Source organism: Pseudomonas sp. LB3P58 (genome assembly GCF_054897895.1).
Window position 1 is genome coordinate 960252 of record NZ_JBUBVE010000001.1, and the last position, 461373, is coordinate 1421624.

414 protein-coding genes, 1 tRNA gene, 1 other RNA gene, 7 pseudogenes and 1 riboswitch (2 of these 424 running past the window's edge) are annotated in these 461373 nt (G+C 59.0%); of the genes and pseudogenes, 282 read left to right on the forward strand and 141 right to left on the reverse strand.

Annotated elements, in window-relative coordinates; genetic code table 11:
- Positions 1-2843: the 3' portion of an ATP-dependent RNA helicase HrpA gene (hrpA, locus tag ACYZTZ_RS04480; RefSeq protein WP_461997352.1), read on the forward strand. 1069 nt of this gene lie to the left of the window's left edge; only the last 2843 of its 3912 coding nucleotides appear in the window; the start codon falls outside the window, past its left edge; the stop codon is at positions 2841-2843.
- 238 nt (positions 2844-3081) lie between these two features.
- On the forward strand, positions 3082-4203 hold the full coding sequence (locus tag ACYZTZ_RS04485) for a beta-ketoacyl-ACP synthase III (protein ID WP_461997353.1): 1122 nt from the start codon (positions 3082-3084) through the stop codon (positions 4201-4203).
- A 168-nt stretch (positions 4204-4371) separates the two neighbouring features.
- Here the strand turns inward: ACYZTZ_RS04485 and ACYZTZ_RS04490 are convergent, their stop codons facing one another.
- On the reverse strand, positions 4372-5703 hold the full coding sequence (locus tag ACYZTZ_RS04490) for a putative porin (protein ID WP_056742651.1): 1332 nt from the start codon (positions 5701-5703) through the stop codon (positions 4372-4374).
- Between the two features lie 283 nt (positions 5704-5986).
- On the opposite strand from ACYZTZ_RS04490, the gene ACYZTZ_RS04495 reads away from it, so the two are divergent.
- Complete coding sequence (locus ACYZTZ_RS04495) at positions 5987-7111, forward strand: GNAT family N-acetyltransferase (protein ID WP_461997354.1); 1125 nt, start codon at positions 5987-5989, stop codon at positions 7109-7111.
- A 158-nt stretch (positions 7112-7269) separates the two neighbouring features.
- On the opposite strand, the gene ACYZTZ_RS04500 is transcribed toward ACYZTZ_RS04495, so the two are convergent.
- The 4 genes and pseudogenes from ACYZTZ_RS04500 to ACYZTZ_RS04515 all read right to left on the reverse strand — a co-directional run bounded on the left by ACYZTZ_RS04500 (position 7270) and on the right by ACYZTZ_RS04515 (position 11489).
- Positions 7270-9102, reverse strand: a complete 1833-nt coding sequence (locus tag ACYZTZ_RS04500) for an ABC transporter ATP-binding protein (protein ID WP_461997355.1) — start codon at positions 9100-9102, stop codon at positions 7270-7272.
- An 82-nt stretch (positions 9103-9184) separates the two neighbouring features.
- Positions 9185-9742: a peptidylprolyl isomerase gene (locus ACYZTZ_RS04505; protein WP_461997356.1), complete on the reverse strand. Its 558-nt coding sequence runs from the start codon at positions 9740-9742 to the stop codon at positions 9185-9187.
- 3 nt (positions 9743-9745) lie between these two features.
- A pseudogene (locus ACYZTZ_RS04510) lies at positions 9746-10551 on the reverse strand (alpha/beta fold hydrolase).
- 14 nt (positions 10552-10565) lie between these two features.
- Positions 10566-11489, reverse strand: a complete 924-nt coding sequence (locus ACYZTZ_RS04515; RefSeq protein WP_046048083.1) for a LysR family transcriptional regulator — start codon at positions 11487-11489, stop codon at positions 10566-10568.
- Between the two features lie 49 nt (positions 11490-11538).
- On the opposite strand from ACYZTZ_RS04515, the gene ACYZTZ_RS04520 reads away from it, so the two are divergent.
- The 4 genes from ACYZTZ_RS04520 to ACYZTZ_RS04535 all read left to right on the forward strand — a co-directional run bounded on the left by ACYZTZ_RS04520 (position 11539) and on the right by ACYZTZ_RS04535 (position 15311).
- Positions 11539-11853 (forward strand): 3-phosphoglycerate kinase, encoded by a 315-nt coding sequence (locus ACYZTZ_RS04520; RefSeq protein WP_150655025.1) that lies wholly within the window; start codon positions 11539-11541, stop codon positions 11851-11853.
- A 178-nt stretch (positions 11854-12031) separates the two neighbouring features.
- Positions 12032-12631, forward strand: a complete 600-nt coding sequence (locus ACYZTZ_RS04525; RefSeq protein WP_461997357.1) for an FMN-dependent NADH-azoreductase — start codon at positions 12032-12034, stop codon at positions 12629-12631.
- A gap of 211 nt (positions 12632-12842) precedes the next feature.
- Positions 12843-13709, forward strand: coding sequence for a carboxylate/amino acid/amine transporter (locus ACYZTZ_RS04530; RefSeq protein ID WP_461997358.1), 867 nt, complete (start codon positions 12843-12845; stop codon positions 13707-13709).
- Positions 13710-13832: 123 nt separating this feature from the next.
- Positions 13833-15311, forward strand: coding sequence for a S41 family peptidase (locus ACYZTZ_RS04535; protein ID WP_461997359.1), 1479 nt, complete (start codon positions 13833-13835; stop codon positions 15309-15311).
- Between the two features lie 35 nt (positions 15312-15346).
- Here ACYZTZ_RS04535 and ACYZTZ_RS04540 read toward each other — a convergent pair.
- A pseudogene (locus ACYZTZ_RS04540) lies at positions 15347-15598 on the reverse strand (mechanosensitive ion channel family protein); the annotation flags it as partial.
- Between the two features lie 82 nt (positions 15599-15680).
- Between ACYZTZ_RS04540 and ACYZTZ_RS04545 the strand changes: the two are divergent.
- Entirely contained in the window at positions 15681-16529 is an 849-nt protein-coding gene (locus ACYZTZ_RS04545; RefSeq protein WP_056742665.1) for a mechanosensitive ion channel family protein, read from the forward strand.
- A 10-nt stretch (positions 16530-16539) separates the two neighbouring features.
- Here ACYZTZ_RS04545 and ACYZTZ_RS04550 read toward each other — a convergent pair whose 3' ends face one another.
- Positions 16540-17838 carry a mechanosensitive ion channel family protein gene (locus ACYZTZ_RS04550; RefSeq protein WP_461997360.1) on the reverse strand — a complete coding sequence of 433 codons (1299 nt, stop codon included), beginning with the start codon at positions 17836-17838 and terminating at the stop codon, positions 16540-16542.
- Between the two features lie 193 nt (positions 17839-18031).
- Here ACYZTZ_RS04550 and ACYZTZ_RS04555 point away from each other — a divergent pair, with 193 nt between their 5' ends.
- The gene (locus ACYZTZ_RS04555) at positions 18032-19378 is read left to right on the forward strand and encodes a DEAD/DEAH box helicase (protein WP_008153197.1); all 1347 of its coding nucleotides are present in this window, start codon (positions 18032-18034) and stop codon (positions 19376-19378) included.
- 70 nt (positions 19379-19448) lie between these two features.
- Here the strand turns inward: ACYZTZ_RS04555 and ACYZTZ_RS04560 are convergent, their stop codons facing one another.
- Both ACYZTZ_RS04560 and ACYZTZ_RS04565 read right to left on the reverse strand, forming a co-directional pair.
- Complete coding sequence (locus ACYZTZ_RS04560) at positions 19449-19724, reverse strand: hypothetical protein (RefSeq protein WP_461997361.1); 276 nt, start codon at positions 19722-19724, stop codon at positions 19449-19451.
- 288 nt (positions 19725-20012) lie between these two features.
- Positions 20013-20747 carry a DUF899 domain-containing protein gene (locus tag ACYZTZ_RS04565; protein ID WP_461997362.1) on the reverse strand — a complete coding sequence of 245 codons (735 nt, stop codon included), beginning with the start codon at positions 20745-20747 and terminating at the stop codon, positions 20013-20015.
- A 177-nt stretch (positions 20748-20924) separates the two neighbouring features.
- Here ACYZTZ_RS04565 and ACYZTZ_RS04570 point away from each other — a divergent pair, with 177 nt between their 5' ends.
- On the forward strand, positions 20925-21317 hold the full coding sequence (locus tag ACYZTZ_RS04570; protein WP_046048098.1) for a hypothetical protein: 393 nt from the start codon (positions 20925-20927) through the stop codon (positions 21315-21317).
- A 64-nt stretch (positions 21318-21381) separates the two neighbouring features.
- Here ACYZTZ_RS04570 and ACYZTZ_RS04575 read toward each other — a convergent pair whose 3' ends face one another.
- The 3 genes from ACYZTZ_RS04575 to ACYZTZ_RS04585 all read right to left on the reverse strand — a co-directional run bounded on the left by ACYZTZ_RS04575 (position 21382) and on the right by ACYZTZ_RS04585 (position 23458).
- The gene (locus ACYZTZ_RS04575; RefSeq protein ID WP_461997363.1) at positions 21382-22251 is read right to left on the reverse strand and encodes a DUF6279 family lipoprotein; all 870 of its coding nucleotides are present in this window, start codon (positions 22249-22251) and stop codon (positions 21382-21384) included.
- A gap of 80 nt (positions 22252-22331) precedes the next feature.
- Complete coding sequence (locus tag ACYZTZ_RS04580; protein WP_461997364.1) at positions 22332-23048, reverse strand: TorF family putative porin; 717 nt, start codon at positions 23046-23048, stop codon at positions 22332-22334.
- A gap of 221 nt (positions 23049-23269) precedes the next feature.
- Entirely contained in the window at positions 23270-23458 is a 189-nt protein-coding gene (locus tag ACYZTZ_RS04585; RefSeq protein ID WP_017337097.1) for a hypothetical protein, read from the reverse strand.
- A gap of 351 nt (positions 23459-23809) precedes the next feature.
- Between ACYZTZ_RS04585 and ACYZTZ_RS04590 the strand changes: the two genes are divergently transcribed.
- A complete protein-coding gene (locus tag ACYZTZ_RS04590; RefSeq protein WP_033056115.1) occupies positions 23810-24646 on the forward strand; it encodes a CvfB family protein in 837 nt (278 codons plus the stop codon).
- Between the two features lie 129 nt (positions 24647-24775).
- Entirely contained in the window at positions 24776-25708 is a 933-nt protein-coding gene (locus ACYZTZ_RS04595) for a DMT family transporter (protein ID WP_461997365.1), read from the forward strand.
- Here ACYZTZ_RS04595 and ACYZTZ_RS04600 read toward each other — a convergent pair.
- Positions 25653-26834 (reverse strand): MFS transporter, encoded by a 1182-nt coding sequence (locus tag ACYZTZ_RS04600; protein ID WP_461997366.1) that lies wholly within the window; start codon positions 26832-26834, stop codon positions 25653-25655. The two genes, ACYZTZ_RS04595 and ACYZTZ_RS04600, sit on opposite strands and share 56 nt — an antisense overlap.
- A 103-nt stretch (positions 26835-26937) precedes the next feature.
- On the opposite strand from ACYZTZ_RS04600, the gene ptrR reads away from it, so the two are divergent.
- On the forward strand, positions 26938-27831 hold the full coding sequence (gene ptrR, locus ACYZTZ_RS04605; protein WP_461997367.1) for a putrescine utilization regulator PtrR: 894 nt from the start codon (positions 26938-26940) through the stop codon (positions 27829-27831).
- A 139-nt stretch (positions 27832-27970) separates the two neighbouring features.
- On the forward strand, positions 27971-28099 hold the full coding sequence (locus ACYZTZ_RS04610) for a PA1414 family protein (RefSeq protein WP_007914492.1): 129 nt from the start codon (positions 27971-27973) through the stop codon (positions 28097-28099).
- A 120-nt stretch (positions 28100-28219) separates the two neighbouring features.
- On the opposite strand, the gene ACYZTZ_RS04615 is transcribed toward ACYZTZ_RS04610, so the two are convergent.
- The 6 genes from ACYZTZ_RS04615 to speB form a co-directional block, all read right to left on the reverse strand.
- Positions 28220-28423, reverse strand: coding sequence for an acyl carrier protein (locus ACYZTZ_RS04615; protein WP_462000639.1), 204 nt, complete (start codon positions 28421-28423; stop codon positions 28220-28222).
- A gap of 3 nt (positions 28424-28426) precedes the next feature.
- Positions 28427-29152 (reverse strand): MBL fold metallo-hydrolase, encoded by a 726-nt coding sequence (locus ACYZTZ_RS04620; RefSeq protein WP_150655036.1) that lies wholly within the window; start codon positions 29150-29152, stop codon positions 28427-28429.
- Between the two features lie 85 nt (positions 29153-29237).
- Positions 29238-30617: a sodium:solute symporter family protein gene (locus tag ACYZTZ_RS04625; protein WP_461997368.1), complete on the reverse strand. Its 1380-nt coding sequence runs from the start codon at positions 30615-30617 to the stop codon at positions 29238-29240.
- A 168-nt stretch (positions 30618-30785) separates the two neighbouring features.
- On the reverse strand, positions 30786-32297 hold the full coding sequence (locus tag ACYZTZ_RS04630; RefSeq protein ID WP_461997369.1) for a purine-cytosine permease family protein: 1512 nt from the start codon (positions 32295-32297) through the stop codon (positions 30786-30788).
- 54 nt (positions 32298-32351) lie between these two features.
- A complete protein-coding gene (locus tag ACYZTZ_RS04635) occupies positions 32352-32759 on the reverse strand; it encodes a YybH family protein (RefSeq protein WP_008153222.1) in 408 nt (135 codons plus the stop codon).
- Between the two features lie 9 nt (positions 32760-32768).
- A complete protein-coding gene (gene speB, locus ACYZTZ_RS04640; RefSeq protein WP_008153224.1) occupies positions 32769-33719 on the reverse strand; it encodes an agmatinase in 951 nt (316 codons plus the stop codon).
- A 407-nt stretch (positions 33720-34126) separates the two neighbouring features.
- Here speB and ACYZTZ_RS04645 point away from each other — a divergent pair, with 407 nt between their 5' ends.
- Positions 34127-35020, forward strand: coding sequence for a LysR family transcriptional regulator (locus ACYZTZ_RS04645; RefSeq protein ID WP_007945995.1), 894 nt, complete (start codon positions 34127-34129; stop codon positions 35018-35020).
- Positions 35021-35024: 4 nt separating this feature from the next.
- Positions 35025-35621 (forward strand): tRNA-uridine aminocarboxypropyltransferase, encoded by a 597-nt coding sequence (locus tag ACYZTZ_RS04650; RefSeq protein ID WP_461997370.1) that lies wholly within the window; start codon positions 35025-35027, stop codon positions 35619-35621.
- 139 nt (positions 35622-35760) lie between these two features.
- Here the strand turns inward: ACYZTZ_RS04650 and ACYZTZ_RS04655 are convergent, their stop codons facing one another.
- From ACYZTZ_RS04655 to ACYZTZ_RS04665, 3 genes are read right to left on the reverse strand one after another with little or no spacing between them, the layout of a single operon-like run.
- On the reverse strand, positions 35761-37140 hold the full coding sequence (locus tag ACYZTZ_RS04655; protein ID WP_056742699.1) for an HlyD family type I secretion periplasmic adaptor subunit: 1380 nt from the start codon (positions 37138-37140) through the stop codon (positions 35761-35763).
- A gap of 9 nt (positions 37141-37149) precedes the next feature.
- Positions 37150-39309 carry a type I secretion system permease/ATPase gene (locus tag ACYZTZ_RS04660; RefSeq protein ID WP_461997371.1) on the reverse strand — a complete coding sequence of 720 codons (2160 nt, stop codon included), beginning with the start codon at positions 39307-39309 and terminating at the stop codon, positions 37150-37152.
- 18 nt (positions 39310-39327) lie between these two features.
- A complete protein-coding gene (locus ACYZTZ_RS04665; RefSeq protein WP_461997372.1) occupies positions 39328-40686 on the reverse strand; it encodes a TolC family outer membrane protein in 1359 nt (452 codons plus the stop codon).
- Between the two features lie 591 nt (positions 40687-41277).
- On the opposite strand from ACYZTZ_RS04665, the gene ACYZTZ_RS04670 reads away from it, so the two are divergent.
- Positions 41278-47898 (forward strand): retention module-containing protein, encoded by a 6621-nt coding sequence (locus ACYZTZ_RS04670; RefSeq protein ID WP_461997373.1) that lies wholly within the window; start codon positions 41278-41280, stop codon positions 47896-47898.
- 468 nt (positions 47899-48366) lie between these two features.
- Here ACYZTZ_RS04670 and ACYZTZ_RS04675 read toward each other — a convergent pair whose 3' ends face one another.
- The 5 genes from ACYZTZ_RS04675 to ACYZTZ_RS04695 form a co-directional block, all read right to left on the reverse strand.
- Positions 48367-50790, reverse strand: coding sequence for an Ig-like domain-containing protein (locus ACYZTZ_RS04675; protein ID WP_461997374.1), 2424 nt, complete (start codon positions 50788-50790; stop codon positions 48367-48369).
- Positions 50791-50908: 118 nt separating this feature from the next.
- Complete coding sequence (lapD, locus tag ACYZTZ_RS04680) at positions 50909-52849, reverse strand: cyclic di-GMP receptor LapD (protein WP_461997375.1); 1941 nt, start codon at positions 52847-52849, stop codon at positions 50909-50911.
- 22 nt (positions 52850-52871) lie between these two features.
- Positions 52872-53579 carry a cysteine protease LapG gene (gene lapG / locus ACYZTZ_RS04685; RefSeq protein WP_461997376.1) on the reverse strand — a complete coding sequence of 236 codons (708 nt, stop codon included), beginning with the start codon at positions 53577-53579 and terminating at the stop codon, positions 52872-52874.
- A gap of 89 nt (positions 53580-53668) precedes the next feature.
- On the reverse strand, positions 53669-54064 hold the full coding sequence (locus ACYZTZ_RS04690) for a YbaN family protein (RefSeq protein WP_056742197.1): 396 nt from the start codon (positions 54062-54064) through the stop codon (positions 53669-53671).
- A gap of 10 nt (positions 54065-54074) precedes the next feature.
- The gene (locus ACYZTZ_RS04695) at positions 54075-54662 is read right to left on the reverse strand and encodes a UPF0149 family protein (RefSeq protein WP_008156162.1); all 588 of its coding nucleotides are present in this window, start codon (positions 54660-54662) and stop codon (positions 54075-54077) included.
- Between the two features lie 411 nt (positions 54663-55073).
- Here ACYZTZ_RS04695 and recQ point away from each other — a divergent pair, with 411 nt between their 5' ends.
- From recQ to ACYZTZ_RS04715, 4 genes are all read left to right on the forward strand, one after another.
- A complete protein-coding gene (gene recQ / locus ACYZTZ_RS04700; RefSeq protein ID WP_461997377.1) occupies positions 55074-57200 on the forward strand; it encodes a DNA helicase RecQ in 2127 nt (708 codons plus the stop codon).
- A 119-nt stretch (positions 57201-57319) separates the two neighbouring features.
- Positions 57320-57754 (forward strand): MarR family transcriptional regulator, encoded by a 435-nt coding sequence (locus tag ACYZTZ_RS04705; RefSeq protein ID WP_186550830.1) that lies wholly within the window; start codon positions 57320-57322, stop codon positions 57752-57754.
- Positions 57755-57882: 128 nt separating this feature from the next.
- Positions 57883-59670 (forward strand): FimV/HubP family polar landmark protein, encoded by a 1788-nt coding sequence (locus tag ACYZTZ_RS04710; RefSeq protein ID WP_461997378.1) that lies wholly within the window; start codon positions 57883-57885, stop codon positions 59668-59670.
- Between the two features lie 32 nt (positions 59671-59702).
- Positions 59703-59990 carry an Rdx family protein gene (locus tag ACYZTZ_RS04715; RefSeq protein ID WP_461997379.1) on the forward strand — a complete coding sequence of 96 codons (288 nt, stop codon included), beginning with the start codon at positions 59703-59705 and terminating at the stop codon, positions 59988-59990.
- Here ACYZTZ_RS04715 and ACYZTZ_RS04720 read toward each other — a convergent pair.
- Positions 59984-60877: a DMT family transporter gene (locus ACYZTZ_RS04720; protein WP_461997380.1), complete on the reverse strand. Its 894-nt coding sequence runs from the start codon at positions 60875-60877 to the stop codon at positions 59984-59986. The genes ACYZTZ_RS04715 and ACYZTZ_RS04720 overlap by 7 nt on opposite strands.
- A 95-nt stretch (positions 60878-60972) precedes the next feature.
- Entirely contained in the window at positions 60973-61737 is a 765-nt protein-coding gene (locus ACYZTZ_RS04725) for a helix-turn-helix transcriptional regulator (protein ID WP_461997381.1), read from the reverse strand.
- A 136-nt stretch (positions 61738-61873) separates the two neighbouring features.
- Here ACYZTZ_RS04725 and ACYZTZ_RS04730 point away from each other — a divergent pair, with 136 nt between their 5' ends.
- Entirely contained in the window at positions 61874-62680 is an 807-nt protein-coding gene (locus ACYZTZ_RS04730) for a UDP-2,3-diacylglucosamine diphosphatase (RefSeq protein ID WP_461997382.1), read from the forward strand.
- 114 nt (positions 62681-62794) lie between these two features.
- Here ACYZTZ_RS04730 and ACYZTZ_RS04735 read toward each other — a convergent pair whose 3' ends face one another.
- Together ACYZTZ_RS04735 and ACYZTZ_RS04740 are read right to left on the reverse strand one after the other, a co-directional pair.
- Positions 62795-63385 carry an HD domain-containing protein gene (locus tag ACYZTZ_RS04735; protein ID WP_461997383.1) on the reverse strand — a complete coding sequence of 197 codons (591 nt, stop codon included), beginning with the start codon at positions 63383-63385 and terminating at the stop codon, positions 62795-62797.
- A 27-nt stretch (positions 63386-63412) separates the two neighbouring features.
- Positions 63413-63724 carry an Mpo1-like protein gene (locus ACYZTZ_RS04740; RefSeq protein ID WP_461997384.1) on the reverse strand — a complete coding sequence of 104 codons (312 nt, stop codon included), beginning with the start codon at positions 63722-63724 and terminating at the stop codon, positions 63413-63415.
- Between the two features lie 160 nt (positions 63725-63884).
- Between ACYZTZ_RS04740 and ACYZTZ_RS04745 the strand changes: the two genes are divergently transcribed.
- Complete coding sequence (locus ACYZTZ_RS04745; RefSeq protein WP_461997385.1) at positions 63885-64946, forward strand: AraC family transcriptional regulator; 1062 nt, start codon at positions 63885-63887, stop codon at positions 64944-64946.
- Here ACYZTZ_RS04745 and ACYZTZ_RS04750 read toward each other — a convergent pair.
- Positions 64903-66357, reverse strand: a complete 1455-nt coding sequence (locus tag ACYZTZ_RS04750) for a TrkH family potassium uptake protein (RefSeq protein ID WP_461997386.1) — start codon at positions 66355-66357, stop codon at positions 64903-64905. The two genes, ACYZTZ_RS04745 and ACYZTZ_RS04750, sit on opposite strands and share 44 nt — an antisense overlap.
- A gap of 122 nt (positions 66358-66479) precedes the next feature.
- Between ACYZTZ_RS04750 and ACYZTZ_RS04755 the strand changes: the two genes are divergently transcribed.
- Complete coding sequence (locus ACYZTZ_RS04755; RefSeq protein WP_461997387.1) at positions 66480-67046, forward strand: NAD(P)H nitroreductase; 567 nt, start codon at positions 66480-66482, stop codon at positions 67044-67046.
- A 236-nt stretch (positions 67047-67282) separates the two neighbouring features.
- Here the strand turns inward: ACYZTZ_RS04755 and ACYZTZ_RS04760 are convergent, their stop codons facing one another.
- The 6 genes from ACYZTZ_RS04760 to ACYZTZ_RS04785 all read right to left on the reverse strand — a co-directional run bounded on the left by ACYZTZ_RS04760 (position 67283) and on the right by ACYZTZ_RS04785 (position 71480).
- Positions 67283-68623: a sensor histidine kinase gene (locus ACYZTZ_RS04760; protein ID WP_461997388.1), complete on the reverse strand. Its 1341-nt coding sequence runs from the start codon at positions 68621-68623 to the stop codon at positions 67283-67285.
- Between the two features lie 175 nt (positions 68624-68798).
- Complete coding sequence (locus tag ACYZTZ_RS04765; RefSeq protein ID WP_056742175.1) at positions 68799-69248, reverse strand: LTXXQ domain protein; 450 nt, start codon at positions 69246-69248, stop codon at positions 68799-68801.
- A gap of 125 nt (positions 69249-69373) precedes the next feature.
- Complete coding sequence (locus ACYZTZ_RS04770; RefSeq protein WP_027922300.1) at positions 69374-70051, reverse strand: response regulator transcription factor; 678 nt, start codon at positions 70049-70051, stop codon at positions 69374-69376.
- Positions 70052-70058: 7 nt separating this feature from the next.
- Positions 70059-70472: a translation initiation factor 2 gene (locus ACYZTZ_RS04775; protein WP_223433546.1), complete on the reverse strand. Its 414-nt coding sequence runs from the start codon at positions 70470-70472 to the stop codon at positions 70059-70061.
- Positions 70473-70582: 110 nt separating this feature from the next.
- Positions 70583-70882 carry a YciI family protein gene (locus ACYZTZ_RS04780; protein ID WP_461997389.1) on the reverse strand — a complete coding sequence of 100 codons (300 nt, stop codon included), beginning with the start codon at positions 70880-70882 and terminating at the stop codon, positions 70583-70585.
- Position 70883: 1 nt separating this feature from the next.
- Complete coding sequence (locus ACYZTZ_RS04785; RefSeq protein WP_150655060.1) at positions 70884-71480, reverse strand: septation protein A; 597 nt, start codon at positions 71478-71480, stop codon at positions 70884-70886.
- An 87-nt stretch (positions 71481-71567) separates the two neighbouring features.
- Here ACYZTZ_RS04785 and ACYZTZ_RS04790 point away from each other — a divergent pair, with 87 nt between their 5' ends.
- From ACYZTZ_RS04790 to scpB, 4 genes are all read left to right on the forward strand, one after another.
- Positions 71568-72431: a PHP domain-containing protein gene (locus ACYZTZ_RS04790; RefSeq protein WP_046046431.1), complete on the forward strand. Its 864-nt coding sequence runs from the start codon at positions 71568-71570 to the stop codon at positions 72429-72431.
- A 13-nt stretch (positions 72432-72444) separates the two neighbouring features.
- The gene (locus ACYZTZ_RS04795) at positions 72445-73074 is read left to right on the forward strand and encodes an L-threonylcarbamoyladenylate synthase (RefSeq protein ID WP_461997390.1); all 630 of its coding nucleotides are present in this window, start codon (positions 72445-72447) and stop codon (positions 73072-73074) included.
- Positions 73075-73197: 123 nt separating this feature from the next.
- A complete protein-coding gene (locus ACYZTZ_RS04800) occupies positions 73198-73896 on the forward strand; it encodes a segregation and condensation protein A (RefSeq protein WP_176471533.1) in 699 nt (232 codons plus the stop codon).
- Between the two features lie 11 nt (positions 73897-73907).
- Positions 73908-74888 carry an SMC-Scp complex subunit ScpB gene (scpB, locus tag ACYZTZ_RS04805; RefSeq protein WP_461997391.1) on the forward strand — a complete coding sequence of 327 codons (981 nt, stop codon included), beginning with the start codon at positions 73908-73910 and terminating at the stop codon, positions 74886-74888.
- 46 nt (positions 74889-74934) lie between these two features.
- On the opposite strand, the gene ACYZTZ_RS04810 is transcribed toward scpB, so the two are convergent.
- A complete protein-coding gene (locus ACYZTZ_RS04810) occupies positions 74935-75678 on the reverse strand; it encodes an anti-sigma factor family protein (protein WP_461997392.1) in 744 nt (247 codons plus the stop codon).
- Positions 75671-76183 (reverse strand): sigma-70 family RNA polymerase sigma factor, encoded by a 513-nt coding sequence (locus tag ACYZTZ_RS04815; RefSeq protein ID WP_046046427.1) that lies wholly within the window; start codon positions 76181-76183, stop codon positions 75671-75673. Before ACYZTZ_RS04815 ends, ACYZTZ_RS04810 begins: the two co-directional genes overlap by 8 nt.
- Positions 76184-76337: 154 nt before the next feature.
- Here ACYZTZ_RS04815 and ACYZTZ_RS04820 point away from each other — a divergent pair, with 154 nt between their 5' ends.
- From ACYZTZ_RS04820 to rluB, 3 genes are all read left to right on the forward strand, one after another.
- Positions 76338-77306 (forward strand): metallophosphoesterase family protein, encoded by a 969-nt coding sequence (locus ACYZTZ_RS04820; RefSeq protein WP_461997393.1) that lies wholly within the window; start codon positions 76338-76340, stop codon positions 77304-77306.
- Positions 77307-77319: 13 nt separating this feature from the next.
- Complete coding sequence (locus ACYZTZ_RS04825) at positions 77320-77628, forward strand: cupredoxin domain-containing protein (protein WP_046046425.1); 309 nt, start codon at positions 77320-77322, stop codon at positions 77626-77628.
- Positions 77629-77919: 291 nt separating this feature from the next.
- A complete protein-coding gene (gene rluB, locus ACYZTZ_RS04830) occupies positions 77920-79218 on the forward strand; it encodes a 23S rRNA pseudouridine(2605) synthase RluB (RefSeq protein ID WP_461997394.1) in 1299 nt (432 codons plus the stop codon).
- A 201-nt stretch (positions 79219-79419) separates the two neighbouring features.
- Here rluB and ACYZTZ_RS04835 read toward each other — a convergent pair whose 3' ends face one another.
- Together ACYZTZ_RS04835 and ACYZTZ_RS04840 are read right to left on the reverse strand one after the other, a co-directional pair.
- Positions 79420-80385 carry a M29 family metallopeptidase gene (locus ACYZTZ_RS04835; RefSeq protein ID WP_461997395.1) on the reverse strand — a complete coding sequence of 322 codons (966 nt, stop codon included), beginning with the start codon at positions 80383-80385 and terminating at the stop codon, positions 79420-79422.
- Between the two features lie 69 nt (positions 80386-80454).
- The gene (locus ACYZTZ_RS04840) at positions 80455-80592 is read right to left on the reverse strand and encodes a hypothetical protein (RefSeq protein ID WP_046046423.1); all 138 of its coding nucleotides are present in this window, start codon (positions 80590-80592) and stop codon (positions 80455-80457) included.
- Between the two features lie 930 nt (positions 80593-81522).
- Here ACYZTZ_RS04840 and ACYZTZ_RS04845 point away from each other — a divergent pair.
- Both ACYZTZ_RS04845 and arfB read left to right on the forward strand, forming a co-directional pair.
- The gene (locus tag ACYZTZ_RS04845) at positions 81523-82944 is read left to right on the forward strand and encodes an amino acid permease (RefSeq protein WP_461997396.1); all 1422 of its coding nucleotides are present in this window, start codon (positions 81523-81525) and stop codon (positions 82942-82944) included.
- A gap of 226 nt (positions 82945-83170) precedes the next feature.
- Complete coding sequence (gene arfB / locus ACYZTZ_RS04850) at positions 83171-83584, forward strand: alternative ribosome rescue aminoacyl-tRNA hydrolase ArfB (protein ID WP_008010994.1); 414 nt, start codon at positions 83171-83173, stop codon at positions 83582-83584.
- Here the strand turns inward: arfB and ACYZTZ_RS04855 are convergent.
- The 6 genes from ACYZTZ_RS04855 to phhA all read right to left on the reverse strand — a co-directional run bounded on the left by ACYZTZ_RS04855 (position 83581) and on the right by phhA (position 88031).
- On the reverse strand, positions 83581-84795 hold the full coding sequence (locus tag ACYZTZ_RS04855; RefSeq protein WP_461997397.1) for an MFS transporter: 1215 nt from the start codon (positions 84793-84795) through the stop codon (positions 83581-83583). The genes arfB and ACYZTZ_RS04855 overlap by 4 nt on opposite strands.
- 105 nt (positions 84796-84900) lie before the next feature.
- Positions 84901-85098, reverse strand: coding sequence for a hypothetical protein (locus ACYZTZ_RS04860; protein ID WP_046046420.1), 198 nt, complete (start codon positions 85096-85098; stop codon positions 84901-84903).
- Between the two features lie 74 nt (positions 85099-85172).
- The gene (locus ACYZTZ_RS04865) at positions 85173-85304 is read right to left on the reverse strand and encodes a hypothetical protein (RefSeq protein WP_008156098.1); all 132 of its coding nucleotides are present in this window, start codon (positions 85302-85304) and stop codon (positions 85173-85175) included.
- A 288-nt stretch (positions 85305-85592) separates the two neighbouring features.
- Positions 85593-86786, reverse strand: coding sequence for an amino acid aminotransferase (locus ACYZTZ_RS04870; RefSeq protein ID WP_461997398.1), 1194 nt, complete (start codon positions 86784-86786; stop codon positions 85593-85595).
- Positions 86786-87142 carry a 4a-hydroxytetrahydrobiopterin dehydratase gene (locus tag ACYZTZ_RS04875; protein WP_008030478.1) on the reverse strand — a complete coding sequence of 119 codons (357 nt, stop codon included), beginning with the start codon at positions 87140-87142 and terminating at the stop codon, positions 86786-86788. The genes ACYZTZ_RS04870 and ACYZTZ_RS04875 overlap by 1 nt, the downstream gene beginning before the upstream one ends.
- Positions 87143-87245: 103 nt before the next feature.
- On the reverse strand, positions 87246-88031 hold the full coding sequence (gene phhA, locus ACYZTZ_RS04880) for a phenylalanine 4-monooxygenase (protein ID WP_461997399.1): 786 nt from the start codon (positions 88029-88031) through the stop codon (positions 87246-87248).
- 280 nt (positions 88032-88311) lie between these two features.
- Between phhA and ACYZTZ_RS04885 the strand changes: the two genes are divergently transcribed.
- The 66 genes and pseudogenes from ACYZTZ_RS04885 (at position 88312) to ACYZTZ_RS05210 (ending at position 159816) form a co-directional block, all read left to right on the forward strand.
- The gene (locus ACYZTZ_RS04885; protein ID WP_461997400.1) at positions 88312-89877 is read left to right on the forward strand and encodes a sigma-54-dependent transcriptional regulator; all 1566 of its coding nucleotides are present in this window, start codon (positions 88312-88314) and stop codon (positions 89875-89877) included.
- Positions 89878-90100: 223 nt separating this feature from the next.
- Positions 90101-90841, forward strand: a complete 741-nt coding sequence (locus ACYZTZ_RS04890; RefSeq protein ID WP_056742140.1) for a flagellar basal body rod protein FlgF — start codon at positions 90101-90103, stop codon at positions 90839-90841.
- Between the two features lie 45 nt (positions 90842-90886).
- Entirely contained in the window at positions 90887-91672 is a 786-nt protein-coding gene (gene flgG / locus ACYZTZ_RS04895) for a flagellar basal-body rod protein FlgG (RefSeq protein ID WP_033055957.1), read from the forward strand.
- 52 nt (positions 91673-91724) lie between these two features.
- Positions 91725-92420 (forward strand): flagellar basal body L-ring protein FlgH, encoded by a 696-nt coding sequence (gene flgH / locus ACYZTZ_RS04900; RefSeq protein WP_461997401.1) that lies wholly within the window; start codon positions 91725-91727, stop codon positions 92418-92420.
- Between the two features lie 27 nt (positions 92421-92447).
- Positions 92448-93536 (forward strand): flagellar basal body P-ring protein FlgI, encoded by a 1089-nt coding sequence (locus ACYZTZ_RS04905; RefSeq protein WP_095127795.1) that lies wholly within the window; start codon positions 92448-92450, stop codon positions 93534-93536.
- A gap of 11 nt (positions 93537-93547) precedes the next feature.
- Entirely contained in the window at positions 93548-94849 is a 1302-nt protein-coding gene (gene flgJ, locus ACYZTZ_RS04910) for a flagellar assembly peptidoglycan hydrolase FlgJ (RefSeq protein ID WP_461997402.1), read from the forward strand.
- A gap of 23 nt (positions 94850-94872) precedes the next feature.
- Positions 94873-96924, forward strand: coding sequence for a flagellar hook-associated protein FlgK (gene flgK, locus ACYZTZ_RS04915; RefSeq protein ID WP_461997403.1), 2052 nt, complete (start codon positions 94873-94875; stop codon positions 96922-96924).
- 13 nt (positions 96925-96937) lie between these two features.
- On the forward strand, positions 96938-98506 hold the full coding sequence (locus ACYZTZ_RS04920; RefSeq protein ID WP_461997404.1) for a flagellar hook-associated protein 3: 1569 nt from the start codon (positions 96938-96940) through the stop codon (positions 98504-98506).
- 124 nt (positions 98507-98630) lie between these two features.
- On the forward strand, positions 98631-102221 hold the full coding sequence (locus tag ACYZTZ_RS04925; RefSeq protein WP_461997405.1) for a glycosyltransferase: 3591 nt from the start codon (positions 98631-98633) through the stop codon (positions 102219-102221).
- Positions 102222-103375: 1154 nt separating this feature from the next.
- Complete coding sequence (gene rfbF / locus ACYZTZ_RS04930; protein WP_056742122.1) at positions 103376-104149, forward strand: glucose-1-phosphate cytidylyltransferase; 774 nt, start codon at positions 103376-103378, stop codon at positions 104147-104149.
- Positions 104131-105213 (forward strand): CDP-glucose 4,6-dehydratase, encoded by a 1083-nt coding sequence (rfbG, locus tag ACYZTZ_RS04935; RefSeq protein ID WP_461997406.1) that lies wholly within the window; start codon positions 104131-104133, stop codon positions 105211-105213. The genes rfbF and rfbG overlap by 19 nt, the downstream gene beginning before the upstream one ends.
- On the forward strand, positions 105210-105770 hold the full coding sequence (locus tag ACYZTZ_RS04940; RefSeq protein WP_461997407.1) for a dTDP-4-dehydrorhamnose 3,5-epimerase family protein: 561 nt from the start codon (positions 105210-105212) through the stop codon (positions 105768-105770). The genes rfbG and ACYZTZ_RS04940 overlap by 4 nt, the downstream gene beginning before the upstream one ends.
- On the forward strand, positions 105767-106993 hold the full coding sequence (locus tag ACYZTZ_RS04945) for a methyltransferase domain-containing protein (protein ID WP_461997408.1): 1227 nt from the start codon (positions 105767-105769) through the stop codon (positions 106991-106993). The genes ACYZTZ_RS04940 and ACYZTZ_RS04945 overlap by 4 nt, the downstream gene beginning before the upstream one ends.
- On the forward strand, positions 106990-107847 hold the full coding sequence (locus tag ACYZTZ_RS04950; RefSeq protein ID WP_461997409.1) for an NAD-dependent epimerase/dehydratase family protein: 858 nt from the start codon (positions 106990-106992) through the stop codon (positions 107845-107847). The genes ACYZTZ_RS04945 and ACYZTZ_RS04950 overlap by 4 nt, the downstream gene beginning before the upstream one ends.
- Positions 107837-108907 (forward strand): class I SAM-dependent methyltransferase, encoded by a 1071-nt coding sequence (locus ACYZTZ_RS04955; RefSeq protein WP_461997410.1) that lies wholly within the window; start codon positions 107837-107839, stop codon positions 108905-108907. Before ACYZTZ_RS04950 ends, ACYZTZ_RS04955 begins: the two co-directional genes overlap by 11 nt.
- Positions 108908-108924: 17 nt before the next feature.
- The gene (locus ACYZTZ_RS04960; protein WP_056742111.1) at positions 108925-109662 is read left to right on the forward strand and encodes a cephalosporin hydroxylase family protein; all 738 of its coding nucleotides are present in this window, start codon (positions 108925-108927) and stop codon (positions 109660-109662) included.
- Between the two features lie 53 nt (positions 109663-109715).
- Entirely contained in the window at positions 109716-112649 is a 2934-nt protein-coding gene (locus ACYZTZ_RS04965) for a TIGR00180 family glycosyltransferase (RefSeq protein WP_461997411.1), read from the forward strand.
- Positions 112650-112679: 30 nt separating this feature from the next.
- On the forward strand, positions 112680-113681 hold the full coding sequence (gene pseB / locus ACYZTZ_RS04970) for a UDP-N-acetylglucosamine 4,6-dehydratase (inverting) (RefSeq protein WP_461997412.1): 1002 nt from the start codon (positions 112680-112682) through the stop codon (positions 113679-113681).
- Positions 113678-114841: a UDP-4-amino-4,6-dideoxy-N-acetyl-beta-L-altrosamine transaminase gene (gene pseC / locus ACYZTZ_RS04975; RefSeq protein WP_461997413.1), complete on the forward strand. Its 1164-nt coding sequence runs from the start codon at positions 113678-113680 to the stop codon at positions 114839-114841. The genes pseB and pseC overlap by 4 nt, the downstream gene beginning before the upstream one ends.
- A 4-nt stretch (positions 114842-114845) precedes the next feature.
- Positions 114846-115541, forward strand: a complete 696-nt coding sequence (gene pseF, locus ACYZTZ_RS04980; protein ID WP_462000640.1) for a pseudaminic acid cytidylyltransferase — start codon at positions 114846-114848, stop codon at positions 115539-115541.
- A pseudogene (pseG, locus tag ACYZTZ_RS04985) lies at positions 115538-116626 on the forward strand (UDP-2,4-diacetamido-2,4,6-trideoxy-beta-L-altropyranose hydrolase); the annotation flags it as partial. The gene pseF and the pseudogene pseG, both read left to right, overlap by 4 nt.
- A 70-nt stretch (positions 116627-116696) precedes the next feature.
- Positions 116697-117749: a pseudaminic acid synthase gene (pseI, locus tag ACYZTZ_RS04990; RefSeq protein ID WP_461997414.1), complete on the forward strand. Its 1053-nt coding sequence runs from the start codon at positions 116697-116699 to the stop codon at positions 117747-117749.
- Between the two features lie 229 nt (positions 117750-117978).
- A complete protein-coding gene (locus ACYZTZ_RS04995) occupies positions 117979-118905 on the forward strand; it encodes a ketoacyl-ACP synthase III (RefSeq protein WP_461997415.1) in 927 nt (308 codons plus the stop codon).
- A gap of 97 nt (positions 118906-119002) precedes the next feature.
- Complete coding sequence (locus ACYZTZ_RS05000; protein WP_461997416.1) at positions 119003-120295, forward strand: motility associated factor glycosyltransferase family protein; 1293 nt, start codon at positions 119003-119005, stop codon at positions 120293-120295.
- Entirely contained in the window at positions 120292-120561 is a 270-nt protein-coding gene (locus ACYZTZ_RS05005; RefSeq protein ID WP_461997417.1) for a hypothetical protein, read from the forward strand. The genes ACYZTZ_RS05000 and ACYZTZ_RS05005 overlap by 4 nt, the downstream gene beginning before the upstream one ends.
- A gap of 272 nt (positions 120562-120833) precedes the next feature.
- Positions 120834-121688, forward strand: a complete 855-nt coding sequence (locus ACYZTZ_RS05010; RefSeq protein ID WP_461997418.1) for a flagellin domain-containing protein — start codon at positions 120834-120836, stop codon at positions 121686-121688.
- A gap of 73 nt (positions 121689-121761) precedes the next feature.
- Positions 121762-122127, forward strand: a complete 366-nt coding sequence (locus ACYZTZ_RS05015) for a flagellar protein FlaG (RefSeq protein ID WP_461997419.1) — start codon at positions 121762-121764, stop codon at positions 122125-122127.
- 83 nt (positions 122128-122210) lie between these two features.
- Positions 122211-123608, forward strand: coding sequence for a flagellar filament capping protein FliD (gene fliD, locus ACYZTZ_RS05020; RefSeq protein ID WP_461997420.1), 1398 nt, complete (start codon positions 122211-122213; stop codon positions 123606-123608).
- A gap of 130 nt (positions 123609-123738) precedes the next feature.
- The gene (gene fliS, locus ACYZTZ_RS05025; protein ID WP_461997421.1) at positions 123739-124134 is read left to right on the forward strand and encodes a flagellar export chaperone FliS; all 396 of its coding nucleotides are present in this window, start codon (positions 123739-123741) and stop codon (positions 124132-124134) included.
- 10 nt (positions 124135-124144) lie between these two features.
- Positions 124145-124441 carry a hypothetical protein gene (locus tag ACYZTZ_RS05030; protein WP_056742091.1) on the forward strand — a complete coding sequence of 99 codons (297 nt, stop codon included), beginning with the start codon at positions 124145-124147 and terminating at the stop codon, positions 124439-124441.
- A gap of 173 nt (positions 124442-124614) precedes the next feature.
- The gene (locus ACYZTZ_RS05035) at positions 124615-126090 is read left to right on the forward strand and encodes a sigma-54 dependent transcriptional regulator (RefSeq protein ID WP_461997422.1); all 1476 of its coding nucleotides are present in this window, start codon (positions 124615-124617) and stop codon (positions 126088-126090) included.
- A gap of 128 nt (positions 126091-126218) precedes the next feature.
- Positions 126219-127424 (forward strand): sensor histidine kinase, encoded by a 1206-nt coding sequence (locus ACYZTZ_RS05040; protein WP_462000641.1) that lies wholly within the window; start codon positions 126219-126221, stop codon positions 127422-127424.
- 5 nt (positions 127425-127429) lie between these two features.
- Complete coding sequence (gene fleR, locus ACYZTZ_RS05045) at positions 127430-128815, forward strand: sigma-54-dependent response regulator transcription factor FleR (protein WP_461997423.1); 1386 nt, start codon at positions 127430-127432, stop codon at positions 128813-128815.
- A gap of 265 nt (positions 128816-129080) precedes the next feature.
- The gene (fliE, locus tag ACYZTZ_RS05050; RefSeq protein WP_461997424.1) at positions 129081-129410 is read left to right on the forward strand and encodes a flagellar hook-basal body complex protein FliE; all 330 of its coding nucleotides are present in this window, start codon (positions 129081-129083) and stop codon (positions 129408-129410) included.
- Between the two features lie 14 nt (positions 129411-129424).
- Positions 129425-131212 carry a flagellar basal-body MS-ring/collar protein FliF gene (gene fliF, locus ACYZTZ_RS05055; RefSeq protein ID WP_461997425.1) on the forward strand — a complete coding sequence of 596 codons (1788 nt, stop codon included), beginning with the start codon at positions 129425-129427 and terminating at the stop codon, positions 131210-131212.
- A complete protein-coding gene (gene fliG, locus ACYZTZ_RS05060) occupies positions 131205-132224 on the forward strand; it encodes a flagellar motor switch protein FliG (protein ID WP_007948903.1) in 1020 nt (339 codons plus the stop codon). The genes fliF and fliG overlap by 8 nt, the downstream gene beginning before the upstream one ends.
- Before the next feature lie 7 nt (positions 132225-132231).
- Positions 132232-133041 carry a flagellar assembly protein FliH gene (gene fliH / locus ACYZTZ_RS05065; RefSeq protein ID WP_461997426.1) on the forward strand — a complete coding sequence of 270 codons (810 nt, stop codon included), beginning with the start codon at positions 132232-132234 and terminating at the stop codon, positions 133039-133041.
- Positions 133031-134389: a flagellar protein export ATPase FliI gene (gene fliI / locus ACYZTZ_RS05070; RefSeq protein ID WP_046046383.1), complete on the forward strand. Its 1359-nt coding sequence runs from the start codon at positions 133031-133033 to the stop codon at positions 134387-134389. Before fliH ends, fliI begins: the two co-directional genes overlap by 11 nt.
- A gap of 6 nt (positions 134390-134395) precedes the next feature.
- Positions 134396-134845: a flagellar export protein FliJ gene (gene fliJ, locus ACYZTZ_RS05075; RefSeq protein ID WP_033055981.1), complete on the forward strand. Its 450-nt coding sequence runs from the start codon at positions 134396-134398 to the stop codon at positions 134843-134845.
- 96 nt (positions 134846-134941) lie between these two features.
- Positions 134942-135241 (forward strand): STAS domain-containing protein, encoded by a 300-nt coding sequence (locus ACYZTZ_RS05080; RefSeq protein ID WP_046046382.1) that lies wholly within the window; start codon positions 134942-134944, stop codon positions 135239-135241.
- A gap of 5 nt (positions 135242-135246) precedes the next feature.
- A complete protein-coding gene (locus ACYZTZ_RS05085) occupies positions 135247-136953 on the forward strand; it encodes an ATP-binding SpoIIE family protein phosphatase (protein ID WP_461997427.1) in 1707 nt (568 codons plus the stop codon).
- A gap of 30 nt (positions 136954-136983) precedes the next feature.
- The gene (locus ACYZTZ_RS05090) at positions 136984-137352 is read left to right on the forward strand and encodes an Hpt domain-containing protein (protein ID WP_461997428.1); all 369 of its coding nucleotides are present in this window, start codon (positions 136984-136986) and stop codon (positions 137350-137352) included.
- Positions 137353-137435: 83 nt separating this feature from the next.
- Positions 137436-138797: a flagellar hook-length control protein FliK gene (locus tag ACYZTZ_RS05095; protein WP_461997429.1), complete on the forward strand. Its 1362-nt coding sequence runs from the start codon at positions 137436-137438 to the stop codon at positions 138795-138797.
- A gap of 233 nt (positions 138798-139030) precedes the next feature.
- The gene (gene fliL / locus ACYZTZ_RS05100; RefSeq protein WP_033055987.1) at positions 139031-139531 is read left to right on the forward strand and encodes a flagellar basal body-associated protein FliL; all 501 of its coding nucleotides are present in this window, start codon (positions 139031-139033) and stop codon (positions 139529-139531) included.
- Between the two features lie 9 nt (positions 139532-139540).
- Positions 139541-140509 (forward strand): flagellar motor switch protein FliM, encoded by a 969-nt coding sequence (gene fliM / locus ACYZTZ_RS05105; protein ID WP_008024584.1) that lies wholly within the window; start codon positions 139541-139543, stop codon positions 140507-140509.
- A 71-nt stretch (positions 140510-140580) separates the two neighbouring features.
- A complete protein-coding gene (fliN, locus tag ACYZTZ_RS05110) occupies positions 140581-141039 on the forward strand; it encodes a flagellar motor switch protein FliN (RefSeq protein ID WP_008151080.1) in 459 nt (152 codons plus the stop codon).
- Positions 141040-141486: a flagellar biosynthetic protein FliO gene (gene fliO, locus ACYZTZ_RS05115; RefSeq protein WP_149629157.1), complete on the forward strand. Its 447-nt coding sequence runs from the start codon at positions 141040-141042 to the stop codon at positions 141484-141486.
- On the forward strand, positions 141486-142244 hold the full coding sequence (fliP, locus tag ACYZTZ_RS05120) for a flagellar type III secretion system pore protein FliP (protein WP_056742078.1): 759 nt from the start codon (positions 141486-141488) through the stop codon (positions 142242-142244). Before fliO ends, fliP begins: the two co-directional genes overlap by 1 nt.
- Positions 142241-142510, forward strand: a complete 270-nt coding sequence (fliQ, locus tag ACYZTZ_RS05125) for a flagellar biosynthesis protein FliQ (protein ID WP_007948918.1) — start codon at positions 142241-142243, stop codon at positions 142508-142510. The genes fliP and fliQ overlap by 4 nt, the downstream gene beginning before the upstream one ends.
- A 3-nt stretch (positions 142511-142513) precedes the next feature.
- Positions 142514-143296, forward strand: a complete 783-nt coding sequence (gene fliR, locus ACYZTZ_RS05130; protein ID WP_461997430.1) for a flagellar biosynthetic protein FliR — start codon at positions 142514-142516, stop codon at positions 143294-143296.
- 3 nt (positions 143297-143299) lie between these two features.
- Positions 143300-144439 (forward strand): flagellar biosynthesis protein FlhB, encoded by a 1140-nt coding sequence (gene flhB / locus ACYZTZ_RS05135; protein ID WP_461997431.1) that lies wholly within the window; start codon positions 143300-143302, stop codon positions 144437-144439.
- A 177-nt stretch (positions 144440-144616) separates the two neighbouring features.
- Positions 144617-145276 (forward strand): hypothetical protein, encoded by a 660-nt coding sequence (locus tag ACYZTZ_RS05140; RefSeq protein ID WP_461997432.1) that lies wholly within the window; start codon positions 144617-144619, stop codon positions 145274-145276.
- A gap of 236 nt (positions 145277-145512) precedes the next feature.
- Complete coding sequence (gene flhA / locus ACYZTZ_RS05145) at positions 145513-147642, forward strand: flagellar biosynthesis protein FlhA (RefSeq protein ID WP_461997433.1); 2130 nt, start codon at positions 145513-145515, stop codon at positions 147640-147642.
- A gap of 11 nt (positions 147643-147653) precedes the next feature.
- Positions 147654-148982: a flagellar biosynthesis protein FlhF gene (gene flhF / locus ACYZTZ_RS05150; RefSeq protein ID WP_008155822.1), complete on the forward strand. Its 1329-nt coding sequence runs from the start codon at positions 147654-147656 to the stop codon at positions 148980-148982.
- A 116-nt stretch (positions 148983-149098) separates the two neighbouring features.
- Complete coding sequence (gene fleN, locus ACYZTZ_RS05155; protein WP_007975361.1) at positions 149099-149929, forward strand: flagellar synthesis regulator FleN; 831 nt, start codon at positions 149099-149101, stop codon at positions 149927-149929.
- Positions 149926-150666 carry an RNA polymerase sigma factor FliA gene (gene fliA, locus ACYZTZ_RS05160; protein WP_007894214.1) on the forward strand — a complete coding sequence of 247 codons (741 nt, stop codon included), beginning with the start codon at positions 149926-149928 and terminating at the stop codon, positions 150664-150666. The genes fleN and fliA overlap by 4 nt, the downstream gene beginning before the upstream one ends.
- Positions 150667-150833: 167 nt before the next feature.
- Positions 150834-151205 (forward strand): chemotaxis response regulator CheY, encoded by a 372-nt coding sequence (locus tag ACYZTZ_RS05165; RefSeq protein ID WP_003183998.1) that lies wholly within the window; start codon positions 150834-150836, stop codon positions 151203-151205.
- 30 nt (positions 151206-151235) lie between these two features.
- Positions 151236-152024, forward strand: coding sequence for a protein phosphatase CheZ (locus ACYZTZ_RS05170; RefSeq protein ID WP_046046370.1), 789 nt, complete (start codon positions 151236-151238; stop codon positions 152022-152024).
- Between the two features lie 37 nt (positions 152025-152061).
- A complete protein-coding gene (locus tag ACYZTZ_RS05175) occupies positions 152062-154305 on the forward strand; it encodes a chemotaxis protein CheA (RefSeq protein WP_461997434.1) in 2244 nt (747 codons plus the stop codon).
- Between the two features lie 49 nt (positions 154306-154354).
- Positions 154355-155485, forward strand: coding sequence for a protein-glutamate methylesterase/protein-glutamine glutaminase (locus tag ACYZTZ_RS05180; RefSeq protein ID WP_461997435.1), 1131 nt, complete (start codon positions 154355-154357; stop codon positions 155483-155485).
- Entirely contained in the window at positions 155485-156225 is a 741-nt protein-coding gene (locus ACYZTZ_RS05185; RefSeq protein WP_056742071.1) for a flagellar motor protein, read from the forward strand. The genes ACYZTZ_RS05180 and ACYZTZ_RS05185 overlap by 1 nt, the downstream gene beginning before the upstream one ends.
- 15 nt (positions 156226-156240) lie before the next feature.
- Positions 156241-157131, forward strand: coding sequence for a flagellar motor protein MotD (gene motD, locus ACYZTZ_RS05190; RefSeq protein ID WP_056742070.1), 891 nt, complete (start codon positions 156241-156243; stop codon positions 157129-157131).
- Between the two features lie 43 nt (positions 157132-157174).
- Positions 157175-157963, forward strand: coding sequence for a ParA family protein (locus ACYZTZ_RS05195; RefSeq protein WP_046046365.1), 789 nt, complete (start codon positions 157175-157177; stop codon positions 157961-157963).
- A gap of 1 nt (position 157964) precedes the next feature.
- Positions 157965-158849, forward strand: coding sequence for a CheW domain-containing protein (locus ACYZTZ_RS05200; RefSeq protein WP_056742069.1), 885 nt, complete (start codon positions 157965-157967; stop codon positions 158847-158849).
- Positions 158850-158937: 88 nt separating this feature from the next.
- The gene (locus tag ACYZTZ_RS05205; RefSeq protein WP_008155806.1) at positions 158938-159423 is read left to right on the forward strand and encodes a chemotaxis protein CheW; all 486 of its coding nucleotides are present in this window, start codon (positions 158938-158940) and stop codon (positions 159421-159423) included.
- The gene (locus ACYZTZ_RS05210; protein ID WP_056742068.1) at positions 159424-159816 is read left to right on the forward strand and encodes a DUF2802 domain-containing protein; all 393 of its coding nucleotides are present in this window, start codon (positions 159424-159426) and stop codon (positions 159814-159816) included.
- 43 nt (positions 159817-159859) lie between these two features.
- Here ACYZTZ_RS05210 and ACYZTZ_RS05215 read toward each other — a convergent pair whose 3' ends face one another.
- Both ACYZTZ_RS05215 and fliK read right to left on the reverse strand, forming a co-directional pair.
- A complete protein-coding gene (locus tag ACYZTZ_RS05215) occupies positions 159860-160189 on the reverse strand; it encodes an EscU/YscU/HrcU family type III secretion system export apparatus switch protein (protein WP_461997436.1) in 330 nt (109 codons plus the stop codon).
- On the reverse strand, positions 160186-161760 hold the full coding sequence (gene fliK / locus ACYZTZ_RS05220; protein ID WP_461997437.1) for a flagellar hook-length control protein FliK: 1575 nt from the start codon (positions 161758-161760) through the stop codon (positions 160186-160188). The genes ACYZTZ_RS05215 and fliK overlap by 4 nt, the downstream gene beginning before the upstream one ends.
- A gap of 197 nt (positions 161761-161957) precedes the next feature.
- On the opposite strand from fliK, the gene ccmA reads away from it, so the two are divergent.
- The 23 genes from ccmA (at position 161958) to phnP (ending at position 180243) form a co-directional block, all read left to right on the forward strand.
- A complete protein-coding gene (ccmA, locus tag ACYZTZ_RS05225; protein ID WP_046046360.1) occupies positions 161958-162593 on the forward strand; it encodes a cytochrome c biogenesis heme-transporting ATPase CcmA in 636 nt (211 codons plus the stop codon).
- Entirely contained in the window at positions 162590-163258 is a 669-nt protein-coding gene (gene ccmB / locus ACYZTZ_RS05230) for a heme exporter protein CcmB (RefSeq protein WP_008155797.1), read from the forward strand. Before ccmA ends, ccmB begins: the two co-directional genes overlap by 4 nt.
- Positions 163259-163332: 74 nt before the next feature.
- Entirely contained in the window at positions 163333-164088 is a 756-nt protein-coding gene (locus ACYZTZ_RS05235; RefSeq protein WP_111451896.1) for a heme ABC transporter permease, read from the forward strand.
- On the forward strand, positions 164085-164261 hold the full coding sequence (gene ccmD / locus ACYZTZ_RS05240) for a heme exporter protein CcmD (RefSeq protein ID WP_008145547.1): 177 nt from the start codon (positions 164085-164087) through the stop codon (positions 164259-164261). Before ACYZTZ_RS05235 ends, ccmD begins: the two co-directional genes overlap by 4 nt.
- Positions 164258-164713, forward strand: coding sequence for a cytochrome c maturation protein CcmE (gene ccmE / locus ACYZTZ_RS05245; protein ID WP_056742064.1), 456 nt, complete (start codon positions 164258-164260; stop codon positions 164711-164713). The genes ccmD and ccmE overlap by 4 nt, the downstream gene beginning before the upstream one ends.
- A 3-nt stretch (positions 164714-164716) precedes the next feature.
- A complete protein-coding gene (locus ACYZTZ_RS05250; protein ID WP_461997438.1) occupies positions 164717-166705 on the forward strand; it encodes a heme lyase CcmF/NrfE family subunit in 1989 nt (662 codons plus the stop codon).
- Positions 166702-167238, forward strand: coding sequence for a DsbE family thiol:disulfide interchange protein (locus ACYZTZ_RS05255; protein ID WP_033056022.1), 537 nt, complete (start codon positions 166702-166704; stop codon positions 167236-167238). Before ACYZTZ_RS05250 ends, ACYZTZ_RS05255 begins: the two co-directional genes overlap by 4 nt.
- On the forward strand, positions 167235-167708 hold the full coding sequence (locus ACYZTZ_RS05260) for a cytochrome c-type biogenesis protein (RefSeq protein ID WP_008145552.1): 474 nt from the start codon (positions 167235-167237) through the stop codon (positions 167706-167708). Before ACYZTZ_RS05255 ends, ACYZTZ_RS05260 begins: the two co-directional genes overlap by 4 nt.
- Positions 167701-168903, forward strand: a complete 1203-nt coding sequence (gene ccmI, locus ACYZTZ_RS05265; protein ID WP_461997439.1) for a c-type cytochrome biogenesis protein CcmI — start codon at positions 167701-167703, stop codon at positions 168901-168903. The genes ACYZTZ_RS05260 and ccmI overlap by 8 nt, the downstream gene beginning before the upstream one ends.
- Before the next feature lie 14 nt (positions 168904-168917).
- The gene (locus tag ACYZTZ_RS05270; protein WP_056742060.1) at positions 168918-169322 is read left to right on the forward strand and encodes a hypothetical protein; all 405 of its coding nucleotides are present in this window, start codon (positions 168918-168920) and stop codon (positions 169320-169322) included.
- 312 nt (positions 169323-169634) lie between these two features.
- Complete coding sequence (phnC, locus tag ACYZTZ_RS05275) at positions 169635-170468, forward strand: phosphonate ABC transporter ATP-binding protein (protein ID WP_452627645.1); 834 nt, start codon at positions 169635-169637, stop codon at positions 170466-170468.
- Between the two features lie 43 nt (positions 170469-170511).
- Positions 170512-171528, forward strand: a complete 1017-nt coding sequence (gene phnD / locus ACYZTZ_RS05280) for a phosphonate ABC transporter substrate-binding protein (protein ID WP_461997440.1) — start codon at positions 170512-170514, stop codon at positions 171526-171528.
- Between the two features lie 170 nt (positions 171529-171698).
- Positions 171699-172481 carry a phosphonate ABC transporter, permease protein PhnE gene (phnE, locus tag ACYZTZ_RS05285; protein ID WP_461997441.1) on the forward strand — a complete coding sequence of 261 codons (783 nt, stop codon included), beginning with the start codon at positions 171699-171701 and terminating at the stop codon, positions 172479-172481.
- Between the two features lie 37 nt (positions 172482-172518).
- The gene (gene phnF, locus ACYZTZ_RS05290) at positions 172519-173223 is read left to right on the forward strand and encodes a phosphonate metabolism transcriptional regulator PhnF (RefSeq protein WP_461997442.1); all 705 of its coding nucleotides are present in this window, start codon (positions 172519-172521) and stop codon (positions 173221-173223) included.
- Positions 173224-173234: 11 nt separating this feature from the next.
- The gene (phnG, locus tag ACYZTZ_RS05295) at positions 173235-173699 is read left to right on the forward strand and encodes a phosphonate C-P lyase system protein PhnG (RefSeq protein WP_461997443.1); all 465 of its coding nucleotides are present in this window, start codon (positions 173235-173237) and stop codon (positions 173697-173699) included.
- Positions 173699-174304: a phosphonate C-P lyase system protein PhnH gene (phnH, locus tag ACYZTZ_RS05300; RefSeq protein WP_461997444.1), complete on the forward strand. Its 606-nt coding sequence runs from the start codon at positions 173699-173701 to the stop codon at positions 174302-174304. Before phnG ends, phnH begins: the two co-directional genes overlap by 1 nt.
- Positions 174304-175380, forward strand: coding sequence for a carbon-phosphorus lyase complex subunit (locus ACYZTZ_RS05305; RefSeq protein ID WP_461997445.1), 1077 nt, complete (start codon positions 174304-174306; stop codon positions 175378-175380). The genes phnH and ACYZTZ_RS05305 overlap by 1 nt, the downstream gene beginning before the upstream one ends.
- A complete protein-coding gene (locus tag ACYZTZ_RS05310; protein WP_461997446.1) occupies positions 175373-176245 on the forward strand; it encodes an alpha-D-ribose 1-methylphosphonate 5-phosphate C-P-lyase PhnJ in 873 nt (290 codons plus the stop codon). The genes ACYZTZ_RS05305 and ACYZTZ_RS05310 overlap by 8 nt, the downstream gene beginning before the upstream one ends.
- Positions 176242-177051 (forward strand): phosphonate C-P lyase system protein PhnK, encoded by an 810-nt coding sequence (phnK, locus tag ACYZTZ_RS05315; protein ID WP_452627637.1) that lies wholly within the window; start codon positions 176242-176244, stop codon positions 177049-177051. The genes ACYZTZ_RS05310 and phnK overlap by 4 nt, the downstream gene beginning before the upstream one ends.
- Before the next feature lie 28 nt (positions 177052-177079).
- Entirely contained in the window at positions 177080-177799 is a 720-nt protein-coding gene (gene phnL, locus ACYZTZ_RS05320) for a phosphonate C-P lyase system protein PhnL (RefSeq protein WP_461997447.1), read from the forward strand.
- Positions 177789-178934 (forward strand): alpha-D-ribose 1-methylphosphonate 5-triphosphate diphosphatase, encoded by a 1146-nt coding sequence (locus tag ACYZTZ_RS05325; protein ID WP_461997448.1) that lies wholly within the window; start codon positions 177789-177791, stop codon positions 178932-178934. Before phnL ends, ACYZTZ_RS05325 begins: the two co-directional genes overlap by 11 nt.
- Complete coding sequence (gene phnN, locus ACYZTZ_RS05330; RefSeq protein WP_461997449.1) at positions 178934-179503, forward strand: phosphonate metabolism protein/1,5-bisphosphokinase (PRPP-forming) PhnN; 570 nt, start codon at positions 178934-178936, stop codon at positions 179501-179503. The genes ACYZTZ_RS05325 and phnN overlap by 1 nt, the downstream gene beginning before the upstream one ends.
- Entirely contained in the window at positions 179494-180243 is a 750-nt protein-coding gene (gene phnP / locus ACYZTZ_RS05335; RefSeq protein ID WP_461997450.1) for a phosphonate metabolism protein PhnP, read from the forward strand. Before phnN ends, phnP begins: the two co-directional genes overlap by 10 nt.
- Before the next feature lie 24 nt (positions 180244-180267).
- Here phnP and ACYZTZ_RS05340 read toward each other — a convergent pair whose 3' ends face one another.
- From ACYZTZ_RS05340 to ACYZTZ_RS05350, 3 genes are all read right to left on the reverse strand, one after another.
- The gene (locus ACYZTZ_RS05340; protein ID WP_461997451.1) at positions 180268-181155 is read right to left on the reverse strand and encodes a LysR family transcriptional regulator; all 888 of its coding nucleotides are present in this window, start codon (positions 181153-181155) and stop codon (positions 180268-180270) included.
- A 146-nt stretch (positions 181156-181301) separates the two neighbouring features.
- A complete protein-coding gene (locus ACYZTZ_RS05345) occupies positions 181302-182021 on the reverse strand; it encodes an SDR family oxidoreductase (protein WP_461997452.1) in 720 nt (239 codons plus the stop codon).
- A gap of 50 nt (positions 182022-182071) precedes the next feature.
- Positions 182072-182197, reverse strand: coding sequence for a hypothetical protein (locus ACYZTZ_RS05350; protein WP_461997453.1), 126 nt, complete (start codon positions 182195-182197; stop codon positions 182072-182074).
- Between the two features lie 88 nt (positions 182198-182285).
- Here ACYZTZ_RS05350 and ACYZTZ_RS05355 point away from each other — a divergent pair.
- Positions 182286-182534, forward strand: a pseudogene (locus ACYZTZ_RS05355) (type II toxin-antitoxin system HicB family antitoxin); the annotation flags it as partial.
- Between the two features lie 99 nt (positions 182535-182633).
- Here the strand turns inward: ACYZTZ_RS05355 and ACYZTZ_RS05360 are convergent.
- Positions 182634-183839 carry an MFS transporter gene (locus tag ACYZTZ_RS05360; protein ID WP_461997454.1) on the reverse strand — a complete coding sequence of 402 codons (1206 nt, stop codon included), beginning with the start codon at positions 183837-183839 and terminating at the stop codon, positions 182634-182636.
- Between the two features lie 236 nt (positions 183840-184075).
- Here ACYZTZ_RS05360 and ACYZTZ_RS05365 point away from each other — a divergent pair, with 236 nt between their 5' ends.
- Positions 184076-184705, forward strand: coding sequence for a hypothetical protein (locus ACYZTZ_RS05365; protein ID WP_461997455.1), 630 nt, complete (start codon positions 184076-184078; stop codon positions 184703-184705).
- A gap of 193 nt (positions 184706-184898) precedes the next feature.
- On the opposite strand, the gene ACYZTZ_RS05370 is transcribed toward ACYZTZ_RS05365, so the two are convergent.
- Both ACYZTZ_RS05370 and ACYZTZ_RS05375 read right to left on the reverse strand, forming a co-directional pair.
- Positions 184899-185897, reverse strand: a complete 999-nt coding sequence (locus ACYZTZ_RS05370; RefSeq protein WP_033056035.1) for a sulfate ABC transporter substrate-binding protein — start codon at positions 185895-185897, stop codon at positions 184899-184901.
- A 100-nt stretch (positions 185898-185997) separates the two neighbouring features.
- Complete coding sequence (locus tag ACYZTZ_RS05375) at positions 185998-186822, reverse strand: ion transporter (RefSeq protein WP_056742057.1); 825 nt, start codon at positions 186820-186822, stop codon at positions 185998-186000.
- Positions 186823-187040: 218 nt separating this feature from the next.
- On the opposite strand from ACYZTZ_RS05375, the gene ACYZTZ_RS05380 reads away from it, so the two are divergent.
- Positions 187041-189614: an autotransporter family protein gene (locus tag ACYZTZ_RS05380; RefSeq protein WP_462000642.1), complete on the forward strand. Its 2574-nt coding sequence runs from the start codon at positions 187041-187043 to the stop codon at positions 189612-189614.
- 61 nt (positions 189615-189675) lie between these two features.
- Positions 189676-190491 carry an alpha/beta hydrolase gene (locus ACYZTZ_RS05385; protein ID WP_461997456.1) on the forward strand — a complete coding sequence of 272 codons (816 nt, stop codon included), beginning with the start codon at positions 189676-189678 and terminating at the stop codon, positions 190489-190491.
- 17 nt (positions 190492-190508) lie between these two features.
- Here ACYZTZ_RS05385 and ACYZTZ_RS05390 read toward each other — a convergent pair whose 3' ends face one another.
- The 6 genes from ACYZTZ_RS05390 to gcl all read right to left on the reverse strand — a co-directional run bounded on the left by ACYZTZ_RS05390 (position 190509) and on the right by gcl (position 198126).
- Positions 190509-191423, reverse strand: coding sequence for an urea transporter (locus ACYZTZ_RS05390; protein WP_461997457.1), 915 nt, complete (start codon positions 191421-191423; stop codon positions 190509-190511).
- 149 nt (positions 191424-191572) lie between these two features.
- The gene (pyk, locus tag ACYZTZ_RS05395; protein ID WP_095127745.1) at positions 191573-192988 is read right to left on the reverse strand and encodes a pyruvate kinase; all 1416 of its coding nucleotides are present in this window, start codon (positions 192986-192988) and stop codon (positions 191573-191575) included.
- Positions 192978-194258, reverse strand: coding sequence for a glycerate kinase type-2 family protein (locus ACYZTZ_RS05400; RefSeq protein ID WP_461997458.1), 1281 nt, complete (start codon positions 194256-194258; stop codon positions 192978-192980). The genes pyk and ACYZTZ_RS05400 overlap by 11 nt, the downstream gene beginning before the upstream one ends.
- A gap of 151 nt (positions 194259-194409) precedes the next feature.
- Positions 194410-195300, reverse strand: coding sequence for a 2-hydroxy-3-oxopropionate reductase (locus ACYZTZ_RS05405; RefSeq protein ID WP_461997459.1), 891 nt, complete (start codon positions 195298-195300; stop codon positions 194410-194412).
- 130 nt (positions 195301-195430) lie between these two features.
- Positions 195431-196213 (reverse strand): hydroxypyruvate isomerase, encoded by a 783-nt coding sequence (hyi, locus tag ACYZTZ_RS05410; RefSeq protein WP_461997460.1) that lies wholly within the window; start codon positions 196211-196213, stop codon positions 195431-195433.
- A gap of 137 nt (positions 196214-196350) precedes the next feature.
- On the reverse strand, positions 196351-198126 hold the full coding sequence (gcl, locus tag ACYZTZ_RS05415) for a glyoxylate carboligase (RefSeq protein WP_046046338.1): 1776 nt from the start codon (positions 198124-198126) through the stop codon (positions 196351-196353).
- A 266-nt stretch (positions 198127-198392) separates the two neighbouring features.
- Here gcl and ACYZTZ_RS05420 point away from each other — a divergent pair, with 266 nt between their 5' ends.
- Positions 198393-198833 (forward strand): GlcG/HbpS family heme-binding protein, encoded by a 441-nt coding sequence (locus ACYZTZ_RS05420; RefSeq protein ID WP_461997461.1) that lies wholly within the window; start codon positions 198393-198395, stop codon positions 198831-198833.
- Positions 198834-199048: 215 nt separating this feature from the next.
- Positions 199049-199507, forward strand: coding sequence for an REP-associated tyrosine transposase (locus ACYZTZ_RS05425; protein ID WP_461997462.1), 459 nt, complete (start codon positions 199049-199051; stop codon positions 199505-199507).
- Positions 199508-199620: 113 nt separating this feature from the next.
- Here ACYZTZ_RS05425 and ACYZTZ_RS05430 read toward each other — a convergent pair whose 3' ends face one another.
- Entirely contained in the window at positions 199621-200226 is a 606-nt protein-coding gene (locus tag ACYZTZ_RS05430) for a TetR/AcrR family transcriptional regulator (RefSeq protein WP_046046335.1), read from the reverse strand.
- Between the two features lie 134 nt (positions 200227-200360).
- Between ACYZTZ_RS05430 and ACYZTZ_RS05435 the strand changes: the two genes are divergently transcribed.
- Complete coding sequence (locus ACYZTZ_RS05435) at positions 200361-201275, forward strand: DUF808 domain-containing protein (RefSeq protein ID WP_461997463.1); 915 nt, start codon at positions 200361-200363, stop codon at positions 201273-201275.
- 179 nt (positions 201276-201454) lie between these two features.
- Here ACYZTZ_RS05435 and ACYZTZ_RS05440 read toward each other — a convergent pair whose 3' ends face one another.
- The gene (locus tag ACYZTZ_RS05440; RefSeq protein ID WP_461997464.1) at positions 201455-202243 is read right to left on the reverse strand and encodes an MlaA family lipoprotein; all 789 of its coding nucleotides are present in this window, start codon (positions 202241-202243) and stop codon (positions 201455-201457) included.
- Positions 202236-203534 carry a serine/threonine protein kinase gene (locus ACYZTZ_RS05445; RefSeq protein ID WP_461997465.1) on the reverse strand — a complete coding sequence of 433 codons (1299 nt, stop codon included), beginning with the start codon at positions 203532-203534 and terminating at the stop codon, positions 202236-202238. The genes ACYZTZ_RS05440 and ACYZTZ_RS05445 overlap by 8 nt, the downstream gene beginning before the upstream one ends.
- Before the next feature lie 224 nt (positions 203535-203758).
- Between ACYZTZ_RS05445 and ACYZTZ_RS05450 the strand changes: the two genes are divergently transcribed.
- Positions 203759-204127: a hypothetical protein gene (locus tag ACYZTZ_RS05450; protein WP_095127736.1), complete on the forward strand. Its 369-nt coding sequence runs from the start codon at positions 203759-203761 to the stop codon at positions 204125-204127.
- 124 nt (positions 204128-204251) lie between these two features.
- Here ACYZTZ_RS05450 and ACYZTZ_RS05455 read toward each other — a convergent pair whose 3' ends face one another.
- A complete protein-coding gene (locus ACYZTZ_RS05455) occupies positions 204252-205847 on the reverse strand; it encodes a glycoside hydrolase family 17 protein (RefSeq protein ID WP_461997466.1) in 1596 nt (531 codons plus the stop codon).
- Positions 205848-206133: 286 nt separating this feature from the next.
- On the opposite strand from ACYZTZ_RS05455, the gene ACYZTZ_RS05460 reads away from it, so the two are divergent.
- From ACYZTZ_RS05460 to ACYZTZ_RS05470, 3 genes are all read left to right on the forward strand, one after another.
- Positions 206134-206985, forward strand: a complete 852-nt coding sequence (locus ACYZTZ_RS05460; RefSeq protein ID WP_056745045.1) for a glycine betaine ABC transporter substrate-binding protein — start codon at positions 206134-206136, stop codon at positions 206983-206985.
- 207 nt (positions 206986-207192) lie between these two features.
- Complete coding sequence (locus ACYZTZ_RS05465) at positions 207193-207504, forward strand: DUF485 domain-containing protein (RefSeq protein ID WP_008148580.1); 312 nt, start codon at positions 207193-207195, stop codon at positions 207502-207504.
- Positions 207501-209159, forward strand: coding sequence for a cation acetate symporter (locus tag ACYZTZ_RS05470; protein WP_046046329.1), 1659 nt, complete (start codon positions 207501-207503; stop codon positions 209157-209159). The genes ACYZTZ_RS05465 and ACYZTZ_RS05470 overlap by 4 nt, the downstream gene beginning before the upstream one ends.
- Before the next feature lie 540 nt (positions 209160-209699).
- On the opposite strand, the gene gltA is transcribed toward ACYZTZ_RS05470, so the two are convergent.
- Complete coding sequence (gene gltA, locus ACYZTZ_RS05475) at positions 209700-210989, reverse strand: citrate synthase (RefSeq protein WP_008148584.1); 1290 nt, start codon at positions 210987-210989, stop codon at positions 209700-209702.
- A 363-nt stretch (positions 210990-211352) separates the two neighbouring features.
- On the opposite strand from gltA, the gene sdhC reads away from it, so the two are divergent.
- The 12 genes from sdhC to ACYZTZ_RS05535 all read left to right on the forward strand — a co-directional run bounded on the left by sdhC (position 211353) and on the right by ACYZTZ_RS05535 (position 225844).
- Entirely contained in the window at positions 211353-211727 is a 375-nt protein-coding gene (gene sdhC, locus ACYZTZ_RS05480) for a succinate dehydrogenase, cytochrome b556 subunit (protein WP_046048044.1), read from the forward strand.
- Positions 211721-212089, forward strand: a complete 369-nt coding sequence (sdhD, locus tag ACYZTZ_RS05485; protein WP_123510546.1) for a succinate dehydrogenase, hydrophobic membrane anchor protein — start codon at positions 211721-211723, stop codon at positions 212087-212089. Before sdhC ends, sdhD begins: the two co-directional genes overlap by 7 nt.
- Positions 212090-212092: 3 nt before the next feature.
- Positions 212093-213868: a succinate dehydrogenase flavoprotein subunit gene (sdhA, locus tag ACYZTZ_RS05490; RefSeq protein ID WP_046048042.1), complete on the forward strand. Its 1776-nt coding sequence runs from the start codon at positions 212093-212095 to the stop codon at positions 213866-213868.
- 11 nt (positions 213869-213879) lie between these two features.
- Positions 213880-214584, forward strand: a complete 705-nt coding sequence (locus ACYZTZ_RS05495) for a succinate dehydrogenase iron-sulfur subunit (RefSeq protein WP_008148594.1) — start codon at positions 213880-213882, stop codon at positions 214582-214584.
- Between the two features lie 262 nt (positions 214585-214846).
- Positions 214847-217678 (forward strand): 2-oxoglutarate dehydrogenase E1 component, encoded by a 2832-nt coding sequence (locus tag ACYZTZ_RS05500; RefSeq protein WP_461997468.1) that lies wholly within the window; start codon positions 214847-214849, stop codon positions 217676-217678.
- Positions 217679-217720: 42 nt separating this feature from the next.
- Complete coding sequence (gene odhB / locus ACYZTZ_RS05505) at positions 217721-218941, forward strand: 2-oxoglutarate dehydrogenase complex dihydrolipoyllysine-residue succinyltransferase (protein ID WP_129442288.1); 1221 nt, start codon at positions 217721-217723, stop codon at positions 218939-218941.
- Between the two features lie 110 nt (positions 218942-219051).
- Entirely contained in the window at positions 219052-220488 is a 1437-nt protein-coding gene (gene lpdA / locus ACYZTZ_RS05510; protein WP_461997469.1) for a dihydrolipoyl dehydrogenase, read from the forward strand.
- 200 nt (positions 220489-220688) lie between these two features.
- A complete protein-coding gene (sucC, locus tag ACYZTZ_RS05515) occupies positions 220689-221855 on the forward strand; it encodes an ADP-forming succinate--CoA ligase subunit beta (RefSeq protein ID WP_008148602.1) in 1167 nt (388 codons plus the stop codon).
- Complete coding sequence (sucD, locus tag ACYZTZ_RS05520) at positions 221855-222736, forward strand: succinate--CoA ligase subunit alpha (RefSeq protein WP_008148605.1); 882 nt, start codon at positions 221855-221857, stop codon at positions 222734-222736. Before sucC ends, sucD begins: the two co-directional genes overlap by 1 nt.
- Before the next feature lie 390 nt (positions 222737-223126).
- Entirely contained in the window at positions 223127-224440 is a 1314-nt protein-coding gene (brnQ, locus tag ACYZTZ_RS05525; RefSeq protein WP_415770541.1) for a branched-chain amino acid transport system II carrier protein, read from the forward strand.
- A gap of 265 nt (positions 224441-224705) precedes the next feature.
- Positions 224706-225443 carry a DUF599 domain-containing protein gene (locus ACYZTZ_RS05530; protein WP_074874668.1) on the forward strand — a complete coding sequence of 246 codons (738 nt, stop codon included), beginning with the start codon at positions 224706-224708 and terminating at the stop codon, positions 225441-225443.
- Positions 225443-225844: an MAPEG family protein gene (locus tag ACYZTZ_RS05535; RefSeq protein WP_056743998.1), complete on the forward strand. Its 402-nt coding sequence runs from the start codon at positions 225443-225445 to the stop codon at positions 225842-225844. Before ACYZTZ_RS05530 ends, ACYZTZ_RS05535 begins: the two co-directional genes overlap by 1 nt.
- A 79-nt stretch (positions 225845-225923) precedes the next feature.
- Here ACYZTZ_RS05535 and ACYZTZ_RS05540 read toward each other — a convergent pair whose 3' ends face one another.
- Positions 225924-226157, reverse strand: a complete 234-nt coding sequence (locus tag ACYZTZ_RS05540) for a hypothetical protein (RefSeq protein WP_056744000.1) — start codon at positions 226155-226157, stop codon at positions 225924-225926.
- A gap of 159 nt (positions 226158-226316) precedes the next feature.
- Between ACYZTZ_RS05540 and ACYZTZ_RS05545 the strand changes: the two genes are divergently transcribed.
- From ACYZTZ_RS05545 to ACYZTZ_RS05560, 4 genes are all read left to right on the forward strand, one after another.
- The gene (locus ACYZTZ_RS05545) at positions 226317-226793 is read left to right on the forward strand and encodes a PaaI family thioesterase (protein WP_461997470.1); all 477 of its coding nucleotides are present in this window, start codon (positions 226317-226319) and stop codon (positions 226791-226793) included.
- Positions 226790-227242 carry a PaaI family thioesterase gene (locus ACYZTZ_RS05550; RefSeq protein ID WP_046048032.1) on the forward strand — a complete coding sequence of 151 codons (453 nt, stop codon included), beginning with the start codon at positions 226790-226792 and terminating at the stop codon, positions 227240-227242. The genes ACYZTZ_RS05545 and ACYZTZ_RS05550 overlap by 4 nt, the downstream gene beginning before the upstream one ends.
- Positions 227243-227323: 81 nt before the next feature.
- Complete coding sequence (gene htpG / locus ACYZTZ_RS05555) at positions 227324-229228, forward strand: molecular chaperone HtpG (RefSeq protein WP_056744671.1); 1905 nt, start codon at positions 227324-227326, stop codon at positions 229226-229228.
- A 66-nt stretch (positions 229229-229294) separates the two neighbouring features.
- Positions 229295-230023, forward strand: a complete 729-nt coding sequence (locus ACYZTZ_RS05560) for a dienelactone hydrolase family protein (protein ID WP_461997471.1) — start codon at positions 229295-229297, stop codon at positions 230021-230023.
- A 134-nt stretch (positions 230024-230157) separates the two neighbouring features.
- Here ACYZTZ_RS05560 and ACYZTZ_RS05565 read toward each other — a convergent pair whose 3' ends face one another.
- Together ACYZTZ_RS05565 and ACYZTZ_RS05570 are read right to left on the reverse strand one after the other, a co-directional pair.
- Complete coding sequence (locus ACYZTZ_RS05565; RefSeq protein WP_046048030.1) at positions 230158-231018, reverse strand: pirin family protein; 861 nt, start codon at positions 231016-231018, stop codon at positions 230158-230160.
- 61 nt (positions 231019-231079) lie between these two features.
- Positions 231080-231496, reverse strand: a complete 417-nt coding sequence (locus tag ACYZTZ_RS05570) for an OsmC family protein (protein ID WP_046048029.1) — start codon at positions 231494-231496, stop codon at positions 231080-231082.
- A gap of 315 nt (positions 231497-231811) precedes the next feature.
- Here ACYZTZ_RS05570 and ACYZTZ_RS05575 point away from each other — a divergent pair.
- From ACYZTZ_RS05575 to ACYZTZ_RS05590, 4 genes and pseudogenes are all read left to right on the forward strand, one after another.
- Positions 231812-232234, forward strand: a pseudogene (locus ACYZTZ_RS05575) (MCP four helix bundle domain-containing protein); the annotation flags it as partial.
- 96 nt (positions 232235-232330) lie between these two features.
- A complete protein-coding gene (locus ACYZTZ_RS05580; protein ID WP_462000643.1) occupies positions 232331-233374 on the forward strand; it encodes a methyl-accepting chemotaxis protein in 1044 nt (347 codons plus the stop codon).
- Positions 233375-233542: 168 nt separating this feature from the next.
- Positions 233543-234919 carry a pyridoxal-phosphate dependent enzyme gene (locus ACYZTZ_RS05585; protein WP_046048028.1) on the forward strand — a complete coding sequence of 459 codons (1377 nt, stop codon included), beginning with the start codon at positions 233543-233545 and terminating at the stop codon, positions 234917-234919.
- Entirely contained in the window at positions 234916-236094 is a 1179-nt protein-coding gene (locus ACYZTZ_RS05590) for a trans-sulfuration enzyme family protein (RefSeq protein ID WP_461997472.1), read from the forward strand. The genes ACYZTZ_RS05585 and ACYZTZ_RS05590 overlap by 4 nt, the downstream gene beginning before the upstream one ends.
- A gap of 64 nt (positions 236095-236158) precedes the next feature.
- On the opposite strand, the gene ACYZTZ_RS05595 is transcribed toward ACYZTZ_RS05590, so the two are convergent.
- The 3 genes from ACYZTZ_RS05595 to purM are packed head-to-tail and all read right to left on the reverse strand — an operon-like array spanning position 236159 to position 238589.
- Positions 236159-236872 (reverse strand): DUF3108 domain-containing protein, encoded by a 714-nt coding sequence (locus ACYZTZ_RS05595; protein ID WP_461997473.1) that lies wholly within the window; start codon positions 236870-236872, stop codon positions 236159-236161.
- Between the two features lie 8 nt (positions 236873-236880).
- Positions 236881-237531: a phosphoribosylglycinamide formyltransferase gene (gene purN, locus ACYZTZ_RS05600; protein WP_056744018.1), complete on the reverse strand. Its 651-nt coding sequence runs from the start codon at positions 237529-237531 to the stop codon at positions 236881-236883.
- Complete coding sequence (gene purM / locus ACYZTZ_RS05605) at positions 237531-238589, reverse strand: phosphoribosylformylglycinamidine cyclo-ligase (protein ID WP_008148639.1); 1059 nt, start codon at positions 238587-238589, stop codon at positions 237531-237533. The genes purN and purM overlap by 1 nt, the downstream gene beginning before the upstream one ends.
- 382 nt (positions 238590-238971) lie before the next feature.
- Between purM and ACYZTZ_RS05610 the strand changes: the two genes are divergently transcribed.
- The 6 genes from ACYZTZ_RS05610 (at position 238972) to ACYZTZ_RS05635 (ending at position 244309) form a co-directional block, all read left to right on the forward strand.
- Entirely contained in the window at positions 238972-240030 is a 1059-nt protein-coding gene (locus ACYZTZ_RS05610) for a DUF2066 domain-containing protein (RefSeq protein WP_461997474.1), read from the forward strand.
- Between the two features lie 39 nt (positions 240031-240069).
- Positions 240070-241143, forward strand: coding sequence for an AI-2E family transporter (locus tag ACYZTZ_RS05615; protein ID WP_461997475.1), 1074 nt, complete (start codon positions 240070-240072; stop codon positions 241141-241143).
- Between the two features lie 230 nt (positions 241144-241373).
- A complete protein-coding gene (hda, locus tag ACYZTZ_RS05620; RefSeq protein WP_008148645.1) occupies positions 241374-242078 on the forward strand; it encodes a DnaA regulatory inactivator Hda in 705 nt (234 codons plus the stop codon).
- 213 nt (positions 242079-242291) lie between these two features.
- Complete coding sequence (locus ACYZTZ_RS05625) at positions 242292-242939, forward strand: C40 family peptidase (protein ID WP_056744023.1); 648 nt, start codon at positions 242292-242294, stop codon at positions 242937-242939.
- Positions 242940-243104: 165 nt separating this feature from the next.
- The gene (locus ACYZTZ_RS05630) at positions 243105-243641 is read left to right on the forward strand and encodes a C40 family peptidase (RefSeq protein ID WP_461997476.1); all 537 of its coding nucleotides are present in this window, start codon (positions 243105-243107) and stop codon (positions 243639-243641) included.
- Between the two features lie 14 nt (positions 243642-243655).
- Positions 243656-244309, forward strand: a complete 654-nt coding sequence (locus tag ACYZTZ_RS05635) for an O-methyltransferase (RefSeq protein WP_461997477.1) — start codon at positions 243656-243658, stop codon at positions 244307-244309.
- A gap of 138 nt (positions 244310-244447) precedes the next feature.
- Here ACYZTZ_RS05635 and ACYZTZ_RS05640 read toward each other — a convergent pair whose 3' ends face one another.
- Both ACYZTZ_RS05640 and ACYZTZ_RS05645 read right to left on the reverse strand, forming a co-directional pair.
- Entirely contained in the window at positions 244448-245761 is a 1314-nt protein-coding gene (locus ACYZTZ_RS05640; protein ID WP_461997478.1) for a PQQ-dependent sugar dehydrogenase, read from the reverse strand.
- Positions 245762-245829: 68 nt separating this feature from the next.
- The gene (locus ACYZTZ_RS05645; RefSeq protein ID WP_461997479.1) at positions 245830-246414 is read right to left on the reverse strand and encodes a hypothetical protein; all 585 of its coding nucleotides are present in this window, start codon (positions 246412-246414) and stop codon (positions 245830-245832) included.
- A gap of 154 nt (positions 246415-246568) precedes the next feature.
- A riboswitch (cobalamin riboswitch) is annotated at positions 246569-246803 on the forward strand.
- Positions 246804-246884: 81 nt separating this feature from the next.
- Between ACYZTZ_RS05645 and cobO the strand changes: the two genes are divergently transcribed.
- From cobO to ACYZTZ_RS05715, 14 genes are all read left to right on the forward strand, one after another.
- The gene (gene cobO, locus ACYZTZ_RS05650; protein WP_046048017.1) at positions 246885-247496 is read left to right on the forward strand and encodes a cob(I)yrinic acid a,c-diamide adenosyltransferase; all 612 of its coding nucleotides are present in this window, start codon (positions 246885-246887) and stop codon (positions 247494-247496) included.
- Positions 247493-248893, forward strand: coding sequence for a cobyrinate a,c-diamide synthase (locus ACYZTZ_RS05655; RefSeq protein ID WP_461997480.1), 1401 nt, complete (start codon positions 247493-247495; stop codon positions 248891-248893). The genes cobO and ACYZTZ_RS05655 overlap by 4 nt, the downstream gene beginning before the upstream one ends.
- Positions 248890-249540 (forward strand): 5,6-dimethylbenzimidazole synthase, encoded by a 651-nt coding sequence (bluB, locus tag ACYZTZ_RS05660; RefSeq protein WP_461997481.1) that lies wholly within the window; start codon positions 248890-248892, stop codon positions 249538-249540. The genes ACYZTZ_RS05655 and bluB overlap by 4 nt, the downstream gene beginning before the upstream one ends.
- On the forward strand, positions 249537-250445 hold the full coding sequence (gene cbiB, locus ACYZTZ_RS05665; protein WP_461997482.1) for an adenosylcobinamide-phosphate synthase CbiB: 909 nt from the start codon (positions 249537-249539) through the stop codon (positions 250443-250445). Before bluB ends, cbiB begins: the two co-directional genes overlap by 4 nt.
- On the forward strand, positions 250438-251430 hold the full coding sequence (gene cobD / locus ACYZTZ_RS05670; protein ID WP_461997483.1) for a threonine-phosphate decarboxylase CobD: 993 nt from the start codon (positions 250438-250440) through the stop codon (positions 251428-251430). The genes cbiB and cobD overlap by 8 nt, the downstream gene beginning before the upstream one ends.
- Entirely contained in the window at positions 251427-252878 is a 1452-nt protein-coding gene (locus ACYZTZ_RS05675; RefSeq protein ID WP_461997484.1) for a cobyric acid synthase, read from the forward strand. The genes cobD and ACYZTZ_RS05675 overlap by 4 nt, the downstream gene beginning before the upstream one ends.
- Before the next feature lie 122 nt (positions 252879-253000).
- On the forward strand, positions 253001-253522 hold the full coding sequence (gene cobU, locus ACYZTZ_RS05680) for a bifunctional adenosylcobinamide kinase/adenosylcobinamide-phosphate guanylyltransferase (RefSeq protein WP_461997485.1): 522 nt from the start codon (positions 253001-253003) through the stop codon (positions 253520-253522).
- Positions 253519-254574 (forward strand): nicotinate-nucleotide--dimethylbenzimidazole phosphoribosyltransferase, encoded by a 1056-nt coding sequence (cobT, locus tag ACYZTZ_RS05685; protein ID WP_056744039.1) that lies wholly within the window; start codon positions 253519-253521, stop codon positions 254572-254574. The genes cobU and cobT overlap by 4 nt, the downstream gene beginning before the upstream one ends.
- On the forward strand, positions 254571-255146 hold the full coding sequence (gene cobC, locus ACYZTZ_RS05690) for an alpha-ribazole phosphatase family protein (protein WP_461997486.1): 576 nt from the start codon (positions 254571-254573) through the stop codon (positions 255144-255146). The genes cobT and cobC overlap by 4 nt, the downstream gene beginning before the upstream one ends.
- Positions 255147-255148: 2 nt before the next feature.
- On the forward strand, positions 255149-255880 hold the full coding sequence (locus ACYZTZ_RS05695; protein WP_461997487.1) for an adenosylcobinamide-GDP ribazoletransferase: 732 nt from the start codon (positions 255149-255151) through the stop codon (positions 255878-255880).
- A gap of 54 nt (positions 255881-255934) precedes the next feature.
- Positions 255935-256339 (forward strand): MarR family winged helix-turn-helix transcriptional regulator, encoded by a 405-nt coding sequence (locus ACYZTZ_RS05700; RefSeq protein ID WP_033055842.1) that lies wholly within the window; start codon positions 255935-255937, stop codon positions 256337-256339.
- Between the two features lie 52 nt (positions 256340-256391).
- Positions 256392-257600 carry an MFS transporter gene (locus ACYZTZ_RS05705; RefSeq protein ID WP_056744045.1) on the forward strand — a complete coding sequence of 403 codons (1209 nt, stop codon included), beginning with the start codon at positions 256392-256394 and terminating at the stop codon, positions 257598-257600.
- Entirely contained in the window at positions 257597-257719 is a 123-nt protein-coding gene (locus ACYZTZ_RS05710; protein WP_008148682.1) for a hypothetical protein, read from the forward strand. Before ACYZTZ_RS05705 ends, ACYZTZ_RS05710 begins: the two co-directional genes overlap by 4 nt.
- A gap of 55 nt (positions 257720-257774) precedes the next feature.
- Positions 257775-258326 carry a glutathione peroxidase gene (locus tag ACYZTZ_RS05715; RefSeq protein ID WP_461997488.1) on the forward strand — a complete coding sequence of 184 codons (552 nt, stop codon included), beginning with the start codon at positions 257775-257777 and terminating at the stop codon, positions 258324-258326.
- An 89-nt stretch (positions 258327-258415) separates the two neighbouring features.
- Here the strand turns inward: ACYZTZ_RS05715 and ACYZTZ_RS05720 are convergent, their stop codons facing one another.
- The 3 genes from ACYZTZ_RS05720 to ACYZTZ_RS05730 form a co-directional block, all read right to left on the reverse strand.
- Positions 258416-259702: an OmpP1/FadL family transporter gene (locus ACYZTZ_RS05720; protein ID WP_461997489.1), complete on the reverse strand. Its 1287-nt coding sequence runs from the start codon at positions 259700-259702 to the stop codon at positions 258416-258418.
- 145 nt (positions 259703-259847) lie between these two features.
- The gene (locus tag ACYZTZ_RS05725) at positions 259848-260330 is read right to left on the reverse strand and encodes a hypothetical protein (protein ID WP_046048004.1); all 483 of its coding nucleotides are present in this window, start codon (positions 260328-260330) and stop codon (positions 259848-259850) included.
- A 276-nt stretch (positions 260331-260606) separates the two neighbouring features.
- Positions 260607-260831: a hypothetical protein gene (locus ACYZTZ_RS05730; RefSeq protein ID WP_007898912.1), complete on the reverse strand. Its 225-nt coding sequence runs from the start codon at positions 260829-260831 to the stop codon at positions 260607-260609.
- Between the two features lie 999 nt (positions 260832-261830).
- Here ACYZTZ_RS05730 and ACYZTZ_RS05735 point away from each other — a divergent pair.
- Positions 261831-262154, forward strand: a complete 324-nt coding sequence (locus tag ACYZTZ_RS05735; RefSeq protein WP_082555869.1) for an SEL1-like repeat protein — start codon at positions 261831-261833, stop codon at positions 262152-262154.
- 175 nt (positions 262155-262329) lie between these two features.
- Positions 262330-263694, forward strand: a complete 1365-nt coding sequence (locus tag ACYZTZ_RS05740; protein ID WP_165353327.1) for a DNA recombination protein RmuC — start codon at positions 262330-262332, stop codon at positions 263692-263694.
- 47 nt (positions 263695-263741) lie between these two features.
- Here the strand turns inward: ACYZTZ_RS05740 and ACYZTZ_RS05745 are convergent, their stop codons facing one another.
- Positions 263742-267212: a hybrid sensor histidine kinase/response regulator gene (locus tag ACYZTZ_RS05745; RefSeq protein ID WP_461997490.1), complete on the reverse strand. Its 3471-nt coding sequence runs from the start codon at positions 267210-267212 to the stop codon at positions 263742-263744.
- A 250-nt stretch (positions 267213-267462) separates the two neighbouring features.
- Positions 267463-268002 (reverse strand): TetR/AcrR family transcriptional regulator, encoded by a 540-nt coding sequence (locus ACYZTZ_RS05750; RefSeq protein WP_461997491.1) that lies wholly within the window; start codon positions 268000-268002, stop codon positions 267463-267465.
- A gap of 91 nt (positions 268003-268093) precedes the next feature.
- Between ACYZTZ_RS05750 and ACYZTZ_RS05755 the strand changes: the two genes are divergently transcribed.
- From ACYZTZ_RS05755 to ACYZTZ_RS05770, 4 genes are all read left to right on the forward strand, one after another.
- Positions 268094-269287: an MFS transporter gene (locus ACYZTZ_RS05755; RefSeq protein WP_461997492.1), complete on the forward strand. Its 1194-nt coding sequence runs from the start codon at positions 268094-268096 to the stop codon at positions 269285-269287.
- Positions 269288-269329: 42 nt separating this feature from the next.
- Positions 269330-269641 carry a cupin domain-containing protein gene (locus tag ACYZTZ_RS05760; protein ID WP_046047998.1) on the forward strand — a complete coding sequence of 104 codons (312 nt, stop codon included), beginning with the start codon at positions 269330-269332 and terminating at the stop codon, positions 269639-269641.
- A 105-nt stretch (positions 269642-269746) separates the two neighbouring features.
- The gene (locus tag ACYZTZ_RS05765) at positions 269747-270898 is read left to right on the forward strand and encodes a TDT family transporter (RefSeq protein ID WP_461997493.1); all 1152 of its coding nucleotides are present in this window, start codon (positions 269747-269749) and stop codon (positions 270896-270898) included.
- Positions 270899-270996: 98 nt separating this feature from the next.
- Complete coding sequence (locus ACYZTZ_RS05770; protein WP_461997494.1) at positions 270997-272871, forward strand: MFS transporter; 1875 nt, start codon at positions 270997-270999, stop codon at positions 272869-272871.
- A gap of 46 nt (positions 272872-272917) precedes the next feature.
- Here ACYZTZ_RS05770 and ACYZTZ_RS05775 read toward each other — a convergent pair whose 3' ends face one another.
- From ACYZTZ_RS05775 to ACYZTZ_RS05795, 5 genes are all read right to left on the reverse strand, one after another.
- Entirely contained in the window at positions 272918-273844 is a 927-nt protein-coding gene (locus ACYZTZ_RS05775) for a GGDEF domain-containing protein (protein WP_461997495.1), read from the reverse strand.
- A gap of 374 nt (positions 273845-274218) precedes the next feature.
- Entirely contained in the window at positions 274219-274959 is a 741-nt protein-coding gene (locus ACYZTZ_RS05780; RefSeq protein ID WP_046047994.1) for a YciK family oxidoreductase, read from the reverse strand.
- A gap of 85 nt (positions 274960-275044) precedes the next feature.
- A complete protein-coding gene (gene mupP, locus ACYZTZ_RS05785; protein ID WP_056744070.1) occupies positions 275045-275716 on the reverse strand; it encodes an N-acetylmuramic acid 6-phosphate phosphatase MupP in 672 nt (223 codons plus the stop codon).
- A 4-nt stretch (positions 275717-275720) separates the two neighbouring features.
- On the reverse strand, positions 275721-276419 hold the full coding sequence (ubiG, locus tag ACYZTZ_RS05790) for a bifunctional 2-polyprenyl-6-hydroxyphenol methylase/3-demethylubiquinol 3-O-methyltransferase UbiG (protein ID WP_033055822.1): 699 nt from the start codon (positions 276417-276419) through the stop codon (positions 275721-275723).
- Between the two features lie 57 nt (positions 276420-276476).
- Positions 276477-277811: a TRZ/ATZ family hydrolase gene (locus tag ACYZTZ_RS05795; protein ID WP_461997496.1), complete on the reverse strand. Its 1335-nt coding sequence runs from the start codon at positions 277809-277811 to the stop codon at positions 276477-276479.
- A 108-nt stretch (positions 277812-277919) separates the two neighbouring features.
- Between ACYZTZ_RS05795 and mtnA the strand changes: the two genes are divergently transcribed.
- From mtnA to ACYZTZ_RS05935, 28 genes and pseudogenes are all read left to right on the forward strand, one after another.
- The gene (gene mtnA / locus ACYZTZ_RS05800) at positions 277920-278996 is read left to right on the forward strand and encodes an S-methyl-5-thioribose-1-phosphate isomerase (protein ID WP_461997497.1); all 1077 of its coding nucleotides are present in this window, start codon (positions 277920-277922) and stop codon (positions 278994-278996) included.
- 425 nt (positions 278997-279421) lie between these two features.
- Positions 279422-282079 carry a DNA gyrase subunit A gene (gene gyrA / locus ACYZTZ_RS05805; protein WP_008148713.1) on the forward strand — a complete coding sequence of 886 codons (2658 nt, stop codon included), beginning with the start codon at positions 279422-279424 and terminating at the stop codon, positions 282077-282079.
- Positions 282080-282307: 228 nt separating this feature from the next.
- The gene (gene serC / locus ACYZTZ_RS05810) at positions 282308-283393 is read left to right on the forward strand and encodes a 3-phosphoserine/phosphohydroxythreonine transaminase (protein ID WP_461997498.1); all 1086 of its coding nucleotides are present in this window, start codon (positions 282308-282310) and stop codon (positions 283391-283393) included.
- Complete coding sequence (pheA, locus tag ACYZTZ_RS05815) at positions 283393-284487, forward strand: prephenate dehydratase (protein WP_007899727.1); 1095 nt, start codon at positions 283393-283395, stop codon at positions 284485-284487. The genes serC and pheA overlap by 1 nt, the downstream gene beginning before the upstream one ends.
- Before the next feature lie 12 nt (positions 284488-284499).
- Positions 284500-285612, forward strand: a complete 1113-nt coding sequence (hisC, locus tag ACYZTZ_RS05820) for a histidinol-phosphate transaminase (RefSeq protein ID WP_461997499.1) — start codon at positions 284500-284502, stop codon at positions 285610-285612.
- Between the two features lie 28 nt (positions 285613-285640).
- Entirely contained in the window at positions 285641-287848 is a 2208-nt protein-coding gene (locus ACYZTZ_RS05825; RefSeq protein WP_462000644.1) for a bifunctional prephenate dehydrogenase/3-phosphoshikimate 1-carboxyvinyltransferase, read from the forward strand.
- The gene (gene cmk, locus ACYZTZ_RS05830) at positions 287845-288534 is read left to right on the forward strand and encodes a (d)CMP kinase (protein ID WP_008148720.1); all 690 of its coding nucleotides are present in this window, start codon (positions 287845-287847) and stop codon (positions 288532-288534) included. Before ACYZTZ_RS05825 ends, cmk begins: the two co-directional genes overlap by 4 nt.
- A gap of 120 nt (positions 288535-288654) precedes the next feature.
- On the forward strand, positions 288655-290346 hold the full coding sequence (rpsA, locus tag ACYZTZ_RS05835; RefSeq protein ID WP_033055812.1) for a 30S ribosomal protein S1: 1692 nt from the start codon (positions 288655-288657) through the stop codon (positions 290344-290346).
- Between the two features lie 218 nt (positions 290347-290564).
- Positions 290565-290843 carry a hypothetical protein gene (locus ACYZTZ_RS05840; RefSeq protein ID WP_461997500.1) on the forward strand — a complete coding sequence of 93 codons (279 nt, stop codon included), beginning with the start codon at positions 290565-290567 and terminating at the stop codon, positions 290841-290843.
- 151 nt (positions 290844-290994) lie between these two features.
- Positions 290995-291291, forward strand: a complete 297-nt coding sequence (gene ihfB / locus ACYZTZ_RS05845) for an integration host factor subunit beta (RefSeq protein ID WP_033055808.1) — start codon at positions 290995-290997, stop codon at positions 291289-291291.
- Between the two features lie 27 nt (positions 291292-291318).
- On the forward strand, positions 291319-291558 hold the full coding sequence (locus tag ACYZTZ_RS05850; RefSeq protein WP_461997501.1) for a LapA family protein: 240 nt from the start codon (positions 291319-291321) through the stop codon (positions 291556-291558).
- A 229-nt stretch (positions 291559-291787) separates the two neighbouring features.
- Positions 291788-292864, forward strand: a complete 1077-nt coding sequence (gene rfbB / locus ACYZTZ_RS05855) for a dTDP-glucose 4,6-dehydratase (RefSeq protein ID WP_461997502.1) — start codon at positions 291788-291790, stop codon at positions 292862-292864.
- Complete coding sequence (rfbD, locus tag ACYZTZ_RS05860) at positions 292861-293754, forward strand: dTDP-4-dehydrorhamnose reductase (RefSeq protein ID WP_461997503.1); 894 nt, start codon at positions 292861-292863, stop codon at positions 293752-293754. Before rfbB ends, rfbD begins: the two co-directional genes overlap by 4 nt.
- On the forward strand, positions 293751-294641 hold the full coding sequence (gene rfbA / locus ACYZTZ_RS05865) for a glucose-1-phosphate thymidylyltransferase RfbA (RefSeq protein ID WP_461997504.1): 891 nt from the start codon (positions 293751-293753) through the stop codon (positions 294639-294641). Before rfbD ends, rfbA begins: the two co-directional genes overlap by 4 nt.
- Positions 294642-295360: 719 nt before the next feature.
- Positions 295361-296416 carry an LPS O-antigen chain length determinant protein WzzB gene (locus ACYZTZ_RS05870; protein ID WP_461997505.1) on the forward strand — a complete coding sequence of 352 codons (1056 nt, stop codon included), beginning with the start codon at positions 295361-295363 and terminating at the stop codon, positions 296414-296416.
- A gap of 317 nt (positions 296417-296733) precedes the next feature.
- Positions 296734-298011, forward strand: a complete 1278-nt coding sequence (gene tviB, locus ACYZTZ_RS05875) for a Vi polysaccharide biosynthesis UDP-N-acetylglucosamine C-6 dehydrogenase TviB (protein ID WP_461997506.1) — start codon at positions 296734-296736, stop codon at positions 298009-298011.
- 79 nt (positions 298012-298090) lie between these two features.
- Positions 298091-298216, forward strand: a complete 126-nt coding sequence (locus ACYZTZ_RS05880) for a hypothetical protein (RefSeq protein ID WP_461997507.1) — start codon at positions 298091-298093, stop codon at positions 298214-298216.
- Positions 298191-298508: pseudogene (locus tag ACYZTZ_RS05885) on the forward strand (transposase); the annotation flags it as partial. The gene ACYZTZ_RS05880 and the pseudogene ACYZTZ_RS05885, both read left to right, overlap by 26 nt.
- A 219-nt stretch (positions 298509-298727) precedes the next feature.
- A complete protein-coding gene (locus tag ACYZTZ_RS05890; RefSeq protein ID WP_192406946.1) occupies positions 298728-299753 on the forward strand; it encodes an NAD-dependent epimerase/dehydratase family protein in 1026 nt (341 codons plus the stop codon).
- Between the two features lie 147 nt (positions 299754-299900).
- Positions 299901-301163, forward strand: a complete 1263-nt coding sequence (locus ACYZTZ_RS05895; RefSeq protein WP_461997508.1) for a flippase — start codon at positions 299901-299903, stop codon at positions 301161-301163.
- A gap of 4 nt (positions 301164-301167) precedes the next feature.
- Positions 301168-302340, forward strand: coding sequence for a hypothetical protein (locus ACYZTZ_RS05900; RefSeq protein ID WP_461997509.1), 1173 nt, complete (start codon positions 301168-301170; stop codon positions 302338-302340).
- Complete coding sequence (locus ACYZTZ_RS05905) at positions 302330-303265, forward strand: glycosyltransferase family 2 protein (protein ID WP_461997510.1); 936 nt, start codon at positions 302330-302332, stop codon at positions 303263-303265. The genes ACYZTZ_RS05900 and ACYZTZ_RS05905 overlap by 11 nt, the downstream gene beginning before the upstream one ends.
- A gap of 85 nt (positions 303266-303350) precedes the next feature.
- On the forward strand, positions 303351-304439 hold the full coding sequence (locus tag ACYZTZ_RS05910; protein WP_461997511.1) for a glycosyltransferase family 4 protein: 1089 nt from the start codon (positions 303351-303353) through the stop codon (positions 304437-304439).
- A 173-nt stretch (positions 304440-304612) separates the two neighbouring features.
- Complete coding sequence (gene asnB / locus ACYZTZ_RS05915) at positions 304613-306571, forward strand: asparagine synthase (glutamine-hydrolyzing) (protein ID WP_461997512.1); 1959 nt, start codon at positions 304613-304615, stop codon at positions 306569-306571.
- The gene (locus ACYZTZ_RS05920; protein WP_461997513.1) at positions 306568-307698 is read left to right on the forward strand and encodes a glycosyltransferase family 4 protein; all 1131 of its coding nucleotides are present in this window, start codon (positions 306568-306570) and stop codon (positions 307696-307698) included. The genes asnB and ACYZTZ_RS05920 overlap by 4 nt, the downstream gene beginning before the upstream one ends.
- Positions 307699-307700: 2 nt before the next feature.
- Positions 307701-308663, forward strand: a complete 963-nt coding sequence (locus ACYZTZ_RS05925) for a UDP-glucose 4-epimerase family protein (protein ID WP_462000645.1) — start codon at positions 307701-307703, stop codon at positions 308661-308663.
- Positions 308664-308705: 42 nt separating this feature from the next.
- Positions 308706-309725 carry an MraY family glycosyltransferase gene (locus ACYZTZ_RS05930; protein ID WP_461997514.1) on the forward strand — a complete coding sequence of 340 codons (1020 nt, stop codon included), beginning with the start codon at positions 308706-308708 and terminating at the stop codon, positions 309723-309725.
- A gap of 110 nt (positions 309726-309835) precedes the next feature.
- A complete protein-coding gene (locus tag ACYZTZ_RS05935; protein ID WP_461997515.1) occupies positions 309836-311830 on the forward strand; it encodes a polysaccharide biosynthesis protein in 1995 nt (664 codons plus the stop codon).
- 54 nt (positions 311831-311884) lie between these two features.
- On the opposite strand, the pseudogene ACYZTZ_RS05940 reads toward ACYZTZ_RS05935, so the two are convergent.
- Positions 311885-311977: pseudogene (locus ACYZTZ_RS05940) on the reverse strand (dTDP-4-dehydrorhamnose 3,5-epimerase family protein); the annotation flags it as partial.
- A 184-nt stretch (positions 311978-312161) separates the two neighbouring features.
- Between ACYZTZ_RS05940 and ACYZTZ_RS05945 the strand changes: the two are divergent.
- From ACYZTZ_RS05945 to fabF, 10 genes are all read left to right on the forward strand, one after another.
- The gene (locus ACYZTZ_RS05945) at positions 312162-313187 is read left to right on the forward strand and encodes a glycosyltransferase (RefSeq protein ID WP_461997516.1); all 1026 of its coding nucleotides are present in this window, start codon (positions 312162-312164) and stop codon (positions 313185-313187) included.
- Complete coding sequence (locus ACYZTZ_RS05950) at positions 313187-314368, forward strand: NAD(P)/FAD-dependent oxidoreductase (RefSeq protein ID WP_461997517.1); 1182 nt, start codon at positions 313187-313189, stop codon at positions 314366-314368. The genes ACYZTZ_RS05945 and ACYZTZ_RS05950 overlap by 1 nt, the downstream gene beginning before the upstream one ends.
- Positions 314361-315155 carry an NAD-dependent epimerase/dehydratase family protein gene (locus ACYZTZ_RS05955; protein WP_461997518.1) on the forward strand — a complete coding sequence of 265 codons (795 nt, stop codon included), beginning with the start codon at positions 314361-314363 and terminating at the stop codon, positions 315153-315155. The genes ACYZTZ_RS05950 and ACYZTZ_RS05955 overlap by 8 nt, the downstream gene beginning before the upstream one ends.
- A complete protein-coding gene (locus ACYZTZ_RS05960) occupies positions 315152-315988 on the forward strand; it encodes a sugar phosphate isomerase/epimerase family protein (protein ID WP_461997519.1) in 837 nt (278 codons plus the stop codon). Before ACYZTZ_RS05955 ends, ACYZTZ_RS05960 begins: the two co-directional genes overlap by 4 nt.
- Positions 315989-315990: 2 nt before the next feature.
- The gene (locus tag ACYZTZ_RS05965; protein ID WP_462000646.1) at positions 315991-316347 is read left to right on the forward strand and encodes an EamA family transporter; all 357 of its coding nucleotides are present in this window, start codon (positions 315991-315993) and stop codon (positions 316345-316347) included.
- A complete protein-coding gene (locus ACYZTZ_RS05970; RefSeq protein ID WP_461997520.1) occupies positions 316347-317186 on the forward strand; it encodes a glycosyltransferase family 2 protein in 840 nt (279 codons plus the stop codon). The genes ACYZTZ_RS05965 and ACYZTZ_RS05970 overlap by 1 nt, the downstream gene beginning before the upstream one ends.
- Complete coding sequence (locus ACYZTZ_RS05975; protein WP_461997521.1) at positions 317183-319513, forward strand: hypothetical protein; 2331 nt, start codon at positions 317183-317185, stop codon at positions 319511-319513. The genes ACYZTZ_RS05970 and ACYZTZ_RS05975 overlap by 4 nt, the downstream gene beginning before the upstream one ends.
- Positions 319514-319993: 480 nt before the next feature.
- The gene (locus ACYZTZ_RS05980; RefSeq protein ID WP_123364664.1) at positions 319994-320329 is read left to right on the forward strand and encodes a ComEA family DNA-binding protein; all 336 of its coding nucleotides are present in this window, start codon (positions 319994-319996) and stop codon (positions 320327-320329) included.
- A 205-nt stretch (positions 320330-320534) separates the two neighbouring features.
- Positions 320535-321329 carry an SDR family NAD(P)-dependent oxidoreductase gene (locus tag ACYZTZ_RS05985; protein ID WP_461997522.1) on the forward strand — a complete coding sequence of 265 codons (795 nt, stop codon included), beginning with the start codon at positions 320535-320537 and terminating at the stop codon, positions 321327-321329.
- Positions 321330-321361: 32 nt separating this feature from the next.
- Positions 321362-322636: a beta-ketoacyl-ACP synthase II gene (gene fabF / locus ACYZTZ_RS05990; protein ID WP_461997523.1), complete on the forward strand. Its 1275-nt coding sequence runs from the start codon at positions 321362-321364 to the stop codon at positions 322634-322636.
- On the opposite strand, the gene ACYZTZ_RS05995 is transcribed toward fabF, so the two are convergent.
- Positions 322633-323190 carry a TetR/AcrR family transcriptional regulator gene (locus ACYZTZ_RS05995; protein WP_461997524.1) on the reverse strand — a complete coding sequence of 186 codons (558 nt, stop codon included), beginning with the start codon at positions 323188-323190 and terminating at the stop codon, positions 322633-322635. The genes fabF and ACYZTZ_RS05995 overlap by 4 nt on opposite strands.
- Positions 323191-323366: 176 nt before the next feature.
- Here ACYZTZ_RS05995 and ACYZTZ_RS06000 point away from each other — a divergent pair, with 176 nt between their 5' ends.
- Positions 323367-324020, forward strand: a complete 654-nt coding sequence (locus ACYZTZ_RS06000) for a GntR family transcriptional regulator (protein ID WP_461997525.1) — start codon at positions 323367-323369, stop codon at positions 324018-324020.
- A gap of 15 nt (positions 324021-324035) precedes the next feature.
- Entirely contained in the window at positions 324036-324887 is an 852-nt protein-coding gene (locus tag ACYZTZ_RS06005; protein ID WP_461997526.1) for an urea carboxylase-associated family protein, read from the forward strand.
- A gap of 67 nt (positions 324888-324954) precedes the next feature.
- On the opposite strand, the gene ACYZTZ_RS06010 is transcribed toward ACYZTZ_RS06005, so the two are convergent.
- Positions 324955-325122 (reverse strand): DUF2897 family protein, encoded by a 168-nt coding sequence (locus ACYZTZ_RS06010; protein WP_082555873.1) that lies wholly within the window; start codon positions 325120-325122, stop codon positions 324955-324957.
- A gap of 124 nt (positions 325123-325246) precedes the next feature.
- The gene (gene eat / locus ACYZTZ_RS06015; RefSeq protein ID WP_056744132.1) at positions 325247-326611 is read right to left on the reverse strand and encodes an ethanolamine permease; all 1365 of its coding nucleotides are present in this window, start codon (positions 326609-326611) and stop codon (positions 325247-325249) included.
- Positions 326612-327149: 538 nt separating this feature from the next.
- On the opposite strand from eat, the gene kdpF reads away from it, so the two are divergent.
- From kdpF to ACYZTZ_RS06045, 6 genes are all read left to right on the forward strand, one after another.
- Entirely contained in the window at positions 327150-327239 is a 90-nt protein-coding gene (gene kdpF, locus ACYZTZ_RS06020; protein WP_007899818.1) for a K(+)-transporting ATPase subunit F, read from the forward strand.
- An 8-nt stretch (positions 327240-327247) separates the two neighbouring features.
- Entirely contained in the window at positions 327248-328942 is a 1695-nt protein-coding gene (gene kdpA, locus ACYZTZ_RS06025; RefSeq protein ID WP_461997527.1) for a potassium-transporting ATPase subunit KdpA, read from the forward strand.
- 10 nt (positions 328943-328952) lie between these two features.
- Positions 328953-331010 (forward strand): potassium-transporting ATPase subunit KdpB, encoded by a 2058-nt coding sequence (gene kdpB / locus ACYZTZ_RS06030; RefSeq protein ID WP_461997528.1) that lies wholly within the window; start codon positions 328953-328955, stop codon positions 331008-331010.
- A 334-nt stretch (positions 331011-331344) separates the two neighbouring features.
- A complete protein-coding gene (kdpC, locus tag ACYZTZ_RS06035) occupies positions 331345-331890 on the forward strand; it encodes a potassium-transporting ATPase subunit KdpC (RefSeq protein ID WP_461997529.1) in 546 nt (181 codons plus the stop codon).
- Between the two features lie 132 nt (positions 331891-332022).
- Positions 332023-334668 (forward strand): DUF4118 domain-containing protein, encoded by a 2646-nt coding sequence (locus ACYZTZ_RS06040; RefSeq protein ID WP_461997530.1) that lies wholly within the window; start codon positions 332023-332025, stop codon positions 334666-334668.
- 68 nt (positions 334669-334736) lie between these two features.
- The gene (locus ACYZTZ_RS06045) at positions 334737-335435 is read left to right on the forward strand and encodes a response regulator (protein WP_008148780.1); all 699 of its coding nucleotides are present in this window, start codon (positions 334737-334739) and stop codon (positions 335433-335435) included.
- Positions 335436-335550: 115 nt separating this feature from the next.
- Here ACYZTZ_RS06045 and ACYZTZ_RS06050 read toward each other — a convergent pair whose 3' ends face one another.
- Positions 335551-336591, reverse strand: a complete 1041-nt coding sequence (locus ACYZTZ_RS06050; RefSeq protein WP_046047943.1) for a patatin-like phospholipase family protein — start codon at positions 336589-336591, stop codon at positions 335551-335553.
- 222 nt (positions 336592-336813) lie between these two features.
- Between ACYZTZ_RS06050 and ACYZTZ_RS06055 the strand changes: the two genes are divergently transcribed.
- From ACYZTZ_RS06055 to ACYZTZ_RS06065, 3 genes are all read left to right on the forward strand, one after another.
- Positions 336814-337092, forward strand: coding sequence for a hypothetical protein (locus tag ACYZTZ_RS06055; protein WP_056744143.1), 279 nt, complete (start codon positions 336814-336816; stop codon positions 337090-337092).
- A gap of 87 nt (positions 337093-337179) precedes the next feature.
- A complete protein-coding gene (locus ACYZTZ_RS06060; RefSeq protein WP_461997531.1) occupies positions 337180-337938 on the forward strand; it encodes a CHAD domain-containing protein in 759 nt (252 codons plus the stop codon).
- Positions 337939-338095: 157 nt separating this feature from the next.
- On the forward strand, positions 338096-338893 hold the full coding sequence (locus tag ACYZTZ_RS06065) for an acyl-CoA thioesterase (RefSeq protein WP_461997532.1): 798 nt from the start codon (positions 338096-338098) through the stop codon (positions 338891-338893).
- Here the strand turns inward: ACYZTZ_RS06065 and ACYZTZ_RS06070 are convergent, their stop codons facing one another.
- Together ACYZTZ_RS06070 and ACYZTZ_RS06075 are read right to left on the reverse strand one after the other, a co-directional pair.
- Positions 338894-339259 (reverse strand): terminase, encoded by a 366-nt coding sequence (locus tag ACYZTZ_RS06070; RefSeq protein ID WP_461997533.1) that lies wholly within the window; start codon positions 339257-339259, stop codon positions 338894-338896. It lies immediately after the preceding gene.
- 215 nt (positions 339260-339474) lie between these two features.
- Entirely contained in the window at positions 339475-340956 is a 1482-nt protein-coding gene (locus ACYZTZ_RS06075) for a methyl-accepting chemotaxis protein (protein WP_461997534.1), read from the reverse strand.
- Positions 340957-341134: 178 nt separating this feature from the next.
- On the opposite strand from ACYZTZ_RS06075, the gene ACYZTZ_RS06080 reads away from it, so the two are divergent.
- The 8 genes from ACYZTZ_RS06080 to ACYZTZ_RS06115 all read left to right on the forward strand — a co-directional run bounded on the left by ACYZTZ_RS06080 (position 341135) and on the right by ACYZTZ_RS06115 (position 347459).
- Complete coding sequence (locus ACYZTZ_RS06080; RefSeq protein ID WP_461997535.1) at positions 341135-341665, forward strand: hypothetical protein; 531 nt, start codon at positions 341135-341137, stop codon at positions 341663-341665.
- Between the two features lie 64 nt (positions 341666-341729).
- Positions 341730-341921, forward strand: a complete 192-nt coding sequence (locus tag ACYZTZ_RS06085) for a PLDc N-terminal domain-containing protein (RefSeq protein ID WP_008148797.1) — start codon at positions 341730-341732, stop codon at positions 341919-341921.
- Between the two features lie 138 nt (positions 341922-342059).
- Positions 342060-342935 carry a polyamine aminopropyltransferase gene (speE, locus tag ACYZTZ_RS06090; RefSeq protein ID WP_056744151.1) on the forward strand — a complete coding sequence of 292 codons (876 nt, stop codon included), beginning with the start codon at positions 342060-342062 and terminating at the stop codon, positions 342933-342935.
- 169 nt (positions 342936-343104) lie between these two features.
- On the forward strand, positions 343105-343338 hold the full coding sequence (locus ACYZTZ_RS06095) for a hypothetical protein (protein WP_461997536.1): 234 nt from the start codon (positions 343105-343107) through the stop codon (positions 343336-343338).
- A 213-nt stretch (positions 343339-343551) separates the two neighbouring features.
- Positions 343552-343893 carry a ribonuclease E inhibitor RraB gene (locus ACYZTZ_RS06100; protein ID WP_008148805.1) on the forward strand — a complete coding sequence of 114 codons (342 nt, stop codon included), beginning with the start codon at positions 343552-343554 and terminating at the stop codon, positions 343891-343893.
- Between the two features lie 393 nt (positions 343894-344286).
- Complete coding sequence (locus ACYZTZ_RS06105) at positions 344287-345696, forward strand: circularly permuted type 2 ATP-grasp protein (RefSeq protein ID WP_046047935.1); 1410 nt, start codon at positions 344287-344289, stop codon at positions 345694-345696.
- A 12-nt stretch (positions 345697-345708) separates the two neighbouring features.
- A complete protein-coding gene (locus ACYZTZ_RS06110) occupies positions 345709-346659 on the forward strand; it encodes an alpha-E domain-containing protein (protein ID WP_033055742.1) in 951 nt (316 codons plus the stop codon).
- A complete protein-coding gene (locus ACYZTZ_RS06115; RefSeq protein ID WP_056744153.1) occupies positions 346656-347459 on the forward strand; it encodes a transglutaminase family protein in 804 nt (267 codons plus the stop codon). The genes ACYZTZ_RS06110 and ACYZTZ_RS06115 overlap by 4 nt, the downstream gene beginning before the upstream one ends.
- A gap of 121 nt (positions 347460-347580) precedes the next feature.
- Here ACYZTZ_RS06115 and ACYZTZ_RS06120 read toward each other — a convergent pair whose 3' ends face one another.
- Positions 347581-348402, reverse strand: a complete 822-nt coding sequence (locus ACYZTZ_RS06120; RefSeq protein ID WP_056744155.1) for a c-type cytochrome — start codon at positions 348400-348402, stop codon at positions 347581-347583.
- A 596-nt stretch (positions 348403-348998) separates the two neighbouring features.
- Between ACYZTZ_RS06120 and ACYZTZ_RS06125 the strand changes: the two genes are divergently transcribed.
- The 3 genes from ACYZTZ_RS06125 to ACYZTZ_RS06135 all read left to right on the forward strand — a co-directional run bounded on the left by ACYZTZ_RS06125 (position 348999) and on the right by ACYZTZ_RS06135 (position 353202).
- Positions 348999-350204 (forward strand): acetyl-CoA C-acetyltransferase, encoded by a 1206-nt coding sequence (locus ACYZTZ_RS06125; RefSeq protein WP_461997537.1) that lies wholly within the window; start codon positions 348999-349001, stop codon positions 350202-350204.
- A gap of 29 nt (positions 350205-350233) precedes the next feature.
- Positions 350234-352378 carry a 3-hydroxyacyl-CoA dehydrogenase NAD-binding domain-containing protein gene (locus ACYZTZ_RS06130; RefSeq protein WP_461997538.1) on the forward strand — a complete coding sequence of 715 codons (2145 nt, stop codon included), beginning with the start codon at positions 350234-350236 and terminating at the stop codon, positions 352376-352378.
- Between the two features lie 95 nt (positions 352379-352473).
- Positions 352474-353202 carry an amidotransferase gene (locus ACYZTZ_RS06135; protein WP_461997539.1) on the forward strand — a complete coding sequence of 243 codons (729 nt, stop codon included), beginning with the start codon at positions 352474-352476 and terminating at the stop codon, positions 353200-353202.
- A gap of 77 nt (positions 353203-353279) precedes the next feature.
- Here the strand turns inward: ACYZTZ_RS06135 and ACYZTZ_RS06140 are convergent, their stop codons facing one another.
- From ACYZTZ_RS06140 to ACYZTZ_RS06160, 5 genes are all read right to left on the reverse strand, one after another.
- Positions 353280-354116: an IS3 family transposase gene (locus ACYZTZ_RS06140; RefSeq protein WP_056742309.1), complete on the reverse strand. Its 837-nt coding sequence runs from the start codon at positions 354114-354116 to the stop codon at positions 353280-353282.
- Complete coding sequence (locus ACYZTZ_RS06145) at positions 354113-354418, reverse strand: transposase (RefSeq protein WP_056742306.1); 306 nt, start codon at positions 354416-354418, stop codon at positions 354113-354115. Before ACYZTZ_RS06145 ends, ACYZTZ_RS06140 begins: the two co-directional genes overlap by 4 nt.
- A gap of 156 nt (positions 354419-354574) precedes the next feature.
- Entirely contained in the window at positions 354575-355546 is a 972-nt protein-coding gene (locus ACYZTZ_RS06150) for a magnesium and cobalt transport protein CorA (RefSeq protein ID WP_056744163.1), read from the reverse strand.
- Positions 355547-355708: 162 nt separating this feature from the next.
- Positions 355709-356431: a 1-acylglycerol-3-phosphate O-acyltransferase gene (locus ACYZTZ_RS06155; protein WP_056744165.1), complete on the reverse strand. Its 723-nt coding sequence runs from the start codon at positions 356429-356431 to the stop codon at positions 355709-355711.
- 214 nt (positions 356432-356645) lie between these two features.
- Positions 356646-357335, reverse strand: a complete 690-nt coding sequence (locus ACYZTZ_RS06160; RefSeq protein ID WP_056744167.1) for a crotonase/enoyl-CoA hydratase family protein — start codon at positions 357333-357335, stop codon at positions 356646-356648.
- Between the two features lie 307 nt (positions 357336-357642).
- Here ACYZTZ_RS06160 and ACYZTZ_RS06165 point away from each other — a divergent pair.
- From ACYZTZ_RS06165 to ACYZTZ_RS06200, 8 genes are all read left to right on the forward strand, one after another.
- Positions 357643-357732: transfer RNA gene (locus tag ACYZTZ_RS06165), tRNA-Ser, on the forward strand.
- 328 nt (positions 357733-358060) lie between these two features.
- Positions 358061-358243, forward strand: a complete 183-nt coding sequence (locus ACYZTZ_RS06170; protein ID WP_274073285.1) for a hypothetical protein — start codon at positions 358061-358063, stop codon at positions 358241-358243.
- Positions 358244-358284: 41 nt separating this feature from the next.
- A complete protein-coding gene (locus ACYZTZ_RS06175; protein ID WP_461997540.1) occupies positions 358285-359622 on the forward strand; it encodes a serine hydrolase domain-containing protein in 1338 nt (445 codons plus the stop codon).
- Positions 359623-359656: 34 nt separating this feature from the next.
- Positions 359657-359977 (forward strand): YbjQ family protein, encoded by a 321-nt coding sequence (locus tag ACYZTZ_RS06180; protein ID WP_461997541.1) that lies wholly within the window; start codon positions 359657-359659, stop codon positions 359975-359977.
- A 668-nt stretch (positions 359978-360645) separates the two neighbouring features.
- Entirely contained in the window at positions 360646-361017 is a 372-nt protein-coding gene (locus ACYZTZ_RS06185) for a hypothetical protein (RefSeq protein ID WP_033055724.1), read from the forward strand.
- A gap of 183 nt (positions 361018-361200) precedes the next feature.
- A complete protein-coding gene (locus ACYZTZ_RS06190) occupies positions 361201-361629 on the forward strand; it encodes a glycine zipper domain-containing protein (RefSeq protein WP_461997542.1) in 429 nt (142 codons plus the stop codon).
- Between the two features lie 128 nt (positions 361630-361757).
- Positions 361758-361934 (forward strand): hypothetical protein, encoded by a 177-nt coding sequence (locus ACYZTZ_RS06195; protein WP_461997543.1) that lies wholly within the window; start codon positions 361758-361760, stop codon positions 361932-361934.
- A gap of 101 nt (positions 361935-362035) precedes the next feature.
- Positions 362036-362248, forward strand: a complete 213-nt coding sequence (locus ACYZTZ_RS06200) for a hypothetical protein (RefSeq protein ID WP_461997544.1) — start codon at positions 362036-362038, stop codon at positions 362246-362248.
- A gap of 203 nt (positions 362249-362451) precedes the next feature.
- Here ACYZTZ_RS06200 and ACYZTZ_RS06205 read toward each other — a convergent pair whose 3' ends face one another.
- Together ACYZTZ_RS06205 and ACYZTZ_RS06210 are read right to left on the reverse strand one after the other, a co-directional pair.
- Entirely contained in the window at positions 362452-362850 is a 399-nt protein-coding gene (locus tag ACYZTZ_RS06205; RefSeq protein ID WP_461997545.1) for a hypothetical protein, read from the reverse strand.
- A gap of 3 nt (positions 362851-362853) precedes the next feature.
- The gene (locus ACYZTZ_RS06210) at positions 362854-367719 is read right to left on the reverse strand and encodes an RHS repeat-associated core domain-containing protein (RefSeq protein ID WP_461997546.1); all 4866 of its coding nucleotides are present in this window, start codon (positions 367717-367719) and stop codon (positions 362854-362856) included.
- Between the two features lie 262 nt (positions 367720-367981).
- Between ACYZTZ_RS06210 and ACYZTZ_RS06215 the strand changes: the two genes are divergently transcribed.
- A complete protein-coding gene (locus tag ACYZTZ_RS06215; protein WP_056744180.1) occupies positions 367982-368677 on the forward strand; it encodes an HAD-IA family hydrolase in 696 nt (231 codons plus the stop codon).
- A 70-nt stretch (positions 368678-368747) separates the two neighbouring features.
- On the opposite strand, the gene ACYZTZ_RS06220 is transcribed toward ACYZTZ_RS06215, so the two are convergent.
- Complete coding sequence (locus ACYZTZ_RS06220) at positions 368748-369494, reverse strand: 3-oxoacyl-ACP reductase family protein (RefSeq protein WP_008146002.1); 747 nt, start codon at positions 369492-369494, stop codon at positions 368748-368750.
- Positions 369495-369619: 125 nt separating this feature from the next.
- Here ACYZTZ_RS06220 and ACYZTZ_RS06225 point away from each other — a divergent pair, with 125 nt between their 5' ends.
- A complete protein-coding gene (locus tag ACYZTZ_RS06225) occupies positions 369620-370543 on the forward strand; it encodes a LysR family transcriptional regulator (protein WP_461997547.1) in 924 nt (307 codons plus the stop codon).
- Between the two features lie 116 nt (positions 370544-370659).
- Here the strand turns inward: ACYZTZ_RS06225 and ACYZTZ_RS06230 are convergent, their stop codons facing one another.
- From ACYZTZ_RS06230 to ACYZTZ_RS06240, 3 genes are all read right to left on the reverse strand, one after another.
- Complete coding sequence (locus ACYZTZ_RS06230) at positions 370660-371388, reverse strand: aspartate/glutamate racemase family protein (protein WP_461997548.1); 729 nt, start codon at positions 371386-371388, stop codon at positions 370660-370662.
- A gap of 56 nt (positions 371389-371444) precedes the next feature.
- Positions 371445-372986 (reverse strand): NCS1 family nucleobase:cation symporter-1, encoded by a 1542-nt coding sequence (locus ACYZTZ_RS06235; RefSeq protein WP_415759822.1) that lies wholly within the window; start codon positions 372984-372986, stop codon positions 371445-371447.
- 452 nt (positions 372987-373438) lie between these two features.
- On the reverse strand, positions 373439-374179 hold the full coding sequence (locus ACYZTZ_RS06240; RefSeq protein WP_223516759.1) for a phosphoadenylyl-sulfate reductase: 741 nt from the start codon (positions 374177-374179) through the stop codon (positions 373439-373441).
- A 173-nt stretch (positions 374180-374352) separates the two neighbouring features.
- Between ACYZTZ_RS06240 and thrH the strand changes: the two genes are divergently transcribed.
- Positions 374353-374970, forward strand: coding sequence for a bifunctional phosphoserine phosphatase/homoserine phosphotransferase ThrH (thrH, locus tag ACYZTZ_RS06245; RefSeq protein WP_109628821.1), 618 nt, complete (start codon positions 374353-374355; stop codon positions 374968-374970).
- A 107-nt stretch (positions 374971-375077) separates the two neighbouring features.
- Here the strand turns inward: thrH and pabB are convergent, their stop codons facing one another.
- The 4 genes from pabB to rloA all read right to left on the reverse strand — a co-directional run bounded on the left by pabB (position 375078) and on the right by rloA (position 379789).
- Positions 375078-376415, reverse strand: coding sequence for an aminodeoxychorismate synthase component I (gene pabB, locus ACYZTZ_RS06250; protein WP_461997549.1), 1338 nt, complete (start codon positions 376413-376415; stop codon positions 375078-375080).
- 310 nt (positions 376416-376725) lie between these two features.
- On the reverse strand, positions 376726-377712 hold the full coding sequence (locus tag ACYZTZ_RS06255; protein WP_461997550.1) for an alpha-L-glutamate ligase-like protein: 987 nt from the start codon (positions 377710-377712) through the stop codon (positions 376726-376728).
- Positions 377712-379247, reverse strand: coding sequence for an osmotic stress tolerance membrane protein RloB (gene rloB / locus ACYZTZ_RS06260; RefSeq protein ID WP_461997551.1), 1536 nt, complete (start codon positions 379245-379247; stop codon positions 377712-377714). The genes ACYZTZ_RS06255 and rloB overlap by 1 nt, the downstream gene beginning before the upstream one ends.
- A gap of 5 nt (positions 379248-379252) precedes the next feature.
- Positions 379253-379789 (reverse strand): retropepsin-like aspartic peptidase RloA, encoded by a 537-nt coding sequence (rloA, locus tag ACYZTZ_RS06265; protein WP_046047911.1) that lies wholly within the window; start codon positions 379787-379789, stop codon positions 379253-379255.
- Between the two features lie 302 nt (positions 379790-380091).
- Here rloA and ACYZTZ_RS06270 point away from each other — a divergent pair, with 302 nt between their 5' ends.
- The 6 genes from ACYZTZ_RS06270 (at position 380092) to prpD (ending at position 388592) form a co-directional block, all read left to right on the forward strand.
- Entirely contained in the window at positions 380092-380811 is a 720-nt protein-coding gene (locus ACYZTZ_RS06270; protein WP_176471555.1) for a GntR family transcriptional regulator, read from the forward strand.
- Complete coding sequence (gene prpB / locus ACYZTZ_RS06275; RefSeq protein ID WP_010456549.1) at positions 380808-381698, forward strand: methylisocitrate lyase; 891 nt, start codon at positions 380808-380810, stop codon at positions 381696-381698. The genes ACYZTZ_RS06270 and prpB overlap by 4 nt, the downstream gene beginning before the upstream one ends.
- A gap of 40 nt (positions 381699-381738) precedes the next feature.
- Positions 381739-382866 carry a bifunctional 2-methylcitrate synthase/citrate synthase gene (prpC, locus tag ACYZTZ_RS06280; RefSeq protein WP_095128807.1) on the forward strand — a complete coding sequence of 376 codons (1128 nt, stop codon included), beginning with the start codon at positions 381739-381741 and terminating at the stop codon, positions 382864-382866.
- Between the two features lie 206 nt (positions 382867-383072).
- Positions 383073-385667 (forward strand): Fe/S-dependent 2-methylisocitrate dehydratase AcnD, encoded by a 2595-nt coding sequence (gene acnD / locus ACYZTZ_RS06285; protein ID WP_461997552.1) that lies wholly within the window; start codon positions 383073-383075, stop codon positions 385665-385667.
- Positions 385668-385721: 54 nt separating this feature from the next.
- Complete coding sequence (gene prpF, locus ACYZTZ_RS06290; RefSeq protein ID WP_461997553.1) at positions 385722-386912, forward strand: 2-methylaconitate cis-trans isomerase PrpF; 1191 nt, start codon at positions 385722-385724, stop codon at positions 386910-386912.
- Between the two features lie 195 nt (positions 386913-387107).
- Positions 387108-388592, forward strand: coding sequence for a 2-methylcitrate dehydratase (prpD, locus tag ACYZTZ_RS06295; protein WP_461997554.1), 1485 nt, complete (start codon positions 387108-387110; stop codon positions 388590-388592).
- A 7-nt stretch (positions 388593-388599) separates the two neighbouring features.
- Here the strand turns inward: prpD and ACYZTZ_RS06300 are convergent, their stop codons facing one another.
- Positions 388600-389547 carry a DMT family transporter gene (locus ACYZTZ_RS06300; protein WP_461997555.1) on the reverse strand — a complete coding sequence of 316 codons (948 nt, stop codon included), beginning with the start codon at positions 389545-389547 and terminating at the stop codon, positions 388600-388602.
- Positions 389548-389639: 92 nt separating this feature from the next.
- Between ACYZTZ_RS06300 and ACYZTZ_RS06305 the strand changes: the two genes are divergently transcribed.
- A complete protein-coding gene (locus ACYZTZ_RS06305) occupies positions 389640-391049 on the forward strand; it encodes an aminotransferase-like domain-containing protein (protein WP_461997556.1) in 1410 nt (469 codons plus the stop codon).
- 123 nt (positions 391050-391172) lie between these two features.
- Here the strand turns inward: ACYZTZ_RS06305 and ppsR are convergent, their stop codons facing one another.
- Positions 391173-391991, reverse strand: a complete 819-nt coding sequence (gene ppsR, locus ACYZTZ_RS06310; RefSeq protein WP_033055694.1) for a posphoenolpyruvate synthetase regulatory kinase/phosphorylase PpsR — start codon at positions 391989-391991, stop codon at positions 391173-391175.
- Between the two features lie 174 nt (positions 391992-392165).
- On the opposite strand from ppsR, the gene ppsA reads away from it, so the two are divergent.
- The 8 genes from ppsA to ACYZTZ_RS06350 all read left to right on the forward strand — a co-directional run bounded on the left by ppsA (position 392166) and on the right by ACYZTZ_RS06350 (position 400226).
- Positions 392166-394541, forward strand: a complete 2376-nt coding sequence (gene ppsA, locus ACYZTZ_RS06315; protein ID WP_461997557.1) for a phosphoenolpyruvate synthase — start codon at positions 392166-392168, stop codon at positions 394539-394541.
- A gap of 100 nt (positions 394542-394641) precedes the next feature.
- The gene (locus tag ACYZTZ_RS06320; protein WP_461997558.1) at positions 394642-395631 is read left to right on the forward strand and encodes an alpha/beta fold hydrolase; all 990 of its coding nucleotides are present in this window, start codon (positions 394642-394644) and stop codon (positions 395629-395631) included.
- A 121-nt stretch (positions 395632-395752) separates the two neighbouring features.
- On the forward strand, positions 395753-396244 hold the full coding sequence (rraA, locus tag ACYZTZ_RS06325) for a ribonuclease E activity regulator RraA (RefSeq protein ID WP_056744215.1): 492 nt from the start codon (positions 395753-395755) through the stop codon (positions 396242-396244).
- Positions 396245-396270: 26 nt separating this feature from the next.
- Entirely contained in the window at positions 396271-397266 is a 996-nt protein-coding gene (locus ACYZTZ_RS06330) for a zinc transporter ZntB (RefSeq protein WP_461997559.1), read from the forward strand.
- A 63-nt stretch (positions 397267-397329) separates the two neighbouring features.
- Positions 397330-397578: a hypothetical protein gene (locus ACYZTZ_RS06335; RefSeq protein WP_008146303.1), complete on the forward strand. Its 249-nt coding sequence runs from the start codon at positions 397330-397332 to the stop codon at positions 397576-397578.
- Positions 397579-397580: 2 nt separating this feature from the next.
- Complete coding sequence (locus tag ACYZTZ_RS06340; RefSeq protein WP_008027407.1) at positions 397581-398405, forward strand: mechanosensitive ion channel family protein; 825 nt, start codon at positions 397581-397583, stop codon at positions 398403-398405.
- A gap of 88 nt (positions 398406-398493) precedes the next feature.
- On the forward strand, positions 398494-399084 hold the full coding sequence (sigX, locus tag ACYZTZ_RS06345) for an RNA polymerase sigma factor SigX (RefSeq protein WP_461997560.1): 591 nt from the start codon (positions 398494-398496) through the stop codon (positions 399082-399084).
- Positions 399085-399191: 107 nt separating this feature from the next.
- Positions 399192-400226 carry an OmpA family protein gene (locus ACYZTZ_RS06350; protein WP_056744219.1) on the forward strand — a complete coding sequence of 345 codons (1035 nt, stop codon included), beginning with the start codon at positions 399192-399194 and terminating at the stop codon, positions 400224-400226.
- Between the two features lie 62 nt (positions 400227-400288).
- Here the strand turns inward: ACYZTZ_RS06350 and cobA are convergent, their stop codons facing one another.
- The 8 genes from cobA to ACYZTZ_RS06390 all read right to left on the reverse strand — a co-directional run bounded on the left by cobA (position 400289) and on the right by ACYZTZ_RS06390 (position 411954).
- Positions 400289-401125 carry a uroporphyrinogen-III C-methyltransferase gene (cobA, locus tag ACYZTZ_RS06355; RefSeq protein WP_461997561.1) on the reverse strand — a complete coding sequence of 279 codons (837 nt, stop codon included), beginning with the start codon at positions 401123-401125 and terminating at the stop codon, positions 400289-400291.
- Between the two features lie 10 nt (positions 401126-401135).
- A complete protein-coding gene (locus ACYZTZ_RS06360) occupies positions 401136-403850 on the reverse strand; it encodes a nitrate reductase (RefSeq protein WP_461997562.1) in 2715 nt (904 codons plus the stop codon).
- Entirely contained in the window at positions 403850-404167 is a 318-nt protein-coding gene (gene nirD / locus ACYZTZ_RS06365; RefSeq protein WP_008146292.1) for a nitrite reductase small subunit NirD, read from the reverse strand. The genes ACYZTZ_RS06360 and nirD overlap by 1 nt, the downstream gene beginning before the upstream one ends.
- Complete coding sequence (gene nirB / locus ACYZTZ_RS06370) at positions 404164-406617, reverse strand: nitrite reductase large subunit NirB (protein WP_046047896.1); 2454 nt, start codon at positions 406615-406617, stop codon at positions 404164-404166. Before nirB ends, nirD begins: the two co-directional genes overlap by 4 nt.
- A 402-nt stretch (positions 406618-407019) precedes the next feature.
- The gene (locus ACYZTZ_RS06375) at positions 407020-408690 is read right to left on the reverse strand and encodes a protein kinase domain-containing protein (protein WP_461997563.1); all 1671 of its coding nucleotides are present in this window, start codon (positions 408688-408690) and stop codon (positions 407020-407022) included.
- Between the two features lie 7 nt (positions 408691-408697).
- Complete coding sequence (locus tag ACYZTZ_RS06380; RefSeq protein ID WP_046047894.1) at positions 408698-409909, reverse strand: nitrate/nitrite transporter; 1212 nt, start codon at positions 409907-409909, stop codon at positions 408698-408700.
- A gap of 242 nt (positions 409910-410151) precedes the next feature.
- Positions 410152-410727, reverse strand: coding sequence for an ANTAR domain-containing response regulator (locus tag ACYZTZ_RS06385; protein WP_008146285.1), 576 nt, complete (start codon positions 410725-410727; stop codon positions 410152-410154).
- 15 nt (positions 410728-410742) lie between these two features.
- On the reverse strand, positions 410743-411954 hold the full coding sequence (locus ACYZTZ_RS06390; protein WP_056744226.1) for a CmpA/NrtA family ABC transporter substrate-binding protein: 1212 nt from the start codon (positions 411952-411954) through the stop codon (positions 410743-410745).
- 229 nt (positions 411955-412183) lie between these two features.
- Between ACYZTZ_RS06390 and ACYZTZ_RS06395 the strand changes: the two genes are divergently transcribed.
- The gene (locus ACYZTZ_RS06395) at positions 412184-413203 is read left to right on the forward strand and encodes a quinone-dependent dihydroorotate dehydrogenase (RefSeq protein WP_461997564.1); all 1020 of its coding nucleotides are present in this window, start codon (positions 412184-412186) and stop codon (positions 413201-413203) included.
- 147 nt (positions 413204-413350) lie between these two features.
- Here the strand turns inward: ACYZTZ_RS06395 and rmf are convergent, their stop codons facing one another.
- A complete protein-coding gene (gene rmf / locus ACYZTZ_RS06400; RefSeq protein WP_003223300.1) occupies positions 413351-413566 on the reverse strand; it encodes a ribosome modulation factor in 216 nt (71 codons plus the stop codon).
- 531 nt (positions 413567-414097) lie between these two features.
- Between rmf and rlmKL the strand changes: the two genes are divergently transcribed.
- Positions 414098-416368, forward strand: a complete 2271-nt coding sequence (rlmKL, locus tag ACYZTZ_RS06405; protein ID WP_461997565.1) for a bifunctional 23S rRNA (guanine(2069)-N(7))-methyltransferase RlmK/23S rRNA (guanine(2445)-N(2))-methyltransferase RlmL — start codon at positions 414098-414100, stop codon at positions 416366-416368.
- A gap of 142 nt (positions 416369-416510) precedes the next feature.
- Positions 416511-418910 carry a sensor domain-containing diguanylate cyclase gene (locus ACYZTZ_RS06410; RefSeq protein WP_461997566.1) on the forward strand — a complete coding sequence of 800 codons (2400 nt, stop codon included), beginning with the start codon at positions 416511-416513 and terminating at the stop codon, positions 418908-418910.
- A 109-nt stretch (positions 418911-419019) separates the two neighbouring features.
- On the opposite strand, the gene dacB is transcribed toward ACYZTZ_RS06410, so the two are convergent.
- A complete protein-coding gene (gene dacB / locus ACYZTZ_RS06415) occupies positions 419020-420480 on the reverse strand; it encodes a D-alanyl-D-alanine carboxypeptidase/D-alanyl-D-alanine endopeptidase (protein WP_056744233.1) in 1461 nt (486 codons plus the stop codon).
- A gap of 234 nt (positions 420481-420714) precedes the next feature.
- Here dacB and ACYZTZ_RS06420 point away from each other — a divergent pair, with 234 nt between their 5' ends.
- Positions 420715-421059, forward strand: a complete 345-nt coding sequence (locus ACYZTZ_RS06420) for a YggL family protein (protein WP_007896965.1) — start codon at positions 420715-420717, stop codon at positions 421057-421059.
- A 143-nt stretch (positions 421060-421202) separates the two neighbouring features.
- Here ACYZTZ_RS06420 and ACYZTZ_RS06425 read toward each other — a convergent pair whose 3' ends face one another.
- On the reverse strand, positions 421203-422393 hold the full coding sequence (locus ACYZTZ_RS06425) for a benzoate/H(+) symporter BenE family transporter (protein ID WP_461997567.1): 1191 nt from the start codon (positions 422391-422393) through the stop codon (positions 421203-421205).
- 227 nt (positions 422394-422620) lie between these two features.
- On the opposite strand from ACYZTZ_RS06425, the gene ACYZTZ_RS06430 reads away from it, so the two are divergent.
- On the forward strand, positions 422621-423385 hold the full coding sequence (locus ACYZTZ_RS06430) for a GntR family transcriptional regulator (protein ID WP_046047886.1): 765 nt from the start codon (positions 422621-422623) through the stop codon (positions 423383-423385).
- Between the two features lie 180 nt (positions 423386-423565).
- Here ACYZTZ_RS06430 and guaD read toward each other — a convergent pair whose 3' ends face one another.
- The 4 genes from guaD to xdhA all read right to left on the reverse strand — a co-directional run bounded on the left by guaD (position 423566) and on the right by xdhA (position 429689).
- Positions 423566-424870, reverse strand: a complete 1305-nt coding sequence (gene guaD / locus ACYZTZ_RS06435) for a guanine deaminase (RefSeq protein WP_461997568.1) — start codon at positions 424868-424870, stop codon at positions 423566-423568.
- Between the two features lie 8 nt (positions 424871-424878).
- Complete coding sequence (gene xdhC, locus ACYZTZ_RS06440) at positions 424879-425724, reverse strand: xanthine dehydrogenase accessory protein XdhC (RefSeq protein ID WP_056744239.1); 846 nt, start codon at positions 425722-425724, stop codon at positions 424879-424881.
- Between the two features lie 118 nt (positions 425725-425842).
- Positions 425843-428242: a xanthine dehydrogenase molybdopterin binding subunit gene (xdhB, locus tag ACYZTZ_RS06445; protein WP_461997569.1), complete on the reverse strand. Its 2400-nt coding sequence runs from the start codon at positions 428240-428242 to the stop codon at positions 425843-425845.
- Positions 428235-429689 (reverse strand): xanthine dehydrogenase small subunit, encoded by a 1455-nt coding sequence (gene xdhA / locus ACYZTZ_RS06450; RefSeq protein ID WP_461997570.1) that lies wholly within the window; start codon positions 429687-429689, stop codon positions 428235-428237. The genes xdhB and xdhA overlap by 8 nt, the downstream gene beginning before the upstream one ends.
- A gap of 266 nt (positions 429690-429955) precedes the next feature.
- Between xdhA and ACYZTZ_RS06455 the strand changes: the two genes are divergently transcribed.
- The 6 genes from ACYZTZ_RS06455 (at position 429956) to ffs (ending at position 439309) form a co-directional block, all read left to right on the forward strand.
- Complete coding sequence (locus ACYZTZ_RS06455; RefSeq protein ID WP_046053172.1) at positions 429956-430615, forward strand: GntR family transcriptional regulator; 660 nt, start codon at positions 429956-429958, stop codon at positions 430613-430615.
- Positions 430616-430617: 2 nt separating this feature from the next.
- Positions 430618-434106: a chromosome segregation protein SMC gene (smc, locus tag ACYZTZ_RS06460; RefSeq protein WP_461997571.1), complete on the forward strand. Its 3489-nt coding sequence runs from the start codon at positions 430618-430620 to the stop codon at positions 434104-434106.
- 258 nt (positions 434107-434364) lie between these two features.
- Positions 434365-435219 (forward strand): cell division protein ZipA, encoded by an 855-nt coding sequence (gene zipA, locus ACYZTZ_RS06465; RefSeq protein ID WP_056744244.1) that lies wholly within the window; start codon positions 434365-434367, stop codon positions 435217-435219.
- 91 nt (positions 435220-435310) lie between these two features.
- Entirely contained in the window at positions 435311-437668 is a 2358-nt protein-coding gene (gene ligA / locus ACYZTZ_RS06470) for an NAD-dependent DNA ligase LigA (protein ID WP_461997572.1), read from the forward strand.
- A 177-nt stretch (positions 437669-437845) separates the two neighbouring features.
- Positions 437846-439009, forward strand: coding sequence for a zinc-binding metallopeptidase family protein (locus ACYZTZ_RS06475; RefSeq protein WP_461997573.1), 1164 nt, complete (start codon positions 437846-437848; stop codon positions 439007-439009).
- 203 nt (positions 439010-439212) lie between these two features.
- Positions 439213-439309, forward strand: an RNA gene (gene ffs / locus ACYZTZ_RS06480) — signal recognition particle sRNA small type.
- Positions 439310-439494: 185 nt separating this feature from the next.
- Here the strand turns inward: ffs and ACYZTZ_RS06485 are convergent.
- Positions 439495-440400 carry a DUF2167 domain-containing protein gene (locus ACYZTZ_RS06485; RefSeq protein ID WP_461997574.1) on the reverse strand — a complete coding sequence of 302 codons (906 nt, stop codon included), beginning with the start codon at positions 440398-440400 and terminating at the stop codon, positions 439495-439497.
- Positions 440401-440558: 158 nt separating this feature from the next.
- Positions 440559-440873, reverse strand: a complete 315-nt coding sequence (locus ACYZTZ_RS06490) for a helix-turn-helix domain-containing protein (RefSeq protein ID WP_008146799.1) — start codon at positions 440871-440873, stop codon at positions 440559-440561.
- A gap of 283 nt (positions 440874-441156) precedes the next feature.
- Here ACYZTZ_RS06490 and ACYZTZ_RS06495 point away from each other — a divergent pair, with 283 nt between their 5' ends.
- The gene (locus tag ACYZTZ_RS06495; RefSeq protein ID WP_461997575.1) at positions 441157-442857 is read left to right on the forward strand and encodes a putative bifunctional diguanylate cyclase/phosphodiesterase; all 1701 of its coding nucleotides are present in this window, start codon (positions 441157-441159) and stop codon (positions 442855-442857) included.
- A gap of 142 nt (positions 442858-442999) precedes the next feature.
- On the opposite strand, the gene ACYZTZ_RS06500 is transcribed toward ACYZTZ_RS06495, so the two are convergent.
- Positions 443000-443749, reverse strand: coding sequence for a substrate-binding periplasmic protein (locus ACYZTZ_RS06500; protein WP_461997576.1), 750 nt, complete (start codon positions 443747-443749; stop codon positions 443000-443002).
- A gap of 144 nt (positions 443750-443893) precedes the next feature.
- Here ACYZTZ_RS06500 and dnaX point away from each other — a divergent pair, with 144 nt between their 5' ends.
- The 5 genes from dnaX to ACYZTZ_RS06525 all read left to right on the forward strand — a co-directional run bounded on the left by dnaX (position 443894) and on the right by ACYZTZ_RS06525 (position 449670).
- Positions 443894-445966, forward strand: coding sequence for a DNA polymerase III subunit gamma/tau (dnaX, locus tag ACYZTZ_RS06505; RefSeq protein ID WP_461997577.1), 2073 nt, complete (start codon positions 443894-443896; stop codon positions 445964-445966).
- Positions 445967-446033: 67 nt separating this feature from the next.
- Positions 446034-446372 carry a YbaB/EbfC family nucleoid-associated protein gene (locus ACYZTZ_RS06510; RefSeq protein ID WP_008028561.1) on the forward strand — a complete coding sequence of 113 codons (339 nt, stop codon included), beginning with the start codon at positions 446034-446036 and terminating at the stop codon, positions 446370-446372.
- A gap of 262 nt (positions 446373-446634) precedes the next feature.
- Positions 446635-447669 carry an NADP-dependent oxidoreductase gene (locus tag ACYZTZ_RS06515; RefSeq protein ID WP_461997578.1) on the forward strand — a complete coding sequence of 345 codons (1035 nt, stop codon included), beginning with the start codon at positions 446635-446637 and terminating at the stop codon, positions 447667-447669.
- A 65-nt stretch (positions 447670-447734) separates the two neighbouring features.
- On the forward strand, positions 447735-448337 hold the full coding sequence (gene recR / locus ACYZTZ_RS06520; RefSeq protein WP_046047871.1) for a recombination mediator RecR: 603 nt from the start codon (positions 447735-447737) through the stop codon (positions 448335-448337).
- Between the two features lie 184 nt (positions 448338-448521).
- A complete protein-coding gene (locus tag ACYZTZ_RS06525; protein WP_461997579.1) occupies positions 448522-449670 on the forward strand; it encodes an acyl-CoA dehydrogenase family protein in 1149 nt (382 codons plus the stop codon).
- Between the two features lie 136 nt (positions 449671-449806).
- Here the strand turns inward: ACYZTZ_RS06525 and ACYZTZ_RS06530 are convergent, their stop codons facing one another.
- From ACYZTZ_RS06530 to ccoN, 13 genes are all read right to left on the reverse strand, one after another.
- Positions 449807-450355, reverse strand: coding sequence for an adenine phosphoribosyltransferase (locus ACYZTZ_RS06530; protein WP_008146813.1), 549 nt, complete (start codon positions 450353-450355; stop codon positions 449807-449809).
- 78 nt (positions 450356-450433) lie between these two features.
- Entirely contained in the window at positions 450434-451168 is a 735-nt protein-coding gene (gene fnr, locus ACYZTZ_RS06535) for a fumarate/nitrate reduction transcriptional regulator Fnr (protein ID WP_008146816.1), read from the reverse strand.
- Between the two features lie 131 nt (positions 451169-451299).
- Positions 451300-452682, reverse strand: a complete 1383-nt coding sequence (gene hemN, locus ACYZTZ_RS06540; protein ID WP_462000647.1) for an oxygen-independent coproporphyrinogen III oxidase — start codon at positions 452680-452682, stop codon at positions 451300-451302.
- Between the two features lie 121 nt (positions 452683-452803).
- Complete coding sequence (locus tag ACYZTZ_RS06545; protein WP_008146819.1) at positions 452804-453487, reverse strand: sulfite exporter TauE/SafE family protein; 684 nt, start codon at positions 453485-453487, stop codon at positions 452804-452806.
- Entirely contained in the window at positions 453480-453698 is a 219-nt protein-coding gene (ccoS, locus tag ACYZTZ_RS06550; RefSeq protein ID WP_007905420.1) for a cbb3-type cytochrome oxidase assembly protein CcoS, read from the reverse strand. The genes ACYZTZ_RS06545 and ccoS overlap by 8 nt, the downstream gene beginning before the upstream one ends.
- A gap of 22 nt (positions 453699-453720) precedes the next feature.
- Positions 453721-456171 (reverse strand): heavy metal translocating P-type ATPase, encoded by a 2451-nt coding sequence (locus ACYZTZ_RS06555; RefSeq protein WP_461997580.1) that lies wholly within the window; start codon positions 456169-456171, stop codon positions 453721-453723.
- A 136-nt stretch (positions 456172-456307) separates the two neighbouring features.
- Complete coding sequence (locus ACYZTZ_RS06560) at positions 456308-456847, reverse strand: FixH family protein (RefSeq protein ID WP_461997581.1); 540 nt, start codon at positions 456845-456847, stop codon at positions 456308-456310.
- Positions 456848-456858: 11 nt separating this feature from the next.
- Positions 456859-458271 (reverse strand): cytochrome c oxidase accessory protein CcoG, encoded by a 1413-nt coding sequence (gene ccoG, locus ACYZTZ_RS06565; RefSeq protein WP_461997582.1) that lies wholly within the window; start codon positions 458269-458271, stop codon positions 456859-456861.
- 297 nt (positions 458272-458568) lie between these two features.
- Positions 458569-458766: a hypothetical protein gene (locus ACYZTZ_RS06570; RefSeq protein ID WP_461997583.1), complete on the reverse strand. Its 198-nt coding sequence runs from the start codon at positions 458764-458766 to the stop codon at positions 458569-458571.
- Positions 458767-459018: 252 nt separating this feature from the next.
- Positions 459019-460002 carry a cytochrome-c oxidase, cbb3-type subunit III gene (gene ccoP, locus ACYZTZ_RS06575; RefSeq protein WP_046057052.1) on the reverse strand — a complete coding sequence of 328 codons (984 nt, stop codon included), beginning with the start codon at positions 460000-460002 and terminating at the stop codon, positions 459019-459021.
- On the reverse strand, positions 459999-460184 hold the full coding sequence (locus tag ACYZTZ_RS06580) for a CcoQ/FixQ family Cbb3-type cytochrome c oxidase assembly chaperone (RefSeq protein ID WP_003175465.1): 186 nt from the start codon (positions 460182-460184) through the stop codon (positions 459999-460001). The genes ccoP and ACYZTZ_RS06580 overlap by 4 nt, the downstream gene beginning before the upstream one ends.
- A 5-nt stretch (positions 460185-460189) precedes the next feature.
- The gene (gene ccoO, locus ACYZTZ_RS06585; protein WP_018925301.1) at positions 460190-460798 is read right to left on the reverse strand and encodes a cytochrome-c oxidase, cbb3-type subunit II; all 609 of its coding nucleotides are present in this window, start codon (positions 460796-460798) and stop codon (positions 460190-460192) included.
- Positions 460798-461373 carry the 3' portion of a cytochrome-c oxidase, cbb3-type subunit I gene (gene ccoN / locus ACYZTZ_RS06590; protein ID WP_008157290.1) on the reverse strand. 867 nt of this gene lie beyond the right edge of the window, so 576 of the gene's 1443 nt are visible here — the last part of the coding sequence; its start codon lies beyond the right edge, outside the window — the gene reads right to left on this strand; the stop codon is at positions 460798-460800. The genes ccoO and ccoN overlap by 1 nt, the downstream gene beginning before the upstream one ends.

A 461373-nucleotide genomic window follows, 5' to 3' on the forward strand; every position in this document is an offset into this window, starting at 1 on the left:
TCGCGGAAACCTCGCTGACGGTGCCGGGCATTCGTTACGTGATCGACAGCGGCACCGCGCGCATCAGCCGCTACAGCTACCGCGCCAAGGTCCAGCGCCTGCCCATCGAAGCGATTTCCCAGGCCAGCGCCAACCAGCGTAAAGGTCGCTGCGGGCGAGTCGAGCCGGGCATTTGCATCCGCCTCTATGGTGAAGAGGATTTCATCGGTCGCCCGGAATTTACCGACCCGGAAATCCTGCGCACCAACCTCGCGGCGGTGATTTTGCAGATGCTGCATCTGCGCCTCGGCGAGATCACCGATTTCCCGTTTATCGAGCCGCCGGATGGCAAGGCCATCAGCGACGGTTTCAACCTGCTGCAAGAACTCTCGGCGGTCGACCGCAACAGCCAGCTGACCCCGCTCGGTCGCCAATTGGCGCGGCTGCCGGTGGACCCACGGATGGGCCGCATGCTGCTGGAAGCGGCGAAACTCGGCAGCTTGCAGGAAGTGCTGATCGTCGCCAGCGCCATGTCGATTCAGGACCCGCGCGAGCGTCCGCCAGAACGTCAGCAAGCGGCCGATCAGGCGCACGCGCAATGGAAAGACGTGGACTCGGACTTCGCCGGGCTGGTCAATCTGTGGCGCGGTTTCGAAGAACAGCGTCAGGCCCTGACCGCCAGTCCGCTACGTAATTGGTGCCGCAAGAATTTCCTGAATTACCTGCGTCTGCGCGAATGGCGCGACTCCCATCGGCAGCTGAGCCTGATCTGCCGCGACATGCAGTTGAGCCTCAATAAAGAGCCGGCGGATTACCCGAAACTGCACAAAGCCGTGCTCTCGGGGCTGCTCAGCCAGATCGGCCAGAAAACCGATGAAGGCGATTACCTCGGTGCGCGTCAGCGGCGTTTCTGGATTCACCCATCATCGGGCCTCGGTAAAAAACGTCCGCAATGGCTGATGGCCGCCGAACTGGTGGAAACCACCAAGCTCTACGCGCGCATGGTCGCCAAGATCGACGCCGACTGGATCGAACCCTTGGCCGGGCACCTGATCAAGAAAAACCACTTCGAACCCCATTGGGAGAAGAAGCGCGGTCAGGTCGTAGCCTTCGAGCAAATCACCTTGTTCGGGCTGATCGTGGTCGGTCGCCGGCCGGTGCATTACGGGCCGATCGACCCTGTGGTGTCTCGTGAGTTCTTCATTCGTGAAGGTCTGGTGCGCGGCGAGATTCAATCCAAAGCCAAGTGCCTGACGGCCAATGCGCAACTGCTGGAACAGCTCGACGAACTGGAAGCCAAGGCTCGCCGTCGCGACATTCTCGCCGACGAAGAAACCCTGTTCGCCTTCTACGATGCGCGACTGCCGGCGGAGATCCACCAGACCGCGACCTTCGACAGCTGGTATCGGGTCAACAGCCAGAAAGACCCGCAACTGCTGATCATGCGCGAAGAAGACGTGCTGGCCCGGGAGGCTAGCGAAGTCACTGCCCTGCATTACCCGGACACCTTGCACATCGGCGATCTGGAGTTGGCGCTGAGTTACCACTTCGAACCGAACCACCCGCGTGACGGCGTGACCCTGCGCGTGCCGGCGCCGCTGTTGCCGATGCTGCCGCCGGAACGTCTGGAATGGCTGGTGCCGGGCGTGATCGAGGCCAAGTGCATCGCGCTGGTGCGCAACCTGCCCAAAGCCCTGCGCAAGAATTTCGTACCGGTGCCGGACTTCGTCAAAGCGGCGTTGCAGCGCATGACCTTCGCCGAGGGCTCGTTGCCGCAGGCCTTGGGCCGTGAGCTGTTGCGCATGACCGGTGCGCGGGTCAGCGATGAAGCCTGGGCCGAAGCGTCGCAGCAGGTCGACAGCCATTTGCGGATGAACCTGGAAATCGTTGACGGCCAGGGCAAGTTCCTGGGCGAGGGGCGTGATCTGGCGGAACTGACCGCACGCTTTGCCGAAGCCAGTCAGGCTGCGTTGGCCGTGCCGCAAACCGCGAAAAACCAGCAACCGGTGGAGCCCAAAGTGTTTGCCGCCGTCGCCGAGAAAACCCAGCAGAAGATCGCCGGGCTATCGATGACGGTGTATCCGGCGCTGGTGGAAGAGAGCGGCACGGTCAAGGAAGGACGTTTCTCGACGCCGGCCGAAGCCGAGTTTCAGCATCGTCGGGCCTTGCAGCGTTTGCTGATGCAGCAACTGGCCGAACCGGCGAAGTTCCTGCGCAGCAAGTTGCCGGGACTGACCGAATTGGGCCTGATGTACCGCGACATGGGGCGCATCGACAGTCTGGTCGAAGACATCCTGCTGGCCAGCCTCGACAGCTGCATTCTCGATGGCGAAGATCCGTTGCCACGAGATGGTGCCGGGTTGGCATCGCTGGCCGAACGCAAGCGCGGCGGCTGGACCGAGCACGCCGAGCGCCTGGCCAAGCTGACGCTGGAAATCCTCAAGCTCTGGCACGGCCTGCAAAAACGCTTCAAGGGCAAGATTGATCTGGCGCAAGCCGTGGCCCTGAACGACATCAAGCAGCAGCTCAGTCATCTGGTGTATCCGGGGTTTGTCCGGGAAACCCCGATGCAGTGGCTCAAGGAGCTGCCGCGTTATCTGAAAGCGGTCGAGCAGCGCTTCGAGAAAATCGGCGCTCAAGTGCAGAGGGATCGGGTCTGGAGCGGTGAATTGTCTGGCCTGTGGACGCAATATCAAACCCGCGCCAACAAACATGCCCAGGAAGGCAAACGCGATCCGCAACTGGAGCTCTATCGCTGGTGGCTGGAGGAATACCGGGTTTCCCTGTTCGCCCAACAATTGGGGACCAAGGTGCCGATCTCCGACAAGCGCCTGAACAAGCAATGGACCCAAGTCGAACCGTAGGCCCGAGGCTTGTGCAATACCTGTGGGTGGGAGTCATCCAGCCAATAGGCGCCAAAACCCAATGTTTATGGCAAACTTCGCGCCTATAAACGCCGGCCCCGCGGTTTTGAGCCTTCAAAGGTCTGGGCGGATCGGAATAAAGCGATGCCAGGTTTGCTCCCCCTGACGGGAGCAGATCCTTTGTGTGTTGGTACGTCGGTGCCAACACTTTCTGCCTGAACAGATTAGAGAAACGACCATGCATAACGTCGTCATCAGCGGCACCGGCCTGTACACCCCGGCCAACAGCATCTCCAACGAAGAGCTGGTGCAGTCTTTCAACGCTTACGTCGCGCAATTCAATGCCGACAATACCGACGCCATCGCGCGCGGTGAAATCGAAGCGTTGACCGAGTCCAGCGCGGCGTTTATCGAAAAGGCCTCTGGCATCAAAAGCCGTTTTGTCATGGACAAAGAAGGCATCCTCGACCCGCAACGCATGGCGCCACGCTTGCCGGAACGCTCGAATGACGAGTGGTCGGTGCTTTGCCAAATGGCCATCGGCGCCGCCGAGCAAGCCTTGCAGCGTGCCGGCAAAACTGCCGCGGACATCGACGGCGTGATCGTCGCCTGCTCCAACCTGCAACGGGCCTACCCGGCCATCGCCATCGAAGTCCAGGAAGCCTTGGGCATCCAGGGTTTCGGTTACGACATGAACGTCGCCTGCTCCTCGGCGACCTTCGGCATTCAGGCGGCGACCAACAGCGTGCAATTGGGCCAGGCCCGGGCGATTTTGATGGTCAACCCGGAAGTCTGCACCGGTCACCTGAACTTCCGTGACCGTGACAGCCACTTCATCTTTGGCGACGCCGCTACCGCGGTGATCATCGAACGTGCTGATCTGGCGACGTCCAAGTACCAGTTCGACATTGTCAGCACCAAGCTGCTGACCAAGTTCTCCAACAACATCCGCAACAACTTCGGCTTCCTCAACCGCGCGGCGGAAGAGGGTGTCGGTGCCAAGGACAAACTGTTCGTGCAGGAAGGCCGCAAGGTGTTCCGCGATGTCTGCCCGATGGTCGCCGAGCTGATCGCTACGCACCTGGAAGAGAACACGCTCAACATCAGCGACGTGAAACGCTTCTGGCTGCACCAGGCCAACCTCAGCATGAACCACCTGATCGTCAAGAAGCTGCTGGGCCGCGAAGCCACCGAAGAAGAAGCCCCGGTGATTCTCGACACCTACGCCAACACCAGCTCCGCCGGTTCCGTGATCGCGTTTCACAAGAACCAGGACGATCTGGCCGCCGGTTCGCTGGCAGTGCTCAGCTCGTTCGGCGCCGGTTACTCGATTGGTAGCGTGATTCTGCGCAAGCGCTGAGTTCGCTTTAAAGAATCGTCCGATCGCAGGCTCTCGCCTGCGGTCGGACGATTTTTTTTGCACAAAAAAACTCGCGCTGCAGAATCGGACGGATGATGGGGACCGATACCACAACGCGAGTTTGTAAAAGCGCCTCGAGCTTCCTTGCCCGAGTCGTGTAGCGGGGAATCAGAACTTCGCTTCGGCATCCAGTTGCAGGGTGTTGATGTCGGAGTCTTTCTTGTTGAGGCTGGCGTTGGTTTGGTCAGATGTAGCCATGAAGTACGTCGCGCCGAGGTTGAAGTTCTTGTCCAACTCGTAGCTCACTTTCAACTTGCTGCCGCGCGAACCGGTGTACCCGTTGGCAAAGTCGGAGTCGGTGAAGGCGCCGACCACCGCGTTACGCTGTACATCGCGGTAGTTGTAGTCCACTGCGAAGCCGTAGATCTTGGACTTCACACCGGCCAACCAACCAGTGTCCTGATCGTTGCTCGCGTCTTTGTTGTTGACGTACTGACCGTACAACGAGAGCGGTACTGGCAGGTTGCTGAAGTCGAGCTGACCAAAGCCTTCGTACAGTTTGAAGGTTTCGTTCGGGCTGTTGCCATTGACGGCCAGGGCGCATGGCGCGGTGACGGTGCCGGTGGTAGGGCAGGCGCTGTTCTTGTCGTTGTCGTACGAGTAGATACTGCCGCCCAAGGTCATTTTCATGCTGTCGGTGATGGCGAAGCGCGCACCCAACTGGCCAGCGTACAGGCGCAGGTCGTGTTTGAACTGCACGCCCTCGCCGTCGACGTTGTCCTTGAGGGTGTAGTGGCCGGCGCTACCGAACAGCTCGGTGCTGCCGCCCAGCGGGTATTTGTAAGTCGCAGCCAGACCTTCCGGGTTGATGTCGCTATCCCAGATGATGTCGCCCATGCTTACCCATGGCTGAGACATCTTGCCGCCAATGAGGTGCAGGTTCTTGATCGCGTCAGGGTGGTAGTCGACGTAGCCCTGGTCCAGCCAGATCGACTTCTTGTCGAAGTAGTTGTTCAGGTCCTGGTTGGTGGAGCGGGCGTCGTCGTTGCTGCCGGTGGCGATACGGATACCGGTGTCGACTTGCGGGTTGATTTCGCTGTAGGCACCCAGACGGGCACGAATGCGCTGACGATCCTGGTCTTTGTTGTTCGGTACGCCATCGTTGTGGACCGTTTCCTCACGGAAACGCACGTCACCCTTGAATTGGGTCTTGGCAGCCCACGCCAGTTTCTGGTCGAAGGTACTCAGTTCATTGGTTTTCTTCGCGGTCGCTGCGATCTGCTCGTTGGTCTCTTGTTGAGCCTGGCGGGCGATTTGCTGGTCTTTTTGATCCCTGGCCAGCTCGGATTGCAGTTCGGTGTACTGCGCAGGCGAAATCGAGCCGTTAGCCTTGAGCATGTCGAGCAGTTTGGCGTCGACTGCGGCACTGGCCGGAACACTCATGGCCAGCAACAGCCCGCCACACAGGGCCGCCGCAGTTTTCGTGGAAGCAAGACGCATATCAATCTCCGAAGATGTAATGGGATGACTGAGCCATCCAGGACACAACCGACCGTTGACGGACGGAAAACAGTGGCCGGGTATAGAATCCGGCGCTCTAAAAACAGGCGCCAGTATCGCGATGGTTTATGACAGAGCAGTGGCAATGTGATGGCGTCTCGATGACGATACAAAGTCGTCGAGAACTATTGAGCTAGAGCGCTGTCGTCGAATTGCTCGTGTGCAATTCAGAGCGATAAGCGATACTCGCGAGGCTTTCATGCCATGAAGAGTGAGGATGGTGATGCCGTTGCAACGTCTGCAAAGTCTGTCCGAAATCGCGTCGCAGACGTGGGATGCCCTGGTGCCCGAGAATCAGCCTTTTCTGCGCCACGCCTTTCTCGGCGCGCTGGAAGACAGCGGCAGCGTCGGTCCTCATTCCGGCTGGCAACCCGAGCATTTGTTGCACATCGAAGGCGACCGCCTGATTGCCGCGCTGCCCAGTTACCGCAAGTGGCATTCCTACGGCGAGTACGTGTTCGATCACGCCTGGGCCGATGCCTGTGAGCGTGCCGGTATCGATTACTACCCCAAATTGCTGACCGCCGTGCCGTTCAGTCCGGTCAGTGGCCCGCGTTTACTGGCGGCCACGCTCGAGGACGGTTTCGAACTGTTGAAAAGCCTGCCGGGCTACCTTGAAATCGAACAACTCTCCAGTGCCCACATCAACTTCACCGACCCGTTCACCGACGCGGCCCTGGCCGAGCAGCCGGGCTGGTTGCAGCGTATCGGCTGTCAGTACCACTGGCAGAATCGCGGCTATCGGGACTTTCAGGACTTCCTCGATGTCCTCAGTTCGCGCAAGCGCAAGCAGATGCGCAAGGAACGCGAACAAGTGGCGGGGCAGGGCATTGATTTCGAATGGCTTGAAGGCAGGCAACTCGATCAGGCGCAGTGGGATTTTGTCTATGCCTGCTACGCCAACACCTACGCAGTGCGTCGGCAAGCGCCGTACCTGACGCGGGAGTTTTTCAGTCTGTTGGCCGAGCGCATGCCAGAGTCGATTCGTGTGGTGTTGGCCAAGCAAGGCTCACGGCCGGTGGCCATGGCCTTCAGTCTGGTGGGGGGCGACAGTTTTTACGGTCGTTACTGGGGCTGTCTGGCGGAGTTTGATCGTCTGCACTTCGAGACCTGTTTCTACCAGGGCATGGACTACGCGATTGCCAACGGCTTCCAGCGATTCGATGCCGGTGCCCAGGGCGAGCACAAGTTGATTCGCGGGTTCGAACCGGTGATCACTCATTCATGGCACTACTTGCGCCATCCCGGTCTGAAAGCCGCCGTCAAAGACTTCCTGCAGCAAGAGCGCGTTGGCGTGCTGGCGTATGCCGAGGAAGCGAGGACGGCCTTGCCTTACCGGCAAGACTAATCCTCGCCCTGGGCTTTAGCGCGTTTATCAGGGTGTCGCAGATCCATGTGGGAGCGAGCTTGCTCGCGATAGCGGTGTGTCAGTCGACACAAATGTTGAATGCTAAACCGTCATCGCGAGCAAGCTCGCTCCCACAGGTTCAGTGTTGTTCATTCAATTCAATCAATGCCGACAAATCCACCCGTCTGGTGCTGCCACAACCGCGCATACAACCCGCCATGGGCCAGCAGTTCGGCGTGGCTGCCAGTTTCGGCGATCTTGCCTTTTTCCAGCACCACCAGCCGGTCCATGCGGGCGATGGTCGAGAGCCGGTGAGCGATGGCGATTACGGTTTTGCCCTGCATCAGGGTTTCCAGGCTCTCCTGGATCGCCGCTTCGACTTCCGAGTCCAGCGCTGAGGTGGCCTCGTCCATGATCAGGATCGGCGCGTCCTTGAGCAGCACGCGAGCAATCGCAATCCGCTGACGCTGACCGCCGGAGAGTTTCACCCCGCGTTCACCGACGTGGGCATCGAAACCGGTGCGGCCTTCGGAGTCCGACAACAACGGGATGAACTCGTCGGCGCGGGCCTTGTGCACCGCCTCCCAGAGTTCGGCGTCGGTGGCGTCGGGTTTGCCGTACAGCAAATTGTCGCGGATCGAGCGATGCAGCAAGGACGTGTCCTGGGTGATCATGCCGATGCGCTCGCGCAGGCTTTCCTGGCCGACTTCGGCGATGTTCTGGCCGTCGATGAGGATGCGTCCGCCCTCCACGTCATAGAGGCGCAGCAGCAGGTTGACCAGGGTTGACTTGCCTGCGCCGGACGGACCGATCAGGCCGATTTTCTCGCCAGGCTTGATGGTCAGGTTGAGGTCGCCGATGATCCCGCTCTTCTTGCCGTAGTGGAAATCCACGTGCTCGAAACGCACTTCGCCACGGGTGACCAGCAACGGTTTGGCCTGCTCGCGATCGGTGACGCTGACCGGTTGAGAAATGGTCTGCAAACCGTCCTGAACCATGCCAATGTTTTCGAAAATGCCGGTGACCACCCACATGATCCAGCCGGACATGTTGACGATACGGATCACCAGGCCGGTGGCCAGGGCAATCGCGCCTACGGTGATCAACGACTGCGTCCACAGCCACAGGGCCAGGCCGGTGGTGCCGACGATTAGCAAGCCGTTCATGCTGGTGATGACCACGTCCATGCTGGTGACCACCCGGCCGGCCAGTTGGGCTTTTTCGGTTTGTTCCTTGATCGCTTCGCGAGCGTATTGCTGCTCGAAGTTGGTGTGGGCGAACAGCTTCAGGGTGGTGATGTTGGTATAGCCATCGACAATCCGCCCCATGAGTTTGGAGCGCGCATCGGAGGACACCACCGAGCGTTCCTTGACCCGTGGCACGAAGTAGTAAAGGGCACTGATGAAGGCGACGATCCAGGTCAGCAGCGGGATCATCAGGCGCCAGTCGGCTTCGGCGAACAGCACCAGCGAACTGATCGCGTAGATCAGCACGTGCCACAGCGCGTCCACGGCTTGCACGGCCGAATCGCGCAGCGAGTTGCCAGTCTGCATGATGCGTTGGGCGATGCGCCCGGCGAAGTCGTTCTGGAAAAAATTCAGGCTCTGTTTGAGCACATAACTGTGGTTCTGCCAGCGGATCAGGCTGGTCATGCTGGGGCTCAGGGTCTGGTGCACCAGCAGGTCATGCAGGCCAACAAAGATCGGCCGAAAAACCAGGGCTACCACCGCCATCCAGGCCAGCTCGATGCCGTGTTCCTTGAAGAAATCGACGTTAGGCGTGCCTTGGGTCAGGTCGATGATGCGGCTCAGGTAACTGAACAGCGCCACTTCGATCAGCGCACCGATCAGACCGACGAACAGCAGGACGGCGAAACTCGGCCAGACCTGCTTCAAGTAATAGGTATAAAAAGGCAGAACCCGATCCGGCGGAGCGGTCGTCGGGGCATCGCGGAAAATGTCGATCAGTTTCTCGAAACGGCGATAAAGCATCAGTTCTCCGCCCGCGCACGGGCTCTCCTTTGAACAGTGTGAGCGGCGCACTCCGGCAGCCGCTCAAGACTTCCTGTGTAGCTTAGTCGATGACTTTGGCCGACTTGATGAACACAGGGTCGGCTGGCACATCTTTCATGCCGCCACGGGTGGTGGTTTGCGAGTTGACGATGACGTCCACCACGTCCATGCCTTTCACGACTTTACCGAAGACCGCATAGCCGTCACCGCTGTCGAGGAAGTCGTTGTCCTTGACGTTGACGAAGAACTGGCTAGTGGCCGAATCAGGATTAGAGGTGCGGGCCATGGACAGCGTGCCACGGACGTTATGCAGACCGTTTTTGGACTCGTTCTTGATCGGTGCCTTGGTTTCTTTCTGCTGCATTTGTTGAGTGAAACCGCCGCCCTGGATCATGAACCCTGGAATTACACGGTGAAAAATCGTGTTGTTGTAGAAGCCGCTGTTGACGTAATCAAGGAAGTTCTTGGTACTGATCGGCGCCTTGATCGGGTCCAGTTCGATTTCGATCTGGCCATTGGTGGTCTCCAGCAGCACGTGCGGCGCTTTGGCGGGCGTTGCGGCCATCAGGTTGGCGGCAAACAGAACGGAGCCAGCGACGAGGGCGATTTTTTTCAGCATGGGTCAGTGATCCTGAGTGAGGTGGTGTCGACTGCGGTGAGAAACTCGAGCAGCGTTTGGTTGAACATTTCGGGTTGATCCAGCGGGGTGGCGTGGCGCGAATCGGCGATCACCACCAGCCGCGCATCGGGCAGCAGTTTTACATAGGTTTCTTTCAGCGAGACCGGTGTGTAGTCACGGTCGGCGCTGACGATGAGGGTTGGACAGGAGACCCTTGAAAGTCGTTCCTGAACCCCCCAGCCAACGATCGCATCGAAGCTGGCGAGATAAGCATGTTTGTCGTTTTTTGCCCAGCGCTCGGCCATTTTTTGTCGCAGGTCACCCTGTTCGGGTTTGGGAAATAGCTTGCCGCCCAAGGCCGTGCCGATGGCGCCCAGACTGAGGACGCGCATCAGGCTCCAGCGCTTGAACCACTGCCAGTAATCGTCGCGGCTGCGCAGTTTGACCTCGGGCGCGCTGTTGACGATGCACAGGCTTTTGAGCAATTGCGGCTGATCCACGGCCAGTTGAAAACCGATCATGCCGCCCATGGACAGGCCCACGTAATGAGTGGGGCCGAGTTTCAGGTGTTCAATCAGGGCGATCAGGTCAGCGCTGAACCCGGCGATGCTGTAGCGCTCGCGGGGTTTGTCGGAGCGACCGTGGCCGCGTACATCCGGGACGATCACCCGGTAGCGGGTCGACAGCGCCGGGATCTGCTTTTCCCAGTCCAGGGTGCTGGAGCCCAGCCCGTGGACCAGCAGCAACGGCGTGCCGTGGCCATATTCCTCATAGTGCAGGTTGCAACCTTCGTGTTCGAAATAGGCCATGCGTACACTCCGTGTCAGGCTTGTTCAGGGGCGGCGAAAGGTGCATCCAGCGGCGCAGTGTCAAAAGTGCGCAGCAGTTCGATGAGAATCTGCGTGGCCGGACCCAAGGGTTTGTCCTTGTTCGAGTACAGGTAGAAGCTCGGGTTGCGGCTGCCACCCTGGTCCAACGGTAGCAGCTTGAGCAGACCTTCCTTGAGTTCCCGTTCGATCATGTGCCGAGGCAACCAGGCGAAACCCAGGCCGCTGCTGACAAAAGTTGCCGCGGTGGCCAGGCTGCCGACGGTCCAGCGCTGTTCCGCGCCGAGCCAGCCGACGTCCCGTGGCTGCTGGCGACCGGAGTCGCGGATGACCACTTGCATCTGGGATTCCAGATCCTGGAAGTTCAGTTCGCGGTTCAGACGATGCAGCGGGTGTTCGGGGTGAGCGACTGCCACAAACTCTACGTCGCTCAATTCCGCACCCAGGTAACCGGGAATGCTCAGGCCGGTGATGGCCAGGTCGGCCACGCCTTCGAGCAAGACTTCCTCCACGCCGGATAGAACCTCCTCACGCAGACGCACCCGGCAGCCACGGCTCTGCGGCATGAACGCGGTCAAGGCGCGGACGAGACGGGCGCTCGGATACGCAGCGTCGACCACCAGCCGCACTTCCGCCTCCCAGCCTTGTTCCATGTGATGGGCCAGGTCCTCCAGCTGACTGGCCTGTTTTACCAGTTGCCGCGAGCGGCGCAGCAGCACGCCGCCGGCTTCGGTCAGCACCGCTTTGCGGCCGTCGATGCGCAACAGCGGCACGCCGAGTTGGTCCTGCATGCGCGCCACGGTGTAGCTCACCGATGATTGCGAGCGGTGCAGCGCTTCGGCGGCCTGGGCGAAACCGCCGTGGTCGACCACGGCCTGTAACGTTCGCCATTGATCAAGGGTCACGCGGGGCGCTTTCATGAATAGCTCCTCTTGTCCTAAGCTGGCAGTCCTTTATGGAGACTGCTGAATGAAGAAATTCTGTTGTGTACTGCTGGCGATGCTGCCGCTGACGGCATTTGCTTATCCGATCGATGTGCAGAAAAACCTCAACGGCTTGAAGATTGACTACGAGACCTTCGACACGGATAACGACATCGGCTCCATCCGGGTGGCCAACTACGGCGACATCGATGCGAGCTGCAAGGCAGTTTTCAACAATGGCCCGGAAGCGCCGCGTACGCGCAAGATCGATGTGCCGGCTGGCAAACACAAAAACGCCACTGCGAAGTTCACCCGCAGCATTATCAAGCTGCGTATCGAGCTGACCTGCACCCCCAAATGACATCAATCCCTTGTAGGTGTGAGACCGGCTAGCCGGTCTCACACCTACTAAGGCATGCTCAGCTTATAAACGAATTTATTGATGGTTTATAGCAGTTATTTGCGCTTTTTCATCGATTTGACTCTGTTTAACCTTCACTCCATCGACTTACAACATTCTCAGATGGAGGCTACATCCCATGTCCCGCGTACTGATCATCGAAAGCAGCGCTCGTCAGCAAGACTCGGTTTCGCGTCAACTGACCCAGACCTTCATCAGCCAGTGGCAAACCGCGCACCCGAACGACCAGATCACCGTTCGTGACCTGGCCGTCAACCCGGTGCCGCATCTGGACATCAACCTGCTGGGCGGCTGGATGAAACCTGCCGAGCAGCGCAACGACATCGAACAGGTTTCTCTGGAACGCTCCAACCAGTTGACCGACGAACTGCTGGCCGCCGACGTACTGGTCATGGCCGCGCCGATGTACAACTTCGCCATCCCGAGCACCCTTAAAGCCTGGCTCGACCATGTGCTGCGTGCCGGCGTGACTTTCAAGTACACCGACACCGGCCCGCAAGGCTTGCTCAGCGGCAAACGTGCCTACGTGCTGACTGCGCGCGGCGGGATCTACGCCGGCAGCACCGCGGATCACCAGGAACCCTACCTGCGTCAGGTCATGGGCTTCATCGGGATCCACGACGTGACGTTCATTCACGCCGAAGGCATGAACCTGGGCGGTGACTTCCAGGAGAAAGGCCTGAGCCTGGCCAACGCCAAGCTTGCCCAGGTCGCCTGAGGCTTTAATCGCCAGATAATCCCTTGATGTTCAAGTGACCTGGCGCAACCTCTTCAAGGCTTTACGCGCATCGAACCTCCCTTTGCACTTGTTGCTCCTGAGTGCTGTAGCCCGATTGAACGCTTTAGCGAGATCGGGCTTTTTTTTGCCCGGGATTTAGCGATGGCCGGCAAAAAACGCTATCGTCGCCGCCATTCGAAACGAGGCGAGCATGGGCTATCTACTTTTTGTCACGCTGATTCAGGCGTTTTCCTTCAGCTTGATCGGTGAATACCTGGCCGGTCATGTCGACAGTTACTTTGCGGTGCTGGTGCGAGTGGTACTGGCGGGGCTGGTGTTCATTCCGTTGACCCGCTGGCGTTCGGTTGAACCGGCGTTCATGCGCGGCATGCTGTTGATCGGCGCGTTGCAGTTCGGCGTGACCTACGTCTGCCTGTACCTGAGCTTTCGAGTTTTGACGGTGCCAGAGGTGTTGCTGTTCACCATCCTCACACCACTTCACGTGACCTTGATCGAAGACGCGCTGAACCGGCGCTTCAACCCGTGGGCATTGGTCGCGGCACTGGTGGCGGTGATGGGCGCGGCGGTGATTCGCTACGACCGGATCAACCCCGATTTCTTCATGGGCTTCCTGCTGCTGCAACTGGCCAACTTCACCTACGCTGCCGGGCAAGTGCTCTATAAGCATCTGGTGGCCCGCCATCCGAGCGATTTGCCGCATTACCGGCGCTTTGGCTACTTCTATTTGGGGGCATTGGCGGTGGCGTTACCGGCGTTTCTGCTGTTTGGCAAACAGAACTTCCTGCCCGAAGCGCCTCTGCAATGGGGCGTGCTGGTGTTCCTCGGCTTGGTCTCCACTGCGCTCGGGTTGTACTGGTGGAACAAGGGTGCGTGCCTGGTGAACGGCGGGACGTTGGCGGTGATGAACAACCTGCATGTGCCGGTGGGGTTGCTGATCAACTTGCTGATCTGGAATCAGCATGAAGCGCTGGGGCGGTTGTTCCTGGGTGGGTCGGTGATTTTGATGGCGGTGTGGATCAGTCGTTTGGGCATCAGGCGCGCAACCAAATTCGTGTAAGACCGGCCGCAAGCTGCGATTTTTTGATTTTTAAGATCAAAAGATCGCAGCTGCGGCGGATGGGCCAGCAGGCAGAGGTTCGGCTGGTAAGCCATCATTTATCTGGTTTTTTTGGTGTTTTAAATGATTCGTAATGCCTATGTGTTTAGCGTCAAGAACGTGTTCTTAATGCTTCTTTTTGTAGTTGTTTTACCGCCTTTCGTGCTAGCTGGCGAAGCGCATAAGAAAGATTGGAAAAGTATAACTATCAGTGATCTTTCTGCCATGCGACAACTGATAGTTACTTCTCATCCAGGCGCTATAGATAGTAGTAATGAGGCTTTTACAGGTTGGGTTGAACGGGGTTATTTGGAAGCAAGTCAGCTGTCCAAACGCGTCAACTCAAGGAAAGACTCTCAAGCCGTGCTTAATTTTTACATTGCGGGCTTCAAGGATGGGCACGTCGGGCTGAATCAACCTAATCAAGGGAGTTCTTCCTGGGCGGGTTTCATTTTGGATAGGCAGGGACGGAGTTTCGTTGTGAAGCACATCGCTAAAAATTGGCCTGTACCGGTACCGCCGATTGATTCCAAGGTCGTATCGTGTGATAACAAATCGGTCCGCGAGATACTAGAGAATGAATTATCTCCTTATATTGATCGTAGACTTAATCTACATTCGGCCTGGTTGCACTTAGCTAAGCAGTTAACTGTCGATGATGCCAGCTATCCCGTGCTGTCGAGAGACTTATCAAAAAGCTGTTTGGTTGTTCTCCCAAACGGAGAAAGACAAAGCTTTACTTTATTGTGGCAAGAAGATCGCGGGCAATTGGAGGCTTTCCTGCGCCAGGCTCAACCGCCCCAAGCTCTCCAAAATTTGGGGGGCGGGCGATATTGGATACATGTATCGAACTTCATGCCATCAGCAACCGAGAATGCTTCCCTCGATAAAATGCTCGACGTCATCAAGAGCATCAATGATGCCAAGCTGGTTGTGCTTGATACACGAGGTAATCGCGGCGGTAACAGCTTAGTTGGCGCTGAAATACTTTCTGCTCTGTTAGGCTCGCAATTGGTAAAAAGCTTGGATGAGCCATCTCGTGCGTATGCGATGTGGCGAGTTTCTCCTTTTGCACTCTCAACGCTCAATAAAGCGCTAACTGCCATGGAAAGCGACTATGGAAAAAATAGTGAAGCTTATCAATTTGTTTTTAGTTTAACCAAGTCAATGGAGCTCGCACTTCGCGAGAAGAAAGACTGGTTGCGCCAGCCAAGCACTACCTCGGTCAATCAAGAGGGTTCGAGAGGAGTCAATGCCCAAGGTTTTAAAGGTAAGCTTGCACTGGTTACTGACTCATTTTGCGCCAGTGCCTGTCTAGACTTTGCGGACGTCGTTCTTGCTGTTCCGGGGGTTGTCCATTTGGGTTTATCAACGAGCGCTGACACACTTTATATTGATATAGGCTCTCAAACACTGCCGAGTGGTGCCCAGTTCTGGCTACCGTTAAAGGTATGGAGAGGCCGAGCGCGAGGAAATAATAAAAGTTATGATCCTCAGTTTGTTTTTGATGGGGATATAAACGATACAGCGGTAGTTCAAAAGTGGGTTCTTGATAACTTATGATCGGATCGGCGCCATTCCTCAAGCGCGCAGCAAACCGACATCGCTGCAACTTTGCCCTGCGCTTTGTTCCAGGCCTTAAATTCAGCCTGCTTGCGGCTGATGTAATCGGTTAGCAGATGCACCTGGGACAGCTTCTGCTCTTCGTCGTCGCGGATGAACCGCACGCCACTGGCGTCAATGAACAGACTACGCTTGATCCGTCGTCCACCTGACTGTTGCATGCCACGCCAGTTCTTGAGCGACTCGGACATCAGGCGCCAGGTCGGAATCGAAACGATGGTCTTGTCGACCCCATCAGCCCATTGACTGGCGGGGCATACAGGCTGTGCTAGGGTTTCGGAACCAATTCTTCACCTTTGGGCCCCAGCCATGGACGAGACTATCGTTAACGTTACCACTGCGAAGTTCAACGCGTTAATCGCGCTGGTGCAACAGTATGGTGCCGCTTTCGCGGTGAAGATCCTCTCCGCCATCGCCTTCTGGATCGTCGGACGCTGGCTGATAGGTTTTGCTGTCGGCATGGTGCAGCGGGCTCTGGGCAAACAGAAGGTCGACCCGACCGTACTGCGCTATGTTGGCTCAGCCATTACCGTGACGCTGAACATCATTCTGGTGATCGGTATCCTCGGCTACCTGGGCATGCAGACGACCACCTTCGCTGCGCTGCTCGCTGCGGTCGGTCTTGCGATCGGTCTGGCCTGGTCGGGGTTGCTGGCCAATCTGGCGGCGGGCGCGTTTATTATTGTCCTGCGCCCATTCAAGGTCGGCGACTTCATCTGCGCGGGTGGGGTGACGGGTACGGTCACCGAGATCGGTCTGTTCGCTACCGCTATCAACACCCCGGATAACGTGCTGACGCTGGTCGGTAATAACAAGATTTTCAGCGACAACATCCAGAACTTCACCCACAACCCGTTCCGCCGTGTCGAACTGAAAGCACAGCTATCGGGCGCGGCCGACTGGAAAGCGGCGGCGGCCTTGCTGAAACAACACATTGCCACGATCCCCAATGTGCTTGCCGAGCCAGCAGTGGAGGTGGAGATTTTAGAGTTCAATCTGGTCGGTCCGGTGTTGGCGGTGCGTCCTTACTGCCACAACGAGCACTATTGGCAGGTTTATTTCGACACCAACCGCACCATCAAAGATTCCCTCGGTGAAGCCGGTTTCCCGGCTCCGATGCCGGCGCAAACGGTGATCATCCAACAGCATGCCGGGTGAGCCGAGGTGGTCACATGATGTGTTTTTCTGGCTCGGGGATGTGGCTTGCGCCCAGTATCGCCGGGAGCAGCCCGGCTCTTAAGTCACCTCCACTCGGCTGCTGATACAGGCTCAAGCCAAACTCCGGCAGCACCGCCAGCAGGTAATCGAAAATATCCCCCTGAATCCGCTCGTAATCCGCCCACACGGTGGTGCGGGTGAAGCAGTAGATCTCCAGCGGAATGCCCTGAGCGGTGGTCTGCATCTGGCGGACCATGCAGGTCATGTTTGGCTGGATTTCCGGGTGACTCTTCAAATACGCCAGTGCATAGGCGCGGAAAGTCCCGATATTGGTCATCCGCCGACGGTTGGCCGACATCGCCGCCACATTACCCTGGGCTTCGTTCCAGGCCTTGAGTTCAGCCTGCTTGCGACTGATGTAGTCGGTCAGCAGATGCACCTGGGACAGTTTCTGCTCTTCGTCATCGTGGATGAACCGCACGCCACTGGCGTCGATGAACAGGCTGCGCTTGATCCGTCGCCCACCGGATTGCTGCATGCCGCGCCAGTTCTTGAACGACTCGGACATCAGGCGCCAGGTCGGAATCGACACGATGGTCTTGTCGAAATTCTGAACCTTGACCGTGTGCAGCGTGATGTCGACCACGTCACCGTCGGCGCCGACTTGCGGCATCTCGATCCAGTCGCCGACCCGCAGCATGTCATTGCTGGTCAGCTGCACGCTGGCGACGAACGACAGCAGGGTGTCCTTGTAGACCAACAGAATTACCGCCGACATGGCGCCCAGCCCTGACAGCAGCAATAGCGGCGAACGGTCGATCAGCGTGGCGACGATGATGATCGCGCCAAAGACGTACAAGACCATTTTCGCCAGTTGTACGTAGCCTTTGATCGAGCGGGTACGGGCATGTTCGGTGCGCGCGTAGATGTCGAGCAGGGCGCTGAGCAGGGCACTGACCGCCAACAGCAAAAACAGAATGGTAAATGCCAGCGCGACGTTACCAAGGAAGATCAGACTGGTTTTGCCCAACTCCGGCACCAGATACAGGCCGAACTGGATCACCAGCGAGGGTGTGATCTGCGCCAGACGATGAAAGACCTTGTTATGCCGAAAGTCATTGATCCAGTGCAATGCCGGCTGGCGACCGAGCATTTTGGTCGCATGCAGAATGAGGTAGCGCGCCACTCGTCCGAGGACCAGCGCAACCACCAGCAATAGCACCAATGCCAGGCTGGAATGCAGGAGAGGGTGCTGATCAAGGGCACCCCAAAGGTCTTGGACGTTGAGCCAGAGCTGTTTGATATCCATGGGCAAAAACGGTTCTTCTGTAGGACGCGACAGGGCGATTAGAGCATTTAAGACGCTTTGGATGACGTTTGAGGACAAAAGACGCAACAAAAAAACCACTGTTTAGCGCCGTTTGTATAAAGAAACTCGGCCTGAGCGCTCGAAACCGTTACCCTATGCAGCTGTTTTTTTGTATTTCTTCGAGGTAGCACCCGTGTTTTCCCAATTCGCCCTGCACGAACGCCTGCTCAAAGCCGTGGCCGAGCTTAAATTTGTCGAGCCAACGCCAGTGCAAGCAGCGGCTATTCCGCTGGCGCTCCAAGGGCGTGACCTGCGGGTGACAGCGCAAACCGGTAGCGGCAAAACCGCTGCCTTCGTTTTGCCGATCCTCAACCGTCTGATCGGCCCGGCTAAAGTCCGCGTCAGCATCAAGACCCTGATCCTGCTGCCGACCCGCGAGCTGGCCCAGCAGACCATCAAGGAAGTTGAGCGTTTCGCTCAGTTCACCTTCATCAAGTCCGGCCTGATCACCGGCGGTGAAGACTTCAAGGTCCAGGCTGCCATGCTGCGCAAGGTGCCGGACATCCTGATCGGTACGCCGGGCCGGATGATCGAGCAACTGAACGCCGGCAACCTCGACCTCAAGGAAGTCGAAGTACTGGTGCTCGACGAAGCCGACCGCATGCTCGACATGGGCTTTGCCGAAGACGTCCAGCGTCTGGTGGAAGAGTGCACCAACCGCCAGCAGACCATGCTGTTCTCTGCCACCACCGGTGGTTCGGGCCTGCGCGAGATGGTCGCCAAGGTGCTGAACAACCCTGAGCACCTGCAACTCAACAACGTCAGCGACCTGAATGCGACCACCCGTCAGCAGATCATCACCGCTGACCACAACCAGCACAAAGAACAGATCGTGAACTGGCTGCTGGCCAACGAGACCTACCAGAAGGCCATCGTGTTCACCAACACCCGGGCCATGGCCGACCGTATCTACGGCCGCCTGGTGGCGCAGGAATACAAAGCGTTCGTCCTGCACGGTGACAAAGACCAGAAGGATCGCAAGCTGGCCATCGACCGTCTGAAGCAGGGCGGCGTGAAAATCCTCGTCGCCACCGACGTTGCCGCTCGTGGCCTCGACGTGGAAGGCCTGGACCTGGTGATCAACTTCGACATGCCGCGCAGCGGCGACGAATACGTTCACCGCATCGGTCGTACCGGTCGCGCCGGCAACGATGGCCTGGCCATCTCGCTGATCTGCCACGGCGACTGGAACCTGATGTCGAGCGTCGAGCGCTACCTCAAGCAGAGCTTCGAGCGCCGTACCATCAAGGAAGTCAAAGGCACCTACGGCGGACCGAAAAAGGTCAAGGCCTCGGGCAAAGCCGTTGGCGTGAAGAAGAAAAAAGTCGACGCCAAAGGCGACAAGAAGAAAACCGGCGCCAAGGCACCGACCAAACGCAAAATCGCCAACCGCCCGAAGACCGACGCCCTGTCGCTGGTCAGCAAGGACGGCATGGCGCCGCTCAAGCGCCGCAAGCCGGAAGCGCCGGCTGCTGAATAAGCAGTTCTAGCGACCCATAAAAAACCGGACCAGTGTCCGGTTTTTTTATGCCTGAAATTCCTGAGTTGGATCAACCCTCGGCTTTCTTCTCGGCCGATCCCAACTCCTTGAGTCGCTGATCGATCAGTTGGCACTTGTCCGGCAAATCCTTGCTGGCCGTCCCCAAATCCATCTTCTGCAACTCAGCGTTGATCTCCTTGGCTTTGGCTGGGTTTTGCTCGGTGAGCTTGGCGACTTCCTTGGCCAGTTGTTCGCGTTTTTCAGTGGCTTCCTCGGGCGTGCAGGCCCAGACGGGGAGGGCGCACGCGAGGGTGGCGGCGAGGGTGAGTTTCAGCAGGGTTTTCATTGGGGTGGGCCTCATTTCCGGTTAAGGCGGGTTATCCGGTTGAGGGTTGAAGGGCGTAAAAAGTTCAGAGACGCCAAACCCGGTCGCCTTTTGGGCGACGGTTTGACTATCAGCCACCCAGCGGTACAGAGCGCCGGTTCTGAACTTGATGTAGGGGGAATATCCTGGTGCGGTCGGACAGTCGCCCGGCAAATTGCGGATGACTAAACACTGCCAACACCTGTGGGAGCAAGCTCGCTCCCACAGTGGATTTGCGGTGTTTGGGGATTGGTGTTCTACACAAGTGGTCTATCCCCCATGGCAGCAGCTGGCCGAGACCTTGTCTTCATACCGATCGTGAAGCCTTACCCATTCCATGATTTCCTCTTCATTACGCCCCTTGGGCGTGAGGTCGAGGTAGTTGTAAGCACCGACCAGCAGGTCCAGGCCCCTCGCATAAGTGGAATAGGTGTGGAAAATCTCTCCAGCATCGTTGCGATAAAACACGCTAAGGCCGGGGAGTTCTTCTTCCGCGCCGTCGGATTTTTCGTAGTTGTAGGTGGCTTTACCGGCGGTGACGTCTTCTGCTCGGGCCGAGACGCCGAAGTCGTAATTGAAGTCGCACCCTTCTGACGACACCCAATCGAATTTCCAGCCCATGCGTCGTTTGAAGGCTTGGAATTCGGCGAACGGTGCGTGGGAAACCGCCACTACGGCCACGTCATGATGGGCCAGGTGTTGGTTGGCGCCGTCAATGTGATCGGACAGGAACGAGCAGCCGGAACAGCCTTCGTCCCAACCTTTGCCAAACATGAAGTGGTAGATGACCAACTGGCTACGGCCGCCGAACAGGTCGGCCAGTTTCAGTTCGCCGTTCGGGCCCTGAAAGTGGTAGTCCTTGTCGATTTTTACCCAGGGCAGGGCGCGGCGTTCGGCGCTGAGTTTGTCTCGCTCTTTGGTGAAGGCTTTTTCATGGGCCAGGTGTTGCTTGCGGGCGGCGAGCCATTCTTGTCGGGAGACGACGGGATGATTCTGAATGTTCATTGGGATTCTCCTGCGGGGTGCTGGGAGGTGACTTACACAGCCTAGTCGTTTGACCTACGCCCAATTCGACATACCGCCGGTCGGTGCTGTTCAAAACCTCAGCTGAACGGCTACGAACCGCGCCGGTCACAACTTATGAAGGCCATCTCACTCGCGGGCACTGGAGGTTGAATCAGGATGACGACTTATAACTGGGATTTGATTGAACGCTTGCTGCATGAGGTGCAGAACGGCGCTGGCCACATTTTCACCCCACGGCCCTACGCCGAGCAGTATGCGGCGGAGAAAGCGTCGAAAGGTGAGCCGTTTGAGAACCTGGATCACCTGAAAACGGTAGCTGGCGAGTACGAAAAGTTACTGTTGATACGGGGCTATATCGAGCCTCGGCCAGAAGATCAGGGTGGCAATGGCGAGAACTACATTTTGACGCCTCGGGGCTCGAGTTTATTGAGTTTGATCGACAGCAGTATTCCGGGGAATGACCATCCGCGGCAGGTGTTGGATGAGCAGGAAGATGCGCTGGATGAGGTGAGGTTTGATGAGATCGCGTCGAGGGCACAGATTGCCTGACGATCACCCCCTAACCCATTGTGGGAGCGAGCCTGCTCGCTCCCACAATGGATTTGTGTTGCGCTTAGCTCTGTTTTGCCGCCTTCAGGCACTTCAAATCACTGAAATCCTTCCTCACCCCTTCGATCTTCCTCAGCAACCGCTGGCGCTGTTCCGGCGTGCTTTCGGCCATCAAGTCCACAAATAACGCCCGTGCCTGGGCTTCGGTGCTGGCGTAGGCCTGGCGATAAGCGGGCGTCCACAAGCTCTCTCGATTCACCAGAAGCGTCTCGATCCGCTGTGGGAATTCTGGACTCTGGCGCTGCGCAACTGCCGCACTGAACTGCTTCTGCCAATGGACGCGGTTGGCGATCCATTGCGTATTCTGGTCACCCAAGGCGTTGGACCACGCGACAACGCGCAGCTGCTGGGTTGTGCTGAGCGGGCCGAGCCAGTCATTCAGGCGTTTTTCCATACGCTGGCTGCGCGCCTTGATCTGTTGATCGAGGGACGGTTTGAGGTATTGCGCCTGGCGTTTACGCTGGTCCTTGGCGAAGGCCTCGTTCATTTCCGCGACTTGCTTGTCATCCAGCCCCTGTAACAGCTCAATGGCTGACGGGGTAATTTCCCTCGCGGTCTGGGCGATGGCCTGTTTGGCTTCCTGGACGCGGGTTTGCAGCGCAGCGTCGGTGACCTGGTTGGTCTCGACCATGACCTGCAAGCGATCCAGCCAGTCGAGGTAGCCCGGCAGTTGCGTGGTGCAGTGCCAGCTCAGGTGTTCCTTGAGGCGCTCGTTGAGCCAGCCTTTCTGCTCGCCGTTCATGTCCAGGTAGTCGCTGAGCGTCCACGGAATGATCACGTCGAGGTTGCGATACGCCAGGCCCACGCGACTGCACGCACCGAGGGCGAGACAGAGGGTGATAACGACGGCGAGACACTTCAACCAGCGCGACATGGGCGAATCCTTTGCGAAGGCCTGGCTTTTTTAATGGGCTTCTCTATGTGAACGCAGGATGAGCCTCGCAGTTCAGCCGATCAATAAAAGGCGCGTTCGGCCTTGAGGGTGACAAGCCCATCGCATTGGCTGTTGTGCCCGGAATAGGCGGAGCAGCTGCTGCCACTCAAGCTGGAGTCACTGTAGATCAGGTCCAGGTCGACGCCCATGAACGGGCGGGAAAGTTGCACTGACCAGTCGGTGAAATTGCCTACGTATCCACCGTCGACGGACACCGGTGTGTTGAGCTGGTGGGTGGTGTATTTCATGCTGATCCCGATGCCAAACGGCTGATTGCCGCCAAGATCTGCGAACACGGTGCTGTTCTGCTTGTCCGGGTCGTTGCTGAACGCTGCGCCGAAACGGCTGCCCAGAAAGGTCAGGCCACCGAAAAGCTCCTGGCTGTCGAGGGTGTCCACTTTCGGGTAGCTGTAACGGATCATGCCGACTTCGTACCCGAGGGTATTATCGAAAGGCTGTTTAAAGCCCATGTAGGAGTCGACTTCAAGGTTGGCCCCAGGCGTTAAACCCATGCTCGGTGCCCATTGGCCCACGTAAAAACCGCTGTCGTGACTCAGGTCGAGACCACCGTGGAACGAGCCGGTACTGGAAGGTTTGACCAGCCCCTGGGCCATGCTGCGGCTGGGGGTAGTGCCGAGTTTGAGATCGAAGTCGCCCAGTTCACGCTGAAAGATTTGCGCATTGGCGACCGAACACGACAGCAAGGTGCCGAGCAATAAATAGGAGGGTTTGAGCATGCGTCACTCCATGACAGCGAGGTGCAGGCACTGAAAACCTACTGAAACGCTTGATCTAGACGTGTGCAAGCATACCGGCGAATGCTCGGCATCGAGGGCCGTTCGTCGATTTTTGAAAAATTGGTTTGGTTGCGGGGGTGTTGCGAGGAGGGTTCCAGTCCAAGCGCTTCGAAGCTCAAAGCGCTTAGGGACCAGGTGACGCGGCGGATCTTGGGGAAGAGTTACTTCTTGCCCAGGGTGATCTGCTTGGACGGGCCGAACGTCTGGCCGCTGACGCCTTTGGCAATTTGCTGGATCTCTCCGCCGGACTTGAGGAACGCAGCAATCTGGTTGTTGATCGATTCGCTGGTTTCAACGGCTGGAGCTGGCTTTGCTTTGCTGTTGGATGCTTTTACACGCATGGCGGCCATTAACCTATAGAAAATTAACTTGGCCAGGCATCGTACAGGAAATACTTGACAATTGCTTGGTAAATATCCCCCCGAAATACACAGGGCAGATGAAGAATTAATCACAAGTTATTATTCTGAATAGGCCTCTAAGCTGCTGTTTTAACTAAGAACGATCGTGAAAAATTACAGTTTTCCGCCTGGCGGACAGGTGAGAGAATCGCCAGAACGGCCTGACGAGCGGCCAGGCGCGTGCGGTAAAGCCCAGGAAAATTAAGCCCTTCAGAGGATTTTCTCGCGCCACCGGGCTGGCCAGCGAACGCGGCCCGCAAAACCGGGTAGAATGCCGCCCACGCAATGAGGGTATTGGAAATGGCTTTAGTCGGGCGCTACAACAGTCTGCAAGTGGTTAAACACACTAACTTCGGTTTATATCTGGACGGTGGCGCGGATGGCGAAATCCTCCTGCCTAATCGTTATATTCCCAAAGATATTCCCAGCGAAGATGAAGACTGGCTCAACGTTTTTATTTATCTGGACAGCGATGACAAACTCATCGCAACTACCGAAAAGCCGAAAGTTCAAGTCGGTGAATTCGCCAGTTTGAAAGTCGTTGAAGTCAACAGCATCGGTGTTTTCCTGGATTGGGGCTTGCCGAAGGATCTGTTGCTGCCGTACTCCGAAGAAAAGCGTCAGATGACCGCCGGCGAGTATGTCGTGGTACACGTCTACCTCGACAAGCACACCCGCCGCATCACCGCGACGGCGCGTCTGGACCGCTACCTCGACAAGACCCCGGCCAACTACACCCCTGGCCAGGAAGTTGATTTGCTGGTTGCCGAAGCCACCGATATGGGCTTCAAGGCGATCATCAACAACAAGCATTGGGGTCTGATTCACAAGAACGAAATCTTCAAGTTCATGCGCGCCGGTAAAGAAGAGAAGGGCTTTATCAAAGAAGTCCGTGCCGACGGCAAGATCAGCCTGAGCCTGCAACCGGTCGGCGAAGAAGCCGCCACCAGCCTGAACTCGAAGATTCTCGCCAAGTTGCGCGACAATAATGGCAGCCTGCCGGTCAGCGACAAGAGCGACCCGACGGTGATCAGCAGTATGTTTGGCGTGAGCAAGGGCAACTTCAAAAAGGCCATCGGTGCGTTGTACAAGAACGGCCAGATCGTTATTCACGCCGATCGCATTGAACTGAGCTGACCTCGCGCCCGCCCTCATGTGACGCGATTGCATAGGGTTGGACTGTGATGAAAAAGTCCCGGCCCTGTGTCGGGGCTTTGCTTTTTACTGTCGAGTGACTGCCATGTTTTGTGTTGTCGAGGTGTTCCGGTGAGCGCCACCCGGCGCAGTGCCGATGGGTTTGCCCTGCAAGTGATGATTGGGTTGTGCCTGATCTGGGGCGTTCAGCAGGTGATGATCAAGTGGGCGGCGCCAGACATCGCGCCGGTCATGCAGGCCGCCGGGCGCTCGGGTATTTCCGCGTTACTCGTAGGACTGTTGATCTGCTGGAAGGGCGGCTGGGATCAAGCGGGCAACACCTGGCGCGGTGGACTACTGGCTGGCGCGCTTTTTGGCCTGGAGTTCTTCTTCATTTCCGAAGGCTTGCAACTGACCACGGCCGCGCACATGTCGGTGTTCCTTTACACCGCGCCGATCTTCACCGCATTGGGCGTTCATTGGCTGTTGCCGAGTGAGCGTTTAAGACCGGTCCAGTGGCTGGGGATTTTCCTCGCCTTCGTCGGGATCGCCATCGCCTTTGCCGGCGGGGTGTCGTGGGACAACCTCGATCACCGCATGTTGATGGGCGATGCGCTGGGCGTGCTGGCTGGCGCGTCATGGGGTGCAACCACGGTGGTGGTGCGCGCTTCGCGCCTGTCGGAAGCGCCGGTGACGCTGACGCTGTTCTATCAATTGATTGTCGGTTTCGTTGGCCTGTTGCTGATCGCGATCCTCAGCGGCCAGGTCACCCACGTCAGCCTGACCACCGTGGCGGTGGCCAGTGTGTTGTTCCAGGGATTGGTGGTGTCGTTCTTCAGTTACCTGACCTGGTTCTGGCTGTTGCGCCGTTATCTGGCGGCGAACCTGGCGGTGTTTTCGTTCATGACGCCGCTGTTCGGCGTCACGTTCGGCGTGGTGCTGCTGGGCGAAGAGCTGAGCTTCAACTTCGTTGTCGGCGCGGTGCTGGTGTTGTTGGGCATCACGTTTGTCAGCGCTGAGCAGTGGGTGCGCCGTCGCTTGCGCAAAGCCCTTGGGCAGAGCTGACCGGACGCAGTAACAGACCGCCAGCGACAATCAAACCGCTGCCGGCGAACACCAGCGCGGGCTGCAAACCACCGCTGAAGTGGCTGCTCAACGCCGCCAGCAACGGTCCGCTGAGCTGACCCACCGCAAAGCACGCCGTCAGCAGCCCTGCGTTGCGCTGGGTGGCGTGGGGCGCCAGTTCCCGGGAACGTTGCATCACCAATTGCATGCAGGCCAGGAACGGCGTGCCGCAGAGGATCACGCCCAAGGCCAGGCCTGGGCCGCTGCCCAACAAGCAAGCAAAGACCCCAGCGGCTTGCAGCCACAACGTCGCCATTAGCCAATAACGAGTGCCCTGCGGGTGTTGTCGACGCAGACTCACCAGCACCACCCCGATGGCAGAAGCAAGACCGAAGCAAGGCCAGAACAGATCGGCCTGCCATTGGCCATGGAACTGCGCGTTGGCCATTTGCGAGAGGAAAGTGGCCGGAATGATGTAGCCCAAACCGTACAGACCATAGACCACGCCTAAACGGCCGATGCCACGATTACCCGAGCCAGCGACGCTGGGAGCGGCAGCCACGGTCGTGGCCGGTTGCGGCAGGAACGGCAGAATCCCCAGCAGCATCGCCAGCCCGACACCGGCATACACCAGCCACAAGGCTGCAGAAGTCTGCCCCAGCAGGTTCGATCCCAAGGCCAACAAGCCCGTCAGAAAAATCCCCAGACCCGGTCCGGCAAATACCAGAGCGCCAAGCCGTGGGCGACCGGCCGCCGCGGCCAACGGCTGGCTCAACGCGGTGATCATCACCAGCACCCAGGCGCTGGCCACGCCGGTGCCGAACCGCAGCACCAGATGGGACCAAAACCCGTTGGCCCAGAACGAGGCCAGCGTCAGTAATACACAGAGCCACAAACCGCCCAGCAAACGCCGGCGGACTTGCTCGGGGCGGCGAGAGAACATCGCGTCCACTGCGCCAACGAAGTAACCGAGGTAGTTAGCTGCGGCAATCAGACCGGCGGCGGTCAGGTCGATCTGACCTTCGCTGAGCAGGTGCGGCAACTGAGGCGTGAGGGCGAAACGCCCGATGCCCATGGCCATCATCAGGGCGATGAAACTGGCGAGTAAGCGAATCAGAGGGGACATGGTCTGAATTCCAGCAGAGGATCAATGACCGTCAGGCTAGGACTGATTGACTTTCTTTTAAAATGAATAATAGTGAGTAACTTGTTCTGATTTGGAGAAAGGTGTGGAATTCAGCCAATTGCGGATTTTCCAGGCGGTAGCGGAGGAGGGTTCCATCACCCGTGCTGCCGAACGCCTGCACCGTGTGCCATCGAACCTGTCGACCCGGCTTAAACAGCTGGAGGAGCAACTCGGCGTAGAACTGTTCGTGCGTGAACGTCAGCGTTTGCAGTTGTCGCCTGCGGGAAAAGTCCTGCTGGACTACACCGCCAAGTTGTTCAATCTGCGCGACGAAGCTCAAGCGGCGGTGCAGGGCGGGCAACCGGCCGGGGACTTCGTACTCGGCACCATGTACAGCACGGCGGCGATTCATCTGCCGGGGTTGTTGGCGCGTTATCACCGCACTTATCCGGCGGTGAACCTGCAAGTGCAGTCCGGGCCAAGCGGCGAATTGCTTGAAGGTTTGCTCACCGGTCGCCTCGATGCGGCGCTGGTGGACGGTCCGCTGGAGCTGGCCGGGCTCGACGGCGTGCCGTTGTGCGACGAACGGCTGGTGCTGATCAGCGAGGCCGATCACCCGCCGATCCTCAGCGCGCTGGATGTGGAAGGGCGCTCGGTGTTCACGTTTCGGCAGGGTTGTTCCTACCGGATGCGCCTGGAAGCCTGGTTCTCCCATTACCACGCGGCCATGGGCCGGGCGATGGAAATCGAGTCTTATCCGGGGATGCTCGCTTGCGTGATCGCCGGCTCAGGCGTGGCGCTGATGTCGGAGTCGATGCTCGCCAGCCTGCCGGGCCGCGAAAGCGTGGCGGTGCATCCGTTGGCCGAGCCATTTGCCAGTGCCACCACGTGGCTGATGTGGCGTAAAGGCATGGTCGGGGCAAACTTGAACGCCTGGCTTGAGCAGCAACAATTGATCTATCCGTCGGCGCCGAGTCAGGCTCGGGCGATGGCTTGAACTATCGGTCAGGTATTTTGATCAATTCAGTAACAGATCATTGCGACTTTGGGCGAGCATTGCGTAGGACTTCGGACTATTATCAGTGCGAAGTGGCTACAGAATTTTGGCCACTCGGCACTACCCTGAAGGGGGCACCATGAAAGAGAAAATCCAAAACTGGCTGCACGACCTGGGTGTTGCACTCGGTTTGATCGAACCGCCTCTGCAACCTGTGCCTATTCGCACTGACGACGAACAACGCCGACGCCAGCAGCGCCGCCGGTAACGCGTCAAGGCCTAAAAGATCGCAGCCTTCGGCAGCTCCTACAGGGAGTAGCGCCAATGCTGCGATTGTCCGTGTACCTGTGGCTCGGGCCGTGTTCGGACGATCTTGGCGGTCTACAGGTTAATGCCGCCCAATCTCCATCAAAAACCGGCTCAAGTCATTCGCCATCCTGGCGGTCTTGAGCATCAGGTCTTCCTCCGCCGTAAACGCCGTCAAACCCAGTTCATCTTCCAGATGGAAGATCAGCTCTTCGATATCTTCTTTATCCAATCCCAATTGCGCCAGGCTCGCGTTGTCGTCGAAGTCATCCTGACTCTCCAGCAGGCTTCAGGCGTGCAAGCGCTGCCACTCGTCAATCATCGTGCGCAAATGCTCTCCGGAAAAACTCCCGAAATGCCCGCCATGCACCGTGCGGATCGGCAACTCGCGCAAACGCTGCAGGCTGCGGGCGTAGTCGTCGAGGTTGGAGTGGTAGGCGTCTTCGATCAGCGGCCCGTCGTAGATGATGTCGCCGCTGAACAGGGTTTCGGTCGCGGCTTCGTACAGGCTGATGCCACCCGGTGAATGCCCCGGCGTATGCAGCACTTGCAGCGTGCGGTTACCCAGGTCCAGCACGTCGCCTTCTTCGATCAGGCCGGTGGCTGGTGCAGCTTTGACCCGGTATTCGGCGTAGCACAACGGGCAATCGGGGTGTGCCTCGAACATGTCGTCGCCGACAAAGGCTTTGCTCAAATCGTTGTCGCCATCGGGTGCGGCGAGGATGTCCGCTTCAGCCGGATGCACCAGCCGTTCAGGGAATTCGTGATGCCCGGCGATGTGGTCGAAATGGCAATGACTGGCCACGGCGACCAGCGGCCGTTCGGTGATCCACGGCAGTTGCTCGCGCAGGCTGACCAGCCCGGAACCGCTGTCGAGCAGCAAGTCCTTGTCGCGACCCTGAATGTGCCAGAGGTTGCAGCGATAGAAGGGGCGGATGTAAGGCTCGTGAATCAGGCGAATACCGTCACTGAGCTGTTTCACTTCGAACCACTGATCGCGGCTGACGATCTTCATAAACGATTTTCTCCAGACGAAAAAAAACGGGTGTGGCAACCGACGCCACACCCGTCGAAGAAAGCATCAAGTCGTTATGTTCAGCTTAGGCGGCGCTGGCCACCACTGCAGGGCGAGGGGACAGCAAGCTGACCACCACGAAACTCACCAGACCCACGCCGAGGCTGTAGTAGATCGGGGTGTTGGCATCCAGACCGTCTTTGAACATGAACACCAACGCTGTGGCGAAGCCCATGCCCATGCTGGCGATAGCGCCGGCGGTGTTTGCGCGTTTCCAGAAAATCGCACCGATCAGCGGGATCAGCATGCCGCCCACCAGCAAGTTGTACGCCAGGGTCAGGGCGCTGATCACGTCATTCACGACCAGAGCGATGCCGAGTACCACGATGCCGGTCAACAGGGTGAACAGGCGGTTGATGCCCAGCGTCGACTGTTTACCGCCGCGCAGTTTCGGCAGCAGGTCTTCGGTCAGGGTGGTGGCGGCGGCGAGCAGGCCGGCGCTGGCGGTGGACATCATGGCCGCCAGGGCAGCCGCAATCACCAGGCCACGGATACCGTCCGGCAGGGACAGTTTGACGATGGCGGCGAAGGCGTTGTTGACGTTGTCCAGGTCCGGGATCAGCACATGAGCGGCCATGCCGATCAGGGCGCAGGCCAGTCCGTAAAGGATGCAGTAGAAGCCTGCGAATGTACCGGCGACCTGAGCCACATTGGCGCTCTTGACGGTGAACACACGCTGCCAGATGTCTTGGCCGATCAGGATCCCGAAGAAGTAGATCATGAAGTAGGTGATGATGGTGTCCCAGCCAATCGTGGTGAAGCTGAAGGCGGTTGCCGGCAGTTTCAACACCAACTCATCCCAACCACCGACGCGGTACAGGCAGATTGGCAACAGGATGAACATCAGGCCCACGGTCTTGATGACGAACTGGACGATGTCGGTCAGGGTCAGGGACCACATGCCGCCGATCGCCGAATAAATCACCACCACGCCACCGCCGACCAATACCGACAGCCAGAACGGCAGGTCGAACAGCACTTGCAGCACGGTGCCAATGGCCAGGATCGAGACCACGCCGATCATCAGCGCATACGCCAGCATGATCACCGCGCTCGCGGAGCGGGCCATCGGGTTGTAGCGTTTTTCCAGCACCTGGGTAACGGTGTAGATTTTCAGTTTCAGCAGCGGTTTGGCGAGGAACAGGTTCAGCGCCACGATCCCGCAACCGAGGGCCGCGCAGAGCCAGAAACCGGAGATGCCATGGACGTAGCCCAGGCGCACGGTGCCGACGGTAGAGGCGCCGCCCAGAACGGTTGCGGCCATGGTGCCCATGTACAGGCTCGGGCCGAGGTTACGACCGGCGACCAAAAAGTCTTCGTTGGTCTTGGCCTTGCGCATGCCGTAGTAGCCGAGTATCAGCATCGCGGCGGCGTAGATGAGTACGACGAATAAATCCAATGCCATGATGGCGTGTCTCCGATTGTCTTTTTTATGTGAAACAAAGGCGTTTCTGTGGGGTTGCTCTCTGTGGGAGTGAGCCTGCTCGCGATAGCGGTCTTGCAGTCACATCATCGTTGGATGTGCTTCCGTCATCGCCGGCAAGCCGGTCTCGCTCCCACAGGTGGATCAGTGTCAGGCGGGCTGACGGAGTTCAGGCTTTGCCATGGTGTGGGCACCCTTGCTGCGTGAATCGTTCGGACCGAACACCGCGGCCGCTTCCGGGAACAGGCTCAGCAGCGCCAAGTACACCAGCGACGCCAGGCCGAGGGTGACCGGCAAGCTGATGTCGATGCCGCCGGCCAGTTCACCGAGCGGACCCACGAACTGCCCCGGCAGGTTCACAAAGCACAAGCCCACCGCAGCACTCGGGATCCAGGCACCCAGCCCACGCCAGTTCCAGCCATGCGTGAACCAGTAGCGGCCACCTTTCTCGCCGCGGGTGAACACTTGCAGGTCATCCGGGCAGTAGAAGCCGCGACGCACCAGCAGACCGATGATCATGATCACCATCCACGGGGTGGTGCAGGTGATGATCAGCACGGCGAAGGTCGACACGCTCTGCACCAGGTTCGCCGCAAAGCGTCCGATGAAGATGAAGGCAATCGACATCACGCCAATCAGCAGCGTGGCCTTGACCCGCGACAGCACACGAGGGAACACGCTGGACATGTCCAGCCCGGTGCCATAGAGCGAGGTGGTGCCGGTGGACATGCCGCCGATCACCGCAATCAGGCACACCGGCAGGAAGAACCAGCTCGGCGAGACGGCCAGTAACCCGCCGACGTAATTGTTGGCGGCGATGTAGTCCGGTGCCTTGATCGCTACGATGGTGGCAGTGGCGAGGCCGAACAGGAACGGGATAAAGGTTGCGATTTGCGAGATCACCACCGCCGCCATGATCCGGCGCTTGGAGGTGTCACGCGGGATGTAACGCGACCAGTCACCGAGGAACGCGCCGAAGGAAATCGGGTTGCTCATCGCGACCAGTGCAGCGCCGATGAAGGCCGCCCAGAAACCCGGTTGACCCATGCTGACGGTGCCGGCGTAGTTCACATCGAACGGTCCGATGAAGGCGAAGATGCCCAGCAGGAACAGCAGGCTGGCGCTCCATACCGCGATCTTGTTGACCCACAGCAGGAAGCGGAAACCGTAGATGCACACGGTCAGTACCAGGATCGCGAACAGACCGTAGGCCAGGCCCAGGGTCAGGTCGGTTTCCGGAAGACCGATCAGACGTTTGGCGCCACCGATCAGCGCATCACCCGAACTCCACACCGAGAGCGAGAAGAAGGCGATGGCGGTCAACAGCGACAGAAACGAACCGACGATCCGCCCGTGCACGCCGAAGTGTGCACCGGAAGACACGGCGTTGTTGGTGCCATTGATAGGACCGAACAGGCCCATTGGCGCGAGGATCAGCGAGCCCAGCAGCACACCCAGCACAATCGCCCAGACGCCCGCCTGAAAAGACAGGCCGAACAGTACCGGGAAACTGCCGAGCACGGCGGTAGCAAAAGTGTTGGAACCACCAAAGATCATCCGGAACAAATCCGTCGGGCCTGCGGTGCGTTCACTGTCCGGGATCTGTTCGACCCCGTAGGTTTCAATGTGCGTAAGGCTTTGGTCTTTGTTGTTGTTATTCATGATCAGCTCCGATCATAAAGGCGCGCTCATCGTGTGTGAGCGTCACCTGTTTGGCTAAGGGGTTGGCAGCCCTTCCGGCATCGCGGACAAATGTTCGTGGCAGGCCAGCCATAGGCCTTGTTGTTGTCGGCGAAACACAATCGTCTCGCGCTCCTGGCTGAAGTGTTGCTCCCCTTGCATGCGCAGTTCGGTGGCCACGTCATGGATGAAAATCGCCACGTCACCCTGCAGGCTGACGAAGGCGTTGCTCGAGGTGCACGAAAGCACCTCGAAGCCATCCTCCGAGCGCCAGGTGTCCCACAACGCCTGATAGGCATCGCGCGACAGCAGGGGCTGTTCGAGGGTGTAGAACACGAAGCTGGCGTCGGTGCTGAACGCACCGAAGTAGGCTTCGCGATCGTTACGGGCAAAGGCGGCTACCAGATCGGCAGCGGCCTGGAGTACCTGATCACGTTCGTTCACGACCAATCCTCAGCGGTGGACTACGCCAGGCAGTACGCAAAGCATTTCGTACAGCAGGTTGGCGGCCAGCAGCGAGGTGTTGCCGGTGGTGTCGTAAGCGGGCGAGACTTCTACCAGATCGCAGCCGACCAGGTCGAGGCCTTGGCAGCCGCGAACGATTTCAATCGCCTGAATGGTCGTCAGACCACCGATTTCCGGGGTGCCGGTACCTGGCGCCCAGGCAGGGTCGATGCCGTCGATGTCGAAACTCAAGTACACCGGCCCGCCGCCGACTTTCTCGCGAACTTCGGCCATCAGCGGCGCCAGGGATTTGTGCCAGCACTCTTCGGCCTGAACCACGCGGAAGCCCTGGTTGCGGCTCCAGTTGAAGTCGTCAGCGGTGTAGCCCTGAGCGCGCAGACCGATTTGCACTACGCGGTCCGGATCCAGAAGGCCTTCTTCAACAGCGCGACGGAAGGTGGTGCCGTGGGCGATTTTCTCGCCGAACATGTGATCGTTCACATCAGCGTGAGCGTCGATGTGCACCAGGCCGACCTTGCCGTGCTTCTTATGGATCGCACGCAGGATTGGCAGGGTGATGGTGTGGTCGCCGCCGAGGGTCAGGGGGATCACATTGTGTTCGAGGATCTTGTGGTAGGACTCTTCGATGATCCGTACCGCGTCCAGCAGGTTGAACGTGTTGATCGCCACGTCACCGATGTCGGCAACCGACAGCGAGTCGAACGGTGCAGCGCCGGTGGCCATGTTGTACGGGCGGATCATTACCGATTCAGCGCGGATTTCGCGAGGCCCGAAACGGGTGCCGGGGCGCAGGGACGTGCCGATGTCCAGGGGGACGCCAACGAAGGCAGCATCCAGACCGGCAGCGGTTGGCACATGGGGAAGTCGCATCATGGTGGCGATGCCGCCGAAGCGCGGCATTTCATTGCCGCCCAGTGGTTGGTGAAGAATCTTGTCCACGGGTAAGGCCTCATCGTCGTTGTTTTATTTATGTCGGTTGCGCAGGTCGGGGAGACGCAGGCACCGCTGTGGGGCGATTCTGCGAAATGTAGTGGCCGGGAAGAATCGCTACGGACAAATACTTAGTTCAGATTTTTCTAAACTAATGGCGGAGGGGGAGATAGACTTCTCGGCATTGAGATTTGCGATCGGCTCAGGATCGCCCCCTCACCCTAACCCTCTCCCCAGGTGGGGAGAGGGGACTGAGCGAGGTGTTCTCGGGAATTACATCGACCTGAAATATCGAGTCAAACTCAGGATTTGAAAGCCATGGAGATCGGCTCCCTTTCCCCCTCTCCCCCCTGGGGAGAGGGTTGGGGTGAGGGGTGGATTCAACAGGCAACACATTTCTAAAGCCCGGAGCCCCCATGGCCAACGCGTTACCCGACCTGAAACTTTTACGCATCTTCGTCAGCGTGGTTCGCCATCAGGGGTTTGCCAACGCCCAGCAAGAGCTCAACCTCTCGACCTCGGCCATCAGCACTTACATGAGCCAGCTCGAAGCCGCCCTCGGCCTGGTCCTCTGCCATCGCGGCCGTGGCGGTTTCAGCCTGACCAGTAAAGGCGAGCTGTTCCATCAGGAAACCCTGCGTCTGCTCGGCGAACTCGAAGGCTTCGAGCAATACGCTGCGGCGCTCAAGGGCGAACTGCGCGGCACCTTGAACCTCGGCGTCATCGACTCCACCGTCAGCGACAAGGCCTTGCCCTTCGCCGAAGCCATTGGCGCTTACAGTCAGGAACACCCGGCCGTGCATTTGCACCTCTCGGTGATGAGCCCCTACGAACTGCAACTCGGCGTGCAGGACAACCGCCTCGACCTGGCCATCGGCGCGTTCTCTACGCGCATGAGCGGTCTGGTCTACATGCCGCTGTACCGCGAACAACACTGGTTGTATTGCAGCAGTCGTCATCCGCTGTTCACCGAGCGGCGTATTCCCGAGCAAGTCATCACCCAGCAACGCATGGTTGGCCGCGGCTACTGGAGCCAGGCGGAACTGGCGCGCCACGGTTTCAAGCACAGTGCGGCGACGGTGGAAAGTATGGAGGCGCAGTTGATTCTGGTGCTGTCCGGCGCCTACATCGGTTACCTGCCGGAGCACTATGCTCAGGCTTGGGCGGATAAGGGCGATTTGCGGGTGCTGCTGCCGGCGACTTTCGGCTATCAGGCGCCGTTTTCGATGATCGTGCGTCGTGGCCGCAGCCGCGAGCCGTTGATCCAGACCTTCCGCGACCTGCTCAAAGCGCAACTGAATCAGGCTTGAAAAAATGTCCAGAATCCAATGTCCGCGCTGCCTGCGTCCGCAAACCCATTGCCTGTGTTCGCTGATTCCGAGCCTCGACAGCCGCACCCGAGTGCTGTTGTTGCAGCATCCCAGCGAAGTGAACCACGCGCTGAACACCGCGCGGTTGGCGGCGTTGGGGTTGAAGAATGCCGAGTTGATAGTGGGCGAGGTGTTCGAGGATTTGCCGGCATTGTTGAATCAGCCGGGTTATCAGGCGCGGCTGCTGTTTCCTGCCGATGATGCGCAGCCGTTGCAGGCTTACACGGCTACTGATCAACCATTGTTGCTGGTGGTCCCGGACGGCACCTGGCGCAAGGCACGCAAGATGCTGCACCTCAACCCGCTGCTGGCGGCGCTGCCGAGGGTTACGTTGGCAGAGGGCGGGGTGTCGAGGTATCGATTGCGCAAAGCACCGGGGCCGGGCGCGTTGTCGACGGTGGAGGCGATTGTTCAGGCGTTGCAGGCCCTCGAAGTGCCGACCACTTTCGAACCGTTGTTAAAACCGTTCGAAGCGTTGATCGAGGGGCAGATTGCGGCGATGGGGGAGGAGACCTACCAGCGCAATCATGAGCCGAAATAGTCGTTGTTTTTGAGGGCCTCTTCGCGAGCAGGCTCGCTCCCACAGTTGATCGGGTTCCTCCAGAAGAAATGCGATCAAATGTGGGAGCGGGCTTGCTCGCGAAGGCGGTAGAACAATCACAGAAAATCCCGGCCAGAGACTAGCGTTCGCGCATCGCCTCGGTCCGGGCTTTAAGCACCGGTTTAAGCAAGTAATCCAGCACACTTTTTTCCCCGGTGATGATATCCACCGTCGCCACCATCCCCGGAATGATCAGCAACGGTTTCACATCCCCGCCCAAATGGTTTTTATCTGTCCTCACCTGAATCAGATAGAAGCTGTTGCCCTTGTCATCCGTAATCGTGTCCGCGCCAATCAACTCCAGCTTCGCACTCAACCCGCCATAAATCGTGTAGTCGTAAGCACTGAACTTGACCATCGCTTTCTGCCCCGGGTGCAGAAACGCCACGTCCTGCGGCCGGACCTTGGCTTCGATCAGCAAGTTGTCTTCAATGGGCACGATTTCCACCATGTCGCTGCCCGGCTGGACCACGCCGCCGATGGTGTTGACCTTCAGCACTTTGATAATTCCGTGAACCGGCGATACCACCGTGGTGCGGGTTACGCGGTCATCGATCGCAATGCTCGATGCTGTGATTTTCGACAGGTCGGTGCGTTTTTCATTTAGCTCTTTCGCCGCGTCGGAGCGGAAGGATTGTTCGGACTCATCAATCTTGCTTCTGATCTCATTGATCGCCGATTCCGCCCGGGGAATCGCCAGCGTCGTGGCGTTCAATGAGCCGCGAATCTCCACCGCGCTGCGTTTGAGTCGCAGGATTTCCACTGGCGAAACCGCTCCCGTGCCCACCAGTGGCGCGGACATGTTCATTTCTTGTTGCAGCAGCGCCAGGCTTGAACTGAATTGGCCCTGTTTGGAGCGGAACTCCGCCAGCTCCTGGGTTTTCTGCCGAAGTTGCTCACTCAGGGTGCGTTGTTCGCTGGCCAGTCGACGTTGCCGTTGCTCGTACAGCGAGCGCTCGTCTTCGGCCACTTGCGGCGCCTTGGCGATCACTTCGGGGGACAGCTTGAATGGCCGGCCTTCCGCTTCGGCCGACAGTCGTTCGACCTGCGCGATCAGCGCATAACGATCCGCCTCGCTTTCGCCCTTGTTCGACAGGAATCGAGTGTCATCGAGGCGCAGCAAGGTGTCGCCCTTGTTCACCATTTGCCCTTCGCGAACGAAGATCTCAGTGACGATGCCGCCCTCCAGGTTCTGGATCACTTGAACCTTGCTCGACGGAATCGCCTTGCCTTCGCCCATGGTCACTTCCTGCAGCACCGCAAACTTGGCCCAGACCACCGCGGTGATAATCAGCGCAGCCGCCAGCCACACGGTAATCCGCGACCAGCGTGGGGAATCCTGCAACGAGGCGCCGGCGGTTTCGGGCATGAATTCGCTTTCGGCGCTTTTGCTGAAACTGCCGAAGTAGCCGCGTGGCTTCGAATTAGAGCGCGACGCGTCGGATGATGAACGGGCCATGGCTAGCTCCTAGACAGCCGCAGAGCCGACACGGCCCTTGCGCAGTGCATCGATGACCACTTCTTTCGGACCGTCGGCGACGATCCGCCCGTTGTCCAGCACCACCAGCCGATCCACCAGGCTGAGCATCGAGGTGCGGTGGGTCACCAGCAGCAGGGTTTTGCCCTGGACCCAGCGGTGGAGTTTTTGCCGCAGAACGTCTTCGCTGCTGTTGTCCATGGCGCTGGTGGGTTCGTCGAGCAACATGATCGGCGGATCCAGCAACAAGGCGCGGGCCAGCAACACGGCCTGACGTTGCCCGCCGGACAGCAGTTGTCCGCGTTCACCCACCGGCCGGTCGAAGCCTTGCGGATGCTGACGGGCCAGCTCGGTGACGCCGGTCAGTTCGGCGACTTCGAGCATCCGTGAATCGCTGATGTAGCGGGCGCCGAGGGTCAGGTTGTCGCGCAGGCTGCCGGCCAACAGCGGCAGGTCATGGGCGACGTAACCGATTTGCTGACGCAGGTCGGCGACGTCCAGTTGCCGCAAGTCCAGGCCATCGAGCAGCAACTGGCCTTCTTCCGGTGCGTAGAAACCCATCACCAGCCGCGCCAACGTACTTTTGCCCGAGCCGCTGCGACCGATGATGCCGATCCGCTCACCGGGTTTCACGCTGAAGCTGATGTTGGCGAGGGCCGGAGCGTTCTGGCCGTTGTAATGGAACGTCACACTGCTGACGTCTATCGCGCCTTGCAGTTGCGTGCGTTCCAGCGGCCGTTGTTTGACGTCGCGTTCCTGCGGCAAGGACATCAGCGCATCGGTGCTTTTCATGGTCAGTTGCGCTTGCTGATAGCGCGTGATCAAACCGGCAATCTGCCCCAGCGGCGCGAGCACCCGGCTGCCGAGCATGTAGGTCGCCACCAGCGCGCCGACGCTGAGGTTGCCGGCGATGATGCTGTAGACCCCGGCGACGATGGTCGCCATGCCGGAGAATTGCTGGATGAACAGCGTGCCGTTGGTGGCCAGCGCCGAGAGGTTGCGCGCATGGCTGTCGAGGCGGGTGAGGGCACCGTGGGTGCTTTCCCATTTGTGCTGGCGTTCGCTTTCGGCACTGCAGGCCTTGAGGGTTTCCAGACCGCCGAGGGTTTCGATCAGCAGCGCCTGGCGTTCGGCGCCCAGGGTCAGGCTTTTCTGTACGGTGTCGCGCAGGCGCACCTGGATCACCATCGCAAAGATGATCGTGATCGGAAACGCCAACAACGGAATCACCACCAGCCAGCCGCCGAGCAGGCCGATCACCACCAGCATCAGCACGGCAAACGGCAGGTCGATCAGGCTTGTCAGCGTCACCGCGGTGAGGAATTCCCGCAGGCCCTGGAAGTCATGGATGCTTTGGGCAAAACCACCGATGGTTGCCGGCCGCGCTTTCATCGCCATGCCGGTGATGCGTTCGAACAACGTGGCCGAAAGGATCACGTCGGTTTTCTTCCCGGCGGTGTCCAGCAGGTGCGCACGGACCACCCGCAACACCAGTTCGAAACCGGTGCCGATCAGCAAGCCGATGGACAGCACCCACAACGTCGACGTGGCCTGGTTCGGCACCACCCGGTCGTAGGTCTGCATCACGAACAGCGGCACCATCATCCCCAGCAGGTTGATCAGAAAACTTGCCAGAATCGCATCGCTGTACAGCCACTTCGACAGCTTCAAAGTGTCGCGAAACCACGCTTCAACCCGCGGCACCAGCGGCGAGCGCAAGTCTTCGAGTTCATGCCGTGGCCGCGCGAACAAGGCCTGGCCGCTGTAATTCTCGGCCAGTTCGTCCGTGCTGACCCATTGCTCACCGCCGTCGGATTCGCTCGGCAAAATCAGCAACTGCCCGTCATCGCCGAAGCGTCGTAGAACCGCCGTACGGCCGTTGTTGAGGATCAGCATCACAGGCAGGTTGAGGGCGGAAATATCCGCCAGTTCACGGCGCAGCAATCGCGCCTGCAAACTGGCTCGGGCCGCTGCGCGAGGCAGCAGGTCCAGGCTCAGACGTTGCTTGTTCAGGGGCAGCCCGGCACTCAGGCTGGCGCGACTGACCGTCGCGCCGTGGAGTTTGCAGAGGATCAACAGACCGTCCAGAAGCGGGTCATCGAAGCTCAGGCGCGGATCGACACCGATGTTGCCGGGTTCCATGCTGGTCACATTGATCTCTCCACAGGCCTACTTCAGTTCAGGCAAACGGGCTTCGTTTTTTACTTCCGTGGAGGCGATCGCATCGGCGGGCAACACCACCCGTTGTTTGCTCAGCAACTGACCCATGTTCGCCAGCACGCGGTACATCGAGAACTCCTCGGTGTAGCGCACTTCGGTGTAGCGGCGGTTGGCGTTGTAGAGCTCGTTTTCACTGTCCAGCAGGTCGAGCAGGGTGCGTTGACCGAGGCCGAACTGGTCCTGATACGCCACGCGCACACGTCGGCTGGTATCCGCGTATTCGCGGGCGGTCGGGGTTTGTTTCTTGGCATTGACCATGGCGTTCCAGGCCAGGTGAATGTTCTCGTTGAGTTGGCGCAGGGCATTGTTGCGGATGTCCATCGCCTGGTTGATCTGGTGCGCATCGGAGGCCAGGCGAGCCTTGTCGCTGCCACCGCGGAACAGGTTGTAGTTCATCACCACGCCGACTCGCCATTCGTTGTCGTGGCCTTCATCGCCCTGCACGTTGTTGTTCGCACCCACGGCGGCTTCGGCGTCGAAGCGAGGGTAGAACGGCGACTTGGCAACTTCGTACTGGCTCTCGGCCGATTGCACATCGGCCTGCGCGGATTTCAGGTACGGGTTGTTTTCCACCATGCTTTGCTGGGCTTCCGGCAGGGTGGCGGGCAGTTCGCCGCGGGTCGACGGCGGGGCTTCGAGTTCATCGGGCAGGCGCCCCACGACGGCGTAGAAGTTCGACTCGGCATCCGCCAGATCGACTTCAGCGGTATCGAGGTTGTTTTGCGCCAGTGCCCGGCGAGCGACGGACTGGTCGGAGTCGGCGGTGCTGCCGATACCCCGCTGGGTGCGCAGACCGATCTGATCGTTGACCCGCATGTGAGCTTGCAGGTTGTTCGTGGCCAGGGTCACCAGTTCGCGGCGCTTGAGCACTTCGAGGTAGACCTCGATGGTGCGCAGGGCCAGATCCTGAGCGGTACCTTGAGCGTAATAGGCCCGGGAATTGACCACGCCTTTGGTGCGCTGGACTTCGTTGGCGGTATTGAAACCATCGAAGAGCATCTGCCGCAGACGCAATTCCGATTGGGTGTAGGTCAGGATTTCGGTGTGGTGATTGCCTAATGCCCGGGTGTTGGTGTTATCGCTGTACCCGCGCCCGTAGGCGGCATTCAGATCAACCGATGGATAAAAGCCCCCCTTGGCGACTTTCACTTGCTCATCGGCCGAGAGGCGGCTGTCTACACGCGACGCCAGTTCCGGGTGGGTCGCGATGGTGCTCTGGATTGCCTCCGTCAATGACATGGCTTGAGCCTGAGAAGTGCAGGCCATGGCCAACAGAATTGCGCTGCAGAGCGGGGTTAATACGCGCATGGGTGCCTCTCCCTGATTCCTAATGGTGCTTATTGGTCGCCAAATATTTGACGGCATTTATAGTGAAAACCGTTTCATGCTTGTAACAACAGAGCTAAGAACATTCTGGGGGAAACCATAGAAGAATTTTTCATAAGTCTTATGCCAAAAAAAACTTATGCGCTCCGCAAAATCCAGCACATTGTTCACTCCGAAAGCCCTTGATTTATGAGCGTTAGGGCGCTTTGCAGGGCTTGAGGAAAGTTCCAAACCACATATCGACATAGGGCGGGGAAGTGCTGGAGGGGAGGGAAGCGGACGGTTTTGAGGTGACGGTTTTTTGTCACCTTGGTGGATCAAAACCGTTACGCATCGCTCAAAGGGCGACTGTTGCGCAATTGGATCCCGATGCCATTGATTGCAGAGGGTTTTTATCCCGCAGCAGACACGTCGCCCGCGAGCGGCACGCTTGGCGAGAACGGCGCCAGGGCAGCGGCTTACTTCAGGTAACCGCTGCCAGCAGGCGATTCCGCCAGGCAACCCGTTGGAGCCAGGAGCACGTTCTTCGCAAAAACAGGATGCCGACAGCGGTTGGCAGCGGAGGAAGTGCACATGGCTACGCTCATCGGTATTGTCAGTAAGGTCATTGGTCAGGTGTTCGCGGTTGCGAGCGATGGCACCCGACGCGCGCTGGTCGAGGGGGACCGGTTATTCGCCGGCGATCAACTGGCCACCGGGGCCGAAGGCGCGGTGGCAGTGCATCTGCAGAATGGCCAGGAACTGACCCTCGGGCGTGGCAGCAGTATGGAGATGACGCCTCAGTTACTCGCGCATCAGGCACCCCATGTAGACACCGCTGAAGCGGTGACGCCGACTCAGGCGCAACTGACCGATGTCGAGCAACTGCAAAAAGCGATCGTTGCCGGCGACGACCCGACCCAGACTGCTGACGCTACGGCGGCCGGACCGGATTCGACCGGCGCGCCCGGTGTACTGGGTGGCGGCCACACGTTTGTCATGCTTGAAGAGGTGGGCGGGCGGGTCGACCCGACGATTGGTTTTCCTACCGCAGGCTTCAACGGCATTCCCGAATTTCCCCTGGAGCGGCTGGCCGGAAACCCGGACAACGGCGATAACGGTGCAGGTGGTGCAGGTGGTGCAGGCGGTTCGGGTGGTTCAGGAGGGGCAGGCGTTGTTCCTGTAACACCGGATGTTCCTGTTGTTCCTGTGACACCGATTGTTCCTGAGGTGCCGAACAATCCGGTGACCCTCACCGGCCTGTCGGTAGCAGGGGGCGAACTGACCCTCAATGAGGCCAACCTGGCCGACGGTTCGGCCCCCAACCCTGGGGCACTGACCAAGACCGGCACGTTCAGCGTGTCTGCTCCTGATGGGCTGACCAGCCTGAGCATCGGAGGGATCAACGTGATCAGCGGTGGCGTTGCCGCAGGCTTCCCGCAATCGATCACCACCCCGTTGGGCAACAGCCTGACCGTCACCGGCTACAACCCGGCCACGGGGGTTGTGAGTTACAGCTACACCCTCAACGACAATGAAACCCATCCGGCCGGTGACGGCACCAACACCCTCACCGAGCACATCACCGTGGTGGCCGGCGACAGCAATGGCGATACCACCACGGGTTCCCTGGACGTCAACATCACCGACGACGTGCCCAAGGCGTTCGATGACAGCAACGCCAGCACTGCATCGGAAACCCTGGTGACCCTGACCGGCAGTGTGCTGCCCAACGACGTTCAGGGCGCTGATCGCATTCCTGCCGGACCCGAGAGCGGGCCAGTGGTTGGCGGCACTTTCAGCGGTAAATACGGCACGTTGGTGCTCAATCCAGACGGGACTTACACCTACACCCTGAACACCAGCGATGCCGACTTCAAAGCCTTGCAGGGCGGCGGCAGCGGCACCGAAACCTTCAGCTACACGCTCAAGGATGCCGACGGCGATACCAGCACCGCCAAGCTGGTGCTGAACATCCATAACAACGATGACCCGGTCACGATTAGCGGCCTGAACGTCGAAGGCGGCGAACTCACCGTCTATGAAAAAAACCTCAGTGACGGCAGCGCACCGGATTCCACCGCGCTAACCCAAAGCGGCACCTTCACCATCACCGCCCTCGATGGCGTGCAAACCCTGAGCGTTGGTGGCATCAACGTCGTGGTCGGCGGTGTGAGCGCGGGTTTCCCGCAATCGGTCGTCACGCCGTTGGGCAGTACGCTGACCATCACCGGGTTCGACAGCGCCACTGGCGTGGTCAGTTACAGCTACACCCTCGCCGATAATCAAGCGCATCCAACCGCCAATGGTGCCAACAGCATTTCCGAGCAATTGGCAGTCACCGTGGTCGACGACAACGGCACCACAGCCAACGGCAATCTGAACGTCAACATCGTCGATGACCTGCCGACCGCCCACCCCGACTCGACCGCGGTCGCAGAGGGCGGCACCGTCAGTGGCAACGTGCTGTGGAACGACGTCGGCGGCGCCGATGGCCTCGCCGCAGGAGGGGCGGTGGTCGGTGTTCGTGCCGGTTCAGACACCTCGACCCCGGCCGTTGGCGGCCTCAACAGCCAGATCAATGGCACCTACGGTTACCTGACGCTGGACGCCAACGGCAACGCCGTCTACCACAGCAACCCGAACGCCGTGAGCGACCCCGGTGCGACCGACGTGTTCACCTACACCGTGCGCGATGCCGACGGTGACCAAAGCACCACCACCATCACCATTGACGTGCACAACAGCGGCATCACAGCGGTCAGCGACAACGACGTGACCGTGTACGAAAAAGCCCTCGACCTGAACCAGGACGGTCAGGATCTGGCGCCCGGCACCGTTACCGGCAGTCAGCCGGTGAATACCGGCGAAACCGCCAGTGGCACCCTGGTCGGTTCGGTCAGCGGCGCGGCCGGTGCGATCACCTACACCTTGGTCAGCAGCGCCACCGGCACCTACGGGCAAATTCTGCTCAATCCCGATGGCGCCTACACCTACACGCTGACGTCGGCACCAAGCACCACGCCGCATGCAAACGATGGCGCCAACACCCTGAGCGAAAGCTTCACCTACCAAGCCACCGACTCTCTGGGTAACAGCACCACCAGCACCATCGTGGTCAAAATCGTCGATGATCAGCCGACTGCTCATGCCGACGAGACTTCGGTCGCAGAGGGCGGCACCGTCAGTGGCAACGTGCTGTGGAACGACGTCGGCGGTGCCGATGGCCTCGCCGCAGGAGGGGCGGTGGTCGGTGTGCGTGCCGGTTCAGACACCTCGACCTCAGCCGTTGGCGGCCTCAACAGCCAGATCAATGGCACCTACGGTTACCTGACGCTGGATGCAGCGGGCAACGCGGTCTACCACAGCAACCCGAACGCCGTGAGCGATCCCGGTGCGACCGACGTGTTCACCTACACCGTGCGCGATGCCGACGGTGACCAAAGCACCACGACCATCACCATCGACGTGCACAACAGCGGCATCACAGCGGTCAGCGACAGCGACGTGACCGTCTACGAAAAAGCCCTCGACCTGAACCAGGACGGTCAGGACCTGGCGCCCGGCACCGTTACCGGCAGTCAGCCGGTGAATACCGGCGAAACCGCCAGTGGCACGCTGGTCGGTTCGGTCAGTGGCGCGGTCGGTGCGATCACCTACACCCTGGTCGGCAGCGCCACCGGCACCTACGGGCAAATCCTCCTCAATCCCGATGGCACCTACACCTACACGCTGACCTCGGCGCCAAGCACCACGCCGCATGCGAACGACGGCGCCAACACCCTCAGCGAAAGCTTCACCTACCAAGCCACCGACTCTCTGGGCAACAGCACCACCAGCACCATCGTGGTCAAAATCGTCGATGACCTGCCGACTGCTCATGCCGACGAGACTTCGGTCGCCGAGGGCGGCACCGTCAGTGGCAACGTGCTATGGAACGACGTCGGCGGTGCCGACGGCCTCGCCGCAGGAGGAGCGGTGATCGGCGTGCGTGCCGGTTCAGACACCTCGACCTCGGCCGTTGGCGGCCTCAACACTCAGATCAATGGCACCTACGGTTACCTGACGCTGGATGCCAACGGCAACGCCGTCTACCACAGCAACCCGAACGCCGTGAGCGATCCCGGTGCGACCGACGTGTTCACCTACACCGTGCGCGATGCCGACGGTGACCAAAGCACCACCACCATCACCATCGACGTGATCAACAGCTGCATCAGAGCGGTCAGCGACAGCGACGTGACCGTGTACGAAAAAGCCCTCGATCTGAACCAGGATGGCCAGGATCTGGCGGCGGGCACCGTCACCGGCAGTCAGCCGGTGAATACCGGCGAAACCGCCAGTGGCACGCTGGTCGGTTCGGTCAGCGGCGCGGTCGGCGCGATCACCTACACTCTGGTCGGCAGCGCCACCGGGACCTACGGGCAGATCCTGCTCAATCCCGATGGCTCCTATACCTACACCCTGACGTCGGCGCCAAGCACCACGCCGCATGCAAACGATGGCGCCAACACCCTCAGCGAAAGCTTCACCTACCAAGCCACCGACTCTCTGGGCAACAGCACCACCAGCACCATCGTGGTCAAAATCGTCGATGATCTGCCGACTGCTCATGCCGACGAGACTTCGGTCGCCGAAGGCGGCACCGTCAGTGGCAACGTGCTGTGGAACGACGTCGGCGGCGCCGATGGCCTCGCCGCAGGGGGCGCGGTGGTTGGCGTGCGTGCCGGCTCAGACACCTCGACCCCGGCCGTTGGCGGCCTCAACTGCCAGATCAATGGCACCTACGGTTACCTGACGCTGGATGCCAACGGCAACGCCGTCTACCACAGCAACCCGAACGCCGTGAGCGATCCCGGTGCGACCGACGTGTTCACCTACACCGTGCGCGATGCCGACGGTGACCAAAGCACCACCACCATCACCATCGACGTGATCAACAGCTGCATCAGGGCGGTCAGCGACAGCGACGTGACCGTCTACGAAAAAGCCCTCGACCTGAACCAGGATGGCCAGGATCTGGCGGCGGGCACCGTCACCGGCAGTCAGCCGGTGAATACTGGCGAAACCGCCAGTGGCACCCTGGTCGGTTCGGTCAGTGGCGCGGCCGGCGCAATCACCTACACCCTGGTCGGCAGCGCCACCGGGACGTACGGGCAAATCCTGCTCAATCCCGATGGCACCTACACCTACACGCTGACCTCGCCGGCCAGCACCACGCCGCATGCGAACGACGGCGCCAACACCCTCAGCGAAAGCTTCACCTACCAAGCCACCGACGCCCTGGGCCATTCCACCACCAGCACCATCGTGGTGAACATTGTCGATGACCTGCCGACCGCCAACCCCGACGCAGCCTCGGTAGCGGAGGGCGGCATTGTCAGTGGCAACGTGCTGGCGAACGACTTCGGCGATGCCGATGGGGGTGGGGTGGTCGGCGTGCGTGCCGGTTCAGACACCTCGACCTCAGCCGTTGGCGGCCTCAACAGCCAGATCAATGGCACCTACGGTTACCTGACGCTGGATGCAGCGGGCAACGCGGTCTATCACAGTAACCCGGACGCCGTGAACGGCTTCGGGGCGACCGACGTGTTCACCTACACCTTGCGCGATGGCGATGGTGACGAGAGGACCACCACCATCACCATCGACGTGAACAATAGCTGCATCAGCGACAACGACGGCGACCAGGCCAGTTCGACGTTGACGGACCCAGTCATTGCGAACGCGCCACCGGTGGCGGTCGATGACCACATCATCACCAACGTGCTGTCGGGCAACATCGTGGTGCCGGGCGAGTTGTTGCTGGCCAACGACACCGATCCGAATGGCGATCCGCTGACCGCTTCGCCGATCACCGTCAGCACCGGTTGGATTGCCAAAGGCGCGGACTTCACCGGCACCCAGCAAAACTTCAGCTTCACCGGCGGTAACGAGCAGGCGGTAACCCTCGCTCGCAGTGCATTCGTCGCGAACACGACAGCCATGACGGCGGTGTTGGTCGTCAGCGGGGCGCTGGGACCGGTTAGCAGCAACACCCACGATGACGACCGCATCACCGTCGACCTCAAACAGGGTGAAACCCTTAACCTGGATCACAATCTGGCGGCCGGTCATGTCGCCATGGAGTACTCCATCAACGGCGGCACATGGATCACCCTCGCGGACGGGCAAACCCTCACTGCAACGTCGGACAGCACCTACCAGATCCACATCACCAACATCGACAACGGTGGTCCGGGCAACAGTGGGAAGGGAGCGGAAAACTACCAGCTGACCATGACCGTCAACTACGCCGGTGCCCATGACATAGCGCCCGATGTCCACGGCACCTACGCCGCCAACGACAGCCATGGCGGCAGCGACAACGCCGCCGTGACCATCACCTATCAGGACGGCCACACCCTCACCGGCACGGCGGGCGATGATGTACTGGTGGCGGGCGCCGGTAACAACGTGATCAATGCCGGCGACGGCAACGACGTGCTCACCGCCGGTTCCGGCAACAACGAAATGCACGGCGGCGCCGGCAATGACTTGCTGTACAGCGGTGCGGGCAACGACCTGCTCGACGGCGGCACCGGCGTTGACACCGCGAGCTATGCCCACGCTACGGCCGGGGTCACGGTCAATCTGGGCGTGCTCGGTGCGCAGAACACTGCGGGCGCCGGGACCGACACTCTGACGGCGATCGAAAACCTGACCGGCTCCAACTTCAACGATTCCCTGACGGGCGATAACCACAGCAACATCATCAACGGCGGCTTGGGTAACGACATGCTCAACGGCGGGGGCGGCGATGACTTCCTGATCGGCGGCCTGGGCAACAACACCCTCACCGGCGGCAGCGGCGCCGACACCTTCCAGTGGCTCAAAGGCAACAGCGGCCATGACGTGGTCACCGACTTCACGCCGGGCATCGACAAACTCGACCTGTCGCAACTGCTGCAAGGGGAAAACAGTACCGCGGCGTCGCTGGATGATTACCTGCACTTCAAAGTCACCGGCAGCGGCGACTCACTGGTCACCAGCATCGACGTCAGCGCCATGGCTGGCGCCGCGCCGAATCAGACCATCGACCTGGCGGGCGTGAACCTGGCCAGCCATTACGGCGTAACGCCGGGGGCGGGTGGGGTGATTGCGGGGGGGCACGATACGGCGACGATTATCAACGGGATGCTTAATGACCATTCGTTGAAGGTGGATACGGTGTGATCTGAAATGACAAAACCCGCCATTCCTGTGAAAAGGGATGACGGGTTTTTTGGTGTTTGTGGGTTCGTCGTTCAGTTCGGAATCCATCCCTCACCCTAACCCTCTCCCAGAGGGAGAGGGGACTGACCGTGAGTGGCTCAAGTTATGAAACACACCCAAAAACCTGAGTTTCACGCGATTTTTCAGGTCGATGTAACTCGACCAAACAACTTGGGCCGGTAAATAAATGCGTCCCCTTTTCAGCAAACATCAAACATCAAACATCAAACGTCGAATGCCGGATTGAAAATCTTCTCGCCGGGCACAAACGTAGCTGACCGTTATCGAACTGGATGTTACGCAAAGGGCGGTTTCCAAATCGAACCGGGGACAGTTTGTCCCCGGCAGATCGATGTATCGGTTGACCGCCTGAAGCAGGGCTTGCTCAGTTTCGCTCACTCACCTCGTTCAGTTAATGTGACAGAGTTTCTATGAATCATAAGCCACTATTGGGTGCTTCTCGTCGAAAGTATAATAACCGCCAAGCGCCAATCCCAATTGTGGGGAATACGAAAGCCTCCAGTAAAATCGACCAGCAGAATAATCAGATCCGGTGTGCCACTGAAGTTGACCCCTATACAGATACTTATAATTAATAATTTCCCGTCTAGGAGGTTCGTTCTGGATCATGAATACGCCACCCTGGCTAATGATCCATTGTTTCGCCTGAGCGAAATTGGAAGGGATTGGGTTATGAAGCATGCGGATGACGTTCGTTGTATCAACAGTGAAGCTTTTCTCCTGGCCCGCTGCGTCAGACACGGTAATAGTTGCCGAACCATTCCCTTCGCTTCGCACGACCCCATTGTTGTCGACTGAGGCTATGCTTTCGTCAGATGATTCGTACTTGTATGGGAGAGTACCGCTGGAGGCTGAACGGTCTGCAGCAGTTCCGACAGGGTCGACTCCTTTGGATATCCAAGGAAGCCCTGTGCCTTGGATTGAGATATTTTGTCCGTTAAGGTTTAGTGGAGTAGTGTCCACTATAAGTTCGGGGGTGACCTTCACCGTATAAGTACGCAGCGGGAAAGTCACCGCCGTCGTTATATTGACGATACCGTCAAAGTTCACCCTGAAGCTGATGTTCAGCACACTCCGGTCCTTGAGCGTCTTCAACCACTCAATCGGTGCCGGCCTGACCAGACCAGGCAGTGTGTTGTGAGGCTCACCCTTGCGGTCCTCATATGAAATAGCGTCACCATTGGCAGCAACTCCCTCATACAGTACCCAGACATTCTGCCCCGGCACCTGATGCGGCCATTCGCCTACTCGTAGCTGATCGGTGGCCTGCAGTTGAGTGACGTCCAGTTCGCTACCTGGCGCGCGGTCGATGGCCGGAGTCGGAAGGCTCGGATGGCTATCCGGGATCGTGCCAACGGAAGCCGTCAAGATCGGCGACGACGGCAGCGGTTTGCCGTCGCGGTTCAGCAGAAAACTGAGCCTGACCTTTTCTTTACCCATGTTCGCCGCGATAAAGGCCTTGGTCAGCGGGAAGTTGGCCCGGCTGTTGGCGTTCAGCGGTAGTGGTGTGAAGGTCGGGGAGCCCGCACCGGGAGCGCCTTCGACGATGAGTTGTACGGTGTCGCCCTTGCGATAACCCAGCACCTCCACTTGACCATTCGCGCCTTGCAGATTGGCGGCGTCCAGCGGATCGAGTAAGCCATTGACGGACTTCTGCAACCTTGGAGGTTTCAGATCCGGCAACCCCTCGCCGATGACCCGCGCCGAGGCCACTCTTGAACTGCCCAACACAGGGCCATTTCTGAGCAACTGATACGTCGCTGTCACCACGCTGCTGGCAATCACCTGGTCGTTGGCCACTTGCAGAACGCAAGGTTTCTTCTGCCCGAAATCGTCCGCCTCCACGATACCGGACACCGTCACCACCACGTCGGGCAGGCCGGTGACTTTCGCGGTGTAGGTCGCATTGAGGGTGTCGCCTGGCAGGAAGCGATGGTCGCTGGTCAAGACAATCAGCAACAGCGGATTCTTGCCCAGTTTTTCCAGGTCAATGATGCCCGGTTCGTCCGTCGGGTCGTTCTGGATTTCCCGCAGGATGGGTGCCGGTAGACGGCTACCGCTCAGGTCCACGTCGGCGATTTGTGTCGCCGACCATGGCGAGTCGGTGTCCGGGCCATTGCCGAGCTGGTCGGTGACGGTGTAGGAAAACTTGAACTGAGGATGGTCCTTGGCATTTTCCAGATCGGCGCGCGTCAGGGTGAAACACACTGTGACCGGTTCATCCGAACCCGGTTTGGGAGCTTGCAGCGAGGTCACTGTGTGAAATACATCATGGCCATTGCAGTTCAAACGAATGCGGTCGTAAGCCCGGCAATACGGGTAAGACACGCACACTTGAGCACCCGCAACGGGGAAGTCCGGGCCGACGCCATGCTTGATTGCATCGGGCAGCAACAAGTCCAGTCGCGAGTGACCGTCTTCTCCCGGATTGGTGTCTTGATTGCCAGGCCGGATGGCGTTGTACAGCAACTCCAGTGGTGGCTGGGAAGTGCCTATGTTCTGGCTGTTGCGAGTCACTGAATAGGTGAGGCGGTTGGTGATGTCGGGAAGCAGCAGCTTTTTCGGAATGTACAGGGTGGTGGTGCTGCTATCGGACGCCGTCTGCTGGCTGTCGATGCCGGGTTGACCGTTGAGATTGAGGGTGACGGTATCGCCCGGTTGCTGACCCAGGTAAGGATCAACCTCAACAGTGGCACCCATGGGGGTCAGGTCATAAATGCGCAACGGCACGCCAGCATCTGCACCCTCGACCGGGACAGTGGCCTCGGGAAGCCTGGGTGCGTACAGCACCAAAACAGTGTTATTGAGCGCTTCGGTTTGATCGCCGGTCATGGGAGGGTTCCTTGCCTGAAGATGGGGGACTGATGCGGTATCAGACACCCGGCAAGGCGAGCTGCCTACTGTCATATCTGACAGGTAACGACAGTTTTAAGACGAACGGTCGTACCCCTTACATCGGCTCCGGCGGCCCAATCAACCGCCCCATCACACCAAACAACCCCAACTCCCGGATCACCTCCAGCTCCCCCTTGGTCTCCACCATCTCCGCAATCAACGGCAAATCAATGCTGTTGGTCGCCCGAAAAATAGCCTCGATGAACAGCCGTTTATCACTCTGCTCATCAATGTGACGGATGTACGCACCGTCGACTTTCAAGTAAGCCAGCCCCAATTGAGTCAGGTTTCCGATCTGGCCGAAGCTGCCGCCGAAATGCTGCAGACCGATGCGGTAACCGGTGTTGAGCAGGCTGTGGCTCAGGCGTTGCAGTTCTTCCTGTGGTGGCAGTTGGCGTTCGTCGATTTCCAGAATCAGCAGGGGCGCGAGTTCGGGCAGCGATTCGAGCATGTCGAGGATGTGTTGCAACTGCGCTGGATCGCGCAGGGTGCTGCCGGACAGGCTTAGCGCCAGGGGCCAACGATTGACGATGAGGTAGTCGAGGGTGGCTTCGAGCATGGCCAGGTCAAACCGGGCCGACCAGCCGAGTCGCTCGATCCACGGCAGGAAATGCCCGGCGGCAATGGCCTCGCCCTGCGGGTCGATCAGGCGCGCGAGGACTTTGTGATGCAGCACCTGGCTGGTGTCGGCGCATTGCACCACCGGCTGGAAATACAGTTGCATCTTGCCTTGGTTCAGGGCGTCGTCGATCCAGGTTTGCCAGTCGTTTTGGGATGGGGTCGGCGCGGTGATGGAATCGGCCAAGTGAACCCACGGGCGCTCGGGATGTTGCCGGGCTTCGGTCAACGCCTGATCCAGTCGCGTCAGTACGTCACTGGCCGGCTCACCGGGGTGGTAAGGGGCGATCCCCAAATGCGCCACCGGCATGGCGTCGCTGGCGCCGGTCAGGCGCAGGTTTTCCAGGGTGGCGCTGATTTCGCTGGCCAGGCGTGCGGCGTCGGTGCTGTCCAGGCCAGGCGTCAGCAGGCTGAATTCACCGCCACGATTGCGCGCGGCTAGCCAGGTGCGACGTTCCGCTGGCTGGGTCAGGCGTTTGAGCAATTCACCGACGGCGCTGATCAGTGCATCGGTACGTTGGCCGCCCAAACGTTGGTTGAGACCGACCAGGTCGTTGATCCGCAACATCAGCAAATGGCCGTCGCTGCTCTGCTCGGAGACCAGCAACTCGTCGGCCAATTCTTCATCCAGCAAGCGTCGATTGGCCAGGCCTGTAAGGCTGTCCTGATAGGACTCGACCCGCAGTTTTTCACTGCGTGCGACCTCTTCGGCGAACAGCGCCTTGAGCTTCTCGACCATCTGGTTCATGGCCAATACCACGCGTTTCAACTCCGGTGTGCGCGGCAGTTTCGGCAGGCTGAGGAACTCGCGTTTGCTGATGGCTTCGGCCTGTTTGACCATGGTGTCGAGCGGACGAAATTGCCGGCGCAGCAACCAGCCACCAAACACGGCACTGAGCAGGCCGCACACCAGCAACCAGATCAGGCTGCCGAGCGTGCTGTCCCAGAGTTTGGCCAGGGCGAACTGCGGATTGCTCAACACTTCGACCCGTGCCGCCTGCACCCAGCCGCGCATGATCAGCGCTTCGCCACCGGGTGGGTGCAGGTTGACCAGGTTCACAAACCAGGCGGGAACGCCGTCGATTTGCCCCGGCGCACTGCGCTCCACCAGCACCTGCGCATCGTCGATGTTGATGATTCGAATACTGCTGAAGTAACCGCTGTCGAAAATCGAGCTGACCATTAATTCGATCATGGCCGGGTCATCGATTTGCGCCGTCAACGACAACCCCAACGCGGTGGCGGCGTCCTGGGCGTGGGAGCGCAATTGGCCGAGCATCTGGTCGCGAGAGCTTTCCAGGCTGACAAAAAAACTGCCGCTGAACGCCACCAGCAAGAACAGGCAGATGGCGAGAAACAACTGTTTACGCAGTGACATAAATCGCTCCTTGCTCAGGTGGCTAGCCGTCGCCCACGGCGAACCCTTCGGCCTGCATCTTTTTTAGTACGTCCTGCCAGCGCGACAGTTTTTTCGAGTCGCTGCTGCGTTTGCCACCATTGGCTCCCGGCAAGTACAGGCCTTCTGCGTTGAAGGCGTACACCGGCAGCAAGTCTTTGCGTTGGGAGGCGGGGCGGACCTCGCCGATCAAGTTGTCCAGCACCAGCGGATCGGCCGTGGGGCTGTTGTAGAAAGTCAGCACCATGTGCGCCTGGTTCTGGGTCAGGGCTTTCACGTAGGTGATGCGTAGTTTTTCGCTGGGAATTCCCAGGTAGCGCAGGCTGAAATATTTCGCCAGTGCGTAGTCCTCGCAATCAGCGGCACCTTTGATCAGGGATTCGACGGGTGTGGCCCAGTAATCGGTCTGATGCCAGATGCGGGTGTCGTCCAGAAAGCTCAGTTGCTGATTGAAGAAACGATTGACCGCGTTCAGTTGCTCGCGCTCGGGGGCGTTGACTTCGCTTTGCAGCATCTGACTCCAGGCCTCGATCCTTCCCCGTCCCGCGCCGAGGGTGCCGTAGCGATCTTCGGCGGTTTGCAGAATCTGCGTAAAACTCCAGTTGGCCCCGACACTGCTCAGCCCGGCCAACAGAAAAGTGATCAGCAACAGCCATCCGCCGAGCCGAAGTCGGAGCGTTGACCATCCTGGACTACGCAGACTGCGGGACATGTCTGGCCGCTCGGGTGCAGATGCCTGAAGTCTAGGCGGTGTTTATTGAAAGGGAGGGTTGATCGTCGGAGGAAGGGAGCGATCAGGGATCAGGGCTTTTGCAGGGTTTTCTGTTTGAGGATGTAGACGCTCACCAGCACGGCGCTGGTCAGCATGAACCCCCGCGCCCACGGCAGGGGCACCAGGTAGCAGGAAAGGAGGATGCTCGCCCACATCAGGCCGATGGCGTAGACCTTGCCTTTGAGTGGGATACCGTTGCCGCTCAGGTAATCGCGAACCCACGGCCCAAGCCGCGGATGTTCAACCAGCCAATGATAGAAGCGCGGCGAACTGCGGGCGAAGCAGGCGGCCGCCAGCAGCAGGAAGGGCGTGGTGGGCAACACCGGCAGGAAAATCCCGATCACCCCCAGCGCTACGCTCAGCCAGCCGATGGCCAGCAGCACGTAACGCAACATCAGGGAGCGGTTGCCTATGGGGTTGTCCATAGGCAAAACCTTAGTGGTGACGAGGCTTGAGGATCGCCGGTTTTTCGTCTGGCGCCTGGCACAGCAGGTACAGCGCGGTCAGGGCTTCCGGGATCTGCACGATCATGTCGTCCATCAGGTTGGCGTCTTTGGCGATGTCTTCGAACTCAGGCTGTTCGTCGAACAGACCCGAACCGACCATGATCGGCAGCAGCATTTCGCTGACTTCGTCTTCGGCGGTTTCGAACCAGGCTGCTTCGCGCAGGAACACGCCTTCCATGAAACCGATGCACCAGCCGCGCAGGTCGGAGTCATCCGGCTCTTCGCCCAGGTCCAGGTCACAAGGCAGCTCGAACTCTTCATCGGACGCCAGTTGGCGAGCGATGTGAGCCTTGAGGGCCAGCAGGGTGGATTCGATCGCTTCACGCTCGGTGTCGTCGGCGTAATGCGGCTCTTCGGCGAAGAGGGCGTCGATCCATTCACGGTCGGGAACGGTTTCGGAACAGATCGACAGCGCAGTGAGGTAGCCGTGGGCGGCCACGTAGTCCAGCGCCTCGTCATGCAGTTCGTCGGCGTCGAGGAAGACTTGCAGGCGGGTTAGTTGCTCAGCGAAGGACATTAAAGGGCTACCTTGGGAATTAAACAGATGCGGGAATTCTAGGCCTTCTTGAGCGCTTGGGCCAGCCGCGCGGGATATTTGGACCCATGCAGGAGTATGGAACACCGCAATCCCTGTGGGAGTGAGCCTGCTCGCGATAGCGGTGGGCCAGTCAACTCTGTTTTGAATGTAGCGCCGCTATCGCGAGCAGGCTCACTCCTACAGGGTTCTTCATGGCATTGGGTTATGTGTCTTATCAGTGGTGCCCTGCGCAAGGGAGGGCTCGGGTATACTCGCGCGTTTTGTGATGCCCTGCCGGCGTCGCGGCTGAAATGTGAAGCGTCATGCAATGCGCACTTACGATTTGTCGGTGCAGCCTTCGTGGTTCTGAACCAGCCTTGCAGGGATGTTTTTGTGATTTTTGGAGTTTCTATGCTCGAACAGGCTCAACGCGTCCTCAAGGACATCTTCGGCTACGACAGTTTCCGTGGCCGTCAGGGTGCAATCATTGAGCGCGTGGCCAGTGGCGGCGACGCCCTGGTGCTGATGCCTACCGGTGGCGGCAAGTCCTTGTGCTTCCAGGTGCCGGCGCTGTTGCGCGAAGGCCTGGCGGTGGTGGTGTCGCCGCTGATCGCCCTGATGGACGACCAGGTCGCCACCCTCGAAGAGCTGGGCGTCGCGGCGGCGGCATTGAACTCCACGCTCAGCGCCGAGCAGCAGCGCGATCTGGCGGCACGGATCAAGCGCGGTGAAGTGAAAATGCTTTATCTCGCGCCCGAGCGTCTGGTTCAGCCACGGATGCTGGCGTTCCTGCAAAGTCTTGAAATTTCCCTGTTCGCCATCGACGAAGCCCACTGCGTGTCCCAATGGGGCCACGACTTCCGCCGCGAATACCTGCAACTGGGCCAGTTGGCGGAATTGTTCCCCAACGTCCCGCGTATCGCCCTGACTGCGACCGCCGACAAGCGTACCCGGGAAGAAATCGTCGACCGCCTTCATCTTCAGGATGCCGAGCGTTTCCTCTCGAGTTTCGACCGCCCCAACATCTTCTATCGCATCGTGCCCAAAGAGCAGCCGCGCAAGCAGTTGCTGGCGTTCCTCGCCGAACGGCGCAGCGATGCCGGCATCGTCTATTGCCTGTCGCGCAAGAAAGTCGACGAAGTGGCGGTGTTTCTCAGCGAACAAGGCTTCCCGGCGCTGCCGTACCATGCCGGTTTGCCCAACGATACCCGGGCTCACCACCAGAAGCGCTTTCTCAATGAGGAAGGCCTGATCATGGTCGCCACCGTGGCGTTCGGCATGGGCATCGACAAGCCCAACGTGCGCTTTGTCGCTCACCTCGATTTGCCAAAATCCCTTGAGGCTTACTACCAGGAAACCGGTCGCGGCGGCCGAGACGGTCTGCCGGCAGACGCCTGGATGGCCTACGGCCTGCAAGACGTGGTGATGCTCAAGCAGATGTTGCAGAACTCCGAGGGCGACGAGCGTCACAAGCGTCTGGAGCAGCATAAGCTCGACGCCATGCTCTCGCTCTGCGAAGAAACCCGCTGCCGTCGCCAGACGCTGCTGGCCTACTTCGACGAAGACATGCCCGAGCCGTGCGGCCATTGCGACAACTGCGTCGATGGCGTGCAGACCTGGGACGCCACCGAGCCGGCCCGTCAGGCGCTTTCGGCGATCTACCGCACCGGCCAGCGTTACGGCGTCGGGCATTTGGTCGATGTGTTACTGGGCAAGGACAACGAAAAAGTTCGCAGCTTCGGCCATCAACATCTGTCGGTGTATGGCGTTGGCAAAGCAATGGGCGAGAGTGAATGGCGCTCCTTGTTCCGTCAGCTGGTAGCCCGCGGTCTGGCGGACATCGACCTGGAAGGCTACGGCGGCCTGCGCTTGAGTGACACCTGTCGACCGCTGCTCAAGGGCGAAGTGACCCTGGAACTGCGTCGCGACCTCAAGCCGCAAACCACGGCCAAAAGCAGCAAGAGCCAGGCGAGCCAACTGGTTCGCGGCGAAGAACGCGAACAGTGGGAAGCCTTGCGCGCCCTGCGTCGAAAACTCGCCGAAGAGCATGGTGTGCCGCCGTACGTCATCTTCCCCGACTCGACACTGCTGGAAATGCTCCGCAGCCAACCGACCTCGCTGTCGGAAATGGCCACGGTCAGCGGCGTTGGCGCACGCAAGCTGGAGCGTTACGGCGAGGCCTTCCTCGAAGTCCTCGGCGGGCAAGTCGAGGCGCCGAAAGTGGTGGCCGACCTGCGCCACGAACTGATCACCCTGGCCCGCGCCGGCATGACACCGATGCAGATCGCCGGTCAGCTGCAATGCTCGGAAAAGAACGTCTACACCCTGCTCGCCGAAGCGATTGGCAAGCAGCAGTTGTCGCTGGAGCAAGCGCTGGATCTGCCCGAAGAGTTGATGGGCGAAATCCAGGACGCGTTCCTCGACGGCGAAGGCGAGTTGCCGCCCGTGTCGGAGATTGCCGCACTGTTTGCCGGGAGAGTGCCGGAAGGGGTTTTGTACTGTGTTCGGGCGGCACTGCAATCCGAATTCGAGATTTAGGTGATCTGCCACATAGATGTAACGATTCAGTACAGAGCAAGCCTTGCCTCTGGCCAAGGGTCATGCTTAGCTGACTAATAATTAGTTTTTCTTTATTTCAGTCTAATCATGAGTGTTTTATGCCGTTAACCGACCAACACCGCTTTGGCATGCAACTGGCCCAGATGTCGCGCGGCTGGCGTGCCGAACTGGACCGCCGTCTGGCTGGCCTGGGTCTGTCCCAGGCACGCTGGCTGGTGCTGCTGCACCTGGCGCGTTTTGAGGATGCCCCGACCCAACGTGAACTGGCGCAGAGCGTCGGCGTTGAAGGGCCGACCCTGGCTCGTCTGCTCGACAGCCTCGAAAGCCAGGGGCTGGTGCAACGTCAATCGGTGCTGGAAGACCGCCGGGCGAAGAAAATCGTCCTCTGTGCCCCGGCCCTTCCCTTGATCGAACAAATTGAAACCATTGCCACCCAACTGCGCCACGAGTTGTTCGATGGCGTCGATGAGGCGGACTTGAAGGTCTGCATGCGTGTCCATGGGCACATTTTGGCCAACCTGGAAAAATCTTGAGGCATAAACGCACCCAGGACTTTTGAGATACCCCGTTGGGCAGACTATAAAGAACTACTTGGCAATATCGTGTTCGTACCGGATGTGCGAACGCGTACAAGATGGTTCTGGTTATCTAAGGGATGCTCATGCTCGAGAGTTGGCACATGGTTTTGCGGTGTTGCGCCAGGCTGCTTCTGGTCGGTGGTGCTGTCACTTACTCGGCATTGGCGCCCGCGTTGGGCCTGGGTGATATCACCCTGCATTCAGCGCTGAATCAGCCGTTGCGCGCTGACATCGCCCTGGAAGATGCCGCCGGTCTGGAGGAGGGCGAGCTCTCGGTCAGCCTCGCGACAGCGGAGGAGTTCAGTCGCGCCGGCATCGATCGGGTGTTCTTCCTCAATAATCTGAAATTCACCCCGATCCTGCGCGGCAACCGCAGCCTGATCCGGGTGAGCTCCAGCAAACCGGTCAATGAACCTTTCCTGAATTTCCTGGTGCAGCTCAATCAGCCCAACGGGCGCGTGCTGCGCGAGTACACGGTGCTGATCGATCCGCCGGGTTCACCGGGGATTGTTCCCGTCACTGACGAGCCGATGACCGACGTTCAGTCCTCCGGATTCCCGACGGTTGAGCCGGCCGTTGCGAAGCCACCTGCGGCGAAGGGCAAAAAGCCCCCTGTTCCTCGCGTCGATCAACCTGCTGCCGCGCCTGTGAGTGATCCCGTTGCCGAACAACTGGCCGCCAGCGTGCTGCAAAACCAGCAGCTGCAAGCAACCATCGATGAATTGACTGCGAAGCTTCAGGCCCAGGAGGAGCAGGTCGCCGGTCAGAAAAAGCAGGTGACGGAACTGCAAACCCAATTGGCGGAAATCAAGACCGCAGCGGCGGAGCCGGTTGCACCCGCCGTTGTGACTCCCGCGCCAGTTATTGTTGAAGAACCTGAGGCCACCCACTGGGGGCTGATTATCGGGTTGCTGGCGGTGGTGGCTCTGGTGTTGCTGGGGTTGTTCGTTCGGCGTCAACGACAACAGGTTCAGGCATTGCCCGACGCGTTACCTGTTTTGCCGTCACGGCATGAACCGGCGCTCAATCGCACTGCAGAACCGGTTGCCCAATCGTCAGGGTTGCAACCGGCAACTGAATCGGGTGAAGAGTCGCCCGCAGGCGATGTGTTTGAAGGGGTTGATATCTATCTGGCCTATGGCCGTTTTTCCGAGGCGGCCGGTTTGTTGCGAGAGGCGCTGATCAAGGAGCCGCAACGCACGGATCTTGCCGTTCAGCTGTTGGAAGTCTTGGGTAAACAGGGTGACATACCCGCCTATGAGACACAGGAAAACAACCTGCGTGACGCCGGATACGACCTGCAAGAACTTCAGAATATTCGCGCTCGACACCCGAAATTGAGCAGTGCGGCACCGTTGGCCGTTGCAGCGTCAATCACTCCCCCCAAGGCTGCGATTGCTGAGGCACCCAATGATGAGTTCCAGTTGAACCTCGATGATCTGTCGATGGATTCGAGTTGGGACCTGATCAGCCCTTTTGAGCACTCGCCGTCCGCCGCGAAGCCATCGAGCGAATCCGCGCCGGTCGAGCCGCCGTTTGTCTCGAACCTGCACGTCTTGCCCGAGGTGTTTGAAATGCCGGACGACTCGACGCTGGACGAACCCGAACTTGAATGGGTTGCCGAGCCTGATTCCCAGTCTCTGGATGACACTTTTCTCAACGAGTTCAGCGATCCCGGCCAGTCGCTGGAACTGGAACCGCTGAACCTGGAACCGGCCGAGCCGAGCAGCGCCGACAAGCTCGAACAAGCCCAGACCTGCATTGATGACGGCGATGTGGACAGCGCCATCGAACTGCTCAACGAGTTGCTCAAGGAAGGTAACGAGCCGTTGAAGCAGACCGCCCGGAACCTGCTCGCCGGGCTATCATAGCGGCGCCCTCTGGCTCAGGAGTTTCGCCGATCATGACTGCACGCAAACCGGAAATCATCATCACGTATTGCACGCAATGCCAGTGGCTGTTGCGTGCGGCCTGGCTGGCCCAGGAACTGCTCAGCACCTTCGGTGACGACCTGAGTAAAGTGTCGCTGGTGCCCGGCACCGGCGGGGTGTTTCACATTTTCTGTGACGATGTGCAGATCTGGGAGCGCAAGGCTGATGGTGGTTTCCCTGAGGCCAAAGTGCTGAAGCAGCGGGTCCGCGATCAAATTGATCCGGACCGCGATCTGGGGCACAACGACCGCACTCAGTGAGAGGCGGCTTCTGCCGCAACGGTCTTCTTGCTTGAGCCGCCCGAGAGTCGGCTGGAGACCACGATCGCCACGATGATCAACGCGCCACCGAGCAGCATGCGCAGTGTCGGGTTTTCATCAAACAGCAGCCAGGCCATGGCGATGCCGTAAACCGGCTCCAGGGCGAACACCACGGCCGCGGTCCGCGCCTTGATCACTGCCAGGCTGGCGACAAACAGACTGTGAGCGACGCCAGTGCAGAACACCCCGAGCAGACCGATCCACAGCCAGTCGATGGCGCGCACTTCGCTCAACTGCGGTGCCGCCACCGGCAACAGGCACAACGCGACCACCACGTTCTGACACAGCGCAGCCTGCACCGCCGGGATTCGCCCAGAGCTGGCGCGGTTGGTCAGCGATAGCAGAGAGAACAGCAAACCTGAGCCCACCGCCCACAGCAGACCAATGGTGGCTCCGCTGGCCAGATCGAAATCAGGGGTGACCAGCACCAGCCCGACACTGACCAGCACCACCAGCAGGATTTCGTTGGCGCGAATTCGCTCGCGGAAGATCAACCCTTCGAGGATCACGGTAAACGCCGGGAAGCTGGCGAAACCCAGGGTCGCGATTGCCACGCCTGCAACCTTCACTGCAATGAAAAAACTCACCCAGTGTCCGGCCAGCAGTAAGCCGCTGAGCAACAGTCGGCGCCAGTCCACAGCCTCGAGTTTCTGCCAGCGAGTAGTGCTGGCGAACCGCGCAAAAACGGCTAACGCCAGCACGGCGAACGCGGCACGCCCGAAGACGATGACGGCGGGGGAAGCGGCAGCCAGTTTGCCGAACACACCGGTCAAGCCGAACATCAGTGCGCCGATATGCAGGGCGCCAAGGGCGGTACGGGGAGTCATTGCAATCCTTAACAACAAGCGAACAAAGATGTAGGAGCAGCCTTCGGCAGCTCCTGCATTGAACCGTGAAACCCCCAGTTGTGTCTGTCGGCAAACTATTGCTTTTTGTCGCCAACCTCGCGCCGCAATTTGCCGGGTGAGGCACCGAACTCCCGCAACACCGCCGCCGCGAAGGCGCTCTGCGAACTGTAACCGACCCGACTGGCAATCTCGCCGATCGGCAGCGCCGAATCCCGCAACAAGCCCACGGCCATGTGCAAACGTCGACTGCGGATGTAATCCATCGGCGTCTGCCCGCATTCAGCAACGAACCGCGCATGCAGCCGAGCGCTGGACAGACCGGCGATACGCGCCAGATCGGCGACTTGAAGTGGGTAGGCTGCGTATTGATCGATGTGCGCATTCAGCGCCGCATAAGGCAGGCGCCGACCGCCGACGATCTCGGGTTTGGCGTTGTTGAGGCTGGCCAGCAACAACACCGCGCCTTGTTGCGCGATCAATGGATCGCTGACCTGACTGCCCGCCAACCAACTGACCAATTGGCTTTGCCCTGCATCCAGCGACAGGCGACCGGCGTTGTCGAGCAAACGACGGCTGGCCTCGGCGTGATCACCAAGAGACTGAGAAACCCATTGGTCGCTGGGCACATCCAGTACCAGGCAACGGCTGCCATTGGCGCTACCGCAGGCGTGATGGAAACCGGACGGCACCACCACGAAACTCTGCTGGACCACCTGACTGCCATGCCCGTCGACCTCGAAATCCAGCGCACCCGACAGCCCGAACACCAGTTGCGCGTGGTCGTGATTGTGGACGATCAGGTCATGCGTGTATTGGCGTAGCGTGAGGATCGGTCTCATCGCAGGTCTCCCGGGCAAGGCTGCCAGTCTACACCGAGGGCAATCGTGGAGCGCTGTCACAGGACTGACTCGCCACTGTCATGGGCAATTAACCCGACCGGCGCAAAGTTGCAAAAACTTTTGCAGAGGGTTGCCCATGACCAGCGCCGAGCTCGCCAAACCCAGTCGTAAGCAACGTGTGCGGACCTTGTGGATTTCCGACGTGCATCTGGGCACCCGGGATTGCCAGGCCGAGCACCTGTCGCAGTTTCTCAAGGGCTACCACGCGGACAAGATCTACCTGGTCGGCGACATCATCGATGGCTGGAAGCTGCGCGGCGGCATGTACTGGCCTCAGGCGCACACGAATGTGATCCGCCGCTTGCTGACCATGAGCAAGCGCGGCACCGAGGTGATCTACGTCACCGGCAACCACGACGAATTCCTGCGCCGTTATTCGAAGCTGATTCTGGGCAATATCCAGTTAGTGGACGAAGCGGTGCATGTGACCGCTGATGGTCGGCATCTGTTGGTGATCCACGGCGATCAGTTTGACGTGATCACCCGGTATCACCGCTGGCTGGCCTTTCTCGGCGACTCGGCCTACGAATTCACCCTGACCCTCAACCGCTGGCTCAACCATTGGCGCGCACGCTATGGCTACGGTTACTGGTCGCTGTCGGCCTACCTCAAGCACAAGGTCAAAACCGCGGTCAGTTTCATCAGCGATTTCGAAGAAGCCATCGCTCACGAGTGCGTCAAACGCGAGTTGCACGGCGTGGTGTGCGGGCACATTCACCATGCCGAGATTCGCAAGGTCGGCGGAGTGGATTACCTCAATTGCGGGGATTGGGTGGAGTCGTGCACCGCGCTGATCGAGCATTGGGACGGATCGATCGAGTTGTATCGATTGGCGGATGCCCAGGCGCGGGAGGCGGAGTTGAAGTTGGCGAAAGTCGCATAGCCGGCGTAGGCCGCAAAAAGCAAAGATCGCAGGCTTCGCCAGCTCCTACAGGGGATCGCGTTTCCATGTAGGAGCTGCCGAAGGCTCGGGCCGCGTTCGGACGATCTTTTGATCTTAAGTCGGTGCGTGCTCTTCCATCGCGGCTTTGTAAATCGAGTACTTGGGCTGCGCAAACAACCGTTCCATCATCGGTTCAAAGAAGCTCAGCGGCAGCGTGTCATACGCCGGATCAAACGCCGCCGCATCGTATTTGGCGCAAAACTCAATGGTCGCCTGATACTGCGGATGCCCGCTGTATTGCTCGCGCAAATGCCGGTCCATTCCTAGATGATGGAAGAAGTAATACCCCTGGAAAATTCCGTGTTTCTCGACCATCCACAGGTTCTCGGTGCTGACGAACGGCTTGAGGATTGCCGCAGCGATGTCCGGGTGGTTGTAGGAACCCAAGGTGTCGCCAATGTCGTGAAGCAGCGCGCAGACCACGTATTCTTCATCTCGGCCATCACGCCAGGCACGACTGGCGGTTTGCAGGGAATGGGTCAGACGATCCACCGGGAAGCCGCCAAAATCACCCTCCAGTAATTTCAGGTGCGCCACAATCCGGGTCGGCAATTGCCTCGCATAGGCACTGAAGTCTGCGGCGATGATTGCCCAGTCTTCCTGCGTGCCGTCCTGCATGTGGGTGAAACGGGCGTTGGCATTCATCGGCTGTCCTCCTGTGGTTCATTGCGCCTAGAACGGCACGCGACCCAGAATCATGTCTCGGTACATGACGAAATCGCCGAGCAGGCTGTAAAACGGATGTTGAAAGGTCGCAGGACGGTTCTTCTCGAAGAAGAAATGCCCGGCCCAGGCGAAGCTGTAACCCGCCAGCGGAAGGGCCCATAACAGCAGCCAGGCGCCTTTTCCGATGGTCAGGGCCAAAATGAAAACAACCAGCGTCGTGCCGATAAAGTGCAATCGTCGGCAGGTACTGTTGCTGTGTTCGCTGAGGTAATACGGGTAGAACTCAGCGAAGCTGTTGAAACGTTTGATGTTTTCCACGACTGCGATCTCTGTGGTTATTGTTCTGACTGCAAGATGTTCTGCGGGTAGCTTATTTGAGTCTAGAGTGATCATTGGCATCAGCCAGTGACAATGGGCGCCACTTTAGTATCCTTCGGAAATTGGCCGTAGCATGCGGCTCATCATGTAAGTGGACGACATGAGCGAACGAACGACTTCTGCAAGCTGGGCGATGGGGATTGTCAAAGCACTGGAGATGGACGGCCTGGATTGCCGGGTTCTGTTCAAACAGCTGGGGCTCGACTACGCGGCACTGGATGATCCAGACGCGCGCTTCCCGCAAGATTCCATGACTCGACTGTGGCAACGCGCGGTTGAGCTGTCCGGCAACCCGGCGATTGGCCTGAACATGGGCAAGGTGGTGCGACCGGCCTCCTTTCATGTGGCGGGCTACGCCTTGATGTCCAGCCAGACCCTGGCCGAAGGCTTTCAACGGCTGGTGCGCTATCAGCGGATCATTGCGGAAAGTGCCGACCTGAGTTTCCGGTTGTTGGAAGAAGGTTACGCGCTGATTCTGACGGTCCATGGCGACCACCTGCCACCGACCCGGCAGAGTGCCGAAGCGTCACTGGCCTGTGCCCTGGCGCTGTGCGGCTGGTTGACCGGGCGCACCCTGCAACCGCGCAAGGTGCTGGTGCAGGGCGATCAGCCCGTCGATCTCGAACCCTATAAAAAAGCCTTCCATGCGCCTTTGGTGTTCAACGCGCCGTATGACGCCTTGATTTTCGAACGCGCAGACATGGAGGCACCGCTGCCTACCGCCAACGAGGCGATGGCGCTGTTGCATGACCGGTTTGCCGGTGAGTACCTGGCGCGGTTTTCCGAGAGTCGCGTGACCCACAAGGCGCGACAGGTGCTGTGCCGTTTGCTGCCCCAGGGCGAACCCAAGCGCGATACCGTGGCGCAGACGTTGCACCTGTCGCAACGCACCTTGCAGCGACGCTTGCAGGAAGAGGGCACGAGTTTTCAGACGTTGCTCGACGACACCCGGCGTGAACTGGCCGAGCAATACCTGGCGCGGCCGACCATGACCCTGCTGGAAATTGCCTACCTGCTGGGGTTCGCCGATCCGAGCAACTTCTTCCGCGCTTTCCGCCGCTGGTTCGACGCCACCCCCGGCGAGTACCGGACGCGGCTGATGGGCGCGCCTGCGCCTGTCAGTGACGCCAGAACGCCGGAATACACAGAACAAACACCGTAATGATCTCGAGTCGGCCCAGTAGCATGCCGAACGAAAGAATCCACTTGGCAGCGTCCGGCAGGGTGGCGAAGTTGCCCGCCGGGCCAATGGTCTCGCCCAGTCCCGGGCCAACGCCGGACACCGTGCTGGCTGCGCCGGTGAGGGCGGTCATCCAGTCCACACCGAGCAGCGACAACAGCAGCGCGATCACGCAGATGGTGATGGCGAAGAAGAACGAAAAGGTCAGAATCGAACGCACGATTTCTTCGTCGAGGCGGTGACCGTTGTACTTTTGCTTGATCACCGCGCGCGGGTGAATCAACTGGTTAAGGTTGGCCTTGAGCAGGATGTACGCGACCTGGAAGCGGAAAATCTTGATCCCGCCAGCGGTCGAGCCCGAGCAGCCGCCGATAAAGCCCAGATAGAAGAACAGCATCAGCGAGAAGTTGCCCCAGAGGCTGTAGTCCCCCAGCGCAAATCCTGTGGTCGTTACCACCGAGGTCACGTTCAGCGCCACATGCCGCAACGCCTCCAGCCAATGCAGCTGGGTGGTCCACCAATACCAGGTGCCGAGCACCAGCCAGGTCACCAGCAACATGCCGAGCAAGCCTTGAACCTGCTGATCCTTGATCAGTGCTTTGCGGTTACCGCGCAAGGTCGCTACATACAAGGTGAACGGCAGGCTGCCGAGGATCATGATGACGATCGCCACCCAGTGCACCGCCGGTTGCGTCCACTTGGCCAGAGACTGGTCGGACGTTGAAAAACCGCCGGTGGAAATCGCCGACATCGCGTGGTTGATCGCATCGAACGGGCTCATCCCGGCCCACCAGAACGCCAGGCTGCCGATAATGGTGATGCCGACGTAGGCCGCAACGATCAAACGCGCCACCATGTGCGAACGGGGCATGACTTTTTCGGAACGGTCCGACGACTCGGTCTGAAACAGCCGCATGCCACCGATGCGCAGCAGTGGCAGAATCGCTACCGCCATGCCGATAAAGCCGATACCGCCGAGCCAGTGCAGCAACGAGCGCCACATCAGGATGCCGGGGGACATGGTGTCCAGGCCGCTGAGTACTGTCGACCCGGTGGCGGTAATGCCGGACATGCTTTCGAAGAACGAGTCGGTGTAGCTGATGTGCTGGGTCAGCAGGAACGGCAGCGCGGCGAAGATGCACACCACCAGCCAGCTGCTGACCGTCAGCAAATACATGTCTCGCGGGCGCAGGTGAATGTGTTCGGGACGACCGGGGATGACCAGGGCCAAACCCGCGACGAAGGTAATCATGCTCGCCCAGAGGAACGACGGCAGGTCGCTGGTGCGGTCGAAAATCACCAGGGTGGCCATGGGCACGACCATGGCGATGGCCAGCGTGATCAGGAAGATGCCGATGATGAAACCAATAATCCGTAAGGTCGGCAACGCCATGAAGTCCGCTCGGGCTGAGATTGGGAAGGGCGCCATTCTACCTGCGGGGCAGGGCATGTAAACCGGCGCCGCCTGCGCAGTTGCAGCTAGAATAGCCAAACATTTTTTTCAGGAGGTGGCCGATGCAGGCTCTCGACGCTTTGCTCAACCGTGTTTCCGTTCCACGACTGCTCGAACCGGCACCGACCGCAGAACAACGCGAAGTGCTGTTTGGCGCTGCGATGCGAGCGCCAGACCATGGTCACTTGCAGCCTTGGCGCTTCCTGACAGTCGAAGGCGCGGCGCGCGAGCAAATGGGCGAGTTGCTGGCCGAAGCGGCGAAGCTGCAGGACAGTGAGGTGTCCGAGGCGGCACTGGACAAGGCGCGTAACGGTCCACTGCGCGCGCCGCTGGTGGTTGTGGTGATCGCGCGGTTGCAGGATCACGTCAAGTATCCGAAATCCGAACAACTGCTGGCGGCGGGTTGTGCGGCTCACGGGATTTTGCTGGCGGCTTATGCGCAAGGGATTGGCGCGGTGTGGCGCACGGGTGAACTGGCGTATTCGGCGCATGTGGCCAAGGGCTTGGGGCTGGCTGAAGGGGAAGAGGTGATTGCGTTTCTTTACCTCGGCACGCCGCAGAAAGAGCCGCGCGTTGCCGAAAAGGTTGATCTGGCCGAGTTCGTCAGCGTGTGGCCTTCCAAGGGCTGAGAGCGGTCGTTTGTGAGTGAGGGGTGAATCATTGCGATCCAGCCCTCACCCTAACCCTCCCGAAACGTCGGACCGCCCGTAGGGAGAGGGGACTGACCGGGTTGTTCTTGGAGCTACATCGACCTGAAAATCCGAGTTGAACTCAGGTTTTGTAAAGCTTGAAGATCGGCTCCCTTTCCCCCTCTCCCCTATGGGGCGGTCCGACGTTTCGGGAGGGCTGGGGTGAGGGGTGGATTTCAGAGCTGCACCACAGCCCCAGGTACCAACGGTAATTCGAGGCTGGCAATGAACCCGCCCTCCGGGTGATTGGCCAGCACCAGACTCCCGCCGTGCCGTTCCGCCGCACGCCGCGCAATGGCCAATCCCAAGCCATGTCCAGCCGCCGTCTGCCCCGGCGCCCGGTAGAACGGCTCACCCAACTGGCTCAAATGCGTAGCCTCTACGCCCGGCCCATGGTCACGCACACTGACCACAATCCGCTCACCCTGACGCACCGCCTGCATTTCAATCGACTGTCCCACCGGGTTGAACCGCTGAGCATTGCGCAGCAGGTTGTCGACGGCGCGCTCGATCATCGTCGGCCAGCCTTTGAGGTTCAGCTGCGGCTCGGCCTCAAGGTGCACGTTCTGCTCTGGCGAACCCAATTGAGCATCCTTTTGCAGAGTGTTGAGCAACGCATTGAGATCAACCTCTTCAGCGCTGGCGTTGTCGGCATCGACCCGCGCCAGAACCAGAATTTCGCTGATCAGTGCTTCCAGTCGATCGCACTCCCGAGTGAGGCGCGGCCAGAGCTTTTCCCGTTCTTCAGGGTTGGCCCGCTCGGCGAGTGCCAGTGCAATGCGCAGCCGCGCAAGCGGAGAACGTAGTTCATGGGACACATCCCGCAGCAACTGCCGCTGACTGCCGATCAAACTTTGCAGGCGCGCGCCCATGCGGTTGAAGTCGTTGGCCAGCACGCCGAACTCATCGCGGCGGTTGGCCAGTTTTACCAGGCTGTTTTGTTGGTAGGTGGTTTGCCCCAGATCATGCACCGCGCCGCGCAAGCGGCTGAGTGGGCGGGTGATCGACAGCGTGACAAACAGACTGAACAAGGTCAGTACCACCAGCGCGATACCCAGCGCACTCAATGGCCAGAGCAGGCTTTCGCGATGCCATGAGTCCAGTTCCGGGTGCGGAATTCGATAGATCAGCAGGTAGGTGTCGCCGGTTTTTTCGCTGGTGTATTCCGCGGTCAGACGACGCCATGGCAGGCGGCGATCATCGTTGTTCTGCCGCGCTTCGAAGGCAGCCGCCCGACGTGGGAACGTACCGCGCACCACCGGATCGCCGCTCTCGTTGAGCACTTGAACGTCGATGTGATACTGGCGCTTGCGCTGTTCCAGAATGTCCTGGGCCGCGTCTTCACCCTGTGACTCGTAGGTTTGCGTCCACTGCTCGGCCAAGGTATTGAGGCCGGGATGGCGACTGAGAATCCACGCGTCCTGATTGAGCATGTGCCCCAGCAGAATGGAGAGCCCTGCAACCAGAGCGATGGCCAGCCAGAAGCTGGCCAGAATACGCCAGAACAATGAGCGCACAGAAAATCCTCAAGCAAACGCAAATCCCATGTGGGAGCGGGCTTGCTCGCGAAAGCGGTGAGTCAGTCAACAATTCGTTACCTGATACACCGCTTTCGCGAGCAAGCCCGCTCCCACAATGAACTGAGTGGCATCAGACCCAACGGTGTTAGCCGTCGGGTCCGGGGTTAACGCATTATTGCGCCTTTTGCGGCTGTTGCGCTTTCCAGGCCTTGAACTCGGCCCATTCGGCGCGACGCTCAGCCTGTTTTTTCTGGATCTCGTCGAATTGCTTCTGTTGATCCGGTTTCAGCAAGGCACGCACGTCGGCTTCAGCTTTCTTGTGGTTGGCCGCCATTTCATCTTTCATGGCTTTCTGGTCGGCAGGCGAGAGTTTTTCCAGGTACTTGTCGACCACTTGCTGACGCTCATGCATCTGTTCGCCCATGATTTTGCGGATCTGCTCGCGCTGTTCGCGGCTCAGGTCCAGCTGGCTGTACGGGCCTTTGCCGTGCATGCCGTGCATCTGACCGCCATGGCGTGAGCCGTCCATCGGGCCACCCATCGGGCCGGCACCTTCAGGCATGGCCATGGCAACGGTCGGCAGGGCGGCAGCGAACATCAGAGCGATAAGAGTCTTGCGCATGGTGAATCTCCTTGTCTCGTTCCCGGTACGTTCCGGATGAGTACAGATTACGGAGATCAAGGTCAGCGGCGGTCAGCGGAGCGTAAAGCTTGGGTAAAGACGAGTTCTCGCCGACCTGACAAAACTTACAGGCTGTAGTAGTAGCCGCGGCTGCGCAGGGCCACGATGCGTGGGCGGCCGTCGGGGTGCGGGCCGATCTTTTTGCGCAAGTTGCTGACGTGCATGTCGAGGCTGCGGTCGTACAGCGTCAGCTTGCGGCCGAGGGCGATTTGCGCCAGTTCCTGTTTGTCCAGCGGCTCGCCGGGCTGCTTGAGCAGGGCTTCGAGCAAACGGCTTTCGGAAACGGTGAGGGTGAATTCCTGTTCATCGATGCTGACCACGCCGCGCACCGGACTGAAACACAGGTCGCCCAGTTCCAGCTGACTGGAGACTGCTGCCGGATGACTGCGGCGCAACACGGCGCGCAGGCGGGCTGTCAGTTCCCGTGGGTCGCACGGTTTGGCCAGGTAATCGTCGGCGCCGAGTTCCAAACCGAGGATGCGGTCCAGCGGCTCGCCGCGGGCCGAGAGCATCAGCACCGGCAAGTCCGGGTGATCGCTGCGCAATTGCTTGAGCAGTTCCAGGCCGCTGCCGTCCGGCAGCATCACGTCCAGTACCACGGCTGCCGGCGATGTTTCGGCCAGTGCGCGACGGGCGCTCTGACCATCGTGGCAGGCGCGGACCTGGAAGCCTTCCTGGCTCAGCCAACTGCTCAGGAGCTCACACAGCTCCTGGTCATCATCAATTAATAACAGCTCGCTCATGACTCACTCAATTTAGCCATTGCCTACGTTTTCTGGTGGCACCACTGGCGAAGATACCGCAGAGCAGCGCCAATAGCGCTACTGCGGCGCCAATGACGAACCACTGTTGCTGATCGGTCAATAGACGCGGCAGCGGGCTGCTGGCCTGGGCTTCCTTGAGCTGCAGCTTGAGGCGCTGATTCTCTTGGCGCAACCGGCTCAACTGAGCGCTTTCGCGTTCGGCATCGGTATTCTGCAGTTGTTTGCTCAGTACTTCTCGTTGCTGTTCGCTTACCTTCAAGCGCTGTTGCAACTCGGTGATCTGGCTGCCGGCGCTCAGGGACAGCGGTGTGGAATTACCGCCCTCGGCGCTTTCTTCACCATGAGCAGGGGCCACAATCGACAACGTCACCAACATCAGACACAACGGACCTTTGCGCATCGCCACTCCTGATTCCAATACGAGTATTGGGCAGGTTGTCGGCCGGTAAACGAGAATAATGAGCGTTGAGAGCGCGATGAACCGATAAGGTTCATCGCGCTGGAGGGATATTACGGCAGGACTTGCTTGAACGGCTTGACCGAAACGTTGGCGTAGACGCCTGCGGCGACATACGGATCGGCGTCGGCCCAAGCCTGGGCGGCGCTCAGGGAATCGAATTCGGCGACGATCAGGCTGCCGGTGAAACCCGCCGCGCCCGGATCATTGCTGTCGACCGCCGGGTGTGGACCGGCCAAAACGATGCGCCCTTCACCTTTGAGCACTTGCAGGCGCTCAAGGTGTGCAGGCCGTGCGGCCAGGCGGGCTTCCAGGGAGTTGGTGACGTCTGTGGCAATGATTGCGTAAAGCATGTCAGTCCTCGGTTTTTGGCGTTGTGGTATCGGCGTCGTGCAGGTGGCGGGACAAGTAAATGCCCTGGGCGACCAGGAACAGCAGCGTCATGCCCAGGCTGCCGAAGACTTTGAAGTCGACCCAGTAGTCCTGAAAGGTGAACGCGACGAACAGGTTGGCGGCACCGCAAAACAGGAAAAACCCGATCCAGGCGATGTTCAGACGGGTCCAGACCGGCTCCGGCAGGGTCAGCGCGTGGCCCATGATGCGTTTGATCAGCAGTTGCTCACCGACAAAGTGGCTGCCAATGAACGCCAGGGCGAACAGCCAGTTCACCACCGGGGCTTTCCATTTCAGGAAGGTTTCGCTGTGGAACGCCAGGGTCAGGCTGCCGAAGACCAGGCAGGCGATGAGGGTCAGCCACTGGCTCTTCTCGAGCTTGCGCTGCTTGATGAACAGCGTGCCGTAAACCACCAGGGAGCTGATGATCAGCATGGCGGTGGCGCTGTAAATACCGCCTACAGTCAACTCATGACCGGCAATGTCGACGACCCGTGGATCGAGTTTGAAGACGATGAAGAACAGCAGAAGCGGGATGAAATCGATGAATTGTTTCACAGTGGCAGCCAGAAGCAGGATGTGGCGGCATAATAACAAACATATGGGCGCGCGATAGCGCCAGCTGATTTGAGGTAAAAAAGTCCTGTGAATGTTGATTTGCACTGCCATAGCACGGCCTCCGATGGCGCTCTCGCGCCTGCAGTACTGGTTGCGCGTGCGTTCGAGAAAGGCGTGCGAGTCCTGGCCTTGACCGATCACGACACCCTCGAGGGCCTCGACGAGGCTCGCAGTACGGCGACCGCGCTGGGGATGCAATTGGTCAATGGCGTCGAATTGTCCTGCACCTGGGGCGGCGCAACCATTCACGTTTTGGGCTACGGATTTGATGTCAATGCCGCGCCGTTGGTCGAGGCCATCGCAAAATTGCACGATGGCCGCTGGCTACGGTCCGAAGAAATAAGCCGAAAACTGGCATTGAAAGGCATGCCGGGTGCGCTCGAAGGGGCTCGGGCCATCCAGCAGGAACTGGGCGACAGCGGCAACGCGCCGGCTCGCCCGCATTTCGCCGACTGGATGGTGCGTGAAGGTTTCGTCAAGGATCGCGCCGAAGCGTTCCGCAAATGGCTGGGTGCCGGCAAGCTGGGGGACGTCAAGCAACACTGGCCGACCCTGGAAGACACCGTCGAAACCCTGCGCGCCGCCAAGGCCTGGGTCAGCCTGGCGCATCCATGGCACTACGATTTCACTCGCAGCAAACGTCGCCGGCTGATTGCCGACTATATTCAAGCAGGGGGCCACGCTATCGAAGTGGTCAATGGCCATCAGCCCGCCGAGCAAGTGGGCAGCCTGGCGATTCTCGCCCGTGAATTCGGTCTGCTGGTCAGCGCCGGCAGTGATTTTCATGGCCCTGGAGGCTGGTCCGAGATCGGTGAGTACCGCCCGCTCCCGGAGGATCTGCCACCACTGTGGTGTCGATTCAAACATGACCCAATTATTGCCGCCGTCTGAACAGGTAGAGAATGTGAGTCAATTTTTCCAGATTCATCCGGAAAACCCGCAAGCGCGCCTGATCAAACAGGCTGTCGAGATCATCCGCAGCGGCGGGGTGGTGATTTATCCCACAGACTCGTCCTACGCCATTGGTTGCCAGATCGGCGACAAGAATGCCGTGGAGCGCGTGCGCCGGTTGCGAGGCCTGGATGACAAACACAACTTCGCGCTGATTTGCAGCGACCTGTCGCAGTTGGGGGTGTTCGCCAAGATCGATACCGGCACCTTCCGCCTGCTTAAAGCTCACCTGCCGGGGCCTTACACCTTCATTCTCAACGCCACCCGCGAAGTCCCGCGGCTGTTGTTGCACCCGAAAAAACGCACCATCGGCCTGCGCGTGCCGAGCCATCCGATTGCTCTGGCGCTGCTGGAGGAACTCGGCGAACCGCTGATGAGCGTGACCCTGATCATGCCCGGTGACACCGACCCGATGACCGATCCTTACGAAATGCGTCAGTTGCTCGAGCATCAGGTCGACCTGATCATCGACGGCGGTTTCGGCGGGATCAAGGCGTCCACCGTGATCAACCTCGCCGACGGCGAGCCGGAAGTGATCCGCATCGGTTGCGGCGACCCGACGCCGTTCATGGCCGAGGCGTAGATGTCTGCAGTAGAACCCGTTGTCGACAGTCAGGCCGGAGCCCAGCAAGAGCTGCCCTTCGCGATGGTCTATGGCCAGGCGGTCATGGAAATGCCGCTGGACCTGTACATTCCGCCGGACGCGTTGGAAGTCTTCCTTGAAGCGTTCGAAGGTCCCCTGGACCTGCTGCTGTACCTGATCCGCAAACAGAACATCAATATCCTCGACATCCCGGTGGCGGAAATTACCCGTCAGTACATGGGCTATGTCGAGTTGATGCAGTCGGTGCGTCTGGAACTGGCCGCCGAGTACCTGGTCATGGCCGCGATGCTGGCCGAGATCAAATCGCGGATGCTGCTGCCGCGTGCCGAAACGATCGAGGCCGAAGAAGACGACCCTCGCGCTGAACTGATCCGCCGCTTGCAAGAGTACGAACGCTTCAAGGCCGCAGCCGAAGGCATCGATGGCCTGAGCCGTGTGGGTCGTGACGTGGTAGTCCCCAAGCTCGACGCCCCGGAAGCCCGAGCACGCAAGCTGTTGCCAGACGTGCGTCTGTCAGAGCTGCTGTTGTCCATGGCAGAAGTGTTGCGCCGTGGCGACATGTTCGAAAGTCACCAGGTCAGCCGCGAGGCGCTGTCCACGCGCGAACGCATGAGCGATGTGCTGGAGCGCCTCAAGGGCGGCGGTTTCGTGCCCTTTGCCGAGCTGTTCACCGCTGAAGAAGGACGTCTGGGGGTGGTGGTAACCTTTATGGCGATTCTCGAACTGGTCAAGGAATCCTTGGTCGAGCTGGTGCAGAATGAGCCGTTCGCAGCGATCCACGTGCGGGCCCGAGCCGAATAACGAGTTGAATCATGAACCTGACTGAACCCCGCGAGCTGGCGCCATTGCTTGAAGCCTTTCTGTTGGCCTCGGGAAAACCGCAATCGCTTGAACGCCTGTTCGAACTCTTCGAAGAGGGCGAGCGGCCGGAGCCGCCGGTCTTCAAGAAAGCCCTGACGATTCTCGCCAAGTCCTGCGACGGCCGCGCCTTCGAGCTGAAGGAAGTGGCCTCTGGGTATCGCTTGCAGATCCGCGAAAAGTTCTCGCCGTGGGTAGGACGTTTGTGGGAAGAGCGGCCGCAGCGCTATTCCCGCGCCATGCTCGAAACCATTGCGCTGATCGCCTATCGCCAGCCGATCACCCGAGGCGAGATCGAAGACGTGCGGGGCGTGGCGGTCAACAGTCACATCGTCAAAACCTTGCTGGAGCGCGAGTGGATCCGCATCGTCGGTTACCGCGACGTGCCGGGTAAGCCGGCGATGTTTGCGACCACCAAGGCGTTTCTCGACCATTTCAATCTGAAAAACCTCGACGATTTGCCACCGCTGGCCGAATTGCGCGAGCTGGAGCCTGATCCGGTGCTCGACTTTGACGATGCGCCGGTGCCTGCCGGACTGCAGGAGTTGGCGGACGCCAGCGCCGAGCCGGAAGAGCCGAAGGAAGAAACCAGTTTCCACACCCTGTTGCTGGAACTGGACACCATGGAGGAGGGGCTCAAGACCGACTTCGACGATCTGCTGCGCGATGGCGAGGTGACCGAGACCGAAGAGATCCTGGATCAGCCCGAGCCCGAGCCTGAAATCGAAGTTGAACTTCAGGTCGAGCCCGAAGCCACAGTCGAAGAAGAGCAGGAAGATGATGTGCTTGGCGTTGCCGAAGCTCGTGAGAAACTCCTGGCTGCTGTCGCTGCGCTTGAACAACACAAGCCCAAGCCCGAGTTGACCGACGAAGAAGCCGAAGCCCAAGCCCTTGCCGAAGCGATCGAAAACGAACGCCGCCAGTTCGAAGACTGACACGAACCCAAAGTGGGAGACTCTATGTTGCAGCGCAACCTTGCCTTCAGGCGCCGTTCTTGAGCAACTGGCTGAACGCCTCCAGCTCACTTTTCTCCAGATCGGAAACCAGCACAAATCGCATGTGGTTTTCTTGCCAGAACACTACGTTAAAGCCGCGGACCATCTGACTCTGCCGCGGCTTATCCGCCTCCTGCGTGGGCAGGATAAACACATTGATAATGTGCTTGGCGCGCCCATAACTCAGGGCCGCCGTGGTCTGATGTTGCAGGTAATCCAACCGTCCACCCAATAATGGAAAGCCCTGCGCCGAGTAATCGAATACCGGCGGCGAGAAGTCGAGCTTGCCGGTGAACCAAGGCTTCACTGTATGGCGGTCGGACGAAACCACATCGTTCAAATGTTCACCCATTAACGAGCGGACATGGCTGGAGACCGCCTCATCCATCAACGGCTGTTCGCTGGCCGGTGTGACGACATACAGCATCACTGCCAAGGCCAGCGCTGTCGCTGAAAAAACAGGCGCGAACCATTTTCGCCAGCGTTCCACTGCACGGACTTGTGGCGCAACAGGGGCGAAAAGGTTGGCAGTCAACGACGCCGGTGCCGAGTAATACGGCGCATGTCGCTTCACGCTTACCTTCAGTAGCCGCGCCTGATCATGCAACCGCGCGCATTTGGCACATACGGCCAAATGCCCGGCGACCCGGGCAGCCATCACCGTATCGAGTTCCTTGTCCAGATAGCCATGAACCAGCGTCTGGCAAGCAGTGCAGTCGAGTTCATTCATGATCATGCAACTTCAATAGTTCGAGCTTGAGCATGGCGCGAGCCCGGGCCAGTCTCGACATGACGGTGCCGATGGGGATGTCGGCCACCAAGGCGATGTCCTTGTAGGGCATGTCTTCGAGCTCCTTCAGAATAATCACCTCGCGAAATATTGGCGGCAGGGCGCACAGGGCTTGCTGGACAATCGTCGCGTTTTCCGTGTGAATGGCCAGCAACTCCGGGGTTTGGCCGTGACTCAACGCGGCATCGTCTTCGGGCAGTTCATCGCCGATAGCCACCCAGTGGTGGCCGGCCGAGGCCTTGAGCCAGGTGTAGCTTTCGTTACGCACGATGGTCAGAAACCAGGCCTTGGCATTGCCGTCGGTGAAACGGTGCAAGAATCTGAACGCCCGCAGGGCGCTTTCCTGCACGACGTCGCGCGCGGCGCTGTCGTTACCGGTGAGCCAGCGCGCGAGGTTGTAGGCGGCGTCCATGTGGGGCGCAAACAAGTCCTCAAATCGCTTCATAGTGATTCCCGTAACGTCCCACCCCTATAACCGTCACTCGCTGTGTTTTATTCCCGGGGAAAAAATAATTTTCCGACGTGGAATAAACACTCGTCCCGCAAGGTTGTATCTCGTGTCAGCTACATCACTGTAGTCCGCTAGCGAGGGCACACCGATGGACATTTATTCAAAACACGAACGACGCACCGACGGTCCGCTGAACCCCGACCGCCGGACACTGCTCAAGTGCTCCGCGTGGGCCGGAGCCGGTGTGATCTGGGCCTTGAGCGGCGGCGTTCCGCGGGCTTTTGCGCTGGACGAATCCGGCAACGTCTCCGACCCTAAAGCGCTGGCCAGCACCTTTCACTTTGTGCAGATCAGCGATTCGCACATCGGTTTCAATAAGGAGGCCAACCCGGAACCGTCGAAGACCTTGCAGGTGGCCATCGACAAGGTCATCGCATTGCCGAAACGGCCGTCGTTGATCCTGCATACCGGCGATATCACCCACCTGTCGAAACCGGAAGAATTCGATACTGCCGCGCAACTGCTCAAGGGCCTTCCGTCCACCGTGCACTACGTGCCGGGCGAGCACGACACCCTCGACGAGGGCGGCGGCAAACTCTATCTGGAGCGTTATGGCAAAGGCACCAAAGGCAATGGCTGGTACAGCTTCGATGACCACGGTGTGCATTTCATCGGGCTGGTGAATGTCTTCAACTTCCAGGCCGGCCATGAAGCGACTCTTGGCGCCGATCAACTGGCCTGGCTGGCCGATGACTTGCGCGCCGTGACGAGCAGCACGCCAATCGTTGTGTTTACCCATATTCCGTTGTGGACGATTTATCAGCCGTGGGGTTGGGGCACCGAGGATGGCGATCAGGCGATTGCCATGCTGCGCAAGTACGGTTCGGTGACGGTGTTGAATGGGCATATCCATCAGGTCATCCAGAAGGTTGAAGGCAATATCACCTTCCACACCGCCCGCGGCACGGCTTATCCACAACCTGCACCGGGTACGGCGCCGGCACCGGGGCCGATGACGGTGGCGGCTGATCAATTGCGCAATTATCTAGGGGTCACTGACGTGCGAGCGACGCAGGGCGAGCATCCGCTGGCGCTGATCGATTCGACACTGGTTTAGCGGAGGAACGGAGATGAAAACGCGACTGTTGGCCGTTGTCTGCCTGATGTTGTCGATGCCGGCGTGGGCTCAGGAGGTGAAAATCGATATCAAGGAGTTCATGTTCGGGCCCAAGGATTTGAACGTGGCCGTGGGCACCAAAGTGACGTGGGTGAACGACGACCAGGTTCCGCACACGGTGGCGGAAACCCACAAGGTGTTTCGTTCGGGGGCGCTGGATACCAATGACAGCTTTTCCTGGGTGTTCAACACGCCGGGGGAGTTTGAGTATTTTTGTGCGCTGCATCCGCAGATGATCGGGAAGATTGTGGTCAGCCAGTGATGTCGCAAGAAACTTGCGATAGATCGAGCTGAAGAAACCCTAAACCCCCTGTGGGAGCGAGCTGGCTTGCTCCCACATGGGTTCAGTGTCGCGGTTGAGCAAACTCGGCGACACCGGTCGGCGGAAATACAGGTAAGTCTGCATTGATCAGCTAGTCTCTGATGCGCGAACGCTCCCATGAGCGTATGATTCGCGACCCTTCGGCGATCCCTTCGCCCTAGACCCTGCTTTCAACTCTTCAGGTCCCTCACTTCAGAGCTGCCTGAACAGACCACACCGGGAGGTGCCCAGATGAGTATCAACGACCAGAAAGACGACCAGGAAATCGGCCCAGCAGGCGAAAAACTGCAGAAAGTCCTCGCCCGTATCGGCGTCGGCTCGCGCCGTGACGTAGAAGCCTGGATCAGCCACGGCCGCATCAAGGTCAATGGCAAAGACGCCACCCTCGGGCAGCGCGTCGACATGCACGACGCCATCACCATTGATGGCAAGGTGATCAAGCGCGAAGAAGCCGCCGAGTCGGTACGCCGCGTGATCATGTACAACAAGCCGGACGGCGAAATCTGCACCCGCCTTGATCCGGAAGGCCGTCCGACCGTTTTCGACAAGATGCCGCGCCCGAAAGAAGGTCGCTGGATCAACATCGGTCGTCTGGACATCAACACCACCGGCCTGCTGATGTTCACCACCGACGGTGAGCTGGCCAACCGCCTGATGCACCCTTCCTACGAAATGGACCGTGAATACGCGGTACGTGTGCGTGGCGAAGTCGATGACGAGATGATCGAGCGTCTGAAAGCAGGCGTCGTCCTCGAAGACGGCCCGGCCAAGTTCACCGACATCAAGCAAGCGCCGGGTGGCGAAGGTTTCAACCACTGGTACCACTGCGTGGTGATGGAAGGTCGCAACCGCGAAGTTCGTCGTCTGTGGGAATCCCAGGGCCTGGTGGTCAGCCGTCTGAAGCGCGTGCGCTTCGGTCCGGTGTTCCTCAACTCCGACCTGCCGATGGGCCGCTGGCGCGAAATGAGCCAGTACGAAGTCGACATTCTGAGTGCTGAAGTTGGCCTGACGCCTGTGGCCATGCCGCAGATGAATGCCAAGAGCAAAGACAAGCTCGACCGCATGCAGCGTAAATCGTCGCGTCCAATGGGCAAGACCGAGCGCGTGCGTTCGTTGCGTCCAGCGATCGGCAACCAGACCGCTGCTACGCCGCGTGATACCCGTGAGCCGCATATCGAAGGCGAGCGTCCAGCCCGCAAACCAGCAGCCCCTCGTGCTGACGGCGAGCGCGGTCCACGCACGCCACGTCCGGCCAACGGTCGCACTGAGCGCGGCGAAGGCCGTGGTGCACCAAGCGGTGGTCGTAGCGATCGCGGTGCTCCAGCCGGTCGTGGCGAGTCTCGTGGTGAGTCGGGTCGCGGTACGCCGGTGGCAGACCGTCCTTCCGACACCAAGCGCCCGACCAAGGCACCGGCGAAGAAGCGTCCAGGCATTGTCCTGGTCGACAAGGACGCGCCATCGGGCAAGCGCCGCGGTGCGCCAGCCGGTTCGGGCCAACGCCCGGGCTTCGGTCGTCGCAAGCCTGAGTAATCGGTAAGCGCCAAATGAAAAACGCCAACCTTCGGGTTGGCGTTTTTTTTGGTCTGGCTTTAAGTAAGGTGGTGACTGTTCGGGCCTCATCGCGAGCAAGCTCGCTCCCACAGGTGACCGCGTTGTCTTATGGAAATGCGATCTACTGTGGGAGCGAGCTTGCTCGCGATGAGGCCAGTAGCAGCACCACCTGCTTTGTGGTTAAAAGACAAACCGCCCATCAAACACCGGCTCATCATCCAGCGCCAACACGCCGCTGGAGAAGATCAGGTCCAGATGATGGCTACCCTTCGCGCCACCCCCCAATCCCAGATGCAGCCCGCAATGGCGCTCCTCAAATCCGGCATTGCGCGCATACAGCGTCTTCACGCCTTCATTGGTGCCAATCCCCAACTCCTCGATGCGCCGATTGGATGGATTGGCCTCCAGGTACTTGTTGAAGTCATGTTCCAGCCCCGGCACCTCGGTGGCGATTTTGCTGATGGTCGAGTTCTCGATCCACAACTCTAGCGGCGACTCCAGCACCCCGTATTTGCGGGCAAATGGAATGGTGCTGAGAAAAGTCCCCATGAACTTGACCCGGCCGTTAATGGCCTCGCTGTGCGTGGCAATTTCACCGGGCGCCAGATCGAAGTTGCCGACGCCGTTGATGTCGGTCCACTTCTTGATACTGCTCAACGGTGTTTCGAACCACGAACCGTGATCATCTTTGAAACTTAACGTGGTGGCATGGGACATGCGCTGGATCAAGTGGCTGTTCAGCCCGGCAATGCGCTGCGGTGTGACACTGAACGTGTCGTAGAAGTAATCGCCGTAATCCTTGAACAGCAGCGACTTCTTCCAGTTCTCGGCCATGACGCCTTGCAGCGCGCGGACAAATTCCGGGCCGTCGGGGCGTGGGTTGGGCAGGGTGGAAGAGTCGTAGAAGAAAATGTACAGATCACTGTCGGCAATCGCTTGGGCCAGCAATTCCGTAGGTTCCAGGTCCAGTCGCAGTGCGCTGAAGCTGAACCGTGGGCTGTCACTGGCCTGTTCGGCGATGGCGTTTGTCAGTGCCTGGTAATCAGCCGTGTGGCCGAGCAAGACCTTCGCCGGGTTGATGCCGGCAAGGGCAGGATGATGTTCGAGGTAGTAAAAGAAATGCGAAATGGCGCGTTGCTTATCCATGTAGTCCTCCCTGACAAACCGAGAAAAAGTGGCAGGCACCACCGGCCGGATCGTGCCTGCCGGGATGTCTTACAGAGGCCACATCGCTGTGCCGAACGGAACAACCGCATCGGCTTGCATCATTTCAACGGCGGCTTCATGGGTCGGTGCTGCAAACCAATCGTCCAGTTGCAGTTCAGTTTCCAAGTCTTTTTCAAGTGCTTGCATTGTGAATCTCCTAGATGACTTTTTCGGTAAGTGCTGCGGCGCGTTTTCAGTCATTGAACAACTCGCCAACTTGCTGATTGATGCGTCTCGGCAAGTCGCTGAAAACCTAGTTCACAGGTTTTTAAATTGCAAAAAAATAATCAAATAAGATTTATTTGAACTTTTTATTCTGTTTTTGATTAGGCAATTTGTTAATAAAAAACAAAAAACTAACTCGACCTTTTCCTAAGGAAACGTCCTACCGTCAATTTGCAGTCAGCCTACAGTCAGATCTGATTCGGCAAATTTACGTTACGGCATGTAAAGAAATACTGACGAAATCAAGCCTCAAAGCCCTTGGTTTGACGCTTGCGGAAGGGATGTAAGGAAAACCTTCCGCCCAACAGCCAATTAACCCTTGCGCAGGGCTCTGGCCCGCTTGTTTCAGGCGCGGTTGAAGGGTGAGATGCGCCCCATGCCTGTCGTGCAGGTGCATAACAAGAAGGAGGCGCAATGTACGCCGTGACTCATCTCCATCTCTCCCCGTGGGGCGGTTTTTCCGTCGCTCCCGTCGATGACCCGCAAAGGTCTGACTCCATTTTTGCAGCCGCCCGAGACCCTCGAGGCGGACACAGGCAATCCCGGCAAATGACACGCTGATCCAGTGGTGTCTGGCAGCAGGGGGTTACAGGTGTACAATGCGCCGCGTTTTAACTGTGACCTCCTGCGCATCTGCGCAAACCTCAAGGCTATCCGCCTTGTTCACTCCGCCGCGCCACAAGCGTGTCGGGTTCGATTTCGTCACAGATAAAAACAAACAGGTGACGCATGACCGTTGTAAAAACGCTGAACTCCTTTTGCCTTCGCTGGGGTTTGATCGGCGCTGCTTGAAATCGCAACCGAGCAGCAACGTCTAACGAACATCATCAAACCTTGCGTGAGACCCTTTTCATGAGTGGACAAAACTCGCATTCAGGCGAGCTGAAACGCGGCCTGAAAAATCGCCATATTCAACTGATCGCCCTCGGTGGCGCGATCGGTACCGGGCTGTTCCTCGGCTCGGCCGGCGTCCTGAAATCCGCCGGCCCGTCGATGATCCTCGGCTACGCCATCTGCGGCTTCATTGCTTTCATGATCATGCGCCAGCTCGGCGAAATGATCGTCGAAGAGCCTGTGGCCGGTTCCTTCAGCCACTTCGCCCATAAATACTGGGGCGGTTTCGCCGGCTTCCTGTCGGGCTGGAACTGCTGGATTCTGTACATTCTGGTGGGCATGTCGGAGCTGACCGCGGTCGGTAAATACATCCACTACTGGGCGCCACACATCCCGACCTGGGTCTCGGCAGCCGGCTTCTTCGTCTTGATCAACTTGATCAACCTGGCGAACGTCAAAGTCTTTGGTGAGGCCGAGTTCTGGTTCGCGATCATCAAGGTCGTGGCCATCGTCGGCATGATTGCGCTGGGTAGCTACCTGCTGGTGAGCGGCGACGGCGGCCCGCAAGCGTCGGTGACCAACCTGTGGGTCCACGGCGGCTTCTTCCCTAATGGTGTCAGCGGCCTGGTGATGGCTATGGCGATCATCATGTTCTCCTTCGGCGGCCTGGAAATGCTCGGTTTCACCGCAGCGGAAGCCGACAAGCCGAAAACCGTGATCCCGAAAGCCATCAACCAGGTGATCTACCGGATCCTGATTTTCTACATCGGGGCGTTGGTTATCCTGCTTTCGCTGACGCCATGGGACAGCCTGCTGGCGACCCTGAACGCGTCGGGTGATTCCTACAGCGGCAGCCCGTTCGTTCAAGTGTTCTCGATGCTTGGCAGTGACACCGCTGCGCACATCCTCAACTTCGTGGTCCTGACCGCGGCATTGTCCGTGTACAACAGCGGCACCTACTGCAACAGCCGCATGCTGCTGGGCATGGCCGAGCAGGGCGATGCGCCGAAAGCCTTGTCGAAGATCGACAAGCGTGGCGTGCCAGTGCGTTCGATCCTTGCTTCGGCGGCGGTGACATTGATTGCCGTATTGCTGAACTACCTGATCCCGCAGAACGCGCTGGAACTGTTGATGTCGCTGGTGGTTGCCACCCTGGTGATCAACTGGGCGATGATCAGCTTTTCGCACTTCAAGTTCCGCCAGCACATGAACAAGACCAAACAGACGCCACTGTTCAAGGCCCTGTGGTACCCGTACGGGAACTACATCTGCCTGGCGTTCGTGGTGTTCATTTTGGGCGTCATGCTGCTGATTCCGGGCATCCAGATCTCGGTGTATGCGATTCCGGTGTGGGTCGCGTTCATGTGGATTTGCTACGGCATCAAGAACAAGCGTCGTGACCGGCATGCGTTGCAGGCTGCGGGTTCCGTAGCGAAATAACGTAAACACAGACACAACAAACCCGGCCATGTGCCGGGTTTGTCATTTATGGGGTTCACACAAAACCCCTGTGGGAGCGAGCTTGCTCGCGATGGCGGTGGGTCACGCAACGATGATGTCGACTGACACGGCCCCATCGCGAGCAAGCTCGCTCCCACAGTTGATCTGCGGCGTGCCGGAGAGCTTATTCGCGGTATCCTGCGCACTCTGAATACGGACGCTTTCCATGCTGGTGATTTCCAACAACGTGCATCTGCCGGATGCCGAGATCGAGTTGACCGCCATTCGTGCCCAGGGCGCCGGTGGGCAGAACGTCAACAAGGTCTCCAGTGCCGTGCACCTGCGTTTTGACATTCCGGCCTCGTCCTTGCCCGAGTTCTACAAGGAGCGGCTGCTGGCGCTGCGTGACAGTCGCATCACCAGCGAAGGGGTGTTGATCATCAAGGCCCAGCAATACCGCACGCAGGAAGCCAATCGCGCGGATGCGCTGGAGCGGCTGACTGAGTTGATCCTCAGTGCCACCAAGGTCGAAAAGAAACGTCGTCCGACCAAACCGACCCTCGGTTCGAAGAAGCGTCGGCTCGAATCCAAGACCAAACGCGGCAGCATCAAGGCCGGGCGTGGCAAGGTCGATTTTTAGCGCGCTTGGCGTTCTTCCCGGTACTTTTCATTGAGGTGCTTCGGCGCCTGCCGGTACAGGTAACCGCTCAGTGCCAAACCGCTCAACGCGGCAATCGCGGCGAACAGGAAAATCGAGGCAAAGCCGAAACCGGCGGCAATCGCACCCGCGAGTGGCCCGGTAATCCCCAGCGACAAATCGATGAACAACGAATAAGCCCCGACTGCCGCGCCACGACTTGAGGCCGGCACCAGGTTGACCGCTTCCACGCCCAGTGCGGGGAACACCAGTGAGAAACCGAACCCGCTCAGCGCCGCGCCGGCCAGTGCCCAATGAGCATCCGGCGCCAGCCATAGCAGCAGCAAGCCGAGGGTTTCCACCGACAGGCAGGCAATCGCCACGCGAAAGCCGCCGAGGCGGTTGATCAGGTTGCCAAACAGCAGCCGCGCACCGATGAAGCTGGCGCCGAACAAACTCAAGCACAGCACCGCGTTGTCCCAATGCTGCGTGGCGTAATACAACGTGATGAAAGTCGCGATAGTGCCGAAACCGATGGAACCCAGCGCCAGACCGCAACCATGTGGCAGCACGCGCCCCAGCACATGCATGAACGGCAACCGTTCACCGACCACAATCGGCGCGGCGGTTTTCGGCCAGGCCAGCACCAGACCGAGGACGCCCAGCAACACGATGCTCACGCCCATGCTCCACAAGCCCAGCTGATTCACCAGCAGCACGCCCAGCGGTGCGCCGACCGCCAGTGCGCCATAACTGGCGATGCCGTTCCAGGAAATGACCTTGGCGGTATTCGCCGCGCCGACCCGGCCGATGCCCCAGCCGATCGAACCGGAACCCACCAGGCTTTCCGCGCTGCCGAGCACCAGACGGCCGATCAGCAGGCTGATCAAACTCAACATTGGCAGGCTCTGGGTCCAGGCCGAAATCAGCATGAACACACCGCTCAAACCGCAGCCGGCGAGGCCGTACATCACGGCGAGTTTGCTGCCCTTGTTGTCGATGATTTTCCCGGCATAAGGACGGCTGAGCAGGGTGGCCAGGTATTGCACGCTGATCACCAGGCCGGCGATGACCGCGCCGAAGCCCAGATCGCTGTGGACGTAGCCAGGCAACACGGCCAAGGGAATGCCGATATTCAGGTAGCCGATAAAGGTGAACAGGACGATGGAAACGACTTGCAGCGTGACCGCCAGGGGGCGCTGGTTTTCAGACATGGGTAAAGATCCACGGGAAAGCAGGATAGATAGGCTGCTTATGATAGCGGCGCAAGCGGCTGCGGGTCGTGGAAAAAGTAAAACTATTTGCCGGGCGGGGATGAATCAGGGTTTGGCGGGAGCGACCAGGTGCGTGGTGACCAGGGCGGCCAAGGCGTTTTCTTCGCTGCCGAAACGGGCGAGCAGCGCGGCGCGCTTCTCGGGGGACAGGCGATTCCAGATATCGATCATCTTCTCGGTGGTACCGATCAAGACGCTGGCCTGCAGCTCTTCATCAAAAGGAGGCGTGAAGTCGTCGGTCATGGTGGGCTCAAGGGTTCAGGCGGTGTGGAAAGCGCATGTTAGCGCTTTCCACACGGTCTGGCATTGCAGGTGAATCAGTCTTCGCTGTCGGCCTTGCGGCGTTCAGTGGCTTCTTTTGGCTCGGGCTGTTGGGCACCGGCTTGTTGCGTGGGCGTCTGCTCAGTTTCGTGCAGGCTTGGGAAGGGGAGATTAGGGATCTCGTGCATATCGCGCTCCTCGCAAAGTCTGTTGATAGATCTGGTAGATCCGCGCTTTTAAAAAGCTTGGGGAGGATACAGCAGAAGAAATGACAAATAGACTTTTATATCTAATTGTTGCGACGGATGGGATTGTCTAGACAGGTCTGTGTAGGAGCTGCCGAAGGCTGCGATCTTTTGACTTTGCTTTTTAAAAACAAGATCAAAAGATCGCAGCCTTCGGCAGCTCCTACGGGGGATTGCATTTCAAATGTGGGAGCGAGCCTGCTCCCACAGGGGACTTGCGGTGCTTGATGGTTATTTGCAGACTTCGGCGATTGCTTCGGCCAGCAGGTCCAGACGCGTTGCATCGATCCCCGCTACGTTCGCCCGACCAGTACCGACCATGTAAACGCTGTGATGATCGCGCAGTTGTTTGACCTGGTCCGGCGTCAAACCGGTGTAGGAAAACATCCCGCGCTGCACGCCGATGTGCGCAAAGCGATCACGCAAGCCATGAGGCTCAAGCGCTTCAACCAAACCGCTACGCAGTTGGGCGATACGCAAACGCATGGCTTCCACTTCGTCGGCCCAGAGGCTTTTCAGTTCTGGATCACCGAGGATGGTCGCTACCACAGCAGCGCCATGATCCGGGGGTGTCGACCACAGGTTGCGGGCGATGTTAGCCAGTTGGCTGCGGATATCCACCAGCTTGTCAGCGGTTTTCGCGCAGACAATCAGCGCACCGGTGCGGTCGCGGTACAGGCCGAAGTTCTTCGAGCAGGAACTGGTGATCAGCACTTCCGGCAACGCGGCAGCGAACAACCGAGTCGACCATGCATCCTGTTCCAGGCCATCGCCGAAGCCCTGGTAGGCGAAGTCGATCAGCGGCACCAAATCGCGACTGCGCACCACGTCCAGCACCCGGCGCCAATCGTCATGGGACAGATCGAAACCGGTCGGGTTATGGCAGCAGGCGTGCAGCAGCACCACATCGCCCTTCGGCGCTTCGTTGAGTACCGCGAGCATCGCTTCGACGTCGAGGCGGTTATCGCTGCCGACGTACGGGTAATGACTGACCTTGACTCCGGCCGCCGCGAAAATGGTTTCGTGGATTGGCCAGGTAGGATTGCTCAGCCACACGCCACGGCCCGGAAGGCATTGGGCGATGAAATCGGCACTCAAGCGCAGCGCGCCGGTGCCGCCCGGCGTTTGCGTCGCGCCGGCCCGTTGTTCGGCGATCAGCGGGGAATCGGCACCCAGCACCAATTCAACGATGGCCTTGCCGAACGCCGGTTCGCCATGGCCACCGATGTAGGTTTTGGTGGTCTGACGATCCACCAGACGTTGCTCGGCGAGCTTCACGGACTGGGGAATCGGTGTCAGGCCCTGGGCATCCTTATAGACGCCCACGCCGAGGTCGAATTTGCGCGGGTTGGGGTCCTGCGCATAGGCCTCCATCAGGCCGAGAATCGGGTCGCCGGGTACTCGTCCGATGGCGTCGAAATGCATTATTTGCGGCCCTCAGCGTCCTTGGCCACTTCGTCAGTGCGCGCGGCCATGATGAAATCGTTGCGGTGCAGACCTTTGATGGAGTGGCTCCACCAGGTCACGGTGACTTTGCCCCACTCGGTCAGCAGGCCCGGGTGGTGACCTTCAGCCTCGGAGATTTCACCGACGGCGTTGGTGAACGCCAGTGCGTGCTTGAAGTTCTTGAACAGGAAAACTTTTTCCAGCTGCATCACGCTGTCGCGCACTTCAATGTTCCAGTCAGGGATCTGCTTGATCAGTACCGGCAGTTCTTCGTCGCTGACCTGAGGGGCATCGGCGCGGCAGGCTTCGCAATGGGCTTGGTTCAATGTGGACATGATGGGTTCCTGAAATCGAATTATTGGAATTCGGCCGTCAATTCACCACGCTAAACCAAAGCGTCGGTTCCTGACAGGCTCACTTGATTCTAAAAGCTGCGGATCACGCAGCCTTTGGCGGAAATTTTGGGGTGCGCAAGCCTAGCTGCATGCCTTGCTTGACCATGCCCATGATGTCTTCGTGGGCGAGATCGAACAGGCGCTTGAGGTTCGGCAGGACAAAGTACAGCGGTTGCAGGATGTCGATGCGGTACGGCGTGCGCATGCATTCCAGCGGATCGAAGGTCTGATGTTCAGGTTCGTCCGACAGGCAGTAAACGGTTTCTTTCGGCGAGGAGAGAATGCCGCCGCCGTAGATGCGCAGGCCTTGTGGCGTATCGACCATGCCGAACTCGATGGTCATCCAGTACAGACGCGCCAGGTAAACGCGTTCTTCCTTGGAAGCCTGTAGGCCGAGTTTGCCGTAGGTGTGGGTGAATTCGGCAAACCAGGGGTTGGTCAGCAGCGGGCAGTGGCCAAAGATCTCGTGGAAAATATCCGGCTCTTGCAGGTAATCCAGCTCTTCGCGGGTACGAATAAACGTCGCCACCGGGAACTGCTTGTTGGCGAGCAATTCGAAAAAGGTCTGGAAGGGGATCAGTGCGGGTACCCGGGCAACCTGCCAGCCGGTGGTTTCACCGAGGACTTTGTTGATTTCACCGAGTTGCGGAATGCGGTCGTGGGGCAGACCGAGTTTTTCGATACCGTCCAGGTATTCCTGGCACGCACGGCCCTCGATCACTTTCAGTTGGCGAGTAATCAGCGTGTTCCACACCGCATGTTCTTCGGCGGGGTAGTCGATAAAACCTTGCGCATCGGGCTCGCGAGCCACGTATTGCGTCTGCTTCATGCTGCTCTCCTGCTAGGGGATTTCGTTCTTGTTATGTCCTGCTATGGACCTAGAAATACCTCAAGAAATGCAGTGTTGCAGCACGCGAGTCGCGTCGTGCGTAGGAAAATTCATCGATTTTCGTAAAGTTTTCGTTACGGATTAGTCGTTGTGGCGCAGGGATTGGTATTTCCGGGTTTGAAATGGTGTGCAGGTGTCACATAATCTTGACGACAAAGTTGGCGCCTGCGCAGAAAAATCCTTGCCCAGGCCCTCGATCTCTCCTGTTTCGGGCCTTTATATGCGTATCAAAGTCCACTGCCAGAACCGCATCGGTATCCTGCGCGACATTCTCAACCTGCTGGTGGAGTACGGGATCAACGTCGCTCGCGGCGAGGTCGGCGGTGAGCAAGGCAATGCCATCTACCTGCATTGCCCGAACCTGATCAACATTCAGTTTCAGGCATTGCGTCCGAAATTCGAATCGATTGCCGGGGTGTTCGGCGTCAAGCGCGTAGGGCTGATGCCCAGCGAGCGTCGGCACATGGAACTCAATGCGTTGCTCGGCGCCCTGGAATTTCCGGTGCTGTCGATCGACATGGGCGGTTCGATCGTCGCGGCCAACCGTGCGGCGGCGCAGTTGTTAGGCGTGCGGGTAGATGAGGTGCCGGGGATTCCGCTGTCGCGTTACGCCGAGGATTTCGACTTGCCGGAATTGGTGCGCGCCAACAAGTCGCGGATCAACGGGTTGCGGGTGAAGGTGAAGGGCGACGTGTTTCTCGCCGACATCGCGCCACTGCAATCGGAGCATGACGACAGCGAAGCCATGGCCGGCGCGGTACTCACGCTGCACCGCGCCGACCGGGTCGGTGAGCGCATCTATAACGTGCGCAAACAGGAATTACGCGGGTTCGACAGCATTTTCCAAAGCTCGAAGGTGATGGCTGCGGTGGTACGCGAAGCCCGACGCATGGCGCCGCTGGATGCTCCGCTATTAATAGAAGGTGAAACCGGTACGGGTAAAGAGTTGTTGGCGCGCGCCTGCCACCTGGCGAGTCCGCGGGGGCAATCGCCGTTGATGGCGCTCAACTGCGCCGGTCTGCCGGAATCCATGGCTGAGACGGAGTTGTTTGGCTACGGCCCCGGCGCTTTCGAAGGGGCGCGGGCAGAAGGCAAACTCGGACTGCTGGAGCTGACGGCGGGCGGTACGCTGTTTCTCGATGGCGTCGGGGAAATGAGCCCGCGCTTACAGGTGAAATTGCTGCGTTTCCTGCAGGACGGTTGCTTCCGTCGTGTGGGCAGTGATGAAGAGGTTTATCTGGATGTGCGGGTGATCTGCGCGACTCAGGTCGACCTGTCAGAGTTGTGTGCACGCGGCGAGTTTCGCCAGGATTTGTATCACCGCTTGAACGTGCTTTCGCTGCACATTCCGCCACTGCGTGAATGCCTGGATGGCTTGACGCCGCTGGTGGAACACTTCCTCGATCAGGCCAGTCGGCAGATCGGTTGCCCGCTGCCGAAACTGGCGCCAGCGGCGATGGAACGGCTCAGTCACTACCATTGGCCGGGCAATGTTCGGCAGTTGGAAAACGTGTTGTTCCAGGCGGTTTCCTTGTGCGAGGGCGGGACCGTCAAGGCCGAACATATTCGCTTGCCGGACTACGGCGTGCGTCAGCCACTTGGCGACTTCTCACTCGAGGGCGGGCTGGACGAGATTGTCGGGCGCTTCGAGAAAGCGGTGCTTGAGCGTTTGTATTCCGAACACCCGAGCAGTCGGCAGCTGGGCAAGCGATTGGGGGTTTCGCACACCACCATTGCCAATAAGTTGCGTGAGTACGAAGTCGGCAAAGAACCCGGCAGCGCATAGGTCCCTACGAGGTCGGAGTTGAGCCGAAGAGGTCGGCACTTGCCGCAAACGGCATAACACCGCCGGTTTTTCGTCTTCGATACAATCCTCCAATCCCTCCTGAACCCCTCAAGTCCTTTGTTTGCCGGGCCCTGCGCCGCCAGAAAAAAGTTGGTCTGCAAATTGCTTATGGCTCAGCAGTACAGCGGTGGGCGGCAAACGTCCGGCATGCAGAGGAAAGAGTGTGGACAAGTACCTTTATGTGGCAATGACCGGCGCCAGCCAGAATGCACTGGCGCAGAAGGCTCATGCGAACAACCTGGCGAACATCTCCACCAACGGTTTCCAGAAAGACCTGGAGCAGGCTCGTTCGATGCCGGTGTTCGGTGACAGCTTTCCGGCGCGTGCGTTTGCCCTGTCCGAACGTCCGGCCACCGACTTCTCCCCTGGCGCATTGGTGGAAACCGGTCGTGACCTCGATGTCGCGGTGCAAGGCAATGGCTGGATCGCCGTGCAGAACCCGGACGGCGGTGAAAGCTACGTGCGCACCGGCAGCCTGAACGTCGACGCCCTGGGCGTGCTGCGGGCCGGCAACGGTATGCCGGTGATGGGCAATGGCGGGCCGATTGCCGTGCCGCCCGAGCAGCAAATCGAAGTGGGCGAGGACGGCACCATCAGCATTCGAGCGATGGGCGAAGGTCCGCGCGTGATGGCGGAAGTCGACCGCATCAAGCTGGTTAATCCTGACTTCAAGAACATGACCAAAGGCCTGGACGGATCGATCCACACCAAGGATGGCAAGCCGGCGCAAGCCGATGCCGACGTCAAACTGGTGTCCGGTTTCCTTGAGTCGAGCAACGTCAACGCCGTGGAAGAGATGACCTCGGTACTGGCCCTGGCCAAGCAGTTCGAACTGCACATCAAGATGATGAACACCGCCAAAGAAGACGACCAGGCCATGGCTCGGGTCTTGCAGATCAGCTAATTATCAGAACGTCGCGCCGTAAAACAGGCGCACGAGGAGAATCGAATGCTTCCGGCTCTATGGGTTGCCAAAACAGGTCTGTCCGCCCAGGACACCAACCTGACGACCATTTCCAACAACCTGGCCAACGTGTCGACCACGGGTTTCAAACGTGACCGCGCCGAGTTCCAGGACTTGCTCTACCAGATCAAACGCCAGCCAGGCGCCCAGTCGACCCAGGACAGTGAACTGCCGTCGGGTCTGCAATTGGGTACCGGTGTGCGCATTGTCGGCACCCAGAAAAACTTCACCGCCGGCAGCCTGCAAACCACCGAGCAGCCGTTGGACATGGCCATCGACGGTCGCGGTTTCTTCCAGATTCTGCAGCCGGACGGCACGACTTCCTACACCCGTGACGGTACGTTTCACCTGGACTCCAACGGTCAGATCGTGAACTCCAGCGGCTTCGCCCTGGAACCGGCCATTGTCATCCCGAACGATGCCCAGACCTTTACGGTCGGTCGCGACGGCACTGTGTCCATCACCGTTGCCGGCAACCCGGCCTCCCAGGTGATCGGTAACCTGCAAACCGCCGACTTCATCAACCCGGCCGGTCTGCAGGCTGTGGGCAACAACCTGTTCCTGGAAACCGCGGCCAGCGGCGCGCCGCAAGTCGGCACCCCGGGCCTGGCCGGTTTCGGCACCACGCTGCAGAACACCCTGGAAACCTCGAACGTCAGCACCGTTGAAGAGATGGTCAACATGATCACCACTCAGCGCGCTTACGAGATGAACTCCAAGGTGATCTCCACCGCCGACCAGATGCTCTCGTTCGTAACGCAGAATCTGTAATCAAGTCTATGAGGCGGCCATGAGGTCGCCTGCAACACCGTGAGGTAGGGTCATGAATCGCTATGTATCTGTTCTGGCACTGAGTGGGATCGCCGCGCTTTCGGGCTGCGTCGGTCCGACGCCCAAGCCCAATGACCCTTACTACGCCCCGGTGTTACCGCGCACGCCGCTGCCGGCGGCGGCCAATAACGGCTCGATCTACCAGGCCGGTTTCGAACAGAACCTGTACAGCGACCGCAAGGCGTTCCGGGTCGGTGACATCATCACCATCACCTTGAACGAGAAGACCCAGGCCAGCAAAAACGCCAATTCCCAGGTCGGCAAGACCAGCAAGACCAGCATTGGCCTGTCCTCATTGTTCGGCAGTACGCCCAATACGAATAACCCGCTCGGCAGCGGCGACCTGAGCCTGGATGCCAGCTACAGCGGCGACCGCGCGACCAAGGGTGACAGCAAGGCCGGGCAGGGCAACAGCCTGACCGGCTCGATCACCGTGACCGTCGCCGACGTGTTGCCCAACGGCATCATCGCCGTACGCGGCGAGAAGTGGATGACCCTCAATACCGGTGATGAGCTGGTGCGGATTGCAGGGCTTGTTCGCGCCGATGACATCTCGACTGACAACACCGTTTCGTCGACCCGTATCGCCGATGCACGCATCACCTATTCGGGCACCGGTTCGTTTGCCGATGCGAGTCAGCCAGGCTGGTTCGATCGTTTCTTCCTCAGCCCGCTGTTCCCTTTCTAGGTGGCTACGTTGAATCTTAAACACCTCATGGTGGCCGCCCTGATGCTGTCCGCAGCGTTCAACGCGCAAGCCGAGCGGCTGAAGGACATCGCCAGTATTTCCGGCGTGCGTTCCAACCAATTGATTGGCTACGGCCTGGTGGTCGGGCTTAACGGTACCGGCGACCAGACGACGCAAACCCCGTTCACCCTGCAGACCTTCAACAACATGCTTTCGCAGTTCGGCATCAAGGTGCCGGCGGGTTCGGGTAACGTGCAGTTGAAGAACGTTGCGGCGGTGTCGATCAGTGCTGATTTGCCGGCGTTCGCCAAGCCGGGTCAGCAGGTCGACATCACCGTATCGTCCATCGGTAACTCCAAGAGCCTGCGCGGCGGCACCTTGCTGCTGACGCCGCTCAAGGGTATCGACGGCAACGTCTATGCGGTCGCTCAGGGCAACCTGGTGGTCGGCGGTTTTGATGCCGAAGGTCGTGATGGTTCGAAGATTACAGTCAACGTTCCGTCGGCCGGTCGTATCCCGGGCGGTGCGTCGGTTGAGCGTTCGGTGCCGAGCGGCTTCAACCAAGGCAACAGCTTGACGCTGAACCTCAATCGTTCGGACTTCACCACGGCCAAGCGCATCGTCGACAAGATCAACAATATGCTCGGCCCTGGCGTTGCCCAGGCCATCGACGGCGGTTCGATTCGTGTCAGCGCGCCACTCGATCCGAGCCAGCGCGTCGACTATTTGTCGATCATCGAGAACCTTGAAGTCGACCCGGGTCAGGCGGTGGCGAAAGTCATCATCAACTCGCGGACCGGCACCATCGTGATCGGCCAGAACGTCAAGGTTTCCCCGGCCGCCGTGACCCACGGCAGCCTGACCGTGACCATCACCGAAGACCCGATCGTCAGCCAGCCCGGCCCTCTGTCCAATGGGCAGACGGCGGTCGTGCCGCGCTCGCGGGTCAACGCCCAGCAGGAAGCCAAGCCGATGTTCAAGTTCGGTCCGGGCACCACCCTCGACGAAATCGTGCGTGCGGTGAACCAGGTCGGCGCGGCGCCGGGTGACTTGATGGCGATCCTCGAAGCACTGAAACAGGCCGGCGCGTTGCAAGCCGACCTGATCGTGATCTGAGGACGGCGACCATGGATATGCGCAAGGGCGGATTGGGGGTCAGCAGCAACGATTCGGGTTCCTATTCGGACCTCAATCGACTGAACCAGCTCAAGGTCGGCGACAAGGACAGTGACGCGAACATGCGCAAGGTGGCGCAGGAGTTCGAGTCGCTGTTCCTCGGTGAAATGCTCAAGTCCATGCGCTCGGCCACTGAAACGCTGGGCCAGGACAATCCGCTCAACACGCCGGCAGCCAAGCAATACCAGGAAATGTACGACCAGCAGTTGGCCGTTTCCATGTCCCGTGAGGGTGGCGGTATTGGTCTGGCTGACGTGCTGATGCGTCAGATGTCGAAGAACAAACCGCTGGCCCCGGGCGAGGCCGCTGCCGCGTCAGCCGCCAAGCAAGCTGCCGCGAAAGCCGCCGTGGAAACCCCGATTGCCGCCGGCACGGTCGCCACCAACGGGCCGCTGTCGCGCCTCAATGGCGAGCGTCCGTTGTGGGCTTCGCGCTCGGTGAAGTCGCCAGCCAACGCGGGCGAGGGCGCTCATCGCAATGACATGGCGCTGATCAATCAGCGACGTCTGGCGCTGCCGCCGAAACTGGCCGACCGCTTGCTCGCAGGGCTGGTGCCGTCGGCATCGAACGCTGCCGCGACCGCTGCGACGGCGCAGAACAACATCCAAATGCCGCAGAGCACCAAGACCGGTGCCGGTCCCCTGTACAACGGCGATTGGCTGGCTTCGCAAACGGATGCGACATCCAGCGGGCGCCTGCAGGTTTATGGCCGTGCCATGGCGCAAATACCGCTGGCACCGGCGAAGAAAGCGTTCAGTTCCGCCGACGAATTCGTCAACACCATGCTGCCGATGGCCAAAGAGGCCGCCGAACGCATTGGTGTCGATCCGCGTTACCTGGTGGCGCAGGCCGCCCTGGAAACCGGTTGGGGCAAATCGGTCATGCGCGCCCAGGATGGCAGCAGCAGTCACAACCTGTTCGGCATCAAGGCCGGCAGCAGTTGGAAAGGCGATTCGGCGCGCGCGATCACCAGCGAATTCAGGAATGGCGAGATGGTCAAGGAGACGGCTCAGTTCCGTTCCTATGACTCTTACAAGGACAGCTTCCATGACCTTGTGACGCTGCTGCAAACCAACAATCGCTATCAAGATGTTGTGAAGTCGGCCGATAACCCAGAACAGTTTGTGCGCGAGTTGCAAAAGGCCGGTTACGCAACCGACCCGGACTACGCAAGCAAGATTTCGCAGATAGCCAAGCAGATGACGAGTTACCAGAACTACGCTGCGGCGGGCGCTACCACCACGCCTCTATAGGCATAAGCTATAAGGTCTGAACCATGAGTTTGCTCAACATCGGGATGTCGGGGCTGTCAGCCAGCCAATCGTCGTTGATGACGACGGGTAACAACATCGCCAACGTCGATACCGCGGGTTACTCGCGTCAGCAGACCGTGCAGGGCACCAAAGCCTCGCAGCAGTTCGGCAATGTCTACATCGGCACTGGTACGACGCTGGCCGATGTACGTCGGGTGTACAACAGCTACCTTGACGCCCAACTGCAGACCGCCACGTCGCTCAACAGTGATTCGGCCGCCTACCTGGCGCAGGTTTCGCCGGTAGATAAACTCCTGTCCGACAGCAGCACCGGCATCAGTAGCGCGCTGACCAAGTTTTTCAGTTCCATGCAGAACGTCTCTTCGGCTCCGACCGATGACGCGGCACGACAGCTGCTGCTCAGCGATGCCAAGGCCCTGAGCAATCGCTTCAATTCGATTTCAAGTCAGCTGAACCAGCAGAATGCCAACATCAATGGCAACCTCACGGACATGGCTTCGCAAGTCAACAAACTGGCGGCCACCGTTGCACAGCTGAACCAGAAAATTTCCGAATCCTCCGGCAGCACGGGTCAGCCCAATGACCTGCTGGATCAGCGCAACGAGACGGTCCGTCAGCTGTCCGAGCTGGTCGGCGCACAAGTCACGCAGAGCGGCTCCAACTACGATATTTACCTGGGCAGCGGTCAGCCGCTGGTCATAGGCAATACCTCCACCACCCTGGAAGTGGTGCCTGGCAAGAATGATCCGAGCCGTTCCACTATTCAGATGAACCGTGGTTCAAGCACCATCGATATCTCCTCGGTGATCTCGGGTGGTGAAATGGGTGGCCTGCTGCGCTATCGCAGCGAAGTGCTCGACCCTGCGATGAATGAACTGGGGCGAGTAGCCCTGGTGGTCGCCGACCAGATTAACAGCCAGCTTGCCCAGGGCATCGACAAGAACGGTGAGTTCGGTGCGGCCCTGTTCGGCAATATCAACAGTGCCACCCTGATCAGTCAGCGCAGTATTGCCGCCGCGGGCAACAACCCTGCGTCGGGTAATCTGAACGTGACCATCAAGGACACGGGCAAGCTGACCACCAACGATTATCAGGTCACGTTCACCAGTGCCACGGACTACAGCGTCCGTCGCTCGGACGGCACCGATATGGGCTCGTTCAACATCAGCACCACCCCGGCACCGGTGATCGATGGCTTCGAGCTGTCTCTGGGCGGGGCGGGCATGAGCACGGGTGACACCTTCAAGGTTACGCCCACCCGTGGCGGCGCCAGCGAGATCCAGACGGTGCTCACCGACCCTAAACGTCTTGCGGTCGCGGCCCCTCTGACCGGCGTCAGCGGCTCGGGCAACACCGGGACCGGCAGCATTCTGAAGCAGCCTGACCTCAAGTCGTCGCTCAATATCTACAACCCTGCCGACAGCGCAATCATCCAGTCGGGGATCAAAAACTCGACACCGGTCAAGATCATCTTCGGCCCTGCCGGTGGTGCTTCGCAGACCTATTCGGTCAAGGATGCCAAGGGCACCCAAATCGCTACTGGCAGTATTGTTCCGGGGCAAAGCAACACCCTGAGCGTGGCGGTGAAAATGGTCGATGCCAGCGGCAACCCGATCATGGACAGCAGCGTCCCGCCGGTGCAGCGCACCTTTACGTTTGAAATGACCATGGACGGTTCGCCGAAGGACCTGGACAGTTTCACCGTGTCGCTGACCGGTGCCAGTTCCAAGGACAACCGTAATGGTCTGGCCGTCATCGACCTGCAGACTCGCAAGACCGTGGAAACCGGTGGTACCAGCAACGGTATCAGCCTTTCGGACGCGTACGGCAAGCTGGTGGAAAACGTCGGTGCCAAGGCCGCCCAGGGCAAAAACGATTCCGATGCGACAACCGCCATCCTGACGCAGGCCAAGGGCGCCCGTGACTCGTTATCCGGTGTCGACCTGGATGAGGAAACCGGCAATCTGGTCAAGTACCAGCAGTACTACACAGCTTCTTCGCAGATCATCAAGGCTGCGCAGGAAATCTTCAGCACTCTGATCAACAGCCTTTAAGGAGTCGTAGATCATGCGTATTTCTACCCCCCAGTTCTACGAGCGCAGCGCTGCGAACTACCAGAAGAACTTCAACAACGTCGTCAATACCAGTCAGGAAGCCAGCGACAACCTTCGCGTACGTACGGCCGCTGATGATCCGGTTGGCGCTTCGCGGTTGCTGCAACTGGGTCAGCAGAGTGCAATGCTCGACCAGTTTTCGACCAACATCACGACGATCAAGAATACGCTGGGTCAGTCCGAGACCGTTCTCAACAGCATCAACAACGTGCTGCAGCGTGCCAACGAACTGGCCCTGGGTGCGGGCAACGCCGGCTATACCGATTCCGAGCGCAACGCCAACGCCTCCGAATTGGGGCAGCTCGAATCGCAGTTACTGAGCCTGATGAACAGCCGCGATGAAAACGGCCAGTATCTGTTTGGCGGGTCCAACAGCGGTACTGCGCCGTACTCGCGCAATGCCGATGGCACTTACAGCTATCACGGCGACCAGACCACCTTGAACCTTCAGGTGGGTGATGCGTTGACCATGCCCAGCAATGACACCGGCTTCAGCATTTTCGAGCAGGCCCTCAACACCAGTCGCACCCAGACCACGCTGACGGCACCGGCGGTGAATGACGGACGGGTCGACCTGTCCAACGGTCAGGTGTCGGGTAGCGTGACTTACAACGACAAGTTCCGCAGTGGCGAGCCCTATGCGATCGAGTTCCTGAGCAGCACTCAGTTCAAGGTCACGGATTCCGGCGGCAACGATGTAACGGCTGAAGCCTCCAACAACGGTGTCTTCGATCCCAAGACGGCCGGTGGCACACAGGTATCTTTCCGCGGTGTCGATCTGCGTCTGAACATCAATCTGAAACCAGGCGATACCACCCCGGACACTGTGATTGCCGGGCATATCTTCAATCTGGGCGCCAAGCCAGACACCTTCAGTGCCACCCGCAGCGCCGGCAATCCATCGACCGCCGTCGTGACGGGAGCCACTGTCAGCAACGCAGCCAACTACAACGCGGCATTCCCCAATGGCGGGGCGATTCTCAAGTTCACCAGCGCCACGAACTATGAGTTGTATGCCTCACCGTTGACCGCTAACAGCAAGCCGGTGTCTACCGGGACCATGGCGGGTTCGACAGCGACGGCCGCGGGTGTGGATTTCACCTTCGGTGGTACGCCGGCGACGGGTGACCAGTATGTGGTTCAACCCAACACCCACCAGACCCAGAACATCCTCGACACCATCAGCAAGCTGCGCACCGCACTTGAGGCGCCGATCGATGGTTCTGCCGCCGCCGAACAGAGCTTTCGCGCCTCGCTGGATTCGGCGATTGCCAACATCGGCAGCGGTAGCAACCAGGTACTCGGTTCGCTGACGTCGATTGGTGCTCGTGGTCAGGCACTGGATATCCAGAGCTCGACCAACGAAAGCCTGACGATGGCCAACAAGACCACCACGTCGTCGATCCAGGACTCCGATCCGGCCGAAGTGCTCAGCCGCCTGACCCTGCAACAAACCATGTTGCAGGCTTCACAGTTGGCCTTCAGCAAAATCAGTCAATTGGGGCTGTTCAACAAAATCTGAGTTTGATCGCTAACCACTCGACGGACGAGATGACCCCTCGGCCGTCGGGTGCAAGCATTTTCTTCCAACCGGGTCAGCATGCCCGGCCCCAGGGCTGGAGCACTCTGCGGTCGAGAGTTTTCCTGTGAGTTCAGCTCCCCTTGTCAGTGTCGCCATCCCTGCCTTCAATCCGCGTTTTTTCCATGCGGCATTGCAAAGTGTCCTGAGTCAGAGCTACGAATCCCTCGAAATCATCATCTGCGACGACAGTCCTGGCGACGAGATTGCGAGCATCGTCGAAGGGGTTTCGGCCCAGACCCGTTTCTCGCTGCGCTATCTGAAAAACCCTCAGCCCCTGGGCTTTGCGGGCAACCTGCTGCGGTGCCTGGAGGAAAGTCGCGGGGAGTACATCAAATTCCTTTGTGATGATGATCGATTGTTCTCTGGCTGCATCGCGACTCAGGCCGCACTGCTGAGCGAGTACGAAGATGTCAGCCTGGTCGGTGCCCAGCGTTATCTGTGTGATGCCGGCGATCACATCCTGCCGCACCGCCTGGAAAACACCGCGATGGCCGGTGGCAATGCGTTGTTCAAGGGGGCAGATCTGCTGGACTTCTTTGAGGTCCGTCCGCTGAACTTCATCGGTGGCTTGAGCAACGTGCTGATGCGCACTGCCGATGTCCGCGAATTGCTGCCGGCGTTGCTGCAACCGGAGGTGGGTTTTGCCGGTTTGCTGGATCTGGTCCTGTTCGTTTGCCTGTTGCGGCGCGGCAACCTGGCAGTGGCCAGTCAGGTGCAGAGTGTCGAGCGCCTGCACCCCGACAGCTTCAAATGTCAGACGGCCGTGCAGCAGCAAATGCTGGTCGAAGGTCAATGGCTGACGCAAATGCTCAACGAGCGCGGCGATAAAGGGACCGCGTTTTCCGGCTGGATCCGTTACTGCGCCGCGCTGCCGGGTGTCGATGCGAAAAAACGCGTGTGGGAGGAGTTTTCCCTCGGCCATTTGCTCGTCGCTCGCCAGGCCCTCCAAGAGTCCAGAGTCGGCAGCGACAGCCGCAGCTTCGGGCAGCTGTATGCGCAGTGGCTGGAGTGTCGGCGCGAGCCTGCGATCCTTGGGCAACTGTTGGCGCAGACGCACGCGTGGCCACACCGACCGACAATCGTTCCGATCGTGATCGACGGCGCCGGCGACCGGCAGGCCCTGGAGCTGACGCTGGAAAGCATCAACGCTCAATGCTACGGCGCTCAGGCCGTGGTGGTGCTGTCCAGTGCGGGCGCTCAAGCGGGGCTGGACGGGCGGGTGCTGAACCTGGCGCTGGAGGCGGATTGGGCGCAGCAGCTTAATGGTGTCTTGCCGCAACTGGAGGGGGCCGATTGGTTCTACCTGTTGCGTTCCGGCGATCGCTTGAGCGAGGCCGCGCTGCTCTTGATGGCCGAGCGCATCGTCGAGCGTCAACATATGTTGTGCTGCTACGCGGATGAAGGCGCGCTGGTGGACGGCATCTCCCGTGAGCCGGTGTTCAAACCGGATTTCAATCTCGACCTGATGCGCAGCTACCCTTACACCGGGCGCGCGTTGGCGTTTGAGCGCAACGGTTTTCTGGCTCGGGGCGGTTTCAGTGCCGACTTCCAGGAGCTGGCGCCTCAAGACTTGCTCTGGCGGATGGTCGAAAGCGCCGGCCCCCACACCATCGAACACATTGGCGAAGTGTTGGTGGAGTCGTCCTTCAGCTACGCCTCGTGGTTGTCTTCGACCGCCGTGGCCGCTGAAAACCCGCGACTGCTGGAGGCGCACCTGCAACGGTTGGGTGTGGCATTCGACTGGCGGGCCGACAATGAAGCGCTGATCAATCAGGTGGATTATCGCCACGCCCGGCAACCGCTGGTGTCCATCATCATTTCCACCAAGGACCAGCTGACGGCGCTTGAGCGCTGCCTGGCGAGCCTGCTGGAAAAAACCGCTTACCCGAACTACGAAGTGTTGATCGTCGACAACGCCAGTCTCACCAGCGAGGCTCGCGCCTGGCTGGACGGCATGGCGCAGCTGGGTAGCGACAAGCTGAGAGTGCTGCGTTACCCCCATGCGGCCAACTTTGCGGCGATTCACAACTTCGCCGCCGCCCAGGCTCGTGGCGACTACTTGTTGATGCTCACGCCGAACAGTGTGATCACTGATGCCGACTGGCTGGACGCACTGATGAGTCAGGCCCAGCGCCCCGAAGTCGGGATCGTCGGAGCGAAAATGGTCTGCGCCCAAGGCACCGTCCAGCATGCCGGACTGGTGCTCGGGTTGCGCGGACCGGTGGGTGCGCCGTTTATCGGCGAATCAATGCAGTCCGGTGGTTACATGCAGCGTCTGCAGGTGGTGCAGAACTACAGTGCGGTCAGCGATGACTGCCTGCTGGTGCGCAAGCAGGTGTTCGAGGAGTTGGGCGGGCTGGACGAGCGTTCGTTCAGCCTGGCATTCAACGATGTGGACCTGGGCTTGCGAGTGGCCAAGGCCGGTTATCTGGTGGTCTGGACGCCTCATGCCCGCTTGATGCTGGTGGAGCCGGCGGTTTCGTTGCAACAGGGGGGCGAACAGGCGCGCCAGGAGCAGCTCGGTCGCGAGCAGCAGACGATCTACCGCAAGTGGTTGCCCGACATGGCCCGGGATCCAGCCTACAACCCCAACTTGAGTCTCACCGGTTCGAGTTTCTGCCTGGAACCTGGCATGCGCCTGGGCTGGAGTCCGTTCGGCAGCCGCAGCTTGCCGCGGGTTCTGGCCTTGCCGGTGAACCAATCGGCTGTCGGGCATTACCGCGTGGTGCAGCCGTTTCTGGAGCTGGAGGCGGCGGGCCTGGTCACGGGTGTTCAAGCTTTCGAAATGCCGTCGATCATCGAGTTGGAGCGTCAATCGCCGGATACGGTGGTGATGCAGGGGCGCTACAACGATGCGCTGGTGAACGAAATCGAGCGGGTCAAAACGTATTCCCGAGCCTTGCGCATTTTTGAGCTCGACGACTACATCATCGACGTGCCGGAAAAAAACGGCCACCTGAAACATCGGCCCAAGGATTTCGAAAAAGCCATGCGTCGTGGCATCAGCCTGTGTGATCGAGTGGTGGTGTCGACCCAGGCGCTGGCTGATGCGTTGAACGGCATGCATCACGATATTCGCGTGGTGCCGAATACCTTGGCCACGCACTTGTGGAGCAACCGCGTTTCCCTGCGCCGCACCGGTGCCAAGCCGCGCGTCGGCTGGGGTGGCGGCACCAGCCATGCCGGTGACCTGGAGATCATTGCCGACGTGGTCCGTGAATTGGCCGATGTCGTCGACTGGGTGTTCTTCGGCATGTGCCCGCAAGCGCTGCTCCCTTACGTGCGTGAGTTCCACCCCTCGGTGGGCCTGCAGGAGTATCCGGCCAAGCTGGCCAGCCTTAACCTCGACCTGGCGCTGGCGCCGTTGGAATACCACATCTTCAACGACTGCAAGAGCAACTTGCGACTGCTGGAATACGGCGCCTGCGGCTATCCGGTGATCTGCACCGACACCGAAGCCTATCGCGGCTATTTGCCGTGCACACGGGTCGTCAGCAACAGCACCGAGGAGTGGCTGCAAGCAATTCGCATGCACCTGGCCGATCCCGAGGCCAGCTATCGTATGGGCGACGAGTTGCGCGAAGCGGTGATGCGTGACTACATGCTGCGCGGCGATAACTTGCAGCTGTGGTACGACGGATGGATCGCGAGCTGATCAATCGTTTAAATCGAAAGGCCGGGCAGTGATGTCCTAATGTTGTTCACTTAAGCTTGGTGTTTCCAGGCACACACACACACACACACATGGGTCGCGAGCGGGCGGTGGATCAAGAGCGAGGCGGCCGACCTGTCTTTTCTTTTTTGTGTACATATCCGTTTCTGCGGTCACGGCGGCTATTGGTTTCGCTTTTACAGCGAGTCACTTTGAAAAGCGCAAAGTAACCAAACGCTCTTGCCCCTTTCGTTCGGTGCCTCGCCCAGGCTCGGCATGCTCTCGCTCCGGTCCTGCTCCGTGGGCCCGCCGCCATCGGCCATCCATGGCCGGGGGCGGCTAACCCGGCATCCATGCCGGGTTGCCCACTGCGCAGAACCTCCACTCGGCCTCTCGAGGGTGCGGGCACCGCAAAAGCCAAAGCGAGGCGGCCTACCGGCCGGCCTGTCTCTTCAAAGCGTACGCATTTCCCCTGTGGGAGCGAGCCTGCTCGCGATGAGGCCCTGTCAGTCGACATCAATGTTGAATGTAAGTCCGCCTTCGCGAGCAGGCTCGCTCCCACAGTTGGATTTTTGGCGGGCATGACATAGGTGTCCACCGCCGATGACCTTGACAGACATCAGGTCGGCTATCAGGCCGCCTCGCTTGGCTTTTGATTTTGATCTGTCTGCCCCTTTCCCAGAGGCCGAACGCAGGTATTGCGCAGGGGGCACCGCGGCAAGGATGCCGCGGTAGCCGCCCCCGGCCATGGATGGCCGATGGCGGCGGGCCCCCGGAGCAATGCCGGAGTGAGGGTATGCCGAGCCTAGGCGAGGCACCGAATGGTGGGGCAGGAGCCCTTGGTTACTTGGGGCTTTTCCAAGTGACTCGCTGTAAAAGCGAAACCGTAACCAGCCATCACCGCAGAAACGGATATGTACTCCAATCTTAAGTGAACAGCATTAGGCAGTGATGTCCGGCCTTTTTTTATGCGAAAAGTGCTGCCCGATGGACGCGTGGAGCTGGCGCGTTTCCTGCAAGTCCCCCTTGCATCGCCATAAAACGAGCACTCCCGGCCTGTCCGGAGGCGCTATGAACGGCAAAAAGGTTTTAGCCAGAAGGCCCGCAAAAGCTTGATACAGCTTGGCTGAGCCCTGTGAAGAACAAGAGGGGAGACGATGAAGGCAGTTATTTTGGCGGGTGGCCTGGGCACGCGCATCAGCGAGGAGTCGCACCTCAAGCCAAAGCCGATGATCGAAATCGGCGGCAAGCCAATTCTCTGGCACATCATGAAGCAGTACTCCGCCCACGGTATCCACGACTTCGTGATTTGCCTGGGCTACAAGGGGTATGCGATCAAGGACTTCTTCGCCAACTACTTCCTGCACACCTCTGATGTCACCTTCGACATGTGCAACAACCGCATGGACGTTCACCAGAACTACAGCGAGCCGTGGCGCGTCACGCTGATCGACACCGGCGACGACACCATGACCGGTGGCCGCCTGCGCCGCGCCGCGCGTTATGTGGAAGGTGAACAGGCCTTCTGCTTTACCTACGGCGACGGTGTCTCGGACCTCAACATCGGAGCCCTGGTGGATTTCCATTTGGCCCACGGCAAGCTCGCCACCGTGACCGCCGTGCAACCCCCGGGACGTTACGGCGCACTGGAGCGTGACGGCGACAAAGTGTTGGGTTTCACCGAGAAACCGCGCGGAGACGGTGGCTGGATCAACGGCGGTTTCTTCGTGCTGTCGCCCAAAGTGCTGCCGTATATCGCTGACGATCAAACCTCCTGGGAAGCCGAACCTCTGGCCGCATTGGCCACCGAGGAGCAGTTGCAGGCCTTTCAGCACGACGGCTTCTGGCACCCGATGGACACCCTGCGCGACAAGAATCACCTTGAGGCGTTGTGGCAGAGCGGGGAGGCCCCATGGAAACTATGGGACTGAGCCCGGAATTCTGGCGCGGCAAACGGGTTCTGCTGACCGGCCATACCGGTTTCAAAGGCAGCTGGCTGACATTGTGGCTGCAAAGCCTCGGTGCCGACGTCAGCGGATTTTCGCTTGATCCGTCGACCGAGCCGAGTTTGTTCGAGCTGGCGCGGGTGGCTGAAGGCATCAACGATCAACGCGGTGATCTGCGTGATCTGGGCGCCTTGCTGGAACTGATTGCCGAGGTGCAACCGGAAATCGTCCTGCACCTGGCAGCTCAGCCTCTGGTGCGTGAAGGGTATCGCGACCCGCTGGGGACTTACTCCAGCAACGTCATGGGCACGCTCAATCTGCTTGAAGCGATCCGCCAGGTCGGTGGCGTGCGCGCGTGTGTGCTGGTGACCACCGACAAGGTTTACGCGAACAAAGAATGGCTGTGGCCATACCGCGAAAACGAAGCCCTCGGCGGACATGATCCCTATAGCAGCAGCAAGGCTTGCTGCGAGTTGCTGGCCCAGTCTTACGCGGCGTCGTTCTTCCCGGCCGAGCGCTATGCCGAACACGGTCTTGCGCTGGCCACGGCCCGGGCCGGCAACGTGCTGGGCGGTGGTGACTTCGCGCCGGAACGCTTGATCCCCGACGTGCTCAAGGCCTGGTCGGCGGATGAGCCGGTGACCCTGCGCTACCCGCAAGCCGTGCGCCCTTGGCAGCACGCGCTGGAGCCGTTGGCCGGTTACCTGCAACTGGCTGCCGGCCTTTACGAGCAAGGTCCCGAGTTCGCTGGCGCCTGGAACTTCGGCCCGAGCGAAGCGGACATGTGCAGCGTCGGCGAAGTGGTCGAAATGCTCGCCAACCGCTGGCCGCAAGCACGCGGACTGCGCATCGAGCCGAGTGATTTGCATGAGGCCGGTCTGCTGCGTCTGGACAGCAGCCGCGCCCGTCAACGGCTGGCCTGGGCACCGCGCTGGTCGTTGCAGCAGTGCCTGACCCAGACCCTCGATTGGCACCTGGCGTGGCAAAACGGCGACGACATGCGCGCCATCACGTTGGGTCAGCTGAACCTGTACCGAGGCGCAATGTGAGCGAGTTTCTGTTGAAGCCTTTGCCGCTGGCCGGACTGTTCTGCGTGCAACACAAACGCTTCGAAGATGAGCGCGGGCACTTCGCGCGGCTGTTCTGCGAAGGCAGCCTGAGCGCCTTCGGCCAGCCGTTTCATATCCGCCAGATCAACCATTCCTGCACCCGCGAACGCGGCAGTGTGCGCGGTCTGCATTATCAGAACGCCAGCGCACCGGAAGCCAAGCTGATCACCTGCCTGCGTGGTGAAGTCTGGGACGTGGCGGTGGATTTGCGCCCGGACTCCGAGACCTTCCTGCACTGGCACGCCGAACACCTGCGGGCCGGCGACGGTCGTAGCCTGTTGATCCCGGCCGGTTTTGCCCATGGTTTCCAAACCCTCACCGATGACGCCGAATTGCTTTACTTACACAGCGCTGATTACGCGCCTGCGCACGAGGGTGGTTTATCGGTGAACGATTCACGGCTGGCGATTGCCTGGCCGTTGCCTGTCAATAATCTGTCGGCCAGGGATTCCAGCCATCCCTTGCTCGATGAACACTTCGCTGGAGTGCGTGTATGAATTGCCGTGGTTGCGCTACTCCGCTGGCTTTGCCGCTGATTGACCTCGGCACTTCGCCGCCGTCCAACGCCTACGTGCGCGCCGATCAGCTGGAACAATCCGAGCAATGGGTGCCGCTGAAGGTTGCGGTGTGTCAGCAGTGCTGGCTGGTGCAGACCGAGGATTACACCCGCGCCGACAGCCTGTTCGACGCCGAGTACGCCTATTTCAGTTCGTTCTCCAGCACCTGGCTGGCCCATGCCGAGCGCTATGTGGGCGAGATGGTCGAGCGCTTTGGCCTGACCGCCGACAGTCGCGTGGTGGAAATCGCCGCCAACGACGGTTACTTGTTGCAGTACGTGGCCGGGCGCGGCATCCCTTGTCTGGGCGTCGAGCCGACCCGCAGCACCGCGCAAGCGGCACGGGAAAAAGGCCTGGAGATTCGTGAGCTGTTCTTCGGCCGCGACACCGCTTCGCAGCTGAGCGCCGAAGGCTGGGCCGCTGACCTGATGGCCGCCAACAACGTGCTGGCCCACGTGCCGGACATCAATGATTTCCTCGGTGGTTTCGCGATCTTGCTCAAGCCGACCGGCGTGGCGACGTTCGAGTTTCCGCAGTTGCTGACGCTGATGGCCGGGCAGCAATTCGACACGCTGTATCACGAGCACTATTCCTACCTGTCACTGACCGCCGTGCAGACGTTGTGCGCGCGCAACGGTCTGGAAGTGTTCGATGTCAGTCAGCTGTCGACCCACGGCGGTTCGCTGCGTGTCTTCGTCCAGCGTGCTGATGGCGTTCGCCGCGACGTACAACCAGCGGTTCAGCAACAGTTGCAGGCCGAACTCGCCGCCGGTGTGAAAACCCCCGAGTACTACACGACCCTCGCGCCGGCCGCCGAACGCATCAAACACGAACTGCTGCGTTTCCTGTTGCAGGCGAAAGCCGACGGCAAGCGTGTGGTGGGATACGGCGCCGCCGCCAAGGGCAACACCTTGCTCAACTACGCCGGGGTCAAGCCGGACCTGCTGGCCTGGGTCGCCGATGCCAACCCGCACAAGCAGGGCAAGTACTTGCCGGGCAGTCGTATCCCGATCGTTTCGCCGGCGCAGATCGACATCGAGAAGCCGGACTACGTCCTGGTCCTGCCGTGGAACCTGCTGCACGAAGTCAGTCAGCAACTGGCTCAGGTGCGCGAGTGGGATGGCCGATTCGTCATCGCCGTGCCTGAGTTGACCGTGCTGTGAAGGTCCTGGTCACCGGTGCCACCGGGTTCGTCGGCCGTCATCTGGTCGCTGCCTTGCTCGCCCGTGGCTGTCAGGTCCGGGCCGTGGCGCGCAACGTCGAAATCGCCGCGAGCATGTCGTGGATCAATGCCGTGGAGTTCATCGCAGCGGATATTCACGCCGCCGACCTGGACATCGCTGCGCTGACCGATGGCGTCGATGCCTTGGCGCACCTGGCCTGGCCAGGGTTGCCGAACTATCAGGCGCTGTTTCACTTCGAGCACAACCTGATGGCCGATTACCGGTTCATCAAGGGCGCGGTCGAGGCGGGCGTGTCGCAGGTGCTGGTCACCGGGACCTGTTTCGAATACGGCATGCAGAGTGGGCCGCTCAGTGAACAGAGTGCGCCGCAGCCGAGCAATCCTTACGGGCTGGCAAAAAACTCCCTGCGCGTGTTCCTCGAAAATTTGCAGCGGGTTCAACCGTTCACCTTGCAATGGGCGCGGCTGTTTTACCTGCACGGCACCGGACAGAACCCCAACAGTTTGCTGGCGGCGCTGGACCGGGCGATCGATGCCGGGGAAGAACGTTTCAACATGTCGGCCGGTGAGCAATTGCGCGATTACCTGGTGATCGATACGGCCGCCGGTTACCTCGCGGCGATCCTGCAACAGCGGGACTTCAATGGCGTGATCAATTGTTCCAGCGGTCAGCCGGTTTCGGTCCGGGCGCTGGTCGAGCAGCGGCTGCGTGAGCGTGGCGCATTGATCAGTTTGAATCTCGGCCACTACCCATACCCGGCCCACGAGCCGATGGCGTTCTGGGGCGTGGCGGACCGCTTGCAACAGTTACTGGGAGCAGAGCATGACGCATGAGTTGTATCGGGTCGCCGACCTGCCCGTGTTGCAGAATCGCACCTTTGCCGACCCGCAATCGGCCAGGGCTTCGGCCTCTGCCGACATGGTCTTGGTCCAGGATGAGCAGAGCGGGTTGATCTTCAACCAGGCCTTCGATGCCGACAAGCTCAGCTACGACGCCGATTACCAGAACGAGCAGGCGCATTCCGGTCAGTTCCAGAAGCACCTGAGCGATGTCGAAGGGATCATTGCCCGGCACTTCAAGGGCCAGGAACTGATCGAAGTCGGCTGCGGCAAAGGTTATTTTCTAGAACTCCTCAAAGGTCTGGGCTATGCCATCACCGGCATCGACCCGGCCTACGAAGGCGACAATGTCGACGTGATCAAGGCCCCGTTCACGCGCGGGCTGGGTCTGGCGGCGGACGCCATCGTGCTGCGTCATGTGCTGGAACACATTCAGGATCCGGTGAGCTTCCTCGCCGAGATGGCCGACGCCAATCAGGGCGGACAGATCTACATCGAAGTGCCGTGCTTCGACTGGATCATCGATCACCGCGCCTGGTTCGACCTGTTCTACGAGCACGTCAATTATTTCCGCCTCGATGACCTGCGCCGGATGTTCGGCACCGTGCATGAGGCTGGTCACCTGTTCGGTGGCCAATACCTGTACATCGTGGCCGACCTTTCGACCTTGCGCCTGACCCCGGAGCAAACGGTGCCGCGCCTGGACCTGCCCGAAGGTTTCACCGGCAGTCTTGAGCGCGCGGTGCAGATTATTCAGGCCGCACCCGAACAAGGTTCGGCGATCTGGGGCGCGTCGTCCAAAGGCGTGATCTATTCGCTGTTCCTGCAACGGGCCGGTGTGGCGGTGGATCGTGTGGTGGATATCAATCCGGCCAAGCAGGGCCGTTATCTGCCTCTGAGCGGCGTGCGGGTGTCCTCGCCGCAAGAGGCCATGGATGCCCTGCCCGAAGGCGCCCATCTGTTTGTGATGAACTCCAACTACCTCGAAGAAATCAAGCGGATGACCGGTGGACGCTACGTCTATCACGCCGTCGACAGCGCTTCGTTCCAGTGACTATTGAGAATTTTCAGATGACCGACAACACCATCAATAAAGCCTTCGAAGCCGAATGCCAGGCAGAAATCGCCCGTCAGGGCGATGACCAGACACTCACCGGTCTGGCCCAGGATTTCTTCAACCAGTCGGCCAAGCACAAGTACAGCTACCACTTCTCGTGGATGGGCCGTCCGATCATTCAGCTGCCGCAAGACATGATGGCGATGCAGGAAATCATCTGGCAGGTCAAACCCGACCTGGTGATCGAGTGTGGTATCGCCCACGGCGGTTCGATCATCTACTACGCATCGCTGCTGGAGCTGCAAGGTCACGGTGAAGTGTTGGGCATCGACCTCGACATTCGTCCGCACAACCGCGAAGCCATCGAAAGCCATCCGATGAGCAAGCGCATCAAGATGATCGAAGGTTCGAGCATTGATCCGGCCATCGCCGAACAAGTGCGTGCCGCTGCCGAAGGCAAGAAAGTCATTCTGGTACTCGACTCCAACCACACCCACGATCACGTGCTGGAAGAACTGCGCCTGTACGCGCCACTGGTGTCGGTGGACAGCTACTGCGTGGTCATGGACACCGTGGTTGAAGACATGCCGGCCGACTTTTTCCCGGATCGTCCGTGGGGCCCGGGCGACAACCCGAAGACTGCCGTGTGGAAATACCTGGAAGAAAACCGCGACTTCGAGATCGACCGTCAGCTGCAGAACAAGCTGCTGATCACCGTCGCTCCGGACGGCTATCTGCGTCGGGTTCGTTAAGCAACGTCATGTCATTGAGTTCATCGGGCGCTTCGCCGGCTGCGGGGAAAGGTATGCAAGGTCATTTCGGTTCTGAACAAGTTGCACCACTGGGCGAGCGTTTCACGCTGCTGCTGGCCACCCACAACCGGCCAGCGTTTTTGCGCCGTACGCTGCAGTACTACAGCAATTATCCGTGCACGATCATTGTGCTGGACTCCTCCAGTGCGCCGGACACAGGGGTCGCCGAGGCCTATCCGCACGTTCAGTACCAGCACTTGCCGCAATTTTCGTACCTGGGTTTCCAGGCCAAGCTCAAGCACGGCATTGGCCTGGTCACCACACCGTACATGGCCTTTGCCGCCGACGACGATTTCCTGCTGCACGGTGCGTTGACCGAGTCGGTGGAGTTTCTGGAGGCGAACCCGGACTACGGCATGTGTCATGGCTACTGCATGATGTACCTGACCGACGCGACCCGAGTGACCTACTACCGTCGCGACAAGAAAGTTCAGGAAGACTACGCCAGCGAGCGCGCCGAAGACCGGGTGCTCGATTACATGGGCCAGTTCATTCCGCCGTTCTTCGCCGTCACGCGCACGGCGCTGCTGCGTCAGTGGTACGACCTGATGCCTGAAGAGCTGAGCTTCGAATGGCAGGAAATCGGCCATGTGTATTACTTGCTGGCGTCGGCCAAGGCCCGGATTCTGCCGATCCCTTACGTGGTGCGCGAAGCCAACTATGGCGCTTCGGAACACAACACCGAGGTGGTGTTTGTGCTCAGTTTCACCGATGCCAAATCCGTGGCCGAGCGGGAGAAGTTTGCCGATTTTCTGTCCAGCGTGCCGACCGCGATTGCCGGTCGCGATCAGGCGCAGACCCGCGCATTCGCGCTGGACAGTTTTGCAGCCATGTCGCAGTGCTTGTTGCAGCGACGCTCACTGACCTCCGAGCCGATTTTCCATTCGACCTGGAATGACCCGTTCAAGGGCCCGGTCCGCGAATTCGGCCCGACTCAGTTCGTCGAAATGCCGTTCTACAACCAGCCCTTTTTCGATCGCCTGACCGAGTTCGAATTCCTCTTGCACGCCATGCCCGCGGGCAAGCTGCAGCTCGAACGCCTCGAAGCGGTGCTGCTGGAGCAAGAACAACTGCTGCGCACCCATGGCAACGACACCGAGCGAACAATCAAGGCTCGCCTGTGGAAGGCGCTGTCGTGCAATGCGTTCAACCGCAAGGTCGTCAAGCGCCTGGCGCTGGCCCTGAGCAACGATGGCGAGGGCGATGAGGCCGACGTGCTCTCGGCCTGGGCTGGACGTCTGGATGCGGTATCGACCCAGGACAGCCGAGTGTTGCTGGACAAAATGCCTACCGGGCAATTGCTGAACTGGCTGGAGGCGCGAGGACCTGATAAAGAGCAGGCCGCGTCTATTGCCCGTCATCTGAGCGCGAAGGGGGGGAGTCCGCGGTTCTGCATTTTGTTGCTGGACCTGAATAACGATGCCGACAAATTACAGACGACTTTCGACAGTCTGTTGGACAGCCATTTCCGCGCGTTCCAGATCGTGGTGTTCACCACAGGCGAAATTACCTCGGCCACCCGCGTTGAAAATACCCTGCATTTCGTCAAGGTCAGTGCCGACAACTACATCGAAAAGATCAATCAGGTGGTGCCGAACACCCGTTGCGACTGGCTGTTACTGGCTGAGGCGGGCGATGAGTTCACCTCCAGCGGTCTGATTCAGGCCAGTGTCGAATTGCTGGCCGCGCCTGAGTGTCGGGCCGTCTGCGCCGATGAAGTCCATCGTCGGGCGAGCGGAACCCTGACACCGGTTTTCCGCCCGGACTTCAACCTGGACCTGCTGCAAAGCGTACCTTCGTTGATGGCGCGACACTGGTTGATTCGGCGCGACGTGTGGGTCGAAGCCGGTGGCTACAGCCGCGAATTCAGTCAGGCTGCGGAGTTCGATCTGCTGTTGCGCCTGATCGAGAGCGGTGGCCTGGCAGGCCTCGCCCACCTCTCTGAACCCTTGCTGATCTGTCAGGCACCTGCGCTGGCAGCCAACGAGCATGAGCGTCAGACCCTGGTTCGCCATCTTGCTACCCGCGGCTATCAGGCTCAGGTCAGCAGCGAGTCATCTGGCGTGTACCGCGTGGATTACCGTCACAGTGACCGCCCTCGCGTGTCGATCATCATTGTCGCCCAAGACAATGAGGCTGATTTGCAGCGGTGCGTCGTCAGCGTGTTGCAACGTACGCGTTACCAGAATCATGAGTTGCTGATCGCCGACAACCACAGTCAGTCCCCTGAGTTGCTCGCGTGGCTCGACAATCTGGAACAAAACGGTCGCGGCCGGATTCGGGTCATCCGGGCCGAGCAACGATTGAGCGTGTCTGCCTTGCACAATCTCGCCAGTCGCCAAGCGCAGGGAGCGTTCCTGGTGCTGCTGGCTGCCGACGCGCAGGTGGTCAATGCCAACTGGATCGAATCGCTGCTCAATCAGGCACAGCGTCCGGAAGTCGGCGTGGTGGGTGGCAAACTGGTGGACGATGAAGGCAAGGTGACGGGCGCCGGGATGATCCTGGGTTTGAATGGCGACGTGGGCTCTGCGTTCATGGGTGAAAAGAAAGAGGCCACCGGTTATATGCAGCGCCTTGTGGTCGAGCAGAATTACTCGGCAGTTTCCGGGGTCTGCCTGATGGTTCGCAAAGACCTCTATGAAGCCGTGGACGGTCTGGATGAAGAGCATTTCGACGAGACACTGGGCGATATCGATCTGTGCCTGAAAGTCGCCGATGCCGGGTTCCTGACGGTCTGGACACCGCAAGTGCAGATTCTCCATCCGGGTACCCTGGCGCAGGCGCCACAGGTCAGTGCGGCGCTGCGCGACAAGTGGCAGTCACGCTTCGCGCAAGACCCGGCCTATAACATCAACCTGGCCTTGACCGGCAAGGGCTTTACCCTCGGCGACGCCTGCAGTGTGAACTGGGCGCAGTTGCTCGCATAAGCCTGGCTGACAGGTAAAAGGACTCAAGGCATGTTCAACGGTAAATCGATTTTCATCTCTGGCGGCACCGGCTCGTTCGGGCGCAAATTCATTCGTCGGTTGCTGGAGCAATATCAGCCGAAGCGGGTGGTGGTGTTCTCGCGCGATGAACTCAAGCAGTACGAGATGCAACAGACGTTCAACGCACCGTGCATGCGCTACTTTCTGGGTGACGTGCGCGATGCCGAGCGTTTGCGTCAGGCCATGCGCGGCATTGATTACGTGGTACACGCCGCGGCGCTGAAACACGTGCCGGCGGCGGAATACAACCCCACCGAATGCATTCGCACCAACGTCAACGGCGCGGAAAACATCATCGCGGCGGCCATCGATAATGGCGTGAAGAAAGTCGTAGCGCTCTCCACCGACAAAGCCGCCAGCCCGATCAACCTGTACGGTGCGACCAAGCTGCTGTCGGACAAATTGTTCGTGGCCGCCAACAATATTGCCGGCGAACAGCAAACCCGTTTTTCCGTGGTTCGCTACGGTAATGTGGCCGGCTCGCGCGGTTCGGTAGTGCCGTTTTTCAGAAAGCTGATTGCCGAGGGCGCGACAGAGTTGCCGATCACCGATGAACGCATGACGCGCTTCTGGATCACCCTCGATCACGGCGTGCAGTTCGTACTCGACAGCTTCGCCCGCATGCACGGCGGCGAAGTTTTTGTGCCCAAGATCCCGTCGATTCGCATCGTCGATCTGGCGCTGGGCATGGCCGAGCATTTGCCGCACAAGAACGTCGGGATTCGTCCGGGCGAAAAACTCCATGAGCTGATGGTGCCGCTGGACGACGCACGCATGACCCTGGAGTTCGCCGATCACTACACGATTCAACCGTCGATCCGTTTCACCAGCGTCGACGTGGATTTCGCCGTGGACAAACTGGGCGAGCAGGGCAAGCCGGTGAGCGAAGATTTCGAATACCGCTCCGACACTAATCCGCACTTCTTGTCGATCGGCCAGATCGCTGACCTGCACGCGGAGCTGTCGGTATGATTCCTTATGGTCGGCAAAGCCTCGATCAGACAGACATCGATGCGGTAGTTGCCGTGTTGCAGTCCGACTGGCTGACACAAGGGCCGACCATTGAACGCTTCGAACAGGCCATGGCCGAGCGTTGTCAGGCCGATTTCGCGGTGGCGGTGTGCAACGCCACCGCCGCGCTGCACATTGCTTGCCTGGCAGCCGGACTTGGGCCGGGTGACCGCTTGTGGACCACGCCGAACACCTTTCTGGCCTCGGCCAACTGCGGTCGCTATTGCGGCGCCGACGTGGACTTCGTCGACATCGATCCGCTGACCTGGAACCTTGATGCCTACGCGCTGGCGGCGAAGCTGGAAGCCGCCGAGCGCAACGGTACACTGCCCAAAGTGCTGGTGGCCGTGGCGTTTTCCGGTCAGAGCTGCGATCTGCGCATGATCGCCGAACTGGCCGAACGCTACGGTTTCACGGTGATTGAGGATGCCTCTCACGCGGTTGGCGCGTCCTATGCCGGGCGTCCGGTGGGTTGCGGTGAATTCGCGGCGATGACCGTGTTCAGTTTCCACCCGGTGAAAATCATCACCAGCGCCGAGGGCGGCATGGTCCTGACCAATCGCCCGGAGCTGGCCGAGCGTTTACAGCGCCTGCGTAGCCACGGCATGACCCGCGATCCGGCGCAGATGACCGAACCCAGCCACGGTCCCTGGTACTACCAGCAAGTGGAATTGGGCTTTAACTACCGGATCACCGATTTGCAGGCAGCCCTCGGTCTGTCACAGCTGAACAAGCTTGATGGCTTCATCGAGCGTCGGCGTGAACTGGCGGCCCGTTATGACCGATTGCTGGCGTACTTGCCGCTGACTTTGCCCAGCCCTCAACCAGAGGCGGAATCGGCGTGGCATCTGTACGTGGTGCGGTTGCAGACGGATCGGATCAACCTCAGCCATCGACAAATATTCGAAGGCTTGCGAGCGGCCGGTGTCGGTGTAAACCTGCACTATATTCCGCTGCATTTGCAGCCCTACTATCATGAGCTGGGTTTTGCCGAGGGTGATTTTCCTCAGGCCGAACGCTATTACGCCGAGGCGATCAGCCTGCCGCTGTTTCCTCTGCTGAGCGATGAACAACAGGACTATATCGTCGAGCAACTGCGGCGGCTGGTCCTTGAGGAGTAGTGTCCTGAGCAGTGTTGCGATCATTCCTGCCCGTGGTGGCAGCAAGCGAATTCCGCGCAAGAACCTCAAGCCGTTCGATGGCGTGCCGATGATCGTCCGCTCGATCCGCACGGCGCTGGATTCGAACCTGTTCGACGAGGTAATCGTCAGTACCGACGATGAAGAAATCGCTGACGTCGCGCGGGCCAACGGCGCTCAGGTACCGTTCATGCGTCCTGCTTCATTGGCGGATGATTTCACCGGGACCTCAGCGGTCGTCGTTCATGCCTTGAATGAATTGCAAGCGTTCGACTTTGCCTGCTGCATCTACGCCACCGCCCCCTTGTTGCAGGCGCGTTATTTGCGTCACGGCTATGAGCTGCTGGAGCAGCATCCGGACAAGTCTTTCGCGTTTTCTGTCTGCAGTTTCGGCTTTGCGGTGCAGCGTGCCTTGGTCCTCGATGCGCAGGGCGCATTGACCTCGCTCTACCCGGAATTTCGCAACACCCGCTCCCAGGATTTGGCCGAAGCCTTTCAGGACGCCGGCCAGTTCTACTGGGGCCGCAGCGAAGCCTGGTTGCGCGGCGATGTCATGTTCTCCCCGGCGAGCCTGCCGGTGATTCTGCCACGGCATCTGGTGCAGGACATCGATACCCCGCAAGACTGGAAACGTGCCGAATACCTCTACGCCGCGTTGAGGGCCGGGGGGGAGCTGCAATGAGAGTGTTGATCCGCGCCGACGCGTCGCCGACCATTGGCAGCGGCCATATCGCCCGGTGCCTGACCCTGGCCAGAGTGCTGCGCAAGCAGGGCGCGCACGTTGCTTTCGCGTGTCGCCTGCTGCCGGGGCATCGGCTGGACAGTCTCGCCGCCGAGGGCTTCGAGACCTTCGCGCTGCCGGATCGCTATCCCGATGAAGACCCGCAACAGGCGATCGAATCCATGCTGCCATGGCAGGCGGACATTGCTGCGTTAGGGCAAGCATTGGAAAGCCATCCAGCCTTCGACTGGATTGTCGTCGATCACTACGGCCTCGATCATCACTGGCAAACCGCAGCCCGCCGCTGGGCGCCGCGGATTGCCGCGGTGGACGACCTCACCACTCGCATGTACAGCGTTGACTTGCTGCTCAATCAGAATCTTTCGGGTACGCCGCAGGCCTATGCTTCGCGGGTGGCGCCCAATTGCCAGACGTTGCTGGGGCCACGTTTCGCGATGTTGCGCGATGAGTTTTGTTGCCCGGCGATCCCGATCAAACCTCAGGCCAAACGGGTGCTGGTGAACTTTGGCGGCTTCGATGCGGCGATGCAGACCCACCACGCGATGCTGGCGCTGGCGGATTTGCATGATCTGGAAGTCGATTTCGTCGCCGGTGCCGACAACCCGGCCTGGACGCAGATGCAGGCACTTGCAGCCAGTCGTCCGAACTGGCGATTACACCGTTTTGTCAGCGACTTTTATCGTTTGATGACCGAGGCTGACCTGTTTGTCGGTGCCGGCGGCGGCACCAGTTGGGAGCGGGCGGCCATGGGGTTGCCGACGATCTGCATTGCGGTCTCGAACAATCAGCAAGCCAACGGTGAAATCATGGCGACCTCGGGATCCCATGTGTATCTGGGCACCCGCGAGCACGTCAGTGTCGAGCAGTTGCGTCAGGCCATCGCTTTTCTCGCGGGCAATCAGGGGTTACGCCAGAGTCTGGCCGAACACTCGCGGCAGCTGGTCGATGGGCGTGGTGCGCAGCGGGTTGCGGCAGCGCTCGCCGATGCGGTACTGCAGGTTCGCAAGGCGTCCCTGGACGATGCCTGACTGCTGTTCGGGGCCGGTTTCACTCAGAGTAATTGCGCGTTCACGCGCGTTCTAAAGGATCACCGCAATGACTAGCTTCAAGATTGGCCATCGCACCATCGGTGCCGATGCGCCACCGTTCATCATTGCCGAGATGAGTGGCAACCATAATCAGTCCCTTGACGTGGCGCTGCAGATCGTCGAAGCCGCAGCCAGGGCCGGGGCGCATGCCTTGAAGCTGCAAACCTACACCGCCGAGACCATGACCCTGGACCTGTCCGAAGGTGAGTTCTTCATCAAGGACCCGAACAGCCTCTGGGCCGGTTCTTCGCTGTACGCGTTGTACGAGAAGGCTCATACACCCTGGGAATGGCACGCGCCAATATTTGCCCGCGCAAAGGAGCTGGGCATGCTCGCCTTCTCGACTCCCTTTGATGACACTGCGGTGGACTTCCTCGAAAGCCTCGACGTACCGGCCTACAAGATCGCCAGTTTCGAAAACACCGACCTGCCACTGATTCGGCGGGTCGCCGCCACCGGCAAGCCGTTGATCATTTCGACCGGCATGGCCAGCATCGCTGAACTCGACGAAACCGTGCGTGCCGCTCGTGAGGCCGGCTGCCGGGATCTGGTGTTGCTCAAGTGCACCAGCACTTACCCAGCGACACCCGCCAACAGCAACGTGCGGACGATTCCTCACCTGCGCGAATTGTTTGGCTGTGAAGTTGGCCTGTCCGATCACTCCATGGGCGTCGGAGTGTCTGTCGCCGCGGTGGCACTGGGGGCGACGGTGGTGGAAAAACATTTCACCCTTGATCGTGCGGCGGGTGGTGTGGATGCCAGTTTCTCTCTGGAGCCTGCGGAGCTGGCCAGTCTGGTGATCGAAACCGAACGCGCCTGGCAGGCCATGGGCCATGTGCATTACGGCGTGACGGAAGCCGAGCGCAAGTCCGTGGTGTATCGCCGTTCGCTGTATGTGACTCAGGACATGGCGGCCGGCGAGCCCTTCACCACCGCCAATCTGCGGGCCATTCGTCCTGGTCTGGGGTTAGCCCCCAAACACACTGAAAGCCTTCTGGGACGCCGCGCCCGCCAGGCCATCAAGCGCGGAACGCCGCTGGATTGGTCGTTGGTCGAATAACGCCTTATCGGCCAGATTCGGCAAAATAGCGTGACCTGCGAGTCATAACGCGCATCTTCACTGTATTGTATTAATTGGGGAGGTGGCGCCTGGTGTCTGTTTGGCCCAGTGATAGCCTTTTATTCTTCCCGTCTGTCGCTCCCTCGGGGCGACATTTTTCTCTGTTTGTCGGCGCCCCTCGATTCCTTGCGAGCGGTGGTATTGGGCTGTTTATTATTGGGAAGCCGTAATGATTGGCATAAAAAGCATTGCGAGCTACGTTCCTGTAGCCGGCGTGGACAATTACGCACAGGGTGCAAAATTCGAAAAGGATGAAGAATTCATCCTGGGCAAAATCGGTTCGGCCTTCCTGCCGCGCAAAGACGCCGGGCAAGAAACTTCGGACCTGTGTGTGGAAGCAGTCAACGCGCTGTTCGCCAACAATCCCGATTTGAAACGTGAATCCATCGACGTGCTGATCGTCGTTACTCAGAACGGCGACGAAGAAGGCCTGCCGCACACGGCGGCCATCGTTCAGGACAAACTCGGGCTGCCGACCACCGTCGCCGCGTTCGATATTTCCCTGGGCTGCTCCGGCTATGTCTACGGCATCTATGCGATCAAGGGGTTCATGGAAGCCGCCGGCCTAAAGAATGGCTTGTTGGTGACTGCCGATCCGTACTCGAAAATCGTCGATCCGGAAGACCGCAACACCACCATGCTCTTCGGTGATGCGGCTACCGCCACCTGGATGGGCGAAGACGCGCCATGGCAGCTGGGCAAGGCCAAGTTCGGCACCGACGGTTCCGGCGCACCGCACCTGAAGGTGACCGATGGCGTGTTCTTCATGAACGGCCGTCAGGTGTTCAATTTTGCGCTGCTTAAAGTCCCGGCGCATTTGCATGAGCTGCTGGGCGACTCGGGCCTGACGGCCGACGATATCGACGCATTCTGCATTCACCAGGGCAGTGCCGCGATTGTCGACGCGGTGGCACGACGCTTTGAAGGTGAACCGGAGAAGTTCATCAAGGACATGGTCGAGACCGGCAACACGGTGTCATCGAGCATTCCGTTGCTGTTGGAAAAACATGTTCTGGACTCTGGCTGGAAGCGCGTCGCGTTGAGCGGTTTCGGCGTTGGATTGTCCTGGGGATCGGCGATCATCTATCGCCCTTGATTCCAGGCTCTTTAATCAAAGAAAGCCAGGCACAAAAAAAGCGTTCAAGGTGTAACCTTGAGCGCTATTTTTTTGCCTGAACGAAAAGTGAGGCTCCATGAGCGAGTTCTTTGAGCGCAACGTCGAAGTCATACAGCATCGCTGGCCAATGCTGTCTGCGCGCTTGCTGGTTGAGAACACAAGCCTGTTGCAGGCTGAGCTGGTGGAAGGCCTGGGCTCGACGCTGAGTATCAATGGCATTCAGCTGACCAGTCGCCATGACCGCACCCGTGAGGCCAGGCTTCAGGCCGACAGCCTGCCCGCCGACAGTCCGGTGGTGCATGTCTACGGCACCGGGCTTGGCGATCTGCAAATGGAGCTGCTGGCGCGCGCCGGGCTTGAGCGTTTGTACGTGCACATCCTCAACGGCGCGGTGTTTGCGCTGGTGCTGCAATTGCTTGATCAACAGCCGTGGCTTGGCGATCCGAGAGTTGAGTTGCTGTATGCCGGCGATCTGGCGGAAATCCAGTTACCGTTTTTCGCCTTGCCGTCGGAGTTGGTGCTGGCCGATGATTTCAACGCAAAAATTCGCGATCGCCTGATCAGCGAAATACACCTGAGCTTTAACAATCGTGACTTCAAGGCCGACGACCCGCAGATCGTCGAACGCTTGCAAGTCAGTCTCCCGTTGCTACGCACGGATAGCGATGTCGCCGAGCTGTTTGATACACGGGTGGGCGAGGAAATCTACGTCATCGCGACCGGGCCGAGCCTGGAGCAACATTTCCAGCGCCTGCGGGAAATCCGCGGGCAAACCGATCGCCCGTTGTTCATCTGCGTCGACACGGCCTATCGGCCTTTGCTGGAGCGGGGCATCAAGCCCGATGTGGTGGTCACCATCGATGTGAAAATCAGCGCCTACCATTTACCTGCCCAGGACTCGGCCGGCACCCGGCTGGTGTACTTGCCGATGACCGATACTTCAGTGCTGGAAGCCTGGCAGGGCAAGCGTTATGTGGGTTACTCCGCCAGTCCGATCTATAACCAGATACGCCAGCAGATCCTGCGAGCCGAGTTGTTTGTCGGTGGCAGCGTGATTCATCCGGCCATCGATCTGGCGGTCAAGATGGGCGGCTCGCGCATTACCCTGTTCGGTGCCGACTTCGCCTTTCCGATGAACAAAACCCACGCTGGCTGGAGCGATGGCCAACTGGGGCCGCAGCTGGGTGTTGCCAAGAATTGGGTACTGGACGGCAATGGGCAGCGAATAAAGACACAGCTCAACTTCCGGAGTTACCTGTGTGAGGTGGAGCGTTACATCGGCGGGCATCCTCAGGTGCGTTTCTTCAATAGCAGTCGGGCGGGCGCAATGATCGCCGGTACGACGTTCAATCCAGAGTTCGTGCAATGAGTCAGGTCGTCGAGTTCAGTACAAACGCCGGTCAGTGCGCTTCATTGTTTCGGCTGGGGCGCGATGTCGAGGCCGCTGTGGCGATGGTCGATCTGTTTGCCCAATGCATGTCGACCTTCGATGGGGCGACGGCCTCAGTGCAACAACAGTGGGCGCAGGCGCTCATGAGCATGCTCGGCTGTCAGGAGCGTCAGGATTGGTTGAGCCTGGCCGACTTTCTGGAATATGAAGTGGTCGAGCTGTTGAGAATGGTTGAAGGGCGCTAAACCCGAACTGTCGATTCTGCTTTTCCCCCGCTCTCTACACCGCGACTGTGAGCCAGTTCACAGTCTGCGGTGCTTTTCTGGCGTCACTTTTCCATTCCTTGCGCCCGCTAACCCTTTGTTTACTGAGGGGTGGCAGTGTGATGGCAAATATTTTCAAAAATCCCCTCAAGCAACACCCAAACCCGACGATAACTATTACGAAGGTTCTCTAGGCCACACCCGGCGGTTGCCAGGGCCGGAAGCCGCAGTACCCAACCAACGAGGATTTCGTCATGGCTTTAACCGTAAACACCAACACTACTTCGCTGGCCGTTCAGAAGAACCTGAACCGCTCTTCCGATGCACTCAGCACTTCGATGACTCGCCTGTCTTCCGGCCTGCGTATCAACAGCGCTAAAGACGACGCTGCTGGCCTGCAAATCGCTACCAAACTGCAAACCATGATCACCGGTTCTGCCGTAGCGATCAAAAACGCCAACGACGGTGTTTCGATCACCCAGACCGCTGAAGGCGCACTGGCTGAATCGACCAACATCCTGCAGCGTATGCGTGAACTGGCTCTGCAAGCCACGAACGACTCGAACAGCACCTCTGAACGTGCTGCGCTGAACAAGGAATTCTCTGCGAAGTCCGACGAACTGACTCGTATCGCTACTTCCACCACTTTCGGCACCAACAAGCACCTGCTGGACGGCACTGCCGGTACCATGCAGTTCCAGGTTGGCGCAATGACCGGTGCAGACCAGCAGATCAGCGTTGTAATGAGCAGCAGCTTCGCCGCCAGTGCTCTGGGTGTGGGTACCGGTCAAATCGCTATTTCGGGCACCACCGACGCAATGACTCACACCTCTGCTCTGGCTGCCATCGACAAGATCGATACCGCCCTGCAGACAATCAACAACACTCGTGCTGACCTGGGTGCTGTACAAAACCGTTTCCAGAGCACCACCAACAACCTGCAGAACATGTCTGAGAACTCCGTTGCCGCTCAAGGTCGTATCCAGGATACCGACTTCGCAGCAGAAACCGCTCAGCTGACCAAGCAGCAAACTCTGCAACAAGCTTCCACCGCAGTTCTGGCCCAGGCCAACCAACTGCCATCCGCTGTACTGAAACTGCTTCAGTAATAGCTGGGTGAGTTTTGGCGGGGGAGTGCGCTTGTCGTGCTCTCTCGCTTTTTTACTTTAAGAGGTGATGGACATGGATATGAGCGTGAAGCTGAACTTGTCTTATCCGGCTGCGAAGCCAGCGACGACTGTTGCTGATACTCCAGCGCAGAAGCCTCGAGCCGATGCTGCTATCGTGGCACCGGTCAAGGATGAAAAGAAGGACGCGGTAACCGAACGGGACCAATTGAAAATGGCCGTCCAGGAAATTGAAAAATTTGTTCAGTCGGTCAAGCGCAATCTGGAATTCTCGATTGACGAGCCTTCCGGAAAAGTAGTGGTCAAAGTGATTGCCAGTGACTCCGGTGAAGTGGTTCGTCAGATCCCCAACGAAGAAGTCCTTAGGCTGGCCAACAGTTTGAATGATGCGAGCAGTCTGTTGTTCAGCACTAAAGCCTGACAACTGGCATGAAACTTGTTGCTACGTTCTTTTGGGCTTTGTAGTGGTCAAAAGACCGGCGACAAACTGAAAGGGAGAAGCACATGGCAAGTCCAATTCTACCGGGTCTGGGTCTGGGCTCCGGTATTGATACGGCAGCGATCGTCAAGGCGCTGGTGGCTGCAGATAAAGAGCCAAAGCAGAACCAGATCACCAAACAGGTGACCGCCAACACGGCTTCGATTTCCGCAGTGGGTCAGTTGAAGTCTGCGCTGCAGGCCTATCAGACCGCAATGAATAACCTCAACAGCAAAACTACCCCGGCGTTTCTGGGTTTTGCTGCGACCTCGTCCGAAACCAAGTTTGTCACGGCTGTTTCGGACAACAGTGCCGTCACCGGCAACTATGCTATTGACGTCACCAAGCTGGCCACCAGTTCCAAAGTCGCCACGGCTACCTTCGCCGGTGGCGCTAGCAGTGCTATTGCGGTGGGTACGTTGACCATCAATCAGAATGGCACTGACTACACCGTTGACGTACCTGCGAACTCCACGCTGCAGACCGTCCGGGATGCCATCAACAGCAAGCTGCAAGCCAATGGTATCAGTGCCAACATCGTCAACGATGGCAGTGGTTCGCGCATGGTTATCGGCTCGACCACCACCGGTAAGGGCTCGGACATTGTCGTCAGCGGGATTGCCTCGCTGGCTGCCGATGGCACCCAGCCGATGACTGCCGGCAGCGGCGGATATGTTTCCGCGCTGGCGGATGATGCGGCCTTCACGGTCGATGGCATGAGCATGACCAGCAAGTCCAACACCGTTGGCCAGGCTGTCAGTGGTTTGAGTTTCTCGCTGGTGGGTGTCGGCAAGTCCACAGTGTCAGTGGCAACCAATACGGATGGCCTCAAGGCCTCGTTGCAGACGTTTGTCGATTCTTACAACAATCTGGTCAAAACCGTTAACTCGCTGACCAAGACCACCAAGGATGCCGATGGCAACCTGACCGTGACGGCGCCGTTGACCGGCGATGCCACGGCGCGTGCTTTGCTGTCGGTGGTGCGCAACGAACTGGTGACGGTGCCGGCGGGCTCCAGCAGCAAATTGTCGGTACTTTCGCAGTTGGGCATCAACACCGTGCAGGCCGACGGAACCCTGGAGTTCAGCGCCACCAAGTTCTCCACTGCCATGAATGACAAGAAACTGGGCGGAGAAATCCAGTCACTGTTTACCGGGGACACCGGTCTGCTGGCGCGCATGAACGCCGCGATTGATCCTTATGTCACCACGGACGGTTTGCTGGACAAGCGCACGAAAAGCCTCAACAGCGTGACGAGTAACCTGTCCAACCAGCAAATTGCCCTGGACTCGCGCATCGCCTCGCTGACTGAGTCATTGAGCAAAAAGTACAACGCGATGGATACCCTGGTCGGCAAGCTCAAGGCGACTGCGGACAACATCAAGTCGATGTTTGAAGCCATGAACGCGCAAAAAAACGCTTAATAAACGTCGAAGCGACAAAAGCCCGGCAGCTTTTTCAAGCGTGCCGGGCTTTTTTGCTTTGGCCTAAAGTTTTTTGACGCGACGTCGATACACTGGTTATACAAACTTTTGAGTTGTGACGAGGTACAGCATGAACCCGATGTTAGCCCTTCGGCAGTATCAGAAGATCGGTGCCCAGGCTCAGACTTCCGAAGCCAGCCCTCATCGTCTGGTGCAGATGTTGATGGAAGGTGGCCTGGATCGTATCGCTCAGGCCAAAGGCGCGATGGAGCGCAAGGAAATCGCCAACAAAGGTCTGGCCATCGGCAAGGCTATTGGGATTGTTGGTGGTCTGCGCGAAGGTCTGGATCGTGAGAACTCTGCCGATTCGATCGGCAGCCTGGACAATTTGTATGTCTACATGATCAAGCGCCTGACAGACGCCAATATCCGGAATGACTCAACGATTCTGGATGAGGTCGCCGATTTGCTTCGCACGGTCAAAGAAGGCTGGGATGCTATCGCCGAGCCGGGTCCGCAGTTTTAAGGAGATCACCATGAGTCTTGTATTGCAGCGAATCGAACAAACCCGTGAAGGCCTGGTCGGTGCTTTGGCCGAGCGTAACTGGGAAGCCATTGGTGAATTGGACCTGGCTTGCCGTTCCTGCATGGAAGACGTCTTGAGTGAAGCTTCGGTGGACGAGGCCGCGTTGCGCGATAATCTTGAGGAGTTGTTGGGGGTGTATAAACAGCTTCTTGAGGCGGCGACAGGGGAGCGGCAAGCGATAGTTGACGAGATGTCGCAGATCCACCAAGCACAGAACGCGGCAAAGGTTTACCATCTGTTTGGTTAATTAATCCTCGGTTAATCCAAACATAGTGCGCCATAAATTTGACTGTGCACGGTTTTTTGACTTAACTAGTGGCTGGTTCCAGATTTCAGGCGTCTACAGGCATAACGTGTCTGCAAGCGTCTAGCTTGCCCCATCATTTTGGGCATTGAGTTGACTAGGGAAGTTGCTATTGCATGTGGCGTGAAACCAAAATTCTGCTGATTGATGACGATAGCGTCCGCCGCCGCGACTTGGCGGTGATTTTAAATTTTCTTGGCGAAGAAAATTTACCCTGCGGTAGCCATGACTGGCAGCAGGCTGTCGGCTCATTGTCATCAAGTCGAGAAGTAATCTGTGTCCTCATCGGGACGGTCAATGCTCCTGGTGCACTCGTGGGCTTGTTAAAGACACTCTCAACCTGGGATGAGTTCCTTCCGGTTTTGTTAATGGGCGATAATTCTTCCGTTGACTTGCCTGAAGACCAGCGTCGCCGAGTGCTTTCGACCCTCGAAATGCCACCCAGCTACAGCAAACTGCTCGACTCCCTGCACCGTGCCCAGGTCTATCGCGAGATGTATGACCAGGCGCGCGAGCGCGGCCGACACCGTGAACCCAATCTTTTCCGCAGTCTTGTCGGCACCAGCCGGGCGATTCAACACGTCCGTCAGATGATGCAGCAAGTCGCCGACACCGACGCCAGTGTGCTGATCCTCGGTGAGTCCGGGACCGGCAAGGAAGTGGTCGCGCGCAACCTGCACTATCACTCCAAGCGTCGTGACGCGCCGTTCGTACCGGTCAACTGCGGGGCGATCCCGGCCGAGTTGCTGGAAAGCGAACTGTTTGGCCACGAGAAGGGCGCCTTCACCGGGGCAATCACCAGCCGCGCCGGGCGTTTCGAACTGGCCAATGGCGGCACGCTGTTCCTCGATGAAATCGGCGACATGCCGTTGCCGATGCAGGTCAAGTTGCTGCGCGTATTGCAGGAACGCACCTTCGAGCGCGTGGGCAGCAACAAGACCCAAAGCGTCGATGTGCGGATCATCGCGGCAACCCACAAGAATCTCGAAAGCATGATCGAGATCGGTACCTTCCGCGAAGACTTGTACTACCGCCTGAACGTGTTCCCGATCGAGATGGCGCCACTGCGCGAACGTGTCGAAGACATTCCGTTGCTGATGAACGAGTTGATCTCGCGCATGGAGCACGAGAAGCGTGGGTCGATCCGTTTCAACTCCGCGGCGATCATGTCGCTGTGCCGCCACGGCTGGCCGGGCAACGTCCGCGAGCTCGCCAACCTGGTGGAACGCATGGCGATCATGCATCCGTACGGGGTGATCGGCGTGGTCGAGTTGCCGAAGAAGTTCCGCTACGTCGATGACGAAGATGAGCAACTGGTCGACAGCTTGCGCAGCGATCTTGAAGAGCGCGTGGCCATCAACGGTCATACTCCGGACTTCTCTGCCGGCGCCATGCTGCCGCCGGAAGGTCTGGACCTGAAGGACTACCTCGGTGGTCTGGAACAAGGGCTGATTCAGCAGGCGCTGGATGATGCCAATGGCATCGTTGCGCGCGCCGCCGAACGCCTGCGCATTCGTCGCACCACGCTGGTGGAAAAGATGCGCAAGTACGGGATGAGCCGTCGTGACGGTGATGAACAGGCGGATGATTGACGCCTGTTTTTCAAGTCCTTCATTTGTAGGCGGTTTTTTTTAGGCACGGGTATTGCTACATCCCTCGCAACGTTCCGTTTAACTGACGGTCAGCCAAGCGAGAGAGCACGATGCCCCAAGCCGCCCAGATGTCTCCTGTCCCTGACGCTTCGGGACAACCGTCGTCCGTAGAGCAGGCGAGCCGGCTTGGCCTTGAGCAGGCGTTTGCACTGTTCAACCAGATGTCGAGCCAATTGACCGATTCCTACAGCATGCTCGAAGCCCGGGTCACCGAGCTCAAGGGTGAGTTGGCGGTGGTCAGCGCTCAGCGCATGCAGGAACTGGCGGAAAAAGAACGCCTGGCCAACCGGCTGCAAAACCTCCTCGATCTGTTGCCCGGCGGTGTCATCGTCATCGACGCCCAAGGCATCGTGCGCGAAGCCAACCCCGCTGCCTGCGAACTGCTCGGTCTGCCCCTCGAAGGCGAGCTGTGGCGTCATGTCATTGCCCGCTGCTTTGCGCCCCGTGAAGACGACGGTCACGAAATCTCGCTCAAGGACGGTCGGCGTTTGTCGATCTCCACTCGCTCGCTGGATGCCGAGCCCGGTCAGTTGGTGTTGCTCAACGACCTGACTGAAACCCGTCATCTACAAGATCAGCTGGCTCGCCACGAACGTCTCTCGTCCCTCGGTCGAATGGTCGCTTCGCTGGCCCATCAAATTCGTACACCGTTATCCGCCGCCTTGCTCTACGCCAGTCATTTGACTGAACAAGCGTTGCCGGTCGAGACCCAGCAGCGTTTTGCCGGGCGCCTGAAAGAGCGTCTGCATGAGTTGGAGCATCAGGTTCGCGACATGCTGGTGTTTGCGCGCGGCGAGCTGCCGCTGACCGATCGCGTCACGCCCAAAGTGCTGATGCAGTCGCTGCAGGCGGCAGCACTGACCCATGTGCAGGACCTGCCGATTCGCTGGCAGTGCGACAGTCACGCAGGTGAATTGCTGTGCAATCGTGACACGCTGGTCGGGGCGATCCTGAACCTGATCGAGAACGCCATCCAGGCCAGCGCCGGTGACGTCCGCTTGAAGGTCCACCTCTATACCCGTGACGACAATTTGCGCGTCTCTGTCAGTGACAGCGGCAGTGGCATCGACACGAAAGTGCTGGCACGACTCGGCGAGCCGTTTTTTACCACTAAAACCACTGGGACCGGCCTCGGCCTGACCGTGGTCAAGGCTGTGGCCCGTGCCCATCAGGGAGAATTGCAGCTGCGCTCGCGGCTGGGTCGCGGCACTTGCGCGCAGGTCATCCTGCCGCTTTTTTCCGGTGAAAAGCCCCACGCTCAAGGAGCGGAGTGAAGGACATGGCAATCAAGGTTTTACTGGTCGAGGATGACCGCGCGCTACGCGAAGCACTGGCGGATACGCTGCTGCTCGCGGGGCACGACTACACGGCGGTAGGCTCGGCAGAAGAGGCGCTGGCGGCGGTTGGTAATGAGGCGTTCAACCTGGTGCTGAGTGACGTCAACATGCCAGGCATGGACGGCCATCAACTGCTCGGATTGCTGCGCACTCGTCAGCCGCAGTTGCCGGTGTTGCTGATGACAGCTCACGGCGCCGTGGAGCGGGCGGTCGATGCGATGCGCCAGGGCGCGGCGGATTACCTGGTCAAACCGTTCGAGCCCAAGGCATTGCTCGATCTGGTGGCGCGTCATGCGCTGGGCTGTCTCGGTGCGGCCGAGGGCGAGGGGCCTGTAGCGTTCGAGCCGGCCAGTGCGCAATTGCTGGAACTGGCCGCGCGGGTAGCGCGCAGTGATTCCACGGTATTGATCTCCGGTGAGTCCGGGACCGGTAAAGAAGTGCTGGCGCGTTACATCCATCAGCACTCTCACCGCGCCAGTCAGCCGTTCATTGCGATCAACTGCGCAGCCATCCCCGACAACATGCTCGAAGCCACGTTGTTCGGTCATGAAAAGGGCTCGTTCACCGGCGCCATCGCGGCGCAGGCCGGCAAGTTTGAACAAGCTGATGGCGGGACCATCCTGCTCGACGAAATTTCCGAAATGCCTCTCGGGCTCCAGGCCAAGTTACTGCGAGTATTGCAGGAGCGCGAAGTTGAGCGGGTCGGCGCCCGCAAGCCGATCACGCTGGATATTCGGGTCGTGGCAACCACCAACCGTGACCTGGCGGGTGAGGTGGCGGCGGGGCGTTTTCGCGAAGACCTTTACTATCGCCTGTCAGTGTTTCCGCTGGCCTGGCGTCCGTTGCGCGAACGTACCGCCGATATCCTGCCATTGGCCGAGCGCCTTCTGGCCAAGTACGTCAATAAAATGAAGCATGCCGCGGCAAGGCTGTCGCCTGAGGCTCAGGCGTGCCTGATCGGTTATCCGTGGCCGGGTAATGTGCGTGAACTGGATAACGCGATTCAGCGGGCGCTGATCCTGCAGCAGGGCGGATTGATACAGCCTGAGGATTTCTGTCTGGCCGGGCCGGTCGCCTGTGCGCCGTTGCCAGCCTTGGTGCCAGTGTCCGTGCGAACCGTGGAGGTCGAATCCGAGTCGGGCGGGGCGCTGGGTGATGACCTGCGTCGCCGTGAGTTCCAGATGATCATCGACACTTTGCGCTCCGAGCGCGGCCGTCGCAAAGAGGCCGCCGAGCGACTGGGCATCAGCCCGCGCACCCTGCGTTACAAGCTGGCACAGATGCGTGATGCCGGAATGGACGTGGAAGCGTACCTGTTCGCCACCTGAAAGTTGACGCAAGTAACGCCGATCTAAATGTGGGAGCGAGCCTGCTCGCGAAGGCGGCGTATCAGGCACATAAATGTCGACTGACACACCCTCATCGCGAGCAGGCTCGCTCCCACAATGGTTTTGTGGTGAATCATGGATCGATAGGCTTTTGTTTGGAGCGGCCACGGAGCTGGCACCCTTGTTGCTAACACCTCACTACCCGCCGAGTGAGTGTCAAAAAATTGCGGGTCGCCAAAGACGTAGCTCGTCAAAGAGAGAGACCATGAGCCAAGGTATTGAATTCAATCGATTGATGCTGGACATGCGCTCCATGCAAATGGATGCCATGTCTGCGTCGAAATCGACTGCCGCAGTCCCTCAACTGGGTGGCAGCAGCTTTTCCGACATGCTCGGTCAGGCCGTCAATAAAGTGAACGACACCCAGCTGGCGTCCAATCAGTTGGCCAGTGCCTTCGAGATCGGCAAAAGCGGTGTCGACCTGACGGACGTGATGATTTCCTCGCAAAAGGCCAGCGTGTCTTTTCAGGCGTTGACCCAAGTACGTAACAAGCTGGTTCAGGCATACCAAGACATCATGCAGATGCCGGTTTAAGGACGATTTGAGTCATGGCAGAAGCAGTCGCCGATAATGTTCCGGCCAAGGCCACTCCAATAGACGGCAAGCCGCCGCTGTTCGGGTTGTCCTTCCTGGAAAACCTCTCCGAGATGACCATGTTGCGTCAGGTAGGCCTGTTGGTCGGCCTGGCTGCGAGCGTGGCGATTGGCTTTGCCGTGGTGTTGTGGTCCCAGCAGCCGGACTACCGGCCTCTGTACGGCAGCCTTGCCGGTATGGACGCCAAACAGGTCATGGATACCCTGGCCGCAGCCGACATTCCCTATACCGTTGAACCGAACTCCGGTGCCTTGCTGGTCAAGGCCGATGACCTGTCCCGTGCGCGAATCAAACTCGCGGGCGCTGGTGTCACTCCCAGCGATGGCAACATCGGTTTTGAAATTCTCGACAAGGACCAGGGCCTGGGCACCAGCCAGTTCATGGAAGCGACCCGTTATCGTCGCGGTCTCGAAGGCGAACTGGCCCGCACCATTTCCAGCCTGAACAACGTCAAGGGTGCTCGCGTGCACCTGGCGATTCCGAAAAGTTCGGTGTTCGTGCGCGACGAGCGCAAGCCGAGCGCTTCGATTCTGGTGGAACTGTACTCCGGTCGCTCGCTGGAGCCTGGCCAGGTACTGGCGATCATCAACCTGGTGGCCACCAGCGTTCCCGAACTCAGCAAATCCCAGATCACTGTCGTCGACCAGAAGGGCAACCTGCTGTCGGATCAGGCGGAAAATTCCGAACTGACCATGGCCGGCAAGCAATTCGATTACAGCCGTCGCATGGAAAGCATGCTGACTCAGCGCGTGCACAACATTCTGCAACCGGTGCTGGGCAATGATCGCTATAAAGCCGAAGTCTCGGCCGATGTGGATTTCAGTGCCGTCGAGTCGACCTCCGAGCAGTTCAACCCGGACCAACCGGCGTTGCGCAGCGAGCAGTCGGTCAATGAACAACGTACCGCCAGCAATGGCCCGCAAGGTGTGCCGGGCGCTTTGAGCAACCAGCCACCCGCGCCGGCTTCCGCACCGCAAACCACCGGTGGCGCTACCGCGTCAGCCGGCATGGTGCAGCCAGGCCAGCCACTGCTGGATGCCAACGGTCAGCAAATCATGGACCCGGCCACCGGCCAGCCTATGCTTGCACCGTACCCGGCGGACAAGCGTCAACAGTCCACCAAGAACTTCGAGCTTGACCGTTCCATCAGCCACACCAAACAACAGCAGGGCCGTTTGAATCGCCTCTCGGTGTCGGTGGTGGTGGACGACCAGGTCAAGATCAACGCGGCCAACGGTGAAACCACCCGTGCGCCGTGGACCGCCGATGAATTGGCGCGCTTCACTCGCCTGGTACAGGATGCCGTCGGCTTCGACGCCAGCCGTGGCGACAGCGTCAGCGTAATCAACATGCCGTTCTCCGCCGAGCGCGGTGAAGTGATTGCCGAAATTCCGTTCTACTCCCAGCCGTGGTTCTGGGACATCGTCAAGCAAGTGCTGGGAGTCTTGTTCATCCTGGTGCTGGTGTTCGGTGTGCTGCGTCCGGTGCTCAACAACATCACCGGTGGTGGCAAAGGCAAGCAGTTTGCAGGCTTGGGCAGTGACGTCGAGCTGGGTGGGATGGGCGGCCTGGACGGCGAACTGGCCAACGACCGCGTCAGTCTCGGTGGCCCGACCAGCATTCTGCTGCCGAGCCCGAGCGAAGGCTATGACGCACAGTTGAACGCAATCAAGAGTCTGGTGGCAGAAGATCCGGGTCGCGTGGCCCAGGTCGTGAAAGAGTGGATTAACGCAGATGAGTGATAACCGAGCCGTTGCCGCCAAACTGTCCAAGGTCGACAAAGCCGCGATTCTGCTGCTGTCCCTGGGTTCTACCGACGCCGCTCAAGTGCTGCGCCACATGGGGCCTAAAGAGGTCCAGCGTGTGGGTGTGGCCATGGCCCAAATGGGTAACGTGCACCGCGAGCAGGTCGAGCAGGTGATGAGCGAGTTCGTCGACATCGTCGGCGACCAGACCAGCCTCGGCGTCGGCTCCGACGACTACGTGCGCAAAATGCTCACCCAGGCCCTGGGCGAAGACAAGGCCAACGGCCTGATCGACCGCATCCTGCTGGGTGGCAACACCAGTGGCCTCGACAGCCTGAAGTGGATGGAACCGCGCGCCGTCGCCGACGTGATCCGTTACGAACACCCGCAGATCCAGGCGATCGTGGTGGCGTATCTCGATCCGGACCAGGCGGGCGAAGTGCTGGGTAACTTCGACCACAAAGTGCGTCTGGACATCATTCTGCGGGTCTCCTCGCTGAATACCGTGCAGCCTGCGGCCCTGAAAGAACTCAACCAGATTCTCGAGAAGCAGTTCTCCGGCAACTCGAATGCCTCGCGCACCACCTTGGGTGGCATCAAGCGCGCGGCGGACATCATGAACTTCCTCGACAGCTCGATCGAAGGTCAGCTGATGGACTCGATCCGCGAAGTCGACGAAGACCTGTCCGGTCAGATCGAAGACCTCATGTTCGTCTTCAACAACCTGTCCGATGTCGACGATCGCGGCATTCAGGCGCTGCTGCGCGAAGTGTCTTCCGACGTGTTGGTGCTGGCCCTCAAGGGCTCGGACGAAGGCGTCAAAGAGAAGATCTTCAAGAATATGTCCAAACGGGCGGCCGAACTGTTGCGCGACGACCTCGAGGCCAAAGGCCCAGTGCGCGTCAGCGACGTGGAAACCGCGCAGAAAGAAATCCTCACCATTGCCCGCCGTATGGCCGAAGCCGGAGAAATCGTTCTCGGCGGGAAGGGCGGCGAAGAGATGATCTAAGGTCACTATGTCGTCCAAACATGATGAGTCCAACACCGACCTGATCCGTGGCAAGGACGTCGCTGGTTTCGACGTCTGGTCGCTGCCCAGTTTCGATCCGTTCGTGCCGGAACCCGAGCCGGAACCTGAGCCCGAGCCGCCGGAAATGGAAGAAGTGCCACTGGATGAAGTCCAGCCACTGACCCTCGAAGAACTCGAAAGCATTCGCCAGGAGGCCTACAACGAAGGCTTCGCCACGGGCGAAAAAGAAGGTTTCCACAGCGCCACGCTCAAGGTCCGTCAGGAAGCCGAGGTGGCCCTGGCCGCCAAGATTGCCGCTCTGGAGCAACTGATGGGGCATTTGTTCGAGCCTATCGCCGAGCAGGACACCTTGATCGAAAAGTCCCTGGTCGACCTGGTGCAGCACATCACCAAACAGGTGATTCAGCGCGAACTCGCCATCGACTCGACGCAGATCGAACACGTCATGCGTGAAGCCCTCAAGCTCTTGCCGCTGGGCGTGGGCAATGTGCGGCTGTACATCAATCCGCAAGATTTCGAACAGGTCAAAGCCCTGCGCGAACGCCATGAAGAAACCTGGCGCATCGTCGAGGACGAGGCGTTGTTGCCCGGCGGTTGCCGGGTCGAGACTGAACACAGCCGTATCGACGCCATGGTCGAAACCCGCGTTGCGCGGGTCATGGACAAGCTGTTCGATCAATTGCACGAACAGGCTTTGCACCCGGCCGAACCGGATATGAGCCTGGAACTGCCGATCAGCGACAAGCCAGCGGTCGCGCCGGTCGAACCTGAACTGGACGTTCCCGATGCGCCTTGATCGCACCAGCTTCGCCAAGCGCCTCGGCAGCTACGCCGAGGCCACGGAGCTGGAAGGCGCGCCGATCCTTGAAGGCCGCTTGCTGCGCATGGTCGGCCTGACCCTCGAGGCCGAGGGCTTGCGCGCCGCCATGGGCAGCCGCTGCATGGTCATCAATGACGACAGTTATCACCCGGTGCAGGTCGAAGCCGAGGTCATGGGCTTCTCCGGCAGCAAGGTGTTTCTGATGCCGGTCGGCAGCGTTGCCGGCATCGCTCCCGGTGCCCGTGTGGTTCCTCTGGCTGATACCGGCCGTCTGCCGATGGGCATGAGCATGCTCGGGCGGGTGCTCGATGGCGCCGGTCGTGCGCTGGACGGCAAGGGCGGAATGAAGGCCGAAGATTGGGTGCCGATGGACGGTCCGACCATCAACCCGCTCAAGCGCGAACCGATCAGCGAGCCGCTGGACGTGGGCATTCGCAGCATCAACGGTTTGTTGACGGTCGGTCGCGGTCAGCGTCTTGGCCTGTTCGCCGGTACGGGCGTGGGCAAGAGTGTCCTGCTGGGCATGATGACCCGCTTCACCGAGGCCGACATCATCGTCGTCGGGCTGATCGGTGAGCGGGGTCGTGAAGTTAAAGAATTCATCGAGCACATCCTCGGTGAAGAAGGGCTCAAGCGTTCGGTGGTGGTGGCGTCCCCGGCGGACGATGCGCCGCTGATGCGTCTGCGCGCTGCGATGTACTGCACACGAATCGCCGAGTATTTCCGCGACAAGGGCAAGAACGTCCTGTTGCTCATGGACTCCCTGACCCGTTTCGCCCAGGCCCAGCGGGAAATCGCCCTGGCCATCGGCGAGCCGCCGGCGACCAAGGGTTATCCGCCCTCGGTGTTCGCCAAACTGCCGAAACTGGTGGAGCGGGCCGGTAATGCCGAGAAGGGCGGGGGGTCGATCACCGCGTTCTACACCGTTTTGTCCGAAGGCGATGACCAGCAGGATCCGATTGCCGACGCCGCGCGAGGCGTGCTCGACGGGCACATCGTGCTGTCCCGGCGCCTGGCCGAGGAAGGTCATTACCCGGCCATCGATATCGAAGCGTCCATCAGCCGGGTCATGCCGTCGGTGGTTACGCCGGAACACATGATGCGCGCCCAGTATTTCAAGCAACTGTGGTCGCGTTATCAGCAGAGTCGTGACTTGATCAGCGTCGGCGCCTATGTGGCCGGTGGTGATCGGGAAACCGACCTGGCGATCTCCCTGCAACCGCAGTTGGTGAAATACCTGCGCCAGGGCCTGAACGACAGCATCAGCCTGGGCGAAAGCGAAGCCTATCTCGGCACGATTTTCGCCCCCGCGGCCGGCGGTTAACCGGCCATGGCCCAGAGCCGAGCCTCGCGCCTGGCCCCCGTGGTCGAAATGGCCGAAAAGGCCGAGAAAACCGCGGTCCTGCGTCTGGGGCACTTCCAGGGGCAAGTCCGTCTGGCCGAAAGCAAACTCGCCGACCTCGAAGCCTTTCGTCTCGACTATCAAGAGCAATGGATCGTGCGCGGCAGCAGTGGCGTGTCTGGCCAATGGCTGCTGGGTTATCAAGGCTTTCTGGCGCAACTGGGTACCGCCATCGACCAGCAGCGACAAAGCCTGGTATGGCATCAAAACAACCTGAACAAGGCGCGGGAATCCTGGCAGCAGGCGTTTGCCCGGGTCGAAGGCTTGCGCAAACTGGTGTTGCGCTACATGGATGAGGCGCGGCGGCTGGAAGACCGACGCGAGCAAAAGCTGCTGGATGAGTTGTCCCAGCGGTTGCCGCGTCAGGATCCTTATTGATCAGGCAGGGTTCAACCGTTTTCCCGCCTTGCTCCTGCCCTCGCCAAGTGCTAAACCTTGTACACGTACGTTCACCAATGACAAGGAAGCCGTTAAATGCCAGTTGTTACAGAAGTCTCCCAAGATGGTCAAAAGCTGACGATATCGGTCAAGGGACGATTCGATTTCGCCAAGCATCAGGAATTTCGTGAGTCCTATGAGGACAAGAAGCTCTCCGCAGTTGTCGTCGACTTGAAAGAAGCGACCTACCTCGACAGTTCGGCGCTGGGCATGTTGCTCTTGCTGCGTGATCACGCTGGTGGCGACAATTCCGATATTCGCGTCGTCAACAGCAGTACCGACGTGAAGAAGATCCTCGCCATTTCCAATTTCGACAAACTGTTCGACATCAGTTGAACGGCATGCAGTCGCCGTTCGAACCGCTGACGATCCTGATCGCCGAAGACAGCGCGGCTGATCGCATGCTGCTGTCGACCATCGTCCGTCGCCAGGGGCATGAGGTGCTGACGGCCGCCAACGGTGCCGAAGCCGTTGAAGCGTTTCGCCAGCAACGGCCGCAACTGGTGCTCATGGACGCGATGATGCCCGTGATGGACGGTTTCGAGGCGGCGCGGCAGATAAAGGTATTGGCAGGGGAAACCCTGGTGCCGATCATCTTCCTCACCTCGCTGACCGAAAGCGAAGCGCTGGCCCGCTGTCTGGAGGCCGGGGGCGACGACTTTCTGGCAAAACCCTACAACCAGGTGATCCTCGCCGCCAAGATCAAGGCGATGGACCGCTTGCGCCGGTTGCAGGCCACGGTGTTGCAGCAGCGCGACCAGATCGCCAGGCACCACGAGTACCTGCTCAACGAGCAACGCGTGGCCAAGGCCGTGTTCGACAAGGTGGCCCACTCCGGCTGCCTGAATGCACCGAATATCCGCTACCTGCAATCGCCCTATGCATTGTTCAACGGCGATCTGCTGCTGGCCGCATTCACCCCGGCCGGCGATATGCATGTGCTGCTCGGCGATTTTACCGGTCATGGTTTGCCGGCCGCGGTCGGTGCCATGCCCCTGGCCGAAGTTTTCTATGGCATGACCGCCAAGGGTTACGGCCTGTCCGAAACCCTGCGCGAGATGAATGCCAAGCTCAAGCGCATCCTGCCGGTGGACATGTTCTGTTGTGCAACGCTGCTGTGCCTGAGTTTTCAGCGACGTTCGGTGGAGGTCTGGAACGGCGGGATGCCGGACGGTTATCTGCACAGCATCGCCAGCGGTGAGCGAACGCCGCTGGCGGCTCGGCATTTGCCGCTCGGCGTGCTGAGCCCGCAGTCCTTTGATGATCGCACCGAGGTGTTTCCGATGGCGGTCGGGGATCGGGTCTTCCTGTTGTCCGACGGGGTGATCGATACCTGCGATGCCAACGAACAGTTGTTTGGTGTGGAGCGATTGCAGCAGGTGTTTGCGGCCAATCGTCAGCCTGATGAGTTGTTCGAAGAGATCGAACAGGCGTTGCGGGACTTTCGCGGCGAGGCCCGTGATGACGTGAGCATGGTCGAGGTCAGTCTGCTGGAGGCCGCACAACTGAGCCCGCCGGCGCTGGTGTATTCCGACAGTGGTCAGTCCTGCCCGCTGGACTGGTCAGTGAGTTTCGAGTTTCGCGCCGCCACGCTCAAACGCTTCAATCCGCTGCCGTATCTTCTGCAATTACTGCTTGAGGTCCACGGTCTGCGGGCTCAGAGTGGGGCGCTCTACAGTGTGTTGGCCGAACTGTATTCCAATGCCCTGGAACATGGGGTGCTGGGGCTGGATTCGAGTCTCAAGCGCGATGCCTCGGGTTTCACTCGCTATTATCAACAACGCAATACACGCCTGGACGAGTTGCAGGACGGCTTCGTGCGGGTGCATTTGCAGGTGACACCCAAGGGCGAGGGCGGGTGCCTGACTGTTCGGGTTGAAGACAGTGGCAAGGGTTTCGATGTCGCGCGGGTGATGGAGCGGCCCGTGGATGGTGTCCGTCTGTCGGGACGTGGCGTCAGTCTGATCCGTCAGCTGGGCCACAATGCGAGTTGGTCCGACGATGGTCGAAGTGCCCGCGTGGAGTTTTTCTGGGAGGCTCTGGCATAATCCACGCATTCTTGATCAAGGAGTGAGCAAGTGGCTGACACACACCTGGACCGCGACGTGCTGAACGCGTTGCAAGAGGTCATGGAGGATGAGTATCCGACGTTGCTGGATACCTTTCTCGCCGATTCCGAAGAGCGTTTGCGCATCTTGCGAAAGGCTGAAGATGCTGCGCAGCTCATGAATGCTGCCCATAGCTTCAAGGGCAGTAGCAGCAACATGGGCGCCATTCGCCTGGCTGAGTTGTGCCATGAGCTGGAGCAACGCGCCAAGCAAAAAAGTCTCGCCGGCATTGAAAAACTGGTGGGCGAAATTGATGACGAATTTGCGATTGTCCGGCCGCTCTATGAGGCCGAGCGTCAGCGTTCTCTCTCTGCCAATGAGACCGTCCGGCGCTTTTAGCGCCTGTCACTCAAATCTGGCGTGACCTTTGCAGTAATCTCCGTCAACTGTACCTACGATCCCAGTGCAGCGGAGACCGTTCCATGCCCGTTACCCCCAATATGCTTCTTCAGGCCGCCGCGCAGGCCAAGACTCAAGCCGCTTCCGCCAATACACCGGCGCTGGCCGCTGAGCCTGGGGACAAGGCATCCAGCTTCGCTCAGGTCTACGCCAATCAAGCCCGGAACAAACCCTCAGTGGTGGGTGATGGATCGGCCAAGCCGCTACGCGATAAAGCGCCGGACATTCCCGATAAAAAGGACGTCAGCAACGACAAGTCTGCCGCCCCGGAACCTGCGGTTGCCGATAGCGGCAAATCCTTGCCTGCCGATAAACCGGCGCAGGCTGACGACGAGGCCGCCAGCGATGACGGGTCGGATACTGCGCAGACGCCGGTTGCCGATGCCGCACCCGTTGACCCGACGCTGGATCCTGCGTTGATGCAGGTAGTACAACCTGCGGTGCCAGCACCGGTGCCGGCAGCTCCGCCCGTTGCAGTCACCCCACAACCGCAGGTCGAGGTGGCTGTGACGGCGGCAACGACTCCGGTTGTTGCAAGCGCTGACCCCGATTTCGATCCCGAAGCTGATCCCCTCGACGCACTGCCCGCCGTGCGCATGGCCATGGAGCAGGGCGGCCATATTTCGGCTGCGAGTCAGGCCCAGCCCAAAGCGGCACCGACCTCGGCCCAGGCCCAGGCCGACGGCGAGTCAACCTCGGCGCAGACCTTCGCCGCAGGCATGGCGAGCATGCTCGATGTGCAAGCCGACAAGGACAGCACCGGCCAGGGCGGCGACAAGGCCTTCGGTGGTCTTATCGATGACGGTCTCAAGGACCTGAAGTCCGCGAGTAGCGATACCCGAGTCGACGATTTCGCCAACCGTCTGGCGGCACTGACCCAGGCGGCCACGCCGAAAACCGCCAACGCATTGCCGGTGAATCAACCGATCGCCATGCATCAGAGCGGCTGGACCGAAGAAGTAGTGAACCGGGTCATGTACCTGTCCAGTGCCAATCTCAAGGCGGCCGACATCCAGTTGCAACCGGCTGAACTGGGGCGCCTGGACATTCGGGTGAACATGGTTCCGGATCAGCAGACCCAGGTGACGTTCATGAGCGCCCATCCAAGTGTTCGCGAAGCGCTGGACGGGCAGATGCATCGCTTGCGTGACATGTTTGCGCAGCAGGGTATGGGCCAGGTTGACGTCAATGTGTCCGACCAGTCCCGTGGCTGGCAGGGCCAAGGGCAGGAACAGGCTCAACAAGGTCAAGGCCAGGGCGGACGCACTAACGCCAGCGGTGGTCGTCTCGATTCCATGGGCGAAGAGCTTGCGCCAACAGCTGCCGAAGTAGCGGCCAGCACCACCAGCGTCATCGGCTCCAGCGCCGTCGACTACTACGCCTGATCAAATCAGGCACCAAACCCTGTGGGAGCGAGCCTGCTCGCGAAAGCGGTGTGTCAGCCTCATTGATGTTGACTGACACTACGCCTTCGCGAGCAGGCTCGCTCCCACAGTGGATTTGCCGTGTTCTTCAATGACAGCCATTCCACCCATCTTCCTTCAGACACTTCTGGCATAACACTTGCTCTTGCCTTGCCGTGCGACTGTGAAAACCCGAATAGTGACGGATTATTGGCATGGCGAAGAGCGAAGCAGCAGTAAAAGACCCCGCAACCAAAGGCAAACTCAAGCTGATCATTGTGATCGTGGTGGCCCTGCTGCTGGCGATCGGCTTGTCCGTGGGAGCGACCTGGTTCTTCATGCACAGCGCCCAGAGCAAGCCTGCCGCCGCGGCTGAAACCGCCCCGGTCGGCAAGCAGCCAGCGATTTTCGAGCCCATGGCGCCGGCCTTCGTGGCCAACTACAACCAGAACGGTCGTCAGCGCTACATGCAGGTGAGCATCACCATGCAGGGTCGCAATCAAGCCGATCTGGAAGCGCTCAAAGTTCACATGCCTGTCATCCGCAATAACCTGGTCATGCTGTTCTCCGGGCAAGACTTCGCCACCCTGGCGTCGCCGGTCGGCCAGGAAATGTTGCGTCAGAAAGCCACGGCCAGCGTCCAGGAAGTGGCGCAGAAAGAACTCGGCAAAGTGGTCATCGAGCAGTTGCTTTTCACTAATTTCGTACTGCAGTAGGAACACGACATGGCCGTGCAGGACCTGCTGTCCCAGGATGAGATCGATGCGCTGTTGCATGGCGTCGACGATGGTCTGGTACAGACCGATACCGCTGCTGAACCCGGCAGTGTCAAAAGCTACGACCTGACCAGTCAGGATCGCATCGTCCGTGGACGCATGCCGACCCTGGAAATGATCAACGAGCGTTTCGCCCGTTACACCCGCATCAGCATGTTCAACATGCTGCGCCGCTCGGCGGACGTTGCCGTCGGTGGCGTGCAGGTGATGAAGTTCGGCGAATACGTGCACTCGCTGTACGTGCCGACCAGCCTCAACCTGGTCAAGATCAAACCGTTGCGCGGCACCGCACTGTTCATCCTCGACGCCAAACTGGTGTTCAAACTGGTGGATAACTTCTTCGGCGGCGACGGCCGTCACGCGAAGATCGAAGGGCGTGAGTTCACCCCCACTGAACTGCGTGTGGTGCGCATGGTGCTGGAGCAGGCGTTCGTCGATTTGAAGGAAGCCTGGCAGGCGATCATGGAAGTGAACTTCGAGTACATCAACTCGGAAGTGAACCCGGCCATGGCCAATATCGTCGGCCCGAGCGAAGCCATTGTGGTGTCGACCTTCCACATCGAACTCGATGGCGGTGGCGGCGACCTGCACGTGACCATGCCGTACTCGATGATTGAACCTGTACGCGAAATGCTCGACGCCGGCTTCCAGTCGGACCTCGACGATCAGGACGAACGCTGGGTTAACGCCTTGCGCCAGGACGTGCTGGACGTTGACGTACCGATCGGTGCCACGGTTGCCCGTCGCCAGTTGCGCCTGCGGGACATTCTGCACATGCAGCCGGGGGACATTATCCCGGTCGAGATGCCGGAAGAGATGATCATGCGCGCCAACGGCGTGCCTGCGTTCAAGGTCAAGATGGGGTCGCACAAAGGCAACCTCGCGTTGCAAGTGATCGAGCCGATCGAGCGCCGCTGACCGGCGCTCCAACCCCCTGTGCTTTTAACTGACGGCTCCTGATTGAATGGATGCCCGCCGAGGACAAATTGATGGCTAACGATATGAACACCCAGGACGACCAGGCGCTGGCCGATGAATGGGCTGCGGCCCTGGAAGAAACCGGCGACGCCGGGCAGGACGACATCGACGCCTTGCTGGCTGCCGACGCCGCCAGTTCGCCGTCCAACCGTCTGCCGATGGAAGAGTTCGGCAGCGTGCCGAAGAACAACGATCCGGTCACCCTCGACGGTCCGAACCTGGACGTGATTCTCGATATCCCGGTGTCGATTTCCATGGAAGTCGGCAGCACTGATATCAACATCCGTAACCTGCTGCAGCTTAACCAGGGGTCGGTGATCGAGCTCGATCGTCTGGCCGGTGAACCGCTGGACGTGCTGGTCAACGGCACGCTCATCGCTCACGGTGAAGTGGTAGTGGTCAACGAGAAGTTCGGCATCCGCCTGACCGACGTGATCAGCCCAAGCGAACGCATCAAGAAGTTGCGCTGAGTGAAAAAGGTTCTGGGTTTTGTGCTGGCGTTGCCGTTCAGCGTTCTGGCTGCCGAGCCGGTGGCGACCGCTACTGCGGCCGCCGCGCCGGCGGTCAGCAGCGGTGTGGCCGGACAATTGACGCAGTTGGTGTTCGGTTTGCTGCTGGTGCTGGGGTTGATCTTCTTTCTCGCCTGGTTGCTGCGTCGGGTGCAACAGGCCGGACCAGCCGGCAAGGGGCAGGTGATCGAGCTGATCGGTTCCCGCGCGCTTGGCCCGCGTGACCGTCTGATGCTGGTGCAGGTCGGCAACGAGCAGATTCTGCTTGGCTTGAGCCCCGGCACCATCACCGCGTTGCACGTGCTCAAGGAGCCGGTGCAAGTGCCCAGCGGTACTGAAAAAGCGACCCCCGAGTTTGCCCAGCGCCTGATGGAGCTGATGGGCAAGGATCATAAGGATAAGAAGTAATGGGTGCGCTACGCATCATCTTGACGCTGGCCCTGATGCTGGTCGCGCCACTGGCGTTCGCCGCCGATCCGTTATCGATCCCGGCGATTACCTTGGGCACCAATGCCAACGGCGCTCAGGAGTATTCGGTCAGCCTGCAAATCCTGCTGATCATGACTGCGCTGAGTTTTATCCCGGCGTTCGTCATGCTGATGACCAGTTTCACCCGGATCATCATCGTCTTCTCGATCCTGCGTCAGGCCCTCGGCTTGCAACAAACGCCGTCGAACCAGATCCTCACGGGCATGGCGCTGTTCCTGACCCTGTTCATCATGGCGCCGGTATTCGACCGGGTTAATCAGGATGCCTTGCAGCCGTACCTGGCGGAGAAACTCACCGCTCAAGACGCCGTGGCCAAGGCTCAGGTGCCGATCAAGGATTTCATGCTTGCCCAGACTCGCACTAGCGATCTGGAGTTGTTCATGCGCTTGTCCAAACGCACTGATATCGCGTCGCCGGATCAGGCGCCGCTGACGATTCTGGTTCCCGCGTTCGTCACCTCCGAGCTGAAAACCGCGTTCCAGATTGGCTTCATGATCTTCATTCCGTTCCTGATCATCGACCTGGTCGTGGCCAGTGTGCTGATGGCCATGGGTATGATGATGCTCTCGCCGCTGATCATTTCCCTGCCATTCAAGATCATGCTGTTCGTGCTGGTGGATGGCTGGGCGTTGATCATCGGCACGCTGGCGAGCAGCTTCGGCGGTGTATCGCCATGACGCCAGAAGTTGCGGTAGACATCTTCCGGGAAGCGCTGTGGCTGACCACCATGATGGTTGCCGTGCTGGTGATTCCGAGTTTGCTCGTGGGCCTGTTGGTGGCGATGTTCCAGGCCGCTACGCAGATCAACGAACAGACCCTGAGCTTCCTGCCGCGCCTGCTGGTGATGCTGGTGACGCTGATCGTCGCCGGTCCGTGGTTGGTGCAGACATTCATGGAATACATCCTGCAGTTGTACGGCAGTATTCCTCAGGTCATCGGCTAAACCATGTCGCTACTCCAGCTGACCGATACCCAGATCAGTACCTGGGTGGCGGCGTTCATGTTGCCGCTGTTTCGCGTCGGTTCGTTGTTGATGGTCATGCCGGTTTTCGGTACGACCCTGGTGCCCAGGCGGGTCCGTCTATTTTTCGCAGTGGCCATTACCGTGGTCATCGCTCCTGGCCTGCCGCCGATGCCGCCGGTCAATGCGCTGGACTTGAGCGGGCTGCTGCTGATTGCCGAGCAGATCCTCGTCGGTGCGGTGCTGGGTTTCTCCTTGCAGCTGTTCTTCCAGGCCTTCGTGGTCGCCGGGCAAATTGTCGCCGTTCAGATGGGTATGGGCTTCGCGTCGATGGTCGATCCTACCAACGGCGTGTCGGTAGCGGTGATCGGGCAGTTCTTCACCATGCTGGTGACGTTGTTGTTCCTGTCGATGAATGGCCATCTGGTGGTGTTCGAAGTCCTCACCGAAAGCTTCACCACGCTTCCGGTCGGTAGCGGGTTTATGGTCAATCATTACTGGGAGCTGGCCGGCAAACTCGGTTGGGTCTTCGGGGCTGCTTTAATGCTGGTGCTGCCAGCGATCACCGCGCTGCTGGTGGTCAACATTGCGTTTGGCATCATGACCCGGGCGGCGCCGCAGCTGAACATCTTCTCCATCGGCTTCCCGCTGACCCTGGTGCTCGGGATGTACATCCTCTGGGTGGGGCTTGCAGACATTCTCAATCAGTATCAACCGCTGGCCTCCGAGGCCTTGCAGTTTTTACGCGAACTGGCACAGGCGCGCTGAGTCATGGCTGAGAGCGAAAGCGGTCAGGACAAAACAGAAGACCCCACGGAGAAGCGTAAAACTGATTCCCGTGAGAAGGGCGAGATTGCGCGCTCCAAGGAACTCAATACGCTGGCGATCATGTTGGCCGGTTCCGGTGCGCTGCTGATTTTCGGCGGGGCGTTGGCGCAGGATCTGATGGATCTGATGCGGATGAATTTTTCCCTGCCGCGTGAAGTCATCCTCGATCAGCGCTCCATGAGTACCTACCTCATGAACTCAGGGCTGATTGCTTTGCTGGGGATCCAGCCGATCATGATTACCCTGGTGTTGGCTGCATTGATTGGGCCTATCTCCCTGGGTGGATGGCTTTTTTCGGCTGGCACCATGGCGCCGAAGTTCAGTCGGATGAATCCTGCCGCCGGCCTCAAGCGGATGTTTTCGACGAAGGCGCTGGTGGACCTGCTCCAGGCGTTTGCGAAGTTTTTAATCATCCTGACGGTGGCTCTGAAGGTGTTGTTGTCGGACATCGACGACCTGATGCGCATTGGGCACGAGCCGTTGGAGCTTGCGGTCATCCACTGTCTGCAAGTAGTGGGCTGGAGCGCTTTGTGGATGGCCTGCGGGCTGATCATCATTGCAGCGGTGGACGTGCCGGTGCAGCTTTGGGAAAGCCACAAGAAACTGCTGATGACCAAGCAGGAAGTGCGTGACGAGCATAAGGATCAGGAAGGGAAGCCAGAGGTTAAACAACGGATTCGCCAGCTGCAGCGCGACATGTCCCAGCGCCGGATGATGGCGGCGATTCCCGACGCCGATGTGGTGATCACCAACCCGACCCACTACGCCGTAGCGCTCAAGTACGATCCAGACAAGGGTGGGGCGCCGATGCTGATCGCCAAGGGCAGCGACTTCCTGGCCTTGAAGATCCGTGAAATCGCTGTGGCCAACGAAGTGCTGCTGCTTGAGTCGCCGGCACTGGCGCGTTCGATCTACTACTCCACCGAACTTGATCAGGAAATCCCTGGCGGGCTCTACCTTGCCGTCGCCCAGGTACTGGCTTACGTCTACCAGATCCGCCAGCACCGTGCCGGCAAGGGCAAACGCCCGGATCCGCTCAAGGACGATTTGCCGATTCCGCCGGATTTGCGGCGCGATTCCTGAGCGCCACCGTCCGTCTGAAAACGCTGTGTACCTGGTAGTTCTGACAGTAGACACACTTCCTCTTAAGCGTTGTCATGGCCTTGGGAATTCTCCCGTTCGATGTCCTTGCTATGGTCGTTCAATGAGTCGATTGATCACTATGGATGGGCGTTCATTCAGGCATTTGAGGTTACGGTCATGGCAGAGCGTGAATACAGAAAGCTTCAAGGGATGGCGTTGGAATTTGTTTCGGGAGTCCTGGAGGAGGATCGGCTCGAGCGCACGATCAGTTACTCGGCTACGTTCGACATGACGCTGGACTTTACGCATTTTGTGCAGATGGCCAATGCCTATATTCCGGGTTATCTGAGCAACCCTATCAATGCGATTCGCCCCGAACTGGACGGGTTCGGCTACCACTATGCATACAATTACTTCTTCGGTGCTGCTGGCAATATTGGTGATAACCGCGCGTTGTTCGATGTCTTCACGTCCCCCCGTTATTACATGGATCAGTGGTCAAGTGGAGGGCTGGAGGAGCGTTATCACAAACCCCAATTCAGTGTGGTCGATGGCCGTTTGCACGTTGTCGCGCGCAAGGACTTTCGTTGGGAGAGCAAGCGTGAGATCAACGTCGAAGATCTGCCGGTCATTCCCTTTCAATGGGCGCTTAACCTCATGCAGGGGCACGACTTTTCTGGTCAGAAGGCACCTTTAACCATCGTGGTGCTCGGTTACGCTGAGGAGGATTTTGTCGCGGTAGAAGGTCTTCAAATGCATAGAGGTACACGGTACATGGTCGGCAAGGCGCTTCATTTCGGTCCGATCCACAAAGAGCAGATTCTGACGGCGCGTTAATCCCTTTTGTAGCAGCTGTCGAGCCTGCGAGGCTGCGTCCGGCTGCGAAGCAGTCGTAAAACCTTGCGAGGAGTTCGTAGAGCGCGATCCCGCCTCGAACGCTCGACAGCTGTTACAAAAGCTCAATAGATCCCTCTATTTCCTGCCTTGGCAAAAGTTGGAAGGCTTCTTGCAGTAGCGGCTCTGCGCCTGCTTCAGGCGTCAAAAAGTTTGCTTTAAAGGAACGGGGAATACCGGTGGATCGCTCTCAGTTACTCAACAGTGCTCGCACAAACGTTGCCGACTTAAGTCGGGGCAATCTGGGTGTGCCGTTGTTGCTGCTGGTCATGCTGGCGATGATGATGTTGCCGGTGCCGCCGTTCCTGCTGGACGTGTTCTTCACGTTCAACATCGCGTTGTCGATTGTCGTCTTGCTGGTCTGTGTTTACGCCTTGCGGCCGCTGGATTTCGCGGTGTTCCCGACCATTCTGCTGGTGGCGACGTTGCTGCGACTGGCGCTGAACGTGGCCTCCACGCGGGTGGTGATGCTCCACGGTCAGGACGGCCATGCTGCTGCGGGTAAGGTGATCCAGGCCTTCGGCGAGGTGGTGATCGGCGGTAACTACGTGGTCGGTATCGTGGTCTTCGCGATTTTGATGATCATCAACTTCGTCGTGGTGACCAAGGGTGCCGGGCGGATTTCCGAGGTGAGTGCGCGTTTCACCCTCGATGCGATGCCCGGTAAACAAATGGCCATCGACGCCGACTTGAATGCCGGCCTGATCGATCAGAACCAGGCCAAACTGCGCCGGATGGAAGTGGCCCAGGAAGCCGAGTTCTACGGTTCCATGGACGGTGCCAGCAAGTTCGTTCGCGGTGATGCCATTGCCGGCCTGCTGATTCTGTTCATCAACCTGATCGGCGGCATGGCGGTCGGTATCTTCCAGCACGGCATGACCTTCGGCGATGCCGGTCGGGTGTACGCCTTGTTGACCATCGGTGACGGTTTGGTGGCGCAATTGCCATCACTGCTTTTATCTACAGCTGCAGCGATCATGGTGACCCGTGCTTCCGGTTCGGAAGACATGGGCAAGCAGATCAATCGCCAGATGTTCGCCTCGCCCAAAGCGTTGGCGGTAGCTGCTGGCCTGATGGCGGTCATGGGGCTGGTGCCCGGCATGCCGCACTTTTCCTTTCTCAGCATGGCAGCCCTGGCGGCTGGCGGCGCGTACCTGTTCTGGAAGAAGCAGAACGTGGTCAAGGTTCAGGCCCTGCAAGAGGTCAAGCGTCAGCAGGAACTGCTGCCATCACCGGCTCGCGCTCAGGAAACCAAGGAGCTTGGCTGGGACGACGTCACTCCGATCGACATGATCGGCCTGGAAGTCGGCTACCGGCTGATTCCGCTGGTGGACCGCAATCAGGGTGGTCAGTTGCTGGCGCGGATCAAGGGTGTGCGCAAGAAGCTGTCCCAGGACCTGGGCTTCCTGATGCCGACCGTGCATATCCGTGACAATCTTGACCTGGCGCCGAGTGCCTATCGCCTGACCCTGATGGGGGTGATCCTGGCCGAAGCGGAGATTTACCCGGACCGCGAACTGGCGATCAACCCGGGGCAGGTCTACGGTACGCTCAACGGCATTACCGCCAAAGATCCGGCTTTCGGTCTGGAGGCGGTCTGGATCGAAGTCAGCCAGCGTGCCCAGGCACAATCCCTCGGTTACACCGTGGTCGATGCCAGTACGGTAGTGGCAACCCACTTGAACCAGATTCTGTACAAGCACTCGAGCGAGTTGATCGGTCACGAAGAAGTACAGCAACTCATGCAATTGTTGGCCAAAAGCTCGCCAAAACTGGCCGAAGAGCTGGTGCCGGGTGTGGTGTCTCTGTCGCAGTTGCTCAAAGTATTGCAAGCCTTGCTGGCCGAACAGGTGCCAGTACGGGACATTCGCAGCATTGCCGAAGCTATCGCAAACAACGCCAGCAAGAGTCAAGATACTGCCGCGCTGGTGGCCGCGGTGCGTGTCGGCGTATCCCGCGCAATCGTCCAAAGCATTGTAGGGACTGAGTCGGAGCTGCCAGTTATCACGCTGGAGCCAAGGTTGGAACAAATATTGCTCAATAGTCTTCAGAAGGCAGGACAAGGCTCGGAAGAGGGCGTTCTGCTGGAGCCAAGCATGGCTGAGAAGCTGCAACGCTCGTTGATCGATGCGGCGCAGCGTCAGGAAATGCAAGGTCAGCCGGTGATTCTGCTGGTAGCCGGTCCGGTTCGCGCGATGCTGTCGCGATTCGGCCGATTGGCAGTCCCGGGTTTGCATGTGTTGGCTTACCAGGAAATTCCTGACAACAAGCAAGTGACCATCGTTGCGACAGTAGGGCCCAACGGCTGAGGTAGTGGTTTATGCAAGTTAAGCGTTTTTTCGCCGCCGATATGCGTCAGGCCATGAAACTGGTTCGTGATGAGCTGGGCGCTGATGCCGCCATCATTGGCAACCGCCGGATCGCCGGTGGTGTCGAGCTGACGGCTGCCCTGGATTACAAGTTGTCGGCGCTGGCTCCGCGCGTTCCGAACATGGAGCTCGAAGATGAACTGCGCAAGACCCAATCGCGGATCGTCACCGCCCAGGCTGAACTGAGCCTGCGCAGCGATGGCGAGAGCGATAAGTCCACCAATCGCCAATTGTTCGCCGGCTTGCCGCTGACCGCCGCCGAGCCACTGATCGAGCCGACCTACACCGAACCCCGCCGTCCTGCACCGGCTGCGGCACCTGCCTCCGGTGGCGTCGACCCACGGGCGTTCGACTCGATGCGTTTCGAACTCAACAGCCTGCGCGAACTGATGGAAGTGCAACTCGGCTCCCTGGCCTGGAATCAGCTGCAAGGCAGCCGTCCGGCCCAGGCCAATCTTTGGCGTCGCCTGCAACGCATCGGCCTGTCCGGCCCGTTGTCGCGCGATTTGCTGGCGCTGATTACCGATATTGAAGAACCTCGTCAGGCCTGGCGCATGTTGCTGGCACACCTGGCGCGGATGATCGCCACACCGGAAGTCGAGCCTCTGGAAGAGGGCGGCGTGATTGCCATGGTCGGCCCTGCCGGCATGGGCAAGACCACCACCCTGGCCAAGCTAGCGGCCCGTTACGTGCTCAAGTACGGCGCGCAGAATATCGCGCTGGTCAGCATGGACAGCTATCGAATTGGTGCTCAGGAACAACTCAAGACGTTGGGCCGGATCCTCAATGTGTCGGTGACGCATGTCGATCCGGGCCAATCGCTGGTGCAGGCGCTGGAGCCTTTGCTGCGCAAACGCGTGGTGCTGATCGATACCGCGGGCCTTCAGGCCAGCGATCCGGCACTGCGCATGCAGCTCGAAAGCCTGGCCGGTCGTGGCATCAAATCAAAAAATTACCTGGTCCTGGCAACCACCAGCCAGAAACAGGTTCTAACGGCCGCTTATCACAGTTACAAGCGTTGTGGGCTCGCTGGCTGCATCCTGACTAAACTGGATGAAACGGCAAGTCTGGGCGAGGTGTTGAGCCTGGCCATCAGTCATGAATTGCCGGTGGCCTACCTGACCGATGGCCCGCGGATTCCGGATGATTTGCATCTACCGCGTCGTCATCAGTTGGTCAGTCGCGCCGTCAGCGTGCAAATGCAAGAAGAACCCAGCGAAGAAGCCATGGCTGACATGTTCGCTGATATTTACCACAGCCCGACCAAGCAGGTTGGCTGAGGTATTAATGAACAGTTTTTGTACCTACATCGATGGTCTGCCATGCATTGTTCAGTTAGTGAACGCGCAGCCAGTAATGTGGCCTCCGTCTAAGTAAGACAAGGTAAAGAAAATTCATGGGCAGCATGCATCCCGTACAGGTGATCGCGGTGACCGGCGGCAAAGGTGGCGTCGGGAAGACTAACGTGTCAGTGAACTTGTCCCTGGCTCTAGCTGAGCTCGGCCGGCGCGTCATGCTGCTGGACGCTGATCTGGGGCTGGCGAACGTCGACGTCCTTCTGGGACTGACACCCAAACGTACTTTGGCCGACGTGATCGAAGGCCGCTGCGAGCTGCGCGACGTACTGTTGCAGGGCCCTGGCGGCATTCGCATCGTCCCGGCCGCGTCCGGCACACAGAGCATGGTTCATTTGAGCCCGGCGCAACACGCCGGCCTGATCCAGGCGTTCAGCGATATCGGCGACAACCTCGACGTGCTGGTGATCGACACCGCTGCGGGTATTGGTGAGTCGGTCGTCAGTTTCGTTCGCGCAGCGCAAGAAGTCTTGCTGGTGGTCTGCGACGAACCGACCTCGATCACAGATGCCTACGCACTGATCAAACTGCTGAACCGCGATTACGGCATGAACCGCTTCCGCGTCCTGGCCAACATGGCCCAGAGCCCGCAGGAAGGTCGCAACCTGTTCGCCAAGTTGACCAAGGTCACGGATCGCTTCCTTGACGTCGCCTTACAATACGTCGGCGCGGTGCCTTACGACGAAAGTGTGCGCAAGGCAGTGCAAAAGCAGCGCGCCGTCTACGAAGCCTTCCCTCGGTCCAAGTGCTCACTGGCGTTCAAGGCCATTGCACAGAAGGTCGATACCTGGCCGCTGCCTGCCAACCCGCGTGGGCACCTGGAGTTTTTCGTCGAGCGCCTCGTGCAACAAACCGCAGGACCTGTGCTATGACAGCCAGTGGCTACAACCTCTACAAGAAGTCGGCACGTGACGCGCAGTACGAGCTGATCGAGCGTTACGCGCCACTGGTTAAACGCATTGCCTACCACTTGCTGGCGCGTCTGCCAGCCAGTGTCCAGGTCGAAGACCTGATCCAGGCCGGGATGATCGGCCTGCTTGAAGTGTCGACCAAATACGACGCCAGCAAAGGCGCGAGTTTCGAGACGTACGCGGGCATACGAATCCGTGGCGCGATGCTCGATGAAGTACGCAAGGGGGACTGGGCGCCACGTTCGGTCCACCGCAATACCCGGATGGTCAGCGACGCAATTCGCTCTATTGAAGCTAAAACCGGCCGTGACGCTAAAGATCACGAGGTTGCGGCCGAACTCCAATTGAGTCTCGACGATTATTACGGGATTTTGAACGACACCCTGGGCAGCCGGCTATTCAGTTTCGACGATCTGTTGCAGGACGGCGAACACGAAGGGCTGCACGAGGATGGCGCCAGTGCTCATCTCGAGCCGTCACGCGATCTGGAAGATGAACGCTTCCAGGCGGCGCTGGCGGACGCGATTGCCAATTTGCCGGAGCGTGAGCGACTGGTGTTGGCGCTGTACTACGACGAAGAGTTGAATCTCAAGGAAATCGGTGAGGTCCTGGGGGTCAGCGAATCTCGGGTCAGCCAGTTACACAGCCAGTGCGCGGCCCGTTTGCGGGGGCGTTTGGGGGAGTGGCGAGCGCGCTGAAGGCAGTGTGGGGACACTGCGAACGCGGCGGGTGGGGTGTTGAACCGTACCGGTCCCGATCTGTTGTGCTCCAGACAGTCATTGAGTGCTTTGCCGGATTGATTGAAATGGCGCGTCCAGGTGCTGGGCGCGTTTAAGACTGCTTGGAGGTCGAATTGGACAAGAACATGAAAATCCTCATCGTTGATGACTTCTCAACGATGCGGCGGATCATTAAAAACCTGTTGCGTGACCTTGGGTTCACCAACACGGTCGAGGCCGACGATGGCACTACTGCCATTCCGGTTCTCAACAGCGGCAGCATCGACTTTCTGGTAACAGACTGGAACATGCCTGGCATGACCGGTATCGACCTGCTGCGCCACGTGCGTGCCGATGAAAAGCTCAAGCACCTGCCGGTGCTGATGGTGACCGCTGAAGCCAAGCGCGAGCAGATCATCGAGGCAGCCCAGGCCGGTGTTAACGGCTATGTGGTCAAGCCCTTCACGGCCCAGGCGTTAAAAGAAAAAATCGAGAAGATTTTCGAACGCATCGGTTGATGTGCGAAGCCACTGCGCCACGGGGGAGCTATGGAGCATAACGAGTCTTCACAGGGCGATTTCGAATCGACTCTGAAAAAACACGCGGTCGAACTGGTCGAAAGCCTTGAAAAAGGCAGGTTCGGCGACGCTGTGCAACTGATCCATGAGCTCAATCAGACCCGTGACCGTGGCCTGTATCAGGAAGTGGGCAAGCTCACTCGCGAGCTGCATAGCGCGATCGTCAATTTCCAGATTGACCCGCACATGCCGCAAGCCGAGGAAGTCTCGCAGATCACGGATGCCACCGAGCGTCTGGGTTATGTGGTCAAGCTGACCGAGGCGGCTGCCAACCGCACCATGGACCTGGTGGAAAACGCCACGCCGCTGGTCAACGGCCTGAGCAACGAAGCCCAGGCCTTGAGCACCGACTGGGGACGGTTCATGCGTCGCGAAGTCGGGGCTGAAGAGTTCCGCGAGCTGGCCCGGCGAGTCGACGGTTTCCTGACACGCAGCAGCGAAGACAATCGCGTTGTGTCGAGCAACCTCAACGACATTCTGCTCGCTCAGGATTACCAGGACCTCACCGGTCAGGTGATCAAGCGCGTGACCCAATTGGTCACCGAAGTTGAAAGCAACCTGCTCAAGCTCGTGCTTATGGCCAGTCAGGTGGACCGCTTTGCGGGCATCGAACATGACCGTGAAGCGATGCTGGCAGAAAAAGATCCGCAAAAACATCTCTCTCAGGGTGAAGGTCCGCAGATTCATGCCGATAAAAGAGAAGACGTTGTGTCCGGTCAGGACGATGTGGACGATTTGCTATCCAGTCTTGGATTTTAGGTTTTTAGGTTTTTAGACCTTTAGGAGCACCCCCTTAATGAGCTTCGGCGCCGATGAAGAGATCCTTCAGGATTTCCTGGTTGAGGCCGGCGAGATTCTAGAGCAACTGTCCGAACAGCTGGTCGAGCTTGAAAGCCGACCAGACGATGCGGACTTGCTCAATGCAATTTTTCGCGGTTTTCACACTGTAAAAGGAGGCGCCGGCTTCCTCCAGCTCAACGAGCTGGTGGAGTGCTGTCACATCGCCGAGAACGTGTTCGACATCCTGCGCAAGGGTGAACGTCGCGTCGACTCGGAACTGATGGACGTGGTTCTCGAAGCGCTGGATGCGGTGAACGGCATGTTTACCGAAGTCCGCGAACGCAGCCCGATCACGGCTGCCACGCCAGAATTGCTTGCGGCACTGGCCCGTCTGGCCGAGCCGCAAACCGCCGATGAAACGGCACCGGTCGCCGAGGTGGTGGAAGAACCTGCCGCCGAGAGCGAATCGGGTGACATCACCGATAACGAATTCGAACAACTGCTGGACTCGCTGAACGCCGTCAAGGCTCAGGCAGAAGCCCCGGCAGCTGTGCCAGCGCCGAGCAGCAATGCGGCGGCCAGCGACGAAATCACCGATGCCGAGTTCGAGTCGTTGCTCGATCAACTGCACGGTAAAGGCCAGTTCGCCGTCGATGCGGTAGCCCCGGCACCAGCCGCACCGGCTGCCCCGAAAGCGGCAGGCGACAGCTCCGATATCACTGACGACGAGTTCGAAGCACTGCTCGATCAGCTGCACGGCAAGGGCAACTTTGCCGTTGATGCGCTGGAATCGGCCATTGCTGCGGTCCCGGCCCCGGCTGCACCCACCGCTAAAGCGGCTGGCGGCGATCTGATCTCCGATCACGAGTTCGAATCGCTGCTCGACGAATTGCACGGCAAAGGCAAGTTCACCGAGGTTGGCACTGGTGCAGTGGTTTCTGCTCCTGTCGCCAAGGCGCCAGCACCGGCTGCGAAACCCGTTGCCAAAGCGCCCGAGCCTAAAGCCGAAGCGCCGAAGCCTGCCGCTGCTGCTGCACCGGCTCCGGCCCGTGCCCCGGCTGCGCCGCCACCGGAAAAACCGGCCAGCGAAGCCGAAACCACCGTGCGGGTCGATACCGCGCGTCTCGACGAAATCATGAACATGGTCGGCGAGTTGGTACTGGTGCGTAACCGCTTGGTCCGTCTGGGCCTCAACAGCGGCGACGAAGCCATGTCCAAAGCCGTGTCGAACCTCGACGTGGTCACGGCCGACCTGCAAACCGCGGTCATGAAGACCCGGATGCAACCGATCAAGAAGGTCTTCGGGCGCTTCCCGCGTCTGGTTCGCGACCTGGCTCGCCAGCTCAAGAAAGAGATCAACCTGGAACTGGTCGGCGAAGAAACCGACCTCGACAAGAACCTCGTCGAGGCCCTGGCCGACCCGCTGGTCCACTTGGTGCGCAACTCGGTCGACCACGGTATTGAAGAGCCGGCCGAGCGTGAAGCGATGGGCAAGCCTCGCAGCGGCAAGGTGATCCTGTCCGCTGAACAGGAAGGCGACCACATCCTGCTGTCCATCTCCGATGACGGCAAGGGCATGGACGCCGATGTTCTGCGCGGCATTGCCGTGAAGAAAGGCTTGATGGACAAGGATGCAGCGGATCGCCTCAGCGAATCCGATTGCTTCAACCTGATCTTCGCGCCGGGTTTCTCGACCAAGACCGAAATTTCCGATGTCTCCGGACGCGGCGTGGGCATGGACGTGGTGAAAACCAAAATCGCCCAGCTCAACGGCACCATCAATATCTATTCGACCAAGGGCAAGGGCTCGAAGATCGTCATCAAGGTCCCGTTGACCCTGGCGATCATGCCGACGCTGATGGTCATGCTGGGCAACCAGGCGTTTGCGTTCCCGCTGGTGAACGTCAACGAAATCTTCCACCTCGACCTGTCGACCACCAACGTCGTGGACGGCCAGGAAGTGGTGATCGTGCGGGACAAGGCGCTGCCATTGTTCTACCTCAAACGCTGGCTGGTCAGCTCCGCCGCTCATGAAGAGCAGCGCGAAGGCCACGTGGTGATCCTTTCGGTGGGCACTCAGCGGATCGGCTTCGTCGTCGATCAACTGGTGGGCCAGGAAGAAGTGGTCATCAAGCCATTGGGCAAAATGCTCCAGGGAACCCCGGGCATGTCCGGCGCCACCATCACCGGTGACGGCCGCATTGCGCTGATTCTCGATGTTCCGAGCATGCTCAAGCGTTACGCCGCACGGCGTATTTGATTCTGGTGGAGCGGGGCGACTGAGCCTCGCTCCGTCTAACGGAGTGTTTATGGCAGTTAAAGTCCTGGTGGTGGACGATTCGGGGTTTTTCCGCCGCCGCGTCTCGGAAATTCTTTCAGCGGATCCGAATATCCAGGTCGTCGGCACGGCGACCAACGGAAAAGAGGCGATTGATCAGGCGCTGGCCCTCAAGCCAGACGTGATCACCATGGACTACGAGATGCCGATGATGGATGGCATCACGGCGGTGCGGCACATCATGCAGCGCTGCCCGACCCCGGTGTTGATGTTCTCCTCGCTGACCCACGAAGGCGCTCGGGTAACCCTCGACGCGCTGGACGCTGGCGCGGTGGATTTCCTGCCGAAGAATTTCGAAGACATCTCCCGCAACCCGGAGAAGGTCAAGCAACTGCTGTGCGAGAAGATTCTCAGCATTTCGCGCAGTAACCGTCGCGCCAACACCTACAGCGCTCCGGCACCTGTCGCCGCACCCGCCCCGACGCCCGCACCTTCGAGCGTCAGCAGCTACGGCAGCAGCGCGCCTGCGCGTCCGGCACCGGCTCCGATTCCGGCGCGTACGCACGCCCCGGCCTCGTCGTCGCCCGCGCCGAAACGCAAAGCTTACAAACTGGTCGCCATCGGTACGTCCACTGGTGGTCCGGTTGCCCTGCAGCGGGTTCTGACCCAATTGCCGGCCAACTTCCCCGCACCGATCGTATTGATCCAGCACATGCCGGCCGCCTTCACCAAGGCCTTCGCCGAACGTCTGGACAAGCTTTGTCGCATCAGCGTCAAGGAAGCCGAGGATGGCGACATCCTGCGTCCGGGCCTGGCGTTGCTGGCGCCGGGTGGCAAGCAAATGATGATCGACGGCCGTGGCGCGGTGAAAATCCTCCCGGGCGACGAACGTCTGAACTACAAGCCGTGCGTGGACATCACCTTTGGTTCCGCGGCCAAGACTTACGGTGACAAAGTTCTGGCGGTTGTGTTGACCGGCATGGGCGCCGACGGTCGTGAGGGCGCGCGTCTGCTCAAGCAGGGCGGCAGCTCGATCTGGGCTCAGGATGAAGCCAGCTGCGTGATCTACGGCATGCCGATGGCCATCGTCAAAGCCGAACTCGCCGATGCGGTGTACGGCCTGGACGATATTGGCAAGCATCTGGTCGAGGCCTGTATCTGATGGATGTTTTAAGCCTCATCGGGATCATCATGGCGTTCGTCGCCATCATTGGCGGCAACTACCTTGAAGGCGGCCACCTCGGCGCCCTGGCCAACGGCCCGGCGGCGTTGATCGTACTCGGTGGGACCATCGGTGCGGCGCTGTTGCAGGCGCCGATGAGCGCCTTCAAGCGCGCCATGCAGATTCTGGCCTGGATCCTGTTTCCTCCGCGCATCGACCTCGCCGGTGGCGTTGATCGCGTCGTCAGCTGGAGCCTGACCGCGCGCAAGGAAGGCCTGCTCGGCCTGGAAGGAGTAGCCGACGCCGAATCGGACAACTACTCGCGCAAAGGCCTGCAACTGCTGGTGGATGGCGCCGAGCCGGAAGCGATCCGCAGCATCCTGGAAGTGGATTTCTACACCCAGGAAAGCCGCGACATCGAAGCCGCCAAAGTCTTCGAAAGCATGGGTGGCTACGCGCCGACCATCGGCATCATCGGTGCGGTGATGGGGCTGATCCATGTGATGGGCAACCTGGCCGATCCATCGCAACTGGGTAGCGGCATTGCCGTGGCCTTCGTCGCGACCATCTACGGCGTGGCCAGTGCCAACCTGGTGCTGCTGCCGATTGCCGCCAAACTCAAGTCCGTCGCTTTGCGGCAGTCGCGTTATCGCGAAATGTTGTTGGAAGGCATTCTGTCGATCGCCGAAGGTGAAAACCCTCGCTCTATTGAGTTGAAGCTTCAGGGCTTCATGGATTGATGGGAGACATGGACCATGGCACGTCGTCGCCAACCTGAAGAACATGTAAACCATGAACGTTGGCTGGTTTCGTACGCCGACTTCATTACGTTGCTGTTCGCTTTCTTCGTCGTGATGTACTCGATCTCTTCGATCAACGAAGGCAAGTACAAGGTCATTTCCGAGGCGTTGATCGGGGTCTTCACCGACTCCGACCGTGCCCTCAAGCCGATCCCGATCGGTGACGAGCGGCCGAAGACCGTGACCCCGGCCAAGCCGCTGGTTAAAGACGCCGAGCAGGTCGACGCCGGTATCGCGGGTGTCAGCGATCCGCTCAAAAGCATCGCCGACGACATCAGCGCCGCGTTCGGCGACCTGATCAGCTCCAACCAGATGACCATTCGCGGCAATGAGCTGTGGGTCGAGATCGAACTCAATTCCAGTTTGTTGTTCGGCAGCGGCGACGCCATGCCCAGCGACATCGCGTTCAACATCATCGACAAGGTTGCCGCGATTCTGAAGCCGTTCGACAACCCGATTCACGTCGAAGGCTTCACTGACGATCAACCGATCCGCACCGCGCAGTACCCGACCAACTGGGAGCTGTCCTCGGCCCGTTCGGCGAGCATCGTGCGCATGCTGGCGATGCAGGGTGTGAACCCCGGTCGTCTGGCGTCGGTGGGTTACGGCGAGTTCCAGCCAGTGGCCAACAACGCCACTGCCGAGGGCCGGGCGCGTAACCGTCGCGTCGTTTTGGTGGTGTCACGAAATCTCGATGTACGCCGCAGCCTCACGGGCACCGGAACCGCCAATGCGAAACCGGATGCCGCGTTGAAGCGTGCTGGCACACAAACTGCACCGACCCCGGTCAAGTCGCCGGGACGAGAGAGTGCCGTCAATTCTCCGTCACCCGCATTAATACGTTGAGCTTTTCCTCGGTCGACCATTTCGACCGGGAGGAATAATCCGAATGAGAGTCTGGGCAGTCGCCAATCAAAAGGGTGGTGTTGGTAAAACCACTTCCTCTATCGCTTTAGCCGGTTTGCTGGCCGAGGCGGGCAAGCGCGTGGTTGTGGTCGATCTCGACCCCCACGGCTCCATGACCAGCTACTTCGGTTACGACCCCGACAGCCTGGAACACAGCAGCTACGACCTGTTCCTGCACAAGGGCAGTGTGCCGCAAGGCTTGCCCGGTCAGTTGCTGTTGCCCACCAGCCACGAGAGTATTTCGCTGTTGCCGTCGAGCACCGCACTCGCGACCCTCGAGCGCCAGTCGCCGGGGCAGAGTGGCCTGGGCCTGGTGATTGCCAAGAGCCTGGCGCAACTTTGGCAGGACTTCGATTACGCCGTGATCGACAGCCCGCCGTTGCTCGGCGTGCTGATGGTCAATGCCTTGGCGGCGAGCCAGCAATTGGTGATTCCGGTGCAGACCGAACACCTGGCGGTCAAAGGCCTGGAGCGCATGGTCAATACCCTGGCGATGATCAACCGTTCGCGTAAACAGGCGCTGCCGTTCAGCATCGTGCCGACCTTGTTCGACCGCCGCACGCAGGCGTCCCTCGGCACGCTGCGGGTGTTGCGCGACAAGTATCCGGAAGAAATCTGGCAGGGCTACATCCCGGTCGATACCCGCTTGCGCGATGCCAGCCGGGCCGGCGTGACGCCTTCGCAGTTCGACGGCAAGAGCCGTGGTGTTCTCGCGTACCGCGCACTGCTCAAGCACCTGCTGGCCGCACAACTTGTCCCGCAGGTGGCGTGAGATGAACCGCCCGGTAAAAATCACCTCGCGCCCGCAACTCGCGCTGCAGTCCTATCTGGACAGCTTGCTGATGGAGGCGACTGAAGAGTTGCCGCCGGAAATCGAAGCGCTGGTTGAAATCGTTGAGGTTGTTGAAGCGGTCGAAGTTGAAGCTGCGCTGGACGAGTTCCAGGCAGCGGTGCTCGAAGAGCAGGCTCGCGATGCGCAGAAACCCGCCGTGGTTGCCGCGCCGGTAGCAGCGCCCGTGGCGAAAGCACCGGTAGCCGTGATCGAAGCACCAGCGCCGGTTCTCGCGCCGGTATCGACCATCGCACCGTTGCTGCAAGCCTTGGTGCCACCGGTGGTCGAAGTCCACCTGCCACCGAGCAACACGCCACCACCGGTGGAAACCGATGGTCGTCCGTCCTGGGCCGCCGAGCCATTCGAATGCCTGTTGTTCGATGTCGCCGGGTTGACCCTGGCCGTGCCGCTGGTGTGCCTGGGCTCGATTTATTCTTTGGCCGGTCACGAGCTGACACCGCTGTTCGGTCAGCCGGAGTGGTTCCTCGGGATCTTGCCAAGCCAGGCCGGCAACCTGAAAGTATTGGACACCGCGCGTTGGGTCATGCCTGACCGCTACCGCGACGATTTCCGTCAGGGCCTGCAATACGTTATTTCGGTTCAGGGCTACGAGTGGGGGCTGGCGGTGCATCAGGTCAGCCGCTCATTGCGCCTGGACCCGAACGAAATCAAATGGAGAAGTCATCGAGGTCAGCGGCCATGGCTCGCCGGCACGGTGATTGAGCACATGTGTGCGCTGCTGGACGTTTCCGCCCTGGCCGAGTTGATCGCCAGCGGCGGGGCAAAGCACATGGGTGGCATCAAGCCGCTACACAAACCGACATAGCTGCCGACATAACAAGTATGCGACGGCATTGTTGAATGCCGCCAACAGAACACACACCGCCAGAAGCGGTTTTTCGAGGGGTCAGGGTATGAGTAATCAAGCGACGAATGCAAAAGGTTCTGAAGATCCGATCCTGCAATGGGTAACCTTCAAACTGGACAATGAAACCTACGGCATCAACGTGATGCGCGTTCAGGAAGTCCTGCGTTACACCGAGATCGCCCCGGTCCCGGGTGCCCCGAGCTACGTGCTGGGCATCATCAACCTGCGCGGTAACGTGGTCACCGTGATCGACACCCGTCAGCGCTTCGGCCTGATGAATGCCGAGATCAGCGATAACACCCGTATCGTCATCATCGAAGCCGACAAGCAAGTCGTCGGGATCATGGTCGACAGCGTGGCCGAAGTGGTTTACCTGCGTCAGTCGGAAATCGAGACCGCGCCGAACGTCGGTAACGAAGAGTCCGCCAAGTTCATTCAAGGCGTGTGCAACAAGAACAACGAACTGCTGATCCTGGTCGAGCTGGACAAGATGATGAGCGAAGAAGAATGGTCGGACCTGGAGAACATCTGATTGATTCTTGAGGTAGCGGTCATTGTCCTGTTCCTCTTTTGGGCAGGCACGCTGGCGATGTTTCTGGCGTACATACGAGGCCAACGACTGATCGCCGCGCAGCAGGCTCAGGGCGATGCGCTGCGCGATCAGCGCATCAAGGACCTGGCCAAGCGCGTCGAGGACTACCAGAGCGGCAACGTGCGCATGGGTGAAGACCTGCACGAACTGCGCGCAGTGGTTGGCCCGCTGCCGGACAAACTGGCTCAGCTGGAACAGCGCGATCCGTCGAGCCTGTCGTTTGCCCAAGCGGCAAAACTGGTCGGTATGGGCGCGAGCGTCGATGAACTGACTCAGTCTTGTGGCTTGACCCAGGCTGAGGCGGAGTTGATGAGTAAGTTGCACAAGAACTGACGCCTACCCAAGATCGTTCCCACGCGGAGCGTGGGAACGATCATCAATAGTCGTCGCCGCGTTCGGTGATGTCCTTCTCCACCATCGGCGCATCCGGATCTTGCCCCTCGGGAAACTTGCCCTTCAGATTCCACGCAAACGCAATAATCTCCGCAATCGTGCGATACAACTCCTCCGGAATACTTTCCCCCAATTCCATCCGCGCCAGCAGCTTCACCAACTCGGCGTTTTCGTAGATGGGCACTTCATAATCGCGGGCAATCTTCAGAATGGCTTCGGCCAGTGCTTCGTCACCTTTGGCCGTGAGGGTAGGGGCGTGGTTACCGTCGTACTTGAGGGCGATGGCCTGGCGCGGGGTGTTGGGGTTTTTCATGCGGTTTCGTCGACCCAGCGTTGTTCGAGGCGAGTTTGGGGGCCTTGTGGCGGTGTGCCGAGGTGACAATCGAGATCGCCGACATTCAGGCCGGACGCCAGCAGACGCTGGCGCAGTTCGGCCAGGTTACTTTCGATCAGGCTGGCGGTGTACGGGCGTTCGGCCCACAGCTGGCTGGACAGGCTGCCTTTGATCAGTTGTGCCTGAATCTGCAACGGGCCCAAGGGCTCCATGTCGAACGCCAGGTCCACTCTCCACAATTGTTGTTTGGGTTCGCGCTCGTCGCGGCGTTCGTTTTGCTGTTCTTTCTCGGGCGCTTCTTCTCGCTGGAACTTGACCTGCAACGGCACGATGTCCTGCAGATTGCGCATCGGGATTTCCAGTTGCCAGGTGCTCATCAACCGTCCGTCGTCAGTGACGCCGGTCTGTTCCAGGCTCGACAGTTGATGGCTTTGCAGGCGCGAAACGGCCGCTGCTGCCAAACGCAGCAAGTGCTCGAGATCGCCTTCGCCGTCCATGCTTTGGAGTAGACGCTCGGGCAGCGGGAAGCTGGTTGGCTGCGGTTTGGCGCTGACCTGACCGAGCATGCCGAGGGCGCTGCGTACAAAGTTCGGCATGGCCTGGGCCAGTGTGTTGGCGGCAATGATCGCGTTCAAATTGGTGTTGGCCGGCAGGCCGGGCGTCAGTTGTGCGATCAGCTTGAGCAGATCGCCTTTCATGTCCGGGGCCAGTGTCGGGTTCTGACCGCTGAGCAGTTTGGCTTCAAGGAACAGCCCGCTATTGGCCAGTGCCTGGGCCAGCCCCTTTGGCGTGCTGAGTTGTTGAACATCGGGCAGGCCGGCGAGCAACTTGTCGACGGCAGCACGCAGATCGCTGGACGTCTGATTCGAGGGCGGCAGGTTTTGCAGGAGTTTGAGCAGGCCATCCAGCGAGCCTTGGCGGCTCTGTTGGCTGACCAGTTGTTGGGTCACTGCCAATTGCTCCTGGCGGCTGCTCAATGGCACGAACTTCAGCGTCTGGGTGTCCTGCACCAGCGCGCTCAGCAAGGTGCCGATGCGCAGCGGCGTCGGGCTGTCGATGCTCAGGGTGCTGCCGCTCAACGCGGTGTTGAGCAAGCTCACCATCGAGCGGAACACCGTCGGCTGGCCCGGCACCTGCGGCAACACCTGGGAGGTCAGCACTTTGCCTTGCAGCAGCGTGCCGACCGGCAGTTGCGCGGTGTCGATACGGGTGAGGGTGGCAACGCTGGAGGCGATGGCCTGTTGCACGGTGACGGCCAGATTACCCGCCGACGGCTGGGTGATCGCCAGGCTGGTGCCCTGAGGCAGCGGCTGGGTGCTGGTGGCCTGGACCGTGGTCTGACGACCACTGTCGAGGGTGACCTTGAGCAACAGTTGAAAGGTCTGATCCGCCTGCTTGAGCGACAGCACTTCGGCCTTGGCGGTCTGGCCCGCAGTGATCAGGCCCTCCATCGGCGTCAGTAACTTCAGCAGGTCGCCACTCACCACCAGCGGCCGCGAAGTCGCGGGGGTGGTCTGCGGTAGCGGGAGGATGTTCATTTCGCCTGTCATACGCGGTCACAACCTGAAGAAATTGCCCTCTTTAGAGTAGGGCATGGCATGTATAATGCCGCCCCGTTGTATCCGGGGCGCTGAAAACATTTCAAATACTTGATCCAGCTCCTTAGAACGGGCCGCCAATGCATTTATCCTGCATATCTTTAACGGCCGCTCCACTGCCGACTTGAACCCAAAAGGCCCGTGATCTCTTGACCAGTCCTGTCCTGCAAACCGTTGCCCTCGCCTGTGAGCGAGACCTTCGGCTGCTCTTCGAAAATCTCGAATTGAGACTGGCCAGTGGCGAAATGTTGCAAATCAGCGGCCCCAACGGCAGTGGCAAAACCAGCCTTTTACGTCTGCTTTGCGGTCTGATGCAGCCGACTGCCGGTCAGGTGCTGCTCAACGGCCAGCCGTTGAACGAGCAACGCTTTGAGCTGGCGCGCAACCTGCTGTGGATCGGCCATGCCGCCGGGATCAAGGATCTGCTGACGCCGGAAGAAAACCTGAGCTGGCTGTGCGCCTTGCATCAACCGGCCTCCCATGAGGCGATCTGGCAGGCGCTGACGGCGGTCGGACTGCGCGGTTTCGAGGATGTTCCTTGCCACACGCTGTCTGCCGGGCAGCAACGCCGGGTCGCGTTGGCGCGGTTGTACCTGGAATGCCCGCCGCTATGGATCCTCGATGAACCGTTCACCGCGCTCGACAAACAAGGCGTGGCGCAACTCGAAGAACACCTGGCCGCACACTGCGAGCGCGGTGGCATGGTGGTCTTGACCACTCACCACACGCTGACCCGGATGCCGGCCGGCTATCGCGATATTGATCTGGGGAATTGGGCCGTATGAGTGTTTTCGGCCTGTTGGTCGCCCGTGAGGCCCGATTGCTGTTCCGCCGTCCTGCGGAACTGGCCAATCCGCTGGTATTCTTCGCGATCGTGGTTTCCCTGTTCCCGTTGGCGGTCGGACCCGAGTCTCAATTGTTGCAAACCTTGTCTCCGGGACTGGTCTGGGTAGCGGCCCTTTTATCGGTTTTGCTCTCGCTGGACGGGCTTTTCCGCAGTGATTTCGAAGACGGATCGCTTGAACAGTGGGTCCTTTCGTCGCACCCCCTGCCTCTTCTGGTTTTGGCCAAGGTACTGGCACACTGGTCCTTCTCTGGCCTGGCACTGGTTTTGCTCGCTCCATTGCTGGCATTGATGCTCGGTTTGCCAACCGCCTGTCTGCCGGTGTTGCTGCTTTCGTTGTTGCTGGGTACACCGGTGCTGAGCCTGCTCGGTGCGGTGGGCGCAGCCCTGACGGTGGGATTGAAGCGCGGTGGCCTGTTGCTGGCGCTGCTGATCCTGCCGTTGTACATCCCGGTGTTGATTCTCGGCAGTGGCGCCTTGCAGGCGGCATTGCAGGGCATGCCGGCGACCGGTTATCTCCTGTGGCTTGGTAGCCTGACCGCTCTGGCGATAACACTGACACCTTTTGCAATAGCTGCTGGCCTGAAGATCAGCGTCGGCGAATAATGAGGTCTGGTCAAAATTTGATCAGTAAAGACCCTGGCTCTTCATAGCGAAGAGCAACCGTGATGGAAACAGTAATGAACTGGACTTGGTTTCATAAGCTCGGCTCGCCCAAATGGTTTTACGGCATCAGCGGCAAACTGCTGCCATGGCTGAGCGTCGCGGCGTTGCTGCTGATCAGCGTTGGTGTAGTGTGGGGCCTGGCCTTCGCGCCGCCGGACTACCAGCAAGGCAACAGCTTTCGCATCATTTATATCCACGTTCCGGCCGCCATGCTGGCCCAGTCCATCTACGTGATGCTGGCTGTGTGCGGCATCGTCGGGCTGGTGTGGAAGATGAAGCTGGCCGACGTCGCCCTGCAATGCGCGGCGCCCATCGGCGCCTGGATGACCGCCGTGGCGCTGGTCACCGGCGCGATCTGGGGCAAACCGACCTGGGGTTCGTGGTGGGTCTGGGATGCACGACTTACGTCCATGCTTATTCTGCTGTTTCTGTACTTCGGTCTTATTGCGCTGGGCAACGCGATCAGCAATCGTGACAGTGCCGCCAAGGCCTGCGCGGTATTGGCGATTGTCGGCGTGATCAACATCCCGATCATCAAATACTCGGTGGAGTGGTGGAACACCCTGCACCAGGGCGCGACGTTCACCCTCACCGAAAAACCGGCGATGCCCGCCGAGATGTGGCTGCCACTGCTGCTGACGGTGCTGGGTTTCTACTGTTTCTTCGGCGCGGTATTGCTGCTGCGCATGCGTCTTGAAGTGCTCAAGCGCGAAGCCCGCGCCAGTTGGGTCAAGGCCGAAGTGCAGAACAGTCTGGAGGCCGCTCGATGAGTTTTGCTTCATTCGGCGACTTCCTCGCCATGGGCCATCATGCCCTGTATGTCTGGTCAGCCTATGGCATCTGCCTGGCGGTGCTGGCCCTCAACGTGGCGGCGCCAATCCTGGCCCGCAAGCGGTATCTGCAACAAGAGGCGCGTCGTCTGCGCCGGGAGAACGGCAAGTGAATCCGCTGCGCAAAAAGCGTCTTATCATCATTCTCGCGATCCTGGTCGGTGTCGGTGCTGCCGTCGGCCTGGCCCTGAGCGCCCTGCAGCAGAACATCAATCTGTTTTACACCCCGACCCAGATCGCCAACGGCGAAGCCCCGCAAGACACGCGTATCCGCGCTGGCGGCATGGTTGAGAAAGGTTCGCTGCAACGTTCCGGCGATTCGCTGGACGTGAAATTCGTCGTCACCGACTTCAGTAAATCCGTGACCATCAGCTACCGCGGCATCCTTCCGGATCTGTTCCGCGAAGGGCAGGGCATCGTTGCCCTGGGCAAGCTCAACGCCGACGGCGTGGTGGTGGCTGACGAAGTGCTGGCCAAGCACGACGAGAAGTACATGCCGCCAGAAGTGACCAAGGCTTTGAAAGACAGCGGTCAATCTGCTCCAACGCCCGCGAAGGAGGGTTGATCGATGACGTCTGGACTCTATATTCCTGAACTCGGCCATCTGGCCATGATTCTGGCGCTGTGTTTCGCGCTGGTTCAGGCCGTGGTGCCGTTGCTTGGTGCCTGGCGCGGTGACCGCTTGTGGATGAGCCTCGCTCAACCAGCGGCTTGGGGCCAGTTCGCGTTTCTGCTGTTCTCCTTCGGTTGCCTGACTTACGCCTTCATGTCCGACGATTTCTCCGTCGCCTACGTCGCCAGCAACTCCAACAGCGCCTTGCCGTGGTACTACAAGTTCAGCGCGGTGTGGGGCGCTCACGAAGGGTCGTTGCTGCTCTGGGCGTTGATCCTCGGCGGCTGGACCTTCGCGGTGTCGGTGTTCTCCCGGCAGTTGCCGCAAGTGATGCTGGCTCGCGTGCTGGCGGTGATGGGCATGATCAGCACGGGTTTCCTGCTGTTCCTGATCCTTACCTCGAACCCTTTCGCCCGCATCCTGCCGCAGATTCCTGCGGACGGTCGTGACCTCAATCCCTTGCTGCAAGACATCGGCCTGATCGTTCACCCGCCGATGTTGTACATGGGCTATGTCGGTTTCTCCGTGGCGTTCGCTTTCGCCATCGCTGCACTGCTGGGCGGTCGTCTTGATGCGGCGTGGGCCCGCTGGTCCCGCCCGTGGACCATCGTCGCCTGGGCTTTCCTCGGTATCGGCATCACCCTCGGTTCATGGTGGGCGTACTACGAACTCGGCTGGGGCGGCTGGTGGTTCTGGGATCCGGTGGAAAACGCCTCGTTCATGCCATGGCTGGTGGGTACGGCGCTGATTCACTCGTTGGCGGTCACGGAAAAACGTGGCGTGTTCAAGAGCTGGACCGTGTTGCTGGCCATCGCTGCCTTCTCGTTGAGCTTGCTGGGGACCTTCCTCGTGCGTTCCGGCGTGCTGACGTCGGTTCACGCCTTTGCGTCCGACCCTGAGCGCGGTGTGTTCATCCTGATCTTCCTACTGTTCGTGGTCGGTGGCTCGCTGACGCTGTTTGCCCTGCGCGCTCCCGTGGTGAAGAGCCACGTTGGCTTCAACCTCTGGTCCCGGGAAACTCTGCTGCTGGGTAACAACTTGGTGCTGGTGGTGGCGGCCTCGATGATTTTGCTGGGCACGTTGTATCCGCTGATTCTCGATGCGATGACCGGCGCCAAGCTGTCGGTCGGCCCGCCGTACTTCAACGCACTGTTCATCCCGTTGATGGCCTTGCTGATGATGGTGATGGCAGTCGGCATGCTGGTGCGCTGGAAAGACACTCCGGTCAAATGGCTGTTGAGCATGCTGACGCCGGTGTTGCTCGGCAGCGCCGCTTTAGCCGTGGTAGCGGGTGTCGCTTATGGCGATTTCAACTGGGCGGTGATCGCGACCTTCATGCTCGCGGCCTGGGTGTTGCTGGCCGGTGTGCGTGACATCTTCGACAAGACTCGCCACAAAGGCCTGATCAAAGGCCTGCCGACCCTGACCCGCAGTTATTGGGGCATGCAGGTCGCTCACCTCGGCATCGCCGTGTGTGCCCTCGGCGTCGTGCTGTCGAGCCAGAACAGTGCCGAGCGCGACCTGCGTCTGGCGCCGGGTGAGTCCATGGACCTGGCCGGTTACCACTTCGTGTTCGAAGGCGCCAAGCACTTCGAAGGCCCGAACTTCACCTCCGACAAAGGCACCGTACGGGTGATCCGCGACGGCAAGGAAGTCAGCGTGCTGCACCCGGAAAAACGCCTCTACACCGTGCAGAACTCGGTGATGACCGAAGCCGGGATCGACGCCGGTTTCACCCGTGACCTCTACGTCGCACTCGGCGAACCGTTGGGTGATGGCGCCTGGGCCGTTCGCGTCCACGTCAAACCGTTCGTACGCTGGATCTGGTTCGGTGGTCTGCTCACCGGTTTGGGCGGGTTGCTGGCGGCGCTGGATCGCCGTTACCGGGTCAAGGTGAACAGCCGTGTGCGTGAAGCACTGGGCATGACGGGAGCCACGGCATGAGACGTTGGTTGATGCTGTTGCCACTGGTGATTTTTCTGGTGGTGGCTGTTTTCCTTTATCGCGGGCTCTATCTGGACCCGGCCGAGCTGCCTTCGGCGATGATCAACAAGCCGTTCCCGGAGTTTTCCCTGCCGGCCGTGCAGGGCGACAAAACCCTGACCAAGGCCGATATTCTGGGTAAACCAGCGCTGGTTAACGTCTGGGGCACCTGGTGCATTTCCTGCCGGGTCGAGCATCCGGTGCTGAACAAACTGGCCGAGAAAGGCGTGGTGATCTACGGCATCAACTACAAGGACGTCAACGCTGACGCCTTGAAGTGGCTGGTGGAGTTTCACAATCCGTATCAGCTGGATATTCGTGACGATGAAGGCACCCTGGGCCTGAACCTCGGCGTTTACGGCGCTCCGGAAACCTTCTTCATCGACGCCAAGGGCATCATCCGCGACAAGTTCGTTGGCGTGATCGACGAACAGGTCTGGCGCGAAAAACTGGCGGCCAAGTATCAGGCGCTGGTTGATGAGGCCAAGCCATGAAGCGCTGGATAGCCGCCGCGGTATTGGGTTTGAGCATGGCCGGCGTGGCGCACGCGGCCATCGACACCTACGAGTTCGCCAAAGAAGGTGATCGCGAGCGTTTTCGCGAGCTGACCAAAGAGCTGCGTTGCCCCAAGTGCCAGAATCAGGACATTGCCGACTCCAACGCACCGATCGCCGCTGACCTGCGCAAAGAGATTTTTCGCATGCTCGGCGAGGGCAAGGACAATCAGCAGATCATCGACTTCATGGTCGACCGCTACGGTGATTTCGTCCGCTACAAACCCGCTCTGAACGCCAAGACTGCTGTGCTCTGGTTCGGCCCTGCCGGCCTGTTGCTGGGCGGTTTTGTGATCATCGCCGTGATCGTCCGCCGTCGTCGCGTGCAACGCGCTGACACCAAGGATGAGCTTTCCGCCGAGGAGCGTGAGCGCCTCGACCACCTGTTGGATAAAACCAAGAATGATTGATTTCTGGCTCGCTGCAGGTCTGCTACTTCTGGTTGCCCTGAGTTTTCTGCTGATCCCTGTTCTGCGTGGCCGCCGCGCCCAGCTTGAGGAAGATCGTACGGCCCTGAACGTCGCGCTGTATCAGGAGCGCGTGGCTGAGTTGCAGACTCAGCAGGAAGAGGGCGTTCTCGACGCCGTGCAAATGGACACCGGTCGCGCCGAAGCCGCCCGTGAGTTGCTCGCCGACACCGAAGGCGTCGAGGCGCCGCGCGTATCCCGCCTGGGCAAGCCGTGGCCGTTGCTGGCGGCGATTCTGGTGCCGGTGTTGGGCCTTGGCCTGTACCTGCATTTCGGGGCGAGCGACAAGGTCGAACTGACCCGCGAATTCTCCCAGGCGCCGCTGTCGATGGAAGAGATGACCCGCCGCCTGGAGCGTGCAGTCGCGGCCCAGCCGGATTCGGCTGAAGGCCTGTATTTCCTCGGTCGCACGTACATGGCTCAGGATCGCCCTGGCGATGCGGCGAAGATCTTCGAGCGCACGGTGAACCTGGCCGGTCGTCAGCCGGAGCTGTTGGGCCAATGGGCGCAGGCCCAGTACTTCGCCGATGGCAAGAAGTGGTCGGACAAGGTTCAGGCCCTGACCGACGAAGCACTGAAAGCCGATCCGAAAGAAGTCACCAGTCTTGGCTTGCTCGGTATTGCGGCCTTTGAAAGCCAGCGTTATCAGGACGCCATCGACTACTGGAATCGCCTGCTGGTGCAACTGCCGCCGGAGGACAGTTCCCGCGCCGCGCTGCAAGGCGGCATCACTCGGGCCACCGAGAAACTCGAAGCCAGTGGCGGCAAGGTGGCCCAGGCGCCCGCCGCCAAGGTGGCGGCACTGCTCAAGGTGCGAGTGGATCTGGCGCCAGAGCTGAAAGCCAAGGTCCAGCCCGGCGACAGCGTATTCATTTTCGCCCGCGCCACCGCAGGGCCTCCTGCGCCATTGGCCGCCAAACGGCTGACCGTGGCCGACTTGCCGGCGACCGTTGAACTGGGCGACGCCGACGCAATGATGCCGCAGTTGAAACTGTCGAACTTCCCTGAAGTCCAACTGGTTGCACGCATCTCCCGCGCCGGCAAACCCACTGCCGGCGAATGGATCGGTCGCAGCCAGCCTCTGGCCAGCAGCACCACTGCGCAGCAAACACTGACCATCGACAGCCCGGACAAATGACAGGAATCGCCACTATGACCGCCATCGCTCGTATCACCCTGCTCAGTATGGTTTTGGGGTTAAGCGCTTGCGTGGTCCAGCCGCAGCAGCCTGAACGGCTGCCACCGATCCCGCCGTCGCAGCCGCGTCCGACGCCGTCCACGACACCGACACCGGGCAAGCCGGGCATTCCGGCCAAGCCCGCCAAACCGCTGCCACGCACCTCCGCCAGCTTCGCGCCGCCGCCGGGTGGCAACAGCCATTGGGACGCCAAGCTCGGCGTGTACGTTCTCGATGATCAGACCAACACCTTCTACCGCCAGCGCACGTACTACCGCTGGGATAACGGCTGGAGCCGGTCGATCAGCCCGAACGGACCATGGGAAGAGACAGACATCCATGGCGTGCCGGGCGGGTTGGGACGACAATTCGGGCAGTAAACAAAGGCGACCTAAGGGTCGCCTTTTTTGTGCCCGCTGAAATTCACGATTCACCCCAACCCCTGTGGGAGCGAGCTTGCTCGCGATGAGGCCGTGTCAGTCGACATCAACTGTGCCTGACACTCCGCTATCGCGAGCAAGCTCGCTCCCACAGGGGGGGCGGTGTTTTTCAGAACTCAACCTTTCACAAAACCTTCATCAAATGGCCCATCCAGCGACATGTGCAAGTCATAGGGCTGACACAGCCCGTGCCTAAAGTCGGTTGAACTTCAAAACGGCCATGGACGGCTGTTCAACCAGACAGAGAAGCCCATGAACGCAGCTATCCATGTCGATCATCTGAACAAGACCTTTGCGCGCAAGACCGCACTGGTCGACCTCGAACTCACCATCGCCACCGGTGAGATGGTCGCGCTGATTGGCGCTTCCGGCTCCGGCAAGTCCACTTTGTTGCGGCACCTCGCGGGCCTGGCCTGTTGCGATCGCAGCAATGGCGGCAGCGTTAAAGTGCTGGGGCGGGAAGTGCAGGCGTCCGGACGGCTGAATGGCAAGGTGCGTCGCTTGCGTGCCGACATCGGCTACATCTTCCAGCAGTTCAACCTGGTCAACCGCCTCAGCGTGCTCGATAACGTGCTGCTCGGTTGCCTGGGCCGGATGCCACGCTGGCGCGGCAATCTGAGCCTGTTCAATGCCCAGGAAAAGCAATTCGCCCTCGAATCCCTGGACCGCGTCGGCCTGGCCGATCTGGCGGCTCAGCGCGCCTCCACCTTGTCCGGCGGCCAACAGCAGCGCGTGGCGATTGCCCGAGCCCTGACCCAGCGTGCCGAAGTGATTCTGGCCGATGAACCGATTGCCTCCCTCGACCCGGAGTCGGCGCGCAAGGTCATGGAAATCCTCGCCGACATCAACCGTCGCGACGGCAAAACCGTGGTCGTGACCCTGCATCAGGTGGATTACGCCACTCGTTATTGCCCGCGTGCCGTGGCCCTCAAGGGTGGACGGATTCATTTCGATGGTCTCGCCGCCGACCTGAACAGTCAGTTCCTCAACGATTTGTACGGTGCCGACATCGACACCAGCCTGATGTTTTCCGACCAGGCCCGCCGTCCCGAACCTGCGCCCCGGCTGGTACTGGCGCGCGGTTGAACACACTCATTTTTCCAACGACGCACTCCAAGGAATCAATTCCATGTTGAACCGTATCGGTCGCGTTTTTGCTGGCGCCGCGCTACTCGCCAGCTGTGTGCTGGGTACTGCCCAGGCTGAAGAAAAAGCCATCAACTTCGGCATCATGTCCACCGAGTCTTCGCAGAACCTCAAGAGCATCTGGCAGCCGTTTCTGGATGACATGCAGAAGAAGACGGGCCTGAAAATCAATGCCACGTTTGCTTCTGACTATGCCGGCCTGATCCAGGGCATGCGCTTCAACAAGGTCGACGTGGCCTGGCTGGGCAACAAGGCCGCCATCGAGGCGGTGGACCGTTCCAACGGCGAGATCTTCGCCCAGACCGCAGCCGTCAGCGGCGCCGCCGGCTACTGGAGCGTGCTGATCGTGCGCAAGGACAGCCCGATCAACTCCGTCGACGACATGCTCAAAAACGCCAAGAACCTGACCTTTGGCAACGGCGATCCTAACTCCACTTCTGGCTATCTGGTGCCGGGCTACTACGTGTTCGCCAAGAACAACGTCGATGCCGCCACCGCGTTCAAACGCACCCTCAACTCCAGCCATGAGGTCAACGCCTTGAGCGTGGCCAAAGGGCAACTGGATGTCGCGACCTTCAACACTGAAAGCTGGGATCGCCTGGCCGTCACCCAGCCGGACAAGGCTGCACTGCTCAAAGTGATCTGGAAGTCTCCGCTGATCCCCGCCGACCCGCTGGTGTGGAGCAAGGCCCTGAGCGACAGCGAGAAGACCAAGATCCGCGATTTCATCTTCAGTTACGGCGACACCGAATCCGAGAAAGCCGTACTCGCGGGGATGCAGTTGGGCAAGTTCCTGAAATCCAGCGACGACCAGTTGCTGCCGATCCGTCAGCTCGAACTGTTCAAGCAGCGCACCACTGTCAACGCCGACACCAAGCTGGAAGCGGCGGACAAGGCCAAGAAACTGGCTGATATCGATGCCGAGCTGGCCAAGCTGCAAGAGCGCCTGACCTTGCTGGAAAAAACCAACACTGAGAAGAGCGCAGCAAACGCTGGCTAATTTCACGGCGCGGTAAATGTGGGAGCGGGCTTGCTCGCGAAGGCGGTGTGTCAGTCGACATCAACGGTGAATGTCACTGCGCATTCGCGAGCAAGCCCGCTCCCACAGGTTTTGCACTCGGCGCTACTTAGGTGCCAAGCATTTTCAAAGCTGCTTTCAAGAGAACCCTCATGACCACTCTTCACGCTGAAGCTGTCGGCAAGCGCACCTGGCCGCAGTACCTCGGTTGGGGCCTGTTCCTGGTCTTGCTGACCTGGGCCTGGCACGGCGCCGAGATGAACCCGATGGCGCTGTACCGCGACTCGGGGAACATGGCGACCTTCGCCGCGGATTTCTTCCCGCCGGACTTTCATGAATGGCGCGCGTACCTCAAGGAAATGATCGTCACCGTACAAATCGCCCTCTGGGGCACGGTGCTGGCGATTGTCTGCTCGGTGCCGCTGGGCATTCTCTGTTCCGAAAACATCACGCCATGGTGGATTCACCAACCACTGCGCCGGGTCATGGACGCCTTCCGTTCGATCAACGAAATGGTCTTCGCGATGTTGTTCGTCGTGGCGGTCGGGCTGGGTCCGTTTGCCGGTGTTCTGGCGCTGTGGATCAGCACCACCGGGGTACTCGCCAAGCTGTTCGCCGAAGCCGTGGAGGCGATTGATCCGGGCCCGGTCGAAGGGGTTCGCGCCACCGGAGCCAGTGCCTTGCAAGAGGTGATCTACGGAGTGATTCCGCAAGTGATGCCGCTGTGGGTGTCCTACGCGCTGTATCGCTTCGAAGCCAACGTGCGCTCCGCGACAGTAGTGGGAATGGTCGGTGCCGGCGGCATCGGGGTGATTCTCTGGGAGAACATCCGCGCCTTCCAGTTTGTACAGACCTGTGCGGTGCTGCTGGTGATCATCGTCGTGGTGAGCCTGATCGACATCCTGTCGCAACGCCTGCGCAAGCAGTTCATCTGAATTTCGGAGGGGTGCCCCTGGGCGCTTTTTTTTAAGCATGCAGTTGTCTAGACAAGATGAGCCGGTGTACCGCGAATTGGCCGACATCCTGCGCCGTGAGCTGGCGGATTATCAGGCCGGGGACTTTCTACCGGCCGAGGTCCAGTTGGCGGAACGTTTCGGCGTCAACCGCCATACCTTGCGCCGCGCCATCGATGAACTGGTGTTCGAAGGCAGCCTGTTGCGCCGCCAGGGCAAAGGCACGCAAGTGCTGGAGCGGCCGCTGATTTATCCGATGGCCGCCGACAGCGCTTACAGCCAGTCGTTATCCGCACAGGGGCTCGGCGTTGAGGCGGTATTGCTCAAGCGCCGCTACTGCTTCGCCAGCCGTGAAGAAGCGCAACACCTGGGCATCGCTGAGATGGCGCCGATGATCGAATTGCAAACCCTGCGCAAGCTCGATCACCAGCCGGTCAGCCTGATCCGTCATCGCTACTGCGCCAGTCACGCGCCGTTGCTGGCGGACTACACCGGCGGTTCATTGCGCCAATACCTCAGCGAACGCGACATGCCGCTGACCCGCACCTTGAGCCTGATCGGCGCCCGTTTGCCCAGCCGCGACGAAGCCGCGTTGCTGATGATGCCCCGGCACTTGCCGGCGCTGAGTGTGTTCACCCTTTCCCGCGACCGCGACGGCCACCCGGTGGAGCTGGCCCAGTCCACCAGCCGTTCGGATCGCTTCCAGTACCAGGTCGTCACCTGATGGAGAACTCAATGCACGACTCAATTCACGGCCTTCTTGCTCCTCACGCCGAACGGCAACACTGGATCGGCGTGCTGGCCCGCGCCCGACGCAGTGAATTGCAGCCCCATGAAGCGGCGCTACGTGACGTCGAATACCAACTGATCCGCGCGCCGGAAATAGGCATGACCCTGGTGCGTGGGCGCATGGGCGGCAACGGTGCGCCGTTCAACGTCGGCGAAATGAGCGTGACCCGCTGCGTGGTGCGTCTGGCCGACGGTCGTACCGGTTTCAGCTACCTGGCGGGGCGCGACAAGGTGCACGCCGAACTGGCGGCGCTGGCCGACGCGCATTTGCAGGGCGCGCAAAAGCGCCATTGGCTGGCGGAAATGATCACGCCGTTGGCGACTGCCCAGGCCGAACGCCGGGCGCAGAAAGCGGCCGAAACCGCCGCCACCAAAGTCGAATTCTTCACCCTCGTGCGAGGAGAAAACTGATGAGCGCACAGCTGTTGCAACCGGCCTTCACCGACCCGGTGCTGGATGCCCAACGCGGTTTTCGCGCGGCACTGAAGGCGCTGGCCGGCCCCGGATTGATCCAGACATTGCACGACATTCCGGGCATCGAAGGTCTGGCGCCGGCCACCTACGCGTTGTGCCTGGCGCTGTTGGATGTCGATACGCCGCTGTGGCTGGCGCCGTCCTTCGACACACCGGTGATCCGCGCCAACCTGGCGTTCCATTGCGGTTGCCCGCTGACCGCAGATCGGCAGAACGCACGGTTTGCCTTGCTCGCTGACGCCGACTTGCTCGACCTCAGCGGCTTCGACAGTGGCAATGATCGCTACCCGGATCAGTCCTGCACCTTGCTGGTTCAACTGCCATTGCTCGACGGCGGAGAAGGGCTGGCCTGGCGCGGACCGGGGATCGAGACTGAACACGTGGTCTGCCTGCCGCTGCCGCTGCCGGACCGCGTCTGGCGCGAGCGCGAGCAGCGCAACGAATTCCCCCGTGGGCTGGATCTGTTTTTCACCGCCGGCCATGACCTTATCGGCCTGCCGCGCAGCACGCGGGTCGCCCACGCAGCACAGGAGCGTGCCTGATGTACGTAGCCGTCAAGGGTGGCGAACAGGCCATCGACAATGCCCACTGTCTACTGGCGAAAAAACGCCGGGGCGATACCTCGGTCACAGAACTGAGCGTCGAGCAAATCCGCCAGCAACTGCCGCTGGCCGTGGCGCGGGTGATGAGCGAGGGCTCGCTGTACGACGAAGAGCTCGCCGCACTGGCGATCAAGCAAGCGGCGGGCGACCTGGTGGAAGCGATCTTCCTGCTGCGCGCCTATCGCACCACGTTGCCGCGTTTCAGCCCGAGCCTGCCGATCGATACGGCCGACATGCAGCTCAGCCGGCGCCTGTCCGCGACCTTCAAGGATGTGCCGGGCGGGCAACTGCTGGGGCCGACCTTCGATTACACCCATCGCTTGCTGGACTTTGCCTTGCTCGCCGAGGGCGAATACCCGGGGCCGCAGATCACGCCAAACGCCAGCCTCGAACCGTGCCCGCGAGTCTTGGGTTTGCTGGCCAAGGAAGGCTTGATCAAGAACGAGTCCGACAACAGCGACAGCGTCGCCGACATCACCCGCGACCCGCTGGAGCTGCCGGCCAGCCGCGCCGAACGTTTGCAGGCACTGGCCCGTGGCGATGAAGGTTTTCTGTTGGCGCTGGGTTATTCCACGCAACGCGGTTATGGCCGCAACCACCCGTTCGCCGGGGAAATTCGCATCGGTGACGTCGAGGTCTGGATCGACCCCGAAGAACTGGGTTTCCCGATCAATCTGGGCAGCATCGAAGTCACCGAGTGCGAGATGGTCAACCAGTTTGTCGGCTCGGCCACCGAGCTGGCGCAGTTCACTCGCGGCTACGGTTTGGCCTTCGGGCATGCCGAGCGCAAGGCCATGGGCATGGCGCTGGTCGACCGCGCGCTGCGCGCTGGCGAGTTCAACGAAGAGATCGTATCGCCGGCGCAGCAGGAGGAGTTCGTGCTGATGCACTGCGACAACGTCGAGGCTGCCGGTTTTGTGTCGCACCTCAAGTTACCTCACTACGTGGACTTCCAGGCCGAACTGGAACTGATCCGCAAACTGCGCAAGCCTGCCGAGGGCCACAGCCATGAATGACCTGACTCAGGTGGCCGTACGTGACGCGGCGTACAACTTTGCCTACCTCGACGAACAGACCAAACGCATGATCCGTCGCGCCTTGCTCAAGGCTGTGGCGATCCCCGGTTATCAGGTGCCGTTCGGTGGCCGCGAGATGCCGCTGCCTTACGGCTGGGGCACCGGCGGCATGCAATTGACCGCCGCGATTCTCGGTGCCGATGACGTGCTCAAAGTCATCGACCAGGGCGCGGACGACACCACCAATGCGGTGTCGATCCGCCGCTTCTTCGCTCGCACCGCTGGCGTTGCGACAACTGAAAGCACACCGGACGCGACAGTGATCCAGACCCGTCACCGCATCCCGGAAACCCCGTTGCACGCCGATCAGATCATGGTCTACCAAGTGCCGATTCCGGAGCCGCTGCGCTTTATCGAACCCTCGGAAACCGAGACCCGGACCATGCACGCCCTCAATGATTACGGGGTCATGCACGTCAAGCTTTACGAAGACATCGCCACCTTCGGCCACATCGCCACCGCTTATGCCTACCCGGTGATGGTCGATGAACGCTACGTGATGGACCCGTCGCCAATCCCCAAATTCGACAACCCGAAACTCGACATGAGCCCGGCGCTGATGCTGTTCGGTGCCGGCCGGGAAAAGCGCCTGTACGCGGTGCCGCCGTACACCAAGGTCACCAGCCTCGACTTCGAGGATCACCCCTTCGAAGCGCAGAAGTGGGAGGAGTGCTGCGCCATTTGCGGCAGCGCTGATTCATTCCTCGATGAGTTGATTCTCGACAACGCCGGCACCCAGAGCTTCGTCTGTTCCGACACCTATTACTGCGCCCAGCGCGTCAGCCAGCAGGAGCAGGGCCAATGAACCAGGCGCTGAAAAATGATCTGTCCGTGACCACGGCCGAGCCGCTGTTGCAGGTGCGTAATTTGTCGCTGCTGTATGGGCCGGAAAAGGGTTGTCAGGACGTCAGCTTCGACCTGTATCCCGGTGAAGTGCTGGGGATTGTCGGTGAGTCCGGCTCGGGCAAATCGACCTTGTTGTCGCTGCTCAGCGGACGCCTGCCACCGCAGCGCGGCAGCATCGGTTACCGCGACAAGCAGGGCCAATGGCTGGACCTGTACAGCGCCAGCGAAGCCGAACGCCGGACGTTGTTGCGCACCGAATGGGGCTTTGTCGAACAGAACCCGCGCGACGGCTTGCGCATGGGCGTGTCGGCCGGCGCCAACATCGGCGAGCGTCTGATGGCCCAAGGCGTGCGCAATTACCAGCAATTGCGCGGGGCAGGCATCGACTGGCTGAGCCAGGTGGAAATCGACCCGCAGCGCATCGACGACTTACCCCGGACGTTCTCGGGCGGCATGCAACAGCGGCTGCAAATTGCTCGCAATCTGGTGTCGAGCCCGCGCCTGGTGTTCATGGACGAGCCCACCGGTGGCCTCGATGTGTCGGTGCAAGCGCGCTTGCTCGATTTGCTCCGTGGCCTGGTGCGTGAACTGGACCTGGCGGTGGTGATCGTCACTCACGACCTGGCGGTCGCCCGTTTGCTGGCCGACCGACTGATGGTGATGCGCCGCTCACGGGTGGTGGAAACCGGCCTGACCGATCAGGTCCTCGACGATCCGCAGCACCCTTATTCGCAACTGCTGGTGTCTTCGGTGTTGCAGCCGTGAAGCCCCGTTCAACTGTGGAAACCGAGCGATGAATACCTTGATCGAGGTCCGTGACCTCTCGAAAACCTTCACCTTGCACCAGCAACACGGCGTGGTCCTGAACGTGCTCCGCGGGGTCGATTTCACCGTGGCAGCCGGTGAGTGCCTGGTGCTGCACGGTCAGTCCGGCGCCGGTAAAAGTACCTTGCTGCGCACCTTGTACGGCAACTACCTGCCGGCGGGCGGCAGCATTCGCGTGCAGCACGACGGCCAGTGGCTGGAGTTGGTGGGCGCCGAACCGCGCGACGTTCTGCAGGTGCGTCAGCGCACCTTGGGCTACGTCAGTCAGTTCCTGCGGGTGATTCCGCGCGTGGCCTGCCTGGACGTAGTGATGGAGCCGGCCCTGGCCCGTGGCTGGTCGAAAGAACTGGCGCAGACGCGGGCCGAATTGCTGCTCAGCCGCCTGAACATTCCGCAGCGTCTGTGGCAATTGGCGCCCGGCACCTTCTCGGGTGGTGAGCAGCAACGGGTCAACATCGCCCGCGGCTTCATGGTGGGGTGGCCGGTGATGTTGCTCGACGAACCGACAGCGTCCCTCGACGACATCAATCGCCAGGTGGTGCTGGAACTGATGAACGAAGCGAAAACTGCCGGTGCCGCCTTGATTGGCATCTTCCACGACCGCACCGCCCGCGAGGCGGTTGCCGACCGCCATCTCGATATGACACCCGCCGCTGTGAACCAAGAGGAATACGCCGATGCCCGTTGAACAGATCCTCAGCAATGCCCAACTGGTCACCGCTGACCGCGTGTTCCTTGGCAGCGTGCTGTTGCGCGACGGCTTGATCGCCGACGTCACCGAAGGCCTGAGCCGATTGCCTCAAGCCCAGGACCTCAACGGAGATTTCCTGTTGCCGGGGCTGGTGGAACTGCACACCGACAACCTCGAACGCCACATGACCCCGCGTCCCGGCGTGGACTGGCCGTCGACTTCGGCGGTGCTCAGCCATGATGCGCAGATCATCGCGGCCGGCATCACCACGGTGTTCGACGCGGTGTCCATCGGTGACGTGAACCCCAAAGGCAATCGCATGCAGAAATTGCCGGCGATGCTGGAAGCGATCTCCAGTGCCTCCGACGCCGGGCTGACCCGCGCCGAACACCGTCTGCACCTGCGTTGCGAGTTGTGCCATCCGGACACCCTGAGTGTGTTCCGCGACCTGGTGGAGCATCCGTTGGTGCAACTGGTGTCGGTGATGGACCACTCGCCGGGCCAGCGTCAATTCGTGCTGGAGTCCAAGTACCGTGAGTACTACATGGGCAAGTACCACCTGACCATGACGCAGATGGATGAATTCATCACCTTGCAGATGGCCAACTCCCGGCAGTACAGCGAGCGCTATCGTGCGGCGATTGTCGAGCATTGCCTGGCGCGGGGCCTGTCGGTGGCCAGCCATGACGACGCGACGCTCGCGCATGTCGAAGAGTCCGCGCGATACGGCATGACCATCGCCGAATTCCCGACCACCGTTGAGGCGGCGCGCGGAAGCCAGCAGCAAGGCATGAAAGTGCTGATGGGTGCACCGAACATCGTGCGCGGCGGTTCGCACTCGGGTAACGTCGCCGCCGCCGACCTGGCTGCTGAAGGGTTGCTGGATATCCTTTCCAGTGATTACTACCCGGCCAGCCTGCTGCAAGCGGCGTTTGCGCTGGCAGCCCAGGACAACTCGTGTGATCTGGCCCACGCAGTGCGCATGGTCAGCCTGGCCCCGGCCCGGGCGGCGGGTTTGAATGATCGCGGCGAAATCGCCGTCGGACTGCTCGCGGACCTGGTGCAAGCCAGAAGCCGGGACGGGTTGCCGGTGGTGCAACAAGTGTGGCGCCAAGCGAAGAGGGTATTTTGATGGCCGGCAGGTTGATCTATCTCATCGGACCTTCAGGTTCGGGCAAGGACAGCCTGCTGGATGCCGCACGCACACCGTTGGCCGAACGCGGCTGTCGCATCGTGCGGCGGGTCATTACTCGCTCGGCAGAAGCGGTGGGCGAGGCGGCGCACGGCGTCAGCCCCGAACAGTTCGCCGAGCTGGAGGCTCAGGGTGCGTTTGCCCTGAGCTGGCACGCCAATGGTTTGTTCTATGGCATTCCACGGGAAATCGACGACTGGCTGGAAGCGGGACGGGACGTGCTGGTCAACGGTTCGCGCGCTCATCTGCCGCAAACCCGCCAGCGATATCCAGACGCGTTGGTGCTGTTGCTGAGCGTCGATCAAGCCGTTTTACGCCAGCGACTGCTGGCGCGCGGACGAGAGTCTGTGACCGAGATTGATCAGCGACTGGCGCGCAATGCCCGTTTCAGTGAGCGTCTGCTGACCGATCACGGTCCGGCAGTGCACCTGCTGGATAACTCTGCAGCGCTGGAGCGCACGGTCGAACGCCTGCTGGCCTGCATCGACGAGCATTGCGTATGCGCCTGACATTACTGGGGACCGGTGACGCCCGGCAGGTGCCGGTCTACGGCTGCGAGTGCGTGGCCTGCACTCATGCCCGCAACGATGAACGACTCAGGCGTCGACCGTGCAGCGCGCTGATCGAATGCGGCGACCAGCGCTGGCTGATCGACAGCGGGCTGCCCGACCTGACCGAACGCTTCCCGCCTCGCAGCTTCAACGGCATTTTCCAGACCCACTACCACGCCGATCACGCCCAAGGCCTGCTGCACTTACGCTGGGGCCAGGGACTGGTGATTCCGGTTCACGGTCCGGTGGACCCGGAAGGCCTGGCCGACCTCTACAAACACCCCGGCATTCTCGATTTCAGCCAACCGTTCAGCCCTTTTGAAACCCGCCAGTTTGGCGGGCTCAGCGTCACGGCATTACCGCTGCAACACTCCAGACCGACCCTCGGTTATGTGCTGGAAGGAGAGGGACGAAGGATCGCCTACCTGACCGACACCGTGGGCTTGCCACCGTCCACTGCTGAATGGCTGCAACAAGTACCGCTGGACCTGCTGGTCCTCGACTGCTCAATGCCGCCACAACCTCAGGTGCCACGTAACCACAATGATCTGACGCTGGCGTTGCGGTGTATCGAAGACTTGCAACCGGCGTCGGCGGTGTTGACGCACGTCGGGCATACGCTGGATGCGTGGTTGCTGGAGCATGGGGGGGAGTTGCCGCCCAGGGTTACGGTGGCTTTTGATGGTTGCGTGTTGTAGGGCAGAAGGCATTTGTGGTTTGTGTCAGTTCTCTTTTGTCAGTAACCCCTGCACATACTCCACAAACGCCCGTGCCTTCGCGCTGGCCATTCTTCCGGTAGGAAACACCGCCCACAAATCCTGGTTCGGCAGGGTCCAATCCGTCATCACTTCCCTGACTGCACCACTGGCCAGTTCCGGTGCAAACATCCATTCGGAGGCCATGGTCAGCCCCAGGTGGGCGAGGACCGCTTCACGCAATCCTTCGGCGGCGCTGACGCGAATTCGGCCGCTGATGATCACAGACTGTTCTTCGTTCGCGTTGTGAAATTGCCAGTTAGCGCCGCCGCCCAGGGCGTAGACCACTGCCTGATGTTTGCACAGGTCAGCCGGGCAGGTGGGTTCGCCATGTTTTTCGAAATAGGCTGGCGTGCCGAGTACTACACGCCGGCATTCGGCGATCTTGCGGGCGGTGAGGCCGGAATCGCTCAGGGCGCCCATGCGCAAGGCGATGTCGACGCCTTCTTCGACCAGATTGATATTGCGGTCGTCGAGCATCAGGTCGATGTTCAAGTCTGGATTCTGATCGAGGAAAGGCCCGAGGTGCGGCACGATATGTATTCGGCCGAAAGTCACGGCGGCGCAAATGCGCAGGTTGCCGGTCAGCCCGCTGGCGGCACCGCGGGCGGCGTTGTCGGCCTCATCGGACTCCTCGATGGCACGCTTGGCGCGTTCGAAAAAGGCCAGGCCGGCCTCGGTGGGCGTCAGGCCTCGGGTCGAGCGCAACAGCAGTCGCACGGCAAGACGTGATTCGAGTTGTGCAATGGCTTTCGATACGGCGGGCTGGCCGATATTCAGGCGCCGGGCGGCGGCGGAAAACGAGCCGGTTTCCACGACGTAGACGAAGGTTTCCATTGCGGCGAGGCGGTCCATTCGAAGCCCTTGTGCAGTCTGATGGCTTTAGGAAATCCCCTGTGGGAGTGAGCCTGCTCGCGATGATGGCGGCACATCCAAAAGAGATGTGAGGTTTAGTCCGCCATCGCGAGCAAGCTCGCTCCCACAGGGATTGGTGTGTTCAGTTAGAACGCGGCTTTGCCGATGGACGCGCCGCCGTCGACAAACAAGGTTTGCCCGGTGATAAACCCGCTCTGCTCGGACAACAAAAACGCAATCGCCGCCGCGATCTCCTGCGGTTGCCCCAGCCGCCCCATCGGCACGCCGGCCAGATACCGCGCTTCACCTTCGCTGCCCGGTGGGTTGTTGGCGCGAAACAGTTCGGTTTCGGTCGGCCCCGGGGCCACGGCGTTCACTGTTACGCCGGTTTGCGCCAGTTCCAACGCCCAGGATCGCGTGAAGCTGATCAACGCCGCTTTGGCCGCCGCGTATGCAGTGCGCTGCGTAATACCCAGCACAGTCAGGCTGGAAATGTTCACCACCCGACCCCAGGCCCTGGCGCGCATGCTCGGCAGCAGTGCCTGAGTGGCCTGCAAGGCCGAATGCAGGTTGACCCGCATCACGTCGTCGAACGTGTCGAGGTCGATTTCGCCCAGCACCTGCGGGCGTACCAGGCCAACGTTATTCACCAGCCCGTCGAACTCATAAGTCCTGGCCAGATCCGCCAGCACTTCCTGAGTCAGTGCCCTGTCGCTCAGATCCAGCGGAAACAGAATGCCGGGAAAGCTCAGGTCGGGCGATCGGGCGATTCCGACCACCCGATGACCCGCGCGGTCCAGGTGCTCGGCGACCGCGCGGCCAATGCCTTTGCTGGCGCCGGTGATGAGGAAGGTACGTCGGGTCATTACACACTCCTTGAAAGAACATACCGCGGCTCAGGCGGCATTTGATCGGTTCAGCCGCGAATCGCATCCAGCATCGCGTCAGGCTCAGGACGCTGAGTGTAATCCGGGTTGACCTCGGCGTAACGGATCAGGCCATCCTGACCGATCAAACAACGCGCTGGAATGGGGGCATTCACATCCTGAAAAACAACGTGAACTGACCCTGTCCGGTATCTATGGTCGAGTGGCGCTTCATTAAGGTGATGCTTCGCTGGAGGGACCGCTGTGCACTATCCAATCATTATCGAGTGGGGAGATGAGAGAACTGCAACCGGTATTGAAATACCTGACATCCCGGGTGCGGTGACCGCTGTGGATACGTTTGAGGAGGCGTATGACGCAGCCATCGAAATCGTGCAGATCTTGCTACAAAAGATACGTGCGGAAGGTTTGCAGATCCCATTGCCGACGTCAGTAAACACACATCGGGACAATCCGGAATTCGCAGGCAGAGGTTGGGGAATGTTGAAGATTTGAGGCACGGAAAATCTGCTACACATCAATCCGGGCAAGCCGCCCCCTTGGCAGGAGAGAGGCTTGTCCGGGCGACGATCCGGCAAAGCTTTTGGAGCCTTAAGCCGTCGCCAACGAACGCTTCTCTGAGACACTCAAGAACCGCAACAACGCCAACAGCGGAAACGCGCTACCCACAATCACGATCCACAACCAGCCGCCATGTTCATATACCGCACTGGCCACCGAGGAACCAAACGCGCCGCCGATAAAAATGCTGGTCATGTACAGCGCATTCAGGCGGCTGCGGCTTTTGGCGTCGAGGGCGTAGACCGCACGTTGGCCGAGGACCATGTTCATCTGCACGCAGAAGTCGAGCACCACGCCGGTGACGGCAAGGCCGATAACGCTGTAAACCGGATGGATGAACGCCGGCAGGAAGCTCAGGCTGGCGAACAGCAGGGCCAGCAGCGAAGCAATGCGAGTGTGGCCGGCATCGGCCTGTCGACCGGCAATGGGGGCGGCGATGGCGCCGATGGCCCCGACCAGGGCGAAGATCGCGATCTGGGTTTGCGACAAGCCATGATTGCGCGCCAGTTCCAGCGGCACGGCGGTCCAGAACAGGCTGAAGGTGGCGAACATGCACCCCTGGTAAAACGCGCGCTGACGCAACACCGGTTGTTGACGCAACAGAGTCCACAGAGAGCCCAGCAACTGACCATAAGAAGCGCTGTGATCAGGCTGGCGCTTGGGAATCGTCAGCGCCAGCACGATGCTGATCGCCGCCATCAGCACCGCCGCAATCACAAACATCGCACGCCAGCCGAAATGGTCAGCCACCACGCTGGACACCGGTCGCGCCAACAGAATTCCCAACAGCAAACCGCCCATGATGCCGCCGACCACACGGCCACGCGATTCCTCTGGTGCCAGATGCGCGGCCAGTGGAATCAGGATCTGCACCGACACCGAACTGAACCCCACCAGCAGCGAGATCAGCAAAAACACATTTGGCTGATCGGTAAACGCAGCGCCCAGCAGACTGGCAATCGCCACCACTGTGGTGATGATCATCAAACGACGGTTTTCCAGCAGATCACCCAGCGGCACCAGGAAGAACAAACCCAGCGCGTAACCGATCTGGGTCAGCGAAACGATCAGGCTGGCCATGGTGCTGGTCAGGCCGATGTCCGGCGCGATCAGGCCGATGATCGGTTGGGCGTAGTAAATGTTGGCAACGATGGCGCCGCAGCAGAAGGCGAATAGCAGCACCATGCCTCGGGTCATTGTAGCGGTGCCGTGGGGCACCTGGGTCGCTGGGTTCATATCGGGTCTCGCTGAACAAAAGAGAATGCGCGCAGGCTAAAGGGCTATCGGAATGGGCAGAAGAGGGTTTGGAGTGATAGCAATCATTCCGTTGCGGAATGAGTGACGGACGTGTGTGATGTCCATCGAGGAGCCTTGCGTCAAAATATCGAGGTCCGATGATACATTCACTTACATCCTGTTCGATAGCGTGCTTATGTTCTCTCTTCACGTTTCATAAAACGGAAGGCACTTTCATGAATGCGATGTTTCGTCATCTGATTCGCGGCACTTCAGTGGTTACCTTGATCGGCTTGTTCACGGCAGGTATTGCCCAGGCTGCTGACGCGCCAGGCATGCGCATCGGCGTTCGCGGCGAGATCACTGGGGTCAGCCCCGACGTGCTGAAAGTCCACGTCAACAGTGGTGAAAACGTGGTGATCAACCTGACCAAGGACACCAAAGTCCGCGCCGTCACCCTGGCCAATATCGAAGACATCAAACCTGGTAGCTACATCGGTTCGGCTGCCATACCGCAGGAGGACGGAACCCTCAAGGCACTGGAAGTCCACGTCTTCCCGCCGGAACTGGCCGGTAGCGGCGACGGTCATCGGCCGTTTGATTTGGCGAAGGGCAGCAGCATGACCAATGGCAGCGTCGGTGATTTGGTCGTCAGCAATGGCCGGGTTTTGACCGTCAACTACAAGGGCGGGCAGCAGAAGATTCTGGTGCCGGAGGATGTGCCGATCGTGAACCTGGTGCCGGGGGATCGCAGCTTGCTGAAGGTGGGTGTGAAGATCGTGACGTTTGTGACGCAAAGCGCTGACGGCACGCTGACTGCGCAATCGATCTCGGCGGGCAAGGATGGCGTGACACCGCCAATGTAGCTGCTTGGCGCAAACCCCTGTAGGAGTGAGCCTGCTCGCGATAGCGGAGTGTCAGTCGATATCAATGTTGAATGACACTCCGCTATCGCGAGCAGGCTCACTCCTACAAGGGATCTTCAGTGAACACGAGTTTTGTGTTCGGCCACAAAAAAAGGCGACCTTCTCAGGTCGCCTATTTCGTGGGGCTCAGGAATTACTGACCGCTGTAGATCTGATCAAAGATCCCGCCATCATTGAAGTGGGTCTTCTGCACAGTCCGCCAGTCACCAAAGGTCTTCTCTACCGAAAGGAAATCCACTTTCGGGAAGCGATCGGTGTACTTGGCCAACACCGCCGGATCACGCGGACGCAGGTAGTTCGCCGCCGCAATTTCCTGACCTTCCGGCGACCACAGGTACTTCAGGTATTCCTCGGCCGCAGCGCGGGTGCCTTTCTTGTCGACGGTTTTGTCGACCACCGACACTGGCGGCTCGGCTTCGGCGGAAACACTTGGGTAGATCACTTCGAACTGATCACGACCAAACTCACGGGCAATCATTTCCGCTTCGTTTTCGAAGGTCACCAGCACATCACCAATCTGGTTGGTCATGAAGGTCGTAGTGGCGGCGCGGCCACCGGTATCCAGCACCGGCGCTTGTTTGAACAGCTTGCCGACGAAGTCTTTGGCTTTGCTTTCATCACCGCCGTTTTTCAGTACGTAACCCCAGGCCGAGAGGTAGGTGTAGCGGCCGTTACCCGACGTTTTCGGGTTTGGCACGATCACCTGCACGCCGTCCTTGAGCAGGTCGGGCCAGTCTTTCAGGGCTTTCGGGTTGCCTTTGCGGACGATGAACACGGTGGCCGAGGTGAACGGCGCGCTGTTGTTCGGCAGGCGGGTGACCCAGTTGTCCGGGACCAGTTTGCCGTTGTCCGCCAGGGCGTTGATGTCGGTGGCCATGTTCATGGTGATGACGTCAGCCGGCAGGCCATCGATCACCGAACGCGCCTGTTTGCTGGAGCCGCCAAAGGACATCTGCAGGGTGATGTTTTCGTTGTGCTCGGCTTGCCAGTGTTTCTGGAAGGCAGTGTTGTAGTCCTTGTAGAAATCGCGCATCACGTCGTAGGAAACGTTAAGCAGGGTCGGTGCGGCCTGAGCCATGCTGGTCAGTGCCAGGCCAGCGGCCAGAAGTGAGGCGCCAAAGAGTTTTTTCACTGCGCAGTCCTTGTTCTTAAGTTTTATTTAAAAGTGAGGCAATTTGCCAGCGACTATAACGGGGCTCGCATAGTCCTTTAAAGATTAAAAAGCACTTTGCTTATTCCATTTTCTTGAATAGCTGATTACCGCACCGTGAGCAGAATGCTGCGCCATGTTCGTGGCTGTTTTTCTTGCACACCGGGCAGTCGTGTTGCAGTTGTTCGCCGCGCATCGCGTTGGCCAGTTCGGCAGTAAAAATCCCCGTCGGCACGGCGATGATCGAGTAACCAGTGATCATCACCAACGACGAAATCACCTGACCCAGCGGCGTCTTCGGCACGATGTCGCCAAAGCCTACGGTGGTCAGCGTGACGATAGCCCAATAGATGCCTTTGGGAATGCTGGTGAAGCCGTGCTCCGGGCCTTCGATCACGTACATCAAGGTGCCAAATACCGTCACCAGGGTGCAGACGCTGACCAGAAACACCACGATCTTCTGTTTGCTGCCGCGCAATGCGGACATCAGATAGTTGGCTTGCTTGAGGTACGGACTGAGCTTGAGCACGCGGAAAATCCGCAGCATCCGAATGATCCGGATAATCAGCAGGTACTGCGCATCGGCGTAGTACAACGCAAGAACGCCGGGCACGATCGCCAGCAAATCCACCAACCCATAAAAGCTGAACGCATAGCGCAACGGCTTGGGCGAGCAGTACAGGCGCAGGCCGTATTCGATGGCGAAGATGACCGTGAAGCCCCACTCGATGTACGCCAGCACGTTGGCGTAGTTCTGGTGAACCGCATCGATGCTGTCGAGCATCACGATCACAATACTGGCGAGGATGATCAACAGCAGGATGCCGTCGAAGCGCCGCCCAGCCACTGTATCGCTCTGGAAAATCATGACGTAGAGGCGATGGCGCCAGTCGTTGTTGCTTTCCATAAGGTCTTGCCCAAGCCGAAAATCAGAGAAGCCTGGGTGATTGGCGAGGATTGCGCAAGCGGGACGCCAGGTACGCCGTGTTCAGCCGGTTTTAATCGTTCATGGCTTAAGAAATTGATTATCTCGTCGATATAGCGACTTCCCACAGAACAAGAACCTTTGTCTCGATGTGCTGCCCAGATTTCAGGCGATGGGTTTCAAAACCACACGGAAGCGATATGGATAGTCAGTTTTTCAAGAAAAGCCTGCTGGCAATGGTTGTCAGCGCTTCGACCGCTCAGGTATTTGCCAGCGAGTACGACCTGAGCCAGGGTTTCAAGGACTGGAGTGGTCAAACCCTCGGTGAAACCTTGACTCTGACCGGACAACGGACCCGCCAGAGCAACACGGACAAAACGGGTGTCACGTTCTTTCAGAACACTGTCGCGGGCTCACTCATTAACCGGGGCGACTTCACTTTCGACGCTCAAGGCGCGACGGTGACCGGGATCGGACTGGATGTCAGTTTCCGCAACACCAGCGGCAGCAACATTCAGGGTGACTTCATCAATGCCGGCAAGCTTTCTCTTTCCAACGTGAATAGCGCTGAGGGAATCGAGATCGCCAATACCACTATCACCGGCAATGTCATCAACGCCGGGACTGTCTCCATCACCCAGGCATCGGGAGCCAATATCTATGGCTCGCCTGAGGGTATCTACCTCCATGGGACCACTATTGGCGGCGATCTGATCAACAGCGGTGTTGTCGATGTGCAGGGTAACTATGCCGTGGGGCTGATTCTTGATTCCCATTCCGCGCTTCCCGTGAGCATCGCCGGCAGGCTTCTCAACTCAGGGACGATTCGTGCCACGGGTCAGAACGCCTCCGCTTTTCACGTCGAGACCCAAACCAGCGCGTTGAGGATCGAGAACAGCGGCTCGATCATGAGCGTTGGCAAGAACTCCGCGGCTATCGGGTTTTTGGATGGTTCAGTCGATTATTTGCTCAACACCGGGACTATTGAGGCATCGGGTGAAGACGCCGTTGGCATCAAGCTCGGGGGTGCCACTTTCACGCAGAATGCTGTGTCTGGCGCTCGGGGCATTATCAACTCCGGCAATATCACTGCGGACGGTGTTGCGATCCGGGTCGATGCGGACCAGACATCAGCGTTCGAGATCAACCAGCAAGGTGGCGAAATTCGCAGCAATCATGCAGCGGCCATCGATGGCGCAGGGTTAGCGCAACTGAACTGGACCGGCGGTGCAATCAAGGGCGATCTGCTCAACCTCAATGGGGTGAATGTCGCGGGTCAGGCGAATTACACCGGTAGCAAAATCGACAGCACGGTTTCCATCGTTTCGGGATCCCTGAACCTTCAGAACCAGGGGGGCGTGATTACCGGTGACCTTAACGTCGGTGCCAACAGTGGCATCGATATGTTGCTTTCGGATCGCGTCACACCCGGTACGCCTTATTTGACGGTGGACGGCAAGGCCACCTTCGCCCAGTCCTCCAAAGTGACATTGAATGCCAAACCAGGTGATTTCACACCGACCGCTGCCGGCACTCAATACACATTGGTCAAGGCCGGCAGCCTGCAGAACAACGGGTTGAGCGTTACCAGTTCGTCTTCGTTGTTGAACGTCGCCAGCTATACAACCGATGCTCAGACCGTCAACGCACTGGTCACACTAAAAAGTGACAGTCAGGTGAATGAAGAACAGGGGAGCATCGGTACTTCCAGCAGTACCCGCGAGATTCTCAATCGCTTCAAGAATAGCCCGCTGGGACAATTGAACAGTGATGATGCGGTCTTCAAAGCCTTTGCCAACGCTTCCTCCCAAGAGGAACTGGCAAAGCTCGGTGAGCAACTGGCTCCGGACGTCAGCGGTGGGGCGGTCAATGCGGCAGTGTCGGGTCAGGCGATGATGAATGGTGCGATCAGCAACCGCGTGTCCGGTCTGCGCTCGGGGCTCTCATCAGGAGATTCGTTGGCAGAAACCGGCGTATGGGTTCAGGGGTTGAGCAGCAATCAGGATCAGGACAGCCGTGATGCAGTCGTCGGTTACTCGGCCAACAGCAGCGGTATTGCAGTGGGGGCAGATGGCAAGCTGAATGCCAATTCCACCGTGGGTCTGGCCTATTCGTATCTGAACACTAACGTCACTTCCGACACCGGAAATAAAACCGATGTGCAGGGCAGCGCATTGACGCTGTACGGTAGCTGGGATCTGCGCAACTGGTTTGTCGATGGCAGCCTCAGTTACGGGCGCAATGACAATGACAGCAAACGTTATATCGCCGACAGCGTGGCCAAAGGCAGCTACAACAGTGACGCGTGGGCCCTGAGCGCCTTGAGCGGTTATACCTTCAAACTCACTGATCAACTGATTGTCGAACCGCGTGTCGCCGCACGTTACACCAATATTCAGCTGGACAGCTTTAATGAGCATGGCTCTTCGGCCGCCCTGCACTCCAATGCCCAGCGCTTCGAAATTGGCGAGCTGGGTGCCGGGTTGCGAATGGCCGCTGACGTGCCATTGCTCAATGGCACCCTGACACCTGAAGCGAGCGTGATGGCTTACCATGACTTCATCGGTGACCAGATCAATCAGACCTCCAGTTTCACCTTGGGAGGCTCGCCTTTCATTGTCTCGGGAGCCAGTCCGGTACGTGATAGTTATGAAGGTCGCTTAGGGGTGAAGTATCAAATTGATGCTCTAACCCTGGGGACCCATTACAGCTATCAAGCGAAGACCGGTTTTAACGCCGACACCTTTACCCTTGAAGCGCGCTACGCTTTTTGATCGACTGGATTGCAACGGTTCGCGCTGGCGGACCGTTGCGTCTGATCAACAGGTTAAAACCATGTTTAAAGCACTGGCCGCCATCGGCTTCGGGTTACTCGGGCTCAGCGGTTGCGCGGGTAAAGTCGATTTGCGGGCGGTAAGCCAAGGCTCGTCGCTTACTCCTGGAACGCTCGATAGTTCACCTTACACACTCATGGCCTTGCTCCCACCACCAGGGGGCTACAAGCATCTGCGTGTTTACATTGAAGGCGATGGTCGGGCGTGGGCGACACGGTCTCAACCGAGTATCGATCCGACCCCTCGCGTGTCCTTGATGGCGAGACTGGCCGCTGGAGATCGGGGGCCCAGCGCCTATCTGGCGCGCCCTTGTCAGTTCGTGACATCACCGGGCTGCAACACTGATCTGTGGACTTCCGGTCGTTTCAATTCATTGGTCATAGAGAGCATGAACGCGGCCCTTGATCGTCTGAAAAGTCGCTTTGCCGTGGAGCAGTTCGAACTGGTCGGATACTCGGGCGGCGCGGCGATTGCCTTGATCCTTGCGGGTTCTCGTAACGACGTCACTCAGGTGCAAACGATTGCCGGGAATCTCGACCCGGTAAAGTGGGCGAAGCTGATGCAACTCGCGCCATTCTCGAAGCCGGTGACACCTCTGGAGTTTCGCGACAAGTTGCGTGCGCTGCCGCAACGTCATTTCATCGGATTGAATGACAAGGTCGTGCCGCCTCAAATGCTTCAGGTCTACACCACGCAGCTTCAGGGCAAATGCCTGGAAGTCGTCGAAACCCTCGCCACCCACGATCAGGGATACGATGAAAGTTGGGGCGCGCGGTCGGATCTGCCATTGGCTTGCAAGACTGACCCATTGCGCTGAATGCAGATTCAGCCCTTTCAGGCGCCACCCTTGGTTTGGCGCTCAATAGCGCAAGGCGCACTGTCCACGGCGGCCTTGCGCAGCACCCGATTGCCGGCACGGATCAGCCAGCAGGCGAGGATAAAAGGCGCAGTCAGCGTTGGCAGACCGATGGCGGCAAACACCGGCGTCAGCAACAGCGCTGATGCGATACCGACCAGCGGCAGCCAAGGCTTCTGGCGCTGCGAGCTGAAGGCGAGGGCGGCGAGTACGGCGTTATAGCCACCGAGGCCGATCAATGCGGTATAGAAGTCGTGATGCAGCATGCTCCAGCCCATGCCCGCGACAGACGCCAACAACGCCCAGCAGAATGCGCGGCGATCAGCGATCAGCAAACCCACGGCAATCATCGCACCGGCCAGCGGATGACCGAGGAACATCACCTGGCCGAGGCCTTTGAGTGGTGCGGCGAGCATGTTCAGTGTGTTGATTTCGATCAAGTGCGCATTTGTCGAGGGCGTGGCGAAGCACAGCAGCAACCAGCCCAGCCCCACGAAGGGCGCCGTATAGGCAGGCAGGTATTGGCTGACCCGGACGCGTTTGAGCCACTGTTGAGTGAACATCGCGCTCAGGCCGCCCGCGGCAATGATCAGCGGCGGCAACATCGCTGACCAGGGGAAGTAGAGGCTCAGCAACAAGCCGAGCAAGACACCGTTGTAACTGAAGAGCCCGGCCTGTCGATCGGCCTTGGCATAGCCGCGTCGTTGCGCGGTGAGCAGCCCGGCGACACCGCCCAGCAGTGCACCGCCGAGCAGGGCGGGCGCGGTGAAAAGAATGGCCAACAGGCACAGCAGACCGCACAGCGGATGGCGCTGGAGAAAGATCTGGCTGAAGCCGTTGAGCAGGGCAGTGGCCCAGTCGGGGCAGTGGGTGTTGAAGTGGTTGGCAGGCATGATGAAGTCTGTGGAGTTTCAGGTGAATCGTGGCGCCTGCATCGCGAGCAGGCTCACTCCCACACTGAATCTGTGTTCAGTTTTAGAGTTGTGATCGACACAACTCCAATGTGGGAGCGGGCTTGCTCGCGAAGAGGCCGGTACAGGCGCTAGATCAACGTCTCGATGCGCAAAGAGTTAGTCGACCCCGGCTGCCCAAACGGCACACCCGCCGTGATCAATAACGTGTCGCCACGCTTGGCCATGCCCTGCGCCTGGGCAATCTCCAGCGCCGTCGAGCACACCTCATCCACCTGCCGCAGCCGATCATTGACCACCGAGTGCACGCCCCACGCCACCGTCAACCGGCGAGCGGTTTGCAGGTTCGGCGTCAGGTTGAGGATCGGCACCGTCGGCCGTTCCCGCGCCGCACGCAAACTTGAGGTGCCGGACTCGCTGTAATTCACCAGCACCGCCACCGGCAGCACATTGCTGATGCGACGAATCGCGCAGCTGATCGCATCGGAAACAGTCGCCTCAGCTTTCGGCCGGCTCACATCCAGTTGCGCCTGATAGTCCGGACCATTTTCCACCTGGCGGATGATCTTGCTCATCATCTGCACGGCTTCCAGCGGGTACTCGCCGGACGCGGTTTCCGCCGACAGCATCACCGCATCCGCACCTTCAGCCACGGCGTTGGCAACGTCGGTCACCTCGGCACGGGTCGGGGCAGGGGAGAAGCGCATCGACTCCAGCATCTGCGTCGCCACCACCACCGGTTTGCCGAGCTGACGGCAGATGGTGATGATGTTTTTCTGAATCTGCGGCACGCTTTCGGCCGGTACTTCCACGCCCAAGTCACCGCGAGCAACCATGATCGCGTCACTCAATTCGGCGATCTCGCGCAATTGAGTCACCGCCGATGGTTTCTCGATCTTGGCCATCAAAAATGCTTTGTCGCCGATCAGATCGCGCGCCTCGCGAATGTCTTCCGGGCGCTGCACAAACGACAGCGCGACCCAGTCCACACCCAGCTCCAGACCGAAGCTCAAATCGCGACGGTCCTTGGCGGTCAGCGGGCTCAGTTCCAGCACCGCTTGCGGCACGTTCACGCCTTTGCGGTCCGAGAGTTCGCCACCATTGAGCACGGTGGTGTCGATGGCGTCGGAGTACTTGGTGACCACGCGAAGACGCAACTTGCCGTCGTCCAGCAGCAGGTCCATGCCCGGCTCGAGTGCGGCGATGATTTCCGGGTGAGGCAGGTTGACCCGGCGTTCATCGCCCGGCGTCGGGTCAAGGTCCAGGCGTAGCGCCTGACCGCGATGCAGTTGCACCTTGCCTTCGGCGAACTTGCCGACCCGCAGTTTCGGGCCTTGCAGATCCATCAGAATGCCCAGCGGATAATTCAGCTGGCGCTCGACTTCACGAATCCACTGATAGCGCTGAGCGTGGTCGGCGTGATCGCCATGGCTGAAGTTCAGGCGAAAGATGTTGACCCCGGCCTGCACCAGCTCACGGATGTCGTCGATCCCGTTAGTGGCAGGACCGAGGGTGGCGAGGATTTTAACCTTCTTGTCAGGCGTCATTTTTAGGGCTCTCGAGAATCAGGATGGCACGGAAGTCGTTGACGTTGGTGCGGGTCGGCTCAGTGACGATCAGCGCGTCCAGCGCCTCGAAATAGCCGTAGCCATTGTTGTTGTCCAACTCGTCGCTGGCGCTCAGGCCGAGGGCGGCGGCGCGGGCGTAGCTGTCCGGGGTCATGATTGCGCCGGCGTTGTCTTCGGAGCCATCGATGCCATCGGTGTCGCCGGCCAGCGCGTAGACACCGGGCAGGCCTTTGAGGCTGTCGGTCAGGCTCAGCAGGAATTCGGCGTTGCGTCCGCCACGGCCATTACCGCGGACGGTGACCGTGGTTTCACCGCCCGAGAGGATCACGCAAGGCGCCGCCAATGGTTGACCGTGCAACACGACCTGACGGGCGATACCGGCGTGAACCTTGGCTACTTCGCGGGATTCGCCCTCCAGGTCGCCGAGGATCAGCGGGCTGAAACCGGCCTGACGCGCTTTCACCGCAGCGGCTTCAAGCGACTGCTGCGGACGGGCGATCAATTGGAAGTGACTGCGCGCCAGGCTCGGATCGCCGGGTTTGACCGTCTCTGATTCCGGGCTCTGTAGCCAGTTGCGCACCGAGGTCGGGACTTCGATGTTGTAGCGCTTGAGGATCGCCAGCGCTTCGGCGGAGGTGCTCGGGTCGGCCACGGTAGGGCCGGAGGCGATGACCGTGGCGAGGTCGCCCGGTACATCGGAAATCGCATAGGTATAAACAGTGGCAGGCCAGCAGGCTTTGCCGAGGCGGCCGCCCTTGATCGCCGAGAGGTGCTTGCGTACGCAATTCATCTCGCCGATGGTGGCGCCGGATTTGAGCAGGGCTTTGTTGATCGACTGCTTGTCGGCCAGGGTGATGCCGGCCGCGGGCAACGCCAGCAGGGCAGAGCCACCGCCCGAGAGCAGGAAGATCACGCGGTCGTCTTCGGTCAGATTGCTGACCAGTTCCAACACGCGTTTGGCGACCGCCAGACCGGCAGCGTCAGGTACCGGGTGAGCGGCTTCAACCACTTCGATTTTTTCACACGGGGCGCCGTGACCGTAACGCGTCACCACCAGACCTGATACTTCACCCTGCCAGCAACGCTCCACCACTTGGGCCATGGCCGCGGCGGCTTTGCCGGCGCCGATGACGATCACCCGACCGCTGCGATCTTTGGGCAAATGGGCTTCGAGGACTTGCTGCGGATGGGCCGCGTCGATGGCTGTGGCAAACAGCTCGCGCAGGAATTGTTGCGGATTGACCGACATGGCGGGCTCCCGGATTTCTTGTTATTGGAGGGCGACTCGGTTCCTTGTGGGAGCGGGCTTGCTCGCGAAAGCGGTGTGTCAGTCAACCTATTCATTGACTGAACAGCCGCCTTCGCGAGCAAGCCCGCTCCCACAGGGTTTTGTGCAGGGCTTACTTATCGCGAATCGAGAAATTCGCCATGTGTTCCAGGCCCTTGATCAGCGCCGAGTGGTCCCAGTTGCTGCCACCGATCGCTGCGCAGGTGCTGAACACTTGCTGGGTGTTGGCGGTGTTCGGCAGGTTGATGCCCAGCTCGCGTGCGCCGGCCAGGGCCAGGTTCAGGTCCTTCTGGTGCAGGCTGATGCGGAAGCCTGGGTCGAAGGTGCCTTTGATCATGCGTTCGCCGTGCACTTCGAGGATCTTCGAGGATGCGAACCCGCCCATCAGCGCTTCACGGACCTTGGCTGGATCGGCACCGTTTTTCGAAGCAAACAGCAGGGCTTCGGCCACGGCCTGGATGTTCAGCGCCACGATGATCTGGTTAGCCACTTTCGCGGTTTGACCGTCGCCGTTGCCGCCCACCAACGTGATGTTCTTGCCCATCGCCTGGAACAGCGGCAGAACGCGTTCGAAGGCATCGGCATCGCCGCCGACCATGATGCTCAGGGTCGCGGCCTTGGCGCCGACTTCACCACCGGACACTGGCGCGTCGAGGTACTGAGCGCCTTTTTCGTTGATTTTGGCAGCGAAGGCTTTGGTGGCGGTTGGCGAGATCGAGCTCATGTCGATCACGACTTTGCCTTTGCCGACACCGGCCGCAATGCCGTCGGCGCGGAACAGCACGTCTTCGACCTGCGGGGTATCCGGCACCATGACGATGATGAATTCAGCTTCTTGCGCGACTTCTTTCGGGTTCGCCAGGGCGACGGCGCCACCGGCAATCAGGTCAGCAGGCGCGGGATCGTGGTGCGCCGACAGGAACAGGCTGTGACCGGCTTTCTGCAGGTTCAACGCCATTGGGTGGCCCATGATGCCGGTGCCGATAAATCCGATTTTAGCCATGAGAAAATCCTCTTGTTTTTGTATGTCTCCCTGTAGGAGCTGCCGCAGGCTGCGATCTTTTGATCTTGACCTTCACAAACAAGATCAAAAGATCGCAGCCTGCGGCAGCTCCTACAGGGTCATGTGTTTGTCAGATTGCGTTATGGGTTTTCAACCAACCCAGGCCCGCTTCAGTGGTAGTCAGCGGCTTGTATTCGCAGCCAACCCAACCCTGATAACCGATGCGGTCCAGGTGTTCGAACAGGAAGCGGTAGTTGATTTCACCGGTGCCCGGTTCGTTGCGCCCAGGGTTATCGGCCAACTGGATGTGGTTGATCTCGCCCAGGTGCGCAGCCATGGTGCGGGCCAGGTCGCCCTCCATGATTTGCATGTGATAGATGTCGTATTGCAGGAACAGGTTGGCGCTGCCGACCTGTTCACGAATCGACAGGGCTTGCGCGGTGTTGTTCAGGTAGAAACCCGGGATGTCGCGGGTGTTGATCGCTTCCACCACCAGTTTGATACCCGCCGCTTGCAGCTTGTCGGCGGCGTATTTGAGGTTGGCGACGAAGGTTTTTTCCACGGTGGCATCGTCGATGCCTTGTGGGCGAATACCGGCCAGGCAGTTGACCTGGGTGTTGCCCAAGACTTTCGCGTAGGCAATCGCCAGGTCGACACCGGCGCGGAACTCTTCAACCCGGTCCGGCAGGCACGCGATACCGCGTTCGCCCTTGGCCCAGTCACCGGCCGGCAGGTTGAACAGCACTTGGGTCAAGCCATTGGCATCGAGCTTGGCTTTGATCTCGGCGGAGCTGAAATCGTAAGGGAACAGGTATTCGACACCACTGAAGCCGGCCTTGGCGGCAGCTTCAAAACGGGCAAGAAAATCCTGCTCGGTGAACAGCATGGACAGGTTGGCTGCGAAACGCGGCATGGTGGTCTCCCGTATATGTGTGAGGTCCCTTGTGGGAGCGAGCCTGCTCGCGAAAGCGGTGTGTCAGCCAACATCTTTGTTGGATGTGAAGCCGCCTTCGCGAGCAGGCTCGCTCCCACAATGGGAACGATCAGCAGTTAATCGAGCAACGAAATCGCGGTTGGCGCGTCGTTGCCGACCAGCGCCAGGTCTTCGAATTCGTTGACGGCGTTGATCTCGGTGCCCATGGAAATGTTGGTCACACGCTCCAGAATAATCTCGACGATGACCGGCACCTTGAACTCTTCGATCAGCTCCTGAGCCCTGCGCAGGGCAGGCTGGATCTGGCTCGGTTCGAACACACGCAACGCCTTGCAGCCCAGGCCTTCGGCGACCGCGACGTGGTCGACACCGTAACCGTTGAGTTCCGGAGCGTTCAGGTTGTCGAAGGACAGCTGCACGCAGTAGTCCATGTCGAAACCGCGCTGAGCCTGACGAATCAGCCCCAGGTACGAGTTGTTCACCACCACGTGGATGTACGGCAGCTTGAACTGCGCGCCCACCGCCAACTCTTCGATCATGAACTGGAAGTCATAGTCGCCCGACAGCGCCACAACTTTACGGGTCGGATCAGCCTTGACCACGCCCAGCGCTGCAGGAATGGTCCAGCCCAGAGGACCTGCCTGACCGCAGTTGATCCAGTGACGCGGTTTGTAGACGTGCAGGAACTGCGCGCCGGCAATCTGCGACAGACCGATGGTGCTGACGTAGCACGTGTCCTTGCCGAACACCTGGTTCATTTCTTCGTAAACGCGCTGCGGTTTGACCGGCACGTTGTCGAAGTGAGTCTTGCGCTGCAGGCTGGATTTGCGCTGCTGACAGTCTTGCAGCCAGGCGCTGCGGTTTTTCAGCTTGCCGGCGGCTTGCCATTCGCGAGCGACTTCGATGAACACGGTCAGCGCGGCAGCGGCGTCGGAAACGATACCGAGGTCCGGGGTGAACACGCGGCCGATCTGAGTGCCTTCAATGTCGACGTGAATGAACTTGCGGCCTTCGGTGTACACGTCGACCGAACCGGTATGACGGTTGGCCCAACGGTTACCGATACCCAGCACCATGTCGGATTTGAGCATGGTCGCGTTGCCGTAGCGGTGCGAAGTCTGCAAGCCAACCATGCCCACCATCAGCGGGTGATCGTCTGGAATGGTGCCCCAGCCCATCAGGGTCGGGACCACCGGGATACCGGTCAGCTCGGCAAACTCCACCAGCAACTCGCTGGCGTCGGCATTGATGATGCCACCACCGGCCACCAGCAATGGACGCTCGGCCTGGTCGAGCATGGCCAGCGCCTTCTCGATTTGCACGCGGTTAGCGGTTGGCTTGGCCAGCGGCAGTGGTTCGTAGGCGTCGATATCGAATTCGATTTCAGCCATCTGCACGTCGAACGGCAGATCGATCAGCACCGGGCCTGGACGGCCGGAGCGCATTTCGTAGAAGGCTTTCTGGAACGCGTAAGGCACCTGGCCCGGTTCCATGACGGTGGTTGCCCACTTGGTCACTGGCTTGACGATCGAGGTGATGTCGACCGCCTGGAAGTCTTCCTTGTGCATACGGGCGCGGGGTGCCTGGCCGGTAATGCAAAGAATCGGGATCGAGTCGGCCGAGGCGCTGTAGAGCCCGGTGACCATGTCGGTACCGGCCGGGCCGGAAGTGCCGATGCACACGCCGATGTTGCCGGCCTTGGTGCGGGTGTAGCCCTCGGCCATGTGCGAGGCGCCTTCAACGTGGCGAGCAAGGACATGATCGATGCCACCGACCTTCTGCAAGGCGGAGTACAGCGGGTTGATCGCGGCGCCGGGGATGCCAAAAGCGGTATCAACCCCTTCGCGGCGCATCACCAGAACGGCGGCTTCGATTGCTCTCATTTTGCTCATGGTTTTGTGCCTCTTACGTTTTGTAATTGTATACAAGTGGCTTTGCGCAGAGTGTATTCACGGCGGACGGCGCAGGTCAATCCATTTTCTCAAGCGGACGTTTCATTCGTCGGAAGCCCGATCTACTGTGGCTTTTCGTCGCATGTGGCGCTTTTCGAAAATTATTGTATACAAAAAAATAACTCATTGTGTTCTATTTGTTGCATCGGACTTCTGAACAAAACGCAGTCCAGCAGCTTTCCCTATAACAAAATGAGGACGGCACCATGAGCGCTTTAACCTTGAAAGTCGCAGTCAACCTGACCAATCAGGCTATCTCCGCAGGGCGTGCAATCTCGGCGGCTCCATTGACCATCGCAGTCCTGGATGCGGGTGGACACTTGGTCACCCTGCAGCGTGAAGACGGCGCCAGCCTGCTGCGCCCGCAGATCGCCATCGGCAAAGCCTGGGGCGCCATCGCCCTGGGCAAAGGCTCACGCCTGCTGGCGCTGGACGCACAACAACGACCGGCGTTTATCGCCGCTTTGAACAGTCTGGGGCAGGGCAGCGTTGTGCCGGCACCGGGCGGTGTATTGATTCGGGATCAGGAAGGGAACGTGCTGGGAGCGGTGGGTATCAGCGGGGATCTTTCCGATGTTGATGAGCAATGTGCGATCAATGCGATTGAGGCGTTGGGGTTGCAGGCGGATGCGGGGGTGACTGCTTGATTATGTAGTGACTGATCTACCGCTTTCGCGAGCAAGCCCGCTCCCACACTGGTTCGTCGGTGGACACAAAATGTCTGAACACCGCCCACCCACTGTGGGAGCGGGCTTGCTCGCGAAGGCAATCTCCCGGACACATCCAGCTAAAAGTCTGCCGCACCCTCAAGCATTCGCAGGTCTAGCCTTCTCATGAATTCATCGTGAGAGAAGGCAAAGGAATGCCTGAACTGTCAGCTTCGCATCGCCTGCGAATCGGCCGCTATGCCGAGCAAAACCGGATCTATCTCCTGACTGCCAATACCCTCAAACGAGAGCCTGTTTTCAGGGATTACACCTTGGGCAGGATGGTCGTACACCAATTCAAACAAGCACAGGACCAAGGGTTTGCCGACTCTTTGGCCTTTGTCGTCATGCCCGATCATTTTCACTGGTTGATTCAACTACAAAGAGGGTCGCTGGGCCAGTTGATGTGCCAGACCAAATCGTTAAGTACTCGAGCAATCAATGCCGCCACTGGCAGGGCAGGCAGTCTTTGGCAGCAGAGCTTTCATGATCATGCGGTGCGGCAAGAGGAAGATTTGGTGAAGCTTGCTCGATATGTTGTCGCCAACCCATTGCGGGCGGGGCTGGTGGAGAAGCTTGGCGACTATCCGCTGTGGGATGCCATTTGGCTTTAGTCTCAGGGCCGCGTTGCCCCCTTCGCGAGCAAGCCCGCTCCCACAGGGGATTTGTGGACATCAGAGATCGAGTGTGGGAGCGGGCTTACTCGCGAAAGGTGCGCTGCGGTGTATCAGTCCGGCTCACACCCCTTGAGCACCAACCGGATAATCGTCTGCGCCGCCGCTTCATAGTCGGCCTCATCGAGCTTGGCCTTTCCGGTCACCGCGGAAATCTGCCAGTCGAAGTCGGCATAGGTCTGGGTCGCGGCCCAGATGCTGAACATCAGGTGGTTGGGGTCGATCGGGGCGATCTGGCCGCGGTCGATCCAGGTCTGGATGCAGTCGATGTTGTGCTTGGCCTGGCCGTTGAGCCGTTCAACCAGATCAGCGCTCAGGTGTGGGGCGCCGTGCATGATTTCGCTGGCGAACACCTTGGAGGCGAAGGGCAGGTCGCGGGAGATGCGGATTTTCGAGCGGATGTAGCCGCTCAGCACTTCACTGGGCACGCCGTCGGCATTGAACGGTGTCGAGGCCTGCAGAATCGGTTCGATGATGCTTTCCAGGACCTCGCGGTAGAGGTTTTCCTTGGATTTGAAGTAGTAGTAGACGTTGGGCTTGGGCAATCCCGCCTTGGCTGCGATGTCACTGGTTTTGGTCGCAGCGAAGCCCTTGTCGGCAAATTCTTCACTGGCGGCACGCAGGATCAGTTCTTTGTTGCGCTCGCGGATGGTGCTCATAAACCAGGGGGTTCCTTGCCTGTTCTGGCGGTTGCGCATGGTAGCACCGGCCTCGCGCGGCGCTCAAGAATGCCCCGTGCGGTACCCGGCCGCGTTATGCTGCGCGGCATTCATTCAAGAAGGAAACCTGATTCATGGCAGGAAGCAGTTTGCTGTTGCTGATCGACGACATTGCCGCGGTACTCGACGATGTGGCGTTGATGACCAAAATGGCCGCCAAGAAGACTGCTGGCGTGCTCGGCGACGATCTGGCGCTCAATGCCCAACAGGTTTCCGGTGTGCGTGCCGAGCGGGAAATCCCGGTGGTGTGGGCGGTGGCCAAGGGCTCGTTTCTCAACAAGCTGATCCTGGTGCCCTCGGCGTTGGCCATCAGTGCATTCATTCCGTGGCTGGTCACGCCGTTGTTGATGATCGGCGGCGCTTACCTGTGTTTCGAAGGTTTCGAAAAACTGGCCCATAAATTCCTGCACAGCAAGGCGGAAGACCAGGCCGAGCATGCAGAGCTGGTCGAGGCCGTGGCTGATCCGGCGGTCGATCTGGTGGCGTTCGAGCAGGACAAGATCAAAGGCGCCATCCGCACCGACTTCATTCTCTCTGCAGAAATCATCGCAATCACCCTGGGCACCGTGGCGGATGCCTCGCTGACGCAGCAAGTCATCGTGCTTTCGGGCATTGCCATCGTCATGACCATCGGCGTGTATGGCCTGGTGGCCGGCATCGTCAAACTCGACGACCTCGGCTTGTGGCTGACCCAGAAGCCTGGACAGATCGCCAAACGCATTGGCGACGCCATCCTGCGTGCCGCGCCGTACATGATGAAAAGCCTGTCGGTGATCGGCACGGCGGCGATGTTCCTGGTGGGTGGCGGAATTCTCACCCACGGCGTGCCGGTGGTTCATCACTGGATTGAGAGCGTCAGCGCAGGGGCGGGCGGTGCCGGGTTTGTCGTGCCGACGTTGCTGAATGCGGTGGCGGGGATTGTGGCGGGGGCGGTGGTGTTGGCGGGTGTGATGGTTGCCGGCAAACTCTGGAAAGCAGTGAAAGGCTAAAGCTAGGCACTGCCCAAATGTGGGAGCGGGCTTGCTCGCGAAGGCGGCACATTCAGCATTGATGTAACTGACAGACCGCTTTCGCGAGCAAGCCCGCTCCCACAGGGGATTTGTGGAACGTCTAGAAATGAAAAAGGCCATTCGATTCGCATCGAATGGCCTTTTTTGTTGCCGATGAATTACTCGGCGATCTGCAGCTTGCGCGACTCGGTGTAGACGTAACGCACCTTCTCGTACTCGAACGGTGAGTTCAGCTGGCCGTAGCGGAAGCTGGTCTGGTAGCGCTTGTCGATGCTGCGCAGGACCCAGATTTCCGGGTGGTTTTCGCTGACTTGAGCGACGTTCAGGAAGTTGATCGCGTTCTCGGCGGTGAAGTCCACTGCCAAGCCACCGGTGTCGCGGATGTTCGAAGGACCAAGGATCGGCAGCACGAAGTAGGCGCCGCCCGGTACACCGTAGAAGCCCAGCGTCTGGCCGAAGTCTTCGCTCTGGCGCGGCAGGCCCATGGAGGTGGCCGGGTCCCACAAACCGGCGATACCGATGGTGGTGTTGAGCAGCAGGCGCGCGGTGGTTTCCATCGAGCGCTGCCCTTTGAATTGCAGCAGGCTGTTCAACAGATTCGGCACATCACCGAGGTTGTTGAAGAAGTTGCTGACGCCGGTGCGCAGGAAGCTCGGGGTGATGTAGCGATAGCCGTTGACCACGGGCAGGAACACCCATTGGTCGAAGCGGTAGTTGAAGTGGTAGACGCGGCGGTTCCACTCTTCCAGCGGGTCGTAGACGGCCAGCGCGCTAAGCGTCGAGCGTTCGAACTCGCGCTGATCCAGCCCCGGGTTGAATTTGAGTTTGCTCAGCGGCTCCTTGAAGCCGTCACTGTCAATCACAACCGGTGCGTTGGCTTTGCTGTTGTCGGCATTGGCGACGCCTGCACAGAGTAACGCTGCGATAAGCAGGAGGTATTTAGCCACGGAAGAACTCCAGCATGGCGTCGCTGTTGACGCGGTAATTAAGGTTGCCGCAATGGCCGCCCAGTGGATAAACGGTCAAGCGATCGCCAAAGGTCTTGCGCAGGAAACCAAGGTCACCAGGGCCTAGAATCACGTCGTCGGCGTTGTGCATGACGGCGATTTTCGGGCTGTCGTGCAGGTAATCCTTGAGCGCATACAAACTGACCTGGTCGATCAGTTGCAGCAGGCTCCCGCCGTCGGTGCGGGCGCGCCACATCGGGATGAGCTGTTCGGTGATGTAACAGTCGAAGTCGCACTGCAGCGCACGCTTGAGGTACGGCGTGAGGCTGGTGCCTTCGGTAATCGGGTATTTCGGCGGGGTGATGAGGCCGCGGCGGTTGATCAGGTCCGAGGTGAAGGCAATGTCGGCTGCCGAGAAGCGGAACGAAGTGCCGATCAGCATGGCCATCTGTTCGTTGCTCAGGTGCTGCTTGGACTGCTGGAAGTCGTAGAGCAGGGCATCGTTGAGGTCGATGTAGCCTTTCTGCTGGAAGTAGCGGGTCAGTTTGTTCAGCACCAGTTCGTAGAACGTTGTGCTGTTGTTGATGCCCTTGACTTCCGTTTGTACAAGCTTGTCCAGGTTGGTAATCGAGGTATATAGGTTGACCGGCGGGTTGAGCAGCAAGACTTTCTTGAAGTTGAAGCTGCGGCGGGTTTCATCCAGGTGCGCGACAAATGCCGCGTCCAGGGCGCCCAGGCTGTAGCCGGTCAGGTAGTAATCGGTGACGGGGACTTTCGGGTTTTGTGCCCGCACGGCCTGCATTACCCGGTACATGTCTTCGGCATCGTCCTCGGTGATACCTGGGGTGGCGAAGCGTGAGGCGGCGCTCATGAAGTCGAAGCTGGTAGGCGACGACAGTTGCACCACGTGGTAGCCGGCCTTGTAGTAGAGCTTTTTCAGGTATTCGTTAAGGCTGCTGTCGTAGCGCGCGCCGGTGCCGGAGATCAGGAAAATCAGCGGTGCGGCTTTATCCTGGGTGGCGATGCGGTAGGTGAGTTTCTTCACCGGCCAGAAGTTGTCCGGCAAATCGAACTCACGCTCCGGGCGTAACCTGACGCTGCGGGTTTCCTGATTGATGTCATCGTCCAGCGGCAACTCCGGACGCAGGTCCGGCGGTGTCGTCGCGATGGTCGCCTCGAACGGGTTGGTCAAGGGGTAGCCATAGCTGGCAGCGTCGATATCGACGGCCAGTGCGGACGCACTCAAAATAAGGCCGCCAAACAGGGCGGCGAAGCGCAAGGAACGGAGCATGACTAGATCCCTTAGAGAAAGGTGCCAAATGAAGTTCGCAGGCTATGACCACGGGGTTTGCGCCAAAGTGCCATGGATCGGCACCAATCAGGCCTAATTTCGGATTAATAGTAGCTGGACGATACACTTTGCAGCGATTTCGTGACCAATTATCTCTTACATGCGTTTGCTAACCGCTGGCTGGGGATTAAGCTGGCCGCCGTTTTCGTTTATTGGAGTGCTTCATGTCCCGCCGTCTGCCTGTAATTCTGCTGCTCGTTCTCCTGCCGTTATGGCTGGCCGCCAGTTATGGCGCGCGTTATGGCTTCATGGAGGATGCTCAATGGGTCGGCATCTGCGTGGACGAAGCGAGTCGCTGGGAATGCCAGGTTCGTTCGAGCCTGGGCCTGATGATTCACTTCAATGTCTTGGGCTTCGCGGCATTGGCGGCAGCCGTTATCGGTTTTGTGCTACCGGGCCGGGCAGGGTGGTGGTTGGCCGTGCTGGCGCTCGTGTTCGGGTTTCCGGCGTTGGCGTTGTACAACACGACATTGGCTGTTTTTGCGGTGGTGATTGCTGGATTGCGTTTGGTTAGGGCTTCCCGCAGCGCCTGATAGATCGTCATCGCGAGCAAGCTCGCTCCCACAGGGATTTTTGTCGTACAAAAATTCTGTATTCGCTGAAGAACCCTGTGGGAGCGAGCTTGCTCGCGATGAGGCCGGTAGGGGCGCTGAAAATTTATCCTTTTCGAACCCGCAAACTGCGCCACAACGCTGCAACCATCAACACACTCACCAGCGCCCAACCCCAGGCCTGCTGATTCTGCAACCCTTCGCGATACAGCTGCGGCGCAATGCCAGCACCGATGATGAAGGTCAGCAGGGCAATCTCCCGACGCGCCACGCTCACCGGGCGGCACAGATAGACCAGCGCCGGCAGGATGAATGCGACACTCGGGAAGCTGCGATAACGCGGATCGAACACCAGCTCCAGCATCGTCACCGCAGCGGCAAACCCGGCCACAGCGAGCAACCAGCCCGCCCGACGTTCCAGCGCATTGAACGCCCGTCCGCGCCAGCCGGCGCGAGCGCTCAGGGTCAGTGCCGCATGGGCCAGCACCAACACGTTCAACGCCGTCAGCAAAGCGACCCATAACCATTCACTGGTAAACCGCGTAGTGACACGGGCCAGGTCGCCCCAGGCGCCAATCGAGCAGGCGGCCAGCGCGCCGAGCAGTGGCAGGACCAGCGCCGCGCGCGTGCTGCGTACACGTCCGCCGAGGATCAACGTGCCAAGGAAGATCAGACCTCCCACCACCAGCCACTGCGTCCAGTAAGGCACGTTCGACACCGGACCGGCGAGCACGCCCTTGTCCTGGCGATCGGCATCGAACAGCCCCCAGTAACCACCGACCGCACCTTCGCTGGCGCGTTTCCATGGCTGGTCGAAGGCTTCGATCAGGTTGTAATGCCAGCCTTGCTGCTCCGCCATGATGACAAAAGCGCGAATGAACTTGGCTTCATTGACCCGGCTCGGCAGGGCGGTTTCACGCTGACGGCCTTCACTCGGCCAACCGGTTTCGCCAATCATCACGTCCTTGGGCGCGAACTTGTTGCCGAACACCTGACGTACTTCGGCCACATGCTGCAGGGCGGCATCGATGTTCGACGGGTCATCTTCCCAGTACGGCAACAAATGGATGGTCAGGAAATCCACCGCCGGGGCGATTTCCGGGTGTTTGAGCCAGAACTCCCAGACATCGGCGTAAGTGACAGGCTGTTTGACCTGGCTTTTGACTTTACTGATGAGCTTGGCCAGTTGCGCGCCAGTGACTTCCTTGCGCAACAGGGTTTCGTTGCCGACGATCACCGAGGTCACAACGTCCGCGTTGGCGTTGGCCGAGGCGATCAGCAGGTCGACTTCCTTGGCGGTGTCCACCGGGTTGCTGTTGACCCAGGCGCCGATCATCAGTTTCAGCCCGTGCTTGCGCGCCAGGTCGGGCAGGGCCTCGAGGCCGGTCATGGAATAGGTGCGGATGCATTCGAAGCTTTTGGCCAGCAGCGCGAGGTCGGCATCCATGCGCTCGGGGCGCAGCTTGAACGGCTGATCGAACGGTGATTGATCCTTGTCGAACGGGGTGTAGGAGGCGCATTGCAGCTTGTGCGTCGCACTGGCCACGTCCGGCAGGATCACCGGTTTACCGAGGCCGTACCAGAAGCCACCCAGGGCAAAAAGCCCCAGCAGGCAGGCGAATAGATAAGCAAAAAAAGGAAAGCGGGATGTCGCGGGCATGGTCAGGCCGTCTGGGAGCAAAGCCGCGCATGTTACCTTCATTTGCCGCGTGCTTGGTGGCCTGCATACTTTTGACATGCAAAGTTTGGGCGGATTGGCCGGCGGTCTTCCTGTGGTCTAGATTAATGGCGTTCTGATGTCGTTTCTCGATGCCTTGAGGTCGCTGGCAGAGAAGGTCGCCATTGTCGTGAGGTTGATTATCGAGGCGTCAGTACTCCGCTGATGTTCGGACGAGTTTGCGGTGGGCGTGATGGGGGCGCTGGGCACCATAACAATACGTTGACGCGACTCGGCATCCGTCGAGCGCAGCACTTTCGGGGAAGTAACGATGAAGATGCGACGACTCTTGGGCGCAGGTGCCGCTTTGGTGCTGGCGATCAGTTCTACTGTAGCCAGCGCCGAAGGCAAGGCAGTGACTATCGGTTATGTCGACGGCTGGTCGGACAGTGTCGCCACGACCAACGTGGCCGCTGAAGTGATCAGGCAGAAACTCGGTTATGACGTGAAACTGCAAGCAGTCGCCACCGGGATCATGTGGCAGGGCGTGGCCACTGGCAAACTCGATGCCATGATGTCTGCGTGGCTGCCTGTGACTCATGGTGAATACTGGACCAAGAATAAAGATCAAGTCGTCGATTACGGTCCGAACTTCAAGGACGCGAGAATTGGCCTGATCGTGCCGGAGTACGTCAAAGCCAAAAGTATTGCCGATCTGAAAACCGACGATAGCTTCAAAGGTCGCATCGTCGGCATCGACGCCGGTTCGGGCGTAATGCTCAAGTCCGAGCAGGCGATCAAGGACTACGATCTGACCGGGTATCAACTCAAGGCCAGTTCCGGCGCCGGCATGATTGCCGAGCTGACCCGTGCCGAGAAGAAAAACGAATCCATTGCCGTCACCGGCTGGGTGCCGCACTGGATGTTCGCCAAGTGGAAACTGCGCTTCCTGGACGACCCGAAAGGCGTTTATGGCGCGGCTGAAACCGTAAACAACATCGGCAGCAAAGAACTGGCAACCAAAGCTCCGGAAGTTGCCAAGTTCATGAAGAACTTCCAGTGGGCGTCGAAAGACGAAATCGGCGAAGTCATGTTGGCGATTCAGGATGGTGCCAAACCTGAAGCCGCCGCCAAGGATTGGGTGGCCAAACACCCGGAACGCGTTGCAGACTGGACCAAATGATTTGAGCTGACGCGTCTGGTCAGCACTTCTCAAGGCCCCTTGGCATATTTGCCAAGGGGCCTTTTGTTTTTCCCCATTTATTTAATGCATGCCGGGAAATGGCGATTCTGTCATGTCGTTCTAATACTAAGGTCGTCTGGAACCAGTTCCGTAGCCGCATAGAGTGGATAACGTTCCAACTTCATCTGTGCTGCGAGGATAAAAACAATGAACGACAGCATTTACCTCTCGATTCAAAACAGCCCGCGCTTCAAGGAGCTGGTTAGTAAGCGAGAAAAGTTCGCCTGGATTCTTTCGGCGATCATGCTTGGGCTTTACTCCGGATTCATCCTTTTGATTGCTTACGGGCCGCATATTCTGGGGGCGAAAATCAGCCCCGAGTCTTCGATTACCTGGGGGATACCGATTGGTGTCGGGCTGATTCTCTCGGCCTTTATCCTGACTGCAATCTACGTACGACGCGCCAATGGCGAATTCGACGACCTGAACAATGCGATTCTCAAGGAGGCTCAGCAATGATCCGGCGTCTAATGGCTCTATTGAGCATCGCAGCCTTTGCACCTGGCGCCTGGGCGGGTGAAGCCCTGACCGGCGAAGTGCACAAACAACCGCTCAACGTTTCCGCGATCCTGATGTTCGTCGCGTTCGTTGGCCTGACCCTGTGCATCACCTACTGGGCTTCCAAGCGCAACAATTCGGCGGCTGACTACTATGCGGCGGGTGGCAAGATCACCGGCTTCCAGAACGGTCTGGCGATTGCCGGTGACTACATGTCGGCGGCGTCCTTCCTGGGTATTTCCGCCCTGGTGTTCACTTCCGGTTACGACGGTCTGATCTACTCGATCGGCTTTCTGGTGGGCTGGCCGATCATTCTGTTCCTGATCGCCGAGCGCCTGCGTAACCTGGGTAAATACACCTTTGCCGACGTGGCGTCCTACCGCCTTGGGCAAACCCAGATCCGCACGCTGTCCGCTTGCGGTTCGCTGGTGGTGGTGGCGTTCTACCTGATCGCGCAAATGGTCGGTGCCGGCAAGCTGATCCAGCTGCTGTTCGGTCTCGACTACTACGTTGCCGTGATCCTGGTCGGTATCCTGATGTGCATGTACGTGTTGTTCGGCGGCATGCTGGCGACCACTTGGGTGCAGATCATCAAGGCCGTGTTGCTGCTGTCCGGTGCTACGTTCATGGCGCTGATGGTCATGAAACACGTCAACTTCGACTTCAGCTTGCTGTTTTCCGAGGCAATCAAGGTTCACCCTAAAGGTGAGGCGATCATGAGCCCGGGCGGTTTGGTGAAAGATCCGGTTTCGGCATTCTCCCTTGGCCTGGCACTGATGTTCGGTACCGCTGGCCTGCCGCACATTCTGATGCGCTTCTTCACCGTGAGTGACGCGAAAGAAGCTCGCAAGAGCGTGCTGTATGCAACCGGCTTCATTGGCTACTTCTACATCCTGACGTTCATCATCGGCTTCGGCGCGATCCTGCTGGTCAGCACCAACCCTGCCTTTAAAGATGCGGCTGGCGCGCTGTTGGGCGGCAACAACATGGCGGCGGTGCACCTGGCTAACGCAGTGGGCGGCAGTATTTTCCTGGGCTTCATCTCGGCAGTCGCGTTCGCAACCATTCTGGCTGTAGTGGCTGGTTTGACGCTGGCCGGTGCTACGGCGGTGTCTCACGACCTTTACGCCAGTGTGATCAAGAAGGGCAAGGCGAACGACAAGGACGAGATCCGTGTCTCGAAAATCACCACCATCTGTCTGGGTGTGTTGGCGATCGGTCTGGGCATTCTGTTCGAAAGCCAGAACATCGCGTTCATGGTTGGCCTGGCGTTCTCCATCGCGGCGAGCTGTAACTTCCCGGTGCTGCTGCTTTCCATGTACTGGAAGAAGCTGACCACGCGTGGTGCGATGATCGGCGGCTGGTTGGGTTTGATCAGTGCCGTTGGTTTGATGGTGCTTGGGCCAACCATTTGGGTGCAGATCCTGCATCACGAGAAGGCTATCTTCCCGTACGAGTACCCGGCGCTGTTCTCCATGGCCATTGCGTTTATCGGGATCTGGTTCTTCTCGATCACTGACAAGTCGACTGCGGCTGACAATGAGCGGGCGCTGTTCTTCCCGCAGTTTGTTCGTTCGCAGACGGGCTTGGGGGCGAGTGGGGCGGTTGCTCACTAAGGCTTCAGGCTTGTATATATAAGCTGCGTTAAACAGAAATGCCCCGGTCGAGAGATCGGGGCATTTTTTGTTGGGCGGTTATCGGCCCTTGTTGACTGAGTACATATCCGTTTCTTCTGTAACGGCTGATTATGGTTTCGCTTTTACAGCGACTCACTTTTGCAGACGCCCAAAAGTAAGCAAAACGCTTCGCCCCGGCGTACGGCACTTCGCTAAAGCTCAGTGTTCCCTCGCTACGGTGTCCATCAGGGGGCATCGCCTACGGTCTGCTTCGCGACGACCTCCTCTCGATGTGTGCGGCTTCGCCGCACGGCGCTGCGCGCCTAACCCCCTGATGAACACCTACGCTCGGCCTGCCGAAGGGGCGAAAGATCAAAAGCAGGATCAACATCAAAAGCAAAAGCCAGATCAACAGCCCGCCGCTCACTCATCGTTCACTCCGCGTGGGAACGAACAGGTTCATCGCACAAACAAAAACGGCCTCTATATAAATAGAGGCCGTTCCCGGTGCAACTTTAAGACGTTATCGCAAGACAGGTCTTATTTGCGGTCTTCCAGCTTGGTGATGTCACGCGACTCGTAGCCGGTGTACAACTGGCGCGGACGGCCAATCTTGTACGGGCTGGAGAGCATTTCTTTCCAGTGGGAGATCCAGCCGACAGTCCGCGCCAGGGCGAAGATCACGGTGAACATGCTGGTTGGAATGCCGATCGCCTTGAGGATGATCCCCGAGTAGAAGTCGACGTTCGGGTACAGCGAGCGTTCGATGAAGTACGGGTCGGTCAGGGCGATCTCTTCCAGGCGCATGGCCAGTTCGAGTTGCGGATCGTTGGTGATGCCCAGTTCCTTCAGCACTTCGTCGCAGGTCTGCTTCATGACTGTTGCGCGTGGGTCGCGGTTTTTGTAAACCCGGTGACCGAAGCCCATCAGTTTGAACGGATCGTTCTTGTCCTTGGCCTTGGCGATGTACTTGTCGATGTTCGACACATCGCCAATTTCATCGAGCATGGTCAGAACAGCTTCGTTCGCGCCGCCGTGGGCAGGGCCCCACAGTGCAGCGATGCCGGCGGCGATACAGGCGAACGGGTTGGCACCCGAAGAACCGGCCAGGCGTACGGTGGAAGTCGATGCGTTCTGCTCGTGGTCGGCATGGAGGATGAAGATCTTGTCCATGGCGTTAGCGAGTACCGGGCTGATCGGTTTGATCTCGCACGGGGTGTTGAACATCATGTGCAGGAAGTTTTCCGCGTACGTCAGGTCGTTGCGCGGGTACATCATGGGTTGCCCCATCGAGTACTTGTAAACCATCGCTGCCAGGGTCGGCATCTTGGCAACCAGACGGATCGCGGAAATTTCGCGATGCTGCGGGTTATTGATGTCCAGGGAGTCGTGGTAGAAGGCCGAGAGGGCGCCGACTACGCCGCACATGACGGCCATCGGGTGGGCGTCGCGACGGAAACCGTTGAAGAACGTCTTCAGCTGCTCGTGAACCATGGTGTGGTTCTTCACGGTGCTGACGAACTGGGCCTTCTGTTCTGCGGTCGGCAATTCGCCGTTGAGCAGCAGATAGCAGGTTTCCAGGTAGTCCGACTTTTCAGCCAGCTGTTCGATCGGGTAGCCGCGGTGCAGCAGAATGCCGTTGTCGCCGTCGATATAGGTGATCTTCGACTCGCAGGAAGCTGTCGACATGAAACCAGGGTCAAAGGTGAAACGGCCCGTGGCCGTCAGGCCCCGAACATCGATAACATCGGGACCAACGGTGCCGGTTAAAATGGGCAGCTCGACGGGGGCTGCGCCCTCGATGATCAACTGCGCTTTTTTGTCAGCCATGTGGCCTCCTATTTATGCTTGAAATCATCAGACAGACCCCCCACGCAGGGCCCGCACCACTATAGTGAGATAAATTCGAATGTCAATTTGCCTAAAGTCTTGCTCCAGAAGGCTTTAACCGGACTTTTTCCTCGAAATTGACTGCCATTTACGCCTTTTATACGACTTGTGCAATGAGCTATTAGGGGAAGGTGAACGCGTTGTCATTAGTAGCCTAACTGTCTATACTCGGCCACCGACCGCCAGGGGCTTTTTGGCCTGCTTTGTTGGGGGTCGCATCCCTGGGTAGTGGTTACCTGACCAGTGCACTCCCCAACAACTTTGCCCTGATTGTTAGGGGCTCTTCAGTGTGAAAAAAAAGCCGTGAAAAGCCAACGACCTGTAAACCTAGACCTAAGGACCATCAAACTCCCCATTACCGGCGTTACGTCGTTTCTTCACCGTGTTTCCGGCATCATCCTCTTCCTGGGCCTTGGCTTCATGCTGTATGCATTGGGCAAGTCTCTGGGTTCCGAGGAAGGTTTTGTCGAGGTGAAGGCATGCTTGACCAGTCCGCTGGCCAAGTTCGTAGCATGGGGCCTCCTCTCCGCCTTGCTGTATCACATGGTAGCCGGCGTGCGCCATCTGATCATGGACATGGGCATCGGTGAGACGCTGGAAGGCGGCAAGCTGGGCTCGAAAATCATTATCGCCGTGTCTGCGGTGTTGATCGTTCTGGCGGGAGTTTGGATATGGTAACCAGCGTAACGAACCTGTCGCGTTCCGGTCTCTATGACTGGATGGCGCAGCGTGTGTCTGCGGTTGTTCTCGCGGCTTATTTCATTTTCCTGATTGGATACCTCGCAGCGCACCCTGGCATTGGCTACGCCCAATGGCACGAGCTGTTTGCAAGCAACGGGATGCGTATCTTCAGTCTGCTGGCCCTGGTGGCCCTGGGCGCTCACGCCTGGGTTGGCATGTGGACCATCGCGACCGACTACCTGACGCCGATGGCGCTGGGCAAGTCCGCGACTGCAGTACGTTTCCTCTTCCAGGCGGTATGCGGCGTCGCGATGTTCGCGTACTTCGTCTGGGGTGTGCAGATTCTTTGGGGTATCTGATTCATGTCTACTACAGTTAATACGCTTTCGTTCGACGCCATCATCATTGGCGGCGGCGGTGCCGGCATGCGTGCTGCTCTGCAGCTGGCACAAGGTGGTCACAAGACTGCCGTAGTTACCAAGGTTTTCCCGACTCGTTCGCACACTGTATCCGCCCAGGGTGGCATCACCTGCGCCATCGCTTCGGCAGATCCGAACGATGACTGGCGCTGGCACATGTACGATACCGTCAAGGGTTCCGACTATATCGGTGACCAGGACGCTATCGAATACATGTGTTCCGTAGGCCCGGAAGCGGTCTTCGAACTCGAGCACATGGGGTTGCCGTTCTCCCGTACCGAACAAGGCCGCATCTATCAGCGTCCGTTCGGCGGTCAGTCGAAAGACTTCGGTAAAGGTGGCCAGGCTGCACGTACTTGCGCCGCTGCCGACCGTACCGGTCACGCACTGCTGCACACCCTGTACCAGGCCAACCTCAAGGCCGGCACCGTATTCCTCAACGAATACTACGGCGTCGACCTGGTGAAGAACGAAGATGGTGCCTTTGTCGGCATGATCGTCATCTGCATCGAAACCGGCGAAACTTCCTACGTCCGCGCTAACGCCACTGTTCTGGCGACTGGCGGTGCAGGTCGTATCTACTCGTCCACCACCAATGCCCTGATCAACACCGGTGACGGCGTCGGCATGGCTCTGCGTGCTGGCGTGCCGGTACAAGACATTGAAATGTGGCAGTTCCACCCGACCGGCATCGCCGGCGCCGGTGTACTGGTGACGGAAGGTTGCCGCGGTGAAGGCGGTTACCTGATCAACAAGCACGGCGAGCGTTTCATGGAGCGTTATGCTCCGAACGCCAAAGACCTTGCTGGTCGTGACGTTGTTGCTCGCTCGATGGTTAAAGAAATCATCGCCGGCAACGGTTGCGGTCCGGATGGCGACCACGTAATGCTGAAACTCGATCACCTCGGTGAAGAAGTTCTGCACAGCCGTCTGCCAGGCATCATGGAACTGTCCAAGACCTTCGCCCACGTCGATCCAGCCGTGTCGCCGATTCCGGTCGTTCCAACCTGCCACTATATGATGGGCGGCGTGCCGACCAACATTCACGGTCAGGCGATCACTCAGGACGCCGACGGCGTTGACCAGATCATCCCCGGTCTGTTCGCAGTAGGCGAAGTGGCCTGCGTATCGGTTCACGGTGCCAACCGTCTGGGCGGCAACTCGCTGCTCGACCTGGTGGTATTCGGTCGTGCTGCCGGCCTGTTCCTGGAACAGACCCTGAAAGAAGGCGTCGACTACACCCGCGCTCGCCAGTCCGACATCGACGCTGCCCTGGCACGTCTCGATGGCCTGAACTCGCGTACCGAAGGCGAAGACGTCGCCACCCTGCGTAAAGAGCTGCAAAGCTGCATGCAGAACTACTTCGGTGTATTCCGTACCGGCGAATACATGCAGAAGGGTATTGCTCAGCTGGCTGATCTGCGTGGCCGTATCGCCAACGTCAAGATCAACGACAAGAGCCAGGCGTTCAACACCGCTCGTATCGAAGCGCTGGAATTGCAGAACCTGCTGGAAGTGGCCGAAGCTACCGCCATCGCTGCAGAGATCCGCAAAGAGTCCCGCGGCGCTCACGCCCGTGAAGACTACGAAGACCGCGACGACGAAAACTGGCTGTGCCACACCCTGTACTTCCCGGGTGACAAGCGCGTAACCAAGCGTGCTGTGAACTTCTCGCCGAAGACTGTTCCGACTTTTGAACCTAAGATTCGGACTTATTAAGGGTGGCCGCCATGTTGCAAGTCAGTGTTTATCGCTACAACCCTGATCAGGACGCTGCGCCGTTCATGCAGGAATTTTCGGTCGATACCGGTGGTAAAGACCTGATGGTGCTGGACGTGCTGGCCCTGATCAAAGAGCAGGACGAAGGTTTCTCCTATCGTCGCTCTTGCCGTGAAGGTGTTTGCGGTTCCGACGGCATGAACATCAACGGCAAAAACGGTCTGGCGTGCGTCACGCCGCTGTCCGCTGTCGTGAAAGGTAACAAGCTGATCGTTCGTCCTCTGCCAGGTTTGCCGGTTATCCGTGACCTGGTCGTCGATATGAGCATCTTCTACAAGCAATACGAAAAGGTTAAGCCATACCTGCAGAACGACACGCCGGCTCCGGCCATCGAACGTCTGCAGACCCCTGAAGAGCGTGAAAAGCTTGACGGTCTGTACGAGTGCATCCTGTGCGCTTGCTGCTCGACCTCTTGCCCGTCCTTCTGGTGGAACCCGGACAAGTTCCTGGGTCCAGCTGCTCTGCTGCAAGCGTATCGCTTCCTGGCAGACAGCCGCGACACCAAGACTGCCGAGCGTCTGGCTTCGCTGGATGACCCGTTCAGCGTATTCCGCTGCCGCGGGATCATGAACTGCGTCAACGTCTGCCCGAAAGGCCTGAACCCGACTAAGGCCATCGGTCACGTACGTAACATGCTGCTGCAAAGCGGCGTGTGATTCAGCTGCTGTACCCGTAGGACTGCTGTACCCGTAGATGCTACGGCGCAGGCTTCAACCGGCGCCGTAGTTTTAACCTGAGCAGCAGCTTATAAGGCTGCGGCTCTTATTTTGAAGAAATGAGACAAGCAGGGGCATCCGGGCTGGTACCCGGACTATCAGCGTGATCCTAAGTGGCTTGTTTTAGTCGCTGCATTCGGACTTCTGCAAGCGTGCTCGGTGTCGACGCCGGTGGTGTTCCCCTAACCGAGGGTGACCAAGCATGCAAGAAAGCGTGATGCAGCGCATGTGGAACAGCGCCTACCTATCCGGTAGTAACGCTGCCTATGTGGAAGAGCTCTACGAGCTCTACCTGCACGACCCTAACGCTGTGCCAGAAGAGTGGCGCACCTACTTCCAGAAGTTGCCTGCTGACGGCAACACTGCCACCGATGTTTCGCACTCCACAATTCGCGATCATTTCGTCTTGCTGGCAAAGAACCAGCGCCGCGCCCAACCGGTTTCCGCCGGCAGCGTGAGCAGTGAGCACGAGAAGAAGCAAGTTGAAGTGCTGCGATTGATCCAGGCCTACCGTATGCGTGGCCACCAGGCAGCCCAGCTTGACCCGCTGGGGCTGTGGCAGCGTCCTGCACCTGCAGACCTGTCGATCAATCATTACGGCTTGACCAATGCCGATCTTGATACGACCTTCCGTGCCGGCGACCTGTTCATCGGCAAAGAGGAGGCGAGCCTACGCGAAATTCACGAAGCGTTGCAGCAGACATATTGCCGCACCATCGGCGCTGAATTTACGCATATCACCGATTCCGAGCAGCGCCAGTGGTTCCAGCAGCGTCTGGAAAGCGTGCGCGGCCGTCCGACGTACTCCGCCGACATCAAGAGCCACTTGCTTGAGCGCGTGACCGCCGGCGAAGGTCTGGAAAAATACCTGGGTACCAAATACCCGGGTACCAAGCGTTTCGGTCTGGAAGGCGGCGAAAGCCTGATTCCGATGCTCGACGAGCTGATCCAGCGTTCCGGTTCCTACGGCACCAAGGAAATCGTTATCGGCATGGCCCACCGTGGTCGACTGAACGTGCTGGTCAACACCTTCGGCAAGAACCCGCGCGAGCTGTTCGACGAGTTTGAAGGCAAGAAGAAGGTCGAGCTGGGTTCCGGTGACGTTAAGTATCACCAGGGCTTCTCGTCCAACGTGATGACCACTGGCGGTGAAGTTCACCTGGCCATGGCGTTCAACCCGTCCCACCTGGAAATCGTATCTCCAGTGGTCGAGGGTTCGGTTCGCGCCCGTCAGGATCGTCGTAACGACCCTACCGGCGAGAAGGTTCTGCCGATCTCCATCCACGGTGACGCGGCATTCGCCGGTCAAGGCGTGGTCATGGAAACCTTCCAGATGTCGCAGACCCGCGGTTTCAAGACCGGCGGCACCGTGCACATCGTGATCAACAACCAGGTCGGTTTCACCATCAGCAACCCGCTGGACTCGCGCTCCACCGAGTACGCGACCGACGTTGCGAAGATGATCCAGGCGCCGATCCTCCATGTGAATGGTGATGATCCGGAAGCCGTGTTGTTCGTGACCCAGCTGGCCATCGACTACCGCATGCAGTTCAAGCGTGACGTGGTGATCGACCTGGTCTGCTACCGTCGTCGTGGCCACAACGAGGCCGACGAGCCAAGCGGTACTCAGCCTCTGATGTATCAGCAAATCGCCAAGCAGCGCACCACGCGTGAGCTGTATGCCGATCGTCTGACCCAGGGCGGTGTATTGGACGTTGAACGTGTTCAGGCGAAAGTCGACGAATACCGCAACGCGCTGGACAACGGTCTGCATGTTGTAAAAAGCCTGGTCAAAGAGCCGAACAAAGAGTTGTTCGTGGACTGGCGTCCGTATCTGGGCCATGCCTGGACCGCGCGTCACGACACTCGCTTCGATCTGAAAACCTTGCAGGAACTGTCCGCCAAGCTGCTGGAAATTCCGGAAGGCTTCGTGGTTCAGCGCCAGGTCTCGAAAATCTACGAAGACCGTCAGAAGATGCAAGTCGGCGGCCTGCCGATCAACTGGGGTTACGCCGAAACCATGGCGTACGCGACCCTGGCGTTCGAAGGTCACCCGATTCGCATGACGGGTCAGGACATCGGTCGCGGTACGTTCTCGCACCGTCACGCTGTCTTGCACAACCAGAAAGACTCGGGTACCTACATCCCGCTGCAAAACCTGTACAAGGGCCAGCCACGTTTCGACCTGTACGATTCGTTCCTGTCCGAAGAAGCCGTACTGGCGTTCGAATACGGTTACTCGACCACCACGCCTGAGGCGCTGGTTCTCTGGGAAGCCCAGTTCGGTGACTTCGCCAACGGTGCCCAGGTGGTGATCGACCAGTTCATTACCAGTGGCGAGCACAAGTGGGGCCGTCTCTGCGGTCTGACCATGCTGCTGCCGCACGGTTATGAAGGTCAGGGTCCGGAGCACTCTTCGGCTCGTCTGGAGCGTTACCTGCAGCTGTGCGCCGAGCACAACATTCAGGTTGCCGTACCGACTACGCCGGCTCAGATCTACCACTTGCTGCGTCGTCAGGTAATTCGCCCGCTGCGCAAGCCGTTGATCGTTCTGACTCCGAAGTCGCTGTTGCGTCACAAACTGGCCATCTCGACCCTGGAAGATCTGGCCGAAGGTTCGTTCCAGACCGTTATCCCGGAAATCGATGTTCAAGACCCGAAAAAGGTCGAGCGCATTGTTCTGTGTAGCGGCAAGGTCTACTACGACCTGCTGGAAAAACGCCGTGCCGAAGGTCGTGACGACATCGCCGTCGTGCGTATCGAGCAGCTGTACCCATTCCCTGAGGACGACTTGAACGAAGTCCTGGCTCCGTACACCAACCTCAAACATATCGTTTGGTGTCAGGAAGAGCCGATGAACCAGGGTGCCTGGTACTGCAGCCAACACCACATGCGCCGCATCGTTGGCAATCACAACAAGTCGCTCGTACTCGAGTACGCGGGCCGTGATGCTTCTGCTGCACCTGCTTGTGGTTACGCATCGATGCACGCTGAGCAGCAAGAAAAACTGCTGCAAGACGCCTTTACTGTTTAACGCCTTCGCGCACCTGAAACCGAATTTAAGGACCCACAGATAATGGCTATCGAAATCAAAGCCCCCACTTTCCCGGAATCGGTTGCCGATGGCACCGTTGCCACCTGGCACAAAAAGCCGGGCGACGCCGTCAAGCGCGATGACCTGATCGTCGACATCGAAACTGACAAAGTCGTATTGGAAGTGTTGGCCACCGCTGATGGCGTGCTGGGCGCGATCGTCAAGAACGAAGGCGACGTCGTTCTGTCCGACGAAGTCCTGGGCTCCATCGAAGCGGGCGGCGCTGCTGCCGCTCCAGCTGCTGCCGCTGCTCCGGCCGCTGCACAAGCTGCTGCTCCAGCCGCTGAAGGCGAAGATGATCCTGTTGCTGCACCGGCTGCTCGCAAGCTGGCTGAAGAAAACGGTATCAACATCGCTTCCGTTGCCGGCACTGGCAAAGGCGGTCGTGTGACCAAGGAAGACGTTGTTGCCGCTGTAGCTGCCAAGAAAGCCGCTCCGGCTGCCGCGCCTGCCAAGGCTGCTGCTCCTGCCGCTGCTGCTCCAGTATTCGCTGCCGGCGATCGCATCGAGAAGCGCGTACCGATGACCCGCGTGCGGGCCACCGTCGCCAAGCGTCTGGTTGAAGCTCAATCGAACATGGCAATGCTGACCACTTTCAACGAAGTCGACATGACCGAAGTCATGGCGCTGCGTTCGAAGTACAAGGACCTGTTCGAGAAGTCCCACAACGGCGTGCGCCTGGGCTTCATGTCGTTCTTCGTCAAGGCTGCCACCGAAGCGCTGAAACGCTTCCCGGCTGTCAACGCGTCGATCGACGGTGCTGACATCGTTTACCACGGCTACGCTGACGTCGGTGTTGCTGTTTCCAGCGACCGCGGCCTGGTTGTTCCGGTTCTGCGTAACGCCGAACTGATGAGCCTGGCTGAAATCGAAGGCGGCATCGCCACCTTCGGCAAGAAGGCTCGTGACGGCAAGCTGTCGATGGACGAGATGACCGGCGGTACGTTCACCATCACTAACGGTGGTACTTTCGGTTCGATGATGTCGACCCCGATCGTCAACCCGCCGCAAGCGGCCATCCTGGGCATGCACAACATTCTGCAGCGTCCTATGGCGATCAACGGTCAGGTTGTTATCCGTCCGATGATGTACCTCGCTCTGTCCTACGATCACCGTCTGATCGATGGCAAAGAAGCTGTGACCTTCCTGGTTACCATCAAGAACCTGCTGGAAGACCCGGCTCGTTTGCTGCTGGATATCTGATTTCGTTGCACGGGCCGTCCAGTGATGGACGGCCCTTCTGTAATGACCAGCTTCGTCCCACGACGGTCCTCAAAAGGGCCCGTCCGGTTTGATTCGAGAAGGAATGACACATGACTCAGAAATTCGACGTGGTAGTGATTGGCGCGGGCCCTGGCGGCTACGTGGCTGCCATTAAAGCAGCGCAACTGGGCCTCTCCACTGCCTGCATCGAGAAATACACCGACAAGGAAGGCAAACTGGCCCTCGGCGGTACTTGCCTGAACGTCGGCTGCATTCCATCCAAGGCGCTGCTGGACAGCTCCTGGAAATACAAGGAAGCCAAAGAAGGCTTCGCGATCCACGGTATCAATCACGCTGGCGTGACCATGGACGTGGCGGCAATGGTTGGCCGTAAAGCCAACATCGTCAAAGGCCTGACCTCTGGCGTTGCCACCCTGTTCAAGGCGAACGGCGTTACTTCCCTGCAAGGTCACGGCAAACTGCTGGCCGGCAAGAAAGTTGAACTGACCAAGCCAGACGGCAGCGTCGAAATCATCGAAGCAGAGAACGTGATTCTGGCTTCGGGCTCGCGTCCGATCGACATTCCACCGGCTCCGGTTGACCAGAACGTGATCGTCGATTCGACTGGCGCACTGGAATTCCAAGCCGTACCTAAGCGTCTGGGCGTGATCGGCGCTGGCGTAATCGGTCTGGAACTGGGTTCGGTCTGGTCCCGTCTGGGTTCCGAAGTGGTTGTTCTGGAAGCGCTGGAGAAGTTCCTGCCAGCGGCTGACGACGCCGTTTCCAAAGAAGCCTACAAGACCCTGACCAAACAAGGTCTGGACATCAAACTGGGCGCTCGCGTCACCGGTTCCAAAGTGAACGGCAACGAAGTTGTCGTGAACTACACCGATGCCAATGGCGAACAGAACATCACGTTCGACAAGCTGATCGTTGCCGTTGGTCGCCGTCCGGTGACCACCGAGCTGCTGGCAGCTGACAGCGGTGTGAACATCGACGAACGTGGCTTCGTTTTCGTTGACGACCAGTGCGCCACCAGCGTTCCGGGCGTTTACGCGATCGGCGACGTGGTTCGCGGCATGATGCTGGCGCACAAGGCGTCCGAAGAAGGCATCATGGTGGTTGAGCGCATCAAGGGCCACAAAGCCCAAATCAACTATGACCTGATCCCGTCTGTTATTTATACTCACCCGGAAATCGCGTGGGTCGGCAAAACCGAGCAGACCTTGAAGGCTGAAGGCGTTGAAGTTAACGTTGGCACCTTCCCGTTCGCAGCCAGTGGCCGTGCCATGGCAGCCAACGACACCGGCGGTTTCGTGAAAGTCATCGCTGATGCCAAGACTGACCGCGTATTGGGCGTCCACGTGATTGGCCCGAGCGCCGCAGAACTGGTTCAGCAGGGCGCGATCGGTATGGAATTCGGCACCAGCGCTGAAGACTTGGGCATGATGGTTTTCTCCCATCCGACCCTGTCCGAAGCCTTGCACGAAGCAGCTCTGGCTGTGAATGGCGGCGCCATTCACATTGCCAACCGCAAGAAGCGTTAAGACAAGACAATAAGAAACCACGGCGGAAGGCCCGTCGTGAGCCTTGCGTGCAAGACTCACCGCGGAATGTCCGCCGGACGCAGCCTTGCGTAGTCTCACCGGTTATCCGGAACACCTACGCAAGCAGCAGTCACAGGTGGTGCGGCACTTGAACAAGTGCAGCACCGAATGCGCAGTACCTAACGAAGACGGTAATAAGCATGAATCTTCACGAGTATCAGGGTAAGCAGCTGTTCGCTGAATACGGCCTGCCAGTATCCCAGGGTTTCGCCGTAGACACCCCGGAAGCAGCAGCAGAAGCGTGCGACAAAATCGGCGGGACCGAATGGGTTGTCAAAGCCCAGGTTCACGCAGGTGGTCGCGGTAAAGCGGGCGGCGTTAAGCTGGTTCGCAGCAAAGAAGACGCCAAAGCATTCGCTCAACAGTGGTTGGGCAAGCGTCTGGTGACTTACCAGACTGATGCCAATGGTCAGCCAGTCACCAAGATCCTGGTTGAATCGTGCACTGATATCGCTAAAGAGCTGTACCTGGGCGCTGTCGTTGACCGTTCGAGCCGTCGCATCGTGTTCATGGCTTCCACCGAAGGTGGCGTGGACATCGAGAAAATCGCTCACGACACCCCTGAGAAAATCCTCAAGGCCACTATCGATCCACTGGTTGGCGCTCAGCCATTCCAGGGTCGCGAGCTGGCATTCCAGCTGGGCCTGGAAGGCAAGCAAGTTGCTCAGTTCGCCAAGATCTTCGTAGGTCTGGCCAAGCTGTTCAAGGATCACGACCTGGCTCTGCTGGAAGTGAACCCGCTGGTGATCAAGGCTGACGGCGATCTGCATTGCCTCGACGCCAAGATCAACATCGATGCCAACGCCATGTACCGTCAGCCTAAGCTGAAGACTTTCCACGATCCGTCGCAAGACGATCCGCGCGAAGCGCACGCTGCCAAGTTCGAACTGAACTACGTAGCGCTGGAAGGCAACATCGGTTGCATGGTCAACGGTGCTGGCCTGGCCATGGGTACCATGGACATCGTCAACCTGCATGGCGGCAAACCAGCCAACTTCCTCGACGTGGGCGGCGGTGCTACCAAAGAACGCGTTACCGAAGCGTTCAAGATCATCCTGTCCGACACTAACGTCGCTGCAGTATTGGTCAACATCTTCGGCGGCATCGTTCGTTGCGACATGATTGCCGAAGGCATCATCGGCGCTGTGAAAGAAGTCGGCGTGAAAATCCCGGTTGTTGTTCGCCTTGAAGGCAACAACGCTGAGCTGGGCGCTAAAGTACTGGCAGAAAGCGGTTTGAACATCATCGCTGCTACCAGCCTGACCGACGCTGCTCAACAAGTTGTCAAAGCTGCGGAGGGCAAATAATGAGCGTCCTGATCAATAAAGACACCAAAGTTATCTGCCAGGGTATTACCGGTTCGCAAGGTAGTTTCCACACCCAGCAAGCCATCGAATACGGCACCAAGATGGTTGGTGGCGTAACTCCTGGTAAAGGCGGCACCGAGCACCTGGGTCTGCCAGTGTTCAACACCGTGAAAGATGCTGTAGCTGCCACTGGCGCCACCGCCAGCGTGATCTACGTTCCAGCTCCTTTCTGCAAGGACTCCATCCTGGAAGCAGCATTCGGCGGCATCAAGCTGATCGTTTGCATCACTGAAGGCATTCCTACCCTGGACATGCTGGATGCCAAGGTCAAGTGCGACGAGCTGGGCGTAGTCCTGATCGGTCCTAACTGCCCAGGCGTGATCACTCCAGGCGAATGCAAGATCGGCATCATGCCAGGTCACATTCACTTGCCAGGCAAGGTCGGTATCGTTTCCCGTTCCGGCACCCTGACCTACGAAGCTGTCAAGCAAACTACTGACGCCGGTTTCGGTCAGTCGACTTGCGTCGGCATCGGCGGTGACCCGATCCCGGGTTCGAACTTCATCGACATCCTGAAGCTGTTCCAGGAAGACCCGAAGACCGAAGCGATCGTGATGATCGGTGAGATCGGCGGTTCGGCTGAAGAAGAAGCGGCTGCCTACATCAAGGCACACGTGACCAAGCCGGTTGTTTCCTACATCGCTGGTGTGACTGCCCCTGCAGGCAAGCGCATGGGCCATGCTGGCGCAATCATCTCTGGCGGCAAAGGCACTGCAGACGAGAAGTTTGCTGCCCTGGAAGACGCAGGCGTTAAAACCGTGCGTTCGCTGGCAGACATCGGCAAGGCTTTGTCCGAGCTGACCGGTTGGGCGATCAAGTAAGCCTCGCGCTTATCTGACGCTTCACCAAACAAAGGCCACCTTCGGGTGGCCTTTGTCATTTGCGAAGATCAAAAGATCGCAGCCTCGTTGCACTCGACAGCTCCTACAAGGTTTCGTATCCCCTGTAGGAGCTGTCGAGTGCAACGAGGCTGCGATCTTTTGATCTTTTTATATGTAAACGCGACACAGAAATGTCGTGCATCGGATACTTCGCACCCTAACAGTGCGTTTGTCGGGCAAATTCGTTAGGCTAGCAGCCATTTTTGCGTCCGCGGCCCACAAGGTTGCTACGCGCTAAACGGGTCAGTCCTATACGGACCGACAGCATTTCCCTCACCCCTCAGGGAAATCCCTCTCTAAATTCCGATTCAGTAGTGTGGTATTTCCTTAATGAAAGTGTTGAAAGGCCAGGACATCCTGGCACTTGGTTTTATGACGTTTGCCCTGTTTGTCGGGGCTGGCAACATCATCTTCCCGCCTATCGTCGGTCTGCAGTCCGGTCCAAATGTCTGGATGGCGGCGCTGGGCTTCCTGATCACCGCGGTCGGTCTGCCGGTGATCACCGTTGTCGCGCTGGCCAAGGTCGGTGGCGCCATGGATGCCTTGAGCAGCCCGATCGGCAAAGTCGCCGGTGGCCTGCTGGCGGCCGCGTGCTACCTCGCTGTCGGCCCGCTGTTCGCGACACCGCGCACCGCCACCGTGTCATTCGAAGTCGGCTTGGCGCCGCTGACCGGCGAGAGCCCGCTGGCGCTGTTCCTCTACAGCTCGGTGTACTTCCTGCTGGTGTTCTTCATCTCGCTCTATCCGGGTCGTCTGCTGGATACCGTAGGACGTTTCCTTGCACCGCTGAAGATCATCGCCCTGGCCGCGCTCGGCATCGCAGCGTTTGCCTTGCCGGCCGGTGATGTCGGTGTGGCCACCCCGGAATACGTGGCGGCACCGTTCTCCCAAGGCTTCATCAATGGTTACCTGACCATGGATACCCTGGGCGCACTGGTATTTGGCATTGTCATCGTCAATGCGATCCGCTCCCGCGGCGTCGAGTCGCCGGTGCTGATTACCCGTTACGCGATCATCGCCGGGCTGATTGCCGGCGTGGGTCTGGCGCTGGTTTACGTCAGCCTGTTCCGTCTCGGTTCGGGCAGCCATGAAGTGGCCGCAGGTGCCACCAACGGCGCAGCGGTGTTGCACGCTTACGTGCAACACACCTTCGGCTCTCTGGGCAGCGGTTTTCTGGCGGTGCTGATCTCCCTGGCCTGTCTGGTGACAGCAGTAGGTCTGACCTGCGCCTGCGCCGAATACTTCAGCCGTGTGCTGCCGCTGTCCTACAAGACATTGGTCATCATCCTGGCCGCGTTCTCCCTGCTGGTGTCCAACCTGGGCCTCACCAAGCTGATTGCGTTCTCGATCCCGGTGCTGACCGCGATCTACCCACCGTGCATTGCCCTGGTCGCTCTGAGCTTCTGCAAGGACTTCTGGCATGAGCAGGGCCGCATCGTCGGTCCGGTGATGCTGGTGTCGTTTATCTTCGGTTTGATCGACGCCCTCAAGGGCGCGGGTCTGGCGGACTGGATGCCGACTCAGTTGTCTCACCTGCCGCTGAGCGAACAAGGTCTGGCCTGGCTGGTGCCGTCGGTCATGACCCTGGTCGTCGCGGTGGTTTGCGATCGCATGCTGGGCAAGCGCGAAGAAGCACTGGCTTAAGCTGCTTCATGGCCTGCCACAAGCGGGCTGTGAACACACATGGAAATGCCCCGTATCAATCGATACGGGGCATTTTTTTTGGAGGTGATGCAGTGTCTTTTTCCATAAGCTAACGTCGAAGCACTGCGAAGATTTCATGTGGGAGCGGGCTTGCTCGCGAAGACGGCTTATCATTCAACATTGATGTCGACTGACCCACCGCTTTCGCGAGCAAGCCCGCTCCCACAGGGTTTTGGTATTCCGTTCAAACATCACAAGGACCTGCATGTCGTTCATCCACGCCAACATGATCCACATCCTCGCCGCGCTCTGGTTCGCCATCTGCTGGGGCGGTTACACCCGTTATGCGACGTGGAAGGGCCGCGACACCGCGTGCCTGGCCAGCGTGCTGCACCTTTATCGCGAAGACTGGATGCGCCGCATGCTGTTGCGCGACAACCGTATCGCTGACGCCAGCGTGATCGGTAACCTGGAGCGCAACGCCTCGTTCTTCGCCTCCAGCACACTGATTATCCTGGCCGGCATTCTCACGGTGCTCGGCGCCTCCGAACGGGCGGTGTCGTTGTTGGCGGATATCCCGATGGTGCAACAGGCATCCCAGGGGATGTCGGAAATCAAGTTGCTGTGCCTGGCGCTGGTGTTTGTCTATGCGTTCTTTACGTTCAGCTGGTGCATGCGCCAGTACAACTTTGCGGCCATTCTGGTGGGCTCGGCGCCTATGGTCGGTGAGCGTCACGTTTCCGAACAAGAGCGCAAAGCCTTTGCTGCCCGGGCGGCCCGTGTCATCTCCATGGCTGCCAACCAGTTCAACTTCGGACTGCGCTCCTACTATTTCGGCATGACCATGCTGGCCTGGTTCGTCAGCCCGTGGTTGTTCATGTTGATGAGTACCGGCGTGGTGCTGGTGTTGTATCGCCGGGAGTTTCATTCCGACGTTCTCGACGTGATGGTCTATACACCTACAGAGGCGCCATTGCCCGAGGCGATTAAAGAGGCTGTTTGATGAGTATTCCGTTCTGGTGTGTATTTATCAGCGCACTGCTGATTTATGTGGCGAGGATTCCAGTCGCCAGGGCGATGAATGACCAGGGCGGTTATGACAACCATCTGCCGCGTCAGCAACAGGCGCAACTGACTGACTTTGGTGCCCGTGCGTTGGCGGCTCATCAAAACTGTTTTGAGGCGTTCATTCTGTTCGCGGTGGGGGTGTTGATGGCGCACACCACGCAAACGGCGGGGTGGCTGATCGACTTGCTGGCAATCATCTTTGTGATCACGCGAATCATTTATTTGCTGTGCTATTGGGTTGATCTGGCCTGGCAGCGGAGCCTGGTATGGTTCGTCGGACTAGTGTGTTCGTTGCTGCTGATGATTAGTCCGACTTTTAGAACTATTTTGCTGTAGCGCCTGCATTGCAAACAAAAACATCAGGCAAAAGAAAACCCGCACTTGGCGGGTTTTCTTTATCACGCTAAAAACTGTTTTAGTTTTTAGGTGCTTCTTTTGTGGCTGCTTCGTTCGATTCAGCCTGATCTTTGGCGGCTTCGGCGTTTTCTTTCGCCGCGTCGTTCACTTTATCCTGAGCTTTGCTCATGTCTTGCTGAGCTTGTTCGGCATGTTGGTTAGCATCTTGAGCTTTGTCCTCGGATTTTTTACCGCAGGCTGCGAGACCGAGGGAAGCGGTCAACATCAAGGCAATAGCTAAAGTCTTACGCATGGGGTGTTTCTCCTGGTGGATATTATCTACTGGCCTTTCGAGCGCAACCCATAGCGTTAAGTTCCTCAATTCATACAGATATATAAGTTTATTCCGACGGGAACTTTTACTAAAAACGCCTAGTGCGTTGCCTGAACATTAAGAAGAGTTTTTATCAAAATGGCCGAAAACCCCGTTTTTGAGCGCGCTACACGATTTCTATCAGCGCTGCGACATTGTCAGGTACTTGGGCTGCGGGTTCACAGCGCCAGCGGTGAGGGGCTAACGGTCATCCTGCCGTACAGTCCGCAAATTGTTGGCAACCCGCAAACCGGCGTTATTCATGGCGGGGCGCTGACCTCGCTGATGGACACGGCTTGCGGCATGTCCACCCTTTGCGTGCTGCCCGAGTTCGAAGTTTGTCCGACCCTCGACCTGCGCATCGACTACATGCACGCCGCCGAGCCGCATAAAGATGTCTACGGTTTTGCCCAGTGCTACCGGGTGACCACGGATGTGATCTTTGCTCGCGGTTTCGCCTATCAGGACGATCCCGAGCAGCCCATCGCTCATGTAGTGGGCACCTTCATGCGCATGGGCAAAGCCATCAAGGGCACCAAAGGCTTTGGCGGCGTCATCGCCGGAGGTGCGAAATGACCGATTCCTTCAAGGAACAACTTCAGCAGGCACATGAGCAGGGCGACTACGCCTCGCTGCTGCACCTGATTCCCTACGCCAAACTGATTGGCGTCGAATGTTCGCGGGTGGGGGATGACCTGCTGTTTCGTTTGCCGGCCAACAAGGACAACATTGGTAACCCTTTATTGCCGGCGATCCATGGCGGGGTGATTGCCGGGTTCATGGAGCTGTCCGCAGCGCTGCACCTGCTGATTTTCACCGGTTCGCCGGGTGTGCCGAAGATCATCGATTTCTCCCTCGACTATCTGCGCGCCGGGCAGTTTCGCGACACCTGGGCCAGATGCCAGGTGTGCCGGCAGGGTCGCCGGGTGGCCAACGTTGCGATTACGGCCTGGCAAAGCACTGAAGCCGAACCGATTGCCACAGCCCGCGCTCATTTCAAAATTGAAGAGCCCTTGAAATCCTGAACTCAGCCCCCAACTTTGATGACAACCCGCCGCCGACCCTTCAGGTCGCGGCCACTGCCATCTGATTGGAGTTTGATGACCATGAGTGTGGAAACTCAAAAGGAAACCCTGGGCTTCCAGACCGAGGTGAAGCAGCTGCTGCACCTCATGATCCATTCGCTGTATTCCAACAAGGAAATTTTCCTTCGCGAATTGATCTCGAACGCCTCTGACGCTGTCGACAAATTACGTTTCGAAGCCCTGTCCAAGCCTGAGTTGCTGGAAGGTGGCGCCGAACTGAAAATCCGTGTGAGCTTCGACAAGGACGCTAAAACCGTCACCCTCGAAGACAACGGCATCGGCATGAGCCGTGAAGATGCGATCACCCACCTGGGGACTATCGCCAAATCCGGCACTGCCGATTTCATGAAACATCTCTCCGGCGATCAGAAAAAAGACTCGCACCTGATCGGTCAATTCGGTGTGGGTTTCTACTCTGCATTCATCGTCGCCGATAAAGTCGACGTGTTCAGCCGTCGTGCCGGTGCTGCGGCCAGCGAAGGCGTGCACTGGTCGTCCAAGGGTGAAGGCGATTTTGAAGTTGCCACCGTTGATAAAGCCGAGCGCGGCACCCGTATCGTCCTGCACCTGAAATCCGGTGAAGACGAATTCGCCGATGGCTGGCGTCTGCGCAACATCATCAAGAAGTACTCCGACCACATCGCTCTGCCGATCGAGTTGCCGAAAGAAGTGGCCGCCGTTGAAGGCGAAGAGCAACCGGCCGTTGAATGGGAAACCGTCAACCGCGCCAGCGCCCTGTGGACTCGCCCTCGCACTGAAGTGAAAGACGAGGAATACCAGGAGTTCTACAAACACGTCGCTCACGACTTCGAGAACCCGCTGAGCTGGAGCCACAACAAGGTCGAAGGCAAGCTCGAATACAGCTCGCTGCTCTACGTGCCGGCCCGTGCTCCGTTCGATTTGTACCAGCGTGAAGCGCCGAAAGGCCTGAAGCTGTACGTGCAGCGCGTGTTCGTGATGGATCAGGCCGAGTCATTCCTGCCGCTGTACCTGCGCTTCATCAAAGGCGTGGTCGATTCCAATGACCTGTCGCTGAACGTGTCGCGGGAAATCCTGCAGAAAGACCCGATCATCGATTCCATGAAGTCGGCGCTGACCAAGCGCGTTCTCGACATGCTGGAAAAGCTGGCGAAGAACGAGCCTGAGCAATACAAGAGCTTCTGGAAAAACTTTGGCCAGGTCATGAAAGAAGGCCCGGCAGAAGACTTCGCCAACAAAGAGAAAATCGCTGGCCTGCTGCGTTTCGCATCGACCAACGGTAAAGAAGGCGAGCAAGTGGTGGGTCTGGCCGAATACCTGGCTCGCGCCAAGGAAGGTCAGGACAAGATTTATTACCTGACCGGCGAGAAGTTCGAAGCGGTTAAAGACAGCCCGCACCTGGAAGTCTTCCGCAAGAAAGGCATCGAAGTGCTGCTGCTGACCGACCGCATCGACGAGTGGCTGATGAGCTACCTCAGCGACTTCGACGGCAAGAGCTTTGTCGACGTTGCGCGCGGTGACCTGGACCTGGGCAACCTGGATTCGGAAGAAGACAAGAAAGCTGCGGAAGAAGTCGCCAAGTCCAAAGAAGGTCTGGTTGAGCGTCTGAAAACTGCACTGGGCGATTCCGTCGCTGAAGTGCGGGTTTCGCACCGTCTGACCGACTCCCCGGCGATTCTGGCCATCGGCGAGCAGGACCTGGGCATGCAGATGCGTCAGATCCTCGAAGCCAGCGGTCAGAAGGTTCCGGAATCGAAGCCGATCTTCGAATTCAACCCGGCTCACCCGCTGATCGAGAAACTCGACAACGAGCAGAGCGACGAACGCTTCGGCGACCTGTCGCACATTCTCTTCGATCAGGCGGCCCTGGCCGCCGGCGACAGCTTGAAAGACCCGGCCGCCTACGTGCGCCGTCTCAACAAGCTGCTGGTTGAACTGTCGGTTTAACTGCGTTGTACAAAAACCCGCTTCGGCGGGTTTTTTTATTCTGGTGTCTTTTACTGGGAGTTAATCATGAGCCAAATCACTGTTCGTTCCGTCGCTTATCAGATTGATGGCCAGTCGTATGAAAGCCGTCTGGCGTTCGATGCCGACCACAAGGGCCCACGCCCCGGCCTGTTGATGGCGCCGAACTGGATGGGCGTCAGCGCCGGTGCCGAGGAGATCGCCAAGTCTGTGGCGTCCAAGGGGTATGTGGTGCTGATCGCGGACCTCTACGGTCAGTCGGTCCGCCCGCAGAACGGCGACGAGGCGGGTGCAGCCATGATGCCGCTCAAGCATGACCGGCCGTTGTTGCGCAAACGCATGCAAGCAGCGTTCGATCAGCTGCAAATCCAGGACGAAGCGGCGGTCGATACCTCGAAGCTGGCGACCTTTGGTTTCTGCTTTGGCGGCTGCTGCGCACTGGATCTGGCGCGCACCGGAGCGCCGGTGAAAGCGGCGGTGTCGTTCCATGGAACGCTGGATTCGCCGAATCCGGCGGATGCCAGGAACATCATAGGTTCGGTGTTGGTGCTGCACGGTGCATCCGACCCATTGGTGCCGAAAGAGCAACTGCCGGCGTTTGAAGATGAAATGAACGCGGCGGGCGTGGATTGGCAACTGCTGAGCTATGGCGGCGCGGTGCATTCCTTCACCGATCCGCACGCCAATGTGCCGGGCATGATGATGTATGACGCGAAGACGGCAAGTCGTGCGTTTACCTCGATGCACAACTTGCTGGATGAAGTGTTTATAGGCTGATAGCAGTTTTTGCCCTGACACTCTTGTTGTTTGGGCTGGCCTCATCGCGAGCAAGCTCGCTCCCACATTTTTGGAATGCATTCCCCTGTGGGAGCGAGCTTGCTCGCGATGGCGGTGTCATTACCAACCAAGAACTAAGGTAGTTCGATCCTTTCGCTTTCCCCCGGCACCGTCGGCCAATCCCCGGCCGCCCAGCGTCGCCGCGCTTCATCGATCAACGCCGGATCGCTCGCCACAAAATTCCAGTTGATCCGCCGCGGCCCATCCAGCGGCGCTCCACCAAACAGCACGGCATGACAGTCGCTTTCAGCGAACAGCGTCATCTCTTCCCCGACCGGCAACACCACCAGCGAATGCGGTTCTATCAACTCGCCATCCAGTTGCACCTCGCCGTCCAGCACATACAACGCCCGCTCTTCATGCTCGGTTGGAATCAGCAATGTGGTCGCCGTTTGCAGGTTCAATTCGGCATACAAGGTAGGAGAAAGCACCGGGACCGGTGATTCCAGGCAAAAGCCTGACCCGGCAATCATCCGGATCTTCACCCCCAGATTATCGCTGACCGGTAGCGTGGCCGCCGGATGGTGGCTGTAGTGTCCGGGACCGTGCTCTTTATCTTTTGGTGAGGCCAGCCAAATCTGCAAACCATGCATCGTGAAACCGCTGTCCTTCAACGCCTCAGGCGTGCGCTCGACGTGGGCAATCGCGCTGCCCGCCGTCATCCAGCTGACATCACCGGCGTCCACCACCTGATCGGAGCCGAGGCTGTCCTTGTGCTGGATTTTTCCTTCGAACAAGTACGTGAGGGTCGACAGACCAATGTGCGGATGCTGACGGATGTTCATGCCTTTTCCCGCCTCGTAACGGGTTTCGAGCATGTGGTCGAAAAACACGAAAGGCCCGACGCTGCGGCATTTGGCTGACGGCAGGGGGCGAAGAATCGGCTGGCCTTCGACATCTTCGGCGCGGGGGCGGATCACGAGCGGAGTGTTCATGCTGCATTCCAGGCTGAGCGGGTAATGCATGGAGCATAACCCGCTTGCGCAGCCCTTGCCGCTATTGGCTGAAGGCACCTTCAGACAGGTGCGTTTCGATACTGACGTCGGTGGTGGTCATCAACTTGTGGACCGGGCAACGGTCGGCCACGCGGTGCAGCTCGTCGCGCTGGGCGTCGGTGAGTACACCTTTGAGTGTCAGTTTGACGTGCAGGGCATATTTGCCTTTCTGCTCTTCGCTGTTGTCACGTTTGACCTCGACCGTGACACCGGTCAGCGGGATGTCTTTTTTCTTCGCGTACATCTTCAGGGTCAGGGCCTTGCAGGCGCCGAGGGCCGCGTCGAAGTAATCGTGTGGCTCGGGCGCCGAGCCTTCGCCGCCGGAGAGTGTCGGTACGTCGGCAAAGAGTTGATGGTCATCGATCTGTACGCTGTGACGAAAACCTTCGGCGGAGACGGTGTTGACGGTGACAGTCATGGGAAACCTCGCAGGTAACAGGAAAAGTCATTCGATCAAAAAAGACCTTGAAGGTATAGAGCACTCCTCCAGTTACGCGTTCCACTTTCTTGCGCGCCCATTCCTGAGCGCTGAATCGTTACCGCCCGACGATCGAAGTAGTAAGGCGTTTTGATATCACTTTTTCGTCTTACGCAAAATCTCTCAGGGCCGATACCTTCTAAGGCAACCCGCTGCAGGATTGATGCAGCGCTTTTGGAAGGAACCAGAGCAATGAGTATCAGAAGTCTCAATATTGCGCCGCGTGCGGGCCTGGGTTTTGGCCTGCTGGCGTTGATGGTGTTTGGATTGGGGGCGTTCGCCCTGCTGCAAATGTCGAACATGCGCGCGCAGTCCGATCAGGTCGATGACAACTGGCTGCCCAGCGTGATGGCGGTCGGGGAGATGAATCAGGACATGCTGCGGCTGCGGGCATTGACCATGCGTCTGCTGATCAATCGCGACCCGCAGGCCCTGGTGCAAAACGTCAGCAAACTCAATGAGCTCAAAGGCAACCTCGGTGAGCCTCAGCAGCGTTATGACGCGCTGATCGTGCTGCCCGAAGAACGTGTGCTGTTCGACCGCTTCAAAGCCTCGGAGCAACACTACCTGCAGTTCCAGACTCAGGTGATGACGCTGTCTTCTCAGGGACGGGTGGAAGAGGCGGCCGCTATCCTCAATGGCGAGATGAGTCCGTTGGCCGATGAAATTACCGTCACCCTCAACGCATTGATCGAACTGAACAAGCACAACGCCAACCTGGCGACGGAGGCGGGGCGCCAGGTGTTCAGCCAATCGCGGGTCTGGGTCGGGGTGATGATTGGCCTGACGGCGCTGATGACCATCGGCCTGGCGCTGCTGCTGACCCGCAGCATCGTCGTGCCGCTTTCCCAATCGTTGAAGGTGGCTGAAGGGGTGGCTGGCGGCGATCTCACCGGTGATATCAGCGTCACCGGCAAGGACGAGCCGGCGCGGCTGTTGCAGGCGCTCAAGAGCATGCAGGGGAGTTTGCGCGAAACCCTGCGGCATATTTCCGACTCATCCAGCCAATTGGCCTCGGCCTCGGAAGAACTCAGTTGTGTGACCGAAGAAGCCACCCGGGGCCTGCATCAGCAGAGCCTGGAAATCGACCAGGCCGCCACGGCGGTGAATCAGATGACCGCGGCGGTGGAGGAGGTCGCGAGCAATGCGGTGGCCACATCCGAAGCCTCTCGGGAATCCGACCGGATCGCCCAGCATGGTCGCGAGCAGGTGCATCAGACCGTGTTGTCCATCGAATCCCTGGCCGACGATGTCACGGCCAATGCAACCCAGGTCGAGGACTTGGCGCAGAAAGTTTATGGCATCAGCAAAGTCCTGGATGTGATTCGCTCGATTGCCGAACAGACCAACTTGCTGGCCCTGAACGCGGCCATCGAAGCGGCGCGGGCCGGGAGTGCCGGGCGCGGGTTTGCGGTGGTGGCCGATGAAGTGCGGGCGCTGGCGCACCGGACGCAGCAATCGACCCAGGAAATCGAGCAGATGATCTCCGGCATCCAGAAAGGCACCGATGCTGCGGTCAGTTCGATGCAGCAGAGCAACACGCGCGCGCGTTCGACCCTGGAAGTGGCGAAAGCAGCGGGCACGGCACTGGAGGAAATCGCCACGGCGTTTACCCTGATCAATGAGCGCAACCTGGTGATCGCCAGCGCTTCAGAGGAACAAGCGGCTGTCGCGCGCGAGGTGGATCGCAACCTGATGAACATTCGCGATCTGGCGTTGCAGACGTCGGCCGGGGCTAATCAAACCAGTGCCGCGAGCCAGGAGCTGTCTCGGTTGGCGGTCGATCTGAATACGATGGTGGCGCGGTTCTCGGTCTGAACGCCGAGCGGTTTTGTCGTTCCGGCGACGCTACCGGCTGGCTGTGCAAGGTTGCGGGTGGCGCCATCCCGGCCTATGGTCCAAGCGATACTTTGCCGCGACTGGCGCGCGATGACTCGCCGTCGGTTGCTGTCCATCCAGTGCTGATTTGCGTAGCGAGGTGACGACATGCCCACCGACTCCCGACCCGCCGTACTCGAACTGATCGGCAATACGCCGCTGGTGCGCGTCAGCCGTTTCGATACCGGCCCGTGCACGCTGTTCCTCAAGCTTGAATCGCAGAACCCCGGCGGCTCGATCAAGGATCGCATCGGCCTGGCGATGATCGACGCCGCCGAGCGCGATGGCAGCCTGCGACCCGGCGGCACCATCGTCGAAGCCACCGCCGGCAATACCGGCCTTGGCCTGGCGCTGGTCGGCCGAGCCAAGGGTTACCGAGTGGTGTTGGTGGTGCCGGACAAGATGTCCACCGAGAAGGTTTTGCACCTCAAGGCGATGGGCGCCGAGGTGCACATCACCCGCTCCGACGTCGGCAAGGGTCATCCCGATTACTACCAGGACGTTGCGGCGCGGCTGGCGCTGGAAATTCCCGACGCTTTCTTCGCCGATCAATTCAACAACCCGGCCAACCCGCTGGCCCACGAATGCAGCACCGCGCCGGAAATCTGGGCGCAGACTCAGCATGACCTGGACGCCATCGTCGTCGGCGTTGGCTCGGCCGGTACGCTGACCGGGCTGACCCGCTTCTTTCGCCGCGTGCAACCGGACCTGGTCATGGTGCTGGCCGATCCGGTCGGCTCGGTGATGGCCGAATACAGCCGCAGCGGCACCATGAGCACGCCCGGCTCCTGGGCGGTGGAAGGCATCGGCGAGGACTTCATTCCGTCGATTGCCGACCTGTCCAGCGTGCGCCACGCCTACTCGATCAGCGACGAGGAAAGCTTCGATCATGCCCGCCAACTGCTGCGCGCCGAAGGCATACTCGGCGGCTCTTCGACCGGCACACTGCTGGCGGCGGCGCTACGTTACTGCCGCGAGCAGACCGAGCCGAAGCGGGTTGTCAGCTTCGTCTGTGACACCGGCACACGCTACCTGTCGAAGGTCTATAACGACCAGTGGATGAACGATCAGGGCCTGCTGCAGTACAAACATTACGGCGATCTGCGCGACCTGATCTCACGGCGCTTCGAGGATGGCCGGGTGATCAGCGTGGGCCCGGACGATACGCTGCTCACCGCGTTCCAGCGCATGCGCCTGGCCGATGTGTCGCAACTGCCGGTGCTGGAGGGCGGGCAGCGGCTGGTCGGCGTGATCGACGAATCCGACATTCTGCTGGGCATGCAAGAAGAGGCTTCGCACTTTCGCGCGAGCGTGGCCAGCGCGATGACCGATAAGCTGCAAACCCTGCCTCCAGGCGCCAGTCTGGCTGAACTACGGGCGGAGCTCGATCGTGGGCTGGTGGCGATCATCGCCGACGCTTCGGGCTTCTACGGCTTGATTACTCGAGTCGACATGCTCATTCACTTACGGAGATCCCTTACATGAGTCAACACGATGAAAACGCTGTGCCACGTGCCTTCGCCACCCGTGTGATCCATGCCGGGCAAACGCCCGACCCTACCACCGGGGCGCTGATGCCGCCGATTTACGCCAACTCCACCTATTTGCAGCAGAGCCCCGGTGTGCACAAGGGCTTCGACTACGGGCGCTCGCACAACCCGACGCGCTTTGCGCTGGAGCGTTGCGTTGCGGACCTCGAAGGCGGCACCCAGGCCTTCGCGTTCGCCTCCGGGCTGGCGACGATTTCCACCGTGCTCGAATTGCTCGATGCTGATTCGCACATCGTCTCCGGCAACGACCTGTACGGCGGTACTTTCCGACTGTTCGACAAGGTGCGCCGGCGCAGCGCCGGGCATCGCTTCAGCTTCGTTGACCTGACTGATGTGTCGGCCTTCGAAGCGGCGCTGCAGGACGACACGCGGATGGTCATGGTCGAGACGCCGAGCAATCCTTTGCTGCGCCTCACCGACCTCGTTGCCATCGCGCGCATCTGCCGCCAGCGCGGCATCATTTGTGTGGCCGACAACACCTTTGCCAGCCCGTGGATACAGCGCCCGTTGGAGCTGGGCTTCGACATTGTGCTGCACTCGACCACCAAGTACCTGAACGGCCACTCCGACGTGATCGGCGGCATCGCGGTGGTCGGACAAAACGCAGACCTGGCGGAGCGTCTGGGCTTCCTGCAGAACGCGGTAGGCGCGATCGCCGGGCCGTTCGACGCTTTCCTCACCCTGCGCGGCGTGAAGACCCTGGCGCTGCGCATGGAACGCCACTGCAACAATGCGCTGGACCTGGCGCAATGGCTGGAGCGTCAGCCGCAGGTGGCGCGCGTCTATTATCCGGGCCTGCCGTCGCACCCGCAGCACGACCTGGCGCAGCGGCAGATGCGCGGTTTCGGCGGGATGATATCCCTCGACCTGAACAGCGACCTGGCCGGCGCCACGCGTTTCCTTGAGAGTGTGCGGATCTTTGCCTTGGCCGAGAGCCTGGGCGGGGTGGAAAGCCTGATCGAGCACCCGGCGATCATGACCCACGCCAGCATCCCAGCGGATACTCGTGCGCAACTCGGCATCGGCGATGCGCTGGTGCGGTTGTCCGTGGGGGTCGAGGATGTCGAAGACCTGCGCGCCGACCTTGGACAGGCGCTGGCGCGGATCTGAATTTCAACAGGCAAAAAAAATCCGGAACCCTTATCGGATTCCGGATTTTTTGTGTCGGGGCGGATCAGCTGCCTTTGACAGCCTTGCCGTTGACCGTACCGTCGAGGAGCATGATGTTGTACTCCTTGCCGTCGGTTTCAACCTGTTGCAGACGAACCAGCAGGTAATCCCAGTCCTTGGCGAACCACAGGACGGTGATGCGCTTGCTTTGTGTCGGGTCGCGCACGCGCTCGACCTTGATCGCATCGATCTGGCCAGCTTTGGTGTCGACCTTTTCCGAACCCAGCACGCGGAAGTCATAGGTGTCGACTTCGCCAGCGTCGACGACCTGGTAGCTCATGCTTTTCTTGCCCGCGGCCACGTCGTGCTGCAGGGCCAGCTGATAAGTGGATTTGTCGACCATGCCACGGTTGAGCGGGATCTTGACCGGGTCACCGCGATCGGTCCCGGTGATCATTTTGTTGGTCCAGTCGAAATCCAGGTCAGCCTTCTTGGCTTTGCCCAGGCCGCCACGTTCGAAGTGGTAGGACTGCGGCAGCAAGGTGTCCTTGTCCAGCGTCAGGGTGCTTTCTTCGGTCAGGCTGGCGATCATCATCGAGGCCTTGAAGCTGAGCTTCCAGGCGCCGTTGGCTTGCTTGGTCAGGCTGCGTTCAGCGGTGCCGCTCATGGGCAACTGCTTCCAGTCAGCGGTGTAGCTGGCGGAGAAAGGTTGAAGTTCTGCAGCCTGCGCAAATGGCAGTGCGAGCAGAGCGCAAGCGAAGAGCAGGGCGCGACGCATAAAATCTCCTAGGTTCGAATCAAGTGGCCGCTGGCCGCGAGTAACTTTCCATCCAGTAAAGCACCTTGCTCGCCGAGTGATAAACGACCTTCGGCAAACCAGCGTACAGCCAGCGGGTAGATCAGGTGTTCCTGGGTATGAACTCGCTGCGCAAGACTCTGCGGCGAATCGTGCAACTCTACCGGTATTACTGCCTGTACGACCAGTGGTCCGCCATCGAGTTCCTCGGTGACGAAGTGCACGGAGCAGCCGTGCTCGGTGTCGCCGGCCTCCAGCGCGCGCTGATGCGTGTGTAACCCTTTGTATTTGGGTAGCAGCGAGGGATGGATGTTGAGCAGGCGACCCGCGTAGTGGCGCACGAAGTCAGCGCTGAGAATGCGCATGAAACCGGCCAGTACCACGAGTTTGGGGTTGAACGCGTCGATCTGTTCGATCAGCGCGGCATCGAAGGCCTCGCGGCCTTCGAAAGCCTTGTGATCCAGGGTGCGGGTGTCGATGCCCGCGTCCCTGGCGCGTTGCAGGCCGTAAGCGTCGGCGCGGTTGGAAACCACCGCAGCGATGCGGACCGGGCTGTCGCCGGTCCGCGTGCTGTCGATCAAGGCCTGCAAGTTACTGCCGGTGCCGGACAACAGCACCACCACATCACAGGTCTGGGACATCAATGAGCCTTGAGGTTCTTCAGTTCAACCTGAGCCGCGCCTTCGGCAGCGGTGGAGATCTGACCGATGACCCAAGGCTGCTCGCCGGCTTCACGCAGGACGTTCAGCGCGGTTTCAACGTGCTCTTGAGCAACGCAGATGACCATGCCCACGCCGCAGTTCAGCACGCGGTGCATTTCGTTTTCGTCGACGTTGCCTTTCTCTTGCAGCCAGTCGAATACGGCAGGACGGGTCCAGCTCGCAACGTCAACCACGGCTTGTGCGCCTTTTGGCAGAACGCGCGGGATGTTGTCCAGCAGGCCACCACCGGTGATGTGGGCCATGGCTTTGACGGCGCCGGTTTCCTTGATCAGCTTGAGCAGCGGCTTCACATAGATACGGGTCGGGGCCATCAGCAGGTCGGTCAGCGGTTTGCCGTCGAGCTGGATGTTTTCGATGTCGGCACCGGACACTTCGATGATCTTGCGGATCAGCGAGTAGCCGTTGGAGTGCGGGCCGGAAGACGGCAGGGCGAGCAGGGCATCGCCGGCAGCGACTTTGGAACCGTCGATGATTTCGGATTTTTCCACGACGCCGACGCAGAAGCCGGCCAGGTCGTAGTCTTCGCCTTCGTACATGCCTGGCATTTCAGCGGTTTCGCCGCCGACCAGGGAGCAGCCGGACAATTCACAGCCAGCGCCAATGCCGGTCACGACCTGGGTCGCGGTTTCGACGTTGAGTTTGCCGGTGGCGTAGTAGTCGAGGAAGAACAGCGGCTCGGCGCCGCAGACCACCAGGTCGTTCACGCACATGGCAACCAGGTCGATGCCGATGCTGTCGTGTTTGTTCAGGTTCAGTGCCAGGCGCAGCTTGGTGCCAACGCCGTCAGTACCGGAAACCAGCACAGGCTGTTTGTAGCCGGCCGGGATTTCGCAGAGGGCGCCGAAACCGCCCAGGCCGCCCATGACTTCCGGGCGCGCAGTGCGCTTGGCGACGCTCTTGATGCGTTCGACCAATGCTTCACCGGCGTCGATGTCTACACCGGCGTCCTTGTAGCTCAGGGAGGGTTGCTTGCTCATGATCCAGGCCTTTAGGGGGGATTCAGGGGTAACGACCGAGTCCAGTGGGACCACCGAAACTGACGAAGGCGATTGCCAAGCGCATATTTCAGGGTGCCCGGCTGTTGCCGGTCTGCGAAGGCGCGCGATTTTATCAGGCTTGAGGGGCAGCGGCCATCCTCAGGCCGACGGCAGGGGCATATCAGCTTAAAAAAACCTTCATTGCCCGTGTTGGTCGTCTCCTTCATGGCTGTATAAGGTATCCCTATTAAGTGTCTATCGTTATGACAGTGCAAAAACTTGCCGGGGTCGGGTGAATGTTTTGCTTGGGGGCGTGGTCACAGCCTTGCTCAATCCGGTTCACGCGGCCTGTTCCAGCCGCTCTTGTCGTCAGGAATCCTCCATGCGCTTTTTTTCTAGATTTTTGTTTGCGGGCTGTTTGTCATTGGTCAGCCTGGCGAGTCATGCCGAAACCGTCAAAAACCTGTATCAGGTGCGTCAGCCTGTCAGTGGTCAAACCCCTGAGGTGCGCGATCAAGCGACCCAGCAAGCGCTGGATACGCTGGTGTTGCGTCTGACCGGTGATCCCAAGGCTGCGCAAAGTCCGGGGTTGGCGGCATTGCGCAAGGACCCGCAGCAAATCATCAGTCAGTACGGCTTTGACGCTGGCCCGCCGGAAGTGCTGAAGGTCGATTTCGACCCGGCCACCACCGAGCAAGCGTTGCGCCGTGCCGGGCTGTCGTTGTGGGGGGCGAACCGGCCTTCGATCCTCGGCTGGTGGCTGAACGATTCCACCGAGGGTTCGAGCCTTGTCGGTGATGGCCAGGCCAGTGCTGCACCGCTGCGTCGAGCAGCGCAACACCGTGGTTTGCCGCTGCGTCTGCCGCTGGCAGATCTGAGTGAGCAGATTGTCGCCACGGCACCGAACCTGGAAGGTACGGACGCGACGCCACTGCGCGGGGTATCGGAGCGTTACAGCGCTGACGCCTTGCTCGCGGTGCATGCTCGTGAAGAGGGCGGCCAATGGCAGGCCAAGTGGCATTTGTGGCTGGGCGACAAGAAGGAGGCGGGCAGCGTAGAGGGTGCGGATCAGGCCGCGGTGGCCGATGCGGTGATGCTGGCGGTCAGTGAGCGGCTGGCGCCTCGCTTTGTCGTCAAACCGGGTGCTTCGGGCGAACAATTGCTCGAAGTCCAGGGCATGAATCTGGAGCACTACGCGGTGCTTGGGCGTTTGCTGGAGCCGTTTGGTGCGCGTCTGCAAAGTGTCGACGGCGACCGGATTCTCTACCGGGTCAATGGCAGCGCCGAACAGTTGAAGGCGCAATTGTCGCTGGCCAGGTTGCAGGAGGTTCCGGCCGGTGAAGCGCCGGCGCCAGTCGCACCGGCTCAGCCGGCCGAGGGTTCGGCACCGCTAGTAGCGCCGACTCCGGCACCTGTGCCGCAGTTGCGATTCCGTTGGTAACGGTTTTCTTTCTTTATATAGATGCATATGGAGTTGTACATGGCCGATACGCGGCGTTGGTTCTGGTTGGGTGGGGTGGTTCTGCTCTGCGTGTTTGTCTGGCTGTTGCATCCGATCCTGACGCCGTTTCTGGTGGCGCTGCTGTTGGCTTATCTGTTCGATCCATTGGTGGATCGGCTGGAAAAGGCCGGTCTGTCTCGGACTTGGGGCGTGGTGGCGGTGTTTGCGCTGTTTACCTTGATCTTCACGACACTGCTGTTGGTGTTGGTGCCGATGCTCGCCAAGCAGTTGTTTCGTTTGTACGAACTGATGCCGCAGATGCTCGACTGGTTGCAGCACACCGCACTGCCGTGGGCGCAATCGAAATTCGGACTCTCGGATAATTTCTGGAAATTCGACAAGCTCAAGGCAGCAATCAGCGAGCACATGGGTCAGACCTCTGACATTGTCGGTGTTGTGCTGAGTCAGGCAACGGCTTCCGGGCTGGCGCTGATTGGTTGGCTGGCGAATCTGGTGCTGATCCCTGTGGTGAGTTTCTACCTGCTGCGAGACTGGGACCTGATGATGGCCAAGATCCGCGGTCTGCTGCCCCGTGATCGCGAAGAGCGCGTTGTAATCCTGGCGGGTGAATGCCATGAAGTGCTGGGTGCATTCGTGCGCGGGCAGTTGCTGGTGATGGTGGCGTTGGGTGTGATCTACGCGGCCGGCCTGATGTTGGTAGGGTTGGAGCTGGGGCTGTTGATCGGGTTGATTGCCGGTCTGGCGGCAATCGTGCCGTATATGGGGTTCGTTATCGGGATCGGTGCGGCTTTGATTGCCGGGTTGTTCCAGTTCGGTGGCGATCTGTATCCCATGATCGGGATCGTCGCGGTGTTCATGGTAGGGCAGGCGCTGGAAGGCATGGTGCTGACGCCATTGCTGGTGGGGGACCGGATCGGTCTGCACCCGGTGGCGGTGATCTTCGCGATTCTGGCGGGGGGCGAGCTGTTCGGATTTACCGGCGTGCTGCTGGCACTGCCGGTGGCGGCGGTGATCATGGTGCTGGTGCGCCATGTGCATGATTTGTATAAAGATTCGGATATGTACAGCGGTGTTGATGAGCCCGAGATTTAAGAGGGCCTGATCAAGCATCGCGGGCAGCCTGGTTCATTGCCAGGTTGACCCGAATCCCTCGCGCGGCTGTCACATGCGCCGCCAAAGAAACTGGCATAAAACCAGTGTGTTAACGCAAACCTTTGATTTTGCTTGTGGTCTGTCGCATTGTGCGACCCGCCTCACGGGTATAAACTTCGCAAACTTTACACAGAGGCCACTAACGGTTCCTTTGGAACTGTTCAGTCAGCATGAAACCGATTCAGCTGCCCCTAGGTGTGCGTCTGCGTGATGACGCTACCTTTATCAATTACTATCCAGGCGCCAATGCCGCTGCACTCGGCTATGTCGAGCGGCTATGCGAAGCCGACGCCGGCTGGACCGAAAGCCTGATTTATCTCTGGGGCAAGGACGGGGTAGGGCGTACGCACTTGTTGCAAGCGGCCTGCCTGCGCTTTGAACAGTTGGGGGAGCCGGCGGTGTATTTGCCGTTGGCCGAACTGCTTGATCGCGGCATCGCCATCCTCGACAACCTTGAACAGTACGAACTGGTCTGCCTGGATGATTTGCAGGCGGTGGCCGGTCGGGCGGATTGGGAAGAGGCGCTGTTCCATCTGTTCAACCGTCTGCGTGACAGCGGTCGACGCCTGTTGATCGCCGCGTCGACATCCCCGCGTGAACTGCCGGTGAAGCTGGCGGACCTCAAATCCCGTCTGACGTTGGCGCTGATCTTTCAGATGCGTCCGCTCTCCGACGAAGACAAATTGCGTGCCTTGCAACTGCGCGCCTCTCGTCGCGGTCTGCACCTGACCGATGAAGTCGGGCATTTTATTTTGACCCGCGGTACGCGCAGCATGAGTGCGCTTTTCGAGCTGCTTGAGCGCCTCGATCAGGCCTCCCTCCAAGCTCAGCGCAAGCTGACGATTCCCTTCTTGAAAGAAACCCTGGGCTGGTAAAGCCAAGGCCTGTAGGGGTTTCGGCAAATTTCAGGCGCCAAGAAATCCGCTTTCCTACAGGGTCGTAGGCCGCGCGAACGTCTAAAACGGGCTTAAGCGCTTAGATGTAAACGAGAAACCGAGAAGTCACATAAAGATCGATTGAATTTGCAAATGAGGTTGATAGTAGGCATAGTCTCGGCTTCTTTAGAACTATCAGCCACGGTCGTGCCCATGCTAAATCGCTTTGCACCCCTCGTGCCCCTCGCACTCGTCACCCTGTTGTTCGGTTGCGCTGCTCACTCTCCAGTGTCCCAGCAAGAGCAACAACAGCAGGTTAAAAATTCTGCTACCGCCCAATCTTCCGCTTATCAGCAAGCTCTTTTCCAGGAAGAGGCGGCCACCGAAAAAGAACTGGCAGACTTCGCCGGCGGCAAGTCGTACCAGCTTCCGGTTCTGGCTGACAGCATCCTCGAACGCGGCATGTCCCTGATCGGTACCCGTTACCGTTTCGGCGGCACCTCCGAAGCTGGCTTTGATTGCAGCGGCTTCATCGGTTACCTGTTTCGTGAAGAAGCCGGCCTGAACCTGCCACGCTCCACTCGCGAAATGATCAACGTCGACGCTCCGCTGGTTTCTCGCAGCAAACTGGAGCCGGGCGACTTGCTGTTTTTCGCCACCAATGGCCGTCGCGGCCGCGTCAGTCACGCCGGGATCTACCTGGGTGACAACCAGTTCATCCATTCCAGTAGCCGCAAAAGCGGTGGTGTCCGGATCGATAACCTGGGCGACAGCTACTGGAGCAAAACCTTCATCGAAGCCAAGCGCGCACTGGCGATGGCGCCGACTGCGTCCCCGGCGATCGTCACGGCTCGCAAGTAAGCGGACTTTTTGTAAGGTGAACTTAAAGTCTTACTTGAAGTTTGCCACGTAGCAGCTAGAATCCTGATCTATTATTGATGGCAAACCGCCTGCGTCCTGCGCAGGCGGTTTTCTTTTCTGCGCCCCCTGCAGAAAAAGCCGCAGCCAGATCAGGATGCTCTGCATATGTCGACGTCGGCCCGCCTCGCAATCATGTTCTTCGCAGCGCTGCTCAGCGCCTGCGCCAGCCGTACACCGCCACCTGCGCCGGTGGTTCGCGCTCCCATCGTTTTCGGTTCCTCCCAATCATTCTCCCCTGAGGCAGAAGACGTCTTGTTCCGCGCGCTCGGCCTGGTAGGTACGCCGTATCGTTGGGGCGGCAACACGCCGGATTCGGGTTTCGATTGCAGCGGGCTGATCGGTTACGTCTACCGTGACGTCGCCGGCATTTCCCTGCCGCGTACCACCCGCGAGTTGATCAGCATGCAAGCGGCTAGCGTGGGCAAGGAAGGGCTGCAAACCGGTGACTTGATCTTCTTCGCCACCAATGGCGGTTCTCAGGTCAGCCACGCCGGGATCTACGTCGGCGAAGGTCGCTTCGTCCATGCGCCCGCCACCGGCGGCACGGTGAAGCTCGACAGCTTGTCCAAAGCTTACTGGCAGAAAGCCTATCTGAGCGCCAAGCGCGTGTTGCAGCCTGAGCACTTGGCGCATAACCCATAGTTCGCGAGGTTGTCATGACCGCCCGCACACTTAATCTCGACGATTCCCTGTATCAATACCTGCTCGACGTTTCCCTGCGCGAAACGCCGTTGCTCAAGCGTTTGCGTGACGAAACCCAAGCGCTGCCCATGGCTCGCTGGCAGGTGGCACCCGAGCAAGGTCAGTTCCTCGCGCTATTGGTGAAACTCACCGGCGCCAAGCGTCTGCTGGAAGTGGGCACCTTTACCGGTTACAGCGCCTTGTGCATGGCGGCTGCATTGCCGGATGACGGTTCGCTGATCTGCTGTGACATACCTGGCGACTACAACGCCACTGCGCGGCGTTACTGGCAGGAAGCGGGGCTTGCCGAGCGGATTGATCTGCGTCTGGCGCCCGCGCTGGAAACCCTGGCTCAGCTGGATCAGCAAGCGCCATTCGACCTGATCTTCATCGATGCCGACAAAGCCAACTACCCACGCTATCTGGAGCACGCATTGCGTTTGTTGCGCGTTGGCGGTCTGGCGGTGTTTGATAACACGCTGTGGAGCGGACGGGTGCTTGAGAACAATCCCGAGAGCGAAGACACCCGAGCCATCCAGACGCTCAATCGTGCCTTGAAGGATGACTCGCGTGTGGATCTGTCGTTGTTGCCTTTAGGTGATGGGCTCACGCTCTGTCGTAAGCGCTAAACGCGGTCCTTGTGGGAGCGACGGTGCGACGATTCGACCTGCTCGCGAATAGCGGTGGGTCAGGCAAATTCAATGTCGAATGTGCCGGCCTCATCGCGAGCAGGCTCGCTCCCACATGGGTTATGTGTTGTTCGAAATTTATTTAACCGCCGACACGCGCCACACCTTGTTGCCCACGTCATCCGCCACCAACAAATCACCCTGCCGATCAATCACCACACCCACCGGCCGGCCCATGGCTTTTTCCTCGTTGTTGAGGAAACCGGTGAGCACATCAATCGGCTGCCCGGTCGGTTTTCCTGCGCTGAACGGTACAAAAATCACTTTGTAGCCACTGTGCGGTTTACGGTTCCATGAGCCGTGCTGGCCGATGAATGCGCCTTCCTTGAATTGCGCCGGCAGTCTGTTGCCTTCAGCAAACGTCAGGCCCAACGAGGCGGTATGCGGGCCGACCGCGTAATCCGGCGCAATGGCTTTGGCCACCAGGTCGGGGTTTTGCGGCTCGACGCGGATGTCGACGTGCTGACCGTAATAACTGTAAGGCCAGCCGTAGAACCCGCCGTCCTTCACTGACGTGATGTAATCCGGCACCAGGTCGCTGCCGATTTCATCGCGTTCGTTAACCGCCGTCCACAGTGCGCCGCTCCGGGGTTCCCAGGCCAGGCCGTTTGGATTACGAATCCCCGAGGCGAAGATTCGATGATTTCCGGTGGCACGATCCACTTCCCAGATCGCCGCGCGACCTTCTTCCTTGTCCATGCCGTTTTCCGCAACGTTGCTGTTGGAGCCCACGGTGACGTATAGCTTGCTACCGTCCTTGCTGGCGATGACGTTTTTGGTCCAGTGGTGATTCAGCGTACCGCCCGGCAGGTCGATCACCTTCATCGGCTGCGACTTGATCGCCGTCTCGCCGTTTTCATAGTGAAAGCGCAGCAGGCGGTCCGTGTCGGCGACGTACAGGTCATTGCCGACCAAGGTCATACCGAAGGGCGAGTTGAGGTTTTCCAGAAACACCGTGCGGGTTTCGGCGATGCCGTCGTGGTCCTTGTCCCGCAGCAGCGTGATGCGGTTCGGGCTCGGTACTTTGGCGCCGGCACGGCCCATGACTTTGCCCATCACCCAACCACGAATGCCTTTGCCGTCATCGGGTTTGGGTGGTGCGTTGGTTTCGGCGACCAGCACGTCGCCGTTGGGCAACACATAGAGCCAGCGCGGGTGATCGAGACCTTCAGCAAAAGCCGCCACCTGAGTCCCTGTCGCGGCGATGGGTTTCGTGCCGTCCGGCCAGCCGATCGCCGGGGCGATGTTCACCGTCGGGATCAGGGTTTTATTCGGTTCTGGCAGCTTGGGTGACGGGCCGTAGCCGTCGGTGACTTGCAGCCTGGCGGTTTCACCACAGGCCGCAAGCCCTCCGGCGAGCACGATGACGAGAGCGAGCGGGGGCTTGCGCATGCTGATCTTCCCTATGAATGCATTGACCTAATCAATAGAGAAGCGCGGGTGCGCGATGGTTCAACCGGTCAGCCGCGGGCTTCCTTGAACAGCACGGCAATGCCGGGGTGATAGTTGCCGGCTTCGTTGCGCAACTTGCGATAGGCATAGGGGAAATACCAGGCCACCGCGCAGGTGTGTTCCTTTTGCAGGTCGTCGAGCATGTCCTGGAGTTCTTCCGGGGTGGCGCTTTGTTGGGCTTTTTGCGGGGCGACGAACAGGCAGCCGAGTTTCAGGTCGCTGGCGTAGCTGATGCGCTTGGCGTCGCTGGTGATGTCCTGCAATGATTGCGTCAGGTTCAGGCTGTTGACGCGGGGCCAGCGCTGGGTCGCCTGAAGGTAAGCGCGTTCTTCGCTGGTCGCGATAAACAGATCGGCGCGGCCATTGCGTTCGCCTTCTTCGGTCTGTTTACGGGTCGGTGTTTGTTGCAGCGTGACCATTTCCGCCATCCAGGCCGCGGCGGACAGCAGGCTCAGGTTGGCTTTTTCGTCGAACCAGTAAGGCGTGTCGTTATCGCCGCGCACGGCGTTGTAGCGGTCGATACAGTCAAACCAGCGTTCCAGCACCGGGCGCAGGAATTCCAGCTTCGGATTGCTGATGATCATGCCTTGCATGTGGCTCACCCTTGTTATTGTGTTGTGAGGTTGTGGCTCTTTGATATCACTGCTGAGAGTGTGGCACAAGATTGGCGTCAGATAATTGATCGACGGCAGTTAATCGCTCGCAGGTCGCCCGTCTTCAATTGACGCTCCATCCCCAACCCTCTAACCTTCGCGGCTTGTTTCAGGTGCTCTGTGACCTTGGTCGACAGAGTGAAACAGGGAAGCCGGTGAGTGACTCTCTTCAAGCGACGAAGAGCCATGATCCCGGCGCTGCCCCCGCAACGGTAAATGAGTGAAGACTGCGCCTTGAGCCACTGTGTCGACTGTCGACATGGGAAGGCGCGCAGTCAGGCAAAATGCCGCTCATGAGCCCGGAGACCGGCCTGATCCATCCAGCGGCATCACGGTGGGCGATGCCAGGCTTCTTGCCGTCTATTCTTGTGCCTGCCCGCCGTTATCCAGCCTCAACGGAGAGCTCCCCCATGACTGATACCCCCGATCGTGACGAACGTCATCTGGCGCGCATGCTGCGCAAAAAAGCCGTGATCGACGAACGCATCGCCAATTCCCCGAATGAATGTGGCCTGCTGCTGGTGCTGACCGGCAACGGCAAAGGCAAAAGCAGCTCGGCTTTCGGCATGCTCGCCCGGTCCATGGGCCACGGCATGCAGTGTGGCGTGGTGCAGTTCATTAAAGGGCGCAGCAGCACCGGCGAAGAACTGTTCTTCCGGCGCTTCCCGGAACAGGTGCGTTTTCATGTGATGGGCGAGGGCTTCACCTGGGAAACCCAGGATCGCCAGCGTGACATCGCCGCCGCTGAAGCCGCATGGGCGGTGTCCCGAGAATTGCTGCGTGATCCGTCGATCGGCCTGGTGGTGCTGGATGAATTGAACATTGCGCTCAAGCACGGTTATCTGGATCTCGATCAAGTGCTCAGCGACTTGCAGGCCCGTCCGCCGATGCAGCACGTGGTGGTCACCGGTCGCGGCGCCAAGCCGGAGATGATTGAACTGGCTGACACCGTCACCGAAATGGGCGTGATCAAGCACGCGTTCCAGGCCGGGATCAAAGCGCAAAAAGGCGTCGAATTGTGAGTCAACCACGTCATTGCCCGGCGGTATTGATTGCCGCGCCGGCCTCCGGTCAGGGCAAGACCACCGTCACCGCTGCGCTGGCCCGTTTGCATCGCAATCAGGGGCGCAAGGTACGCGTGTTCAAATGCGGCCCGGACTTCCTCGATCCGATGATTCTCGAGCGCGCCAGCGGTGCGCCGGTGTATCAACTGGACATGTGGATGGTCGGCGAGCAGGAAAGTCGTCGACTGTTGTGGGAAGCCGCCGGCGAAGCCGATCTGATCCTCATCGAAGGCGTCATGGGGTTGTTCGACGGTACGCCATCCAGTGCTGATCTGGCGCGACACTTCGGTGTGCCGGTGCTCGGCGTGATCGACGGTACCGCCATGGCGCAGACCTTTGGCGCACTGGCCCTGGGGCTAGCGCGTTATCAGCCGGACTTGCCGTTTGCCGGTGTGCTGGCCAACCGCGTCGGCACCCTGCGTCACGCGCAATTACTGGAAGGCAGCCTCACTGAAGGTTTGCGCTGGTACGGTGCCTTGTCCCGGGAAACCGGGATCGAATTGCCGAGTCGGCATCTCGGTCTGGTTCAGGCCAGTGAGTTGAACGATCTCGACCTGCGCCTCGATGCGGCGGCCGATGCGCTGGCCAGCAGCTGCGAAGTCGCGCTGCCACCGGCGGTGGAATTCGCCGCGCCTGATGTGATCGCTGCAGAACCGTTGCTGGCCGGCGTGCGTATCGCTGTGGCCCGTGACGAAGCGTTTGCCTTCACCTACGGCGCGAGCCTGGATTTGCTGCGGGCCATGGGCGCCGAGTTGCTGTTTTTCTCGCCGATCCGTGACACGCAATTGCCGGAGGCAGACAGCCTCTATCTGCCGGGCGGTTATCCCGAATTGCACCATGTGGCGCTGTCACAGAACACCACGATGCTGGACGCAATCCGCGCTCACCATGCGGCGGGGAAACCGTTGTTGGCCGAGTGCGGCGGCATGCTGTATCTGCTCGATTCGTTGACCGATGTCGAGGGCACTCGCGCTGAACTGGTCGGCTTGCTGGCCGGTGATGCGGTGATGCAAAAGCGTCTGGCTGCGTTGGCGTTGCAGGCGGTCGAGTTGCCAGAAGGTTCGTTGCGCGGGCACACCTATCACCATTCGCTGACCAGTACCGAGCTTGAGCCGATTGCTCGTGGATTGAGCCCGAACGGTGGGCGAGGGGCGGAGGCGGTTTATCGTGAGGGGCGGATGACCGCCTCTTATGTGCACTTTTATTTCCCGTCCAATCCCGCCGCTGTAGCCGCATTATTTGCGCCTGACCTTGAGGCCGCCATCGCGAGCAGGCTCACTCCCACAGGGGGCTGCGTTTCTTCAGGCAGCACACCTTCCAATGTGGGAGCGAGCCTGCTCGCGAAGAGGCCATGACTGACAACGCATTTTCCGACGCTGAGCGCGCGGCGGTCTACCGAGCCATCGGCGAACGCCGCGACATGCGTCATTTCAGTGGCGGCACGGTCGAGCCCGAGTTGCTGCAGCGCCTGCTCGAAGCCGCGCATCAGGCACCGAGTGTCGGCCTGATGCAGCCTTGGCGGTTCATCCGCATCAGCGATCGAGCCCTGCGCGGCAAGATCCAGTTGTTGGTTGAAGAAGAACGCATCCGCACCGCCGAAGCCCTCGGCGAGCGCACCGACGAATTCATGAAGCTGAAAGTCGAAGGCATCAACGACTGCGCCGAGGTGCTGGTCGCCGCGCTGATGGACGATCGAGAGCGTCATATCTTCGGCCGCCGCACTTTGCCGGAAATGGACATGGCGTCATTGTCCTGCGCGATCCAGAACCTCTGGCTGGCCTCCCGCGCTGAAGGATTGGGCATGGGCTGGGTCTCGCTGTTCGAGCCGCAAGCGCTGGCGGACCTGTTGGGTTTGCCGGCCGGAGCCAAGCCGTTGGCCGTTCTTTGTCTCGGCCCGGTCAAGGAATTCTATCCGGCGCCGATGCTGGTACTCGAAGGCTGGGCGCAGGTGCGTCCGCTCAGTGAGTTGCTGTATGAAAATTATTGGGGAGTGAGTCAATGAGTGTGGCGTTGTTGAGTGTCGCCGCGGTTGCGCTGGATGCGCTGCTGGGTGAACCCAAACGCTGGCATCCGCTGGTGGCGTTCGGCCGTTTAGCCGAGCGCATCGAGCAACGTTTCAATGGCGGCGGCCGCGGCTGGCGCAGCCATGGCGTGACTGCCTGGGTGATCGCGGTGTTGCCGCTGACCCTGCTGGCCACGGCGTTTTCCTGGGCGCCCTATGTCGGCTGGATCGTCGAGATTCTGGTGCTTTATTGTGCCCTCGGCATGCGCAGCCTTGGAGAACACGTCGAGCCGGTAGCCAAGGCGCTGCGCAGTGATGATCTGGACGAGGCGCGCAAACGTGTCAGTTATCTGGTCAGCCGCCAGACCAGCGAACTGGACAAAACCGAAGTCGCCCGCGCCGCTACAGAATCGGTGCTGGAGAACGGCAGCGACGCGGTGTTCGCTGCGCTGTTCTGGTTTGCTGTGGCCGGCGCGCCTGGCGTGGTGCTCTACCGTTTGAGCAACACGCTGGATGCGATGTGGGGTTACCGCAACGAACGTTTCGAACGTTTCGGCTGGGCAGCGGCAAAGATCGACGACGTCCTCAACTATATTCCTGCACGCTTGGTGGCGCTGACCTACGCACTGCTGGGCAAAACCCGACTGGCTCTGAAATGCTGGCGTACCCAGGGCCCGACCTGGGACAGTCCGAATGCCGGACCAGTGATGGCGGCCGGTGCCGGAGCGCTCGGTGTCGAGTTGGGCGGGGCGGCGATTTATCACGGTGAACTGCATCAGCGTCCGCCACTGGGCGAAGGCGTGCCGGCGGACGCCGACTCCATCGACCGCGGCTGGCAATTGGTCCAGCGCGGGGTATGGTTATGGTTGCTGATCCTCTGCGTGGGGGCTGAATTCTATGCTTGAGCACGGTGGTCGGTTACGCAAGGCGGCGCTCGATTACGGCATCGCCGAAGCCGATTGGCTCGACCTGTCCAGCGGCCTCGCGCCCTGGCCGTTTCCGATCCCGGAGATTCCGTTGCGGGCCTGGGCGCGGTTGCCGGAAACCGATGACGGTCTGGAGCAGGCGGCCTGTGAATATTACGGCGCCGCACAGGTGCTGCCGGTAGCCGGCTCGCAAATGGCGATCCAGTTGCTGCCGCGTTTGCGCCGGGCCGGCAAGGTCGGGGTGCTCTCGCCGTGTTACGCCGAACACGCCGAAGCGTGGCGCCGTAACGGCTACATCGTGCGTGAAGTGCTGGAGCAGGAAGTCGACTTCTTTCTCGACAGCCTCGACGTGCTGGTGGTGGTCAACCCGAACAACCCAACCGGCCTGAGCCTGACACCGAGTCGGCTGCTCGACTGGCACTCGCGGCTGGCCCAGCGCGGTGGCTGGCTGGTGGTGGACGAGGCGTTCATGGACAACACACCGCAGCTGAGCCTGGCACCTTTTGCCAATCAGGTCGGGTTGATCGTGCTGCGTTCCTTCGGCAAGTTTTTCGGCCTGGCCGGTGTGCGTCTGGGTTTCGTCCTGGCTGAGCGCAAGTTGCTCAAGTTGCTGGCCGAGCAAGTGGGGCCGTGGGCGGTCAGCGGGCCGACGCGGGTGCTGGGGCAGGCCTGTCTGCTGGATACCGAAGGGCATGTCCGGCAACGGGTTCGCGCTGATGAAGCCAGCGAGCGTCTGGCGCTGCTGCTTGAACACCACGGTTTCAAACCCCAGGGTGGCTGCGCCTTGTTTCAATGGCTGATCACCGACCGTGCCGAAGACCTGCATGAGTTCATGGCCCGGCGCGGCATTCTGCTGCGGTTGTTCACCCACAACAGCAGCGTGCGTTTCGGCTTGCCCGCCGATGAAACCGAGTGGACACGTCTCGCGCAAGCGTTCGCAGCCTACGCCAAGGAAACCCAATGACTACGTTGATGGTGCAGGGCACCACTTCCGACGCCGGTAAAAGTACGCTGGTGACGGCGTTGTGCCGCTGGGTCACGCGTCAGGGCGTCAGCGTCGTGCCGTTCAAACCACAGAACATGGCGCTTAACAGTGCCGTGACCGCCGACGGTGGCGAGATCGGTCGTGCGCAAGCGGTGCAGGCTCAGGCCGCCAACCTTGAGCCGCACACCGACATGAACCCGGTGCTGCTCAAACCCAACAGCGACACCGGCGCTCAAGTGATCATCCATGGTCGCGCGGTCACGACGATGAACGCGGTCGCGTATCACGACTACAAAGCTATCGCCATGCAAGCAGTGCTGGCCTCTCATGAACGGCTGAGCGCGGCGTATCCCGTGGTCATGGTCGAAGGCGCGGGATCGCCGGCCGAGATCAATCTGCGTGCCGGCGACATTGCCAACATGGGCTTTGCCGAGGCGGTGGATTGTCCGGTCGTGTTGATCGCCGACATCAATCGCGGCGGGGTTTTCGCGCATCTGGTGGGCACGCTTGAACTGCTGTCGCCCAGCGAACAGGCGAGAGTCAAAGGCTTCATCATCAACCGGTTTCGCGGCGATATCGCTTTGCTGCAACCGGGGCTCGACTGGCTGGAAGCGCGCACCGGCAAACCGGTGATCGGCGTTCTGCCTTACGTGATGGACCTGCACCTGGAAGCCGAGGACGGCATCGATCAGCGTCAGACTGACAAGGCCGACCAGGTCCTGAAAGTAGTGGTGCCTGTACTGCCGCGAATCAGCAACCACACCGATTTCGATCCGCTGCGCCTGCATCCGCAGGTGGATCTGCAATTCATCGGCCCCGGTCAGGCGATTCCACCGGCGGACCTGATTATTCTCCCCGGCTCGAAAAGCGTGCGCAGCGACCTCGCGTACCTGCGGGCCAGTGGCTGGGACACCGCGATCAGTCGTCATCTGCGTTATGGCGGCAAAGTGCTGGGCATTTGCGGCGGTCTGCAAATGCTCGGCAACCAGGTCCACGACCCGCTGGGCCTCGAAGGCGCGCCGGGTTCCAGCGCCGGTTTGGGCTTGTTGGCGTTCGAAACCCAGCTCGAAGAAGAGAAGCAATTGCGCAATGTGCGCGGGCGTCTGGCGCTCGAAGACGCGCCGGTCAGCGGCTATGAAATTCATGCCGGCGTGACCACCGGTCCGGCGCTGGAAAACGCCGCAGTGCAGCTGGACGACGGTCGCTGCGACGGTGCGCAAAGCGTGGACGGGCAGATTTTCGGCACCTATCTGCATGGCCTGTTTGAATCGCCCGCGGCGTGCAGTGCGCTGTTGCGCTGGGCAGGTTTGCAGGCGGTGCAGGACGTGGATTATCACGCGTTGCGTGAGCGCGATATCGAGCGGCTGGCGGATCTGGTGGAGAAGCATCTGGATACCCGACTGTTGCGTGAACTCTGCGGGATTTGAGGTGACTGTTCCGGCCTCTTCGCGAGCAAGCTCGCTCCCACAGGTGATCGCATTCCAATGTGGGAGCGAGCTTGCTCGCGATGAGGCCCGTCGCCACACCGCCAATTCGAAAGGATGTAACCATGCTGCAACTGATCCTCGGCGGCGCCCGCTCCGGCAAAAGTCGCCTGGCTGAAAAACTCGCCTCCGACAGCGGTCTGGCGGTGACGTACATCGCCACCAGCCAACCCCTCGACGGTGAAATGAACGAGCGGGTGGCCCATCACCGCGCCCGTCGTCCGGCCGAATGGGCGTTGATCGAAGAGCCGGTGGAACTCGCCCGCATCCTGCGCGAAACCGCCAGTGCCGAACGTTGCCTGCTGGTGGATTGCCTGACGTTGTGGATGACCAATCTGCTGATGCTCGACGACACCGAGCGCCTGTCAGCCGAGCGTGATGCATTGCTGGACTGCCTGGCGTCGTTGCCGGGTGAAATCATTTTTGTCAGCAACGAGACCGGAATGGGTGTCGTGCCGCTGGGCGAATTGACTCGCCGCTATGTCGATGAAGCCGGTTGGCTGCATCAAGCCTTGGCCGAGCGCTGTCAGCGAGTCGTCCTGACCGTCGCCGGCCTGCCCCTGACTTTGAAAGGAACTGCGTTATGACTCAATCCTGGTGGCTGAACCCCTGCAAGCCGATCGATGCTCAAGCGGTCGAGCAGGCGCAGGCCCGTCAACAGCAACTGACCAAACCGGCCGGCTCCCTCGGTCGACTTGAGTCGGTGGCCGTGCAATTGGCCGGGCTGCAGGGCCAGGTCAAGCCGAGTCTGGATCAGCTGTGGATCGCGATTTTTGCCGGTGACCATGGCGTGGTCGCTGAAGGGGTGTCGGCATTTCCCCAGGAAGTCACCGGGCAGATGCTGCATAACTTCGTCAGCGGTGGGGCGGCGATCAGCGTGCTGGCGCGGCAACTCGGGGCATCCCTGGAAGTCGTCGACCTCGGCACGGTGACGCCGTCGTTGAATTTACCGGGTGTGCGTCACATGAACATCGGCCCGGGCACGGCGAATTTCGTCGAAGGTTCGGCGATGACGCCGGCTCAAGGCGAACTCGCTTTGCAGGCCGGTCGCGACAGCGTGCAGCGCGCCATCGCGGCGGGTGCGCAGTTGTTTATCGGTGGCGAGATGGGCATCGGTAATACCACTGCGGCCAGTGCGTTGGCCTGTGCCTTGCTCGATTGCCCGGTGGTGCAACTGGCGGGGCCGGGCACGGGTTTGAATGCGGCGGGTGTCAGCCATAAAGCTCAGGTTATCGAGCGCGCTTTGGCATTGCACAGTGCTCAACGTGGCGATGCGCTGCAAACCCTGTTCAACCTCGGAGGTTTTGAAATCGCGGCACTGGTAGGCGCGTATCTGGCGTGTGCCCAGGAAGGCGTCGCGGTGCTGGTGGACGGTTTCATTTGCAGTGTCGCGGCGTTGGTGGCGGTGCGCTTGAACCCTGAATGCCGTCAGTGGCTGTTGTTCGGTCATCGCGGCGCCGAGCCGGGTCATCGTCATGTACTGGAAACCCTGAACGCCGAACCGCTGCTGGACCTCGGCCTGCGTCTGGGCGAGGGCAGTGGCGCCGCATTGGCCGTGCCGCTGCTGCGTCTGGCGTGCGACCTTCACGGGCAGATGGCGACTTTCGCCGAGGCCGCCGTGGCGGATCGTCCGGCATGACCTTGCGCCTGGACCTGTTGCGCCACGGCGAAACCGAACTCGGTGGCGGCTTGCGCGGCAGCCTCGACGATGCGCTGACCGACAAGGGCTGGGCGCAGATGCGCGCGGCGGTAATCGAGCAGGGGCCTTGGGATCGTTTGGTCAGTTCGCCGTTGCAGCGGTGTGCGCGGTTCGCCGAAGAACTCGGCGCACAACTGGGTTTGCCGGTGCAGTTGGATAAAGACCTCCAGGAGCTGCACTTTGGCGCCTGGGAAGGGCAGAGTGCAGCAGCGCTGATGGAAACCGATGCCGAGGCGTTGGGATTGTTCTGGGCCGACCCTTACTCGTTTACGCCGCCTCAGGGTGAGCCGGTGGTGGATTTTTCGACGCGGGTGTTGGCGGCCGTTGAGCGCTTGCAAGCCGCGTACGCTGGCGAGCGGGTGTTGCTGATCAGTCACGGCGGGGTCATGCGTTTGTTGCTGGCTCAGGCGCGGGGATTGCCTCGTGAGCAGTTGCTCAACGTCGAAGTCGGGCATGGCGCGTTGTTTTCGCTGACGGTCGAATCCGGTGTGTTGTTAAAGGAAGCGCTCTGACCATGTTGCCTTTCTGGATCGCCCTGCAATTTTTGAGCAGCCTGCCGATTCGTCTGCCGGGCATGCCGGCGCCACAGGAGTTGGGGCGGTCGCTGCTGTTTTATCCGCTGGTCGGCCTGCTGTTCGGCGGGATTTTATGGGCGTTCAACTGGCTGTTACTCGGCACGCCGTTGTTGCTTCACGCAGCGCTGTTACTGACGGTTTGGGTATTGCTCAGCGGCGCGTTGCACCTGGACGGCCTGGCCGACAGCGCCGATGCGTGGCTCGGTGGGTTCGGCGATCGCGAGCGCACGTTGACGATCATGAAGGACCCGCGTAGCGGGCCGATTGCGGTCGTGACGCTGGTGCTGATGTTGCTGCTCAAATTCGCCGCGTTGCTGGCATTGATCGAGCAGCAACACGCCGTAGTGCTGATCATTGTTCCGTTGATCGGGCGCAGCGCGATGCTGGGCTTGTTCCTGACCACGCCTTATGTGCGTGCCGGTGGCTTGGGGCAAGCGCTGGCCGATCATCTGCCGCGTTTGGCGGGTAAACAGGTGTTGGCGGTGAGTGCGTTGGCGTGTGTTTTGATTGCCGGTCTCAGCGGTGTGTTGGCAGTTGTGCTGGCGGCGCTGGTGTTTGTCTGGCTGCGGCAAGTGATGCTGCGCCGATTGGGCGGCACGACGGGCGATACGGCGGGGGCGTTGCTGGAAATCCTTGAGGTCGCGGTGCTGGTGGGATTGGCTATCTGCTGAACTTCCCACATCATGTAACTTGATTTAACACAACCGCGGGTATATACACGCACCATGCTCGACTCCCAATGTTTATGCATCAACCTGCGTCGCGCCGCCCGTGGCGTCAGCAGGCATTACGACGGCGCTCTCGACGGCTTCGGGATCAACGTCGCCCAGTATTCTCTGCTGTGTAATCTGCAGCGTCTGGATAAACCGAGTATTTCCACGTTGGCCGAGGCCATGGGGCTGGATCGCAGCACCTTGGGGCGCAATCTGCGGGTGCTGGAAGGCGAAGGCCTGCTGATGCTGGTCGAGGGCGAAGACATGCGTAACCGCATCGTCATGCTCACCGAGGCCGGTGTTGAACGCCTGAAAGCGGCCTTGCCCGCCTGGGAAGCGGCGCAACAGCGATTGATTGACCGTCTGGGTGCCGAGAAACGCGAAACCTTGCTGCGACTGCTGGACGAACTGGCGTGATGCCAGTTTTTCCGATCTTAAGCGGGTATATACCCGCTACCGGAGAATAAGAATGACATCGATGTGGCGTACGTGTGGTTGGGTTTTGTTGGGGAGTGCGCTGATTCTCGCGTTGTCCTTGGGCGTCAGACACGGCTTCGGGCTGTTTCTGGCGCCGATGAGTGCCGAGTTCGGCTGGGGGCGTGAGACGTTTGCCTTCGCCATTGCCTTGCAGAACCTGATCTGGGGCCTGGCGCAGCCCTTCACCGGCGCGCTGGCCGACCGCTTTGGCGCCGCGAAAGTGGTGCTGGTCGGCGGTGTCCTGTATGCGTTGGGTCTGGTGTGCATGGGCCTGTCGGATTCCGCTGTGACCTTGTCCCTGAGTGCCGGCCTGTTGATCGGCATTGGCCTGTCGGGCACCTCGTTCTCGGTGATCCTCGGCGTGGTGGGCCGCGCAGTGCCGCCAGAGAAACGCAGCATGGGCATGGGCATTGCCAGCGCTGCCGGCTCTTTCGGTCAGTTCGCCATGTTGCCCGGCACGCTGGGGTTGATCGGCTGGCTGGGCTGGTCAGCGGCATTGCTGGTGTTGGGCCTGTTGGTGGCGCTGATCGTGCCGCTGGTGAGCATGCTCAAGGACAAGCCGTTACCGGTGTTCGGTCATGAACAAACACTGTCCGAAGCCCTGCACGAGGCCTGTTCCCATTCGGGATTCTGGCTGCTGGCGTTCGGCTTTTTTGTTTGCGGCTTCCAGGTGGTATTCATCGGCGTGCACTTGCCGGCTTATCTGGTGGATCAGCACCTCCCGGCGAGCGTCGGCACGACGGTGCTGGCGCTGATCGGGCTGTTCAATATTTTCGGTACTTACACGGCTGGCTGGCTCGGCGGGCGGATGTCCAAGCCGCGTTTGCTCACCGTCCTGTATCTGCTGCGGGCGGTGGTGATCGGGCTGTTCCTGTGGGCGCCCGTCACGACGACCACCGCGTACCTGTTTGGCATGGCGATGGGCTTCCTGTGGCTGTCGACCGTGCCCTTGACCAACGGCACCGTCGCGACCTTGTTCGGTGTGCGAAATCTGTCCATGCTCGGTGGGATTGTTTTCCTGTTTCACCAGCTCGGATCGTTCCTCGGCGGCTGGTTGGGCGGGGTGGTGTACGACCGAACCGGGAGCTATGACTTGATCTGGCAAGTGGCGATTCTCTTGAGCCTGTTAGCCGCAGCCCTGAACTGGCCGGTGCGTGAGCAGCCGGTGGCGCGCCTGCAAACACAGATGAGTGCGATATGAACAGTCTCTGGCCGCGGATCGCTGTCGTCGCTGTCTGCGCCTTGCTGCTGGCCCTGTCGTGGTGGGGCTGGCATCAGGGCGGGCTGGCGTTGATGCAACTGGGCATGGGTGCTTGCTAGCAGGATGTGAGGGCGAGTAACTTCGGTTTTGACGATTTCTCGAGGATGCACCGACATGCTGATGCGCTGGCTTGCAGTTCCCGCGTTACTGGTAGCGTTTAGTGGATTGGCTCAAGCCGCCGAATGCCCGGAGCTTTTGCAAGGTTCGTTGCCCAAGTTGCGCGCCAAGGAATCCATCGACCTGTGCCAGCGCTTCGCTGGCAAACCGCTGGTGGTGGTCAATACCGCGAGCTTCTGTGGTTTCGCCCCGCAGTTCAAAAGCCTTGAAGCGCTGAATCAGCGTTACAAGGATCAGGGGCTGGAGGTAATCGGCGTTCCGTCCAATGACTTCAAGCAAGAGTCCAAGGATGGCGAAGAGACTGCCAAGGTCTGCTACGTGAACTACGGCGTGACGTTCACCATGACTGAGCCGCAGAAAGTCCGCGGTAATGACGCGACTCACTTGTTCAAGATCATCGCCAAGCAGAGCGCCGCGCCGAAGTGGAACTTCTACAAATACGTGGTCGATCGCAAGGGCAAGGTGATCGCCAGTTTTTCCAGCTTGACCAAGCCTGACGATCCCGAGTTCATCGAGGCGGTGGAGAAAGCCCTAGCCTCGCAACCCTGATCGACGCCCGTTAAAAAGCCCCGCCTCTGTACAAGAGAGCGGGGCTTTTTCAATTCAGGCGGCGAGCGGTTCAGGCTCGCCGGGAATCATCAGAAGCGGTAGGTCGCGCCAACACCGAAACCGTTCGCACTGTTTTCGTACTTGGCGTTGTAGGACTGACCCAAAGCGTTAGCGCGCTTGACAGTGACAGATTCTTCCTTGAGGTAGGAGTAAGCCACATCAATGGTCCAGTCGTCGGTTGGGTTGAAGCCCGCACCGACACTGAAGATCGTCCGGTCGCCGGTTGGAATGCGTGGAGAACGATCAGTGTTGTTGGTGGGCGACTGGTCAAGGGAGAGACCGGTACGCAGTACCCACTGCTTGTTCAGCTGGTAGGAAGTACCCAGGGCATAAGCCCAGGTGTCATGCCAGTTCTGGTCTTCCTTGATGGTACCAACGATTTGTGGGGCGAGGGCACCACCGCTAGATGCGGTTACGCCTTCGTTGTTGACCGTGATGTCTTTCAGGCGGCTCCAGCGAGTCCAGGTAGCACCGGCATAGAGCTTCCAGGAATCATTAATGTCTTGAGTCACGGAAAGGTCATAGGACTCAGGTGTTTCAATCTTCAGCGAGGCATCGTAACGGTTGGATTTGAGCAGCTGAGGTGGCACGCCAGCGCCGGTAGTCACATCGGTGTGGCCGTCGAGCTTGTAGTTCACTTTCGAGTGATAGGTCAGGCCCACGCGAGTGGTGTCGGTGGCTTGCACCAGGACGCCCGCGTTAAAGCCCAAGGCCGTATCGTCGCCCTTGATCTCCACATTGTTGTCACCAGTCCGGGGGATAGGGAGAGCAATGTCCGATTCCAGGGTGCCGGAAATCCGGTTGATGGTAGGGCCAAAACCGATCGAAACTTTATCGTTGAAAGCGTAGCTGATGGTTGGCTGCAGAGTGACGACTTTGACTTCGCTCTTGCTGCCGAAAGCGCGGCCCTGAAAGCCGTTTTCGTAGTCGGTGATCAGCCCGAACGGAGCGTAGACACCAAAACCAACAGCCCATTCATCGTTGAGTTTATTTGTATAGAAACCCATCGGTACTGAAGTGAGCGGAACCATATCGCCTTTGTTGGTTCCGCTTGAACGGCCGCTGGTATCGCTGATATCGGTCGAGGCGTCGATCGCTGCGAGACCGCCAGTGATTTGCTGGCCTTTGAGGCGGGCCATACCGGCAGGGTTGCCAAAAACTGTACTTGCATCATCGGCAGATGAAGAGCGCCCTGCAAAACCTGTCCCCATCCCGCTGATGCTTTGTTCGTTAAGGGCAAAGCCACTTGCGAAGATCTGGGTGGATGCCAAGGTAACGGCGAGGCTAAGGGTGGTTTTGAGCATTACTTTTTTCATTATTAGAACTCCTGATGATCACCGGGGCGAAAATTACCAACATTTTCGTCCCAGCGCTATAGGCTGTGAGGCTTGATTTAGAGCGGTTTTGTAGGACAATCCGACCAAAATCGCAGCAGTTGTGCGATCTTGTGGAAGTGGCAGATCAGCAGGCGACCAGATTCAGCGGCGAAACACAGGTTTGCCAGGCGCAGGTGAAGTCTCTCAGGCGTCCTTGAGGCTGGAAGGTCTGGCGCCAGATGCGGGCCATTCCCAGTAGGTCGTCTGCTTCGGGGAGGGGGGTGTTCTGTTCTTCTACCAGCAGCCAGGCGATGGCGGTGGCGTAACGCAGGTTGACGGTCAATTCGAGGTGCGGACCACTCAGGAAAGCATGCTGGCTGGCCAGTCCGCGAACCAGGCTTGCGCGTTCCGGGTCAAGTGCCAGGTAGTGGTCCCAAAGTGCTTGATGGCGGGGTTCCGCGATTCGGTACAGGCCGTGTCCACGGCGGTCATGCAGGGCGGTTCCAAGGGCTGACTGGCTGGCGGCGACGCCCAGCAGCAGGGATTCGGCAGTTGCGCTATGGCACCCGAGGTAAATCAATGTCGGGCGGATCACATAACGGCACAGTTCGCTGGCAGCGATACCCATAAAGCCCTCGAAACGTGAAATGGTCGGCGATACCTGAAGGGGCCTTGGCAGCGGGTGAATCGACTCAGGCTCGCCGGAAGCGGCTGAAGCCGCTTGAGTTGAAGTGTAGTGTCATATTCGCGCCGTAAAGGCCTGTTTTTAAAATATTTCCGGCTGCGAGTTATAACCGTTATATCGCTTAGTGCTTAGGCGGTGGCAGCGAAAAGTGAAATATCGGGCAATAAAAAGCCCCGCTTTTTGAGCGAGGCTTTTGAGGTTTTCAGTCTTTCTGGCGTATCAGGCAACCAGTGCCTGACGGGTACGCTCGATCACGGCCTGCAGCGGCTCGGCGCTGGAGTATTGATCGGGGTACAGGCGTTCGCTGTGACGAGCGATGCCGTGTTCGTTGACCAGAGTGAAGCTGAAGCAGCCTTTGCGAGCGGCCATGATCAGGCAGTTCATTGGTGCAAAAGCATTGGTTAGGGTGCGAATGGCATCCTGGGTGTGGATTTGAGTAGACATAGTCATTGGGTGTTCCTACAAGCGACACGGATAAGAACCGTGCAAAGTTAAAACGTTCCAGTGACGACGACCACCATTGGTCGAACGAAGAACCCGACTGGAACAAAGCAGCCAGTTTGAAGCGCTGATAAATTGGCGCGCTTGGGCTGGCAGGTAGGTACTTAGGAGGGCAGGCAACACATCAAGGGCAAAGGTTCTGGGCCCGGGGTGAAGATCCTGATCAATTTGCAGGTTGGTTCGGTCAGAGTAAGTGAGCTTCGCAACACCCTTTGCTTTCGATTCAAAGGCAGTGTTGACGCAAGGTTTACCTGGAAACCATCGAGGTGGTCGATCCCGCTTTGTCGGTGGAGGCTTCCTTGAGGAAGGCTGACCGGGGGGATTTGTTCGACCAGAATTGACTTTCAGCTTGGTACTAACGCCGCGGATACTAACGGATTGAATTGCTGAAGGGAAGTGTGTTAGCAAAAAAGTTCTGTGGGGGCCCCTCATTCGACGTCCAGATTGGCGCTCGGAAAAAGCCATGACCCGCAGACTTGCCCTGTAATAGCACAAATTCCGACCATTGGTAGTCACGGCTCATCGGGCCAGGACCAGCCTGGATCATGGGTTTGCCAAGGTTTATCCCCAAGTGCGGGCGAAAAATGCGCCGAAAAAGCGCATCGATATAACTGCCTCGAAGGTACTTGTGCACATAAGTCACGGAGGGTGTCACGCCGCTGTCATCTTCCCTTCAAACGCAGTGGGTGCCTGTAACCAAAATTTAAGTCAATGAAAAACATCGCTTTTTTTTACTGGTGAAAAAATCGTCAGTTTGACTGCGAGCCCCATTCCATACGGCTTTGCGAGAGTTCAAGGGCGGTTGTCCACTGAGTTATCCACAGCTTCTGTGGATTGTCCCGAGCGCTTGCTCTAGGACGGGCGTGCCGGGTTTTTTTAGGCTTTACCTGTAAGAAAAAAAGAGTAGAGTGGCGCGCCTTCCGATCTGCCCCACAGTGCTTTATGAAGTTTCGCTCAGTATCAGTCTCTGCAACCTCCACACCTCCCAGTATTACCCCGCCCAAGCGCTTTTCGATGCGCGTGGCCGAGTGGCTGCTGGACAGCCCGCGTCTGGGCGAAAACCCCAACGTCAAACACTTCGCCGGACGTTTGCTCAAGCAGCCAGCCCGTGAAGGGGTCGTGGCCGCGCAAAGCCGTCTCGGTCAGCTGATGTGCCGTGAATGCGGGAATGCCCGGGATCGCCGTATCGGCCAGGACCTTTTGCGTTCGGCCGCGCGGGCAGGGGATCGGCGCGCCCAGCAGGAACTGGGTCTGATCGAAGACTGAGCTGTCCAAGACCTGACGCCTTGGTTAACCTTCAAGCTTTATTTCATTGGCAGGAGTGGCTATGGCTATGGACTTGACCAGCGCATTGCTCGGTCTGGCGGGCGCTGCGCTGCCGTTACTGGTACTGGCCTGGCAACTTCAGCGGCGAGCGAGCGCCACGCAGTCAGAGGTTGCGCTGCTGGAAGAGCGTCTGGCCACGGCCCATCTGGCTCAGGATGGATTGAACGCGCAACTCGAAGCCTGTCGCGATGAAATCGGTGATCTGGGCCAGGCCAACGCCGCCAAACAAGCCGACCTGGCCGCCGTACGCCGTGAAGTCGAATTGCTGCAGATCGAACGTGACGACGCACGCGACGCCGCTCACGCCTGGAATCTGGAACGCGCCGGCAAAGAGGCTGAGTTGCGTCGTCTGGACGCCCAGGCCGCTTCGCTCAACGCCGAGCTGCGTGAGCAGCAGGAAAGCCATCAGCAGCGCCTCAACGACCTGCAGGGCTCGCGAGACGAGCTACGAGCGCAGTTCGCCGAGCTGGCCGGCAAGATCTTCGACGAGCGCGAGCAGCGCTTTGCCGAAACCAGTCAACAACGCCTCGGTCAGTTGCTCGATCCGTTGAAAGAACGCATCCAGTCCTTCGAAAAACGCGTCGAGGAAAGCTATCAGGCTGAAGCCCGCGAACGTTTTTCCCTGGCCAAGGAACTGGAGCGGCTGCAACAGCTGAACCTGCGCCTGAGCGACGAAGCCACCAACCTGACCCGCGCCTTGAAAGGCCAGAAAACCCAAGGCAACTGGGGTGAGCTGATTCTTGAACGGGTGCTTGAACACGCGGGCCTGGAGAAGGGGCGCGAGTACCAGACCCAGGTCAACCTCAAGGGCCCGGACGGTGAGCGTTTCCAGCCGGACGTGATCATTTATCTGCCGGGCGACAAACAGGTGGTGGTCGACTCCAAGGTCAGCCTCACGGCCTATCAGCAATACGTCGCGGCCGAAGACGATGCCATCGGCCAGATCGCCATCAAGCAGCACGTGCTGTCCCTGCGCACTCACGTCAAAGGGCTCGCCGGCAAGGATTACAAGCGTCTCGACGGTTTGCACAGCCTGGATTTCGTCCTGCTCTTCGTACCGATCGAAGCAGCGTTTTCTGCCGCATTGCAGGCTGAGCCGACGCTGTTTCAGGAGGCCTTCGACCGCAACATCGTGATCGTCAGCCCGACCACGTTACTGGCGACCCTGCGCGTCATCGACAGCCTGTGGAAGCAGGAGCGCCAGAGCCAGAACGCCCGGGAAATCGCCGAGCGGGCCGGGTGGCTGTATGACAAGTTCGTGTTGTTCATCCAGGATCTGGATGAAGTCGGCAATCGCCTACAACAACTGGATAAAGCCTACAGCTCTGCGCGCAACAAGCTGACGGAGGGCCGCGGCAATCTGGTTAGTCGTAGCGAGCAGCTCAAGTTGCTTGGCGCGCGGGCGAGCAAGAGCCTGCCGGCAGACTTGCTGGAGCGGGCGATGACGGATGTGGATGGGTTGGCCGAGTTGCCGGAGTAAATGATCGTTCCCACGCTCCGCGTGGGAACGATCTGAGCCGGCCAGGGTTACAACGGCAAATGCCGACTCAGCAACGCCCGCAACGCCGCCGGTTTCACCGGTTTGGCCAGATAATCCAGCCCCGCCGCATGCACTTGGGCCACCGTCTCCGGTCGCCCATCGGCGCTGATCACCACCCCTGGCACTGGCTCACCCAATCGGGTTCGCAGCCATGCCATCAGTTCGGTCCCGGTCTCGCCATCGTCCAGATGGTAATCCACCAGCGCCAATTGCGGTCGCATACCATCGCTGAGCAGTGCCGCGCATTCATCGCGGTTGCGCGCCGTCCAGACCTGACAACCCCAGCGCGTGAGCAAACTGTTCATGCCAATCAGGATGCTGTCTTCGTTGTCGATGCACAGCACCTGCGAGCCGCTCAGCAATTTGCCATTGAGTTCGGCGACCTTGGTCGGCATCGCGGTTTGCGCTCGAGCCAACGGCACACTGACACTGAACACGCTGCCACGCCCCGGCCAGGAGCGTACGCGCAAGGTATGACCCAACACGCGACACAACCCGTCGGCGATTGCCAGGCCGAGCCCCAGGCCTTTCTCTGCGCGCGTCTGGTGGCTGTCGAGGCGTTTGAATTCTTCGAAAATGACCTGCTGTTTATCCACAGGAATGCCCGGACCACGGTCCCAGACTTCCAGGCACAGCTCGCCCTTGCGTCGGCGAACCCCTAGCAGCACCGGGCCTTTGGCGTAGCGGAAGGCATTGGTCAGGAAGTTCTGCAGGATTCGTCGCAGCAATTTGATGTCGCTGTCGACGCGCAACGTACTGCCCCTGACGCGGAATTTCAGCCCCTGATCGCGGGCCAGCGCCTTGAACTCGGCACCGAGGACGTCAAACATCTCATTGAGCACGAACGGTTTGGGATCGGGGGTGATCTTGCCGTTTTCCAGGCGGGAAATGTCCAGCAGATCGCTGATCAGGTCCTCGGCCGAGCGCAGTGAAGTGTCCAGATGATGGACCAGTTTCTGCGCCTCACCGGAGAGGCTGTCGTCTTGGTGGGAAAGGGCAGCCGAGAACAGTCGCGCAGCGTTCAACGGTTGCATCAAGTCGTGGCTGACCGCCGCCAGGAAACGGGTTTTCGACTGGTTGGCCGACTCTGCGGTGCCCTTGGCTTCGGTCAGGGCGACGTTGAGTTGCGACAGTTCGTGGGTCCGCTCGGTGACCCGACGCTCCAGGCCCTCGTTGGCTTCGGTCAGCGCTTGCTCAGCCTCGCGGAACGCGGTGATGTCGGTGAAACTCATGACGAAACCGCCGCCCGGCATCGGGTTGCCGATCAGCTCGATCACACGGCCATTGGGGAAAAGTCTTTCAGAAGTATGGGCGCGGCCCTGACGCATCCAGTGCAAGCGCCGTGCGACGTGTACTTCGGCTTCGCCGGGGCCGCACAGGCCGCGTTCGGCGTTGTAGCGAATGATGTCGGCAATCGGGCGGCCAAGCCTGATCAGCCCATCCGGGTAGTTGAACAGCTCCAGATAGCGCCGGTTCCAGGCCACCAGTTTCAGTGACTGGTCGACCACACTGATGCCTTGGGTGATGTTCTCGATCGCGCCTTGCAGCAGCGCGCGGTTGAATTGCAGCACTTCCGAGGCTTCGTCGGCGATTCGGACGACGTCCTCGAGTTGCATTTCCCGACCTTCGATGGCGGCTTTTACCACCGCTCGGGTCGAAGAAGCACCGAGCACACCGGCCAGCAAACGTTCAGTGTGGGCAATCCATTCACCATCGGCGTTCTGGTTCGGGTTGAAGCCTTTGCCCTGACGGTAGGCGAAGCGGATAAAACTCTGACGGGCGCGTTCTTCGCCGACGAAGCGTGCGGCCAGCTGCAACAAATCGTCGATCTGCACCGACAGCATCGAACGGGCGCTGGGGCGGGCGCTGATTTCCTGACCGATGAAGCGACCCGCCTGCCAATGTTCCGAAACCCTCGTACGCGACAGCACCGAGACCCAGGCGAACAGCGTGAAGTTGGCCGCCAGCGACAACACAACGCCTTGGGTCAACGGGGTGAGCGGCAGTTTCAGCGGGTTGCTGTGCAACCAGGCCAGCCCCGGGAAGCTGCTCAAGGACAAACCGAGGCTGTGGGCCGCGATCGGCAGAATCAGGGTGTAGAACCAGAGAAATGTCCCGGCAGCCAGACCGGCGAATACTCCCCGGCGATTGGCCTGTTTCCAGTACAGCGCACCGAGCATGGCCGGGGCCAGCTGGGTCACGGCGGCGAAGGCGATCTGGCCGATGGTCGCCAGGCTCGCCGTCGAGCCGAGCAGGCGATAACTGACGTAGGCCAGCAGCAGAATCACCACAATGCTCACTCGGCGCACCGAGAGCATCCACTGGCGGAACACTTCGAACGGCCGCTCGGCGTTGTTGCGCCGCAGCAACCATGGCAACAGCATGTCGTTGGAGACCATGGTCGACAACGCCACGCTGGCGACAATCACCATGCCGGTCGCCGCCGAGGCGCCACCGATAAACGCCAGCATCGCCAGGGCAGGATGGGATTGAGCGAGCGGCAGGCTGATGACAAACGAGTCCGGCAGTACCGAGCTCGGCAGCAGCATCTGACCGGCGAGGGCGATGGGAACGACGAACAGCGCCGCCAGCGCCAGATAGGCTGGAAACACCCATTTGGCCAGGCGCAGATCCTGAGGGTCGATGTTTTCCACCACGGTCACGTGGAACTGCCGGGGCAGGCAGATGATTGCCATCATTGCCACGCCGGTCTGCACCACCATCGACGGCCAATTGATGGTTTCCTTCCAGTATTCTTCCAGGCGCGGGGCGAGCATGGCCTGGTCGAACAGGTCGTCGAAACCGTCGTACAGGCCGTAGGTCACGAACGCGCCGACCGCGAGAAAAGCGAACAGCTTGACCAGCGATTCGAACGCAATCGCCAGCACCATGCCGCGGTGGTGCTCTGTGGCGTCGAGGTTGCGGGTACCGAAGACGATGGTGAACAGCGCCAGCACCAGCGACACGATCAGCGCCGTGTCCTGGGCGCGCGTGCCCATGGCGTCGGCACCGGCGCCGATCAGCAAGTTCACCCCGAGCACGATGCCTTTGAGTTGCAGTGCGATATAGGGCAACACGCCGACCAGACAGATCAGCGCCACCACCACCGCCAGCGACTGGGATTTGCCATAACGCGCGGCGATGAAGTCGGCAATGGAGGTGATGTTCTCCTGCTTGCTGATCATCACCATTTTTTGCAGGACCCACGGTGCGCATACCAGCAGCAGGATCGGCCCGAGGTAGATCGGCAGGAAAGACCAGAGCTGTTCGGCGGCCTGGCCCACGGCGCCAAAGAAGGTCCAGCTGGTGCAATAGACGGCCAGCGAGAGGCTGTACACCCAGGCGCGCACTCGCGGCGGCAACGGTGTGCTGCGACGGTCGCCGTAGAAGGCGATGGCGAACATGATGGCCATATAGGCCAGGGCGACGGCGGCGATCAGCCCGCTGGACAGCGACATGGGAACTCCAGACAAAAGACACCCGGGACTCCCGCCCGGACAGACAGTCTCGCACGATGACAGGGGTTAGTCAGTGTCGACCAAGGTCGCGGCGTGGCGGGGTGTCGCAGGGTGCTTGTCAGTTGGATCTTGGGTGTTTTTTCCGGCCCCTTCGCGAGCAAGCCCGCTCCCACATTAGATTTCAGGTGTTCACAAATAGTGTGTCCACTGAAGATCTAATGTGGGAGCGGGCTTGCTCGCGAAGGCGGCCTCACTGATTCAAAGCAATCTCGATCAACCGATGCAACTCCTCAACCTCCAGCGGTACCGCTGAAAACAGGATACGAAACACCGTCGGCGCCGCCACCATGTTGATCAGCCGATCAACGTTCGGCTTCGGCTGATCGGGGTAACGATCCAGAATCGTCTGCAGCTGCCCGCCAATGATCGTCGCGCAAAGGGCTGGCGTGGTGCTGCATTGCACGTCGCGCAAGATGTTGCGGCCGGGCTCGGAACTCATCTCGTCCAGATACTGCTCGGCCCAGGCGCGCACGTCACCGCGCAGGCTGCCGGTATTGGCCGGCTCGCTCTCGGGGCGCATGCGGGCGAGGGCGACGTCCGCCAACAACACCGACAGATCGCCCCAACGCCGGTAGATAGTCGACGGTGTAACGCCGGCACGCGCGGCGATTTGCGGGACGGTCACGGTGGCGCGGTCCTGCTCTTCGAGGAGATCGCGGACTGCCGAATGAACCGACTCTTGCACCCGGGCACTGCGTCCGCCGGGGCGTAAACCTTCTTTAATAGCCATGCATCGGACCTTAACACAAAGAATTTGCTTTAAGCGTCAGCCAGTCGCACACTCCGCAAAAGCAAAAAGTTAGCTTTTGCGGAGTGTATTTATGTCCAGTTCTACGTCTAATCGTTCAAGCCTGTGGTTCCTGGCGATCACCTTACTCAGTTTTCTCGCGGCGTCCACGGCGCCGACGCCGTTGTATCACTTGTACCAGGAACACCTGCAATTCTCGGCAGCGACCCTGACCCTGATTTTCGGCGTGTACGCCATCAGCTTGCTGGCGGCATTGCTCACGGTCGGTTCGCTCTCGGATTACCTGGGGCGCAAACCGGTGATCTTCACCGCTGTGATGTTGAACATGCTGGCGATGCTGTTGTTTATCAACGCAGACAGTGTCGCCTGGTTGATCAGCGCACGAGTGCTTCAGGGGTTTGCTACGGGGATGGCCACTGCCGTACTGAGTGCGGCGCTGTTGGACACCGATCGCCAGCAAGGGTCGCTGGTCAACAGTGTCGCGCCGTTGCTGGGCATGGCGTCGGGCGCCATGGGCTGCGGCTTATTGGCCGAGTTTGCGCCGTTGCCGTTGCAGTTGACCTATTGGGTGCTGTTCGCGCTGTTTGTGATGCAAGCGCTGTACGTTTGGCGTTTGCCGGAAAGCGTCAGTCCCCAACCGGGAGCCTGGGCATCGCTACGCCCGACACTGCATGTGCCGATCCAGGCGCGGCGTGCGTTGTGGCTGGTGCTGCCGATCAACATCGCGGTGTGGGCACTCGGTGGTTTTTACGCTTCTTTGGCACCGTCTCTGGTTCGCACGGCCACGGGATCGACCTCAAATCTGATTGGCGGTGCGACGGTGGCCGTGTTGACGGTGACCGGCGCGTTGATGATCTATACCCTGCGCGATCGGCCGGCCGACAAGGTGTTGCGATTGGGCGGCAGTCTGCTGCCCGTCGGCGTCGCGCTGATTTTGATGGCGGTGCACAGCGCCAGCCTGCCGCTGTTTTTCGTCGGGACGCTGTTGGCCGGTGGCGGTTTCGGTGCCGGTTTCCTCGGTGCATTGCGCAGCGTCGTGCCGCTGGCCTTGCCCCATGAGCGGGCAGGGTTGATGTCGGCTTACTACGTGCTCAGTTATCTGGCTTTCTGCTTGCCGTCGTTGCTGGCCGGGAACTTGACCCGGACCTTCGGGCTGGTGGCCACCACCGATGGTTACGGCGCGGTGCTGATTGCTCTCTCGGTCGGCGCTCTGCTCGCGTTGATGCGTCAGCAGTCCATGAAAGTCTGTGGCGTCGATGTTCGATGACCGCTAGCCTTGGCGCCGCCATTCATTTCGACGGACCGACGCATGAAAATCATCCGCAGCAAATCCTTCACCGCTGACCGTGCCTGGGGCGCTTTGGATATCGCCAACATGAACGGCATCACCACGCGTTTGCACTGGACCGATCAGCCCTATAAATGGCACATCAATGATGGGCAAGAAGTGTTCGTGGTGCTGGATGGCGTCGTGCAGATGCGTTATCGCGAAGCAGGTCAGGAGAAAGAAGTGATGTTGGGTGTAGGCGATATCTTCTATGCCGACGTCGGTACCGAACACGTCGCCCATCCGCAGGGTGCGGCGAGAATCCTGGTAATCGAAACTGAAGGCAGCGTCTGACGCTATATCTGTAAATCAGATAACAGTTAGAGATATTACCCGTTATATAGATATTCGATTCGGATCTACCATGAGCTCCACCTCAACAGAGGACAGGAGTTCACCATGACATGCCCCAACACCGCCCCAGCCGGTTTCAAACCTTTCAGTCATTTGCAGCATCCGCGTGAAGTGATCCGCCAGTTCACGCCGAACTGGTTCGCCGCCACCATGGGCACCGGTGTGCTGGCGTTGGCGCTGGCGCAGCTGCCTGGCGAAAATGCCGGTTTACACGCGATTGCCGAAGCCCTTTGGCTGTTCAATATCGTGCTGTTCGTCTTGTTCACTGCGCTATACGCGGCGCGTTGGGCGCTGTTTTTCGATGAGGCGCGGCGGATTTTCGGTCACTCCACGGTCTCGATGTTTTTTGGCACCATCCCCATGGGTCTGGCGACGATCATTAATGGTTTCCTGGTGTTCGGTCTGCCGCGTTGGGGTGAGGGCGTGATAGATGTCGCCGAGGTGCTGTGGTGGCTGGACGTGGCGATGTCTGTGGCGTGCGGCGTGCTGATTCCCTACATGATGTTCACCCGTCAGGAACACAGCATCGACCAGATGACCGCCGTCTGGCTGTTGCCGGTGGTGGCGGCAGAGGTGGCGGCCGCCAGCGGTGGTCTGCTGGCACCGCACCTGGCCGATGCCCATTCGCAACTGGTGGTGCTGGTGACCAGCTACGTGCTCTGGGCCTTTTCCCTGCCGGTTGCGTTCAGCATTCTGACCATTCTGTTGCTGCGCATGGCGCTGCATAAACTGCCTCACGAAAACATGGCCGCCTCCAGCTGGCTGGCGCTCGGCCCGATCGGCACCGGGGCGCTGGGCATGTTGCTGCTGGGCGCCGACGCACCGGCGATCTTCGCTGCCAACGGTCTGCCAGGCATTGGTGAAATCGCCGCAGGGCTGGGGTTGGTGGCCGGGATCACCCTGTGGGGCTTTGGTCTGTGGTGGATGCTGATCGCGGTGCTCATCACCCTGCGTTACCTGCGCGTCGGTATTCCGTTCAATCTCGGCTGGTGGGGTTTCACCTTCCCGTTGGGCGTCTATTCCCTGGCGACGTTGAAATTGGCCAGCACCTTGAACCTGACGTTTTTCAGTGCCTTCGGTTGTGTGCTGGTGGTGTTGCTGGCGGTGATGTGGCTGATCGTCGCCAAACGGACAGTGCAGGGCGCCTGGCGGGGCGAGTTGTTTGTCTCGCCGTGCATTGCAGGATTAAACAAATAACCTGCAAAGTTTAGGTAATGTGTGGCCTGGATCGCCGTTGGATATTCCAATAACTGCATCCACGCCACTCTCTACCCAACATCAGGGACACATGGAAGATGAGTCACCCCTCACAGTTCACCTTGCTTCGCACCCGGCGCTTCCTGCCGTTCTTCGTCACGCAGTCGCTCGGGGCGTTCAACGACAACATCTTCAAGCAGTCGCTGATACTCGCCATTCTCTACAAGTTGACCATCGAGGGTGATCGCTCGATCTGGGTCAATCTGTGTGCGCTGCTGTTTATTCTGCCGTTCTTTCTGTTCTCGGCGCTGGCCGGGCAGTTCGGGGAAAAGTTCGCCAAGGACGCGCTGATTCGTCTGATCAAGCTCGGGGAAATCGCCATCATGGCGGTCGGCGCGGTCGGTTTCATGTTCGATCACCTATCGCTGATGCTGGTGGCGCTGTTTGCCATGGGCACTCACTCGGCGCTGTTCGGGCCGGTGAAATACTCGATCTTGCCCCAGGCGTTGCGAGACGAAGAGCTGGTGGGTGGCAACGGCCTGGTGGAAATGGGCACCTTCCTGGCGATCCTCGCCGGGACCATCGGTGCTGGGATCATGATGTCGTCCAGTCATTACGCGCCAATCGTCTCCACGGCAATTATCGGTGTTGCGGTCCTCGGCTACCTGGCCAGCCGCAGCATTCCACGGGCTGCGGCCGCCTCCCCGGAAATGCGTCTGAACTGGAACATTTTCAGTCAGTCCTGGGCCACGTTGAAACTGGGCTTGGGGCAGACGCCAGCGGTGTCACGCTCGATTGTCGGCAACTCGTGGTTCTGGTTTGTCGGGGCGATTTATCTGACGCAGATCCCGGCCTATGCCAAGGAGTGGATGCACGGCGACGAAACCGTGGTGACGCTGATTCTTACGGTGTTCTCGGTCGGTATTGCACTCGGTTCGATGCTCTGCGAGAAACTGTCCGGTCGCAAAGTCGAGATCGGTCTGGTGCCGTTCGGCTCGTTCGGTCTGACCGTGTTTGGTTTGCTGCTGTGGTGGCATTCCGGTGGAATTCCAGACAGCGTTCCGGGCCATGGCTGGATCGAAGTCCTGGGTTTTGGCCACGCCTGGCTGGTGTTGATCGACATTCTGGGGCTTGGGGTGTTCGGCGGTTTCTACATCGTGCCGCTGTACGCGCTGATTCAGTCTCGTACCCACGAGAACGAGCGGGCGCGGGTGATTGCCGCCAACAATATTCTCAACGCGCTGTTTATGGTGGTCTCGGCGATTGTCTCGATCGTCTTGCTGAGCATGGTCAAGCTGTCGATCCCGCAGCTGTTCCTGGTAGTGTCGCTGCTGAACATCGGCGTCAACGCCTACATCTTCAGCATCGTCCCCGAGTTCAGCATGCGTTTCATGATCTGGCTGCTCAGCCATTCCATGTACCGCGTGGAGCATCGCAATCTGCAGCTGATTCCCGAGGAAGGCGCGGCGTTGCTGGTGTGCAATCACGTGTCCTTCGTCGACGCCTTGCTGATTGGCGGCGCGGTGCGTCGGCCGATTCGCTTTGTGATGTATTACAAGATCTACAACTTGCCAGTGCTGAACTTTATCTTTCGCACGGCCGGGACCATTCCGATCGCGGGGCGTCAGGAAGACATTCAGATCTACGAAAAAGCCTTCACGCGCATTGCTCAGTATCTGAAGGACGGCGAGTTGGTGTGCATCTTCCCTGAGGGCAAATTGACTGCCGATGGCGAGATCAACGAGTTCAAGGGCGGGCTGACGCGGATTCTCGAAGAGACGCCGGTGCCGGTGATTCCGTTGGCATTGCAGGGTTTGTGGGGGAGTTTCTTCAGCCGCGATCCGCAAAAGGGCGTGTTTCGCCGGTTGTGGTCACGGGTGACACTGGTGGCAGGGCCTGCGGTGTCGGTTGAGGCGGCAGAGCCAGCCAGGTTGCAAGGGATGGTGGGGGAATTGCGCGGCGCTGTGCGCTAATTCCTTTCGTTGCGGGCCGCTAACCAAGCGTGCCCGCTCTGGGCATTTAACCCGCCATTGCCAACCGGTTACGTCCCTCGCGCTTGGCCACATACAACGCACTGTCGGCCCGTCGCAACAGGCTGTCGGCAGACTCGCCGGGTAATAGCGTCGAGCAGCCAAGACTGACCGTCAGCTCGATCGAATGGCCGTCGGCCGAATATTCCTCTGCCTGCACTGCAAATCGTAGCCGTTCGCCAACCATGGCTGCCGCCTCACGACTCGTGTTGGACAGCAGGATCAGGAACTCTTCGCCACCGAAGCGGAAGACCATGTCCACGTTGCGCAACTGGTTTTTGATCGAGGCTGCAACGGCCTTTAGCACTTCATCGCCGGCGCTGTGTCCGTGGGTGTCGTTGATGTGTTTGAAGTGATCGATGTCCAGCATCAGCAGCGACAGGGGTTGCAGATGCCGACGCGACATCTCGATTTCCCGTTGCAGGGTCTGATCCATGGCAATGCGGTTGCCGGTGTCGGTGAGCGGATCGCGCAAGGCACTTTGGGTGGCGGCGCGGTAGAGCAAAGCATTGCGCATCGGATACAGCAATGCGGACAGCAGCGACTCGAGGTTGCCTTGTTCCTGCTCACTGAACCGTTGATTGCGGCGGAATACCAGTTCACCCAGTTGCTCGCCTTCATGGCTGAGGCTGTAGCTGATCGAATGATGGCCGCGCAGGCCGAACTCCAGGCGCAAGGCGCTGGACGTGTGCTCGTACGTCAAGGCGTCAAGCGGTACAAGTCGCTGAATCTCACGGAAGAAGAGCCCGAGAATGCGTTGCGGCTCAAGACTGGTTTGCAGCTGCAGGCTCAGTTGCTGGCGCAGTTGCGCAAGGCTGACGGACCTCTCGATGAGGGTAGGCTGCTGACCAAAGCCCAGGCGTTGCAATTTGGCGCTATCGAAGTCAATTGCGTTGGTCTGGGAAGGTGATTTCATATGGCGTGCGCCCCTAAGCAGTAAGGCTGTCTTACAGGCTGGGTGAGAGCGGCTTTGGGCTGCGCGTCATACTGGTCCATCAGTCCCGTAGGACATTTGGCGCAAGTTTAGTCCGCTTTGCCGACGATAAGTAACCTGTCGGCTCAGGCGTCCGCCCTGTCTGCTTTCACACTGCGTGTCTGAGCAAATTTAGAGCGAAAGTCGTGCCATTCGGTTCCGTCGGATAAAAATCGTTCTAAATCAAGGTGTTGAAGCTGTTGTTGAAGAATGCTGTCGCGTTCGGTGACAGTTGTTTGACTTGTGATGGGGTGGTTACGACGCACTTTGAGTGCCGCGACGGGAAGCTGTCGCGGCACAAAAGCGACGCGCGGGCGTTACTGAGCGTTGAACGCCTGGCCGTTGATGCCGGTGCTGTCTGGACCCATCAGGTAGAGGTAGACCGGCATGATCTCCTCGGGTGTCGGGTTGTTCAGCGGGTTTTCACCCGGGTAAGCCTGGGCGCGCATGCTGGTGCGGGTGGCGCCCGGGTTGATGCTGTTGGAGCGCACCGGTGCCACGGTGTCGACTTCGTCGGCGAGGGTTTGCATCAAGCCTTCGGTGGCGAATTTGGACACGCCGTAAGCGCCCCAATATGCACGACCCTTACGGCCGACGCTGCTGGAGGTGAACACCACCGAAGCATCCTGAGACAGCTTGAGCAGCGGTAACAAGGTGCTGGTGAGCATGAACATGGCGTTGACGTTGACGTGCATGACCCGCATGAAGTTTTCGCCGGACAGTTGCTCGATCGGCGTACGCGGGCCAATGATCGACGCGTTGTGCAGCAAACCGTCGAGATGGCCGAATTCGGTTTCGATCATCGCTGCCAGCTCATCGTATTGATGGGGCAGGGCGGTTTCCAGGTTGAACGGGATCACGGCCGGTTGTGGATGGCCGGCGGCTTCGATTTCGTCGTAGATTTGAGTCAGGTTGGCTTCGGTCTTGCCCAGCAGCAGCACGGTGGCGCCGTGTGCGGCGAAGGTTTTTGCGGCGGCAGCGCCGATGCCACGGCCAGCGCCGGTGACCAGTATGACCCGGTCCTTGAGCAATTCAGGGCGGGCGGAATAATCAAACATAAGAAACCTCTACAAAAATTCTTCAGGCCAAGCGCCAACCCTGTGGGAGCGAGCCCCTTGGATGCGGTGCACCTGCAAAAGCGGCTCAGCAGCTACATAGCGCGCTATCGAGCACTTTGCGCAACTCCAGCGGATGATCGACCACCACATCCGCACCCCAATGCCGCGGGTTATCGTCTGGATGAATGTAGCCATAGGTCACGGCGGCCGTCTTGGTGCCGGCATCGCGACCGGATTCGATATCGCGCAGGTCATCACCCACAAACAGCACGCTGGCCGGGTCCAGGTCGAGCATCTTGCACGCCAGGATCAACGGCTCGGGGTCCGGTTTGCTGTTCTTCACATGGTCCGGGCAGATCAACAACGCCGAGCGCTCGGCCAGGCCAAGCTGCTGCATGATCGGCTCGGCGAACCGCAGCGGCTTGTTGGTGACCACGCCCCAGATCAGGTTGGCCTTCTCGATGTCGGCCAGCAGTTCGCCCATGCCGTCGAAGAGTTTGCTGTGAACCGCGCAACCGGCGAGGTAACGCTCCAGGAACTCCAGGCGTAATTCCTCGAAACCTGGTGATTCCGGGTCCATGGAGAAGGTCACGGCGACCATCGCCTTGGCGCCGCCGGAGATCTCGTCGCGAATGTGTTTGTCGTTCATCGGCGGCAAGCCGCGATCGGCGCGCATCGCCTGACAGATCGCAATGAAGTCCGGCGCGGTGTCGAGCAGGGTGCCGTCCATGTCGAAAAGAACTGCTCTGATACGCATCGGCTTACTCCTCGCGCAGGGTCTGGATCATGTAGTTGACGTCCACGTCGGAGGCCAGTTTGTAGTGCTTGGTCAGCGGGTTGTAGGTCAGGCCGATGATGTCCTTGACGGTCAGGCCGGCCATGCGGCTCCAGGCACCCAGCTCGGACGGGCGGATGAATTTCTTGAAATCGTGGGTGCCGCGCGGCAGCAGCTTCATGATGTATTCCGCGCCGACGATGGCGAACAGGTATGCCTTCGGGTTGCGGTTGATGGTGGAGAAGAACACCTGGCCGCCGGGCTTGACCATACGGAAGCAGGCGCGGATTACCGAGGATGGATCCGGCACGTGCTCGAGCATTTCCAGGCACGTGACCACGTCGAACTGCTCGGGCATTTCTTCTGCCAGCGCTTCGGCGGTGATCTGCCGGTATTCGACGCTCACGCCGGATTCCAGTTGATGCAGTTGCGCGACCGCCAGCGGCGCTTCGCCCATGTCGATGCCCATCACGGTAGCGCCGCGCTGGGCCATGGCTTCACTGAGGATGCCGCCGCCGCAACCGACGTCGAGGACTTTCTTGCCGGCCAGGTTGACCCGCTCGTCAATCCAGTTGACCCGCAGCGGGTTGATGTCGTGCAGCGGTTTGAACTCGCTTTCGCGGTCCCACCAGCGATGGGCCAGGGCTTCGAATTTGGCGATTTCGGCGTAGTCGACGTTGCTCATGGTTAAGTCCTCTAAAACTTGAAAAATCCTGTTGCCCCGGTGGTTGGTCCGGGGTGCTTACGATTCGGTATGGCCGCTGATGCGCTGGCCCCAGGCCTTGGCGGTGGCGCAGAGCTGTTCTTCATCCAGACGAGTCAGGCGACGGTCGTCGAGCAGTTGCTTGCCGGCGACCCAAAGGTGCTTCACGCAGTCACGGCCGGTGGCATATATAAGCTGCGAAACCGGGTCGTAGACCGGTTGTTGCGCCAGGCCGGAGAGGTCGAATGCGACGATGTCTGCCGCTTTGCCGACTTCCAGCGATCCCACTTCGGATTCAATGCCCAGCGCGCGAGCGCCATTGAGCGTGGCCATGCGCAGGGCGCGATGAGCGTCCAGTGCGGTGGCCGAGCCGGCGACGGCTTTGGCCAGTAAAGCGGCGGTGCGGGTTTCGCCGAGCAGGTCCAGGTCATTGTTGCTGGCCGCGCCATCGGTGCCGATCGCCACATTGACGCCTGCCTGCCACAACCGCTCCACCGGGCAGAACCCGCTGGCCAGCTTCAGGTTCGACTCCGGGCAATGAATCACGGTGGTGTTACTTTCTACCAGCAACACCAGGTCTTCATCGCTGATCTGAGTCATGTGAACGGCCTGGAAGCGCGGCCCCAGCAAACCCAGACGCCCGAGGCGGGCCAATGGGCGTTCGCCGCGCTGCTCGACGGACTGTTGCACTTCGAAGGCGGTTTCATGCACGTGCATGTGGATCGAGGCGTCCAATTCCTCGGCGATCACCCGGATTTTCTCCAGGTTCTCGTCACCCACGGTGTAGGGTGCGTGGGGGCCGAAGGTGACTTTGATGCGCTCGTGGTGCTTGAGATCGCCAAATAATTCGATGCCCTGACGAATGGCGTCGTCCGCCGTGCTGGCGCCCGGGATCGGGAAATCGAGGATCGGAATCGCGATTTGCGCGCGAATGCCGCTGTTATGGACGCGCTCGCTGGCAACCTTCGGGAAGAAATACATGTCAGAGAAACAGGTGATGCCACCTTTGATCTGCTCGGCGATCGCCAGGTCAGTGCCGTCACGGACGAAAGCTTCATCGACCCACTTGGCTTCGGCCGGCCAAATGTGGTTTTCCAGCCAGGTCATCAGGGGCAGATCATCGGCCAGGCCACGGAACAGCGTCATCGCCGCATGACCGTGGGCATTGATCAAACCAGGACAGAGCAACATGTCCGGCAGTTCGCGGACTTCGGTTGCGTTAAGCTTCAGCGCAGTCGAGCGTGGGCCGATGAATACGATGCGTCCGTCGCGGATGCCCAGGGCGTGCTCTTTGAGGACAACGCCAGCGGGTTCGACGGGTACCAGCCAGGTCGGCAGCAATAGCAAGTCGAGCGCAGCGGCAGTGTTCGGCATCGAGAGTCGGTTCCAGAGCTTTTGTAAAGGATGGCGAAGTATACCCGAGCGTCTTCGCAGGGGGATCGCTATAATCGACGGCTTTTGTTCATGAGTACGGGGTGACGGATGCGCGATCGACTGTTGGCTGCGGAGAAGGTGAAGGCCATCGATTGGCGTGATGGCGCCCTTTACCTGCTGGATCAGCGTATTTTGCCGTTCGAGGAAACCTGGATCGCCTACACCAGCGCTGCTGGCGTGGCCGAGGCCATTCGTTCGATGGTGGTGCGCGGCGCGCCGGCGATTGGCATCAGTGCCGCCTATGGTGTTGTGCTGGCGGCCCGCGCGCGGTTTGCCAAAGGTGGTGACTGGCAGGCGGCGCTGGAAGAGGATTTCGCGCTGCTGGCCGATTCCCGTCCGACCGCAGTCAACCTGTTCTGGGCCCTGGGCCGCATGCGCGACCGGCTTGAGCGTCTGAAGCATCACGCCGATCCGCTGGCGGTGCTGGAGGCGGAGGCTATCGCCATTCACGAGAGTGATCGCGAAGCCAACCTGACCATGGCGCAACTGGGGGTGGACCTGATCCGCAAGCACCAGGGCAACGCCCAGGCGATTCTGACCCACTGCAACACCGGCGCTCTGGCCACCGGCGGCTTTGGCACGGCGCTCGGCGTCATTCGCGGCGCTTTCATTGAAGGCATGGTCGAGCGCGTCTATGCCGACGAAACCCGTCCATGGCTGCAAGGTTCGCGGTTGACCGCTTGGGAATTGGCCAACGAAGGCATTCCCGTGACGCTCAACGCGGATTCCGCCGCTGCCCACATCATGAAGACCAAGGGCATTACCTGGGTGATCGTCGGCGCTGACCGGATCACCGCCAATGGCGACGTGGCCAACAAGATCGGCACTTATCAGCTGGCGGTGAACGCCATGCACCACGGCGTGCGTTTCATGGTGGTGGCGCCGAGTTCGACCATCGACATGAACCTGGCCAGCGGTGATGAAATCCCGATTGAAGAGCGCGATGGTCGCGAGTTGCTGGAAGTCGGCGGCAAGCGGGTCGGGGCGGATGTCGATGCGTTCAACCCGGTGTTCGATGTGACTCCGGCTGACCTGATCGATGCGATCGTTACCGAAAAAGGCATCGTCGAGCGCCCGGACACCGCGAAAATGGCGCAGTTGATGTGTCGCAAGCGTCTGCATTGAGGGAGTCCGGCGTCTTGTGAATCGCCATCGCCAGCAGGCTGGCTCCCACAGGTTTTGTGATCGATACCTATCCTGTGGGAGCCAGCCTGCTGGCGATGAGGCCCTCAACGTCAATAAACATCCGTAATTCAGCCGCGAATTCTGCATTCGGAGCGGCTCTAAGCCTCTCTCGTCCCCTTCAAGCCTGTCACCGGTCAACTAACTATGCTCCATGCGCATCAGGGGGATAGGTGCGTGGCGGCTCTTGTGATAACATCCGGCGGTTTCCAAGGTAGCCCGATGTGGCTGCCTTTACTGCGCAGATCCATGGCATAACTCGTTGATTTGTCGTAAGTCGGTGCATGGCACTCAGCCTGCAGCGGCGAGCTTCGTTCGTCCCATATGGATGTGACGAAGTTTCACCAGAAAAAGGAATCAGGCTTCTCATGGGCGAACTGGCCAAAGAAATCCTCCCGGTCAATATCGAAGACGAGCTGAAGCAGTCCTACCTCGACTACGCGATGAGCGTAATTGTCGGGCGGGCACTGCCGGATGCGCGCGATGGCTTGAAGCCCGTGCACCGGCGTGTGCTGTTCGCGATGAGCGAGCTGGGCAACGACTTCAACAAGCCGTACAAGAAATCTGCCCGTGTTGTCGGTGACGTGATCGGTAAGTATCACCCTCACGGTGATACCGCGGTGTACGACACCATCGTTCGAATGGCGCAGCCATTCTCGCTGCGTTACCTGCTGGTAGACGGTCAGGGCAACTTCGGTTCCGTGGACGGCGACAACGCCGCCGCCATGCGATACACCGAAGTGCGCATGACCAAGCTGGCGCACGAGCTGCTGGCTGACCTGCACAAAGAAACCGTGGACTGGGTGCCGAACTACGACGGCACCGAAATGATCCCGGCGGTCATGCCGACCCGTATTCCCAACCTGCTGGTCAACGGCTCCAGCGGTATCGCCGTGGGCATGGCGACCAACATCCCGCCGCACAACCTCGGTGAAGTCATCGACGGTTGCCTGGCACTCATCGACAACCCTGAGTTGACCATCGATGAGCTGATGCAATACATCCCTGGTCCGGACTTCCCGACCGCCGCGATCATCAACGGTCGCGCCGGCATCATCGAAGCCTACCGCACCGGTCGTGGCCGCATTTACATGCGCGCCCGCTCGATGATCGAAGACATCGACAAGGTCGGTGGCCGTCAGCAGATCGTCATCACCGAACTCCCTTACCAGCTGAACAAGGCCCGTCTGATCGAGAAGATCGCCGAGCTGGTAAAAGAGAAGAAGCTTGAAGGCATCACCGAACTGCGCGACGAGTCCGACAAGGACGGTATGCGCGTCGTGATCGAACTGCGTCGCGGCGAAGTGCCTGAGGTGATCCTCAACAACCTCTACGCCCAGACCCAGCTGCAAGCGGTGTTCGGTATCAACATCGTCGCGCTGATCGACGGCCGTCCGCGGATCCTGAATCTCAAGGACCTGCTGGAAGCCTTTGTTCGTCACCGTCGCGAAGTCGTCACCCGCCGTACCGTGTTCGAACTGCGTAAAGCCCGCGAACGTGGTCACATTCTGGAAGGTCAAGCGGTTGCCCTGTCGAACATCGACCCGGTCATCGCGCTGATCAAGGCTTCGCCGACCCCGTCGGAAGCCAAGGAAGCGCTGATCAAGACCGCGTGGGAATCTTCCGCCGTGGTCGCGATGGTTGAACGCGCCGGCGCTGATTCGTGCCGTCCAGAGACCCTGGACCCGCAATACGGTCTGCGCGAAGGCAAGTACTTCCTGTCGCCGGAACAGGCACAAGCGATTCTGGAACTGCGTCTGCACCGTCTGACCGGCCTGGAACACGAAAAGCTGCTGGCCGAGTATCAAGAGATCCTCAACCAGATCGGCGAACTGATCCGCATCCTCAGCAGCGCTACGCGCCTGATGGAAGTGATCCGCGAAGAACTGGAAGTGATCCGTGCCGAATACGGCGATGTGCGCCGCACCGAGATTCTCGATGCCCGTCTCGACCTGACCCTGGGTGACATGATCCCGGAAGAAGAGCGCGTCGTGACCATTTCCCACGGTGGCTACGCCAAGACCCAGCCATTGGCTGCGTACCAGGCTCAGCGCCGTGGCGGTAAAGGCAAATCGGCTACTGGCGTGAAGGATGAGGACTACATCGCTCACCTGCTGGTCGCCAACAGCCACACCACGCTGCTGCTGTTCTCCAGCAAGGGCAAAGTGTACTGGCTGAAAACCTACGAAATCCCGGAAGCGTCCCGCGCTGCCCGTGGTCGTCCGCTGGTCAACCTGCTGCCGCTGGACAGTGATGAATACATCACCACCATGCTGCCGGTCGACGAATACACCGAAGGTCACTTCATCTTCATGGCCACTGCGAAAGGCACCGTGAAGAAGACCCCGCTGGAATCCTTCAGCCGTCAACGCAGCGTCGGCCTGATCGCGCTGGAGTTGGATGAAGGTGACGTACTGATTTCTGCCGCCATTACCGATGGCGAGCGCGAAGTCATGCTGTTCTCCGACGGCGGCAAGGTCACTCGCTTCAAGGAAACCGACGTTCGCGCCATGGGTCGTACCGCTCGCGGTGTCCGCGGCATGCGTCTGCCGGAAGGCCAGAAGCTGATTTCCATGCTGATCCCGGAAGAAGGCAGCCAGATCCTGACCGCTTCGGCCCGTGGTTTCGGCAAGCGCACGGCGATCACCGAGTTCCCTGAGTACAAACGTGGTGGTCAGGGCGTTATCGCCATGGTCAGCAACGACCGTAACGGCCGTCTGGTCGGTGCAGTCCAGGTGCTCGACGGCGAGGAAATCATGCTGATTTCCGACCAGGGCACACTGGTTCGTACTCGTGTCGACGAAGTCTCCAGCCTGGGTCGTAACACCCAGGGCGTGACCCTCATCAAACTGGCCAGCGATGAAACGCTGGTAGGTCTGGAGCGGGTTCAGGAGCCGTCGGAAGTCGAAGGTGAAGAGCTGGAAGAAGGTGAAGAGGGTGCAGTGTTCGACGGCGAAGTCGTAATCGACGACGTTGTTGAAGATCAGCAACTCGACGCCGCCGCTGACGAAGAACCGCAAGAGTAAGCGGACAGACAGGGGGCGGATGAGAATTCGCCCCCTTGTTGTTTGTCCGTAATGAAATATCGACACCCATGAAAATTCCTTGTGGGAGCGGGCTTGCTCGCGAAGACGGACTGACATTCAGCACAGATGTCGCCTGTTACACCGCTTTCGCGAGCAAGCCCGCTCCCACATTGGATCTGTGTCGACTGATATGTTTGTACGATCCACCAAATCAGAGCGAGATTGGATGTGAGCAAGAGAGCCTATAACTTCTGTGCCGGTCCTGCGGCACTTCCCGAAGCTGTCCTGCAGCGCGCCCAGGGTGAACTCCTTGATTGGCACGGCAAGGGCCTGTCGGTCATGGAAATGAGCCATCGCAGTGATGAGTTCGTGTCCATCGCCACCAAGGCCGAGCAGGATCTGCGTGATCTGCTGAATATCCCCTCGAACTATAAAGTGCTGTTTCTGCAAGGTGGCGCCAGCCAGCAATTTGCTCAGATTCCTCTGAACCTGTTGCCGGAAAGCGGCACCGCCGACTATATCGACACCGGTATCTGGTCGCAGAAAGCCATCGAAGAAGCTTCGCGCTACGGAAACGTCAACGTTGCCGCTACCGCCAAGCCTTACGACTATTTCGCTATTCCCGGTCAGAACGAATGGAACCTGTCTGCAGATGCGGCCTACGTTCACTACGCGCCGAACGAAACCATCGGCGGCCTGGAATTCAATTGGGTCCCCGAAACCGGTGATGTTCCGCTGGTCGCCGACATGTCTTCCGACATTCTCTCGCGTCCGATCGATGTTTCGCGCTTTGGCATGATCTACGCCGGCGCCCAGAAAAACATCGGCCCGAGCGGCATCGTCGTCAACATCGTTCGCGAAGACCTGCTGGGTCACGCCCGCTCCCTGTGCCCGACCATGCTCAACTACAAGGTCGCGGCCGACAACGGCTCGATGTACAACACCCCGCCAACCCTGGCCTGGTACCTCTCGGGTCTGGTATTCGAGTGGCTGAAAGAGCAGGGTGGTGTTGAAGCCATCGGCAAGCTCAATGAAGTGAAACAGCGCACGCTGTACGATTTCATCGACGCCAGCGGCTTGTACAGCAACCCGATCAACAAGTCGGATCGCTCGTGGATGAACGTGCCGTTCCGTTTGGCTGACGACCGTCTCGACAAGCCATTCCTGGTCGGTGCCGAAGAGCGTGGCCTGTTGAACCTCAAGGGTCACCGTTCCGTGGGTGGCATGCGTGCCTCCATCTATAACGCCGTCGACATCGTTGCGGTCAACGCACTGATTTCGTACATGGCAGAGTTCGAGAAGGAACACGGCTAATGTCTGAGCAAGAACTCAAGGCACTGCGCCTGCGCATTGATGCCCTGGACGAGAAAGTCCTGGAGCTGATCAGTGAGCGCGCACGCTGCGCCCAGGAAGTTGCGCGAGTAAAGATGGCCTCGCTGGCCGAAGGCGAAGTGCCGGTGTTCTATCGTCCTGAGCGCGAAGCTCAGGTGCTCAAGCGCGTGATGGAGCGTAACCAGGGGCCGCTGGGCAACGAAGAGATGGCGCGGCTGTTCCGCGAAATCATGTCCTCGTGCCTGGCCCTCGAGCAGCCGCTGAAAGTGGCGTACCTCGGCCCTGAAGGCACCTTCACCCAAGCCGCAGCCATGAAACACTTCGGCCACGCGGTGATCAGCAAGCCGATGGCGGCGATCGACGAAGTGTTCCGTGAAGTGGCAGCCGGTGCAGTGAACTTTGGCGTGGTCCCGGTGGAAAACTCCACCGAGGGCGCGGTCAACCACACCCTCGACAGCTTCCTCGAACACGACATGGTGATCTGTGGCGAAGTTGAGCTGCGGATTCACCACCACCTGTTGGTCGGTGAAAACACCAAGACCGACAGCATCAGCCGCATCTATTCCCACGCCCAGTCCCTGGCCCAGTGCCGCAAGTGGCTGGACGCGCATTACCCGAATGTCGAGCGCGTGGCGGTGTCCAGCAACGCCGAAGCGGCCAAACGGGTCAAGGGTGAGTGGAACTCGGCGGCGATTGCCGGCGACATGGCTGCAGGCTTGTACGGGCTGACCCGTCTGGCCGAGAAAATCGAGGATCGCCCGGACAACTCCACGCGATTCCTGATGATCGGCAGCCAGGAAGTGCCGCCGACCGGCGACGACAAGACGTCGATCATCGTCTCCATGAGCAACAAGCCCGGCGCGCTTCACGAGTTGCTGGTGCCGTTCCACGACAACGGCATCGACCTGACGCGCATCGAGACGCGTCCGTCGCGCAGCGGTAAATGGACCTACGTGTTCTTCATCGACTTCGTCGGCCACCACCGCGACCCGCTGGTCAAAGGTGTGCTGGAAAAGATCAGTCAGGAAGCAGTGGCACTCAAAGTGCTGGGTTCCTACCCGAAAGCAGTTCTCTAAGGGCGGTAGCAAATGAGTGGTGACTTCCTCGCTCTGGCACAGCCGGGCGTGCAACAACTTTCGCCTTACGTTCCGGGCAAACCCGTGGACGAACTGGCGCGCGAGCTGAACATCGATCCGGCCAGCATCGTCAAGCTGGCGAGCAACGAAAACCCGTTGGGCGCCAGTCCCAAGGCTCTGGCGGCGATTCACGAAGCGCTGGCCGAACTGACCCGCTATCCGGACGGCAACGGTTTTGCGCTCAAAACCCTGCTGGCCGAACAGTGCCGCGTCGAGCTGAATCAGGTGACGTTGGGCAACGGTTCCAACGATATTCTGGAGCTGGTCGCCCGTGCCTATTTGGCGCCGGGTCTGAATGCCGTGTTTAGTGAGCACGCGTTTGCGGTCTACCCGATCGTCACGCAAGCCGTCGGCGCTACGGCCAAAGTGATCCCTGCCAAAGACTGGGGCCATGATCTGTCGGGCATGCTGGCCGCGATCGATGCCGATACCCGTGTTGTCTTCATCGCCAACCCGAACAACCCGACCGGGACCTGGTTTGGTGCTGAGGCGCTGGACGAATTCCTGCAGGACGTACCGGAACACGTGCTGGTGGTGCTGGACGAGGCCTACATCGAATACGCCGAAGGCAGCGACTTGCCGGATGGCCTGGACTTCCTGGCGGCGTACCCGAACCTGCTGGTTTCGCGCACGTTCTCCAAGGCCTATGGCCTGGCGGCGTTGCGGGTCGGTTATGGCTTGTCCACTGCCGTGGTTGCGGATGTGCTGAACCGCGTGCGTCAGCCGTTCAACGTCAACAGCCTGGCCCTGGCCGCTGCGTGCGCGGCGCTGCAAGACGCCGAGTACCTGGCTGAAAGCCGTCGCTTGAACGAATCCGGCATGCAGCAGCTGGAAGCGGGTTTCCGTGAGCTGGGGTTGAGCTGGATTCCGTCCAAGGGCAACTTCATCTGCGTCGATCTGGGCCGTGTCGCGGCGCCGGTCTTCCAGGGCTTGTTGCGCGAAGGCGTGATCGTGCGTCCGGTGGCCAATTACGGCATGCCGAACCACTTGCGCATCACCATCGGTTTGCCGGCTGAAAACAGCCGCTTCCTTGAGGCGCTGACCAAGGTTCTGGCTCGTGGTTGATGTCACTGCACTGCAATCTGCTGAACCTATGATCGGTCGCCTGGTGGTGGTCGGTCTGGGGCTGATCGGCGGTTCGTTTGCCAAGGGTTTGCGTGAAAGCGGCCTGTGCCGCGAAGTGGTCGGGGTCGATCTCGACCCGCAGTCGCGCAAACTGGCGGTTGAGTTGGGTGTGGTGGATCGTTGCGAAGAAGACCTGGCCGCTGCTTGCCAGGGCGCCGACGTGATTCAGTTGGCCGTACCGATCCTTGCCATGGAAAAAATGCTCGGCCAATTGGCCGGCATGGACCTGGGGCAAGCGATTCTGACCGACGTCGGCAGCGCCAAAGGCAATGTGGTGCGGGCGGCAACCGAGGCGTTTGGCGGCATGCCGGCGCGTTTCGTGCCGGGGCATCCGATTGCCGGTTCCGAGCAGAGCGGGGTGGAAGCCTCTAACTCAGAGCTGTTCCGTCGCCATAAAGTGATTCTGACACCGCTGGATCAGACTGATCCGGCAGCCCTGGCAGTGGTCGACCGGTTGTGGCGCGAATTAGGCGCCGATGTCGAGCACATGCAGGTCGAGCGTCATGACGAAGTGTTGGCGGCGACCAGCCACTTGCCGCACTTGTTGGCGTTCGGTTTGGTCGATTCGTTGGCCAAGCGCAATGAAAACCTTGAGATCTTCCGTTACGCTGCCGGCGGTTTCCGCGATTTCACAAGAATTGCGGGTAGCGACCCGGTCATGTGGCACGACATCTTCCTCGCCAACCGCGAAGCTGTCCTGCGCACACTCGATACATTTCGCAGCGACCTCGACGCCTTGCGCGACGCGGTCGATGCAGGGGATGGGCACCAATTGTTGGGCGTGTTCACTCGCGCCCGGGTTGCCCGCGAACATTTCAGTAAAATCCTTGCCCGCCGGGCTTATGTGGACGCTATGAATTCCAACGACCTGATTTTCCTGGCACAACCTGGTGGCCGCCTGACTGGGCGGATTCGAGTACCGGGCGACAAATCGATTTCCCACCGTTCGATCATGCTCGGCTCCCTGGCTGAAGGCGTTACCGAAGTGGAAGGTTTCCTTGAGGGCGAAGACGCCCTGGCAACCTTGCAGGCCTTCCGCGACATGGGCGTCGTGATCGAAGGCCCGCACCACGGCCGCGTGACCATTCACGGCGTCGGCCTGCATGGCTTGAAGCCTGCGCCGGGCCCGATCTATCTGGGCAACTCCGGCACGTCGATGCGTCTGCTGTCTGGCCTGTTGGCTGCGCAGAACTTCGACAGCACGCTGACAGGCGATGCTTCGCTGTCCAAGCGTCCGATGAATCGCGTGGCCAATCCGCTGCGTGAAATGGGCGCTGTGATCGAGACCGCTGCTGAAGGTCGTCCACCGATGACTATTCGCGGTGGCAACAAGCTCAAAGGCCTGACCTACACCATGCCGATGGCCAGTGCTCAGGTTAAATCCTGCCTGCTGCTGGCGGGTTTGTACGCCGAAGGCAAAACCACCGTCACCGAGCCGGCTCCAACCCGCGACCACACCGAGCGCATGCTGCGTGGCTTCGGCTACCCGGTCAGCGTTAACGGTGCGACCGCTTCGGTCGAGTCCGGCCACAAGCTGACCGCGACCCACATTGAAGTGCCGGGCGACATCTCGTCTTCCGCGTTCTTCCTGGTGGCGGCATCGATCGCCGAAGGTTCGGAGCTGGTGCTTGAGCACGTCGGCATCAACCCGACCCGTACCGGCGTGATCGACATCCTGCGTCTGATGGGCGCTGATATCACCCTGGAAAACCAGCGTGAAGTCGGCGGTGAGCCAGTAGCTGATCTGCGCGTACGTGCAGCTAAACTCAAAGGTATCGAGATTCCCGAGGCGCTGGTTCCACTGGCCATCGACGAATTCCCGGTGCTGTTCGTGGCTGCCGCCTGTGCCGAAGGGCGCACCATCCTGCGTGGCGCCGAAGAGCTGCGGGTTAAAGAGTCGGACCGGATTCAGGTCATGGCGGATGGCTTGCTGGCGCTGGGCGTCAAATGCGAACCGACCCCGGACGGCATCATCATCGACGGCGGCCAGATCGGCGGCGGCGAAGTGCACGGTCACGGCGATCACCGGATTGCCATGGCCTTCAGCGTGGCTTCGTTGCGTGCCACTGCACCGATCCGCATCCATGATTGCGCCAACGTCGCGACGTCGTTCCCGAACTTCCTCGCGCTGTGCGCGCAGGTCGGTATCCGTGTTGCACAAGAGGCTCAGTCGTGATTATCAAGCCACCGGTCATCACCATCGACGGGCCTAGCGGTTCGGGCAAGGGCACTATTGCCGGGATTCTGGCCAAGCGTCTGGGCTGGTGCTTGCTGGATTCCGGTGCGCTGTACCGTCTGCTGGCATTCGCCGCGCGTAACCATGGCGTCGATCTGACCAATGAAGAGTCGCTGAAGCTGCTGGCCGCTCATCTGGACGTGCAATTCGTCGGCGCGACCGAAGGTCATCCGCAGCGGATCATTCTCGAAGGTGACGATGTCACTGATGATTTGCGCAACGAACAAGTTGGCGCCTGGGCATCGCAAGTGGCTGCGTTGCCGGCGGTGCGCGACGCGCTGCTGCAGCGCCAGCGGGCGTTTCAGGAGGCTCCGGGGCTGGTGGCCGATGGTCGCGACATGGGCACGGTGGTTTTTCCCGATGCGCCGCTGAAGATATTCCTCACTGCCAGTGCCGAGGAGCGTGCGCGCCGTCGATACTTGCAGTTGAAGGGCAAAGTCGATGGTGTTAGTCTGTCGAGTCTGCTAGATGAGATACGTGTCCGCGATGAGCGTGACACCCAGCGAGCGGTAGCCCCGCTCAAGCCGGCGGCTGACGCCATACAGCTGGATTCCACGGAATTATCCATCGATCAGGTGCTGGAACGCATCATGAGCGAGATCGCCATTCGCGATATCGCCGGGTGACCAAGAAACTCCGTAGGGGACCAGTCATAGTCTTGCGGTGTTTCTTCTAATGAACATAACCCACGTCGTCTGGGACGTGGAGATGGGCGTATCCTTCGCCCTTATTCAACAGGAATTAAAATGAGCGAAAGCTTTGCGGAACTCTTTGAAGAAAGCCTAAAAACCCTGAACCTTCAGGCAGGCTCCATCATCACCGGTGTTATCGTTGATATCGATTACCAAGCTCGCTGGGTAACCGTTCACGCTGGCCTGAAGTCTGAAGCACTCATCCCGCTTGAGCAGTTCTACAACGATGCTGGCGAACTGACTATCAACGTCGGTGACGAAGTTCACGTTGCTCTGGACTCGGTTGAAGACGGCTTTGGTGAAACCAAGCTGTCCCGTGAAAAAGCCAAGCGCGCTGAATGCTGGATTGTTCTGGAAGCAGCCTTCGCAGCCGAAGAAGTGGTCAAGGGCGTTATCAACGGTAAGGTTAAAGGCGGCTTCACTGTCGACGTTAACGGCATCCGTGCGTTCCTGCCAGGTTCTCTGGTTGACGTCCGTCCTGTGCGCGACACCACGCACCTGGAAGGCAAAGAGCTGGAATTCAAGGTCATCAAGCTTGACCAGAAACGCAACAACGTTGTCGTTTCCCGTCGTAGCGTCCTCGAAGCCGAGAACTCCGCTGAGCGTGAAGCTCTGCTGGAATCCCTGCAGGAAGGCCAACAAGTCAAAGGTATCGTCAAAAACCTCACCGATTACGGCGCATTCGTCGATCTGGGTGGCGTCGATGGCCTGCTGCACATTACCGACATGGCTTGGAAACGTATCAAGCATCCTTCCGAAATCGTCAACGTTGGCGACGAGATCGATGTCAAGGTTCTGAAGTACGATCGCGAACGCAATCGTGTTTCCCTGGGCCTCAAGCAACTGGGCGAAGATCCATGGGTTGCTATCAAAGCCCGTTACCCAGAAAGCACTCGCGTTACCGCTCGTGTAACCAACCTGACCGACTACGGCTGCTTCGCTGAGCTGGAAGAAGGCGTTGAAGGCCTGGTACACGTTTCCGAAATGGACTGGACCAACAAGAACATCCACCCTTCGAAAGTCGTACAAGTCGGCGACGAAGTGGAAGTTATGGTTCTGGACATCGACGAAGAGCGTCGTCGTATCTCCCTCGGCATCAAGCAGTGCAAATCTAACCCATGGGAAGATTTCTCTGGCCAGTTCAACAAGGGCGATAAAATCTCCGGCACCATCAAGTCGATCACCGATTTCGGTATCTTCATTGGTCTGGACGGCGGCATCGACGGTCTGGTTCACCTGTCCGACATCTCCTGGAACGAAGTGGGCGAAGAAGCCGTTCGCCGCTTCAAGAAGGGCGACGAGCTGGACACCGTTATCCTGTCGGTTGACCCAGAGCGCGAGCGTATCTCCCTGGGTATCAAGCAACTGGAAAGCGATCCGTTCTCCGAGTACGTTCAAGAGAACGATAAAGGCGCAATCGTTAAAGGCATCGTGAAAGAAGTTGACGCTAAAGGCGCCATCATCACTCTGGCCGACGATATCGAAGCGACTCTGAAAGCCTCCGAAATCAGCCGTGACCGCGTTGAAGACGCGCGCAACGTTCTGAAAGAAGGCCAGGAAGTAGAAGCCAAGATCATCAGCGTTGACCGCAAGAGCCGCGTAATCCAGCTCTCCATCAAGTCGAAAGACGATGCAGAAGAGAAAGAAGCAATCCAGAGCTTGAAAGACAAGCCTGCTGCTGACATCGCTGCTGGTCCTACCACTCTGGGCGACCTGTTGCGTGCACAAATGGAAAAACAGAACTAAGTTCTGTCAGACCATAGAAAAAGGGCGACTTCGGTCGCCCTTTTTTGTGCCTGGAATTTGGTGATTCTGATAGTTTCGCGGCGCTGCGATTGTTTGCCGTGAAACCAATCGTCCCGGCAAGTTGTCTCTTTCTTTAATCGGATCAATCGTTTATTTGCAGCTAGTCTTTAGCTTGAAGCGAACGACCGTCCGGCGGCGTGTCCGGCCTAAGGAAGTGAATGAACAAGCTCATTGTCGTTATAGCAGTACTGACACTGGCAGGCTGTACCACTAATGCCAAGACTCACGCGGTGCGTGGGGTCAGTGGCATCGAGATCGATTGTTCGGGTCTGGGGTCGGGATGGGAGAAGTGTCGCAAGCGAGCGAACAAGGAGTGCAAGGCGGCTGGCTACAAAGTTGTAGCCAGATCCGATGATGCCAAAGACGAGGATGAGTACCTCTTTGGATTTAATCCAGCGGGCTATCTGACGCGCACCATGCTGGTGATCTGTAGATGAGTGTGTGACTGCGCGATCAGTGATTCGTTACTCTGGAATAGGTCATCTCATTGTTGGTGAGGTATGTCAAAACTCGGGCTGTTCAAATTCATCCGGGCGTGCTAAAACCTTTGAAGCGCTGATCTAGCTGCTTGAAAAAGAAGGGAAAAATATGACGAAGTCGGAGTTGATCGAACGAATTGTCACCCATCAAGGGCTGCTCTCATCCAAGGATGTGGAGCTGGCCATCAAGACCATGCTCGAACAAATGTCCCAATGTCTGGCCACCGGTGATCGCATCGAGATCCGTGGGTTTGGCAGCTTCTCCTTGCACTACCGCGCGCCGCGCGTAGGTCGCAATCCAAAAACCGGTCAGTCCGTCAGCCTCGACGGCAAGTTCGTGCCGCATTTCAAGCCAGGCAAAGAATTGCGCGATCGTGTGAACGAAGACGAGGAGGAGGTGCTTTGACGACCACCGCAATACAAGGAGCCGCTTATGCGTAACCTCAAGCGCGTACTGCTCGTCGTATTCGTCCTGTTGCTGGTTTTGGCGATCCTCGCGTTCGTTCTCGAGAATCAACAATCGGTTTCCCTGTTGTTCCTGGGTTGGGCGGGGCCGCAACTACCGGTATCGCTGGTCATGGTTATGGCGCTGTTGATTGGGATGGTGATCGGGCCGATTCTTGGCTGGTTTCTGGGGCGTACGTCCAGAGTTTCACGCAAGCGCCTTGTCTGATGCGACATGACGCGGAAGGCGCACTAATCTTTAGCCACAGCTTGTCTATATCCATTAGTAAAACCGTCATTAAGCTGTAAAATGCTGCGCTTGTCCGATAGTGGCATATGCCCACGTCGGTTCAAACTGACTCTGTCAGAGGCCTCGGCTGGCTTGATGGCTTCTGCATTCATGGATTAGGCAGTGCTCGGTTGGCGGCCCTGTCAGTAACTCAAGGGTATGGTTTCGCGTGAAAATTCTAGTAACCGGCGGCGCCGGGTTTATCGGCTCGGCAGTCATTCGTCATATCATTTCCAACACTACCGACGCTGTCGTTAACGTCGATAAGCTTACTTACGCCGGTAACCTTGAGTCATTGGCCGAAGTTAGCCAGAACTCGCGTTACGTGTTCGAGCGCGTCGACATCTGCGACCGCGATCAGGTTGACCGCGTCCTGCGTGAACACCAACCGGATGCGATCATGCACCTGGCCGCAGAGTCCCACGTTGATCGCTCGATTTCTGGTCCGTCTGAGTTCATCCAGACCAACATCATCGGCACTTACACCCTGTTGGAAGCTGCGCGCCACTATTGGGCTGCGCTGGATGATGCGCGTAAAGCCAACTTCCGCTTTCACCATATTTCGACTGATGAAGTTTACGGAGACCTCGAAGGTCCGGAAGACCTCTTCACCGAAACCACGCCGTATCAGCCAAGCTCGCCATACTCCGCCAGCAAGGCCAGTTCCGATCACCTGGTTCGCGCCTGGAGCCGTACTTACGGCTTGCCGACCCTGGTCACCAACTGCTCGAACAACTACGGTCCCTGCCACTTCCCTGAGAAGTTGATCCCGCTGATCATCCTCAATGCGCTGGAAGGCAAGCCGCTGCCGGTCTACGGCAAAGGCAATCAGGTCCGCGACTGGCTCTACGTCGAAGACCACGCCCGCGCACTATACAAAGTCGTGACCGAAGGCGTTATCGGCGAGACGTACAACATCGGTGGCCATAACGAAAAGCAAAACATCGAAGTGGTGCATACCCTGTGCGCACTGCTCGACGAACTGCGTCCCGATTCCGCTCACCGTCCACATGCCAGCCTGATCACCTACGTTCAGGATCGCCCGGGTCACGACCAGCGTTACGCAATCGACGCCAGCAAAATCCAGCGTGAACTGGGTTGGACGCCGGAAGAAACCTTTGAAACCGGCATCCGCAAAACGGTCGAGTGGTACCTCAACAACACTGAATGGGTCGCTCACGTAAAGAGCGGTAGCTACCAGCAGTGGATCGACGAGAACTACGCAGATCGTTCGAACAAAGCATGAAAATCCTTCTGCTTGGAAAAAACGGCCAGGTAGGCTGGGAGCTGCAGCGCTCCCTCGCACCGCTTGGCGAGTTGATCGCATTGGACCGACATGTTGTGGATGGTTTGTGCGGTGATCTGTCCGATCTCGATGCCTTGCGCGCGACGATTCGCCAGGTCAAGCCCGACGTCATCGTCAATGCTGCGGCCTACACCGCTGTCGATAAAGCCGAGTCCGAGACTGAGTTGGCCGACCGTGTGAACGGTCAGGCAAGCCAAATCATGGCCGAAGAGGCCAAGACCCTGGGTGCCTGGCTGATTCACTACTCGACCGACTATGTCTTCAGCGGCCTGGGTTCAACGCCGTGGCAAGAGTCAGATGCAGTCGCCCCGGTGAATCACTACGGCGCCAGTAAACTGGCCGGAGAGCAGGCGATTACTGCGTCGGGCTGCAAGCATCTGATCTTCCGTACCAGCTGGGTCTATGGCGCTCGCGGCAACAACTTCGCCAAGACCATGTTGCGTTTGGCCAAGGATCGCGAAACCTTGAGCGTCATCGCTGACCAGATCGGAGCCCCGACCGGGGCAGACCTGATTGCCGACGTGACCGCGTTGGCCATTCAGCAAATTCTGCAACGTCCCGAGCTGTCGGGCTTGTATCACTTGGCGGCCAGTGGCGAAGTGTCGTGGCACGGCTATGCTAGCCATGTGATCGGCTTCGCCCAAGCCAACGGCGAGCAGCTTGCCGTAACGGCGATCAATCCGATTGAAACGACGGCTTATCCAACACCTGCGCGCCGCCCTCTGAATTCGCGATTGAATACTCAGAAGCTGCGTGACAACTTTTCTCTACACTTGCCGGATTGGCAAAGTGGTGTAACCCGAATGCTTAGGGAAGTTCTGAATAAATGAGCACGACAAATCGTAAAGGCATCATCCTCGCTGGCGGCTCGGGCACGCGTCTGCATCCGTTGACCCTCGGCGTGTCCAAACAGATGTTGCCGATCTACGACAAGCCGATGATCTTCTATCCGCTGTCGGTGCTGATGCTTGCGGGCATGCGTGAAGTCCTGATTATCTCCACACCAGAAGACTTGCCGTGTTTCCGCAAGTTACTGGGTGACGGAAGTCTGTATGGCATCAAGCTGACCTACGCCGAACAACCTAGCCCGGATGGTCTGGCACAAGCCTTCATCATTGGCGAAGAGTTTATCGGCGAAGATCCTTGCTGCCTGATCCTGGGCGACAACATCTTTTACGGTCAGCATTTCTCGGACAACCTGCGCTCCGCCAGCTCTCAACAACATGGCGCTACCGTATTCGGCTACCACGTTTCCGACCCGGAACGCTTCGGTGTTGTCGAGTTCGACAAAACTGGTCGCGCTCTTAGCATTGAAGAGAAACCGCTGAAGCCAAAATCCAACTATGCGGTGACCGGCTTGTACTTCTACGACAACGATGTTGTCGAGATCGCCAAGAGCATCACGCCGTCCGAGCGTGGCGAGTTGGAAATCACCGACGTTAACCGTGCGTACCTAGAGCGCAAGACGCTCAATGTCGAAATGCTGGGTCGCGGATTTGCCTGGCTCGATACCGGTACCCATGAATCACTACTGGAAGCAAGTCACTTCGTGCACACCATCGAACAGCGCCAAGGCCTGAAAGTGGCTTGCCTGGAAGAGATTGCCTACAGCAATGGTTGGATCACTGCCGAGCAGCTCGGCGCGCAAGCCGATGCCCTGAAGAAAACTGGTTACGGTCAGTACTTGCAGAAGTTGTTGGACTCGCCTTCCCGGTAAGGGGTGGCCTCGACGACTTGCCGACCCACTGCGCCAGGGTTGAGCGGGTGATGGCCAAACCGGGTTGTACGGTATCTAGGCCGAGTTCGGATCGAAGTGAATATCGTATCGAGCTGGTGTGTCGTGAGATTGGCATCCGGTCCGATCGGCTCGAGCTCAAGCACCAGTTTAAGTCTGCGAGTATGGTGGCAAGTGGGGCTGTGTGCGTAGCCGACGGACATTAACCAGACCGCCAAGCTTTTGCCCAGCAACCAACGGGCGACGCGGCATAGCTGGAGTGGCTTGTGCGGAACTTTAAGCGTTTTTTGCTTGACTGATCTATCTTCTTGGTTACTTTTGAGGGGTGGCTTTTGTTTTGTAAAACTAGCATCATGCCTCGCTGGTTTTTTGGGGATGGTCACTGCCGCAGTTACCAAATTTGATCTAATTGCTCATGGCTCAGCTGGGGGGTAACTGGTCCTCTGTTAGGGATGCCAGCAGCCTGGAAGATCATGAGGAGGGCCCGCAAGCAAATTTGAGGTCGTTTCAGCATGGCAGGTGAAGCACATTTCTTGCAGATGGGGTTTCCGGCAATGTGATTCGTTTTGCTTTTGTGAAGGTCGTTTTTTGATTTTTGGTACTGGCCCGACAGGGCGGCGGCCAACCTTTCTCGCAAACTGATGAGTGGACCACTCCCGACAAAAAATAGTAGTTGGAATCTAAGAAGGATAACGCGACAAATGCGCAACAACCGTGCTGAGGCCAGGCCTAACGATGAAATTGACCTCATCGAGATTATTCAGGGGTTATGGCTACAAAAATGGCTGATCTTAGCTGTCGTTATGCTATTCGCTTTGGTTGGTGGGGCTTATGCTTTTCTTAGCAAGCCTGTCTACGAGGCTAAAGCTTTTGTCATTCCGCCGACGCAGAAAGATATTGCCGATTTTAACTATGGCCGAACCCGAGAGTCGGAACTGGAACCTTACAGCGTGAAATACGTATATGACGTTTTCTTGCGTAATCTTCGAGCTGAATCACTGCGTCGGAATTTTTTTGAAGAGTACTATCTCCCGTCCCTTAATGAATCTGAGCGCGTCGGTCCTCAGGATGGGCTTTATGACCGTTTCTCCAATGATCTGACGGTTGCGCTTGCTGATAAAAGCTCTCCGGATCGTTTCTCCTTGACGATGCAAAGCAATGATCCGGCCAAGGCTGCCGAGTGGTTGAAGGCTTTTGTAGACAAGGCACGGGTCTTAGCTGTGGGGGAGATGATCGAGAGCGTCAATAGAGAAGCTGAAGTCCGTGCACGAAACCTTGCGCAGCAGATTACTACACTGCGTGAAAGTGCTGAGCGTGTTCGCGAGGATCTTATTACCCAGTTGCGTGAGGCACTGCGTATCGCTGAGGCTATTGGTTTGGAAAAGCCTCCAATCATAAGCGGAAATTTATCGGGCGAAGTGTCAGCCAATATGAATGGCGAGTTAACTTATATTCGTGGTAGCAAGGCGCTCCAAGCTGAAATCAAAAACCTTGAAGAGCGGAAGTTAGAAGACCCTTTCATAAAAAATCTTCGGGCTTTGCAGATAAAGCAAGCCTTCTACAGGGATTTGTCTGTCAAGCCGGATGATGTGGCGGTTTTCCGTCTAGATGGTCCGATTGAGATGCCAGATCAGCCAATCAAACCGAAGAAAGCATTGATATTGGCAGTGGCGATATTGCTGGGTGGAGTTATTGGTATATTCGTAGCATTGTTCAGAACCCTGTACCGCCACAGTCGTGAGCTGCGCTCGGTTTAGGTATTCGAGATTGAGTTGTTTGCTTCTGGTGGGTCGCGAAGCGCGTCCCATCGCTGTGAAGGGGGGCGTTCGGGGCAGCAGCGGTTTCGGCTCGATGAGTTTGTGGAGCCGATCTTGTTGTCGGTGGGTTTTTCATTAGGACCCAATTGAGCCGAGCGGATTCCGCGGGGTATTTTCGTGGCGATTTGACATCGTAGCATTGGCATCCTCACGGAAGCCAGCGGAAAACCTTGGGGCCGTAGCGTGCTTTATGCAGCGTGGGCGACGAACTCATTTTAGTCAACTTTAATTTAATCCGATTAACCAGGCGTTTACTTATGCATAAACTGGAAGACATCAAACTTGCCATCGTTGGTCTTGGTTATGTTGGCCTGCCGCTCGCGGTTGAGTTCGGTAAAATTCGTGGTGTTGTTGGGTTCGACATCAATCAGAATCGCATTGACGCTCTCAAGGCGGGACATGACGCTACACTTGAAGTCACTGATGAAGAACTTAAACAAGCTGCGCTGTTGGATTTCAGCACTAACCTTGAAGATCTGAGTGCTTGCAATACATTTGTCGTAACGGTGCCGACGCCGATCGATCAATACAATCAACCTGATTTGACTCCGCTCATCAAGGCATCGGAAACCATCGGGAAAGTTTTAAAGAAAGGCGACATCGTCATCTACGAATCGACAGTTTATCCTGGTGCAACCGAGGAAGACTGCGTACCAGTGCTGGAGAAGGTTTCCGGCCTAAAATTCAATATCGATTTTTTCGCAGGTTATAGCCCCGAACGTATCAATCCGGGTGATAAAGAGCACCGTGTCACGACCATCAAGAAGGTGACCTCAGGTTCGACGCCAGAAATAGCTGAGCTGGTAGATGAACTCTACAATCAAATCATTACTGCAGGTACACACAAGGCCAGTAGTATTCGGGTTGCTGAAGCTGCCAAGGTTATTGAAAACACCCAGCGTGACTTGAACATTGCATTGATCAACGAGCTGGCGATTATTTTCAACAAAATGGGGATTGATACCGAGGCTGTGCTGCAGGCAGCGGGAACCAAGTGGAACTTTTTACCGTTTCGCCCCGGTCTGGTTGGTGGCCATTGCATTGGTGTCGATCCTTATTACCTTACCCATAAGGCACAAGCGATCGGCTACCACCCAGAAATCATTCTGGCGGGCCGTCGCTTGAACGATGGAATGGGCGCTTATGTCGTTTCGCAACTGGTCAAAGCAATGCTCAAGCGCCGCATTCAAGTTGATGGTGCTCGTGTTCTTTTGATGGGCTTTACATTCAAGGAAAACTGCCCAGATCTGCGTAACACTCGAATCGTCGATATCGTCCGTGAGCTGGCCGACTACAATATTGCTGTAGATATCTACGACCCGTGGGTCAGTGTTGCGGAGGCACAGCACGAGTACGGAGTTACGCCGATTACCGAGCCGGCCATCGACTCTTATGATGGTATTGTTTTGGCGGTTGCGCACAACGAGTTTCGTAGCATGGGGGCGGCAAAGATCCGTCAATTCGGAAGGGCAGAACATGTCTTGTACGACCTCAAGTACCTGCTGACCGCCGCGGAGTCTGATATTCGTCTCTAAGGAAACTCTGAATAATACTTCCAGATTTGGTGAAATACTTGCCTTCCACGAACTGAACTGCTGAGTCCCGATTAAACAGATGTTCTTCACTGATGCCGAGTACGCCTGCAAACGTAAGCAGGCCCGCCGCGAGCGCTTCCTGATCGAGCCGCATTATCCGGAATCCTGCGCGATGCCGATACATGGGTGGGAACAAGCGTCCTGAGCATCAGAATCGCACGATGATCTGGTCGATTGCGGCGCGGTCCAGCGGCTACAAAAGGCACGGAAAGAAGGAGTTTGGTCGGTCGACTGCGGCTCATGATCGAATAAGCCAAGGCCCAAGTACGCGCCTATGTTGAACATTGTTTCGGGTAATCAAGCGTCAGTTTGGCTATACAAAAGTGCGCTTTCGTGGCCTGATGAAAAACACCGCGCAACAGGCTACCCTATTTGCCCTGTCGAACCTGTGGGTGATGCGAAAACGGCGGCTGGTTGCGGGAGATGTGCGCCTGTGATGCGGGAAAAGCGCCTTAAGGAGGCGTCGTTCAAGGGTGGAACGATGTAAGAACAGGAAAGGTCTGATTTCTGACAAAACCAGTGCTTTTTGAACCTCAACCAAGGGTGGTATCAAAAATCGCTGACTATTCAGGCCTTCCCTAAGGCAATGGTCGACGTGAATCCTATTTTTAATGGATCGGGTTCCATCAGATTATATTCACACAAGAATCCTATATATGACTTTTTACGAATCTTTGAAGAAAGCACTTCCCATAGACCCGAAAACCTGGCTTGTCACAGGTGTGGCCGGCTTCATTGGTTCTAACCTGCTGGAGGAATTGCTTAAACTTGATCAGCGGGTAGTTGGGTTGGATAACTTTGCGACTGGTCATCAACGTAATCTCGATGAAGTGAAAAGTCTGGTTAGTGCTGAACAGTGGAGTCGCTTTCGTTTCATAAATGGCGATATCCGAAAATTTGAAGATTGTCAAAGTGCCTGCGTGGGCGTGGACTATGTCCTGCATCAGGCAGCGCTCGGTTCGGTGCCAAGATCGCTTAATGATCCTATTGCAACAAATAGTACCAATGTTGATGGGTTTCTGAATATGTTGGTGGCGGCTCGGGATGCGAAAGTAACGAGTTTTACTTATGCAGCCAGCAGTTCAACTTATGGGGATCATCCAGGGCTTCCAAAAGTTGAGGATGTGATTGGCAATCCTCTCTCTCCTTACGCTGTGACAAAATATGTTAACGAGCTTTATGCTGATGTTTTTGCTCGTAATTATGGATTCAAAACAATAGGGCTACGCTATTTTAATGTCTTTGGTAAGCGCCAGGATCCCGAGGGAGCTTATGCCGCGGTGATTCCGAAGTGGACGTCGTCAATGATAAGCGGTGATGATATCTTTATTAATGGTGATGGTAAAACCAGCCGTGATTTCTGCTTTATTGAGAATACCGTGCAGATGAATTTGTTGGCTGCCACTGCTATCGAAGAAACCGCTTTGGGTCAAGTGTATAACGTTGCTGTCAGTGGGCGAACCGAATTAAATCAGCTGTTTAGTGCTCTTAAGAAAAGCTTGTCGGAACAAGGAGTAGTGTACTCGAAAGAACCCGTTTATCGTGATTTTCGAGCGGGTGATGTTCGTCATTCTCAAGCCGATATTAGCAAAGCAAAAACAATGTTGGGCTACGAGCCTGAGTTTGATATTTTTGCAGGGATTGATAAAGCAATGCCTTGGTATTTGTCATTCATGAGTTGATGCTGAATAGATTCGTTAGTCATACGGCTGGCTATTTGAGTAGTGACCGAATGTCCTTGGTTCATGTGTTTTTATCCAGGCGTGCTGAATTGATAATGCTCAGCATAGCAATGGGCTCGTTGCGTAATGTAGTCACATGAGGTTGCAGTGCAATATAAAAATATACTTTGGAACCTGCTAGGCCTCGGCTTGCCTCTGCTGATAGCTGCTCTGACGGTTCCAGGCTTGATTTCGGTAATAGGCACTGAGCGATTTGGTTTTCTGGCGCTTGCATGGGGATTGATTGGCTACGCCGGAGCGCTCGATCTGGGGGTTGGTCGTGCAGTTACTCAAAGGTTAGCATCCCTCCGAGGGAGGGACAGTGAAAATGAAATTCCCGATGTTATTAGCACAGCAGTTCGAATCACAACGGTTATTGGTACTGTAGGATTCATTCTGATTGTACTGGGAAGCTGTCTCGGTGGTTATAATTTCGTACCGCGACAGACTGTTAGTGTTATGGAGGTTCTGATCTCTCTGCTGCTCCTGGCGGTGGCTATACCGATGCAGGCTATCAGTGCAACTTATCGCGGTGTGAACGAGGCTTATCTTAATTTTAAGAATATTAGTTTCTTGCGTATTGCTCTCGGTACGGCAAATTTTGGTGCTCCATTCTTGGTTGCGCAACTCACTAACCAGTTGTATTGGTTGATCGCAACTTTGGTGCTTTCTCGAGGGATTGCATTGTTTATGTACAGGAAGTTTGCTTACCAATGCCTGCCAAATGGCGAGGCTGACAAAGGTAAATTTACTAAAGTGCAAGCTGGTAAACTCCTCACGTTTGGAGGTTGGGTCACGGTGAGTAGTGTTGTTAGCCCATTTTTAGTGCAGGCTGATCGTTTTTTTGTCGGAACGCTGATATCCGCGGCGGCGGTAACTGCTTATGTGATTCCTTATGAAATAACGGTGCAGGCACTGATTTTGGTTGGGGCGATTACTACGGTTGCGTTTCCGGTAATTGCTGGTTTTCTGCAAGATGATGTAAAAAAAGCGCATCACACCTTTAATCGATGGCTGATACGGGTTTCGCTCATCATGTTCTGTGTGATGGGTTGCGTTGCACTATTGATGCCCTATATTTTGAGTCTTTGGGTTGGACAATATGTATCGGAAGAATCTACCTGGGTGGGGAGGATTCTTTGCGTTGGCGTATTTTTTAATGCTGTTGGTTCAATGTATTATTCGTTTTTGCATGCGTCTGGTCGATCTAAAGAAACCGCTGTTTTGCACCTGATTGAGTTGCCTCTATTTGTGGGGGCGCTTTATATACTTATTACATATTTTGGCATCATGGGGGCAGCATTGGCGTGGACCTTTCGAGTTGTTTTTGATTCGCTAGGTCTTTTCTATTTTACTAAATTTAAGCGGTGAAGGTGTGTTGAATATAAGGCTTCCAAAATACCTCGCATTTTTTGTCTTGGGTATGATTTTGCTGGGCTTTAGCACATCCCCTGAAGATGGGGGGGTACTGAGTTTTGGTACGCCTTTTTTTATCGCTTCAATGCTTGCATTCATGCCGGTTATTTTTCGCTATCTGGCTGATATGGATTGGAGGTTTTTTCTTTTTCCATTCCTCTATATATTTTTGATTGTTGTCATGACAGCTTTTTCTTTTAGCCCGTTTCAGTCGTCGGTAAGGGCTTTCTTTAATGTGGTTGGTTTTGTCATTTATCTAGGGCTGATTTGCAGTGTGCTAAGCCAGCGATTGTCGGTCCAAGCACTTGCTAGGATTTTAATATGTTCGGGTGCAATGTTGGCAATGTATTTCATTGTCAATTTTTTCTTAAGCTCTATGGAACATGGTATTCAACAGGTCATACTGGAGCGATATGTTGGGGGGGCTATGTCTCTTCCTTGGGGAGCAAGTAATACTATTGCGCAGGTTTTGCTGCTCTCAGCTGTGTCTTACACAATTTTGGATGAGCGTCGGAAGTTTGATTTTTTGATGTTCTGCCTTGTTGCGGTAGGTATATGCCTGACGTTCTCCAGATCAAATATGTTGTTGTTGTTGTTATTGTTTTTTGTTGTTTTTAGGATGCGCCAGCTTGTTGTGGTTGGTTTTATTTCGGTTTTTATACTAGGTGTTTTTTTCGCCTACATGGTCATATCGGTTGGCTGGGATTTATCTGGATTTAACACTTTTTTGTCGTCTAGGACGGATGTCGAGTTGTTGGCGACCGGAAATGGGCGATTACAAACGATGATGGAGAAAATTGATTATCTGGTGGATCACCCTTTTGAACCAATCGGCTATTATTCCTCATTATTCCACTTTGAGCTCTCTGCCCACAATTTTTGGATGACCTCATTGATCGAGGAGTCACTGGTCGCGGTTTTGGTTTCTCTGGGCTTCTTTTTTTTCGTAGGGCGGACAGTGTTTCGTCGTGACCGAAGTGTGTTCTTCGGATTCTTGATCATTATGATGGCGTTGATGGTTGAGGATCCGCACTTTACTCAGCAGTATATTACTAGCTTCTGGGTGTATTTAGCCTTGCTGGTTGCTTTTGGCTTCACTGAAAAGGGCGTGGGTGTTGAAAGTGAGTCATAAGATTGATGTGGTTATTGTGAATTGGAACTCTGGCGACCAGGTTTTACAGTGCGTGGCTTCAATAGGCCAAGGTGGTGATAACGATCTAGCGCGAATCATCGTCGTAGATAATGGTTCAACGGATGGTTCGGAAAAGCTGTTGCTACCTTTGACGAATGTTGAACTAATCAAGGCTGGTCGGAATCTTGGGTTTGGAAAGGCTTGCAACTTGGGTGCAAGGCATGGAAGTGCGAAGTATATTCTTTTTCTCAATCCAGACGCGGCCGTCTTTCCGGCATCGCTACAATCAGTATTTGACTATATGGAACGGCCAGACAACCAGGATGTTGGTGTCTGCGGGGTGCAATTGAAAGACGAACACGGTGAGATTTCACGTAGCTGCACCAGGTTTCCAACCGTGTCAGGTTTTCTTGCACATACCGTTGGTCTTGATCACTTCATTCCCAAGCTCGGTCATTTTATGAGGGAGTGGGATCATGCAAGTGATCGCTCTGTTGACCATGTGATAGGGGCCTTCTATTTTATTCGGCGTGAGATTTTCGACCAGTTGCAGGGCTTTGATGAAAGGTTCTTCGTGTATTTGGAAGACCTTGATCTATCACGAAGAGTTAAAGCCAAGGGTTGGAGAATAGAGTTCCTGAGTAATATACAAGCTTTCCATAAAGGCGGAGGGACTTCTGATCAAATCAAGGCGCGACGTCTGTTTTACTCGCAGCGTAGCAAAATTATTTATTCATATAAGTATTTCGGATTTCTGGGAGCAACATCGGTCCTTTTGAGTACGTTGTTGCTCGAGCCACTATCGCGTACCGGGATCTCAATTTTACGTGGTTCATTATCATCTATCAAGGAAACCTGGGTCGCCTACGGGCTGTTGATTAGTTGGTTGCCTGGATGGATTTTCAATGGGCGGAAAAAGAACTGATTCCAGATTGTTGCAACAAGTGCTTCGATGAGTTGGGGCGCGATAAAAGTTGCACTTTGGCTTCTTAGACGAGATGTAGTTAAGCATGAAAATTTTATTATTGTCAAAATATTCTCGGCTAGGGGCAAGTAGTCGTCTTCGCTATCTTCAATATATACCTTATCTTGAGAAGAACGGCGTTGAGGTAGTGGTCAATAGCTTGTTTGATGATGCCTATCTTAAGCGTCTATACAGTTCGGGCAAGCGCCCAGTTTTTCGATCAATATATTGCTATCTGGTGCGTTTTTTTGCACTTTTCACCGTTCGAAAATACGATGTTATCTTGATAGAAAAGGAGCTATTCCCTTATTTTCCAGCGACGGTAGAGAGGCTCTTAAGGGTTTTTGCCCCGCCCTATGTTGTGGATTATGATGATGCGATATTTCACAACTATGATCTTTCCTCCAACTCGCTTATCCGCAAATTTTTGGGCAGAAAAATTGATGTGGTAATGCGCAACGCGCGATGCGTGATTGCGGGAAACGATTACCTTGCCAATCGTGCGACAGCAGCAGGCGCAAAAAATGTTGTCGTGGTTCCCACCGTGGTCGACAAAAGCCGGTATTCGGCGAAACGGGATGCTAGTTGTCAATCGCTCGTTATTGGTTGGATAGGTTCACCTTCCACACAAAAATATGTAGTCGCGATCCGGCAGGCGCTTCTCAAGGTGTGCGATGAATTTGGAGCTCGTGTCATGCTGATGGGGGCTACGCCCGAGATTGTTGACGAGCTACCCGGGATTGTCGTAGAGGTCCGGCCTTGGTCAGAGGACAGTGAGGTCGACTTCATACGTCAGTTGGATGTAGGTATCATGCCGTTGGTTGATGGTCCTTGGGAGAAGGGGAAGTGCGGCTATAAACTGATTCAATACATGGCTTCCGGTGTTCCCGTTGTTGCTTCTCCAGTGGGCGTAAATATCGAAATTGTCAATGGAAATCAATGCGGGCTGTTAGCGGATAGCCCCGCGGAGTGGGAGTCTTCTTTGCTGAAGCTATTAGGCAATGCTGATCAGCGATTACACTATGGCCGGGCGGGGCGGGCAGCGGTGGAAAATACATACACTCTGCACGTCCAGGTATTGGCTCTGAATAAAATATTTTGTGGAATAGTTGGCAAAAAAAAATGTAGTTTATAGACGGTTACGCTTTCAGTTCTTGGTAACAAGGGGCTGAACGTAACCGGGATTGAGACAGGCGACCCGAGCTTCATTCGTTTGAGGTTGGGGAGCGTTTCAATCGTTGCATACGTTTCGAGTCAGTAATAGTTGTTGTGGGCGGAGTATGTTCATTTGAATAAGGAGTCTCGGTGATGTGTGGTTTGACTGGTGTTTTTAGTTGCAACCGAAAACCCGAATTGCAAAATATAATCACCAGCATGAATAACGCACTCATTCATCGAGGTCCTGATGACTCAGGAAGTTGGTTGGATGAACGCATTGGGTTGGCCTTGGGCCACCGTCGTCTGTCGATTTTGGATTTGACGCCGGCAGGTCACCAGCCCATGCATTCAGCTTGTGAGCGCTATACCATCGTCTTCAATGGAGAAATCTATAACCATTTGAAGTTACGTGAAATGCTGATGGCTGAAGGTAAGGCCCCTGCCTGGCGTGGACATGCCGATACCGAAATTCTTTTGGCTTGTTTTGCTGCGTGGGGTATAGAACGCACGCTTGAAGCTACTGTCGGAATGTTTGCCATCGCATTGTGGGATCGCGAGAAACAGTTGCTTACCCTTGCACGAGATCGTATGGGAGAGAAGCCACTTTATTATGGTTGGCAGGGCGAAACGCTGCTGTTCGGCTCAGAACTCAAGGCGCTTAAACGAGATCCTGAGTTTAAAGCGGAAGTTGATCGAAATTCTTTGGCTTTATTACTGCGACATAGCTATATACCTGCCCCTTACAGTATTTATAAGGGTATCTCAAAGCTCTCGCCCGGCCACTATGTTACGTTGCCTTTGGGTAACATCGATGCAGCCAAAAAAGCTCAGCCTCAAGCTTATTGGCAAATGAATACAGCGGTGCAAAAAGGTCAGGCCAATCCATTTACAGGAAGCGCAGCTGAGGCTGCAGACCTTCTTGAGCAGGAGCTTCGCAGCAGTATTGGCGAGCAAATGTTGGCTGATGTGCCGCTAGGGGCATTCTTGAGCGGTGGCGTGGATAGCAGTGCTGTAGTTGCGTTGATGCAGGTGCAAAGCAAGCAGCCGGTTCGCACATTTACAATTGGTTTCGACGAGCACGGTTACGACGAGGCTGTGCATGCGAAGGAGGTTGCTCGTCATCTTGGTACGCAGCATACCGAATTGTATGTGCGCCCAGAGGACGCTCTTGAAGTGATTCCTCGATTGCCGACGATGTACTGCGAGCCATTCGCCGACAGCTCCCAAATGGTGACTTTTTTGGTAAGTCAGATGGCCAGCCAGCAAGTGAAAGTCGTGCTTAGCGGTGACGGCGGTGACGAGCTGTTCGGTGGCTACAATCGTTATTTGACTGCACGAAAAGTCTGGGAGCAGATGGGGCGATTGCCGAAACCTGCTCGCCATGCGGCAGCTCACGTGCTGCGCTCACTTTCACCATCGACGTGGGACAGTTTGTACAAGCGGATCAGTCCCATCTTACCGAAGCGGTTACATATCGCGGCTCCTGGTGACAAGGCGCAAAAACTGGCGGATGTACTTGCCCTTTCAGATGATCATGCCTTCTTCCACCAATTGACTAGTCACTGGAAAGACCCTGCCAGTATTGTCATTGGAGCGATCGAGCCACAAACGTTGCTTACAGATCCATCGGCCTGGCCCAAGACGGACAGTTTTGAACACTGGATGATGGCCATGGATACTCAGACATACATGACCGATGATATTTTGGTTAAGGTTGACCGTGCCGCGATGGCCGCATCTATTGAAACGCGCGTGCCTATGATCGATCACCGCGTCGTCGAGCTGGCGTGGCGTATGCCACTCGATTTCAAGATTCGCAATGGGCAAGGTAAGTGGCTTCTGCGGGAGGTCTTGTATCGTCATGTTCCGAAGGAGTTGATAGAGCGTCCGAAGCAGGGCTTCGGGGTGCCACTCGATAGCTGGCTACGCGGGCCTTTACGTGAGTGGGCTGAATCATTGATTGACGCAGGTCGGCTTCGTCAGGAAGGTTACTTTCATCCTGCTCCTATTCGTCAGATGTGGGACGAGCATTTATCAGGTCGACGGAATTGGCAGCACCATTTGTGGAATGTGCTTATGTTTCAGGCATGGTTGAGTGAGCAGGCATGAACTCACTCTTACTAATCATTGTGAATGACGCGGCGTTTTTTCTTTCGCACCGCCTGCCTGTCGCGCAAGGCGCGAAAAAAGCGGGTTATGAGGTACATGTAGCCTCGATGCCAGGGCCTGCGGTGGAACGGGTGCGCGATTTGGGTTTTGTTCATCATGAATTGCCACTATCGCGCAGTGGGAAAAATATTTTGGGTGAGATTGTATCCCTGGTATCGATTTGGCGATTGCTCTGGCGCCTCAAGCCCGATGTTTTGCATTTGGTGACGATCAAGCCTGTACTCTATGGCGGTATCGCGGCCAGGTTGGCTCCCGTCAAGGGTGTTGTTGCGGCGGTATCCGGCCTTGGTTTTGTTTTTCTGGCCAAGGGATTGAAGGCTACGATACTGCGCCGAATAATCAGCTCTTTGTATCGCTTTGCGCTTGGGAAGAAAAATCTGCGGGTCATATTTCAAAACCCGGACGATCGCGATGTTCTAGTTGGCATGGGCGCTTTGGAGTCCGTCAAGGTTGAGGTGATCCGTGGATCCGGGGTCGATTTGGCCTCCTATACAGAGCTCCCAGAGCCTAGCGGCACACCGGTTGTTTGTCTGGCCGCTCGGCTTCTTCGAGACAAAGGAGTCCTGGAGTTTGTTGAGGCCGTTAGAATTCTACGCCAGCGAGGGGTGAGCGCTCGGTTTCAACTGGTTGGCGATCCAGACCTTGGAAACCCCGCGACTATAACTGTCGATGAGCTTGAGGCCTGGCGACAGGAAGGCTTCATCGAATTACTCGGTTTTCGAAAGGATATCGCCAAACTATTCGGCGATGCCCATATCGTCACTCTACCCTCGTACCGTGAAGGGTTACCGAAGGTACTTGTGGAGGCTGCTGCCTGCGGCCGAGCGGTAGTGACGACTAATGTGCCCGGCTGTCGAGACGCCATTGAGCCCGGTATTACTGGTTTATTGGTCCCTGTCCGGAATGCGTCCGCATTGGCTGATGCGATAGAAACGCTTTTAAATGATTCTGAACTGCGTCAGCAGATGGGGCATGCAGGACGGATGTTGGCTGAGAGCGAGTTTTCAATTGACAAAATTGTAAAGCAGCATCTGGATATCTATTCCAAATTGGAGCGTACGTCTTGAGCTTGGCAAAAACAGTTCTAGTTACAGGCGCTACCGGGTTTGTTGGTTCAGGTGTTCTTACGCGTTTAGTGGAGTCAAGCGATACGAAACTGTTGGGTCTTGTTCGGACGCGTGGTGCCCAACTACCCATCAATGTCTTGCCGGTTTTGATGTCGGATGAGGGCTTGATGGGCAACATACCCCTCCAGGGCGTGCAGGTGATCGTACATTGTGCAGCCCGGGTTCATGTAATGGATGATCGCGCAAGCGAGCCATTGTCAGAGTTTCGAAAGGTTAACGTCGACGGGACATTAAACCTTGCGCGCCAGGCCGTCGCCGTTGGGGTCAAGCGTTTCATCTTTATCAGCTCGATCAAGGTCAATGGTGAGGGAACGAAGCTGGGAGTGCCTTATGCAGCGGATGATGATCCCAATCCGACGGATCCTTACGGAATATCCAAAATGGAGGCCGAGAAAGGTCTGCAACAGTTGGCTAAGGAAACGGGTCTAGAGGTTGTTATCATTCGCCCGGTGCTGGTCTATGGGCCCGGAGTGAAAGCTAACTTCCAGACCATGATGAAGTGGCTAAGTAAAGGGGTTCCGCTCCCGTTAGGGGCGGTTCATAACAAACGTAGCCTCGTAGCACTGGATAATTTGGTAGATTTGATTGTGACCTGTCTTGATCATCCGGCCGCTGCCAATCAAACATTTATGGTCAGTGATGGTGAGGATCTGTCTACTGCTGAGTTGCTCTCTCGCATCAGTGGCGCGCTGGGTAGGCCTGCACGTTTATTACCGGTACCTGTGTGGCTGCTTGAGTTGGGCGCAGCAATCGTCGGGCGCAGAGACGTAGCTCGACGTTTGTGTGGTTCGCTACAAGTTGATATCAGTAAAACTCGAGAGTTGCTGGGTTGGGCGCCACCGATACCTGTCGACGAAGCGCTGGCTAAAACGGTCAAAGCGTTTCAAGCAAATAAAAATGGCTGAGATGGTATGGTTCTTGGCAAAAATGTGTTGATGGGGTGTTAGATGGACCTTTTGTTTTTTCTGGCGCTGGTAGTAGCGTTTGCGGCGCTGTGTCTGACCTGGGTTTTGCGGCGATATGCATTGGCACGCAGCTTGATGGATATCCCTAATGCTCGCAGCTCGCACTCTGTTGCGACTCCTCGCGGCGGTGGCGTGGCAATTGTCGTCAGCTTTTTGGTAGCCGTACCTTTGTTTGCTGCTACCTCGGGGCTTTCGTGGGATATGGTCTGGGCGATTCTGGGTGCTGGCGGCGGGACCGCGATACTGGGCTTTCTCGATGACCAGGGCCATATCGCGGCTCGTTGGCGATTGCTTGGTCATTTCTGTGCCGCAGCATGGGCGTTGTTCTGGCTTGGTGGTTTACCTGCAATCAGCATATTGGGCGTTACTCTGGACCTCGGCTGGTTTGGGTATGTCGTCGCAGCCTTTTACTTGGTCTGGATGCTAAATTTATATAATTTCATGGATGGTATAGACGGCATCGCCAGCGTTGAGGCTATTTGTGTCTGCGCTGGGGCGTGCTTGATCTATTGGTTTGGCGGATTTGAGAACCTCATCTGGGCGCCATTACTGCTGGCAATGGCAGTTGCAGGATTTCTTTATTGGAATTTTCCGCCTGCCAGCATTTTCATGGGGGACGCAGGCAGTGGTTTCCTGGGGATCATTCTGGCTGTGCTTTCGCTGCAAGCAGCATGGACTGCGCCGCAGCTGCTGTGGGCTTGGTTGATCCTTCTTGGCGTTTTTATTGTAGATGCGACGTTGACGTTAGCGCGGCGTTTATTGCGCGGCGATAAAGTTTATGAGGCCCATCGCAGCCATGCTTATCAATTTGCTTCGCGTGAGATTGGCCGACATTTGCCAGTCACGCTGGTGGTGGGGGGGATTAATTTATTTTGGCTTTTACCTATCGCTATGTGCGTCGTCTTGCTAGGTCTGGACGGAGTGGTTGGACTCGTAATTGCCTATGCGCCGTTGGTCGTCCTGGCGTTAAGATTTCATGCTGGTGAACTCGAAAGACGTTGAGTCATTTGTCTCTCAAAGAGTCAGGTCAGTTTGAACTAAATTCTGAGTCTGGGAGATGTTGACGTTGTATTTCGGTTTCGGTTTCGCTGCAGTAAGAGGTGTCAAAAGTCATGGATAAAATACGCCAGTCGTTATTGAGTTTACCGAGACTGCAAAAGCGTGTGCTGCAGGTGTTTGTAGATGTTGTGTCGGTGTGGGTCGCCCTATGGTGCGCTTTTGTCGTGCGATTGGGGGTGGATGAGTTGATCAACCCATTTACCCAGCATTTTTGGCTATTTCTTTGTGCGCCGATAGTCGCCATACCGTTATTTGTTCGGTTTGGAATGTACCGTGCGGTGATGCGCTATTTTGGCAATGATGCGTTGATAGCAATTGTCAAGGCGGTTAGCCTGTCGTCTTTGGTTCTTGCCTTGATAGTTTATTGGTACAGCAATCACCAGACCGTAGTGCCGCGCTCGATCATTTTCAATTACTGGTGGCTCAGCCTGGTCATGATTGGCGGCGTACGCCTTTTTATGCGTCATTACTTCATGGGGGATTGGTTTTCTGCAGCGCAGCACGTGCCCTTTGCCAACTTGAGCAACAATCTCCCAACAGTCGCTGTCTATGGGGCCGGGGCAGCAGGTAATCAACTGGTGGCGGCACTGCGTATGGGGAAGGTAATGCGCCCCGTGGCGTTTATAGACGACGACAGCAGCATCGCCGATCGGGTTATCGCAGGCCTGCAAGTATTTGGTCCGACCGACATCCAGAAGATGATTGATATTACCGGTGCGGAAGAGATTCTATTGGCAATACCTTCGAGTACACGGGCTCGTCGTCGTGAAATCCTTGGCTATCTTGAGCGCTTCCCTCTTCACGTTCGTAGTGTGCCGGGGTTTATGGATCTGGCCAGTGGGCGCGTGAAGGTGGATGACCTGCAAGAAGTGGATATCGCGGATTTGCTAGGCCGTGACATCGTTCCTGCTCAAGAAGAACTCTTGGAGCACTGCATTACCGGCCGAGCCATCTTGGTAACCGGGGCAGGGGGGTCAATCGGTTCGGAGTTGTGCCGGCAGATACTGTCGCTTTCTCCTACTGTTTTGATCTTGTTTGAGCACAGCGAGTTTAACCTCTATAGCATCTTGAGCGAATTAGAGCAGCGTGTTAAACGCGAGTCTCGAGCAGTCCGCCTATTGCCGATTTTGGGGTCTGTTCGCAACCAAAGCCGACTTTTGGATGTCATTAAAACCTGGCAGATAGAAACAATTTACCACGCCGCTGCATATAAACATGTTCCCATGGTCGAACATAATATTGCCGAAGGCGTGCTCAACAATGTCATTGGTACGCTGAACACAGCACAGGCTGCTTTGCAGGCTGGTGTTGCCAACTTTGTGCTTATTTCGACAGATAAGGCAGTGCGTCCTACCAATATCATGGGCAGCACCAAACGTCTTGCCGAGATGACTTTGCAGGCACTTAGCCGTGAACTGGCACCTGTGATGTTTGGAGATAGCGGTAACATTTCCCGCGTCAACAAGACTCGTTTCACCATGGTTCGATTCGGTAATGTATTGGGATCTTCAGGGTCAGTCATTCCGTTGTTTCATAAGCAGATCAAGGCCGGCGGTCCGTTGACGGTCACACATCCGAAGATCACTCGGTATTTCATGACGGTGCCGGAAGCAGCTCAATTGGTGATTCAGGCTGGATCCATGGGACTTGGGGGCGACGTTTTCGTTCTGGACATGGGCGAGCCGGTGAAGATTGTCGAGCTTGCCGAGAAAATGATCCATCTATCAGGATTGAGCGTACGTACCGAGAAAAACCCGCATGGTGATATCTCCATCGAATTCAGTGGTTTACGTCCTGGCGAAAAACTCTACGAAGAGTTGTTGATTGGCGATAACGTGGAGTCAACCCAGCATCCGATGATCATGCGAGCAAACGAGGATTATCTGCCTTGGGAGACGCTGAAAGAAAAACTGACAGAGTTGTTAGACGCCGTTTCCGATGATGATTACAGTCGCGTCCGACAACTACTACGCGAGACCGTCAGCGGTTACAGCCCTGACGGTGAGATTGTTGATTGGATCTACCAGCAACGTCGCTTGGAGCCTTGAGTACAATTGATTTGATGTGCGTGGTGTCGGTCAAGTGTTAGGGCCGCTTAGAAAAGCTCGACGGATGTCCACTGCGACGTCGAGGATCTCTCCGGCAGTGACCCGCACCAGTTTTCCCTGGGTGTTTTCAAGCTGGTGGTGCAAACCGGTGCAGCATACCTTTTAGCGTCCTGTCCGGGATTAGTTGACCACTACATCCTCTTCGAGGTTAGATAAAGCTGGCAGCTTCACCATGCCCCTTGCTTTATCGGGGGCGCATTTTTTTGCTCAGAATGGCTCGGAATGTTGTTTTAGCAGGAGCTTTGAGTAATCCATATTAAGAGTAAAAGAAATGCCCTTCTTTCCCTGTTTTTTGTCTGCCGTGTTTGTGGTAAGAAATCAGTCAGCGAGCATCGAAAAAATTCTGTCTGATGCGGCGGCTGTCATTGCGGCCATCGTCAGTGATTATGAATTGATTGTGGTGGATAACGCCTCGGATGACGACAGCATTTTAGTGTTGAAGCGTCTGACCGCTGAAAACGGATTGGCCAATTTACAGGTGTATGCCCTGACCAAAGAGGTGGATGCGGATACCGCCTCGTGGGTTGGACTGGAGAATGCGCTTGGTGATTTCGTTGTCGTTGTCGATCCGTTGGCCGATGACATTAGTTTTGTCCCTCATATGCTCGATCAAGCGGTCAGCGGTGCTGATGTGGTGTTTGCTAATAATGCGCAAAAGCCCGCGCAGAGCCTGGCTTATCGTGGGGCTAACGCCGTGTTTCATAGCCTCTACAATCGCTTCAATGGTGTCCATCTGGCCAAGGAAGCGCCGCAATATCGCATTCTAAGCAAGCGGGTGATCAATTTCATCCTGCAGCATCCACAGCCGGCGATGACCTATAGACACCTTCCTGCAACGGGGGGATTCGCGCGTGCTTATCTGAACTACAGCTCTGCGCCGCAGGCATCTCGGCCCAAGCGATTGGGGGAGAGCATCGACCGTGGAATGCGCTTGCTGGTCTCGACCACGCGTGCGCCGATGCGTCTGGTGACCTCGCTCTCCCTGTTTGGTGCCGTTGCCAACCTGGTGTACTGCGTTTATGTACTAGCGGTTGGCATTTTAGAAACCGATGTTGCGCCGGGCTGGATCAGCCTTTCGCTGCAACAGTCGGGCATGTTTTTTCTGATCTCGCTCGTTCTGCTGGTCTTAGGCGAATACATTCTGAACATGGCCAGTTTGTCGAATGAAGGCCCGCTTTATCATGTAGGTCAAGAGTTCACCAGCGCCCGCATGACCAGGCTTGAAAAACTGAACATCGAAGAAGTAGTGTCAGATTCAGCCGAGGCGAAAACCCCGACCATTGAACGTGTTTCCTGATGTCGCGCCTCGATTCAAGCCAATCCAGTCAGGATGCCGTGATAATTGGGGGTGGGTTCTACGGTGCAGCTATCGCTGTGTATCTGGCCAAGCAACGTGGCCTTAAGCGCATCCTGCTGATTGAACGTGAGCCTGCGCTGCTCATGCGTGCCTCTTACAACAATCAGGCGCGTGTGCATAACGGCTATCACTACCCACGCAGTTTCACGACCGCTTATCGAAGTAGGGTAAACCTACCAAAATTTGTACGAGACTGGCCGCTCGCTGTGAAGCAAGACTTCACCAAGCTCTACGCTATTGCCCGACGAAACTCGAAAGTCACAGCTAAACAGTTCGAACGCTTTTGTCGGGAAATTGGGGCGGATATCCAGCCAGCAGATCCCGCGTTACGGGCCTTATTTGAACCCCGTCTGATCGAAGATGTGTACCTGGTCGAAGAATATGCGTTCGACACCACACAGCTCGCGAACTGGGCAGAGCGCGAGCTCAAAGAAAGTGGAGTGCAGATCCACTACCAAACACGGGTGACCGCGATCTTGAAAGGGGCACAGGCACCGCTGCAGGTTGTGGCCGAGATGAAGCAGGGGGGCCAGGAAGTAATCACCTCTCGCTATGTATTCAACTGCACCTATAGCGGCCTTAATCAGTTCAAGGGCGATTTTCCCGGTGTTAGTACCGGTCTCAAGCAAGAAATCACGGAAATGGCCCTGATGCAGATGCCCGAATCACTCAATAGTTTGGGTATCACGGTGATGGATGGCCCATTCTTTTCGATGATGCCCTTTCCGGCGCGTGGACTGCATACCTTGTCACATGTTCGCTATACACCGCACCTGCACTGGAACGATCAACAAGGGATCGACCCCTACGAAAAACTCCGCCATTACGAACGAGACACTCGAGTGGATCGGATGGTACGCGATGTTGGACGCTATATCCCTGAGGTATTGAAAGCCAAACACATTGACTCGTTATTCGAGATTAAAACCGTTCTGGTGAAGAACGAAGGCGATGATGGAAGGCCGATCCTTTTCGAGAAGCACGCAGAGTTGCCAGGCTGTTATTCGGTGCTTGGCGGCAAAATTGACAATATTTATGACGTTCTTGAAACGCTTGAAGCTGAAAACATTATCGGCATCGATGATCAAGAAAAATCTACATTTGGAGAGGTGAATGTTTAATTCGCTTATTGGTTTTTCAGGTTACGTGGGCGGCACCCTTCTTAAACAGGAACGCTTCACATCGCTTTATCGCTCATCCAATATTGGCGATATCGATAACCAATCATTTGATACGGTGGTGTGTGCAGGTGCTCCGGCACAGAAGTGGATCGCCAACCGGGAGCCGGAAGCGGATCGACAAAAAATTGAGGATCTGATCGCACACCTCAAAACCATTCAGTGCAAAACCTTTATTTTGATCAGTACGGTGGATGTCTTTAAGAATCCCATAGGCGTAGACGAGGACACCCCTGTTGATGAGTCGGGCCTGCATGCCTATGGTCTGCATCGTCGATTGCTGGAGACATTCGTCGAAGAGCATTTCTCGAACCACCTGATTGTTCGTCTGCCAGGGTTGGTTGGCCCAGGTCTGCGCAAGAACGTCATCTTCGATTTTCTGAATGACAATAACCTTCAGGCAATTGATAGCCGGGGGGTGTTCCAGTTCTACCCGATGGTTAATCTTTGGTATGACATTAAAACGGCACTCAATGCCGGTTTGAAATTGGTTCACCTCACAGCAGAGCCCGTTAGTGTGGAGGACATTTCCCAACAGGGTTTCGGTAAATCCTTCACCCATACCTTGGCCAGCCCCGCTGCGACCTATGACCTGCAGACCAAGCACGCCCAAGTATTTGGTGCGTCGGGCGGCTATCAATACAGCGCCCGCGAAACGATCCTGGCGGTTAGGGCCTACGCGCAGTCCGAGCCGCTCATGATTAAAGCCGATGCGGGGATGAGCGCATGAGGTTGGCGATTTCCAATATTGCGTGGGACACCGCCGAAGATGAAGCGGTCGCTACGCTGCTTCAGCGGTTTGCGGTTGATGCTATAGATATCGCACCTGGTAAGTATTTTCCGGAACCCGCCAAAGCTACGAATGGCGATATTGCTCAAGTCAAAGATTGGTGGGCTGAGCGCGGGATTGAGATCACCGGCATGCAGGCGCTGTTGTTCGGCACCACGGGGCTGAATGTCTTTGGCTCCGCTGAAAGCCAGGCGGCCCTGCTAACGCATTTGGCGGCGATATGCCGTATCGGCGCTGGCCTGGGGGCGACTCGGGTGGTCTTTGGCTCACCGAAGAATCGTGATCGCAGTGGGTTGAATGATCAAGAGGCTTTGGACATGGCGATTCCTTTTTTCCGGCAGTTAGGGGATATCGCTCAGGCTTGCGGGGTGACTATCTGTCTTGAGCCCAACCCCACCTGTTACGGCGCTAATTTTATGACCAGCAGTGCGGAGACCGCCCAGGTGGTGAAGTGTGTTGCGCATCCAGCCATCCAGATGCAGCTAGACACCGGAGCGCTCACGATTAACCGCGAAAATGCTCTGGTGGTCTTGCACGACTGTGCCGCGCTGATTGGGCATGTGCATGCCAGCGAGCCCGACCTGTTGCCTTTGGGCGATGGTGGTACTGAGCATGGACAAATGGCTGCCGCCCTGTCGCAGTACCTGCCCACTCATGTGGTCTCCATCGAGATGGTGGCGACCAAGGATGAGTCGCATGTGGTGTCGATTGAACGAGCCCTTCAGGTGGCGACGCAGCATTACCGCAGGGCTGGTGTTGAGGTGAGCGTATGAGCATGAAGTGGCTCATCCTCATTCTCGGCATTCTCTCCAATGCTTCCGCCAGTGTTCTGGTGAAGATGGCAATGATGCCCCCGCGCAAGTTTCCCTCCCTCAGCGACCCCTTGGCCGCGTTGAGTAATTGGCCATTCTGGCTGGGCCTCGGGCTGTATGGTGGCGCCTTTTTACTCTATGCCGCCGCGTTGGCCCGCCTTCCTTTAAATGTGGCACACCCGGTTCTGACCGCCGGAGCGGTAGCGACTGTCGCCCTGTTTTCGGTCGTATTTTTTCGTGAATCCTTCCACTGGACGACAGGGGCAGGGATCGTACTGGTAATCGCCGGCGTAGGGCTGATCACAGCTCGCGTGGCTTGATGGTAAACATGATGACCTCTTCTGATATTGCTCCTGTTGCCCGCGAAACGTGGCAAGTACCCTCCTTTGACACACGACTCTGGCTTGGCCGTCAGCACCCTTGGTGCGTGGTGATCCCGGTCATCAACGAGGGAGAACGTATCAAGAGTCTGCTGGCCAGAATGGCAGCGCTCAAGATTGCCGATATTGCCGACATCATCATTGTCGATGGCGGCACCACGGATGGCTCGCTGGAGTTGCCAGCGTTGCAACTGGTCGGCGTACGAGGGTTGCTGGTCAAGACGGCCCCCGGAAAACTCAGCGCCCAGCTTCGTTGCGCTTATGCCTTTGCACTCGACCAAGGTTATGAGGGGGTCGTGACCATTGATGGTAACGACAAGGATGATCCCGAGGCGATACCGCGCTTTATTGACGCGTTGAAACAGGGCGTTGATTTTGTGCAGGCCTCGCGCTTCGTGGCGGGAGGCGTGGCCGAGAACACCCCTAAATCGCGAGACTTCGCGATTCGCTTTATCCATGCACCGATGCTGAGCCTTTTCTCCGGATTCAAGTGGACTGACACCACGCAAGGCTTTCGGGCTTACAGCCGGAAAATGCTGCTAGACCCGAAAGTGGCACCGTTTCGTGATGTATTTATGACTTACGAACTGCTGGCTTATCTTTCCTATCGAGCGCCGAAGCTGGGTCATCGCTGTATAGAATTGGCGACAGTCAGGCGTTATCCAAAAGGCGAAGTACCGACCAAGATCAGTAGTGTGAATGGTAATATTTCGGTGTTAAATATTCTGCTGAAGAGTTGCCTTGGGTGCTACAACAGTAAAATGGAATTAGACAAGTGATTAATCTTTTTAATTTTTTAAAAAAATATTATTTAAGCTTTGATTTGAGTTGTTTGTTTGAACGGTACAAAGGAGAGGTGCTTGCCTTCTCGGCTGTATTTGTTGTTGTGTTTTCCTCATTAAAGATGTATTCGACGCCATTCTCAAGTGGAAATGTTGAGCAGTGGGTTAATCTAACCAATCAGATGTTCTATGGGGGGCAGGACTTTCTGTTTAGTTATGGACCGCTTTATTGGCTAGCTGGAGGTACATCATCGCAGTACAATATCTATACGTATTGGGGTGCCATAACATTTTTGAGCATTATAAATGCATGTTTTTGGTCAGTTGTTTTTACGCTGATCTGTAAGGCTCGCACGTACTTATTTTTTGCCGTGGCGTATTTTATATTTTTAAGTAGTTTAGAGTTTTCGACAGCGTTATTTCTTTTGCCATTCGCCCTCATCGCCTATTTTGAATTTTCAAAAGATAACCCACTAACTGTTAATTCACGGCTTATGGTTGCTCTTGGGGTTCTGGTTGGATTTTTATTCTATGTGAGGTTTTTCTACGGCGTCGTTGGGCTGGCTGCATTTGGGTCTTATTTCTTTATTCGTTTGTTTTCTGAAAAGAAAATTTTAAGATTGGTTCTGTTTTTTATAGGTTTAATTGTAAGCTATGTTTTTTTTGGCTTGATAATATTTCACGACAAAGCCAGCCTGGTTAGTTACTTGATGGTTAATAAAAACCTGAGTTTTGGTAACTCGGTAGATATGACGCTGGATGTTATTAGCTCAAAAAGCACTTTTGTTGCTGTTGCTCTCGTTGTTGTTTTTATTAACACGTATCTTTTATTTAAGCGCAGATCACTTCTGCTAACTGTAAACGTTTTATTGCTTCTGTTTTTTAAACTTGGATTTAGTCGGACGGATCACTATATCGGGTACTTTATAATTCCAGCAGCCACGCTATCTCTTGTAATGATTTTTGAAAAAGACAGGCTTGGCCGACTACTTTTTGCGCTAACTATTTTTAGCCTGTATTATCTTTCGGCTAATCAAATCTACCCTTCCTCCCGAACTAAAGATTCGTTGCTTCCGGCCATAGATTTTAGCGTTGGGTATGAAGATAGGATGCAAAATTTATATGCCAACTTTAAACTTGAAGAGGAGTTGACAAGCAAAATTGGCAAATCAACAGTAGATGTATATCCATATAATAATGAGTATGCTTTTGCAAATAAATTAAACTACAAGCATCGTCCGTCATTTCAGAATTATATGACACTTACGCCAGCGCTGGATTTGATGAATAAAAAATTCTTTGAGTCTTCAGATCGTCCAAAATTTATTCTTTTTACGTCAGGCATAACTTGCGGGTCTGAAAGTTGCGATGTGTTTGATGGCTTTGATCAAAAACTTTCACTGAACGAGGATCCTCTAACAGTAAGCTCTATTTTTCTGAATTATCATACTGTTAGTGTGTCGAAAGGTAAAAATAATGTACCCTTGATTCTTTTAGAAGAAAATGATGGGTATGCCGTTTATTCTGAATCGCCAATATCTGAAAAAATAATGAATTTTGGTGAGTGGTACAAGGTGCCTAGAGCTGCGAATGGGGTAACTAAAATAATTCCAGACTTTGAGCTTACCAGTTACGGGCGCATAAAAAACCTACTGTTCCGTGGAAGCATTCTAAAGATCAGGTATAAATTTATTTCAGGGAATATTCGCGAATACAGACTAAATATCATAAATTCAAAGAGTGGAGTTTGGGTATCCCCGCTGCTGGATAACTTTGAGCTTTCTGGTGATGCTGTTGATTCAGTTATGTTTTTGTCACAATCATCCAATTATTTTAATCCGAAATTCAAATCTAAATGGGTGAAGATTCACATTCCAGGAGTAAACACTAAAAATAGCATAAATGATCATGTGTTAACATCAATCCCGGATGTTCACACAAGTGTAGAAATAGCTTGCGATGGTTCAATTGATTCTATTAACGGAGCTCCTCCAGCCACATCTAAACGTAGTTTTAATGCAATGGAGCTTTTGAAGGTGTATGGATGGCTCGCACTCTCAACCAAAGATGGCACATTGTTTGATAAAACATTTGTGACGCTTACTGACGTCAACGGTAAAAGAATTTTTATATCGACGAACGGTCAAGCTCGGGATGACGTCGGGGCAGCCTTCAAAAAAACCAGCCTTAACGCGGCAGGTTACAATACGCAAATTAACCTTTCAATGCTAAACGGAACCTACACGCTAGGAATGGGGGGGGTACACAATGACGAGTTTTATAGCTGTAGCCAATACACAATCCCCATAACTATAGATAAATAAAACAATGGTAGATGGGCCTGGAGCATTCAGGCCTTTCTTAACGTGTTGTAAATATCCTAAGTTATGCGACAGGTCGTGATTGGTCGATATTATTGCCTACCTGTCGCATAAGTCTGTCGCGTGCAGTAAATTACTTTCGATTATTTGTGCGAGAGGTTCGGCATGAAAAAACGAAGGGCAGCGGATTGGATACGCTCGTGTATCTACTCAGGGGGGGCATGAAGGTGAAGCTGATTGAGCTGCTCAGCTCTGTGTCTCAAGATGATTACTTGAGACTTCGCCAATTGCTTCTTGAAACAGTGAGCGGCTCCAGCTCAGACGGTGTAACAGTCGACTGGATCTACCAGCAACGTCGCCTGGAACCCTGATTGTTTCACATCCTGTAACGGACACATTTTTGACAGGCTCCAGACATCGCCTAAGTTTGGAAGGCAGCTTCGGAAAAGCTGCTTTCTCAATCGATGTCATGGAGCTTCATTTATGCGTACTGGCTATTTCTACTCTCTGGTTTTCGCCCTGCTCACCAGCGCCTCTATTGCTGCCATTGCTGCGCCGACGGTCAAGCCCGAGGCTGGCAATGCACCCTTGGTGCTGGAAGTTTCTCCCAAGGCACAGTCCGGCAAGGTCGATCTGAATCAGGCCGATGCGCCAACCCTTCAGCGCGAGTTGTCCGGTGTGGGCGAGGCCAAGGCCAAGGCGATTGTTGCTTATCGTGAGAGTAATGGGCCGTTTGCGTCCGTGGACGAGTTGCTCGAAGTGAAGGGGATCGGTAAAGCCATTCTGGATAAGAATCGCGAGAAGCTTGAGGTGAACTAAGCTTATACGTCAGCGCCAGGGGCCGGTCATTGATCGGCCTTTTTGCTTTCTGGCGAACGCTGTGATGGTGGGCCTTTCGTCGATATGAGAAAAATTATGCCTATCATATACAGCTGAGATTATGCCTATAATAAATTGGTTTCCGCTAAGCGTTCTGAGCCACAGGCGCTTGTCTTTCCCTTAGGCATCTCCCAGGAGCACAGTCATGAACTCTGTCCAGTCCCAAGGTACGGCCCTCGTCACCGGTGCTTCTTCCGGTATCGGTGCGATTTACGCCGAGCGGTTGGCGGCGCGTGGTTTTGATTTGTTATTGGTCGCCCGTGATCAAGAGCGGCTGGAAGTGGCGGCTACCAAGTTGCGCGCCGAGCATGGCGTTCAGGTCGAGGTGCTCAAGGCGGATCTGACGCAAAAGGATGAGGTGCTGAAGCTTGAACAGCGTCTTCGCAACGATTCGAGTATCAGCCTGTTGCTGAACAACGCCGGTGTTGCAGCGGATGGTTTGTTGGCCAATGCCGACATGGATCAACTGGAGCGTTTGATTCAACTGAACGTGACAACGGTCACGCGGTTGGCATCGGCAGCGGCCGCCAGTTTTGCCAAGGCGGGTCGGGGGACGATCATCAATATCGGGTCAGTGGTGGCGTTGTTTCCCGAGCGCTTCAATGCAACTTACACTGCCAGCAAGGCTTATGTGCTAAGTCTGACGCAGTCGTTGAACGCTGAACTGGAGGGCACCGGGGTCAAGGTGCAGGCCGTGTTGCCAGGCGTAACACGCACCGAGATCTGGGAGCGCTCCGGTATCGACGCAACGCAAATTCCGGCGGATATGGTCATGGAAGCCGATGATATGGTCGATGCTGCGTTGTCGGGTCTGGACCAGGGTGAGTTGATCACCATTCCTTCGTTGCCGGATGCGGCCGACTGGGATGCATTCGTTGCGGCGCGTCATGTATTGGCGCCGAATCTTTCCAAAAGTAAGGCCGCCGCGCGTTACACGTGAGGCGTCATGAATCGGCTTGAGGTATTTGCGGTATGAGTGATCGTCGAATAGTTGTAACGGGCATGGGCCTGGTGTCGCCACTGGGTTCTGGCGTCGAAGCCGTCTGGTCGCGTCTGTTGGCCGGGCGTTCGGGGTTGCGCAATTTGCCGGACGAGGTGGTTGCCGATTTACCGGCCAAGGTCGGCGGCGCAGTGCCAACGCTGGCTGACGATCCCGAGGCGGGGTTTGACCCGGACCGGGCGACGGCGCCCAAAGAGCAGAAGAAGATGGACCGCTTCATTATGTTCGCCATGGAAGCGGCGCGTCAGGCGCTGGAGCAGGCCGGTTGGCAAGCGGCGGACGCCAATGCCCAGGAGCGTACGGCAACCATTATCGGTTCCGGCGTGGGTGGTTTCGGTGCGATTGCCGATGCGGTGCGCACCACGGACAGCCGTGGGCCGCGACGCCTGTCGCCGTTCACCATTCCTTCATTTCTGGTCAACCTCGCCGCGGGTCATGTGTCGATCCAGCACGGTTTCAAGGGCCCATTGGGTGCACCGGTGACAGCTTGCGCGGCCGGGGTGCAGGCGATTGGTGATGCGGCGCGGCTGATTCGTTGTGGCGAGGCAGACATTGCGGTATGTGGCGGCGCGGAAGCGGCGATTGATCGCGTCAGTCTCGCCGGGTTTGCCGCTGCTCGCGCCTTGTCCAGTGGTTACAACGACACCCCGGAACGTGCTTCGCGGCCGTTCGACAGTGGACGGGATGGTTTTGTCATGGGGGAGGGCGCTGGACTTCTGGTGATCGAATCCCTGGAACATGCCTTGGCCCGCGGTGCCCAACCGCTGGCAGAACTGGTCGGTTACGGCACCAGTGCCGATGCCTATCACCTGACGGCGGGTCCCGAGGATGGCAGCGGTGCGCGACGGGCGATGTCGCTGGCATTGGCCCAGGCAGGCATTTCGCCGGCGCAGGTGCAGCATCTCAATGCTCACGCAACCTCGACCCCGGTCGGGGACTTGGGAGAGTTGGCGGCCATCAAGGCGTTGTTCGGCACGGATAACAAAATCGCCGTGACATCGACCAAATCGGCCACCGGGCATTTGCTCGGTGCAGCGGGCGGTATCGAGGCGATCTTCACGCTGTTGGCAATTCGCGATCAGGTCGTGCCGGCCACCCTCAACTTCGACAACCCGGACCCCGCCGCCCAAGGCGTGGACATCGTCCACGGTCAGGCGCGGCCGATGGCCATCGAATACGCGCTGTCCAACGGCTTCGGGTTTGGTGGGGTGAATGCCAGCGTGCTGTTCAAGCGTTGGGAGGGTTAGTCCCGAGGCTGTTTGAGATAGGCGCGAGTCACGTCGAGAATCTGCTGCGCCAGCTCGGGATTCTCGACACTGCGTGACAGCAGTAAAGCCCCGACCAGTGTCGACATGATGACGATGCTTTGGTCGGCGGCGTTCTCGTCTTCAAGAGTGCCTTGCACTTGTTCGAGCCGTGCGTTGAGCACCACGTCAGTGGTCGGGCTTTGCTGCCCGCGCAGGCCGAGCTCCGATGACATGGTCGGCAGCGGGCAACCTTCATCGGGTGAGGTCTGGTGCCATTCGGACAAATAGGCGTCGATGAACGCTTCCAGTGGGCGATCCTGGGCGAAGAGCTCGGCGCAAATGATATCGACCTGCTCGCCTGCGGCTTGCAAAGCCTTTTCCACCAGTTCGTCCTTGGACTTGAAATGCGAGTAGAAACCACCGTGAGTCAAGCCCAGTGCTTTCATCAGCGGTTGCAGACCTGTCGCGCCAATGCCATCGCGGCGAAAGCGCGCTGACGCTTCCTTGATGATGCGTTGGTGGGTCTGGGCTTTATGGTCCTGCGAGTAACGCATCGGGTATCTCCGCAACAATGCGCCATATTAACCAATGAAAATGGGATGGTGATTGTACTTCTACTTCTAAAAAGCATGCAGATGCGTCCAACTCCGTCCTGCTGACTAGAGTGAACTGGCACGAATAGTGATTACTCATTAACTGACGATTGTTGAACAATCACGAGGCAATGAGTATGAACAGCGGACTGTCCCTGGCCGACCACATCACACTTGAGTTACGCGCCGACATCATTGGCGGCCGTTTGCTGCCCGGCATGGCGTTGGTGGAAAACGATCTGGTGTCTGCCTACAACGCCTCCCGCAATACTATTCGCGAAGCGCTGCATCGCCTGGGGCAGGAAGGTCTGACCCGTTATGTGCGCAATAAGGGCGTGATGGTGCGCAGGCTGGACGTCGAGGATGTGCGGGATCTGTTCAAGGTCAGGCGCACCTTGGAGTTGCAGGCCATCAGCGCGAGTCAGCCGCTGCGCGACTATCAATCCGACCGGATGCTCGAAGCCCTGGAAGCCACCGAGCTTGCCCGGGAACGCGAAGACTGGCGCGCTGTCGGCACCCACAGTCTGGCCTTTCATCAACACATCGTTGGATTGCTGCGCAGTCCGTTGTTCGATGAGTTCTTCACCAACGTCGTCGCGCAATTGCGCCTGGTGTTCTGCACCGCTCCCGATGAATCTCGTTTTCAGGCGCCCTGGCTGGCGCGCGACCGGCAGATCCACGAGTTGTTGGCCGAGGGCGACAAACGTGCGGCCGAGGACGCCATGAGCCTGTATCTCGACGATTCCGAACACCTCCTGTTGCAAATGCTTGCCCCAGTTTCCCATCACTGATCGAGGATTCGTGCCATGTACAAAGACTATCCGGCGGCCTATCAAGTCAGCAAAGGTTCGGCCTTGCAGGTGGACAAAGCCTTCTACGAGCGGATCCGCGACAAGAAGGACGGGCGCACGCTGATCGAAGAATTCGAGGTGCCGATCCGCACTGGTCGCGCCTGGAAGGTGCCGGCCGGGCATGTGTTTCGTGTGACCACCCCCGTAGGGCCGCAAGTTGGGGATTTCAATGTCTGGAATGCCAACGATCCACGGGAGCGTTTGTGGGCGGCACGCACCCGGCAGTTACAGGGCGCACACGTCAGCACCCATGACCGGCTCTGGTCGAACCTGCCTTTTTTGCGGCCGCTGGTGACCATCACCGATGACAGTCTGGCCGGTTACGGGATCGATGAACATGGCGGTCGCTTGCATGATTTGCTGGGCACCCGCTGCGATCCTTATGTGAACAAAATGCTCACCGGCGAAGACTTCCATCATCACTGCCACTCGAACCTGACCCGCGCGGTGTTGCCTCATGGCCTGACCGAGTTTGACGTGCATGACGTGCTGAACATTTTCCAGTGCACGGGCCTGAACCACGACGACATGTACTTCATGAAAGCCTGTCCGGCACAGAAGGGCGATTACCTGGAGTTTTTTGCCGAAATCGATCTGCTCTGCGCGCTCTCGACCTGCCCTGGCGGTGATCTGTCACTGGCCATGTGGGGGCCGGATGCGCAGGATCCGCTAAGCGTGTGTCGCCCGCTCGGGGTGGAGATTTATCGATTGGATGATTCGTTGCTTGAGGGCTGGAGCCAGCCGGAACGCGCGGCATACAAAGGGCTGCATGGCTTGCACATTGCCAAGGCCGATTGGGAGAAATAAATCGAAAAATCGCAGCCTCCGAACCCCGTAGGAGCTGCCGAAGGCTGCGATCTTTTGATCTTTTGAACTAGCGGTCCTGCGCATCCTTGGCGTCCGCTTCCGCGTTGCGTTCAGCGACGCGTTTACGTTGCTCCTCGGTCAGATCGACCTTGGTGGCGGTGTCACGCAGCATCATCAAACCACCAACGATCGAGCCAATTGCAACGATCAGAATCAACCAGGCATACCAGGGCATAGGGCTCTCCTTGAGGGCAGGCCGATGGGCGGGTTTCGCCAATCGATCGTGCATACCACTTTGAGCGATTAATTTTCGCAGTGGTTCCATTCTATGCCTGATATGACAGCCGCACTTCGCCTGTTTAGAGCCCGGTCAGCATCGCGTCCGCCGGCGCATCGGCACGCAGTTGCGCCGTGAGCATGAAGTACACGAACCCCACCGCCATGAAGCCCAGGAAGATCAACCCGATCAACGTGTTGAACCAGGCCATCGCCACCAGGCAGACCACCGCCAGCACCAGCGCAATGAACGGCACCAACGGATAGCAAGGCGCGCGAAAGGTGCGCTCCAGATTCGGTTCGGTTTTGCGCAGTTTGAACAGGCTGAGCATGCTCATGATGTACATCACGATCGCCCCGAAGACCGCCATTGTGATCATCGCCGCCGTCAGCGTCATGCCGCCCAGGTTGATCAATCCGTCACTGTAGATCGCGGCAATGCCGATCACGCCACCGGCGATGATTGCCCGGTGCGGTGTCTGAAAACGTGACAACTTGGCCAGGGACGTCGGCAGGTAACCGGCCCGGGCGAGGGCGAAGAACTGCCGCGAGTAGCCGAGGATGATCCCGTGGAAACTCGCCACCAGGCCGAACAGGCCGATCCACACGAGCATGTGCAGCCAGCCCGAACTTTCGCCCACCACGGTTTTCATCGCTTGCGGCAGCGGGTCGTTGATGTTCGACAGGGTACGCCAGTCACCGACGCCGCCGGCAAAGAACATCACGCCCATCGCCAGCAAAACCAACGTCAGAATGCCGCTGATGTAGGCCTTCGGAATCGTGCGTTTCGGATCCTTGGCTTCTTCGGCGGCCATGGCGGCGCCTTCGATGGCCAGGAAGAACCAGATCGCGAACGGAATCGCCGCGAACATCCCGGCAATCGCCGGCGCGCCGAACACATCGGAGCCGGCCCAGCCATTGAGTGCGAAATTGCTGAAGCTGAATGCAGGGGCGACCACGCCCATGAACACCAACAGTTCGGCCACTGCGAGTACGCAGACCACCAGTTCGAAGGTCGCTGCCAGTTTCACCCCGAGGATGTTCAGGCCCATGAACACGATGTAGGCGCCGACCGCTGCGTGTTTCGGGTCGAGGGCAGGAAACTGCACGTTGAGGTAGGCACCGATGGCCAAGGCAATGGCCGGCGGGGCGAAGACAAATTCAATCAGTGTCGCCAGCCCCGCGATCAATCCGCCTTTCTCGCCAAAGGCGCGGCGGCTGTAGGCAAAGGGACCACCTGCGTGAGGAATCGCGGTGGTCAGCTCGGTGAAACTGAAGATGAAGCACGTGTACATCGTGGCGACCATGAAGGACGTCACCAGAAAACCGAGTGTGCCTGCCACGCCCCAGCCGTAACTCCAACCGAAGTATTCACCGGAAATCACCAGCCCGACCGCAATGCCCCACAAGTGCAACGTGCCCAGCGTGGGTTTGAGTTGTGTATTCATGCGTTGCTCCCTGAACGGTTTGGAAAGCTCGGGGGAGGGCGTTTGCAGTGGGCGTGCCATTTTGTATTTGTGCGTCGCAAAGCGCTGAAAGCTGTCGTATCGGGGATGTTCGGCGCTGGATGTCGGCGTTTTGTGCGCCAGTTGAGGGCGTTGTTGTCTGTTGTGCTGTTATCGCGAGCAGGCTTGGAATGGTAGTCGGGTTTGAAAACCACCCCCTCACCCCAGCCCTCTCCCCAGAGGGGAGAGGGGAAAGGGAGCCGATCTTCATCGCTTTCAAGACCTGAGTTCAACTCGGTATTTCAGGTCGATGTAACTCAAAAGAACAACTCAGTCAGTCCCCTCTACCCCTTGGGGAGAGGGTTAGGGTGAGGGGCGGATGTCCCTGACACACCACCAAAAGCAGCCCTGTAACAAACCCATAAACCCACTCTTTACGCTTTCTTTATGCCCAGCCAACCCCCTCGATCTCGTTCCTTTACAGCCTTCCTTCCGACAATGGCTCCACACGCGGCAATACGCCGTAACACGGAGAACTTCCATGAGCGTTCTGGACGGGGTGTCACTGCTACTGGCAGTGGGGCTGTTCATTTATCTGTTGGTTGCGCTGTTGCGCGCGGACCGGAACTAGGAGCGGCTATGCACAGTTATGACTATTGGCTGATCCTCGCCTTCTTCGCCCTGGTGCTGATACCGGCACCGTTTCTGGGCCGCTTCTACTACAAGGTGATGGAAGGGCAGCGCACCTGGCTTTCGCCGATTCTCGGACCGGTGGAACGCGGGTGTTATCGGGTGGCCGGCGTCGATCCGCAGGCCGAACAGAGCTGGCAGAAATACACCCTGGCCTTGCTCGCCTTCAACCTCGCGGGCTTTTTGCTGTTGTTCGCGATTCTGTTGTTCCAGGACCACTTGCCACTGAACCCGCAAAACCTGCCGGGTCAGGAGTGGACGCTGGCGTTCAACACCGCCGTCAGCTTCATGACCAACACCAACTGGCAGGCCTACAGCGGTGAAGCGTCGCTCAGCTACCTGAGTCAGATGGTCGGCCTCACGGTGCAGAACTTCGTCAGCGCCGCCACCGGCCTGGCGGTATTGGTTGCGCTGTGCCGCGGTATCGGTCGCAAATCGACCAAGACCCTCGGTAACTTCTGGGTCGACATGACCCGCGCCACCCTCTACGGCTTGCTGCCGCTGTGCCTGCTGCTGGCGCTGTATCTGGTCTGGCAGGGCGTGCCGCAAACCTTCGCGCAATACGTGAATGCCGTGACCATGCAGGGTGTTGACCAAGTGATCCCGCTCGGCCCTGCGGCCAGCCAGATTGCGATCAAGCAACTGGGCACCAACGGTGGTGGCTTCTTCGGCGTCAACTCGGCGCACCCGTTCGAGAACCCGACGGCGTGGAGCAACCTGTTTGAAGTCGGCTCGATCATTCTGATCCCGGTGGCGTTGGTGTTCACCTTCGGCCACTACGTGAAAGACCTGCGTCAGAGCCGCGCGATCATCGCCTGCATGTTGGCGCTGTTCCTGATCGGCGGCGCGACGTCGCTGTGGGCTGAATACCAGCCGAACCCGACCCTGAACAATGTCGCCGTCGAACAGACCGCGCCACTGGAAGGCAAGGAAGCACGCTTCGGCACGACTGCCACGGTGCTGTGGTCGGTGACCACCACCGCGGCGTCCAACGGTTCGGTCAACGGCATGCACGACAGCCTCAACCCGCTGAGCGGCATGGTCGCGATGGTCAACATGATGGTCGGCGAAGTGATCTTCGGCGGCGTCGGTGCCGGGCTCTACGGCATGTTGCTGAACGTGTTGATCGCGGTGTTCCTCGCCGGCCTGATGATCGGCCGTACGCCGGAATACCTCGGCAAGAAACTGCAGGCCAAGGAAGTCCAGTTGTTGGTGGTGACCTTGCTGGTGATGCCGGTCGGCGTGCTGGTACTCGGCGCGATTGCCGCGAGTCTGCCCGGCCCGGTCGCGGCGGTGAGCAACCCCGGTGCCCACGGTTTCAGCCAGTTGCTGTACGCCTACACCTCGGCCAGTGCTAACAACGGTTCAGCGTTCGGCGGCTTCGGTGCCAACACCGCGTTCCACAACCTGATGCTCGGCCTTGGCATGTTGATCGGTCGCTTCGGTTACATCCTCCCGGTACTGGCCCTGGCCGGCAGCCTGGCGATGAAGAAAACCGCACCGATCGGCCAGAACAGCTTCCCGACCCATGGCCCGCTGTTCGTGACCTTGCTGACCGTGACCATTTTGCTGGTGGGTGGTTTGACCTTCCTGCCGACATTGGCGCTGGGTCCTATTGCTGAACACTTGAGCATGGGCTTCTGAGGAATCAATGATGAATATGCCCGTAACTAAAGCCGCCACCGTCAAGGCGCCGGAACAACCGAAAACCGCCATCTCGGCCCTCTGGCGCCCGGCGCTGGTGCAAGCCTTCGTCAAGCTCGACCCTCGGCAATTGCAGCGTGCGCCGGTGATGCTGGTGGTCGAACTGACCGCGATCCTGACCACCGTGCTGTGCTTCATTCCCGACAGCAGCGTGCCGACCTTTGTCGCCGCGCAAATCGCCTTGTGGTTGTGGTTCACCGTGCTGTTCGCCAACTTCGCCGAAGCGTTGGCCGAAGGTCGCGGCAAGGCTCGCGCCGACAGCCTCAAGGCCGGTAGCGAAGGCCTGAGTGCTCGGCGCAAAACCAGCAACGGTGCCTTTCAAGTCGTGCCGGCCACCAGCCTGCGCAAGGGCGATGTAGTGCGCGTTGAAGCGGGGGAAATGATCCCCGGTGACGGCGAGGTGATCGAAGGTATCGCCGCGGTCAACGAAGCGGCGATTACCGGTGAATCCGCGCCGGTGATTCGCGAGTCCGGCGGCGACCGTTCGGCCGTCACCGGCAACACCCGACTGGTGTCCGACTGGCTGTTGGTGCGCATCACCGCCAACCCGGGCGAGTCGACACTCGATCGCATGATCGCCCTGGTCGAAGGCGCCAAACGCCAGAAAACCCCGAACGAAGTGGCGCTCGATATCCTGCTGATCGGCCTGACCCTGATCTTCCTGCTGGTGGTCGTCACCCTGCAACCGTTCGCCCACTTCGCCAACGGCAGCCTGCCGCTGGTGTTCCTGGTTGCGTTATTGGTCACGCTGATTCCGACCACCATTGGCGGTCTGTTGTCGGCCATCGGTATCGCCGGGATGGACCGTCTGGTGCGCCTGAATGTGATCGCCAAATCCGGTCGCGCTGTGGAAGCAGCGGGGGACGTACACGTCCTGCTGCTGGACAAGACCGGCACCATCACCTTCGGTAACCGTCGTTGCACCGCGGTTTATGCAGCACCGGGTGTAAGCAGCAAGGAACTGGCCGAAGGTGCGTTGTTCGCTTCGCTGGCCGATGACACCGCTGAAGGTAAATCTATCGTCGAGTACCTGCGTGGTCTTTATCCACAGCCTGAGCCGTCCACTGACATGCTGACTGTGGTGCCATTCAGCGCTGAAACTCGCCTGTCCGGTGTTGACTATCAGGGTCGTGTGTATCGCAAAGGCGCGGTGGATTCGTTGCTGGCGTTCGTTGGCCTGAAACGCGCCGACCTGGCCGCGTCTCTGTCCCGGGAAATCGACAAGATCGCCCAGAGCGGCGGCACCCCGTTGCTGGTCTGCGCCGACGGTAAATTGCTCGGCGCGATTCACCTCAAGGACGTGGTCAAACCCGGCATTCGCGAGCGTTTCGCCGAGCTGCGCAAGCTGGGAATTCGCACCGTCATGGTGACCGGCGACAACCCGCTGACCGCTGCGGCGATTGCCGCTGAAGCAGGCGTGGATGACGTGCTGGCCGAAGCCACGCCGGAGAAGAAACTGGCGCGCATTCGTCACGAGCAGAACGACGGGCGCCTGGTCGCCATGTGCGGTGACGGCGCCAATGACGCCCCGGCCCTGGCTCAGGCGGACGTGGGCATGGCGATGAACGACGGGACGCAAGCGGCGCGCGAGGCGGCGAACATGGTCGACCTCGACAGCGATCCGACCAAGCTGCTGGATGTGGTGCAAATCGGCAAGGAATTGCTGGTGACCCGCGGTGCGTTGACGACGTTTTCCATCGCCAACGACGTGGCCAAATACTTCGCGATTTTGCCGGCGCTGTTCGCCTCGATCTACCCGCAACTGGGCGTGCTGAACGTCATGCACCTGAGCAGTCCGCAGAGCGCGATTCTCTCGGCGATCGTGTTCAACGCCTTGATCATCGTGGTGCTGATTCCATTGGCATTGCGCGGCGTGCGCGTGCAAGCGGCGAGTGCGGCGGCGTTGCTGCGACGCAATCTGTTGATCTATGGATTGGGCGGGATTCTGGTGCCGTTTGTGGGGATCAAGGCGATCGACATGCTGTTGACGGCGTTGCATTTGGTTTGAGGCTGAAATCGACCCCCTCACCCTAACCCTCTCCCGGGGGGAGAGGGGACTGATCTCGGATGTCTTGCGAAATTTAGCGACCTGAAAGACCGAGTCGAACTCCGGTTTTGAAAGGCACAAAGATCGGCTCCCTTTTCCCCTCTCCTCCGAGGGGAGAGGGGACTGATCTCGGATGTCTTGCGGAATTTAGCGACCTGAAAGATCGAGTCGAACTCAGGTTTTGAAAGGCACAAAGATCGGCTCCCTTTCCCCCTCTCCCCCATGGGGAGAGGGCTGGGGTGAGGGGGGGATTTCCCTGACACCCCTCTACTTCTCCAATTTCGAGGATTTTGAAATGTCCACAATGATACGCCCGGCCCTGAGCCTGCTCGTCCTGATGACCCTGATCACCGGCGTCGCCTATCCACTGGTGGTCACCGGTGTTGCCCAGGTCGCGTTCCCCGATCAAGCCAATGGCAGTCTGGTTCACGATGCCGACGGCAAGGTCCGCGGCTCGTCGCTGATTGCGCAAGATTTTGTCGGCGACGCCTGGTTCCATCCACGGCCATCGGCCGGAGCATTTGCCACCGTGTCCAGCGGTGCCAGCAACCTTTCACCGAGCAACCCGGCCCTGGCCACTCGGGTGACCGATGATGCCAACAAGCTGCTGGTGCCGGGACAGGGGCCAGTGCCATTGGCGATGGTCACCACCTCTGGCAGTGGCCTCGATCCACACTTGCCACCGGCCGCGATTGCCTATCAACTGGCGCGTGTTGCGGCGGCGCGCAATTTGCCGGTGGCGACCCTTCAACAATTGATGGATGCGCACATCGAGCAGCCACTCGTTGGCCCGCCGGTGGTGAATGTATTGGCGCTGAACATCGCGCTGGAAAACCTGTAGATCGGTGGTGCTGCCATCGCGAGCAGGCTCACTCCCACAGGGGAATGCATTCCAAAATGTGGGAGCGAGCCTGCTCGCGATGGCGGCAGAACAGTCACCCCATCAACATCTGAATGAAAGAGATCCCCGAACATGAGTGACTCCGGCCGCGCCGACGCGCTGTTAGCAGACCTGCCCCGCGACGGCCGTGGCCGGCTCAAGGTTTTTCTCGGCGCCGCGCCCGGTGTCGGCAAGACCTACGCCATGTTGCAGGCGGCCCACACCCAACTGCGCCAGGGCGTGAAAGTCATTGCTGGCGTGGTCGAAACCCACGGTCGCGCCGAGACCGAAGCGCTGCTCGGCGGCTTGCCGCAGCAGCCGTTGGTGCGCTCGGAATACCGTGGCGTGATGCTCGAAGAAATGGACCTCGATGGCCTGCTCGCCGCCAAACCGAAACTGGTGCTGGTGGACGAACTGGCTCACAGCAACGCCCCCGGCAGTCGCCACACCAAACGCTGGCAAGACATTCAGGAACTGCTCGCTGCAGGCATCGACGTGTTCACCACGGTCAACGTCCAGCACCTGGAAAGTCTTAACGACAAAGTGCGTGGCATCACGGGTGTGCAAGTCCGCGAAACCCTGCCGGACTGGGTGCTGCAAGAAGCCTACGAACTGCTGCTGATCGACTTGCCACCGCGCGAGCTGCTCGAGCGTCTGCGCGATGGCAAGGTCTACGTGCCGGAGCAGGCGAGGGCGGCGATCGACGCCTTTTTCACCCAGACCAACCTCACGGCCCTGCGCGAGCTGGCGATGCAAACCGCCGCCGCTCAGGTCGATGATGATCTGGCCCAGGGCTATCGCCAACTCGGCCAAGCGGCACCGGCGATACGCGGTCGCCTGCTGGTCGGTGTCGATGGCGATGCTCAGGCCGAGCGGCTGGTACGTCACGCCAGTCGCGTCGCTCAGCGTCGGCATTTGCCGTGGAGCCTGGTGCATGTGGACAACGGCAGTGTGCGCGACGAGCAGTCGCGGCTGCGTCTGCAAAGCGCTCAGCAATTGGCCGAACGCCTCGGCGGCGAAGTGGTGTTGCTGCGCGCCGGCGAGGTGGCGAAAACCCTGATTCAGCACGCCGCCGAACGCCGCGCGAGTCTGGTGTTGGTCGGTCAGTCCCGGCAGCGTTTGCGTCGACGGTTGTTCGGCGGCGGTCTGGCGTCACGTTTGCTGCGCGATGCGCGCGGGCTGGAAATCAACGTCCTCGACAGCGATCACGAACAGCATCAGCCGCGTCAGCGTTCGGCGCAGTCACTGGTGTGGTTCGACTACGCGCTGGCGCTGGTGGCGACGGTGCTCGCCAGTGCCTTGGCCTGGGCGGTGGCGAGTGTTTTGCCGCTGCCCAATATCTCTCTGGTGTTCCTCGCCGCGGTGTTGCTGGTGGCGGTGCGCAGCAGCCTCGGCCCGGCGCTGGCCTGTGCGGCGCTGTCGTTTCTGACCTATGACTTTCTGTTCATCCCGCCGAATTTCTCCTTCAGCATCCAGCGCGAAGAAGACGTGCTGACCTTGCTGTTCTTCCTGCTGATGGCGGCGCTGACCGGTAACCTTGCGGCCCGGCAACGGCGGCAATTGCAGGCGCTGCGCGACACTCAGGAAGAGACCACCGAACTGCTCGACCTGTCACGCAAACTCACCGCCGCCACCGACCGCCAGGCGGTGGTCAGCGCAGCGGCCCAGCACCTCAATGGCTGGAGTGATCTGCAACTCTGTCTGCTCAATCAAGACGGGCAGGGTGGCTGGAAAGTCGAAACCGGTGGCCCGCTGGAATTTTCCGAAGCCGAGCGCGCTGCCGCCGATTGGGCCTGGCAACACGATCAACCGGCCGGCGCGGGCACCGGCACGCTGCCGCTCGGACGTTGGTGGTGGTGGCCGTTGTCGGTGGAAGACGGGCCGCTGGCATTGCTCGGTGTGTGTGCCAAAGAGGGCCAGACCTTGAGCGGTCAGCGTCGGCGTTTGTTGACCGCGCTGAGCCAACCGCTGGCTCAGGCGCTGGCGCGTGCGCAATTGGCCGAAGACCTGGAAGCCGCGAGGCTGCACGGCGAAACCGAGCAGCTGCGCAGTGCCTTGCTGGCCTCGGTGTCCCACGATTTGCGCACGCCGCTGACGTCCATGCGCGGCAGCATCGACAGCCTGTTGGCCCTCGGTGAGGCGATCCCGCTGGAGGATCGCCGCGAGCTGCTCGAAGGCACTCGCGATGAAGCCGAGCGCCTCGATCGCTACATCCAGAACCTGTTGGACATGACCCGCCTCGGGCACGGCGCCCTGAAGCTGGCGCGGGACTGGGTGTCGCCGGCCGACATCGTCGGCAGTTCGCTCAATCGTCTGCGCGCCGTGCTGGCGCCGTTGCAGGTAACCACCGAAGTGCCACCGGAGTTGCCGCTGCTGTACGTCCACGCCGCGCTGATCGAACAGGCTCTGGTCAACGTGCTGGAAAACGCCGCGCGCTTTTCACCGTCTCACGGTCGCCTGCAATTGCGCGCCGGAGCCGACGACAGCGAGCTGTTTTTTTCGGTGAGCGATGAAGGACCGGGGATTCCGCAGGAAGAACGGGCGAAGATTTTTGACATGTTCTACACCGCCGCGCGCGGTGATCGTGGCGGGCAAGGCACCGGGCTGGGCCTGGCGATCTGTCAGGGCATGGTCGGTGCCCATGGCGGGCGGATCAGTGTCGCCGATGGCATCGAAGGGCGCGGCACCTGCATCACCTTGCACCTGCCGTTGCAGGCTCAGCCGGCCTTTGAAAATTAAGAGCCGAAAGTGAAGCCTGATCGCGCTTGCGCTACTCTCTTGCCACTTCTTTGTGTTGATGTGAATTCATGAGCCAGACCGCGACCATTTTGGTCATCGACGACGAACCGCAGATCCGCAAATTCCTGCGCATCAGTCTTGTTTCCCAGGGCTACAAAGTGCTGGAGGCCGGCACCGGCACCGAGGGCCTGGCCCAGGCTGCGCTGAATAAACCGGACCTGCTGGTACTCGATCTCGGCCTGCCGGACATGGACGGCCAGCAAGTGCTGCGCGAGTTTCGCGAGTGGTCGACGGTGCCGGTGCTGGTGCTCTCGGTGCGCGCCAGTGAAGGGCAGAAAGTCGAAGCGCTCGACAACGGCGCCAACGACTACGTAACCAAGCCGTTTGGCATTCAGGAGTTTCTTGCACGGGTGCGTGCGTTGTTGCGTCAGGCGCCGGCGGGAGAAGCTCAACAAGCGGCGCTGACGTTCGGCCCATTGACCGTGGATCTGGCGTATCGCCGGGTGTTGCTCGACGGCACCGAAGTCGCGCTGACCCGCAAGGAATACGCGGTACTGGCGCAACTGGCGCGGCATCCGGGGCGGGTCATCACCCAGCAGCAATTACTCAAGGATATTTGGGGGCCGACCCATACCGAGGACACTCACTATTTGCGGATTGTGGTCGGGCACTTGCGCCAGAAACTGGCGGATGACCCTACTCAGCCTCGGTTTATCGTCACCGAGGCTGGGGTCGGGTATCGGTTGTTGAGTGAGGACAGTCTTTAGTTTCTGTGTTGAGTGATCCGGCCTCTTCGCGAGCAGGCTCGCTCCCACAGGGATATGCATTCCAATGTGGGAGCGAGCCTGCTCGCGAAGGGGCCTTATCATTCACTCGAGAATCTCAGGAATCCCGTTCATTCTCATACCGGTCCAGCGTATCCCGCGCAATCTCCCGCCCCAGCGCGATCAGTTCCGGTGCCTTGTAAAACTCGAAAAACCGGCACACCCGCTTTGGCACGTTGATCAAAATATCCGGCGGATAACCGGCGATCTTGTACTGCGCCAACGACGTCTGCATCACCTCGAAACTCTGGTTGATCAGGTCCAACAAAGACGCCGGGCCAACGTTGTCGATGATGAACGAACCGGTGGCGGACTTCGGCGCGCCGGCGCGTTCAGGGGCGGCAGCCGGTTGCTGGGCTTCGGGTTCGGCGGATTCGATCCACGGGTTGATCTCGGCCGCTTCTGCCATCAACGCTTCCTTTTCCAGCAGCAGCAATTGTTCCGCCTGTTTGCGGCGGAAGGGCAATTTTGAACCGAGCGAGTTGATCAGGCTGTCGAAGCGGGTCTTGAACGCCGCCGGGCGCTGGATCACCGGCAGTTGATAGTGGCGCTGGTTGGTGGAGTTGAGGTTGACCGCGATGATCAGGTCGCAATGACTCGACACCACCGGCACGATCGGTAAAGGGTTGAGAATGCCGCCGTCCACCAGCATGCGGTTGCCCTGCATCACCGGGGTGAACAGGCTGGGAATCGCCGCCGAGGCGCGCATGGCCTGGTGCAGGCAGCCTTCCTGAAACCAGATTTCCTGTTGGTTTGTCAGGTCGGTAGCCACCGCCGTGTAGGGGATGCGCAAGTCTTCGATATTGATCTCGCCGACGATCTTGCGGATCTGCCCGAAAACCTTCTCCCCGCGAATCGCACCCAGACGAAAACTGACGTCCACCAGACGTAAAACGTCGAGGTAATCCAGGCTTTCGATCCAGTTGCGATATTCGTCGAGTTTGCCGGCGGCATAGATCCCGCCGACCACCGCGCCCATGGAACATCCGGCGATGCAGGCGATGTCGTAGCCACGCCGTTCGATTTCTTCAATGACCCCGATATGGGCGTAGCCCCGGGCCCCACCTGAGCCCAGCACCAGCGCGACACGCTTTTTCATGAATCGCCCTCGTCTGACAAGGTTCAACAATGCACCCATCGAGGGGCGCGCTTCAATCGCTAAGGTCGTTCCGCGAGGCGAGGGCGTCGTTTTTTCGACACTCTTTGGCAGCAGATGGGTATTCTCGCGAGCACTTTAGTTTCCGAGGCGGGGCCAAGGCACTTTTCACGCGCCAGACCGTCTTAACTGCACGACTGTTTACCTATCTTTGAGGTGTGAATAATGAAAGCCTGGATCTGTGTGCCTTTGATTGCCCTGGCACTCGCCGGTTGCGCCGGCAAAACCGCTTACCGTGACAGCTGCGGTAGCGGGATCGATGCCGCGTGGCATGAACTGGATCTGGCCAAGGCCGAAGGTTTTGCCGGAACTGTCAGCTATTCCAAGGCCCTGTCGCTGCTGACCGGTGCCAAGACCCAGCAGCAATTCGAAGCGTTCGAAGGTTGCGCCAAGAAAGCCGAGAAGGCGCGTTTTTATATTCGTGAATCTCGCGCGGGGCGCTGAAAGCCGCTCTAAGCTCTAAGCTGCAAGCAATAAGTCGGTCGCCCCGGATTTCGGCTGGCGGCTTGCAGCTGTTTACGGAGTAACCCCATGATTAACCGGTTGGTGGCTCATGTCCTGGGCTTGGAAGTCCGTTTGCTGGCCTGTCAGGCACGCCTGAGTGCCCGCACCGACCCTGAAGCGCTGCACGATCTGCGCACCACGGTTCGCCGTTTGCGCAGTTTGCTGCGGCCATTGCGCGGCTTGCCCGGGGTCGAACAGCTGGAAGCAGCGGCGTCCCGGGTCGGCGACCTGACCACGCCGTTGCGCGATCGCGAAGTGCTGGCGGCGTACCTGCTCGAGCATGAGCAAACCGAGGCTGCCCATCGGCGTATGGCGCAAATGGCCGAGGCTTACCCGGCCGTCGCGACGAGTCCTGAAGTGGCGCAGTTGCTGATGATCCTCGACGCCTTTCCGCGTTTTCTGCGGGCCTCCCAGCGTCAGGGCTTGCTCAAGGGCTTGCGCCCGCGCATCGAAAAACGTTTAGCCAAACAATGGAAGAAACTCGATCAGGCCCTGCACGATCCGGCGCATGATCGCCACCGTTTGCGCCTGCTGATCAAGCGCGTGCGCTATGGCATCGAAGCCTATCCCGAGCTGGATCGATTGCCGAAAGCCGCGATGCCGCGCTTGAAGTCCGCGCAAGTTGCCTTGGGCGATTGGCACGATTGCTGGCAATGGCTGGCCAGGGCCGAACAGGAAGCCGATTTGCAGCCCTGCGTCGCGGCCTGGAAAACCGCCATGGCCAAGGCCGAAGGCCGCGCCGACCGGGTCCTCGACAAACTCAGCGCTGCCTGTTTCAAATCCTGAAACCACCGCATATCAAATGTGGGAGCGGTGTTGAACATTGAATGAGTGTTCGTATCGAGTGCGGCTCATCTGTCAGTGCTTTTGGCCGGAATAAGCGCTGTGCCATCCTCGCGGGCTGGTTAAGATCCCTTCATCCTTTTCCCGCACCGAGGTTTCCATGCGCTTTTCCGATCTGCTCGACGCTGTCCGCAGCCAGCCGCTGGAGCTGTCTATCCCGGCCGAATGGGCTCAGGGGCGTGCCAGTTTCGGTGGCCTGGTGGCTGCCTTGCAGTACGAAGCCATGCGCGCGAAGGTCCCGGCGGATCGTCCGGTGCGCTCGTTGGCGATCACCTTTGTCGGTCCGGTCGAGCCTGAAGTGCCAGTCAGCTTTGAAGTCGATGTGTTGCGCGAAGGGAAGGCTGTCAGCCAGGTGCTGGGCCGGGCGATGCAGAAGGGCCAGGTGGTGACATTGGTCCAGGGCAGCTTCGGCGCCTCGCGACCGTCGGAAGTGGCGGTGATCGCCGATCCGGCACCCGAGATGAAGCACTGGGACGACTGCCAGGAACTGCCTTACGTCAAAGGCGTGACTCCAGAGTTCATGCGGCATCTGGCGATGCGCTGGAGTGTCGGCGGTCTGCCGTTCACCGGCAACAAATCCCGCGAGATGGGCGGTTGGGTTCGCTTGCGCGGGGACGTGAAGGAAGAGGCGGTCAGCGAGTCGCATATCCTGGCGCTGGTCGACGCCTGGCCACCGGCGCTGTTGCCGCACCTGAAAAAACCGGCGATGGGCAGCACGCTGACCTGGACCATTGAATTCGTCCAGCCGTTGCTGGAACTGAGCACGCTGGACTGGTGCAAATACCTCGTCGAGATCGAGCATGCCGCTGACGGCTACGGTCATGCCGCCGCGAAATTGTGGAACGCCGACGGTCAGTTGATTGCCATGAGCCGGCAGACGGTGACGATTTTCGCCTGATCAGTGACGGCGGTGGCGCTCACGCCAGGCGCGCCACCAGCCGCCGCTCAGGAAGAACCGTGGGAACGTCAGAAACTGCTCGACCAACAAGCGCGACACGGCATCTTTGCGATCGCTGAACGGCTCGGAGGCTTGCGCCTCCAGGCTGTGACCGTGGCGTTGCAGGCCGAGGGCGGCGAACAGGCCGATGACGCCAATCGCGACATTCGCGAAACTCAGACTGAACACTCCCGAGACAATCAGCAGAAATGCCACGATGAACAGCGGCACGGCAATCAGGTGCAGCACCAGATTGGTCGGGTGCTGGTGATTGTTCGGGTACGCTCGCCATTGCCAGGCGGGAAGGTTGGGGTGACGTTTGCCCATGATGGTAATCCTTGGTTCGTTGAGGCTCTTGAACAAAGGATAGGCCGGGGCAAACCAGTCGGCGAATCAAGGCTGGCTATCGGAGTGATAGGTGTCATGTTTGGAATTGATGTTGATTGAGCTGACGCCTTCGCGAGCAAGCTCGCTCCCACATTGGAATGCGATCAAATGTGGGAGCGGCGGTGCGGCGATCCGACTTGCTCGCGAAGGGGCCGTCAAAGCTTGAGCTGACCGATAGCCTTGCTCAATTCCCCGGCCAACGCCGCCAGCTCATTGCTGGTAGTCGCCGAAACCACGGTCTGCTGCACGGTGTTCTCGGTCACATCCCGAATGCTCACGACCGCCCGGTTCATCTCTTCCGCCACGTGGCTCTGCTGCTCGGCCGCCACGGCGATCTGCGTGTTGCTTTCACGCATCTGTGCCACGGCGCTGGTGATTTCCGCCAAGGCTTCGCCGGCCTCCTGAGCCTGCTGCACGCAATCGTCGGCCTTGAACGAACTTTCCTGCATGAAATCCACCGCGTCCCGAGTCCCGGCCTGCAACGCGGAAACCATGATTGTGATCTCGTCAGTGGAGGTCTGGACACGTTTGGCCAGGTTACGCACTTCATCGGCAACCACCGCAAAACCGCGACCCATTTCACCGGCACGGGCCGCTTCAATCGCTGCGTTCAGCGCCAGCAGATTGGTCTGCTCGGCGATGCTGTGAATCACACTGACCACGCCGTTGATTTTCTGACTGTCCTCGGCCAGACGCTGAATCATCTCGGCAGTCTGCTGCACTCCGCTGGACAGGCCGGCAATCGACTTCTGCACCCGACTGACCACTTCCTGCCCGCTGCCGGCCAGGGTGTCGGCGGTTTGCGAGAGGTCGCGGGTGGCGCCGGCGTGCTGGGCAATGTGATAGACCGTGGCGGTCATTTCGTTGATTGCCGTGGCGGCCTGATCGGTTTCGCTTTGCTGGCCAAGCATGCCGTGACGCACTTCGTTCATGCTCGACGCCAGCCGCGCCGCGCCGACATCCAGTTGCCGGGCGGTGCTGGCGACGGTGTTGACCACCCGCTGGTAACCGGCTTGCATGGCGTTGAAGGCATTGGCCATCTGCCCGACTTCATCCGTGCAGGCCAGCGGCACACGGGCCGACAGGTCACCGGTTTTCTCGACGTGGAGCATCACGTCCTTCAGCGTATTGAGCTGGCTGAGCAGGAAGCGGATCAACAATTGTGAAGCGCCGAGCATCGCCAGCATCAGGATTGCCACCGCCACCGCATAGTTGGGAAAACGCTCGCCAAAGACCTGGGTCAGGCTCGGGCCATGGGCAATCACTGCGACCTGGTTGCCATCCGTGCGCGTAAACACTTCAGCGCCCATCAACGGATTGTTGCCGAACAGCGGCATGGCATTGATTTCGACCCAACCGTTGGTATCGGCCAGTTTCATTACCGGCTGCCCGTTCAGCAACGGTGCCTGCCCGCGACTGAAGGTCAGCACGTTATCGGCTTTGGGGAGCGGTTGCCCGGCGGGCCAGGCGTTGAGCAGTCGCGCCTGGGCTTGTGCCGATGCCTGATAAGCATGGCTGCGGGCCTGTTGTTCGAGCTGTACGGCGTACAACACCAGCAGCAAAGTGGTGACGAAGGCGACGGCGTTGACCGCCCAGAATTTGTATTTCAGCGAGATATTGCTAAGCCAGGCACCCATGGAGGTCTTCTCTGATAGCGGAAACAGTTTCGGCAAGGTGCCAGTATTGTGCCGCTACTCAGGGGGCTGGATCTTGATGTGGGTCAACAATCCCGGCCATGCTCGCGCACAGGAATTGCGGGACGTAATGCGCTATCCTTCGCGCCTTCAAATTTCCCTCGCTACAGGATTCCGCCCCATGAAAGCCGCACTCGTCGAACTCATCAGCAAAATAAGCTCCGGGTGCATGAGCGATGACGAAATCCTGAAAATCGCAGACGAAGCGGCCCAGGCCTACGCCGATCCCGAGACTTTTCTGACGGCCAATCCGGATATCAACTACGACGAAACGTTTCCGATTCCGCTGGGCGAGTGGGTCGTCGTCGGCAGTTTGCCGGAGACCGTGCTGTTTCAGGCCGACACCTATGTGGACCTGTTCGCCCAGATCGTTTCCTCGTTCGGCCCCGGCGTTGATTTCAATATCAAACCCAAGCAACTGGCCAAGACTGAAGCCCTGACCGCGCTCAATCGCATTCAGGTGCAGATGGGCAGCATGAACAAGGAAAACGGCGGTTACACGCTGATGAACTTCAGTCAGTTGCTCGACGACGAACTGCAAGTGGTGCTGGTCTACGGCAACGACGTGCCGCGCGTACTCGAGTTGTGCGCCAAAGTCGGCATCGCTGCCGCACCCTCGCTGGAAGCCCTCAAAATCGCCGTCCACGTTTAAAAAACGGAACCCTCGCAAGGCCCGGCTATCCTAAGAGTGCAAACCACTCTTAGGGAGCGACACCATGGGTTCCACGTTCAACGGTCTGATTGGCCTGATTATTCTTGCCCTGGATATCTGGGCAATCATCAACGTGCTCAAAAGTGGTGCCGACACAGGGATGAAAATCATCTGGGTGCTGCTGATCCTGCTGCTGCCGGTGCTGGGCCTGATCATCTGGGCCATTGCCGGGCCACGAGGCAACGTCCGAATCTGAATACGCACCCAAAGCCGACACCTTTCCCCTGTGGGAGCGAGCCTGTTCTATGCCTAGCCGACAGACGAAGGTTCGACCTGTCATGTCCCGCAACGTAGACTTCGCGCCTTGCCACCCGCATTCATCGGAGCACTTCCCATGAGCAACACCCCGACCAGCGAATACCTGGAAACCCTCTACGAAGGCTACGGCCAGCGTTTTCGCATGGAAAAACTGCTGCACGAAGTGCGCACCGAACACCAACACCTGGTGATTTTCGAAAACCCGCGCATGGGCCGCGTCATGGCGCTGGACGGCGTGATCCAGACCACCGAAGCCGACGAATTCATCTACCACGAGATGTTGACCCACGTGCCGATCCTGGCGCATGGCACCGCCAAGCGCGTGCTGATCATCGGTGGCGGCGACGGCGGCATGCTGCGTGAAGTGGCCAAGCACCGCAGTATCGAGCACATCACCATGGTCGAGATCGACGGCACCGTGGTCGACATGTGCAAGGAATTCCTGCCGAACCACTCCAAGGGTGCGTTCGCTGACCCACGCCTGAACCTGGTGATCGACGACGGTATGCGTTTCGTCGCCACCACCACCGAAAAATTCGACGTGATCATTTCCGACTCCACCGACCCGATCGGCCCGGGCGAAGTGCTGTTCTCGGAAAACTTCTACCAGGCCTGCCGTCGCTGCCTGAACGAAGGCGGCATCCTGGTGACCCAGAACGGCACACCGTTCATGCAAATCGAAGAAGTCAAAACCACCGCCGGGCGTCTGCGTAGCCTGTTCCCTGACTGGCACTTCTATCAGGCGGCCGTGCCGACCTACATCGGCGGCGCCATGACCTTCGCCTGGGGCGCGACCAATACCGCCTATCGCAAATTGTCCCGTGAAACCCTGCAGCAGCGCTTCGCCGGCAGCGGCATCATCACCCGCTACTACAATCCGGAAATCCACATCGGCGCGTTCGCCTTGCCGCAATACGTCCTGCAGGCTGTGAACAAGCCTAGCAACGACTGATATCGAGCAAGCCAGAAAGGGCCCTCTCAGGTTGTGTGAAAACACACCGGAGACGGCCCTTTTTTCATGCTTCACTTATAGATGTAGAAGGTCCGGTTGAACGATTGGCCGGGGAAGAATGTCGAGATACATGTAAGCCCATCCATGGGTTTTATCGAGGAGGCACCTGATGCAAAAGTGGAAAGTCACTTTCGTTGATGATCACGGTGAAAAAGTTGACGAGGTGTTCGAGAGCGATGAATGCCCGGACAACGAGCAAGCCGCGAAGCTCATCCGCGCCCGGCGTCTGCCTGTGGCTGCCGAACTGGACCTCAACGATCTGGAAGGGCGCGTCGATGATCCGACTGTCAAAAGTCTGAAGACCCAGTGCAGCATTGAAATCCTCAGCATCACGCCAATCTGAACATCTCCTGTCACATTCCTAACCAGGCCTTGGCAGCGGCTCTATCTTGAGGCTACTCTGCAATCGAGATCAGCGAACGGATCGCTAAGGTCTGGTCTTGTCAGCTACATGCTTGCTTCCCACCGGCAACGTTGTTGCCGCATTGCTCGCCCCATTCGGTTGCGAGTGCCGGGAATACGGAAAGTCTATCCATCAGTCTGAGGGGGACGTTTCATGAGCACAGCCTATCAAGAAGACATCAGCACCAGCGTCTTGCGCCGCATGAAAGAAGGCGGTTTCGACTTTTCACGATTCCATCCCATCGAGTTCTACGCCATTTTCCCGGACGAGGAGCGGGCACGCAGGGCGGCAGGGCATTACTGTGGTGAATCCTTGAATGCACAAATCAGCGTGCGCGACGACGGCGCGTGGTACCTGGAACTGAGCAAAGTGATGTACGCCACTTATGACGGTATCGGCGATTTTGAGCAGGATTTCGAGGCGGTGGTCGAGCCTTTGGGCGGCATCATCGAAGGATGGGGCGTGAAGCAGGAGGTACGAGGGCGACTCGCATAACTTATGAACAGTGACAACACTCAGCAACGGCTGACCTCAGGGTTGGCCGTTTTCGTTTGTGGGGTTTGGAAATCGTGTTTTTGATTCATAACGTTTCAAAAGCGCAAAAAAAAGCCGCCTAAACAGGCGGCTAAAGGGAAGTTCATCAAGATTTTCAGCGAATGCGCGGATTATCCGCATCGACTCCCGGGCAGTGAAATCAACTCTGGCTATGCTGGTGATAGGCGACAACATTGCTTCGCAATGAAGCGGGGGCGATCAGGTGGGGGCATTTACCGCACAGGATTGGTGCGGTGCGTGCAGTGCGATTATCCAACTGATTGATATCAAAGCGTTTATGCCGATGGCACGGGCTTTGCGAAGCCCAGATGTCCGGGTGACAAGGAGTACGGCATGATCCGCACCTATTTTGATGAGATGTACGATGCCGGTGGCCAGGTCCGCCCGCATTATCGGGAGTTTGCCCGTTGGCTGGCCGAAACGCCTGACGAGCTTTTGGCACAACGGCGACGCGAGGCCGATCTGTTATTTCATCGCGCCGGGATTACATTCACGCTCTATGGTGATGAGCAAGGGACAGAGCGCCTGATTCCCTTCGACACCATTCCCCGCAGCATCCCCGCCAGTGAATGGCGAGTTGTCGAGCGCGGCTGCATTCAGCGGGTCAAGGCGTTGAACATGTTCCTCGCCGACCTCTATCACGAGCAGCGCATTATCAAGGCCGGCATCATTCCAGCCGAGCAAGTGCTGGCCAACGAGCAATACCAGTTGGCGATGCAAGGGCTGGATTTGCACCGCGATATCTATTCCCACATCTCCGGGGTCGATCTGGTGCGCGATGGCGACGGCACGTACTACGTGCTTGAAGACAATCTTCGTACGCCGAGCGGCGTCAGCTACATGCTGGAAGACCGCAAGATGATGATGCGGTTGTTCCCCGAGTTGTTCGCGGCCCAGCGCATTGCCCCTATCGACCACTATCCGAACCTGTTGCTCGACACCCTGAAAAGCTCCAGCCCGATTGATAACCCGAGCGTAGTGGTACTGACGCCGGGTCGTTTCAACAGCGCGTTCTTTGAACATGCGTTTCTGGCGCGGGAAATGGGCGTTGAGCTGGTGGAAGGCGCGGACCTGTTCGTGCGGGATGACAAGGTGTTCATGCGCACCACGGACGGGCCGAAAGCCGTCGACGTGATCTACCGTCGCCTCGACGATGCGTTCCTCGATCCGCTGGCGTTCAACCCGGACTCGATGCTTGGTGTTCCAGGGCTGCTGTCGTCGTACCGCTCTGGCAACGTCGTGTTGGCGAATGCCATCGGCACCGGGGTCGCGGACGACAAATCGGTCTATCCATTCGTCACGGACATGATCCGTTTCTACCTGGATGAAGAGCCGATTCTGAAGAACGTGCCGACGTTCCAGTGCCGCAATCCCTCTGAACTGTCCCACGTACTGGCCAATCTTCCGGAACTGGTGGTCAAGGAAACCCAGGGCTCCGGCGGTTACGGAATGCTGGTCGGGCCGGCGGCGACGGCGGCGGAAATCGAGTCATTCCGCGCGCGGATCAAAGCCAAGCCCCATGCGTACATCGCGCAACCGACGTTGTCCCTGTCGACCTGTCCGACCTTTGTCGAAAACGGCATCGCTCCACGCCACATCGACCTGCGTCCGTTTGTATTGTCTGGCCGCGAAACCCGGGTTGTGCCCGGCGGTTTGACCCGTGTTGCCCTGCGCGAAGGCTCTCTGGTGGTGAATTCATCCCAGGGCGGTGGAACCAAGGACACCTGGGTGGTCGAGGATTGAAGGAAGCCTGCCATGTTAAGTAGAACTGCCTCGGATTTGTATTGGATGTCGCGTTACCTGGAGCGGGCTGAAAACCTCGCACGGATGCTCGACATCAGTTATTCGCTGTCGCTGATGCCACAGGATGGCCGTGGTGACGGCCTGCATGAACTCGCCATGCCGTTGCTGATCACCGGCACCCTGGACGATTACCTGGAGCGCCACGGCGATTTGCATGCTGAACGGCTGCTGCATTTCTTCGCCCTGGACGCGGCCAACCCGGCGAGCATCTACAGCTGCCTCGGCGCCGCGCGGGCCAGTGCCCATGCGGTGCGTGGGCGAATCACCGCCGACATGTGGGAAAACATCAATGCCACCTGGCTGGAAATCCGCGGGATTGCCGATCAGGGCTTGAGTCGCTACGGCATGAGCCGTTTCTGCGAGTGGATCAAGGAGCGTTCCCACCTGTTCCGCGGCGCGTCCTACGGCACGATCATGCGTAACGATGCGTTCCGCTTTATTCGTCTGGGGACGTTTATCGAAAGGGCCGACAACACGTTGCGCCTGCTGGATGCCCGCTACGAAATGGCTGGCGATCAGGCAGAGGCGGTCAGCGATGGCACCGCTCACGCCTATTACCAGTGGAGCGCTTTACTAAGGGCGTTGTCCTCGTTCGAGGCCTACACCGAGATCTACCGCGACGCACCCGGCGCCCGGCATGTGGCTGAGTTGCTGTTGCTGCGCGCTGACGTGCCGCGTTCATTGCGCGCCTGCACCGAAGAAATCGACCAGATCCTTGCCCAGCTGCCGGGGGCCAACGGCCGTCCCGCGCAACGCCTGGCAGCGGAAATGGACGCACGCCTGCGCTACACCGGCATCACCGAAATTCTCGACGAAGGCCTGCACGCCTGGCTGACCGAGTTCATCCCGCTGGTGCGCCAGTTGGGTAACGCCATACACAGTTCCTACCTGGAGGCTGCATGAGACTTTCCATTAGCCACGAGACCACCTATCACTACGAAGATCAGGTGCGGGCGAGCATCCAGTACCTGCGACTGACACCCCACGACAGCGAGCGTCAGCACGTGCTCAGCTGGCAGCTCGACTTGCCGCGCCCGGTGCGCGCGCAACTCGATCCGTTCGGCAATATCCTGCACGTGTTGACCATGGACGAGCCCCACGAGGCGATCATCATTGGCGCCCGGGGCCAGGTGGACATCGACGAATTACGCGAGGCGGAGCATGAAAGCCAGTCGGCGCTGCCGTTCCTGCGTTTCACGCGCCTGACCGAAGCCGACGAAGCCCTTCGTGCGTTCGCCGAGAAGGAGTGCAAGCAACGCCGGGATCGCACGGCGCTGATCGACTTGATGCATGGCCTGAACCAGCACATGACCTACACGCCGGGCTCCACCGAAGTGGACACCAGCGCCGCTCAAGCTTTCGCCGGGCGTTCGGGCGTCTGCCAGGATCACACCCACGCCTTTCTCGCCTGCGCTCGCAGCCTTGGCATTCCGTCGCGTTATGTGTCGGGTTATTTGTACAGCGAGAACAGCGAACACCTGGCCAGTCACGCCTGGGCGGAAGCCTGGCTCGATGACGCCTGGTACAGCTTTGACGTGACCAATGAATTGGCGCGGCCTGAGCGTCATCTGAAACTGGCGGTGGGCCTGGATTACCTGGACGCCTGCCCGGTGCGTGGCATGCGACGTGGCGGTGGTTGCGAGCAGATGCATGCGAAGGTGTTTGTGTCACCGACCCCGGTTATCTCCGTCCAGCAGCAATAAACCGGAACACCACAAATCCCCTGTGGGAGCGAGCCTGCTCGCGATAGCGGTGTGTCAGTCGCTGCAGTTCTGACTGAACAGGCGCCATCGCGAGCAGGCTCGCTCCCACAGGGGGGCGGTGTCAGGGCTTAACTTTTCGCCCAGCCATGTGCTTCAAATATCCCACCAACCTCTCCAGATCCCCGTCCGGCAGCACCGTCGCCGAGAACCCGGGCATCTTCGCCTGAGGCCACTGGCGCAAGCTCTGCGGATCACGAATGTAGCGCTTGAGGAAATCCGCGCCGAAGTACTCGGTTGGGTTAAACGGAATATTCAGGTCCGGCCCAAACTGCGCATCCCCGGCGCCGTTCAATCGATGACACGCCAGGCAATTCTTCTGAAACAGCGCAAAGCCCTTGTTCACCGGGTCGTCAGCCTTCAACGCCGGATCGGGCAGCAGGGCAGGGAAGCGCTCGGCCACCGGTGCCATGCGCTTGATGCTCGCCACTTGAAAAGGCCATTGCTCGGGGCTGATGTCGCCCGCCTGCGGATCGGTCCAGACCAGATAGAACGGCCCGGCGCCGGGTTTGCCTTCCGACAGCGGTGGCCACGGCTTAGCGGGTTCTTCAATCGCCAACCATGCGCGCGCACCCTGGGTATTAAGCAATGGCGCAGCCGACAGTTCTGCGGCAAAACCGTCCAGGGCTACCGCCTGTAAATGGTCTTCAGGCTTGATGCCAGTCAACAACGCAGCCACGGGAACAGCGCGATAGCTCATGTCCCGTTTGTAGGAAACGTCGTTGCTGATGGTGATGGTCTGAGCCTGAGGATGCTTGAGCAACTCCTCGGTTTGCCAGGTGCGACTGCTCGCGCCGAGCTCAAGGTTCAGCTGTGCGGCAGACAGAGGCGTGCTGAGCAGCAAGGCCCCGAACAAAATGAGCGTTTTCAAATGATCGCCGTCCATGTCGTGGAAGTGTCCCAAAGGTTGGCACACCCACGCTGGCCCGGGTAGCGAACCCGTCACATTTTTAGAGGGCGATATAAAACCTGGCGCCGTATTTTTTATTGACCGACTAGCCGATCACCTTGGTCAGGTTCGGCAAAATCAACAACAGCGTAGTGGCGAAAAGAATGAGCCCGGCTTGACGTACTTTCGATTGTTTGAACATGGCTTGACCGCCTTTATTGTTATTTCCTGATGCCTGCCTGCATTTCTCCATGACGGCAGAGCGTTGCACTTCCTGTTTGACGAGCGCCTCGGCAAAACCCGACGACAACTTCGTACAAGTTCACCTTAGAGCCCACGTCACGCTTGGTTTAGATCCATTTCGTATGGACTTCACATAAATTGCTCTTAAAAAGACATGAGGCCTAATGCCAGCTTCTTGGGCGCCCGTTTGCTAGACAGCTTGGTGTCCTGAATCGGTTAATTCGGTGGTTGCCTACCGTCCGTCTGAGCGTGACCGTCAACATCAGTGAGCACTGCGGTCATTGAATCCGGGGCCGCTCGGCCTAAGGTGGGGACTCTGCATTTACTCCCCGCTCAGGTTCGAGAACGTCATGACCCAAGCTTTTATTTTCGACGCATTACGCACGCCCCGCGGCAAAGGCAAGGCCAATGGCGCCTTGCACAGCGTCAAACCGGTGAACCTGGTGGCCGGGCTGCTCACGGCGCTGCAACAGCGCACGTCTCTCGATACCAGTCAGGTCGACGACGTGGTACTGGGCTGCGTGACGCCCATCGGCGACCAAGGTTCCGACATCGCCAAAACCGCGACCCAGGTGGCGGATTGGGACGTCAGCGTGGCGGGTTTGCAGATCAACCGCTTCTGCGCCTCGGGGTTGGAGGCGGTGAACCTCGGCGCGATGAAAGTGCGTTCCGGCTTCGAAGACCTGGTGGTGGTCGGCGGTGTCGAGTCCATGTCCCGTGTGCCGATGGGCAGCGATGGCGGCGCCTGGGCACAGGACCCGGAAACCAGTTTTCACAGCCATTTCGCCCCTCAAGGCGTGGGCGCTGACCTGATTGCCACGATTGAAGGCTTCAGCCGTCAGGACGTCGATGCCTATGCGCTGCACTCCCAGCAAAAGGCTGCGCGGGCAAGGGCCGACGGTTCGTTCAACAAATCGCTGGTGCCGGTGCAGGACCAGAACGGCATCATCTTGCTCGATCACGATGAATTCATTCGCGCCGGATCGACCATGGAAGGCTTGGGCCAGCTCAAGCCGAGCTTCGAAATGATCGGGCAAATGGGCTTTGATGCCACCGCACTTCGGGTCTTCAGCCATGTTGAGCGGATCAACCACGTGCACACGGCGGGTAACAGTTCCGGGATCGTCGATGGCGCGGCGCTGATGCTGATCGGCTCCGAAGCCAAGGGCCGAACACTGGGTTTACAACCGCGGGCGCGAATCGTCGCCACCGCCGTCACCAGCACCGACCCGACCATCATGCTCACCGGCCCCGCGCCGGCCACCCGCAAGGCTCTGGCCAAAGCCGGGTTGCGGGTTGAAGACATCGACTTGTTCGAAGTCAACGAAGCGTTCGCCTCGGTGGTGTTGAAATTCATTAAGGACATGGCGATCGACCCGGACAAGGTCAACGTCAACGGCGGCTCCATCGCCATGGGCCACCCGCTGGGCGCCACCGGCTGCGCGATCCTCGGCACGCTGCTCGATGAACTGGAAACCCGGCACCTGCGCTATGGCCTCGCGACGTTGTGTGTCGGCGGCGGCATGGGCATTGCCACCATCATCGAACGCCTCTGAGCCCCGACCGACTTCAAGGAAACCCTTTCATGACCGAAGCCATCCGTTACGAAAAAGGTCAGGACCAGATCGTCGTCCTGACCATCGACATGCCGGGCCAGAGCGCCAACACCATGAACGCGGTGTACCGCGAAGCCATGGCCGCCTGTGTTGCCAGACTCGTTGCCGACAAAGACACCATCGCCGGCGTGATCATCACCTCGGCCAAGAAAACCTTCTTCGCCGGCGGCGACCTCAATGAACTGATCAAGGTCGGCAAACCCGAAGCCAAAGCCTTTTACGACATGGTGCTGACGCTCAAAGGGCAGCTGCGCACCCTGGAAACCCTCGGCAAACCGGTGGTCGCCGCGATCAACGGCGCCGCGTTGGGTGGCGGTTGGGAAATTTGCCTGGCGTGCCATCACCGGGTGGCGCTGGACGATTCTTCGGTGCAACTCGGCTTGCCGGAAGTGACCCTCGGCCTGCTGCCGGGCGGCGGCGGGGTGGTGCGCATGGTGCGGATGCTCGGTATTGAAAAAGCCTTGCCCTATCTGCTCGAAGGCAAAAAAGTCCGGCCGCAGCAGGCGTTGCGGGCAGGTTTGATTGATGAGTTGGCGGCGGATCGTGATGAACTGCTGGCCAAGGCGCGCGCCTGGATTATCGCCCATCCTTCAGCTGTGCAGCGCTGGGACGTGAAGGGTTACCAGATTCCCGGTGGTACGCCGTCGAACCCGAAAGTCGCGCAAATGCTGGCCATCACGCCGTCGATCCTGCGCAGCAAAACCCAGGGCTGCCTGCCCGCGCCAGAGAAAATCCTCTGCGCTGCGGTAGAAGGTGCTCAGGTGGATTTCGACACCGCGCACCTGATCGAAACCCGTTACTTCACCGAATTGACCACCGGCCAGGTGTCGAAAAACCTGATTGGCACGTTCTGGTTCCAGCTCAACGAAATCAATGCCGGCAGCTCGCGGCCCCAGGGCTTTGCGCCCTACGTGACGCGTCGGGTGGGCGTGCTGGGCGCAGGCATGATGGGCGCCGGGATCACCTTTGTCAGCGCGTCAGCCGGCATCGACGTGGTGCTCAAGGACGTCAACCTTGCGGCCGCGCAGAAGGGCAAGGCTCATTCGGCGGCGCTGCTGGACAAGAAGGTTGCGCGTGGCCAATTGAGTGCCGATCAGCGCGAAGCAACGCTGGCGCGAATTCACCCCACTGAAAGCGATGCCGACCTGGCCGGTTGTGATCTGATCATTGAAGCGGTATTTGAAGATCGCGATCTGAAAGCCAAGGTCTCTTCGGCGGCGCAAAAAGTCGTTGGCCCGGATGCGGTGATTGCTTCCAACACGTCGACCTTGCCGATCAGCGGCCTCGCGGCCGCCGTGCCGGATCAGAGCAAGTTCATCGGTCTGCATTTCTTCAGCCCCGTGGAGAAAATGCCCTTGGTGGAAATCATCAAAGGCGTCCACACCAGCGACGAAACCCTGGCTCGCGGGTTCGATTTCGTCCTGCAAATCAAGAAAACCCCGATTGTGGTCAACGACAGTCGCGGTTTCTTCACCTCGCGGGTGTTCGGCACGTTCACCAACGAAGGCATCGCCATGCTGGGCGAAGGCGTGAGCGCGCCGATGATCGAGACCGAAGCGCGCAAGGCCGGCATGCCGATCGGACCTCTGGCGATCTCCGACGAAGTTTCCCTCAGCCTGATGAGCCATATCCGCCAGCAAACCGCCAAAGACCTGCAAGCAGAAGGGAAACCGCTGATTGAGCACCCGGCGTTCGCCGTGATTGACTTGCTGCTCTACGAATACAAGCGTCCGGGCAAGGCTGCGGGTGGTGGTTTCTACGATTATCCGGCCCGTGGGCAGAAGCATCTGTGGCCAGAGCTGAAAAGCCGTTTCGAGAAGGCTGACGGGCAGATTTCGCCGAAGGACGTACGTGATCGGCTGCTGTTCGTGCAAGCCATCGAAACCGTGCGCTGTGTGGAGGAGGGTGTGTTGACCTCGACGGCGGACGCCAACGTCGGCTCGATCTTCGGCATCGGCTTCGCCGCCTGGACCGGCGGCGCGCTGCAGTTCATCAACCAGTACGGCGTGAAAGATTTCGTCGCCCGCGCCCAGTACCTGGCGGAGCAGTATGGCGAGCGATTCGCACCTCCTGCGCTATTGCTGGAGAAAGCGGCTAAAGGGGAGGCGTTCTAGGGGACGGATGACGCATTCCGGGGCTTGCCTTGCCACTGTGTTTCAAGGCAGGCTCAGGGGTGTGCATTATTCCCATCAAGTGTCAGGTATTTTTTATGTCGTTACGCATCTGCATTCTGGAAACCGACATCCTGCGTCCGGAACTGGTCGATCAATATCAGGGTTACGGGCAGATGTTCCAGCGTCTGTTTTCGCAGCAACCCATCGCTGCCGAGTTCACCGTGTACAACGTGATGCAGGGCGAGTATCCCAGCGATGAGCTGACGTTCGATGCCTACCTGGTCACCGGCAGCAAGGCCGACTCCTTCGGCACCGAACCGTGGATTGAAACCCTCAGGGCTTATCTGCTGACCCGCTACGAGCGCGGCGACAAACTGCTGGGCGTGTGCTTCGGCCATCAACTGTTGGCGCTGCTGCTGGGTGGCAAGAGCGAACGTGCGACCCAAGGCTGGGGCGTCGGCACCCACAAGTACAAACTCGCCGCCAAGGCGCCGTGGATGAGCCCGGTGAGGGAAGAGCTGACCTTGTTGATCAGCCATCAGGACCAGGTCACCGCGCTCCCGGAAAACGCCACGGTCATTGCTTCCAGCGATTTCTGCCCGTTTGCCGCGTACCACATCAACGATCAGGTGCTGTGCTTCCAGGGGCATCCGGAATTCATTCACGATTACTCGCGCGCGTTGCTGGATATTCGTCAGGAAGCGCTGGGTGAGCAGATTTATTCGAAAGGTATGGCGAGCCTTGAGCACGAGCATCATGGCGCTACCGTTGCGGAGTGGATGATGCGGTTTGTGGCGCACAAACCAGAAGCCGGGGCGGTTTAAAGCGAAAAGCTTCGCGGGCAAGTCGGATCGCCGCACCGCTGAACTGGTCAAGCAAATCCGGACACCGGTTACGGTGTTTATGCCGCTTTTTGCTCCATAGCTATTGGCGACAGGTAGTTGTTGTAGCTGTGGAGCCTAGTGCGGTTGTAGTACATGAAGAAGCGAACCATGTCGGTTTGTGCTTCTTCGGTGCTGCCGTAGCCTTTGCGAGGTACCCATTCCGACTTCAGCGTTCCGAAAAACCTCTCCGTCGGTGCGTTGTCCCAACATTGCCCACGATGGCTCATGCTCTGCAATATGCCATATCGCTCCAACTCCCCTTGAAACTTGCGGCTCGTGTATTGGCAGCCCTGATCAGAATGGAACATCAGCCCTGGCGCACCTTGTCGAAGGTCTGCTGCCATGCGCAGTGCTTTGCTGACCAAGTTGGCATCATTGATCAGGGAAAACGCCCAGCCAATGACACGCCGCGCAAACAAGTCGATCACGATTGCCAGGTGGCACCAGCGTTTTCCCACTAAAAGACTGGTTACATCGCCACACCAGACCTGGTTGATGGCCGCCGGCCTGAAGTTACGTTCGAGTCGATTAGGCGCAACAAAGGCTTCGACCCCCTTGGATCTGAATGGATGCGGTCGGCGCTGTTTGCTGACAATGTTGGCTTCCTTCATCAGCGACGCAGCGAGGCTTCTTCCTACTGGAAAATGCTCGGCCTTCAGGCGTTTGGAGATCATTCTGGAGCCCATACTTTCGCGGCTCTCAGCGTGTAGGTTGACCACCTGAGCCATAAGCTCTTCACGCCTGATTTTGGGGCGGGAGCGCCGCTGAATCCATTCATAGAAGCTACTGCGCTTGACGTTGAAAACACGACACAGCGTGGCGGTCGGATACGACGCTCTCAGCTCCGCGATCATCGAAAACGAGCGGGATCCGACATCAAGAGCGCGGTAGCCTTTTTTAAGATCTCGGCCTCCAACTCCATTTGCTTGATTTTGGCCTTCAGCTCCTGAATCTGACGCTGATCTTCGGTAATCGCTTTGGTTCCTTTTACCGGCTGGCCTTCGCGCTCCTTACGAACCTGTTCGACCCACCGCCGCAAAGCGGTAGGCCCAATGTCCAACGACGCGCAGACGTCTGGAACGGGACAATCATCATCAAGTACCATGCTGGCAGCACGCAGTTTGAACTCGCGCGAATAGACCTTTCTTTCGTTCATGGAGCCTCCAAGTTGGCGAAATCATATTGCCCTTAAGAGGTGTCCGGAATTATTAGGCCAGTTCACGCTCGCTCCTACAGGTCACCGTAATCCTGTAGGAGCGAGCGGTGCGGCGATCCGACTTGCCCGCGAATGTCACAGGCGCCTCGGTAATGGCTACAACCACCCCGATTTCTTGAAACTCGCCCACAAACTTACGCACCCCACCGCAATAACCCCCAACACCCCGAAATAACCGTAATGCCAACTCAACTCCGGCATGTCCTGAAAGTTCATCCCGTATATCCCGGCCACCGCCGTCGGGAACGCCAGAATCGCCGCCCACGCCGCGAACTTGCGCTGCACCACGCTTTGGCGTGACGCCTCCAGCAACACCCCAACCTCAATGGTCTGGCTGGCAATGTCCGCCAGGGTCGTCAGGTCTTCCATCTGCCGTGTCACATGGATCTGCACGTCGCGAAAATACGGGCGCATGTTCTTGTCGATAAACGGGAAACTCAGCTTCTGCAATTCCTCACCGATCTCCACCATCGGCGCCGCAAACCGGCGCAAGCGCAGTACATCGCGGCGCAGGCTGTGGAGTTTTTGAATGTCGCGCTCGTTCAGGGAGCTACACATGACGCTGCTTTCCAACTCATCGATCTCGGCATGGATCGCTTCACCCATGGGCTGGTAGTTTTCAATCACGAAATCGAGGATGGCATAGAGTACGAAATCTTCCCCGTGCTCCAGCAACAGCGGACGCGCCTCACAACGCTGTCGGACATGGGCGTAGGACGCCGAGTGACCATTGCGTGCGGTAATGATGTAGCCCTTGCCGGCAAAGATATGAGTCTCGATGAACTCCAGTTTTCCTTCATTCCGGATCGGCGAATACGTGACGATGAACAGCGCGTCGCCGAAGGTTTCCAGTTTCGGTCGACTGTGTTTTTCCAGGGCGTCTTCAATTGCCAGTTCGTGCAGGTTGAACTGGCGTTGCAGATTGAACAACTCCTGGGCGTTCGGCTCTTCGAGGCCGATCCAGACAAAGTGGCCGGGCTTTGCCGCCCAGGCAGCGCCTTCATCGAGGGTGATATTGGTGACTTTCTTACCAGCGCTATAAACCGCAGCAGCAACAACTCTACCCATGATAGTGATTCACTTCTTATTGGCAGCTTTCTATTAGCAAAGATGGCAGTGGCAGGCAGTCACCAGCTTAGCCCTGTCTACTGCTTGAGAGTCAGTGAAATCTGCGGAGTTCGTCGGCAAAAACTCGCAGGCAAAAGAAAACCCGCACAAGGCGGGTTTCTTTTACGCGGCTTGCAGTTGCCGATCCATCGAAGCGATGCACTCGCGCATCTGCTCGCGGCACTGGGCAATCAGCAGCGGCATGTCATCCAGGCTCAATCCAGCCGTAGGAATCGCCGGTAACGAGCGGATCAGAATCTTCCCACTGCGCCAGCGGTTCAATCGCATGTGTTTAACGTAACTGCTGACACACACCGGAACAATTGGCACGCCGGCGGCAATGGCCATTTGAAAGGCACCTTTCTTGAACGGCAGCAACTCTTCGCCCAGGTTGCGCGTGCCTTCCGGGAAGACCCAGATCGACGTGTCTTCATTCTGCAGCGTGTGGGTAGTGGTCAGCATCGACTGGCGCGCTTTCTGCGCATTGCCGCGATCGATCAGCACATTGCCCGCTAGCCAGAACAACTGACCAAACAGCGGCACCCACTTCAGACTCTTTTTGCCGATACACACGGTGCGGCGGGGCACCACGTTGCCGAACACAAACAGATCGTAGTTGGACTGGTGGTTGGCGATGATCACGCAGCTGTCGGGTTTATCCATCAGCGGTCCGACGTCGGCCTTCACCCGCAGACGCAAAATGCACATCGCCGGCCATGCATAAAGACGCGCGCACAATCGGCTGTTGTCCGGATTGAACGGTCGGCACAGGCCGAGAATCACCCCAAGCACACCGGCCAGAATAAAGTGTAGGCCCATCAATAACATACGAAACACAAACAGCATTTACAGGCCCCACCGGGACAAAAGGTGGCGCAGTGTACGGATGTGCACTGTTTTCGGCAATTGCCGCTATAGAGGTGGGAGATAGGCGATGTTTGAGCGCATGTTTCCGACTTATGGGTCAGACGCGATCTAGAGCGGTTGTAGGCTTTTCAACGGGGCGCGTAAGAAAAAGCCCGACACGACGGTCGGGCTTTTCGGTGTGGCACGTTTGGGTTTAAACCAAAAAATCCTGATCCTCGATGATCGCGTTGTCCAGCCTCTCCAGCAGCGCCTTGCGCACTTTGAGCTTGGTGTTCTTGTGAGCGATCATGTTGATCTTCTTCAACTGACGAGCCGCCGCCAGCGCCGCGCCTTGCAGCTCTTCGGCCGACACCACCAGGTCGAAGAACCCGGCATCCACGGCGCTTTGTGGATTAAACATCTCAGCGTTGATCACCGAACGGTGGAACGCTGACTTGCGCAGACGATCACGGGCCAGCTCGATTCCGGCGTGGTGCATGGTCATGCCGATCTGCACTTCGTTCAAGCCAATGGTGAACGGGCCGTCGACACCAATGCGGTAATCCACCGACAACAGCAGGAACGCGCCCTTGGCCACCGCATGCCCAGGGCACGCGACGATCACCGGGAACGGGTGCGCCAACAGGCGACGGGCCAGGGTCGAACCGGCAGTCACCAGCGCCACGGCTTCTTTAGGGCCGGAGGTCATCACCTTCAAGTCATAACCGCCCGACAGCATCCCGGGCGTACCGGTAATGATCACCACCGCACGATCAGTCACCGCCTGATCCAGCGCGGCGTTAAACGCAGCAATCACGTCCGGAGAGATGGCATTGACCTTGCCATTGCTCAAGGTCAGGGTCGCGATACCGTCTTCGAGATGGTAGGAAATCAACTCACTCATGACGCTATTCCTTTCAATAAAGTAGGGCAGACGTTACCCACCGCCGCAGGCCAGGTAAAGCGCCGTGACTGACCGCCCAGTCACCCTTTCCCCGCCCGGCAAGCGTCGCCCGCCACACCCGCCGCGCATTCCCCTCTATATAGAAGCAGGCGCGAAGCCGGAGATTGGCAGGTTTGCCATGGCCCGGAACCTGCTCGAACGACTAAAACGCTAAGCGCATGAAAATTCTGCAAAAAAAGTTTGCCATCGGAAAAGCTTTCGACTACATTAGCGCGCCTCGACAGACAGAACTTGTTTGAAGAGATACGGTGAAGTGTCCGAGTGGCTTAAGGAGCACGCCTGGAAAGTGTGTATACAAGAAATTGTATCGAGAGTTCGAATCTCTCCTTCACCGCCACATTCGATGTAACCAAAACCCCTGATTTCGAAAGAAGTCAGGGGTTTTGTGGTTTCTGGCGTCTGGATTTTGTGGATGGCAATGTTATTGATCCACGCTCATCGGCGAAGGCGTTTCCGAAACTCATGTAGGACGGGTGATAGGCATGTGGGAAGTAATGCTGGAAAGCCAGGTAGCTGGGTGCTTTCATAGGTTTCGGCACCTGACACGAGCCGTTTCGTGAGGGGTATTCGCTATGCGCCTTTAGGGGGCAAAATGAATCAACGGCAAGGCACATGACGCGGCCTATTATCTGGAAGGACGAACGCACGTTATGCAGGAATTCACCATGAAACAGGCCGAACTGGAAAAGGTTCACGTGGAGATCGTCAAGCTGATGGCTGAGCAGCGCAAGCTGAACGCCGAGGCCGGGAAGATGACCCGTGAGACTTTTTGGTATCCGGTGGCTGTAGCGACTGGGTTGATTGGCACGGTGGCCACTGTCACCGCAGTGTTGGTCAAGCTGCTCTAACCTGTTGGGCTGCCCAAAACCCCTCGAATGGAATCGACACTATGTCTCACCCTCGCGCCGCTTCCCGCCGCATCGCTATTTCCCTCTCCGCCGTGTTGATAAGTACCGTCCCCTTATTCGCCACCGCATCTACAACCAAGACTTTCCCCGATGCCATAGCCAGCGACCCCGCAAAACTAGGCTGGATGGTCGGCTCGCCACCCCCTGCAGATCGCACCGTGCGTTTCGAAGATGGCAGCTATTTCCAGTTCCCGGCGATGCGCTGGAGTGTTTCGAACTTCCGTCAACTGATGCCAACGATCAACGTTTCACGGGGGCTCGGTGCGCCGGTTCCATTGGTTTCTGCGCTGCGCAAAGACATCGATGCGATCAGTTTCGTCCCGCTGGGCGCGAAGGCTCCGATGACCTGGGATCAATCCCTCGCGGCCACCTACACCGACGGGATTGTGGTGATGCATCGCGGGAAAGTTGTCTACGAGCGTTATTTTGGCGTGCTGAAGCCTGAAGGCCAGCACGCGGCAATGTCGGTGACCAAGTCCGTGGTCGGCACATTGGGGGCGATGTTGGTGGCAGAAGGGCGAATCGATGCGAACAAGCACGTCGCCGAATACGTCCCCGAACTGGCGGCTTCGGCGTTTGGCAGCGCCACGGTGCGCCAGGTCCTCGATATGACGACCGGCCTCAAATACAGCGAGGACTACGCCGACCCGAACGCCGAGGTCTGGGCTCATGCAAAAGCTGGCAGCCCTCTGCCCAAGCCAAAGGACTACAGCGGTCCGCGAAGTTACTACGAGTTTTTGCAGACGGTTCAACCGCAAGGCGAACACGGCAGCGCGTTCGGCTACAAGACCGTCAATACCGATGTACTGGGCTGGATCATCGCTCGAGCGACCGGTCGCAACGTCGCACAGTTGTTGTCGGAGCGGATCTGGAGCCGTTTGGGGGCTGAGCAGGACGCCTATTTCACGGTGGATTCCATCGGCACCCCATTTGCCGGCGGCGGCTTGAACACCGGTTTGCGTGACTTGGCACGATTTGGCGAGATGTTGCGTAATGACGGTCAGTTCAACGGTCAGCAAATCGTGCCCCAAGCGGTGGTCGACGACATGCGTCGCGGCGGTGACAAGCAGGCATTCGTCCAAGCGGGGTACGATTTGTTGAAGGGGTGGAGTTACCGTTCGATGTGGTGGGTGACCAACAAAGAGGGCGGAGCCTTCATGGCGCGCGGGGTCCATGGGCAACGCATTTATGTCGACCCGAAGGCCGAGATGGTGATTGTTCGCTACGCCTCCCATCCGGTCGCCAGTAACTCGGCTAATGATCCGGTCACCTTGCCGGCGTTTGATGCGTTGGCTCAACATCTGTCCAGGTTGCCTTGAGTCATTACCCCCGGACCATGAAGAAGGAAATTTAATGATCACCACCACAACCCACACCATCGAAGGCCGACCAATCACCGCCTATCTGGACATCGTCAGTGCCGAGTCGGTGCAGGGTGTCAACGTTATCCGCGATATGTTCGCCGGGATGCGGGATTTTTTCGGTGGGCGCTCTCAGACATTGGAGCGGGCGTTGAAGGAGGCACGGATTCAGGCAACCGACGAGTTGAAGGAGCGTGCGCAGGCACTTCAGGCTGATGCGGTGGTGGGGCTTGATTATGAGATCAGCATGCCAGCCGGGAAGGGCGGGATGGTGGTGGTGTTCGTGACCGGGACGGCGGTCAAGTTGAGGTGATTGAGTCACGAGGCCGTTCGTCGGGGACGCAATAATCCGAACTACAAGTCCGGTAATGACTGACTAGTCTCAAAAGCGTTGAAGGTCGACATTTTTCAGGCAAATAGGGCTTGCCGGTGTCGACCCTTTTTTGAGAGGGGAAAGGTATGGCTGATTCGTATATCGAAGACGACGGATCTGAGTTTCCGATCAACAATTGCGTGCAGTGTGGTCAAGCAGAGTATATGCCGGGCTTTGGTGAAAACCGGGTTCAGGTCGCCAAATTGAAATCCAAGGTGCCCCGATCCGAAAAGGCGAATTTCTTGCCCAAGAGGATGCCGTCTTCCAGGAAGTAACCGTCAACTGGACAGCCCCCCCGCCATTGAGCGGGGTTTTCATTTTCACAAGGTCGGTTGTTGGGATTTGGACTACAGATACACAGCCCGTTGTTAGCGAATTCTTTCACAAACTTTTCACACCCGCCTACGTAGGCTCAACTCATCCGTTAGAAAGCAGTACCTGGCCCGTTCCCCAGCGGGCTTTTTTTTGCCTGTCATAAAACCTTTTCTAAAAACGCTGTCCAACCGTCGCCTATTGCGAGGTTGTACCCGTGCGTGTCTGGACTTTTTCTCCTCTAAAGCATTCAATCTCGCCCCTTTCGGTTACCCCCTTTTTTTGAGGTTCTTGTCATGCGTTTAACACTGCCTGCTTTGGTTCTGGGGCTTTTGGTTGCTCAAGGTGCGATGGCTGCGGGTGATGGTACTGCCGCCATCGGTGGTGGTTTGGGTGGCGCGCTGGGTAATGTGGTCGGCCAGAGCATGGGCGGCAGCACCGGTGCAGCGATTGGTGCTGGTGTTGCGGGCGCGGCCGGCAGTGCTGTTGCAGCACGCAAAGGCAGCCGCACTAAAGCCGCCATTGGTGGTGGTGTCGGCGCGGCCGGCGGTTCGATCATCGGCAACAGCCTGGGCGGCAGGACCGGTTCCACCATCGGCGCAGGCTTGGGCGGCGCATTGGGCGGCGGCGTGGGCAGCAACCTGGCCAAAGGTCACAAGCGTCACTGATCCTGATCGATCAGCTCAATAAGCCCGGCTTGATGCCGGGCTTTTTGTATCTGGATATTTCTTCTTCGCGCTCTTCGAACTTACAGTTGTCCAACGATCAACGCTGGCGTGATGAAAAAGCTAGACTGTCGCCATCCGTAACGCGTTCTCTTACCCCCGATACGGAATTTAGAGGTACATATCATGCGTTTGACATTGTCCACGTTGGTTCTGGGACTTTTGGTCGCTCAAGGTGCAATGGCCGCCGGTGACGGCACCGCTGCCGTTGGCGGTGGTATTGGCGGTGCGCTAGGTAACGTGGTCGGCCGGCAAATGGGCGGCAGCACGGGTGCCGCGATTGGCGCCGGTGTAGGCGGCGCGGCAGGTAGCGCGGTCGGCGCGAACAAAGGCAGTCGCACAGAAGCGGCTATTGGTGGTGGCCTGGGGTCGGCCGGTGGCTCGGTGATCGGCAATAGCCTCGGTGGTGCTACCGGTTCGACCATTGGCGCAGGCCTGGGCGGCGCGGCGGGTGGGGCGGTGGGCAACAACTTGGGTAACGATAGCGGCAGTTCGCACTCCGGTAGCGGCCACAATCATAAGCATAATAATAAGCACAAGAACAAACATCACTGATTCGTCATTGAGTCACAGCAGAAACCCGGCCCAGCGCCGGGTTTTTCGTTTCTGGTAGTAGGACTCTGGAACGTTTGGTCGTGCGACGCCTCGAACTTCATACACCCCAGAACGTTGTGAGGCATGCCATGACTCCTGAAACCGAAGGCAAAGAAGAAAAAGGCCCGAGCGGGCTTCCGTTCATTAACGATCCAGGAAACGAAGACCCTGGCTCACTGATGGATGATGCAACGGTGCCGCTCAATGATTCCGATGATGCGGGCGATGTCGGAAATATCGAGTTCGAAGACGAGGACGAAGATTGACCCTGGCGGACTTGACCGATCGTCTCTCTGATCGAACGCAATGCAGGGCGCAATCCTCGAAACTTCAGGGCCTGCTTTTCAGGCTCCACGAGAGGTGCCTTATGAACGCTGATCCGAAAGACGCCGACATCGACGATACCCCCGAATATCCGTTGCCTTCACCGACCGATTCCCTGCGTCGTGATCAACGTCCGCCTGATGACGACACCGCTGTAGAGCAGTTGCCGTCTGATGAAGTGAAGCGCGGGGATGTGGAAGCTCACCCTGACGACCCGGACATCGCCGGTGACGACGGCTCAAACGAACCGAGCTGAACATACGCTGTGGCTCAGCGCCGCTCGTCGATTGTGCGGCACCTTTGAAAAGCGATGGCTGCCAGAAATCAGGTACGCACCTTTTAAAGGACCACTGAGGGTGGGAATGGTGGTGATACAAGCCCGGAGACAGGAAGCGGGGCGATGAGTGGTGGAGGTTCGTTCTAACTGGGCTTTTTCCAGATACGGTATCTTTACCCTAGTTATTCGTCGGAGATATCAGTCTCAACCCATCGCATGAAAAACTCTTCCTGAACCTCAGGTTCGTTTGTCAGATTGTTTTCCTCGTAATCAAAGATACTTACTAAATCACTTCTTAATGCTTGTTTTCCCAGCGTCAGTTCATATGCCTTTACGCCTAACGACATCTGTGAGGACATACTAGAGGGGTGTACGTTTATTTTTGCTCCTTTACACAAAAAAGTTACGTCACGGTGGTCTTCCCTGACATGACCCAGGCATTTGTAAAAATCGTCGCCAGCGTATGAATTTCGATAACCATCTTCCATAACAAAAGTGATGCTTAGATTTTCGGAGTCACAGAGAAGCTCAGCGGATTGACGCTTGCCATTTTTGATTATCAAAATCTTTACGCTGTCCACGTTCTATTTCCTGTTCGGATTTAAGGTGGTGTGACCAGATGGGCGGCCATTAGCACCAATAGGGGTTACGCCTAAAATATCTTCTCTTTTGACTCCGCCTTGAATTGCTAACTCTCGCTCGCTACCAAACTTATATTTTTTCCCAAGCTCCGAAGTCAGATCTCGCCCAGGGATCATCCGTATGGTGTACAAAAAACCGCTTCTCATGTTGAATTTTGTCGCGAAATCGATTCCAACCTCTCGAACTGGGGTAGTGCTTACAAAATTGCTCGGGGGCTTGTTGCTATCTAGGGAATGGAGCAGCAAGTCATTGCTGTCGCCCTTGGTTTTAAATCCTTGTTCAAATATCTCATCTGGGTGACGACCGTCTCCACGATATAAATACAACTCCTCTGGATATGACGGGAGTTGAGCTTCCCCCTCATCAACCCCAACCTTCCCCGCCGGATCCTCATCCCCAAACGACGGCCGCTTACACCCATCCCCACCCGGACATTCACTCAACCCCAGCGGATCAACCCACCCTGTCGGGTTCCGCGTGTACTGATACCCGTTTAACCCACCCGCCAACTTGCTCGGATCCGGCGTCAGATACCGTCCAACATCCGGATTGTAGTAGCGATGCCGGTTGTAATGCAGGCCCGTTTCCGCGTCGAAATACTGCCCCTGAAACCTCAACGGCTGATCAAGCACCTGATGGGTGTCGCGGTTGAGGCGAGTCAGGCGGCCATAGGCTGTGTATCGGGCGGCCCAGATGATCTCGCCGCTGTAGTCGGTGAGTTCTTGCGGTGTGCCGAGGTGGTCAAGTTGGTAGTAGAACGGGCAGGCCTGGTGTGGGCCTTTGCCGTCGAGCATGGCCAGGGGGCGGAAGCTGTCCGGTTCGTAGACGTAGCTGCGGTAGTGCTCGCAGCTGCTTTCGGCGATGAGATGGTCGCCCTGCCAGAAGAACTCGGTGGTGTTGCCGTCGACGGTTTTGCTGATGCGGCGGCCGAAGGCGTCGTAGCGGTAGGTCGCCTGGTTGCCGTTGGGCAGAGTGGCGCCGATCAGCCGATGTTGGCAGTCGTAGCGGTACTCGGTGATCAGTTTTTGCCCGGTGCCACGGCGCTCGCGGATCAGGTTGCCAAAGGCGTCGTAGTCGTAATGGCGGTCGCCTTGCATGAGCAGGCGATTGCCTTTGACGGTGGTCGGGCCAGGACGATCCTGCATCAGCAGGTTGCCCGCCGGGTCGTGGGCGAAGCTTTCCGGTTGTTGATCGCGGGAATGTCGGACGCGGATCAGGCGGTCGAGTGGATCGTATTGGTAGCTGCGTTGGCCGTGTCGCGTGTCGGCAATGTAGTCGAGGTTGCCGTTGGCGCTGTAGGCATAGTCGCGGCGATACAGCGGTTGGAGGTGTTGGCTGACAGCGTGGGCTTTCAGACGGCTCTGGTCGTCATACTGATACTCGCTGAGCAACAGGCCTTGTTGGCGGTTTAGTTCGCGACCGGCGAAGAAGGTATGCGACGTCAGTCGGGTGCCGTTGAGGTCGATAGCCGTCAGCGCACCGCCCTTGGCGTGGTGGTAGTCGAGTTTGCTGTTGTCCGGCAGGCGCAGGCGATTCAGCTGACCGCAGGCGTCGTAGCCATAACGCAAGGTGCCCCAACCTTGGTGTTCGCTGATCAGCCGGTCCTGCTGGTCGTATTCGAACTCCAGCGGGTGATCGTGGCCGTCGTCGACACTGACCAACCGGCCGAGGCTGTCGTAGCGGTATTTAACCTTGATGCCGTCGGGCAGGGTTTTGACCAGTAGACGTCCGGCCGAATCCCGCTGATAAGCCGTCACCAGCTGCGATCCGTCCTCGCCGAACTCGGTTTTCTCCAGCAGATGGCCGTTGAGGTCGTAGGCGTACGCCGTGCGTTGGCCGTCGAATCCGGTTTCCTGTCGGATCAAGCCATTGGGCGTGTAGTCCAGCTGATATTTTTCGCCGGACTCGTTTTCGATCTCGGTGAGCAACAACTGGGCGTTGTCGTAGCGGTACTTCAGCTGGGTGCCGTCGGAATTGAGGCGGCGGCTGACCAGGTGCAAATCGTCGATGTATTCGTAGCGGGTGACGCGGCCCAGTTCATCGCGTTCGGCGGTGATCTTGCCGTAGGCGTTGTAGCTGAACGCGCGGCTGACGCCTGTGGGAAGCGTCGTCTGGATCAGTCGTCCAACGGCATCCCATTGGTACTGGGTAACGGCACCGTGTTCGTCCTGGCGGGTAATCTGCCGCCCCAGCGCGTCGTAGGAAAACCGCCGCACACCACCATCCGGCAGCGTTTCCTCAACCAACTGCCCCAAGCCATTCCAGACGAAGACATGCCGACTGTTGTCCGGATAGCGGATCGACAGCAGCTGCCCTTTTTCGTCGTAGTAATAGTGGCTGACATGGCCGTCAGGGTCGGTCGATTCGGTGATGTCGCCTTGCGCATTGCGCTGATATTTCCAGACGGCTTTGCCGCGAAACCGTGCGTGCAGGAAACCGTTGCGATACTCGTAGGCCGTCGGTTCGTCTTCCGGCGGAATCAGCGCGATAAGCCGTCCGACCTCGTCGTAACGGTATTCGGTGACGGCGCCGAGCGGATCCTGCTCGGCAATCAACCGCCCCTGGTCGTCGTAGGCCTTGAGGTGTTCGCCACCATCCAGCTCGACCTTGCGCACCAGTCGCGCCCTGTCGTCATGGACGTAAACCTCTTCGCTACCGTCGGCGTTTTTAACCAGCACACTGCCGTTGTCATCCCAGACGTAACGCGTGTCCATCTGCGAAAAAGTCGCCCAATGCCGCACGCACCGGGCCGCTTTGCCGGCACGCTCCCACTCCCAGTAGAAACTCGCCCCACCGGCCAACTGCCGCTGCAGAATGACGTGCTGATCGTCGTAGTCGTAGCGTTCGCTTTCGCCGGCGGCATTGGTCGCTTCGATCAAGCGATGACGAGCGTCATAGCGGTAGGCAACCAGTGTGTGCTCGGTACGCCAGGCGTCTTCCAGGGTGTCGGTCGGATGAAAACGCTGATACTCGACGGCGACGATGTGCCGGCGCTCATAGCGCAACAGAAGGGAACGGCCTGTGCCGTTATTGAGGCGTTTGATCCTGTCAGAAGTGTCCCGCTGCACTGTCAGTCGATTGCCATAGGCATCGCTGATGGCCGTCAGACGTCCTGCACGAAAGTGGAAAAACCGCGCTTTTTCGCCAGCCAGGGCGAGGATCAGTTCTTCTGGCTCGTCACCTAGATAAATAGCCGCCCGCGACAGGCTGTTGTGAATCGTCGGGCGCTCGATATTCGGTAGTGGAAAAGTCGTACGACGGTTTTCGTGGTCGATCCAGATGACGGTGTCGCCATCGATTTCCAGGTGATGAGCGAGGGAGTGACTCCAGCCGAATCCGAGCCCGCAATCGATCTCCACCGCACTGGTGCGATAGAGCCGGGTGAAGTCGAACGGCAAAATCCCGTCCAGTGAACCGTCGGTCAGCGTGAGCAGTTCCTCGCCGGTGACCATCGATACCGGACAGCCATTGGTACAGGTCAACGGTCCGCAATCGGCGCTGTCACCGTTGGGGTTTTTTGCTTGATCCGGGGCATCGTCGCGATGTTCCAGCCTGCCAATCCTGGTCATGGCTTCAGACTTGTCGCGAGCAATGGCCACCGGATTCTTCACCAACAAAACCGGCGCAACTCCCGCGGTGATTTGCAGCGACACGGCGGGCGCAGGTTTGATCGGTGCATTCCGGGCATTGACCATCAGCGGTTTGAGCGCGCCAGCGTGGGCTGTCAGGTCGGACCTGGCGGTGAGCTCAGCCAATCGCAAACTGGCGGCCGCCAGCCATTGCCGGGTCTGCGGGGACTTGATCCCGGACAACAACTTCTCACTCAGACGCAACTCCAGTCCCGCAGGACCGGTAAGGCACATGAGCAGGAAACTAATCAATATCTCCGTACGAATTTCCGCCACGACCTCGGCGAGGTACTGCGGCGGCAGCATCCTCAGCCAACTGGTGAACGCCGCGAGATGAATGAACATCAACGGCTCGTCGCTCAGCATCAGCAACACCTTGGCGATGGACTCCGCCGAGGCGTTCAACAGCGTTTCAAGCTCGGATCGGGTCAGGTATTCAAGGAGTTGTTCGCTGTTGGCCTGCAGGTCCGCGATCAGGGCGTAAATCTGTTTCACGTCATCCCACAAACCGTTCAGCGAGTTCTCGAAGCCGCGCCAATCGGCCTGTTGCAGCATGCCGTAGCGTTTGATGAAACCGGCCTGGGAGAACCCGGCCCACGCGGGTTCGAACTCGGTCGTCCACTCGTTGCGCAACCAACCTTCCAACTCGCCGATGACGCCCTGATAGGAGGCGTAAAGTGCTTTGACGTGATCAGCGGATACATCGGGAAAGAAGGTGATGCGATAACGCTGGCCGCGCTGGCAATCGGGGATTTCCAGAATGCCGCTGGGGCCGATCTCGTTGTAGATCGGCTCGCCAAACGTCTGTTCACCCGCCACGTCGGAAAGCAAAGGTTCAAGCATCACCGGCGTATTGCCGATCGGCACGAAACGCGCAGCCTCAAACATATGCACAAGGGTCAACGGACCGCTGGCCTGGCACGCGGCGACAGTCGCACTGACAGGCGTGGTCGAATGCTTCGGCGCGCTTAGACGGACTTCATTGCCGACCTTGAATACTTGCTCGACATCCAGGGCCTTGCCGGTCCAGAAGCTTTCCGCCCAGGCGTCGTAGTCGTTCAGGCACAGTCGAAAATCACCCAGCAGCGCTTCGACATTCGGCTGCTCAGGGTCCATGGCGGCGACCACCAGTAGCCCGATGGTGTTGTTCAAGGCCAGGAGGTTGTCAGGTATGAACATTCGCAGTCCCTCGCGCGGATCAATTCAGAGCGCGAGACTTTGCGGGGGATCGGCGGGGAAAGAAGTCGGGAAAGTAAGTGTTTGGTGTAGGGGAAATCGCTAAATGACGAACAGCACTTCGGCGCAGGTTTTAGTACCGCTCAGGCATTGCCCGTTGCCCTATGCCAGTCACGGTCGCTATGCTGCTGAATCCTTTAATCGATCGCGGACCCGGCCGTACCTGAGCCGCCTCTGGGATGTCATAGAAAACGGATCAGATGCGATGAATGCACCGCTGAATGAATTCGGCCCGATCAAGGCCGTGATTTTCGATATGGACGGCTTGTTGCTGGACACCGAGGGCATTTACACCGAGGTCACGTCCATGATTGCTGCGCGTTACGGTCGGGTCTTCGACTGGAGCGTCAAACAGAACATCATCGGCCGTGGCGCGGGTGATCTGGCGCGCTATGTGGTCGAAGCGCTGGACCTGCCGATCACTGCTGAAGAGTTCCTGGTGATCCGCGAACCGCTGATGCGCGAGCGTTTTCCTACAGCGCTGGCGATGCCTGGCGCACAGGAGCTGGTCCGGCACTTGAAGGCCAACAATATTCCGATCGCGGTGGGCACCAGTTCTTCGCGTCAGTCGTTCGGCCAGAAAACCACCTTGCACCGCGACTGGTTCGCCCTGTTCGATTTCATTGTGACGGCCGATGACCCGGAAGTCGGCGCAGCAAAACCGGCGCCGGACATCTTCCTCACTGCCGCGCGCCGCCTGGGTGTAGCGCCTGAGGATTGCCTGGTGTTCGAGGATTCGCCGTTCGGTGTCACGGCGGCGAAAGCAGCGGGGATGACTGCGATTGCGATCCCGGATGCGGCGATGGCTGACGAAAAATACGCACACGCCGATGGCATTCTTCGTACGCTGAAAGCGTTCAAACCGAGCGCCTGTGGTTTGCCAGCGCTCGAATGGGCTTAAAGCTGCGTACATGAAAACGCCGGCAACCTGATCAGGGTTGCCGGCGTTTTTTTATGCGTGATTCAGAACATCAGGCGCCGAAACCACCGTCGATGGTCAGGCTGGCACCGGTGATGTAGCCGGCTTCGGGACCGACGAGGTAGGCGACGAAACTGGCGATTTCTTCCGCTTTGCCGTAACGACCCACTGCCATCAACGGGATCAGGCTTTCGGCGAAGTCGCCACTGGCCGGGTTCATGTCAGTGTCGACCGGGCCCGGTTGCACGTTGTTGATGGTGATGCCGCGCGGGCCGAGGTCGCGCGCCAGGCCTTTGGTCAGGCCGACCAGCGCCGATTTGCTCATGGCGTACGGGCCACCACCGGCGAAGGGCATGCGGTCGGCGTTGGTGCTGCCGATGTTGATGATGCGACCGCCTTCGGTCATGTGTTTGGCTGCGGCCTGGGTGGCGATGAATACGCTGCGCACGTTGATCGCGAGCGTCTGGTCGAAGTCTTCGAGTTTGAAATCTTCCAGCGGTGCAACGGCCAGCACGCCAGCGTTGTTGACCAGAATGTCCAAGCGACCAAAGGCTTTTACGGTGGCGGTCACGGCGTTGCGAATGGCCTCGGCGTCGGCGCTGTCAGCCTTGATGGCGAGGGCTTTGCCGCCGTTACCGGTGATGCTGTTTTGCAATTCTTCGGCTTTGGCCGTGGAGCTGACGTAGGTGAAGGCGACTGTCGCGCCTTCAGCAGCCAGGCGTTTGACAATGGCAGCGCCGATACCGCGGGATCCGCCTTGAATCAAAGCCACTTTGCCGCTGAGGTTCTGAGTAGTCATATCGATCTCCAAAGTCCCGAGGCGAGATGCGTCGGTTGATGGAGCCTAGTATCGATTCAGGATTACCGGCTGTGTAGACGGTAATTGCGATAGTCTGTGTAAACCAAAAGTTTATAGTGGCGCTTATGGAAACCTTCAGCAGTATCGAATGCTTCGTGCGCAGTGCCGAGGTCGGCAGCTTCGCCGAAGCCGCGCGCCGCCTGAGTCTGACCCCGGCGGCGGTGGGCAAGAGCGTCGCCAAACTTGAGGCGCGGCTGGGTGTGCGGCTGTTTCAGCGCAGCACTCGCAGCCTGACGCTCACTGAAGCGGGTCATCGGTTTCTCGGCGAAGTGAGTTCCAGTCTCCACACGATCCAGAATGCCGTGGCCAATCTCGCCAGCGCCGAGGGGCTACCCGCCGGGACGTTGAAGGTCAGCATGGGCACGGTGTTCGGGCGGTTGTATGTCGTGCCGTTGCTCGGGGAGTTTCTACGGCGATTTCCGGCGATCAACCCGGACTGGCATTTCGATAACCGTCAGGTCGATCTGATCGCTCAGGGGTTCGATGCGGCGATTGGTGGGGGATTCGAGCTGCCGCAGGGAGTGGTGGCGCGCAAGCTGACACCAGCCCACCGGGTGCTGGTGGCGTCAGCCGAGTATCTGACGGGGCGTGAGGTGATTGCCGAGCCCGATGATCTGAAGCATCACGATGGCATCCTGATTCGATCGCCGCAGACCGGTCGTGTGCGTTCCTGGCAATTGACCAGTCGCACCCAGCAACACAGCCCGCTGACGCTCAAGGCGCGGATGACCATGAGTGATTCGGAGGCGGCCTGCGCCACGGCCGCCCAAGGGTTGGGCATTGCGCTGGTGAGCATGCCGTTTGCCGTGGGCTATCTGGAGGCCGGGACTTTGCAGCGGGTGCTGCCGGACTGGTATGTCGACGATGGCAACATTTCAATCTATTACGCGGAGCACAAACTGCTGCCCGGCAAGACCCGGGCGTTTGTGGATTTCGTCATTGAGCAGTTTGCGGTGCAGGGGTTGGGGCCGCGGTTTAGTGCTCTTTGAGCCAGCTTCAAAACCGAGGAGCGGCCATCGCGAGCAGGCTCGCTCCCACATTGGATTTGTGAACGACACAGACCCATTGTGGGAGCGAGCCTGCTCGCGAAGAACGATAACGCGGTCTACTGCCCGAAACGCCCCGACCAGCCAATAATCTTCTTCGGCCGCGGCGTCGCATAAGTCCGCACTTTCGACGTCGACAATCCCAACCGCACCAACGACTCGGCAATCGTCACCGCCGCCGTCACACCATCCACCACCGGCACGCCAGTGCGACGGCGAATCTGCTCATCCAGCCCGGCCATGCCGCCGCAGCCCAGGCAAATCACCTCGGCCTTGTCTTCAAGCACGGCCAATTCCGCCTGACGAATAATTGCCTCCAGCGCACGCTCATGATCGGATTCCAGTTCCAGTACCGCCAAACCACTGGCCCGCACCGACGCGCAACGGTCCCAGAGTCCGGACAGTTTGAGGCGATCCTCGATCAGCGGCACGGTGCGGTCCAGCGTGGTGACCACCGAGTAGGCATGGCCGAGGAACATGGCGGTGCTGGCCGCCGCATCGGTGATGTCCACCACCGGCACGTTGAGCAATTCCTGCAAACCTTCGCGGCCGTGTTCGCCGTAACCGGCCTGAATCACGGCATCGAAGGGTTGGTCGTAGGACATCACCCGGTCCATCACCGCGATGGCGGCCAGGTAACTTTCGAAATTGCCTTCGATGGAGTCAGCACCGAAGTAGGGCGTCAGGCCAATGATTTCCGTGCCGGGCGCGGCCACGGACTGAGCCGAACGCGCGATGGCCTGGGTGATGGACTCGGTGGTGTTGACGTTGACCACGAGAATTCGCATGGGAAGTCCTTATAACGGGTGGTTCTGCGGCCCGACAGTGCCGGGCCGCCAAGGGATTAATGGCTGACGTTATCGACGGCGATGGCTTCGCCGCTGACGTCTGCGTAATGGGGCTGCCGTTTGGCGATGATCAGGTAGAGCATCCCGGCAATCCCGGCCCCAATCAGCCAGGAGAAGGGCGATACGCTGTCGAAGCCCGGTACCAGCGCCAGGACGATGGCGATCAGCGCGGCAGGAATGAACGCCGCGACGGCGCGTAAATTGACCCCGCGGCTGTAGTAATAAGCGCCGTTGGGGTCTTCGCTGTACAACTGCGGCACGTTGACCTGACCTTTTCGTACGAGCCAGTAGTCGACCATGATCACGCCGTACAACGGGCCGAGCAGGGCGCCGAGGCCGGACAGGAAATACACGATCACCAGCGGGCTGTTGTAGAGGTTCCACGGCAGGATCAGCACCGCGATGGTCGCGCTGATCAGCCCGGCGCGGCGGAACGTCAGGTATTTGGGCGCCAGGTTGCTCAGCACGAAGGCCGGGGCGACGAAGTTGGCCATGATGTTCACCGCCACGGTGACGATCAGGAAGGCCAGGCAGCCGAGCACCAGAAAGAAGGTGTTGGGAATCGAGGCAATGATCTCGGTCGGGCTTTCTATGATCCGTCCATTGATCTGAAATTGCGCACCGCAGAGCAGGACGGTGATGCTGGCGAACACCAGAATATTCACCGGCAGGCCCCAGAAATTGCCGACCTTGATGGTCTTGCGGCACGGCGAAGAACGGGCGAAGTCACAGAAGTTGAGGATCAGCGTGCCGTAGATCGACAGCCACAACGCGCCACCGGCAAAGATGTTGCGCCACATCTCACCGCCGGTCAGCGGTTCGCGGATCGACCAGGCGATGGTCGCGTTGGCCTGAAAGTACATCCACCCGGCGAGGGCGGCGACGGTCAGCAGAATCACTGGCCCGGCGAACGCTTCGTAACGCCGCACCATTTCCATGCCGTAGGCGAGAATCGCCAATTGCACGAACCAGATCGCCACGAAGCACACCCAGCCCAGGCTCGATAAACCGAGGATTGAGTTGTGGTCATAGTCGGCGAAGCCGGGATGCACCGCTGTCAGCAGTACGCGAAAGACCACCGAGGCCAGGTAGGTCTGAATCCCGAACCAGGCGATGGCGATAACGGCACGGATCAATGCAGGAATCTGCGCCCCGTGAATGCCGAAACTGATCCGGCTGATGACAGGAAACGGCACGCCGGTCTTTTGCCCCATGTAACCGGAGAGGTTCATGAAGCTATACACCAACGCCGCACCGATCCCCAGGGACAGCAGGATTTGCCAGCCGCCCAGTCCGAGCGCATATAGCCCGATGGCGAATGAGTAATTGGCGATGTTGTGAACGTCGTTGGTCCACAGGGCGAAGATGCTGTAGCGGCCCCAGCGTCGACCTTCGGCCTTGGTCGGCGCCAGGTCCTTGTTGTGCAGGCGAGGGCTGAGTACGACGGGTTCTTGAAACGTTTGGTCGTGAGGGGTTGAAGTGGGTGGGAAGGAGGGCAGATCCAGCGCGATGTTGTTATTGGAGAGGCTAGTACGCATTCCGGCAGGCTCCGAGCTTGGCGTCGCGATGACTGTGCATGAGCGTTGGCTCGACAAATCTTCGTCGCGGGCAGTCAGCATCATTGGTTACGGGGCATCTGCAGCCTGTACGGGATAGGGCGCTTCAGGCTTGCGGATCTAAAGTGTGTGTATGTTTTGATGTGATTGTATACAAAACATGTATGCACTTAAGCCAGATCCATGCCAGTCAGCGATCTATGAATTTCACTGTTAATTTCGTTTTGTTATCGGTTTGCGATAAGTATCTGAAATAAAGACGATATAAATTGACTGTTTGAACAGGTATTTATTTTTCAGTGGGATGTGTACGAAAGGTCGACTGAGGAAGTCAGGGCAGGGGCATGTAACTTTTTGGGGCGCTGAAATGAAAAGTGCACACACAAATGGCACCTATGGTGACATTCGTGTGTACACATTTGTTGGGGCGGTTTTTAAGCTTTGGATTTGCTGATGATGTTGCCCGCATGCAGCCCGCATTCTTTCTGCGTCGCTTCTTCCCACCACCAACGACCTTCGCGCTCGTGCTGGTTCGGCAACACCGGACGGGTGCAGGGCTCGCAGCCGATGCTGATGAACCCGCGTTCGTGCAGGCTGTTGTACGGAAGCTCCAGCATGCGGATGTAACCCCAGATCTCTTCACTGGTCATTTGTGCCAGCGGGTTGAATTTGTACAGGGTGCGTTCCGGGGTGGAGAACGCGGTGTCGATTTCCAGCACCGCGACGGCGCTACGAGTGCCAGGGCTCTGATCCCGACGCTGACCGGTGGCCCAGGCTGTCACACCGGAAAGCTTGCGACGTAGCGGCTCGATCTTGCGGATGCCGCAGCATTCGCCGTGGCCGTCCTTGTAGAAACTGAACAGGCCCTTTTCCTTCACGAAAGGTTCGAGCTTGGTGTGGTCCGGCGACACCAGTTCGATGTCGATCTTGTAGTGCTCGCGCACTTGATCGATGAAGCGGTAGGTCTCGGGGTGCAAGCGGCCGGTGTCGAGGCTGAACACTTTGACGTTCTTGTTCAGCTTCCAGGCCATGTCCACCAGCACCACGTCTTCGGCGCCGCTGAAAGATATCCACAGGTCATCGCCAAACTCGGCGAACGCGAGTTTCAGGATGTCCTGGGCGGATTTGTTGGCATAGGTCGTGGCGAGTTCCACGACGTCGAACGTTGGGCTCATCAGGGCGGCTTCCTACAGGTCGGTGGCGCTGGGCGCTCTATATAGGTCAGATGGTAACAAAATCCTGCAGCGACTGGCGCGCCCTATGCGTTGCACCGGTCAGCCTGAGTCGCTAGAGTTCGGCAGTCTTTTGGCTCGCTCGACTCAATAATCAATACAAATGGGAGTGTCTTGTGGAAATTGCCTGTCTGGATCTTGAAGGTGTACTGGTCCCGGAAATCTGGATCGCCTTCGCCGAAAAAACCGGGATTGAATCCCTCAGGGCTACCACCCGGGACATCCCCGACTACGACGTGCTGATGAAGCAGCGTCTGCGGATCCTCGACGAGCACGGCTTGAAACTCACAGACATCCAGGAAGTGATCGCCACGCTCAAGCCGCTGGATGGCGCCATTGAGTTCGTCAACTGGCTGCGTGAGCGCTTTCAGGTGGTGATTCTGTCGGACACGTTCTACGAGTTCTCCCAGCCGCTGATGCGTCAACTGGGTTTCCCGACATTGCTTTGCCATCGTCTGATTACTGACGATTCCGGTCGGGTGACGAGCTATCAATTGCGTCAGAAAGATCCCAAGCGCCAGTCGGTTTTGGCCTTCAAGAGCCTTTACTACCGGGTGATCGCGGCGGGGGATTCCTACAACGACACCACGATGCTGGGTGAGGCGGATGCGGGGATTCTGTTCCATGCACCGGACAATGTGATTCGCGAGTTTCCGCAGTTCCCGGCGGTGCACAGCTTCGAGGATTTGAAGCAGGAGTTCATCAAGGCTTCTAACCGGGCGTTGAGCCTGTAAACCCGATCCCTGTAGGAGCTGCCGCAGGCTGCGATCTTTTGATCTTGCTTCTTAACATCAAAAGATCGCAGCCTGCGGCAGCTCCTACAGGGGATGGTGTTGGTCAGTTACAGGTTTTGCAGGGTATCGAGCAACACCTTCACCTTTGTAATCGATTCCTGATACTCGGCCTGCCACTCGGAATCCGCGACGATCCCGCCACCGCCCCAGCAACACACCTGCCCATCCTTGACCAGCAAACTGCGAATGGCGATGGAGCTGTCCATCTCGCCGCGCACGTCCAGATACAACAAAGACCCGCAGTACAACCCGCGACGCGTCGGCTCCAGCTCGTCGATGATCTGCATCGCGCGAATCTTCGGTGCACCGGTAATCGAGCCGCCAGGGAAGCTGCCAGCGATCAGGTCCAGTGCATCCCGGTCATCCGCCAGTTCTCCGGTGACGCTGCTCACCAGGTGATGCACGTTCGGGTAGCTTTCCAGGCTGAACAACTCCGGCACCCGCACCGAACCGATACGGCAAGTCCGGCCGAGGTCATTGCGCAGCAAGTCGACGATCATCAGGTTTTCTGCGCGGTCCTTGGGGCTGGCCAGCAGTTCGGCGGCGTTTGCCGCATCTTCGGCAGCGGTCAGTCCGCGAGGGCGGGTGCCTTTGATCGGGCGGGTTTCCACATGGCGTTCGCTGACTTTGACGAAACGTTCTGGCGACAGACTCAACACCGCACCGCCGTCGGGCAGGCTCTGGAAACCGGAAAATGGCGTCGGGCACGCCGCCCGCAGCGCGCAATACGCGGCCCATGGATCGCCCTGGCACTGCGCGCGGAAGCGTTGGGCGAAGTTGACCTGGTAACAGTCGCCGGCCTGGATGTACTGCTGAATGCGTCCGAGCGCGTGGCGATATTCGTCAGCGCTCAGGTCGGCCTTCATCGGGGCTTTCAACGTGAAAGACTCGACTGCTTCAGCCGTAGGCTCACTGAACAGTGCGATCAGGCGCTGACGTTCGCTGTCGATCAGCGATGGGTGGAAGACCAACTGACTTGTACTCAGTTGGTGATCGCTGATCAGTGCCCAGTCATACAGCCCGAAACGTGCGTCGGGTAGTTGCAGATCGTCCTGCGCCTGACTCGGCAGGTTTTCTAGATGCCGACCGAAGTCGTAGCTCAGGTAACCGATGAGGCCGCCAGCGAAGGGCAAATCGTAAGGAACAGCCGCTTCACCGAGTCGTGTCAGATTGTCGCGAAGGCGTTGCAGGAAATCGCTGCCACTTTCGTCAGGCAATACCGCTATTTGCTCCAATGGCCAGGCACTGAGCAGGTCATAACGTCCACGCTCGGCACTCGGCCGGCCACTGTCGAGCAGCACGGCACCGGGGGCATGACGAATCGCCGCGAAGTACTCGGCGGGGTTGGCGCGATAGGGGAGCGGGTGTACGGAACAGGTCAACATGGGCGGGGCAGATCAGCCATCGAGGCGGGGGTGGCGATTGTAGTCTCCTCGGGGAATTGCTCCTAGAGGGGATGTCGGGGATTGGCAGGTTGGTGGAGGTTCAGGATTTGTGTCGGATTCAAAAGCCACCCCTCACCCCAGCCCTCCCGAAACGTCGGACCGCCCCAGTGGGGAGAGGGGGAAAGGGAGCCGATCTTCAAGCTTTTCAGAATCTAAGTTCGACTCGGAATCTCAGGTCGCAGTGTTTCGAACAATCGCATCGGTCAGTCCCCTCTACCTCTGGGAGAGGGTTAGGGTGAGGGGGCCAATTTCAGCCCTCAACCGCAGGTATATGCCCAAACATCTCCTGAACAAACTCAACCCGTTCCTGCACCGTCTCAACAACCCCGCGAGCCTTCAACTCTTCCAGCCGCGCTTCAACTGCATGGGTGCGCAACGTCAGCCCGCAATCATTGGCAATCTGAATGTTCAACCCCGGCCGGGCGTTGAGCTCAAGAATCAGCGGTCCTTTCTCCTGGTCCAGCACCATGTCGACACCGATGTAACCCAGCCCGCACAGCTCATAGCAGCCCGCGGCAAGTTTCATGAAACCGTCCCAGTAGGGCAGTTGCACGCCATCCACTGCGTTGGTGGTGTCGGGGTGTTTGGCGATGATGTTGTTCAGCCAGGTGCCGCGCAGGGTCAGGCCGGTGGCCAAGTCCACGCCGACGCCGATGGCGCCCTGGTGCAGGTTGGCCTTGCCGCCGGACTGGCGCGTCGGCAAGCGCAGCATGGCCATCACCGGGTAACCCATCAGCACGATGATGCGGATGTCCGGCACGCCTTCATAGCTGATGCTTTTGAAAATCTGGTCCGGGATCACCCGGTATTCGATCAGCGCGCGGTCGCGGTGCCCGCCCAGGGAATACAGGCCGGTGAGGATGCTCGAGATATGGTGCTCGAGTTCCTCATGGTCGATGATCTTGCCGGACACTGTGCGATAGCGCCCCTCGAACCGATCGGCAACCACAATGATGCCGTCACCGCCGGCGCCCTGGGCCGGTTTGATCACGAAGTCGTTGCGCCCGCCGATGATGTCGTCGAGGTCGTCGATTTCCTTCTCGGTGGAAATCACGCCATACATTTCCGGTACATGAATGCCGGCGGCGATGGCACGTTCCTTGGTGATGATCTTGTCATCGACAATCGGGTACAGACTGCGCTTGTTGTACTTGAGCACGTAGTCTGCGTTACGCCGATTGATCCCCATGATGCCCCGGGCTTCCAGGGCCTTCCAGGTCTTCCAGAAGCCGAACATCAGGCGTCAGCCTTCTTCAGGAACGCCTTGAAACGCACCAGTTCGGTCAGGCGGTAACCGCGATAACGACCCATCGCCAGCATGAAGCCCACGAGGATCAGCAGGATCGCCGGGAAGGTAAACACGAAGTAAATCAGCTCCGGCACGGTCATGATCAGGTGCGCCAGGGACGCCGCGAACAGCGTACCGATCGCCACTTTCATGGCATGGCCGGAACCGCGTTCTTCCCAGGTAATCGACAGGCGTTCGATGGTCATGGTCAGAATCACCATCGGGAACAGCGCTACCGACAACCCGCGTTCCAGGCCGAGTTTATGGCTGAGCAGGCTGATGGTCGCGATCAGCACCACCACGAAGGTCAGCACCACGGACAGCCTCGGCAGCATTTGCAGCTTCAAGTGTTCAAGGTAGGAGCGCAGCGACAGGCCCAGCGCCGTGATGATGGTAAACAGCACGATACCGAAGCCGAGCTGGGTTTCCCGGAAGGCCAGGGCGATCAGCACCGGAGTAAAGGTGCCTAGGGTTTGAATGCCGATCAGGTTGCGCAGGATCAAAATCACCAGTACGCCGATCGGGATCATCACCATGATCATGAACGTCTGCTGGGTTTGCAGCGGCAGGCCGTACAGCGAGTATTCGAGGAAGTTGGCGTCGGTGTTTTCGTCGGTCAGCTTGGCCAGGCGAATCGCGTTCATTTCGCTGTTGTTCAGGCTGAAGGTCACGTTGGCTTTCTTGCCGCCATCGACAGTGATCAGGTTTTCGTCGCCGGTCCACCACAGCAGGCGGTCGGTCGGCAGGCCCTGTTCACCGGTTTCCGGGTTGAAGTACAGCCAATCGGTGCCGTTGAAACTGCGCAGCCAGAGTTCCGGTGTTTGCGGTTGGTCGGCCACCAGACGAATGGTGTGGACCTTTTCCACTGGCACGTGCGCGATGGACAGCACCAATTCGACGATTTTCGCCTTGTGCCCGGGGGACGGATCGCCGCCCAGCAGCAGTTTCACGTTGTCGTCGTTGAGATTGTTGACACGCTTGATGGCTTCGCCGATGAAGGTTTCGACGTCGGCCGAGTGCTGGCGGATCGGTGCGAGCAGGGCTTCGGCGGCGACTTTTTCCGCGCCTTCGACGGCAATGCTGTCGCGGAAGGTCGGGCCTTTGATCTTGGATTTTTCACCGGTGTAGCGCTTGGTCAGCACCAGGCGGTAATAAAGGGTCTGATTGCCCTTGGCCCGACGTGCCGACCAGGTGACTTTGCGGTTGCCGTCGGCACGGTTCACGGCCACGCCGTAGTTATTGGAAATGAAACTCTCGTTGAGGCTGACGTAATCGCGGCTCAGCGGCGGCACGAACATCTGGATCTTGACCGGGTCTTTGGTGCTGGCGACGAACTCGACTTTGGCGTCGATGTTCCACAAGTCGTCGGTGGCGTCTTCGGTCACGGGGATGCCGAGCACGAAGATCTGATAGGCCGTGACTGAAATACCCAGCACCACCAGGATGGCGATCAGGAATTTCAGGTGGAGGGTAAGAGAGCGCATTGGAATTACTCTGCGGTATGAGCGTCGGTGGCGCAGGCGGGTTTGCCAGCAGCGTATTTAAGACTGGGGTCAACCAGCGCATCGAAGCGTTTCAGCGCTTCGGAGCCGATCAGCAGCGGGTATTGGAAGGCGCTGCGGTCGGTCAAGTTCACTTCGATACTGCGTAAAGCCGACCCCATGCAGATATCCAGCTCGATCACCGGACGGGCGGTGTACTTCTTGCCCTCTTCCGGGTCGTAGTCGCCGGCCCGGCGCTTGATCTTGCTGACGCGGGCCAGTGGCCGTTCGATCGGGTGCGAGTGCGCAGCGTCGATCGCCAGATAGAAGCGCACCCAGGATTCGCCATTGCGTTTGAAGCGTTTGATGTCACGGGCACTCAGGGACGCGGTTTTCGCCCCGGTGTCGAGTTTGGCGGCGACTTCCAGGTCGATGCCGTCCAGGGAGGCGTACTCGTTGAGGCCGTAAACAGTCTTTTCCCCCGCCGCGGCGAAACCGGGCAGGCAAAGTAGATAAAGGAAGGTGGGGAAGGGCTTGAGTCTCATAAATCCTGGTGCGCAGCGGTCCGTACTTCTATTCAAGGCCCTGGCATCGCTGCGCAAGCTCCCTCGTATGCCTATCAACTGTTTATGACAAGCAGTGCAGATGTCACAAACAAATGCGGCCGGCATTCTAGCACGGTGGTTTTATGGCGCCACCGCCGGGAGGCGGCTATAAACAGAAGGACTGCGTCGTTCTGGTGCAGTCGGTTATTAGACGATTGTCGACAATACCTATTTATCCTTTGACTAAAAGGTCTGTATTCGCTAGTTTTTGCGGCATCAGCTTTCAAGGTGTCGACAATATGCTGGATCAACTCGATCCCCCGGTAATAGCCCAAGACGATTCGGAGACACTGTCCGAGAACGTCTTCCGGCGCATTCAGGCGGCCATCGTCAAGGGCGAGATCGCCCCGGGCAGCAAGATCTCCGAGCCGGAACTGGCGCGCACCTATGGCATCAGCCGCGGGCCGCTGCGTGAGGCGATCCACCGTCTGGAAGGCCAGCGCCTGCTGGTTCGCGTGCCGCACGTCGGGGCGCGGGTGGTTTCGTTGAGCCATGCCGAACTGCTGGAACTCTACGAAATCCGCGAATCCCTCGAAGGCATGGCCTGCCGTCTGGCGGCCGAACGCATGACCCTCGAAGAAATCGACGAACTGCGCCGGGTCCTCGAAACCCATGAGCGCGATGCGGCGTTTCAGGCCGGTGTCGGCTACTACCAGCAGGAAGGCGATTTCGACTTCCATTACCGAATCATCCAGGGCAGCGGCAACCGCACCCTGACGCAGATGCTCTGCGGCGAGCTCTATCAGCTGGTGCGCATGTACCGCATCCAGTTTTCCACCACGCCCAATCGTCCGCGTCAGGCCTTTGCCGAGCACCACCGAATTCTCGACGCCATCGCCGACCGTGACGGTGAGCTAGCCGAGTTGTTGATGCGCCGCCACATCGGCGCCTCCAAACGCAATATCGCCCGTCACTACCAGGACGGCACACACCAGACAGCCACTGAACGAGGTGAGTCATGAGTTCCAACAAGAGCACTCCAGGCCAGCGTTTCCGCGATGCGGTCGCCAGCGAACATCCGCTGCAAGTGGTCGGCGCGATCAACGCCAATCACGCGCTGCTGGCCAAGCGCGCCGGTTTCAAGGCTATTTATCTGTCGGGTGGCGGGGTGGCTGCCGGCTCCCTCGGCGTGCCGGACCTGGGCATCACCGGCCTGGATGACGTGCTGACCGACGTGCGCCGCATCACTGACGTCTGCGACCTGCCGCTGCTGGTGGACGTGGACACCGGTTTCGGTTCCTCGGCGTTTAACGTGGCGCGTACCGTCAAGTCGATGATCAAGTTCGGCGCGGCGGCGATTCACATCGAAGACCAGGTCGGCGCCAAGCGCTGCGGTCACCGTCCTAATAAAGAGATTGTGTCCCTGCAGGAAATGGTCGATCGCATCAAGGCTGCTGTTGATGCGCGCACCGATGACAGCTTCGTGATCATGGCCCGTACCGACGCCCTGGCGGTGGAAGGTCTGGAGTCCGCTCTGGATCGCGCCGCGGCGTGCATCGAGGCCGGCGCCGACATGATCTTCCCGGAAGCCATCACTGAACTGGACATGTACAAGCTGTTCGCCAACCGCGTGAAAGCGCCGATCCTGGCCAACATCACCGAATTCGGCGCGACGCCGCTGTACACCACCGAGCAACTCGCCGCTGCCGATGTGTCGCTGGTGCTGTACCCGCTGTCGGCGTTCCGCGCGATGAACAAAGCCGCAGAAAACGTCTACACCGCGATCCGCCGCGACGGCACGCAACAGAACGTCATCGACACCATGCAGACCCGCATGGAGCTTTACGATCGCATCGACTACCACACCTTCGAGCAGAAGCTCGATGCGTTGTTTGCGGCGAAGAAGTAAGTCGAATAACTCCCTAACAAATTCAAGATTGGAGACAGCAATGGCCGAAGCAAAAGTACTCAGTGGCGCCGGGCTCCGTGGCCAGGTTGCCGGGCAAACCGCACTGTCCACCGTGGGCCAGTCGGGCGCAGGCCTGACCTATCGTGGCTACGACGTTCGCGAACTGGCGGCTGACGCTCAGTTCGAAGAAGTGGCCTACCTGCTGCTTTACGGTGAACTGCCGACCAAAACCCAACTCGCCGCTTACATCAGCAAGCTGAGCAAGCTGCGCGACCTGCCGCAAGCACTGAAAGAAGTGTTGGAACGCATCCCCGCCGACGCCCACCCGATGGACGTGATGCGCACCGGTTGCTCGTTCCTGGGCAACATCGAGCCGGAGAAAGACTTCTCCGAACAACATGACGTGACTGACCGTTTGCTCGCCGCGTTCCCGGCGATCATGTGCTACTGGTATCGCTTCAGCCACGACGGCAAACGCATCAGCTGCGTGAGCGACGAACAATCCATCGGCGGCCACTTCCTGCACCTGCTGCACGACAAGAAGCCGAGCGAGTTGCACGTCAAAGTGATGAATGTTTCGTTGATCCTCTACGCGGAGCACGAGTTCAACGCCTCGACCTTCACTGCACGGGTTTGCGCCTCGACGCTGTCGGACATGTACTCCTGCGTCACGGCCGCCATTGGCTCGCTGCGTGGTCCGCTGCACGGCGGTGCCAACGAAGCGGCAATGGAAATGATCGAGCGCTTCAGCTCGCCGGAAGAGGCGATCAAAGGCACCCTCGGCATGCTCGAGCGCAAGGACAAGATCATGGGCTTCGGCCACGCGATCTATAAGGACAACGATCCGCGTAACGAGGTGATCAAGGGCTGGTCGAAAAAACTCGCTGACGAAGTGGGCGACACCGTGTTGTTCCCGGTTTCCGAAGCCATCGACAAGACCATGTGGGAACAGAAAAAACTGTTTCCGAACGCCGACTTCTACCATGCGTCGACGTACCACTTCATGGGCATCCCGACCAAGTTGTTCACACCGATCTTCGTCTGCTCGCGGCTGACCGGCTGGGCGGCGCACGTGTTCGAACAACGTGCCAACAACCGCATCATCCGCCCGAGCGCCGAATACGTCGGCGTCGAACAGCGCAAGTTCGTGCCAATCGAACAACGCTGAATGGTGAGCTGACCCGGAGCAGGAAAACACCGCTAAACCCTTGTGGGAGTGAGACCGGCTTGCCGGCGATGACGGACTGACATTCAACATTGATGTCGACTGATGTATCGCTATCGCGAGCAGGCTCGCTCCCACAGTGGAGGTTGTGAGCTTCGAATCCTGTGCCAGGCCCCACCTTTTGAAACTACCGTGACCGAGTCCTGACGATGAACACTGAATTCCGTAAACCGCTGCCCGGCAGCCATCTGGATTACTTCGACGTCCGCGCGGCTGTCGAAGCCATCCAGCCCGGCGCCTACGACACTCTGCCGTACACCTCTCGCGTGCTGGCGGAAAACCTGGTGCGTCGCTGCGACCCGGCCACGCTCACTGAATCCCTGAAGCAATTCATCGAGCGCAAACGCGACCTCGACTTCCCATGGTTCCCGGCCCGTGTGGTGTGCCACGACATTCTCGGCCAGACCGCGCTGGTCGACCTCGCCGGCCTGCGTGACGCCATCGCCCTGCAAGGTGGCGACCCGGCGCAAGTGAACCCGGTGGTGCCGACGCAATTGATCGTCGACCACTCCCTGGCTGTCGAGCGCGGTGGCTTCGATCCTGAGGCGTTCGAGAAGAACCGCGCTATCGAAGACCGTCGCAACGAAGACCGTTTCCACTTCATCAACTGGACCAAAAAGGCCTTCAAGAACGTTGATGTGATTCCGCCGGGCAACGGGATCATGCACCAGATCAACCTGGAGAAAATGTCTCCGGTGATCCAGGTGCGCGATGGTGTGGCGTTCCCCGACACTTGCGTCGGCACCGACAGCCACACTCCTCATGTCGATGCACTGGGCGTGATCGCCATCGGTGTCGGCGGCCTGGAAGCTGAAAGCGTAATGCTCGGCCGCGCATCGTGGATGCGTCTGCCGGAAAGCGTCGGCGTCGAATTGACCGGCAAGCTGCAACCGGGCATCACCGCCACCGACATGGTGCTGGCGCTGACCGAGTTCCTGCGTCAGCAAAAAGTCGTCGGCGCGTGGCTGGAATTCTTCGGCGAAGGCGCCTCGGCGCTGACCCTCGGCGACCGCGCGACCATTTCCAACATGGCCCCGGAATACGGCGCCACTGCTGCGATGTTCTACATCGACCAGCAGACCATCGACTACCTGAAACTCACCGGCCGTGAAGACGAGCAGGTGCAGTTGGTCGAGAGCTACGCCAAGACCACGGGACTGTGGGCTGACAGCCTGAAAGGCGCGCAATACGAGCGCGGGTTGACCTTCAACCTGTCTTCGGTGGTGCGCAACATGGCCGGCCCGAGCAACCCGCACGCCCGCGTCGCCACCTCGGACCTCGCCGCCCAAGGCATCTCCGGCCAGTGGACCGAAGTACCCGGCCAGATGCCGGACGGCGCGGTGATCATCGCCGCCATCACCAGTTGCACCAACACCAGCAACCCGCGCAACGTCATCGCCGCCGGCCTTCTGGCGCGCAATGCCAACAAGCTCGGCCTGACTCGCAAGCCATGGGTCAAATCGTCCCTGGCGCCGGGTTCGAAAACCGTGGCGCTGTACCTGGACGAAGCCGGCCTGACCACTGAGCTGGAGCAACTCGGTTTCGGTATCGTCGCCTTCGCCTGCACCACCTGCAACGGTATGTCTGGCGCGCTGGACCCGGTGATCCAGCAAGAGATCATCGACCGCGACCTGTACGCCACCGCTGTGCTGTCCGGCAACCGCAACTTCGACGGCCGGATCCACCCGTACGCCAAGAACGCCTTCCTTGCTTCGCCGCCGTTGGTCGTGGCTTACGCCATCGCCGGGACCATCCGTTTCGACATCGAAAAAGATGTGTTGGGTGTGGTCGACGGCAAGGAAATTCGCCTGAAAGATATCTGGCCGAGCGACGAAGAAATCGACGCAGTGGTCAAGGCGTCGGTCAAGCCGGAGCAGTTCCGTCAGGTTTACATTCCGATGTTCGCCATCCACGAAGACACCGGTCCGAAAGTGACGCCGCTGTACGACTGGCGCGAGATGAGCACCTACATCCGCCGTCCGCCGTACTGGGAAGGCGCGCTGGCCGGGGCTCGTCCGCTCAAGGGCATGCGCCCGCTGGCAGTGCTGCCGGACAACATCACCACCGATCACCTGTCGCCGTCGAACGCGATCATGCTCGACAGCGCCGCCGGCGAATACCTGGCGAAAATGGGCTTGCCGGAAGAGGACTTCAACTCTTACGCAACTCATAGGGGCGACCATTTGACTGCGCAACGCGCCACCTTCGCCAACCCGAAACTGTTCAATGAAATGGTTCAGGAAAACGGCAAGGTCAAACAGGGTTCGCTGACTCGCGTCGAGCCGGAAGGCAAAGTGATGCGCATGTGGGAAGCCATCGAAACCTACATGGAACGCAAACAGCCGCTGATCATCATTGCCGGCGCCGACTACGGTCAGGGATCGTCCCGCGACTGGGCGGCGAAGGGCGTACGTCTGGCCGGTGTGGAAGCGATTGCGGCCGAAGGCTTCGAGCGCATTCACCGCACCAACCTGGTGGGCATGGGCGTGTTGCCGCTGGAATTCAAACCGGGCACCGACCGCAAGACATTGGGCATCGATGGCAGCGAAACCTACGACGTGATCGGTGAGCGCACCCCGCGTGCCGAGCTGACGCTGGTGATCAACCGCAAGAACGGCGAACGCGTCGAAGTGCCGGTGACCTGCCGCCTCGACACCGCCGAAGAAGTGTCGATCTATGAGGCGGGCGGCGTGCTGCAACGCTTCGCTCAGGACTTCCTCGAAGAATCGGCGGTTGCCGTTTAACACGATGAGTTCGGGCGGGGCCATGCGGTCCCGCTCGATCCTAAAAGGAACATCATGGCTCACGCACCCCAGATCAAAATCCCCGCCACCTACATGCGTGGCGGCACCAGTAAAGGCGTGTTCTTCAGCCTGAAAGACCTGCCCGAAGCGGCACAGATTCCAGGGCCTGCTCGCGATGCCTTGTTGCTGCGCGTGATCGGCAGCCCCGACCCGTACGACAAGCAAATCGACGGCATGGGCGGCGCAACCTCCAGCACCAGCAAAACCGTGATCCTGTCGAAAAGCATCAAGGCCGATCACGACGTCGATTACCTGTTCGGTCAGGTGTCCATCGACAAGCCTTTCGTCGATTGGAGCGGCAACTGCGGCAACTTGTCGGCGGCGGTCGGTTCGTTCGCCATCAGCAATGGTCTGGTGGACGCCAGTCGCATCCCGCACAACGGCGTTGCCGTGGTTCGCGTGTGGCAGGCCAACATCGGCAAGACCATCATCGCCCACGTGCCGATCACCAACGGTGAAGTGCAGGAGACCGGTGATTTCGAACTCGACGGCGTGACCTTTCCGGCCGCTGAAGTGCAGGTCGAATTCATGGATCCGGCAGCGGAAGAAGAGGGTGGCGGTGGTTCGATGTTTCCTACCGGCAACCTGGTCGATGACCTCGAAGTACCTGGCGTCGGAACCTTCAAGGCGACCATGATCAATGCCGGTATTCCGACGATTTTCGTCAATGCCGAAGACATCGGTTACACCGGCACCGAGCTGCAAGGCGCGATCAATAGCGATCCGAAAGCGTTGCTGATGTTTGAAACCATTCGGGCTTACGGCGCATTGCGCATGGGCCTGATCAAGGATCTGGACGAAGCGGCCAAGCGTCAGCACACCCCTAAGGTTGCTTTTGTGGCCAAGCCTGCGGACTACGTTGCTTCGAGTGGCAAAGCGATTGCGGCGGGCGATGTCGATCTGTTGGTGCGGGCGCTGTCCATGGGCAAATTGCACCACGCGATGATGGGCACGGCGGCGGTGGCGATTGGTACGGCGGCGGCGATTTCCGGCACGCTGGTGAACCTCGCAGCGGGTGGTATTGAGCGCAATGCTGTGCGCTTTGGGCATCCGTCCGGCACCTTGCGCGTGGGTGCTGAGGCGAGCCTGGTGAACGGTGAATGGACCGTGAACAAAGCCATCATGAGCCGCAGTGCGCGGGTGTTGATGGAAGGCTACGTCCGCGTGCCGGGTGATTCCTTCTAACTGACACATACCTCTGTAGGAGCTGCCGAAGGCTGCGATCTTTTGATCTTGCCATTAAAAAGAAAAATCAAAAGATCGCAGCCTTCGGCAGCTCCTACAGTTGATTGCATTGCCAAAACAAGAAGGTTGTAACTAACCGAGATTGATCCCTGAACCGAGGTCCCATCAACGAACCACTTCAAGAGTGAATCGAACATGAGCACCAACGTTGACCAGAACAACCGTCCCGACTACGACACGGTCCTGCGGGACATTGCCGACTACGTCCTCAACTTCAAGATTCAATCTGTCGAAGCCCTCGACACCGCCCGCAACTGCCTGATGGACACGTTGGGCTGTGGCCTGCTGGCCCTGCGCTTCCCCGAGTGCACCAAACACCTCGGCCCCATGGTGGAAGGCACCGTCGTCCCGTTCGGCGCGCGCGTCCCCGGCACCAGCTATCGCCTCGACCCGGTCAAAGCGGCGTGGGACATCGGTTGCATCGTCCGCTGGCTCGATTACAACGACACCTGGCTCGCCGCCGAATGGGGCCATCCGTCCGATAACCTCGGCGGCATTCTCGCGGTGGCCGATCACTTGTCGCAAAAGCGCCTGGCCAATGGCGATGCGCCGCTGACCGTTCGCGCTGTGCTCGAAGCCATGATCATGGCTCACGAAATCCAGGGCGTGATCGCGCTGGAAAACTCCTTCAATCGTGTAGGCCTGGATCACGTCATCCTGGTGAAAGTCGCCTCGACCGCTGTCACCGCCAAGCTGATGGGCGCCAATCGTGAGCAGTTGTTGTCCGCGTTGTCCCACGCCTTCGCCGACGGTCAGGCGCTGCGCACTTACCGTCATGCGCCGAATGCCGGATCGCGTAAATCCTGGGCGGCCGGCGACGCGTCCAGCCGTGGCGTGCGGCTTGCGGACATCGCGATGCGTGGCGAAATGGGCATCCCCGGCGTACTGACCGCCAAACAATGGGGCTTTTACGACGTGCTGTTCAGCCACACCAACAACGATCTGGCGCTCAAGCCCGAAGACAAACGCGCGTTCAGCTTCTCCCGGCCGTACGGCAGCTACGTGATGGAAAACGTGCTGTTCAAAATCAGCTTCCCCGCCGAATTCCACGCGCAAACGGCTTGCGAAGCGGCAGTGACGTTGCATCCGCAAGTCAGAAATCGCCTGCACGAAATCGACAAAATCGTCATCACCACCCACGAATCGGCGATCCGCATCATCTCCAAGGTCGGCCCGCTGGCCAACGCTGCGGACCGTGACCATTGCATTCAGTACATGACAGCCGTGCCGCTGGCGTTCGGCAATCTGGTGGCCGAGCAGTACGAGGACGATTTCCACGCGGCGCATCCGATCATCGACGTGCTGCGCGAAAAAATGGTCATCGTCGAAGACCCGCGCTACACCCGCGAATACCTGGAGGCCGACAAACGCTCCATCGCCAATGCGATACAGGTGTTCTTCAAGGATGGCTCCAGCACCGAGAACGTGTTGGTGGAATACCCGATCGGCCATCGCCGTCGCCGCACCGACGGCATTCCGCTGCTGGAAGACAAGTTCAAGGCCAATCTGGCGACGCGGTTCACCGCCCAGCGCAGCGCCGAGATCTTTGCGTTGTGCAAGGACCAGGCTGCGCTTGAGGCGACACCGGTGAATCGGTTCGTGGATTTGTTTGTGATCTGACCGTCGCCTAGGGGTTTGCTTTTTTGCCGATGAGCCACTTTTCCACAGGCAATTTGGTGATCGCAAACCCCGTCAGCAAAATCGCCGAGTACATCATCAGTTCCCGGGACAAGGTTTGCCCCTCGTACCAGGCACCGATGATCACCGCAAACACCGGAAAAATGATGAACACAAACGACAAAATGATCGGGCTCAGCCGCTTGAGCAGCAGGAAGTAAACGATAAACCCGCCCACCGACGCCACCAGTCCCAGATAGAGCAGGGCGCTCCACGACCGCGCGGTGATGGCATCGAACACCGGTGCTTCGACACTCAATCCGGCGACAAACAGCATCAGCCCGGCGATGCCGATTGGCAGCGTGTTGTAGGTAATGACGCTGATCGCCGTGCCGTGTTTTTTAGTCACCACGTAACACAGCGCATGCATCACCGCGGCGCAGAGAATCGCCAACACCCCGAACAACTCAGCATGGTCCAGATGTAGCCCCTGGCTGCGGATGATCATGAACAGGCTGCCGAAGCCTATGGCGATTCCGAGCACTTGCGAGGGGTAGATTTTCTCCCGCAGAAACAGCGCGGAAAACAGCAGGATGAACACTGGCATGCAGCTGAACAGCAGTGCCGTCAGGCCGGACGAAACGTGCATCTCGCCGTAGTTGAGCAAGTAATACGGCAGGCTGAAATACGTCAACGTGACGAAGACAAAGAACCAGCGGCTCTCCCTGGGAAACAGCAGCGGTTCACGACGGATCAGGGCGAAGCCGAGAAAGAGCGGGAAGGCGATGAGGAATCGCAGGCCGGCGGCGGTCAGCGGCGGCACGCTTTCAACGGCAATCTTGATCCCGAGCCACGTCGTGCCCCAACTCAGGCACACGATCAGGAACAGCACGCTGGTGACCAGGGCGGCGAGCCAGGGTTTTGCAGTACATGAAGGTGCGCTGATGGCAATGGACATGATCGAACTCCTTTTATCGTCGGAATTGACCTTCATCTGCAAAAGGTCTATCCCTGATTGAACCTGTTTCAAGCACGCTATTCGGGGCTGCAATGACTGTCAAAACAAGTATTGCCATGGTGTCAATCCTGCGCGACGGCCTGGCGAACGGTCTGGGGGTGAAATACAAACGCCTCGCCGACGGGATCGAAAAAGGCATCGCTGAAGGGCTGATCGAGCCCGGCTGCAAATTGCCGCCTCATCGGTTGCTGGCGGATAGCCTCGGCGTGACCATCGGCACCATCAGTCGCGCTTACGGTGAACTCGAACGTGTGGGATTGGTGGTCGCTCGTGTAGGAGACGGCACGTATGTGCGTCAGCGCGGGATGGAGCGATCGCGGGACGGTGGCTTTCGCAATGTCAGCGATGAGCCGCGGGCGTTTTTTGACATGAGCCACAATCAACCGATTCCGGGGCAGGAAGCGCTTTCTTTTAGTCAGAGCCTGCAAGCGTTGTCCCTTGATCCTGAGGCGTTGCAACACCTCGGGTGCTACAGCGCCGAGGCTGGATTGCTACGCTACCGTGCGGCGGGCGCGCACTGGCTCAGGCATCAAGAGTTTGTCCCGAGCGCCGAGCAGATCGTTTGCGTGAACGGCGGCCAGCACGGTCTGTTGTGTGCCTTGATGGGGTTGCTCAAGGCGGGCGATACGTTGGTGACGGAGCACCTGACTTACCCGGGGTTGATCAGCGTCGCACGCCAGCTCGGGATAAAACTCATCGGTGTCGGGATGGATGATGAAGGACTGATGCCCGATGCCTTGGATGAGGTTTGCCGCAACCATCGTGTGTCGGCGCTGTATTGCACACCGACGATCCAGAATCCTACGGCTGCCGTGATGTCCGTCGCACGGCGGGAAGCGATTGCAGAGGTCTGTCGGCAGCACAATCTGTTGATCTTTGAAGACGAAGCCCACGCGGTATTGGCTCAACAGCGACCGTTACCCTTGAGCCATTTCGCCCCGGAGCGCTCGGTGCTGATCGGCAGCCTGAGCAAGGCGGTTTCGGCAGGTTTGCGAGTCGGTTACCTGCATGCGCCGCAACCGTTGATCGGACGCTTGAGCGCAGCAGTGCGCGGGACGTGCTGGATGGCCAGCCCGTTGTCGCTGGAGGTGGCGAGTCTGTGGATAGAAAACGGCATTGCCGAGCAGTTGCTGGGCCAGCAGATTGCCGAGATCGGTCGGCGCAAGGCGTTGGTGAGTGGTGTGCTGGAGGGCCTGGCGTACAAAACCCATTCCCATAGCCCGCACTTCTGGATCGAAGTGCCCGAACCGTGGCGGGCCTCGCAGATTGCTGAGGAGCTTAAGGCGAATAATTATCTGATCGCCACCGCTGAAGCGTTTGCGGTCGGGCATGGGGCGGTGCCGCAGTTCGTCAGGGCGAGTGTTTGTAATTCGGCGGGGGATGATCGGTTGTTGCTTCAAGGGTTTGATGCGCTGGTGGGCGCATTAACAGAGTCCGTGTAATCGTTCTTCGCGAGCAGGCTCGCTCCCACATTTGATCTTCAGTGGGCACAGCGTCTGTGTACGACAGAGATCCACTGTGGGAGCGAGCCTGCTCGCGAAAGCGATGTAACTGTCGCCGAAAAACTACTTGAACCGCCGCTCCACGCCTTTCTCCACCAAAATCTTCGCCGAAATCTCTTCCACCGAAAAATGCGTGGAATTGATGTGCGGGATGTTCTCGCGGCGGAACAAATTCTCCACCTCACGCACTTCGAATTCGCACTGGGCGTAGCTCGAATAGCGGCTGTTGGGCTTGCGTTCGTTGCGGATCGCGGTGAGGCGGTCCGGGTCGATGGTCAGGCCGAACAGTTTGTGCTGGTGGGCACGCAGGGTGGCTGGCAGTTGCAGGCGTTCCATGTCGTCTTCGGTCAGCGGATAGTTGGCCGCGCGGATGCCGAATTGCATGGCCATGTACAGGCACGTCGGCGTCTTACCACAACGCGACACGCCCACTAGGATCAGGTCCGCCTTGTCGTAATAATGCGTGCGCGCACCGTCGTCGTTGTCGAGGGCGAAGTTCACCGCCTCGATCCGCTCCATGTAATTGGAGTTGCTGCCAATCGAGTGGGACTTGCCGACGGTGTAGGAAGAATGCTCGGTCAATTCCTGTTCAAGAGGCGCCAGAAAGGTCGAGAAAATGTCGATCATGAAACCATTGGACGTTGCGAGGATCTCACGGATGTCCTGATTGACAATGGTGTCGAAGATGATCGGCCGAAAGCCGTCGGTTTCGGCGGCTTTGTTGATTTGTTGTACCATGGCCCGCGCTTTATCCACGTTGTCGATGTATGGCCGCGTGAATTTGCTGAAGGTAATGTTTTCGAACTGCGCCAGGAGGCTTTGGCCGAGGGTCTCGGCTGTGATGCCGGTGCCATCGGAGATAAAGAAAGCAGATCGTTTCATTTGCACCTTGGGCCTTAAGCTAGTGACGAATCTTGGATATGATAGGCGCGATTTGCCGGCCGCCAGTGGCCCGCATTCTCACTTATTTTCCAGGTCCAGGCCATACAGCCGGCAAACGCTCCCTGTAGCAGCCGGCTTCTGAGCTTTTCCAACACAGTTAGTGGAGAGATCACCTTGGTAGAGTACGTAGTTTCCCTCGATAAGCTCGGCGTCCATGATGTAGAGCACGTAGGGGGCAAGAACGCATCCCTGGGCGAGATGATCAGTAACCTTGCAGGTGCCGGTGTATCGGTGCCCGGTGGCTTCGCCACGACAGCTCAGGCTTATCGTGATTTTCTCGAGCTGAGCGGCCTGAACGATCAGATCCACGCCGCCCTCGACGCCCTGGACGTCGACGATGTCAATGCCCTGGCCAAGACCGGCGCCCAGATCCGTCAATGGATCATGGAAGCCGAATTCCCCGAGAAGCTCAACGCCGAGATCCGTACCGCGTTCGCCACGCTGTCGGCCGGCAACCCTGACATGGCCGTGGCCGTGCGCTCTTCCGCTACCGCCGAAGACCTGCCGGACGCTTCCTTCGCCGGTCAGCAGGAAACCTTCCTGAACATCCGTGGTGTCGAAAACGTTATTCGCGCCGCCAAAGAGGTGTTCGCTTCGCTGTTTAACGACCGCGCGATTTCCTACCGCGTCCACCAGGGCTTCGACCACAAGCTGGTTGCCCTGTCGGCTGGCGTGCAGCGCATGGTCCGCTCCGAAACCGGCACAGCCGGCGTGATGTTCACCCTCGATACCGAATCGGGCTTCCGTGACGTGGTGTTCATCACCGGCGCCTACGGCCTGGGTGAAACCGTCGTACAAGGCGCGGTGAACCCGGATGAGTTCTACGTCCACAAAGGCACGCTGGCAGCCGGTCGTCCGGCCATCCTGCGTCGCAACCTGGGCAGCAAAGCCATCAAGATGATCTACGGCGAAGTCGCCACGGCCGGTAAATCGGTCAAGACCATCGACGTCGACAAGGCTGATCGCGCACGCTTCTGCCTGAGCGACGCCGAAGTCAGCGAACTGGCCAAGCAAGCGATGATCATCGAAAAGCACTACAAGTGCCCGATGGACATCGAATGGGCCAAAGACGGCGACGACGGCAAGCTCTACATCGTTCAGGCCCGTCCTGAAACCGTGAAGAGCCGTACCTCGGCCAACGTCATGGAACGCTACCTGTTGAAAGAAACCGGCACCGTGCTGGTTGAAGGTCGCGCCATCGGCCAGCGCATCGGCGCCGGCAAGGTCCGCATCATCAAGGACGTGTCCGAGATGGACAAGGTCCAGCCAGGCGATGTTCTGGTCTCCGACATGACCGACCCGGACTGGGAACCGGTCATGAAGCGCGCCAGCGCCATCGTCACCAACCGTGGCGGCCGTACCTGCCACGCGGCGATCATCGCTCGCGAGCTGGGCATCCCGGCCGTGGTCGGTTGCGGCAACGCCACCCAGCTGTTGAAAGACGGTCAGGGTGTGACTGTGTCCTGCGCTGAAGGCGACACCGGTTACATCTTCGAAGGCGAACTGGGCTTCGACATCAAGAAAAACTCCGTTGATGCCATGCCTGATCTGCCGTTCAAGATCATGATGAACGTCGGCAACCCGGACCGCGCCTTCGACTTCGCACAGTTGCCGAACGCCGGTGTGGGCCTGGCCCGTCTGGAGTTCATCATCAACCGCATGATCGGTGTGCACCCGAAAGCGCTGCTGAATTACGCCGGGCTGCCACAAGAAATAAAAGACAGCGTCGACAAGCGCATTGCCGGCTACGACGATCCGGTTGGCTTCTACGTTGAGAAGCTGGTTGAAGGCATCAGCACCCTGGCCGCTGCGTTCACCCCGAAAAAGGTCATCGTGCGTCTGTCGGACTTCAAGTCCAACGAATACGCGAACCTGATCGGCGGCAAACTCTACGAGCCGGAAGAAGAAAACCCGATGCTGGGCTTCCGTGGCGCCTCGCGTTACATCAGCGAAGCGTTCCGTGACTGCTTCGAACTCGAATGCCGTGCCATTAAGCGCGTGCGCAACGAGATGGGCCTGACCAACGTCGAAATCATGGTGCCGTTCGTCCGCACATTGGGCGAAGCTAGCCAAGTGATCGATCTGTTGGCCGAAAATGGCCTGGCCCGCGGCGAGAATGGTCTGCGCATCATCATGATGTGCGAACTGCCGTCCAACGCGATCCTCGCCGAAGAATTCCTCGAGTTCTTCGACGGTTTCTCCATCGGCTCCAACGACCTGACCCAGCTGACCCTGGGCCTGGACCGTGACTCCGGGATCATCGCGCACCTGTTTGACGAGCGTAATCCGGCGGTCAAGAAGTTGCTGGCCAACGCGATTCAGGCCTGCAACAAGGCTGGCAAGTACATCGGCATTTGCGGTCAGGGTCCTTCGGACCACCCTGATCTGGCCAAATGGCTGATGGAGCAGGGCATCGAAAGCGTTTCGTTGAACCCCGATTCCGTACTGGAAACCTGGTTCTTCCTGGCTGAAGGTCAGGCGCAGGCTTGATGGTGTGAGTGAAGCCTCGGCCTGCTGCGGTGGGCCGAGGTTTTAAGATTCAAGTAGGGCGGGCTCCTCTGGAAGCCGCCCTTTTTTGTGCAAGAGCATTATGCAAAGCAGCAGCAACCTATTTCCTGTCGCCCTGATCAGCGCCGAGCGGCGCGGCGATCTGAGCGAAGACGTCTATCGTCTGAAACCCGGCAACAGCCCTGACGGCACCGTCGAACTGGCTGTGACGCGCCTGGGCATGGCGGATGGCTCAGACGCGCGTGGCGTTCCGGTTATTTTGCTTCACGGCAGCTTTTCCAATCGCCGGTTCTGGTTTTCCCCGAAGGGGCTTGGACTGGGCGCCTATCTGACGCGTCTGGGATTCGATGTATGGATTCCCGAAATGCGCGGCCACGGCCTGTCCCAGCGTAACCAGAACTACCGCAAGAACCGCGTTGCCGACTACGCCCGTTACGATTTGCCGGCCATTGGCGCGTTCGTGCGCGAGCAGAGCGGCCAGATCCCGCACTGGATCGGTCACTCGCTGGGCGGGATTACCCTGGCGGCGGCGCTGGGTGGTGAGTACATCGGCGAACCGGTGGTGGCTTCCTCGGCGTTTTTCGGTACGCAAATCAGTCGCACCTACTGGCCGTTGAAGATTCCGCCGGTGGAGTGGAGCGGGCGCTTCATTCTCAAACGCTTTGCCCAGTTGTCCGGTTCACGGCTCAAGCGCGGCCCGGAGGACGAGCCCATTGGCCTGGCCCTGGAAAGCATGCGCTGGCATGGCCTGTTCGGGCGCTTTGGCGATGCCGACAAGGATTGGTGGGCCGGGTTGGCCGACGTTCAGTTACCGGTATTGGCTGTGAGTGCCGCAGGTGACCATCAGGACCCGACCTGGGCTTGTCGCAAGCTGTTCGATCAGGTGGGTTCCGAGCATAAGCAATTCATCAACCTGGGTCGCGAGCAGGGCTTTGGCGATAATTTCGGTCATGTGGAGATGCTCGTCAGCAAAGCCGCCCAGACTGAAGTCTGGCCGCTGGTGGCGCGCTGGTTGGCAGATCAGCAGACGCCATTGCTGGGTGAAAAACCGGATCTGGCCGCGGCGGTCTGAGCCTGATGCTCTAACAAGGGCATTTCGCTCTGTTCGGCTAGCGGCTAAGATATGACGCATTGAGCTGTTCTGGTCACGTTTCGACACCCTCGATTGTCTTCCTCTTTACAGGAGTTTCTCGATGAATCATTACCTCACGCCTGACCTGTGCGACGCCTATCCGGAGCTGGTGCAGGTGCTGGAACCGATGTTCAACAATTTCGGTGGCCGTGATTCCTTCGGCGGCGAAATCGTGACCATCAAATGCTTCGAAGACAACTCGCGGGTCAAGGAACAAGCCGAACTCAAGGGTAATGGCAAGGTGCTGGTGGTCGACGGTGGCGGTTCCCTGCGTCGTGCGCTGCTGGGCGACATGATCGCCGAGAAGGCCGCGAAAAACGGTTGGGAAGGGCTGGTAATCTACGGTTGCATTCGTGACGTCGACGTCATCGCGCAAACCGACCTGGGGGTTCAGGCCCTGGCCAGCCACCCGATGAAAACCGACAGACGCGGTGTTGGCGATCTCAACGTAGCCGTGACCTTTGCTGGCGTGACGTTCCATCCAGGCCATTACATCTACGCGGACAATAACGGCGTGATCATCTCGCCAAGCCCGCTGAAAATGCCTGAATAAAGCGCTACACCAACAAAGGGGTGAGGATGTTCGAGGAAGAAAACGCGCAGTGGGGGCTGGTGCATGCCCTGGTGCTGGACGGTAAAGGCGGTGCGCGTTCGATAGCCCGGACTGAACTCGATGCCTTGCAGCTGCAGGCCCATGAAAGCCTGTGGCTGCACTGGGATCGCAGTCACCCGCAAACCCAGACCTGGTTGCGAAAATTCAGCGGTCTGAGCGAATTCAGCTGTGATCTTTTACTTGAAGAAAACACCCGACCGCGTCTTTTACAGCTTTCGGACAGCGAACTGCTGCTATTTTTGCGTGGGGTCAACCTGAACCCGGGCGCCGAGCCGGAAGACATGGTCTCGGTGCGGATTTTTGCGTCGGCCCAGCGGGTTATTTCTCTGCGTTTGCGTCCGTTGCGCGCCACCGATGATTTGCTGGTGCAACTCGCCGAAGGCAAAGGACCGAAAACGGCGTCAGAACTCATCCTTTATATGGCGCAATACCTCACCAACAAGGTGCAGGATCTGGTCAGTTGCCTCTCGGAAGTGGTCGATGAGGAAGAAGAAAAGCTGGATGCCGACGAACGGTATACACCCGAGCACGGAGCTATTTTGCAGATCCGTCGCAGGGCCGCTGCGCTGAAACGTTTTCTTGCGCCGCAGCGGGAAATATTCGGGCAGCTGACACGGATAAAACTGCCTTGGTTCGTCGAAGACGACGGTGATTACTGGAACGAATTGAACAATAGCCTGACTCGGTATCTCGAGGAGCTGGAATTGACCCGGGAGCGGGTGGGGTTGGTCCTCGAGGCCGAAGATAGACGTTTGAGCGTGCGCATGAACCGCACGATGTACCGTTTCGGAATCATCACCGGGATCTTTTTGCCGATGAGTTTTCTGACGGGTCTTTTAGGTATCAATGTCGGCGGGATTCCGTTCTCTGCAAGCCCCTATGGCTTCCTGATTGCCTGCCTGATGATGGTCTCGGTGGCAGTGGGGCAGTGGTGGTTATTCCGACGTTTGCGCTGGGTCTGAGGGTGAGCCATGTGACCCGGGCAAATTTGATCGCGTCTTTCACAGACATCACGAGAGGTGCGTATGCACGATCCGTTTGAACAGTCTTTGCGTGACATGCTCAAGGCATCACCGTCCACCCGGGACGACGATGCGTGCCTTGGGCGTGTACTGAAAACCGCCAACCGCCAGGTCGGCGCCGGTGATCTGTTCAGTCTGCTGGGCCGCTGGTTGCCCGCGCTGATGATTGCCTTGAATAACGGATCGGCCCATGTCGCTCCGGTTTCCCGTCACCGTAAACCTACCGTTCGCACTGCTGATAAGGCTGATTGAATATGGAACTTGATCTCTGGACTCAGAGCCTCGTCACTGCAATGACTGCGTTATGGACCAAGGTTGCAAATTTCATCCCGAACCTGTTCGGCGCACTGGTTGTGCTGCTGTTGGGTTTCGTCGTTGCGAAACTTTTGGACACTTTGTTGTCCAAGTTGCTCGCCAAGCTGGGGCTCGATCGCCTGATGGGCGGCACCGGTCTGACAAAATTGCTGTCCCGGGCCGGCCTTCAAGTGCCGATCTCTACCTTGATTGGCAAGATTGTCTATTGGTTCGTTCTGCTGATTTTTCTGGTTTCTGCCGCAGAATCCCTTGGGCTTGAGCGAGTTTCGGCTACGCTCGATATGCTTGCGTTGTATTTGCCGAAAGTATTCGGCGCCGCGCTGGTGTTGCTGGTGGGTGTATTGCTCGCACAATTGGCCAATGGGCTGGTGCGGGGTGCGGCAGAGGGCGTAGGGCTGGATTACGCTGCGGGCCTGGGGCGAATTGCCCAGGGCCTGGTGATTATCATCAGTATTTCGGTCGCAATCAGCCAGTTGGAGGTCAAGACTGACCTGCTCAACCACGTGATTGTGATTGTATTGATTACCGTTGGTCTGGCGGTTGCGCTGGCCATGGGGTTGGGAAGCCGGGAAATTGCCGGTCAGATTCTTGCGGGAATCTATGTGCGTGAGTTGTATCAGGTTGGGCAACAAGTGCGTGTTGGCGAGGTCGAAGGTCAGATCGAAGAGATCGGCACGGTTAAGACCACATTGCTGACCGATGAGGGTGAGCTGGTCTCTCTCTCCAATCGGATCCTCCTGGAACAGCATGTGAGTAGCCGCTAACCCGGCAAATTCTGCTAATGTATGCCGCCGCAAAATGCCCTGAAAAGGGCTGCGGCGGACATTGACCTGACTGTCGGCCCGACTTGTTTTGAATAAAGCTCAATCGCTGTCCACGCGCTACGACCCCCGCGAGCTCTCTGATGAGGAGTTGGTCGCGCGCTCGCATAACGAGCTGTTTCACGTAACGCGCGCCTATGAAGAACTGATGCGGCGTTACCAGCGAACATTATTTAACGTCTGTGCACGGTATCTTGGGAACGATCGTGACGCAGACGATGTCTGTCAGGAAGTGATGTTGAAGGTGCTGTATGGCCTGAAGAACTTCGAGGGCAAATCGAAGTTCAAGACATGGCTATATAGCATCACGTACAACGAGTGCATCACGCAGTATCGGAAAGAACGGCGAAAGCGTCGCTTGATGGATGCTTTGAGTCTGGACCCCCTCGAGGAAGCGTCTGAAGAAAAGGCGCCGAAACCTGAGGACAAGGGTGGACTTGATCGCTGGTTAGTGTATGTGAATCCGATTGACCGTGAAATTCTGGTGCTACGATTTGTCGCAGAGCTGGAATTTCAAGAGATCGCGGATATCATGCACATGGGTTTGAGTGCGACAAAAATGCGTTACAAACGTGCTCTAGATAAATTGCGTGAGAAATTTGCAGGCATTGCTGAAACTTAGTTCGGCGCAAATATCTCTTACGTGTAGGCAAGTTCTGATAGACTTGCCGCCGAGTTGTCCCCCGGTTTGCGGGACTGCTTCACAATCACCAGATGGGGATTTAACGGATGAAACTGAAAAACACCTTGGGCTTTGCCATTGGTTCTCTTATTGCCGCTACTTCGTTCGGCGCGCTGGCACAAGGCCAAGGCGCAGTTGAAATCGAAGGCTTCGCCAAGAAAGAACAGTACGACAGCGATCGTGACTTCAAAAACAACGGCAACCTGTTTGGCGCTTCCGTAGGCTACTTCATCACCGACGACGTTGAACTGCGTCTGGCTTACGACGAAGTGCACAACGTGCGTTCCGATGACGGTCGTAACGTTAAGGGCGCTGATACCGCTCTGGACGCTCTGTACCACTTCAACAACCCAGGCGACATGGTCCGTCCATACGTTTCTGCCGGTTTCTCGGACCAGAGCATTGGCCAGAACGGCGGTGGCGGTCGTAACCGTTCCACTTTCGCCAACGTTGGCGGCGGTGCCAAGCTGTACTTCACCGAGAACTTCTACGCCCGTGCTGGCGTTGAAGCTCAATACAACATCGACCAGGGCGACACCGAGTGGGCTCCAAGCGTCGGTATCGGTGTGAACTTCGGTGGCGGCTCCAAGCCTGCTGCTGCTCCAGTTCAAGCACCGGCTGAAGTCTGCTCCGACAGCGACAACGATGGCGTGTGCGACAACGTTGACAAGTGCCCGGACACCCCAGCCAACGTAACTGTTGACGCTGACGGCTGCCCAGCAGTTGCTGAAGTTGTTCGTGTTGAGCTGGACGTGAAATTCGACTTCAACAAGTCGGTAGTCAAGCCTAACAGCTACGGCGACATCAAAAACCTCGCTGACTTCATGAAGCAGTACCCATCGACCACTACTGTTGTTGAAGGTCACACTGACTCCGTCGGTCCTGACGCTTACAACCAGAAACTGTCCGAGCGTCGTGCAAACGCCGTTAAGCAAGTTCTGACCAACCAGTACGGTGTTCAGTCGTCCCGCGTTCAGTCTGTTGGCTACGGCGAGTCCCGCCCAGTTGCTGACAACGCCACTGACGCTGGCCGCGCTGTAAACCGTCGCGTAGAAGCGAAGGTTGAAGCTAACGCTAAGTAATTAGCGCGCAGCTCTGAAAAGCCCGGCTTAGGCCGGGCTTTTCTTTGTCTGCGATTTGGGTTTTAGCGGGAGATTTGCGTTGCGGCGAAAAGATCGCAGCCTTCGGCAGCTCCTACATTGACCGTGTGCAAATCCAATCCCGTAGGAGCTGCCGAAGGTTCGGGCCGCGTTTCGGACGATCTTTTGATCTCATCACCCCCCGCGACAGCTCCGATGACCAGGATGGCCGGGCTTTTTAACTCAAAGGCGTAGGCATCTTCTTCCATCGCCGTCAGGTCGCTCCGACATTCCCGTTGGTGTGGCAGGGAAGCGTTTTCGATCATTGCCACCGGTGTATCCGCCGCCATTCCTCCGGCGAGCAACTGCTCACGAATCTCGCTCAGTTTTGCGACACCCATATACACCACCAGCGTCGTGCCACCTTGGGCCAGGGCTTGCCAGTTCAGACTGCTGCCATCCTGAGTGTGGGCGGTGACCAGCGTCACGCCGCGCGCAACGCCCCGCAGGGTCAACGGAATATCGCATTGTGTTGCGCCGGCAAGCCCGGCGGTGATGCCGTTGACCAGCTCCACTTCGACCCCATGTTCACGCAGCCACTGCGCCTCTTCGCCGCCCCGGCCAAAAATGCACGGATCACCGCCCTTGAGGCGCACCACGCATTTGCCGTGGCGTGCATAACGCAGCATCAAGCGATGAATGAACGCCTGAGGTGTGGAGCGACAGCCGCCGCGCTTGCCCACGGGAATGATCCGCGCCTGCGGGCAATGCTCCAGCACCGCGTCGTTGACCAGGTCATCGATCAGTACGACATCCGCTTCGCTCAACGCCCGCACGGCTTTGAGGGTCAACAATTCCGGATCGCCAGGACCCGCACCCACCAGCCAGACTTTTGCGCTCATAGTGTTTTCCTCACGAGGTGACGGCGACCGGCTGCGCAGTGGCGGCCAGCAAACGCTTGATTTCCGGGACGCAGGAGCCGCATTGCGTGCCGCAGCCCAATTCTTGTTTCAATCCCTGCAGATCCAGGCCGCGGCTAATGCCGGCGCAGACTGCGCTTTGGCTGACGTTTTTGCAGTTGCACAGGGTTTTGTTCCCGACGTTCGGCGTATTGGCGTTGCCCGGTGGGGCGCTCAGCGGTGCCAGCAGCCAGCGCCTCAGCTGTTCGTCAGCACGACCTTCCAGCCACAGGCTTTGCAGCCAGTGTTGGGCAAGGGTTTCACCGGCCAGGCGAATGGCAGTGATCCGGCCGTTCTCGATCCGCACGCGTTTACCGATGGAGCGCCGTGGGTCGTCGTAGGCCAAAACCGGGCCGTCATTGAGTCCCAGGCATTGATCGATATCACGCAGCAGTTGCGGGTCGGGCGCGACGGCGCTGGCGGCGCGTATCAGCAGCGCGGGGCGTTCACGGCCGGCCAAGCTGAGACTGACGTAGGAAAACGCCTCACATAGCGGTCGTAGCGTCTCAAAATGCTGTTGAACATCGCCCTCGATCAGGGCGAACAGGTTCCACGGCAGTTGCACCGGTTCCAGGCGCACGCCGCTGTGTTTGAGTTCGGGCTGTTTCGACAACGGGTCGAAAGCCGGTTGGGTGAGCGCATTTACGCCACCCTTGAGGAAGCGGTCACCCCAATGCATTGGCAGAAAGGCCTGGCCGGGTCGTACGCTGTCGTCACCGCCGACGGCGACAATCACCGCGCCACGGCGACTTTTCAGGCTGACCAGGTCGCCCGATTGCAGCCGATGCCGACGCAGTTCATCCGGGTGCAAACTCAACACGGCTTCGCTGACGTGGCCGAATAGTTGCGCGGCGGTGCCGGTGCGGCTCATGCCGTGCCATTGATCCCGCAGGCGGCCGGTGATCAGGGTCAGCGGGAAGCGCGCGTCGCGTTGTTCCTTGGCGGCGCGGTACGGTTCGGCCACGAATTGCGCACGTCCGCTGGCCGTCGGGAATATTCCGTCCAGGTACAGCCGGGCGGTGCCTTCGCTGGCGCCAGTGGGGAAGGGCCATTGCTGCGGGCCGAGGCGGTCGATCAGTGCATGACTGATGCCGGACAAGTCCAGATCACGCCCGCGGGTCAATTGCTTGTACTCGTCGAAGACCTGCGCCGGGTTTTCAAAGGCAAACAGGCTGGTTTGATCGGGACGCAGATGTTTTTCCAGGCGCTGTGCGAAATCTACGGTGATCGCCCAGTCAGAGCGGGCTTCGCCGGGTGCGACGATGGCTCGACGAACGTGGGAAATGCGCCGTTCGGAGTTGGTCACCGTGCCGTCCTTTTCGCCCCAACTGGCGGCGGGCAGCAACAGGTCAGCGAAGGCTGCGGTTTCGGTGGTGCGAAAGGCCTCCTGCAATACCACGAACGGGCAGGCTTGCAGTGCCGCGCGCACGGCGGTTTGATCCGGCATTGATTGCGCAGGGTTGGTGCAAGCGATCCACAGCGCCTTGATTTTTCCGCTGCGCACCTGCTCAAACAACTCGATAGCGGTGAGCCCGGTGTTTGCAGGCAGTTGATCCACGCCCCAATACGCCGCCACTTCCGCGCGATGTTCGGCATTGGCGGCCTCGCGATGGCCTGGCAGCAGGTTCGACAAGCTGCCGGTTTCGCGGCCGCCCATGGCATTCGGCTGACCGGTCAGCGAGAAAGGTCCTGCGCCGGGGCGGCCGATTTGCCCGGTGGCCAGGTGCAGGTTGATCAGTGCGCTGTTTTTCGCGCTGCCGGCGGTGGACTGGTTCAAGCCCATGCACCACAGCGACAGGAAGCTCGGTGAAGTGCCAACCCATTCGGCGCATTGCTGCAGTTGCTCGACGCTGATCCCGCAGAGCTGCGAAACCATCTGCGGCGTGTAATCGCGCACCAGGTTCTTCAGTTCGGCCAAGCCTTCGGTGTGGGCCTTGATGAAGTCGCGGTCGACCCAGTCTTCCCACAGCAGCAGGTGCAAAATCCCATGGAACAAGGCGACATCGGTGCCTGGCAGAATCGCCAGGTGCAGGTCGGCCAGATCGCAGGTGTCGGTACGACGCGGGTCGATGACGATGACTTTCATCTGCGGACGGCTGGATTTCGCTTCCTCCAGGCGACGGAAAAGTATCGGGTGGGCGTAGGCCATGTTGCTGCCGACGATCATCACGCAGTCGCTCAATTCCAGGTCTTCGTAGCTGCACGGCGGTGCGTCAGCGCCCAGGCTGCGCTTGTAACCGACCACTGCCGAAGACATGCACAGGCGCGAATTGCTGTCGATGTTGTTGGTGCCCACTAGCGCTCGCGCCAGTTTGTTGAAGGCGTAGTAATCCTCGGTCAGTAATTGCCCGGAAATGTAGAACGCCACGCTGTCCGGGCCGTGTTCGGCGATAGTCTCGGCAAAAACGCTGGCGGCGTGATCGAGAGCGGTGTCCCAGTCGGTGCGGCTGCGGGCCAGGCCTTTGCCCAGGCGCAGTTCGGGATACAACGCTCGGGCCGCGAGGTCGCCGGTCAGGTGCAAGGTAGAGCCTTTACTGCACAGTTTGCCGAAGTTGGCCGGGTGGGCCGGATCGCCGCTGACGCCGAGAATGCGCTCGCCGTCATGCTCGATCAGCACGCCGCAGCCGACCCCGCAATAGCAGCAGGTGGAAGCGGTGATCTGGTTCATCAGCTTGCTTCCCGCAGGGCCAGCAACACCCGGCCATTCTCGACCCGTGCTGAATGGTGGTGAGCGCAACCGATGTCCGGGGCCTGGGCTTCGCCGGTTTCCAGGTCGATCTGCCAGTTATGCAGCGGGCAGGCGACCCGTTTGCCGTAGATCAAACCTTGGGACAGTGGCCCGCCCTTGTGCGGGCAGCGGTCATCGAGTGCGAAAACCTCATCGTCGCTGGTACGAAAAATCGCGATGTCGCCCTTCGGGCCGGCGATGATCCGCGAGCCCAGGGCATTGATTTCTTCCAGTGCGCAGATATCCAGCCAGTTCATGCCGACACCTCCAGGTTCTTCACTGCAATGACGTCGAATTCTTTTTTCAGCTGCGGTTGTTCCAGGCGTTCCTTCCACGGGTCCTGCTCGAACGACAAGGAGAATTGCAGGCGATCGTTGAGCGCCTTGCGCCGCTCCGGGTCTTCCAGCACGGCTTTCTTGATGTGTTCCATGCCGACCCGTTGCAGGTAATGCACGGTGCGTTCGAGGTAGAACGCTTCTTCGCGATAGAGCTGCAGGAACGCGCCGTTGTATTCGCGCACTTCCTCGGCGGTCTTGAGCTTGACGAAGAATTCCGCGACTTCGGTCTTGATCCCGCCGTTGCCGCCGATGTACATCTCCCAGCCCGAATCCACGCCGATAATTCCGACGTCCTTGATGCCCGCTTCCGAACAGTTGCGTGGGCAACCGGAGACGGCCAGTTTCACTTTGTGCGGCGACCACATGTTGAACAGGTCGTGCTCAAGCTCGATGCCCAGTTGCGTGGAGTTCTGGGTACCGAAGCGGCAGAATTCACTGCCGACGCATGTCTTCACGGTGCGGATGGATTTGCCGTAGGCGTGGCCAGACGGCATGTCGAGATCCTTCCAGACGCCTGGCAGGTCCTGCTTCTTGATCCCCAGCAAATCGATACGCTGGCCTCCGGTCACCTTGACCATTGGCACGTTGTATTTGTCGGCCACGTCGGCAATGCGCCGCAGTTCCGAAGGATTGGTCACACCGCCCCACATCCGAGGGACTACAGAGTAAGTGCCGTCCTTCTGAATGTTGGCGTGGGCCCGTTCGTTGATCAGGCGCGATTGCGGATCGTCCTTGGCTTCGCCCGGCCAGGTGGAAATCAGGTAGTAGTTGAGCGCCGGGCGGCACGTGGCGCAGCCGTTCGGCGTACGCCAGTTCAAATAGCTCAGGGTGCCGGCGATGGTCAGCAGATGCTGCTCGCGGATGGCCTGACGAATTTGCCCGTGGTTCAGGTCGCTGCAACCGCAAATGGCTTTTTCGCTTTTCGGTTTGACGTCCGCCGCGCCGCCCACGGTGTTGATCAGGATCTGTTCCACCAATCCGGCGCAGGAGCCGCAGGAGCTGGCAGCCTTGGTGTGTTTCTTGACGTCGTCGACGCTGAACAACCCGTGCTCCTGAATCGCCTTGACGATGGTGCCTTTGCACACGCCATTGCAGCCGCAGACTTCGGCGGTGTCGGCCATGCTCATGGCTTTGTCCTGGCCTTGATGTCCTACATCGCCTAGAGCGTTTTCGCCGAACATCAGGTGATCGCGGATCTCGTCGATGGCGTGGTTCTCACGGATCTGCCGGAAATACCAGCCACCGTCTGCCGTATCGCCGTACAGACAGGCCCCGACCAGCACGTCATCCTTGATCACCAGTTTTTTGTAGACCCCGCCGATAGGGTCGGAGAGGGTGATGGTTTCGGTGCCTTCGCCACCCATGAAGTCGCCGGCGGAGAACAGGTCGATGCCGGTCACTTTCAATTTGGTCGACGTCACCGAGCCCTTGTAGGTGGCGAAGCCCAGTTGGGCGAGGTGGTTGGCGCAGACCTTGGCCTGTTCGAACAGCGGCGCCACCAGGCCGTAAGCGATGCCGCGGTGGCTGGCGCATTCGCCGATGGCGTAGATGCGTGGGTCGTAGGTTTGCAGGGTGTCGTTGACCAGAATCCCGCGGTTGCAGGGGATGCCGGATTTTTCCGCGAGTTCGGTGTTGGGGCGAATACCGGCGGCCATCACCACCAGGTCGGCGGGGATGATGTCGCCGTTCTTGAATTCAACCGAGCCGACCCGGCCATTGCCGGCGTCATGCAGCGCCTGGGTTTGCTCGCAAAGACGAAAGTGCAGGCCGCGGGCTTCCAGGGCGGTTTGCAGCAATTGGCCGCTGGTTTTGTCCAGTTGCCGTTCCAGCAGCCATTCACCGATGTGCACCACGGTGACGTGCATGCCGCGCAGCATCAGACCGTTGGCGGCTTCCAGACCGAGCAGGCCGCCACCGATCACAACGGCGTGCTTGTGGGTTTTCGCGGTGTCGATCATGGCCTGGGTGTCGGCGATGTCGCGGTAGCCGATCACGCCGTCCAAGGTGTTGCCGGGGATCGGCAGGATGAACGGAGTCGAGCCGGTGGCGATCAGCAGGCGATCATATTCGGCCTCGCTGCCGTCTTCGGCGATAACCCGGCGTTTGACCCGGTCGATCTCCACCACTTTGCGGTTGAGCAGCAGTTTGATGTTGTTGTCCAGGTACCAGTCCAGATCGTTCAGCACGATCTCTTCGAAGGTTTGTTCGCCGGCCAGCACGGGCGACAGCAGGATGCGGTTGTAGTTGGTATGGGGTTCGGCGCCGAAGACCGTGATGTCGTACAGCTCATTGCTCAGCTTGAGCAGCTCTTCCAGGGTGCGAACCCCGGCCATGCCATTGCCGATCATCACCAGTTTTAGTTTTTTCATCAGGTTCTCCGGGGAGCTCGGACCCGCCTCATCAGGGCTTTCAGGTCTTGCTCGACAAAATTTGCGCAAACAAAAAAAGGCGTCCCGCTAGTTGCCTAGCGAGGACGCCTTTGTCCTGGTCCCGTTCTCTCGGGAAGCGCATCCTTCGTCGTTGAAGGCTGGGCTTTATGTCTGTTGAGAAAGGTAATGCAGTGGTTGTGCCAAGTCGCACAAATGCCGAATTTATGGGCTCTCAGCATGGGAGAAGGGTGTTTGCGTGCACCGGTTCAATGCGCGATGCCCGGTTTTGAAGCAGAAAGATCAAAAGATCGCAGGCTGCGCCAGCTCCTACAGGGGATCGTGGGCCACCCGTAGGAGCTGGCGCAGCCTGCGATCTTTTGATCTTTTGGGGCAGTGAAAACCTCAGCCATGAAACAGTAAAAACAGCAGCACCAGATTCACCAACAACGACACCAGCGCCAAGGTTCGCCAGACCTTCAGCGGTTCGCGCTCCAGCAGCGGCCTGGGTCGCACGCTCAAACTGCGTCGCTCGCCCTGTTCCAACAGCAACAACCATTCTTCCGCCGTTTCAAAGCGCTGACCCGGATCCGCCGCCACGGCGCGCTCCAGACTTTGCGCAATCCATTCCGGCAGGTCGGGTCGATAGCGACTGGCGCTGACAGAAACCCCGAACCGTGGGCGCTGGAAGGCTTCGATTTCGCCGTAGGGATAATGCCCGGTGAGCAGGAAATACAGGGTCACGCCGACGGCATACAAATCCTGTTGCGGTGTCGGTGCGTCCCCGCGAAAGGCTTCCGGCGCGATATAGCTGGGCGTTCCGGGCAGGGCAGAAGGCTGATCTTCAGACAGGCCAGGGCAGTAGGCGAGACCGAAGTCCAGCAGGCGTAATTCGCCGTCGTCCCCCAGCAGCAGGTTCTCCGGTTTGATGTCGCGATGGAAAATCTGCCGTCGATGCAGTATGCCAACGGCGCGCAGCAGGCGTTCGGCCAGATCCAGCCATTGGGGCAGAGGCAGCGGTCCGACATCTGCTTGTAGTTCCGCCAGGGTAGATCCGGAATATTCCCGCATCACGTAGTACAAATGCTGACGCTGACTGGCGGCATGGACCTCAGGGAAATGCCGCCCGGCCACGCGCTTGAGAAACCACTCTTCTGACAGCAACGCCTGCCCTGCGAGGTGATCGTCGCGCAGCGCGCCCGGCAAGGTTTTCAGCAGCCAGGGTTGTTGTTGCCCATCGCGCACCCGATAGAGCAATGACTGCTGGCTCTGACCGAGTATCCCTTCGACCTGCCAACCTTCGAAAGTCTGGCCTGGTTTCAAGGCTGGCGGCAGCGGCCATTGCTGCAAATGAATCAACGCATCGCCGATGCTCGTTTCACCGAGGGCATCGACTCGCACCAGCAAGGCGCTGGCATTGTCCTGGCTGCCGGCCAGATGCGCCGCGTTGACCAAGGTCTGCGCAGCGCTGTTGAGATCCGGTTGGTCGCGCAGAATTGCCGCAATCGCGGTGTCACCCAGCACGGCCCAAATGCCGTCGCTGAGCAGTACGAAGCTTTCGTTCAGCCGCAGTTCGCCATCGAGAAAATCCAGTACCAAATGCTGATCGAGCCCCAACGCTCGCTTGAGCACATGCTGCATGCCCGGTTGGTCCCAGACGTGATCCTCGCTGACCCGTTGCAAGGTGTCGGCGTGCCAGCGATAAACCCGGCAATCGCCGACATGGGCCAAGGTAAACCGCCTACCGCGCATGACCAAAGCACTGACAGTGGTGAGCAACGGTTGCCCACCGCCATTGGCCTGCAACCAGCGATTTTGTGCCAGCAGCAGGCGATCCAATGCCTGCGCGACGCCCCAGGTTTCCGGCGTGGCGTAGTAATCCAGCGCCAGGGCCTGCAACGTCGAGCGGGCGGCGAGACCACCGTCAGCGCACTGGCTGACGCCATCGGCGATGGCGAACAGGTAACCCTTGCTCGCCGCCAGCGCCGGGGCCGGAGTCACCAGGCGCAGGGCGTCCTGATTCTCCTCGCGAGGGCCGATGGCGCTCGCTTCGGCAAAACTCAGTTGCAGGCTCATTGACGCTTCAGACCCGAGCAGCGGTCACGGCTGCCGAACCCCAAGTGGTTCTCCAGCGACGTTTCACGCCGTGCAGACCGAACCAGGCCAGAACGCCAAGGCTGGCGAACAACCACAAGGCCAATTGATAGCTGCCGGTGCTTTGCTTGATCGCGCCCATGCCCGCTGCCAGTGCAAAGCCACCAATACCGCCGGCCATGCCGATCAAACCGGTCATTACACCGATCTCGCGACGAAAACGCTGCGGCACCAATTGGAAAACGGCGCCGTTACCTGCACCCAGACCGAGCATGGTGCAGACGAAAAGTGCCAGTGCCGCATAGGAACTCGGCAGATTGAAACCCACTGCAGCGATGCAGACCGCCGCCACCGTGTACATCCCCAAAAGGGTGCGAATGCCACCGAAGCGGTCGGCTAGCGCGCCGCCCAACGGACGCATCAAGCTGCCACCGAACACGCAGGCTGCGGTGTAGTAACCGGCAGTCACCGGGCTCAGGCCATATTGGTCGTTGAAATAGCCTGGCAGGGCGCTGGCCAGGCCGATGAAGCCGCCGAAGGTCACGCTGTAGAAAAACATGAACCACCAGCTGTCGCGGTCACCCAAGGCCTTGAAGTAGTCGGACACGGACTTGGCTTTTGGCCGCTCAGGTGCGTTTTTGGCCAGCCAGGCGAAGACGATGATGGTCAGGATCAGCGGGATCAGGGCGAAGCCGAACACGTTGCTCCAGCCAAACGCGGCAGCCAGTACCGGGGCGATCAGTGCCGCGAGCACGGTGCCCGAGTTACCGGCACCGGCGATGCCCATGGCTTTGCCTTGGTGTTGTGGTGGATACCATTGCGAGGCCAGCGGCAGGGCGACGGCGAAGGATGCGCCGGCCATGCCGAGGAACAGGCCCAGCACCAGCGCTTGTTCGTAACTGTGAATGCCGAGTTTCCAGGCGCCGAACAGGGCGCAGATGACGATCACCTGGCCAATCAACCCGGCGGTTTTCGGTGACAGGCGATCAGCCAGCAAGCCCATTACAAAGCGCAATACCGCCCCGGCCAGAATCGGCGTGGCCACCACCAGCCCGCGCTGCTGGGTGGTCAGGTGCAGGTCGGCGGCGATTTGCACTGCCAGCGGGCCGAGCAGGTACCAGACCATGAAACTCAGGTCGAAATAGAGGAAGGCCGCGAACAATGTCGGGGTATGGCCAGATTTCCAGAAGCTTGAATTCATCGCGCACCTCAGCTGTTAGGAGTCTCGAGAAGGAGTCATGAGCTTGCAGGTGGGGCGCCGCATCGGCCGCACCACCGGCCCCGGTCTGTGGGGCCAAAACAAAAAAACGCCGCCACCGGATTCGCCAAAGGGCAAATGAGGTGAGCGACGTCTTTGTCGTAGGTGGGGCAACCGCCGTTGGTTACCTGTAGCGATTACCTAGCGAGATCTGTGCCAGGTTCAGCATGATCGTTGGGGGGGAGTTAGCCGAGTAGCTCACTCATGGCGATGATCTGCTCCGCCACCTGAATCAGCTTCTGCTGGCGGCTCATGGCCTGGCGGCGCATCAGGGTGTAGGCCTCTTCCTCGTTGCAGTCCTTCATTTTCATCAGCAGCCCTTTGGCCAGCTCGATGCGCTTGCGCTCGGCCAGTTGCTGGTCGCGGGCGTTGAGCTGGGCGCGCAGGGCCTGGTCGCTTTCAAAACGCGCCATGGCCACATCGAGAATCGGCTGCAAGCGCTGTGCGTGGATGCCTTCGACGATGTAGGCACTGACGCCGGACTTGATCGCCTGACGCATCACATCGGGGTCATGTTCATCGGTAAACATCACGATCGGCCGCGGTTGATCGCGGCTCACCAGCACCACTTGCTCCATCACATCGCGGCTCGGTGACTCGGTATCGATCAAAATCACGTCCGGACGCACCGTTTCGACGCGCGCGGGCAGGTCGATGGTCAGCCCCGACTCGTCGATCACCTCGAACCCGGCTTCGGTCAGGGCCGCCTTCAGGCGACCGACTTTCTTCGCGGTGTCGTTGATCAGCAGGATACGCAACATATTCGCAGTCTCCTGTCAGCGGCTGGCGAGAAGGGGCGAGCTGTCGCTCATGGCGTGCAGTTTGAAACTGCGGGCATAGCCGGCGGGGTCCTGGCCATCCCAGACCTTGCCGTCGATCAACTGGCTGCTGCGCATTGGCTGATCACTCGCGGCCACACCGACAGCGGTGGCGGCCTCTCGATACAAGTCTAGTTGCTGGACCTGACGGGCCACGCCGAGGTAGTCCGGGTCGTCGCGCAACAAACCCCAACGGCGGAATTGGGTCATGAACCACATGCCATCGGACAGATACGGCAAGTTGACCTCGCCACCACCATGGAAACGCAGCGCGTGCGGGTCTTGCCAGCGATTACCCAGGCCATCGGCGTAGTCACCGAGCAATCGCGGTTCGATGCAGTCGAGTGGCGCGTCGAGGTATTCGGGTGCGCTCAACAGCTTCGCGGTGCTACGGCGATTTTCGGTACTTTCCTCGATGAAGCGGCTGGCCTCCAGAATCGCCATCACCAGCGCCCGTGCGGTGTTGGGGTATTGCTCGACAAAGGCGCGGGTGCAGCCGAGGACTTTTTCCGGGTGATCGGGCCAGATGGTCTGCGTGGTGGCCATCGTGAACCCCAAGTTTTGCTGCACCGCACTGGCGGACCATGGCTCGCCGACGCAGAAGCCATCGATGCGCCCGGCTTGCAGGTGCGCAACCATTTGTGGCGGCGGCACGACCACGCTGTCGACGTCCTGCAACGGGTGGATGCCCTGACTCGCGAGCCAGTAATACAGCCACATGGCGTGGGTACCCGTAGGAAATGTCTGGGCGAAGGTGAGTTTTGGGCGACTTTGGTGCACGTGTCGGTCCAGTGCTTCAGGACTGGTCACGCCTAAAGTCTGTAAGCCATGGGAAAGGTTGATGCTCTGGCCATTCTGATTCAGGCCCATGAGCACCGCCATGTCGGTCGACGCGACACCGCCGATGCCCAAATGCACGGCGTAGATCAAACCGTACAGGCTGTGGGCGGCGTCGAGTTCGCCACTGACCAGTTTGTCCCGCAGGTTGGCCCAGGACGACTGGCGCTTGAGGTTCAGGGTCAGGCCATAAGGTTGGGCGAAGCCCTGCGTGGCCGCGACCACCACGGAGGCGCAGTCGCTCAGGGCCATGAAGCCGAGGTTGATTTCGGTCTTTTCCGGGGCATCGCTGCCGTTGACCCAGGCCAGAGGGTTGGCTGGAACTTCAATCATCAGTAAACACCTTCCATAAAAAAGCGCCGTACCGGGCTGCTTGCCAGGGCAAGGCCAAGTGACGACGCCTTTGTCTTTCGACTCATCCCGCCGTTGGCATGAGTGCTGATGTCAGTGACGGTGCAAGGCATATGCCATCGCTCGCTGATTTTGTCGCGCGCCTCGCCTGCAACCCCGATGCCCGGCTATAATCGCCGCCACTTTTCGTAGCCCAGAGTCAAACCCGCCCATGTACACCCTGGCCCGTCAGCTGTTGTTCAAACTTTCCCCGGAAACCTCCCACGATCTGTCCCTGGACCTGATCGGCGCGGGCGGGCGTTTGGGCCTCAACGGCTTGCTGTGCAAGGCACCGGCGAAAATGCCGGTGACCGTCATGGGCCTCGAGTTCCCGAACCCGGTGGGTCTGGCGGCCGGTCTGGACAAGAACGGCGCGGCCATCGACGGTTTTGCGCAATTGGGTTTTGGTTTTGTCGAAATCGGCACCATCACTCCGCGTCCGCAGCCGGGCAACCCGAAGCCACGTATTTTCCGTCTGCCGGATGCCGAGGCGATCATCAACCGCATGGGGTTCAACAACCTCGGCGTCGATCACCTGCTGGCTCGAGTGGCGGCGGCCAAGTTCAAGGGCGTGCTGGGCATCAATATCGGCAAAAACTTCGATACCCCGGTTGAGCGGGCGGTCGACGACTACCTGATCTGCCTGGACAAGGTCTATGCCCACGCCAGCTATGTGACGGTCAACGTCAGCTCGCCGAACACCCCGGGCCTGCGCAGCCTGCAATTCGGCGATTCGCTGAAGCAGTTGTTGGCCGACCTGGCGACGCGTCGCGCAGAACTGGCGCTGCGCCACGGCAAACATGTACCCCTGGCGATCAAGATTGCGCCGGACATGACCGACGAAGAAACCGCTCAGGTCGCGCAAGCGCTGATCGAAACCGGGATGGACGCGGTGATCGCCACCAACACCACCCTGAGCCGCGTCGGCGTAGAAGGCATGGAGCATGGTGACGAGGCGGGCGGTCTGTCTGGCGCACCGGTTCGTGACAAGAGCACCCACACCGTGAAGGTGCTGGCGGCCGAGTTGGCCGGTCGCTTGCCGATCATCGCCGTGGGCGGCATCACCGAAGGCAAGCACGCGGCTGAGAAAATCGCTGCAGGTGCCAGCCTGGTGCAGCTCTATTCCGGCTTCATCTATAAAGGTCCGGCGCTGATTCGTGAATCTGTAGACGCCATCGCCGCCTTGCGCTGATCCCTGTGGGAGCTCAAGGTGAGATTTTGGCAGGCATAAAAAAGGGCTCCTCGAAGGAGCCCCTGGGCCGAAGCCCGCCGCCCGGATGGGGCGTGCGTGGTAAGTCGTTACGTAATCAGATTGTCGTGTCGGAGTGTGTGCCCTGTGTTAGCCGACGGCGTGAAGTTCGTTGAGTCTATGGATTCCCGCAGTGCCGGTCATACCGTCCCAGTTGTCGCCGCGTCCTTCTCGCCAGCCGTTAATCCAGGCTTGGCGTACCGACGGTAGAGTAAATGGGCAAAGCTCACGGGATTTGCCACCAACGCCATATTGATATCCGCGCAAAAATGCTCTTTCCAACGGATCACGCTTAAGTCTTCTCATAGGGTGTTGCCCTCACTTGTTGACTGTATTTATCGCGTCGACCTCAATCGAGGTCTGGCAGAAAAACTCCTGCCGTTGGGGGCTCGCTGCCGGCGTCGCGAGCCAAGGTGTTGACGTCATTGCGGCGTCAACCTGTATTGAGTTCTAACCAATGCGTCACATCGAGGGAATGATCGTTTTGTCATAAGGACGTAACGATAAAGATGGTATGGCGATAAGTAACACGATGTTGTCCCGTGTTTATTGGCAAAACCCCGGTATGATCAGCCCCGCGCTGCATGATGGGGTTAATCCTTTAGTGAGAATGCCTCCTGTTGAGCAGGGGGACTATTCGACGAAGGGTCGACTTATGACATTTTGTTGCATCAACTTTTTTATCTGTCTTTGCATCTAAGCTCTTTTAACCCGAGCTTGCAGGGGTGGGACGGCACACCTTCGTGCCACGCGGGCGCTCTTTTAGAAAAGCGCCTGATTGAAAACCGGGCCGGCAATGCGTTGCCGGTTCACTTAGCTAAAGGCTCTGGAACTACCATGTCCGATCGTTTCGAACTCTTCCTCACTTGCCCCAAAGGCCTTGAAGGCCTGCTCATCGAGGAAGCCATCGGGCTTGGCCTTGAGGAAGCGCGTGAGCACACCTCTGCCGTGCGCGGCATGGCCACCATGGAAACCGCTTATCGCCTGTGCCTGTGGTCGCGTCTGGCGAACCGGGTGCTGCTGGTGCTCAAGCGTTTTCCGATGAAAGACGCCGAAGACCTTTATCACGGCGTGCTGGATATCGAGTGGCAAGACCACATGCTCAACGATGGCACCCTGGCCGTTGAGTTCAGCGGTCACGGCTCGGGCATCGACAACACCCACTTCGGCGCCTTGAAGGTCAAGGACGCCATCGTCGACAAACTGCGCACGCCGCAGGGCGATCGTCCGTCCATCGACAAACTCAACCCGGACCTGCGCATTCACCTGCGCCTGGACCGTGGCGAAGCGATCCTGTCCCTCGACCTCTCCGGCCACAGCCTGCACCAGCGCGGCTATCGCTTGCAGCAGGGCGCGGCGCCGCTGAAGGAAAACCTCGCGGCAGCGATCCTGATCCGTTCCGGCTGGCCACGCATTGCGGCCGATGGCGGCGCGCTGGCTGACCCGATGTGCGGTGTCGGTACGTTCCTCGTCGAAGCCGCGATGATCGCCGCCGACATGGCGCCGAACCTGCGTCGCGAGCAGTGGGGTTTCACGGCCTGGCTCGGTCACGTCCCGGCGCTGTGGAAAAAGCTTCACGAAGAAGCCACTGAGCGTTGCGCGGCCGGTCTGGCCAAGCCACCGCTGTGGATTCGCGGTTACGAAGCCGATCCACGCCTGATTCAACCGGGCCGCAACAACGTTGAACGTGCCGGCCTGAGCGAGTGGATCAAGATCTACCAGGGCGAAGTCGGGACGTTCGAGCCGCGTCCGGACCAGAACCAGAAAGGTCTGGTGATCTGCAACCCACCGTACGGCGAACGTCTGGGTGACGAGGCGAGCTTGCTCTATCTCTACCAGAACCTCGGCGAACGTCTGCGTCAGGCCTGCTTGAACTGGGAAGCCGCGGTATTCACTGGCGCCCCGGACCTGGGCAAGCGCATGGGCATCCGCAGCCACAAACAGTATTCGTTCTGGAACGGCGCGTTGCCGTGCAAGTTGCTGCTGATCAAAGTCACGCCGGACCAGTTCGTCACCGGCGAACGTCGCACCCCGGAACAGCGTCAGGTCGAGCGTGAACAAGCCGAAGTCGAAGTCGCAGACAACGACGTAGCACCCGGCAAGTACGAGAAGTACAACAAGAACGGCAACCCGATCAAACCGGCACCGGTAGTGATCGAACAGCCGCGCTTGAGCGAAGGCGGGCAGATGTTTGCCAACCGTCTGCAAAAGAACCTCAAGGCCCTCGGCAAGTGGGTCAAGCGTGAAGGCATCGACTGCTACCGCGTCTACGATGCCGACATGCCGGAATACTCCATGGCCATCGACCTGTATCAGGATTGGGTCCACGTCCAGGAATACGCCGCGCCGAAATCCATCGATCCGGAAAAAGCCTCGGCGCGCATGTTCGACGCCCTGGCTGCCATTCCGCAGGCCCTGAACATCGACAAGAGCCGCGTGGTGGTCAAGCGTCGCGAGCGTCAGAGCGGCACCAAGCAGTACGAACGCCAAGCGGCACAGGGCAAGTTCGTCGAGGTCAACGAAGGTGGCGTGAAGCTGCTGGTGAACCTCACGGATTACCTCGACACCGGGCTGTTCCTCGATCACCGGCCAATGCGCATGCGGATCCAGAAAGAGGCGGCCGGCAAGCGCTTCCTCAACCTGTATAGCTACACCGCAACCGCCAGTGTTCACGCAGCCAAGGGCGGCGCGCGCAGCACCACCAGCGTCGACCTGTCGAAAACCTATCTGGACTGGGCGCGTCGCAACCTGTCGCTGAACGGTTTCTCCGAGAAGAACCGTCTGGAGCAGGGCGACGTGATGGCCTGGCTCGACGCCTGCCGTGACGAATACGACCTGATCTTCATCGATCCGCCGACGTTCTCCAACTCCAAGCGCATGGAAGGGATCTTCGACGTGCAGCGTGACCAGGTGCAATTGATCGACCTGGCCATGGCGCGTCTGGCCCCGGGCGGCGTGTTGTACTTCTCCAACAACTTCCGCAAGTTCCAGCTCGAGGAAAACCTTGCCGAGCGTTATGCGGTCGAGGAAATCACCGCCCAGACCATCGATCCGGATTTCGCCCGAAATGGCAAAATCCACCGTGCCTGGAAAATCATGGCTCGTTGACACTTGAACGGATTGGATCCACAGAGCCTTGATTTTTAAAGGCTCTTGGCTTCTTTCTGTGCTGGTCAAATTGATGGCTAATAGCTATAACTCAACGCATGGCCAATGGGCTTTCCCGCACCTGGCGTTTTGAGTTGCGTCTATGTCGTTGCACGCCGTGCGCCCGAAGATCCTGGGTTTTATCAGTGAAGATGTCTCGGCCTGGCTGGTCGCATTGCTGGTATTGGTTGTCGGCGGGATTCTCACGGGATTGCTGGCGTGGTCGACGCTGAATCTGTTCCAGCATCAATTGCGGCAACGTTTCCAACTGCTGGCCAGTGAACGTTACAGCCGTATCGAAGAACGCTTCGAAGATCAGGAGCAGCGCCTCGATGGCCTGCGCCGGTTCTTTGCCAATTCCGATTCGGTCTCCCGCGCGGAGTTCGACGGTTACACCCAACCGCTGCTGCACCGGACTCAGGCCTATTCCTTCGCCAAGCGGGTAACCGGTGCCGAACGGGCGGTATTTGAACGCCAGGTGCGTGCAGAGGGTTTACCCGACTTCACCCTGCGTGAACTCAATGCCGACGGCCAACTGCAACTGGCGGCCGAACGGGATGAGTACGTGGCGGTGCTGTATAGCCAGACCCAAAGCAAACTGGGTTCGCCGCTGGGCTACGACTTGTGGGCTCAACCCTTGCGCCGTTCCACCCTTGAACGGGCCGATCAGCTCGGCGGCATGGCGGTATCGCAGCCGATGCATCTGGTCAGTATCGAACCGGCCTATGCCCGCGGCGTGCTGCTGGTCGCACCGGTGTTGCTGCGCAATAGTCCGGCTACGGCGGGGGTGAAATCGTACGGTTATGTCATGGCTGTGATCAGCATGCATCAGTTGCTCGCGGACGGGCTGCCGGAGGCTGGCCGTGACTATCTTTCGGTGCGCATCCTCGACTTATCCACAGATGATCAGCACGAAGTGCTTTATGAATCCCCCAACACGCCGGCGCCCAGTGAGTTGTCCGCGACCCGGCTGTTGCGGCTTGCCGACCATGACTATCAAGTCGACATTCAGCCCAGCGATGCCTTCCTGCAAGCCAATCATTCTTCGGTGACCACCCTGGTGGTGCTGGGCGGCTTGCTCAGTCTGTTGCTCAGTGCCTTGCTGTATGTGCTGGTCAGTCAGCGTCAACGGGCGCTGAAAATGGTCGAGCAACGGACCCAGGAACTGCGCGCCCGCGAGCAGGAGTTGCGCGGCACCCATGGCCAGTTGCGTGGCGTGCTGAATGCCGCGACCCAAGTGGCAATCATCGCCACTGACCTGCGCGGGGTTATCCAAACCTTTAATGCCGGTGCCGAACAAATGCTTGGCTACACCAGCGCCGAAGTGGTGGGCCACATGACCCTGGAAAACCTGCACCTGCCCCGGGAACTCCTGGCACGTTCGGCGGAGTTGAGCGCGCGTTATGGCAAGCCGATTCCGACCTGCCAGGCGATGCTGGTCGAGGGCGGCGAGGAGGGCGGTCACGAAGCGCGGGAATGGACGCTGCTGCGTAACGACGGCAGCCATTTGACGGTGAACATGCTGGCGACCCCGGTCCTTGACGAGCAAGGTTTGTGGGTCGGGCACCTGGCGATCTGTATCGACATCACTGAACGCAAGCGGGTCCACGAGGCCCTGGCGGCACGGGACCTGTTGTTGAAGAAACTCAGCGCCCATGTGCCCGGTGGGATCTACCAGTTCAAGATGGAGTTCGACGGGCGCTTCAGCGTGATCTACGCCAGCGACGGTATTCGCGAGATCTACGAACTTGAACCGGATGTACTGTTGTTCAACGCCGAAGCGATTTTCACGCGGATTCATCCGCAGGACACCACCCGGGTCCGTGCTTCGATCCGGGCGTCGGCGGACACCCTCAGCCCTTGGCGCGAGGAATACCGCGTGCAGTTGCCCCTGCGCGGCCTGCGCTGGGTTCGTGGCGAGGCGACGCCGGAGGAATTACCCGGTGGCGGCGTGCTCTGGCACGGCTATGTCTCGGACATCTCCGACTTGAAACGGGTGGAAGAAGAACTGCGGGCGCTATCGATCACCGACTCTCTGACCGGGATCCACAACCGCCGCTATTTCCAGGAACGCCTGACCACCGAAATGGTCCGGGTCGAACGCGGTGGCGGCGAACTGTCGGTGATCATGCTCGATATCGACCACTTCAAACGCATCAATGACCAGCATGGTCACGCGGTCGGCGATCGGGTGTTGCAGATCGTGTGCGAACGCATCGGCCATCGGCTGCGACGCACCGACGTGTTCTGTCGCCTGGGTGGCGAGGAGTTCATGGTGCTCTGCCCGGATATCAACGGCGAGCATGCCCATGTCCTGGCCTTGCAGCTATGGCAAGGGTTGCGCAGTTCGCCGATCGAAGGCGTCGGGACCGTGACCGCCAGTTTCGGGATTGCCAGTTGGCGAGTCGGGGAGGGCGCGGATGCGCTGCTGCTGCGGGCGGATTCGGGGGTGTATGCGGCGAAACTGGCCGGGCGGGATCGGGTAGAAGGAGAGATGAACTAGTTTGGCGTGATTTCTCTGGTGAATTGAAAAGCAGCCTGCGGCAGCTCCTACAGGGTTATGTGTACACCCGTAGGAGCTGCCGCAGGCTGCGATCTTTTGATTTTAAGGGTTACAACACCGAAGCCGTTTCCGGCAGTTTCGGCTGGCGATACAGGTCCAGCAGCACCTGATCCAGCACCGACGACGCGCCAAACGGTGCCTTGTCGTTGAGGATCGCCACTACCGCCCAGGTATTGCCGTTGATGTCGCGGCTGAAACCGGCAATCGCCCGCACCGTATTCAAGGTGCCGGTCTTGATGTGCGCTTCACCGCGCATCGCCGTGGTCTTCAGGCGTTTGCGCATGGTGCCGTCGGTGCCGGCAATCGGCATCGAGCTGATGAACTCGGCCGAATACGGGCTTTTCCAGGCCGCTTGCAGCATGCCGGCCATTTCACGCGCACTCACACGTTCGGCACGGGACAGGCCGGAACCGTTCTCCATCACCAGGTGCGGCGCGGTGATGCCTTTCTTCGCCAGCCACTGACGCACGACACGCTGGGCAGCCTTGGCATCGTCACCGTCGGCCTCGGTGCGGAACTGCGCACCCAGGCTCAGGAACAGCTGCTGGGCCATGGTGTTGTTACTGTATTTGTTGATGTCGCGGATGATTTCCGCCAGGTCCGGCGAAAAGGCCCGAGCCAGTACCTTGGCATCTTTAGGCGTTGGCGCCAGACGGTCCACGCCCTGAATGCTGCCGCCCAGTTCCTTCCAGATCGCTCGCACTGCACCCGCGGTGTAGGTCGCGTGGTCGAGCAGCGACAGGTAAGTCTGGGAGCTGCAACCCTCGCCCAACTGGCCGCCGACCGTCACGGTCACGCTGCCATCAGCCTGGGTTACCGGGTTGTAACGCACGCCACCGGTGCATTGCTTGGAATTGACGGCTTTGACCTGGTTTTCGATGCGAATGGTGGCAATCGGCGGTTCCACCGACACCAGCACCCGGCCGTTGTCGTTACGCGCCACAAAGCGCAGGGCCTTGAGGTTGACCATCAGCGAATCGGGTTTGACCAGGAACGGTTTGTTGTCGTCATTGCCGTCGTCGTTGAACTGCGGCAATTGCGGTTGTACGAAGAAGCTGCGATCCAGCACCAGATCGCCAGTGATTTGCGTCACACCGTTGGCGCGCAGGTCACGCATCAGCAACCAGAGTTTTTCCATGTTCAGCTTCGGATCGCCGCCACCTTTGAGGTAGAGGTTACCGTTGAGGATGCCGCCGCTGAGCGTGCCGTCGGTGTAAAACTCGGTTTTCCACTGGTGGTTCGGGCCGAGCATTTCCAGCGCCGCATAGGTGGTGACCAGTTTCATGGTCGAGGCCGGATTGACGGAGACGTCAGCATTGAAAATCGTCGGGGTGCCAGGGCCGTTGAGCGGGATCATCACCAGTGACAAGGCGTTGTCCTGCATCTTGCTGGCCTTGAGGGCTTTTTCAACATTGGGCGACAACGAGGTGTTGATCGGAGCGGCGGAAACAGAGAAGGCCAGCGGGAGCAGAAAACCGGCCAGTAGCAATGGACGCAAAGATTTGATCATGTGAAATAAAACCCTACAGCCGAGGGGAAAAAAGACGAGGGCATGAAGATAAATTCCCTCAGCGGTCATGAAAGTGTCGGCATTATGCCCCAAGGTGTAGCGGCTTGTGCCTTACCCTGGTCCTCTAATCCGCTATTTTTTTACCGACGGTAGGGCCTGCAACCCAGAGAGACGGGCAATCGGCGCCTTAAACTGCTAAAGTGCCGCCCGTTATTACTTATGAGGATTGTTCCAATGGCGACTAACCGTTCCCAGCGTCTGCGCAAAAAACTGTGCGTCGATGAATTTCAAGAGCTGGGTTTCGAACTGAACCTGGATTTCAAAGAAGATTTGGCTGATGAAGCCATTGATGCTTTCCTCGACGCGTTCCTGAAAGAAGCCATGGAAGCCAACGGTCTGGGTTATGTTGGCGGCGACGACTTCGGTCTGGTTTGCCTGCAGAAGCGTGGCTCGGTGTCCGAAGAGCAGCGTGCCGCTGTTGAAGCCTGGCTCAAAGGCCGCAGCGAACTGACCGAAGCAACCGTCAGCCCGCTGATCGACGTCTGGTACCCGGAAAAGCCGATCAATCCGGTAGCTTGATGTTGTAAAAAAACGGCGACCCAAGGGTCGCCGTTTTTTTATGTCCGGAAGATCAAGAGCTCGCAGCCTCGTTTCACTCGACAGCTGCTACAGGGCAATGCGATCCATGTAGCAGCTGTCGAGTGAAACGAGGCTGCGAGCTTTTAGCTTTTACGCCAGTTCAGAATCACCAGCGTCAACACCCCCGCCACAATCCCCCAGAACGCCGAACCGATGGAAAACAGCGTCAGCCCCGACGCCGTCACCATAAAGGTAATCAGCGCCGCTTCACGTTCCTTCACTTCGTTCATGGCGATGCTCAAGCCATTGATGATCGAGCCGAACAGCGCCAGTGCCGCAATCGACAGCACCAACTCTTTCGGCAGCGCGGCAAACAGCGCCGCCAGCGTCGCGCCGAACACCCCGGCAATCCCGTAGAAAATCCCGCACCAGACGGCCGCCGTGTAGCGCTTGTTGCGATCTTCATGGGCATGCGGCCCGGTGCAAATCGCCGCGCTGATAGCCGCCAGGTTGATCCCGTGGGAACCGAACGGCGCCAACAGCAACGAAGCGATGCCAGTGGTGGTGATCAGCGGCGAGGCCGGCACGGTGTAACCGTCGGCGCGCAGCACGGCGATGCCGGGCATGTTCTGCGAGGTCATTGCCACGACAAACAGCGGAATGCCGATGCTGATGGTCGCGGCCAGGGAGAAGTGCGGTGTGGTCCAGACCGGCGTTGCCACTTCCAGGTGGAAGCCACTGAAATCCAGCAGGCCCATGAACCCCGACAGTGCCGTGCCGATCAACAGCGCGGCGAGTACCGCATAACGCGGCGACAGGCGTTTGACCACCAAATACGTGAAGAACATCCCCAGTACCAATGCGGTGCGATGCTGCGCGGCGACGAATATTTCGCTGCCGATCTTGAACAGAATCCCCGCCAACAGTGCAGCGGCCAATGAAGCCGGAATCTTTTTCACCAGCCGTTCGAAGCTGCCGGTCAGGCCACAAACCGTCACCAGCACCGCACAGGTAATGTAGGCGCCGATGGCTTCGCCGTAGGTCACGCCGCCCAGACTGGTGATCAGCAACGCCGCGCCGGGGGTCGACCAGGCGATGGTGATCGGTGTGCGGTAACGCAGAGACAGGCCAATCGAGCACACCGCCATGCCAATCGAGATCGCCCAGATCCACGAGGAAATCTGCCCACTGGTCAGACCCGCCGCTTGCCCGGCCTGGAACATCAGGACCAGCGAGCTGGTGTAACCGGTCATCATCGCGATGAAGCCGGCAACGATCGCAGAAGGCGACGTATCAGCCAGAGGGCGGAGTTGCGTGTGCGTGGCGTCGTTCATGACAGCGGTGTTCCTTATACTTTTGAAAGGTAAAACCCGGGTTCAAGCCTAAACTCAAAAGTAACCAGTCGTTGCAATACAGCGGAAGTGACAAACAGCCGTACAGTCGTGTTGCCACCCTCCATTGTGTACAATCGCGGTGTTTTTTACGCGATACTTGCCAGCGACCCACTGTGCCGTATTACAGTCACGGTCAATTCGCCGCAGTTCTTCCGACTCGAGTGCCCATGAACGAACAGTTGCAACCCCTAAAGAAACAACCGCGAGCAGGCAAAGCCGGCCGCAGCGGTACCCAGGACGATATTGTCTACGCGCATATCTTCGAGGCCATCCTCGAACAGCGTCTGGCGCCCGGCACCAAGTTGAGCGAAGAAGCGCTGGGGGAAATTTTCGGGGTCAGTCGCACCATCATTCGCCGCGCGCTCTCGCGCCTGGCCCATGAAGGCGTCGTGCTGCTGCGTCCGAACCGTGGCGCTGTCGTCGCCAGCCCAAGTGTCGAAGAGGCGCGCCAGGTGTTCATGGCCCGGCGTCTGGTGGAGCGAGCGATTACTGAATTGGCGGTGCAGCACGCCACGGCCGAGCAGATTGCCGAGTTGCGCCAGATGGTCAACGACGAGCGCGACAGCTTCTCCCGTGGCGATCGCGGCGCCGGTATTCGTCTGTCGGGCGAGTTCCACTTGAAGTTGGCCGAAGCGGCGAAAAACGCGCCGCTGATCAGCTTCCAGCGCAGCCTGGTGTCCCAGACGTCGTTGATCATTGCCCAATACGAAAGCGGTAATCGCTCCCACTGTTCCTACGACGAGCACACCCAGCTGATCGACGCCATCGAAGCGCGCAACGCTGAGCTGGCAGTGGACCTGATGATGCATCACATGGATCACATCGACAGCAAACTCAACCTCGACGAAGAAAGCGCGTCGGATGATTTGCATGCGGTGTTCTCACATTTGTTGCAGACCAAGAAGCCAGGGCGGCCAGTCGCGAAGCTCTGATAGACCGAGTCGCGCCCATCGCGAGCAGGCTCACTCCCACATTGGATTTGTGTTGAATGAAAATCCTGTGTCCACTAGAGATCTACTGTGGGAGCGAGCCTGCTCGCGATAGCAATCTGACAGGCAATAAAAATCCCCCGGGCTGTAAAGCTGCGGGGGATTTTTTTATGCCCGAAAAACCTAGCGCTGATGCACCTGATTACCCGCCGCATACGTCTGCAACACGGTCCGGTCATCCCCAAGCGTCATCAATACAAACAACGTCTCGGCAATGTTATTGGCCTGCTTCAAGCGATAGCTGAGCAGCGGCGTGGCGTTGTAGTCCAGCACCAGGAAGTCCGCATCAGTGCCCGGTTGCAGAGTGCCGATCTTGTCTTCCAGACGCAGCGCGCGAGCACCACCGAGGGTGGCCAGGTACAGCGACTTGAACGGGCTCAACCGGGCGCCTTGCATCTGCATGACCTTGTACGCTTCGTTCAACGTTTGCAGCAGCGAGAAACTGGTGCCGCCACCGACGTCCGTACCGATGCCGACATTCAATTTGTGCTTCTCGGCCATCGGCAGGTTGAACAGGCCGCTGCCGAGAAAGAAGTTCGACGTCGGGCAGAAGGCGATCGCCGAGCCGGTTTCCGCCAACCGCGCGCACTCGTCATCGCACAGGTGCACGCCGTGGGCGAATACCGAACGTTCGCCGAGCAGTTTGTAGTGGTCGTAGACGTCCAGGTAGCCCTTGCGCTCCGGGAACAGCGCCTTGACCCACTCGACTTCCTTGAGGTTTTCGCTGATGTGGGTCTGCATGTACAGGTCAGGGAATTCGCTGAGCAACTGACCCGCGAGGGTCAGCTGTTCCGGGGTGCTGGTCGGGGCGAACCGCGGAGTGACCGCGTAGTGCAGGCGACCCTTGCCGTGCCAGCGCTCGATCAGCGCCTTGCTTTCGACGTAGCTGGATTCGGCGGTATCGGTCAGGTAGTCCGGGGCGTTGCGATCCATCATCACCTTGCCGGCGATCATCCGCAGGTCCAGCTGTTCGGCGGCCTCGAAGAACGAGTTCACCGATTGCGGGTGCACGCTGCCGAAAACCAGCGCGGTGGTGGTGCCGTTGCGCAGCAGTTCCTTGATGAAAATGCCTGCGACTTCATCCGCGTGAGCTTTGTCGGCAAACTGGCTTTCGCACGGAAAGGTGTAGGTGTTGAGCCAGTCCAGCAGTTGCTCGCCGTAGGCGCCGACCATGCCGGTTTGCGGCAAGTGAATGTGGGTGTCGATGAAGCCCGGGGTGATCAGCGCATCCTGATAATGGGTGATCTCGATGTCAGCCGGCAGGGTCGGCAGCAAGTCGCTGGCGTGACCAAGGGCGCTGATCTGGCCGTTATCAACCACCAGCAGGCCATCTTCGAAATACTCATACGAGGCTTCAATACCGACTTCGGCAGGATCAGCGATGCTGTGCAGAATGGCGGCGCGGTAGGCTTTGCGAGTCAGTGGCATAAAATTTCTCAATTCGTGGCTTGGCTGCGGCGTGAAGCAGGCAGCAGTTTGGCGATCGATGATCCGGCGCTGGCGGTGTGCTGGCCGAAATTGGCGTTATAGGTGGCGATGATTTCGCCGGCGATGGAGATGGCGATTTCCACAGGCAACTTGCCTTTGACTTCGCCGATGCCCATCGGGCAGCGCATGCGTTGCAGCACGGCGCTGTCGAAACCACGGTCGCGCAAGCGGTGTTCGAACTTCACTCGTTTGGTCTTCGAACCGATCAGGCCAAAGTAGGCGAAGTCGTTGCGCTTGAGGATCGCGGCGGTGAGTTCGAGGTCGAGCTGGTGGTTGTGCGTCATGACGATGCAGTAGCTGCCGGCGGGCAGGTCATCGATTTCGTCCACCGGTTCTTCGGCGACGATTTTACGGACGCCGTGGGGGATCTGTTCAGGGAACTCCGCATCCCGCGAGTCGATCCAGCGCACCCGGCAGGGCAGGCTGGCGAGCAGCGGCACCAGCGCCCGGCCGACGTGGCCGGCACCGAACACGGCGATCTGCGCCTGGACCTGGCCCATCGGTTCGAACAGCAACACGGTCACGCCGCCGCAGCACTGACCCAGGCTGGCGCCGAGGCTGAAGCGCTCAAGGTGCGTGTCCTGCTTGCCACTGGCCAGCATCTCGCGGCCGATCTGCATGGCCTTGTATTCCAGATGCCCGCCACCGATGGTGTCGAAGGTCTGGTTGGCGCTGATGACCATCTTCGAACCGGCGTTACGCGGCGTCGAGCCGAGCTCTTCGATGATGGTCACCAGCACGCAGGGTTCACCCTGGGATTGCAGGTCGGCGAGGGCGTCGATCCAGTTGTACATGTTTCACCTCAACATCTCTGTTGTCTGTCCCGGCCTCATCGCTAGCAGGCTAGCTCCCACATTTGGAATGCATTCCCCTGTGGGAGCTAGCCTGCTAGCGATTGGCCGCGCCTCGGTATCAGAGCGAAGCCAACTCAACTTCGGTTTCAACAGCCTTCGCCACCTTCAACTGCCGCATCTGCTCACAGCCCCACAACACCCGCTCCGGGGTCGCCGGTGCGTCGATTTTCGGTTGATGCTTATAGTCGCCAAGGCTCGCCACAGCGTCCTTGATCGCACACCACGACGCGATACCCAGCATGAACGGCGGTTCACCCACGGCCTTGGAATGGAACACCGTGTCTTCCGGGTTCTTGCGGTTTTCCACCAGTTTCACCCGCAGGTCCAGCGGCATGTCTGCCACCGCCGGGATCTTGTAGCTGGCCGGGCCATTGGTCATCAGTTTGCCTTTGTTGTTCCACACCAGTTCTTCCATGGTCAGCCAGCCCATGCCCTGGATGAAACCACCCTCGACCTGGCCGATGTCGATGGCCGGGTTCAGTGAGTCGCCGACGTCGTGGAGGATGTCGGTGCGCAGCATTTTGTACTCGCCGGTGAGGGTGTCGATGATCACCTCGCAGCACGCTGCGCCGAAGGCGTAGTAATAGAATGGCCGGCCCCGCGCCTGGCTACGGTCGTAGAAGATTTTCGGGGTCTTGTAGAACCCGGTACTCGACAGCGACACCTGAGCGAAATACGCCTGCTGGATCAGCGCTTCGAAGGTCAGGATGTGATCGCGAACCCGCACGTGACCGTTGTGGAATTCCACGTCTTCTTCGCTGACCTTGTACTGGCGCGCGGCAAATTCAACCAAACGTTTCTTGATGATTTCCGCCGCGTTCTGCGCGGCTTTACCGTTCAGGTCGGCGCCACTGGAAGCGGCGGTCGGCGAGGTGTTCGGCACTTTGTCGGTGTTGGTTGCGGTGATCTGCACGCGGTCCATTTCCACCTGGAACACTTCGGCCACGACCTGCGCGACTTTGGTGTTCAGGCCCTGGCCCATTTCGGTGCCGCCATGGTTCAGGTGGATGCTGCCGTCGGTGTAGATATGGATCAGCGCACCGGCCTGGTTGAGGAAGCTGGCGGTAAAGGAAATACCGAACTTCACCGGGGTCAGCGCCAGGCCTTTTTTCAGGATCGGGCTGTTGGCGTTGTAGCGACGAATCGCTTCGCGGCGCTCGGCGTACTGGCTGCTTTCTTCGAGTTCGGCGGTCATTTCCTCGAGCATGTTGTGCTCGACGGTCTGGTAGTAATGGGTGACGTTGCGCTCGGTCTTGCCGTAGTAGTTGGCCTTGCGCACCGCCAGCGGATCGAGGGCCAGATGGCGGGCGATGGCGTCCATCACTTCTTCGATAGCGACCATGCCTTGCGGGCCGCCGAAACCACGGTAAGCGGTGTTCGACGCGGTGTTGGTTTTGCAGCGGTGACCGTTGATGGTCGCGTCACCCAGGTAGTACGAGTTGTCGGCGTGGAACATCGCGCGGTCGACAATCGACGCCGACAAGTCCGGCGAGCAACCGCAGTTGCCAGCCAGTTCCAGGGCAATACCGTGCAGCCGGCCGGTGCTGTCGAAGCCCACGTCGTACTCGACGTAGAACGGGTGCCGCTTGCCGGTCATCAGCATGTCTTCGACGCGCGGCAGGCGCATTTTTGTCGGCTGGCCAGTGAGGTGCGCGATCACTGCGCATAGGCACGCCGGGCTCGCGGCCTGGGTTTCCTTGCCACCGAAACCACCGCCCATGCGGCGCATGTCGACGACGATTTTGTTCATCGACACATCGAGCACTTCGGCGACGAGCTTCTGCACTTCGGTGGGGTTCTGCGTCGAGCAGTAGACGATCATGCCGCCGTCTTCGGTCGGCATCACCGAAGAGATCTGGGTTTCCAGATAGAAGTGTTCCTGACCGCCAATGTGCAACGTGCCCTGGATGCGATGCTCGGCAGTCGCCAAAGCGCCGGCCGAATCACCGCGCTGATGCGTGTGGCTGTCGAGCACAAAGTGGCGTTTGCGCAGCGCTTCAACCACGTCCAGCACCGGCTCGAGATCTTCGTATTCGATGATCGCGGCCATGGCGGCTTTGCGTGCGGTTTCCAGGTCCTTCGCCGCAACGGCGAGCACCACTTGACCGACGAACTGCACGTCATCGATGGCCAGTAACGGATCGCCCGGCATCAGTGGACCGATGTCTTTCAGGCCCGGCACGTCTTTGTGCGTAATGGCGATGCGCACGCCTTCGAAGGCGTAGCAAGGCTGGGTGTCGATGCTGATGATTTTCGCGTGGGCGCGGTCCGACAGCCGTGCGTAAACGTGCAGCTGGTTCGGAAATTCCAGACGGTCGTCGATGTACTGTGCTTCACCGGACACGTGCTTGGCGGCGCTGTCGTGCTTGACGCTGCGGCCGACACCGGTGGTCAGGTCCTTGGCGAACAGTTCAGCCAATTCGGCCTGGGTCTTCTCTACGGCGTGATGATTAGACATAAGCGGTCACCCGAGTCTCGATGTGCGGTGTTTGCAGTTCGATGAAGTATTTACGCAACAGGTTCTGGGCGCTGAGCAGGCGGTATTCCTTGCTGGCACGGAAGTCCGAGAGCGGTGTGAAATCTTCGGCCAGCGCAGCGCAGGCGCGTTCGACGGTGTCGTTGTTCCAGGTGGCGCCGAGCAGAACGGCTTCACAATTTTTTGCGCGTTTCGGGATTGCAGCCATGCCGCCGAAGGCGACGCGGGCATCGGCGATCACGCCGTTGTCGATGCGCAGGTTGAACGCGGCGCAGACGGCGGAAATGTCATCGTCCAGACGCTTGGAGACCTTGTAGGCGCGGAACAGTTGTTCGGCGCTGGCAAGCGGCACGATGATCTTTTCGATGAACTCGCTTTCCTGACGCGCGGTAACCCGGTAATCGATGAAGTAATCTTCCAGCGCCATCGTGCGGCGGACTTCGCCTTTGCACAAAACGATCTGCGCGCCGAGTGCGATCAGCAGCGGTGGCGAGTCACCAATCGGCGAAGCATTGCCGATGTTGCCGCCGAGGGTGCCCTGGTTGCGGATCTGCAACGAAGCGAAGCGCTGCAGCAATTCGCCGAAGTCCGGGTACTCGGCTTTCAAGGCCTCGTAGCAATCGGAGAGGGCGGTGGCGGCGCCGATTTCCAGGCGATCGTCGAAACGATCGATGCGCTTCATCTCGGCGACGTTGCCGACGTAGATCATCACCGGCAGGGTGCGGTGGAACTGCGTGACTTCCAGCGCCAGATCCGTGCCGCCGGCCAGCAGGCGGGCCTGTGGATAAGCGTCATAGAGGTCAGCCAGATCGGCGACGGTCAGCGGCACCAGGCAGCGCTTGTCGCCACTGTTGAGTTCGCCGATGTCGGTAGGGGCGATGGCTTTGAGGCGAGCGATGGTGTCGGCTTCACGGGCGTCGAACTGGTCCGTTTGCTTGCCGCAGCAGGATTGTTCGGCGGCAGCCAGTATCGGCCGATAGCCGGTGCAGCGGCAGAGGTTGCCGGCCAGCGCTTCATGGGCTTTATGAGCATCCGCTTGATCGCTGTTCTTTTGCAGCGCGAACAGCGACATCACGAAGCCCGGGGTGCAGAAACCGCATTGCGAACCGTGGCACTCGACCATGGCTTTTTGCACGCTGTGCAGCTCACCTTGGTGCTTGAGGTCTTCAACGCTGATCAATTGTTTGCCGTGCAGTGACGAAACGAACGTCAGGCACGAGTTGAGGCTGCGATAGCGAATGTGTTCGCGGCCATCGTCATCCGTTTGCAGCTCGCCGACCACCACGGTGCACGCGCCGCAGTCACCGCTGGCGCAGCCTTCTTTGGTGCCGGGTTTGCCCACATGGTCGCGCAGATAATTGAGCACGGTCAGGTTTGGGTCCAGGGCGTGCTCGCTACGGAGTTCCTGGTTAAGTAAAAACTGGATCACGGAAGGCCTCGCAGACTCATTATTGTTGTTAACCGACTTGAACCGAATTTATCAGGTCTGACTTTGTGGTCAATGATTTTCTGACTTAAAGGTCAGGAAATAGCATTTTGTCGATCAACGACTCGTTCCTTTATTATTGACCCTCACGGGATAGCCTGCTTTTTGCTTGAATCGTGCCAAAAACCGCTGAGTGGGCACTCCGCCATGACCCTTCATGTGCGCTACACTGCGCCGCTTGTGCAGATCGAAGAGTTTGAAGGACAACCATGACGTTCAAGGCGCCGGACAGCCTCGCCGAGCAAATTGCTCACCACCTCGCCGAACGCATCATTCGTGGCGAAATGAAGCCCGGGGAGCGCATCCAGGAACAGAAGGTCACGCTGGCCCTCAATGTCAGCCGCGGTTCGGTCCGTGAAGCCTTGCTGATCCTCGAGCGCCGCCACCTGATCGCGATCCTGCCGCGACGTGGCGCCCACGTGACCGAGCTCACGGTTCACAAGGTCCAGAGCCTGTGCACGCTGATGAGCGAGCTTTACATCCTGCTGGGCAATGCAGTGGCCAGCGGTTGGAAAGTCCAGGCCGACATGGCGCCGTTCGTGCAAATCCAGCAGCGCCTGACCGCCAGCTACGAGCGCCAGGACATTCGCACCTTTGTCGACGACAGCTTCAGTGTGATGCGCGCCGCGTATCCGTTCGCCAACAATCCGTACTTGCAGGAAACCGTCGAGAATCTGCAGCCGGCCATGAGCCGCGCGTATTTCCTCGCCCTGGAACAGCGCAAGGCGTCGATGAGCGAGTTCCTGGAGTTGTTCGAACGCTTGCTCGCCGCCGTGCTGGCCCGTGATTTTCCGCAGATCCGCATTGTGCTGACGGCGTATGCCCAGCGCAGCAGTGATCTGGTGGTCTCCGCCCTGACGGACGCCTAAGCGTGCGGCTAAAGTGCATCAAGCTGGCGGGGTTCAAATCCTTCGTCGACCCGACCACGGTGAACTTCCCCAGTAACATGGCGGCGGTGGTCGGGCCCAATGGTTGCGGCAAGTCGAACATCATCGACGCTGTGCGTTGGGTGATGGGCGAGAGTTCGGCCAAGAACCTGCGCGGCGAGTCGATGACCGACGTCATCTTCAACGGCTCGACCAGCCGCAAACCGGTGAGCCAGGCGAGCATCGAGCTGGTGTTCGATAACTCCGACGGCACCCTGCTCGGCGAATACGCGGCCTACGCGGAAATTTCCATTCGCCGCAAAGTGACCCGCGACAGCCAGACCACTTACTACCTCAACGGCACCAAGTGCCGCCGTCGCGATATCACCGATATCTTCCTCGGCACCGGCCTCGGCCCGCGCAGCTACTCGATTATCGAGCAGGGGATGATCTCCAAGCTGATCGAGTCCAAGCCCGAAGACTTGCGCAACTTCATTGAAGAAGCGGCGGGCATCTCCAAGTACAAGGAGCGTCGGCGCGAGACTGAAAACCGCATCCGCCGCACCCACGAAAACCTGGCTCGCCTGACCGATCTGCGCGAAGAACTCGAGCGTCAGCTTGAACGCTTGTACCGCCAGGCCGAGGCCGCCAAGAAGTATCAGGAATACAAGGGCGAGGAGCGTCAGCTCAAGGCTCAGCTGTCGGCTCTGCGCTGGCAGGCGTTGAATGAACAGGTCGGTCAGCGCGAAGCAATCATCGGCAATCAGGAAGTCACCTTCGAAGCGCTGGTGGCCGAGCAGCGTAATGCCGATGCGGCGATTGAACGCTTGCGTGACGGGCACCACGACCTGTCCGAACGCTTCAATCTGGTGCAAGGACGCTTCTATTCGGTCGGCGGCGACATCGCCCGGGTCGAGCAGAGCATCCAGCACGGTCAGCAGCGTTTGCGCCAATTGCAGGACGACCTGAAAGAAGCCGAACGCGCGCGTCTGGAAACCGAGTCTCACCTGGGCCACGACCGCACCTTGCTGCTGACACTGGGCGAAGAGCTGGACATGCTCACCCCTGAACAGGAAGTCACCAGCGCCGCCGCCGAAGAGGCTGCTGCTGCGCTGGAAGACTCCGAAACCACCATGCACGCCTGGCAGGAGCAGTGGGACACCTTCAACCTGACGGCCGCCGAGCCGCGTCGCCAATCCGAAGTTCAACAGTCGCGGATCCAGCAACTGGAAACCAGTATGGAGCGACTGGCCGATCGACAGAAGCGTCTTGGTGAAGAGCGCGCCTTGCTCTCGGCAGACCCGGAAGACGCGGCGATCATGGAACTCAGCGAGCAATTGGCCGCGAGTGAAGCGACGCTGGAAGATTTGCAGGCCAGTGAAGAAGCCCAGGTCGAACGCCTCGAGCAACTGCGTCAGGAGTTGCAATTAGCGCTGCAAAATCAGCAGCAGGCTCAGGGCGATTTGCAGCGTCTGAATGGTCGCCTCGCCTCCCTTGAAGCCTTGCAGCAAGCCGCACTCGATCCGGGCACCGGCACCGCTGAATGGCTGCGCGAACAACATTTGGCGGACCGTCCGCGTCTGGCCGAAGGCCTGAAAGTCGAAGCCGGTTGGGAGCTGGCGGTGGAAACCGTGCTCGGCGCCGACCTGCAAGCGGTGCTGGTGGATGACTTTGGTGACTTCGATCTGGCCGGTTTTGCCCAGGGCGATTTGCGTTTACTCAGCCCCGCCACTGATGGCGTGCGCGTGCCCGGAAGCTTGCTCGATAAAGTCGAAGCGCAGATCGATCTGGCGCCATGGTTGGGGCAGGTTAAACCGGTCGACAGCCTCGAACAGGCGTTGGCCCTGCGCAATCAATTGACCGCCGGCCAGAGCCTGATCAGCCGCGATGGTTACTGGGTCGGTCGACACTTTTTGCGCGTGCGTCGGGCCAGCGAAGCGGAAAGCGGTGTGCTGGCTCGTGGTCAGGAAATCCAGCGTCTGGGCCTTGAGCGCGAAGAGCGCGAAGCCACGGTCGAAACCCTGGAAACCCAACTTCAGAATCTCAGGGCGCAACAGCGTCAGCAGGAAAACGGTCGTGAACATCTGCGCCGTCTGCTGCAAGACGAAGCCCGTCAGCAAGGTGAGTTGAAAGCCCAGTTGTCCGCCGGCAAAGCCAAGGCCGAACAACTGACCTTGCGCCGTACACGACTGGACGAAGAGCTCACCGAGCTGGCTGAGCAACGCGCTCTGGAAAACGAAAATATCGGCGAGGCGCGTCTGCAATTGCAGGAAGCCCTCGACAGCATGGCGCTGGACACCGAGCAGCGCGAGTTGCTGCTGGCTCAGCGCGACAGCTTGCGCGAGCGACTCGATCGGGTACGGCAGGAAGCCCGGCAGCACAAGGACCACGCGCATCAACTGGCGGTACGTCTGGGGTCGCTCAAGGCGCAACATGACTCGACGCGTCAGGCGCTGGAACGTCTGGAAATGCAGTCCGAGCGTCTGACCGAGAAGCGCGAACAGCTCAGCCTCAATCTGGAGGAGGGCGAAGCGCCGCTGGAGGAGTTGCGCCTCAAACTTGAAGAGTTGCTCGACAAGCGCATGACCGTCGACGAAGAACTCAAGACTGCGCAGATCGCTATGGAAGACGCCGACCGTGAACTGCGTGACGCGGAAAAACGTCGCAGTCAGGCGGAGCAGCAATCCCAGTTGATTCGCGGCCAGATGGAAACCCAACGCATGGAATGGCAAGCCCTGACCGTGCGCCGCAAAGCGCTCGAAGATCAGTTGCTCGAAGACGGCTACGATCTGCATGGCGTGCTCGCCACGCTGACGGCTGAAGCCAATGAAAAGGACGCCGAAGAAGAGCTGGAGCGCATTGCTGCGCGGATTCAGCGTCTCGGTGCGATCAACCTGGCGGCCATCGACGAATACCAGCAACAATCCGAGCGTAAACGTTATCTGGATGCGCAGAACGACGATCTGGTCGAGGCGCTGGATACGCTCGAAAACGTGATTCGCAAGATCGACAAGGAAACCCGAAACCGCTTCAAAGATACCTTTGATCAGATCAATGGCGGTTTACAGGCCCTTTTCCCAAAAGTTTTCGGTGGAGGACGCGCCTATTTGGAACTGACGGGCGAAGATCTACTCGATACAGGGGTAACGATCATGGCGCAGCCGCCAGGAAAGAAGAACAGCACCATCCATTTGCTCTCCGGTGGCGAAAAAGCCCTGACCGCATTGGCTCTGGTTTTTGCCATCTTCAAGTTGAATCCGGCGCCGTTCTGCATGCTCGATGAAGTTGACGCGCCATTGGATGACGCTAACGTTGGACGCTACGCACGGCTGGTCAAAGAGATGTCGCAGACGGTGCAGTTCATCTATATCACCCACAACAAGATCGCCATGGAAATGGCCGAGCAACTGATGGGGGTGACGATGCACGAGCCGGGTTGTTCGCGTCTGGTGGCAGTGGATGTCGAGGAGGCGATGGCGATGGTGGATGCCTGAGTCGGCGCTTGTAGGAGAGGTATTTTTGAGTTGTAGGACTTATTTACCTGCCCTGACTTGCTGGCCAATCGACATATTCGCGCAAGCCATGGTGACAGACGGTGTAAAGTTGCCTTTGGTCGTGCTAGTTTAATGTCAATTTTTCGTATACGTGGGCAAAACGCCTGTCAGAACATAGAGTTGGCGCCACGTTTTAAAGCGGTTTGCGAGTTGTAAACCCCTTATTTTTCAGCATTTTTTATAGAGGCACGGGATTACATGGAAATCGGTCTGCGCGAGTGGCTGATCGTCATCGGCATTATTGTCATTGCCGGTATTCTTTTCGATGGCTGGCGTCGCATGCGCGGCGGCAAGGGGAAACTGAAATTCCGTCTCGACCGAAGTTTGTCCAACTTGCCGGACGAGGACACCAGCGCCGAGCTGTTGGGCCCGCCACGCGTGCTGGATACGCATAAAGAACCGCAACTGGACGAGCACGATCTGCCGTCGGTGAGCATGCCTGCTCGTGAGCCGCGTGAGTCGGGTTCCAAGCGCGGCAAGCGTGGCCATGGCGAGCCTTCCCAGGGCGACATGAACCTCAGTCTCGATCTGGACGGCGGCCCGAGCTTCAGCAGCCGTGACGACGATTTCCCGGATGACACCAAGGCTTCGAGTTCGACCAGCGACAAGGAACAACCGCAAGCCGAAGAAGTGCTGGTGATCAGCGTGATCTGCCGCGACGCTGCCGGCTTCAAAGGCCCGGCGCTGTTGCAGAACATTCTGGAAAGCGGTCTGCGTTTCGGCGAGATGGACATTTTCCACCGCCACGAAAGCATGGCCGGCAACGGCGAGGTCCTGTTCTCGATGGCCAATGCGGTCAAGCCGGGCGTTTTCGATCTGGACGACATCGACCACTTCAGCACACCGGCAGTGAGCTTCTTCCTCGGTCTGCCAGGCCCGCGTCATCCGAAGCAAGCCTTCGACGTGATGGTGGCCGCGGCGCGCAAACTGTCCCAGGAGCTGAACGGCGAACTGAAAGACGACCAGCGCAGCGTGCTGACAGCCCAGACGATTGAGCATTACCGTCAGCGCATCGTTGAATTCGAACGTCGCGCCCTGACCCAGAAGCGTTGATTCAAAAGGTTGTTCCCGCGCCGCGCGCGGGACGATCAGCAAAATAGATTGAGCAGCCTCGGCTGCTCTTTTGCTTTATGAGAGAACACCCATGACCGCCGCCAAAAACCGCATTCTAGAGCTGCGTGCTGAGCTGGATCAGCACAACTATCGCTACCACGTGCTGGACGAGCCGAGCATTCCGGACGCCGAATACGATCGGTTGTTCCACGAGCTCAAGGCCCTCGAAGCGGCCCATCCCGAACTGATCACCAGTGACTCGCCAACCCAGCGCGTCGGCAGTGCGGCGCTGTCGGCGTTCACTCAGGTGCGTCACGAAGTACCGATGCTCAGCCTCGGCAACGCCTTCGAAGAAACCGACATGCGCGAGTTCGATCGCCGGGTAACGGAAGGTCTCGACCTGCCGGTTGGCGACTTGTTCGGCGGCGGCGCGGCGGTGGAATACAGCTGTGAACCCAAACTCGATGGCCTGGCGGTCAGCTTGCTGTATCAGGACGGCGTGCTGGTGCGCGGCGCGACTCGCGGCGACGGCACCACCGGCGAAGACATCAGCGTCAACGTGCGTACCGTGCGCAACATTCCGCTCAAGTTGCACGGCACTGGCTGGCCAGCGACCCTGGAAGTGCGCGGCGAAGTGTTCATGTCCAAGGCCGGTTTCGAACGCCTCAACGCCACGCAGCTTGAAGTCGGCGGCAAGACCTTCGCTAACCCGCGCAACGCGGCGGCGGGTAGTTTGCGGCAGCTGGATTCGAAGATCACCGCCAACCGTCCGTTGGAATTTTGCTGCTACGGCATCGGCCAGATTTCGGCCGATATTGCTGATACGCACATTGGCAATCTGCAGCAGCTCAAGGCTTGGGGCATGCCGATCAGTCATGAGTTGAAACTGGCTCATGGCATCGTTGAATGCCTGGATTATTACCGCGACATCGGTGAGCGCCGAAATTCGCTGCCCTACGAAATCGACGGCGTGGTGTTCAAGGTCAACAGCATTGCCTCTCAGCGTGAGCTGGGCTTCCGTGCTCGCGAACCGCGCTGGGCGATCGCCCATAAATTTCCGGCCATGGAAGAGCTCACTGAATTACTCGACGTGGAATTCCAGGTCGGTCGTACCGGTGCGGTGACGCCGGTGGCGCGCTTGAAGCCGGTCAAGGTCGCCGGTGTGACCGTGGCCAACGCGACGCTGCACAACATGGACGAAGTGGCGCGTCTGGGCCTGATGATCGGCGACACGGTGATCATCCGCCGCGCAGGCGATGTGATTCCGCAGGTGGTGCAAGTGGTCATCGAGCGCCGTCCGGACAACGCACGACCCGTACAGATTCCCGAGAAATGCCCGGTCTGCGGCTCGCATGTCGAGCGCACGCAACTGGTCAAGCGCAGCAAAGGTCGCGAGACCGTCAGCGAAGGCGCGGTGTACCGCTGCGTCGGTCGTCTGGCCTGCGGTGCGCAACTCAAGCAGGCAATCATTCACTTCGTCTCCCGTCGCGCCATGGACATCGAAGGCCTGGGTGAGAAGAGCGTCGAGCAGTTAGTGGATGAAGGCCTGGTGAATTCGCCGGCCGATCTATACGCCCTGACGTTCGAGCAGATCGTTGACCTCGAAGGCTTTGCCGAGCTGTCGAGCAAGAACTTGCTCAGCGCCATCGAAGACAGCAAGCAGCCGAGCCTGGCACGTTTCATCTACGCCCTCGGGATTCCCGACGTCGGCGAAGAGACAGCCAAGGTGCTGGCGCGCTCTCTCGGCTCGCTGGAGCGGGTTCAGCAGGCGTTGCCGCAAGTGCTCACGTATTTGCCGGACGTTGGCCTGGAAGTGGCTCACGAGATTCACAGTTTCTTTGAAGATGCGCATAACCAGCAGGTGATCAAGGATCTGCTCAAGCACGGCATGCAAATTCAGGATCAGGGTGAGCTTGGCGCCGAGTTTGCTGCCAGCACCACGTTGGGCGGTTTCCTCGACAAGCTGCACATTCCCTCGGTGGGGCCGGGTGGGGCGCAGAAACTGGCGGACAAGTTTGGTTCGCTTGAAGGGGTTTTCAGCGCCGACTGGCTGGATATGCGTCAGGCGCTGCCGGAGAAACAGGCCACTTCGGTTCGCGAGTTCTTTGCGGTTGCGCAACATCGTCAAATTGCTGAAGCCGCCGAGAAACAGCTGCGTGATTTCGGCATGCATTGGCAGAGCGAGAAGAAAGTCGTTGAAGGCTTGCCGCTGGCTGGGCAGACCTGGGTGCTGACCGGTTCGCTGGAGTTGATGAGCCGCGACATCGCCAAGGACAAACTTGAAAGCCTCGGAGCCAAGGTGGCGGGCTCGGTGTCGGCGAAGACCCATTGTGTTGTCGCCGGGCCAGGAGCAGGTTCCAAGTTGGCGAAGGCCAATGAGCTGGGGTTGAAGGTTCTGGATGAAGAGGCGTTTGTCGAGTTTCTGAAGGCGCACGGTATCGACGTTTAAGATCGACAAGATCGCAGCCTCGTTTCACTCGACAGCTCCTACATTGAGATGCGTGCCCTCTGTAGGAGCTGTCGAGTGAAACGAAGCTGCGATCTTTTGATTTTGCCCACGCAAAACACGGGAACGATCACGGCGCGGCAATGATCTAGTCTTGGCAAGCCCCAGGGAGAGATCGCCATGTACCGCTTCTTCGAACAGCTCAGTACACGCATCGCCGCGCCCTTCATCGGCGAAAGCTCGCGTAACAGCAAGGTCTGGCAGTGCCGCTGCGGGCAGTCGCTGTTTTTTCGCAACAGCCAGTGCCTGGCGTGTTCGGCGGCGTTGGGGTATCAACCGGAGGAGAGTCGCCTATCGTCGCTGCAGCCCGGCGTGCAGGCTGATACCTGGTTGCTCGACGTCGATCTCGAAGCCGGTGTCTTTCGCCGCTGCGCCAACCTCGATTCCCCGGCCGCGTGCAATTGGCTATTGCCCGCCAATGACCACGATGCGTTATGCATCGCCTGTAGCCTGAATCACACCATCCCCGACCTGTCGATTGCCGAAAACCACGAACGCTGGCGCAAGGTCGAAACGGCCAAGCGGCGTCTGGTCGCACAGTTGGTCAGCCTGGGTTTACAGGTGATTCCCAAAACTGTGGACGAAGAGACTGGCGTGGCCTTCGATTTCATCGGTGTCGACCTCGAAGGCAAGCCGCCGACCACTGGTCACGCCAACGGTCTGATCACCCTCGATATCAAAGAAGCCGACGACGCTCATCGCGAGCAGATTCGGGTGCAGATGCACGAACCTTATCGCACGCTGCTCGGGCATTTTCGTCATGAAGTCGGGCATTACTACTGGGATCGGCTGATCGCCAACAGCCATTGGCTGGAACCGTTCCGCGGCCTGTTCGGTGACGAGCGCGCCAGCTATGCCGACGCCCTCGAGCGGCATTACCAGCAAGGCGCACCGCTCGACTGGCAGCAACATTACGTTAGCGCCTACGCGACCATGCATCCGTGGGAGGATTGGGCCGAAACCTGGGCTCACTACCTGCACATGATGGACGCGGTGGATACGGCGTTGGGGTTCGGGATGAGTGCCAGGGAGATGGACTTCGACTATCAGCCGTTTCCCCCAAGCACCCTCTACGATCCACAGCATCCCGGCGGCGCGGCGTTCCTGTCGTTCGTCAATGCGTGGATCGAACTGGCCGGCATGCTTAATGAGTTGTCACGCAGCATGGGGCAGCCGGATTTCTATCCGTTCGTCCTGCCGCCGGCAGTGATCGCCAAGCTGCACTTCATCCACCTGGTGATCCAGCTAGAGGGCGGCCGGGCAGATGAGGTGTTGGCGCAATAGGATCAAAAGATCGCAGCCTGCGGCAGCTCCTACAGGTGTACGCCGATCCATTGTAGGAGCTGCCGCAGGCTGCGATCTTTTGAAGGCCAGCGCATGTCCTTGAAGCAGCACATATTTTTTAATCCGCCCGAACGGTTGTAACTTCTTCTCAGATAGGTACAATGGCGCCGTTCACCGTCAGGTGAACGTCGTTATGGTGATCCCATCGGTCCCCCCGCAACGATTACCCGTGAACCTGGTCAGATCCGGAAGGAAGCAGCCACAGCGGGAACATTGTGTGCCGGGGTGTGGCTGGTGGGGTTGCCTCCATAACGCCATGTCCTCAGAGTCGAGGGCTTGAGCGCGCAACATCCTCTGATACCTCTCGTTTTTAAAAACCTTATTTTTGTTTGTCTGCCGCGCTGTCCTGTAGCGGAGTTGTCATGCCTGCTGTCTGCGGATCCTGCGCTGCCAGCGTCACCCGGCAGCACGAAAGGGCCTTAACCTTAAGGCTTGCGGCTGAACAGCTTGCGGACAAAGCCTGCGATCACCACCAGCCCCACTATCAAGAACTTCTTCGCGGCCAGCAGGAAAATGCCGATCTTGGCAAATAACCCGGCCTTGGCCGCCAGACCGCCACCCACCAGTGCCGCCAGGCCATAAGACGCCAGTTTGTCGGTGCCGGGGCTATAGTCGGTGTACAGGTTGCCGTCGGTGAAGTTAGTGAAGGCGATGACTTTAGGCAGTTCATGCTTGATCATCGACAGGTCCACCATGGCGGCGACGGCGTTCAATTCCAGCACCCCTTTGCGGCCCAATACCCGAATGCTGTAGTTCAGCGTGCTGTCCTCGGCATCGTCGGCTTTCAGTTCCCGGGCCCAGTACATTTTGTGGCTGGTTTCGTCGTAGTGCGGTTGCTCGGCCCAGCCCAGCAGGTGCAGGCCGGCATAGCCCTGCTTCTGCCGCTCCTTATTGTCTTCCTCATCCTCTTCCTGCATTTGTTTGAGCAGGTCGGCATAGTCGATTTTTGCCGCGTCTTCGTCGGAGATATGCCCGTCATCCTTGTAGCTGACAATCACGCCCCAGCCGCTGGCGGTTAGTGGGTTCACGGCTTTTGGGATGATCATGCCCAGGGTCTTGTGGCCGGGCGGGTTGCCCCAACCCTCGGTCAGCAAGCGTTCAGTGTCATTCGGGTCCAGGTAATAAAACTCTTCGTTGAGCTTCAGCGTTGCAATGCCGGAGGGCAGGGTGATGGTGCCGTGCTGCTGCTTCAGTGTGGCGAGAAATTGTTCGGGCGTTTGCTGCGCCTGGGCAACTTCGGCGGACTTCGGTGGAGGGTTGCTGGCCGCTTGCGCAGGCGCGTGAAGTGCGCACAGCAGCGCTGCCATGAGGATCGGGCGGAGGTGTTTCATCGTATTCCCTTACATTTTGAATTAATTTCATGCGAAGAATATCGAATGGCCACTATCTATGCACGATCTTCAATACCAGGTGGGGCGTTTTTCAGGCGCCTGAATGAGTAAAAGGCAGATGTGTCGATTCGACAAATCTGCCTTTTTCATTTCCGGCACTAAGGCTTGGACAAGGCCTGGTCAACCGCTGCAATCAGCTTTCCCAGATCCTTCGGGGTGGCTTTATGTATGACACCGAACAGATACGCCCGCTGTTCATCTTCATCGCCTAAATCTGCGAAAAAGGCTTTCAGCTTCACACCCAACACATCGGCAAACAGGAACAAGGCTTCCACGCTGGGGGTGTAGGTGCCGGTTTCGAAGCGGCTGATGGTTTTGGGGTCAAAACCGGTTTTTTCACCGAGTTCAGCCTGAGTAAGCCCAGCGACCTTGCGGTAGCGCCGAATGGCCGCACCCAAACTTGAAATTTGCATCGCTTAATTCCCATTTAGAATCAAGAACTTAACGATAGATTTTTGCATTAGACAACTGCATGATCCATCACCTTGCTTTGCAAAATGTGATGCGTTTCGTAGAATTGCCGCACAAAATGGGTATTTTGGGCCTTTAAGGTTAGTTGATCTCTGCTGTCAGGAGGCCATCAAACACTGTTCATGGAGTGATATCGTGTTGCCGCGCATTACCTGTAAAAACATCTCTACCGGGCATCCCGCACTGGTCGAGCGGTACCACCGCTAGCCACAGCGAGCCTGACTCATGGATGAGAAATACCGCAGGGCCGTGGATGCCGCCGCGATTTTTTCCGAGACCGATCTGCGCGGCCGGATCACCCACGTCAACGATCAGTTTTGTGCCGTGTCCGGCTATAGCCGCGAAGAACTGCTCGGACAGAATCATCGTCTCCTCAACTCGGGTCTGCACTCCGCCGATTTCTTCGCGGCCATGTGGCGCACCATCGCCTTGGGCAAGGTCTGGAAGGGCGAGATTTGTAATCGCGCCAAGGACGGCAGCCTGTATTGGGTCGACAGCACCATGGTGCCGGTGCTCGATGACGCTACCGGGCGGGTTAACCGTTATCTTTCGATTCGTTTCGACATCAGCGAAAAACACCAATTGCTGCATTCACTGCAATGGCGGGTGGGGCATGACGTGCTGACCGGGCTGCCGAATCGCGCGTTCCTCTCGGATTTGCTGGATCAGGCGCTGGAGTTCTCCCGTCACGAAAACATCCCGCTGGCGGTATGCATGCTCGACCTCGACGGCTTCAAGGCGGTCAACGATGGCTACGGGCATGCCAGTGGCGATCTGCTATTGGTCGAGGTGGCCAAGCGTTTGCGCACCATTGTGCGCGGCGAAGATGTGGTGGCGCGGCTGGCCGGTGACGAATTTGTGCTGGTGTTGCGATACGTGCGAGATCTGCCGGAACTGCGTGCGGCGTTGAACCGGGTGCTCGGCGCCATTTCGGCGCCGTACTCGCTGCATGGCAAGGGCGTCAATGTGTTTGCCAGTATCGGCGTCACCCTGTTCCCCCACGACAATCAAGATGCCGAAACCTTGTTGCGTCATGCCGATCAGGCCATGTACGTGGCGAAACAACGCGGTCGCAATCGCTTTCATTTGTTCGACGTGTCCCGGGATCAGGAGGTCAAGGCCACTCACCAGACGGTCGAGCGAGTGCGCCAGGCGCTGGCTGCCGGTGAGTTGCGCGTGCATTTCCAGCCCAAGGTGAACATGCGTCGTGGCGAGGTTGTCGGCTTCGAGGCGTTGTTACGTTGGGAGCATCCGCAACACGGCATGGTGCCGGCCCGGGAGTTTTTGCCGCTGGTGGAAGAAACGGACCTGATCATCGACATTGGTGAGTGGGTGATGGATCAGGTCCTGTCGCAGTTGCACGATTGGCAGCAAGCGGGGCAGGGCTGGCCAGTCAGCATTAATATTGCAGCACGACATTTCCAGCGCGCGGATTTTGTCGACCGGCTCAAACACGTGCTCGCCCGGCATGCCCAGGTAGCCCCGCAGATGCTCGATCTGGAAATCGTCGAGTCGGTGGCGATCGAGAACATTCAGCATGTCAGCGCCTGTTTACAGGCCTGTCAGGCGCTGGGAGTGCAGTTTTCACTGGGGGACTTCGGCACCGGTTATTCGTCCCTGAGCTACCTCAAGCGTTTGCAAACCCAAACCATCAAGATCGACAAGTCGTTTGTGCGCGACATCCTTAATGATCGGGATGATCTGGCGCTGACCAAGGCGGTCATTGGCCTGGCTCGGGCGTTTGGTCGGCAGGTGATCGCCGAAGGGCTGGAAAGTATCGAGCACGGTGAATTGCTGCTGCGGTTGGGCTGCGAAGTTGCTCAAGGCCATTTCATTGCCCGGCCGATGCCGCCCGCAGAGGTGGCGGGCTGGGTCAAGGGTTTTGTCGCGCCGCCGCAATGGCAGGTGCTGGATCAAGCAGGCTGAAGTTTTGTGATCAACACCGAACCCATGTGGGAGCGAGCCTGCTCGCGATAGCGGTCTGACATTCAACATTGATGGGGACTGACATACCGCTATCGCGAGCAGGCTCGCTCCCACATGGTCTCGTGTCGATCAGAGGAATCGCTTAAGGTGTGCTTGGCTCGGAGCCTATATAGAGCCGAATAATGTCGTCGATTTCCCCAGACATTTTCATTCGCGCCAAGGTGCGCAAAATGCGCTGCACGGGCACCTTGGGATCGTTGCGGATATAGCAGCCGACACTCTGTTCCTGCAAAACCGCCACGCCTTGCAGTTGCTGGCCAGGCAGCAGGCGCTGATTGAACCAGTCCAGCGTCCATTGATTGCTCACGGCGTAGTGATAGCGTCCGGCCAGCAGTTTTTCCAGCACCTGTTCCTGGTTGCGCGCGTCTTCGCGATGCAGTCGGTCGGCGTCGAACAGCGGTTGCAGGGTCGGGTAGCTGTAGCCGAGTACCGTGCCGATGGATTGTCGCGACAAGTCCGCAGGCGACACTGAGGTCAGCGGATCTGCCCGGCTGATCAGCATGTCGCGCTGAAACCAGAGTGGAATGCTCCAGATGTAATCCCCGGACTGATTCGGCAGCCAGGACTGCGCCGCATAGCAGCGGATATCGACTTCGCCGTGCTCCATGGCGTTTTGCACTCGCGTGCGAGGTAGCACATGAAATTCGGCCGGCACGCCGACCTGGGTCGCGAGGCTGACCATCACGTCGTGCAGGATGCCTTGGGTGGGGTGGCCGCGGTCCAGTTGCACCATCGGCATCGCCCAACTGTCGGGCACCACGAAGCGCAATGGCGGCTCGGCGCCAGCGACATTCAGGCTGATCAACAGCAGTGCCCCCAAGGCCAGCCGCATAAACGCTCCGGTGCTGATAAAACCCGAGCCGATAAAAGCCCCCCAAAGATCATCTTAGCCAGATTAGACGAGCGCACCGGATGCAATTTTGGCCTTGCTCCGATAGCATTAGCCGCTTCTGTTCCTTCGTTGCGACGGTTTTCGATGAGTTATCAGGTTCTTGCACGTAAATGGCGTCCGCGCTCGTTCCGCGAAATGGTCGGCCAGACCCATGTGCTCAAGGCTCTGATCAATGCCTTGGACAGCCAGCGGCTGCACCACGCCTATCTGTTTACCGGTACCCGCGGGGTCGGCAAGACCACCATCGCGCGGATCATCGCCAAATGCCTGAACTGTGAAACAGGTATCACTTCAACGCCTTGCGGCGAGTGCTCGGTGTGCCGCGAGATCGATGAAGGCCGCTTCGTCGACCTGATCGAGATCGACGCCGCGAGCCGGACCAAGGTCGAAGACACCCGCGAACTGCTCGACAACGTGCAATACGCACCGAGCCGCGGGCGCTTCAAGGTCTACCTGATCGACGAAGTGCACATGCTCTCCAGCCATTCCTTCAATGCGCTGTTGAAAACCCTTGAAGAGCCGCCGCCCTACGTCAAGTTCATCCTGGCGACCACCGATCCGCAGAAACTTCCTGCAACCATTCTTTCGCGGTGCCTGCAGTTCTCTCTGAAGAACATGACGCCGGAGCGTGTGGTCGAGCATTTGACCCACGTGCTGGGTGTCGAGAACGTACCGTTCGAAGACGACGCGCTGTGGCTGCTGGGCCGTGCTGCCGACGGTTCGATGCGCGATGCCATGAGCCTGACCGACCAGGCCATCGCCTTCGGTGAAGGCAAAGTCATGGCCGCCGACGTACGAGCGATGCTCGGCACGCTCGATCACGGTCAGGTCTACGACGTTTTGCACGCGCTGATCGAAGGCGACGCCAAGGCCTTGCTCGAAGCCGTCCGTCACCTGGCCGAACAAGGCCCGGACTGGAACGGCGTGCTCTCGGAAATTCTCAATGTGTTGCACCGTGTCGCCATCGCCCAGGCCCTGCCTGAGGGCGTCGACAACGGTCATGGCGACCGTGACCGGGTGCTGGCACTGGCCCAAGCCTTGCCGGCAGAAGACGTGCAGTTTTATTACCAGATGGGCCTGATCGGTCGCCGCGACTTGCCGCTGGCGCCGGACCCGCGCGGTGGCTTCGAAATGGTCCTGCTGCGGATGCTCGCGTTCCGCCCGGCAGACACCGCGGACGCTCCGAGGCAACCGCTAAAGCCAGTGGGGATCAGCCAGGCCACAGTTGATTCCGCAAATTCAGTGGCTGCCGCGCCCGTTGTTGCGCCGGTAGTCGCTGCGGCAGTTGCCCCCGTCGCGCCTGCGCCGGTTGTCGCGGTGGTTGCTCCAGTGCAAGCGCCCGAGCCTGAGCCGGTTGCGCCCGAGCCTGTCGTTGAGGCAGTAGCGGTCGAAGCCGTCGTCGATCTGCCCTGGAACGACCCGATAGAACCCGAAGTCGTTCAGCAACCCGCCGTCGAGCCGGTGCTGGAAACCGCCAGCGAACAGCCCGATTTGGCGCCGATGCCATTGCCGACCCCCGACAGCGTAGTGCCGGACGCGCCGGAGTGGGCCGCTGCGCCGATTCCGGAGCCGTCGGTAGCCGAAGTCGATGCCGCGACACCGGGCATGGACCTGGACGACGAGCCGCCGCTGGACGAGGACTACATCGAGCCGGACATGGAATCGGCCTACAGCTACCTCGATGAACTGGCCAGCGAACACACCGCCGAGCCAGCGCCGGAAGCCGAACCTGAACCGGCCGCCATGCCGGCCACCGGTCTGGCGGCGCAATGGCTGGAGTTGTTCCCGAAACTGCCGATCTCCGGCATGACCGGCAGCATTGCCGCCAACTGCACGCTGATCGCCGTCGAGGGTGACAATTGGCTGATGCACCTGGACCCGGCCCACAGTGCGTTGTTCAACGCGACTCAACAGCGTCGCTTGAACGATGCGTTGAACCAGTTTCACGGGCGTACGCTGACTCTGCGCATGGAGTTGATCAAGCCCGAGCAGGAAACCCCGGCCCAGGCTGCGTCCCGCCGCCGTGCGAACCGTCAGCGCGAGGCCGAAGAGTCGATCCACGGTGATCCGTTCATCCAGCAAATGATGCAGCAGTTCGGTGCGGTGGTCCGTAACGATACTATTGAACCTGTCGAGACCCTGGTCACTCAGGGCTAATAACTGAAGGTGTTCGGCCGAAAGGGCCGGGCGCTGTATTTATCCAAGTACTTTTGAGGTGATTCCCATGATGAAAGGTGGCATGGCCGGCCTGATGAAGCAGGCACAGCAGATGCAGGAAAAAATGGCCAAGATGCAGGAAGAGCTGGCCAACGCCGAAGTCACCGGTAAAGCCGGTGGCGATATGGTCACCGTGGTGATGACCGGTCGTCACGACGTCAAGCGCGTGACCATCGATCCAAGCCTGGTCGAAGGCTTGAGCGAAGACGACAAAGAGATGCTGGAGGCCGTGTTCGCCGCCGCCGTCAACGATGCCGTGCGCAAGATCGAAGCCAACAGCCAGGACAAAATGTCCGGCATGACCGCTGGCATGCAACTGCCACCGGGGATGAAACTGCCATTCTGATTCGCCAAAGCGCGTCGGATGGGCTACAAGAAAATGCCAGGCATTGCGCCTGGCATTTTTGTTTCTGGTAGGTAGACATGTGGTGCTTGTCAGGCGGCCTTCGCGAGCAAGCCCGCTCCCACATTCGACCGAGTTCTAATGTGGGAGCGGGCTTGCTCGCGAAGCAGTCGACTCGGTCCTACTGAAGTAACATCGAACGCGACACCTGCATAAAGGTCTGCTCCCTATACCGCCGAATTCATCGATCAAAGGAGAAGCTCACATGCCACAAGCATTGACCCTCAACCAACGTATCGTCCTGGCGTCCCGCCCGGTAGGCGCGCCGACGCCGGAGAATTTCCGCCTGGAGCGCGTTGCGCTGCCGGACCTGACCGATGGTCAGGTGCTGCTCAAGACCCTTTATCTGTCACTCGATCCCTATATGCGCGGGCGCATGAGCGACGCGCCGTCCTACGCCGCACCGGTGGAAATCGGCGAAGTGATGACCGGTGGCGCTGTCAGCCGGGTCGAGCGCTCGCTGAATCCGAAGTTTCAAGAAGGTGATGTGGTGGTCGGTTCTACTGGCTGGCAGAGCCACAGCATCAGCGACGGTCGCGACATCATTCCGGTGCCGTCCGGGCTGCCGAGCCCGTCAATGGCGCTGGGCGTGTTGGGTATGCCCGGCATGACCGCGTATATGGGCCTGATGGATATCGGTCAGCCCAAGGCCGGCGAAACCCTGGTGGTTGCGGCTGCATCCGGCGCCGTGGGTTCGGTGGTCGGCCAGGTGGCGAAGATCAAGGGCTTGCGCGTGGTCGGCGTGGCCGGTGGCGCGGACAAGTGCCGTTATGTGGTCGAGGAGTTGGGTTTTGATGCCTGCATCGATCACAAGAGCCCGAACTTCGCCGATGAATTGGCCAAGGCGTGCTCCGAGGGCATCGACATCTATTACGAAAACGTCGGCGGCAAGGTGTTCGATGCGGTGCTGCCGTTGCTCAAGCCCAAGGCGCGAATTCCACTCTGCGGTCTGATCGCGTCCTACAACGCTCACGAGGCACCGACCGGCCCGGATCGTCTGCCGCAATTGCAGCGCACGCTACTGACCAAACGCGTGCGAATCCAGGGCTTCATCGTGTTCGACGACTACGGTGATCGTCAGCCGGAATTCGTCAGCGCCATGGCGCCGTGGGTGCGCGACGGCAAGGTGAAGTTCCGCGAAGACGTGGTCGACGGCCTGGAGCAGGCACCCGGAGCGTTCATCGGTCTGCTGGAAGGACGCAACTTCGGCAAACTGGTTGTACGGGTCGCCCAGGACTGAGTAATTGACGCTAAACAGAGGCGCGGGTATAAACCGCGTCTCGTTGTTTTGTCGGACTTTTCCCCATGAGCTTCAGCCCTTTGATTCGCCAACTGATCGACGCCCTGCGAATTTTGCCAGGTGTGGGTCAGAAAACTGCCCAACGCATGGCGTTGCAGCTGCTCGAGCGTGATCGCAGCGGCGGCTCGCGATTGGCCCTGGCACTGAGCCAGGCCATGGAAGGGGTGGGCCATTGCCGGTTGTGCCGCACGCTGACCGAAGACGACCTCTGCCCGCAATGCGCCGATACCCGTCGCGACGACACCTTGCTCTGCGTGGTGGAAGGGCCGATGGACGTCTACGCGGTGGAGCAGACCGGCTTCCGTGGTCGCTACTTCGTGCTCAAGGGGCATCTGTCGCCACTCGACGGACTCGGGCCTGAGGCCATCGGTATTCCGCAACTGCTGGCGCGGATCGAAGAGGCAGGCACGTTCACAGAAGTCATTCTCGCGACCAACCCGACCGTGGAAGGTGAAGCCACAGCGCATTACATTGCCCAGTTGCTCAGCAACAAAGGCCTGATCGCCTCGCGTATCGCCCACGGTGTGCCATTGGGTGGCGAGCTGGAATTGGTGGATGGCGGGACGTTGGCGCATTCGTTTGCCGGGCGTAAGCCTATTGTCTTGTAGTGCTTGAACTGACGCCATTCGCGAGCAAGCCCGCTCCCACATTTGATTTGTATACGCTGGAGATCAAATGTGGGAGCGGGCTTGCTCGCGAATGGCGCGCCTCGGTCTCCCTGATTCACACAATCTTCTTGAGTACCAAGCAAGCGCTCGGTTAACTTCGCTGAACCTTCAGTGGAGCTCGCCGATGCCTGCCTTTCAGGAATACTTCGACCCCAGCCACCAATTGGTCCGCGACAGCGTCAGACGTTTCGTCGAGCGCGAGATCTTGCCGGACATCGACCAGTGGGAAGAAGCCGAAAGCTTTCCCCGCGAGCTCTACCTCAAGGCCGGCGCAGCGGGGATTCTGGGGATCGGTTATCCCGAAGCCCTGGGTGGCAGCCATGAAGGTGATCTGTTCGCCAAGGTCGCCGCCAGCGAAGAGCTGATGCGCTGTGGTTCCGGCGGCTTGGTGGCGGGGCTCGGCTCGCTGGACATCGGCCTGCCGCCGATCCTCAAGTGGGCCAGGCCTGAAGTCCGCGATCGCGTTGTGCCTCAGGTGCTCGCCGGCGAGAAAATCAGTGCCCTGGCCGTGACCGAGCCCAGCGGTGGCTCCGACGTCGCTAACCTGCAAACCCGCGCCGTGCGTGACGGCGAGTGCTACCGGGTCAGCGGCAGTAAAACCTTTATCACCAGCGGCGTCCGCGCGGATTTCTACACCGTCGCGGTGCGTACCGGTGCGCCGGGTTTCGCTGGCATCAGCCTGTTGTTGATCGAGAAGGGCACACCCGGTTTCACCGTCGGCCGTCAATTGAAGAAAATGGGCTGGTGGGCGTCGGACACTGCCGAACTGTTTTTTGACGATTGCCGGGTGCCGGTAGGAAATCTGATCGGCGCCGAAAACATGGGCTTCGCCTGCATCATGGGTAACTTCCAGAGCGAACGCCTGGCGCTGGCGCTAATGGCCAACATGACCGCGCAACTGGCGTTGGAAGAGAGTCTGAAATGGGCTCGCCAACGCGAAGCATTCGGTAAACCCATCGGCAAGTTTCAGGTGCTAAAGCATCGTCTTGCCGAAATGGCGACGGCGCTGGAGGTGTCACGGGAATTCACCTACCGCCAGGCGGCGAAAATGGCGGCGGGGCAGAGTGTGATCAAGGAGATTTCCATGGCCAAGAATTTTGCGACTGACACGGCAGATCGGATTACTACGGATGCGGTGCAGATTCTGGGTGGCCTCGGTTACATGCGCGAGAGCCTGGTGGAGCGGCTGTATCGGGATAACCGGATCTTGTCGATCGGTGGGGGGACGCGGGAAGTGATGAACGAGATTATCAGTAAGCAGATGGGGCTCTAATCTGCGGTGTGGCGGCTGACGCCATCGCGAGCAGGCTCGCTCCCACAGTTAATCTCTGTCGTTCACAGAGTTTGTGTACACAGGAGATCCCCTGTGGGAGCGAGCCTGCTCGCGATGACGTCAGCCCAGACGCCGCCTATTTATCAGACAACGCAAACTGCGTCAGGCAAAACGTCGGAATTCCCATATCTTCCAGCCGCTGCGACCCGCCCAACTCTGGCAAATCAATGATCGCCGCCGCTTCATGAACCCGCGCGCCCATGCGTCGAACCAGATTTGCCGCCGCAATCAGCGTCCCGCCCGTGGCGATCAGGTCATCGAACATCACCACCGAATCGCCCTCGCACAAGCTGTCGGCGTGGACTTCGAGGAAGGCTTCGCCGTATTCGGTCGCATAACCCTCGGCCAGCACGTCGGCCGGCAGTTTGCCTTGCTTGCGGAACAGCACCAGCGGCTTGTTCAGCTGATAGGCCAGGACCGAACCGATCAGAAAACCACGCGCGTCCATCGCACCGATGTGGGTGAAGTCAGCCTCGACATAACGGTGGGCGAAGCTGTCCATCACCAGGCGCAGGGCCGTGGGTGACTGGAACAGCGGGGTAATGTCGCGAAAGATCACGCCCGGCTTGGGAAAGTCGATCACAGGGCGGATGAGGGATTTGATGTCGAAGGAGTCGAAGACCATCGTCGGGTGTCCTGGCAGGCTGCAAACGACGCAGTATAACGGCGGCTGAACCGTTTCGCTCAGCCGCCATCGCCGAAATCAGCCGTCTAGCGAGCCGCCGGCCAGGGCGCAGAGCTGGATCGGGTCGAGGATGTGGATTTCCTTGCCTTCAGCAGCAATCAGTTCGTTTTGCTGGAAGCGCGTGAACACCCGAGACACGGTTTCCACCGCCAGGCCCAGGTAATTGCCGATTTCGTTGCGCGACATGCTCAGGCGGAACTGGTTGGCCGAGAAGCCCCGGGCGCGGAAACGGGCCGACAGGTTGACCAGGAACGTGGCGATGCGTTCGTCGGCGGTTTTCTTCGACAGCAGCAACATCATTTGCTGATCGTCGCGAATCTCGCGGCTCATCACGCGCATCAACTGACGGCGCAGTTGTGGCAGTTGCAGCGCCAGTTCGTCGAGGCGTTCGAAAGGGATTTCACACACCGATGTGGTTTCCATGGCTTGCGCCGAGACCGGGTGTTTTTCGGTGTCCATGCCCGACAGGCCGACCAGTTCGCTCGGCAGGTGGAAACCGGTGAGTTGTTCTTCGCCGCCATCGCTCAGGCTGAAGGTCTTCAGGGCGCCAGAGCGTACTGCATAAACGGAATCGAAGGTGTCGCCCTGGCGGAACAGGAATTCGCCTTTTTTCAGCGGGCGGCCACGTTTAACGATTTCGTCCAGCGCTTCCATGTCTTCCAGATTCAAAGAAAGTGGCAAGCAGAGGGGGGCCAGGCTGCAATCCTTGCAATGGGCCTGGCTATGAGCGCGCAGCTTTACTGGCTCGGACATTTCTTCAATCCTTGTGGGAAAAAACACACATAAGCCGTAAGGGTAACCCACGGGAGGACATTCAGGCACGCGGCGATTTTGTCGCAGGGTCGTAAAGCCAGCGTTTCGCAGGCCGGCCGGTGAGGTGATGGCTAGATCACCCGCGAAAACCGCTGGCGATTGTGCTGTTCCAGGTACGCGTCGAACACCATGCACACCGAACGCACCAGCAATCGTCCGGCGGGCAGTACGGTGATCCGTTCGTTATCCAGTTCGATCAGGCCGTCGTCGGCCATTCCCTGCAACTGTGGCCAGAGTTCGCCGAAGTAACCCTGAAAGTCGACGTTGAAGGCGTGTTCGATCTCGGCGAACTCCAGGCTGAAAGTGCAGATCAGTTGCTGGATAACCGCACGTCGCAGGCGGTCATCGGCGTTGCACAGCAGGCCACGGCTGGTGGCCAGCTGCGCGCTAGCCAGCGTGTTCTGGTACTGATTCAGGTCGCTGCTGTTCTGGCAATACAAGTCGCCGATCTGGCTGATGGCCGACACGCCCAGGCCAATCAGGTCGCAATGACCGTGGGTGGTGTAGCCCTGGAAGTTGCGTTGCAGGGTCGATTCTTCCTGAGCAATCGCCAGTTCATCGTCGGGCAGCGCGAAGTGGTCCATGCCGATGTAGCGGTAACCGGCCTGGGTCAGCTGCTCGATGGTGCCCTGGAGTATTTCCAGTTTTTGCGCCGGTGTCGGTAGCTCGTCGCTGTTGATTCGCCGTTGCGGCATGAAGCGTTCCGGCAGGTGCGCGTAGTTGAACACCGAGAGGCGATCGGGTTGCAGGTTGATCACCTCATCGACGGTGCGGGCGAAATTTTCGGGTGTTTGCCTCGGCAAGCCGTAGATCAGGTCAATGTTGATCGAGCGAAACTGCAGCGTGCGGGCAGCGTCGATCACCGCGCGGGTTTCTTCCAGGCTTTGCAGGCGATTGACTGCCCGTTGCACCGCCGGATCGAGGTCTTGCAGGCCGATACTGACCCGGTTAAAGCCCAGTTCACGGAGCAGGCCCATGGTCGACCAGTCGGCTTCGCGAGGGTCGATTTCGATGCCGTAGTCGCCGGAATCGTCGTCCAGCAAGTTGAAGCTTTTGCGCAACTGGGCCATCAACTGGCGCAGTTCATCGTGGCTGAGAAAGGTCGGGGTGCCGCCGCCGAAATGCAGTTGCTCGACTTTCTGCGCGGGGTCTAGGTGGCAGGCGATCAGCTGGATTTCCTGCTCAAGGCGCTGCAAATAGGGCTGGGCCCGGCCGCGGTCCTTGGTGATGACTTTGTTGCAGGCGCAGTAGTAACAAATGTTCGCGCAGAACGGCACGTGCACATACAGCGATAACGGGCGCAGGGCTTTACGGCTGTCGCGCAGGGCGTGGAACAGGTCAAACGTGCCGACCTGACCGTCGAATTGCGCCGCGGTCGGGTAGGAGGTGTAGCGCGGTCCCGCCAGGTCGTAACGGCGGATCAGATCGGTGTCCCAACGAATGGCGTCGAGCATCATGCGGGCATTCCCCCGGATAGGCTGGCAGTGTCCGCGAGTCTAGGGGGTGCGGCGTCGGGGCATCTTGATTTGCATCAACGGTCAGGATCGGTGTGTTTGTGAGGGCCTCTTCGCGGGTCTAATGGCCCATGAGCCAATGCTGATGCGGCCCCGGCAAGGTCCAGATGCCGAACAGGATCACCAATAATCCGCCCGTCATCCGCACGCTACGTTTGCGCAATAACGCCGTGACCCGCTCAGCCGCCAATCCCGTGGCGAGCAATACCGGCCAGGTACCCAGCCCGAACGCGAGCATCAGCAACGCACTGTCCAGCGCATTGCCCTGACTCGCCGACCACAGCAACGTGCTGTAAACCAACCCGCACGGCAGCCAGCCCCAGAGCGCGCCCAGCAGTAGCGCGCGGGGGACGTTCGACACCGGCAGCAGTTTGTTGGCAACCGGCTGGATGTGCCGCCACAGGCCGCGACCGAGGCTTTCGATGCGGGTCAGGCCGCTCCACCAACCGGCGAGGTACAGACCCATGGCGACCAACAGTAATCCGGCAATGACGCGCATGAACATCGCCGCCGGGCTGTTGGCCACCGCCCAGCCCGCCAGGCCGATCAGCAGGCCGGCCGTTGCATAGCTGAGAATTCGCCCCAGGTTGTAGGCCAGCAGCAGTCGAAAGCGTCGGCTGCGTTGCTCCTTGGGAATTGCCAGGGTCAACGCGCCCATCAATCCGCCGCACATGCCCAGGCAATGCCCGCCACCGAGCAGACCGAGAATCACCGCAGACACCAGCAGCGGCGCCAACTCAAGCATGGGGTGGCGCCTTGTCGTCCGGTTTGGCCGGATGGCCGCTGGCTTCGTCGACCGCGGCCTTGTGGTTTGGGTCCTGATCGTCGAACAGGATGCTGTGGGCCGGGCCGTCGAGGTCGTCGTACTGACCGCTGTCGACTGCCCAGAAGAAGATGTAAATAGCGATGGCCACGATCAGCAGCGCGGCCGGGATCATCACGTAGAGAGCTGGCATCTGGACTCCATGCCCGCGCGGCTCAGGCCGGCAGCGGACGGGTTTCTGGCGTGGCGCTGACCGCAGGCGTGTTTGGCATGCGAGTCAGGCGCAGGGCGTTCAGCACCACGGTCAACGAACTGATGGACATGCCGACCGCGGCCCATACCGGAGTGATCCAGCCGAGGGCGGCGAACGGCAACATGAGGCCATTGTACAGCCCGGCCCACAGCAGATTCTCGATGATTACCCGGCGGGTGCGTCGAGCCAGGCTGAAGGCTTGTACCAGTGCGTCGAGGCGGTTCGACAGCAATACCGCGTCGGCACTGGTTTTCGCCAGATCGGTGGCCGAACCCATGGCCACGCTGATGTCGGCGGCGGCCAGCACGGGCACATCGTTGACCCCGTCACCGAGCATCAACACCTTGCGGCCTTCCTTGTGCAGCTGTTGCAGGACCTGCAATTTATCGTCCGGGCGCAAACCGCCACGGGCTTCATCGATGCCCAGTTCCGCGGCGACACTGGCGACCATCGGCGAGCTGTCACCGGACAGCAGCAGCGTGCGCCAGCCGCGAGCCTTGCAGGCCGCGAGCAGGGCGGGTGCATCGGCACGCAGACGGTCGTCGAGAACAAACCATGCCAGCGGCCCCTGGCTGTCGCCGAGCAACAGCCATTGGCCGGCTTCATCCGGCATCGATGGCAGGGCAGCGCCGCTGAGTTCACAGACAAAACCCGGTTGGCCGATGCGCAGGCGTTGTTCACCGACCAAGCCTTCGAGGCCAAGTCCGGGCGTGCTGTGGACTTCTTCGGCGGCCAGCGGCGCCCGACCAAACGCGCGAGCGATCGGGTGTTCGGAACGGTTTTCCAGGGCGGCGGCCAGGCTCAGGCATTGATCGCTGTTGAGCGCGCCGAGCGGGCGAATCGAACGCAAGGCCAGGCGACCTTCCGTCAACGTGCCGGTCTTGTCGAAAATCACCGTGTCGATCTGGTTCAGACCTTCCAGCACGTGGCCGCGAGTCAGCAGCAAACCCAGCTTGTGCAGCGTGCCGGTGGCGGCGGTGAGGGCGGTCGGTGTGGCCAGGGACAAGGCGCACGGACACGTCGCAACGAGCATCGCCAACACAATCCAGAAGGCTCGCGACGAATCCAGTTCCCACCAGATCAGGCCGATAACGGCAGCGGCAATCAGCGACAGCAGCAGGAACCATTGCGCGGCGCGGTCGGCAATTTCCGCCAGTCGCGGCTTCTCGGCCTGAGCGCGGTCCAGCAGGCGGACGATGGCGGACAGTCGGGTGTCTTGACCCAGCGCCAGGACTTCCACGGTCAATGCGCCTTCGACGTTCAGGGTGCCGGCGGTGACCGCATCGCCCGGCGTGCGCGGTTGCGGCAAGTATTCGCCGGTGAGCAGGGATTCGTCGATGCTCGACTGGCCGTCGAGGATCTTGCCGTCAGCCGGGAGGATCGCGCCGGGGTGCACCAGTACCTGATCGCCGACGCGCAGTTCGCTGAGCAGGATCCGCTCGCTCTGGCCGTCGGCACTCAGGCGCAGACACGAGGCGGGCAATAGATTGACCAGTTGTGCGGTGGCGGCGGCGGTGCGTTCGCGGGCGCGACGTTCGAGATAACGCCCGGCCAGCAGGAACAGCGCGAACATGCCGACCGCATCGAAATACAGTTCACCGACACCGGTGATCGAGGTCCAGATCCCAGCGATATAAGCGCTGCCAATCGCCAGCGACACCGAGACGTCCATGGTCAGGTGGCGGGTGCGCAAGTCGCGCATCGCGCCTTTGAAGAAGGGCGCGCAGCTGTAGAACACGATCGGGGTGGTGAGAAACAGCGCGACCCAACGCAGGATGGTGTGCAGCTCGGGACTGAGGTCGATGTTGAATTCCGGCCAGGTGGCCATGGTCGCCATCATCGCCTGGAACCACAGCAGCCCGGCCACGCCGAGTTGGCGCAGGGCCAGGCGGTTTTCGCTGGCCAGTTGTTCGCTGGCGCGGTCGGCTTGATAGGGGTGCGCGGCGTAACCGATGTGGCGCAATTCGCTGAGTACCTGGCTCAGCGGCATTTGCGCATCGGCCCAGCGCACATGCAGGCGATGGTTGGACAGGTTCAGGCGCGCTTCGGCCACTGCCGGCAAGCCACGCAGGTGTTTCTCGATCAGCCAGCCGCAGGCGGCGCAACTGATGCCTTCCATCAACAGGGTGGTTTCGGCAAGTTCGCCTTCGTGGCGGACGAAGGGGGCTTGCACGTCGGCGCGGTCGTACAGCGCCAGTTCGTCCACCAACTGCACCGGCAGCGCTTCGGGGTTGGCTGATGACTCGCTGCGATGCTGGTAATAGGTTTCCAGTCCGCCGGCCACGATGGCTTCGGCCACGGCCTGGCAACCCGGGCAGCAGAACTCGCGGGTTTCACCGAGGACGGCAGCGGTGAAGCGGCTGCCGGCCGGGACGGGCAGGGCGCAGTGGTAGCAGGGGAGTGGAGTACTCATGAGCTGGAATCTATTTCGTCCGGAAGGGCCTCATCGCGAGCAGGTCGAATCGTCGCACCGTCGCTCCCACATTGGATTTGTGGCGTTCACAAAACCCTGTGGGAGCGAGCCTGCTCGCGATGCGCGAAGCGCGACTTTATTTTTTCAGGTCTTCGGCGCCTTGCAGCGGTTCATCACCCAGCAGCAGATCCTTGTCATGGCTGACCTGTTCTTCTTCGAACATGCGCCAGGTCTTGTCGTCCTGAACGCCCAGCAGTTCTACAAAGCGACGACCGTCGACCTTGTCGTTCAACTGGCCAATGTAGCGGCCCTGTTCGGTTTCGCTGCGTGCCAGGGTGATCTTGCGATCCTTCTCCGGCTGGGTCGGCGAGATCAGGTTCAGCTCCAGGGTTTTGGGCTGGCTGTTGCCGCTCAGGCGCAGGTCGACTTCACCGGTCACATCGTCCAGATGAACGCTGGCGCGCAGCAGCAGGGTCTGCGCCAGCAATTCACGGTCGAGGGAGCGGTTGATGCCTTTGCCGGCTTCGTAATAGTTGTCGTTGACCAGGTTGTCCGGGTTTTTCACCGCGATCGTCACCATGGACAAGGTCAGGGTCACGGAACACGCCAGGATGGCGATGATGATCCACGGCCAAAGGTGCTTGTACCAGGGACTTGTGGCGTTTGCTGCAGGCATGATCACTTCTCTCAACGAACTTGTGGGCCGATGAACCGGCTCTTGGCTTCAATGTGGACGCTGTCGTCATCGGCATCCTTGAGGATGAATTTCACCTCGTTGGTGCTCGATGGCAGTTTCTCCGGTGCGCTGGACAGTTCGACCGGCTGGCTGAAAATCTCCCCGGCGGCGACCTTGATCTCGCGCTTGCCTTGCAGCTTGAGGTCCGGCAGGCCAGCGGCTTCGAGCACATAGGTGTGGTCGCGCTGATCCTTGTTCATGATCTTCAGGCTGTAGACGTTTTCGATCCGGCCTTCGGCGTTCTCGCGGTACAGCACGCGGTCCTTGCTGACGTCGAAACCGACCAGCGAACGCATGAAGAATGCGGTCATCAGCAAAGCGATCATCGCCAGCAGCACCGTGGCATAGCCGATCAGGCGCGGGCGCAGTTTATTGGTTTTTTGCCCGGACAGGTTGTGCTCGGTGGTGTAGCTGATCAGGCCGCGCGGGTAATCCATCTTGTCCATGATGCTGTCGCAGGCATCGATGCAGGCCGCACAGCCGATGCATTCGACTTGCAGGCCGTCGCGGATGTCGATACCGGTCGGGCAGACCTGGACGCACATGGTGCAGTCGATGCAGTCGCCCAGGCCCATGGCCTTGTAGTCGGCGCCTTTCTTGCGCGGGCCGCGGCCTTCACCACGACGCGGGTCGTAGGAAACGATCAGGGTGTCTTTGTCGAACATCACGCTCTGGAAGCGCGCGTACGGGCACATGTAAATGCACACCTGCTCGCGCAACCAGCCGGCATTGCCGTAGGTGGCGAGGGTGAAGAAACCGACCCAGAAGTACGACCAGCCGTCGGCTTCGCCGGTGAAAAAGTCGATGGTCAGTTCGCGGATCGGCGAGAAGTAACCGACGAAGGTCATGCCGGTGATGAAGCCGATCAACAACCACATCGTGTGTTTGCTGAATTTGCGCAGGAATTTGTTGGCGCTCATGGGCGCTTTGTCGAGCTTGATGCGCTGGTTGCGATCGCCTTCGGTAACCTTCTCGCACCACATGAAAATCCAGGTCCAGACACTCTGCGGGCAGGTATAGCCGCACCAGACCCGCCCGGCGTACACGGTAATGAAGAACAGGCCGAAAGCGCTGACGATCAGGATCCCCGAGAGCAGGATGAAGTCCTGAGGCCAGAAGGTTGCGCCAAAGATGAAGAATTTGCGTTCCGGCAGGTTCCACCAGACGGCCTGATGGCCGCCCCAGCTCAGCCAGACCGTACCGAAATACAACAGAAACAGCCCGGCACCGCCCATCATCCGCAGGTTGCGGAACAGGCCGGTGAAGGCGCGCGTGTAGATTTTTTCCCGAGAGGCGTAAAGGTCGGCGCTGTTGTTCGCGTTCTTGGCAGGGGTGACGTCGTGTACCGGAATCTGATTGCTCATCATTGCATCCCACGGCAGTGGAAAAATGCCTCGGTCAGTACATGCCGACCGCGGTCAAAAAGAGGTGTTGCAGTGGCGCAATGATACGCCTGTCGCTCTAGGTCAAGGGTGCGACCTTTGGTCGCGTTGGGGAAAATTCGTGGATGGTGTAGCAGATGTAACAAAACATGATGCAAGTCAATTGACTATAGATGATTCACCTTTATCCCAGGCTGACCGCGCACTATTTCGCTTTGGATTGCAGCGCGCTAGCGCTGCAATCCTGTTACGGGTGGCTCAATCGCCAATGCAGTGATGTCAAGGGAGGCGACCGCCTCCCAAAGAGTCCAGCCCTCCGGTGCCGCGTTTTCGGTCGGCGCTGTTTTCACTGTCGATGGACCTGGTTTTGCGCGTCAGGGTGTTTGTCTCGTCAGCATTCTTCAGGGGGACGCCTTCGGCGTCAGTCTGGTGTTCAATGTTGTCGGGCGGGCTGCCTGTAATGTTTTGTTCAGACATGAAACAACTTCCTTGTTTGTTGGGTTGTTTTAACCGGGGGAGAAAAGCAGTGTTGTTGTGATTGGATTTTCACCAGGCTGCGCAAAGGTTAGATTCTGTTGGTGTTTGCGGCGAGTGAGGAATGGTTTCAGGTTGTGAGTGGTGTTGATGGGTTGCCTTGTGAAATGCGGTGCGACAAGAAAATTTCCAGCCTGAAATGAAAACGGCCCCGTCGTCTGACGGGGCCGTTTTTTATTGCATCAAGCGTTTGCCTTACTGGGCGTCCGCCACTGGCGCTTTCTCACCATGAGAGAGGCTGTAGACGTAAGCGGCCAGCAGGTGAACCTTGTCGTTGCCTTGCAGCTGTTCTTGCGCAGGCATCTGGCCCTGACGGCCGTAACGGATGGTCTGCTGCAGTTGAGCGAAGCTCGAACCGTAGATGAACGCTGCCGGGTGGGTCAGGTTAGGCGCGCCCATCGCTGGCGTGCCTTTGCCTTCCGGACCGTGGCACACCGCGCAGTTGGCAGCGAACAGCTTCTGGCCGGCTACCGGGTCAGCCTTGGTGCCTTCCGGCAACTTGCGGCCATCGAGGTTGGTCAGTACGAACGCGGCAACGTTCGCAACGCCTTGCTCGCCGATCACTTCTGCCCACGCCGGCATCACAGCGTGACGACCGCCCATGATGGTGGTCTTGATGGTTTGCGCTTCGCCGCCCCAGCGCCAGTCGGCGTCGGTCAGGTTAGGGAAGCCATACGCGCCCTTGGCATCGGAACCGTGGCAGACCGAGCAGTTGGAGGCGAACAGGCGGCCACCCATCTTCAGGGCTTGCGGGTCCTTGGCGACTTCTTCGATCGGCATGGAAGCGAATTTGGCGAAGATCGGGCCGAACTTGGCGTCCGACTTGGCCATTTCCTTTTCCCACTCGTGAACGCCGGTCCAGCCGCTCTGGCCGTTGGCGAACGCGGTCTGCTTGTCGTTATCGAGGTAGTTGTAACCCGGCAGCAGGCCTTTCCAGTTACCCAGGCCCGGGTACAGAACCAGGTAGCCCAGGGCGAAGATGATGGTGCCCACGAACAGCATGAACCACCATTTTGGCAGTGGGTTGTCGTACTCCTCGATCCCGTCGAAGGAGTGGCCAACCGTTTCTTCGGTGGCTTCGCTGCGCTGGCCCTTGCGGGTGGACAGCAGCAGCCAGGTCAGGGCGAAGATCGTGCCGAGACTGAGGACTGTGACGTACAGACTCCAGAACGTAGTCATTCTTTGTTACTCCTAGAAGCTTGCTCGACGTGCTTGATGGCTTCGGGATCATCCGCGAAAGGCAGCAAGGTCGCGTCTTCAAACTCCGACTTGCGCTTGGGGCTGAATACCCACAACGCCAGACCGATGAAGGCCACCATCACAACAACGGTGCCCAGGCCACGAATCATCCCGATATCCATCTAAATCACCGTTTGCTTTTGATGATGGTGCCCAGGCCTTGCAGATAGGCCACCAGCGCGTCCATTTCGGTTTTGCCCTTCACAGCATCCTTGGCGCCGGCGATGTCTTCGTCGGTGTAAGGGACGCCGAGCGTGCGCAAGACTTCCATTTTCTTGGCGGTGTCTTTGCCGTCGAGCTTGTTTTCCACGAGGAACGGGTAGGCCGGCATTTTCGACTCAGGCACAACGTTGCGCGGGTTGTACAAATGCGCACGCTGCCAGTCATCGGAGTAACGACCGCCAACACGGGCCAGGTCCGGACCGGTACGCTTGGAACCCCACAGGAACGGGTGGTCCCAGACGCTTTCACCGGCGACCGAGTAGTGGCCGTAACGTTCGGTTTCAGCGCGGAACGGGCGGATCATCTGCGAGTGGCAGCCGACACAACCGTTGGCGATGTAGATGTCGCGGCCTTCCAGTTCAAGGGCGGTACGAGGCTTCATGCCTTCGACCGGCTTGTTGGTGACGTCCTGGAAAAACAGCGGAACGATCTGGGTCAGGCCGCCGATGCTGACGGCGATAACCATGAAGAAGGCCAGCAGGCCAATGTTCTTCTCGACTGCTTCATGCTTCATCAGTGAGCTCCAACTACAGCAATCTGTTCAGCAGCTTTGGCTTCAGCCGGGTTCGAGGCACGTACGGTACGCCATACGTTGTAGGCCATGAACAGCATGCCGCTGGCGAAGAACGCACCGCCCAGGGCGCGAACGATGAAACCAGGATGGCTGGCTTGCAGCGCTTCAACGAACGAGTAGGTGAGGGTGCCGTCGTCGTTGATTGCACGCCACATCAGACCCTGGGTGATGCCGTTGACCCACATCGAAGCGATGTACAGAACGGTACCGATGGTCGCGAGCCAGAAGTGCGTGTTGATCAGGCCGATGCTGTGCATCTGCACACGACCGAACAGTTTCGGGATCATGTGGTAGATGGCGCCGATCGAGATCATCGCTACCCAGCCCAAGGCGCCGGCGTGTACGTGGCCGATGGTCCAGTCAGTGTAGTGAGACAGCGAGTTGACGGTCTTGATGGCCATCATCGGGCCTTCGAAGGTCGACATGCCGTAGAAGGCCAGCGACACAACGAGGAACCGCAGGATCGGGTCGGTGCGCAGCTTATGCCAGGCGCCCGACAGGGTCATCATGCCGTT

Excerpts from the sequence above, each read along its gene's own strand:
- ACYZTZ_RS04485 (WP_461997353.1), top strand. The coding sequence starts at position 3,082 with ATGCATAACGTCGTCATCAGCGGCACCGGCCTGTACACCCCGGCCAAC.
- ACYZTZ_RS04490 (WP_056742651.1), bottom strand. The coding sequence starts at position 5,703 with ATGCGTCTTGCTTCCACGAAAACTGCGGCGGCCCTGTGTGGCGGGCTG.
- ACYZTZ_RS04495 (WP_461997354.1), top strand. The coding sequence starts at position 5,987 with ATGCCGTTGCAACGTCTGCAAAGTCTGTCCGAAATCGCGTCGCAGACG.
- ACYZTZ_RS04500 (WP_461997355.1), bottom strand. The coding sequence starts at position 9,102 with ATGCTTTATCGCCGTTTCGAGAAACTGATCGACATTTTCCGCGATGCC.
- ACYZTZ_RS04505 (WP_461997356.1), bottom strand. The coding sequence starts at position 9,742 with ATGCTGAAAAAAATCGCCCTCGTCGCTGGCTCCGTTCTGTTTGCCGCC.
- ACYZTZ_RS04515 (WP_046048083.1), bottom strand. The coding sequence starts at position 11,489 with ATGAAAGCGCCCCGCGTGACCCTTGATCAATGGCGAACGTTACAGGCC.
- ACYZTZ_RS04520 (WP_150655025.1), top strand. The coding sequence starts at position 11,539 with ATGAAGAAATTCTGTTGTGTACTGCTGGCGATGCTGCCGCTGACGGCA.
- ACYZTZ_RS04525 (WP_461997357.1), top strand. The coding sequence starts at position 12,032 with ATGTCCCGCGTACTGATCATCGAAAGCAGCGCTCGTCAGCAAGACTCG.
- ACYZTZ_RS04530 (WP_461997358.1), top strand. The coding sequence starts at position 12,843 with ATGGGCTATCTACTTTTTGTCACGCTGATTCAGGCGTTTTCCTTCAGC.
- ACYZTZ_RS04535 (WP_461997359.1), top strand. The coding sequence starts at position 13,833 with ATGATTCGTAATGCCTATGTGTTTAGCGTCAAGAACGTGTTCTTAATG.
- ACYZTZ_RS04545 (WP_056742665.1), top strand. The coding sequence starts at position 15,681 with ATGGACGAGACTATCGTTAACGTTACCACTGCGAAGTTCAACGCGTTA.
- ACYZTZ_RS04550 (WP_461997360.1), bottom strand. The coding sequence starts at position 17,838 with ATGGATATCAAACAGCTCTGGCTCAACGTCCAAGACCTTTGGGGTGCC.
- ACYZTZ_RS04560 (WP_461997361.1), bottom strand. The coding sequence starts at position 19,724 with ATGAAAACCCTGCTGAAACTCACCCTCGCCGCCACCCTCGCGTGCGCC.
- ACYZTZ_RS04565 (WP_461997362.1), bottom strand. The coding sequence starts at position 20,747 with ATGAACATTCAGAATCATCCCGTCGTCTCCCGACAAGAATGGCTCGCC.
- ACYZTZ_RS04570 (WP_046048098.1), top strand. The coding sequence starts at position 20,925 with ATGACGACTTATAACTGGGATTTGATTGAACGCTTGCTGCATGAGGTG.
- ACYZTZ_RS04575 (WP_461997363.1), bottom strand. The coding sequence starts at position 22,251 with ATGTCGCGCTGGTTGAAGTGTCTCGCCGTCGTTATCACCCTCTGTCTC.
- ACYZTZ_RS04580 (WP_461997364.1), bottom strand. The coding sequence starts at position 23,048 with ATGCTCAAACCCTCCTATTTATTGCTCGGCACCTTGCTGTCGTGTTCG.
- ACYZTZ_RS04585 (WP_017337097.1), bottom strand. The coding sequence starts at position 23,458 with ATGGCCGCCATGCGTGTAAAAGCATCCAACAGCAAAGCAAAGCCAGCT.
- ACYZTZ_RS04590 (WP_033056115.1), top strand. The coding sequence starts at position 23,810 with ATGGCTTTAGTCGGGCGCTACAACAGTCTGCAAGTGGTTAAACACACT.
- ACYZTZ_RS04600 (WP_461997366.1), bottom strand. The coding sequence starts at position 26,834 with ATGTCCCCTCTGATTCGCTTACTCGCCAGTTTCATCGCCCTGATGATG.
- ACYZTZ_RS04610 (WP_007914492.1), top strand. The coding sequence starts at position 27,971 with ATGAAAGAGAAAATCCAAAACTGGCTGCACGACCTGGGTGTTGCACTC.
- ACYZTZ_RS04620 (WP_150655036.1), bottom strand. The coding sequence starts at position 29,152 with ATGAAGATCGTCAGCCGCGATCAGTGGTTCGAAGTGAAACAGCTCAGT.
- ACYZTZ_RS04625 (WP_461997368.1), bottom strand. The coding sequence starts at position 30,617 with ATGGCATTGGATTTATTCGTCGTACTCATCTACGCCGCCGCGATGCTG.
- ACYZTZ_RS04630 (WP_461997369.1), bottom strand. The coding sequence starts at position 32,297 with ATGAATAACAACAACAAAGACCAAAGCCTTACGCACATTGAAACCTAC.
- ACYZTZ_RS04645 (WP_007945995.1), top strand. The coding sequence starts at position 34,127 with ATGGCCAACGCGTTACCCGACCTGAAACTTTTACGCATCTTCGTCAGC.
- ACYZTZ_RS04650 (WP_461997370.1), top strand. The coding sequence starts at position 35,025 with ATGTCCAGAATCCAATGTCCGCGCTGCCTGCGTCCGCAAACCCATTGC.
- ACYZTZ_RS04655 (WP_056742699.1), bottom strand. The coding sequence starts at position 37,140 with ATGGCCCGTTCATCATCCGACGCGTCGCGCTCTAATTCGAAGCCACGC.
- ACYZTZ_RS04665 (WP_461997372.1), bottom strand. The coding sequence starts at position 40,686 with ATGCGCGTATTAACCCCGCTCTGCAGCGCAATTCTGTTGGCCATGGCC.
- ACYZTZ_RS04670 (WP_461997373.1), top strand. The coding sequence starts at position 41,278 with ATGGCTACGCTCATCGGTATTGTCAGTAAGGTCATTGGTCAGGTGTTC.
- ACYZTZ_RS04675 (WP_461997374.1), bottom strand. The coding sequence starts at position 50,790 with ATGACCGGCGATCAAACCGAAGCGCTCAATAACACTGTTTTGGTGCTG.
- lapD (WP_461997375.1), bottom strand. The coding sequence starts at position 52,849 with ATGTCACTGCGTAAACAGTTGTTTCTCGCCATCTGCCTGTTCTTGCTG.
- lapG (WP_461997376.1), bottom strand. The coding sequence starts at position 53,579 with ATGTCCCGCAGTCTGCGTAGTCCAGGATGGTCAACGCTCCGACTTCGG.
- ACYZTZ_RS04690 (WP_056742197.1), bottom strand. The coding sequence starts at position 54,064 with ATGGACAACCCCATAGGCAACCGCTCCCTGATGTTGCGTTACGTGCTG.
- ACYZTZ_RS04695 (WP_008156162.1), bottom strand. The coding sequence starts at position 54,662 with ATGTCCTTCGCTGAGCAACTAACCCGCCTGCAAGTCTTCCTCGACGCC.
- recQ (WP_461997377.1), top strand. The coding sequence starts at position 55,074 with ATGCTCGAACAGGCTCAACGCGTCCTCAAGGACATCTTCGGCTACGAC.
- ACYZTZ_RS04705 (WP_186550830.1), top strand. The coding sequence starts at position 57,320 with ATGCCGTTAACCGACCAACACCGCTTTGGCATGCAACTGGCCCAGATG.
- ACYZTZ_RS04710 (WP_461997378.1), top strand. The coding sequence starts at position 57,883 with ATGCTCGAGAGTTGGCACATGGTTTTGCGGTGTTGCGCCAGGCTGCTT.
- ACYZTZ_RS04715 (WP_461997379.1), top strand. The coding sequence starts at position 59,703 with ATGACTGCACGCAAACCGGAAATCATCATCACGTATTGCACGCAATGC.
- ACYZTZ_RS04720 (WP_461997380.1), bottom strand. The coding sequence starts at position 60,877 with ATGACTCCCCGTACCGCCCTTGGCGCCCTGCATATCGGCGCACTGATG.
- ACYZTZ_RS04725 (WP_461997381.1), bottom strand. The coding sequence starts at position 61,737 with ATGAGACCGATCCTCACGCTACGCCAATACACGCATGACCTGATCGTC.
- ACYZTZ_RS04730 (WP_461997382.1), top strand. The coding sequence starts at position 61,874 with ATGACCAGCGCCGAGCTCGCCAAACCCAGTCGTAAGCAACGTGTGCGG.
- ACYZTZ_RS04735 (WP_461997383.1), bottom strand. The coding sequence starts at position 63,385 with ATGAATGCCAACGCCCGTTTCACCCACATGCAGGACGGCACGCAGGAA.
- ACYZTZ_RS04745 (WP_461997385.1), top strand. The coding sequence starts at position 63,885 with ATGAGCGAACGAACGACTTCTGCAAGCTGGGCGATGGGGATTGTCAAA.
- ACYZTZ_RS04750 (WP_461997386.1), bottom strand. The coding sequence starts at position 66,357 with ATGGCGTTGCCGACCTTACGGATTATTGGTTTCATCATCGGCATCTTC.
- ACYZTZ_RS04755 (WP_461997387.1), top strand. The coding sequence starts at position 66,480 with ATGCAGGCTCTCGACGCTTTGCTCAACCGTGTTTCCGTTCCACGACTG.
- ACYZTZ_RS04765 (WP_056742175.1), bottom strand. The coding sequence starts at position 69,248 with ATGCGCAAGACTCTTATCGCTCTGATGTTCGCTGCCGCCCTGCCGACC.
- ACYZTZ_RS04770 (WP_027922300.1), bottom strand. The coding sequence starts at position 70,051 with ATGAGCGAGCTGTTATTAATTGATGATGACCAGGAGCTGTGTGAGCTC.
- ACYZTZ_RS04775 (WP_223433546.1), bottom strand. The coding sequence starts at position 70,472 with ATGCGCAAAGGTCCGTTGTGTCTGATGTTGGTGACGTTGTCGATTGTG.
- ACYZTZ_RS04780 (WP_461997389.1), bottom strand. The coding sequence starts at position 70,882 with ATGCTTTACGCAATCATTGCCACAGACGTCACCAACTCCCTGGAAGCC.
- scpB (WP_461997391.1), top strand. The coding sequence starts at position 73,908 with ATGAACCTGACTGAACCCCGCGAGCTGGCGCCATTGCTTGAAGCCTTT.
- ACYZTZ_RS04810 (WP_461997392.1), bottom strand. The coding sequence starts at position 75,678 with ATGAATGAACTCGACTGCACTGCTTGCCAGACGCTGGTTCATGGCTAT.
- ACYZTZ_RS04815 (WP_046046427.1), bottom strand. The coding sequence starts at position 76,183 with ATGAAGCGATTTGAGGACTTGTTTGCGCCCCACATGGACGCCGCCTAC.
- ACYZTZ_RS04820 (WP_461997393.1), top strand. The coding sequence starts at position 76,338 with ATGGACATTTATTCAAAACACGAACGACGCACCGACGGTCCGCTGAAC.
- ACYZTZ_RS04825 (WP_046046425.1), top strand. The coding sequence starts at position 77,320 with ATGAAAACGCGACTGTTGGCCGTTGTCTGCCTGATGTTGTCGATGCCG.
- rluB (WP_461997394.1), top strand. The coding sequence starts at position 77,920 with ATGAGTATCAACGACCAGAAAGACGACCAGGAAATCGGCCCAGCAGGC.
- ACYZTZ_RS04835 (WP_461997395.1), bottom strand. The coding sequence starts at position 80,385 with ATGGATAAGCAACGCGCCATTTCGCATTTCTTTTACTACCTCGAACAT.
- ACYZTZ_RS04840 (WP_046046423.1), bottom strand. The coding sequence starts at position 80,592 with ATGCAAGCACTTGAAAAAGACTTGGAAACTGAACTGCAACTGGACGAT.
- ACYZTZ_RS04845 (WP_461997396.1), top strand. The coding sequence starts at position 81,523 with ATGAGTGGACAAAACTCGCATTCAGGCGAGCTGAAACGCGGCCTGAAA.
- arfB (WP_008010994.1), top strand. The coding sequence starts at position 83,171 with ATGCTGGTGATTTCCAACAACGTGCATCTGCCGGATGCCGAGATCGAG.
- ACYZTZ_RS04855 (WP_461997397.1), bottom strand. The coding sequence starts at position 84,795 with ATGTCTGAAAACCAGCGCCCCCTGGCGGTCACGCTGCAAGTCGTTTCC.
- ACYZTZ_RS04860 (WP_046046420.1), bottom strand. The coding sequence starts at position 85,098 with ATGACCGACGACTTCACGCCTCCTTTTGATGAAGAGCTGCAGGCCAGC.
- ACYZTZ_RS04865 (WP_008156098.1), bottom strand. The coding sequence starts at position 85,304 with ATGCACGAGATCCCTAATCTCCCCTTCCCAAGCCTGCACGAAACTGAG.
- ACYZTZ_RS04870 (WP_461997398.1), bottom strand. The coding sequence starts at position 86,786 with ATGCATTTCGACGCCATCGGACGAGTACCCGGCGACCCGATTCTCGGC.
- ACYZTZ_RS04875 (WP_008030478.1), bottom strand. The coding sequence starts at position 87,142 with ATGTCCACATTGAACCAAGCCCATTGCGAAGCCTGCCGCGCCGATGCC.
- phhA (WP_461997399.1), bottom strand. The coding sequence starts at position 88,031 with ATGAAGCAGACGCAATACGTGGCTCGCGAGCCCGATGCGCAAGGTTTT.
- ACYZTZ_RS04885 (WP_461997400.1), top strand. The coding sequence starts at position 88,312 with ATGCGTATCAAAGTCCACTGCCAGAACCGCATCGGTATCCTGCGCGAC.
- flgG (WP_033055957.1), top strand. The coding sequence starts at position 90,887 with ATGCTTCCGGCTCTATGGGTTGCCAAAACAGGTCTGTCCGCCCAGGAC.
- flgH (WP_461997401.1), top strand. The coding sequence starts at position 91,725 with ATGAATCGCTATGTATCTGTTCTGGCACTGAGTGGGATCGCCGCGCTT.
- ACYZTZ_RS04905 (WP_095127795.1), top strand. The coding sequence starts at position 92,448 with ATGGTGGCCGCCCTGATGCTGTCCGCAGCGTTCAACGCGCAAGCCGAG.
- flgJ (WP_461997402.1), top strand. The coding sequence starts at position 93,548 with ATGGATATGCGCAAGGGCGGATTGGGGGTCAGCAGCAACGATTCGGGT.
- flgK (WP_461997403.1), top strand. The coding sequence starts at position 94,873 with ATGAGTTTGCTCAACATCGGGATGTCGGGGCTGTCAGCCAGCCAATCG.
- ACYZTZ_RS04920 (WP_461997404.1), top strand. The coding sequence starts at position 96,938 with ATGCGTATTTCTACCCCCCAGTTCTACGAGCGCAGCGCTGCGAACTAC.
- rfbF (WP_056742122.1), top strand. The coding sequence starts at position 103,376 with ATGAAGGCAGTTATTTTGGCGGGTGGCCTGGGCACGCGCATCAGCGAG.
- rfbG (WP_461997406.1), top strand. The coding sequence starts at position 104,131 with ATGGAAACTATGGGACTGAGCCCGGAATTCTGGCGCGGCAAACGGGTT.
- ACYZTZ_RS04945 (WP_461997408.1), top strand. The coding sequence starts at position 105,767 with ATGAATTGCCGTGGTTGCGCTACTCCGCTGGCTTTGCCGCTGATTGAC.
- ACYZTZ_RS04955 (WP_461997410.1), top strand. The coding sequence starts at position 107,837 with ATGACGCATGAGTTGTATCGGGTCGCCGACCTGCCCGTGTTGCAGAAT.
- ACYZTZ_RS04960 (WP_056742111.1), top strand. The coding sequence starts at position 108,925 with ATGACCGACAACACCATCAATAAAGCCTTCGAAGCCGAATGCCAGGCA.
- ACYZTZ_RS04965 (WP_461997411.1), top strand. The coding sequence starts at position 109,716 with ATGCAAGGTCATTTCGGTTCTGAACAAGTTGCACCACTGGGCGAGCGT.
- pseB (WP_461997412.1), top strand. The coding sequence starts at position 112,680 with ATGTTCAACGGTAAATCGATTTTCATCTCTGGCGGCACCGGCTCGTTC.
- pseC (WP_461997413.1), top strand. The coding sequence starts at position 113,678 with ATGATTCCTTATGGTCGGCAAAGCCTCGATCAGACAGACATCGATGCG.
- pseI (WP_461997414.1), top strand. The coding sequence starts at position 116,697 with ATGACTAGCTTCAAGATTGGCCATCGCACCATCGGTGCCGATGCGCCA.
- ACYZTZ_RS04995 (WP_461997415.1), top strand. The coding sequence starts at position 117,979 with ATGATTGGCATAAAAAGCATTGCGAGCTACGTTCCTGTAGCCGGCGTG.
- ACYZTZ_RS05000 (WP_461997416.1), top strand. The coding sequence starts at position 119,003 with ATGAGCGAGTTCTTTGAGCGCAACGTCGAAGTCATACAGCATCGCTGG.
- ACYZTZ_RS05005 (WP_461997417.1), top strand. The coding sequence starts at position 120,292 with ATGAGTCAGGTCGTCGAGTTCAGTACAAACGCCGGTCAGTGCGCTTCA.
- ACYZTZ_RS05010 (WP_461997418.1), top strand. The coding sequence starts at position 120,834 with ATGGCTTTAACCGTAAACACCAACACTACTTCGCTGGCCGTTCAGAAG.
- ACYZTZ_RS05015 (WP_461997419.1), top strand. The coding sequence starts at position 121,762 with ATGGATATGAGCGTGAAGCTGAACTTGTCTTATCCGGCTGCGAAGCCA.
- fliD (WP_461997420.1), top strand. The coding sequence starts at position 122,211 with ATGGCAAGTCCAATTCTACCGGGTCTGGGTCTGGGCTCCGGTATTGAT.
- fliS (WP_461997421.1), top strand. The coding sequence starts at position 123,739 with ATGAACCCGATGTTAGCCCTTCGGCAGTATCAGAAGATCGGTGCCCAG.
- ACYZTZ_RS05030 (WP_056742091.1), top strand. The coding sequence starts at position 124,145 with ATGAGTCTTGTATTGCAGCGAATCGAACAAACCCGTGAAGGCCTGGTC.
- ACYZTZ_RS05035 (WP_461997422.1), top strand. The coding sequence starts at position 124,615 with ATGTGGCGTGAAACCAAAATTCTGCTGATTGATGACGATAGCGTCCGC.
- ACYZTZ_RS05040 (WP_462000641.1), top strand. The coding sequence starts at position 126,219 with ATGTCTCCTGTCCCTGACGCTTCGGGACAACCGTCGTCCGTAGAGCAG.
- fleR (WP_461997423.1), top strand. The coding sequence starts at position 127,430 with ATGGCAATCAAGGTTTTACTGGTCGAGGATGACCGCGCGCTACGCGAA.
- fliE (WP_461997424.1), top strand. The coding sequence starts at position 129,081 with ATGAGCCAAGGTATTGAATTCAATCGATTGATGCTGGACATGCGCTCC.
- fliF (WP_461997425.1), top strand. The coding sequence starts at position 129,425 with ATGGCAGAAGCAGTCGCCGATAATGTTCCGGCCAAGGCCACTCCAATA.
- fliG (WP_007948903.1), top strand. The coding sequence starts at position 131,205 with ATGAGTGATAACCGAGCCGTTGCCGCCAAACTGTCCAAGGTCGACAAA.
- fliH (WP_461997426.1), top strand. The coding sequence starts at position 132,232 with ATGTCGTCCAAACATGATGAGTCCAACACCGACCTGATCCGTGGCAAG.
- fliI (WP_046046383.1), top strand. The coding sequence starts at position 133,031 with ATGCGCCTTGATCGCACCAGCTTCGCCAAGCGCCTCGGCAGCTACGCC.
- fliJ (WP_033055981.1), top strand. The coding sequence starts at position 134,396 with ATGGCCCAGAGCCGAGCCTCGCGCCTGGCCCCCGTGGTCGAAATGGCC.
- ACYZTZ_RS05080 (WP_046046382.1), top strand. The coding sequence starts at position 134,942 with ATGCCAGTTGTTACAGAAGTCTCCCAAGATGGTCAAAAGCTGACGATA.
- ACYZTZ_RS05085 (WP_461997427.1), top strand. The coding sequence starts at position 135,247 with ATGCAGTCGCCGTTCGAACCGCTGACGATCCTGATCGCCGAAGACAGC.
- ACYZTZ_RS05095 (WP_461997429.1), top strand. The coding sequence starts at position 137,436 with ATGCCCGTTACCCCCAATATGCTTCTTCAGGCCGCCGCGCAGGCCAAG.
- fliL (WP_033055987.1), top strand. The coding sequence starts at position 139,031 with ATGGCGAAGAGCGAAGCAGCAGTAAAAGACCCCGCAACCAAAGGCAAA.
- fliM (WP_008024584.1), top strand. The coding sequence starts at position 139,541 with ATGGCCGTGCAGGACCTGCTGTCCCAGGATGAGATCGATGCGCTGTTG.
- fliN (WP_008151080.1), top strand. The coding sequence starts at position 140,581 with ATGGCTAACGATATGAACACCCAGGACGACCAGGCGCTGGCCGATGAA.
- fliP (WP_056742078.1), top strand. The coding sequence starts at position 141,486 with ATGGGTGCGCTACGCATCATCTTGACGCTGGCCCTGATGCTGGTCGCG.
- fliQ (WP_007948918.1), top strand. The coding sequence starts at position 142,241 with ATGACGCCAGAAGTTGCGGTAGACATCTTCCGGGAAGCGCTGTGGCTG.
- fliR (WP_461997430.1), top strand. The coding sequence starts at position 142,514 with ATGTCGCTACTCCAGCTGACCGATACCCAGATCAGTACCTGGGTGGCG.
- flhB (WP_461997431.1), top strand. The coding sequence starts at position 143,300 with ATGGCTGAGAGCGAAAGCGGTCAGGACAAAACAGAAGACCCCACGGAG.
- ACYZTZ_RS05140 (WP_461997432.1), top strand. The coding sequence starts at position 144,617 with ATGGCAGAGCGTGAATACAGAAAGCTTCAAGGGATGGCGTTGGAATTT.
- flhF (WP_008155822.1), top strand. The coding sequence starts at position 147,654 with ATGCAAGTTAAGCGTTTTTTCGCCGCCGATATGCGTCAGGCCATGAAA.
- fleN (WP_007975361.1), top strand. The coding sequence starts at position 149,099 with ATGGGCAGCATGCATCCCGTACAGGTGATCGCGGTGACCGGCGGCAAA.
- fliA (WP_007894214.1), top strand. The coding sequence starts at position 149,926 with ATGACAGCCAGTGGCTACAACCTCTACAAGAAGTCGGCACGTGACGCG.
- ACYZTZ_RS05165 (WP_003183998.1), top strand. The coding sequence starts at position 150,834 with ATGAAAATCCTCATCGTTGATGACTTCTCAACGATGCGGCGGATCATT.
- ACYZTZ_RS05170 (WP_046046370.1), top strand. The coding sequence starts at position 151,236 with ATGGAGCATAACGAGTCTTCACAGGGCGATTTCGAATCGACTCTGAAA.
- ACYZTZ_RS05175 (WP_461997434.1), top strand. The coding sequence starts at position 152,062 with ATGAGCTTCGGCGCCGATGAAGAGATCCTTCAGGATTTCCTGGTTGAG.
- ACYZTZ_RS05180 (WP_461997435.1), top strand. The coding sequence starts at position 154,355 with ATGGCAGTTAAAGTCCTGGTGGTGGACGATTCGGGGTTTTTCCGCCGC.
- ACYZTZ_RS05185 (WP_056742071.1), top strand. The coding sequence starts at position 155,485 with ATGGATGTTTTAAGCCTCATCGGGATCATCATGGCGTTCGTCGCCATC.
- motD (WP_056742070.1), top strand. The coding sequence starts at position 156,241 with ATGGCACGTCGTCGCCAACCTGAAGAACATGTAAACCATGAACGTTGG.
- ACYZTZ_RS05195 (WP_046046365.1), top strand. The coding sequence starts at position 157,175 with ATGAGAGTCTGGGCAGTCGCCAATCAAAAGGGTGGTGTTGGTAAAACC.
- ACYZTZ_RS05200 (WP_056742069.1), top strand. The coding sequence starts at position 157,965 with ATGAACCGCCCGGTAAAAATCACCTCGCGCCCGCAACTCGCGCTGCAG.
- ACYZTZ_RS05205 (WP_008155806.1), top strand. The coding sequence starts at position 158,938 with ATGAGTAATCAAGCGACGAATGCAAAAGGTTCTGAAGATCCGATCCTG.
- ACYZTZ_RS05215 (WP_461997436.1), bottom strand. The coding sequence starts at position 160,189 with ATGAAAAACCCCAACACCCCGCGCCAGGCCATCGCCCTCAAGTACGAC.
- fliK (WP_461997437.1), bottom strand. The coding sequence starts at position 161,760 with ATGACAGGCGAAATGAACATCCTCCCGCTACCGCAGACCACCCCCGCG.
- ccmB (WP_008155797.1), top strand. The coding sequence starts at position 162,590 with ATGAGTGTTTTCGGCCTGTTGGTCGCCCGTGAGGCCCGATTGCTGTTC.
- ACYZTZ_RS05235 (WP_111451896.1), top strand. The coding sequence starts at position 163,333 with ATGAACTGGACTTGGTTTCATAAGCTCGGCTCGCCCAAATGGTTTTAC.
- ccmD (WP_008145547.1), top strand. The coding sequence starts at position 164,085 with ATGAGTTTTGCTTCATTCGGCGACTTCCTCGCCATGGGCCATCATGCC.
- ACYZTZ_RS05250 (WP_461997438.1), top strand. The coding sequence starts at position 164,717 with ATGACGTCTGGACTCTATATTCCTGAACTCGGCCATCTGGCCATGATT.
- ACYZTZ_RS05255 (WP_033056022.1), top strand. The coding sequence starts at position 166,702 with ATGAGACGTTGGTTGATGCTGTTGCCACTGGTGATTTTTCTGGTGGTG.
- ACYZTZ_RS05260 (WP_008145552.1), top strand. The coding sequence starts at position 167,235 with ATGAAGCGCTGGATAGCCGCCGCGGTATTGGGTTTGAGCATGGCCGGC.
- ccmI (WP_461997439.1), top strand. The coding sequence starts at position 167,701 with ATGATTGATTTCTGGCTCGCTGCAGGTCTGCTACTTCTGGTTGCCCTG.
- ACYZTZ_RS05270 (WP_056742060.1), top strand. The coding sequence starts at position 168,918 with ATGACCGCCATCGCTCGTATCACCCTGCTCAGTATGGTTTTGGGGTTA.
- phnC (WP_452627645.1), top strand. The coding sequence starts at position 169,635 with ATGAACGCAGCTATCCATGTCGATCATCTGAACAAGACCTTTGCGCGC.
- phnD (WP_461997440.1), top strand. The coding sequence starts at position 170,512 with ATGTTGAACCGTATCGGTCGCGTTTTTGCTGGCGCCGCGCTACTCGCC.
- phnE (WP_461997441.1), top strand. The coding sequence starts at position 171,699 with ATGACCACTCTTCACGCTGAAGCTGTCGGCAAGCGCACCTGGCCGCAG.
- phnF (WP_461997442.1), top strand. The coding sequence starts at position 172,519 with ATGCAGTTGTCTAGACAAGATGAGCCGGTGTACCGCGAATTGGCCGAC.
- phnG (WP_461997443.1), top strand. The coding sequence starts at position 173,235 with ATGCACGACTCAATTCACGGCCTTCTTGCTCCTCACGCCGAACGGCAA.
- phnH (WP_461997444.1), top strand. The coding sequence starts at position 173,699 with ATGAGCGCACAGCTGTTGCAACCGGCCTTCACCGACCCGGTGCTGGAT.
- ACYZTZ_RS05305 (WP_461997445.1), top strand. The coding sequence starts at position 174,304 with ATGTACGTAGCCGTCAAGGGTGGCGAACAGGCCATCGACAATGCCCAC.
- ACYZTZ_RS05310 (WP_461997446.1), top strand. The coding sequence starts at position 175,373 with ATGAATGACCTGACTCAGGTGGCCGTACGTGACGCGGCGTACAACTTT.
- phnK (WP_452627637.1), top strand. The coding sequence starts at position 176,242 with ATGAACCAGGCGCTGAAAAATGATCTGTCCGTGACCACGGCCGAGCCG.
- phnL (WP_461997447.1), top strand. The coding sequence starts at position 177,080 with ATGAATACCTTGATCGAGGTCCGTGACCTCTCGAAAACCTTCACCTTG.
- ACYZTZ_RS05325 (WP_461997448.1), top strand. The coding sequence starts at position 177,789 with ATGCCCGTTGAACAGATCCTCAGCAATGCCCAACTGGTCACCGCTGAC.
- phnN (WP_461997449.1), top strand. The coding sequence starts at position 178,934 with ATGGCCGGCAGGTTGATCTATCTCATCGGACCTTCAGGTTCGGGCAAG.
- phnP (WP_461997450.1), top strand. The coding sequence starts at position 179,494 with ATGCGCCTGACATTACTGGGGACCGGTGACGCCCGGCAGGTGCCGGTC.
- ACYZTZ_RS05340 (WP_461997451.1), bottom strand. The coding sequence starts at position 181,155 with ATGGACCGCCTCGCCGCAATGGAAACCTTCGTCTACGTCGTGGAAACC.
- ACYZTZ_RS05345 (WP_461997452.1), bottom strand. The coding sequence starts at position 182,021 with ATGACCCGACGTACCTTCCTCATCACCGGCGCCAGCAAAGGCATTGGC.
- ACYZTZ_RS05360 (WP_461997454.1), bottom strand. The coding sequence starts at position 183,839 with ATGAACCCAGCGACCCAGGTGCCCCACGGCACCGCTACAATGACCCGA.
- ACYZTZ_RS05365 (WP_461997455.1), top strand. The coding sequence starts at position 184,076 with ATGAATGCGATGTTTCGTCATCTGATTCGCGGCACTTCAGTGGTTACC.
- ACYZTZ_RS05375 (WP_056742057.1), bottom strand. The coding sequence starts at position 186,822 with ATGGAAAGCAACAACGACTGGCGCCATCGCCTCTACGTCATGATTTTC.
- ACYZTZ_RS05380 (WP_462000642.1), top strand. The coding sequence starts at position 187,041 with ATGGATAGTCAGTTTTTCAAGAAAAGCCTGCTGGCAATGGTTGTCAGC.
- ACYZTZ_RS05385 (WP_461997456.1), top strand. The coding sequence starts at position 189,676 with ATGTTTAAAGCACTGGCCGCCATCGGCTTCGGGTTACTCGGGCTCAGC.
- ACYZTZ_RS05390 (WP_461997457.1), bottom strand. The coding sequence starts at position 191,423 with ATGCCTGCCAACCACTTCAACACCCACTGCCCCGACTGGGCCACTGCC.
- pyk (WP_095127745.1), bottom strand. The coding sequence starts at position 192,988 with ATGACGCCTGACAAGAAGGTTAAAATCCTCGCCACCCTCGGTCCTGCC.
- ACYZTZ_RS05400 (WP_461997458.1), bottom strand. The coding sequence starts at position 194,258 with ATGTCGGTCAATCCGCAACAATTCCTGCGCGAGCTGTTTGCCACAGCC.
- ACYZTZ_RS05405 (WP_461997459.1), bottom strand. The coding sequence starts at position 195,300 with ATGGCTAAAATCGGATTTATCGGCACCGGCATCATGGGCCACCCAATG.
- hyi (WP_461997460.1), bottom strand. The coding sequence starts at position 196,213 with ATGCCGCGTTTCGCAGCCAACCTGTCCATGCTGTTCACCGAGCAGGAT.
- gcl (WP_046046338.1), bottom strand. The coding sequence starts at position 198,126 with ATGAGCAAAATGAGAGCAATCGAAGCCGCCGTTCTGGTGATGCGCCGC.
- ACYZTZ_RS05420 (WP_461997461.1), top strand. The coding sequence starts at position 198,393 with ATGAGCGCTTTAACCTTGAAAGTCGCAGTCAACCTGACCAATCAGGCT.
- ACYZTZ_RS05425 (WP_461997462.1), top strand. The coding sequence starts at position 199,049 with ATGCCTGAACTGTCAGCTTCGCATCGCCTGCGAATCGGCCGCTATGCC.
- ACYZTZ_RS05430 (WP_046046335.1), bottom strand. The coding sequence starts at position 200,226 with ATGAGCACCATCCGCGAGCGCAACAAAGAACTGATCCTGCGTGCCGCC.
- ACYZTZ_RS05435 (WP_461997463.1), top strand. The coding sequence starts at position 200,361 with ATGGCAGGAAGCAGTTTGCTGTTGCTGATCGACGACATTGCCGCGGTA.
- ACYZTZ_RS05445 (WP_461997465.1), bottom strand. The coding sequence starts at position 203,534 with ATGCTCCGTTCCTTGCGCTTCGCCGCCCTGTTTGGCGGCCTTATTTTG.
- ACYZTZ_RS05450 (WP_095127736.1), top strand. The coding sequence starts at position 203,759 with ATGTCCCGCCGTCTGCCTGTAATTCTGCTGCTCGTTCTCCTGCCGTTA.
- ACYZTZ_RS05455 (WP_461997466.1), bottom strand. The coding sequence starts at position 205,847 with ATGAAGGTAACATGCGCGGCTTTGCTCCCAGACGGCCTGACCATGCCC.
- ACYZTZ_RS05460 (WP_056745045.1), top strand. The coding sequence starts at position 206,134 with ATGAAGATGCGACGACTCTTGGGCGCAGGTGCCGCTTTGGTGCTGGCG.
- ACYZTZ_RS05465 (WP_008148580.1), top strand. The coding sequence starts at position 207,193 with ATGAACGACAGCATTTACCTCTCGATTCAAAACAGCCCGCGCTTCAAG.
- ACYZTZ_RS05470 (WP_046046329.1), top strand. The coding sequence starts at position 207,501 with ATGATCCGGCGTCTAATGGCTCTATTGAGCATCGCAGCCTTTGCACCT.
- gltA (WP_008148584.1), bottom strand. The coding sequence starts at position 210,989 with ATGGCTGACAAAAAAGCGCAGTTGATCATCGAGGGCGCAGCCCCCGTC.
- sdhD (WP_123510546.1), top strand. The coding sequence starts at position 211,721 with ATGGTAACCAGCGTAACGAACCTGTCGCGTTCCGGTCTCTATGACTGG.
- sdhA (WP_046048042.1), top strand. The coding sequence starts at position 212,093 with ATGTCTACTACAGTTAATACGCTTTCGTTCGACGCCATCATCATTGGC.
- ACYZTZ_RS05495 (WP_008148594.1), top strand. The coding sequence starts at position 213,880 with ATGTTGCAAGTCAGTGTTTATCGCTACAACCCTGATCAGGACGCTGCG.
- ACYZTZ_RS05500 (WP_461997468.1), top strand. The coding sequence starts at position 214,847 with ATGCAAGAAAGCGTGATGCAGCGCATGTGGAACAGCGCCTACCTATCC.
- odhB (WP_129442288.1), top strand. The coding sequence starts at position 217,721 with ATGGCTATCGAAATCAAAGCCCCCACTTTCCCGGAATCGGTTGCCGAT.
- lpdA (WP_461997469.1), top strand. The coding sequence starts at position 219,052 with ATGACTCAGAAATTCGACGTGGTAGTGATTGGCGCGGGCCCTGGCGGC.
- sucC (WP_008148602.1), top strand. The coding sequence starts at position 220,689 with ATGAATCTTCACGAGTATCAGGGTAAGCAGCTGTTCGCTGAATACGGC.
- sucD (WP_008148605.1), top strand. The coding sequence starts at position 221,855 with ATGAGCGTCCTGATCAATAAAGACACCAAAGTTATCTGCCAGGGTATT.
- brnQ (WP_415770541.1), top strand. The coding sequence starts at position 223,127 with ATGAAAGTGTTGAAAGGCCAGGACATCCTGGCACTTGGTTTTATGACG.
- ACYZTZ_RS05530 (WP_074874668.1), top strand. The coding sequence starts at position 224,706 with ATGTCGTTCATCCACGCCAACATGATCCACATCCTCGCCGCGCTCTGG.
- ACYZTZ_RS05535 (WP_056743998.1), top strand. The coding sequence starts at position 225,443 with ATGAGTATTCCGTTCTGGTGTGTATTTATCAGCGCACTGCTGATTTAT.
- ACYZTZ_RS05540 (WP_056744000.1), bottom strand. The coding sequence starts at position 226,157 with ATGCGTAAGACTTTAGCTATTGCCTTGATGTTGACCGCTTCCCTCGGT.
- ACYZTZ_RS05545 (WP_461997470.1), top strand. The coding sequence starts at position 226,317 with ATGGCCGAAAACCCCGTTTTTGAGCGCGCTACACGATTTCTATCAGCG.
- ACYZTZ_RS05550 (WP_046048032.1), top strand. The coding sequence starts at position 226,790 with ATGACCGATTCCTTCAAGGAACAACTTCAGCAGGCACATGAGCAGGGC.
- htpG (WP_056744671.1), top strand. The coding sequence starts at position 227,324 with ATGAGTGTGGAAACTCAAAAGGAAACCCTGGGCTTCCAGACCGAGGTG.
- ACYZTZ_RS05560 (WP_461997471.1), top strand. The coding sequence starts at position 229,295 with ATGAGCCAAATCACTGTTCGTTCCGTCGCTTATCAGATTGATGGCCAG.
- ACYZTZ_RS05565 (WP_046048030.1), bottom strand. The coding sequence starts at position 231,018 with ATGAACACTCCGCTCGTGATCCGCCCCCGCGCCGAAGATGTCGAAGGC.
- ACYZTZ_RS05570 (WP_046048029.1), bottom strand. The coding sequence starts at position 231,496 with ATGACTGTCACCGTCAACACCGTCTCCGCCGAAGGTTTTCGTCACAGC.
- ACYZTZ_RS05580 (WP_462000643.1), top strand. The coding sequence starts at position 232,331 with ATGATTGGCCTGACGGCGCTGATGACCATCGGCCTGGCGCTGCTGCTG.
- ACYZTZ_RS05585 (WP_046048028.1), top strand. The coding sequence starts at position 233,543 with ATGCCCACCGACTCCCGACCCGCCGTACTCGAACTGATCGGCAATACG.
- ACYZTZ_RS05590 (WP_461997472.1), top strand. The coding sequence starts at position 234,916 with ATGAGTCAACACGATGAAAACGCTGTGCCACGTGCCTTCGCCACCCGT.
- ACYZTZ_RS05595 (WP_461997473.1), bottom strand. The coding sequence starts at position 236,872 with ATGCGTCGCGCCCTGCTCTTCGCTTGCGCTCTGCTCGCACTGCCATTT.
- purN (WP_056744018.1), bottom strand. The coding sequence starts at position 237,531 with ATGTCCCAGACCTGTGATGTGGTGGTGCTGTTGTCCGGCACCGGCAGT.
- purM (WP_008148639.1), bottom strand. The coding sequence starts at position 238,589 with ATGAGCAAGCAACCCTCCCTGAGCTACAAGGACGCCGGTGTAGACATC.
- ACYZTZ_RS05610 (WP_461997474.1), top strand. The coding sequence starts at position 238,972 with ATGCGCTTTTTTTCTAGATTTTTGTTTGCGGGCTGTTTGTCATTGGTC.
- ACYZTZ_RS05615 (WP_461997475.1), top strand. The coding sequence starts at position 240,070 with ATGGCCGATACGCGGCGTTGGTTCTGGTTGGGTGGGGTGGTTCTGCTC.
- hda (WP_008148645.1), top strand. The coding sequence starts at position 241,374 with ATGAAACCGATTCAGCTGCCCCTAGGTGTGCGTCTGCGTGATGACGCT.
- ACYZTZ_RS05625 (WP_056744023.1), top strand. The coding sequence starts at position 242,292 with ATGCTAAATCGCTTTGCACCCCTCGTGCCCCTCGCACTCGTCACCCTG.
- ACYZTZ_RS05630 (WP_461997476.1), top strand. The coding sequence starts at position 243,105 with ATGTCGACGTCGGCCCGCCTCGCAATCATGTTCTTCGCAGCGCTGCTC.
- ACYZTZ_RS05635 (WP_461997477.1), top strand. The coding sequence starts at position 243,656 with ATGACCGCCCGCACACTTAATCTCGACGATTCCCTGTATCAATACCTG.
- ACYZTZ_RS05640 (WP_461997478.1), bottom strand. The coding sequence starts at position 245,761 with ATGCGCAAGCCCCCGCTCGCTCTCGTCATCGTGCTCGCCGGAGGGCTT.
- ACYZTZ_RS05645 (WP_461997479.1), bottom strand. The coding sequence starts at position 246,414 with ATGCAAGGCATGATCATCAGCAATCCGAAGCTGGAATTCCTGCGCCCG.
- cobO (WP_046048017.1), top strand. The coding sequence starts at position 246,885 with ATGACTGATACCCCCGATCGTGACGAACGTCATCTGGCGCGCATGCTG.
- bluB (WP_461997481.1), top strand. The coding sequence starts at position 248,890 with ATGACTGACAACGCATTTTCCGACGCTGAGCGCGCGGCGGTCTACCGA.
- cbiB (WP_461997482.1), top strand. The coding sequence starts at position 249,537 with ATGAGTGTGGCGTTGTTGAGTGTCGCCGCGGTTGCGCTGGATGCGCTG.
- cobD (WP_461997483.1), top strand. The coding sequence starts at position 250,438 with ATGCTTGAGCACGGTGGTCGGTTACGCAAGGCGGCGCTCGATTACGGC.
- ACYZTZ_RS05675 (WP_461997484.1), top strand. The coding sequence starts at position 251,427 with ATGACTACGTTGATGGTGCAGGGCACCACTTCCGACGCCGGTAAAAGT.
- cobU (WP_461997485.1), top strand. The coding sequence starts at position 253,001 with ATGCTGCAACTGATCCTCGGCGGCGCCCGCTCCGGCAAAAGTCGCCTG.
- cobT (WP_056744039.1), top strand. The coding sequence starts at position 253,519 with ATGACTCAATCCTGGTGGCTGAACCCCTGCAAGCCGATCGATGCTCAA.
- cobC (WP_461997486.1), top strand. The coding sequence starts at position 254,571 with ATGACCTTGCGCCTGGACCTGTTGCGCCACGGCGAAACCGAACTCGGT.
- ACYZTZ_RS05695 (WP_461997487.1), top strand. The coding sequence starts at position 255,149 with ATGTTGCCTTTCTGGATCGCCCTGCAATTTTTGAGCAGCCTGCCGATT.
- ACYZTZ_RS05700 (WP_033055842.1), top strand. The coding sequence starts at position 255,935 with ATGCTCGACTCCCAATGTTTATGCATCAACCTGCGTCGCGCCGCCCGT.
- ACYZTZ_RS05705 (WP_056744045.1), top strand. The coding sequence starts at position 256,392 with ATGACATCGATGTGGCGTACGTGTGGTTGGGTTTTGTTGGGGAGTGCG.
- ACYZTZ_RS05710 (WP_008148682.1), top strand. The coding sequence starts at position 257,597 with ATGAACAGTCTCTGGCCGCGGATCGCTGTCGTCGCTGTCTGCGCCTTG.
- ACYZTZ_RS05715 (WP_461997488.1), top strand. The coding sequence starts at position 257,775 with ATGCTGATGCGCTGGCTTGCAGTTCCCGCGTTACTGGTAGCGTTTAGT.
- ACYZTZ_RS05720 (WP_461997489.1), bottom strand. The coding sequence starts at position 259,702 with ATGAAAAAAGTAATGCTCAAAACCACCCTTAGCCTCGCCGTTACCTTG.
- ACYZTZ_RS05725 (WP_046048004.1), bottom strand. The coding sequence starts at position 260,330 with ATGGGTATCGCTGCCAGCGAACTGTGCCGTTATGTGATCCGCCCGACA.
- ACYZTZ_RS05730 (WP_007898912.1), bottom strand. The coding sequence starts at position 260,831 with ATGTCTACTCAAATCCACACCCAGGATGCCATTCGCACCCTAACCAAT.
- ACYZTZ_RS05735 (WP_082555869.1), top strand. The coding sequence starts at position 261,831 with ATGAAGTTTCGCTCAGTATCAGTCTCTGCAACCTCCACACCTCCCAGT.
- ACYZTZ_RS05745 (WP_461997490.1), bottom strand. The coding sequence starts at position 267,212 with ATGTCGCTGTCCAGCGGGCTGATCGCCGCCGTCGCCCTGGCCTATATG.
- ACYZTZ_RS05750 (WP_461997491.1), bottom strand. The coding sequence starts at position 268,002 with ATGGCTATTAAAGAAGGTTTACGCCCCGGCGGACGCAGTGCCCGGGTG.
- ACYZTZ_RS05755 (WP_461997492.1), top strand. The coding sequence starts at position 268,094 with ATGTCCAGTTCTACGTCTAATCGTTCAAGCCTGTGGTTCCTGGCGATC.
- ACYZTZ_RS05760 (WP_046047998.1), top strand. The coding sequence starts at position 269,330 with ATGAAAATCATCCGCAGCAAATCCTTCACCGCTGACCGTGCCTGGGGC.
- ACYZTZ_RS05765 (WP_461997493.1), top strand. The coding sequence starts at position 269,747 with ATGACATGCCCCAACACCGCCCCAGCCGGTTTCAAACCTTTCAGTCAT.
- ACYZTZ_RS05770 (WP_461997494.1), top strand. The coding sequence starts at position 270,997 with ATGAGTCACCCCTCACAGTTCACCTTGCTTCGCACCCGGCGCTTCCTG.
- ACYZTZ_RS05775 (WP_461997495.1), bottom strand. The coding sequence starts at position 273,844 with ATGAAATCACCTTCCCAGACCAACGCAATTGACTTCGATAGCGCCAAA.
- ACYZTZ_RS05780 (WP_046047994.1), bottom strand. The coding sequence starts at position 274,959 with ATGTTTGATTATTCCGCCCGCCCTGAATTGCTCAAGGACCGGGTCATA.
- mupP (WP_056744070.1), bottom strand. The coding sequence starts at position 275,716 with ATGCGTATCAGAGCAGTTCTTTTCGACATGGACGGCACCCTGCTCGAC.
- ubiG (WP_033055822.1), bottom strand. The coding sequence starts at position 276,419 with ATGAGCAACGTCGACTACGCCGAAATCGCCAAATTCGAAGCCCTGGCC.
- ACYZTZ_RS05795 (WP_461997496.1), bottom strand. The coding sequence starts at position 277,811 with ATGCCGAACACTGCCGCTGCGCTCGACTTGCTATTGCTGCCGACCTGG.
- mtnA (WP_461997497.1), top strand. The coding sequence starts at position 277,920 with ATGCGCGATCGACTGTTGGCTGCGGAGAAGGTGAAGGCCATCGATTGG.
- gyrA (WP_008148713.1), top strand. The coding sequence starts at position 279,422 with ATGGGCGAACTGGCCAAAGAAATCCTCCCGGTCAATATCGAAGACGAG.
- pheA (WP_007899727.1), top strand. The coding sequence starts at position 283,393 with ATGTCTGAGCAAGAACTCAAGGCACTGCGCCTGCGCATTGATGCCCTG.
- hisC (WP_461997499.1), top strand. The coding sequence starts at position 284,500 with ATGAGTGGTGACTTCCTCGCTCTGGCACAGCCGGGCGTGCAACAACTT.
- ACYZTZ_RS05825 (WP_462000644.1), top strand. The coding sequence starts at position 285,641 with ATGATCGGTCGCCTGGTGGTGGTCGGTCTGGGGCTGATCGGCGGTTCG.
- rpsA (WP_033055812.1), top strand. The coding sequence starts at position 288,655 with ATGAGCGAAAGCTTTGCGGAACTCTTTGAAGAAAGCCTAAAAACCCTG.
- ACYZTZ_RS05840 (WP_461997500.1), top strand. The coding sequence starts at position 290,565 with ATGAACAAGCTCATTGTCGTTATAGCAGTACTGACACTGGCAGGCTGT.
- ihfB (WP_033055808.1), top strand. The coding sequence starts at position 290,995 with ATGACGAAGTCGGAGTTGATCGAACGAATTGTCACCCATCAAGGGCTG.
- ACYZTZ_RS05850 (WP_461997501.1), top strand. The coding sequence starts at position 291,319 with ATGCGTAACCTCAAGCGCGTACTGCTCGTCGTATTCGTCCTGTTGCTG.
- rfbD (WP_461997503.1), top strand. The coding sequence starts at position 292,861 with ATGAAAATCCTTCTGCTTGGAAAAAACGGCCAGGTAGGCTGGGAGCTG.
- rfbA (WP_461997504.1), top strand. The coding sequence starts at position 293,751 with ATGAGCACGACAAATCGTAAAGGCATCATCCTCGCTGGCGGCTCGGGC.
- ACYZTZ_RS05870 (WP_461997505.1), top strand. The coding sequence starts at position 295,361 with ATGCGCAACAACCGTGCTGAGGCCAGGCCTAACGATGAAATTGACCTC.
- tviB (WP_461997506.1), top strand. The coding sequence starts at position 296,734 with ATGCATAAACTGGAAGACATCAAACTTGCCATCGTTGGTCTTGGTTAT.
- ACYZTZ_RS05880 (WP_461997507.1), top strand. The coding sequence starts at position 298,091 with ATGTTCTTCACTGATGCCGAGTACGCCTGCAAACGTAAGCAGGCCCGC.
- ACYZTZ_RS05890 (WP_192406946.1), top strand. The coding sequence starts at position 298,728 with ATGACTTTTTACGAATCTTTGAAGAAAGCACTTCCCATAGACCCGAAA.
- ACYZTZ_RS05910 (WP_461997511.1), top strand. The coding sequence starts at position 303,351 with ATGAAAATTTTATTATTGTCAAAATATTCTCGGCTAGGGGCAAGTAGT.
- asnB (WP_461997512.1), top strand. The coding sequence starts at position 304,613 with ATGTGTGGTTTGACTGGTGTTTTTAGTTGCAACCGAAAACCCGAATTG.
- ACYZTZ_RS05920 (WP_461997513.1), top strand. The coding sequence starts at position 306,568 with ATGAACTCACTCTTACTAATCATTGTGAATGACGCGGCGTTTTTTCTT.
- ACYZTZ_RS05930 (WP_461997514.1), top strand. The coding sequence starts at position 308,706 with ATGGACCTTTTGTTTTTTCTGGCGCTGGTAGTAGCGTTTGCGGCGCTG.
- ACYZTZ_RS05935 (WP_461997515.1), top strand. The coding sequence starts at position 309,836 with ATGGATAAAATACGCCAGTCGTTATTGAGTTTACCGAGACTGCAAAAG.
- ACYZTZ_RS05945 (WP_461997516.1), top strand. The coding sequence starts at position 312,162 with ATGCCCTTCTTTCCCTGTTTTTTGTCTGCCGTGTTTGTGGTAAGAAAT.
- ACYZTZ_RS05950 (WP_461997517.1), top strand. The coding sequence starts at position 313,187 with ATGTCGCGCCTCGATTCAAGCCAATCCAGTCAGGATGCCGTGATAATT.
- ACYZTZ_RS05955 (WP_461997518.1), top strand. The coding sequence starts at position 314,361 with ATGTTTAATTCGCTTATTGGTTTTTCAGGTTACGTGGGCGGCACCCTT.
- ACYZTZ_RS05960 (WP_461997519.1), top strand. The coding sequence starts at position 315,152 with ATGAGGTTGGCGATTTCCAATATTGCGTGGGACACCGCCGAAGATGAA.
- ACYZTZ_RS05965 (WP_462000646.1), top strand. The coding sequence starts at position 315,991 with ATGAAGTGGCTCATCCTCATTCTCGGCATTCTCTCCAATGCTTCCGCC.
- ACYZTZ_RS05970 (WP_461997520.1), top strand. The coding sequence starts at position 316,347 with ATGGTAAACATGATGACCTCTTCTGATATTGCTCCTGTTGCCCGCGAA.
- ACYZTZ_RS05980 (WP_123364664.1), top strand. The coding sequence starts at position 319,994 with ATGCGTACTGGCTATTTCTACTCTCTGGTTTTCGCCCTGCTCACCAGC.
- ACYZTZ_RS05985 (WP_461997522.1), top strand. The coding sequence starts at position 320,535 with ATGAACTCTGTCCAGTCCCAAGGTACGGCCCTCGTCACCGGTGCTTCT.
- fabF (WP_461997523.1), top strand. The coding sequence starts at position 321,362 with ATGAGTGATCGTCGAATAGTTGTAACGGGCATGGGCCTGGTGTCGCCA.
- ACYZTZ_RS05995 (WP_461997524.1), bottom strand. The coding sequence starts at position 323,190 with ATGCGTTACTCGCAGGACCATAAAGCCCAGACCCACCAACGCATCATC.
- ACYZTZ_RS06000 (WP_461997525.1), top strand. The coding sequence starts at position 323,367 with ATGAACAGCGGACTGTCCCTGGCCGACCACATCACACTTGAGTTACGC.
- ACYZTZ_RS06005 (WP_461997526.1), top strand. The coding sequence starts at position 324,036 with ATGTACAAAGACTATCCGGCGGCCTATCAAGTCAGCAAAGGTTCGGCC.
- ACYZTZ_RS06010 (WP_082555873.1), bottom strand. The coding sequence starts at position 325,122 with ATGCCCTGGTATGCCTGGTTGATTCTGATCGTTGCAATTGGCTCGATC.
- eat (WP_056744132.1), bottom strand. The coding sequence starts at position 326,611 with ATGAATACACAACTCAAACCCACGCTGGGCACGTTGCACTTGTGGGGC.
- kdpF (WP_007899818.1), top strand. The coding sequence starts at position 327,150 with ATGAGCGTTCTGGACGGGGTGTCACTGCTACTGGCAGTGGGGCTGTTC.
- kdpA (WP_461997527.1), top strand. The coding sequence starts at position 327,248 with ATGCACAGTTATGACTATTGGCTGATCCTCGCCTTCTTCGCCCTGGTG.
- kdpB (WP_461997528.1), top strand. The coding sequence starts at position 328,953 with ATGAATATGCCCGTAACTAAAGCCGCCACCGTCAAGGCGCCGGAACAA.
- kdpC (WP_461997529.1), top strand. The coding sequence starts at position 331,345 with ATGTCCACAATGATACGCCCGGCCCTGAGCCTGCTCGTCCTGATGACC.
- ACYZTZ_RS06040 (WP_461997530.1), top strand. The coding sequence starts at position 332,023 with ATGAGTGACTCCGGCCGCGCCGACGCGCTGTTAGCAGACCTGCCCCGC.
- ACYZTZ_RS06045 (WP_008148780.1), top strand. The coding sequence starts at position 334,737 with ATGAGCCAGACCGCGACCATTTTGGTCATCGACGACGAACCGCAGATC.
- ACYZTZ_RS06050 (WP_046047943.1), bottom strand. The coding sequence starts at position 336,591 with ATGAAAAAGCGTGTCGCGCTGGTGCTGGGCTCAGGTGGGGCCCGGGGC.
- ACYZTZ_RS06055 (WP_056744143.1), top strand. The coding sequence starts at position 336,814 with ATGAAAGCCTGGATCTGTGTGCCTTTGATTGCCCTGGCACTCGCCGGT.
- ACYZTZ_RS06060 (WP_461997531.1), top strand. The coding sequence starts at position 337,180 with ATGATTAACCGGTTGGTGGCTCATGTCCTGGGCTTGGAAGTCCGTTTG.
- ACYZTZ_RS06065 (WP_461997532.1), top strand. The coding sequence starts at position 338,096 with ATGCGCTTTTCCGATCTGCTCGACGCTGTCCGCAGCCAGCCGCTGGAG.
- ACYZTZ_RS06070 (WP_461997533.1), bottom strand. The coding sequence starts at position 339,259 with ATGGGCAAACGTCACCCCAACCTTCCCGCCTGGCAATGGCGAGCGTAC.
- ACYZTZ_RS06075 (WP_461997534.1), bottom strand. The coding sequence starts at position 340,956 with ATGGGTGCCTGGCTTAGCAATATCTCGCTGAAATACAAATTCTGGGCG.
- ACYZTZ_RS06080 (WP_461997535.1), top strand. The coding sequence starts at position 341,135 with ATGAAAGCCGCACTCGTCGAACTCATCAGCAAAATAAGCTCCGGGTGC.
- ACYZTZ_RS06085 (WP_008148797.1), top strand. The coding sequence starts at position 341,730 with ATGGGTTCCACGTTCAACGGTCTGATTGGCCTGATTATTCTTGCCCTG.
- speE (WP_056744151.1), top strand. The coding sequence starts at position 342,060 with ATGAGCAACACCCCGACCAGCGAATACCTGGAAACCCTCTACGAAGGC.
- ACYZTZ_RS06095 (WP_461997536.1), top strand. The coding sequence starts at position 343,105 with ATGCAAAAGTGGAAAGTCACTTTCGTTGATGATCACGGTGAAAAAGTT.
- ACYZTZ_RS06100 (WP_008148805.1), top strand. The coding sequence starts at position 343,552 with ATGAGCACAGCCTATCAAGAAGACATCAGCACCAGCGTCTTGCGCCGC.
- ACYZTZ_RS06105 (WP_046047935.1), top strand. The coding sequence starts at position 344,287 with ATGATCCGCACCTATTTTGATGAGATGTACGATGCCGGTGGCCAGGTC.
- ACYZTZ_RS06110 (WP_033055742.1), top strand. The coding sequence starts at position 345,709 with ATGTTAAGTAGAACTGCCTCGGATTTGTATTGGATGTCGCGTTACCTG.
- ACYZTZ_RS06115 (WP_056744153.1), top strand. The coding sequence starts at position 346,656 with ATGAGACTTTCCATTAGCCACGAGACCACCTATCACTACGAAGATCAG.
- ACYZTZ_RS06120 (WP_056744155.1), bottom strand. The coding sequence starts at position 348,402 with ATGGACGGCGATCATTTGAAAACGCTCATTTTGTTCGGGGCCTTGCTG.
- ACYZTZ_RS06125 (WP_461997537.1), top strand. The coding sequence starts at position 348,999 with ATGACCCAAGCTTTTATTTTCGACGCATTACGCACGCCCCGCGGCAAA.
- ACYZTZ_RS06130 (WP_461997538.1), top strand. The coding sequence starts at position 350,234 with ATGACCGAAGCCATCCGTTACGAAAAAGGTCAGGACCAGATCGTCGTC.
- ACYZTZ_RS06135 (WP_461997539.1), top strand. The coding sequence starts at position 352,474 with ATGTCGTTACGCATCTGCATTCTGGAAACCGACATCCTGCGTCCGGAA.
- ACYZTZ_RS06140 (WP_056742309.1), bottom strand. The coding sequence starts at position 354,116 with ATGATCGCGGAGCTGAGAGCGTCGTATCCGACCGCCACGCTGTGTCGT.
- ACYZTZ_RS06145 (WP_056742306.1), bottom strand. The coding sequence starts at position 354,418 with ATGAACGAAAGAAAGGTCTATTCGCGCGAGTTCAAACTGCGTGCTGCC.
- ACYZTZ_RS06150 (WP_056744163.1), bottom strand. The coding sequence starts at position 355,546 with ATGGGTAGAGTTGTTGCTGCTGCGGTTTATAGCGCTGGTAAGAAAGTC.
- ACYZTZ_RS06155 (WP_056744165.1), bottom strand. The coding sequence starts at position 356,431 with ATGCTGTTTGTGTTTCGTATGTTATTGATGGGCCTACACTTTATTCTG.
- ACYZTZ_RS06160 (WP_056744167.1), bottom strand. The coding sequence starts at position 357,335 with ATGAGTGAGTTGATTTCCTACCATCTCGAAGACGGTATCGCGACCCTG.
- ACYZTZ_RS06170 (WP_274073285.1), top strand. The coding sequence starts at position 358,061 with ATGAAACAGGCCGAACTGGAAAAGGTTCACGTGGAGATCGTCAAGCTG.
- ACYZTZ_RS06175 (WP_461997540.1), top strand. The coding sequence starts at position 358,285 with ATGTCTCACCCTCGCGCCGCTTCCCGCCGCATCGCTATTTCCCTCTCC.
- ACYZTZ_RS06180 (WP_461997541.1), top strand. The coding sequence starts at position 359,657 with ATGATCACCACCACAACCCACACCATCGAAGGCCGACCAATCACCGCC.
- ACYZTZ_RS06185 (WP_033055724.1), top strand. The coding sequence starts at position 360,646 with ATGCGTTTAACACTGCCTGCTTTGGTTCTGGGGCTTTTGGTTGCTCAA.
- ACYZTZ_RS06190 (WP_461997542.1), top strand. The coding sequence starts at position 361,201 with ATGCGTTTGACATTGTCCACGTTGGTTCTGGGACTTTTGGTCGCTCAA.
- ACYZTZ_RS06195 (WP_461997543.1), top strand. The coding sequence starts at position 361,758 with ATGACTCCTGAAACCGAAGGCAAAGAAGAAAAAGGCCCGAGCGGGCTT.
- ACYZTZ_RS06200 (WP_461997544.1), top strand. The coding sequence starts at position 362,036 with ATGAACGCTGATCCGAAAGACGCCGACATCGACGATACCCCCGAATAT.
- ACYZTZ_RS06210 (WP_461997546.1), bottom strand. The coding sequence starts at position 367,719 with ATGTTCATACCTGACAACCTCCTGGCCTTGAACAACACCATCGGGCTA.
- ACYZTZ_RS06215 (WP_056744180.1), top strand. The coding sequence starts at position 367,982 with ATGAATGCACCGCTGAATGAATTCGGCCCGATCAAGGCCGTGATTTTC.
- ACYZTZ_RS06220 (WP_008146002.1), bottom strand. The coding sequence starts at position 369,494 with ATGACTACTCAGAACCTCAGCGGCAAAGTGGCTTTGATTCAAGGCGGA.
- ACYZTZ_RS06225 (WP_461997547.1), top strand. The coding sequence starts at position 369,620 with ATGGAAACCTTCAGCAGTATCGAATGCTTCGTGCGCAGTGCCGAGGTC.
- ACYZTZ_RS06230 (WP_461997548.1), bottom strand. The coding sequence starts at position 371,388 with ATGCGAATTCTCGTGGTCAACGTCAACACCACCGAGTCCATCACCCAG.
- ACYZTZ_RS06235 (WP_415759822.1), bottom strand. The coding sequence starts at position 372,986 with ATGCGTACTAGCCTCTCCAATAACAACATCGCGCTGGATCTGCCCTCC.
- ACYZTZ_RS06240 (WP_223516759.1), bottom strand. The coding sequence starts at position 374,179 with ATGAGCCCAACGTTCGACGTCGTGGAACTCGCCACGACCTATGCCAAC.
- pabB (WP_461997549.1), bottom strand. The coding sequence starts at position 376,415 with ATGTTGACCTGTTCCGTACACCCGCTCCCCTATCGCGCCAACCCCGCC.
- ACYZTZ_RS06255 (WP_461997550.1), bottom strand. The coding sequence starts at position 377,712 with ATGTTCGGCTTCTGGAAGACCTGGAAGGCCCTGGAAGCCCGGGGCATC.
- rloB (WP_461997551.1), bottom strand. The coding sequence starts at position 379,247 with ATGCGCTCTCTTACCCTCCACCTGAAATTCCTGATCGCCATCCTGGTG.
- rloA (WP_046047911.1), bottom strand. The coding sequence starts at position 379,789 with ATGAGACTCAAGCCCTTCCCCACCTTCCTTTATCTACTTTGCCTGCCC.
- prpB (WP_010456549.1), top strand. The coding sequence starts at position 380,808 with ATGAGTTCCAACAAGAGCACTCCAGGCCAGCGTTTCCGCGATGCGGTC.
- prpC (WP_095128807.1), top strand. The coding sequence starts at position 381,739 with ATGGCCGAAGCAAAAGTACTCAGTGGCGCCGGGCTCCGTGGCCAGGTT.
- acnD (WP_461997552.1), top strand. The coding sequence starts at position 383,073 with ATGAACACTGAATTCCGTAAACCGCTGCCCGGCAGCCATCTGGATTAC.
- prpF (WP_461997553.1), top strand. The coding sequence starts at position 385,722 with ATGGCTCACGCACCCCAGATCAAAATCCCCGCCACCTACATGCGTGGC.
- prpD (WP_461997554.1), top strand. The coding sequence starts at position 387,108 with ATGAGCACCAACGTTGACCAGAACAACCGTCCCGACTACGACACGGTC.
- ACYZTZ_RS06300 (WP_461997555.1), bottom strand. The coding sequence starts at position 389,547 with ATGTCCATTGCCATCAGCGCACCTTCATGTACTGCAAAACCCTGGCTC.
- ACYZTZ_RS06305 (WP_461997556.1), top strand. The coding sequence starts at position 389,640 with ATGACTGTCAAAACAAGTATTGCCATGGTGTCAATCCTGCGCGACGGC.
- ppsR (WP_033055694.1), bottom strand. The coding sequence starts at position 391,991 with ATGAAACGATCTGCTTTCTTTATCTCCGATGGCACCGGCATCACAGCC.
- ACYZTZ_RS06320 (WP_461997558.1), top strand. The coding sequence starts at position 394,642 with ATGCAAAGCAGCAGCAACCTATTTCCTGTCGCCCTGATCAGCGCCGAG.
- rraA (WP_056744215.1), top strand. The coding sequence starts at position 395,753 with ATGAATCATTACCTCACGCCTGACCTGTGCGACGCCTATCCGGAGCTG.
- ACYZTZ_RS06330 (WP_461997559.1), top strand. The coding sequence starts at position 396,271 with ATGTTCGAGGAAGAAAACGCGCAGTGGGGGCTGGTGCATGCCCTGGTG.
- ACYZTZ_RS06335 (WP_008146303.1), top strand. The coding sequence starts at position 397,330 with ATGCACGATCCGTTTGAACAGTCTTTGCGTGACATGCTCAAGGCATCA.
- ACYZTZ_RS06340 (WP_008027407.1), top strand. The coding sequence starts at position 397,581 with ATGGAACTTGATCTCTGGACTCAGAGCCTCGTCACTGCAATGACTGCG.
- ACYZTZ_RS06350 (WP_056744219.1), top strand. The coding sequence starts at position 399,192 with ATGAAACTGAAAAACACCTTGGGCTTTGCCATTGGTTCTCTTATTGCC.
- cobA (WP_461997561.1), bottom strand. The coding sequence starts at position 401,125 with ATGAGCGCAAAAGTCTGGCTGGTGGGTGCGGGTCCTGGCGATCCGGAA.
- ACYZTZ_RS06360 (WP_461997562.1), bottom strand. The coding sequence starts at position 403,850 with ATGAACCAGATCACCGCTTCCACCTGCTGCTATTGCGGGGTCGGCTGC.
- nirD (WP_008146292.1), bottom strand. The coding sequence starts at position 404,167 with ATGAACTGGCTGGATATCTGCGCACTGGAAGAAATCAATGCCCTGGGC.
- nirB (WP_046047896.1), bottom strand. The coding sequence starts at position 406,617 with ATGAAAAAACTAAAACTGGTGATGATCGGCAATGGCATGGCCGGGGTT.
- ACYZTZ_RS06375 (WP_461997563.1), bottom strand. The coding sequence starts at position 408,690 with ATGAGCCTGCAACTGAGTTTTGCCGAAGCGAGCGCCATCGGCCCTCGC.
- ACYZTZ_RS06380 (WP_046047894.1), bottom strand. The coding sequence starts at position 409,909 with ATGAATTCAAGCTTCTGGAAATCTGGCCATACCCCGACATTGTTCGCG.
- ACYZTZ_RS06385 (WP_008146285.1), bottom strand. The coding sequence starts at position 410,727 with ATGTTGCGTATCCTGCTGATCAACGACACCGCGAAGAAAGTCGGTCGC.
- ACYZTZ_RS06390 (WP_056744226.1), bottom strand. The coding sequence starts at position 411,954 with ATGATTGAAGTTCCAGCCAACCCTCTGGCCTGGGTCAACGGCAGCGAT.
- ACYZTZ_RS06395 (WP_461997564.1), top strand. The coding sequence starts at position 412,184 with ATGTACACCCTGGCCCGTCAGCTGTTGTTCAAACTTTCCCCGGAAACC.
- rmf (WP_003223300.1), bottom strand. The coding sequence starts at position 413,566 with ATGAGAAGACTTAAGCGTGATCCGTTGGAAAGAGCATTTTTGCGCGGA.
- rlmKL (WP_461997565.1), top strand. The coding sequence starts at position 414,098 with ATGTCCGATCGTTTCGAACTCTTCCTCACTTGCCCCAAAGGCCTTGAA.
- ACYZTZ_RS06410 (WP_461997566.1), top strand. The coding sequence starts at position 416,511 with ATGTCGTTGCACGCCGTGCGCCCGAAGATCCTGGGTTTTATCAGTGAA.
- dacB (WP_056744233.1), bottom strand. The coding sequence starts at position 420,480 with ATGATCAAATCTTTGCGTCCATTGCTACTGGCCGGTTTTCTGCTCCCG.
- ACYZTZ_RS06420 (WP_007896965.1), top strand. The coding sequence starts at position 420,715 with ATGGCGACTAACCGTTCCCAGCGTCTGCGCAAAAAACTGTGCGTCGAT.
- ACYZTZ_RS06425 (WP_461997567.1), bottom strand. The coding sequence starts at position 422,393 with ATGAACGACGCCACGCACACGCAACTCCGCCCTCTGGCTGATACGTCG.
- ACYZTZ_RS06430 (WP_046047886.1), top strand. The coding sequence starts at position 422,621 with ATGAACGAACAGTTGCAACCCCTAAAGAAACAACCGCGAGCAGGCAAA.
- guaD (WP_461997568.1), bottom strand. The coding sequence starts at position 424,870 with ATGCCACTGACTCGCAAAGCCTACCGCGCCGCCATTCTGCACAGCATC.
- xdhC (WP_056744239.1), bottom strand. The coding sequence starts at position 425,724 with ATGTACAACTGGATCGACGCCCTCGCCGACCTGCAATCCCAGGGTGAA.
- xdhB (WP_461997569.1), bottom strand. The coding sequence starts at position 428,242 with ATGTCTAATCATCACGCCGTAGAGAAGACCCAGGCCGAATTGGCTGAA.
- ACYZTZ_RS06455 (WP_046053172.1), top strand. The coding sequence starts at position 429,956 with ATGACGTTCAAGGCGCCGGACAGCCTCGCCGAGCAAATTGCTCACCAC.
- zipA (WP_056744244.1), top strand. The coding sequence starts at position 434,365 with ATGGAAATCGGTCTGCGCGAGTGGCTGATCGTCATCGGCATTATTGTC.
- ligA (WP_461997572.1), top strand. The coding sequence starts at position 435,311 with ATGACCGCCGCCAAAAACCGCATTCTAGAGCTGCGTGCTGAGCTGGAT.
- ACYZTZ_RS06475 (WP_461997573.1), top strand. The coding sequence starts at position 437,846 with ATGTACCGCTTCTTCGAACAGCTCAGTACACGCATCGCCGCGCCCTTC.
- ACYZTZ_RS06485 (WP_461997574.1), bottom strand. The coding sequence starts at position 440,400 with ATGAAACACCTCCGCCCGATCCTCATGGCAGCGCTGCTGTGCGCACTT.
- ACYZTZ_RS06490 (WP_008146799.1), bottom strand. The coding sequence starts at position 440,873 with ATGCAAATTTCAAGTTTGGGTGCGGCCATTCGGCGCTACCGCAAGGTC.
- ACYZTZ_RS06495 (WP_461997575.1), top strand. The coding sequence starts at position 441,157 with ATGGATGAGAAATACCGCAGGGCCGTGGATGCCGCCGCGATTTTTTCC.
- ACYZTZ_RS06500 (WP_461997576.1), bottom strand. The coding sequence starts at position 443,749 with ATGCGGCTGGCCTTGGGGGCACTGCTGTTGATCAGCCTGAATGTCGCT.
- dnaX (WP_461997577.1), top strand. The coding sequence starts at position 443,894 with ATGAGTTATCAGGTTCTTGCACGTAAATGGCGTCCGCGCTCGTTCCGC.
- ACYZTZ_RS06510 (WP_008028561.1), top strand. The coding sequence starts at position 446,034 with ATGATGAAAGGTGGCATGGCCGGCCTGATGAAGCAGGCACAGCAGATG.
- ACYZTZ_RS06515 (WP_461997578.1), top strand. The coding sequence starts at position 446,635 with ATGCCACAAGCATTGACCCTCAACCAACGTATCGTCCTGGCGTCCCGC.
- recR (WP_046047871.1), top strand. The coding sequence starts at position 447,735 with ATGAGCTTCAGCCCTTTGATTCGCCAACTGATCGACGCCCTGCGAATT.
- ACYZTZ_RS06525 (WP_461997579.1), top strand. The coding sequence starts at position 448,522 with ATGCCTGCCTTTCAGGAATACTTCGACCCCAGCCACCAATTGGTCCGC.
- ACYZTZ_RS06530 (WP_008146813.1), bottom strand. The coding sequence starts at position 450,355 with ATGGTCTTCGACTCCTTCGACATCAAATCCCTCATCCGCCCTGTGATC.
- fnr (WP_008146816.1), bottom strand. The coding sequence starts at position 451,168 with ATGTCCGAGCCAGTAAAGCTGCGCGCTCATAGCCAGGCCCATTGCAAG.
- hemN (WP_462000647.1), bottom strand. The coding sequence starts at position 452,682 with ATGCTCGACGCCATTCGTTGGGACACCGATCTGATCCGCCGTTACGAC.
- ACYZTZ_RS06545 (WP_008146819.1), bottom strand. The coding sequence starts at position 453,487 with ATGCTTGAGTTGGCGCCGCTGCTGGTGTCTGCGGTGATTCTCGGTCTG.
- ccoS (WP_007905420.1), bottom strand. The coding sequence starts at position 453,698 with ATGCCAGCTCTCTACGTGATGATCCCGGCCGCGCTGCTGATCGTGGCC.
- ACYZTZ_RS06555 (WP_461997580.1), bottom strand. The coding sequence starts at position 456,171 with ATGAGTACTCCACTCCCCTGCTACCACTGCGCCCTGCCCGTCCCGGCC.
- ACYZTZ_RS06560 (WP_461997581.1), bottom strand. The coding sequence starts at position 456,847 with ATGCCTGCAGCAAACGCCACAAGTCCCTGGTACAAGCACCTTTGGCCG.
- ccoG (WP_461997582.1), bottom strand. The coding sequence starts at position 458,271 with ATGAGCAATCAGATTCCGGTACACGACGTCACCCCTGCCAAGAACGCG.
- ACYZTZ_RS06570 (WP_461997583.1), bottom strand. The coding sequence starts at position 458,766 with ATGTCTGAACAAAACATTACAGGCAGCCCGCCCGACAACATTGAACAC.
- ccoP (WP_046057052.1), bottom strand. The coding sequence starts at position 460,002 with ATGACTACGTTCTGGAGTCTGTACGTCACAGTCCTCAGTCTCGGCACG.
- ACYZTZ_RS06580 (WP_003175465.1), bottom strand. The coding sequence starts at position 460,184 with ATGGATATCGGGATGATTCGTGGCCTGGGCACCGTTGTTGTGATGGTG.
- ccoO (WP_018925301.1), bottom strand. The coding sequence starts at position 460,798 with ATGAAGCATGAAGCAGTCGAGAAGAACATTGGCCTGCTGGCCTTCTTC.